Source organism: Planctomonas sp. JC2975 (assembly GCF_012985205.1).
GTDB lineage: Bacteria > Actinomycetota > Actinomycetes > Actinomycetales > Microbacteriaceae > Humibacter.
In genome coordinates, this window is record NZ_JABEKS010000001.1 from 1,604,506 (window position 1) to 2,065,878 (window position 461,373).

The window sequence follows — 461,373 nt, forward strand, 5'->3', positions numbered from 1 at the left end:
CACCGCTCGCTGCGCGACGACTTCGAGGTCTCCGTTCCGCAGCTCGACCTGGCCGTCGAGATCTCCCAGAACTACGGTGCGATCGGCGCCAGGATGACCGGCGGCGGGTTCGGCGGATCGGCCATCGCCCTCGTGCCCCACGAGCTCGTGTCGCAGGTGGAGGCATCGGTGGATGCGGCGTTCGCCGAGCACGGATACGCACAGCCCGACCTCTTCGCCGTCGTGCCGTCTGCGGGAGCGCACCGCAACGAGTGAGCGCGAACCGCAATAGCCTTGTCGCATGTCTGCGCACGATGACGCCCGCCTGATCGTCCTCCCCGACCGCGCCGCTCCTGATATCGCACCGTTCGCCTGGGTCGCTCCCGGAGCGCAGCTGATCGGCGCCGTCACGCTGCAGGATCGCGCCAGCGTCTGGTACAACGCCGTGCTGCGCTCCGACAACGAGCCCATCGTCATCGGCGAGCGGTCCAACATCCAGGACAACTGCTCGTGCCACGTCGACACCGGATTCCCGCTCACGCTCGGCAGCGGTGTCTCCGTCGGACACAACGCCGTGCTGCACGGCTGCACGATCGAGGACGACGTGCTCATCGGCATGCACGCCACGGTGATGAACGGCGCGGTGATCGGGTCCGGATCCCTCGTGGCGGCCGGCGCTCTCGTGACGGCGGGCACCATCGTCCCTCCCCGTTCGCTCGTGGCCGGTGTGCCGGCGAAGGTGCGGCGCGAGCTCAGCGATGAGGAGGTGGCGGGCATCCGCCGCAACGCGGACGTCTACCTCGAGCACCTCGAGCTGCACCGTGGAGCGACGCAGGTCTGAGTCGGCCGCAAGGCCCGAAGTCCACCCCGAGAACACGAGCCCGACGAAGGAGTCGACATGCCGAACCTCGCTGCCGTGATGACGGCACTGAACACCATCGAGATGCGGGAGCGCCCCGAGCCAGAAGCTGGGCCCGGTGAGGCTGTCGTCGCTATACGTGCCGTGGGCGTCTGCGGGTCGGACGTGTCGTTCTACCGATACGGACGGATCGGGCCCTACGTCGTCGATGGCGACCTCATCCTGGGGCACGAGGTGTCGGGCGAGGTGCTCAGCGTCGGCGCCGGCGTGAGCAACGTCGAGCCGGGTGACCGCGTCGCGATCGAGCCGAGCATGCCGGACTGGACCTGCGAGCAGTGCCGGGCCGGCCGCTACCACCTGTGCCCGAACCTGCGGTTCCTGGCGACGCCGCCCGTCGACGGTGTTCTCGTGCAACGTCTCGCGATCGACGCCCGCACCCTCTTCCGCATGCCCGACTCCATGACGTTCGAGGAGGGCGCCATCGTCGAGCCGCTCTCCGTCGGGCTCTGGGGATGCCAGCGCGCTGGGCTCCGACCTGGCGACGACGTGCTCGTCACGGGAGCCGGTCCGGTCGGTCTGCTCGCTGCGGAAGCCGCCAAGGCACTCGGCGCGAGGACCGTGACGATCACGGACGTCGTCGAACCCCGCCTCGAGCTGGCCAGCACCCACGGATTCGCCACCGAGCTGAGCGGATCGGCGGACCGGTCATCCCGCACGTTCGACGTGCTGCTCGAGTGCTCCGGCGCCCCAGGCGTTCTGGCAGATGGTCTTGGGCGCCTCGGCCCGGCCGGACGCGCCGCCGTGATCGGCATCTCGAAGCAGAACGCCGATCTACCGCTCCACACGTTGAACTGGAACGAGATCACCATCTCGATGGTGAGCCGCTACCAGAACACCTGGCCGCTCGGCATCGCACTGATCTCCTCCGGCCGCGTCAACCTGGAGGGCGTGCACACACACAGCTTCGCGCTGGCGGACACCGCGGCAGCACTGAACATCGGCGCAACCGACCCGACCGCGGTCAAGGCCATCATCTATCCGCAGGATGTCTGAGGGCGGCGGCGATCCTGAGGCGAGGACCACTGGCGCGGGAGACGGCGGGCTGAGCCCGGTGCGCCTGAAGAGCAACGACTTCGACGGCCTCCCGGGCTGGAGGAGGCGGTCATGCGCGGCATGGCGCGTGAGCTGGATGCAGCAGACCGGGACACGCTTCTCCTCGAGACCCTGCGCCGGGCGATCGGCACCGTCGTCTGGGCGCTCAGCATCGGCGACGACGCGTTCGAGCAGCACGGCCACGTCATGATCCGAAGGCTGCTCGACGAGTAGGGCGAGTCCGGCCGGTCGGAGCGACCGACGGCGTCTACGCTCGCTCGACCTCGATCTCCGTCCCGCCCGTCAGCTCGACGAGCTGGTCGTACGTCAGCGGGAAGACGGTGTGCGGATGTCCGGCCGCCGCCCAGATCTCGGGGAAGGCCCGCAGCGCGGTGTCCACCCAGGTGCGCAGCGGAGCGGGGTGTCCGGTGGGAGCCACTCCCCCGATCACCTGTCCGGTCGCCTCGCGAACCGTTTCGGCCGACGCCCGCTTCAGCGTTCCGCCGAGCTCCTCGCCGAGGAACGCCGTGTCGACACGGTGCCCGCCAGAGGTCATCACGAGCACGGGCTCGCCGTCGAGCGTGAACACGAGCGAGTTGGCGATGGCGCCCACCTCGATGCCGAGGGCTGCTGCCGCCGCGGCCGCCGTCGGCGTCGCTTCGTCGAGCCAGCGCACCTCGCCTGCGATCCCGTGGGAGCGGAGCTGGGTCTCGACCGCCTCGACGGCGGCGTGGGACGGACTCGGGCTCGTGGACTCGGTGCTCGTGGACTCGGCGGTCATCCGTCAAGGCTACCGATCGGCGACTGCCGAGACGGAAGAGTCGCGAGCACGGAGTCGGCATCCGTCAGCTCGATGAGCGGCGCGTAAAGGGCCATGGCGTCGAGCGCGCGACGGTGGTCGGTGTCGGTGGCGCCGGCACACGCATCCGTCGCGACGCGGACGTGGACGCCGGCATCCGCCGCGGGGAGCGCCGTCGAGATGACGCAGCAGTCCGTCGAGACGCCGGCCAGCACGAACTCTCGGGATCCGTCGGTCGCACGCTCCAGGTCGGCGCCCCATTTGCCGAACGTGGTCTCGGTGACCACGCCGTGCGACGGCGACGGTGCGTCGACGAGCTCGTACAGCGGATCGTCCTCGGGCTTCAACGCCCACGGCCACTGGTCGTAGTACGGGATCCACGCGCCCTGCGGGTGCTCTGGCGCGACGAATCGCGTGTGCACCACCCGGTTACCGAAGGCCGGCGTCAGGCGCGCGATCGCTGCGCGGGCTTCCTCGAAACGCGGGGTGAACCATCCGCTGGCCGGGTCGCCGAACACGCGCTGCATGTCGACGATCACCAGCCAGGGCGCATCGCTCACGCCTGCCCCTCGCCGCCCGCGGCGGTGACGGGTTCGGCGGCAGGGCCGGCGGCATCCGTCCCGTCTTCGTCCGCCTCGGGCAGCGACTCCTGCCGGCGCACGGCATCACGGCCGAACAGCACGACCCCGAGGTAGCCGACGACGAGCGCCACGAGCACGCCGAGGTTCGCGCCGCCCCAGATGCCCGTACGTCCGCCGAGACCGAAGGGTGCGAGCAGGTAGCCCTGCCAGTTCAGCCAGGAGATCCCGTAGGGGTTGATGACGAGCCCCCAGCCGAGCGCCGTGCCGACTACGAGCAGGGCGATGGCGAGCCAGTTCCAGCTGCCGTAGCGGCCACGGGCAGTGAAGAGGTCCCTGTCGGAGTAGTTCTTGCGACGCAGAGTCATGTCGGCGAGGAAGACGCCGCACCAGGCAGCGATCGGCACGCCGAGCGTGATGAGGAAGCCCTGGAACGGGCCGATGAAGTCCGTGGCGAAGAAGACGATGTACACGGCGCCGGCGATCATGATGACGCCGTCGATCAGAGCCGCGACCGGACGAGGGATGCGCGCGCCTGCGCTGAGCAGCGCGATCCCCGACGAGTAGATGTCGAGCACGGCACCGCCGATGAGGCCGAGCACCGCGACGATGAAGAACGGCACCAGGAACCAGACCGGGAGGATGATCGTGAGCGCGCCGATCGGGTCGTTGCCGATGGCCGCAGACAGCGCCTTCGACGATCCGGCGAGCATGAGGCCGAAGACCACCAGGATGACGGGAGCGAGCGAGGCGCCGAACGTCGTCCATCCGACGACGCCGCCGCTCGAGGATTTGCGGGGCAGGTAGCGCGAGTAGTCGGCTGCGGCCTGCACCCAGCCGAGGCCGAATCCGGTCATCATGAAGACGAACCCGCCGATGAGCTGCGGCAGGTCGCCGTTCGGGATGGCCGCGATCTTGGCGAAGTCGATGTGATTCCAGACCAGGCCGATGTAGACGACGGTGAGCACGGCTGTCGCGATGGTGATGATCACCTGCAGCCGCATGATGACGTGGAACCCGAACACGCCGCCGCCGATCACGAGCGCCACGACGACGATGAGCGTGATCACCCGGGTGACCGTTCCGCCACCGCCGCCGAGCTCCTTGAAGACGGTGGTCGTCGCCAGCACGGCGAGGGAGACGAGCACGGTCTCCCATCCGACGGTGAGCAGCCACGAGATGATCGAAGGCACGGTGTTGCCGTTCACGCCGAACGCTGCACGGCTCAGCGTCAGCGTCGGAGCGGATCCCCGCTTGCCGGCGAGCGAGATGAAGCCGCAGAACAGGAACGACACGACGATGCCGAGGATCCCCACGATCGTCGCCTGCCAGAACGAGATGCCGAAGCCGAGCAGGAAGGATCCGTAGCTGACGCCGAGCACCGAGACGTTCGCCGCGAACCAGGGCCAGAACAGGCTGCGCGGCCTGCCTCGACGCTCGGACTCGTCGATCGAGTTCAGCGCGTTGAGCTCGATGGTCATGGCGTTGGGACGCGGCGCCTCAGCGCGGTCGTCGTCGACGATGGTCATGGGACGCTCCAGGATGCGTGACCTGCTGGGGTCGAACGGGAATGCAGAGGATTCCTGGAATGTAGCGCAGGAGAACACCCCTCGGTAAGACCGCCGTGCACCGCGACGACGCCCGGATGTCGGGGGCGTGCGGAACACTCGCACCATGGAGATTCAGCTCGCCATGGTCGTGCTCGAAGTGCGCGACCTTGACGCCTCGATCGCGTTCTATCGTCGCCTCGGCCTGGACATCCCGGATCCCGCCGGGGATCGGCCGATCGTCATCCACCGCATGGGCAGCGGGGTGAGCTTGCTGCTGACCACCTCGTTCGCGTCGCACTACGACCCCGGCTTCAGTCGCCCGACGGGCGGATACCAGCAGCTCCTCGAGTTCTACGTCGGAGAGGATGCGCTCGTCGACTCCGTCTTCGCCGACCTCACCGCCGCCGGATACCACGGCCGCCTCGCCCCGGTGAAGACGGTGGGGCCGTACGCGGCGATGGTCGAGGATCCCGACGGCAACGTCATCCTGCTGACCTCGGATGAAGCAGCAGCGCCCGCGAGCTGACTGAGCTCGCGGGCGCCGCGGCGGAGGCCGGAAATGGCCTCCGCTCATAGCTTCGGAGCGCGCTCCGCGGCTTCCACCACGTTCGTCATCAGGAGTGCGACGGTCATCGGTCCGACGCCGCCGGGGTTGGGCGAAAGCCAGCCCGCGACGTCCTCGACGCCGGGTTCCACGTCGCCGTGCACCTTGGACTTGCCGGTGTCGCGGTCGTTCTCGCGCGTCACTCCCACATCGAGCACGGCCGCTCCCGGCTTGACGTCCTCGGGTCGCACGAGGTGCTTGACACCGGCAGCGGCCACGATGACGTCGGCCTGACGCAGGTACTGAGGCAGATCGACGGTTCCGGTGTGCGTCAGCGTCACGGTCGCGTTGATCGCGCGGCGGGTGAGCAGCAGCCCGATCGAGCGGCCGATCGTGACACCGCGTCCGACGACGACGACGTGCTTCCCCTTCAGGTCGTAGTCGTTGCGGGTCAGCAGCTCGATCACGGCGCGCGGCGTGCACGGCAGCGGGGTCGTGATCGGCCCGTTCACATTGAGCACGAGGCGGCCGAGGTTCGTCGGGTGCAGACCGTCTGCGTCCTTCGCGGGGTCGATGCGCTCGAGGATGGCGTCGGTGTCGAGGTGCTTCGGCAGCGGCAGCTGCACGATGTACCCATGGCAGGCGGGATCGGCGTTGAGGCGGTCGATGGCCGCTTCGACGTCTTCCTGCGTGGCATCCGCGGGCAGCTCGACCTGGATCGAGTTCATCCCGATCGCCTCGGACTGCCGGTGCTTCATGCCCACATACAGCTGCGAGGCGGGGTCCGCGCCGACGAGCACTGTCGCGATCCCGGGAACGATGCCACGTTCCTTCAGCGCGGCGACGCGCTCGGTCAATTCCTGCTTGATGGCCGCGGCGGTCGCCTTGCCATCCAGTCGTATTGCCGTCATCGGGCGGCCTATCGGTCGATCGACGAGGCGAGCTCGACGTTCTCGGCGGGCTGACCGGACGGGCCGAGGCCCGGGTACAGCGGGAAGGCATCCGTCAGCTTCTTCACGCGCGCACGGAGCGTGGGGATGTCGGCGTCCGGACGCAGGGCGAGCGCGATCACGTCGGCGACCTCGGTGAACTCGGCGTCGCCGAAGCCGCGGGTGGCGAGCGCCGGCGTGCCGATGCGCAGGCCGGAGGTGACCATCGGCGGGCGCGGGTCGAACGGCACGGCGTTCTTGTTCACCGTGATGCCGACTTCGTGCAGACGGTCCTCCGCCTCCTTGCCGGTGAACTCCGACGTGCGCAGGTCGACCAGCACGAGGTGCACGTCGGTGCCGCCGGTGAGCACGTCGACGCCGACCTCCTTCGCGTCGTCAGCGGTGAGGCGCTCTGCGAGGATCTGCGCACCGCGGATGGTGCGCTCCTGGCGGTCGCGGAACTCGTCGGTCGCTGCGAGCTTGAACGCCGTCGCCTTGGCGGCGATGACGTGCATGAGCGGACCGCCCTGCTGGCCGGGGAAGACGTTGGAGTTGATCTTCTTCGCGATGTCGGCCTCGTTCGTGAGGATGAAGCCGGAGCGCGGACCGCCGATCGTCTTGTGCACGGTGGAGCTGGTCACGTGCGCGTACGGCACCGGCGACGGGTGCAGACCGGCGGCGACCAGGCCCGCGAAGTGCGCCATGTCGACCCAGAGCGTCGCGCCGACCTCGTCGGCGATCGCCCGGAAGGCCGCGAAGTCGAGGTGGCGCGGGTAGGCGGACCAGCCGGCGATGATCACCTTGGGCTGGTGTTCGATGGCCTTCTGCCGCACCACGTCCATGTCGACGCGGAACGTCTCCGGGTCGAGTCCGTAGGAGACAACGTTGTAGAGCTTGCCGGAGAAGTTGAGCTTCATGCCGTGCGTGAGGTGGCCGCCGTGCGCGAGCTCGAGGCCGAGGATGGTGTCGCCTGGCTGGGCGATCGCGCTCAGCACGGCCGCGTTCGCCGAGGCGCCGGAGTGCGGTTGCACGTTGGCGAACTCCGAGCCGAACAGCGACTTGGCACGCTCAATGGCGAGGTTCTCGGCGATGTCGACGAACTCGCATCCGCCGTAGTAGCGACGGCCGGGGTAGCCCTCCGCGTACTTGTTGGTGAGGACGGATCCCTGCGACTCGAGCACGGCGCGCGGAACGAAGTTCTCGCTCGCGATCATCTCGAGATAGTCGCGCTGGCGACCGAGCTCGAGATTCAGCACCTCGGCGATCTCGGGGTCGACCTCAGCGAGCGGCGCGTTGAAGGTGGGCGAAACGGTCATGCGTGGCTCCTCATGATTCGTACAGGGCGGACGTGTGCACGTACGTTGTTCGCGTCGGCCCAGGCGCGCGGCCGAATCCGCCCTCGATCTTCAGAGCTTTGGGTGTCTGACACACCCTGGTCGCTCCCCGATGGTGAACCATCCGCGACGGATCCGAATGCCCGGACCCCGCCGATACGCCAGTTGCGACGCCACGATCCTACCAGCGCGGTTCGGGCGCTCCGGCATCCGCTCCCCGCTCGTGCGACGACCTTCTACCCGCGAAATGGGGTGAGCGGACAAAGCTCGAACATGCTCTTTTGACACTTGTTCCGCTCATGTTCGATCATTGAAGCATGACGGATGACATGACGCGCCGCCCGGGCGCCGACCTCGAAGCGGAACTCACCTCGCAGCCGGATGTCTGGGAGCGCGCGGCAGCGCTGGCGAGCCGAGATCTGCTCCCGCCCGACGGCCAGCGCATCGCCGTGATCGGCTGCGGCACCTCCTGGTTCATGGCCCAGGCGTACGCGAGCCTGCGCGAGCGGAACGGGCGCGGCGAGACCGACGCGTTCGCCGCATCCGAGGCCTTCGTGGACCGCGACTACGACGCGATCGTCGCGATCACGCGCTCCGGCACGACGACTGAGGTGCTCGAGCTGCTCGACGACGTGCGAGGTCGCGCCCGCCGCGACAGGGCGCGGACGATCGGAGTCGTCGGGGATCCGAACACCCCCCTCGTCGAGCTCGTGGACGACGTCATCGCGCTGGCCTTCGCGGACGAGCACTCGGTCGTGCAGACGCGGTTCGCGACGAGTGCGCTCGCGCTGCTGCGGGCATCCGTCGGGCAGGATCTGTCACGGGCCATCGCCCAGGCCCGCGACGTTCTCGCCGCAGACCTCGACGACGAGCTGATCGATGCCGAGCAGTACACGTTCCTCGGAACGGGATGGACCGTGGGCATCGCCCACGAGGCCGCGCTGAAGATGCGCGAGTCCTCGCAGTCGTGGACCGAGTCGTACCCGGCGAAGGAGTACCGGCACGGACCGATCGCCATCGCGGCACCCGGCCGCGTGACGTGGGCATTCGGCGAGCCGCCGACGGGCATCGCCGAAGACACCGCCGCGGCGGGCGCCCGCTTCGAGCACAACCCGATCGACGCCATGGCGGATCTGGTGCGCCTGCACCGAGTGGCGCTGGAACGCGCGCGCCGCAAGGGGCTCGATCCCGACCAGCCGCGCAACCTGACCCGCTCGGTCATCCTGGACCGGCCATGAGCCACGCCGCGTCAACGGAGACGTCGGCCGCTCAGAAGAGCGGTTCGGACTCGGCGAGCGTCGACGAGGTCACGCTGCTCGGTCCTGGTGCAGCTGTACTCGCCTTCGATGTCGGCGGCACGGACATGAAGGCCGCGCTGGTCGACTCCGACGGACAGCTGCGCGAGACACTCCGCACGCCGACGCCGCTGGAGGGCGAGGGCACGGGACGTGCCGTGGTGGCAACGGCGGCGCGGCTCGCGAGCGAGCTGACCGCGCGGCACGCCGACGTCAGCCCGGCGGCGGCAGGACTTCTCGTTCCCGGCAACGTCGACGATGTGCGCGGCATCGGCGTCTTCGCCGAGAACCTCGGCTGGGTGGAGTATCCGTTTCGCGACGAGGGCTCGGCTGCGCTCGGGCTCCCCGTCGCGTTCGGGCACGACGTGCGGGGTGCGGGCGAGGCTGAGCACCGGCTCGGCGCGGCGCGCGGCTTCGACGACGTGCTGGTCGTGACGATCGGCACGGGCATCGCAGCAGCTGTCTACGTCGGCGGCCGGCTCCATACAGGGGGCGGCCTGGCCGGCGAGATCGGCCACGATCGCGTCGCGGAGGGACCGGTCTGCGCATGCGGCGGACGCGGCTGCCTCGAAGCCGTCGCCTCCGCGGCCGCGATCGCGCGCCGCTACACCGCACGCACGGGCCGCTCCGTCTCCGGTGCACGCGAGGTGCTCGACCGCATGCACCGCGGAGACGCCAACGCCGCCGCAGCCTGGGAGTCCGCGCTCGACGCGCTCGCGATCGGTTTCTCGCACGCCGTCGCCCTGCTCGCGCCACAAGCGATCGTCGTCGGCGGGGGCCTGTCGGAGGCGGGCGAGGAGTTGCTGCAGCCGCTGCGCGAACGTCTGGACGGCATCCTCACCTTCCATCGGCGACCGCTGCTGATCAAGGCGAGCATCGGAGCGGATGCCGGGCTCTACGGCTCCGCACTCGCCGCGCGCGACGTCGCAGCGAGTGAACAGGCGGAACAGACGCTCACAGCGGGAGGACACGCATGACCAGGGCCGCAACAGGGACCCTCGTGACGGATGCGGCGCTGGCCGGATCCGGGATCGGCGCGTTCAACGTGATCCACCTTGAGACCGCCGAGGCGATCGTCGCGGCAGGCGAGCGGGCTCAGCTACCGGTGATCCTGCAGATCTCGCAGAACTGCGTGGCATATCACGGCGGCCTCGAACCGGTCGCGAACGCCTGCCTTGCTCTGGCGGACGCCGTCACCACCCCTGTCGCTGTGCACCTGGACCACGCGGAGGACGAGCAGCTGGCCCGCCGTGCCATTCAGCTCGGCTTCGGCTCGGTCATGTTCGATGCGGCGCGGCTGGAATACGAGGACAACGTCCTGGCCACGAGGCGGATCGTAGAGTACGCGCACGCCGACGACGTCTTCGTGGAGGCGGAACTCGGCGCAATCGGCGGCAAGGACGGCGCGCACGCACCAGGCGTGCGAACGGATCCGGACGAGGCCGTGCGTTTCGTGGCCGACACCGGCGTCGACGCGCTCGCGGTGGCCGTCGGATCGTCGCACGCGATGACCGAGCGCCGCGCGTCCCTCGACCTTGACCTCATCGCCCGGCTGCACGACCGGCTCGACGTCCCCCTCGTGCTGCACGGATCCTCCGGCGTGCCGGACGACGACATCGTGGCCGCGATCCGCGCCGGCATGACGAAGATCAACGTGTCGACGCACCTGAACGGATACTTCACCCGCGCGATCCGCGAGTACCTGGACGCGAACCCGTCGGTGGTCGACTCGCGGAAGTACGTCGCCGCCGGCCGCGAGGCGCTCAGTCGCGAAGCGGAACGCCTGCTGCGGGTCTTCCACGACGTGCGAGACGAGGGGGCCGGCATCCGGATACAAGGGGAGGCCGCACGATGAACCGCACCGAGCGGCTCCGAGCGGTTCTCGACCTGCTCGCCGAGACGGGCCAGATCGAGGTGGATGACATCGTCGAGCGTCTCGGCGTCTCTCAGGCGACCGCCAGACGCGACCTCGACGCTCTCGCGTCGCAGCAGCTCCTCAGCCGCACCAGGGGCGGCGCGACGGGCCAGTCCGTCGCCTACGACCTGCCCCTGCGCTTCAAGCGCGAGCAGCACGCGGCGGAGAAGCAGGCGATCGCACAGGCGGCGAGCGCCCTCGTTCCCCGCGGCGCCGTCGTCGGCCTGTGCGGCGGCACGACGAGCACCGCCGTCGCGACCGCTCTCGGCGCCCGGCAGGATGTGGCCGAGCCGTCGTCGCATCCGACGCTGACGGTGGTGACGAACGCGATCAACATCGCGGCGCAGCTCCTGATGCGTCCGCAGATCAAGGTCGTGATGACGGGAGGCGTCGTGCAGTCGCGTTCGTACGAGCTCGTCGGCCCGTACACCGACTCCGTGCTGGGGCAGATCTCGCTCGACTACGCCTTCATCGGCGTGAACGGCGTCGATCCGAGGCTCGGTCCGACGGTGCACGACGAGCACGAGGCAGCGGTCAACGCGCTGATGGCGCGGAGGGCCGATCACGCAGTGCTGGTCGCGGACTCCAGCAAGATCGGGCGGCGCGCGTTCGCGACGGTGGGCGATCCTGGAGCGTTCGACACGATCATCACCGACGACGGGATCACCACGGGCCAGCGCAGGGCGTTCGAAGAAGCCGGCGTGCGCGTCATCGTGGCCTGAGCATCCGGCGGACCGTCGATCCCAGGTCGTTGGCAGGGCGCCGCCTTGCGCGGTACGAGCACCTGCTACCGTCGCGCACGTGACGAGCGCGACACGACCTGACCTGCTGCGTCCTGCGACGGGCGACGTCGCGCATCGGGTCACGTTCATCGAGCTGTTCTTCGACCTGGTGTTCGTCTTCGCGGTCACGCAGCTGTCGCACATCCTGATCCACGAGCAGGATCCGCTGGCCCTCCTCCACACCGTGATGCTGACGATGGTCGTGTGGATGGCCTGGGTCGACACCACGTGGGCCTTGAGCTGGCTCAATCCGGAACGCGGGCCGGTCAGCGCCCTGCTCTTCGTGCTGATGGGGCTCGGACTGATCCTCGCCGCCACCATTCCGCAGGCCTTCACGACGGAGGCGTTGCCGTTCGCACTCGCGCTCGTGGCCTTCAATCTGGGCCACAGCGTGTTCACGATGATCGCGTTCTCACGGCATCGACCGCAGCACACGGCGAACTTCGCGAGAATATCCGCCTGGCACGCCGTCGAAGGCGCGGTCTGGATCACCGGAGCGCTTGTGCCGGAGGGCGCTCGGGTGTGGGTGTGGCTGGTCGCCATCGCCCTCGCCTGGATCGCGCCTCGCGTGTTCTTCTGGGTGCCGGTGTTCGGCCGCTCGAATGTGGCGACCTGGGACGTCAGCGGCGAGCACATGTCGGAGCGCGTGAGCCTCTTCTTCATCATCGCGCTCGGCGAGTCCATCGTCGTCACGGGCTCGGCCTTCGCCCAGACGGGCCTCTCGTGGCTCGGCGTGACGGCGTTTCTCGCCGCCTTCGTCGGGACCGTGCTGATGTTCCTGCTCTACTTCCGTCACAATCAGCGCGGAGGCAGCGACTACATCTCACGGGCATCAAACCGTGGCATGATCGCTCAGACCGCGTACACCTACATCCCGATCCTCCTCGTCTTCGGCATCGTCGGATCAGCTGTCGCCGACGGGCTCATCCTGCGCCAACCGACGGTCGGAAATGACGCGTGGGTGGCGGGGCTGCTCTGCGGGTCCGCTGCCCTCTACGTGCTCGGCAACGCGCTGTTCAGCCGGGCGACGGGTGGCCCGTGGTTGTGGACTCATCTCATCGGCGCCGTGGTGCTCACGGCGATGATCGCCTTGTTCCCGATCGTCGAGCCCCTAGTCCTCAGCTGGACAGTGAATGTCGTGCTGGCCGCAATGGTGCTCAAGGAGACGATCGCACTGCGGCTGACCAGGCACACCGAGGAGTGAGGCGGTGCCATCGGATCCTTCACGACGACACCACCTCAGCCTCACCGCGGATGCGAAGCCCCCGACGCACCACGGCTTCCTGATCGGTTCGGGATTCCGTCAGGGATCGCCGCGTCGAAGCCGAATGTGACGCGACGATGGTCCTTTCATCTGAGGTAGACGCGCACGTGCGCGGATCATGACGCGAGTTCGCGAAGAGATTTTTCGAATTGCGGATCGGGTCCAGCCAACGCACAATCGAATCCACCCCCAATGACCGGTTCCCGACCGGCCGGCACCACACTCTCCGCGCCCGCGTGCGGAGACGGAAGGCAACCCGAATGGCAGGGCATCACTCGCCGCGCAGGATCGAGCGCGCCGGCGATGCAGAGCTGGTGCAGCTCACGCGCAAAGGCGACACGGATGCCTACGCCGCGCTGTTCCGCAGGCACGCCACGGCTGCCGCATCGGTCGCGCGCTCGGTGACGAGCACGTTCGAGCCCGATGATCTCGTCTCGGAGGCGTACACCAGGATCCTGCACGCGCTGAAGTCGGGCCATGGTCCCACCGGCGCGTTCCGTCCCTATCTCTTCACCACGGTGCGCAACATCGCCGCCACCTGGGGCCGGGCAGGCAAGGATGCCGTCGCACTCGCGCCCGACGAGCTCGACACGCTCGCCATCGCCGAGGACGACGCTCTCCTCATCCTGGACCGTTCGCTGACCGCACAGGCGTTCCGCACCCTTCCGCCGCGCTGGCAGGAGGTGCTCTGGTACACCGAGGTGGAGGGGATGCGTCCAGCCGAACTGGCGCCGCTCATCGGCGTCGGCGCGCAGGCCGCCGCGGCGCTCAGCTACCGCGCAAGGGAGGGCCTGCGCCAGGCCTGGATCCGAGCGCACCTCACGTCGGCGGAGCTCGAGCCGGAGTGCGGATGGACCGTCGAGAGGCTCGCAGCACACGCTCGGGGCCGACTCGGCAAGCGCGAGCGCACCCGCGTGGACGCGCACCTGGAGACGTGCGCGAAGTGCACCCTCGCCGCCGCGGAAGCCCGCGAGGCCGGACGCCGGCTGGTGTTCGTCCTGCTGCCGCTGGCGATCGGCGGGTCGGCGGCGACGGCATACGCCGCGACGCTGAAGTCCGGAGCTGCTGTCGGCATCGCTGCGGCGGGCGCCGGAGCTGCCGGTGGAGCGTCCGCCGGTGCGTCTGGAACTGCGGCGGGCGGGCACGCGGCAGGCGCGGCGGGGGGCGCACACGCGGCTTCGGGAGCGGCCGGCTCGTCAGGTCTGTTCAGCGGCGCGACGGGTGTGGTCGTCGGTGCGGCAGCGGCCGTCGTCGTGGTCGGCGCGGCGGTCGCCGGTGTGCTCGTGGCCACGGCGGATGACCATCCGTCGCGCGCTGCGGCGAAGGTCGCGACGGAGGCCGACAGGAGCTCCGCTGCACCCTCGGCTCCGACGAATTCGGATGCCGCGAGCCCGGCCGCCTCATCCCCTGCACCGACCAGCACCCCGACCCCATCGACGCCAGATGCCTCCACCCCGACGAACGCCCCCGCGCCGCCCGTCGACCCTGTCGGTCCTCCGGTGGCAGCGGATCCACCCGTCACGACGGATCCGCCGCCCGTCACCGTCACGCCGCCCCCGGCCCCGCCATCGGCCCCGGCGATCAGCGTCGACACGGCAGGCGGGCGGTACTACCCGATCGTGTTCGGCACCGCGGATCCGGGAGCGCAGGTCACCGTGTCCGGTGCCGGCACGATGGTCACGGTGCGGGCCGACGCGAGCGGCGCATGGAGCGCGGGCACCGCGCTCACCGGATTCGCCGCGGGCACAGGGACCGTCACCGCGACGCAGACGGGCAGCGACGGGATCGTCTCGGCACCGGCATCCGCATCGTTCACGCTGGCCGCGCCGCAGGCGAGCATCGCGCGGAGGGACGGCGTGCCGATAGCGCTCCTCACCGTCGTCGGCACGCCTGGCGCCACGGTCGAACTGCTCGTGGACGGTGTCTCGCACGGACTGTGGCGCATCGAGAGCAACGGCCGCGTTCGCGACGTCGTGCTGGGTCAACCGCACGGCCACGACATCGCTGTGCGCTATTCCGACGCTGCGGGCCGTGCCGGCCCCACGACACCCGTCTCGTTCACGCCTGCGGGATGACCCGCCTCCGGATCGAGAACGGGAACAGCACGATCGCCACCACCAGGATGGCCAGCGCCGCCCACGGCACAGCGTCGATGCTCCACACAGCGTAGATCGCGCCGCCGACGACGGCGCCGCCGCCGATCCCCACGTTGAACGCGGTCGTGTACAGAGCGCTCGCCGTGTCGCGGAACCGTGCCGATGCCGCGTGCAGCAACTCGGTCTGCAGAAGCGGTGGAAGGCATCCGAACGAGAGCGCCCACAGGGCGAAGGCGCCGATCGCCACAGGTGGGACGCCCGCGAAGGCGCCGAGGATCGCGATGGCGATCGTCGTCAGCAGCAGACCGGTCGCCGCCGCTGCACGCGGGATGCGTCCGAGCACCGTGCCGACGAGCACGGTGGCGACCGCTCCCATCAGGCCGCCGGCGAAGAGCATCGGGCCGACGGCGGCGGTGCCGAATCCCATGGCGTCGGAGACGAACGGCGCGACGTACGCGTTCAACGTGAAGCTGCCCAGCGTGATGAGCATGGTGAGCACGCAGATCATCAGCACGGGACGGATGCTCGCGTCCCTCCTGCGGGTCCGCTTGCGGCGCGCAGGCACCACCGTTCCGCCCGCCGTGATGGTCGGCACGCCGCCGGTGATGGATGCGACCCCGCCGGTCATCGTGTCGAGATGTGCGCTCGTCCGCTGCACCTTCGGCAGCATCGTGCCCACCACGGCGGCTCCGACGACGAGCAGACAGCCGACGACGGCGAACGCCGTGCGCCAGCCGAACGCGTGGCCGAGGATGGTCGCCAGCGGCGATCCCAGGATCAGCGCCAGCGACACCCCGCCCGAGGTGATCGCCACCGCACGTGCCAGCTGGTGCGGCGGCACGATGTGCCCCGCGTAGGCTCCGGTGACCGCCCAGAACACCCCGTGAGCCATGCCACCGGTGATGCGGGCGACGACCGCCACCCCGTAGTTCGGAGACACCGCCAGCAGCAACGAGCTGAGCCCGATCACCACGATGACGACCACCACGAGCGGTCGGCGCGGGATGCGCCGGGTGAGTGCGGTGAGCGGAGTCGTCGCGATGACGACGGTGAAGGCGTAGACCGACACGAGAAGGCCCGCCTGCGGTGTCGACACGCTCAGCCCGGACGCGACCTCCGGCAGGAGGCCCGTCGGCAGCGTCTCGCTCGTGACCGCGAGAAAGGCCGCAGCGGCGAGCGCGAGCATCCCGACCCACGGGAAGCGCTCTGCAGACGTAGCCGTCGACGATGCCGGCGTGCCGGTCTCACTGCGCACATCCGGGTCGGACGACGACATCGGTGCCCCCTTCATCGGCTGGTTCGATTGCGGATCGACGCTGTGCCATCACGCGGTCTCAACGGCGATTCCCTGCGGCGATTACCTACGGTGTTCCTCGGCTCCGGACATCAGGCGGAACGACTCACTCTAATCGATTCGACCACCGACGCGACGGGGCTCTTCGCACCGTGCCCTACCCTGGTGGGATGCAGCCCGACACGCCGGAAACGGCCGAGCAGCCCCGTGCTCTGCAGCACTGGGTGCTCACGCTCATCTGCGCCGACCGCCCAGGCATCGTGCACGCCGTCAGCGGTGCCGTGGTCGAGGCCCGCGGCAACATCACCGAGAGCCAGCAGTTCTCGAGTGCGGACACAGGGCGCTTCTTCATGCGGCTGCAGATCGAGTCGCCCGCCGACCGATCCGAGTTCGCGGCGGCACTGAGTCCCGTCATCCAGCGGTACGAGATGACGTCGACGCTCGACGTCGTCGGCCGTCCGCTGCGCACGCTGGTGCTGGCATCCACCGCAGCGCACTGCGTCAACGACCTGCTGTTCAGGCAGCGCGCCGGCCAGCTCGCGGTCGACATCCCTCTCGTGCTGTCCAACCACGGAGCACTGCGCGAGCTCGCGGGCTTCTACGGGGTGCCGTTCGAATCGATGCCCGTGACGGATGCCGCGAGCAAGGCGGCCTTCGAGGCACGCGTTCTCGAGGCTGTCGCCGAGCACGACATCGAGCTCGTCGTGCTCGCCAGGTACATGCAGATCGTGTCGCCGGAGCTGTGCGAGGCCCTGGCCGGACGGTGCATCAACATCCACCACTCCTTCCTTCCCGGTTTCAAGGGCGCGAACCCGTACAAGCAAGCGCACGCGCGCGGCGTGAAGCTCATCGGAGCAACGGCGCACTTCGTCACGAGCGACCTCGACGAGGGTCCGATCATCGAGCAGAACGTGGTGCGCGTCGACCACGCGCAGTCGCCGGCGCAGCTCGTGGCGATCGGTCAAGACGAGGAGAGCCGCACCCTTCGGCAGGCGGTGAAGTGGTTCGCGGAGAACCGCATTCTGCTCGACGGCGCGCGCACGATCATCTTCCGCTGACCAGGGTCTTCTCCTCGAGCGGTCGCGTCGGCCCGCACGCAGAACGAGCGTCTTCGGCCAACTATCATTGAGGGGATGTCTGCCCAGAATTCCGAGCACCGGCACGTCCAGATCGACTTCTGGGACGTGCTGCGGTTCGTCATCGAACTGTTCGCGTTCGTCAGCCTGTGCGTGTGGGGTTTCATCGCCTGGCCGTTCCCCTGGAACATCGTGGTCGGCATCGGAGCGCCGGCCCTGGCGATCGTGCTCTGGGCGCTCTTCCGCTCCCCGAAGGCCGTCATCCACGTCGACGCCTTCGGTAAGGCCATCGTCGAGATCATCGTGATGACAGCCGCTGCTTTCGCGTGGTGGGATCTCGGCCAGCCGATCGTCGCCGTGATCTTCGCGATCGTCGCGCTTGTCAGCGGCATCATCTCCGGCCGCAAGGAACTGTCATGAGCGCGACGCGAATCATCCGCGGAGCACGCAAGCTGGATGCCGGCGGCCAGGTCGACGACTTCTGGCTCGCCGCTGAGGGCGAGCGCATCGTGGCGACCGGCAGCGGATCCGGCTGGCGTGCCTACGCCGATGGCGCCGAGACCACGGATGCCGGCGGACGCTGGCTCACTCCCGGATTCATCGACCTGCACTCGCACGGCGCAGGCGGGGCGGCGTACGAAGGCGATCCCGACGAGATGGCCGTCGCGCTGGAGACGCACCGCCGTCACGGCACGACGCGCTCCGTGCTGAGCCTGGTCGCGAATCCGTTGGCGGAGCTGCGCGAGTGCCTCGAAGACATCGCGGACCTGGTGGAGGCCGATCCGTTGGTGCTCGGCTCACACCTCGAGGGTCCGTTCCTCAACCCCGACCGTCGCGGCGCCCACAACGTCGACTTCCTCCGCACGCCTGACGATCCGGAGCTCGTCGAGCAACTCATCGCTGCCGCCCGCGGCACGCTGCGGCAGATCACCATCGCCCCGGAGCTCCCCGGCGCCATGGAGGCCATCGACGTGCTCGTCGAGGCGGGCGTCGTCGTCGCCGTCGGGCACACCGAGGCCACGGAAGACCAGGCGAAGGCCGCGTTCGACCGCGGGGCGCGACTGCTGACGCACGCTTTCAACGCGATGCCGAGCATCCAGCACCGCGCGCCGGGCCCGATCATCGCGGCGTTCGACGACGACCGGGTCGTGCTCGAGCTCATCCTGGACGGTTTCCACGTGCATCCGGATGTCGCGCACCTCGCGTTCGTGCAGGCTCCCGGCCGTATCGCCCTGATCACCGACTCGATGGCCGCTGCCGGCGCCGCGGACGGCGACTACCGCCTCGGCTCGCTCAACGTGACCGTCACGGACGGCAAGGCGTTGCTCTCCGGCACGAACAGCATCGCGGGGTCCACGCTCACCCAGGATGTCGCCCTGAAGGTCGCCGTCGAGCGCACGCGCATCGAGCCCGCCGTCGCCGTTGAGGCGCTCACTCTCACGCCCGCGCGCGTACTGGGTCTCGACCACGAACTGGGACGCCTGGCTCCCGGATACCTCGCGGATGCCGTACTGCTCGACCACGAGTGGTCGGTGCGCGCAGTGTGGGCCGCCGGCGCGACGCTGGTCTGAGGTCGGCCGTCGCTTCACGGCGCCCCTAGTTCTCAGCACTCGAGCGCGGGCAGCGTCGGTGGTTTCGTCGGACCCGCGCCGAATCCGGACAGTACGGCAGGCAGCCCCGAGCGTGCGAACGCGTTCCGTGCCGCGATGCCGAAGCGTGTCGCCGGCACCATGAGGCGCACGTTGGCGCCGATCCGCTGCTTGCGCCTGACCCTGGTCCGCAGATCCGACTCGTACCGAGCCAACGCAGCGCTCCAGTCGTCGTCGGCTGCGGCGACGCTGTTCGCCAGCCGGTATGCACCGACGATCGCGAGCTCGGCGCCGGCCCCTGCTGCCGGTGACGCGCACCAGGCCGCGTCGCCGACGAGCACCACGCGTCCCCGCGCCCAGGAGGGCATGCGCACCTGGGCCAGCGCGTCGAAGTACAGCCCGTCGCCGGCGAGCACGGATGCGAGGAGTTCAGGTGTGCGCCATCCCGTCACGTCCGAGAATGCCTCGGCGAGCATCCGCCGCTTCCCTTCGACGGTGAGACGTGCATCGCCGTGCTCGCTCGTGCTCAGGGATGACCTGAAGGTGAAATACGACTTCGCCTGCGCATGATGGCCTGAGCGGTAGATCCCGGCCATCTTCCCCGGCACGTTGTACATCGTGACCCAACGGTCTTCACCGAGCGAGGCGTCGGCGTCGCCGAACGCGAAGTAGTGATCGCGGAATCGCAGGAACTCCGCTTCACCGCCGAACACCAGGCGCCGCACCGTGGAGTGCAGGCCATCCGCGCCGATCACCAGTGCGAAACGGTCGACGCTGCCGCTCTCGAAACGCACGCGGACGCCCGACGAGTCCTGCTCGATTCCGACCGGCGAGTCGCCGAATCGCACACCCGGCGCGAGCTCTGCGAGCAACGCCACCAGGTCGCCTCGCATGACCTCGACATCACCGGCATCCGCCGTACGGACTCGGGCGATCGTGCGGCCGCCCCCGTCGATGAACTTCATGCCGAGCACGTCGGCCGCCGATCGCTGCACGGCGTGCAGGATGCCCATGGCGTCGGCCACCGCGACCGCTTCGCCCCGCAGATCCACACCGTTGCCGCCGCTTCGGGGCCCTGATGCCTTCTCGATCACAACGGGTTCGAATCCGTGCCTGGCCAGCCAGTAGGCGGCGGTCAGCCCGGCGATGCTCGCCCCGACGATCAGGATTCTCTCCCGCATGGGTCCTCCTCGATGTGCAGAGGAACGGCTACAGTAAGTGAAACGCTCGTTCCGAATACATCATCTGAAACGGACATTCCATTTGTCAACCCGCACGGGCACAGCTCCCCCCGACGTCAGCCCTGCCTCTCCGCAGCCGCGACGTGCCGATGCCGTTCGCAACCGCGAGGCGGCGCTCCAGGCCACGATCGCGCTGCTGGCCGAGCCGGGCTCGACCCTCACCGTCGAGGCCATCGCGCGACGTGCCGAGCTTGGACCGGCGACGGTGGTGCGCGCATTCGGCAGTAAGGATGCGCTCATCGACGCGGCCGTCGCGGGACTCCTCGCCCCGCTCGTGGATCGAGCTCGCGAGCTCCGTGACGCCGGATCAGGGGATCAGGCGCTCATGACCTTCCTGCCGGAGTTGATGGCGTTCCACGCCGCGCACAGCGCCATCGACGAACGGCTAGCAGGCCTTCGCCTCCCGGCCGCGAACGAGCAGGAGTCCGCACTGGTCGCCGTGATGCACGAGTTGGTCGAGGACGGCCGGGCATCCGGCCGCATCCGCACCGACATCGACTCGGCCGTCATCGCCACCCTCATCGCCGAGACCACGCACGCGCTCGCACGCAGCGCCGCCACGGACCCGCAGGTCTACACGGCGTACGCGAAAGTGCTCGTCGACGGGCTCCGCAGCTCGCGCGCGGGCTGACCAACCCCGGAAGCCGGGTCGCCGCCCGCTTACAACTGCCAGCCCGGCTTGTTGTCGTACGTGTACGTGTAGTACTCGTTCAGCGTCAGCTTGCTGGCGGCCGCCTCGTCCACGATGACCGTCGCGTGCTCGTGGAACTGCAGGATCGATGCCGGGCACATGCTGGACACCGGGCCTTCGACCGCGGCGGCGATGGCATCCGCTTTGCCCTCCCCCTGCGCAACGAGCACGAGGCGCCTCGCGTTCATGATCGTGCCGAGTCCCTGCGTCACGCAGTGCGTCGGCACCTCGGCGAGCGAGTCGAAGAATCGTGCGTTGTCTGCGCGGGTCTTCGGAGCCAGCGTCTTGATGCGCGTGCGCGAGGCGAACGACGAGGTCGGCTCGTTGAATCCGATGTGGCCGTTGGCACCGATGCCGAGGATCTGGATGTCGATGCCGCCTGCATCGGCGATCGCCTGCTCGTAGTCGCGACAGGCCACCTCGATGTCGACGGCCCGGCCGTCTGGCACCTGCACGAGCGTCGGATCCATGCGCAGCGGCTCGACCACTTCGGTGCGGATCACGGATGCGTAGCTCTGCGGGTGCTCCTCCGCGATGCCCACGTACTCGTCGAGCGCGAAGCCGCGCACTCCCGTGAAGTCCAGCGTGCCGGCTGCCACGCGCCCTGCGAGGCTCCCGTAGATGGCCAGGGGTGAGGATCCGGTCGCCAGGCCGATCACCGCGCGCGGCTTGGATTCCACCACGCGCTCGATCAGGTCGGCGGCCAGCGTGCCCACCTCGTCGGCGGTCTGCTTGATCACGACTTCCACGGATGCCCCTCCTCGGGTTTGATCGTCGTCGTTCAGTCTTGCGGAACGGGGAGGCCGACTCCACCGGGCTCCGGTGCGCCGGTGGTGCCGATCAGCGCCGCGCCGACGGCTGCGGCCGGAAGACCGGCTGGGAGCATCCGCACGCGGTCGGCCACGTCGAGTGATCGCAGGAAGGCCGAGTCGTGCTCCCAGTCGCGCAAGACGTCCAGCACGGGACTCAGGAGCCGCCCGCCGAGGTTGCTGACGCCGCCGCCGATCACGACGGTCTGCACGTCGACGGTCAGCACCAGAACACGCACGGCGGATGCCACGCCCGCGGCGAGCGTGTCGCGCACAGCCAGCGCCCGCTCGTCTCCGGCGTCCGCGGCATCGAAGAGCTCGACAGCCGGCAGGGCCGCCTTCGACGGCCACATCCGAGCGATGCCGGATCCGGATGCCAGCGTCTCGAGGCATCCGCGCTGCCCGCAGCTGCACACCGCGCCCTTCGGGTCGACGGGGATATGACCGATCTCGCCCGCGCCGCCACCTGATCCGCGCTGCAGCTCGCCGTCGACCACGATCCCGGCCGCCATGCCGGTGCCGAGGTTCAAGAGCGCTGCCGAACCGGTGAGCCCGAGCAGATGGTAGGTGCCCAGCGACGCGGCCTTCACGTCGTTCTCGACGCGCACCGGAACACCGACGCGGAAGCTCAGCTCGGCGCCGAGCGAGAGCTCCTCGACTCCGAGGTTCACCGCGTGGCGGACACGTCCCGAGTCCGGATCGACCATGCCCGGAATACCGACGCCGATCGTCTCCGCCGCCACGAGCCCGGTTCCCGCCTGTTCGATGACAGCGCGAACGGACCGCTCAGCGGAGTCGAGCACCGCGGCCGGCCCGATGCCGGTCGGAACCCGCACACTGGCACGCACCCCGCCCCGAGCGTCGAGGACGACGGCGTCGGTCTTCGTCCCGCCGATGTCGAGGCCGAGCCTCACCGCCGCTCCCCCTGCGGATCCGCATCGGAGACAGAACCCTGCGCCGCACGGTCCGTGCCGTCGAGGAACGCCATCAGGGCGCGCCCCATCAGGCGCGAGCCACCGAAGGTCGCGACATCGGCGTAGGCGCGGTCGTCCGCCGGCCATCCCATGTCGACCACGAGAGTGGTCCGCTTCGCGCGCAGTGCATCGACCGCTGTCCGAGCGAAGTCGTAGCGGTGCACAGCCTTGCCGATCACGACCACACCTCGATTCTCCGGCACCGCGCCCAGGATGTCGCCTATCCGGGCGTCGAGAACGCCGCGCGCGGCATCCGTCTCGCCGACGACGAACTCCGCATGCTCGGCCCACGCCCGCGAGTCCGTCGCTTCCGGTGCCGCCCCTACCTGGGCGAACGGCCCCCATGGCGCGACGCCGACAGCGATATTCGCCTCGGTCTCGAGCCGGACGACAGCGAAGGGGCCTTCCTTCTCCGTGGCACGCAGCGCCGACAGTGCCGACTCGCGCACGTCGAAGGCCTGCTGCGCCCGCTCGATGCCGACGAGATGCGTCTCGCCGCTCGTGGCTTCGCCGGTAGAGCTCGTCGGAACCGGCCCGGCCTGGGGAGCGGCTTCCACAGGTTCCTCCGACGACAACGCGAGGTCCCTGGCGAGCTCGCGCACCCGACCGGCCGCCTCCGCGACCCGATCCGCGCTCAGCCGACCGGCCGCGATGGCCTCCTCCACAGCGCTCACGATGTCGCCGATCAGTTCGTCCGCCGTCTCCGTCCCTATGCAGAGCAGGTCGCAGCCGGCAGCGAGTGCACGCACAGCGGCCTCAGGAATGCCCGTCTCACCGCTCGCCCCCTTCATATCGAGGGCATCGGTGACGATGACGCCGTCGAAGCCCAGTTCCTCGCGCAGCAAACCCTGCAGGATGCGCGGCGAGAAGGTGGCAGGACGCTCGGCGTCCACCTGGGGAAGCATGATGTGCGACGTCATGATCGTGCGAACGCCGGCCTGGATCGCGGCACGGAACGGCACGAGCTCGCGCTCGCGCAGTTCTTCCAGCGAGCGATCGATCACCGGGAGCGACAGGTGCGAGTCCATCGCCGTGTCGCCGTGTCCGGGGAAGTGCTTGGCGCATGCCGCGACGCCCGTCGACTGGAGGCCGTCGACGAAGGCGGCGCCGTGCCTGGCGACGAGTGCGGCATCAGATCCGAAGCTGCGGACCCCGATGACCGGGTTGTCCGGGTTGGAGTTCACGTCGACGTCCGGCGCGAAGTCGAGCGTGCAGGAGGTGGCACGCAGAGCGGATCCGACGCCGCGCCCCACGCGCTGCGTCAGCTCGTCGTCGTCGAGCCTGCCGAGCACGGCGGCTCCCGGATACGGCGATCCGTCCGCGTAGTTCAGCCGGGTGACGTCGCCGCTCTCCTCGTCGATGGCGATCACGGCGAGCTGATTCGCCGTCAGGATCGCCTCGTTCAGCGCGTTCAGTTGCGCGGGCGAAGCGATGTTCGGACCGAACACGCACACTCCGCCGAGTCCGGCCTCGAGACGCACGCGCAGCGCCTCCGGCAGCTCGGTGCCGACGAATCCGGGCAGCAGCGTCGTCGCGATGGCGCGCGTCCGCTGAAGCGGATCGCCCATGTCGATCGACTGCTCCGACACGGCGGTGCGATGGGCGCGACGAGTCGCCTCTGGCTCAGACATGTTTGTTAGTAAAGCTTACGAACATCCATCGCTGCAAGCCGAGCGGATGTGACACGCTCGCAACACAGGAGTTACCGCGTGTTATCAATTCTTTATGAGGCTCAACTTGACAAGAGGTTTGTAAGGCAGCTTCACTAACAAACCATCGGGCAGACGCTCGCTTGTCGCAAAGACGCACGGATCGAGGTGAGCATGGCGCAGTTGCGCGTGACGTCGAAGGCGTTGCCGGAGCACAACCGGCAGCACAATCGGTCCCTGTTGCTGCAGACGCTCTTCCACGACGGACCGATGAGCCGCGCCGACCTGGCCCGCGAATCCGGTCTCACCAGGGTCAGCGTCTCCGATCTCGTCAACGAGCTGGCATCCGAGGGGCTCATCAGCGAACTCGGCACCCGCACCGGCGCGCACGTCGGCAAGCCGGCCCAGCTCATCGGACTCAACGAGAACGCCTACCACGTGGTGAGCCTCGACCTGTCGGCCGACGACCGTTTCGTCGGCGCCATCGTCGGACTCGGCGGCGAGATCGTGCACCGCGCAGAAGTGCCACTGGAGAACGCCAAGGGCGATGACGCGGTGAGCAAGGCCGTCGGCCTGGCGCGCGATCTGGTGAAGCGGTCGACGGTGCGACTGCTCGGCATCGGCGTCGGCACGCCCGGCATCGTCGACCAGGACGGCGTCGTGCTCTCGGCCCCGAACCTCGACTGGACCGGACTCGACCTCGCGGAGGTCTTCCGCACCGAGTTCGGCGTCCCGGTGCACGTCGGCAACGACGCGAACGCGGCGGCGCTCGCCATCCACACCTTCCACGACCCCGGCCAGAGCTTCATGCTGGTCGCCATCGAGCATGGCGTGGGTGCCGGGCTCATCATCGGCGGCGTGCTCGTCGAGGGCGAGCACTCGACGGCCGGTGAGATCGGCCACCTCGTCGTCGACGAGAGCGGCGAGCGATGCGTGTGCGGACGAGACGGATGCCTCGAGCAGGCCATCGCCGTCCCCCACCTCCGGGCGCGGTTGCGTGCAGCGGGCGACGCCCAGCGCGAGAAGGTGCTGGCGGATGCCGGCCACTCCCTCGGACTTGCCCTCGCCCCGATCATCGCCGCGCTCGGTCTCGACGACGTCGTGCTCGCGGGTCCCAGAGATCTCGTTGAGGGGACGTTCCTCGACGCAGCCCTCGACACCGTGCGCTCCCGCACGCTGTCCGCCGTGGGCGACGGCGCCCGGATGACGATCGCCGACGACAGCCACGACCTCGTTCTGCTCGGCACCGCCGTGTTCGTGCTCGCCGCCGAACTGGGGGTGTCGTGATGAGAACGGCAGGAACGGAGCCGGGGACACCGTCGCGAGGCGCCCCCAACCCCGCCCCAACACAGACTTCTGGGCTCACATCCCAGTCGGCGATCGCGACCTGAGGTCGACGCTCGCACCATGTCCGTGCTGACAACACGGACGCACATCCCTCACAAGGACGCGGAACGCCCGCGCTCACAACACTAGGAGATACATTGCGCAAGTCACGCATTCTCGCGGCTGGTGCCATCGGCATCGCCGCCGCGCTGGCGCTGAGTGCCTGCTCGGGCAGCGGAGCAGGCAGCTCCAACGCGAACGGCAGCAGCCTCTCGTCCGTCGACGGCAAGGGCAAGACCATCACGGTCTGGGCCATGAACGGCGACCTCACCAACGACACCCTGAAGGTCATCAACGACGAGTTCACCAAGGAGACCGGTGCCAAGGTCAAGGTGCAGCTCCAGGAGTGGAACGGCATCGGTCCGAAGGTGACCACCGCTCTCTCGACGACCACCCCGCCCGACGTGATCGACGTCGGAAACACGCAGGTCGCCGGCTACGCCGCCAACGGCGGTCTGCTCGACATCACCAAGTACAAGAGCGAGCTGCAGCAGGGGCGCACCTGGCTCGGCGGCCTCGAGGACCCGGCGACGGTCGACGGCAAGCTGTACGGCGTTCCGTCCTTCGCAGGCACCCGCGCCGTGATCTACAACAAGAAGATCTGGGCCGCCGCCGGCGTCACCGCGGCACCGACGACGTACGACGAGTTCACCGCAGACCTCGACAAGATCAAGGCCGCGAACGCGGGTACCCCCGACTTCTCCGCTTTCTACATGCCCGGTCAGTTCTGGTACTCGGGCCTGCAGTTCGTGTGGGACGCCGGTGGAGACATCGCGACGCAGAGCGGCAAGAGCTGGAAGGGCGGCTTCGAGTCGGCCTCCGCTCAGAAGGGTCTGACGGCCTGGAAGAAGTTCGAGAACGCGTACTCGGTCGAGTCCGCACGCACGCTGGACACCGACAAGCCCGACCAGGACCAGGTGTTCGCCGACGGCAAGGCCGCGACCATCCTCGGCAACGGCTGGGAGATCGGCTCCATCACCACGGACAACAAGAGCCTGACCACCGACGACCTGGGCTCGTTCCCGTTCCCCGGCGTTTCCGGCAAGAACCAGCCGGTCATGCTCGGCGGCTCGGTGTGGTCCGTCCCGGTCAAGAGCAAGAACCAGCAGCTCGCACTGGTGTGGACGAAGATCGCCGCCAGCCCGAAGGTCCAGGACAAGTACGTGTACGGCGTGCAGAAGTGGATCCCGAACAGCGTCGAGGGCGCCAAGGCCGCGACCAGCGACTCCGGCCTCCCGGAGATCCAGAAGGGCTTCTTCACGGCGGCTCAGGACTCGAAGTCGACTCCGTCGGCCGCGAGCTGGTCCACCATCGAGGGCAACAAGTCGATCAACCAGTTCTTCGCCTCGATCGCATCGGGCACCGCGACACCGGCTGACGCCGCGAAGTCGTTCGACGCGACCCTCGAGAAGACGCTGAACGACCAGTAATCACCTCAACGGACAAACGATGAGTTCTCCCTCTGCAACGCTCGTTGCAGGCGAGGGCACGGCTGCCGCGGTCTCCCCGCGGCAGCCGCGTCCGCCCCGCCGCAACGGTTCCCGACTCTTCCCGCTCTGGCTGCTGACGCCGGCCGGACTGGTGATGATCGCCCTCGTGCTCGTGCCGATCGCGTTCCTGGTCTTCACCTCGTTCACCGACTACAACCAGCGCTCGCTGTTCACCGGCGCGTTCGACTTCATCGGTTTCGACCAGTACACGAAGATCTTCGCCGACCCCGACTTCTGGTGGTCGGTCGTGCGCACGCTGCTCTTCACGGCCGCCATGGTGGTGGGAACGATCGTGATCGGCATGGGGATGGCTCAGCTGCTCACGCGGCTCGGCACCGTGATGCGCTACGTGGTCACCGTCGTGATGATCTTCGCCTGGGCCATGCCGACCGTGGCATCCAGCCAGGTCTGGAACTGGTTGTTCCAGCCCGGGTACGGCGTCGTCAACTGGCTGCTCACCCAGACGCATCTGTTCGGCGACATGACGAACGTGGCGTGGTCGAACAATCCGTTCCTCGCCTACGTGTGCATCTGGCTGCTGATCGTGTGGGGCGGCGTTCCGCTGATCGCGCTCACGCTCTACGCGGCGCAGACCCAGGTGGATCCGGCGTACCTCGAAGCCGCACGCCTCGACGGTGCGGGCGAGGCGAAGATCTACTTCTCGATCGTGCTCACGTTCCTGCGCCCGACCCTGCTGCTCATGACGATCCTGTCGGTGATCTGGGACTTCAACGTGTTCAACCAGATCTGGCTGGTCTCGCAGGGCGGCCCCAACAACGCGACGGCGACACTCGGCATCTTCGCGTACAAGACCGCGTTCGTCGGCACCCAGGTGGGCACCGGATCGGCCATTACCGTCGTCACGACGATCATGCTGCTGGTCGTTACGGCCTTCTACATCCGCAACCTGCTCCGATCGGGAGAGGACCTATGAGCACCATCGTCGAACCCGTCGCAACGGCTGAGGCCGGTGCCGTCGAGGAGACTGCGGATCGCGTGGTCACGAAGGCGAAGCGCGGCAAGCGCCCTCGCATCGTCTCCAACGTCATCGCCGTCGTCTTCAGCGTGGTGTGGATCTTCCCCGTCTACTGGATGATCAACACGGCGTTCAAGCCTCGCAACGAGGTCATGTCGTCGACCCCGATCTTCTTCCCGCACTCCCCCACGCTGTCGAACTTCATCGCGGCGTTCACCGAGAGCGACTTCCTCCTCAACCTGCGCAACAGCGTGATCGTCGTCGTCGGCACGCTGATCGTGGCCATCGCGCTCGGTGCGCTTGCCTCCGCCGCGCTGTCCCGGTTCCGGTTCAGAGGAAGGAGGACCATCCTCGTCGTCATCCTTGCGGTGCAGATGCTCCCAGGGACCGCGCTGCTCATCCCGCAGTTCCTCGTGTTCAACAACCTCGGGCTCACGAACAACTACTTCGGCCTGATCCTCGCCTATGTGGCAGCGACACTTCCGTTCTCCATCTGGGTGATGCGCGGGTTCTTCGTGGCCATCCCTGTCGAGCTGGAAGAGGCTGCCCGCATCGATGGAGCGAGCGAGTTCCGCATCCTGTGGAGCGTGCTGTTCCCGCTCGTCACGCCGGGGATCATCGCGACCAGCATCTTCGCGTTCATCGCCGCGTGGAACGACTACCTCGTCGCGTACACGTTCATGAGCGACCAGTCGATGTACACGCTCCCGGTATGGCTGGTGTCGTTCACCACGCCGACGACCGGAACGGACTTCGGCGGGCAGATGGCGGCATCCGTGCTGTTCTCGCTGCCGGTCGTCGTGTTCTTCCTCATCATTCAGCGCAACCTCGTCTCCGGCATGTCGGCCGGCGCCGTGAAGGGCTGACCGGACCGAGCTCTCCGATTCCGGGCTCCTGCGCCGCCGCGCGGGGACTCGACGCGACACGTCGCCCACTCAGGCGGCTGGCCGGCGTGTCGCGCCGATTCTCCGCACGGCGGCGTTCTGCATCTCCGCGCTCTCAGCCGGGGCCGCCGCAGCGTACGCAGACCAGAACCCTCCGGTGATGGCGTTCAGACCGCGGCGGGCGCAGCTGGTCTCGGACGCTTCGGCCTGCGCCCCCAGATCGACAGCACGAGAATGCCGATCACCGAGATCACGATGAGTCCGACCACGTACAAGACCTGGGCGAGGCTCGATATGGACTCGGCGGTGGCCGGCAGCAGAAGGCCGTAGGAGAGCTGCTTGACCGCCCCGCCGGTGAACTCCACGGCGAGGAGGGTGGCGATGAAGCTCATCGAATCCCACAGCGAGTGCAGCACGGCGACGGCGACGAACGCGATGACGACCGCCCACCACTTCGCGGTCCTGCCGATCGCGGCGAAGATCGCGGCGCCGAGGATCGCGGTCCAGAGCACGTGCCCGACGGGTGTGAGCACTCCACGGACCGCTTCCGTCTGCAACATGGAGAGCAGATCGATCCCGTGCCGGGTCAGGCCGGCGTTGAACGCGTAGCCGGCCGACTCGAAGGCGGCGAATCCGGCACCGACGACGGCGCCGAGCAGCGCGCCCTGGTGTCCGTTCTTCGGACGCACCGCGAGGCCGATCACCACGAACACCGCTCCCTTGCAGAACTCCTCGATGGCGCCGATGCCCAGGTACATGTACCAGGAGGGCTGCAGGTTCACTTCCAGGATGGAAGCACCCAGCACACCGAAGACGCCGCCGATGAAGAACGCCAGGATCAGTCGCGTCATGTCGAGGTTGCCCTCCGTGCGCTCCGAGGCGTACATCACGACGCTGAACGGAACAAGGAAGCTGCCGAGCAGGATCACGGTCGGCACCAGGTTCGTGTTCTGCGTTCCGAAAGTGACGGCAGCGGCGATGATCCACAGCGCGACTCCACCGAGGAGCGTTTTCCACCACCAGCCGTGACGCTTCGGCTTCGCGTGCGATCCGCCCGGTGCGGCCGGCTGCACGGTCGGTGTCACGCTCTGCGGAGCCTGGTCTGCGGCATTCGGCGTCGCGACCTGTTGCGGCGCCGGAACGGCCGCCGCCCCGCCGGCCCGTGCACCCGTGTCGGGCGCGGCATCCGGTGTTCCACTCATCACTGTCCCCCCTCGCGCGAGGCACGCCCGCACGCACAGCCTGTCCCACCGTTTCCGCACGGCCATCGGCTGTTCCGGGTGATATCGGCGTGCATCCGCCGTGGCGTTCGCCTCGTGCAGCTCGCCCCGGCCAGTCGTGCGGATGCCTACAACGAGCCGCCCCTCTGCCCGCCGACCGCTGTGTGCAGCGTGCAGCGACTGGGGTCCCGACTCTCGCGAGGGTACGGTGCAAGACAGCGGTGACACCGGCCGACGACCTGGTTCGTACGCCGGTGGCGACTCGCATCCACTCGCTTCGCGCGGCGCCGCGCACGGCCCAGCGCACAGCATCGAGAGTCCTTGCGCCGTCGGCGTACGAGAACGAAGGCGGACACATGAGCGACACGATCCTGTTCGAGGTCTCCGACGGCCTTGCGCACATCACCCTGAACCGTCCTGATCGGCTGAATGCCATCGACGACGTGGCCGCAAGACGCTGGCGCGACCTGGCGCACGAGGTGGCGGATCGCGACGACATCCGCGCGGTGCTGTTCGACGCCGCCGGCCCCGCCTTCTGCGCGGGCGGTGACGTCATGGCGATGGGTTCCATGGGCGGCGACGGCGACGCGGTCGCGGGCCACGCCGACGTCATCCACGAAGGGCATCGCGTCTTCGCCGAAACGCCGAAGCCGATCGTCGCCGCAGTGCAGGGCGTGGTCGCAGGCGGCGGCCTCGGCTTCATGCTGACGGCGGACTACATCGTGGCCAGCGACGCAGCGTCCTTCGTCTCGAAGTACGCCGACATCGGACTCACCCCCGACTGCGGTGTCAGCACGCTCCTGCCGCAGGCCATCGGCTCCCGGCGCGCACTGCAGTTGCTGCTCAGCGATCGCTCACTGACCGCAGCCGAGGCACTGGACTGGGGCCTCGTGGCAGAGGTGGTACCGGCCGACGAGCTCTCGGCGCGCGCCCGCGCCGTCGCCGACCGCTGGACCTCCGGCGCAACCGGTGCGTACGGCCAGGCCAAGCGGCTCGTGCGCAGCGGCCGCAACAGGGACTACGCGGCGTCGCTGGACGACGAGGCCCGCACGATCGGCGCGGCCTTCGAGACTCCGGAGGCCCGTGCCCGCATCGCAGCCTTCGCCGCGCGGTCCTCGCGCTGACGCATCCGCTCGGCCATCCGCCATCCCTGAGACGATCCGAGGAGACACCCACATGACGAACACGCTCGAGGGCCGCACGATCCTGATGTCCGGCGGCAGCCGGGGCATCGGCCTGGCCATCGCGGTGCGGGCCGCACGCGACGGTGCCAACGTGGCGCTGCTCGCGAAGACGGACACGCCGGATCCCCGGCTCCCGGGAACCATCCACACCGCGGCGGAGGAGATCCGCGCCGCAGGCGGGCGCGCACTCCCGATCGTCGGCGACGTGCGCAGCGACGAGGACATCGCCCGTGCTGTCGAAGCGACCGTCGCGGAGTTCGGCGGCATCGACATCGTCGTGAACAACGCGAGCGTCATCAACCTCTCTCGCACGCTCGACCTGGATCCGAAGCGCTACGACCTCATGCAGGACGTGAACGTGCGCGGCACGTTCATGCTGTCGCGTGCTGCGATCCCGCACCTGAAGAACGGGTTCAATCCGCACATCCTCTCGCTCAGCCCTCCGATCAACCTCGATCCGAAATGGCTCGGCGCCCACACCGGCTACACGCTCGCCAAATACGGCATGAGCATGGTCACACTCGGCCTCGCTGCGGAGTTCGCACGCGACGGCATCGCCGCCAATACGCTGTGGCCGCGCACGACCATCAAGACAGCGGCGGTCGGCAACATCCTGGGCGGCGAGCAGCTGCTGGCCAGGAGCCGCAGGCCCGAAATCTACGCGGATGCCGCACACGAGGTGCTCATCAAGCCCTCGCGCGACTACACGGGTCGCTCGCTCGTCGTCGAGGACGTGCTCGCCGATGCCGGCATCACCGATCTCGCGAAGTACTCCCCCGGCGTGCCGGAGAGCGACCTCTTCCCCGACATCTTCCTCTAAGCAGTACCGCTCCGCTGCGCAACGGATGCCCCACTCCTCTGGGAGCCGGGCATCCGTTTCGTCGTGTACTCGATGAATCGGGTCAGCGATCGGACGGATCGTCCCCGTTCTGGTCGTCGTCCGACTTCGACGACCGCGAGAAGCCCAGCGAGCCCAGCAGGCCGGACGAACCCGACGGCCTCGCCCAGCGTGACGACTTGGCCGGACGGGACGACGGGGCCGAGTCCTCGGAATCCGTCGAATCGGAGGATTCCGACGGCTCGGGAACGGCGGGCGTCTCTGTGGATGCCGACGCACCGAGACCCGGAGCCGACGACGCGCCGAGCCCCGACGTCGAGGCCGATGACGATGACGATGACGATGACGAACCGAGGCCTTGCGTCGCAGACGAGCCGAGCCAGCTGGCGCCGAAGTCGCCGAGCAGGCTGCCGGATCCGCCGGCAGTACTCGTGCCGACCTCACCGCTGATCTTGGCGGTCAGCGGGTTGAAATAGGACGCGCGCTGCTGCGGGGTCTGGGCCCGGCCGGTGACACCAGGGCGCTGCTGCCACGGCAGAGGACCGCTGGAGTGCCGGTACTCGACGCCGATCGCGTCCAGCCGCAGCAGGTGCTGGTCGAGACGGAAGAGGAAGTCGTCGTAGTCGCGCTCGCCGTCGAACCAGAGCGCTTCGGCGAGCGCGGACAGCCGCGGGAACGCGAAGTAGTCGACGGTGCGCGGCGAGTCCATGTGCTCGGTCCAGATGTTGCCCTGACCGCCGAGCACGTGAACGGCCTCTTCGGGTGTGAGCTCCTGTGGCACGGGGTCGAAGCGGTAGACATCCGAGATGGTCAGCACGGTGCCGACGGGGATCGGCTCTTCCGTGCGGTCCGACTGCCGGTAGTCGAGGTAGACCTGGTCGTCGGGACAGGAGACCACGTCGTGTCCGGCCTTGGCCGCGGCCACCGCTCCTGCCATGCCCCGCCACGACGCCACCGTCGCGCCGGTGCCGAGTTTCTTCGTGCCGCCCTCGAGAATCTCGTCCCAGCCGAACAGGCGACGCCCGCGACGGGAGAGGTGGTCGTCGAGACGACCGATGAACCAGGCCTGGAGCTCGTCTTCGTTGTCGAGCCCCAACTCCTCCTTGCGCCGCTGCGTGCGCTCGTCGAGACGCCATCCGTTCTTCGGGCACTCGTCGCCGCCCACGCCGATGAACGGCGACGGGAAGATCTCCATCACCTCGTCGAGCACGTCGGTGAAGAAGTCGACGGTGGACTCCTCGAGGTTGATGACGTTGTCGTCGATGCCCCACCGTGTCCACACGCCCAGCGATTCGCTCTCCTCGCGGGCGAGCCCCAGCTCCGGGTAGGCGGCGATGGCGGCCTGCGTGTGTCCGGGAGAGTCGATCTCCGGCACCACGTTGATGGCGCGATCCGTTGCGTACCCGACGATCTCGCGCAGGTCGTCCTGGGTGTAGAAACCGCCGTGCGGGCGGGAGTCGCCGCGAGAGTAGGAGGCTGCGCCCAGCTGGCTCTCGCGCCGCCAGGATCCGACCTCCGTGAGCTTCGGATACTTCTTCACCTCGACGCGCCAGCCCTGGTCGTCCGTGAGGTGCAGGTGCAGCGTGTTCAGCCGGTGCATCGCCATCAGGTCGATGAACCTGAGCACGTCGTGCTTGGGCATGAAGTGCCGCGCGACGTCGAGCATCGCGCCCCGCCAGCGGAACCGCGGCGCATCCTGGATGCTCACCACCGGCACCGTCCATGCCACGCCGAGCACGCGCCCCCTGCGATAGATCTGCGGGGGCAGCAGTTGCACCAGGGACTGGCATCCGTAGAAGACGCCGGCGGGTCCGCCGCCCGAGATGCGGATGTCGACCGGTGTCACCTCGAGCGTGTAGCCCTCGGGCTCCAGCTCCGGGTTCCATTCCAGGACGATCGCGCCGTTCGGTCCCGTCTCGACGGGGAACCCCGTTGCCGGACGCAGCGCGTTCTGCAGCCACGACGTCGCGCCCGCCAGTTCCGCAGGTGCCGTGATTCGAGTGATGCGGGAGAGTTCGAAGGCACCCTCTCCTATGGTGAGGGCGCTCGGACGCGGAAGCAGCATGGTCACTAGTTTTCCAGGTTTCTCATGGGGTCTGTGCCGTTCCTCAGGCTGACGGAGTCGGTGCCCGCACATAGTGTCGAAGGGATGGAAGCCGCAGCCGTCTCGATCCGACCGTGGACGGTCGACGATTACCCCGTGCTGGTGCGCAACGACGTGCCGGAGATGAACACGTACCTCGGCGGTTCGGAGGGCGAGGAGAGGCTGCTGAGGCGGCACGCGCTCTACCTGCGTGAACAGGCGGAGGGGGTTGCGCATCCGTTCACCGTGCACGTGGCCGGCGAGCACGAGCCGGTCGGCACCGTCGCGTACTGGGACACCGAGCACGACGGCGAGGCCGTCTACGAGTGCAGCTGGGCCATCGTTCCAGGGCAGCAGGGCAACGGGTACGCAGGAAAGGCCATCCGGCTCGCGCTGCTGCACGCAGCAGGACGACGGGATCGGCGCTTCGTCTACGCGTTCCCCCGCATCGACAACGGACCGTCGAATGGTCTTGCCTCCGCGGCCGGGTTCGAGTTGACCGGTGTCGAGGACTTCGAGTACCCGAAAGGCGTGCCGATCAAGGTCAACGCGTGGCGATTCGACCTGGCGACACTCGGCTAGCCCTCGCCGTCAGAGCGCCGCGGCGAACTCGCCTGCTCGCCGTCGGATGTCGTCCCAATCCGAAGCCGCCAGCGACTCCGCAGGCACCACCGAGGATCCCGCGGTGACCGCATACGAGCCCGCGTTGAGGAACGAACGCGCGTTCTCGGCCACGATGCCTCCTGATGCGATGAGTCGCGCCATCGGCATCGGCCCGAGCAGGTGCCGGAAATGATCGGGCCCCGCGGTCTGAGCCGGGAACACCTTCACGGCCCACACGCCGAGTGCCAGGGCCTGCATGATCTCGCTCGGCGTGAACGCGCCCATCATGAGTGGCACGGATGCCTCTGCCGCGATCTCCGCGATCTGCGGGCTGAGGCCTGGCGTCGCGATGAAGTGCGCGCCCGCGTCCAGCGCGCTGCGCGCCTGCGCCGGCGTGAGCACGCTGCCCGCACCGACGAGCGCACCTGTTTCGCGCGACGTTGCGCGGGCGATGTGCGTCTCGACGTCGGGCGTCGTGAACGTGAACTCGATCGCGTGGATGCCGCCCTCGACGAGCGTGTCGGCGAGAGCCGCGGCATCCGGGATCACGCTGGCGCGGATGAGCGCCATCGCCCGATCGCCGCCGATGATGTCGATCTCCGCCATGTCGTCTCCCTCTTGGAACGTCGCCACTGAACTTCGCCACTGCAACGTCGCTGCTGAAACGGTAGTCCGGACGGGCGGCAGGGTCGACCTCGCATCGCTCCGGCGTTCCGTTCGCGTCGATCAGGACGCCAGCACCGCCCTTGCCGCACCGATCTCGTCGCTCACCGGCTCCAGCAGCGGGTCCTCCGAGAGCGCGAGCATGCCGGGCGCCCTGCCCTCCCGGATCGCCGACGACAGGTCTGCGAGTGCAGCACCGAGTCCGGCGACGGCATCCGGATCGGCAACGGTGCGGGTCTGGGCTGCGCGGATGGCCGTCGAGGTGATGGCATCCGTCACCCGCTCCAGAGCGACGATCTCCGGCCACCAGGACGCAGCTGCCGTGCTGATCGGAGGGGGTTCCGCCAAGGTCTGCTGCACGAGCGTGCGCAGGTCGGACAGGCGACGATAGGTGGCGCGGCGGGCTGCGGAACGGTCCCGGGCATCCGGCTTCCGGGCCGCCGAGTCGTCGGCACCGCGCGGCGCGAGCGCGACGCCGAGGTACCAACCGACGTCGGCCGCGACCTCCGCGACCCGGCCGCCGAGATGTCTGGCCGACCGCCAGGTCGACGGCCACGGCAGATAGCCGAAGAGAATGACGATCGCGCTGCCGATGAGCGTGTCAGTGACCCGGCTCACGATGAGCCCCGTGTCGTCTCCGTGCGCGAGCTCCAGCAGGATGACGATCACCGGCGTGATGAAGATGGAGAAGAGGCCGTAGTTGCGGCGGATCGCGACGGGCATCCCACCGGCGAGAAGGGCGAGCGCAAGCACCTGCGGCCATCCGAGAGGGACGAACACGACGACGGCCGCGCCGATCAGCACGCCGACCACCGTGCCGACGCCGCGCTGCACGGCGCGCGCGAACACGGATCCGAAGTCCGGCTTCATGACGACGGCCACGGTGAGCGTGATCCAGTAGGGGCGCTCCAGCGGCAGAAGCACGCTGATCGCCTCCGCGACGGCGACGCACACCACCAGTCGCAGCACGGCGAACCAGGTCTCGCTGCCGCTCGTGAGGTGGTCGAGAGCCGTGCGCAGGCGATCGCGAGGACTCACGCGCGGCAGGCCGATGGTATCCGGCCGCTGGATCGCGACGGTCGTGGTGACGGGATCGTCGCCGGAGAGCAGCGAGCCAACGAGACGCAGCGATGACGCCAGCGCCGCCCTGCCAGGAGTGGTGCGGTCGGGCGGCGGCAGGACGGGTGGCGGGGCGGAGGGGTCCTCGATCGAACGCGCGATGGCGCGCAGTGCGTTCGGAACCGTCGGTGGCACGCGCTCGCCCTCGGTGACGACGGCCGTCACGGCCTCGACGACCGGCGTCGCGGCGTTCAACAGCGTCACGAGCGAGCGCCAGCGCGGATCCCGTCCGGCAAGGGTGGTGCGCGCGGAGACCATGAGGTCGAAAGCCTGGTTGAGCGCCGTCGTCACATCCCGACGGGCCGCGTCCGCCTCGGCGGAGCCTGCCGCGTCGAGCTGCGCCGCCACAGCCGAGTAGACGGATGCCACAGCCGCCCGCTCCGGAACCCGCGGGCGGCGATCCACGAGGATGGCGATGCCGGTCAGAGCCAGCCGCCACGCCGCCCCGCAGAGCAGCACGAGCGGCGCCAGCCAGAGCGGACGCAGGCCGAAGTCGATGCCGCTGCCGACAATGGCGTAGACCAGGAACTGCAGCGCCGCCTGGGACGCATTGGCACTGATCACGCCGGCGATCCCGGAGACCAGCGCCGCCAGCACCACGACGGCAACGGTGGCGACGTCGTTGCCGAGGGCCAGGGATCCCGCTGTCAGACCGATAGCGGCGAAGACCGCCGTGACGACGATGCGGCGAACCCGATCGACCGCAGGACCGCCGCGGTCCGAGATCGACGCGATGAGCGCCCCCATCGAGGTCAGCACGCCGAGGCCGAGGATGGCCGGGTCGCCCTGCATCACCGCAAGGGAGATTCCGACCGGAACAGCCACGGCGACGGCGGTGATGGCGGCGAGATCCCACGGGATGGCCGCTTTCCGGCCCCTGACGAGTTCACGGACCCAGGAGCTGGAGGGCGCTCCCGGGGGTGTCGACATGAGTCACACGGTACCCGCGCCCGACACGAGGCGGCGGATGGCGACGGACCGAGCGGAGAATTCCGAACGAGTCGCCGTCTCGTCGCGAGGCCGGATTACTGTCGCAGGATGCGGATCGTCGTTTCTGGAACTCATGCGAGCGGAAAGAGCACCCTGATCTCCGACTTCGCGCTCCGCCATCCGGACTTCGCCGTGCTGCCTGACCCGTTCGATCTCATCGATGAGACCTGGGACGGCCCGGGTCCGGCGATGTTCGCGGCGCAGCTTCGCGTGGCGGCGGATCGGCTCCGTTCCGACGAGTTCGAGGGGAACCTCATCGCGGAGCGTGGCCCGCTCGACTTCCTCGCGTATCTCCTGGCTCTCGAGGAGTTGACGGGATCCTCCGCCTCGTCGGATCGGCTCGAGCAGTGGACGTCGGTCACCAGAGAGGCGCTCAGCACCGTCGACCTGCTCGTGGTACTTCCGCTGACGACCTCCGACCCGATCGCGGTCGATCCTGAAGAGGGTCTGGAACTGCGCGACGCCATGAACGACATGCTGCTCGAGCTGATCGACGACCCCGATCTGATCGGCGGCCGGCCGCGAGTAGTCGAGATCGTCGGCGGCCGGAGCGAGCGTCTGTCGATGCTGGAGGCAGCCGTGGCAGAGGCGACGGACTGACCGCGTCACGACAACGCCCGGCCACTCACCCCCTGGATCGACCTACCCGGTCGCCTTGACCCGGTGCGCCGTCGCGCATCCGTACCGACATTCGCCGGTGTCGGCTCCGCACCCGCGGCTCACGCCAGCACCCGCTCCGCCACCAGCAGCCTGCGCTCCGCATCCAGGTCCGCCGCCACGTCCATCGGACGCGTGAGGGCAGCGGCCATCGCCGCCCCCCGCTTCCCGGCCCAGCCGGCGAGCCGCCGTGAAGGGCGCTCGACGAGCAGGTACATCCCGATCGCCAACGCGAAGCTGGTCAACAGGGCGAATGCGGCGCCGATCCACCACCGGGAGCCGGTGAAGTCGAGGCCGAAGAGCACGACGATCGGCGAGTGCACCAGGTAGAGGCTGAAGCTGATCGCGCCCAGAGCTGCGAAAGGTCGCGCCGCGAAGATGCGGCCGGCGGCCGGCCAGAACGCCACGGCGGCGACCAGCAGAAGCGCCCCCGGCACGCGCATGGCCATCGTCAGGTCGTAGCCCTCCCCATGGACGACGGGCCGAAGCAGCCACGAGCAGATCGACAGCAACGGACCCGAGACGAGGATCGCGACGAACACCGGCGTGGCCGCCCGATGGTCGCGGCTGCGCTCGACGAACGCACGAATCCGGTCGCCGTTCGCTCCCAGCAGCGATCCGAGCGCGAAGGCCGGCAGATACTGGGCCGCCTCGATGTGGGCGAGATATCCGTAGACGCTGATGCCGGTGAGGAGCGCACCGGAGGCCAGCGGCATCCGGCGGCTCCACAGCGCCAGCAGCACGACGAGCGGCAGCAGCAGCGAGAACCACATCTCCCAGGTGAGCGACCAGAGAGGTGGATTGACGGACGGATGACTGGGGTCGACGATCAGCAACGACTCCGTCCAGAGGTTGTGGGCGCTGGTGTCGGGATGTGCCTGCCTCGCCAGCCATGATCCGTCGCCTGCCCCTGACCGATGCGGGAACACGGTGATCACGACGCAGGCGAGCGCCATGGACGCGACCACGGGGATGCCGAGTCGGAGGATGCGCCGCGGGTAGTACCCCCACCAGTCGTAGCCGCTGCTCGCGTTCGGCGCCCCGGGATCCTCACGCGGTTGCGAACCCTTCGAGGCTGCGGTCGCCCCTGCCGCCGGCCGCGGCCGAGAACGAAGCTTCAGGGGCGGAAGTGCGAGAACGAACCCGCTGAGCACGAAGAACACGAGCACGAACTCCGGACCGGCGACGAACACCTTCAACGGCGTCGCCACCAGCCACCAGGCGAGCGAGAAGGGCACGAGGTTTGCGGGACTGTCGTATCCGTTCGACACCGACGGGATGGTCATCGACAGGTGGTGGAGCAGAACGATCGCCGCCGCAACACCCCGGAGACCGTCCAGGGACCGCAGCCTGACGTTGTGGTCGGCCACGGGCGGCCGATGCCCCGCATCGGTGCCAGTACGCGACGTCTCCGCTGCCGCGCTCGTTGCGCCATCGCGGGACCCGGAACGCGACTCGCCCGGGCTGCCGCCGCACGACTCCACGGGCCCTTCTGCAGGGTGTCGGACGGGTGTCCGAGCATGTTCGCGGGACGGCGCGGCCGATGATTTCGTTGCCGATCTCATCAAACCGACGCTATCCAGCCAACCTCCGTGTCCCCCGAACGCGGGCCATGCCCGCGTTCGTCAGCCCCTCCGCACCCGCAGCGTCACCACCTGGAACGGACGCAGCGCCAACCCGTTCGTCGCTGACTCGAACCCGTCCGGCGCGGCGAGTTCGTCCTCCAGCAGATCCGTCTGGACGACGGATGCCACGGAGAAGCCGAAGTGCACGGTCGCCGTCGTGCGGCGCCCCAGCGCCTCGTACACACGGACGATGACGTCGCCCGAGCGGTCCTCAGCAAGCTTCACGGCCTCGACGAGCACGCCGTCGCCCTCGATCGACACGAGCGGTTCGATGGGGGCAGCGGCCGTGCGCAGCGGGAGGTTCAGCGCATAGCCGGCAGCGATGGCATCCGCGATCTCCGCCCCGACCGTGAGTGAGGAGCGCACGACGTGCTCGCCCTGATCGGCTTCCGGATCCGGGAAGAGCGGCGCACGGAGCAGCGACTGCCGGACGAGGGTCAAGGTGCCGCCACCGCGACGCGTCCTCCGCGAGACGTCGTGCCCGTACATGGAGTCGTTGGCGACGGCCACCCCAAAGCCCGGCTCCCCCACGTGCACCCAGCGGTGCGCGGACGTCTCGAACCGGGCGGCGTCCCACGACGTGTTCTCGTGCGTCGGTCGGTGCACGTGTCCGAACTGCACTTCGCTCGCGGCACGGTCGGCCCGGACGTCGAGCGGGAACGCGAACTTCAGCATCGACTGGCGCTCGTGCCAGTCGACACTGGTGGTGATTTCGAGCGTTGCAGTGTCGGGCGCGAGCGCGAACTCCTGGTCGATGCCCGACGCGCCGAAGCGACGTGAGACCCGCACCGCGGCACGCGCCTCGTCGGCCTCGAGCGTCACATCGCCATCGAGGTCGTGCCCGTGCCTGCGGTAGAACTCGTCGACGTCCCACGCGTCCCACTTGGTCGGGGTGTCGCGGAAGAGCTGCAAGCCGGCCGACTCGCCCGGCGCGATCGCGTCGCGTCCGCTGCGCACGTCGACAGCCGAGACCACGCGTCCGCGTGCGTCGAGGACGAAGCGGGCCCGAGCGTTCTCCAGCACCACGGTGTCGCCGTCGCGGTGCACGGATGTCTGCGGTGCAGGATCCGGCGACCCTGCACCCAGCGCGGACACGCCGCGAACGGCGACCGGTGCGGCATTGACGAGGATCCCCGCCTCGGACGCCCCGCTGGGCGCGAGCGCCGTCAGCGCCTCGTCCACCAGTTCGCCGACGTGCTCTGCCACGACGGCGTAGTTGCGCTCCGCCTCGCGGTGCACCCACGCGATCGACGACCCGGGCAGGATGTCGTGGAACTGCTGCAGCAGCACCGTGCTCCACGCCGCGGCGAGCGCGTCGTACGGGTACTCGGCACCCGTGCGCACGGCCGCCGTCGCCGCCCACAGCTCTGCCTCGCGCAGCAGGTGCTCGCTTCGCCGGTTGCCCTGCTTCGTGCGCGCCTGCGACGTGTAGGTGCCGCGGTGCAGCTCCAAGTACAGCTCCCCCGACCAGACAGGCGGATGCTCGTACTCGGCTTTCGCCCGCGCGAAGAACGATTCCGGCGTGCCGAGTTCCACGGTCGGCGACCCGTCGAGCGAACGCGCCCTGCGTCCAGCCGCGATCATCTCGCGCGTCGGTCCGCCACCGCCGTCGCCGTGACCGAAGAGCGCCAGCGACGAGTTCGCCGCGCCCTTCTCGGCGTACTGCCGGTCGGACAGCGCCAGCTCGCCTTGCGACAGGTCGGAGTTGTACGTGTCCATCGGCGGGAAGTGCGTGAACATGCGCGTGCCGTCGATGCCCTCCCACAGGAAGGTGTGGTGCGGGAACCGGTCGGTGTCGTTCCACGAGATCTTCTGCGTGAGGAACTGTGCGATGCCGGCACCCGCCAGGAGCTGCGGCAGGGCTCCGGTGTATCCGAAGGAGTCGGGCAGCCATCCGGTGGTGGCGCGGATGCCGAACTCGCGCTGGAAGAATCCCTGACCGGCCACGAACTGCCGCACCATCGCCTCGCCGCCCACCATGTTGGTGTCGGACTCCACCCACATGCCGCCGACGGGCACGAACCTCCCCTCGGCGACGCGCACGCGGATGCGTTCGAACAGCTCCGGATAGAACTCCTTCACCCACGCGTACTGCTGGGCGGACGAGCAGGCGAACACGAAGTCCGGATCCCGGTCCATGAGTGCCAGCACGTTCGAGAAGGTGCGCGCGCACTTGCGGATCGTCTCCCGCGTCGGCCACAGCCACGCCGAGTCGATATGGGCGTGTCCGACCGCCGTGATGTGGTGCGCACTGGCGGCGGCCTCGACGGCGAGCACGCCTGCGAGCGCCTCGCGGCCGGTGGCGGCGCTTCCTGCGACGTCGTGCGGATCCATCTCGTCGCACATCCGCTCCAGGGCGCGCAGGATCTGCGCACCGCGGTTGGACGCCGCGGGCAGCTGGGCATGCAGCCCGAGGAGCGTGATGATGTCGCGCTCCAACTCCCATACGGTGACGTCGCGGAGTCCGAGGTCGATTCCGCGCAGAACATAAAGGGGAGCGGATCCCGCCGTCGCCTTGTCGCCCAACGGCGTCGGCTGCCAGTCCCAGGGGAATCCGACGTCGGGGTTCGAGGCGGCCTCGAGGTAGATGTCCACTTCGGAACCCGACGTGAAGGCATCGACGGGAACGGCCGTGTTGAACGGCTCTACCGCCTTCACGACCACTCCGTCAGGCGTGTAGATGAGTCCCTCTGCCTGGAAGCCCGGCTGCGCATTGGTGAACCCGAGGTCGACGACCAGCTCGGCCGCGAGCGCGGCCCCTTCGTCGTCACCTTCCGGCTCAGCGGATGCCGCATGCCAGGCATCCGGAACGGTTCCCGTCACGCGGAACCATGTGGTGCCCCACGGCTTCCCCCACAGTGCGCCGGGCGCAATGGGCACGAACGGATGCTCGACGGCCTCCGCGAACGGGACCGGCTCATCCGGCGCCTCCCATGCGGTCAGGCTCAGCGGGATGCGCTCCCGGTAGACGGCCGGCGTGATGCGCTCGGCGAGAAATCGGTTGATGCGCTCGAGGACGAGGCGCGAATCGTCGTGCACGTGGTGCTCCTAGGTGCGTCGGGGTGTGTGCGATTCGGTCGGGTGGTCGGGACGGGAACGGGATGCTCGACGTATTCAGTGAGTCATTCTCACCCCTTCACGGCCCCCGCCAGCGCCGACCCTCCACCGAGCGCCCGAGACGTGAAGACGTAGAGCGCGAGCACGGGAACCGAGTAGACGAGGGAGAAGGCGGCGAGCTTGCCGTAGGCGACGGCCCCGTACTGCCCGAAGAACGCGTAGATGCTCACGGCCGCAGGCTGCTTCTCCGGGCTGAGCAGGAGGACGAACGGGATGAAGAAGTTCCCCCACGCCTGCACGAACACGAAGATGAACACCACTGCGATGCCCGGTCGCATCAGCGGGACGACGACCCTGGTCAGCGTCGACATCATGGAGGCCCCGTCGGTCCAGGCCGCTTCCTCGAGGGTGACGGGCACGGAGTCCATGAAGTTCTTCATCATCCAGATGGCCATCGGCAGGCTCGTCGCCGACATGAAGAGGATGGTCCCCCACACGGAATCGAGCAGATTGAGCGAGACGAACAGGTTGTAGACCGGCACCATCATGGCGGTGATGGGAAGGCACGTTCCGAAGAGGATCCCGTACATGAACGGCTTGTTGATCCGCAGCCGGTAGCGCGACAGCGGGTAGGCGGCGAGCACCGCGACGACCACCGTGATGATGGCGCATCCCGCGGAGATCAGGGTGCTGTTCCAGAGCGGCACGTACGCCAGGCCGGGCGTGAGCACGGCAGCGAAGTTGTCGAAGGTGAACGGCGCGGGCCACTTCACGGTCAGGAGCGCCGAGCCGTCGAACGACGCGAGCAGGAGCCACGCGAGCGGCAGCGCGAAGCAGATGCCGATCACGACGAGCACGGTGTTCGAGACCCCGCGCAGCGCGCGGCCGGACGGCGCGGTCAAAGCGATCGCAGTGGTGCGCGACATGTCAGTCGACCTCCGGCTTGAGTGCGCGGATGTAGATGATCGAGAACACCGCGCCGATGATGAGCATGACCACCGCGATGGCGGTGCCGAGCCCGAGCTGCGAGAACTTGAAGGCCTCCTGGTACGCGAGCACGGGCAGTGTGGAACTGGCCGTTCCAGGGCCGCCGGCCGTCATCACGTAGATGAGACCGAACACGCTCAGCGTCTGCAGCGTGGTCAGCATGAGGTTGGTCGAGATGCTGCGTCGGATCATCGGCAGCGTGATGTAGATCAGCCGCTTGAATCCCCCGGCACCGTCGATCTCGGCGGACTCGGTGACCTCCTCGGGAACATCGCTGATCGCGGCCGAGTACACCATCATCGAGAACGCCGTTCCCCGCCAGACGTTCGCGAGGATCACGGCGAGCATCGGGAAGGTGTACAGCCAGTCGGGACCCTTGATGCCCACGATCCCGAGGATCTCGTTGAAGGTTCCGGTGCTGTTGAAGAACGCGTACGAGGCGAACGCGGCGACGACCTCCGGCAGAATCCAGGCGGTGATCACCAGGGTGCCGACGACGCCGCGCACCACCCGCTGGCCGTTGCGCATGAGCATCGCCAGCGCCAGTCCGAGCACGTTCTGTCCGATGATCGCGCTGCCGACGACGAACACGATGGTCAGTACGACCGATTGCCAGAAGCTCGGGTCCTGGACCAGCTGAATGTAGTTGTCGAGACCGACGAACGTGGTGTTCTGGGCGGCGGCGCCCGTGAGCGCCATGTCGGTGAAGGATCCGTAGAACGCCTCGATCACCGGTCCGGCGAGGAAGAGTGCGACGAGCACCATGGCCGGGATGAGCGGAACGGCCCGTCCGAACGAGCGACCGAAACGCCGCCGGCGGGGAGAGGATGCCCCTCCCCGCCGCGGAGTTCCCGTCGCCACCGATTGCGTGAGCGACGTCATCGGCCCGCTACTTGGTCGTCACGTTCTTAGCGCCGCCGACCACTCCGGGCAACGCCTGGTCGTACACCTTGGCTGCCTGTTCAGGAGTCTGCTGTCCCGTCATGACGGATTCCATCGCCACCTGGATGTTGTTCGACACCTGCGGGTACACCGTCGTCGCGGGACGGAAGTGCGTCGACTTGACCAAGCCCGAGAAGAACTTGTTCGTCGGATTCGCATTCACGTACTTCGAGTCGGCAGCGACATCCGACCGCACGGCGATCTGGGTGGCAGCGACGTCGTAGGCCAGCGAGTTGTCCTTGTTCAGTGCGAGCTTGATGAAGTTCCAGGCCGCCTGCTTGTTGGCGGACTTGGCGCCGAGCGCCAGCGTCCATCCGCCGGACATGCTCGTCGATCCCGGCGATGCGCCTTCCTGCGTCGGCATGGGCGTCTCGCCCATCACCGAGTTCCAGTCCGACCACGGCACGGCGCCGCCCTTGATCCAGTTGCTGGAAAGCCACGACCCGTCGAGGTCGATGCCCATCTTGCCCTGAGACAGCAGCTGAGGGACCTCATTGCCGAAGTTGGGGTCGAGCGCATTCTGCACTGTCGGCCCGAGGCCGCCCTGGTACACCTGCTTGATCACGTCGAGCGAGTCGGTGAATCCCTTCGATCCCGCGATCCACTTCTTGCTCGAGGCGTCGTAGAGCGTGTCCTTCGTGCCATAGAGGAGCATCTCGAAGCCCTGCATCGTCGAGCCCTCGCCTGCGCCCTTGCCCGAATAGACGTTCAGCGGCGTGACATCCGGCTCCGCCGACTTGATCTTCTTGGCCGCATCGAGCACCTGCTGCCACGATGTCGGCTGCCAAGGCACGTCGATGCCCGCCTTCTTCAGGACGTCCTTGTTGTACCAGAGCCCGCGCGTGTCGGTTCCCATGGAGATGCCGTAGAGCTTGCCGTCCTCCCCCTGGCCCGCCTGCTTGGCGTTGGCCGGGAACTGCGACCAGTCGCCCCACGACTTCACGTAACCGTCGAGGGGTGCCAGGTACCCGGCCGCGGCATCCGCCTTGATGAGGAAGGTGTCCTCGTACGACACGTCGGGAGCGGTGGACGCCGACTTGTTCATGAGCGACAGCTTCGTGTAGTAGTCGTTCTCCGCTGCCTGAATGGGAATGAGCTTCACCGTGTAGCCCTTGTTCGCCGCCTCGAACTGCTTGGCGACGGCCTTCATCTGGGTGTCCATCTGGGTGAAGTTCCCGAACTTCTGGTACGCGACCTTGATGACCTTGTCGCTTCCGCCGCCGCTCGACGAGCAGCCGGCCAGTGCTGCAGCGGCGACGACGCCGACGGCGAGCACGGAGAGGATCCGTTTCATGATGCTCCTTTGCCTCATGGTGCATGGATGCCCAGGCCTCACCCGCCAGGGCCAGACTTACTAAATCATTTGGATTTATTGCCGTCAAGGAGATTGTCGCCGCCGCGCCGAAGCGTCCGCCAGATCGTCAGCGTCGGATCAAGAGCCCGGCGGGCTTCGGCGTCAGCGCGTGATCGAGCACCAGGCACGCCGCGCCGATCGCGGTGACGTCCTCCCCGATCGCCGACTCGGTGAACGTGATCGGATGCGGCATCACCATGATCGGAGATCCGTTGACCAATGGCGGCACCGTCGCCAGCAGGTAGTCCCGCAGCGGGGCGAAGAAGGGGCCGCCGAACACCACATGGTCGACGTCGAGGGCGTTCACCAGGGTGACGAGCGACACTGCGGTGTCCTCCGCGACGGCCCTCAGCAGGGATGCTGCGCGCTCGTCGCTGGTGCGGGCATCCGCCAGTCGCGTGAAGGCCGCTCTCACCTCTGCGGTCGTCATCGACCTGGCGTCGCCGTCGAGGATGCCGCGCTCGATGGCGTCGGCCACCAGGAAGCGCGGAAGCACGGCGTCGCCGAGACGCCAGCGGCGATGACCCGGATCGCCTGGCTGGCCGCCGACCACCATGTTGCCGATGTCGCCAGCGTTGTTGGATGAACCGCGGACGACCTCGCCGTGCACCACGATCCCCGCGCCGACGCCTGTTCCGTAGTAGAAGAACAGCATGTTGTTGCGCTGCCCGTCGGTGTCCATCCAAAGCTCGGCGACCGCGGCGGCCGTCACGTCCTTCTCGAGCAGCACCGGCAGTCCGAGGCGCTCGGCGAGTTCGTCTCGCACTGGCACATTGCGCCATCCGGGCAGCAGCGGCGGATCCAGCACGACTCCCGTGTCGACGTCGACGGGCCCTGGCGCGGCGATCCCCAGGCCGATGATCCTCGACGGTTCGATTCCGGCCGTCGTGAGAAGGGTGGATGCCGCCCGCACGATGCGCTGCAGTGTCTTGGGCGCCGTGGCCGATAATGGCGTGGGAATGGTGCGATGCGCGACGACGGATCCCGCCAGATCGAGCAGCACGACGGTGATCACGGACGGATCGAGGTGCACCCCGAGAGCGAGCCTTCCGCGCGGCTGCAGCCGCAGGATCGTCCGCGGCTTCCCGACTCCGGTCGCCCGTGTGCCGTCCTCCACGATGAGCCCGTCGTCGATCAGACGACGAACGACGTTCGTCACGGTCTGCGCGGACAGGCCCGTGCTCGTCGCCACCTCGACGCGACTCACCCCGTCGGCGGAGCGACGAACGGCGTCCATGACGACCGCCTGGTTGTAGCCTCCGACGGCGGGAAGATTCGTGCCCGCCCGCATCGCACTCGTCCTCACTCGGCGACACCGCCGCTCGCTCGGTGTGCATGAGACTACCGTTCGCATCGGCGGAGCCGGCCACGGAGCGACGCCCCCGATCGGGGCCTTTGCATCCGGTTCCCTGCGAGCTCTGTCCCCTCGCCCGCCCGCCAGCTACCGTTGCAGGGTCGCGGCAGGGCGTCGGGCACAACGAGGAGGATCGCGTGACGACCGCACACCGCATCATCGGGCTGCTCGCCGCCGCAGCGATCGTCGTTCCGCTGTCCGGCTGCTCGGTCGTGAACGGGCTCAACCGGACGGTCGCGTGCTCGCGCCTGGCCGTCGCCGCCACGCAGTTGAAGGATGCTGAGGCGGACTTCTCCGCGGACGCGGCGGATCCGGCGGCCGCCGCAGCGACGGTCACCAAGGCCGAGGACGCGTTCGACTCGCAGATGAAGGACGTGCGGGATGCGGACGTGAAAACGAAGTCGGATGCCATCACCTCCGCCCTGAGAACGCTCGCCGCCGACCTGCAGAAGTCGGCCGACGACCCGGCATCCGCTGACGGTGCGAAGCTGAGCGCCGACAAGACCGCCCTGCTGGACGCCGCCGATCAGGCGAAATCGCTCTGCGAATGACGCGAGGGCGAGCCTCTTCGTGCACCCGGCTCGTTTCGACGCCGTCACGCCTGTCGGGTATCGTCTAAGCGAGACAATTTATCTTGACGTCAAGATTGATTCCGCCGATTTTCCGCCGATAGGAGCGTGCCCAGCGCGATGGCAAAGATCATCTACACCCACACCGATGAGGCGCCGCTTCTGGCGACGTACTCCTTCCTGCCCATCGTCTCCGCGTATGCGGAGAAGGCAGGCATCGAGTTCGAGACGCGCGACATCTCCGTCGCAGGGCGCATCCTCGCCCAGTTCGACCTCGCAGACGACGCCCTGACCGAGCTCGGCGAGCTCACCGGCTCCCCGGCGGCCAACATCGTCAAGCTGCCGAACATCTCCGCATCCATCCCGCAGCTGAAGGCCGCGATCAAGGAGCTGCAGGAGAAGGGCTACGACATCCCGGACTATCCGGACTCGCCGTCGAACGACGCAGAGGCCGAGATCCGCGCCAAGTACTTCAAGGTGATCGGATCCGTCGTGAACCCGGTGCTGCGCCAGGGCAACTCCGACCGCCGCGCACCGTTCTCGGTGAAGTCGTACGCGAAGAAGCACCCGCACGTGAACAAGGCGTTCGGCGAGGGATCCAAGACGTCCGTCGCGACGATGGGCGAGCACGACTTCAAGAGCAACGAGAAGTCCGTCACGCTCGCAGACGACGACACGCTCACGATCGTGCTCGAGACCGCGGACCGCGAGCAGAACGTGCTCCTCGAGTCGTTGCCCGTCAAGGCAGGCGAGGTCGTCGACGCGACGGTGATGTCCGCTGCGAACCTCGACGCGTTCCTGGCCAACGCGCTCGCCACGGCCAAGGCCGAGGACGTGCTCTTCTCCGTACACCTCAAGGCCACCATGATGAAGGTCTCCGACCCGATCATCTTCGGCCACGTCGTGCGCGCGTTCTTCGTCGACGTGTTCGCGAAGTACGGAACGGAGCTGAAGGCGGCCGGCCTCAGCGCGAACGACGGCCTTGGCGCCATCCTCGCCGGTCTTGACGCCCTGCCGAACGGTGCCGAGATCCGCGAGGCCTTCGACGCTGCACTCGCCGCTGGCCCGCGTCTCTCGTACGTCAACTCGGACAAGGGCATCACCAACCTGCACGTGCCGTCCGACGTGATCGTCGACGCCTCGATGCCGGCGCTCATCCGCAACGGCGGCAAGCTCTGGGACGGCGAGGGCGATGAGGCGGACACGCTCGCCGTCATCCCCGACTCCTCCTACGCCGGCGTCTACGCCACGGTCATCGAGGACGTGAAGAAGAACGGCCCGCTCGACCCCGCCACCATCGGCTCCGTCTCGAACGTCGGCCTCATGGCGCAGGCCGCCGAGGAGTACGGCTCGCACAACAAGACGTTCGAGATCCCGGTGGCCGGCACCGTCAAGGTTCTGAACCGGGCGGGCGACGTGCTGCTCGAGCACGAGGTCGAGCCCGGCGACATCTGGCGTGCCTGCCAGACCAAGGACATCCCGATCCGCGACTGGGTCAAGCTGGCCGTCGGCCGCGCTCGCGCCACGGGCACGCCCGCCATCTTCTGGCTGGACGAGACGCGGGCGCACGATGCGCAGATCATCCAGAAGGTGCGCACCTATCTCGCGGATTCCGATCTGGTCGGTGACGTGAGCGACCTCACGATCGACGTGCTCGCCCCCGAGCTGGCCACGGCCTACTCGCTGGAGCGCATGCGCAAGGGCGAGGACACCATTTCGGTGACCGGCAACGTGCTGCGCGACTACAACACCGACCTCTTCCCGATCCTGGAGCTGGGCACCTCGGCCAAGATGCTCTCGGTCGTGCCGCTCATCGCAGGCGGCGGCCTGTTCGAGACGGGCGCAGGCGGATCCGCTCCGAAGCACGTGCAGCAACTCGTGCAGGAGGACTACCTGCGCTGGGACTCGCTCGGCGAGTTCTTTGCTCTCGTGCCGTCGTTCGAGAAGTACGCGGACTTCGCCGGCGTGCCCGCCGCTCAGGTACTGGCGGACACGCTCGATCGGGCCACAGCGACGTTCCTCGACGAGGATCGCAGCCCCGGCCGCAAGCTCGGCACTCTCGACAACCGCGGTTCGCACTTCTACCTGGCCCTCTACTGGGCTCAGGAGCTCGCGAAGCAGACGGATGACGCCGCCCTCGCCGCCGTTTTCGCCCCGCTCGCCGAGGCGCTCACGTCGAACGAGCAGACCATCGTCGACGAGCTGATCGCCGTTCAGGGCAAGCCTGCCGACGTCGGCGGGTACTACCTGCCCGACCCGGCCAAGGCGAGTGCCGTGATGCGCCCGTCGGCCACGTTCAACGAGGCGCTCGCGGCGCTGTAGTTCGAGGCTCTGCCGGTCGCGTCGATCGGGTTCGCCCGGAGACGCGATAGAAAGCGCCAAGACCGAGAGAACGCCGGAGGCCCCCTGACAGCTGTCGGGGGGCCTCCGGCGTTCCAGTGCGTGCGCTACCGCGACACAGAGCGTTCCATCAACCGGCCCGGCGCTCGGCGCGAAGCATCCGGACGCCCACCAGCACGGTTCCGGCCAGCAGCGCAACGCCGGCCAGCACGAGGGCGAGCCAGAGGTTCGAGCCCGTCGAGGCGAGGGATGCCGCGTCCTGATCGACGGGACCATCCGCCGCTGCGCTGCCCTGCGGCACCATTGTCATGGTCGGGGTGGCGCTCGGGTCGGCGGGATCCGTGCTCGGGTCGGAGCCGGCCGGATCCGTTCCGGAGGGCGACGGGCTCGCGGTGTCGGTGGCACCCGAACCTCCGGAATCGTCATCCGCGGTCGCGCTCAGGCTGAACGTGGTGACGACGGCACGGTGATCGCTCGTCCATGCCTGCGTGACGACGGTCGAGGCCGATGGCCATCCGGCGACCAGCGTGTTGGATCCCACGACCTTCAGCGACGTGCCCGCGTAGTCGACGTAGTCGACGCGTTCCTGCTGTCCGCCCGGAACGGCGGCGGCCTGCACAGCCGCCTGGAGGCCGGTGCTCGCCGGAGAAGCGGTGTCGCTCGATCCGTACAGCGGCCACGTGTCGCCGGCGTCAGCGGCAGGATCGCCGTGCGCGACGCGGTAGGAGTCCTTCAGGCCCGCTGAGGTGAACAGCCCGGTCACTGGCCAGTCGACCGCTCCCGCATCGCAGTGCGATGCCGAGGTGGCCGCCGTCCAGTCGGCGCCGGAGGGCGACTGAAGGTCGCCGAGCACGACCACAGGCGTGCTGCCTGCGGCCTTCACATCGGCCTTCAGCTCCGACACGATCGCCTGCGCCTGCGCAAAGCGTGTGCTCGCTTTCTCGGCGTCGATGGCGGCGGATGCCGTCCCGCCCGCCGCGCAGACCGCATCCGGCCCGAAGGCGGCGCCGTCCAGCCCGAGGCTCCACACGCGGACCTCGGTGCCGAGCACGTTCGCGGTGACCGCCGCTGCAGGGGCAGCGTCCGAGCCGACAACGGCATCCGTCGTCGACAGCGGATAGGCGGAGAGGATGCCGACGCCCGACGCGCCCTCGTAGTCGTACCAGCCGAGTGCGCCGGCGAGCTGCGCCGCGAGGGTGCCGCCGTCGGACTGCACGCCGATGAGATCGAGGCCGTTGGCCGCGACCACGGCCAGGTCCTTCAGCACGGCGTCACTGGTGTGCGCACCCGCGTCCCAGAGGTTCCACGTCGCAGCGGCGAGCTGCGGATCGTCCTTCGCGCCGATCACCGGGACCTCGACGGTGATGGTCGACGTCGTGGTTCCGTCGCTCGCCTGCACGGTGATGGTGGCAGGCGTGTCTTGCGCTGTCTGCGGGGCGGTCCCCGTCACCGTGCCGTCCGCTCCGACCGAGAGCCAGTCGTCGCCTGACACCTTCGTGAAGGTCGCCGTTCCGCCGTTGAAGAGTGCCGCAAGCGGCTGCATGACCGTTCCGGCGGCCCGCACCTGCGGAGCGCGGAAGGTGTCGGAGACGAATCCCTTCTGCACGGTCGATCCGTCGACGACCACGGTGGGCGGCGGAGCCGTTACCGCGTAGTCGTTCAGCACCTGCGCAGCGCTGATCGCCTGGTCGTAGAAGTCGAACTCGTCGATATCGGCATTCGCGAATCCGTCGATCGTGTCGAGCGTCGAGCCGTCGGAGCCGATGCGGAACGGATAGCCGCTGGTCAGGGTGAAGGCGCTCGTCAGCGCAGTGCTCTTCACGCTCTGTGCTCCATCGAGATACGTGGTCATGGTGCCGGCCGAACGGTCGACCACCACGGCGAGCTGGTGCCAGGAGCCGATCACGGAGTCCGTGCTGACGGTGGGCAGGTAGTTCTGCGTCGTCGACGTACCGTTCTGCCCGAAGCACGCCCTAAGTACGCCGGGCGTGCCCGACGTGTTGTACAAGGTGGTGCCCCTGTCGTAGCAGTGCGTGAAGTCCTGATTGGAGACGATGGGCGAGTCGGAACTCGACGACTGCTCCTTGAGCCAGAAGACGTACGAGAAGCTCGACGATCCGTCCGTGCGGCCCGCGACCAGCGGCAGCGTGATGTAGTTCACACCCTGCTTCGATCCGTCAGGCGAGTTCACGTAGGCGGACTTGCCCGACACTCCGGTGGCGTACGACGGCGTGCCGGACCACGTTCCGTCGTATCCACTGCCCGAGTCGTCGACGACCGTGGTTCCCGTGTCGTTCTCGAAGTCGAACGAGATCAGCGGCGCCGCTGCGTCGCCGGACGCTCGAAGGCGATCCCACACCGCATAGAGGGTGACCGTCGCACCGTTCGTGGTGGTGAGGTCCTTCACGCTCTCGCCGTTCGTGTAGGCGATCGGGCCGGTGGGGCTCGTGGCCCAGCCGGCGAAGCCGTATCCGGCTCGCGTGTAGCCGTTGACCGTGAGCCCTGCGGCGAGGCCGGTCGTCAGCTTCTGCGATGCCGTCGCCCCGCCGGTCGCTCCGTTGCCGTCGAACGCGACCGTGTAGGACGAGGTCGAGGCCGGCTTGGTCGCCGCGTAATCCGCTGCCACCTGGGATGCCGCGATGGGGGCGTTGTAGAAGTTCACGTCGTCGAAGAGGCCATCGACGGAGCCGTCACCCGTGTCGGTGAGGCTGCCCTCCGATCCGAGCGTGAACGGATACTTCATCAGCGTGGACGTCGCGCCGATCGAACTCGACGTGTCGACCGCAGTTCCGTCTTCGTAGGTGGTCACGGTGTTCGCTGCGCGGTCGACGACGGCGGCGAGGTAGTGCCAGGCTCCGTTCGTCGCTCCCGTCGTCGCGGCGACGTACTCCTTCGTGCCGCCGGAGGTGAGCCCCCAGCACGCCTTCAGCGTCGAGTTGCTCGCCGACGTGTTGTAGTAGCTGAAGCCCGGATTGTTGCACGACGCGGTGTTCGCGTCGGCGATCACCGCGGCATCGCTGCTCGTCGAGTTCTGGAAGTACCAGAACTCGAACGAGAAGCTGCCGCTGCCGTCGGTCTTGCCTGCGACCAGCGGCAGCTGGATGACGTTCTTGTTGGCGCTGACGTGCGCCGCGTTGCCGGAGATCCCTGCGGCGTAGGTCGGGATGACACCGCCCCCGGCGACACCGTTGATCCAGGTGCCGTTGTACCCGTTGCCCGACGAGTCGACGACCGTAGATCCGTTGTCGCCGTCGAACGTGTACGACACGAGAGGCTTGACCGCGTCTGCCGGGTCGAAGGTGGTGGCGGCAGAGGCCGACTGGATCCAGCCGAGGCTGATGCCGGCAACGATCAGGAGGATCGCGACGGCGGCGGCGACGAGGAAGCGCAGCCGGATGACAGGTGAGTCGAACGCGCGGCGACTCGCGGACAGGGGGGATGGCGATGCCATGGACGTCTCCAGATGACGTGACTGGTGCGGTCGGATGGGGTGGGTGAGGCGAGAGAAGAGGGACGCCGGATCAGGCTGAGAGCTGAGCGATACGCCCCGCGTACCTGTGCTTCCATCCGGTGCCGGTGTCGGCCGTGATGACCACGTCGTAGTAGCCATCGCTCGTCGGCCACGAGAGCTCCGTCGTCTTTCCCGGCAGCACCCAGAGGGCCTTCGTGCCGCCGTCGTAGTCGTTCGCGGTCACGATGTAGCGCACCTGCTGGAGCCCGTCGTTGTGCAGGGCGAGCTGCACCGTCGGGTTGCTTCCCGCGGAGAGCGAGACGTCGACGCGCGGCACTCCCGCGTTGTTCTGTCCGGCAGGCAGAAGGGTGCCGTGGTGGGAGCGCACGAATCCGTCGGGTCCGTAAACGGTGAAGGCGTACTTGCCGTCGTGCGCCGTGGCATCCCACGAGTACGTCGCCGGGCTGGACGCGGTCACCGTATGAGGCGTGTTCGTGAACGTCTGATACGCGTCGGGGAAGGCCTGGAGGCTGACCGCCTTGCCCGTCCGACCGCCGACCAGGCTGAGGTTCGCGGTCACGGTTCCCGTGGCGCGGTCCTCCGCGAAGGTGCCGTGCGGGTGATACGAGAGCGGCCGGTGCCGGAGCGTGCCGCCCTCCCACTTGTCGGCGGCGGGAACCTGCGTGCCGATCGTGCCGCCCGCGCGGGCGATCTGCACGAGCGCCTCGGTGTCGGGCAGCGACGGGGTGTCGAACACGGGGTTCGCGAAGTCCATCGCGCTCGTCAAGTCGCCGCTGATCCCGCGCCGCCAGTCGGTGATGGTGGTGCTCGTCGCCGGCGTTCCGATCGCGGCCGTCCAGGTCTCCAGGAACCGGATGATCGAGGTGTGGTCGAACGTCTCGGTGCTGACCCAGCCGCCGCGCGTCCACGGGGAGACGAGGATGCCAGGAACGCGGGCCCCGTATCCGAGCGGCGTGCTGCCGGAATACTCGCCGGCCGTGCCGACTTCCGCGTACGGCGGGAGCACGTGGTCGAAGTATCCGTCGTTCTCGTCGAACGTCATGATCAGGAGCGTGCTCTTCCACAGCTCCTCGTTGGACTGCAGAGTCTGGATGACCTTGTTGCTGAAGTGGGCGCCGTGCTCGGGGTTCGCCGACGGGTGCTCGCACCATCCGTACGGCGCCACGATCCACGACACCTGCGGGAGCGGATACGCCGCGTCGGGCCTGCAGGCGTCGATGAAGTCGGCGAGCACGGCGTCCAGGTTGTCGTCGCTGTCGTTGTTCGCGGCGCCGCTCGCCGCATAGGGCGCGGATCCCGCACGCCACACGACACCCGTCCCCGGCGCGTTCTTCACCGCGTCCGCGCGGTTCGCGAGGTCGGTAGCGGTCGATCCCGAGGTGGTGAAGGTGGCGAAGCCGCGGATCGGGTTGTCCGTATAGTCGCCCACCCAGCTGCTGCCGTTGTTGCTGTTGTCCACGTAGGTGCGCCACGAGACGCCCGCCGCCTGCAGCGCCTCCGGATAGGTCTGCCACGCGCGCGTGCCGTTCGACTCCCCTCCGTTGTCGGTCACGCCGTTCGACGTGCCCGTCCAGTGATAGAGACGGTTCGGGGTGGTGGGACCCATGAGCGAGCAGTGCCAGTTGTCGCAGATCGTGTAGGCGCTGGCGAGCGACCACTGCCACGGGATCTCCTCGCCCGTGACGTACTGCATGGTTGCGGCGCCCTTCGAGCTGACCCAGTTGTTGTAGCGTCCGCTCGACCAGGCGGAGAGCCCGCCGGAGTAGGAGTGGTCGAGCCCCGTCGTGGTGCCGGCGACCGTGGTCACGCGCGCCGGCTTGACGACCGACGTCCCGTTGGGCTGCGAGAAGACGTCGGTGCCGTTCGGGAACGTCAGCGCCTGCTTGTCGTCGAATCCGCGTACCCCGGGCAGTGCGCCGTAGTAGTGATCAAAGGCTCGGTTCTCCTGGATCAGGATGACGACGTGCTTGACATCCGTGATGTCGCCCTTGAACCCGGCGGGGAGTGCTGCCGGTGCGGCGCCGGCCGCCGCCGGCTGCAGCGTCGCGGCCGCCGCGCCGCCGAGCACCGCCGCCCCACCGAGCAACCCCATCGCTTTGAGCATGCCGCGGCGGGACAACCCGGACGTCAGGACCGCCTCGGGGACGGTCTTCCTGCGCTGGTACGGATCAGGGGTGAAGGGGGTCGGCTCGCTCGACATCGTGTTCCTCGGCTCGAAGGTCTTGTGACGGCGCCCAGCCGACCAAAGCCCGGCGAACCGGCGGTGAACGCGAGCGGTCCAGCGCCCTCCGGGACGCCGCTTCAGGCTGATTGGCCCGCCAACTGCGCACACTGGGCGACGACGCGCCGCTTCGGGTCGCGTCGCGCTGGGCGGTTCACGCCAAGGTGCGCGTGCTCTCCCCCGCCTCGACCTCGAACGCGATGACGTCCGCCTGGTACCGGTCGACGCCGAGTTCGACGGTCCTGTCGTCACGTGCGGTCGTGATCCGTGTGACCTGCAGCAGCGGGGCGGAGCGACGCACGCCGAGCAGCGCCGCGTCTTCGGTGGAGGCGGGCACGGCCTCGATGCGGTGCGTTCCGGATGCCACGTGGATGCCGGCTTCCGCAAGCGCGGCGGTCGTCGAGGAGACATCGTCGGGCATGGCGTCGATCAACGCGGACAGCCAAGGAGCCCACGTGGATCGTTCGACCATCACGGCGCGCCCGCCGAGCGTGCGCACCCTGGTGAACGTCGGCAGCGGTTCGCCCAGTCGGATTCCGAGCACCCGCGCCTCCCTGGCATCGGCGGGCCGGCGTGCGCGGCCGGTGATGAGGCCGCCGGCCTCGAGACCCCCGGCCGAAGCCCACTGGGCGAAGGAGAGCATGCGATCGAATCCTTGCGTGCGGTGTCCGGCTCGCACGTGCCATCCTTCGCGCGGCCTCGACTCGAGGAGGGACTGCCTGGCCAAGCGGACGAGCGCGGTGCGCACCTTCGCCCTGGTCGTGCCGTACTCCCTGGCGAGCGCTGCCTCGGAGGGAAGGCGTCCGACAGGGCCGAATTCCCCATCGAGGATGCGCCGCCGCAGGTCGGCTGCGACCTCCGGATGGCCGGCATCCGCAGGCCGGAAGCTGTCCTCGCCCCCTGGATGAGCGATGTCCACCCGGTGCATCCCCGCTCCCACTATCCGCCCGTCGGCGGCTCAGGATACCCTGGCTGTATGGCTGAGTTGCGACTCGAGGAACTGTCCGCGTCGAACATCTCCGCGGCGAACGCGCTCACTTTGAAGCCGGGCCAGGAGCAGTTCATCACGCCCGTGTCGTACTCGGCGGCCGCAGCGGTCAACGACCCGTCGATGACCTGGCAGCGCGTGGTGATCGACGGCGACGAGGTCGTCGGATTCATCATGGGCAGCTTCGATCCGGATGCCGACGACGAGTTCCGCTCCATACTCTGGCGCATCAACGTCGACGCGTCCGACCAGGGTCGGGGCGTCGGCACGTTCGCCGTCGACGCCCTCGCGGCCGAGGCGCGCCGTCGCGGCCACGACAAGCTCTTCGTCATCTGGGAGTACGGCGAGCTCGGGCCGGAGACGTTCTTCCTCCGCGCCGGCTTCTCGCCGGTCGGCGAGACGCAGTACGGCGAGGCCATCGGCTCGCTGGACCTCTGATCCCCCGCGCATCCGAAGGGCGTCCTCCGCGGAGACGCGCCTCCGATCCCGAAGCCGAAGCCGATCCTGACGCCGAAACAGCCTCTGCGGCCGGGGGGATGCCTGGGCTCGCCGACTCCTTCGTTGAGGCCGTCCTCGAGTTGGTCGCCGAGATACCGGCCGGCCGGGTGATGACGTACGGAGGCGTGGCCGCCTCGCTCGGATCCCGTGGAGCCCGCGTCGTCGGTCAGGTGATGGCGCGCTACGGATCGGATGTGCCGTGGTGGCGCGTCATCCGTGCGTCCGGGCAGCCCCCGGTCGGACACGAGGAGCGCGCGCTGGCCCACTACCTCGACGAGCGGACGCCGCTGGCCGGCATGACCGCCGACCAGGCGTCGAGGACGGGAGCGGCCGACAGGATCCGCGTCGACCTGTCAACGGCGCGCTGGTCACCGGACTTCCGCTGACCTCCGGCCGGCCGCGCACATCGATGCCCGCTCGCCGGGGCACAAGGCGGACCGCTCGTCCCCCGATGAGGTGGCGTTGTTATCGATGCCATCCGCGACATCCACCGGTACCATCGGTCCCGTGAAAGGGATGAAGGCACCCGGCATGACCGATGTCGCGCGCCTCGCCGGCGTCTCGGCGCAGACGGTCTCGCGCACTCTCAGCGGATCTCCCAACGTGCAGCAGGCCACTCGAGCGAAGGTCCTCGCTGCGGTCGAACAGCTGGGGTACCGACGCAACAGCGCCGCCAGGGCGCTGTCGTCGGGAAGGAGCCGCACGATTGGCGTTGTGACGCTGCAGACGGGGTTCGCGTCGCGCACCGCTCTGACCGTGGGTATCGAGACAGCGGCCAGCGATGCCGGTTATGCGGTCTCGACGGCGACGACCGCCTCCCTCGAGGCCGGCGCGATCGAGGCCGCGCTCTCGCGCCTGGCCGACCAGGCCGTAGAGGGGATCGTGCTGGCGGTGCCACTCATCTCGCCCAACCACGCGATCGACGCACTCACCCGAGCCGTCCCCACCGTCGCCATCGACGGTTCCCGGACGCCGTCGACGGAGGTCCTGGCCGTCGACCAGCGGGCACTCGGCGCGATGGCCACGCGCCACCTGCTGGAACTGGGGCACGAGAACGTCTGGCACGTCGGCGGTCCGCCGGAGTGGCTGGACGCCGTTCGCCGCGCGGAAGGCTGGCGCTCAGAACTGGAGGAGGCGGGAATCGTGCCGCCGCCGGAGCTTCCCGGCGATTGGTCGCCCGGGTCCGGGCACCGAGCGGGTCTGATCCTCGGCCGGATTCCCGACGCGACCGCCGTCTTCGTCGCCAGCGACGAGATGGCTTTCGGCCTGATCCGCGGCCTCGCAGAGAGCGGACGGCGCGTTCCCGACGACGTCTCCGTCATCGGCATCGACGACATCCCGCTCGCCGCGTACTGCTCCCCGCCCCTGACGACCATCGCGCAGCCGTTCGCCGATGTCGGCAGGCTCGCAGTGCAGCATCTGCTGCACTCGATCGCCCATCCTGAGACACCGCACCTCGACCAGGTGGTGAAGCCCGCGCTCGTCGTGCGCGCGAGCACGGCGCGGCCGCACGGCGAGCGTCCCTAGCGTTCCCGCGTCGCCGTGTTGCGCGCCGTCGGCCACCCCGATGTCGTTCCGGTTGGCATCGCTGCCGCGAACGGACATGCGATTCGCTCAGATCACTGACGTTTCGGATCAGCCCCCTGGTGTTATCGATGCCATTGGACGTACCGTGATCGGGTCAGACACTCGGGCGGCCCCCGACGATGAAGTGAGGAAGGCCATGACATTCCACATCCGACATCTGCAACGCCCAGCGCTCGTGGGCGGCATAGCGATCGCCGCGACTGCGGCGCTGTGCCTCACGGGAGGCCTTGCGGCGAGCGCGACCACAGGCTCGGGCACGGCTCCCCAGTACACGGTGACCACGGGCTCGCTCGGCGACTTCGGCAATCCGGACGACACTCCTGCCAGCCCGTTCATCGACTCCGACGGAACGTTCTACTACAGCGAGTCGCACTCGCTCTACGGTGCGAACGATCCGAGGGAATGGACGTTCTACAAGGGCACCACGATGGATGACGCGCAGCCGGACAACGCGCTGAACACCGCGGCGAATCCCGCCGATCCGTCCGACGCGAACAATGACACGACAGCGCGCTGCAACAACAGCCCGACGGGACTGACCTCCACGTACGCTCCGGCCGGATCCGGATATGCGCAGCGCAATTACTGCGACCTCACCCAGCAGTGGGTCGATCCCGACACCGGCGATTGGTACGGCCTCGTGCACAACGAGTTCACGCCGCAGCCGTTCGGCGACGGACTGCACTACGACGCACTCGACTTCGCGGTGTCCAAGGATCACGGACAGACCTGGACCATCGAGGGCCACGCCATCACCTCGCCGTACAGCACCACGCGCGGCGACACCGCCGCGTTCCCGCGGGAGACCTACTACTACGGCGACGGCGACCCACGGCTCTACGTCGACACGGCATCCGGGTACTTCTACGTCTATTACGGCTCCCGCGTCGTCGACAAGAACGGCAGCTGGAAGGCGTTCTACGAGCACGTCGCCCGTGCGCCGATCGCCGACAAGATGGCGACCGGCTCGTGGCAGAAGTGGTACGACGGCACCTGGAAGCAGCCGGGCGTCGGCGGCAAGGAGAGCAACCTCGTTCCCGTGAGCTCGACGAACACGAACGGCTACACGCCTGCCGCGAACGAGTACAACCCAGCGACACCGGGAACCGCATCGCAGCAGATCGCCGCTGGGCTCATGCCGGCGACCTCCCCGCTGTTCGTGATGGACGTCACGTACGACGCGTACCTCGGGCTCTACATCGGTGAGCCGCAGAACCCCGACCAGAGCGGCAACGCCCCTCAGCAGTACTACGCCACGAAGAACCTGGCCACCCAGAAGTGGTTCCTGCTCGGCGACTCCGGTAGCTCGTTCACGACGGCGTCGTGGTACCGCTGGTTCATCGACCCCGCGAACGCGACGAGCACCTCGATCGTGGGCAAGACGTTCCGCTCCTACTGCGCCTGGGCCTGCGCTGACGGTTCCGACGGCGACTACGCCAACGTGACCGTCGACTCGTCGTCGCCTGCCGCGACCGTCGACACGTCCGTTTCGTACCGCATCGCAACGGGCAACGGTCTGGAACTCGCCCAGGTACCAGGCCGTTCCTCGACCACGTCGACGAAGAAGGGGCACTCGGCGCTCGGCGCCTGGCGCTTCTCCTCGACGGGCGATGGCGCCTACACGATCACCAACGTCGCGACAGGCAAGCGGCTCGGCGTCGACTCGTCGTCGACCGCGAGCCGCGCATGGGGAACCGCGCCGTCGGTGCAGTCCGCTTCGACCTCGGTCGGACAGCAGTGGTTCGTCGTTTCCGCCACGTCGCCCAGCACCGGCGAGGCGACCGGAACCGTGCGGCTCGTGAACCGGTACAGCGGGCTCGTGCTCGCGCTGACCGGATCGGGCGCCGGCACCGCACCGGGCCGCTCCTGGGACGCGACCTCCGCGAACCCGGTGGACACCGCTCCGCTCGTCTCTCAGCAGACCGTCTCGCTCGTGAAGACGCCGAACGGTGGCCACAGCTGATCTGCGACGGATGATCGATGACGACGCGCCCCCGCCCGTACCAGCGAGCGGGGGCGCTTCGCGTGCATCGTGGGATGCGCTGCGTCGGCGTCAGCCGACGGTGCTCCCGTCAGTGGTTCGGATCTGCGGGCTGGGCGTCCAGCGTCCGCTGCGGCACGAGCCAGCGTGCGATGTGGATGCCCGTCGCCACGAACACGATGCCCCACGCGGCGATGGCCAGCCACAGGAAGATGCGGCCGGTCCAGGCGACGACGGGGAGGGCATCCGCTTCGCCGAGGTTGATGCCGCAGACGGCATACATGCCGAGCGGGAACACGATGCTCCACAGCGCCGGCTCGTAGCGGAGCGGGACGCGGTGCGTGATGTGGCGCCACCAGCCGACGGCCACGAGCACCGGGATGAGCCAGGTCGCGAACGACCAGAACACCACGGATCCGCCCGCCGCGAGGCCCGTCGTCACCTCCGTCATCGGGGTGGACTTCATCTCGACCACCTTCGAGCCCGCCAGCACCGTGATGGATGCCGCCCCCATCGCCACCCAGTACGGCGGCCCCATGGTCTCAGGGGTGATGCCGTGCACGAGCAGCCGGATCACGACGGCGATGCCGATGATGGCGTAGAGGATGATGCCGACGCTCCACGACGCGAACGCGATGATCGACAGGAACGCGCGGATCGGCGGCAGCGACGGCTCGAGCGTTGCGGACAGCACGGCGACGGACTGACAGGCGACGGCCCAGACGAACCACGATCCGTTCATGCCGCTGAGCGTCTCGGCACCCCGCCTCTGCAGGATCACCGCCCACGGCACCGCATAGCCCAGCACGAGCCAGACGACGCACGACAGGGCCAGCAGAGCCGTCGAGAAGACCAGGTCGTCGTCGAGCGCAAGGCGCGTGCCCAGCACATTCGTGCCCGCGACGAACGTGAAGAAGAAGAACGCCACCTGCGGCGACCGGAAGTCGCGAGAGACCTCGTGCGGATAGCGGATGATGCGCCACGCGTTCAGCACCACCAGCAGCACGTACGCCGCGGCGGCGATGACGAGCAGCACCTCGGACGCGACGTCGAACCCCTCGGCGTGCAACCCGACGGAGAGGATGCCCGTGGCCATGACGAGCGCGAAGTACCCGGGCGGCAACGTGCGTACGGTAGCGCGCACCCGCGACGGAAAGCCCTGGGTCACGGAGACAGCTTATGCCCGGGCCTGTCGGCATCGCCGTCGCCGGATACTTCGCGGCATTCAGTTCCGGCGGTCAAGACCGCAACCTATGTCGTCGCGATCGCGTGCATCGTTGCGTCGGGGGACGCCGGGATCCGTACGTGGCGGGCGGACCCCAGAGGCGGCAGCGGACCGAAGAGTCCGCCGCCACCCTCTGAGCGACCGCCCGGTCTTTCACACCAGCGAGTCGCGCCAGGCTGCGTGCAGCTGGGCGAAACGGCCGGTGCCGGCGATGAGGTCCGACGGCGCGCCGTCCTCGACCACCTTGCCGTGCTCCATGACGAGCACGCGGTCCGCGATCGCCACGGTCGAGAGACGGTGCGCGATGATCAGGGCCGTTCGGTCCTTCAGCAGCGTCTGCAGCGCCTCCTGCACCAGCCGCTCGCTCGGGATGTCCAGCGAACTCGTGGCCTCATCGAGGATGAGGACCGACGGGTTCGCCAGGAACGCCCGAGCGAACGAGATCAGCTGACGCTGACCCGCCGAGACGCGGCCGCCGCGCTTGTTCACATCCGTGTCGTATCCGTCCGGCAGGCTCTCGATGAACGCGCCGGCGCCCACCGCCTCCGCGGCCGCGCGGATCTCGTCCGGCGTCGCATCCGGCTTGCCGAGGGCGATGTTGTCGGCCACGGTTCCGGAGAACAGATACGCCTCCTGCGTGACCATCACGATCGCACGGCGCAGGTCCTTCGGATGCAGGTCCCTCAGGTCGACGCCGTCGAGCGTGACAGCGCCCTTCGTCGGGTCGTAGAACCGAGCGATGAGCTTGGCCAGCGTCGACTTGCCGGCACCGGTGGATCCGACGAGCGCGATGGTCTGCCCTGCCGGCACGTCGAGCGCGAACTCCGGGAGGATGACGCGATCCTTCTTGTACGCGAACGTCACGTCGTCGAAGACCACGTGACCCTTCGACTGCCACAGGTCGACCGGGTGCGCCGGATCCGGCACGCTCGGCTCCTCTTCCAGAACACCTGAGATCTTCTCGAGCGCGGCCGCGGCCGACTGGTAGGAGTTGTAGAACATGGCCATCTCCTCCATCGGGTCGAAGAACCGACGGGTGTAGAGCAGCACGGCCAGCAGGATGCCGATGGGCAGCGCGCCGGACGCCACGCGGAATCCGCCGACGAGCAGCACGATCGCCACCGTCACGTTGCCGATGAGCACCAGCCCCGGATCGAAGATTCCGAACAGCTGGATGGTCTTCGCGTTGACGTCGCGGTAGTCCTCGACGAGGTCGCCGAATTCCTTCTCGTTGCGCTTCTCCTTGCGGAACGCCTTCACGGCGCGGATTCCCGTCATGGTCTCCACGAAGTGCACGATGAGCTTCGCGGATGCCACTCGCGAGCGCCGGAACAGCACCTGCGACCGCTTCTGGAACCACCGCGTCAAGAAGTACAGCGGCACCAGCGAGACGAACAGGATCACGCCGGACACCCAGTCGTTGATGAACATGAACACCGCGATGAATCCGGAGTACAGCACACCCTGCACGAGCTGGTTGATGCCCGAGTCGAGCAGCTCGCGGATGGAGTCCAGGTCGCTCGTCTGCCGCGAGATGATGCGGCCGGACGTGTACGACTCGTGGAACTCCAGGCTGAGTCGCTGCGTGTGCAGGAACACCCGCTTGCGCAGGTCGAACAGGATCGCCTGGCTGATCCGCGCCGACTGCACCGTGTACCACGAGACGGTGACCGCGCCGACGATGCCCGTCGCAAGGTACGCGGCACCGGTGAGCGCGATGGGCCACCAGTCTTGCGTCTTCAGCGCTGAGATGCCCTGGTCGATGCCGATGCCGATCAGTGTCGGCCCGATCACCTGAGCGAGCGTGGAGACCACGATCACGACCAGCGCGAACGCGACCTTGCCCCGCACGGGGCGCATCAGCACCCCGAGCAGTGCGAGCGACCGGCGCCGGATCTGCCGCGACTCCGCTTTCGTGAAGTCGTTGCGCTCCTCGCCGGTGACGCCCTGAACAGTTGCCGTGCTCACAGGTTCACCTCCCTGAGAATCTCGTCCTCTTCGTCGTCCTCGAGACTCGAGATGACGAATCTGTAGTGTTCGTTGGTCGCCAACAGGTCGTGGTGGGTGCCGACCGCGGTGATCCGCCCGTCCTCGAGCAGCGCGACGCGGTCGGCCAGCATGACCGTCGACGGGCGGTGCGCCACGACGAGGGCCGTCGTGGAGGCCAGCACCCTGCGGAGCGCAGCCTCGACGAGGGCCTCCGTGTCGACATCCAGGGCCGACAGCGGGTCGTCCAGCACGAGCACCTCGGGGTTCGCGGCGACCGCTCGCGCGAGCGCGAGCCGCTGCCGCTGGCCGCCGGAGAGGCTCAGCCCCTCCTCGCCCACCTTGGTGTCCACGCCCTCCGGCAGGTCGTACGCGAAGCCCGCCTGGGCGACCTCGAGGGCCTCGGTGAGCACGGCATCCGCCCGCTTCTTCGTGGTGTCGTCGTCGCCGACCAGGTCGGCGCGGCCGAGCAGCACGTTGTCGCGCACCGACGCGGAGAACAGCGTCGCGTCCTCGAACGCCATGGCGACGTGCGTGCGCAGCTCGCCCCTGGTGAGGTCGCGGATGTCGACGCCGTCGAGCGTGATGGAACCGCCCGTCACGTCGTACAGCCGCGTGGTCAGGGCGGTCAGCGTCGACTTGCCGCTGCCGGTCAGGCCGACCAGCGCCATGGTCTCCCCCGGCTCGAGCTCGAGTTCGATGCCGGCCAGCAGATCGGGATACCCCTCAGGGGTGTCCGCATACCTGAAGCGCGCGTCGTTGAACTTCAGCCTGCCCAGTGGATGCTCGATCGTCTTCGGGTGCTCCGGGTCGCCGATCGTGTTCGGCGTGTTCATCACGTCGAAGAAACGGTCGGCCGCGGTGCGCGTGTCGAACGTCATCGAGAGCAGGAATCCGATCGACTCGATCGGGAACCGCAGCACGGTCGCCGTCGCGAAGAACGCGAGCAACTGCCCGGCGGTCAGCGAGCCCGTCGACACGAGCCACACGCCGACGACGAGGCAGACCGCGAACGCGACGTCCGGCACGAGCAACAGCCACAGCCAGATGCCGGCGACGGCCTTGGCCTTGGCGATCTCGGTGCCGCGCAGGTCTTCGGCCTGCTTCTCGAAGTTGCGCAGGGCGTGGCGGCCGCGGCCGAACGCCTTGAGCACGCGGATGCCGTGCACCGACTCCTCGACGGCCGTCGCCAGGTCACCTGCCTGGTCCTGACTGCGTCGTGCGATGACCGAGTACCGGCTCTCGAACACGTAGCCGTAGATCCACAGCGGGATCGAGCACACCATGAAGATGACCGCGAGCAGCCAGTTCCAGGCGATGAGCACGCCGAATCCGATGATGATCGTGAGGATGTTCACGAACAGCAGCACGAACCCGAAGCTGATCCAGCGTCGGATCAGGTTGAGGTCGCTGACGGCGCGGCTGAGCAGCTGGCCGGACGGCCAGCCGTCGTGGAAGCTCACCGGGAGATCCTGCAGCTTGGCGTAGAACGCGTTGCGCAGATCCGCTTCGACCTTCGTGCCCGGCGTGAGCACGAACCAGCGGCGCAGCGAGATGAGCACCGCCTCCGCGACGCCCAGCACGAGCACGAGCACCGCCGACGGCACGACGTGCGACGGGTCGCCGTCTTTCATCGGACCGTCGACGAGTGCCTGGAGCACGATCGGGATCAGCAGCGCCACGACGGAGGCGCCGATCGCCGCCACCATGCCGAGGTAGATGCGCGGCATGGCGGGCTTCGCGTAGGGATAGATGCGTGCCAGCGAGCGGAACGTGCTCAGCCGCCGGCCGTCGTCACCCGGCTGAGCCGCGTGCTCAGGAGGGTGCTTCTGTTCAGTCAGTACCTGGGGTACCTGTGAGGCAGACATGTTCACCGTTTCGTGTGGATGGTGTGCTGGGTGCTGTGAGCGGTGGCCCGGGTACGGGCTCCCACTCGGACGCGAATCGCCTGTCGAGACGATTCTGGCGATGGGGTGCGACGCTTCGAGCGACGCTGGAGCTGAAGAGGTCCGAGCGGTGAGCGGGGTCGCAGGGTCGAGTTCTCGACGGATGCCCCGTGCGGGTCGGACGTTCGCGTTGGCGGGCGGTGGCTTCCGTTCGCCGGCCGGTGTCGGCGGTGGTGTCGGTGGTGCTTGAGGCCTGGTTCGGCCCTGTCAGCTAACCGATCGCCCCGGCCGCGGGACCGCGGAGACCTGAATCCCCGACGAACGCGGCGCCACCGACGGGAGCCGAGCTCCCGAGGAACCACGAGCGTGGGCGGAGTCCGGCGGTGTGGCGATATCCGGCCGGGCCCGCGACGGCCGTCGGCACGACGCGACCCGCGACTCCCGCGCGCTTGAGCGGCGTGATCTCGGTCTTCGTGCTCATGGCGACCTCCTCAGGTGCGGATCCTTGGCTGGCAGGCCGGACCCTTCTCGACCAGTCTTCCGATGTCGCACCCACCACGCGTGACGTCGCTGTACAGCGTTGAACCTGGCGACAGCGCCGGACTGGGTGGGATGCGACAGCAGATCAGGCTATACCCTTCCTGTGAATCGACGCAATGCCGCATTTCCCTCCAACGCCGCCGCCAAAAACGACGACGACGCAAAATTCTGGCCCACGTTGTCGGCTCTCAACGTGGCAACGACAACTTGGGCCAGAAATTCGGGGGTGGTGCTTTGTGGGGCGTGGGCGCTGGGTGGTGGGGACAGCGACCGTTGGTGCGTCAGACCAGGGCGGGGACGGCGTCGAGACGGGCGAGGGCGAGCGCCTCGGCTGCGGCCAGAGTCGTGATGTCGTTGGCACGGGCATCCGCGAAGATGTCGGCGACCGTGTCGCCGATGCGCTCCACCCGCTCCCGGGTCGCCTCGGCGCTCGCGCCCGGCTTGGTGAGCGTATCGAGGAAGATGACGCCGCCGGCGTTGACGACGAAGTCGGGCGCCCAGGCGATGTTCCGCCGGCGGAGCAGCTCCGCTCCCGAGCGGTCGGCGAGCTGGTTGTTCGCGGGTCCGACGACCGCCCGCACCTGCAGCGACTCGATCACCTCTGTGGTGAGGATGCCGCCGACTCCCGCCGGCACGAACACGTCGCCCGGAACGCGAGTCGCCTCATCCGGCGATGTCCAAGCCGCGCCCAGGCTCGCCGCCAGTTCGCGCTTCGCAGGGTTCACATCGGTGACGGTGAGCCGGCCGCCCTCCGACGCCAAGCGCGTCGCGAGCAGGGATCCCACGTGCCCGAGGCCCAGCACGGTGAACCTGCGGCCGGCGACGGTCCGGTCGCCGTACACGGCCTCGAGTGTGGCGAGGATGCTCGCGTACACACCGTGCGCCGTCGCGTCGCTGGGCTCGCCAACGCCGCCCTTGTCGGAGGGCAGACCGCAGACATCCTTCGTGCGCTCGGCGACGACAGCCATGTCGTCTGCGCTGGTTCCGACATCCTCGGCCGTCATGTACGCGCCGTCCAGGCTCTCGATGGCATCGCCCAGGTCGAGCATCACGGCACGGCGGCGTTCGGCATCCAGCTGGGTTCCGCGGGGCAGGTAGACCACCGTCTTGCCGCCGCCTCGGTTGAGGCCGGCTGCGGCGTTCTTGTACGTCATGCCTTCAGACAGGCGCAGTGAGTCGGCGACGGCCTGAGCCCAGTCGTCGTAGGTCCACAGGCGGCATCCGCCGAGGGCCTGCCCCAGCACGGTGGAGTGCACGGCGATGCTGATCGTCAGCCCGCTGCGCGGCCCCTTCACGATGAGCAGCTTCTCGTGGGGAAGCTCGGATCCGGTCGACTCGACGAGTTCGGCGAGAACGGGTTCGGACAGGACAGACATCGGCGTCTCCTTGCGCGCGGGCCACGACAACAGGGTGGTGTGTCGGGGCGACGATCCCGCCTCATGAGCGGGAGGTACACCACTATCCTGCCATCGCGCGCGCGCTCGAGCTTGCTCGGGCGGGTGCGTCGAGACCGAGGTGATTCGCCGACTCAGCCGGCCCGCGCCCTCAGCCGACGAGGATGCTCAGGCAGGTGACGCAGCCCTCGAGCTTCTCGAACTCGGAGATGTCGACAGTGACGACGCGGTAGCCGAGATCCGCGATGAGCTCCGCCGTCTTGGGAGCGGATGCCGCAACCAGCACGGCGTCGGGCGCGAGCACGAGGACCGCGACCCCCGCACGCTCCGGCACGGGAAGGAAGCGGTCGAAGACGCTCGGGTCGGCGATGAGGTCGGCGTCGCCGATCACCGTGCCGTCCGGCAGGGCGGTGACGGCGGACTTGAGGTGCAGCGCGCCCTTGATCGGCACCGCGATGACCGTGTAGCCCTCTTCGGCGGCGATCGCCCGCAGCTGACGAACGCCCTCCGCATTCGTGCGCTCGCTGCGTCCGACGTAGATCGTCGTGCCGACGCGGAGCACGTCTCCTCCGTCGAGCGTGCCGGGCTCCTGGATGCGATCGACGCGCAGGCCGAGATCCGTGAGCGTCGCCTCGGTGCCCGGAGTCTCGCCGCGGCGCTGCTCGGCGCCCGACAGGGCGATGACGGCGCGGTTGCCGAGGATGACCGCCGTGTCCTCCACGAAGACGGAGTCAGGAAGCACCTCTGCTGCTGCCACCTCGACCGTCTCCCAGCCGTTGTCGGCGAGCGCTGCGACGTAGGCGTCCCACTGCTCGTCGGCCTTGGCGGGATCCACGGCGACACGATCGATGTTCGTGACGATCCCCTCGGCGAGGTTCGTGGCGGGAACGCGCACCAGCGCTACCTGACGGCCCGTGGCGGCGGCGGTGTCGAAGCGCACGATGGTGCGGTACAGCCAGCGACCGAAGGTGGGCGTGAGCACAGTGACGAGCAGGATGAAGAGCAGGTTGCGCTCGCCCGTGATCGCCCACAGCACGGAGATGGTGGGCTTCTGCCCGTTGGTCACGAAGTAGATCATGGTGTCGAGCGCGGTGGCGATGACGCCGACGACGAGACCGGTGATGAGCGCGCCCCACCAGGTGGCGAAGATGTCGAAGAGTGCTGCAACCGCGAGCAGGACGAAGGTGAAGACCGACGCGAGCGTGAAGAATCCGCTCAGGCTGAGGATCGCGGCCCATCCGGCGCCCTGCACGAGATACGCCTCGTTGGTCAGCACGATGGTGCCGATATGGACGAGGAGCGCGACGAGGAAACCGGTGAGGACGGATGCCACGATCTTGCGGCTCCAGGCGACAGTCATGGCTACGAGACTACCGGCGAGGAGGCTATGCGACCGCTGGATGACGAGGCATCGAACGTCGCCGGGTCGTTGGCCGCACGCGGCAGCAACTGCGGCGGGCCGGACGCGGCGACGGCGGCGGGCTAGACGCGGCGGCGGCGGCGGGCGACGAGCAGTGCCAGCCCGGCGAGGAGGGCGAGGACGGCGAGGGCGAGCCCGGGTGCGGCATCCGATCCGGTCGCTGCGATGGCCGTTCCGTTGCCGGTGCCTGACGCCTGAGTGCCTGCTCCCCGGGCGGACGCACCTGAGCCGCTGCCCGATCCACCGCCGGACGGCGGGTTCGGGATGACCTGCGGCGGCTGCAGGTTGATGTAGACGTTGCGGATACCTGCGTGCTCGTACGCCGGATCGTCGCTCTCGCTCGAGTGGCTGATCGTCTCGACCACCTCGTTCGGGTCGATCACCGTTCCGGGCGCGTAGCGAACGTAGATCGTGTGCGCGCTCGTGTCGCCGGCAGCGATGACGAGCATGATCATCGGGGCGAAGGTCACGCCGTCGAGCGAGACGAGCGCGTAGGGGGCGCCGGGGCCGTATGCGACGGAGATGGTGATGTAGACATCCGCGGTGGGTGCCGTCGCCAGCTGGATCGTGTACGTGTCCTGCGTCTGGCCGCTCGGCAGGATGACCGTGCCGCCACCGGACTCTGTGACGATGATCTGACCGTCGCCGGCGACCGGATCGACCACCGGGATGACCGGGAACACCGGCGGATCCTCGTTCGGAAGCATGTACGGCAGCAGCCCGATGGGTGCTGCGTGCTGACGCGACGGTGCGGACCGGAAGTTGCGGAACAGCAGGTTCAGCCCGTCTCCGCTCGCGCCGTTGATGTTCGAGGAGACATGCCCGAGGCCGCCGAAGATGTCGATGCGCACCGTGCTGAGACCTGATCCGCCGTCCACGGTCACCAGGCCGTCGGGCAGGAACCCTGATGCCCCCTCCATCGTGCGGAACACGAATGCCGAGTTGCCGCCGCCCGCCTCGAGCCGCAGCTCGGCGAGGTTGTGGTTGACGAGGAAGAGGTCGTTGCCCAGGCCGCCGTAGATGGTCGTCGGGAAGCTGATGCCGGGGCTCACGTAGCCGTCGCTCGTGAGGATGGTCGAGAAGGCGTCCTCCGGGTGAACGGCCGGCGCGGCGCGCGGCGTCTCGTAGACCTGCCCGATGATGAACGTGTCGTTGCCTGCGCCACCGTTGATCGTCGTGATCGCACTGTTGTCGTCAACGGCGAACACGTCGTTCCCGCCCAGTCCGTTCACCGTGAGCCTGGCGTTGATGTGGTCGTCGTAGTCGATGCGCTCCCCTGCCGTCGGTGAGTGCAGCAGGGCGACGAACGCGGGCTGCTGAGCCTGCGGCTGATCCGGGATGATGGACGAGCCGCGCAGCAGGAACACGTCCGGCCCGTCGGATCCGTTGATCGTCAGGGTGTTGAGGCCACCCCTGGCGCCCGTGTTCAGCACCTCGAGGCGGTAATCGTGGTTCAGCGGATCCACGCTGCCCCAGGTGGTGATCACGTAGGAGTTGTTCCCCAGCTCGCCGTCGAGGTGCAGCGTGTCGCGCACCTGCGTGCCGTCGTACGGATCGCCGGAGGTGTCGAGGTGCGTGGTCGTCATCGTCTGCAGGTGGTCGACGACGAACGTGTCGTTCCCGTCCGGGGTGGTTCCGCCTGGACCACCGGCCGTGGAGGTCGCTCCGCCGTAGACATCGGTCTGGCCGCCGAGGTACGTGTGGTCGAACACGAACGAGTCGTTTCCGGCGCCGCCGAAGACGTGCGTCGGATGCCCGGTGAGGGTTCCGCCGAAGAACAGGGCGGATCCGATCGGCGTCGCCGGGTTCTGTCCGTACTCGCCGTAGATCGTGACCGTTGCGCCCTGGATGACCGCACCGACGGGCTCAGTGAGGTCGTCGCCGACCTGGAGCAGCACATCCGTCGCGGCGACGATGCGGCCCTGCGTGACGATGTCCGCGCCGTCGAGCGTCGAGCCCGTGTCGATGATGGTCAGATCGGAGTCGCCGCTGCCGTCGTACGGCAGGGCGATGCGCACGCCGCCGAAGAGCGACTCCGCGCGGAGCACGATGAGCGAGCCGGATGTCTGGGTGAGGTCGATGTCCGCCGGCGGGTTCGACCCGGGAGGCAGCGACGACGTGCGGTCTGTGAAGGCGTAGAGGCGTCCGGTGGGCGACGTGCTGATGCCGAAGGTCGCGCCCGTCGCGCCGATCGCGCCGTTGTGCGCGATCAGGTCGATGTTCGCGCCAGCCGCCTGGACCGCCTTGGTCGGGTCGTCGTCGAGGATCGAACCGTTCAGGTTCGTCAGCGCGACGTCCCCCGTGAAGGAGTCGACGAATCCGACGAACAGGTCTCCGGTCGTCTGCGTGAGGTAGATGCCGTCGAGGGCGAGGGCCCGCACGTGACCGCGCGCCGCGTGCGAGGACTGCAGCTCGAGGTAGTTCGTGTCTGGGGTCACGAATCCGATGCCGCCGAACTGGGCGAGCAGCGTGATCGTGTTGCCGATGACGTGGGCGGTGTCGTCGTCTGCGGCCGCGACGTCGAAGATGGACGCGCCCGCTGCATCCGCTGCGATCAGGGTCACGTCCGAGGCGGTTGACGTGATGGTGCCGACGCGGAGGTCGCTGATCGTCTCGGTGTCGATGATGTAGCCGTTCGTGAACATGTCGATCTCGCCGACGTGGTCGCTGACGGAGAACGGCACGGGGAACTCGGCGCCGGCGAGCGTGGCGTCCACGTTCGTCGTCGCGTCGATGTTCAGCGTCGCGCGAGCCGCCGTGTGGATGACCCGGATGTCGTTGCCCGCGCTCAGGTCCGGGAACACGTACGTCGAGTCGTACGGACGGTTCACCGTGCCGAAGGCCGTGAGCACCAGGGACAGGTCGTACGTCGGCGTCGTGTCCGGCCAGAAGTAGACCTTGTACTGGCCGGTCGGCGGGAACGTCGTGCCGATGTGATCGGTGTTGTAGACGTTCACCTGCAGGTAGTCGGAGGAGATCACGGGAACGTCGTCGCCCTGCAGGCTGTCGCCGAGCACGAGGTCGATGTTGTGGCCTGCGTGGATGGGTCCGAGCGTCGGCGTGAACGGCACGGGAGTGCCGCGCAGGATGGACGTGATGTTCAGCACGACGTCGTCGAGGGCATCGGCGATCAGAGCGACGAATCGTGTCGGATCCACGTTGTCCACGAGATAGTCGCTCTGCACGAGCTGCACGGGGATGGGGACACGCACCACCGCTCCGCCGACGGTTGCGTAGGAGCCGATGGTGCCGGCATCCGCGTAGATCGCCAACGTGTTCGTGGTGATCAGCGGCGCATCGGGACCGGCGAGGATGTCGCCGTGCTGGTTGTCGACGCGCGTCGAGCCGATGGGGTTGTAGATCCAGCCGTCGATGACCAGCTGCGGGGTGCCCCCGCCGTCGAGGTAGTTCTCGATGTCGACGGCCGTCGGCGTGAAGATCGGCGTGCCGACGCTGAAGCGGAAGTCGGGGCTCTCATCGACCAGGATCTGCATGGTCGCCGCCGTGTTCGTGAGGTTCACGACGCCGACGGCGTGCACCACCATCGACCGGTTCGAGTGGTTGTAGAGCTTCACGAAGTCGAACGTGTTCTGCACGGTGAACGTGGCCTGCGTGCCGGTGAGCGTCGAGGCGGGGGCACTCGCGCCGTTCGGCTGGGTGGGCGGCGTGTTCGCGTGGAAGACGACGGTGGCGCCTCCCGTGTTCGCGATGTCCTGCACCTCGATGGTGCGGCCGGTCGGGATCGTGGCCCCGAGGCCGTACGTGTTGCCCAGGTCGTCCTTCACGACCACGCCGTACAGCTTGGTGATGGTGCCCGTCGCATCCACCACGAGCTGCGGATCGGGGGCGTGCAGGTACACGTCGGCGTTCCAGACGATGCTGCGCACCGCGTTGTTCGTGACGCTTCCTCCGCGGCCGCCGCCGTCGAATGCGGCACCGCTGCGGTCGCGAGACCAGGTCCAGCCGAGCTCGTTCTGCAGCGCCTCGACGTCGAGGGCCGCCGTGCGGATGATCGCTCCCGCCTCCGCCGTGACGTTGGAGGTGCTCTGGTACGAGTCGGTGGAATCCGAGTCGGTGTCGCCGCCCAGGCATCCGCAGTTCGCGTTCGAGTGCGCGATCAGCAGAATGGCCTGATGCTCGGCCGTCAGGGTCACCGACTCGTAGCCGACGATCTTCGTGTCGTGCTCGATCAGCAGGTCGGAGTTCGAGGTGACGTAGATGTTCGAGGAGGCCTTCGAACCGGCGCCGACGGCCTTCGCGTGCGTGTAACTCTGGTTGTTCAGGGTCATCGCGCCGACGTTCGAGGTGATCTCCACGGTGTCGGCCGTGATGGCGGCTCCCGGCTGGATGTCGACGTTCGTGGTGTCGGTGACGTTGATGTCGCAGGTGGGGCCGCCGCAGCGTCCTGCGTTCGCGTCGGCTCCGAGACCGCCCGCCTCGGCGTGGGTGCTCACGTTCGCGTATGCCTGGCTCTGCGATCCGATCGAGGCGTCGTCGCCGGCGGTGATGTGCCCTGCGATGTTCGTCGTCGCCGTGATGGTGATGGTGGCGCCCGCATCCGATTCGACGCCGGAGCCCAGCCCCTCCGCACTGGACTGGCTCGACGCGTTCGCCTGGCCGACCGTGACCGGGGCGATGGTCACGTTGTGCGCCGCGGTGAGCGCTGCGCCCTGGCCGACCGTGACGATGGTGGACGTCACGGTCTTCGCGGTGCCCTCCGCACTGCCGATCGCGACGAGGCCGCCGCCGCTGTTCGATGCGTTGGCGGTGACGCCGGCGTTCGAGTTCGTGGTCACCGTGATGCTTCCGCCCGCCGTGAGAACGGCTCCGCCACCGATGGTGACGACCACCGAGGCGTTCTCCGACGCCGTCGGAGTCGCGTTGCTCGAGGAGATGAAGCCGCCGCCGGATCCGGCGACCGTCGCCGTCGACTGCTGCCCGCCGCCCGGCGTGCCGCCGCCGATGCCGAGTGCCGTCAGCGACTGGGTTCCGCTGCCAGGGGAGCTGAGGTCGAGCACCAGTTGCTGAACCGCGCTGCCGCCAGTGGCGATGCTGACCGGAGCCGCGGTGAACGTGCCGACCCCGATGATGCCTGCCCCGTTCAGCGGCAGTGCCGTTCCGCCCTTCGTCGCCGAGACCTGGAGCTGCGTCGTCGAGTTGGAGATCACGTAGTAGCGCCCTCCGTCGTCCAGGCCCTGGATGGGCTGCTGGCCAGGGATCCACAGGCCGTGGACGACGGCCTCGCCCGCGTCCGACTTGTCGGGGGTCAGCGGAACGGCCTTGACCGGGATGGGGTTGTTGGATCCGTCGACGCAGCCTCCCGTTGCCTCGCACATCGTGTTCGCCAGCGAGATGACATTCGGGTTGACGACGATCACGTAGTACGTGTGGCCGTTCAGCAGGCCGCCGATCGGATCGGACGCCCCCTCGTAGACGACGGCCTCGCCCGTGGTGAGCCCGTGGCCCTGGATGACGATCTCGTTGTTGTCCTGATCGACGAGGTGCTGCGGGTTGCCGGTCAGCACCGGAGCGCCGCTGCCATCCGTCTGGATGTTCACCTGCTGGCTGGAGAACGTCACGAGCGCTGGCGCAGCCGTGTAGACGACGGCGTCGCCCGGCTTGAACGCGTTGCCCACCGTGAACGTGTTTCCGCCCGTGACGTTCGATCCCGTGACGGAGACCGAGGACTGCGATTCGTTCGCGTCGTAGAGCTGGATGTGCGAGGCATCCACGACGTGCACGCGGTACTGGTGACCCGCGATGAGTCCGGGAACCGCCGTTCCGCCGCTCGGCACCGTGTAGACGACGATGTCGCCCTCGTGCAGGTTGTGGTCGAGCGGCACGAAGGATCCGCCGACCGTCGCACCGAACGCGATGGTGTTGGTCGACGGGTCGACCTGGGCGCCGTCGAAGAGCGATCCGAGCTCGACGGCGTTCGCGCCGACGACGATCACGTTGTAGTCGAATCCGTTCGTCAGCCCGCCGACCGGCGTTCCGCCCTGCGAGCTGTACGTGACGGTGCTGCCCGTGGTGAAGCTGTGCGGTGCCGTCAGCGTGATCACATTGCTGGTGACGCCCGACGCGTCGAACTGGCTCGAGTTCGGTGCGGGCGGCGCCTGCGTGTTCTGCTGGGCCGTCGCCGTGATCGTGCCGCCGGCGTAGATCTGGGCGTTCGCGCCGATGAAGAGGTTGACCGTGGGGTTCGTGGTGACCGACGCCGTGTTGTTCGCCAGGTCGAGGGCGATACCGACGTGCTCGCTCTCGGAGGCGGCGATGGACACGGGGTTCGAGGAGACGCCGATGGTGATGTCGCCGACGGCGGAGACCGGCGCACCCGCCGTGCCGAAGTCCGTCTCGACCAGGGTCGCCGTCGCCGCGTTCGCTCCGGCGTTCGCCACGGAGAGGCCGCCGACGCTCGTGTCGCTGATCAGCGCCGTTGCGCTGTCCGTGCCTGTCGCCAGCACCTGGAACGACTGGGCGCCCGGCGTCGTTGCGCTCGCTCCGTGCGCCGCACCGAGCATCCTCGCGAAGGTCTGGGCGTTGTCGGTGGCGTGCGGGTTCGCGCTGGAGATGGATCCGAGGCCGCCGTTGGTCGATCCGCCCTTCGCCGTTGCGGAGTTCGTGGCGGTGGAGACGACGGATACGGAGCCGTTCGGCGCGTTCAGCACGGCGCCCTGACCGATGTTCGCCTGCGTGACGACCCCGCTCGTGACGGTGGCCTGGGGAGACGAGTCGGATGCGCCGGCCAGGCCGAATGCGCGTGCCCCGGAGACGGACGACGCGATCGACGTCGACGTGGCGGAGACCGCCAGCCCGGTGCCTCCGCTGAGGCCGCCATCGAACTCGGCTCCGGTCGGCGCCGCGATCTGCGCGATCGGGAAGCTCGCGTTGCCTGCGATGAGTCCGCCGTCGAGCGTGTCGGTGGATGCGGTGGCGGTGTTGCCGCTGGTGGCCTTCACGGTGACGCTGCCCGTTGTCACCATGGCACCCGAACCGAACGTCGCCTGAACGGATGCCGAGCCGAGCACCTCGGAATCCACTGCGGCGCCCGTGAGGCTCGCCAGTCCGATGCCGAGCGACTCCGTCGTCGCCGTTGTGCTGTTCGTGCCGGATGCCGCGATCGTGGCACCGGTGGATCCGAGGACCGCTCCGCCGAACGTCGCCGCAACCGGCGCCGCAACGACGGCCTTCGCGAAGAACACGCCGCCGTGTATGAGACCGCCGCCCGTTGACGTGATCTCCGCGTCTGCCGTGTTGCCTCCTGCGCCGAGTGAGGCCGTCACCGTGACGAATCCCGTTGCCGTGAGCCTCGTCGACGTGCTCACCGAAGCGCCAACCCCCGCGGTCGATTGCACCTCGGCGTCGGCGAGCGCTCCGGTGGCGCCGATGATGCTGAAATTGTCGGCGCTGGCCGTCGCCTGTGCCGTGTTCTGGCCGGACGCCGTGACCGAGAAGGCCCCCGAGGTCGTCGTTCCGCCGTCGAACTCGGCCGTCGTGCCGGCCGCGACGATCGCGATCGGCGTGAGCCCGCTCAGTGCGATGCCGCCGACCGTGACCTGCGACGGTGTCGCGGTCGCGTGGTTGACCGAGGATGCCGACACCAGCAGGGCGCCGGATCCCGCGTTCACCGTGGTGGCGGTGGAGTCGACGATGGCGGTGACGGATGCGGACGAGGTGATGCGGGCATCCGCTCCGCCCAGCGCGCCCGCCAGGATGCCGATGCCGAGCAGGGCGGAATCCGCGGTTGCCGTGTTCTGCGCGCCCGCCGAGACGGTCAGCCCGTTCGCCGAGAGCACCGGATCGCCGAGTTCCGCCCGGGTGGCGGCCTCGACATGCGCGAACGGCAGAGTCGCGCTGAGCGTGAAGGCTCCGATGCTGCCCACCTGGGTGTCGACTGTCGCCGTGTTGTTGCTCGTGGCCTTGACGGTGACGGAACCCGTCGAGCCGATGGTGCCGCCGGTGGGGATCGCCGTCGTCGCCGCACTGGAGGCGATCAGCGCGACGAGGCCGGCCGCCGTGACGCCGGCGAACGAGACCGATCCGACTGTCGTGTTCGCCTCGGCGCGGCTCGTGGAGTCCGCGGTGACCGAGACGCCGCCCGACGAGGACACCGTGGTGCGCAGCTCGGCAGTCGTCGGTGCGAGCAGCTCGGCATCCGCTGTGTACGCACCGGCGTTGATGATGCCGCCACCACCGCCCAGCACCTTCGCGAAGGCGTAGTTGCCGTGGCCGTTGCCGTCGACGACGATGGCGGCCTTGACCGACACCAGGCCGCTGGAGGCGATGCTCGCCGACGCCCCGATGCTCGCCAGCACTTGAGCGCTCTGCTCGACGTGCGCCACAGGGAAGGTGCCCTGCCCGCCGCCGAGGAGGGCGATGTTGAGCACGTCGGCCTCTGCGCTCGCCTGGTTCTGACCCGAAGCTGCGACCGCGACGGCACCTGATGCCGTGACCTGCCCGTCGAGGTGGGCCTCGGTGGTGCCGGTGACGAGCGCGATCGGCAGCATGAGCGTGACGCCGACTCCGCTGAACGTGCCGCCCTGCGCGAGCACTGTCGCGTGGTTCGCGGACGTCGCCGAGACGGCGACGGTGCCGCCCGCGCTGACGCTGGATCCCTTCGTCATCTCGGCGACCGTCGTGCGCTCGTCTCTAGAGACGACGACCATGATGCCGGCGGCGATGGTGCCCGTCGCCACGCCGAGCGTGCTCGCCGAGGTGGTGTTCGTGCCGGACGCGGCGACCGACATCCCGCCGCTCAACGTCGCGTGCCCGTTGAACGCGGCCGTCGTGGCACCGGAGATGTGGGCTATCGCTCCTGCGCCTGTGATGCCGACGCCGATGCCGCCCTGCACCGAGTACGCCTGCGTCGGGACGGTGATCTGCGACTGGGCCAGCATGTTCACGCCGCCGGCCGGTGCGGCTGCGCCTATCGTGACGTCGCCGATGGTCGCCGTCGTGTTGCCGTCCACCTCGGCGTCGGCGACCGCAGCGCCGACGGCTGCTGCGCCGATCGCGATGCCGATCGCCAGCGGGTTGACCGTGCGGACGGTCTTCGCCTCGACGTCGACCGTGCCACCGGCCGTCGGGATGACGGCTCCGGTGTCGATGTGCGCGGTCTGCGACGCGTGGCTGGTGATCACCGCGACCTGCGCGCCGACGCTGATGAGGCCGCCCTGCCCCGCGAAGGCGATGCCGAAGTCGTTCTCGGTGACGACGGACTGCACGCTCACGTCGCCGCCGGCCGTGATGGACACTCCAGTTGCGACCCCGGCATCCGAGGTGCTCGTCAGGTTGGCGATGGCGACGGATCCGCCGGCCGCCGCGATGCCGACGGCCACCGTACCGACGACGCCGAGATACGAGTTCTGCTCGTTCGCGGCCATCCGCACGCTGCCGCCCACCACGATGACGGTGCCGGCGCCGATCTCGCTCGTCGTACTGCCAGGCACCTGCGGCGCGTCGAACTCGTTGTTCACGAGGTCGCTGCCCGGCGCAGCGCCCTGCACGGATCCGGACGCCGACGTCAGCGACGGAGCGATCCGCGCGTTGGTCACCGAGTCCGCCGTGCTGTTGCCCGCGTTGTCCAGGATGTGCTGATACCCGCCAGACCCTGCACCGTTCGCGATGCCTCCGGACTGCGTCTGCGCGCTCGTGCCGCTCGACGGCGCGAGCGCGTCTGCCGCAGCCTCCCACTGCGTGTGCGACGTGTCCGCCACCGGGTCCAGTGTCGGACCGTCGACGAGCGCGCCGTACCGTTGGCCGTCGGATGCGGTGACCACGTCGCCCTTCACGTAGCTGCCGGCCGAACTCCACGTTCCCTTGTCGACGCCGTTCGCGCCGGCGTTGTAGGAGGTGGTCGGGTCGGTGCCGACGGTCCACACGGACACGGATGCCGCGATGCCGACGGCGCCGAGGCCGACGCTCAGCGCGTAGCTGTGGATGGACTTGGCGGCGAGCGCGTTCAGCACGAGATCCCGCGCCGCGTCCACCGTGGCGTAGCCGCCGATGTATGCCTGCGTCGCGGTCTGCGCGATGCCGATGTCGATGCCGCCTGCGACCCCGACGAGGCCGCCTGCCATGCCGCCGCCGATGGTGAGCGCGGACGTGGCGTCGGCTGCCGATACGTTCACGGACTGCTGCGATCCCGCTCCGGCCGCGGTGTTGATGCGGGTGCGGTTCAGCAGGTTGCTGTCGATGAACGCCTCGGTGGTCGCGTGCAGCAGCGTGACGTCGACGCCGCCCGCGACGCCCGCCGCTCCGGCACCGACGGCGACGGCCAGCCCGAAGATCTTCTCGCTCGATCCCGCTTGCACCGCGAGGCCGTTGAACGGCGAGGTGCCGAATCCGGTGCCGGCGAACGTTCCGTCGTAGACACCGCTCAGCGTGTTCGCCGGCTGCGTCGCCTTCGCGTCGACGATGCTGCCAGCGCCGATGAACGCCCTGGTGTCCTTGGTGATCGACGTGACTGTCACCCCGATTCCGACGCCGACGAACCCGCCGGAGATGCCGCCGCCGACCGCGATGATCGACGTGTCGTCGTGTGCGCCGATCAGCACGTTGTTGCCTGCCGCGATCGTCACGGCGAGGCCGGTGTCCGCGTAGGTGTGCGTGGTGAGCACGATGACGGACGCCGCTCCCGCGACCCCGACGAGACCGCCGGATGCGGTGACCGCGACGGAGGTGACGGCATCCGTCGCCGTGCCGACCACGTCGACGTCGCGCTGGGCGGCGACGTACGCGCTCTGGTCGATGAAGGCATCCGCGGTCAGCTTCACGACGCCGACCGTCGCGCTGGCGCCGACGCCCACGGTTCCGCCGGCGGCCACTGCCGAGATCATCAGCAGCCGGAACGCGTTGCCGGCGTCGACGAGCACGGACTGGGCGGCATCCGCTCCCCCGTTGGAGGAGTCGACCTGAGCGTACTTTCCGACGAAGGCGGTCGTGGTCGCGGTGACGACGTTGACGCTGCCGCCGACGCCCACCCCTGCGATGCCCGCGAAGCTCGCCGTCACGCCGGCTGCCGAGATGTCGTCGCTGTTGTTGGCCGTGATCGCGACGCCGTGGAATCCGGTCGCCGTGTTGCCGGTGACGGTCTGCGTGCCCAGCGTCGCCGCGGGGTTCGGCGACGGCTGGTCGCCCTGCTTCACGATGCTGTGCGCACGGCCCGTCGCAGCTGCCGCGTTGAGCGTGATGGCGGTCTGCACACTGCCCGAGCAGCCCTTCGCGGTGGGGTCGGCGTGGCAGAGCGAGTCGGCCAGCTGGATCTGGTGCGAACCAGGCGCCCCGGGAATGACGTAGTACTCGCCCCCGTCGACGAGACCGCCGATCGGCGTGCCGCCGCCCGAGCTGTAGATGACCGGATCGCCGAGGGAGACGTCGAGGTCGTACGGCAGCGTGATCACGGTGCCCGCCACGGCGCCTGAGGTGTGGGGGTCGAAGTACGGCGTCGTGCTCTGCGGCACGGAGGCCTGATCCGTCGGCACGAGACGCTGCGACTCGCCGCCGCGTGCCGGTGCGCTGAGCGGGATCGCCGCGCCGCCCGGCGTCAGGGACAGCTGGATGTCCGTCGGCGAGACGACGTGCACGTAGTACACCTGGCCCTGGGTGAGCCCGACGATCTGGTCGCCTCCGCCGTCGTCGTACATCACCTGCTCGCCCTCGGTGTAGCTGTGGGTGAACGGCAGGTGCAGAGTGACGCCGTCTGCCTGGATCGCGGATGGCGAGAATCGGGTGTCGACCTGCGTCGTGCTGAATCCGCCGGTGTTCACCGTGAGGCCGGGTGTGGTGCCCAGCGCGTTCAGCACCGAGAAGTCGCCGAGGAACGCGGTCGTCGTCTTCGTGACGACGGGAACGGCCGCAGCGGCGCCGACACCCGCCGTGCCGCCGACCGCGATGGCTCCGGCCACCACCGTCATCGTCAGCTGCTCGTTCGCGGCGATGCGGGCGTTGCCTCCGGCGTTCACGACGGCGCGGGACGTCGTGCAGTTCGCTGGCGTCACCTGGGCCGCCTGACACCGCTCTCCGATCCACGCCTGGGTGACGATCGTGAACACCGGAACCGCCGCGTTGACGGCGACCGCGGCGACGCCGCCGCCGGCACCGCCCGTGGAGATGGAGATGACGTTCTCGCTCGAGGTGGCGTCGATGGTGGCATCGCCGACGACGTTCGCTGTCGTGCCCGGCGCGATCCACGCCTGGGTGGTCTTGTTCAGCACCTCGATGTCGGCGCCTGCGCCGACGCCCGCCGTGCCGCCGATCGCGAGCTGTCCGGCGGCGCCCTTGAGCGTCGTGGTGTCGGATGCCGCAAGCGCGATGCCCTGCCCAGGCTGCGCGAGCGTGTTGTCGTGGTTGATCGTGACGCCGGCGTCGATGTGGGCGGTGGTGGTGTTGTTCTGAACGCCGACGGTGGCGGATCCTGCCACGCCCGCGGTGCCGCCTCCCGCGCCGCCGATGGCGAGGAGCGTCTCGTTCTCGGATTGAGTGGCACCGATGGCGAGGCCGGGAGCGCCGTAGGTCTGGATGTCGTCGCCGGCGGCGATGTACGCATCCACGATGCCGGTGCGCACGAGGGTCGCCGAGGAGACGCCGACGCCAGCGCTGCCGCCGACCGTGAGGTTGCCGGTGTAGAGCGCGAGGGCGGGGAGAGTGTCGGACGCCTGGATGCTGATGCCGCCGCCGGCATGCAGCACGGTCGGCGAGGCGCCGCCGTCGACGTAGGCGCGCGTGCCAGGGGCGTTCGAGCCCTGGTTGATGACCATGACGATGATGGATCCGACGACGGCCGCGTTCGTGGAGGCCGCCGCATCGACGGCCACGGCGGTGATGGACTCCGTCGCCGTCGCCGTGATCGCGACGCTGCCGCCGAGGCGAGCGGTGACGCCGTCGCCGATGTAGGCGCGCACGTCCTTGTTCAGCACGTCGACGACGAGGCCGAGTCCGACGCCCACCGAACCGGCGGTGAGGGCGATGGCACCCGCGAGTTGGACGAACGTCGTGTCGTCGCGCGCCGAGATCGTGATCGACTGCGCGGGGCTCACCGGCACGTGCTGGTTCACCGCTGTGCCGCCCGCGATGTAGGCACGGGTGGTGAGGTTCATCACGTCGACGATCACGGATCCGCCGATGGCGACGCCGCTCGTTCCCGCGCCGCCCGCGATGGCCACCGACGTGACGGCGATGGTGATCAACGGGATGTCGGGCACGACGAGCGCCCCGATGGATGCGGTCGCAGTGATGAGGATGGCGCCGCCGGCGTCGATCGTGGTCGGAGCGCCCGGCACCGGATCGATGTACGCGAGCGTGTCGATCGTGAGGATGTTGACCGCGACCGCGGCCCCGACACCGGATCCGCTGATGGCGAGGCCGCCGGCCGCCGCGATGTTCTGCAGCCCCATCGGGTTGCTGGCCTGCACGGCGAGTCCGCCGGCCGAGAGGACGGTGGATCCCGCTCCGATGACGGCCGTCGTCTCGAAGTCGATCACCTGCACGCCGACGGATCCGGCGACGGAGACCTTGCCGTTGCCTCCTGCCGCCGCGAGACCCCACACCACGAAGTCGTTCTCGGCTCCCGCCGGAGTGATCGCCTCGACGGCGACGCTTCCGGCCGTGATGTGGTCGCCTGCTCCGATCGATCCCGTGTTGGTGACGGTGGCGACGTTCAGGCCGATGCCCGCTCCGATGTTCGTGCTGTTCAGCTTGAGCGAGGTTCCGATCGACTTGTCCGTGGCGTCGACCGTGTTGGACGACGCCACGACGAGGGCGCCCGTGGCCGTGATCGTGAGCCCGTCGGTGATCGTGGCGGTCGTGGTGTCGACGACCCAGTTGACGGTGACCGCCGCGCCGACGCCGACGCCCTGACCGGACTTGCCCGACTGGCCGCTGGCCTGCCCGTTGGCGCTGCTCACGTTGTCGCTCGACGACGGCAGGGTGCCCGTCTTGCCCGACGTGCTCGGCGTTCCGTTCAGCTGGTCGCTCGCCTGGGAGTCGGAGTTGCCGGCCGTGTTCTGCGCGGATCCCTGAGCGCTCGCCGTCGCCTGCGCGCTGCCGGCCGTGACCGTCGCCGCCGTGATGACCACGGACGTGCCCGTGATGCTGCGCTGGGTCTGCGCCGTCGTCGTGAGGGTCAGGATGTTCAGCGCGATGACCGCCCCGACGGCCACGCCGTCGCCCGCTGCGTTCGCATCTCCTGTCACCGACGTTCCGCCGGTGTACGACGCGGCGATCGTCACCGCACCGGTCGCGACGAGTCCCACGCCCGGAGCGGACGGGATGCCCAGCCGTGCGATGGTGACCGGCGAGACGATGTTGATGCCGACGGCCGGGCTCACCGCGACGCTGCTGCCGGCCGACCCTGCCGTGACGACCGCGGTGACCGGGTCGGATGCCGTGGCGCTCAGCGTGACGTTCCGTCCGCCGGTGAGGACGGCGCCGTCCACGACCTCGGCGCGTGTCACGTTCGTGGTGAGCACGTTGATGGCGACGGATGCGCCGATCCCGACCTTTCCGCCGCCGCCGAGTTCGGCATCCGCCTTCGCCGTCGCGGAGTCGGTGCGCAGGTTCTGCGCGGTCAGGACGACGTCGCCGGTTCCGGCGTGCACGGCGGCGGATCCGGGGATGTACGCCTCCGTGTTGTCGGTCACGAGGTTGAGGGCGACGGCGCCGGCGACGCCCACGTCCTTGGAGCCCGCGCCGGCATCCGCTTCAACGGTGAACGTGTGCGTGGTGTCGCCTGCGACGTTCGTCATGGTCGCGGACTCGCTGAAGCCGTTGCCGGTGACGGTCGTGCGGTCGCCGATCCACGCCTTGTTCACGATCGTGACCAGGTTCAGTGCGACGGCGGCCCCGACGCCCACGTCCTGCGCGTTGAGCGCCGTGCCGTCGGCCTTGACGATGCCGTCCGTGTTCTCCGAGCTCGCCAGGCTGACCGCGCCACCCGCGGCGAGAGTCAGGCCGGTGGGCAGCGTCGCCGTCGCTGTGACGTCGGCGACGTTGATGGCGATGGCGGCCGCGACGGCCACTTTGCCGTCCGAGGTCGACGCCGACGGGTTGGCGCTGCCGTCCGCACCCTTGCCCTTGTAGGTCGTTGCCGTGGTGCTGGCGAAGTCGCGCTGATCGCTCGCCTGCTTGTCGACGTCTCCTGACGGGGCGTTCGGGCTGCTCGTGCCGGGAGCGCCGCTGGCCGACGCGCTCGCTGCTGCGCCGTCCGCCGAGGATCCGAAGGCGCCGAACGCGATGGATCCGCCGGCCGTGATGTTCCGGCCCGTCGTGCCGGTCACGGTGTGCGTGACCAGGTTGAGCCCGAGCGCGATGCCAACGGAGGCGGAGGATCCGCCCGCCGCCACGGCTCCCGCCGTGCTCGTGGCGCCCGCCGTCTGGTGGGCGTTCGCCGCGAACGATCCCGTGATGACGAGCCCACCGGTGGGGATCGTGCCGATCGACGCCGACGTGATGACGTTCGAGATGGTGATGGCGATGGCCGGCGTCACGGCCACCTTCGCGCTGCCCGTGCCCTGGGCGCCCATCTTCGCTTCCGTGGTGGCGATGTCGCCGGCCGTCGCGGTCAGCACGAAGTCGCGGGCGCCTGTGACGACGATGCCGTTGTCCAGGAGCGCGGTGGTCGTGTCGGTGACGAGGTTCAGCGCAACGGATGCGCCGATCCCGACGTTCGTCGCACTCACGCCGCCTTGTGTGGGCTCCGCCTTGACGGTGCTCGTCGCGTTGCTGCCCGCCGTGATCGCGACGTCGCCGCCGGTGAGGGTGACGACTCCGGAGAGCTCGGCGAGCGTTGTCTGGTTGACGACCGCGAGCGCGAACGACCCGGCGACCGAGATCTTGCCCTGCCCGGCGCCGCTGGCGGCCTGCGCACCGTACGTGCTCGTGACGTCCGACCCGCTGGTGCTCGTGGTGAACGGCGTCTCGGTGGCGCTCACGGTGATCGCGTGCGCGTGGATGGTGTCGCCCTGCGGCAGGCGAGCCGTGTTCGTGACGTTCGCGAGAGTGATCGCCACGGCGGCGCCGACGGTCGCCGTCGCGCCGTGCGACGCGGATCCGTCGGCGTCGGTCGCGGCATCCGTGTTCTGGCTGGACGCGAGCGTGACGAGGCCGCCTGCCGTGATGTCGGGGCCGTCGTGCTCGATGGTCGCCGTCGCGGTGACGGTCGAGACGGTGATGGCGATGGCGGCGGCCACGTTCACCTTGCCGTCGTTCGTGTTGGCGCTCGGCGTGGCCGTGCCGCCGGATCCCGCCACCTTGTTGTCCGTCGCCGACTGGTCGGCGAACGTGCGCTGGCCCTGCACCTGGCTGTCGACGCCGTCGCCGCTGGATCCGCTGCCGCCGCTCGACTCCGGTGCACCCGATGCGGATGCCTGCGCCGAGGCGGCCGTCGCGGAGACGCTCGACGCGGACAGCGTCGCATTCCCGCCGGCCACGATGCTGCGGTCGGTCGTGCCCGACACGGTGTGGTTCGCGATCGTGAGCCCGAGCCCGACCCCGATGGCCGCCGAGGATGCCCCGCCGGTGGCGGCGCCCGCTGTGCTGGAGGCGGAGGCGATCTGGCTCGCGCCAGCCGTGAGGCTGCCACTGAGCTGGATCGCCTGCGGAAGCGAACCGATGCGCGCGGTCGTGGTGACGTTCGACAGGGTGATCGCGACGGCCGGCGCGATGGCGACCTTGCCGCCTGTCGCGCCCATCTTCGCCTCGGTCACCGCGTCGTCCCTGGCGGTCGCCGTCAGCGTCACGTCGTGGGCGCCGGTGAGAGCGATGCCGTCGTCGAGCGTCGCCGTCGTCGTGTCCTGGATCAGGCTCAGCGCAACGGATGCGCCGACACCGACGTTCGTCGAGGTGACCCCGCCGGGTGTCGGCTCCGCCTTCACCGTGGTGGATGCCTGGCTGCCGGCGGTGATCGCGGCGTCGCCGCCGGTGAGGGTCACGGTGCAGGCCACCTCGGCGAGCGTCGTCTGGTCGACGACGGCGAGGGCGAACGATCCGGCGACGGACACCTTGCCGCCGCCCGCGCCGCTCACGGACTGGGCACCGTACGTGCTGGTGGCATCCGATCCGTCAACGGTCTCGGTCGCCGAGACCACCAGCCCGCGCGCGTGCACCGTGTCCGTTGCGGGCAGCTCGGCCGTGTTCGTGACATCCGCCAGCGTGATCGCGACGCCGGCGCCGATGTTCGCTGTGCCTCCCTGCGTGGCGGAGCCGTCCGCGGAGCTGGCCGCATCCGTGTTCTGGCTCGATGCCAGCGCGACAGTGCCGCCGGCCGTGAGGTCAAGGCTCGTGCCCGCGATGGTCGCCGTCGCGGTCACTGTCGCGAGGTCGATGCCGATGGCCGCCGCGACGTTCACGCCGCCGTCCGAGGTCGTCGCCTTCGGCGTGCTCGCCGAGCCTGAGCCCTTCACGCCGTTGTTCGCGGCGGACTGGTCGGTGAAGTCGCGCTGGCCCTTCACCTGACTGTCGACGCCGTCGCCTGCTCCGCCGCCGGTGCCGGCACCGCCGGAGCCGTCCGTGCTGTTCTCTGGAGCGCCTGAAGCGGATGCCTGTGCCCCTGCCGCGGAGTCCGACACGCTCGACGCGCCCAGCGTGATGTCGCCGCCGGCTTTCACGCTGCGTGCCGTCGTGGCCGTCACGGTGTGGTTCGCGATGGTCAGGCCGAGTCCGACGCCGACGGCGGCCGAGGATCCGCCGCTGACGACGGCTCCCGCGTTCGTGGATGCGGTCGCCTTCTGGGTCGCGCTGAGGGTGAGGGATCCGCTGAGTTGCAGCGCACCGCCGAACGTTCCGAGCGACGCCGTCGTCGTCACGTTGGACAGCGCGATTGCGACGGCGGGAGCGATGTCCACCTTGCCGCCCGCCGCGCCCATCTTCGCCTCGACGATCGCGTCATCGCCGGCCGTCGCGCTCAGACTCACGTTGCGCGCACCGGTGATCGCGATGCCGTTGTCGAGCACGGCAGTGGTGTCGTCCTCGATGAGCGCGATCGCCACGGATGCCCCGACGCCCACGCTCGTCGCCGTCACGCCACCCGGCGTGGGCTCGGCCTTGACTGTCGTGGACGCCTGGCTTCCCGCCGTGACGGTGATGTCTCCGCCGGTCAGGGTCACCGTTCCGGCCAGCTCGGCGAGCGTCTTCTGGTTCACGACCGCCAGGGCGAAGGATCCCGCTACGGACACCTTGCCGCCGCCGGCACCGCTCACCGACTGGGCGCCGTACGTGCTCGTGGAGTCGGATCCGTCCGCGGTCTCCGTAGCAGAGACCACGAGGTTCTTCGCGTGAACGGTGTCGCTCGCCGGCAGGAGCGCCGTGTTGGTGACATCCGCCAGCGTGATCGCCACGCCGGCGCCCACGTTCGCGGTGCCGCCTTGGGTGGCGGAGCCGTCTGCTGAACTGGCGGCATCCGTGTTCTGGCTCGATGCCAGCGTGACGGTGCCGCCCGCCTTCAGATCGATGCCCGTGCCGACGATGGTCGCCGTCGCGGCCGCCGTGGCGAGGTCGATGCCGATCGCGGCGGCAACGTTCACGCCGCCGCTCGACGATGTGGCCTTCGGGGTGCTCGCCGAGCCCGTGCCCTTCACGCCGTTGTCCGCGGCGGACTGGTCGGTGAAGTCCCGCTGGCCCTTCACCTGGCTGTCGACGCCGTCGCCCGCCCCGCCGCCGGTGCCCGCACCGCCGGAGCCGTCCGCGCTGTTCTCGGGCGATCCCGAAGCTGATGCCTGCGCCCCGGCCGCCGAGGCCGACACGCTCGACGCGCTCAGCGTGATGTTGCCGCCGGCGTCGACGCTGCGCGCGGTCGTCGCCGTGACCGTGTGGTTCGCGATCGTGAGGGCCAACCCGACGCCGATGGCCGCCGACGATCCGCCGGTGACGACCGCGCCGGCGTTGGTGGAGGCGCTCGCCTTCTGCGTGGCCGATGCCGTCAGGCTTCCGCCGAGTGTCAGCGTCCCGCCGAAGGTGCCGATAAGCGCCTGCGTCGTGACGTTGGAGAGGTCGATCGCGACGGCCGGAGCGAGGTCGACCTTGCCGCCGGCAGCGCCCATCTTCGCCTCGACGACCGAGTCGTCTCTCGCACTCGAGGTGAGGCTCACGTCGTGGGCGCCGGTGATCGCGATGCCGTTGTCGAGCGTCGCCGTCGTGTCGTCCTGGATGAGCGCGATCGCGGCGGATGCCCCGACTCCGACGCTCGTCGCCGTCACGCCGCCGAGCGTCGGCTCGGCCTTCACCGTCGTGGATGCCGTGCTGCCGGCGTTCACGCTCGCGTCGCCGCCGGTGAGCGAGACCGTTCCGGCGAGCTCCGCGAGCGTCTGCTGGTCGACGACGGCGAGCGCGAACGATCCGGCGACCGAGATCTTGCCGCCGCCCGCCCCTGACGTGGACTGCGCGCCGTATGTGCTGGTGGCATCCGCTCCCGGACCGCTGCCGACGACCGTTTCCGTCGCGCTGACGACGAGAGAGTGGGAGTGGACGGTGTCTGCCGCAGGCAGCTTCGCCGTGTTCGTCACGTCGGCGAGCGTGATGGCGACGGCTGCGCCGATCGTGGCGGTTGCGCCCTGCGAGGCCGATCCGTCCGCGGCCGATGCCGCATCCGTGTTCTGGCTGGAGGCAAGCGTCACCGTGCCGCTCGCCGTCAGGTCGAGACCCGTTCCGACGATCGTGGCCGTCGACTTCACCGTCGCGACGACGACGCCGATGGCTGCCGCCACGTTGACCTTGCCGGACGACGAGGAGGCGCTCGGCGTCGACGTCGTGCCCGACTTCGCACCCTTGCTCGCCGCTGCCGTGTCGTCGGCGTTGGTGCGCTCCTTCTGGATCTGGGCGTCCACGCCGTCGCCGGCACCCCCGCCGGTTCCCGCACCGCCCGAGCCGTCTGCGCTGTTCTCAGGAGCTCCAGACGCTGACGCCTGCCCTGATGCCGCCGACGCCGAGACGCCGAACGCGCTCAGCGTGATGTTGCCGCCCGCCGTGATCGACCTGGCCGTCGTGCCGCTGACCGTGTGGTTGGAGACCGTCAGCGCCAGGCCGACGCCGATCGCCGCCGTGCTGCCTCCTGCGACCACCGCTCCGGCCGATGTGTTCGCCGAGGCGTTCTGCGTCGCTGCCGCGGTCACGTCGCCCGACGCGGAGAGCGTGCCGCCGAACGTGCCGATCACGGCCGTGGTGGTCACGGTGGAGAGGGTGACCGCCACGGCGGGCGCGATGTCCACCTTGCCGCCGGATGCGCCCATCTTCGCGTCGGTCAGCGCGTCGTCGCGAGCCGTGCTCGTCAGCGCGATGCTGTGTGCGCCGGTGATCGCGATGCCGTTGTCGAGGGTGGCGAGCGTCGTGTCCGTGATGAGGTTCAGCGCGACGGACGCGCCGACGCCGACGCTCGTCGACGTCACGCCGCCCGCGGTGGGCTCGGCCTTCACGGTGCTGGATGCCGCGCTTCCCGCCGTGATGCTCGCGTCTCCGCCGCTGAGGCTCACGGTCCCGGCGAGCTCGGCGCTCGTCGCCTGATTGACCACGGCGAGCGCCAGGGATCCGGCGACCGAGATCTTGCCGCCGCCCGCCCCGGAGGTGGCCTGCGCTCCGTAGGTGGAGGTGACATCCGCTCCGCTGACGGTTTCGGTCGCACTCACGACAAGAGCGTGGGCGACGACCGTGTCGCCCGCCGGCAGGACCGCCGAGTTGGTCACGTCCGCGAGCGTGATGGCCACTGCGGCGCCGATGGTCGCGGTTGCGCCCTGGGACGCCGATCCGTCCGCGGCCGACGCGGCATCGGTGTTCTGGCTCGACGCCAGCGTCACGGTGCCACCCGCCTTGAGCTGCAGCCCGGAACCGATGACGGTCGCCGACGAGCTCACCGTGGCGACGACGACGCCGATCGCCGCCGCCACGTTGACCTTGCCGCTCGAGGTGGACGCGCTCGGCGTCGTCGTCCCGCCCGACTTCGAGCCCTTGCTCGCGGCTGCCGTGTCGTCGGCGTTGGTGCGCTCCTTCTGGATCTGGGCGTCCACACCGTCGCCGGAACCGCCGCCCGTTCCCGCACCTCCGGATCCGTCAGCGCTGTTCTCCGGGGCCCCGGATGCTGATGCCTGTCCGGACGCCGCCGACGCTGAGACTCCGGATGCGCTCAGCGCGAGGTCGCCGCCCGCCGTGATCGATCGCGCCGTCGTCGCGCTCACCGTGTGGTTCGACACGGTGAGCGCGAGTCCGACGCCGACCGCCGCCGTGCTGCCACCAGCGACGACGGCGCCCGCCGAGGTGTTCGCCGACGCGTTCTGGGTGGCGGATCCGGCGAATGATCCGCTGACCGACAGCGTCCCACCCGGTGTGCCGACGACCACCTGCGTCGTCACCGTCGAAAGCGTGACGGCCACCGCGGGCGCGATGTCGACGCTGCCGCCTGATGCGCCCATCTTCGCGTCGGTGAGGGCGTCATCCGTGGCGGAGCTGGTCAGCGTCACGTTGCGGGCGCCGGTGAGCGCGATGCCGTCGTCGAGGGTCGCGATGGTCTCGTCCGTGATGAGGTTCAGTGCAACGGATGCGCCGACACCCACCTTCGAGGTCGTCACTCCGCCCGCTGTCGGCTCCGCCTTCACGGTGCTGGACGCCGCACTTGCGGCTGTCACGGCTGCGTCGCCGCCCGACATCGTCACGGTTCCCGCGATCTCCGCGGTCGTGTGCTGGTTGACGACCGCCAGGGAGAGGGATCCTGCGACCGAGATGTTGCCGCCGCCTGCGCCCGACGCGGACTGTGCGCCGTACGTGCTCACGGCATCCGTTCCGCCACCGGAGAGCGGAACCACCGTCTCGGTGGCTGAGACCGTGAGGTCGTGGGCCGTGACCGTGTCGCCGGTCGGGACGACGGCGGAGTTCTCGACGTCGGCGAGCGTGATCGCGACGGCGGCGCCGATGTTCGCGCTCGAGGCGCCTGCGGCGGATCCGTCGGCGTTCGTGCCGGCGTCCGTGTTCTGGCTCGCTGCCAGCGTCACCCTGCCGCCGGCGTCGAGCGCGAGACCGTCGTGGTCGATGGTCGCCGACGACGTCGCTTCGGCGACGACGACCGCCACCGCTGCGGCCACGTTCACCTTGCCGCTCGAGGTCGAGGCGCTCGGGGTCTGGTCGGATCCGGACTTCGCACCGCCGTACGTCCCCGCCGTGTTGTCGGCGTTGGTGCGTTCCGTCGAGACTTGCTGGTCGACCCCACCGCCCGCGGTGCCGCCGCCGCTGGAGTCGCCGGGTGCGCCGCCTGCCGATGCCGATGCCTGTGCGGCGGAGGCCGAGGCGCCCGCCGCGGTCAGAGCGATGTCGCCGCCCGCCGTGATCGACCGGTCGGTCGACGCCGTGACGGAGTGGTTCGCGATCGTGAGCGCGAGGCCGACGCCGACGCCGGCCGTCCCGCCGGTCGCGACGGCACCGGCCACCGTGCTCGTCGATGCGTTCTGGGTGGCCGTCGCACCGAACGAACCGGAGCTGCCGAGCACCGCCGCGTTGCCCGTGAGGCCGGATGCCGCATCCACGTGCACCGTTGTGGTCACCGTCGACAGCGCGACGGCGACGGCCGGGGTGATGCTGACGCCGCCGCCCGAGGCGCCCATCTTCGCCTCGACGGCCGAGTCGTCCTTCGCGGAGCTGGACAGCGTGACATCGCCGGTCTTGGTGAAGGTCGCGGTGCCGGCGATCGTCGCTGCGGTGGCGTCGGTGACGATGGCGAGCGCGGCGGATGCGCCGACGCCCACACTCGACGCGACCACCCCGCCGGGTGTCGGCTCCGCCTTCACCGTGCTCGAGGCCGCGCTTCCCGCGGTGATCGTGACGGCACCCTGCGCGTTCGACGGCGCGCCCAGGTTCACGCCGCCAGCGACGGAGGCCGTCGTCGTCTGGTTCGCGATCTCCAGCGCGAGGGAACCGGCGACGGAGACCTTGCCACCGCCCGCGCCGGATGCGGACTGTGCGCCGTACGTGCTGACGGCATCCGCTCCGGCCACGGTCTCCGTCGCCTGGACCACAAGGCCGTGCGCGACGACCGAGTCGCCCGCCGACAGGATCGCCGTGTTGTCCACGTTCGCCAGCGTGATGGCGACGGCGGCGCCGATGTTCGCGCTCGAGGCGCCCACTGCCGAACCGTCGGCGTTGGTGCCGGCGTCCGTGTTCTGACTCGATCCGATGGTCACCGTGCCGCCGGAGTTCAGGGTCAGGCCCGTTCCGATGATCGTCGCGCTCACGTTCACTGTGGCGACGACGACGGCGACGGCCGCGGCGACGTTCACCTTGCCCTGCGAACTGGACGCGCTCGGCGTCGCCTTGGATCCGGACGTGCCGCCCTGGGCCGCCGCCGACGTGTCGTCCGCGTTGGTGCGTTCCTTCTGCACCTGCGTGTCGACGCCGTCGCCACCGGATCCGCCCGATCCGCTGTTCTCGGGCGCGCCGCCCGCAGACGCGGACGCCTGAGCGGCAGAGACCGACGTGCTCGATGCGGTGAGCGAGAGGTCGCCGCCTGCGGTGATGGATCGCGCTGTGGTCGCGGCGATCGTGTGGTTCGAGAGGGTGAGCGCGAGTCCGACGCCGACTGCTGCCGTGGAGGCGCCCGTTGCCACGGATCCCGCGACCGTCGAGGCCGAAGCGTTCTGCGTCGCGCTCGCCGCCAGGGCGCCGCTGAGCTGCAGGGTGGCGCCGGTGCCGATCGTCGCCGTCGTCGTGACGGCGGACAGCGTGACGGCGATCGCAGGCGAGAGGTCGACGCCTCCGCCCGACGCTCCCATCTTCGCCTCGGTGGCGGCGGCGTCCGTCGCGGTGCTTCCGACCGTCACGTTCCCGGCACCGGTGAACACGGATCCGTTCGCCACGGACGCCTGCGTGGTGTCGGTCACGAGGTTCAGCGCGACGGACGCGCCAACGCCGACCTTGCCTCCTGAGACGCCGCCCTCGGACGGTTCAGCCTTCACCGTGGATGCCGCTGCGCTGGCCGCCGTGACGCTCGCGTCGCCGCCGGTGAGAGTGACCGTCCCGGCGAGGAGTGCCGAGGTCTGCTGACCCACGATCGCGATGGCGACCGATCCGGCGATCGACACGGTGCCGCCGCCTGCGCCCGACGCGGACTGCGCGCCGTAGGTGCTCGTGACGTCCGCTCCGTTCGGCGTCGCCGTCGCGCTCACCACGAGTCCGTGAGCGTGCACCGAGTCGCCGACCGGGACCGATGCCGTGTTGTCGACCTTCGCGAGCGTGAGGGCGACGGCGGCACCGATCGTGGCCGTCGCGCCCTGGGATGCCGTGCCGTCTGCGGCGCTGCCCGCGTCCGTGTTCTGGCTTGCGGCGATGGTGACCGTTCCGCCTGAGGTGAGCGTGATGCCCGTGCCGACGATGGTCGCCGTCGATGCCACGCTGGCGACGACCACGCCGACCGCCGCCGCGACGTTGACCTTGCCGCTCGACGTCGACGCACTCGGTGTCGCCGTGCCGCCGGATGCCGCTCCCCCTGACTCCCCGGCCGTGTCGTCGGCGTGCGTGCGCTCCTTCGACAGCTGCTGGTCGACTCCGTCGCCCCCGCTGCCTCCCGAGCCGCCTGTCGACGAGTTGTCCTTCGCGCCAGACGCGGAGGCCGTGGCCGAGGAGGCGGATGCCGACGTCCCCGTCGCCTGCAGTGTGATCGCCCCACTCGCCGTGACCGACCTCGCCGTCGAGCCCGTCACCGTGTGGTTCGCGATCGTGAGCGCGAGCGCGACCCCTACCGCCGCCGTCGATGCGCCGGCCACTGCCGCGTTCGCCGTGCTCGAAGCGGATGCGCTCTGCGTCGCGTGCGCGGTGAGGTCACCGCTCAGCGCGAGCGTGCCGCCGGTGCCGATCGTGGCGAGCGTGGTCACCGTGGAGAGCGTGACGGCGACCGCAGGCGCGACGTCGACACCGCCGCCTGACGCGCCCATCTGCGCCTGCGTGGTCGTCGCATCCATCGCGGTGCTCGTCAGCGTCACGTCGGCGGCCCCGGTCAGCGTCGCTCCCTTGGCGACGGCCGCCGTGGTCTGGTCCGTGACGATCGCAAGGGCTGCGGATGCGCCGATCCCCAGGTTCCCGGGTGTCACGCCGCCACCGGTCGGCAGCGCCTTCACGGTGGTCGTCGCGTTGCTCCCCGCGGTGACCACCGCGTCGCCGCCGGTCAGTGCGGCGGTGCCCGCCAGCTGCGCCGAGGTGGTCTGGTTAGCGATCGCCAGGCCGAGGGATCCGGCGACCGAGACCTTGCCTCCGCCTGCACCGCTCGTCGATGAGGCGCCGTAAGTAGAGACGTCATCAGTGCCGTTCACCGCTTCGGTGGCCGAGATCGTCAGCGCCTTCGCGTGAACCGTCGCGTTCTGGGGCAGCAGTGCCGTGTTCGTCACATCCGCGAGCGTGATGGCAACGGCCGCACCGATCGCCGCAGCGCCACCGCTGACGGCCGAGCCGTCGGCCGAGGTCGTCGCGTCCGCGTTCTGCTGCGCGGAGAGCGTGACCGTTCCGGATGCGGTGAGCGTGAGGCCCGCGACGGAGCTCGAGACGGTCGCCGTCGAGGTCTGCGTGGCGACGACGATCGCGACGGCTGCCGCCGCATCGATCTTGCCGCCCGACGTCGATGCCGACGGTGTGGAGGTCGTGCCGGTCGGATCGGTGCCGCCCGCTGCCCCGTTGGCCTTGGCCGTGTCGCCGGCGAACTGACGCTGGTTCGCGACCTGGTCGTCGACACCCGAACCGCTCGACCCTCCGCCGCCCGACGTCTGCTGCGCACCACCCGCCGACGCCGTCGCCGTTGAGGCGGATGCCCACACCCCGCTGGAGTCGAACGTGATGCCCCCACCTGCAGTGATGCTCCTGGCGGTCGTGGCGTGCACGTCGTCGTTCGCGATGGTGAGCGCGAGGCCGATGCCGACGGCGGCCGTGGATGCGCCGGTCGCCACGGCGCCGGCGGTCGTCGACGCGGTCGCCGTCTGGGATGCGGACACGGAGAGGTTGCCTGCGAGCGTCGTCGTGCCGCCGAGCGTGCCGACGCTCGCCGCGGTCGTCACGGTGGCGAGCGTCACGGCAACAGCGGGCGTGACGGCGACGCCGCCGCCTGACGCGCCCATCTTCGCCTCGGTGGCGGCGACGTCCTTCGCGGTCGCCGTCAGGGTGATGGCGCCGGCTCCGGACACGGTCGCGCCGTCGGCGATGCTCGCCACTGTCGAGTCTCCGATGAGGTTGAGCGCGACGGATGCGCCGACACCGACCTTCCCGCCAGAGACCCCTGGCCCGACCGGTTCCGCCTTCACGGTGGACGTCTCGTCGCTCACCGCCGTGACCGCAAGGCCACCGGATCCGGTGATCGTCACGGCACCCGCGAGCTGCGCCAGCGTGTCCAGGCTGACCGTCGCCAGCCCGAGCGATCCGGCCACCAAGACGTTGCCGCCGCCCGCGCCGCTGGCGGCCTGCGCGCCGAAGACGTGCGTGGCATCCGTGCCGTTCTGGGTCATGGCGGCCGAGACGACCAGAGCATGGGCGTGGATCGTGTCCCCCGTCGGCAGCACCGCGTGGTTCACGACGTGCGCGAGCGTGATCGCTACGCCGGCGCCGATGGACGCCGTGCCGGGTGCAACGGCGGATCCGTCTGCCGATGACGCCGCATCCGTGTTCGCGTTGGACGCCAGCGTGAGGGTTCCGCCCGCCGTCAGGTCGATGCCCGTGCCCACGATGGTCGCTGTGGACTCGCTGCCGGCGACGACCACGCCGACCGCCGCTGCGACGTCGATGCCGCCGCTTTGCGTCGATGCGGACGGCGCCTTCGTCGTGCCCGACGTCGAACCGCCGTTCAGCTGCGACGTGTTGTCCGCGAACGTGCGCTGGTCCGTCACCTGCTGGTCGACGCCCGAGCCCGTTCCCCCACCGCTGCCGTCGCCAGGCGCGCCTGCTGCGGAGGCGGTCGCGTCTGCCGCCGATGAGGAGATACCGGATGCCGTCAGCGCGAGATCGGCGCCCGCGTTCAGCGACCTCGCCGTGGCGGCCATCACCGTGTGGTTCGCGATCGTGAGCGCAAGGCCGACACCGACCGCCGCGGATGACGCGTCGGAAACGGCGGATCCGGCCACCGTCGACGCCGACGCGTTCTGCGTCGCGGTCACGCCGATCGCCCCGGTCGCCGAGGTCGTCGCCCCGGTGAGGATCGCCGCCGTCGTCGTCACGGTCGACAACGCGAGCGCCACGGCCGGTGCGAGGGCGGCGCCGCCGCCGGACGATCCGGACTTCGCTTCGACGGTCGCGGCATCCGTCGCGGTCGCCGTCAGCGAGATGCTCTTCGCCGCGGTCACGGATCCCGAGATGGTCGCGTTCGTCGCGTCGGTGACGAGGTCGAGGGCGACGGAGGCCCCGATGCCCGCCTTCGTCGCGGTGACCCCGCCCGCGGTCGGTTCGGCCTTCGCCGTCGACGTCACGTTCGATCCGGCAGTCACGGCGAGTGCCCCTGATCCTGCGGACGTCAGCGTGACATCGCCGGCGAGCAGCGCGGTGGTCACAGGTGTCACGACGGCGATGGCGAGGGATCCGGCGAGCGACACGCTTCCGCCTCCGGCCCCGCTGGTGGCCTGGGCGGAGACGGCGGATCCGTTGTCCGACCCGTCGACGGCGACTTCAGCGGAGAGCGTCAGCGATCCGGCATGCACGGAGTCGCCGGCCGGCAGCGTCGCCTGGTTCACCGCGTGCAGGAGGGTGATGGCCACGGCGGCACCGATCACGAGGTCGGCGGTGGACACCGCTGAGCCGTCGGCGCTGGTAGCGGCATCCGCGTTCTGCGACGAGCCGATGGTCACTGCCCCGCTCGCGGTCAGCACGACACCGGTGCCGATGACGGATGCCGACGCTGTCGGCGTCGCGACCACGACGGCGACTGCCGCAGCCGCGTCGACCCCGCCCTGCGAGGTGGACGCGCTTGGAGCCTTCGTCGCGGCGGGCGCTCCACTGCCGGTCTGGGTCGCGAAACCCGATGCCGCGCCCTTCGCGTCCGTCACGCTCGTGTCGACGCCCGTGCCGGATCCGCTGGAGCCCTGCGGCGCGCCCGACGCTGACGCCGTGGCCGACGCCGTGCTGCCGCTGAAGCCCGTGGCGGTGATGCCGATGGATGCCGCGCTCACCGATCGCGCGACCGACGCGGAAACGGCATCGGCCGTGATCACGAGTGAAAGCCCCGCGCCGACCGCTGCCGTGGCTCCGCCCTGCACGGCGCCCGTCGCGGTCGCTGCTGCGGTCGCGTGCTGCTCGGCGCTGATGCCGACCGCACCCGTTGCCGTGAGCAGCGCACCCGTGCCGATCGCCGCCGTTGTGGAGACGTTCGCCGAGACGACGGAGGCGAAGGGCGCGACGGAGACGCCCGACGACGATGCGCCGTCCTGTGCGGTGACCGCGGCGTCGTCGTGCGTGAGCGCGGCGAGCGTGACGTCCGCTGCGCCCGTGACGACGGATCCGTCTCCGATCACCGCCGTCGTGGTGTCGTTCACGAGCGCAAGGCCGAACGAGGCGCCGATGCCGGCAGTGGATCCGCCGGGGCCGCCAGCGGCCATGAGCGCGGAGACCGTGGAGACGACGGCGGAGGTCGCGTGTGCGGAGAACCCGCCGGATCCGCCGGATCCGAGCGTGACGGTGGGTCCGGTGCCGCCGCTGGACAGGAGCGCGGCCGAGGTGGTGACCGTCGCGGTCTGGAGGGCGACGGATCCTGCGACGCCGAGGGTTCCTCCGCTCCCGGCACCCGCAGTGGCGGTCGTGCTGAAGCGGTCGGTGGCGTCTGCTGCGCCGGATGAGGTGGTCGGTCCGACTCCGGCTGTGAGGCTGAGGGCTGTGGAGGTGATGAGGGTGTGGGGTCCGACGTTCGCGGAGACCGTGACGTCGGCGAGGGTGACCGCGACGGCGGCCGCAATGCTCGTCCCGCCGCCAGGGGGTGCGCGGCTGGAGGGTCCGCCGGATGCCAACGTGGCGGCCGACGCGTTCTCGGTGGCGGTGAGGTTGACGCCGTGCGCGACGATGGTCACCCCGTCGACCGAGGCGTCTGCGCTCGCGCTGTGCACGGTGATCGACACGGCTGCCGAGACGCTGACGGTTCCGGCGGGTGTGGCAGGGGCTCCGGGTCCTGGGCTGCCGCCGCTCCCGCCTCCGCCGCCGGGAAGCCCACCGCCGGTGGTGGGGGCCTCGCTGTCGGCGAAGGTGCGCGCCCCTGTGGCGAGGTCCGCGGGCGACGGGTGCTCGGCGGCATCCGTTCCGCCTGCCCCGACGTCGGACGCCGTCGCGCTCGTCACTGCTCCAGACGCGCCGTTCGCGGTGAGGCTGAAGGTGCCGCCGACCGTCACGTCCCTGTGCGTCGTGGCCTGCACCAGGTGGTTCGCGTACGTCTGGGCGACCGCGACGCCGAGCGAGCCATCCGCTTGCGCCTCTCCGGTCGCCGTCGTGGAGACCGTCGCGACCTGGTGTGCCGTCGCCGTGTAGTCGCCGGTGAGTGTCAACGCCGTGCCTGTCTCGCTGTTCGCGATGGTGAGCACGTTCGAGGTGGTCAGCGCGTAGACCGGGGCGATCGCGACACCCGTCGAGAATGCGCCGCCGCGTGCCTGCGTCGTCGAGGGCGAGACGGCATCCGCGGTGAGCGTCAGGTTGTGGGCTCCGGTCAGAGCCGAGCCGGCGGCGAGCCCTGCGGCCGTCGTGTCGTTCACGACGTTCAGCGCGATGGAGGCGCCGATCCCCGTCGTCGCGCCGCCGGCGTTCGCGCCGGGCACCGCCGTCGCCAGGTTCGTGTCGTTCGACTTCGCCGTCAATCCCACATCGGTTCCGGATGCCGCCACCGGCGCTCCCGTGAGCTGCGCGGTCGTCTGCACCGTCGCCACGTTGATGGCCACGGATCCGGCAACCCCCACGTTCGTCGCCCCGCCGGCTCCGGATGTCGCACTCGCCGAGTACGTGTTCGTCGCGCCGTCCGCGGCAGGCTTCGTGACAGCAGCGACGTCCAGCGCCGGAGTCGTGAGCGTCGCGCCGGACACGTGCGCGTCGGTCGTGACGTCCGCACTGTTCACGGCGACGGCCACTCCGACGCCGTTCGGATCACTGGCGGCCGCACTTCCGTCTGCCGCCGCTGACGAGCCGCCCTCGTTGCTGGCGTGCACGCTGACCGGTGCCCCGCCGCTGGATCCCGCCGTGCCGGTGACCGCGATGACGAGACCGCCGCCGATCGGCGCGATGTACGCGTGCGTGGACTGCTGCACATCCGAGTAGGCCAGCGCTCCCGCTATGTCGATGGATCCGCCGGGTGCCTTGGCCTTGCCGTCCGTGGTGGTGGACGGCGACTGGCCGTTGCCCGTCGATCCGCCGGGGCTCGACTTCGCCACCGTGACGACGACGTTGTCGGAATCCGCTGCTACGTCGACGCTGCCCGCGTTCACTCCGAGGTTGCTGTTGCTGTCGATGTACGCCGCCGTGTTGCTCGTGACCCTGGTGACGCCGATGCCGGCTCCGGCCGTCGCCGCCGTCGCATCCGCTGTCGTGGTGACCGACGTGTTGTTCGAGGCCGCGAGGACGAGCGCGCCGCCGGCCTTGATGCTCGAGGAGCCACCGACGTGTGTCGTCGCCGTGCTGTCGATCGCAGCGGTGGCGACCGCGGCATCCGTCGCCGAGCTCGCCCCCGTTCCCGTCGAGCTGACGACAGCCGTCACCGTCGAGGAGCTCGCGAGCGTGACGGCGCCGCGCGCGTCGATCACCGTCGCACCGACCACGGACACGAGCGCGGACGACGACGCGGACACGACGTTCTCGCCGACGATCGGAGCTGCGGAGGGCGTCTGCGTCGCCGTCGCGGAGAGGATCACGGTGCCCGCGTGGATCACGGCCCCGTCGACGATCACCGATGCGGATGCCGCCGATCCGGTCTCCGCGTCCGTCGCGGCGAGCGTGACATCCGCTGCCGATCCGCCCGACCGGGTGTCGATGGTGACCCCGGGCGAGACGGTGATGCTCGCCGCGCCGATCACGATCCGAGCGCCCGGCAGCAGCAGGTCGCCCGTCACGAGGATCTTCACGCCGGTCGCCGTCGCCTGGATGGTGAGCGACCCGGTCGGGATGTCGATGGTCTGCGTCTCCATCGCCGGAGAGCTGACGATGAGGTGTCCGGCGCCGTCCGAAGTCACGGTCACGGTGTCGTTCGCCGTCGAGGCGGTCACCGTCACGTTGGCGACGCCGGTGATCGTCACCGGCTCGAGTCCCGTGTACGTCACCGCGTGGCCGCCGAAGACGACGGATCCGCTCGACGCGTTGCTCGGCGTCGAGACTGCGGAACCGCCCGCACCGTGCAGCACGAGCGTGTCGTATCCGCCGGCTCCGCCGTCGAGGGTCCCGTCCAGCGAGCCATTCGGCGAGAACACGAACGTGTCGCGGTTGTCAGCGGCGCCGACCAGGTTCTGGAACCCGGAGAACGACTGCTCGCCGACGGATCCCGCGTCGTGCCCTGTGACATTCCAGGTGGTGTCGGAGGCCGGGCCGTGCAGGGACGTGCCCGTCCCCGTTGCGGCGATGCTGTCGACCCCGCTGTAGCTGAAGCCGCCGAGCGAGGGTGCCACGACGGATCCGCCGCTCGTCGAATCCGCTGTCCAGTCGACGTCGTTCCCGATGACCGCGACCGTGTCGGATCCCGACCCGGTGAACGCGATCGGGACGGTGACCGGACCGACCGACGTGTCGACCGTGAGCGTCATGGCGTTCCCGCCCGCGCTGCGGATGTCGGCCGACGTCAGCGACGACAGCGGCACGCGCGTGAGCACCCCGCCGTCGTCGATCACGAGGTCCCCGCCGTCGACGTAGACGCGCACGCTGTGCGCGGCCGTCGCGGTGTCGGCCGTGTACGTGTACACGCTCGGCGCAGCTGCGGGCGTCGTGCCCGGCGTTGCCGCCGCCGAGCCGGACGAGGCCGCCGTCGTCGTGGCGGTCGCCGTCGAGGTTCCGGATGCCGGTGCCCCGGTCGCCGATGAGGCGTCCGTTGGCGCCGTGCTCGGCGTCGGCGTAGCGGAAGCCGGATCCGTCGATGCGACCCCGGTCGCCCCCGAGCCCGAGGTGGTGTCCGTGCTCGTCGCCGGATCGGTCGCGGAGGTCGTGGCATCTGTTCCGGACGTGGCCTGGGTCGCAGACCCTGACGTGCCGTCGGTCGCCGGCGCGGGGCTCGCGGTCGCGGCCGGATCGGACGCAGCCGGATCGGAGGTGGCCGGATCGGATGCGGCCGTGGGATCGGAACTCGTCGTCGTTGTCGACGCGGTGTCCGTCGGGGTCGTGTCGACCGCCGGGGTGGTCTGCGTGCCGGAACCGGAGGCATCCGTTCCGTCGTCGAGCACGAAGCCGGAGCCGAGCGATGCCCCGAGCCCACCGTGGATCGTGGTGCCACCGGACGCCGTGGGCGTCGAGGTCGGATCCGGGGTGGGTGTCGGGTCCGGCGTCTGTGTCGGCGTCGGCGAGTCGGTGGGTGTCGGCGTCGAGGAGTCCGTCGGCGTCGGCGTCGACGAATCCGTCGGCGTCGGCGTCGAGCTGTCGGTCGGGGTCGGGGTGGGCGTCGATCCGCCGGTCTGAGTGGATCCGCCCACCGTCGCAGGTCCCGTGGTTCCCGGCCCGCAGACGAGCGTGCTGCTCGAGGTGCTCGACGACGACGAACTGGTCACCGTTCCTGTCGTCGGGTCGACGGTGGTCGTCGGCGTGCTGGTCGGACCGGAGCCGCCGGTCATGTGGCAGTTGGATCCGTACGGGGACGTGCTCGTCGGCTGCGGAACGACTGTGGCCTGAACGCCGTTGTGCGCTGCGGCGAGCGCAGCCAGCAGTGCGGCCAGCAGCGACGGGTCGATCTGCGTCCCGGTCGGCTGCGCACTCGGCTGTGCCGTCGCGCTCGGCTGAGCGGTCACCGTGGGAGCGGTCGCCGTCGGCGAAGCGGATGCCGTCCCCTGCGTCGGTCCGTCCGGAATCGCCACGCGCACGGTGACCGTGTGCGTGGATTCGGGTGCCGCCGCCTGCGCGGGTGCACCGATCACGACGGACTGCGCGAGTGCCAGAGCGAACGCCGCCACGACGGCGGACAGAACGAAGATCACAGATCCGGGTCGCCTCGTTGTGAGGCCCAGCGGACCGCGGCGGCGCGCGACGAACGCGTCGGAACCCATGGTTCCGCGCGTGCTCGTGCGCATCCCTCGTGCCACGGCTCAGCCCCGAACTGGCCCACGCCGTTCGCGGCGGCCCGAAACGCCGCGACCCGGCCGGGTCGACAGCAGTGACGGTAGACCCGGTCGATCGGACGCGCAACGATTTCGCCTCACGCGTGACAGGCACCTCGGACGGCGTCATCGAACACTGATCACGGCGTGTCGCAGGCGTTCTCGCCGATCCAGGCGCTGCCGCTCTCGCACCACCGGCCCCCGAAAAGGGGTAGGCGACAGAGTCCGCTTCGATGGCGATTTGCTCATCTGAGCACTGCCAGTTTCGACGGCCTTCCGGTGATGGATCCTGCAGCGGTTCACGCCTCGACGATGCCGCTCCTACCGTCCCGACGCTCCCGACGAACGCCGGCAATGACCTCCGCTCTCAGCTTCAGCGCGCCCACGGATCGTAGTCCGCGATCAGCTCGCCCTGCTCCGGCCGCTCGTCTGCCGGCACGTGCTGCAGGTTGATCCGCACGCGGTACCACTGCGAACTGGACCCTCGCATGCCGTCGACGAGGGTGTCTGCTGGGTGGAGGCGAGAAGCCGCATCCGGATGCGCCGTCATCCACCGATCCAGGGCGTCGAGCGCCTCCGGCTTCGTCTTGGTCCGCGCCACCTCGATGAGCGGCATCGACGAGACGCGCCTGCCTGCGCCATCCCCGCTCTGCGCCCGCTCGCCCCGCGGCGGCCTCTCGGCAGGGCCGAGCCGTTCGGCGAGTGCGAGCAGCGCCTCGAGCGAACCGACCGCGTCGTCGATGCCTTCATGCGGATCTCCGTGCTCGGCGAACCGCTGCGGCACGGTGAGCACGGTGAACTCCTCAGGACGACGGGAGCGAACCTCGTTCCAGTCGACGGGTGTCGACACTCGGGCGTCCGGCAACGGCCTGATGGAGTACGCGGATGCCACGGTGCGATCCTTGGCGTTCTGGTTGAAGTCGACGAACACGCTCTCGCCGCGCTCCTCCTTCCACCAGCGTGCCGTCGCGAGCCCTGGCGCGCGGTTCTCCACCTCGCGTGCGAGCGTCTCGGCGGCGAGCCGGACGGCCGCGAAATCCCACTCGGGCGCGATGCGCACCAGAATGTGGAGCCCTCGCGATCCGCTCGTCTTCGGCCAGCCGATCAGTCCGTGGTCGTCGAGCACGTCGCGTACCACGAAGGCGACGTCGACGATCTGCGACCAGTCGACGCCGGGCATCGGATCGAGGTCGACGCGCAGCTCGTCAGGATGGTCGAGATCCTCCGCGCGCACCGCGTGCGGGTTGAGGTCGAGGCATCCGAGGTTGGACACCCAGGCGAGACCCGCCGCGTTGCGGAGCACCGCCTCCTCGGCCGACGTTCCCCTTGCGTAGTGCAGCGTCGCCGTGTCGATGTAATCCGGATGTCCGTCGGGCACGCGCTTCTGGAAGAACGGCTCCTGAGAGAGCCCCTTCACGAACCGCTTGAGCACCATCGGACGCCCGCCTGCACCGCGCAGCGCTCCTTCCGCGACGGACAGGTAGTAGCGCGCGAGGTCCAGCTTCGTCAGCCCCGTCTCGGGGAACACGACCTTGTCCGGATGAGAGACGCGCACTTCCTGGCCGTCAACCTCGAGGAACGTCTCGGCCTTCGACGACGGGCTCATCCCGTCACGGTAACCCGCCCACTCCCGAAAGTGCCCGTTCTCCCTCCCGAAAGTGCCCGTTCCTACGCTCGAGAGTGCCCGTTCTCCCTCCCGAGAGTGCCCGTTCCTACTCGCGAAAGTGCCCGTCCCTACTCCCGAAGGTGTCCACGCGCACGACGATCAGCGGACTGCGACCGTCGCGCGGGCTCGGTCACATACGGTCTCGGTGACGTGCGAGAAGCGGCGCGACCTCATCGAGCATCCGCTCGTCCCCCGCGTACACGCCCTCTGCGCGCGGCCAGTGCAGGATCACGTCCGTGAAGCCGAGCTCGGCGGCTTTGCCCGTCATGTCCTCGAAGGCAGACACGCTGGCGAGGGCGAACCTGCTGCCGTCGCCGGAGTCGAGGCTGAGGTGGCGTTCGACGGACTGCGGATCGCGTCCCGAGCGCTCGACGATGTCGTCGAAGCGAGCCGAGAGATCCGCGATCCCGCGCCACCACTCGTCGGGGGACGAGCCCCATGCGCCGATGGTCGTCCATGCGTCGCCGATGCGCGCGGCGAGCTCCAGCCCCTGCGGACCGCTCGCGGCGATCGCGAACGGCATCCGCGGATGCTTGGCCGGCGCTCCGACCATGCGCGCCTTCACTGCCTGGTACCAGTCCCCGGAGTACGAGATGCCGCCACTGCCCGGATCCTCGAAGCGCAGCAGCCGGTCGAGGAGTTCGACGAACTCGACGTATCTCGCATGCCGCTCGCGCGGCGTCAGCTCCGGCTCACCGAGCACGGCCGAGTCGAAGCTGTGTGCCGCTCCGGATCCGATCCCGAGGATGAAGCGGCCTCCGGAGATGTCGTCGATGGTGGCGAGGTCTTTCGCGAACGGCACCGGATGCCGGAAATTCGGCGACGTGACGAACGTGCCGAGCCGGATGGTCGAGGTGACCGTCGCGGCTGCCGTCAGCGTCGGCACTGTCGCACCCCACGGACCGGATGCCAGTTCACCCCACGCGAGATGGTCGTAGGTCCACGCGTGGTCGAAGCCGAGGTCCTCGGCCTTCCGCCATAGGCGCTGAGCCTCCGACCACGGATATTCGGGCAGGATCACGATTCCGAAGCGCACCGGGTCAACCTACCGCGGCGGGCTGGTGGCCGAACCCTGAGTCACGACTCGGACCGGTTCACTCGTCCCCTCGCCCGCAGCAGATTCAACTGCGTGGCGCGCGCCCGTTCGGGATCCGGCTCCCGGCCTTGCTCCGTGTTAAGCAGATCTCGGCGGCGGGGGTAGCGGACCCTGGCAATGCTGTTGCGACCGGCCTCCTCAAGCGCACTCTCGAGAACAAGATCGGGCACTCTCGGAAGCAAGATCGGGAACTATCGAGAGGAACATCGGGCACCCTCGAGAGCAAGATCGGGCACTTTCGGGAGTAGGAACGGGCACTCTCGGGGGTAGGAACGGGCACTCTCGGGAGGGCTGACGCGGGAGCTTCGTCCGTGGTCGCGCTTCGCGCTCGACTGAGTCGATCGGCGTTGTCGAGCACGCGAGTGTGCTCGACCACGCCGCAATCGTCAGTGGAAGAAGTGGCGCTCTCCCGTGAAGTACATCGTCACGCCGGCCGCCTTCGCTGTGTCGATGGCGAGCTGGTCGCGGATCGATCCGCCCGGCTGCACGATGGCTTTGATGCCTGCCTCGATCAGGATCTCGGGGCCGTCAGGGAACGGGAAGTACGCGTCGGATGCCGCGACCGATCCGGCGGCGCGGTCACCGGCACGCTTCACCGCGAGCTCGCACGAGTCGACCCGGTTCACCTGGCCCATCCCGACGCCGACGGATGCCCCACCCGACGCGAGCAGGATCGCGTTCGACTTCACGGCACGGCACGCGGTCCACGCGAACTCGAGGTCTGCGAGCGTCGCGTCACCCGCGGCCTCGCCAGCCACGAGCGTCCACTCGGACACCGGCGCGAAGTGCCTGTCCGACTCCTGCAGCAGCATGCCGCCGGAGAGCTGCTTGACCTCCGTCGTCGGCAGCTCGAAGCCGGGCTGCAGCTTGAGGATGCGCAGATCCTTCTTGGTCTGCAGCAGCTCGAGCGCCTCCGGCTCGTAGTCCGGCGCGATGATCACCTCGGTGAAGATCGGCTTCACGGACTGCGCCATCGCGAGGGTCACGATGCGGTTCGCTGCGATCACGCCGCCGAACGCGGAGGTCGGGTCGCACTCGTGCGCCTTGCGGTGGGCATCCGCGATCTCCTCGCCCTCCCCTGCAACGGCGATGCCGCACGGGTTGGCGTGCTTGATGATCGCGACGGCGGGTCGCTCGAAGTCGTACGCGGCGCGCAGGGCGGCATCCGCGTCGACGTAGTTGTTGTACGACATCTCCTTGCCGCCGAGTTGGTCGGCCTGGGCGATCCCGTTGCCACCGGCCGAGACGAAGAGCGCGGCGGCCTGGTGGCTGTTCTCGCCGTAGCGCAGGGATGCCTCGCGCTGCCACGTCCTGCCCACCCACGCCGGCAGAGCGCTGTCGTCGTCGGGCGCGAGGGTGTCGCCGAGCCACGTGGCGACGGCCACGTCGTACCCGGCGGTGTGCCGGAACGCGTCGCGAGCCAACGCAGTGCGGAACGCGAGCGTCGTGCCGCCTGATGCCACGGCATCCGCGATCTCGGCATATCGATCAGGCGAGGTGACGATCGCGACGTTGGCGAAGTTCTTGGCCGAAGCACGCACCATCGCGGGCCCGCCGATGTCGATCTGCTCGACGACCTCGAGCGGCGCGGCGCCGGATGCGACGGCCTCGGCGAACGGGTACAGGTTGCTGATCACGAGCTCGAACGGCTTGATGCCGAGCTCGGCCAGCTGCTGCTCGTGATCCTCGAGCCGCAGGTCCGCGAGCAGGCCGGCGTGCACGGCGGGGTGCAGCGTCTTCACGCGGCCGCCGAGCGACTCCGGAAAGCCCGTGAGCTCGCTGACCTCGGTGACGGGCAGACCGGCCTCGCGAAGTACCCGCGCCGTGTTGCCCGTTGAGACGAGTTCGACGCCGGCGCCGTTCAGTGCGGTCGCGAGCTCGACGATGCCGGTTTTGTCGATCGCCGAGAGCAGTGCGCGGCGCACCGGGATGACGTCCCGTTCGCGGTAGAGGCTCGGATCGGCGGCGTGCGGGGCGCTCATGCTGTTGCCAGCTCCTTCAGGTCGATGTGTCCGTTGGCGATGTCGAGGACCGACTGGATGAGCAGTCGGCGCTCCACGATCTTGATCCGGTCGTGCAGGCTCGCCTCGGTGTCGCCCGGCAGGACGGGCACGCGTTCGCGGGCGATGATCGGACCGGAATCGACACCGTTGTCGACGATGATGACGCTCGCGCCCGTCTGGCCGACGCCGGCGGCGAGCGCGTCCCTCACCCCGTGCGCGCCCGGGAATTCGGGCAGGAACGCGGGATGGGTGTTGATCATGTGCGGGCTGAGCGCATCGACGACGCGCGGCGGGAAGAGCCGCATGAAGCCGGAGAGGATGACGAGGTCCGGCTTCCACTGGCGGATCTGCTCGAGCACCGCATCCCCCCACTCGGCGCGGTCGCCGAATGACGAGAACGCGACGGTGAACGTCGGGATGCCGAAGTCCTCTGCCACCTGCAGCCCGCCCGCGTCATCGCGGTCGCTGCCGACGGCGACGACCCGAGCCGGGAACTGGGCGTCCTGGGACGCCTCGAGCAGCGAACGCAGATTGGACCCCTGGCCTGAGACCAGGACGACGAGCGACAGCACCCCACAAGCCTACCGGCGCTCATGCGAGCACGAGCGCGCCGAGCGCCCACCGCTGGTTGAGCCGCCTCACACCAACCGCAGGTGCCACCGTTCCGGCGCGAAGCGGTAGATGGTGCGGTAGGAGGCCATGCCGATGAGCACGCCCAGCGCAATGGAGACCAGGCTCGTTCCGATGCCTCCGAGCGTGAAGCCGGCGCCGCTTCCACTCGCCGACTGGGCGAGGCCGATGAGCCCCGCAGCCCCGGGCACCAGCAACCAGAATCCGGGAAGGAAGCAGACCACGGCGGGCGGCGCCCCTGGGAGCGACTGCACCAGATAGGCGACGACGGTGAGGAGGAAGGCTCCGAGCATCCCTCCCGCGACGGTCCCGCCGTCCACGGATGCACCGATCAGCGTGCCGAGCAGCTGTCCGGCGTAAGCGACCAGCAGCGTCCCACCCAGGTAATACAGCGACAGCCGAGGTCCGCAGAAGTACAGGAAGAAGCCGAGCGACATGACGAGCACGCCGATCCATCCCGCGTAGCCGGAGACGACCGACGTGGCCGACGAGAGGGCGAACCAGTCCGGCAGCCCGACGATCTGGTTGGCGACGAGGATGCCCATCGTCAGGAAGACGAGCTGCGCCGCCCCGTAGACGAGCCGCGACGATCCGGCGAGCATGTCACCCGTTGCGAGTTCCTGCACGGCCACCGTGAGCAGACCGCCGGGGAGCAGCGTGACCAGTGCGGGCACGAGCATCCAGATCGGTTCACCTGGAACGCCCCAGGCTGCGGCCGAGAACGCGACGAGCGAGCTGACGAACGCGGTGACGGTGGGCAGCAGGACCGCCGCGTACGAGCCGGGACGCACGAGCAGTTTCATGCCACCGGCCAGCGCTCCGAGTGCGAAGGTCAGCACGAGGGAGGCGACGGACGCTCCCGACAGCACGAGCGCGACGCCCACCGCGATCATGGCGTGCCCGAGCACCCGCAGCGGCCATCGGAAGCGCGGCCCTGTGGTCTCCGCCTCATCGATCAAGCGGACGCCCTCCACCGCCGTCAGCTGGCCGGAGATGGCGGCCTGTGCGATGTCGGACACTCGCGCGGCTCGATCGAACAGCACCTCGCCGCTCGGTGCCTGCGCCAGGTCGAAGCGCGACTCCTGCTCGCCGGGGATCCCGACGAACAACGCGGTCGGGAGCACGACTATGGCGGCGTCGGGCGATCCCATCGCGACGGCCACGTTCTGCAGCGTGCGCTTGATATCCGTAACCGCCGTGCCCGTGCCTGCGAGCGCGCCGCCCAATCGCACAAGGAACACCTGCAACTGAGCGGAGGGGCGCTCCTGCTGTTGCTGCGCTTCGAGCCGACGCCGGTGCAGCGGCCACCGCCACTCCCAGGGGAATGCCGGCGGCCTCCGTCGGCGGTCGCCGGCACCCTCCTCGAGCGATCCCGTCGGATCGGAGCTTCGTCGCTGCGCCTCCGCACGCGAATCCACCGAGCGGGGATCATCGCGATGGTCGTCGGATCGGGTGTCGTCAAGGCTTCTGACGTCGAGTGATTCCTCTCCGTCGGGCTCCCGACTCACCTGCCGCTCCCTTCACCGCCACGGCCTCGAGTGGATGCCCGACCGCCGGAGCCCTGCGGCCCGGCATCCGCCTCGTCGTCCTCGTGCCTGGCGAACTCCGGCTTGGCGAAGTCCTGCTCGCGGTACGCGCGGGGCATGCGGCCGGGAGTCGGCACCCGGGGAGCGGACGGCCGGGACAGCGACGACGCGGATCCGCGCGGCGCCGGAGCGTTCCGCTTCGGCGGAGGATCCTGTGCTGTCGCGGCACCTCGTGCTCGCGGCCGCGGGGCGGGCTCGTCATCGTGATCGTCGGAGCCCATGGCATCCGGGCCGTACCAGTCCAGGACGCTTCTGATGCTGTCGCCGGAGCTGTGCGGCTTCCCGGATGCCGCATCCGCGCCGACCAGGGTGACGGGGGCGGTGTCCGCCTCCACGTCGTCCACCGACGTGCCGCTCGATGAAGCGGCGCCAGCCCACCACGCCGTGGGGTTCGGCGCCGCGCCACGGCCCGACGACACGACGTCGGACGCCGCCGCCCGCCGCTCGCGCAGGGTCGGCGGCGCTGCGGCTTCGTCCGGCTGCCTGCGGACTGCGATGCCGATGGCACCGCCGACGAGCACCTCCACCGCCGCGAATCCGGCGATGAGCAACGCGTTGGGCCCCGCGTGCTGCAGGCGTCCGGGTCCGATGGATCCGGACGACCACCATGCGAGGAGCCCGATGATCGCGCCGGAAGTGACCGCCGCGCAGAGCACGACGAGCGCCAACCGGCCGACGCCCCACGAGGGCGACGCGACGGAGCGGAGTGTGCGAGGTGCCGGCATCCGCTCGAGCCGCTGGCGGGCGAGGAACCCGACCGCCGCACCGCACAGCACGGGCACGAGCACGGCGACCAGGCCGAACCCGGGGTCGCCCTGCGGCAGCGCACCGAGGATCGGCACGCTCGGCAACGGCCCGAGCGCGGTCTGCGTGACGTCGACGGACGAACCCGTTCCGACCGCGAATCCCGGACCGACGAGCCACGATGCCGTCCAGATGACGGCGTTCGGCAGCAGAGCCAGCTGGGCGAGCGTGAGCGCACCTGCACCGAGGACGCCGGGCTGAAGCGTCTCGTAGAGGCCGACGATCCTTCCGTAGCGCACGGCCATCAGCACCCCAAGCACGACGGCGGCCGCGGCGATGAGCAAGAGCGTTGCTGCAGCTCCCGCGCGCAGCCCGGATGCCAGCACGGCGCGCGTGGACGGGCTCCAGTTCACGATGGGCCACGGCAGCGCTGGACCGCTGTCGGACGCCGGATGCTCTGCGTGCGCCGGATCGTTGCGATCGCGCAGCTCGGCCGCGATCATCCCGAGACCGATCCCGATCGCGAACACGGCCGGCGGCAGCAGCGTTCCCTGCAGCAGCGACGGGATGGCGGATCCGGTGTGCGCGCTGAGCGTGACGAGTGCGGACAACACGGCGAAGACGACGACGCCCGCGATCGCGGCGGTGAACGCATGCGGTGTCGCCCACGCCCGACGACCGGTGCGCGATCCGAGCAACACGGTGAGGAGCGCGAATCCGAGTGCCGCGATGGTGATCGGGAACACATTGGTTCCGCTCAGCCCGAAGAGAGCGGATGCGGCGGGCGCCAGAGTGATCGTCACATCCGTGCCGTGGCCGAGCAGCCAGATGTCCGCTGCGGCACGCCAGAACGGAGCCCAGCCGGCGGCGAGGTCCAGTTTCGTCGCCCAGAGCACGGTCAACGGGACGAGCGGGATCGCCACGCCCACGCCGAGCGCGATCACCGCGTCGAGTGCGGCCAGCAGGATGACGGTCAAGCGATTCATGCGCTGACGACCCTACCGGCGCGCGGCGGTCCGGCCCGGCGGGCGCGCCCGGAGCCAGGTACCTCTGCGGCGGGCTCAGGTGGCCGCAGAGGCGGATGCCGTGGCATCCGTTACCTCCGCCTCCTCTGGCGGCCTGCTCAGCAGCTCCAGCACCGCGATCACGAGCACCGCGATCACCGCCGTCCAGATGATGACGGAAGGCGTGAGCGGACGCAGGAACACTACGACGGCAGCGGCCACGAGGCCGACGATCACGCGAAGCAGCACGCGCTGCTGGTACATCCAGGTGCCGGTTCTTCCCGTCGTTATCCCGTGTTTCTCCGCGCCCCGACGGGCGGCGGCGAATCCGGAACCTGCGTATCCGCGCAGGGTCCTCGCCCAGCGGAACGGCCCGCTGATCATGGTGATGACGAAGACCGTCACGGCCAGCACTGCCACGGCGACGACGATCGACTGCACGAAGCCGAGGATGCCGGAGTAGAGCGTGCCCGCGGCATCCGCTGGTATCGAATTCTGCACCGAGAGCACGAAGACGGTCTTGCCGACCGAGATGCCGATGCTCACCAGGATCATCGAGACTCCCAGTGCTACGGAGGCCCAGATCAGCGCGATCGTGCGCCGCCTCGCCACGAGCACCCCGGCAGCCAGCAGCACGAGCACCACCCACGGCAGCCAGATGCCCACCGCGACGACGAGGTTGTAGAGGCCGACGTAGAGCGTCACGGAGCTGGACTCCGCGATCACGATCGTCTTAGAAATCGTCGGGATGTTCTTCGCGAAGGCGAAACCCTGATCGACGAGCTGCGTCTTGACGGCATCGATGATCGGTCCGAGCTGAACGCCGATCTGGCCGTTCGGGCCGATACTGATCGCCGCGTTCTTCTCGCCGCTCAGCGTCGCCAGCAGCTGTTTGTGCGTGATGGTCAGTGTTTGTTTCCAGATGTCCGAGAACGCGTCCGAATGCACGAACTTCGTCACCGTCGACGTGATGAGGCTCTTGATGCCTGCGACGAGGGGCGCCTGCAGCGTGTTCAGCGCCGCGGATGCCTTTGGCCCAAGGCCGAGGTTCTCCAGGCCCGTGAAGACCTGGGACGTGATGCCCTCGATGTCAACCTTGGATTCGATCGCCGACACCGTCTGGTCGACGACGAGCGCTTGCACGGCCGGCTTGTCGGCGAGCGGCGCGAACGTGTCGACGAAGTAGTTCGTGTCCGTGAGCTCGCGCTGCGCCCAGGTGGAGACCACAGCGACCGGCGCCAAGATCGACGCGATCACGATGAGCGCCGTCGCGAGAAGGGTCCACGCCCAGCTGCGCTTCTTCTTGCCTCCGGATGCAGCACCCTTCGTGCGCGCGCCACCGGCGTCCCCGGCTGCCCGCGCTTGCTCCGCGCCTGCGGCCCTGGCCGCCTCGACGGCATCCGCGGTCCGCGCCCGTTCGGCCTCCGCATCCGCGAGCGCGCGATCGGCGGCCGTGCGGGCCTCTGCGGCGGTCGTGCGCGCCTCCGCCGCGTCGGAGCGAGCCTGTTCGGCGTCGGAGGACGCGGCATCCGCTCTGGCAGTCGCCTCGTCGAGCCTCGCACTCAACTCGGCACGTTCGGCCGTGACCCGGTCGAGCTCGGCCTGCAATTCCTGGTTCGTCAAACGCGCCATGCCATCCCCCTGGCTCTGGTCGCCGCACGCAGCGGTACGTGTCGACTCTACGGTCGGGGGGCCGCAGGTCCAGGGTGATCCGGCGACGGATCATCCGGAACAGATGACCGGGCACCACGCTCGGCCCAGCGCCGGAGGCTCAGAGCACGAGCGGTTCGCCGGCGACCGGGACCCGCAGCCGATCCGACAGACCGGCGTAGCCGAACTCGCGGATCAACCGCTCCCGCGTCTCGCTGAAGTGGTGCCAGCCCTCTGCGTGGACCGGCACGATCGTGGCACTGCCGAGAGCGCGGGCCGCCTCGACTGCGGTTCTCGCGTTCAGCGTGAGGTCGTCGTCGCCGAACCGTCCCACGTTGGCACCGCCCGTGAAGAGCACAGCTATGTCGATGGTCCCGACCCTCGAGACGATCTCCGCCACGAGGTCGACCGATGCGTTGTCGCCGGACACGTAGATCGTCGGATGCCCCGGTGCTCGAAGCAGGAACCCGGTGACGGGGCCCGAGAGCCGTTCTGCGCCTTCCGGACCGTGCCGTGCCGGGAGGCCGGTCACCTCCATGGATCCGACAGTGCTGGTCTGCCAGGTCGTCAGCCCCGTGACACCTTCGATGCGCCCTGCCGCCTCCGTCGTGGAGAGTACCGTGTCGACACGCCCGAGGAAGTCGCGACCGGAGTGGTCGAGGTTGTCGAAGTGCTGGTCGTGCGAGAGGAGCACCAGGTCGACCGGGCCGAGCTGGTCCGGGCTCAGTGCCGGTCCGGTGAGCTTGTGCAGGGTGGCACCGGCGCCCGGATAGTCCCCCGGCTCGTCGAACGTGGGATCGGTGAGGATCCGCAGTCCCGCGTAGTCGAGGATCGCCGTCGGACCTCCGACGAGGGTGAGCGTCATCTCTGCTGAGGCCATGCGCTCATGGTGCCCGATCGGCCGCGGTCGGTGGGATGCGGCATCCGCCGATCCATCTGCCGTTCGCCCACTCGCCGGCTCGGCCGGACCACCGGTCGGCCAAAACGACTGCGGCCAGTTCGCGCGTCCGCAGCCGCATGAAGTGGCTGCTTTCGCGCGAACTGGCCGCGTTGCTCGAGCGCGTTACAGGCTCGCGTAGACCTCTCGGAGGAGCTCGGCGGTCTCGCTCGGCGTCTTGCCGACCTTGACGCCTGCGGCCTCGAGGGCCTCCTTCTTGGCCTGCGCGGTGCCGGCGGAGCCGGACACGATGGCGCCCGCGTGGCCCATGGTCTTGCCCTCGGGAGCGGTGAAGCCCGCGACGTAGCCGACGACCGGCTTGGTCACGTTCGCCTTGATGAAGTCGGCTGCGCGCTCCTCGGCGTCGCCGCCGATCTCGCCGATCATCACGATGGCCTTTGTCTCCGGGTCTGCCTCGAACGCGGCGAGCGCGTCGATGTGCGTGGTGCCGATGATCGGGTCGCCTCCGATGCCGATCGCGGTGGAGAAGCCAAGATCGCGCAGCTCGTACATCATCTGGTAGGTCAGCGTGCCCGACTTGGAGACGAGTCCGATGTGCCCCTTGCCCGTGATGGTCGCGGGTGTGATGCCGACGAGCGACTCACCGGGCGTGATGATGCCGGGGCAGTTCGGTCCGATGATGCGGGTCTTGTCGCCCTTGGCCTTGGCCTCCGCCCACGCCTCGGCGCTGTCCTGCACCGGGATGCCCTCTGTGATCACGACGAGAACCGGGATCTCGGCCTCGATGGCCTCGAGCATCGCGTCCTTCGCGAACGCCGGCGGAACGAAGATGATCGAGACGTCTGCCCCGGTCTTCTCGATGGCCTCGGAGACGGCGCCGAACACGGGAAGCTCGACGGCGTTGCCGTCCTTGTCGGTGTGCGAGACGGTGGTGCCCGCCTTGCGGGCGTTGACGCCGCCGACGACCTGGGTGCCTGCCTTCAGCATGAGGGCGGTGTGCTTGGTGCCCTCGCCTCCGGTGATGCCCTGGACGATGACCTTGGAGTCCTTATTGAGGAAGATCGACATTGTTTTTTGTCTTTCTCTATGTTCTTGAAGTCTTATGGCAACTGAGGCCCGAGACGGGCCTCAGCGCTGGCGTCGCGGCGAAGGCCAGAAATGGCCTTCGCTCCCAGCTTCAGCGCGCCAGTTCGGCGGCCTTGTCGGCGCCCTGGTCCATCGTCTCGGCCAGCGTGACGAGCGGGTGGTTGTAGTCGTTGAGGATGGCGCGGCCTTCCTCGACCTTGTTGCCGTCCAGACGCACGACGAGCGGCTTGTTCGCCTCGGCGCCGAGCGTGGTCAGCGCGCCGACGATGCCGTTCGCGACGGCGTCGCAGGCGGTGATGCCGCCGAAGACGTTGACGAACACGCTCTTGACCTGCGGGTCGTTCAGGATGACATCCAGTCCGGCTGCCATCACCTCGGCGGATGCTCCGCCTCCGATGTCGAGGAAGTTGGCCGGCTTCACGCCGCCGTGGTTCTCGCCTGCGTAGGCGACGACATCCAGGGTGCTCATCACGAGTCCTGCGCCGTTTCCGATGATGCCGACCTGGCCGTCGAGCTTGACGTAGTTGAGGTCGTGCTGCTTGGCCTTCGCCTCGAGCGGGTCTGCAGCGGACTTGTCCTCGAGCGCCTCGTGGTCCGCGTGGCGGAAGTCGGCGTTCGCGTCCAGCGACACCTTGCCGTCGAGCGCGATGATCTCGCCCTCACCGGTCAGCACGAGCGGGTTGACCTCGACCAGCGTCGCGTCCTCGCCCTTGTAGACGTCGTACAGCTTCACGAGCACGGGAGCGACCTTTTCGATGAGGTCGTCGGGGAAGCCGCCCGCCTTCGCGATCTGCTTCGCCTTCGCCAGGTCGATGCCGGTCAGCGGGTCGACCTCGACGCGTGCCAGCGCCTCGGGCTTCTCGACAGCGAGCTGCTCGATCTCCATGCCGCCCTCGACGCTGCACAGCGACAGGTAGGAGCGGTTGGCCCGGTCCAGCAGCACGGAGAAGTAGAACTCGCGCGCGATGTTCGCGCCACCGGCCACCATCACGCGCCGCACGACGTGGCCCTTGATGTCGAGACCGAGGATGGCCTTTGCCGCCTCTTCGGCGTCGTCCGGCGTCTTCGCCACCTTGACGCCGCCGGCCTTTCCGCGGCCGCCGGTCTTCACCTGGGCCTTGACGACGGTCACGCCGCCGAGCTTCTCGGACGCCGCGCGCACCTCTTCCGGGGTGTCCGCGACGATACCCGGCAGTACCGGGACTCCGTACTTCTCGAACAGGTCACGTGCCTGGTACTCGTAAAGATCCACTGCTTCCCAATCAATATGCGAGTGAAATGGCAGTCGGTGCGGGCCCCGTCGAATGATGGGACTGGGCTGATGGGCACTTCAGTCAGATAGCTCGACGCCGAGATAAATTGCCACCGACAGCCTACCCGAGGCTCATGGCCGTTCTCTCCGCCCCCGGTTCTCTCCGCGCACCGGTGCCCTCAGCACGCATCCTCCCCGCGACGAGCCGGCACCCTGCTGCCGAACCATGCCGATGTTCTCGGCGATCCGGGGGTGCTCGACGACATTCGGGGCGGCTCGGTGTATGGCGCGGCCAGGCCGTCGAGCGTGGTCGGTACCCTGGCGAGGTGGCCTCAGATCCGCTTCGCGAACCGCTGGGCATCGCGGATGTCGGCGGCGAGTGGATCATGCTGGCCGGCGGCGGGTGCGCCGTCCTGCTGCAGCTCGCACATCCGTCCGTCGGACGAGGCGTCGCCGAGCACAGCGACTTCGCGGATCGCCCGTACGACAGGCTGATCGGCACGCTGACGTATGTGACGGCTGTGGCGTGCGGAACCGAAGAGGACATCCGCACGGTGCGCCGCATCGTCGGCCGTGCGCATGCCCCGGTGCGCGGATCCGCGGATGCTGCGTCCTCCGCCTACAGCGCGTACGACCCCGACCTGCAGCTGTGGGTCACCGCGACGCTGTACTGGACGGCGGTCCGCGTGCACGAGCGCGTCTTCGGGGCGCTCGACGAGGCGTCCGCGGATCGCTTCTACCGCGAGTTCGCCGCAGTCGGCACGTCGCTGCAACTGCCGGCGGATGCCTGGCCCGCGACGCGCGCCGCGTTCGACGAGTACTGGAGCGATGCCGCCTCACGCCTGCGCGTGACACCCGCAGCCCGCCGAGTGGGCGAGGATCTGCTGCGCGCCGTGCGGGCGCCGCTCTGGATGCGGGCGATCATGCCGTTGGCTCGACTGGCCACGACGGCGCTGCTGCCGGAATCCGTGCGGCGGCAGTACGGCCTCCAGCTGACCGGCCGCAACGCGCTCAGGTACGAGCGGATGATGTCGGTCGCCGCCGCGGTCTACCCGCGTTTGCCCGTCGGCATCCGGCACGTCGTGCGCAACCGTCTCCTGCGCCGTCTGCGCCGCATGGCGTGAGCACCATCGATCGGTCCCTTATGCTGACGCCGACGGATCAGCCGCGCACACCCGAAGCGCAGGCGCCGCGCGACGAAAGGCCGGCTGTGTCCTCCTTCTACGACTGCTTCATCGCGGGCGATCACGAGGCCGCGAAGCACCTCGTGGCGAGCGCACTCAACTCGCAGGGCTTCATCGTCGAGGTGCAGCCCAACGGCAACTGGTACGCGCGCCGTGGCAACATGACGACGACGGTCTTCGTCGGCGCACTCGCCGGCGACGACTTCCAGATCACGTTCGGCGTGCAGTTCTTCGTGGATGCCGCCGATCAGCTGGTCGCCCGCCTCGACAAGAACACCGCCGTCGGATTCTTCAAGGGCGGCGTGTGGGGCTTGAGCAAGATCGACACCGCATTCGCCCAAACCGCGGGGGCCATGTACAACACCCTCCTCGGCGCCGGCGTGCTCACCAACACGGCCGAGGGCTGAGCCGGGTCAGGATACGGGGCGGTCGATTCCGAAGAGCGAGCACGTCACGTTGTAGTACTCCTCCGTGATGCCGAGATCGCTCATGCCGATCCTCAGCGCGACGCGCTGCGACGCCGTGTTCTGCGGATGCGTGACCGCCAGCACGCGGTCGAGTCCGCTGTCGAAGGCGTGCTGAAGAACGCGAGTCGCCGCCTCCGTCGCGTAACCGCGACCCCACGCATCCGGATGCAGGTGCCACCCGATCTCGGTCTCACCGGACGGCGGCAGCGGATGGTCGCTACCGGACGCCGGCAGATCCTTCAGCAGCAGGGCGCCGTGCGGATGCCCGGTCTCCAGCTCGGTGATCGCCCAGATTCCGTGCACCGGATGCTCCATCGAGCTGAGCCGTTCGGCGCGCTCGATCGCCTCCGCCCGATCCGTCATCACCAGAGGATCACGTCCGATGAAGCGCTGCACCTCCCAGCGCGAGTACATGTCGAAGAGGAAGTCGACGTCGTCGAGCGTCCAGGGGCGCAGCCGAAGCCGCTCCGTCGTGAGCGTGATCACTGGCGGTCACGCCGCGCGAGGCACGTCGCCGGCGACCTGGTCGTTGTCGATCGAGCCGATGCACTCGACGCAGAACCACTCGCCATCCGCCTCGAGAAAGGCATCCGCCGCGCACACGGCGCATCGGTGGGTGGCCAGCAGCAGGTCGAGGTCGTCGTCTGCCGCCGTGTTCTCGATGATGAACTGCTCGTCTCGGGTCATGTCTCCATGGTCGGACGGCCCACCGACAGACGATTGAGGCTTGCCGGGGAATGCTTGCATTCATCGGCACGCCGATTGAGTCTGTTGAGCGCGCAGCGCGAGCACAGACGATTGAGGCTTGCCGGGGAATGCTTGCATTCATCGGCACGCCGATTGAGCCTGTTGAGCGCGCAGCGCGAGCACAGACGATTGAGGCTTGCCGGGGCAACGCTCGCATTCATCGAGCCTGCTGAGCGCGCAGCGTGACCAACAGAGATTGACACCGCCAGAGCCGCACGAACGGGTCCCGAGTCTGCGCCTGTCGGTGGGCGGCGGTACACCGGGTGCATGAGCGAACTAGTGCAGCACTGGATCGAGGGGTACCTCCGTGCCTGGGAGTCGAATGAGCCGGACGACATTCGCGCCCTGTTCACGGACGACGCCACCTATCGCACCGCGCCGTTCCGGGATCCCTGGCGCGGCGCGGACGACATCGTGACGGAGTGGATCCGCCGCAAGGACGAACCGGGCGACGCAGCGTTCACGTGGGAGCTCTCGGGCGAGGACGGCGATCGCGCGTTCGTCCAAGGGACCACGGTCTACGACGACATCACCTACAGCAATCTGTGGGTGATCGACTTCGCTCCTGACGGGCGCGCCGCCGCGTACACCGAGTGGTGGATGGACCGGGCCTCCCCGCCGGAGTGACGGCTACCGCGCTGCCGCGATCGCCTCGCGCAGCATCCCGTCGCGATCGTTCAGGAGACGGACCGCTTCGGCTCCCTCGAGACCCGTGACCACCACCAGGATGGCCGCCTTCACCCAGCCGTCGACGGAGGCCAGTGCGGCCGCCGCCGTCGCGGCGTCCGTTCCCGTGGCGAGCATGACGATGCGCTCCGACCGGGCACGGAGCTTCTCGTTCGTGGCCCGTACGTCGACCATGAGGTTGCCGTAGACCTTGCCGAGCCGCACCATCGTGAGCGTCGAAATGGTGTTCAGCACGAGCTTCTGCGCCGTTCCCGCCTTCATGCGCGTAGAACCGGTCACCGCCTCAGGACCGACTATCGTCTCGATCGCCACGTCGGACACCTCCCCGATCGCGGATCCCACATTGCACGCGGCGCCAACTGTCGCGGCACCCAGCTCCTTCGCGCGCAACAGCGCGCCGAGCACGTAGGGCGTGCGGCCGGAGGCCGAGATCCCGATGACCGTGTCGTTGCCGCCGACGCCCAGCTCGTCCATCGCCGCGGCCCCTGCGACGTCGTCGTCCTCCGCGTTCTCCACCGCGGTGCGGATGGCCACGTCTCCGCCCGAGATCACCCCGACGACGCGTGACGGATCCATGCCGTACGTCGGCGGGATCTCGCTGGCGTCGAGCACGCCGAGGCGACCGGGTGTCCCCGCACCGACGTACACGATGCGGCCGCCATCGCGCATGCCGGAGACCGCGAGCTCGATGGCCGCGGCGAGCTGCGGTGCTGCCGCGGTGACTGCATCCGGAACCGTCGCGTTCTCCGCGCAGAGCAGTGCGACCTGCTCGTCGAGCGGAAGCAGGTCGAGATCGAGGGTCGCCGGATTGACCGCCTCCGTCGCGAAGGTCGTCAAGCTGTCGCGGAGCTCGCCGCGCTCGTCGTCACTCACTGATGCTCCCGTCGGATACGACGCGGATGCCACTCCCTCCGCATCGCGCGTCGAGACGTGCAGTGGCACGGCGCCTCCCCACACACTATGCGCTGAATGGGGTGCCGGATGCCTCGCCGAGGCTCCAACGGAGACGTCGCCGTGCGAGCCGGGGCGGAGCCTCGGGACGCCTCGCGGTCACGCGGATGCGCCGACGCCACTACCGCCGTCGCGCACGACCCATCGGCCGATGACGACCAGGATCAAACCGATGCCCGCGCCGAGCACCGTCTCGAGCAGGCGGTCGCCGAGCAGCGGACCGACGGCCGTCGTGCGGCCGAGTTCCGACACGGACAGCGCCAGCGGCGTGATGAAGACGAGAGCTGCGGCGTAGAACCATCCGACGAGCAGCTCGGTCACGAACTGGCACACACCGATGGCGACCACGAGCACGCCGTCTGACGGATTCGGCACGAGCAGGACCGCCGCCGCGCCGACGCCGAGTGCGGTTCCGACGATGCGCTCGATGGCCCGCACCGTGGAGTTCGGACCGTGCGGCGGCGGGATCACCGCCGTCAAGCTCACCACCGCCCAGTACGGATGTCCGATCCCGAGGGCCACGGCGATCCCGCCCGCGGCGAGCGCGCCGGTCCCGTTCTGCACAACGGCGAGCCAGACCCGTCGGTTGCGAACGATCGATCGCCTGGTCGTCACGCGCCCGAGAGGGCGGTAGACGCGGGAGAGACGTCCCGGCGTGAGACGTCGCAGCACCCAGCCCGACATGCCGAGGGCCCAGGCGAAGGCGGCGGACAGCACGGCCACGAGCATCCGCTGGCCCAACTCCGAGACCGGGGTCGGAAGCCCGGCGCAGACGAGAAGCGCGAAGACGAAGAACAGCGGCCCGCGAGGGAGGAGGTCGATGGCTGCTGCGACGAGCGTGCCGACAGTGGTCACGGCGATGAGCACGAGCGCAACACCCCAGAGCGGTGCGGCGGCCGCGGCGAGCAGACTGCCCGCCGCGATGCAGAGAACGAGCCCCACCGCGGCGACCGTCATGCTGACCACCCGCTGACGATAGGGCTCGCTGCGTCCGTAGAGAGCGGTGAAGGCCCCGAATGCCGCATAGGCACCCCAGTCCAGACGGCCGATCGCCATCAGGATCAGCAGGGGCACGACCACCGCGACGGCAGCCCGGAACGCCACCTCGACGTCGAGTCCGCGCAGCCGAGGAATGCGCGGCGGCAGGATCCTCATCCGCCGTCCCGCCGACGGGTGGAACGCACCGAGGCGTGAGGCGCTCGGCACGTGTCGGACATGGACTACAGCTTCTCGATCGGGGCGATCTTGATCAGCAGCTTCTTCGCGCCCGCCTTGTCGAACTGCACGTGCGCGACCTTTTTGGCGCCCTCGCCCGTGACGTTCACGACCCGGCCGTCGCCGAAATCGACGTGACGGATGCGATCTCCCACCGCCAGAGTGAGGTCGCCGTTGTCGCGTACCTGGGCCGTTACCCTGTTCGGCCAGGCGTTGGCCGGGACCTCTGGCTTGGCTCCGAACGAGCCGCCCGCACCGGTGAGTCCGCGGTCCGGACCCCGGGTGGGACGGCGTGCGTTCAGCGCGCGGGACTGGGTGCCGCCACGCGAGTTCGCGAATCCGGGCGACTGCCGCCAGTCGATGAGCTCGGCCGGGATCTCCTGCAGATACCGGCTGGGAAGCGCGACCGCGACGTCGCCGAACTGCGCGCGCGTCATGGCCAGCGACAGGTACAGCCGCTGGCGGGCGCGCGTGATGCCCACGTAGAAGAGACGCCGCTCCTCGGCGGGCCCGCCAGGCTCGTTCGCGGACATGCGGTGCGGCAGCAGCTCTTCTTCGACGCCCGTGATGAAGACGGCGTCGTACTCCAGGCCCTTCGCCGTGTGCAGCGTCATGAGCGAGACGGTTCCGCTCGCATCGTCGATCTCGTCGGCGGCGGCAACCAGCGACACCTCGGTGAGGAACTCGACGAGACCGCCCTCCGGGTTGTTCCGCTCGAACTCCTTGGTCACAGCGACGAGCTCTTCGACGTTCTCGGCGCGCGCCTCGTTCTGAGGGTCGCGGCTGGCACGCAACGCGTCGACCAGGCCGGAGCCCTTGATGAGGTGCACGAGCACGTCACTGACCTTTGACTGACCGGCGGGGTTGCCGGGGTCGATCATCTCGGCGCCCGTGTCGAGCAGGGTCGCCAGGTCGACGATCGCCTTGGTCACCTTCGGCCCCATGCCGAGAGACGCCGCATCGCGCATCGCCTGACGGAAAGTGAACCCGTTGGCGTCGGCGTATCCGGCGAGCTGGGTCTCCGTTGCGGGACCGATGCCGCGCTTCGGTGTGTTCAGGATGCGTCGCAGCGCCATCTCGTCAGAAGGATTCGCGACGGCGATGAGGTAGGCCATCGCATCCTTGATCTCGGCGCGCTCGTAGAACTTGGTGCCGCCCATGATGCGGTACGGCAAGGCCGAGCGGATGAAGATCTCCTCCAGCGCACGGGTCTGCGAGTTCGTGCGGTAGAAGACCGCCATCTCGTTGTACGCCATGCCTGCGGAGTGGAGCTTCTCGATCTCATCCGCAACGAACTGCGCCTCGTCGTGCCCCGAATAGCCCGTGTAGCCGATGATCTTCTCGCCGTCGCCGCCCGACGACCACAGCTTCTTGTCCTTGCGGTCGAAGTTGTTGGCGATCACCGAGTTGGCCGCGGAGAGGATGTTCTGCGTCGACCGGTAGTTCTGCTCGAGCAGCACCACCTTGGCGCCGGGGAAGTCGCGCTCGAACTCCGAGATGTTGCGGATGTCCGCACCGCGGAACGCGTAGATCGACTGGTCGGAGTCGCCCACCACGGTCAGGGATGCCCCCGGCACGCGGCCGGTGCCATCCACGAGCCCGCGCATCGTGAAGTCCTTCGCCTCGAGGTCGGCGACCTCCTCGGGCTCGATCGGCTTCGTCAGCTCGTGGATCAGTTCGTATTGAGCGTGGTTCGTGTCCTGGTACTCGTCGACGAGGATGTGCCTGAAGCGCCGCTGGTACAGGGCCGCGATGTGCGGGAAGGCCCTGAACAAATAGACGGTCTGGCCGATGAGGTCGTCGAAGTCGAACGCGTTCGCGCGCTCGAGATCCCGGCTGTACTGCCGGAAGATCTCGAGGAACACGGCCTCCTTGGGATCGGAGCGGTTCGCCGTTCGGGCGAAGGACTCGACATCGGTCAGTTCGTTCTTCAGCTTGGAGATGCGGGCCGCGGCGCTGCCGGGCGTGAACCCGAAGGTGTCGGCCTCGAGCTCCTTGATGATGCGCTTGAGCAGCGCCTTCGAGTCGCCGGAGTCGTAGATGGTGAAGTTGCGGTTGTAGCCGAACTGCTCGGCCTCGCGGCGCAGGATGCGCACGCACGCGGAGTGGAACGTGGAGATCCACATGCCCTGCGCCGTCTCGCCCACGAGCGACTCGACGCGCTCGCGCATCTCGGCCGCCGCCTTGTTCGTGAACGTGATGGCGAGGATCTGGCTGGGCCACGCTTCACGGTTGGCGAGGAGTCCGGCGATGCGGTGTGTCAGAACACGCGTCTTGCCCGAGCCGGCGCCCGCGACGATGAGCAGGGCGGGGCCCCGGTATTCGACGGCCTCGCGCTGCTGCGGGTTCAGGCCGTCGAGCAACGAGTCGCCGGCCGACGCCCCTGATCCGCCGCCGGGCCCGACCCCGGGGCCGACGATTCGAGGGCGGAACGAGTGGTCGTCGGCACCCACGTCGACGCCGTCCAGAATGATCGGAGCGGATGCCCGGAACGCTTCGGGGTCGCGCGTCGCGTCGTCGATAACCGGGGTGTTTTCAGGCGTCGTCATGCTGCATCAAGTCTAGGTGGACCCTCCGACTCCGGGACTCGCCTGCCCAGCCCACCATCGTCGTGGGGCGGCCGAAGCGAGAGGAAGTCGAGTGCTTCCTCACCGGTCCCGATGTCGGTGGCATGCGCCACCCTGGCCCCATGAGCGAATCACCGACGATCGTGCTGGTTCCCGGGTACTGGCTCGGCGGCTGGGCGTGGGATGCCGTCGCCGCCCGCCTGCGCGACCAGGGCTTCCCCGTGACCCAGGTGACGCTTCCGGGCCTCGATTCGGTCGAAACGCCAAGGGCTTCGATCACGCTCGAGGATCACCTGGATGCCGTCGCCGACATCGTGCGCGCCGCCGACTCCCCGGTCGTCCTCGTCGGACATAGTGGCGCCGGCGAGATCGTGACCGGTGTCGCCGACCGGATGCCCGACGCGGTCGCCGCGCTGGTCTTCGTGGACAGCGGACCGTCGAACGACGGAACGGTCAACTCTCCGGACCTCGCCGAGGACGTCACCGAGGTGGCGCTGCCGCCTTGGGACGACCTCACCGCTGCCGGTTCGAGCATCGACGGCCTCGACGAGGCGACACTCCTCCGGTTTCGCGAGCTGGCCGTTCCCGAGCCTGCCGGCCCGATGCGCGAAGCCCTGCGACTGCACGACGAAGGCCGCTACGCGATCCCGGTCACCCTGGTCTGCTCGTCGTTTCCATCCGAGCAGGTGCGACAGCTGATCGCGGCCGGGCATCCGTGGTTCGCGGAGCTGTCGCGGTACGGCTCCGTCGACCTCGTCGACGTCATCACCGGTCACTGGCCGATGTGGTCGAAGCCGGACGACACGGCTGCGGCGATCGCGAACGCCGCGACGGCCTGAACCGGTTGGCGCTGAGGCCTGTGCGGCCTACAGCGCGTCGCGTACGACCACGGCGAGGTCCGGATGGTCGGCGAACACTCCGTCCACCCCGGTGGACATGACCACCTCGAACTCCCGCTGCCAGTCGCCGAAATGCTCGGCGGCACCACCGCGGCGGAAGCGCTTGGACAGGAACCTGTTCTCCGGGCGCAGCGTCCAGGTGTAGATCTCCAGGCCGACGCCGTGCGCACGGTCGACGAGGTCAGTCGTGCCGTCGCCTGCGGCATCCAGCAGAAGCGTTTTGCTCACGCTGATGCCGTCGATCGCGGTCGCCCCTGTTGCCGTCGCCAGGGCGTACAAGCCTGCGCCGTCGATCTCCTGCGCATAGGTCCTGGCCGCCGCCCCGTCTCGCGCCACGGCGTCGTATGGTGCACCGGTCGCCTCGATGAGGTAGACCAACTTGGCCCGCACCGATCGGGCCCGGATGCGTTCCAGCACCGTCCGCTCGAAGGACTCGACGACGAGGCGGCTCTGCGCGTCGCGCCATCCGGAATCCCGCACGGCGGCTGCGAACAGCTCGTCGAGCGGCAGGCCCAGTCGTTCGAAGTACGTCGCGTGCTTGAGTTCGACGACGAGCCCCAGGGTGCGCCCGGCGCGCTCCGACTCGTGATCGACGAGGTCGAACAGCTGCGAGAGGCGCATCACCGGATACTGCCGATCGAAGCTCGAGCTCGCTTGGCGCAGATCCGGCAGGCGCTCCACGGCCCGCAGTGTTGAGAGCTGCGCCCACGTGAAGTCCTCCGTGAACCATCCGGTGCGACGGATGCCGTCCACCGTCTTCGTCGTCCGCAGGTGGGCGAATTCGCTGCGGGAGGCGACATCCGTCGTTGCGGAGATCTCGTTCTCGTGTCGCAGCACGAGAACGCCGTCCTTCGTGGCGACGACATCGGGTTCGACGGCGTCCGCACCCAGCGCGAACGCCAGCTCGTATGACGCCCTGGTGTGCTCGGGGCGGTAGCCGGGCGCTCCCCGATGGCCGATGATCAGGGGCGAACGCGCGGCGGACATGCCGCAGATCTTAGTCACGGCGACCGCCGCGGTTGTGAACGCCCGGCCGCTTCCGCGTCAGCCTTCCTGCGACGTCGTTCATATGCGGCGCTCGGCGCATCATCCGCTCCGCTCGCGGCGGGTGTTCGCAGAGGGCGCACTCAGCGTCCCATTCCCCAGCGGAAGCCCAGCCGCCGACCGTCGCGCACCCGGTAACGTTGCTTCATGGCCCTCTCCAACCCCGCGTTTTCGCGCAATCCGGCGTTCAAGCCGAACAACCCCGTGCCCGGCGCAGCCGTCGCCACGACCGAGACCAATGCGCTCGCCACCGCTGAGGGCATCCAGTCGCTGTACGAGGCACCGGCCGCCACGTCGACCGACACCGGCCGCATGACCTACGAGGACACCATCGTCAAGACGGTGCTTCTGTTCGCCGTCATCCTCGCGACGGCGGTCGTCGGCTGGTTCTTCCCGATCCTCACGCTGCCCGGCGCGATCGCCGGCTTCGTGCTCGGCCTGGTCAACTCGTTCAAGCGCGAGCCGTCGCCCGCTCTGATCCTCACGTACGGTGCAGCGCAGGGCCTCTTCATCGGCGGCATCTCCGGCGTGTTCGAGAGCCTCTGGAACGGCGTGGTCATCCAGGCCGTCCTCGCCACCCTCGCCGTGTTCGCCGTGACGCTCATCCTGTTCGCGAACGGCAAGGTGCGGGCATCCGCTCGGGCCACCAAGGTCTTCCTCGTCGCGATGGTCGGCTATCTGCTGTTCAGCGTGGTCAACCTGGTCATCATGGCCTTCGGCGGTTTCGGCGCGGGCAGCGGCGGAGCGTTCGGCGCGCTGTCGGTGCCCATCCCGTGGCTCTTCGGCATTCCGCTCGGCGTCATCGTCGGCATCGTGGCCGTGCTGCTGGCGGCCTACTCGCTCGTGCTCGACTTCGACTTCATCCAGAACGGCGTGAAGAACCGCGCCCCTCGGATCATGGGCTGGTACGGCGCGTTCGGCCTCGCGGTCACGCTGATCTGGCTCTACGTCGAGTTCCTGCGCCTCTTCGCGATCATCGCAGGTGGCGCCAGGAACTGACCGGCTTCACACGAAAGCGGGGTCGTCCTTCTGGGCGGCCCCGTTTTCGTGTCGTTCGCGACTCAGTACCCCAGGGATGACACTGCCGAGCGGATCGCGTCCGCCGCAGGCGGGCCCCAACGCAGTGCGCTGACGGATTCCGCGACACGCCCGGGTTGCACGAATCGCGCCCGGCCGATAACCTCGACGAGTCCTGTCCGCCGTGTTGGGAAGTCCATTGATCTGATTCGTCGCCTGAAGCGTTCTGTTCACGCGCTGATCCGACGATCCTTCCCGCCATGCCTCATCAGGCATCGAGCACTGGGCATCGAGCACTCCGTGCTTCTGCGTCCGGCTCCTGCATCCGGCAGCGGCATCCGGTCCTCCCACCTCGTCGAGGGCCCTCGTTGTTCAGCGCACCCCCATCTCCTCGGGAGTCGCTCATGTCAACACCACTCAACTCATCGGTCGTGCTCGACCGTCTCACGTTCGCCTGGCCAGACGGATCCGTCGCACTGGACTCGGTCTCCGGCGCTTTCGGCAGCGGACGCACAGGTCTGGTCGGCCGCAACGGCTCCGGCAAGTCGACGCTGCTGCGCCTGATCGCCGGCGAACTGACCCCCACCTCGGGGTCGGTCGCAGCGACCGGCGACGTCGCCTACCTGCCGCAGCAGCTCACGCTCGACACGGATGCGAGGGTCGCCGCGCTCCTCGGCGTCGCCGAGCCCCTCGACGCCGTGCGGGCGATCACCGCCGGCGACGTCGACCCCGCGCACTTCGACGCGGTCGGCGACGACTGGGATGTCGAGGCGCGCGCGCAGGTCGCACTCGCCGACGCCGGCCTGGATCCGTCGTTCCTCGACCGCACGGTCGGCGAGCTGTCGGGAGGCGAGGCCGTGCTGGTTGCCGTGGCGGGCATCCGTCTGCGGCGCGCCCTGATCACGCTGCTCGACGAGCCGACCAACAACCTCGACCGTGACGCGCGTGCGCGGCTGGGTGAGATGGTGCGCGGCTGGCGCGGAACGCTGATCGTCGTCAGCCACGACACCTCGCTGCTCGAGCTCATGGATGACACGGCCGAGCTCTACGGCAGCTCGCTGAGCGTGTTCGGCGGTCCGTACTCGCAGTGGCGCGCGTGGCTGGATGCCGAGCAGGATGCGGCGCGGCAAGCCGAGAAGGACGCCAAACAGGCGTTCAAGAAGGAGAAGCGGCAGCGCATCGAGGCGGAGACGAAGCTCGCTGCCCGGGCCCGCATGGCCAAGAAGGCGGAGGTCGAGAAGCGGGTGCCGAAGATCGTCGCGCACGGCCGCCGGATGGGAGCGGAGGTCTCGGCCGGCAAGCTGCGCACCGAGGTCGCGGGCAAGGAGGAGACCGCCAGGCAGGCGCTCGACGACGCCGGCCACCGGGTGCGTGACGACGCGTCCATGAAGATCGTGCTGCCGGATCCCGGACTGTCGTCGGCCAGGCGCATCGCCACGCTCGGGGATGTCTCCCGGTCGTGGTCCATCCAGGGTCCGGAGCGGGTCGCGCTGATCGGACGCAACGGCGTCGGCAAGACGACGCTGCTACGGAAGCTGGTGCCGGAGTCCGGCGCCGCCGAAGCCTTCGACCTGCATCCCGACCTGCGAGCCAACGCCCACACCGACCGGATCGGCTACCTGTCGCAGCGGGTGGACGGCCTGGATGACGCGGCATCCGTCGTCGAGAACGTCGCGGCGGCCGCCCCTCACGTACCCGAGAAGGAGCTGCGCAACCAGCTGGCCCGATTCCTCATCCGAGGCACGGCGATGGATCGCCCGGTCGGAGCGCTCTCCGGTGGTGAGCGCTTCCGGGTGGCGCTGGCCACGCTGCTGCTCGCGGATCCGGCGCCGCACCTCGTGATCCTCGACGAGCCGACGAACAACCTCGATCTCGACACGGTCGGGCAACTGGTCGATGCGCTGCGCGCGTACCGCGGCGCCGTCGTCGTCGTGAGCCATGACGACGCGTTCCTCGAACAGCTGGAACTCGACCTGACGCTGGAACTGGACGGCGAGGGGCGGCTCACCGAGGTCTGACTACTCCCACTCGATGGTGGCCGGGGGCTTCGACGTCACGTCGAGGACCACCCGGTTCACGCCCTCCACCTCGTTGGTGATGCGGTTCGAGATGCGTGCCAGCACGTCGTACGGCAGGCGAGTCCAGTCTGCGGTCATCGCATCCTCGCTGGAGACCGGACGCAGCACGATCGGATGCCCGTACGTGCGTCCGTCGCCCTGCACGCCCACCGAGCGCACATCCGCGAGCAGCACGACGGGGCACTGCCAGATCGTGCCGTCGAGGCCGGCGGCGGTGAGCTCGTGGCGGGCGATGGCATCCGCCTTGCGCAGCAGGTCGAGCCGGTCGCGAGTCACCTCGCCGATGATGCGGATGCCCAGCCCCGGCCCCGGGAACGGCTGACGGGCCACGATGGCCTCCGGCAGTCCCAGCTCGCGGCCCACCGCGCGGACCTCGTCCTTGAACAGGGTGCGCAGCGGCTCGACGAGTTCGAACTGCAGGTCCTCAGGCAGGCCGCCGACGTTGTGGTGGCTCTTGATGTTCGCGGTGCCGGTTCCGCCGCCTGATTCGACGACGTCCGGATACAGCGTGCCCTGCACGAGGAACTTGATCGGGTCCCCAGCCGCCTTCGCCTCGTCCACCAGGTCGCGCTGCACCTGTTCGAACGCGCGGATGAACTCGCGACCGATGATCTTGCGCTTCTGCTCCGGGTCGGTGACGCCGGCGAGTTCGCCGAGGAACGTGTCAGCGGCCTCGACGGTGATCAGCCGCACGCCTGTGGACGCCACGTAGTCCTTCTCGACCTGCTCGCGCTCACCTTCGCGCAGAAGCCCGTGGTCGACGAAAACGGCCGTGAGCTGGTCGCCGACCGCACGATGCACGAGAGCCGTCGACACCGCGGAGTCCACGCCGCCGGAGAGCGCCGAGATGACCCGGCCCGTTCCGACCTGCGCACGGATCGCGGCCACCTGCTGCTCGATGACGTTCTCGCTGTTCCAGTCGGCCGGAATGCCCGCCGCCCTGTGCAGGAAGTTCTCCAGCACCGCCTGCCCATACGCGGAGTGCTTGACCTCCGGATGCCACTGCACGCCGTACAGACGACGAGCGTCGTTCGCGAACGCGGCAACCGGCGTGGAGTCCGTCGAGGCGAGCACCTCGAATCCGTCGGGCGCCTTCGTCACCGAGTCGCCGTGGCTCATCCAGGCCGTCTGGTCGGCGGGCTGGCCGTCGAGCAGCGTGCCGGCATCCGTGATGCGCACGTCGGTGGATCCGTACTCGCGTGCACCGGTCTTCGAGACCTCGCCGCCGAGCGCGGTCGCCATCACCTGGAATCCGTAGCAGATGCCGAGCGTCGGTACCCCGAGCTCGAAGATCGCCGGATCGAAGCTCGGCGCACCCTCTTCGTAGACGCTCGAGGGCCCTCCGGAGAGCACGATGCCCGCCGGCTGCTTCGCCTCGACCTCCGCCGCCGTGATGGTGTGCGGCACGATCTCGGAGTACACGGATGCCTCGCGCACCCGTCGAGCGATCAGCTGCGCGTACTGCGCCCCGAAGTCGACGACGAGCACCGGATGCTCGCCCGCGTTCCCGGCTGCGTTCAGCGCTGCATTCTCGGCTGCGTTCACGTTAATGGGATGCCTCCACCTTGGGCTCGGATGCCGACGGAACCGGATTCTCGGCGAGGAACCGCTTCACCTGCTTGGTGATGAAGTGCTCGACGATGAACGACATGAACGGCACGACGCCGCCCAGAGCGATCTGCACGAATTTCGTGAACGACATGCGCATGAGCGACCACAGGCGGAAGTCGGCGATCAGGTAGAGCACGTACAACCATCCATGGGCGATCAGGATCGCCGTCGACACGTCGAAGCCCGCCTGTGCGGTGTTCGACGGATCGTAGTGCACGAGCGAGACGATGGGCTGACCGGGCGCGAACGCGTACACGGAGTACCCGACGCCGTACTTCAGGATCATCTCCGCAACAAGCAGCAGCAACATGACGCCGGTGATGTACGCGGTGACACGGTAGAACGTCAGCGCACCCGGAATCTTCGGGATGTCGACGGCCCGAGGGCGGGCCGAATTCGCCGAGCGCAACTGCTCGATCGTGCGTTGGAGCAGGCTGCCGCCTTCTGTGTTCTGAGGGGGGTTCGGCATGGGATCCAGTTTAGTTCTGCTCGGTTTCGGTTCCGCCGGTGGCCGGTTGGCCCACCGGTTCGCCGCGCCAGGCGGCCAGCGCCGCCTCGTACGCGGTCTCTGCGTCTTCGCGCTGCTTCTCCCACGCATCCTTCACGACGCGGTACCAGAGGAAGATCGCGAAGCCGGCGAAGATGGCCCACTCCGCCGCGTAGAAGATGTTCAGCCAGTTCACGGTGGCCTGCTCGATGGGCGGCGGCGAGTAGATCGCGGTCAGCCCGGCCGGGGGCGTTCCGTGCTCCACGAGATAAGAGCTGTACACGTCGGAGTCTCCGATGCCGTGCCACGTGTTCACCAGTGCGGCCACCGCCATGTCCTTCATCGCGAAGGGGTCGGTGTTCTCCTTCGGCGCCTCCGGCGCCTCCGATGGCAGCAGGCGTCCGGTGAGCGTGACGGGCGTCTCCGGCTGGTTGCGCAACTGCGCGATCGCGGCCTTCGCCTTCTGTTCCGTCGGCGCCCAGCCCCGAGCCACTGCCAGCTGCGCGGTCTTGCCGTCGGCGTCATCCGCGGCCGGGGTGAAGCGGGCGATCACCCAGTAGCCGGCTGCGCCGTCGTTGAGGCGACCGACGAGTATTCCGTAGTCCGTCGCCGAGAAGGTGCCGCGCGAGGTCACCAACTGCCCAACGCCTGCGGTCGTGGGCGGTGAGTTCACGGTGGCGATCTCGTTCAGCGGCTTGACGGTCTCGGTCGGATGCTCCACCACATGCCCCGACTCCACCGCGCGTTCCAGCTGCCACTGGCCGAGCCACGCGAACGCTCCCGCGATGACCAGGGCCAGCAGGAGTGCTGCGATCCACTTGGGCCGCACCATGGTGCGCGCAAGGGACTCGATCCTCGGCGGCGCGGGTTTCGCCGCTGGGGGGTTGTTGCCGGAGATGTCAGTTCTGCTTTCGTCTGTCGTCGGCGTCCGTCTGGCGCATCGCCTCTTCGACGATGCGGTCGATCGCCGCCTTGCTGGGTTCGCCTGTGCGCGTGTCTGCGCCGTCGGCATCCCCGCCGTCCGACTCGTCGCCCTCGTCGTCGAGCTGACCGCTGGTCACCGCGTCGACGAGCGCGGCCTCTTCGTCGAGAACGGGGTTGCGCTCCTTCGCCGCGCGTCGACGCGGCTTGATGAGTGCAGCACCGATCCTCTCAGAGTTGGCTGTGAGCACCGGTCCGAGGATGGCCATGATGAGCACGTAGAGGCCGGCGAACGGCTCCAGCTTCTCGTTGAGGCCCGCGGCGAGCGAGAGCGTGGCGAGGATCAGGGTGAACTCGCCCCGGTTCATCAGCACGGCGGCGATGTTGATGCCGTCTCGGGTGTCGAGCCGGTTGAACAGCGCGATCAGCTGGCCGGAGACCACGTTGAGCACGACCGTGAGCACGATGGCGATCACCACGATCCACGCCACGCTGCCGAACTCGGCAACGTTCAGAGCTAGCCCGAAGTTCAGGAAGAAGAACGCAGCGAAGACATCGCGCAGCGGTATCGAGATGCGCTCGATCTTGCCGGAGAAGCGAGTCGCTCCCAGCACGAGGCCGATGAGGAACGCGCCGATGGCATCCGTCACTCCGATGAGCTCTCCGAGGCCGGCGAACAGCACGGCCAGGCCGAAGAAGAGGATCGTGAACAGCTCGTCGTCGCGCGTGCGGAAGAACCGCGAGAGGAATCGCCCGCCGTACCTTGCGACCGTGAACATGACGACGAGGAAGGCGGCCGCGATCGTCAATTGCAGCACAACGGGCCAGAACTCCGTCTGCCCGCTCAGCACGACGGAGACGATCGCGAGGTAGACGGCGATGAAGACGTCGCCGATCACCGTCGCCCCGAGGATGGCGGGGGTCTCGTTGTTCGCCAGGCGGCCCAGCTCGATGAGCATTTTCGTGATGATGGCGCTGGATGACGTGCCGACCATGCCGGCGATGATCAGCGCCTCGCGGGTGCCCCAGCCGACGAACTCGCCGAACAGGAAGCCGATGCCCATGTTCAGCACGATGTACGTGCCGCCGGAGATGAGGAGGCGGCCTGCGTTGCCGAAGAACTCGTCCTGGTCGAACTCCAGGCCGAGATTGAACAACAGCAGGATCAGGCCGAAAACGGCGATCAGGCCGATGTCGCCCGAGTCGAAGTTCAACGGGAAGAAACCGGTGTTCGGGCTCGCGAGCAGGCCGACCACCATGTAGATCGGGATCGCGGGAAGTCCGATGAGCTTGCCGAGCCGGCCGAGCACGTAGGCGATCACGAAGAGTGCGCCGAGCACCATGAGATCGGTGGCGACGGAATCCGTCGCGTGCGACGCGGCGGCCACTGCCGCGTGCGGCGCAGTGAGTCGAGCGGCGATGTCGTCGCCGAGGGCGGAAGAGAAAGCGGGCACGACGGCGACGGTCACGTCACACTCCGGGCGGAGCGTCGGCGAGGGCTGGCTTGGCCACCTCGCCCGTGCGGAAGTACGTGAACGCCTTGGCGACCTTCTCGGGCGAGCCGGCGACGACCAGGGTGTCGCCCGGGAAGACCTTGAAGTCGGCGGCCGGTGCCGGGTTGGTCGAATCTCCGCGCACGACGGCAACGACGGTCAGGCCGACCATGCCGACCTCGGCCGGGCTGCCGAGACGCTGACCGGCGATGTAGTCCTCGTAGTCGACGGTGAACCAGTCGATGGACAGGCCCGGGATTTGATCGAGCGCCGTCAGCGACTCGGTGATCTGCGTTCCGCCGAGCAGCTCGGCGAGGGTGTGCGCCTCGTCTTCGTTGAGGCGAAGAGACACCTTGGTCACATTGGCCGTGTCTTCGTTGTCCGAGAACGTGATGAGGTCTGAGTGCCCGGAGCGGTGAGCGATGACGCCTACTTTGCCGCCGTCATCCGTGATGAATGTGTGCAGCACACCGACCCCGGGAAGCTTCACCCGTCGAACGTCAACCATCGTGTGGACTCCCGTGCATCTGCGTCTTTCCAGTCTAGTCAGCGGTCCGCGGCCCGCCGCCCGGCGGGCCTCCGCCCTGGGTGAACGCGGTCTCCGCGCCCTGCCCCGATGCGGGTGTCAGCGCGACTGCCCCTCACCCCAGGTCAGGGGCCTCCAGGCGGACACGGTCGGCGGATGCGTCATCCGGCTGCTCCTGCGACGCGCGCTCGGCAGTGACACGGCGCAGGTAATAGGCGATCTCGCGCTCGATGCGCTCCTCGTCCCAGCCGAGCTCCTCGCCCATGAGGCGTGCGGCGACGGGCGCGGCTGACACGCCGCGATCCCACGCCTCGATCGAGATGCGCGTGCGGCGCGCGAGCACGTCGTCCACGTGCAGCGCTCCTTCGTGCGATGTCGCGTAGACCACCTCGGCTGCGACGTAGTCGTCGGCACCGGGCAGCGGCTCGGCGAGTTCCGGCCGGCTCACGATGAGGTCCAGCACCTCCTGCGCGAGGGTTCCATATCGGTTCAGCAGGTGCTCGACGCGAGTGACATGGATGCCGGCCTTGCGCGCGATCCGCGCCCTGCGGTTCCACGCTGCGCGGTATCCGACGGCGCCGACGAGCGGGATCTCGGCAGTGGCGGATACCGGCACCTTGCCGTCGAGAGCGGACGCGGCCGCGTCGATGGCATCCTTCGCCATGACCCGATACGTGGTCCACTTGCCGCCGGCGATCACGACCAGGCCGGGGACCGCGTGCGCGACGATGTGCTCGCGCGACAGCTTGGACGTCTGGTCGGACTCGCCGGCCAGCAGCGGACGCAGCCCGGCGTAGACGCCCTCGACGTCCTCCCGGGTGAGCGGCACGCCGAGCACCGCGTTCACGTGGCCCAGCAGGTAGTCGATGTCTGCGGCCGTCGCGGCCGGATGCGCCTTGTCGAGCTTCCAGTCGGTGTCCGTCGTGCCGATCAACCAGTGCCTACCCCACGGGATGACGAAGAGCACGCTCTTCTCGGTGCGCAGCAGCAGCCCCGACGCCGACTGGAACCGGTCTCGCGGCACGACCAGGTGGATGCCCTTGGACGCGCGCACCTTGAACTGGCCGCGCTCGCCGACCATGGACTGGGTGTCATCCGTCCACACGCCAGTGGCGTTCACGACCTGCTTCGCGCGGATCTCGAACAGCTCGCCCGTCTCGCGATCCCGCGCCCGAACGCCGACGACCCGCTCGCCCACCTTGAGGAATCCCTCGACTCGTACGCGGTTGGCCACGTGTGCACCGTAGTGCGCCGCCGTGCGGGCGACGGACGCGGTGTACCGTGCGTCGTCCACCTGGGCGTCGTAGTACGTGATGCCCCCGATGTAGGCATCCGCCGCCAGCGATGGGGACAGCTTGCGCACCTGGTTGCGGGTGAGGTGCCTGTGGTGCGGCACTCCCGGCGGACGCAGGCCGGTGTAGCTGAACAGGTCGTAGAGAAGCATCCCGCTGCCGATGTAGAAGCGCTCGATGACCCGGCGCTTCAGCGGGTAGAGGAACCGCACGGGCTTCACCAGGTGCGGGGCCAGCTGCTGCAGGAGCAGTCCTCGCTCGATCAGCGCCTCGCGCACCAGCCGGAAGTCGAGCTGTTCGAGGTAGCGGATGCCGCCGTGCACGAGCTTGGACGACCGGCTTGAGGTTCCCGACGCCCAGTCCCGCTGCTCGACGAGACCCACGCTGAGGCCGCGGGTCACGGCGTCGAGGGCGGATCCGGTTCCCACGATCCCGCCGCCGATGACGAGCACGTCCAGTTCGTCGGCGCGCATCGCGGCGATGGCCTCGGCGCGCTGGGCGGGTCCGAGCTTCGCGGACTGTTCGATCGGCTCACGGCTGGCCATGGACGAGCTCTCCTTGCGGACGACGTGCTGGTGCGGTGCGGATGCGCCTCAGTGCCGGTGTCGCGGTTCAGTGCCCCTGGTACGGGGCGACGACGACCTCGACGCGCTGGAACTCCTTGAGGTCCGAGTATCCGGTGGTGGCCATAGAACGGCGCAGCGCGCCGACGAGGTTCGCGGTGCCGTCGGCGACGCGGGCTGGTCCGTACAGGATCTCCTCGAGCGTGCCGGTCTGGCCCACCTCGACGCGGTGTCCGCGCGGCAGCTGGGGATGGTGTGACTCGGCACCCCAGTGCCAGCCGCCTCCAGGGGCGTCGGTGGCGCGAGCCAGCGTCGTGCCGAGCATGACGGCATCCGCGCCGCAGGCGATCGCCTTGACGACGTCGCCTGAGGAGCCGAGGCCGCCGTCGGCGATGACGTGCACGTAGCGGCCGCCCGACTCGTCGAGGTAGTCGCGGCGAGCGCCGGCGACGTCGGCGACGGCGGTCGCCATGGGCGCGTGGATGCCGAGGGTCGCCCTGGTCGTTGACGCCGCGCCTCCGCCGAATCCCACGAGCACGCCAGCGGCGCCGGTGCGCATGAGGTGCAGAGCGGCGGTGTAGGTCGCTGCGCCACCGACGATGACGGGGACGTCGAGCTCGTAGATGAACTTCTTGAGGTTGAGCGGCTGCTGATTCTTGGAGACGTGCTCGGCCGAGACTGTCGTGCCGCGGATGACGAACAGGTCGACACCCGCCTCGACGACGGTCTTGTAGAACTCCTGGGTGCGCTGCGGCGAGAGTGATCCTGCGACCGTGACCCCGCCCTCGCGGATCTCGGCCAGACGGTCGCGGATCAGCTCGGCCTTGATCGGCTCCGAGTAGATCTGCTGCATGCGGTTCGTGGCCTGCGCCGGCGGCAGCGATCGGATCTCCGCGAGCACGGGCTCCGGATCCTCGTACCGCGTCCACACGCCCTCGAGGTCGAGCACTCCGAGACCGCCGAGCTGGCCGATCATGATCGCGGTCGCCGGCGAGACGACGGAGTCCATCGGCGCCGCGATGATGGGTACCTCGAACGTGTAGGCGTCGATGGTCCACGAGATCGACACGTCTTCCGGGTCGCGAGTGCGGCGGCTCGGCACCACGGCGACGTCGTCGAACGCATAGACGCGTCGAGCTCGTTTGGCACGGCCGATCTCGATTTCCATGGTCACCCGGCAAGTCTAGAGGCGATTGAAGCGTGGAGGAGGGGAGCGCCTCTGCTCACGTCCTCCACGCTGATTGAGCCTCTGAGCGGCGCAGTCGCGATAGTTAGTACCTGCGGTCGGACCCCGTGCCATCCGCGGATGGCATGCTGGCAGACATGGACCGTGTCGCCGCCCAGCCGCTCGAGCTGCTCCGCACCCGCACCAGCGAGAAGTGGACGGCGTACCCGCCGGATGTGCTTCCGCTCTTCGTCGCGGAGTCGGACTTCCCGCTCGCCGAGCCCGTGGCATCCGCGCTGCACGCCGCGATCGACCGTTCGGACACCGGCTACATCGGCGACGACGGCGGGGCTACGACGCAGGCATTCGCCTCCTTCGCGCGGCGCCGCTGGGGCTGGGACGTCGATTCCGCCCGCGTGCGCACCACGACGGATGTCAGCGTCGTGATCGCCGAGGGCCTCCGCGCCCTCATCGAGCCGGGCGACGGCGTCGTGATCATGCCGCCGGTGTATCCGCCGTTCTTCGAGCTCATCCCCGAGGCGGGAGGTCGCGTCGTGGAGGCGCCTCTCGCGCGCTCCGACGATGGTGGTTACCGCATCGACCTGGACGCGGTCGAGCGGGCGCTGGCATCCGGAGCCCGCGCTGTACTGCTCTGCAACCCGCACAATCCGCTCGGTCTCGTGCACACGCGCGACGAGCTCACCGCACTGAGCGAGGTCGTCGATCGGCACGGCGCCGTCGTGCTGAGCGACGAGATCCACGCCCCGCTGACGCACTCCGACGCCACGTTCGTTCCCTATCTCACGGTGTCGGAGGCCGCTCGGGAGCACACCATCGCCGCGCACTCCGCGAGCAAGGCGTTCAACCTCGCCGGTCTCAAGTGCGCGCTCTTCGTCACCGCGTCGGATCGCACGACGGCGCTGGTCGAGGGGCTTCCCGAGGAGGTGGAGGTGCGCACGAGCCTCTTCGGCCGCATGGCGACCACTGCAGCGTTCGAGCACGGCGACGCGTGGCTCGACGGCGTGGTCGCCTCGATCGAGGACAACCGACGTCGCCTGGCCTCGCTGCTCGCAGAGCGGATGCCATCCGTCGGCTACCTCGAGCCCCGTGCGAGCTACCTGACCTGGCTCGACCTCTCAGCACTCGGCTGGGGCGAGGATCCCGCGCCCGTCGCACTCGAACGCGCCAGAGTCGCCGTCAACAGCGGCCTGACGTTCGGGCGCGAGGGAGCAGGATTCGTTCGCCTCAACATCGGATGCTCGCCCGAGGTGCTCACCGAGGCCGTCGACCGCCTGGCACGCGCGGCGGCCTGACGAGCGATCCGGACCGCCGATCATGCGCAACGCGTGGCAGTCGCTGCTCAGGAGCCTGGCCGATCCAGGGCTCCTGCGCCTGAGGGCTGCTGCCGTCACCTACACGACTGCGGTGATCTGCGGAGTTCTCGCGGGCATCCCCGCTGCGATTCTCGGCAGCGGGCCCTCGCTCGTCGTGCTCGCCGTGATGCTGTCGATCAGCTTCACGGACGAACGCGCGGGTGCGACCGCCGCCCAGCGCTGGATCTCCCTCTGCATGCTGCCGCTCGTCGGCATCGCCGCCGTCGGCGTGGCGCGACTGATGGTCGGCGTTCCGCTTCTGGGCGATGCACTGTTCGTCGTCGTGCTTTCGGCCGGCGTCTGGGTGCGACGCTACGGCCCCACAGCATCCCGCATCGGCACCCTCGTCGCCCTGCCCTTCATCGCGGTGCTCGTCGTTCCCGCGCCAGTGAATCCCGGGCCGGGATTCACGCTCTGGGGTGCAGCCGTTGCACTGCTCGTGGCCGTCGTCGGTCTGCTCGTGCAGTGGCTTGCGCGCCTGACCGGTGTGACGCAGAGGCCACCGCGTGCTCTCACGGCTCCACCCGCAGGGGTCGCGACGCCCGAGTCAGGGGAACGCAGCGCAGCACCAACGCCGACACCAACACCCGAGACCGCAACCGCGCCCGCGGATCAACAGGGCATCCGACCCGGCCGGGGACGGATGCGTCCGATCGCCAGCACGCGCATGGCCATCCAGCTGGCGGTGACGCTGAGCGGTGCCTTCCTGATCGGGCATCTGGTGTTCGGCGAGCACTGGTTCTGGTGCGTGCTGACGGCGTACCTCGTCGCGAGCGGAAACCGCGGGCGAGGCGACGTCGTGTACAAGGGCATCCATCGCACGATCGGTGCAGCGGCCGGAACCGTGGTGGCCGCGTTGCTGTCGCTGGTGGCCACCACCGGCCCGGTGAGCCAGCAGGCGGCGGGGATGTCGCTGCTCGCCATCGCCGTCATCCTCGCGCTCGGCCTGTGGCTGCGTCCTGCCGGCTACGGCTGGTGGGCTGCGGCGATGACGGCGATGCTCTCCATCCTGCAGGAGGTCACGGGCACGCAGCCAGGGCCCGTGATGCTCGTGCGGCTCGCCGCGATCGTCGTCGCCGGCGCGTTCGCCGTCGCTGTCGCCTGGTGGGTGCTGCCTGTGCGCACCGGCGACGCGCTGCGCGCCCGCACCGCCGCAGTCCTCGGCGCACTGACCGGGCTGCTGCTGGCGTGCATCCGCGAGCCGGATGCCGTTCCGTACCTCCGCGCCGCGCTCGACGGCACGATCGCGGGACTGAAGCAGCTCGGTCCGACGCTGCGCTTGGAGCGGGCGACCCGCATGCGACGCCGTCGCGATGACCACCGCGCCGACGTGATCCCCGCCCTCGAGGCCTGCCGTCAGGAGGCGGACGCGGTCGCGTCCCATGTGGAGCACGGTCAGCCGCTCAGCGGTGCCGACGCTCGCCAGGCGGGCGCCATCGCGCGACGTCTCGGCCAGTACCGACGGATGCTCGCGGGCACGCCCGTCACCCTCCAGGGCCTCGAGACCCCGTCGTTCCCCGACCTGGGCACCGCCGTCGCCGACCTCGCTGCCCCGCTTCGCCTCGTCGCCCGTCCGGCGCGGAGCGGCGCCACCCGAACCAGCACGGTGCCCGGTCCGCGAGCGCCGGGCGCGGCCGAGCCCCACGCGACGGCGCGCGGGGATGCCCAGCACGACCGCTGAAGCCCGTCACTTGACGGGCACGTCCTGGCTCAGGGCACGACGACCGCTCGCCCGCGAAGCGTGCCATCGTGCAGGCGCCGGTACGCCTCCGGCGCGTCGTCGAGCGAGAACACCTCCGTCTCCACAGTGACGCTGCCGTTCCTGGCCAGTTCGAGCACCTCGAAGAGCTCGGATCGGCTGCCCCAGTACGGCGCCATGATCGAGGACTCGTACGGGTTGCCGCTGACGACGCCGACCTTCGCGGATCCGGCGCCGACGCCGACCAGCAACTGCCGTCCCTCGCTGCCCAGGATGGCCTGCCCGAGGTCGATCGTCGGCTGGATGACCACGAAGTCGAAGACGGCGTCCACGCCGTGCGGGGCAACGGAACGCACGTTGTCGGCTGCGGTGGCATCCGAGGCGAACACGTGATGCGCGCCGACTTCGCGGGCGAGCTCGAGTTTCTGCTCCGACACATCGAGGGCGATCACCCTCGCACTCGTGATGGCGCGCAGGATCTGGATCGCGACGTGGCCGAGTCCGCCCGCACCGATCACGACGGCGGTCGAGCCGGGCGCGAGACGGTCGATGGCGTACTTGATTGCGTGGTACGGCGTCAGACCGGCATCCGTCAACGCGACGTTCTGCACCGGATCCAGGTCGCCGAGCGGCACCAGATGGCGTGCGTTGTCCACGATGAGGTACTCGGCCATCGCGCCCGGAGCTCCGAGCCCTGGCGGCTGGATCCCCAGGGCGGCCGCGTTCTCGCAGTAGTTCTCCTTGCCCTGGGCGCAGTTGTAGCAATACCCGCAACCCCACGGCCCGTAGACCGCGACGGCCTCGCCGACGGACACGCCGATCACGCCGTCGCCGAGCTTGTCGACGATCCCGGCACCCTCGTGCCCGAGAGTGAGTGGAAGGTGGTAGCCGGCCGCTGCCTCCTCCGGCAGGCTCATCACGAACGAATCGGAGTGGCAGGCGCCGGCAGCGGTCACCTTCAGCCTCACCTGGCCTGGCCCGGGTTCCGGTGTCTCGAGTTCCACGACCTCCGGCTCCTGGCCGACGGCGCGATACTGCAGTGCCTTCATGGCTCCCCCAATCGGCGAGCGCGTTCGCCGCTCTCGCTCGCATCCAGTCTTGTCGCGGATGCGCGGGAGGGCCAGACCTCCGACCGGCACATGCCGTATGCCCGATCTCCCCGCCGAGCGCAGCGGATAGAAGGGCTGACGCAACGAGGACTGCCGGCCCTCACCACGATCGTGCGGATCAGAACGGGCGACGCACTGGCATCAACGGCGTGCTGCGGCCAAGCTGGGGACATGGTCGACTACGCGAACCCCCTTCGTCCCACCGAACGTGTCGCCGATCGCGACCGAGCGGATGCCGTGGCCGCCCTCGCGACAGCGCGAGACGAAGGCAGACTGTCGCCCGCCGAGTTCGAAGAGCGCTCCAACTTCGCCCGCACGGCCGTGACGTGGGGTGACCTCGCTCCCCTGTTCAAGGATCTCCCCCGGCCGCCCGCGCCCGCGACTCAGGACGACTGGGGCCGCCACTCCCGCGCGCTCGGCGGCGCTGTCGGCGCCACCATCATGGCGTTCATCCCGTTCCTGTCACTCGGCCTGTTCTTCATCGCGGGATTCGCCTGGAACGGCTGGGCCTGGGGCTGGCTGTTCTTCTTGCTGATCCCGCTGTGCGGCATCGTGATCTACGGTCCGGGGTCGGAGGACCGCCGGCGCCGCTGACGATCTCGTCGGCAGAACGACGAAGCGCCCGGACTCAGGGCCAGGCGCTTCGTGTGTGCCTCGGATCAGCGCGAGTAGTTCGGCGCCTCGACCGTCATCTGCACGTCGTGGGGATGGCTCTCCTTCAGCGACGCCGACGTGATGCGCACGAACTTTCCCTTCTCCTGCAGTTCGGGGATGGTGCGCGCGCCGACGTAGAACATCGTCTGGTGCAGTCCGCCGACGAGCTGGTGCGCGACGGTGTTGAGCGAGCCCTTGAACGGCACTTGACCCTCCACGCCCTCCGGGACGATGAGCGAGTCATCGGCCACTTCGGCCTGGAAATAGCGGTCCTTCGAATACGACTTCTTGCCGCGCGACGACATCGCGCCGAGTGAGCCCATGCCGCGATACGCCTTAAACTGCTTGCCGTTCACCAGGATGGTGTCGCCAGGCGTCTCCTCGGTGCCCGCGAGCATCGAGCCGAGCATGACCGCCTCGGCACCGGCCACGATGGCCTTTCCGATCTCTCCCGAGTGACGCATGCCACCATCGGCGATGATCGGGACGCCAGCAGCGCGAGCGGCCAGCGATGCCTCGTACACGGCGGTGATCTGCGGCACCCCGACGCCGGTGATGATGCGCGTGGTGCAGATGGAGCCTGGGCCGACACCGACCTTGATGCCGTCGGCGCCCGCGTCGACGAACGACTGCGCTCCTTCGCGGGTGGCGACGTTGCCCCCGATGACCTGCACGTCGCGCGTCGCAGGATCCTTCTTCAGCCTGGCGACCATCTCGATCAGCATGCGGACGTTGCCGTGCGCCGTGTCCGCGACCAGCACGTCGACGCCGGCGTCGATGAGTGTCGTCGCGCGCTGCCACGCGTCGCCGAAGTAGCCGATCGCCGCTCCGACGAGCAGGCGGCCGCTGCCGTCCTGCGACGCGTTCGGGAACTGCTCCGATTTGACGAAGTCCTTGACCGTGATGAGGCCGGTGAGACGGCCGGAATCGTCGATCAGCGGGAGTCGCTCGAGCTTGTGCTTGCGCAGCAGGGTCGTGGCCTCTCCGCGCGTGATCGTCGACGGACCCGTGATGAGCGGCGCGTGAGTCATGACGTCGGCCACGGTCGTCGTCTTCCACTCGGCGACCGGCGTGAAGCGGAGGTCGCGGTTCGTGACGATGCCGATCAGCCGCTGGTCGCCGTCGACGACGGGGAAGCCCGAGATGCGGTACTCGCCGGCGAGCGTGTCGAGCTCCTCGAGCGTTGCCGACTGGCCGATCGTCACGGGGTTGTCGATGATGCCGGTCTGCGTGCGCTTGACGAGATCGACCTGGCGCGCCTGGTCTTCGATCGACAGGTTGCGGTGCAGCACACCGATGCCGCCCTGGCGGGCCATGGCGATCGCCATCCTCGCTTCCGTCACCGTGTCCATGGCGGCCGAGACCAGAGGCACTCGCAGCGAGATCTCCCGGGTCAGCCGTGAGGTGGTATCGATGTCCGATGGGGCGAGGTCCGAGTATCCGGGAAGCAGAAGCACGTCGTCGTAGGTCAATCCCATGAAACCGAACGGGTCTGCCTGGTTCATCTCTCCCCTGTCTTCGCCTGGGTCGTTCATGAGGAGATCATCCCGAGAACGCCCGCTGTCCGACGCGGCGCGTGTGCGCCGGCATCGCTCTTGCTCGCCGTCACCCTCCGCGTCGGGAGGGCTGATCGTGGTGCAATCGCCCTGCACCAGCGCGTTCGGATGTTCCAGGATAACGCCGTGTTACTGACAAGAATTCCGGATGCCCGACGCGGCCGCGCGCATCAGCCGCCTCATGCAGGCACCGGCGCCGCCGAGCCGGGGGTGGGAGTGAGCGCTGCGACCACCCTCTTCACGCCCTTGCGGATCGCCCGGCCGGTGCGCTTGAACCAATCGTCGTCGTCCTTGTCGCGGTTGAGCACCAGAGCCACGACGCGCATGGCCGCGATGGCGAGCCACAGTGCGGCGAAAACGGTGTCCCCGGCACTCACATCGATGATCGCGATCACCGTCGACAGCACGGCGACGACGCATGCCAAGAGCACGTAGCGTGTGCGCCACACGTAACGCTGGTGCGATCCGCGTACGGCGCGACGATACGTGGCCAGCGCGTACGTCTCCGCGAAGTTCGCACCGAGCACCGCGCTGAGGAGCAGCAGCGTGCCGATCGACATGCCTCCACTATGCGCCAGGAGCACGGTGAACGACCCCGTGGATCCGCTTCGAGATCGCCCGCTCCCGCCGGGGAGAACGGCGGAACATCGGGATCAGCTCAGCAGGATCAGGGCAGCGCGATCAGGGCAATGCGATCAGCACGGGCGCGATCGACGCCACACGACCGGCGGACCGCAGACGTTCGGGCGCGGATACCCGGCATGCTCACTCGGGCAGCGGGTCGGATGCCACGGCATCCGTCGACTCCTCGTTCGCCGTTCCTGCTCGGCGGTCGCGACGTACGGCGAGTACGAGATCGACCGTGAGCACGGCGAGCGCGACCCACACCAGCCCGAAGCCGATCCAGCGTTCGACGGGCATCGGCTCGTGCAGCAGCGCTACCCCGACGATGAGCTGCAGGATCGGAGTGAAGTACTGGATGAAGCCCATCACGATGAGCGGCAGCCGTCTCGATGCCGCTGCGAAGAACAGCAGCGGCACGGCGGTGATGACGCCGGCTCCCACCAGAGCGACAGTGTGCCAAGGTCCCTCGTGACCGAGCGTGATCCCGGTGGTTGCGCCGACCACGATCAGCTGCACGGCGGCGACCGGCGCCAGCCACGCCGTCTCGAGCGTGAGTCCGCTGAGCGCATCCACATCGCGTCCGACCTGCTTCTTCACCAGCCCGTAGAGGCCGAAGGAGAACGCGAGGGCGAGGGCGATCCACGGCAGCTTGCCGTAGCCGACCGTGAGCACCACGACGGCGACGAGCGAGATGCCGATCGCGATCCACTGCGTCACGCGGAGGCGCTCCCGCAGCACGATCACTCCGAGCAGCACCGTCACGATCGGGTTGATGAAGTAGCCGAGCGATGCCTCGACCACCTGGCCCGACGTCGTCGCGTACACATACGTCTGCCAGTTCACGTAGATGAGCGCGCCTGCGGCGCCCATGATGAGCACGATGCGCGGCCGCTTCAGGATCGCGGCGAACGGGCGCCATGCCCTCGTGACCAGGATGGCTATCGCGCAGAAGACGAGCGAGAACAGAACGCGCCACGCGACGATCTCGAAGGGTCCGGTCGGCGCGAGCGCGATGAAGTAAATCGGCAGGAAGCCCCAGACGAGATACGCCGCAACGGCGTAGAAGATGCCGCGGCCGGTGTGGGACTGGCCGGATGCGTCCGTTCCTGCAGGTGACGCCTCTTGCGGCGTTTCGGGCTGCTGAGCGCTGGCATCGGATTCGGACACCAACCAATCGTATGCGTCACCCCCGGCGCTCGATCGCCGACCGATCCAGGCTCGGCTTCAGCCACCGAGCATCGATCGACAACCGGTGCGAAGTGCAGAAAACGCGCTTCGCCTGCGGCGGGAAGTGCGTTTTCTGCACGTGAGACGTGGCTCGGGCGCCGGCACGACGCCCGAACGGGTCCGTGGCAGTGGGCGGGGCGGTCGGGGCAAGGTGGAGACGCGGAAGGGGTCCGGATGCATGGCATCCGGACCCCTTCTTGAGCGTTGCGGCGAAGCGTGCCGCGAGCGTCAGCGCTCGATGACCGCCAGCACGTCGCGAGCCGACAGCACGAGGAACTCGTCGCCACCGAACTTGACCTCGGTTCCGCCGTACTTCGAGTAGAGAACCTTGTCGCCGACGTTCACGTCGAGCGGCACGCGGTTGCCGTTGTCGTCGATGCGACCGGGGCCGACGGCGATGACCTCGCCCTCCTGCGGCTTCTCCTTGGCGGTGTCGGGGATGACCAGGCCGGACGCAGTGGTCTGCTCAGCCTCAACCTGCTTGATAACGATGCGATCCTCGAGCGGCTTGATGGAGACCGACACGGTTGACCTCTTTCTGTACTTTGTACTGAAGACGTTGTTAGCACACTGACACTGAGAGTGCTAATGAGCAGTGTAGGCGCACGGTTGGCACTCGTGCAACGTGAGTGCAAACCAGGGTCATCGTCCGGGCGTCGCCGTGCGCACGACGGCCCCGGCTTCGACGGCCGGTATGACGTCAGTCGCCCAGTCTGCGGAACTCGCGGTCGACGTACGCCACCGACTCGCCTCGCTCGCCCACGTGGATGTCCAGCACCTCGGCGAGCACCAGCACCGACGATCCGACACTGGTCTGCTGCAGGATGCGGCACCTCAGCGCGACCCGGGCCTCCGCCAGGTGCGGCTCGCCCGTCGGCAGGTAGGACCACCCCTGCTCCGCCGTGAACCGCTCCGTTCCCGACACCGCGAACACCCGAGCGAGGTCGACGTGCTGCGCGTCGAGAAGGTGCACGAGGTGCGTCGGAGCGGAGAGGATACCGCCGGCACTGCCGGTCGCGCGTGTCACCGAGAAGGCCAGCGACGGCGGGTCGATCCCCACGGACGCCACGCTCGACGCGGTCAGGCCGACAGGCCCCTCTTCGGTCGTCGCAGTGATCAGCGCGATCCCCGCCGGATGCAGTCTGAAGGCCTCCTTGAAGGCGGCGGATGTCGCCTCCCGCGGCGGCACGGAACGAACGTCCTGCACGGCAGCCAGGGCTGCAGCTGCGACGGATGCGGTTGAGGATGCGGTTGTGGTCATGCGAGCTTCTGTCGGACTTCTGTCGAGCGCGGAAGGTACGGAGTGGGGGTGGGAGGCGCTCGATCATCGCTCCGGCGGTTGCTCAGAGTGCGCTCGTGGTGATGCCGCGCGCCACCCACCAGTGTACGACTCTAGAACCTCAACCAATGTTGAGGTCAAGTTCCGAGCTCTGCTCCGCTGCGATCGGGCGACCGAACCGCCGTCGGCCCGGTCGCGATAGGTTTGCGCAGTGGAACGCGCGGAACTGGTCGAGCTGCTGAGCCCGGAAGGCCTGCGCCTCCTGGACTCGCTGCCTCGATACGAGAGCGCAGCAGACGTGGTGCGCACGGTGTCCGCGTTGCGCAAGGAGGGGCATCCGCCCGGCCTGGTGGCGGCAGCGCTGACTCAGTCGAAGCTGCGAGCGAAGGCCGCGGGCAAATTCGGGCCGTTCGCCGATCGGATGCTGTTCACCGAGGCAGGGCTCGAGCAGGCGACGCGGCTGTCGGTCGCCGCGCGCCACGCCGCGCGGTTCTCGCGCGCCGGACTGACCAGGGTGGCGGATCTCGGCTGCGGCATCGGCGGGGATGCGATGGCATTCTCCGCCCTCGATCTCGAGGTCACGGCCGTGGACGCAGACGAGGTGACGGCCGCCATCGCCAGCTACAACCTGGCCCCGTTCCCGCAGTCGCAGGTGCTGAACGCCCGTGCCGAGGACGTCGACCTCGTCGGTCAGAACGCCGTCTACCTGGACCCCGCCCGCCGCACGTCGGGTCACGCGAACACGAGGCGGCTCTCCGATCCGGGCGACTGGTCGCCCAGCCTCGACTTCGCGTTCGGCGTGGCGGAGCGGATGCCCGTCGGCGTCAAGCTCGGACCCGGCGTCGACCACGCACTGCTCCCCGACGACGCGGAAGCCCAGTGGGTCTCCGTCGACGGCCAGGTCGTCGAGGTGGGCGTCTGGACGGGCACACTGGCGCGGGACGGCATCCGTCGTGCCGCGCTCGTTCTGCACGGCGATCGCGTCGCCGAGCTCACCGCCGCCGGCGATGCCGACGACGAACCGGTCGGCGAGCTGGGCGACTACCTGTACGAGCCGGACGGCGCCGTCATCCGTGCCAGGCTCATCGGCGACCTGGCACGAGGTCTCCAGGCACGGATGCTGCGGCACGACATCGCGTACCTCACCTCAGACTCATTCGTCGAGACCGACTTCGCCGTCGGGTTCCGCGTGCTCGAGGAGCTGCCGTACAAGGAGTCCGAGCTGCGGGCCGCGCTCGCGGCACGACACATCGGCACCCTCGAGATCAAGAAGCGCGGAGCGGATGTCGACCCCGCCGCCCTGCGCAAGCGGCTGAAGCTCAAGGGCGAGAGCTCTGGCACCCTCGTGCTGACCCGGATCGGCGCGCGGCACGTCGCGCTGCTGGTCGAGCGGATGGGCGCATCCGCCGGAGCGTGACCGGCCGGTGATCGCCGAGCTGGCGTGCCGGACCGGACGAATCCGATCGACGATCGCTCGAAGCAACAAGCCAGACCCGCAGAACGAAACGGGAACGGGCCGCCCCGTAGGACGACCCGTTCCCGGACGAGTGCGATCGAGTCGCGCTCAGTATGTGTAACTGTAGGACGCGCTCGCCACCGCGGCGATGATGATGAAGATGATCCAGAGCACGATGAACAGCACGGACACGAATCCAAGGATGATGCCCGTCAGCCACATGCCCTTCGCCTGAGGCTCGCGCGACTTGCCGAGGAACCCGAGAACGATGGCGGCGATCCCGAACAGCGCGCCCCATCCGAGCGAGATCACGCCGATGATGCCGCCGATCAGCGCGAGGATGCTCAGAACCGGTGACTTGCCGGCGGGTGCCGGCGCGTACGGCTGACCGTACTGCGGAGCACCGTAGGGCGGAACGGGCGGCTGCTGCGGTGCACCGTACTGCGGAACCGGCGGCTGCGGAGCGCCGTAAACCGGCGACTGCTGAGGCGCACCGTATCCGGGCTGCTGGGGTGCGCCATACGGCTGCTGAGGCGCGCCGTACGGCTGTTGCGGTGCGCCGTACGGCTGCTGCGGTGCGCCATAGCCCGGCTGCGGCGGGGCGGGAGGCTGCGGTGCTCCGTATCCCGGCTGCGGCGGCACGGGCGGCTGTGCCGGCGGCGGCGGTGCAGGCTGTTGCGGTGCCGCGTCAGGCTGTTGCGGCACCTGCTCCGGATTCTGCGGAGCGTTGGGGTCTGACATGGTGTTCCTTTCGTGAGCCATCGGACGCCGTCGACGCGCGCGTCCGAAGTATGCCTCTATGTCGCAGGAGCGTGATGCCTGACGGCACCACGCTCCGGGTTGCGACGATGCTATGACCGTCGCGGTGAGGCGAATCGCTCTGCTGCGACCGCCTCACCGACTGATCAGTACGAATTCAGGGACGAACTCACCGACGCCAGGACCGCAACGACGACGATGATCGCGATGATCTCGATCACGATGGCGACGAATCCGAGGATGATGCCGGTCAGCCAGAATCCCTTGGCCTGCGGCTCACGGCTCCTGCCGATGAAGCCGAGGACGATCGCCGCGATCGCGAAGAGTCCACCGAAGTAGAAGAACGCTCCGACGATGCCGATGATGCCGCCGACCAGGGACAGGATGCTGAGGATCGGCGATTTCTGAACCGGTCCGGGCGCGTAGGGCTGACCGTACTGCGGAGCTGCCGGTGCTGCGGGAGCGGCACCGTACTGCGGCGGGGCGGGCTGCTGGGGAGCCGCCGGCTGCGGTGGGACGGGTTGCGCCGGCGCGCCGTAGGCGGGCGGCTGCGGGGCGGGCGGAGGAACCGGAGCGCCTGCCGGCGGCTGCGAAGCAGGAGGCACGGGGGCCCCGGCAGGCTGCTGCGGAGCCGAATTCGGATCCTGAGGAGCGTTGGGGTCTGACATGTGCGTGGTCCTTTCGTGACCTGTCGCCGAAGCACGGACGCTTCGACCGTTCGCCCGCGACAAAACCTGAGCGAAAGCTGTGTATTCCAATGCTGGCATTGCACTCTGAGGGTGTCAACGAAGGCTGTCTCTGGCGTGTCACGCAGCTATGACCGCGGCCAGCCGTGCCGAGCTCGTCGAGCATGCCGCTCGATGCCCCGGCCGGCGGCGAACGGCTTGTCTGCTCAGACCTGGATGTCGGTGACCGGGAGGGTGGAATCCGCCCCGAAGTCGAGACCGCTCGGTCCGTGTCCGGCCGCGATGCGCTGCGCTGCGAGCGCGGCGATCATGGCGCCGTTGTCGGTGCACAGGGACAAGGCGGGAATGCGCAGGGTGATGCCGGCGGCATCCGCTCGCTCCTGCGCCAGCTGCCTGACGCGGGCGTTGGCGACGACGCCGCCGCCCAGCAGCAGGCGCGGCACCTCCCGGTCGACGCACGCCGCTACGGCCTTGCGCAGCAGCACGTCGGCGACGGCCTCGCGGAAGCTCGCCGCGACATCCGCAATGGGAACCGGCTCGCCGGAGTCCTCGCGTTTCTCGACCCAGCGCGCAACAGCGGTCTTCAGCCCCGAGAACGAGAAGTCGTACCGGTGCTTGGCCATGTCCTTGGGCAGCGTGAGCCCTCGTGGGAACCGGATGGCCGCTGGATCGCCGTCGAGTGCGACACGATCGATCTGCGGTCCCCCCGGATACGGCAGGCCGAGCACGCGCGCGACCTTGTCGAACGCCTCGCCCGCCGCGTCGTCGATGGTCTCGCCGAGCAGCTCGACGTCGTCGGTGAGACTGCGCACGTGCAGCAGCGACGTATGGCCGCCCGAGACGAGCAGTGCGATGGTCGGCAGCTCGATCTGGCGCCCCGGGCCGCCGTCTGCGTCCAGCAGGTCTGCGCCGACGTGGCCGACCAGGTGATTGACGCCGTACAGCGGCTTGTCCAGCGCGACGGCGAGCGCCTTAGCAGCGCCGACGCCGACCATGAGCGCGCCGGCGAGGCCGGGGCCGCTGGTGACCGCGACCGCGTCGACGTCTGCCAGGCGGATGCCGGCCCGCTCGACCGCCTCGGTGATGGTCGGCTCGAGCGCTTCGAGGTGCGCGCGCGCCGCGACCTCGGGCACGACTCCGCCGTAGCGCGCGTGCTCGTCCATGCTGGAGGCGATCATGTTGGCGAGGAGCCGGGTACCGCGCACGATGCCGACGCCGGTCTCATCGCACGAGGTCTCGATGCCGATGACCAGGGGTTCCGCTGCGGTCATGCGATGCCCTCCGACTGGCTGCGCTCGCTCGCGGAACCGACTCCGTCGCCGCCGCCCACGGAGTCCGGCGACGGGAGAATGAGACGCATGACGACCGCGTCGACGTCATCCGGCTGGTAGTAGTGCGGTCGCACGGCAAGCGCCTCGAATCCGAGGGAGCGGTACAGCTGCTGGGCGTTCGGGTTGTCGGCGCGCACCTCGAGGAACACATCGCGGACACCGCGCGAGGCGGCCTCCTCGATCATCGCGACCATGAGCCGGCGGCCGAGGCCGTGGCGACGGTGTCCGGGAGCGACGGCGATGGTCTGGATGTCCGCATCCAGCGATCCGCTCACCGCCCGGAGGCCGCCGTATGCGACGACCTCGCCATCGTCGTCGGCCACGAGGTAGTGGGAGTGCTCACCGGCCAACTCGGATGCCATGCCCGCGCTGGACCAGGCATCCGTCACGAAGATGGACGTCTCGAGCGCCATGATGGCGTCGAGATCCGCCCGTGTCGCCCGCCGCAAGGTCGGCCCGGCCGTCATGCCGTCACCCGCTTGGGGCCGCTGGACGGCGTTACATCAGGCGACCGCAGGTACAGCGGACGGTCCTCCGCGAACGGGCGGTGATGGAAGTAGAGCCACTCCGCGAGAAGCCCGAGCTGTCCGGCGGAGACGGATGCGGCGTCGTACCGCGACCCGCCATCGGCGTGCGGCAGCGCATCCGGCTTGCCGAGGCCCGGGCCGCCGATGCGTAGCGGGATGCCCACCTCGTCGATGCCGCCGTACTCGCTCCAGTAGAGCTCGCGGCGACGCGCATCCGTCACGACGAGGAGGCGTCCGGAGTGACCGGCCCCGTAGCGCTCCAGCGCGACCGCGTCGTGGCTGACGAGCGGGACGAGCGGCTTGCCAGCGCCCAGCGCGAAGGCCTTGGCGGCGGCGATGCCGACGCGCAGTCCGGTGAACGGACCTGGACCCATTCCGGCGACGACGCCGGACAGCCGCTCGGGAGTGACGGATGCCTGCACGAGCGCATCCCGGATCATCCCGCCGATCACCTCGGCGTGCCTCATCGTGTCCACGGTGCTCAGCTCGCTGAGGACCCCGGCGTCGCGGTCGACGACGGCCACGGACGTGCCGGCGGAGGTGTCTATGGCGAGGAGCACCCGTCAAGCGTAGTCACGGCGGCCGGTCAACGGATCGTCGGCGGCACGCGGCGCCGCGAATCCCCACGCGAGTCCCACCGCGATGGCGGCCATCCCCATCCAGCCGATGGGTGAGGGGAGGTCCGCTCCGAACAGAACGCCGAGGAGCGCCGCCGTCGGCGGCGCGAATCCGCCGGTCAGACCGGTGACCGCTGCGCCGACACGACCGACGCTCGTGAACCACAGCACGTAGGCGGATGCCGTGGCGATCGCACCCGCGTACACGATGCCGAGCAGCACGGGCACGGACAGGAGCTCCGGCCAGTGCGCACGCTCGAAGCCCACGGAGATCGCTCCGCACGCGACGGCGGCGATCGTCGTGGTCGCGAGCGAATAGGTCCATGAGCCGACCCGGTCGATCACGCGCGCACCGAGGAGCGTGAATGCGGCCTCGCACAGCATGAGCACGACGGCCATGGCGATGCCGAGGCCGTCGGCGTGCCCGCCGCCTTCCACGGCAACGGCGCCGAGCGCCACGACCACGGCCGCCGCGACGATCCGCAGGCTCGGTGCGCGCCGGCGCAGCAGCGGTGACAGGACCGCCAGCACGACGGGTACGCACGCGACGGCCGCGCCCAGGACGGCCGGATCGGCGTGCGCTGTACCGACCACGAGGGCGACGTTGAATGCAACGAGGCCGGTGGCCGAGCCCGCAACGATCCAGATCCATTCCCTTCCGTGCGGCAGCACGAGCCGGGCGCGGAATACGCGGACGAAAACGAGCAGGGCGATCGCCGCGAGCGCGTACCGGAGGCTCTGCACGGCGAACACCGGCGCGAACCGCAGCACGCCGCCGGTGAGCGCGACGACACTGCCGACGAACATCATCGAGACGGATCCGCGTACGGCCGCGGCCAGGTGGGACCCGCGTCTCGCGGTCGCGCCTGCGACGCCCGCGGGGTCCGCGTCGACCTGATCGGCGGCCCGAGATGCGGTCCGGAGGGTTGCCCGGGAGGTGGTCATGACAGCGATGCTCTTCGATATATGGACTGGTGCACAGTGCCAAGAGCGACGTAACGTGGTGTGCCAAATGGGAGCATCCGATTTCCTCCAGCTCGACTCAGGGCAAGCTCCTGCCGGCGAGCGCACGGCGTGGCTGGCGAGTCAGCTGCGCGCGGCCGTCGCGGACGGACGCCTTCCGCACGGTGCACGGCTGCCTGCGACCCGGGTGCTCGCCGCGGAGCTCGGGCTCGCGCGCGGCACCGTCGCCGAGGCCTATCGCCGTCTGCTCGAGGAAGGCCTGCTGGCGACCAACCGCGGCGGCGGCACGATCGTCACAGGCAGCCGCGGCCCGCGAGCTGCGGCTTCGGTCGAAACCCCGGACGCGGCGAGTGGATCCACGCTGCACAATTCGGCAGCCGGCTCGGCGGCGCGATCCCCGGAGCCGATCCTCGACCTCTCCACCGGACTGCCCGACCTGTCCGCGTTTCCGCGTGCCGCATGGCTGCGTGCCGAACGCGAGGTGCTCGACACGGCCGGCGCCAGGGAACTCGGCTACAGCAGGCCGGAGGGGCCGCTCGTTCTCCGCGAGGCGCTGAGCGAGTGGCTGGCGCGCAGCAGGGGCGTGGTCTGCACGCCCGACGATGTCATCGTGACAGGCGGAGTGACCGGAGCGATCGCCCTCCTGGCGCAGACCTTGCGCACGCACGACCTCACGCGCTGGGCGATGGAGGATCCGGGTTCGACGGGCACCCGCCGCCTGCTGGACTACTGGGTCGACGAGACGGTTCCCGTGGACGTCGACGACGACGGGATCGACGTCGGCGCCCTGCGCAGCACGGGAGCGCGGGTCGTCGTCGTCACACCCGCGCACGAGTATCCGACCGGGGTGGTGCTCGCACCCGAGCGCCGCCTGGCACTCGTGGACTGGGCGGAGGAGGTCGACGGCATCGTCATCGAGGACGACTACGACGCCGAGCACCGCTACGACCGGATGCCCGTTCGCGCCCTCCAGTCGTTGGCACCGCACCGGATCGCCTATGTCTCCAGCCTCTCGAAGACCCTGGCGCCTGCCCTCCGCCTGGGTTGGCTCGTGCCGCCGAAGCGCCTGCACGACGAGCTCGCCGAGCGACGGTGGGCGAGCGATCTCGGATCGCCGGTCGTCGCGCAGCTGGTGCTGGCACGGCTTCTGAAATCCGGGATCCTGGAGCGGCAGCTCCGTACGCTGCGCACCAGGCACAGGCAGCGCAGGGACGCGGCGGTGGCCGCGGTATCGCGGTACCTTCCGCAGGCCGAGGTGCAGGGCGTCGCAGCCGGACTGCATGTGCTGGTGCTGCTCCCCGATCACGTGGACGACGTGAAGCTCGCCGAGGACGCGCGGGAAAACGGCATCCGCGTCGCTCCGCTGTCGCCCATGCGCAGTCGGGCAGGGCGCCCCGGGATCGTCATCGCCTACGGGCACCATTCACCCGCCATCCTCGAGCGCGCCGTGCGGACGATCGGCCGACTGGTTGAGGCGACCGCCCCAACCGGCTGAGCTCGTCGGCACCGGCCGACTCCCGGACGCCGCCCGGAGCAAGTCTCGACGGGCTCGATCGGCGGTGCGAGGACGCGCTCGGGCGGGCTCGATCAGCGGTGCGAGGACGTGCTCCCCCAGCGGGGACCGTGAGGTGTCACGGTCACGATCCGCGGCTCGTCTGCGACGTCGGCGGCACCGTCTTCCGTGTCGTCATCGGCTTCTTCACCGCCCGCGCCCGTCGGGCGCTCGATCGAGACATCGAGCCAGGAGTCGGCGACGCCGTCCAGCATTCCGCTGCCCCACTCGACGACGACGACCGATCCCGCGAAGTCGATGTCGAGATCGTCGAGTTCGAGCGCCGAGCCGAGGCGGTAGGCGTCCACGTGCACGAGCGCGGGTCCGCCGGTCAACGACGGATGCGTCCTCGCCAGCACGAACGTGGGGCTCGTCACCGGTCCGCGCACGCCGAGTCCGTCCCCGAGGCCACGCGTCAGCGTCGTCTTACCTGCACCCAGCGGACCGGTCAGCACCACGAGGTCGCCTGCGCTCAGCCGGCGGCCGAGGTCGCGGCCGAACTGCTCCATCTCCTCGGTGGTCGGAATCGTGCGGATGCCGGCCAGGTGGGTCGCCGTCCGGCCTTGCTCGCCCGCGTGGCCGGCGTCCTCGCCGCCCGGACGATCACCGATCGACCCACCGCCGTTCGGGCTGTCACTCGCCGACATAGCGCCTCGTCACCCGGCGTCCGAGCCGCGTCACGATCTCGTAGCCGATCGTGTCGGCGGCACGGGCCCAGTCCTCAGCCGACGGGACTCCCTGTTCCGGATCCCCGAACAGCACGACCTCGTCGCCGACCGCGACGTGACTGTCGGCCACCGCGATGACGATCTGGTCCATCGCAACCCGTCCGGCGATCGGATGCCTCGTCCCGCCGATCGACACCTCCGCGCGCCCGGATGCCTGTCGCGGCACGCCGTCCGCGTACCCGACGGGCACGAGAGCGAGGTCGGTGTCCTCCGGCGCACGATACGTGTGGCCGTAAGAGACGCCCTGCCCCTCGGGGATCCGGCGCACCGCGACCACGCGCGAGCGCAGCGTCATCGCCGGCCGCAGCCCGAACTCGCTCGGCTCGCGGTCCGAGAACGGGGAGATGCCGTAAACGGAGATGCCGAGGCGAACCGTGTTGTAGCGCGTGCGCGGCAGGGTGAGCGCTGCGCCGCTGGCGGCCAGGTGCACGAACTCCGGGTCCAGGCCGGCGCGCGCCGCCTCCGCCAGCCCGCGGTCGAACGCATCGGCCTGGGCGGTATCCGCTTCTGGGGAGGTGCCGGAGAGGTGGCTGAAGACGCCGGCCACGCGGACGGTGCCGGCCGTTTCCGCGGCTCGGGCGGCGCGCACGGCGGCCGCCCACGCGTCCGGCGTCACGCCGTTGCGGCTGAGTCCGGTGTCGAGCTTGAGGTGGATCACGGCCGTGCGGCCGGCGCGCTGCGCAGCTTGCACGACGGAGTCCAGTTGGTCGATCGACGAGACGCCGATCTCGATGTCGTCGGCGATTGCCGCGTCGAAGTCTGCGTCCGAGTCGTGCAGCCACGACAGGATCGGCGCCGTGATGCCCTCGTCGCGCAGCTCGAGCGCCTCGGCGAGGTCGGCAACGCCCAGTCGGTCAGCTCCTCCGGCGAGCGCGGCGCGCGCGGACGGGACAGCGCCGTGACCATAGCCGTTCGCCTTGACGACGGCGAACGTGTGCTCGGTGCCGATCGCAGCGCGAAGCGTCTCGACATTGCGGCGGATCGCACCGAGGTCGACGACCGCTTCGCGCAGCGGCGCCTGCTCGCTCATCGGTCGCCGCCCTCTGTCGGATCCGGCCGATCCGTGGTCGCAGCAGTGTCGGGCCGCACGAGCGGATCAGCGGTCTCGGCCACCACGAAGGCGCAGGCGACGCCTGCGTCATGCGTCATCGTGAGGTGCCAGCGCACGATTCCGCGGGCGGCCGCGAGTTCGGCGACGGATCCGTGCAGTGCCAGATCCGGGTTCCCGTGGCTGTCGGAGACCACCTCGATGTCGATCGCCTTCGCGATGTCGCCGCGCCCGAGCGCCTTGACCACTGCCTCTTTGGCGGCGAATCGGGCGGCCAACGAGTGCAGCGGCAGGTCGCGTTCGCTCTCAGCGAACAGGCGCAGGAGAAGCTTCGGCGTACGCGTGATGGCCCGGTCGAACCGTTCAAGGTCGACGATGTCGACGCCGATGCCCGCGATCATGACGTTCCTCGCATGCCGCTGCCTGACATCCGCGATCCCTATTCCACCGTGACCGACTTGGCCAGGTTGCGCGGCTGGTCCACGTCGAGACCCTTCGCCGACGCGAGCTCCATGGCGAAGATCTGCAGCGGGATGACGGCCAGCAGCGGCTCGAACAACGGAGCGGCCAGCGGTATGCGAACGACCTCGTCCGCGAACGGGAGCACGGACGCGTCGCCCTCCTCCGCGATGGCCAGCACCCGAGCGCCCCGAGCACGGATCTCCTGGATGTTCGAGACCACCTTCTTGTGCATCTCGTCAGACCCGCGCGGGCTGGGCACCACGACGAACACGGGCTGCCCCGGCTCGATCAACGCGATGGGACCGTGCTTGAGCTCGCCTGCGGCGAATCCCTCGGCGTGGATGTACGCGAGCTCCTTGAGCTTCAGGGCGCCCTCGAGCGCGATCGGGAAGCCCACGTGACGGCCGAGGAAGAGCACGGCGCGGGTGTCGCTCATCCAGTGCGCCAGCTGCGCGACCGAGTCGCTCGACTCGAGCACTCGCTCGAGCTTGGCGGGGATGCCCGCCAGTTCCTCGAGGTTCGCAGCCTGCTCCTCCGGTGCGAGCGTGCCGCGCAGCCGTGCAAGATGCAGCCCGAAAAGATAGAGGGCGGTGATCTGGGCGACGAACGCCTTGGTGGACGCGACGGCCACCTCGGGCCCGGCGTGCGTGTACACGGCGCCGTCGGACTCACGCGGAATGGTCGCACCCTGTGTGTTGCAGATGGACAGCGTCTTCGCACCGGCCGCGCGGGCGAACTTCACGGCCATCAGCGTGTCCATGGTCTCCCCGGACTGGCTGATCGAGACGACGAGCGTCGTCGGACCGATCACCGGATCCCGGTACCGGAACTCGTGACTCAACTCGACGTCGACCGGGATGCGCGCCCACTTCTCGATGGCGTACGCCCCGACCTGTCCGGCGTACGACGCGGTGCCGCACGCGATGATCGTGATGCGGTCGATGCCGGTCAGCAGCGCGTCGAGCTCGTCGAGCTCCGGGATGACGGCCGCGCCCTCGTGCACGCGGCCGCGCAGGGTGTTGGCCACAGCATCCGGTTGCTCGGCGATCTCCTTGGCCATGAAGCTCGGCCATCCGCCCTTGTCGGCTGCAGCGGCGTCCCAGGCCACGTCGAACGGCTCGACCTCGACCGCATTGCCGGCGAAGTCGGTGACGATGACCTCGTCGGGCGTGATCACGACGATCTGGTCCTGGCCGATCGCGACCGCTCGACGGGTGTGCTCGACGAAGGCCGCGACATCCGATCCGAGGAAGTTCTCGCCGTCGCCTAGACCGATCACGAGCGGCGAGTTTCGGCGCGCGCCGACGACGACGCCTGGCTGGTCCTTGTGCACTGCCAGAAGCGTGAACGCGCCCTCGAGCCGCTCGACGACCCTGCGGAACGCTTCGACCAGGTCGCCGGCCGCCCGGTATTCGCGGCCGAGCAGCAGGGCAGCCACCTCGGTGTCCGTCTCGCTCGTGAACTCGAAGCCGTCGGCGGCGAGCTCGTCGCGGAGCGCCGCGAAGTTCTCGATGATGCCGTTGTGGATGACGGCCAGCTTGCCGTCATCGCCCAGGTGCGGGTGCGCGTTGCGGTCGGTCGGTCCGCCGTGCGTCGCCCAGCGGGTGTGTCCGATTCCCGTTGAGCCGTTCCCGATCGGATGCCGGCGCAGCTCGTCCTCGAGAACACCCAGCTTCCCCGCACGCTTGGCGACGTTCAGGTCTCCCGTCGCAGCATCGATCACGGCTACTCCCGCGGAGTCGTAACCCCGGTACTCGAGCCGGCTCAGACCCCCGAGGAGCACCTCGAGGGACCGGTCATTGCCCACGTATCCGACGATTCCGCACATGGCCGCCAAGTCTACCGGCGGGCTCGGCACGCTCACGCCCGCGGTCGCCGCACCAAGAAGGTGCGCGATTCCGGCCGCGAGAGTGCATGTCCTGACCGCCGGTTTTCGCGCTCCGCGCCCGCTGCGCGCCCGACCGACTCCATCGGCTCGGCAGAGCGAGCGAGCTCGCTCTGCTCTCGCCTCAGTCGCCGGTACTCGCGCTGCGCGTCCGACCGACTCCATCGGCTCGGCAGAGCGAGCGAGCTCGCTCTGCTCTCGCCTCAGTCGCCGGTAAGCTTGGCGCCCATGGCAACGAACGGCACGGCGCAGTCTGCCCAGATCTCCCCGTTCGTCGAACTGGATCGCTCGGACTGGGCCGAACTCGCCCCCAGCACGCCTCAGCCCCTCTCCGAAACGGAGATCGTGCAGCTGCGCGGGCTGGGCGATCCGCTCGACATCCGCGAGGTCGCAGAGGTCTACCTGCCGATCAGCCGTCTGGTCAGCATGTACGCAACCGGCACGCAGCGCCTGCACCGTGCGACGAGCGACTTCCTCGGTGAGCGCGCGGCGAAGACGCCGTTCGTGATCGGCGTGGCTGGATCCGTCGCCGTCGGCAAGTCCACGACCGCTCGCCTCCTGCGCGAGCTGCTGAGCCGCTGGCCGGCGACCCCGAACGTTCAGCTCGTCACGACCGACGGATTCCTGCTGCCCAACGCCGAGCTCGAACGTCGCGGACTGATGAGCCGCAAGGGATTCCCCGAGTCGTACGACCGCCGCGCCCTGCTGCGCTTCGTCACGGCGGTGAAGAGCGGCGTCGAAGAGGTGCGCGCTCCGTTCTACTCACACCTCAGTTATGACATCGTGCCCGACGCGCAGGTCGTCGTCCGTCGCCCCGACGTGCTCATCGTCGAAGGTCTCAACGTGCTGCAGCCTGCCGGCGGCGGCAATCGGCTCGCGGTCAGCGACCTCTTCGACTTCAGCGTCTACGTGGATGCCCGTGCCGGCGACATCGAGCGCTGGTACGTCGAGCGATTCCTGAAGCTGCAGCGCGGCGCGTTCGCCGATCCGAAGTCGTACTTCCATCGGTATGCGCGGCTCACAGACGAGGAGGCCAGGGCGCAGGCACTGTCCATCTGGCACGCGATCAACGAGCCGAACCTGCTGCAGAACATCCGTCCGACCAGATCGCGCGCGAAGCTGGTGCTGCGCAAGGGCGGCGACCACACGGTGTCGTCGGTGCTGCTGCGCAAGCTCTGAGCGAGGGACGCCCGTGTTTGCCATCGGCGTGGCAACGCAGCGGCGACGTGCGATTCAGCGGACCGTCGAACGCTTCGCGCCACGCTTCCCACGGCGGCGCTGCGCCGAGCGCACGATGTCCATCGGCGCCTGCACCGGGATCGCACCGGTGACCACCGCATCCACCGTCATCGAGCCCTCCACCGGCCCGATCACCGCGATCGGTGTGGTGGGCGTGGCGGTGCGCGGTTCGACGCGCATCCTGCCGAGCCGGCGATGTTCACGCACGTACGCCGGAATGAGGAGCACCGTCGCGCCGAGCCACGCGAGCGGATTGCTCCATACGACCCCGACGAAGCCGAAGGCGGCACCGAGGGCGAGTGCCGCCACGACGCGCATGGCGAGTTCGATGACGCCGGTGATCGTCGGAACAAGGGTGTGACCGAGCCCCTGCAGCGCTCCGCGCAAGACGAAGAGCACACCGAGTGACGAGTACAGGAAGCCGTTGACGGTGAGCATGGTCGCGGCGTTGGCGACGACCTCATCGGATCCCTGTCCGACGAAGAGCCTGACGATGTGCGCACCGAATGCGATGAGGATCGCACCGAGCACCAGGGCGGCACCGATCGAGATCCAGATCGCCTGGACGACGCCGCGACGGATCCGATCCGGACGGCGTCCGCCGAGGTTCTGCGCTGCGAACATCGAGACAGCGAGCCCGATGGACTGGAGCAGCGCGACAGCGAGGGAGTCCACGCGGGACGCCGTCGTGTAGGAGGCGACGGCGCCCGCACCCAATTCGTTGAGTGCCACCTGCACCGTGAGCGTGCCGATCGCGATGATCGAGGCCTGGAAACCCATCGGCAGGCCGACGCGCAGGTGCTCCGACACCTCGGCCCGCACGAATCGCCAGTCCTGACGCCGCACGTGGAGCACGGGAAGTCGGCGACGCACGTACTCGAGGCACAGCAGCACCGAGACCGCCTGCGCGACGACTGTGGCGAACGCTGCGCCGGCGACGCCCCATCCGAGCACGCCGACCATGAGGATGACGAGACCGACGTTCAGCGCGCACGAGATGGTGAGGAAGACGAGCGGAGTGCGGGAGTCCCCTATGGCACGAATGATCGCCGACAGATAGTTGAAGAACATGACGGCGGAGGCCCCGAGGAAGCTCACCTGCGTGAACACCGTCGCCTCGGGCAGCAGCACCTCGGGCGTTTGAAGCAGGCGGAGCGCCGGACCCGCAAGCAGTGGCGCTGCAACGGTGAGCACGATGCTCATCGCACCCGTGAGTGTCGTGCCGATCGCCACCGACCGCCGCACGGCTGCGTGGTCGCGCGCACCGAACGCTTGCGCCGTGGGAATGGCGAAACCCGAGGTGACTCCCCACGCGAACCCGAGAAGGAGGAACAACAGGCTTCCGGTCGCGCCGACGGCGGCCAGCGAATCCACACCGAGGGTGCGGCCGACGACGATGGCGTCACCGATCTGATACAGCTGCTGCACGACGTTGCCGATGAGCAGCGGAACCGCGAAGACGAGGATGACGCGCCAGGGCGCGCCGGTGGTGAGAGTTCTGGCCATGGAGTTCTCGGGTGGGTGAAGTCGACGAAGAGTGAGGGTCACGACACCGGAACGGCCGACGCGCAGCACCGAGCATATCGAATCGATTCGAACTTGTGCAGCACCGCGTTGCATCCAGACGGAGAATCGCCTCGACGCAGTTGCCCGCTCGACGTGGACGCGTCGGCTCCCCACGGACGCGACTTTGCGCGGACGCGTCGGCTTCACGCGGACGCGTCGGTTTCGCGCGAATGCTCAGCCTTCACGCGAGCATGCAGGCTCCGCCGGGTCGCGGATTCAACGAGCCTTCGGTCACGACCCGCCGGCCACCGTCGGTGCAGCGGCTACAGAGAGAGCCGCACCCGCACCACCTCGGCGAGACTGTGGGCGTGCTGATCGGCCGTGGCCTGATCGGCGGCCTCCACCATAACCCGCACCATGGGCTCCGTACCGGAAGGCCGCAGCAGCACGCGGCCCGTCGACCCGAGCACTTCCTCCGCCTCGCGCACGGCCTCCGCGATGACCTCGTCATCGGCGAGCCGGTGGTGATCAACGCCCCGCACGTTGACGAGGATCTGCGGATACACCGTCATGCACGATGCGAGCTCGCTCAGCGACTTGCCCTTGCGCGCCATCTCGCTCACGAGCTGGAGACCGGTCAGGATGCCGTCGCCCGTCGTCGCGAACTCGCTCATGATGACGTGACCGGATTGCTCCCCGCCGAGGGAGAATCCGCGCTCGTTCATCTTCTCGAGCACGTAGCGGTCGCCGACGCTCGTCTGAACGACGTCGATGCCGTTCTCCGCCATCGCCAGCCGCAGGCCGAGGTTGCTCATCACCGTGGTGACGAGGGTGTTCTCGTGCAGCTTGCCGCGCTCGGCCATGCTGAGCGCGAGGATCGCCATGATCTGGTCGCCGTCGACGATGGTGCCGTCGGCGTCCACGGCCAGGCAGCGATCCGCATCGCCGTCGTGGGCGATGCCGACGTCCGCACCGGTCTCGACGACAGCAGCAGCGAGCTTGTCGAGGTGCGTCGAGCCGACACCGTCGTTGATGTTGATCCCGTCGGGATCGTCGCCGATCACGGTGACGCGGGCACCGGCATCCGTGAAGACCTCAGGAGAGATGCCGGCGGCAGCGCCGTTCGCGCAGTCGATCAGCACGTGGATGCCGTCGAGTCGGTGCGGCAGGCTGCCGAGCAGGTGCAGCACGTAGCGGTCCTCGGCATCCGCGAATCGGCGGATGCGTCCGACCTCAGCGCCGGTCGGCGTCAGCTTGGGCTTGCCGAGTGCGGCCTCGATGCGATCTTCGACGACATCGGGCAGCTTCGTGCCGCCCCTGGCGAAGATCTTGATCCCGTTGTCAGGGGCCGGGTTGTGGGACGCCGAGATCATGACGCCGAAGTCGGCGCCGATGTCGGCGATCAGGAAGGCGGCCGCCGGGGTCGGGATCACCCCGGCGTCGAGGACATCGACGCCGGAGCTCGCCAGACCTGCAGCGACCGCCGCCAGGAGGAATTCACCGGAGACCCGAGGATCTCGGGCGACGACCGCGACGGGTCGCTTGCCCTGGGCGCGGCGCGCCTCGGCGCTGCGCCCTTGCCCGAGCACGACGGCGGCGGCCTGAGCAACGCCCAGGGCCAGATCCGCCGTCAGCTGTCCGTTCGCGAGTCCGCGAACACCATCCGTACCGAAAAGGCGCGCCATATGGGGATGCAGCCTAGAGCGGCGGGATCAGCGCTTCGAGTACTGCGGGGCCTTGCGGGCCTTCTTGAGACCCGCCTTCTTGCGCTCGATCACACGCGCGTCGCGGCTGAGGAAGCCCGCCTTCTTGAGCGTGGGACGGTTGTTCTCGCGGTCGATCTCGTTCAGCGCGCGGGCGATCGCGAGGCGAAGGGCGCCTGCCTGGCCGGAGGGGCCACCGCCGGTGACGCGAGCGATCACGTCGTAGCTGCCGAGCAGGTCGAGCACCTTGAACGGGTCGGTGATGAGCTGCTGGTGCAGCTTGTTCGGGAAGTACTCGGCGAACTCACGGCGGTTGACCGTGAAGGTGCCGGAGCCCGGAACGAGGCGCACGCGGGCGATGGCCTGCTTGCGACGGCCGACGGCCGCACCGGGAACGTTGAGAACGGCGCGGGGCGCTGCGGGCGCCTCGGTGGCCGGGGTTTCGGTCGTGAAGCTCTGCGGCACGTCCTGCGCCTCGAGCTGGTCGGAGATCTTCGCCACGATGGAATCTGTCCTTGTCTGAAGTCGAGAAGAGTTCTGGAGACCGGCGCTTACTGGGCGACCTGGTCGAAGGTGTAGGTCTTCGGCTGCTGAGCGGCGTGCGGGTGCTCGTTGCCCGTGTAGACCTTGAGCTTGCGCAGCTGCGCGCGGCCGATCGTGTTCTTCGGCAGCATGCCGCGAACGGCCTTCTCGACGGCGCGAACGGGGTTCTTCTCGAGAAGCTCGGAGTAGCTGGTGGCCTTGAGGCCGCCCGGGTAACCGGAGTGGCGGTAGGCCTTCTTCTGCAGCGCCTTCTGACCGGTCAGGGCGACCTTGTCGGCGTTGATGATGATGACGAAGTCACCGGTGTCGACGTGCGGAGCGAACGTCGGCTTGTTCTTGCCGCGCAGGATGGCGGCGGTGTGGCTGGCCAGACGGCCGAGCACGACATCGGTGGCGTCGATGATGATCCAGGCGCGCTGGATCTCGGATGCCTTGGGGCTGAAAGTGCGCGTCACAGTAGTGGCTGCTTTCTTGATCGCGGTTGGGTTGGTCGTGAATCCCGCTCCGGTGGGTGTTGCCGCATCGATGATTCGGTAACGCCCGGATGGAGGGCTCAACTACGGATGCCGCCGCAGTAGGCGGACACCAAGGTTCAAGCTTACCGGACGCCATCACGGTCGTCCAATCGGCGTCGATGTCCGTCGCGACGATCGGCCACGCGACCTTTCCTGTCCGTTCACTCAGGAGCCACTGTCGGGTTCGATCTCGTACCTAGCTTGACCACATGCCGAGCCTCGAGCGCACCGTCGCCGTCATCCCCGCCAGGGCGGGATCCGTCGGCGTGCCCGGCAAGAACCTGCGCGACATCGGTGGCGTTCCGCTCGTGGCGCGGGCCGTCGCCACGGCACTGGCTGCGGCATCCGTCGACCGCGTCGTCGTGTCGACCGACGGTCTCGAGATCGCCGCGGTCGCCACCGAGGCCGGTGCGGATGTCATCATGCGGCCGGCCGCGCTCTCCACCGGCACGGCGTCGAGCGAGAGCGCCCTCACGCATGCGTTGGACGTGCTCGCCGAGCGCGGCATCGAGCCCGCGACCATCGTCTTCCTGCAGGCCACCAGCCCGTTCACTCGTCCGCGAGACATCGACGCCGCCGTCGAGCGCGTCCGCTCTGGCGAGCGCGATGTCGTCTTCGCGGCCGTCGAGACGCACACGTTCGTGTGGAGTCTCGATGGCGCAGGCCAGGCGCGGGGCGTGAACCACGACCCCTCGTATCGTCCGATGCGTCAGGACCGGGAACCCCAGTACCAGGAGACGGGTGCGTTCTACGTGCTGGACGCCGCGGGGTTCCGGCGCACCGGCTACCGCTTCTTCGGCCGAGTCGGAGTCGCCGTGACTCCCGACGCCATCGACATCGACACGGAATACGACCTCCGTCTGGCAGACGCCGTCGCCCACCTCGCCGACGGTGACCCGTCGCTGCTTCCCGGCGCCGAATCCGTCCCCGCCCAGCCGGCGGGCGTTGCCACCAGGGCCGCCGCCACGGTCGGCTCCGCCTCCGGCGGTGCTGCTTCGGCGGGTGGTGCAGATCCGCTCGTGCCCGACCCCATGCCGGCTTCGGAGATCGGGAGTCGCGACCGACTCGCGCGTCCGCTCTGGGATCCGTCGAGCATGGCCGCCGAACTCGAGGCGGAGCTCGGCCAGGGTCTCAGCGAGGGCTTCAGCCCCGGCCCCGACTCCGACGACGACCTCGCGCTCATCGAAGCGGTCGTCACCGACTTCGACGGCGTGCACACCGACGACCGCGTGCAGGTGGACCAGAACGGCGTCGAGTCCGTGACCGTGAACCGCAGGGACGGACTGGGCGTGCGGATGCTGCGCGAAGCGGGCATCCCGGTGCTCATCCTCTCCACCGAGACGAACCCCGTCGTCGCGGCACGAGCCGCGAAGCTCGGCGTTCCCGTGCTGCAGGGCGTCGACGACAAGGCTGCGGCGCTGGACGACTGGGCCGCGGACGCCGGCATCCGTCTCGACCGCGTCGCCTACCTCGGCAACGACGTGAACGACCTGGGCGCGCTGCGAGCGGTCGGATGGCCGTTCGCCGTCGGCGACGCCCACCCGCGTGCGATCGCGGCATCGAGGCGAGTGCTCTCATCTCCCGGCGGTGCCGGTGCGGTGCGCGAACTCGCCGAACTCATCCTCGAACGGAAGGCCTGACCATGACCGACACCTCTGTGCGCATCGGATCGAACCTGATCGGCGTCGGCGAGCCCGCCTACGTGATCGGCGAGATCGGCCTCAACCACAACGGCGATGTCGCCATCGCCAAGCGGCTCATCGACGTCGCGGCGGATGCCGGGGCGCAGGCCGTCAAGTTCCAGAAGCGCACTCCCGCTATCTCCACCCCCGAGCACATGAAGAACACGCCTCGGCAGACGCCGTGGGGCGAGATGACCTACCTCGAGTACAGGTACCGGGTCGAGTTCGGCCGCGAGCAGTACGTGGAGCTCGGGGACTACGCCACGATGCGCGGGCTGGACTGGTTCGCCTCCCCGTGGGACGTGCCGTCCGTCGAGTTCCTCGAGGATCTGAACGTGTGCGCCTTCAAGGTGGCGTCCGCGTCCGTGACGGATCTCGAGCTGCTCGCCGCGATCCGCGCCACCGGGAAGCCGGTGATCCTCTCAACGGGCATGTCGACGATGGAGCAGATCGACCGCGCGGTCGCCGCGCTCGACGGATCCCCGCTCGTCGTGCTGCACGCCACGTCCACGTATCCGCTCCCGGCCGAGGAGGCCAACCTGCGGATGATCGCCACGCTGGGTGACCACTTCCCCGGCGTCCCGATCGGATACTCGGGCCACGAGCCCGGACTCCAGATCTCCCTGGCGGCCGTCGCGCTCGGCGCGGTCGCTGTCGAGCGGCACATCACGCTGGATCGCACGATGTGGGGCAGCGACCATGCGGCGTCTCTGGAGCCGCAGGGGCTGCAGCACCTGGTGCGCGACATCCGCGTCATCGAGAAGGCCATGGGCGACGGCGTGAAGCGAGTCTTCCCCGGTGAGCTCGCCCCGCTGGCCAAGCTGCGCCGGGTGGAGGCGTAGACGGTGCCCCGCAGAATTCTCGGCATCGTCGATTCGGACTCCTTCGTCAAGTGGGGAGCGAGCCTGCTCTCGACGCTCCCGCCCGACTGGGAGACCTCCCTGGTCGCGGTCAACACGGCCGCAACGGCGAGCGACGCGCAGTTGGCCAGCGCACTGCGCGGGTCGACGGCGCCTGGCGAGCCGGCACTCCGCTCGCTCGACGGCACCGAGGTGGAACGCCTGCCGCGCGCGGAGATCATCGACCGGGTGCGCAGGCAGCAGCCCGACGCCGTACTCGTCGCGACGCGCGGACCCATCGCCGAGGTACTCATCGACGAGCTGGTCCGTCGTGTCCCGCGGCGCCCTGTGATCGTCACGGGGCTGCCCGGCATCTCCACCCCGGCGAAGTGGAAAGGTCTCTTCCTTCGCGCGCAGGCCGACCTCTTCGTGCTGCACAGCCATCGCGAGATCCGCGAGTACCGCACGCTCGCCGCGGCGCACGACATGACTCACCGGTTCGGCCTGTCGACGTTGCCGTTCTTGCATGCCGCACGCAGCATACGAGGCGCAGAGCACCGCGACAGCATCGTGTTCGCCGCGCAGCCCACCGTTCCGGCGGGCATCGAGGCGAGGCGGATGCTCATGGGCTGGCTCGCCGAGACCGCGCGCGCGCATCCGCACCTGCGCGTCGTCGTGAAAATCCGCGCCACGAGCGGCGAGGGGCAGACGCACAAGGAGCGGCATCCGTTCCCTGATCTCATGCCGGAGGATGCCCCTTCCAACCTGGTCGTCGAGACTGGATCCATGGGTGATCACCTCGCCCGCGCCGTCGGATTCGTCACGGTGAGCTCGACCGCCACCCTGGAGGCGATCGCGCAGGACGTTCCCGCTCTCGTGCTCGCAGACTTCGGCGTCAGCGGCAAGCTCATCAACGAGGTGTTCATGGGCAGCGGGCTGCTCGGCACCTCACGCGACCTCGTGGCCGGCAGGTTCAAGCGCGTGATCGACGGATGGCGTGAGGACAACTACTTCCATCCGTCAGCCGACGACGACTGGGCGCAGCAGTTGCAGATGCTGGTCGCGCTTCGCGAGGGACAGCGTCTCCCGGTGCGGCACGCTGTGCGGATCAGCCGCGGCGGACCGCTGCGCCGCGCATGGGAGCGCAAGCGCGCGTTCGGACAGCACGACCACAGCGCGATCGGATACGTCGCACTCGCCGTCGGCACTCCGTTGCGCATCGCTCGCAATGCCGCCTACGCGGCGCTCCCCCACGTGAGCCGTGCGGAGCCTGTCGACACGCTCCTGCTATCGGAGTCCGACGAGGCGGCGTACGGCGAGCAGCCGTCGGGCGGCGAGACGCTCGTCACACCGGGCACGCACGTCGCAGCGTGACGTCCGGGCGCGGTGTCTCAGGACTCCGGACCCGGTGAACGGAGCGAGCCGTTCCAGCTGATCGAGCACGCTCACAGCACGCGCTTGGCGCGCGTCTGTGCGGCACGCGCGGCGAGATCGGCCCCATGCGGATAGCCCACCTCCATGAGCGTGAGGCCCTTCGCAGGCATCACCTTGAAAGCGCTGGTCCGCGCTCCGACGTCTCGCAGGAGCACCAGGTCCGCTGGGTCGAGCTTGCCTTCGCCGACGGCCACGCACGCCCCGACGAGCGCCCGCACCATGCTGTGGCAGAAGGCGTCGGCGCGCACCGTCGCGACAAGCACGCCGTCGGCGTTCCGCATCCATCCGAACGCCTGCAGCGTGCGGATCGTCGTCGCGCCCTCGCGCGGCTTGCAGTACGCGGCGAAGTCGTGAAGGCCGAGCAGGGTGCCCGCTGCGGCATCCATCGAATCGACGTCGAGCGTCGCCGGATACCAGACCGTGCTCGTGCGCGTCAGCGGGCTCTTCGGGGCCGCGGCATCCGCTATCCGGTATTCGTATCGGCGCCAGAGCGCGGAGAAGCGGGCGTCGAAGCCCGGCTCGGCCAGCTCGGCGCCCGTGACCACCACGTCGGAGTCCGTCGCGCCGAGGATGCCGGTGAGCCGTCTGCGGAGCGCGGCAGCGGCATCCGTGTCGTCAGCCTGGTTCCGCGGCTTGCGGGGGCGCAGCAGCGACGTGATCTGGTCGGAGGTCAGGTCGACGTGCGCGACCTGACCGAGCGCGTGCACCCCGGCATCCGTCCGCCCGGCGACCGTCAGGGTCGGCGCCGGCTCGTGCCTGCGGAACAGCGTGCGCAGGGCCTCCTCGAGTACCCCCTGCACAGTGCGGAGTCCCGGCTGCCGTGTCCAGCCGTTGAAGGATGTCCCGTCGTACGCGATTAGCAACCGGACGCGCGTGGGCACCCCCGGCGTCTCCGGCGAGTCCGCCGGCTGGGTCGTCGCCTCGGCCTCTGAACTCGCCTCCGTCACCCGGTCATTGTACGAAAGGCGCGGTTCTTCGCCGTGCTTGCGGTCCCTGTGCATGGACCATGGACCCGGCGCGTCGACCGCGCAGAAGCGGCGAGCAGAAGCGGCGAGGCGGACCGGACCACGTCGGTCCGCTCCGCCTCGCCTGCTCCGGATCTCGGCCCCCGAGCTTCGGCTCGTGACCTCTAACCCGTGACCTCTAACCCTTGACCACGTCGAACGGACGCGTCACCGACGACGCGGCCGTGTAGCCGTCGCCACCCGCCTGGCCGGCGGTGATCTTGCACGTGCCGACAGCGGTGAGCTGCACGGTCGAGCCGCTGACCGTGCAGGTGCCCGATGCCGTGTAGCTCACGGGTTCACCCGAGCTCGCCACGGCGCTCAGCGCGAACGATCCGGTCGAGAGTGCTGCGTCGTGCAGCGGGCGGAACGTGATGCTCTGCGCGACCGGGATCGCGTACACCTGCACCTCTACGAGTCCTGCGGCCCAGTCTGCCTCGTTGCCGTTGTGGTCGTTCACCACCTTGCTCACGCTGACACGCACGTACCGGTACGAACCGGAGAGACCGTCGCTGGTGAACCCCGTGCTGCGGTTGGCGAGGCGGCTCGCGATCCTGGTCCAGTCGGTGCCGTTCGTGCTCCCTTCAACGGTGTAGCCGCTGTACGTCTCCGAGCCGTTGTAGCTGCGCCAGCTCAGGTCGACCCGACTCAGGTCGAACGTCCGCCCGAGGTCGACCTGCCACGTATACGGCACCGTCGACGGCTGGAAGAAGTTCGTGTCGTCGCCGCTCGTGTTCAGGTTGAACACATTGCCGTCGACGGCGTCTCCTGCCGGATGCCCGGCAACCGTGCTGCTCGCCGTCGCCGGCTTGCCCTGCGACACCAGCTGGACAGCGGGTGATGTCGTCAGCCCGGTCTTCGAGGCGAAGCCGAGCGTCGGCTGATAGGACATGCTCACCCCTGGCCCCGCCCCGTCCGTTCCCGTGAAGTCGAGTGGCAGCCAGACGTAGGTGGATGCGCCAAGCGTCTCGGGGTTCCAGTGGTCGCCCGCATAGAGGTACTGGGTTCCGCCCTTCGCCTGGACGGTCACGATGCTGGTGGGCTGGCTGTAGAACGTCGTGTTGTTGCCCACCGGCTTCAGAGCGGACCATCCGTTCGGGTCCGCGATGTTCTTCGTGTACGCGTACATGGCTTGGTTCGGATACCACCCGGACTGGCTCGACGTGAACACGAAGTAGTAGTCGCCCACCTTCACCAGTGCCGGCGCCTCGCGACGCTGTCCGGCGAAGAGCACGTACGAGTCCTGCCAGTCGACGTCGGTGTCGCCGTCGATCAGGCGGTACACGCGCATGTCCGTTCCGTTCTGGGTGGAGACGATGTAGGCCTCACCGCTCGACGGGTCCTGGTACACGGTGAAGTCGCGCGACCCGTAGCCCCACAGGTCGTCGCCGCCGGTGTAGGTCGGGTCCGCGTCGGCGCTGGTCACCTGTCCGGCCCCCGGCCGGAAGTCGTGCTGGAACGTGTAGTCGCCGTCCACGCTCGAGCTCGTCGCCACCATGAGGTGCGAGGCCGAGTAGTCGCTCGCGCGCTCCCAGTGCGCCCAGAGCACGAACGTCTTCGTCTGCGCGTCGTAGACGATCTTCGGCCGCTCGATGTTGCAGTCGGCGAGCGCTGCCGCGCTGGATGCCGTCAGCACGTCGTGGTCGAACGTCCAGTTCGTGAGGTCCTGCGACTTGTACATGCTGAGCGCGGAGAACTTGGTCGTGTTGTCCGACTTGTTCTCGCCGATCCAGTAGTACCAGCTGCCCACCTTGATGACGCCGCCGCCGTGTGCCTGGATCGGGTTCCCCGACGTGTCGTACCAGGTGCGCCCGTTCGGGATGGCCGCGTAGCTCGCCGGATCCGGCTCGATGTCGTACGCGACCTGCGTGTCCTTGCTCGCCGTGCCGTCGCTGAACGCGACCGCGTCGATCGTCTCGGACTGCGAGACCGTGATGGGTCCAGAAGCGAGCGTGCCGTTCGTGGCGGATGCCGTCGACCCGTCTGTCGTGTAGTAGATCACCGAGTTCGGGGTGGTCGTCTGCAGCGTCACCTTCTGAGCGTCCTTGTAGACGCCGCCCGCCACGTTCGCGGTGGGCGCCGCCACGACGTACGGCGCCGTGTCGATGCTCACGGCACCCGCTGCGATGCCGAACCAGCTGATCACCGGAGCACCGCTCTGTCCGCCGATGGTCACCTGCAACTTCTCGTCGCCGGCGGCCGCCTGTGCTGGCGTCACCGTGAACTGACCGGTGACCATGGTCTTCGACGGGCCGAGGCTCCCGCCAGCCGTGCTGATCAGGAGTCCGGTGGCGATCGGAGTCGTGGTTCCGTCGGCGGCCACCATCGAGACGTTCAGGTCGCGGTTGTTCCACCACTCCTGGAACCCCGCCGTCACGGTATACGTGCCCGCGCCGAGCGGAAGGTCGTAGATGATCGGCTTCGACGTGCTCCCTGCACCGAGCGCGTAGAGCCCCGTCGCGTACTTGTCGGTGCTCGTCGAGCCCCGCTGCGCGACGTACGCGTTCTGGTCGTTGACGTATCCCCAGGTGGCCGATCCCGTGAACTGCTGATCGGCGACCTTGTTCTGCAGCGAGTCGCCCAGCACCTTCGACACGCTGTCGTAGGCGGCCGTCGAGGCGTTCATCCCGCTGTCCACGAAGTACACCGAGCTCGGCGGCACGACCTCGACCTGCGCAGTGACCGCCAGGCCGTTCACGTTGCCCACCACCGAGTAGGTCTGGTACGCGCGGGAGAACGTGTAACCGGTCAGGTTCCAGGTGACCGCCTCGCTCTGCTGTCCCGCTGCCGTGTTCACGGCGACCTGCGCGGGCAGGCCGGGCGCCTTCCCCGTCGTCGTCGCAACCGTGACGGGCGCGACGAGCGAGGTGGGTGCGGGATCCGCCGCGTTCGCCGCTGCCGGCACCAGCATGCCCGCCAGCACCGCGGATGCCGCGGCAACCGTTCCGACGATCGCTCCGCGCCTCCCCCGCGCGCTCCGCCACGCGGCCCGCGCGGCCCCGGCGGACGCCGGTATCGGTGTCTCCTGCGCCCTTCTGCGATCCGGATCGGGTCTCCTGGACGTCATCGTCATGGACGTGCCTCTCTGCAACGTGGTCGAGCTGGTGCGACTCGCTGAAGCACGGATCCGTGGACGGATGTCACACACCGCGCTTCGCGTATGTTTACGCAAACATTGGCTCGAACCTAGCCACCGCAGAAGCCGCGAGTCAAGCAACCGCACACGCTCGAACACCCCGACACGACGAAGCCCCCGATCCCGAGGGATCAGGGGCTTCGTGCAGCGTCGCTGACGGCTGCGCAGCGTGTCTGCTGACTACTTGGCGTCCTCGCCTGCGTCGACGTTGTCGTCGTCGGTGTCGGTGGCCTCGACGGCCTCCTCGGCCTCGGCAGCAGCCTCAGCCTCGACGGCCTCGCTCTCCGGCGTCTCCTCGACCTCGGTGGCCGCGGCGTCGTCGGTGGTCTCCTCGACCGCCTCGGCCTTGGCCGCCTCCTCGGCCGCGACCTTTGCAGCAGGCGACGGCGGGGCGGCCGGTGCCTTGCGCTTCGGGGTCACGGGCTCGAGAACGAGCTCGATGACGGCCATGGGGGCGTTGTCGCCCTTGCGGTTGCCGATCTTCGTGATGCGCGTGTAACCGCCCTGACGGTCGGCCACTTGGGGCGCGATCACGTCGAACAGCTCGTAGACCACGCCCTTGTCCTGGATGACGGACAGCACGCGACGGCGTGCGTGCAGGTCACCGCGCTTGGCGAACGTGATCAGGCGCTCGGCGAGCGGACGAAGGCGCTTCGCCTTGGTCTCGGTCGTCGTGATGCGCTTGTGCGTGAAGAGGGCAGCGGCCAGGTTCGCGAGCAGCAGACGCTCGTGGGCAGGGCCGCCTCCGAGACGGGGGCCCTTTGTCGGCTTAGGCATTGTCGTGTCTTTCGTATTCCAGGCCGGGAACGGCCGTTGTCAGTTCGATGTGATGGGCCAGCGGTGACGAATCAGCGGTACTCGTCGTCGTTGGCGCTGTAGAAGTGGGAGCCGTCGAACCCGGGGACCGAGTCCTTGAGGGACAGGCCCATTTCCGTCAGCTTCTCCTTCACCTCGTCCACGGACTTCTGACCGAAGTTGCGGATGTTCATGAGCTGCGTCTCGGAGAGCGAGACGAGTTCGCTGACGTTGTTGATGCCCTCGCGCTTGAGGCAGTTGTACGACCGCACCGAGAGCTCGAGGTCCTCGATCGGCATCGACAGCTCGGAGCTCAGCACGGCGTCGACCGGCGCGGGGCCGATCTCGATGCCCTCTGCCTGGTTGTTCAGCTCGCGAGCGAGACCGAACAGCTCAGTGAGCGTGCGACCAGCGGAGGCGATCGCGTCGCGCGGGCTGATGGCCGGCTTGGTCTCGACGTCGACCACGAGGCGGTCGAAGTCGGTACGCTCACCGGCACGCGTGGCCTCCACGCGGTAGGTGACCTTGAGAACCGGCGAGTAGATGGAGTCGATCGGGATCTGACCGGCCTCGCTGTACTCGTTGCGGTTCTGCTGAGCCGACACGTATCCGCGACCGCGCTCGATGGTGAGCTCGACCTCGAAACGTGCGTTCTCGTTGAGCGTGGCGATCACGAGCTCGGGGTTGTGGATCTCCACACCCGCCGGGGCCGAGATGTCCGCCGCCGTGACCTCGCCGGAACCGGTCTTGCGCAGGTACGCGGTGATCGGCTCGTCGTGCTCGCTGGAGACAACGAGACCCTTGATGTTGAGGATGATCTCGGTGACATCCTCCTTCACGCCCGGGATGGTCGTGAACTCGTGCAGCACACCGTCGATGCGGATGCTCGTGACCGCCGCGCCCGGAATGGACGACAGCAGCGTGCGGCGGAGGGAGTTCCCGAGCGTGTATCCGAAGCCCGGCTCGAGCGGCTCGATGACGAACCGCGAGCGGAACTCGGAAATGTTCTCTTCGGTGAGCGTGGGGCGCTGTGCGATGAGCACTATTGATTCCTTTCGGCTAAGCGTCCGCTATATGACGCTTGCTCTGTACAGGTTTTGAGTTATGCGCGGTGGAGCTCAAAGCGAAGGCCATTTCTGGCCTTCGCCGCGACCCCAGCGCCGAGGCCCGTCTCGGGCCTCGGTCCACCGGGTCGCTTCACGCTCGGTTAGACGCGACGACGCTTCGGCGGGCGGCAACCGTTGTGCGCCTGCGGCGTCACGTCGTTGATCGAACCCACCTCGAGGCCTGCGGCCTGAAGCGAACGGATCGCGGTCTCGCGGCCCGAACCCGGACCCTTCACGAAGACGTCGACCTTCTTCATGCCGTGCTCCTGCGCCTGGCGGGCGGCCGACTCGGCGGCCAGCTGCGCGGCGAACGGCGTGGACTTGCGGGAGCCCTTGAAGCCGACTCCACCGGAGGACGCCCAGCTGATCACGGCGCCGTTGGTGTCGGTGATGGAGACGATCGTGTTGTTGAACGTCGACTTGATGTGAGCCTGGCCCACGGCGATGTTCTTCTTTTCCTTCTTGCGCGGCTTGCGAGCGGCCGTCTTGGGTGCTGCCATGTTTTCCTACTCCTGAGATCTCGAAGCGCTGGCGGAGGCCTAGCGGGCCTTCTTCTTGCCGGCGACGGTGCGCTTCGGTCCCTTGCGGGTGCGCGCGTTGGTCTTGGTGCGCTGTCCGCGCACGGGAAGGCCGCGACGGTGGCGCAGGCCCTGGTACGAACCGATCTCGACCTTGCGGCGGATGTCGGCTGCAACCTCGCGGCGAAGGTCACCCTCCACCTTGTAGTTGCCCTCGATGTAGTCGCGAAGGGCGACGAGCTGGTCGTCGGTGAGGTCCTTCACGCGGATGTCGCCGGAGATCCCGGTGGCCTCCAGCGTCTGAAGAGCGCGCGTACGGCCGATGCCGTAGATGTAGGTGAGGGAGACCTCCACGCGCTTCTCGCGCGGGATGTCAACGCCTGCAAGACGTGCCATGAGTCGGCTTCTCCTGTAGTGAGTGGAGGTGTGGAGCAGCGCCGGTGCCCGGGCCTCCAACCCGAGGTGTCCCCGCGAACCGGAGCTTGGAGCGAAGGCCATTTGTGGCCTTCGCCGCGACTCCAGTGCCAACACCCGTCTCGGGGCGTCGGTTGCGGTTTTCAGTGCTGCTGTTTCTTCGCGATATTGAGTTGTGGACCGAATGCTGCGCATCCGGAAGTCGTGTTCCGAACGGAACGCGACAAGCGGCGGGCCTAGCCCTGGCGCTGCTTGTGGCGCGGGTTCGAGGAGCAGATGACCATCACGCGGCCGTTGCGTCGGATGACGCTGCAGTGCTCGCAGATGGGCTTGACGGAGGGGTTGACCTTCATGAGTGTGATTTCCTTATCGCTGTCGTCGTGCACCACGACGCGCGGATGCTCCGCGCGGGTCGTCGTGGGCCGTTACTTTTCGACGCCGAGTTACTTGTAGCGGTAGACGATGCGGCCACGGGTGAGGTCGTAGGGGCTCAGCTCAACAATCACGCGGTCCTCTGGAAGGATGCGGATGTAGTGCTGACGCATCTTGCCCGAGATGTGGGCCAGAACCTTGTGTCCGTTGGTGAGCTCGACGCGGAACATCGCGTTGGGCAACGCCTCGACCACAGATCCCTCGATCTCGATAACGCCGTCTTTTTTGGCCATAGCCTCACTATCGCTTCAGGCACATCGGTGCCGGTCGTGCGGTGGATGGATGGTGCCTGATCGACCCTCGGGATCACCCTTGGGAGCGCACCGCGAAACGGGTGCAAGACACCAAAGATCCATCCTAGGCCATCAGGGCGCAGTTCGCCACTCGGGATCCGCGTGGCACCTGGTGCAACACCGGCGGAAGTCGTATGATTCCTGGTCGCCCGCGCCCGGGCTCCTGAGCGCTCAGTTCTCCCTGGCGAGCAGCGCGGCGTTCATGGCGCGGGTCAGTTCGAGGTCGACCGGGACATCGGCGCCGTCGACGTGCGTGATCGGAGCGGCCAGCCGCACGCTGGAGACCAGCCACGCGGCATCCGCTCGGGTCAGGTCCCCGACCGGCACGAGTGCTTCCTCCGTGCGCAGGCCGCGCGCTTCGGCGAAGGCGAAAACGCTCAGCTGGCTGGTGCCCGGCAGGATGCCGATGTCGGTGCGCGGCGTGACGATGCAATCTCCGAAACGGAGGATGACCGTCGACGTCGGTGCCTCCATGACGTAGCCGTCCGAGCTCACGAACACGACGTCATCCGCTCCCCGACGCCGCGCCTCGCGCAGCGCGGCCATGTTCACGGCGTACGAGAGAGTCTTCGCGCCGGCGAGCAGCCACGGGGCACGGGCCGCCACGTCGCTCGTGTACCCGCGATCGAGCGTGATGACGCGGATGCCCGCCTCGCGCTCGGCGAAGTCCCCTGCGGCCTCCGACGCGACGATCCACCCTGTCGGCGTACCGGTTCCCTCCACACCGCGGGTCAGCACGATCTTGAGGCCGCCCTGCCGCTGGGTGGAGAGAGATGCCGCCGCCACAGTGATGGCATGCCGCCACTGCGCCTCGTGCGGCTCTGGGAGGTCGAGCAGGTGCGCCGAGTTCGCGAGGCGCTTCAGGTGCGCGTCGAGCGCCTGCGGATGGCCGTCGACCACACCGATGGTCTCGAAGACTCCGTCCCCTCGCGACGGACCAAGGTCACGCACGTCGAGCGTGACGGTCCCCGTCTCGACGCGGTGGACAGTGCCGGCGACAGCGGCGGACGAGTCGGACGGCAGGACGTCGAGCATGAAGACGGGCACCAGACGAGCCTACGACGGGGACGAGGCTCGCCGTGCTGGCTCCCCCGCCGCCCGGGCTGTCTGGCAGCACGTGAGCAGCGCGGACCGCAGCACAGCCCGGCTTTCCGAAGAGCCGGCACCCTATCGCTCTCTGCGGGTAATCGGAGCTATGCGGGCCGCACAGGCGTGATGCCGAACTGCTTCAGACCCGCTGCGCCTCCGTCGTGCGCGGTGAGCACCCAGATGCCGTCCTTGTGCACGGCGACGGAGTGCTCCCAGTGAGCCGCCGATGAGCCGTCCTCGGTCGCGACGGTCCAGCCGTCGTCGCGCACGTACGTGTCCGGCGATCCGGACACGACCATGGGCTCGATGGCCACCACGAGGCCAGGGCGCACCTCGGGGCCCTTCTGCCGCACGCTGTAGTTGAACACGGGCGGCGCCTCGTGCATGCGGCGTCCGATCCCGTGGCCGATGTAGTCCGTGAGGATGCCGTACTCGCCCCGCGAGAGGATGTACGCCTCGATCGCGTCTCCGACCTGGTTCAGGTGCGAGGCATTGGAGAGCGCCGCGATCCCGTGCCACAACGACTGCTCGGTCACCTCGTTGAGGGCTCGCCGCTCCGCGACGAGATCCGGGCGCGACGGATCATCGAGCACCACGGTGAACGCGGCGTCGCCGTTCCAGCCCTTCAGGATCGCGCCCGAGTCGATCGACAGGATGTCGCCGGCACCCAGCATCCGCTCCCCAGGGATGCCATGAACGACCTCGTCGTTCACCGAGGCGCAGACGGTGTGGTGGTAGCCGGGCTCCAGCTTGAAGTTGGGCTTGCCCCCGCGAGCCTCGATCGCCTGCTCGGCGAGCGCGTCGAGTTCAAGGGTCGTCACTCCGCTGCGCACCGCAGCGCGCACGGCGTCGAGGCTGTCCGCTGTTGCGAGCCCTGGCTCGAGCATGAGTCTCAGCTGCGCGGGCGACTTGTATATCGAACGCCGGATTCCTGGCACGATCGTCTCTCCTCACTGAAGGATCGCGAGAGCACGCTCAGCGCGGTCGGTCGCGGCAACGGTTTTGGTTTGCTGACTTGCCTGCACTGTTGATCGGCGCTGTCTGCGCGCCTCGTTCATTTCACTGGGCCGGCGTGCCGTTCGGCGGGGCCGCGCCACCGATGGCGCCGTTCGCGGTGGTCAGGCAGCGGCGGTGTCGCCCACGACGCCGATCCCGCGGGAGGCGAGCGCCTCGCGGATGCGGCCTGCGACCTCGTCCACGGTGCCGATGCCGTCGACCTCGACGAGCAGTCCGCGCTCGCGGTACACGTCGACGATCGGTGCGGTCTGCGCGGTGTACACGTTCTGACGGTGACGGATCGCCTCTTCGGTGTCGTCAGCGCGTCCCTGCTCGTGTGCTCGGTGGGTCAGTCGGCGGACGAGCTCGTCCTGGTCCGCGGTGAGGCGGATCACTGCCTCGAGCTTGCCGTCCGACGCCAGCAGCTCGTCGAGGAAGCGCACCTGATCGAGCGTTCGGGGGTATCCGTCGAGGAGGAAGCCCTTTGCGGCGTCCGGCTCGGAGAGACGGTGCGCCACCAGCTCGTTGGTGAGGTCGTCCGGAACGTAGTCGCCTGCATCCACGATCGCCTTCACCCGCAGGCCGAGTTCGGTCTGGTGCGTGATGTGGTGACGGAAGATGTCGCCCGTTGAGATGGCCGGAATGCCGAACGCGTCGGCGACGTAGGTGGCCTGCGTGCCCTTGCCGGACCCGGGAGGGCCCACGATCAGGAGGCGCGCTCCACGGTCCCGGTTCTTCTCCACGTGCGAATCTGTCAACGGAGCAACCCTTCGTAATGCCTTTGCTGCAGTTGCGAGTCGATCTGCTTGACCGTCTCGAGCCCGACACCGACGATGATCAGGATCGAGGTGCCTCCGAACATGAAGTTCTGGCTGGTGCCGAGCAGCGCGAATGCCACCAGTGGAATGAGGGCGACGATCGCCAGGTAGATCGATCCGGGAAGCGTGATGCGCGTCAACACGTAGTCGAGATACTCGGCGGTGGGACGACCGGCCCGGATGCCAGGGATGAAGCCGCCGTACTTCTTCATGTTGTCGGCGACTTCTTCCGGATTGAAGGTGATCGCGACGTAGAAGTAGGTGAACCCGATGATCAGGAGCGCGTAGATCAGCATGTACAGCGGGTGGTCGCCCTTGGTCAGATACGTCGTGATCCAGGTGACCCACGGAGCGGGCTCCTTGCCGGCCGCCGGCTGGTTGAACTGCGCGATGAGGGCGGGCAGGTACAAGAGGCTCGAGGCGAAGATCACCGGGATGACACCGGCCATATTCACCTTGATGGGGATGTAGGTGTTGTTGCCCCCGTAGGTGCGCCGCCCCACCATCCGCTTCGCGTATTGCACGGGTATGCGACGTTGCGACTGTTCGACGAACACGACAGCGGCGACGATGAAGAGGCCGATGACGATCACGATGAGGAAGACCTCGAAGCTCTGCGTCTGAGCGACGGCCCACAGCGAGGACGGGAACTGCGCGGCGATCGAGGTGAAGATCAGCAGCGACATGCCGTTGCCGATGCCCTTCTCGGTCACCAGCTCGCCGAGCCACATGATGAGGCCGGTGCCGGCGGTCATGGTGACGACCATGAGGAGCACGGCGTACCACGAGTCGTCCGTGATCAGCTGCGAGCACTGCGACGTGCTGTTCGAGCCGAAGAGCGCGCCGCTGCGGGCCACCGTGATGAGGGTGGTGGACTGCAGAACGCCGAGGGCGATCGTGAGGTAGCGGGTGTACTGAGTCAGCTTCGACTGACCCGCCTGGCCCTCCTTGTAGAGAGCCTCGAAGTGCGGGATGACGACCCGCAGCAGCTGGACGATGATCGATGCCGTGATGTACGGCATGATGCCCAGCGCGAAGATGGAGAGCTTCAGCAGCGCGCCGCCGCTGAAGAGGTTGACCAGCTCGTAGAGGCCGGTCGTGCCCTGGTTGGCCGCGAGGCACGCCTGCACGTTGCTGAAGTCGACGAACGGGGCGGGAATGAACGAGCCCAGTCGGAACAGCGCGATGATCGCAAGCGTGAAGCCGATCTTCTTGCGAAGATCCGGGGTGCGGAGGATCCGCACGACGGCGTTGAACAAGTGACGTCCTGCTTTCCGGTAAGGAGTCGGGCCGGGGGCCTGAGTGGCCACCCGACCCGACTACTTTACGGGGTGTTTCCGGATGCCTCGCATCCGCTGGCCCCGAGGGCTACTTGACGGAGCCCCCGGCCGCCACGATCTTCTGCTCAGCGGAGCCGGAGACCTTGTCGACGGTCACGTTCAGCTTCACGGCGATGTCGCCGTTGCCGAGGACCTTGACCTTCTCGTTCTTGCGCACCGCGCCCTTGGCGACGAGGTCGCTCACGGTCACGTCGCCGCCCGATGGGTACAGCTCGGCGAGCTTCTCGAGGTTGACCACCTGGTACTCGACGCGGAACGGGTTCTTGAACCCGCGCAGCTTCGGGGACCGCATGTGGAACGGCAGCTGGCCACCCTGGAAGCCAGGACGCACCTGATAGCGCGCCTTCGTTCCCTTGGTACCGCGGCCAGCGGTCTTACCCTTCGAGCCTTCACCGCGACCGACTCGGGTGCGGTCCTTCTTGGAACCGGCTGCCGGGCGGAGGTGGTGCACCTTGAGGACCTGGGGACGCACAACGACGTCAGCTACGTCCTTCTTCTTCGCAGCAGCGGCCTTGGGGGCAGCTGCGCTCGATGCTTCGGCCTCAGCCTTCTTCGTGGTCGCCTTGGCGGGCGCCTTGGCAGCTGGCTTGTCGGCAGCAACCTTGGCGGTCGCAGCCTTCGCGGCCGGCGCCTTCTTCTCGGCGGCCGGCTTCGCGGCAGCCTTCTTCTCGGCGGCGGGGGCGGCCGTGGCCTTCACGGCCTCGTCCTTCTTCTCGTCAGCCATTAGTCGATCTCCTCAACCTTCACCAGGTGGGCGACGGTGTTGACGTACCCGCGGTTCTGCGGGGTGTCCTCGCGGACGACGACGTCACCGATGCGCTTCAGACCCAGGCTGCGAAGGGTGTCGCGCTGGTTCTGCTTCTCGCTCACTTTGGACTTGATCTGGGTCACCTTGAGGCGCGCCATTATGCACCAGCCTTCGCGGTCCTGGCGGCCTCCGCCGCCTGTGCCTCCGCGCGCACCAGGCGAGCGGGTGCGACCTCGTCGAAGTCGAGCCCACGACGGGCGGCCACGGCACGAGGCTCCTCGAGCTGCTTCAGCGCCTCGACGGTCGCGTGCACGATGTTGATGGTGTTCGACGAACCGAGCGACTTGCTCAGCACGTCGTGGATGCCCGCGCACTCCAGCACGGCACGCACCGGGCCACCGGCGATAACACCGGTACCGGCACCGGCCGGACGCAAGAGCACGACACCGGCGGCTGCCTCACCCTGCACCGGGTGCGGGATGGTGCTGCCGACGCGAGGCACGCGGAAGAAGTTCTTCTTCGCCTCTTCGACACCCTTCGAGATCGCCAGCGGGACCTCACGGGCCTTGCCGTATCCGACGCCCACGAGGCCGTTGCCGTCGCCCACCACGACCAGCGCGGTGAAGCTGAAGCGGCGACCGCCCTTGACCACCTTCGAAACGCGGTTGATGGTCACAACGCGCTCGAGGAACTGGCTCTTGTCGGCGTCGCGGCCACCACGGTCGCGGCCCTGGTTGCGGTCGCGTCCGCCACGGCGGCCATCGCGACCGTCACGGGCGTCACGGCTCGTGGTGTCGGTGCCGGCCGCGGTCTCCACGGGCTTCTCCGCAGTCGTCTGCTCGGCGGCCACGTCCTGCTCCTTCTTGTTCTCGTTGTCGCTCACAGGTTCAGCCCACCTTCCCGGGCTCCTTCGGCGATTGCCGCGACCCGACCTGCGTACTTGTTGCCGCCACGGTCGAACACGACCTCGTCGATGCCTGCCTGCTTGGCGCGCTCTGCGACCAGTTCGCCGACCTTGCGAGCCTTGGCGGTCTTGTCACCGTCGAACGCGCGCAGGTCTGCTTCGAGAGTCGACGCCGATGCCAGCGTGTGGCCCTGGGCGTCGTCGACGACCTGAACGAAGACGTGACGCGCGGAGCGGGTCACGACCAGACGCGGACGCGCAGCCGTGCCGACGACCTTCTTGCGAAGGCGTGCGTGCCGGCGGTCGCGTGCCGCTGACTTGCTCTTGACGCTCATGCTTACTTACCAGCCTTTCCGGCCTTGCGACGGACGATCTCGCCTGCGTAGCGGATGCCCTTGCCCTTGTACGGTTCCGGCTTCTTGATCTTGCGGATGTTCGCAGCGGTCTCGCCGACGGCCTGCTTGTCGATGCCGGCGACCGTGATCTTGTTGTTGCCCTCGACCGTGAGCGTGATGCCCGCTGGCGGCTCGACCGTCACCGGGTGCGAGAAGCCCAGCGCGAACTCGATGGACGAGCCCTTCTGAGCGACGCGGTAACCGGTACCGACGATCTCGAGGCCCTTGGAGTAGCCCTGGGTGACGCCGATGATCTGGTTGTTGATCAGCGTGCGGGTCAGGCCGTGCAGCGAACGCGAGGTGCGCTCGTCGTCCGGGCGGGTGACCAGCACCTTGCCCTCATCCAGCTTGACCTGGATGGGCTGGGCCACGGTGAGCGACAGCTCGCCCTTCGGGCCCTTGACGGTCACAGCCTGGCCGTCGACCTTGACGTCGACGCCGGCAGGAATGTCGATGGGGAGTCTTCCGATTCGGGACATCTTGCTACCACACGTAGGCGAGGACTTCCCCGCCGACGCCCTTCTTCTCGGCCTCGCGGTCCGTGAGGAGACCGGAGGAGGTGGACAGGATGGCGACGCCGAGGCCGCCGAGCACACGAGGCAGCTCGGTGGACTTCGCGTAAACGCGCAGTCCCGGCTTGGAGACGCGCTTGATGCCCGCGATCGAACGCTCGCGGTTCGGGCCGAACTTGAGGTCCAGCGTCAGGGTCTGGCCGACCCGTGCGTCGCTGACCTTCCAGCCCGAGATGTATCCCTCGTTCTTGAGGATCTCGGCGATGTTCGCCTTCAGCTTCGAGTTCGGCATCGACACGGTGTCGTGATATGCCGAGTTCGCATTGCGCAGTCTGGTCAGCATGTCTGCGACCGGATCTGTCATGGTCATGGGTTGTTTCCTTCGTTCACCTGGTTTCGCCGGCCTTTACAAGAGCGGCGACCATCGATGGTCTGACGACCGGACGGCCGTCAGTGGGTGGCCGGGCGGACCGGAGTCCGCCCGACCGTCTTCACTCAGTCGTTCGACTTGAACGGGAAGCCGAGCGCCTTGAGCAGCGCGCGACCCTCGTCATCCGTCTCGGCGGTGGTGACGACAGTGATGTCGAAACCGCGCACGCGGTCGATCTTGTCCTGGTTGATCTCGTGGAAGATCGACTGCTCCTGCACGCCGAACGTGTAGTTGCCGTGACCGTCGAACTGGCGGTCCGAGAGACCGCGGAAGTCGCGGATGCGCGGCAGCGCGAGCGACAGGAGGCGGTCCAGGAACTCCCAGGCGCGGTCGCCGCGGAGCGTCACGTGGGCACCGATCGGCTGGCCCTCGCGCAGCTTGAACTGCGCGATGGACTTGCGAGCCTTGGTGACCTGGGGCTTCTGACCCGTGATCTTGGTGAGATCGGCGATCGCACCGTCGATGATCTTGCCGTCGCGAGCGGCGTCACCGACGCCGGTGTTCACGACGACCTTCACGAGGCCGGGAACCTGGTGCACGTTGGAGTAGCCGAACTGCTCCTTGAGCGCCGCGGCGATCTCGTTCTTGTACTTCTGCTTGAGGCGCGGCTGGATCTTGCCAGCCGGCGCAGCAGTTGCGGTGTCGGTCATTACAGGTCCTTACCTGACTTCTTGGCGTAGCGGACGCGCACCGTCTTGGTCACGCCGTCCTTCGTCACCTTCTCCTCGCGGAAACCCACGCGGGTCGGCTTCTTGGTCTCCGGGTCGACCAGAGCCACGTTGGACACGTGGATCGGCGCCTCGTGCGTCTCAAGACCACCGGTCTTGGAGCCGCGCTGGGTCTGACCGACCTTCACGTGCTTCGTGACGTAGTTGATGCCCTCGACCACAACGCGATCCTGCTCGACCAGAACCTCGATGACCTTGCCCTGCTTGCCGCGGTCTCCGCCGCGGGCCTGGCTCGGACCCGAGATGACCTGGACCAGGTCGCCCTTCTTGATGTTCGCCATGGACTAGATCACCTCCGGCGCCAGCGAGATGATCTTCATGAACTTCTTGTCGCGCAGTTCGCGACCGACGGGCCCGAAGATGCGCGTTCCGCGCGGGTCGCCGTCGTTCTTCAAGATCACCGCGGCGTTCTCATCGAACTTGATGTACGAGCCGTCTGCACGGCGCGTCTCCTTCACGGTGCGGACGATGACCGCCTTGACGACATCGCCCTTCTTCACGTTTCCACCGGGGATGGCGTCCTTGACGGTCGCCACGATGGTGTCGCCGAGACCGGCGTACTTGCGCTTCGAACCACCGAGAACGCGGATCGTGAGCAACTCCTTGGCGCCGGTGTTGTCGGCGACCTTGAGTCGGGATTCCTGCTGAATCACTTCTCTAACTCCTTGTCACAAGCAAGCCGACGGCTTACTTGGCCTTCTCGAGGATCTCGACCAGGCGCCAGCGCTTCGTGGCGCTGTACGGACGGGTCTCGTTGATGATCACGAGATCGCCGATGCCTGCGCTGTTGGTCTCGTCGTGCACCTTCACCTTGGTGGTGCGGCGGATGACCTTGCCGTACAGCGGGTGCTTCACGCGGTCTTCGACCTCGACGACGATGGTCTTGTCCATCTTGTCGCTGACGACGTAGCCGCGGCGGGACTTGCGGTATCCGCGGGCGTTGACGTCCTTGACGTCGTGCGCGGCGTGCTCGTGACCGGCCGGAGCGGCGGTCTCAGCCTGTGCCTTGGTGGCAGCCATTACTCCGCCTCCTCCTTCGTCTCGGTCTCGGCCTCAGCGGCCTCGGCCTTCTTGCTGGTCTTCTTAGCAGCCTTGGCGGGAACCTCGACCGCAGCCGGCGTCGCACGGATGCCGAGCTCGCGCTCGCGGATCACCGTGTAGATGCGGGCGATGTCGCGCTTGACGGCGCGGAGACGGCCGTGGCTCTCGAGCTGGCCGGTTGCCGACTGGAAGCGCAGGTTGAACAGCTCTTCCTTGGCCTTCTTCAGTTCATCGACGAGCTTCTCGTCGTCGAAGGTGTCGAGCTCAGCGGGAGCGAGCTCCTTGGATCCGATCGCCATTACGCGTCGCCCTCCTCGCGCTTGATGATGCGTGCCTTGAGGGGCAGCTTGTGGATGGCACGGGTGAGTGCCTCGCGGGCCAGCGTCTCGTTGACGCCGGCGACCTCGAAGAGCACACGGCCCGGCTTGACATTGGCGACCCACCACTCGGGCGAACCCTTACCAGAACCCATGCGGGTTTCGGCCGGCTTCTTCGTGAGCGGACGGTCGGGGTAGATGTTGATCCACACCTTGCCGCCACGCTTGATGTGACGCGTCATGGCGATACGAGCGGACTCGATCTGACGGTTCGTCACGTAAGCGGGGGTCAGGGCCTGGATGCCGAACTCGCCGAAGCTGACCTTCGTGCCACCGGTCGCCTGGCCGCTACGGCCGGGGTGGTGCTGCTTGCGGTGCTTGACTCTGCGGGGAATCAACATGGTTATGCACTGGCTCCTTCTGCCGCGGGGGCCTCGGCCTGAGCGCGGGGCGCACGGCGCGGACGGTCGCTGCGGTCCGGGCGGCCGGACTTGGCGGCGGCCTGCTCGCGAGCGAGTTCCTTGTTGGTGATGTCGCCCTTGTAGATCCAGACCTTCACACCGATGCGGCCGAAGGTGGTCTTGGCCTCGTAGAAGCCGTAGTCGATGTTCGCGCGCAGCGTGTGCAGCGGCACACGACCCTCGCGGTAGAACTCCGACCGGCTCATCTCGGCGCCGCCGAGGCGGCCGGAGACCTGGATACGAACACCCTTGGCGCCGGCGCGCTGGGCGCCCTGCAGGCCCTTGCGCATCGCGCGACGGAATGCCACGCGAGCGCTCAGCTGCTCGGCGATGCCCTGGGCGACGAGCTGCGCATCCGCTTCGGGGTTCTTCACCTCGAGGATGTTCAGCTGGATCTGCTTGCCGGTGAGCTTCTCGAGGTCGGCGCGGATGCGCTCGGCCTCGGCCCCACGGCGACCGATCACGATGCCCGGGCGAGCGGTGTGGATGTCCACACGCACGCGGTCACGGGTGCGCTCGATCTCGATGCGCGAGACGCCGGCACGGTCGAGCTGCGTCTGCAGCAGGCGACGGATCTTGACGTCCTCGGCGATGTAGTCGGCGTAACGCTGACCGGGCTTCGTCGAGTCCGAGAACCAACGCGACACGTGGTCCGTCGTGATGCCCAGACGGAAGCCGTACGGGTTGACCTTCTGACCCATTACTTCGTCCCCTCGTCAGGTGTGGCCAGCACAACGGTGATGTGGCTGGTGCGCTTGTTGATGCGGAACGCGCGGCCCTGTGCGCGGGGCTGGAAACGCTTGAGCGTCGTGCCCTCGTCGACGAAGGCGCGGCTCACGTAGAGGTCCCGCTCGTCCAGGTACTGGTTCGTGGCGTCGGCCTTCACGCGGGCATTCGCGATTGCGGATGCCACGAGCTTGTAGACCGGCTCGCTCGCGCCCTGGGGCGCGAACTTCAGGATGGCCAGGGCCTCCTGAGCCTGCTTGCCGCGGATCAGATCGACGACGCGACGAGCCTTCTGAGGCGTAACGCGGATGTGTCGCACGCGGGCGATCGACTCCACCATTTCTCTCTCCTCCTCTTGTCACCGCGTCAGCGGCGACGACCCTTCTTGTCGTCCTTCACGTGTCCCCGGAAGGTGCGGGTCGGGGCGAACTCCCCGAGCTTGTGGCCGACCATCGTCTCGGTGACGAAGACCGGGATGTGCTTGCGACCGTCGTGCACGGCGATCGTGTGGCCGAGCATGGCCGGCACGATCATCGAACGACGCGACCACGTCTTGATGACGTTCTTGCTGCCGGACTCGTTCGCGCGAACCACCTTGGTAAGCAGGTGCTCGTCGACGAAGGGGCCCTTCTTGAGACTGCGAGGCATCTTCTACTAACTCCTACTTGCGCTTCTTGCCAGCGTTGCGGCGGCGGACGATCAGCTTGTCGCTTTCCTTGTTGGGGTGGCGCGTGCGGCCTTCCTTCTGGCCCCACGGGCTGACCGGGTGGCGACCACCGGAGGTCTTGCCCTCACCACCACCGTGCGGGTGGTCGATCGGGTTCATCGCGACACCGCGCACGGTCGGGCGAACGCCCTTCCAGCGCATGCGTCCGGCCTTGCCCCAGTTGATGTTCGACTGCTCGGCGTTGCCGACCTCGCCGACCGTTGCGCGGCAGCGGATGTCGACGTTGCGGATCTCACCGGACGGCATACGCAGCTGGGCGTAGGGGCCGTCCTTGGCGACGAGGCGAACGGATGCACCGGCGGAACGCGCGATCTTCGCGCCCCCGCCCGGCTTCAACTCGATCGCGTGGATCACGGTACCGGTCGGGATGTTGCGCAGCGGCAGGTTGTTGCCGGGCTTGATGTCGGCGTTCGGACCCGACTCCACGATGTCGCCCTGCTTGAGCTTGTCGGGAGCGACGATGTAGCGCTTGGTGCCGTCCACGAAGTGCAGAAGCGCGATGCGCGCCGTGCGGTTCGGGTCGTACTCGATGTGCGCGACCTTGGCGTTGACGCCGTCCTTGTCATTGCGACGGAAGTCGATGACGCGGTACTGGCGCTTGTGGCCACCACCGATGTGACGGGTCGTGATGCGGCCCTGGTTGTTGCGTCCACCGGTCTTCGACAGCGGCTTGAGCAGCGACTTCTCGGGCGTCGATCGGGTGATCTCGGCGAAGTCGGCCACGGAGGAGCCACGGCGACCGGGGGTCGTCGGCTTGTACTTGCGAATAGCCATAGTTGTTCCCTTGCTCCTTAGCCGACAGCCGTGAAGATGTCGATGGAACCGGACTTGAGGGTGACGATGGCGCGCTTGGTGTCCTTGCGCTTGCCGGTGCCGAACTTGGTGCGGCGCGTCTTGCCCTGACGGTTCAGAGTGTTGACCGATGCGACCTCGACCTTGAAGATCTTCTCGATCGCGAGCTTGATCTCGGTCTTGTTCGAGCGGGGGTCGACGAGGAACGTGTACTTGCCCTCGTCGATGAGCGAGTAGCTCTTCTCGGACACGACCGGAGCGATGATGATGTCGCGCGGGTCCTTGTTCGTGGCCATTACGCGTTCACCTCTTCCTTCTTCGTCTTGCTTGCGACGAAGGAGTCGAAAGCAGCCTTGGTGAAGACGATGTCGTCGGAGACGAGCACGTCGTAGGCGTTGAGCTGGTCGAACGCGATGGTGTGGACCGTCGGGAGGTTGCGGACGCTCTTCAGGCCGTTCTCGTCTGCGCGGTCGGTGACGACCAGCACGTGCTTCGAGGTGGCGACGGAGCTCAGCAGCGCGACGGCATCCTTCGTCGACGGCGCGTCGCCGGCGATGAGGGTCTCCACCACGTGGATGCGCTCACCGCGAGCGCGGTCGCTGAGCGAGCCCAGCAGCGCAGCGGCGATCATCTTCTTGGGGGTGCGCTGCGCGTAGTCGCGCGGGGTCGGGCCGTGGACGATGCCACCGCCGGTCATCTGCGGGGCGCGGATGGAACCCTGACGGGCGCGGCCGGTGCCCTTCTGCTTGAACGGCTTGCGGCCGGCGCCGGAGACCTCTCCGCGGTTCTTGGTCTTGTGGGTGCCCTGGCGTGCGGCGGCGAGCTGCGCCACGACGACCTGGTGGATCAGCGGGACGTTCACCTGAACGTCGAAGATCTCCGCGGGCAGCTCGACGGAACCGGACTTCTTGCCGGCGGCGTCGAAAACGTCGATCGAGGTAGCCATGTGACTACGCTCCCTTCACTGCGTTGCGGACGAAGACGATGCGACCGCGTGCGCCGGGAACCGCGCCCTTGACGAGCAGCAGGCCCTTGCCGGCATCCACGGAGTGCACCGTGAGGTTCAGCACCGTGACGCGCTCGGCACCCATGCGACCGGCCATGCGCATGCCCTTGAAGACACGGCTGGGCGTCGAGGACGCGCCGATCGAACCCGGCTTGCGGTGGTTGCGGTGCGAACCGTGCGAAGCGGAGACGCCCTTGAAGTTGTGGCGCTTCATGACACCGGCGGTGCCCTTACCCTTCGAGGTTCCGACGACGTCGACCTTCTGGCCGGCCTCGAACGTTGCCTCGACGGTGAGCTCCTGGCCGGCCTCGTACGAGCCGGCATCCGCGGTGCGGATCTCGGTGAGGTGACGGCGCGGCGTGACGCCCGCCTTCTCGAAGTGACCGGTGGCCGGCTTGTTCACCTTGCGCGGGTCGATGGCACCCGTGGCGATCTGCACAGCGTTGTAGCCGTCGACCTCGGGGGTGCGCACCTGGGTGACCACGTTCGGGGTGATCTCGACGACGGTCACGGGGATGAGCTTGTTGTTCTCGTCCCACACCTGGGTCATGCCGAGCTTCTTGCCGAGCAGACCCTTGACGGTCTTGGTCTCAGTATTGGACATGGCTCGACCCCTACAGCTTGATCTCGATGTTGACGTCGGCCGGCAGGTCGAGGCGCATGAGCGAGTCGACGGCCTTCGGCGTCGGGTCGATGATGTCGATCAGCCGCTTGTGCGTGCGCATCTCGAAGTGCTCACGGCTGTCCTTGTACTTGTGGGGCGAACGGATGACGCACACCACGTTCTTCTCGGTGGGGAGCGGCACCGGCCCGACGACCTGAGCGCCGGCACGGGTCACCGTGTCGACGATCTTGCGCGCCGAGGTGTCGATGACCTCGTGGTCATACGACTTAAGCCGGATGCGGATCTTCTGTCCCGCCATATCTGACTCTCTCTCTACTGTTCAGGCGTCGTACGGCAGTCAGAGCCGCATTGGACGCGTCGCGTGTCAACGCTCTTGGGCGTCGGCGTGATGCCGCACCACTGTTCTTCTGTCAAAGGCGAGTTGCATGCTCGGCTCTCGCCGGCATCCCCCGCCTCTCACCGACCCCCGCGCTCGGGCGTGTCGCCGTCGCGGGCACATGGATAGACCATGGGCTTCGGGTGTCGATTAAGCTGTGTCCTTCTGCCCGCGGCCTAGCCTGAACTCCACCGACGCGATCCGAACCTTCGGATCTGTCCACTCGAAGCGGCTATGCACTACCTGGCAGTGATTCGATGAACCGTGCGCAAGGCGCGCAGCACCGAAATGTTGAACCCCAAAAGTTTGCCAGATTTCAGGGGTACTTGCAACTCGGGCGTGTCGCGCTCGCGTTCGGCCGTGAAGCGGGCGCTTGTCGATGCCGAGCGCCGATTCTCCATGAGGGCGTCGGCCGGTCGAGAACGGCTCGCGACCCGTCGCTGTCTACCTCTCTTATAGGGGCGGCTCCTTTTGGGGGCGGCGTTCAGTGACCACGTTCTCCGTGCTCGGGAGCTGGCCCCCATCCATCCAGACGTGCTGGCCGAGCGACTGCCGCTTCCTCCCGTCGAGTCAACGCGGACTTCACTAGCGGTCTCGACCCGCCAAGCCGCCGGTACGCAAGCCGTCACGCCCGCAACGAAAGCGGGCGGGTGGTAGACGACTCGGTCGAGCCATCTCCTTCTGACACGCGGAACCAGCACCCGTCGGTCGTGCACGCACTCCCAACTCCCTTACTCTTTGCAGGGCCCCACCTGAGGGCCCGGTATTCTATTGAGCGGTCGGAACGCCAGCGGGAGACAATGTGACATTTCGTCAAGCTCTGAGCGCCATCTGGCAACGGCGGATTCTGATCATCGCGGTGATCGTGCTCGCGGTGGCCGTGGCGGCGGTCTTCCTTGCGCGCCAGACGCCGGTCTACGTCTCGTCGATCACCCTGCGGACGAGTTCTCTCGCCGCCAGCGCGTCGGCCAGCGGGCAGATCGGCACCGCGAACGTCGACTTCGACCCGGGGAGCATCTCCTCTCCCGAGGTGCTCGATGCGGCGGCCAAGGCGGCTGGCGAGCCGGCAGGATCCGCAGATTCCTGGGCGGTCGGATTCTCGCTGAACCAGGGCTCGAACCTCAGCCAGGCGAAGACCATCACCATCACGGCCAGTGGCAGCACGGCCCAGGAAGCTCAGAAACACGCCGCTGCCGTCGCCACCGCCTACAACTCGTATCTCAAGGATCAGACGGCGAAGGCGAAGACCGCGGCAGAGGCCCAGGTGGCCAAGTGGACAACGACCGCGGAGGCCTATCAGGCGCAGGTGAACGCCAGTCCCAACAACTCGATCGCGCAGTCCAATCTCGCCAATGCGATCGCATCGCTGTCGAGCGCGAACGGCGTCGTGGACAAGATCAACAACGCGGGGCCGCCGCTGACGGTCACGAGTGCGGCAACGATCGGCGCGTTCAAGGGAACGAGCCCTCTGGTGGCATTCGGGGCTGCTCTCGCGGCGGGACTCGTGGCGGGCATCGGCATCGCGCTCATCTGGGACGCGTTCGACGACAGACTCCGCGGCGAGGAAGAGATCGAGGAGCTGACAGAGGTTCCGCCCCTCGGCGAGCTCAGCCTCGACAGGCGCATGCAGCGCAAGGGCGACTGGCTGCCCGCGGCCGGCCGCAAGCGCACGGCGCTCAACGAAGGGCTGCGTGCTCTTCGAACCACCCTGCAGGTGCTGCTGCCAACCGGAAACGACGTCGTCGTCTTCACGAGCGTCGAGCCGGGTGACGGCAAGACGTTCATCTCCTCGAACCTCGCCCTCGCGTGGGCGCGTACCGGCAAGCGCGTGGTGCTCGTAGGAGGCGATCTGCGCAACCCGAGCCTCGACCTCTACTTCGGGGAAGTGGCGACGGGTCCCGGGCTCACCGAGTTGCTGCAGTCGGCCGCCACCCGCGGCTCGTCCCCCACCGCGGAGACCATCGCGCGCAGGCTGCAGCCGACCAAGTTCCGCGGGCTCAGCGTGCTTCCGGCAGGATCCGAGCCTTGGGATCCCGCCGATCTCCTGGCGATGCAGGCGCTCGGCGACATCATCGCGTCGCTGCGCCACATGTGCGACATCGTGGTGATCGACTCGCCACCGTCGTTCGCCCTCGTCGATGCCAGCCTGCTCGCCGCGCACGCCGACGGGGCCGTAGTCGTGGCATCTGTCGGGCGAACGCGGCGCAAGCGCCTCGTCGAGACCGTGCACGCGCTGGGCGGCAACGGCATCACCGTTCTCGGCATCGTCGCGAACCGGTCGCGGCGGCGAATTCCGAAGTCGTATTCGGCCTACTACGGGACCAGCTCGTCCACTCGCCGTCGTTCGGTGCAGCTCAAGCGTCGCGACGAAGCCCGCCCCGCCGCTGAGACGGACGAGGCGAACGAGTTCGACGACTACGCGTCTCGCGAGCCGGAAGTCCCGGTCCCCGACGCCGCGCGAAATGCCGGCAAGACCGGACAGGATCGCGGGAAGGCACCGGCTCATCCGGCCGATGACGTCTCCTCTTCCGGCTCGGCAGAGGACGAGAAGGTCTGATCGTGCAGGGCACGCCGTACGCCCACGAGGGAGACGGCACCGTTGCGAGACGATCCACGGGCATCCTGTTCGTCTGCACCGCCAATCAGTGCCGCTCGGTGATGGCAGAGGCGGTGGCGAGGCGCCGGTTCGCCGGTATGCCGTTCGTCTTCGACTCGGCCGGCCTCATCGAGGGCGGCCGACCGATGCCGCCCGTTGGTGTCCAGGTCGCCGGCGAGTGGGGCTTCGACCTCGCCTCGCACGTCAGCAAACGCGCGGATACCCGTCGTCTCCGCGGCTGGGACGTGATCCTCACGATGACCAGGGAGCACGTGCGCGAGCTCGTCGCCGCCGACCCTGAACTGTGGCCGCGCGTGTTCACGCTCCCGCAGTTCGTGCGCTGGCTGGACGATCACCGCCCCCGCAGGCACGTCCTGCTCGGCGAATGGATCGACATGGTGGGCGCCGACCGTCCTCGCTCGGAGATGATCGGTTCCAGCGCGCAGGACGACATCGAGGATCCCGTCGATGAGCCTGCGGAGGCGTGGCGAGACCTGGTGGCAGAGCTGACCAGAGAGATCGACAGGATCGCGCGGCGTCTTACAACGCCATCCAGTCCCTGATGTTCTCGCCGAACCGCGCGCCGTCGAACTGGGCGGCGCGAGCCCGGCACGCTGCCGGGTCCATCGTCAGAGCGAGCTCGACGGCGCGCCGCAGCTCGGCGGCATCCGTCGACCGGAACAGCGCACCCGTCTCGCCGTCGACGACGGTCTCGGACGCACCGCCGATGGCATTGCCGACGACGGGTGTTCCGGCGGCCATCGCCTCGACCGGCATGATGCCGAAGTCCTCGATGGCAGCGAAGACATAGACGGACGCTCGTCGGTAGAGGGCCCGCATGACGGCATCCGACGGTCTGTGCAGGAAGGTGACCCGTCCCGGGTGCTCGTCCGCCAAGGCTGCCAGGCGCGCGCGTTCTGGTCCGTCTCCAGCGATCACCACCGGCAGGTCGGCTGCGACCCCGGCGGTGATCGCGACGTCCACGCGCTTGTACGGCACGAATCGGGAAGCGCCGAACACGAATCCCTCCGGCAGCGACTCGACCTGCCGCAGTTCCTGGTCGGTGAGTTCGTCGTCGCTGCCGGGGAATGCCGCAACATCGACCGGTGGGTTGATCACGGCGCTCTCGCGGTCCCAGCAGCGCTCGATGCGCTCGGCGATGAAGTGACTGACCGCTGCGACCTTCAGCGGCTCTGCGGCCCGTTTGCGATCGAGAACGCGCAACGGACCGGCAGCGGTCCTGGCCATCAGGCCTTGCCCGCGCTCGTCGATGTCCGGTTCCCAGATCGACCGGCCGGGACTGTACGTGTAGACGTACTTCGGCACATCCCGAGCCGCGCCACGCAGCCTGGCGTGGTGGGCGAAGAGATGCGTCGCGACGAGCATCCAGTCGGCGTCGAAGGCTGGCAGCGACCTCCACCATGGAAGGAGAAGCGGCATCGCGGCCGCCTTGTGCCTGCGCAGAGGCGTGCCTGCCAGCCAGCTCTGCGTCACGCGTCCCGGTCCGTAGCGGCCGGCGACATCGTCCCATGGACACACGATGGGAGCGTCGGGAAACTCGTCGGCAAGTGCATCGGCGACCCGCTCGCCGCCGCCGACCGACTCGAGCCACTCATGCACGATCACGCCGCTCATGCGCCCACCCCCGGTGACACGCGCTCCCGTGCGACCGAATCGACGACCTCCGAGAAGGCGGCGACGCGATCGCCCCAATCGGGCACGACCACGTGGTCTCCCGACTGACGCCACTCGACCAGGTCGTTGGCGACAGTCTCGGGGAAGTCATCGGCGGACACGACGGTGACCCCCGTCACGTCGCGGAATCCCGCAACCGGTGTGCTCACGATCGGCCGACCAACCGCAAGGTACTCGTACAGCTTGATCGGATCGAGGCTCTCGGTGAATTCGGTCACCACGTGGGCGACCAGAAGGACGTTGGCGTGGCGCAGGAAGCCGGGCACGTCGTCCCTGTGACGTGGTCCGAGGACGACGAGTCCCTGCTGCGCCGCCAGTCGCTCCCGGTTGCGGGCCGACAGCGCATTCGGACCCAGCAGCACCACCGTTCCGCCCACCGCATGTGCCGCCTCCGCCGTGCGCATCACCAGGTCGACATCGAGCCGATCCTCATGCAGCGTTCCGACGTACAGCGCGACGGGCCCGCTCGGAAGGTCGGCCGGGCGCGGACGATCGATACGGTAGCGGGCCACATCGACGGCGTTCGGGATGAGGTGCACGTCTCTGATCGATCCTTTCGTGGTGGCAAGCGCCGGCGAGCAGACCACGACGGCCTCACTGCGTTCCAGCAGAAGGCCATCACCGGCAACGATGCGGGCGTGTTCGCGATTGCCGCGATCCGCCAGCACCCAGTCGTCCGTGACGTCGTACAGCACCGGCCAGCCGATCACCTCGAGGAGAGCCGCCGCCCTCGGGTCGTTGACCCAGAGCACTCCGGAGGTCCAGCCGAGCTTCTTCACCGCTCGCCGAACGCTGCGCACGAGCAAGGCGTCGGCAGCAGGGCCCGCCAGACGGGGAAGCGCCTTGGTCGGCTGGTACAGCGTGAGTCGGCCGCCGTAGCCGCCGACGCGGAGGCCTCGACCTCGACGAGGGACACGAGCGTTCACCACGTCGTACAGGGGATCCGTCGGGGGCTCGACGAACAGCACTTCGGTGTCGTCGTCGGATGCGAGCAGACCGTCGACCAGGTACTGGTTGCGGCGCCACACCCCGTCCCACGTCTCGAGCGAGATCACCACGATCCGGCGGTTCATCGCAGCGCCTCTCCTCCGCTTCGACCCTCGCGGATGCACGGCGCAACAGGGCGACCGACCGAGTGATCGGCGCCCGCTGTCAGGTGGTTCATGGCAACTCCGGTGCCGTTTCGACTGGCGGTGCCGTGACGTCGGCGGGGACCACGGGTGGTGTCAACGGCGAGATCCCGTGCCGGAGGCGCTGATCGGCGAGGTCGTGCGCGACCATGCGAGTGACGAGATCGTCGAACCCGACCTCTCGTCGCCAGCCGAGCACCTGCTCCGCCTTGGACGAGTCGCCGAGCAGGTTGTCGACCTCAGCCGCTCGCGTCAGTGCCGGATCGAAGGTGACGTAGGGACGCCAGTCGCCAACGCCGATCTTCGCGAACGCTGTGGCCAGGAAGTCCTCGATGGAGTGCGCCTCGCCGGTGGCCAGAACGAAGTCGTCCGGCTCATGGTGCTGCATCATCATCCAGATGCCGCGCACGTAGTCGCCCGCGTAGCCCCAGTCGCGCTTCGGCCACAGGACGCCGAGGTTGATCGTGTCCTGGAGTCCGAGGTGGATGCGTGCGACGGCTCTGGTGATCTTGCGGGTCACGAACTCGGTGCCGCGGCGTTCGCCCTCGTGGTTGAACAGCACGCCGCACACCACGAACATGCCGTAGCTCTCGCGGTAGTTCTTCGCGATCCAGTGGCCGTACAGCTTGGCGACCCCGTAGGGGCTGCGCGGATGGAACTGCGATTGCTCGTTGTACCCGGATCCGGGCATCGAGTAGTCCATGCCGCCGAACATCTCCGACGTCGACGCCTGGTAGATCTTGGTGCGCTCTGCGCGTCCTGAGAGTCGAACGGCCTCGAGAACATTGAGCACGCCCTTGCCGGTGACCTCCATGGTCAGGGTCGGGTGGTTGAACGAGTAGCCGACGTGGCTGATGGCAGCGAAATTGTAGAGCTCGTCCGGCGACGACGTCTCGACCGCCCGCACCAGAGACGTGGGATCTGTTACGTCTCCCTCGAGCAGCTCGACGAAGGGCAGGTCGCGTTCGACGTCGTCCCTACGTGGATTGTGCTGCCCGCGGATCAGGCCGAAGACGCGGTATCCCTTTTCGTGCAGCAGCGAGGCGAGGTGACCGCCGTCCTGACCCGTGATGCCCGTGATCAGAGCGGTCCTGCGTGAGCCGTCCATGCTGTGTCCCTCCGTCGTGCTCGGATTGCACGGCGTCGCAATCAACGGTACTGATCGGTTTCAGGATCGATAGTCCCCAACAAGGGGACGGTCGATCCGGTCACCCGGCACAGCTCGGACAGGGTGGCCGCTGTCTGCGCCGCCACCGTGAACTCTGCACGCTGGCGGTCGCGAAGCGCCCGACCGTAGGCGAGACGACGGGACGGATCGTCGATGAGCGACGACATCAGCCGCCCTGCGGCGTCGGCGTCGCCGATCGGGAACAACGCCGCGTCGGCGGCGCCGCCAACGGTCTCCAGATGGCCGCCACCTGCTGCCGCCACAACGGGAACGCCATACGACATCGCTTCCAGCACCGTGAGACCGAGACCCTCTCGCGGTGTCGGGGCCAGGAGCAGGGATGCACGCGACAACCATGCGCCGACGTCACTCTGGAACCCGACGAAGTCGATCGACTCGGTGACGCCGAGCGCAGCAGCGAGGTCGCGCAGTCGCGGCTCCTCCGCCCCCTCACCGGCGATCACCAGCCGCCATCCCTCGCGCTTCGGCGTGGCAGCCCATGCACGGATGCCGACGTCGGTGCACTTCTCGGCCTCGAGCCGCTGCAGCATGAGAACGATCGGCTCGCGAGCCTCCTCGTTCACATCCGCGACGTCCGGGACCCCGGTGTGGACGACGACGCTGTCCCCCTCGATGTCGTCGGCGACGAATCGCGAGATCGCGATCTGGCCGGAGACTCGCTTCGCCACGATCTTCCCGACGAGACGATGCAGCGGACTTCCACCGCGCCGAGCGGCGAAATGCCGCGTGCTCACGACCGGAGCACGTCCGCGGCCGACGGCAGCGGCACCCGCGAAGTCCGCCAGCGTCATGTGCGTGTCGATCACGTCGGCGTCGTCGATGCGCCGGATCGCAGCGATCGCCGAACGCACGGTTCCGCCAGGGTGCCACGCGATCCCCGCACGCTCCAACGCGGGACGCATGGTCGAAGGGCCGCCACCGATCACCGTGACCGTGCATCCAGCCTCGCGCAGCGCGAGAGCGGACTGCAGCACGTAGCGTTCGACTCCCGCGAAGGCCTCGGAACAGACAACGTGCACGACGTGCAGTCCCGCCTCCCCCCGTGACGCCGAGCGGCGCGGGCCGACGGCCCCCGTCTCGACGGCGACGGGCCCCAGCCGGAACATCGCGGCACGCCGTCTGGCCGCTGCTCCACGCTCGCCGGGAAGCACAGCACCCCGCACCGCGGCACCGAGGAACGTCCCGGCGCGATAAACCTGCCATCCTGTAGTCCCATAGTGCTTGCGGAGGTACTTCTCCGCGCTTCCGAAGAAATGGCGCTCCCTGGCACGTGGATCGCCGCCGGTGCCCGCGCCCTCGTGCGTCGCCTCCACATCGGCGACCGCGATATCCCAGCCGCCGGCCCGCGCCCTGTATTGCCAGTCCGTCTCCTCCGCGTAGAGGAAGAAGCGCTCGTCGAGACGGCCGACGTCGTCCAACGCGGCTCTGTTCAGCATGAGCGCCGAGCCGATCGCGAAGCCGTGCGCTCTGCGAAGGGAGCCGAGTCCGATCGCCTCGATCCACGCCCCGGCCGGGCTCGGGAACGGCCACCAGACGCGAACCGACCGGCCCGTCTCCGGCTCCGTCTGCGTCGCGCCGACGGCGGCCGTGCGCGGCGAAGCGTGCAGCAGCTCGCGCATGCGCGCGATTCCCGCCTGGCCGATCCTGGCGTCCGGATTCAGGAGGAGGACGTCGCGTTCGCGGTCGCCCGAACGGTCGAGCTCGTCGAGCCCGAGGTTGACCCCGCCCGCGAATCCACGATTGCGTCCGGCGTCGATGTAGCGCGCACCGTGCCGCTCCGCCACCGCCCGCGTCTCCGGCGACGACGAGTTGTCGACGACCAGGACCGGCAGCGCATCGCCGAGTTCGACGAGGCATCCCTCCAGGGGATCGGGTGACCCATAGGCGACGATGAGCACCTGCGGCTCGGCACGGTTGTCCTCCTCGTCGGGCCGGCCGGCCTGCTGGATTCCGAGGATCGACTCGTACATCTCGCGCTGCATGCGCGACACGTTCTCCCAGGTGAACCGGGTCGAGCGTTCCAATCCCCGACGCCGGTGCTCGCACCACGCCTCTGGCGCCAGCACCCCGTCGATCGCTGCGGCAAGGGCTGCGGGATCGCCGGGCGGCACGAGCACTCCCGCGTCCCCGACGACATCGGGAATCGCACCTGAGGCGCTGGCGACGATCGGCACACCGGATGCCATGGCCTCGACGGCGACCCGACAGAACTGCTCGAGCCAGTTCGGCCGTGGCAACGAGGGAACCACCACCACGTCCAGCTCCCGGTAGCGGTCCGCGAGCTCCTTGCCGTTGGCGAATCCGAGGAACTCGACGCGATCGGCGATGCCGAGGTTCTTGGCCAACGACTCCAGCTCGCCCCGGTGCGGGCCATCCCCCGTGAGGCGCAGGTGCCAGTCCTCGTGCTCGACGGCGGCCCGCAGCAGAACATCGACGCCCTTGTGCTCCTCGAGACGTCCGACGTAACCGACGGTTTTCACGCCGGCGCCGGGAGGGCGACGGTCCGCAGGCTCGAAGACCCGCACGTCGACTCCGAGCGGGATGTCGACGGCGGGACCGGCCAGGCCCTTGTCGGTGAGGATCTCCCCGGCCTCCGTATTGCAGACGTACGCGGCCGCCGCACCCCGAAGCGCATGACGCTCGATCCACCGGAACGGCACCGGGTACCGTTTGCGGATGTTCTGAGCCGAGTACAGAACATACGGCGCCTTGCTGCCGCGAAGGCGACGGATGAGCAGCACCTCGGCCGTGGCGAGCGCATTCGGCTCTTCGTGGAGGTCGATCAGATCGGGTCGTCGTCCGATCGCCCGCCAGATCGGACGCGGGTCGAAGGCGAACACGCTCGGATGCCTGCCGATCGTCGCGGCGCCTACGACGAAGTCGTCGTCCTCGACGTCGAGTCGCACATCGCGGCCGCCCTCGTTCCAGACCTTCGACGAGACGAGTTCGACGTCGACGCCCTGGTCGCGCAATTCCCGCTCACGCTGTCGCCATGCGGATACGACGGCGTGGTGGGCGATCCTCAGAACCTGCATCGGGAGTCCACTTCACGGTTTCGGCGACGATTCGTCTCACGATAACCATGTCCGTCCTCGCCGATCAGTCCCCAGAACGGGACACGGAGGGGCGGCCTCGACTAGACGGCCGTTCCCGACCGCACGGACCGCGAGCGTGGCGCGACCGACCGCGGGAACCTGCGCTTGCGTCGATCAGGCGGCAGCTCCCAGGACAGCGGCTCCCCTCGCGCCCGGCGGGCATCGTCCATCGCCTTCGCGCCGTAGCAGATTCCCGCCACGATCCAGAGCAGTGACGCCTGCCCCGCGACCCAATAGAGGTCGAACTGGGCTTGGGTGAATCGTGTGGCGACGACCGCGAAGCCCACGGTGCCGTACACCGGATCCATCTTCCACAGGTACCAGCCGGCGACCGCGAACATGACGAAGAAGCCGATCAGCCCGAACACGCCGACCGTCGTCAGCACTTCGAGCTCGGCGTTCGGCGGCTGGAACGCCTGGTACTGGCCGGCGAACCGGTCGGTGTACCACCACCGCATGCCAACGCCGAAGACGGGAGACGTGAGCCAGATCTGCACCGACTGCGTGTACCAGTCCACGCGCTGGTGGGCCGAGTTGAACTGATTGTCGGACTGCAGCTGGGCCGTGAGCGCGCTCAGCACCCAGACGATGCCGGGAATGGCGGCCAACCAGACGATGCGCACTCGGCGACCGGTCTGCGGCCTCGCCCTGATGCTCACGATCAGAATGCCGACGATCGCCCCGATGAGGCCCTGCCTGGACTGCGCGGCCACGACGCCCAGCGAGCACACGATGACGGCAGCCCACGACCATCCAGGGGACCACCTGAGCCAGATCGGACGAGCGAAAGCGATGACGGCGGCGATGGCGAGCATGCCTCCCGTCGTGTTCTTGTTCAGGTCGCCGAGGAAGACGGGGGCGAACTCGCCGGTCTGAGCGAACGTGGTCAACGACACGTAGATCACGGCGATCCCGATGCCGCTGCACGCCAGCAGGTAGATGGTCAGGGCCATCCGCGCTCGGTTCTCTCGTCCGATCACGAAGCCGACGATGAGGCTGCCGAGGATGAGGAAGACTTCGTGCACCCACTCCGTGATGTTCGCGGTGTACGGGTTCACCAACTGCGTGGGGATGGCGGTTGCCAGGTAGAAGATCCCCGCCCAGACGAGAGGCATGAGCACCACAGCACCACGCCCGCGCAGCATCAGCAGTGACACGACGGATGCCAGTGCGAGCACGACATCGGAAATGCTGAGCGCGCCGCCCACCCTGGTGAGCACGAGCGTCGCGGGAACGGCGAGCACCGGAACGATCGTCGGATCGCGGACCATGACACCGGCCAGGAGGACCACGACACCGACGACGAGGGCGATGAGCGAGCTGTTCACGCTCAGCACGCCCAGGCTCACGCCGACGACCACTGCCAGGGTGGCGACAGCGACGACGACCGGCGTCACTCCGCCTGCCCTCACCCTCGCACGCTCCATGGAGACATGCTAAGTGAGCGGGCCACGCCGGAATCGGGCGGCGGCGACGTGGATCGGCACTTCCTTACGTCCCCGGTCCTCAGGCAGCGGCCACTGCGAACGGTGGTCATGGCCTGCCGGCCATCGCCCGTTCCACGACCGTGTCGAATCGGGCCCTGACGCTGGTCCACGTGTTCGCCCGAGCATGCTCGAGGCCCGCGGAAACCAGGCGACGACGAAGATTCTCGTCGTCGGCCAGCGATGTGATCGCCTCGGCAAGAGCCGCTGGATCGTCGGGAGGGACGAGCAGACCGGCAGACCCCGCCGCCTCCGGGATCCCGCCGATGTCACTCGCGATGACTGCGGCGCCGGACGCCATCCCCTCCAGAACCGTGAGAGCGAACGGGTCGAGCCACCGCGACGGAACGACGACCACGTCCGCCTCGCGGAGCAAGTCCGCGATCTCCCGTCTCGGCGAGAACGGCCGCATGGTCACCCGGTCCCCCAGCGGCTCGGCGAGACGTCGCAGCGACCGTTCGTATGCGCTCAGCGGAGCTTCGGCCGAGAAGCCCGAGGTGCCGACGATCGTTGCGCGAACGTCTGTGCGCTGGAGCCTGCACAGAGCCTCGAGAAGGACGTCCGGTCCTTTCTCGGGTATCACTCTGCCGACGAACACCACGCGAAGTTCATCTCGCCGCTCGAGGTCGTCGCGAGGACGGAACAGGCCGGTGTCGATTCCGTTGTGCACGACGGCGATGCGCTCTCGCAGTTCCGCGGGCAGCGAGTCGGACATCTGATCGGCAAGGGCCGCGCTCACGCAGACGATCGCCCCGACGCGTCCGAGCACCCTGCGCGACTCCCGCTGCGAATACGTGTGAAGCAGGTCGTTGTGCGCATAGAGCACGGGGAGGTGCCTGTCGGCGTCGATGTCGGGCACCAGCTGCACCGCGTTGTGGGCGATGATGACCGACGGATCCCAGGCTCGTTGGTCCCGAACGGTCGCAGCGTACTCACGGCGGGCCATGACCCGTGGCAGAGCGATCCTCGACATGGCGGCATCCAGATAGCGATCGGCCCGGTGATGGCGCACGCTCCGGTACTCGATCACCTCCGCCGTGTCATATCGGTCGGCGTACGTCCCGCGCGCCACGAGCACGGCAGGACGGAGAGCATCCGGCGGCGTCGCCGCCGCGAGTCCATCGACCACCGTGGGAATGGCACTGCCGGTGCGTGGAGAGAAATGATCGCCGGGAGTGATGACATGCAGCTGTCGGCGTTCCATCCGTCCTCCCCACAATCTGCGACACCGCCCGGCGATGATGAGATCGTCTCATGCTCGGCGGTTCTCCAGCCTCCGGACGCCCGATCTGGGGGTACACGGCCCCGCGGCGTGCAGGAAGGCTGCTGGTAGCATCAAGGCGGCCTCTGACCGGCCGTCTTGCATCACACAAGCGGGAGCGATGCCGAACATGCGCGACACCGCGATCACCGTCGAGAACCTGACGAAGACGTACCGGATCGTCGACGGATCGGCGCGCGCGAACCGGATCACCGACGCGATGATCGAGCGGATGCGGCATCCGCTGCGTCGCGCCACCTACACCGACTTCTCCGCCGTCGACGACGTATCGTTCGACATCCCGTGGGGCGAGGCCGTCGGCATCGTCGGCCGGAACGGTGCCGGAAAGAGCACGCTGCTGAAGCTGCTGACGCGCGTTGCGGCACCGACCAGCGGACTCATCGATCTCGGCGGCCGGGTCGGCAGTCTGCTCGAGGTGGGAACGGGCTTCCACCCCGAGCTCACCGGCAGGGAGAACATCTACCTCAACGGCTCACTGCTCGGCATGAGCCGCAAGGAGATCAAGCGGCGCTTCGACGACATCGTGGAGTTCTCGGGCGTCGAGAAGTTCCTCGACACCCAGGTCAAGCGGTTCTCCTCCGGCATGTACGTGCGGCTCGCGTTCTCGGTCGCCGCCCACCTCGAGACCGAGATCCTCGCCATCGACGAAGTGCTCGCGGTCGGCGACGCCGAGTTCCAGGCGAAGTCCCTCGCGATGATGCGCGACGTGGCGCGGAGCGGCCGCACCGTGCTCTACGTGAGCCACCAGGCGCAGACGGTCACCTCGCTCTGCACCTCTGCGATGTTCCTCGAGCGCGGCCGCCTGTCGTACTACGGAAGCGTGGACGGTGCGCTCGAGCAGTACCGCAGCACGTTCGAGTCGTTCCAGACCGAGCAGCGCGACGCGGCGAGACGACCCGGCACCGGTGCCCTTCGGTTCACCAGAGCGGCAGTCGTCGATCAGTCGCAGGACCCGACGGATGACACGGTCATCGAGTTCGAGGTCGGCACCAATCCCAGGCTGATCGGCAAATACTTCGTGTCGTGCCACATCAATGACGCGAACGGCAACGTCATCGTGCAGTGCGACTCCCGCCTCACCGGCGCCTGGTTCGATCCGGCCGAACCGCAGCGAGGGGCACTCCGGATCAAGTCGCTGTGGTTCAGGCCAGGGCGCTACACCGTCGATCTCTTCGTGTGCCAGGCGGGCGTCCTGGATTCCTGGGAGGCCGCAGACTCCTTCGAGGTGCTGCCGGCGTCTCCGTACCCCGAGCTCACCTCCGACGAGGCGATGCAGCACGGAGTGGTCCTTGCCGACTTCGACTACGAGATCGACTCATGACCCGCACGATCATCAGACCGCCCGGCCGCTTCAACATTCCGCCGTGGCGCGAATTCTGGGAGGCGCGCGAGGTCCTGTACCGGTTCGGCGTCAGGGACATCGTGCTGCGCTACCGCCAGACCGCGATCGGAGTGGCCTGGGTCGTTCTGCAGCCGATCGCCTCTGCCGGCATCTTCGCGGTGATCTTCGGGCAGGTTGCGAAGCTCCCGTCCGGCGGCGTTCCGTACTTCCTGTTCAGCTTCGCCGGCATGCTGGCGTGGACCGCGTTCAACAGCGTCGTCAGTCGCGCATCGGGGTCGCTCGTCTCCAACCAGGCGCTCGTGTCGAAGGTGTTCTTCCCGCGCCTTCTCGTGCCGTTGTCGAGCATCATCTCCGTGCTCATCGACTTCGCGGTCGCCTTCGTCATGCTCATCGTGCTGCTCTTCATCTACGGCGTGAATCCCGGATGGCCGATCGTCTTGACGCCGGTGTGGCTGGTCATCACGCTGATGCTGGCGTGCGGTCTCGGCGTTGCCGCCTCCGCGATCACGGTCAAGTACCGCGACGTGGCGTACATCCTGCCGTGGGTGCTGCAGATCCTCCTCTACGCGACCCCCATCGCCTACTCCCTTTCGGCCGTGCCCGCGAATCTGCGCTGGCTCTTCGAGCTGAATCCGCTGACCTGGCTGATGGAGACGGTGCGCTGGTCGCTGCTAGGGCAGCCGGTGCCGGCAGCCTGGGAACTGATCGCCCTGCCGGTGAGCGCGGTGGTCGTCCTCTTCGCGGGGGTGCTCGTCTTCCAGCGTTACGAACGCGGCTTCGCCGACATCATCTGAGCCGTTGAAGGTCGGCCCCGCGTTCTTGCGGACCTGGTCATCACCGCGACCGTCCGTCTCAGTGCCAGCGTGATCCGTAGTCGATGCGGTACGTCTGATCCTTGGGTCGCTCGCCGACGGGTTGCGCCGGAACACCGCGCACGATCGTCCACGGCGGAACGTCCTTCGAAACCACGGATCCGGCCGAGACGACCGCACCCTCGCCGATCGTGACACCTTTCAGGACCACGGCGCGGCTGCCGATCCACACCCGGTCGCCGATGACGATGCGGCCGAGCCGGCCGCCGAATCCTGGATCCGCTATGTCGTGGTCGGCCGTGATGAGCAGCACGTGACCGGCGATCACGACATCGTGGCCGATCTCGATCTCGCCGCGGGCGTCCACCTGGCAGAACCGGCCGATGTGCAGTCCGCCCGCGATGCGGAGGTTCTCGGGTGCGAGCACCTCGGTTCCGGAATTGAGGTAGGCATGCGGGCCGATCTCGGCGCCGAGCATCCGCATCATGCCGATGCGCAACTCGTTCGGGGCGACGTGCATGACCACCCGGTTGAGGAAGCCCTCGAGGAACCGCCGTCCCGATGGCACGACGCGGCCGAGCGTGTGCCGCCAGTTCATGCCGGAGCTCCTCGTAGAAGTGCCGCAACGGACGCGGGCGTATGGCGGTCGGCGGCGTGTGCCAGCCCGCGTTCCGCGCACGACACCCGAAGCTCATCGTCGGCGACGAGTCGCGCGACAGCGGTCATCATGTCGATCGCCCCCTCCTCGCCGTCACCGACGACGACGGCATCCGCGGCCGCCAGACACTCGGCAACCCCTCTCCGGTCGTTCGAGACCACCGCACAGCCACGGCCGAGCGCTCGGATGACCGGGCCGGAGACCGCGAAGGCGGCGGGACCGGACGACCATCCGCCCGGTCTCCATCGCACCACGATGGCCGCACGACAGAACTCCCGATCGAGGGAATCCTCATCGATCAGTCCCAGCAGGTCGATGCGATCCTCGACGCCGAAAAGTCTAGCTTCGTCCCGGATCGTGGCGAGCGTACTGTCAGCGGCCGCGCCGACCACGAGGCGCCAGGGGCGGGGCAGATCGACCAGCCCGCGGACCAGCGGGGACACGGCGTCGGCGTCCCCCACGTAGCCGGGCACAAGGATCCGGCGATCAGCCATGACGGATGCCGATGGCTCGATGACGTGCGGAACCGCCAGGACGGGGCGCTCGAGCCGGTACGCCTCGGCCAGGGCTCGCGCCCCGGCATCGGAGAGCACCATGACCCTCTCCGCGCGACGCAGCAGTCCACGCTCGACGCGACGGCCGAGGGTGCGAGAGAGCCGAACGCCGAGCCATCTCCGCCGCCGGCGATCGAGGCTGCGCGAGAGGAAGGCTCCGCCGCTGACGGCAGGGACGTCGTGCACCGTGACCCAGACGCGCCTACCGGTGAGAGTGAGGAGCCAGGCGGCCCACGTCTCCGCCACGCCGCGACCGGCGATCTCGACCACAACGAACGCGTCGTCGTGCCTGCTCACCCTTCGTCGCAGTGCACGCCAGGTCCGCCACGCGAGCGGGAACGACTGCGAATCGTGGGGATCCGGCGGCATGCGATGGTCCTCGACCTCGCCGAGGAGCGCGTAGGCGGCGTTCATGTCATGCGCGAAGAGAGCCACTCCCGATGGACTGGGTGGCAGCCGAGTCACGTGCACGATGCGCGTCATCGTCGTGCACTATTCCGGACGACGCGATGCGCGACGCGACCGCCGCGTCACAGAACGAACCGTCTCCCGAGACCGGATCGCGGCCTCCTGCCACCGGCTCGCGCTCGAGAGGCGTCTCAGTTCCCGGGCAGGCAGGTCGTCGCCCAGAATCCCTGCCCGCTCGGCTCGCAGGAGGGCGGCGTACCAGCGCCCGAAGACGGTGGCCGTCGCCACGGCGACGCCGGCGTAGCCGTCCGCCCACACGCGTGAGAACACCGTTGCGCGGAGCAGCGCTCTGATGAGGCCGGTCGGGGTGAGCAGCGAAGACTCGCCGGCGACATCGGGCGAATACCGCAGGGTCTTCTCGACCGTTTGCTCGGCACCGCGGAAGTTGAGGTGCAGGATCTGCGGAACGCTCGGCGGCGCATCCTTGACCGGACCGTCGAAGTCCGGCGGAACGTGCGCCCGACCGGGTGTCGGGAAGCGGACCCCTGAGCGTGACATCAGCGAATACTTCGCGCTTCCGACCAGCGTCGAGTGAAGCGGCCGTCCGAAGGCGACGTTCGCGTACGGCAGCCTGTAGGCGACGGTCCCGTCCGAGTCGGCGGATGCGATCATCCGGCGAACGTGCGCGCTGAAACCGGGCGGGAGTATCTCGTCGGCGTCGACGAACATCACCCAGGACGTTCCCGCCGCGTCGAGACCGCGCTGACGCACCTCCTCGATGACACGGGCGTCCGGGACCTCGACCACACGGGCTCCTGCGCGCTCGGCAACGCCGACCGTGTCGTCCGTCGACTGCATGTCGCAGACGATCACCTCGTCGAAGCCGGTCAGCGCGGCCAGGCACGGGGGCAGCAGGTCGGCCTCGTTGCGCGAGTACACCACCGCCGCGACCGTCATCCGCTCAGGGTATCGCGGGGAGCACCTGGGCTCCTCGCCCCAAAACTGGGCGGAATCGGGATGGATGCGGCCGGCACCGACCCCTTGAACGGGTCGCTGCAGGGCAACGGCCGATCCGGATACGCTCGTTGCGATCCCGAGACGCCGCGTGTGGCGTCACGCGGTCCGGATCGGCAGGATCGAATGACGCACCTGCGCGTCGGCCGCAAGCTGCGACCCCGAGGAGACCGGATGAACGGGCCAGCGCTCACCGTGAACGCCACCGCCCCGCGGCGAGCGCGGCAGCGAGGGTGACGACCATGATCGACCGTGTCCTGCTCATCGATCACACTGCGGCCCTCGCCGGCGGCGAGGTAGCGATGGCACGACTGCTCACGGCCGTCGATCGCTCACGCTTCGAGCCGATGGTGCTGCTGATGGCGGAAGGCCCCCTTGTGCCCCGCCTCCGCGAAGAGGGAGTCCGCGTCGCCGTGCTGCCCGTCTCCGGCGAGCTGACGGGAGCGGGACGCGCCGAGGCTGTCTCCTCACCCGTCACGATCATTCGCAACGCGCTGCACACCCTGGCGATCGTGCCGCGCCTCGCCTCCGCGATCCGCGGTGCGAAGGCGGATCTGGTCGTGGCGAACACGCTCAAGTCAGCGGTGCTGACCGCATTCGCGGCACCGTTGGCGGGGCGGCGCTGGGTATGGCACCTCCACGACCGCATTGCGCCCGACTACCTTCCGCGGGTGCTCGTCCTGACGATGCGGATGCTGGCACGGTTCGGTCCCCGGGCCATCGTGGCGAACTCGGTCGCGACGCGCGAGACGGTGCCCGGCACGCCGGATCGACGGATCGCCGTCGCCTACCCCGGCGTCGACATCCCCTCGCTGCGCACGCCAACGCGATCCGACATCGTTCCTCCGACGTTCGGTCTCGTCGGCCGCATCGCGCCGACCAAGGGCCAGGTCGAGTTCCTGCACGCGGCGGCGCTGCTCGAGGACAGACTTGCGGATGCCCGGTTCCGCATCATCGGGGATGCCCTGTTCAACGACGGCGAGTTCGCCGCGGAGGTGCGGAGACTGCCCGACGCCCTCGGCATCTCCGAGCGCGTCGTGTTCACGGGCTGGGTCTCCGATCCGAGCGGGGAACTGGCGGGACTGACGGCGCTCGTGCACGCATCCCCCGTTCCAGAGCCGTTCGGCCAGGTGGTCGTCGAGGCGATGCTCGCCGGCGTGCCGGTCATCGGTACCGACGCGGGCGGCATGCGGGAGATCCTCGACGCCGATCATCCGATCGAATCGCCGGCCGACGGCGTGACCCGAACGCGCTTGGGGCTGCTGGTGAAGCCGGGAGACCACCGGGCTCTCGCGGCCGCGATGTGCTGGATGGCCGACCACCCGACGGAACGCGAGGCCATGGCGCGAGACGCTCGCGCCAGCGCGATCGACCGATTCGACGTGCGAAGGAGCGCAGAGGTCACCATGGACGTCTGGACCCGCGCTTTGGGGGCTCCCGCAAGCGGCCCTGGTTCCCTATCGTTGAGCCACATCGAGCCATCCACCCGAGGGAACCGTGAAACTTCGTAGCGACGGAATCACCTGGCAGGAGATCGACGGCGAATTGGTCATCCTCGACCTGAAGTCCTCGACGTACCTCACGACCAACGGATCCGGCGCGTTCCTGGCGAAGCTGCTGACCGAGGAACGCACGACGGACGAGCTCGAACACGCCTTGGCCGCCGAATACGAGATCAGTGCCGCCGTCGCGCAGGCGGACACGGCGGCGTTCATCGATCAGCTGGTCGAGAAAAAGCTGCTCGCCTCATCATGAACGAGCTCGCTGCCCGAGCTATCGCGTTCTACCTCCCGCAGTTCCATCCGATACCCGAGAACAGCGAGTGGTGGGGGCCGGGATTCACGGAGTGGACCAACGCCGCCCGCGCTCGGCCCCTCTTCCGCGGGCACGTGCAGCCGCACCTGCCCGCCGATCTGGGCTTCTACGACCTCCGCTTGGCCGAGGCCAGACTGGCGCAGAGCGATCTGGCCCTGGCATATGGGGTCGAGGCATTCTGCTACTGGCATTACTGGTTCGGTGCCGGTTCGCGCATCCTCGAACGCCCGTTCACCGAGGTGCTTCAGTCGGGGCATCCATCGATCCGGTTCTGTCTCGGGTGGGCCAATCAGACCTGGACGGGCATCTGGCACGGCGCAGAGAACCGCGTGCTCCGACAACAGACCTACCCGGGGCCGGAGGACGACCAGGCACACTTCGACGCGATCCTTCCGGCCCTCCGCGACGACCGCTACCTGCGTGTGAACGGCAAGCCGGTGTTCTACGTCTTCCGCCCTGAGGAACTTCCGGATGCCGCGGCGTTCGTCGACCGATGGCAGCAGATGGCGAGAACGGCCGGACTCGACGGGCTCTACCTGGTGGCCGAGATCAGCGATCTGCTCGGCCAGGGACCTCGCTACCGAGGCACGAGCGCCGACGGGTTCGACGCAGGTGTGTACGTTCGGCTGCCCGCCCGTCGCGACCGCTCCGACGTGCTTCGCATGCGTGTACGGCGGAAGCTCGGCGGCCCGGAGGCGTATCCGTACTCGACGGATGCATCGCCATGGGAGCCGGTGAGATCCGATGCGCTCCTGCAGCCGAGCGTGTACCCGAACTGGGACAACACGCCACGGTCGGGCGCTCGCGGACTGGCCCTGACCGGATCGAACCCCGACGCTTTCGCGCAGAACCTCGACCACGCCCTCGCCACGCTGCGTGATCGACCCGAGCAGGAGCGCCTGCTCTGGGTCAAGTCGTGGAACGAGTGGGCAGAGGGCAACTACCTCGAACCCGACCTCGAATACGGTCGCGCCTGGCTCGAAACGCTGGCGAACGGACTCCGCGGATGAGTACCGGGACGGCGCGACCACTGCGCATCGCGATGATCTCCTACTACCTGCCGAGCGGGAGCAAGATCGGGGTCGGCTACCAGGTGCACGAGCTCGCCACCGAGCTCGTGCGACGCGGACACCATGTCGACGTCTTCAGCGAGTGCCCTCCGGTGGAGGGTGCGGTGTACGGCCATCGGAGAATCGAGCTCTCCGGCCGGATGCGCACCTTCCGATTCGCGCTGCACCTGCGACGGGTGGACTTCAGCTCCTACGACGTTCTGCACGCCCACGGCGACGACTATTGGCTGTGGCGCCGCCGCGTGGCTCGTCACGTGAGGACCATCCACGGCTCGTGCTTCGAAGAGGCCATCCACATCAAGGGGTTCACCGAGAAGCTGCGCATGGTGGCTCTCGGTTTCAGCGAGGTGCTGGCCAGTATCGTTGCCGACCGCACATCCGTCGTCTCTCCGCGAACCCGTCGCTGGACGCCCTGGGTGAAGACGGTGATCCCGAACGGCGTCGACGCGACACGATTCCGACCCGACGCGAAGCGACGGTCCGACGCCCCGACGGTCCTGTTCGTCGGAACGTGGACCAACCGCAAGCGCGGCGCCGACCTGGCGCGGGTCTTCCAGCGAGACGTACTGCCGTCGATCCCCTCTGCCCGTCTCGAGATGGTGTGCAGGGACGCCCCTGCGGATCCCGGCCCCGGCGTCGTGGTCCTCGGCGAGCTGACCGACGCGCAGCTGGTGGAGGCGTATCAGAGGGCTTGGGTGTTCTGCCTGCCGTCCGACTACGAGGGGTTCGGGATCCCCTACGCGGAGGCCATGGCGAGCGGATTGCCGGTGGTGGCCACCCCCAACATCGGGGCGCAGTACGTGACGGACGACGGCGCAGCCGGCGTCCTCGCCCCTCTAGAGTCGATCGGCGTCGCGCTTCGCGATCTTCTCGCCGATTCCGAAGCCCGTGCCCTGCTCGCACAGCGCAGCTCAGCTCGCGGATCCCAGTTCAGCCTCGACCGCGTTGTCGACGCGTACGAGCAGCTCTACACCGACGGAGTCGTCCCTCTCGCACCGGCGAAGCACGGCCGCAGCAGGGCGACCATCTCTGAGTAAGATTCAGCATGCCATCGACGCATCCGGCAACCACGACCTGGCTCAGCTGGGATGAACGATGCATGCCGACACGTGGGTTTCTGAGGGGAAGAGAGCCCGACACCGACGGTGGTGACCGTCGGCAGGGGCGGCGAGGAGTGCGACATGGACACTGACGTTGCGGTCGTGGGGGCCGGCCCGTACGGCCTTTCGATCTCGGCTCACTTGACTCACAAGGGCGTGGCGACGCGGACCTACGGGGTGCCCATGGCCACCTGGAAGAACAACATGCCTGCTGGCATGCTCCTCAAGTCGGACGGCTTCGCCTCGAGCCTCGCCGCACCCGTCGACGGCTGGACCCTCGGCGAGCATTCGGAGCGAACAGGAGTCGTCTACGGCGACCGCGAGCCGCGCGTGACGCTCGACCAGTTCGCCGACTACGCCCTCGACTTCCAGCGCCACTTCGTTCCCGAGCTGGACACGCGGCTCGTCTCCCGCCTCACCGCCGAAGATCGCGGTTACGCGCTGGACTTCGGCGATGGCGAGACGGTGACGGCACGACGCGTCGTGATCGCCGTCGGCATCAGCCACTTCGCGTACGTGCCCGACCTGTTCTCGGAACTCGGCGACCACGTGACGCACAGCGGAGCACACCGCACGTTCGACGAGTTCGCCGGAAAGCACGTTGCCGTGATCGGAGCCGGGTCCTCCGCGGTCGAAGTCTCTGCCGCGCTCGTCGACGCCGGTGCCCACGTCCACCTCATCGCGCGACGTGCCGAGATCCCGTTCTGGAATGTTCCACGGCCCGAAGACCTGCACCCGAGTCTGTGGATGCGCGTGCGCAACCCCTCATCGGGGCTCGGCCCCGGTCTGCGTTCCAAGCTCTGCGAAGAGCTTCCGGACGCCTACCGCCATCTCCCCAGCGACTTCCGGCTCGAGGTGCTGCGCAAGCACCTCGGACCCGTTTCGCCATGGTGGCTGCGGGACACGGTCATGAACAACGCAGACGTCCGCACACGCACGACCCCCACCGGTGCTCGCGTAGAGGACGGCCGCGTGATCCTCACCCTGGAATCGCCGGATGCTGGGGAATCCGCGCTCGAGGTCGACCACGTGATCTGCGCCACCGGTTACGCCGCGAACATCGACAAGCTTGCATTCCTGGATCCCGCGGTCGCAGGATCCATCAGACGAGTCGGTGCGATGCCCATGCTGTCCCACCACTTCGAGTCATCGATGCCCGGCCTGTACTTCGCCGGCGCGGCAGCCGCAGGAACGTTCGGCCCACTGCTGCGTTTCGTCGTGGGAACCGAATTCACGTCACCGCGGATCGCCGCGCACCTCGGCCGACGGTCCGGCGGGGCCTCCGCGAGTCGGACGTGAGCGAGGACCGCAGTCCTCAACCCGAACCCCGACTGCTGCTGATCACGGGCCACCGATGGCGTGACACCGCACGGCTGGCGCTCGCCGCCCGCGATGCGGGCTTCTCCGTGCACCTCCTGGGCCCGAAGGGCCATCCGCTGTACGGGATCTCGTGGATCGAGTGCGCTGGAACTGTCGCACCACTCAGTTCGCGTGCGTCGGTCGCACGCGCGCTGAACTCGACACCGTTCGACTTCGTCGTCCCGGCCGACGATCTGGGCGCAGCCGCCCTGTTCGACGTGTACCAGCACGGCGACCTCGACGACAGGGCGTCGCAGACGGTGGAACTCTCCCTGGGCGACCCGCGAAGCTATGGGGTCCGCCACGACAGGGTCGAGATCGGACGGATCGCACACGGATCCGGAATCACCACACCCCTCACGTCCTCGATCACGGCGGCGAGCCTCGCGGACGTGGTCGACACGCTCGGGTTCCCCGCCGTTCTCAAGGTCGATGGGGGCTTCGGCGGCCAGCAGGTGAACATCGTCGGCGACCTCGACTCTGCACGATCGGCGTACCGCACGCTGTCGAGGGCCCAGCCCATCGTCGAGGCTTTCGGACGCCTCGCACTGGACCACGACTCGTCGTTTCTCGAGTCGGCCGTGCGACGGACTCGACCGACCGTGAGTGCGCAGCGCTTCGTGCAGGGCGCCCCCGCCACCCTGACTGCCGCGGCCTTGCACGGCCAGGTGCTGGATCTCGTGGCCGTCAGGGTCCTTCGCGCTCGACCCGGAAACGGGCCGGCGATGATCGTGGAGCCGATCACGGACGAGCGCATGGCTCACGCGGCCCGTGCGCTCGCCAGGGAGTTGGGCCTGTCCGGCTTCTTCGGACTCGATTTCATCCTGTCCCCCGACGGCTCCGTCGCTTCGCTGATCGAGCTGAACCCTCGCGCCACGCCCACCGCGCACCTGCGGCCGCCGGGCCTTGGTCGTCCGCTCTTCCACGCGATCGCGGACGCGCTGGGCCTGCATCCTCCCGCGCCTCCTTCCCCACTTCCGACAGGCGCGATCGTGCTCTTCCCACAACTGACGAGCCTCGACGACGTCGGCGCGGACGCCGCTGGCGCCTACCTCGACGTTCCTGCGGACGACGAAGTGATCGACCTCTGCACGTCCGCGGCGACTCCTCCGCCGGGCGGCCGGATCGAGCGCACCGTACGCAAGATCTTCTGATCGACCGGCCGTGCCGCCGAGAAAGACTCAGCGCAGAGACAGGGCCAGCTTGCCGACGGAGAACGCTTCCGCGTAACGGCTCTGGGTCTCCGCGCCGCGCAGCCGCATGATGCCGAAGAAGAAGTCTTCGTCCCACCAGTCCCGATGACGCTGGCTGGGGAACGAGTCGTGCAGGCGCCTCACCTTGCTGGCCGCCAACTCGCGAGTCAGCGGAACATAGACGGATGGACGGCCGAGGTCCCCGTCCCACTTCGGGATCTCATAGTGCAGAATCAGGGGTCCTCGCCACACGGTCGACACCAGACTTCCGATCAGCGCGTGGTCCTGATGCGCGTCGTCGGCCCGCGGGGCCAGAACCAGATCGGGCTCAGGCCCCATGTCGCGGAACGAGTGCAGGGCGTCCTTCGTCTCACCCCAATGCTCGGGCAGGCGCGCATCCGGTAGTCCTCCGAAGACCGGAGGATGCGGCACGCCGAACCTTCTGGCTGCGGCGATCGCCTCGGCCTGCCGCTCTTCGGTTCCGGTCAGCACGAGAGTTCGGATGTCGATGTCGTCGCGCTCGGCCAGTCCGAGCAGCGTGCCTCCGCAACCTATCTCGATGTCGTCCGGATGCGCGCCGATCGCGAAGACGGTGAGCGGACCGGATGGCAGCGCGAGGGCAATGCCCGTCACGGAGCGATCGCCACCTGCGCGTCAACGAGCGCCTGAGCCTCTACCGCCACCTGTTGTGCGTCGACATGCCATAACTCCCACGGCGCAGCGCCGCTCGCGTGGAGTTCCTCGAGATAGGCACGTTCCTTCAGCGTGTCCATACACGCCCAGAATCCCGTGTACTTGTTCGCCGTGAAGCGCCCTTCGGCCGCCGCCCGAACGCATCCGTCCGTAACGAGATCGTCCCCGGGTTCCAGATAGTCGAAGATGCCCTGCCGCAGAACGAAGAAGCCCCCGTTGATCCACATGTTCATGCCGGCGACGGGCGACAGACCTCGCATCGTGCCGTCCTCGTCGAACCCGATCACATGGAACGAGTCCTGCGGCGGAACGGCGACAAGGCTCCCCACCTGGTCGGCCGGAAGCGAGTCGATCATGTTGTTGATCGGAGCGGTGGTCAGCACATCGCCGTAGTTCGCCAGGAACATCTCGTCGCCTTCGAGGTACGGCCGCACCCTCCTCAGCCGTTCGCCGATCGACGTGTGCAGGCCGGTATCCACGAACGTGATGCGCCAGTCCGAGATATCCGTGCTCAGCATCTGGATGTCTCGGCCTCCATCGCTGAGCACGAAGTCGTTGGATGCCGTCTCCCGATAGTCCAGGAAATAGCTCTTCACGGCGTTGGCGCCGTATCCCAGGCAGAGGATGAAGTCGGTGTGGCCGTGGTACGCGTACCACCGCATGATGTGCCAGAGGATCGGACGATCGCCGATCGTCGTCATGGGTTTCGGCGCCGACTGATTGTCGGCCCTGATGCGCATGCCCATGCCGCCGCAGAACAACACGACCTTCATGTGTACCTCCAGCCGGCATTACGGCCGCCCTAATCCGGTTCAGGCGAAAGTGAGCGGCCGGTCCGCGCCATGCGGTTGCATGCCGCATAAGCCGCACCCGCTGTCAGCGTATCCGTGAGACTTGCTCGATTTCCCGTCCCCATTCGGGGTCCAATGTCGTTCGCACCTCCGGTGCCGCCGTGCGAACTGGACCCGTCCGACCATCGGCGCACGTCTCTGACTTGGGCTCTGCGAGGATGGCGCCGTGGAATACGAAGCATTGCGCGATGCCGCGCGGGCGGCGCTGTCTCCGACCGGGTGGCAGTTCTACTCGAGCGTCGCGGGGGGAGATCCGGACACCGATCACGACGCGTGGCAGCGTCTGCACGTGCTTCCCCGAATGTTCGCGGGACTCGCATCGGTGGATGTCTCGGTGCGGTTGCCGGTCGCCGCGCATCGGGGAGGAGCGATACTGCCTTCCCCGTTCGTTGTAGCGCCAACGGCCGCACAGCAGCTGGCGCATCCTGATGGGGAGAGCGCAACGGCCACTGCGGCAGGGTCCGCGGGCGCTCTCATGATCTATTCGAGCTCCGCGACCGTCGAGGTGAGTGAGTTCGCCCAAAGCGCCACCGGTCCGTGGTGGGCGCAGGTGTACTTCATGAAAGATCGCGGCCTCACGAAGGACTATGTCGAGCGGGCCGTTGCGGCGGGCGCCGGCGCGCTCGTGCTCACCCTCGACTATCCCGGAACCATCGCGAGCCCTGGTTTCCGTTCTGCGACTCGCTCGAAGATGGGTGTGCGGCCCGCCAACTACCCGAGTCTGGATTGGTCAGAAATGGCCGACGAAATGGATCCTGCGATCACGACGGACCATATCGCCGCGCTCGCCGATATGTCCGGCCTTCCCGTGCATGTGAAGGGGATCATGCGAGCCAGCGACGCAGCCCGGGCCATACAAGGAGGAGCGTCGGGGATCATCGTCTCCAACCACGGTCGCCGTCAGGTACCAGGCGTCGCTTCGACGGCAGCGGTGCTCGCTGAGGTCGTGGACGAAGTCGCCGCCGAAGCCCCTGTGATCGTTGACGGCGGCATCCGTCATGGGGTCGACGCACTGCGCGCGATCGCTCTGGGGGCCACACTCGTCGGGATCGGCCGGCCGATCCTCTGGGGCCTCGCCACAGAAGGCGCCACAGGAGTCGAAGGTGTCCTCTTGGGGCTGGCGGAAGAGCTCCGCAACACCATGGCGTCATGCGGCGCCCCAACGCTCGCTTCGCTCGACCGCGGATTTCTGCACAATGGCCCCCGTGTCTAAGAAGCCGTGACGCGCAGAATGCTGCTGACGGCACTCGCGTCTCGGGAGGCTGCAGCTGCAGGCGGCACGATCCACGACAGTTGCCCGACCCATGGCCAGGTAACCGACCACCCAGAAGGGCGTCCTGAGCGCGACCACACCGAACGTTGGGCGAGAGCGACTGCCCTCATAGGATGACGAAACAGACGTTGGCCGCGAGGAAGATGAGGCGACGATGGCTGCAAAGCCTCAAGGAACAAAACCGAAAGTGTCGGTGGTTCTCGCGACGAGTCGCGCTGATTCGTCTCCGTTCCTCGAGGCGGCAGTTGAATCCGTCCTGCATCAGGACTATTCGTTGTTCGAGCTTCTCATTGTGGATGACGGTAGCCCGAGTTCACACGCCATCTCACGACTCGTGCAGACAGATCCACGAATCAACTCCATTCGGGTTAGCGGAATTGGCGTGGCTCGTGCAAGGAATATCGGCGCGAATCACACTGAGGGCAGCTTGATCGCATTCCTCGATGACGATGATCTATGGGAATCTGATCGACTCACCAGACACCTGGCAGTAATGGATTCCAATCCCAACGCGGTGATTTCCTATTGTCGCATGAAGACGATCGACGAAACCGGCCGCGAAATAGCGCCTGGCGACCAGACACCCGTCAGAGACATTCATGACGTTTATCGACGAACCACTGGAATCCTCATGCCCAACATGGTGATCCGCCGCAGCGCTTTCATTCAGGTCGGTGGGTTCGATCCTGCCTTCGAAATTGCTGAGGACTTGGATCTCCTCCTGCGACTCGCGAAAGTTGGAAATGTGGCATTCGTGGACGGTCGTCCTCTGGTGTCGTATCGCAGTCACGCAGACAATACGACCCTGCGCCATCGCGATGTCGCTGTGTCGGTGAAAGCCGTCCTCCAACTTCACAAGTGGGCTGCGCTCCAGCGGAACGACCGAGTACTCGCTGCGGACCTCGCCAGCAGCATCAGAGCGAACGGACGGTACGCGGCATGGGGAACTTCCCGTGCCGTGCGGGGTCTCGTCCGCAATGGGCACATCGGTTCCGCGATCTCCGAGATCGCGTGGGCCGCCCGGTTCGCGCCTGGTGCCCCCGTCAGCTGGCTGGCACGTCGCATCGGCCCCGGCCGCAGAGCGAAGACTCAATAGAGACGAGTCGCCGTGGCCACCCGTTCGACGAAGCTCGCGTGCCGTCAAATGGGGGCACGCGGCAGACAGGAACTGGATTACCATATCTGAGAGAACACTCAGGCGGCTACGGAAGTGCATGCCCCGGACTTTAGTCCGGCAGCATCGTTATTCGGGGGTTTCATCGTGCATGCGACAGTTCCCCCTTTGATCTCCGTTATTGTGCCGGTTTACAATGCCGCAGAAACTATCGGCGAGCAGTTGGACGCACTCGCAAGGCAAGTCGTTGACGTGCCGTGGGAGATTCTGGTCTGTGACAACGGATCGACAGATCAAACTCGTGCCGTTGTCGAGCAATGGCGCGCAAAACTACCGCAACTACGCCTGATCGACGCTTCTCGACGTCGTGGGGCATCGGCTGCTAGAAACGTCGGCGCCGCGGCGAGCGGTGCGCCCTACCTCGTATTCTGCGACGCCGATGACGTGGTAGCGGATGATTGGCTGCTGGCATTCTCGTCCGCACTTGAGCGGGCGCCCTACGTCGGCGGTCAGGTCGAGTTTGATCGGCTCAATTCTCGAGGAAACGCTTCCGTTACCTGGAGTCACTCCGGCCCGTTCGTATTCAAGCTGGAAGTGCTCCCCGATTTCCCCGCGACCGGATCCGGCAGCTTCGGAATACGTCGGGATCTCTACTGCGAGGTGAATGGCTTCGACGAAGACCTCAGGACTTGCGAGGATGCCGACCTCGCGTGGCGCATTCAGCTCGCCGGTTATCCGCTGTCCATTTGCGATGCCGAGTATCACCTCCGGCAACGCCGGTCTCTCCGCAAGATCGCCCGACAGTCCTACAGCTGGGGCACCGGACAAGCGGTGCTCAGCTACCGCTATGCACGAGTCATCAGAGCAATCGGTGACCTGAACCCACCGACGGACCCGTCAAGCACTTCCAGGCCACCCATCGAGGTGATCTCGAGTGGTGGTAGGTGGCTTCGGGCCAAGTTGGCGGCCGCATTCCGCCGACTCGCTGCAGGAGAGATCAAACCATTGATTGCCAATGCGACCTGGCAAGTGGGACATCAGCTCGGCCGGCGATTCGGAAAACCCGACACCAACGTGACCCAGATCGACCCGCCCCCGAATCTCAACGACATCCTGATTCGTGTTCGGCGTCAGCCTTGGGTCCCGTTGGCTCGAGAGGAAACGGCAAGGCCACCAGAGTCCGCGGGCGCTTAGTGCGTCTCAGCCACGAGTGTGAGAGCGCGCGTCAGCCTGTACATGCGGCGCCGGTTCACGTGCGGACACGCGAGTGACGTGAGAACGCTGCGCGCCTCCCAACGTGCCGTGGGACCCACCGGTCACTTCATGTCCTTCGACAAGTCCCCATTTCGCTCGCCCATACGTGAATACCGCGCGATACTGCGCACGCGCTGGTACGAATCGAACATGTCACTGACCCCGACGGCCTGATACCCGCCTTCGTCGAGCAGGTCCAGAACGTTCTCGAGAAGCCCCACACGGTCGTAGTCATCGGGCTCGTCCGGGGTGGGGAGCGTCTCTGGATCGCCGCGATTGTCATGGAGCAGCAGAATACTGCCGGGAAATGCGCCCGACACCGAGCGGGCGGCGATCACTTCTTTGCCGCCGCCTTCCCAATCCCGAGAGTCATCGGACCACATCACCAGTTCCAACCCGAGACGCATCAGACGAATGGCATCCTGCAGACGGTATTCTCCGTAAGGCGGCCGATACAATCGGATCCGCGTCCCGACAATCGATTCAACGTACTCCTTCGCACGTCGCACTTTGTCCGCACCCTCGCGCGGAGACATCGTGCGCAACGAGCGGTGATCGATACCGTGCAGCGCTACTTCGTGACCATCTTCGACGATTCTCCGTGCGATTTCCGGATAAAGCTTCACCTGCGCGGCCAAAACGAAGAATGTGGCCGTCGCGCCCCGCGCAGAGAGTGCATCAAGAATCAAAGGAGTATGAATGGGATGCGGACCGTCATCGTACGTGAGCGCCAAGATGCGCTCCGCGGTATTCACACAGAAAGTACCGAGCCACGAGCTAACGATCGGGGGAAGGGCGAATGGCGCAATGGACGCACTAGCGAAGTTTCCGCCGTCCGATCCCGCGGCGCCCTCGATGTTCTGCATCCGAACCACAACGGGCCAAGGCGGGCGCTTCATGTCTCGTCTCCCCATGTTCGTCCGGCAAGAAATACATTGGCGTTGATCACGGCAATCGACCCACCCGCGTGATGAAGTCCCAGTTGCTCCACGTTAGCAACGCATTGGTCGCACGCGAGCGCAGGAGGCCCACTCAATCCGATTGATACATCGCATGGTGCGGGTCGCGATGATTCGGCCACCTCGCGCTATCATACGACGAAACCGTCCGGACGACTCGGAAACGATTACAATGACGTGTTATGGCACTGCCGCTGGATAACCCCATAATGGGGGGCACGGATAACCCGATTGTGTCGATCGTACTTGCAACAAACCGAGGCGGCGATGCACCCTTTCTGCGCGCCGCGATCGAATCCGTGCTTGCCCAGACGTACAGCAACTTCGAGCTCATGATCGTTGACAACGGGAGTGCGCCGCTCGAAAGCATTCGCGCGCTCGAGTCGCTCGATCCTCGTATCCGTTCGATGTATCGAGCAGAGGTCGGGGTTGCACGTGCCCGCAACGAGGGAGCCGGCGCGACGTCGGGATGGTTCCTGGTGTTCATCGACGATGACGACGTCTGGCACCCGGAGCGGCTGGCAGAGCACGTGGCGTTGATGTCTCGCGACCCCGGGATTGCCGTGTCCTACTGCAGATTCAGAACGATCGATGAGCACGGCGTGGAGCTGGCGCCCGCGGATCGACGCACGGCTGTTGACATCCATGACGTTTTCCGCGGCGTGACAACTGGAATCTTCATGCCCAACATAATGATTCGGCGACAGGCATTCGTCGAGGTCGGAGGTTTCAATCAATCATTCCGGCTGGCGCAGGATCTCGACCTCCTCCTGGGGCTAGCCCGGCTTGGGTCCGTTCGTCTCGTTGGAGAGAAGGTCCTTGTCGACTATCGTGCGCATCCGGGAAACGTGACCAAGAGATACCGCGAGCTCGCCGGCGCAATCCGTGTAATCGTGCGACTACACCGTTGGTCCGCTCGTCAACGCGGCGACGTCGATCTCGCGGCAGATCTGACTCACCGGCTTTCCTTGAACAATCGATTCGCCGCGTGGAGCGCCGCACGTGCCGCTCGTGCCCACTTCCACGCGAGACACCCTCTCGCCGCTTTCGGGGACTTGATCTGGGCTCTTTGCTTCGCTCCCACGGCCCCATTCACGTGGTTGAAGAAGAAGCTGCAATCGTCGAACCGATCTCCCTATTGAACCGCGATGTTCTGCGCCGAAAGACTTTCGACGCAGACCAGATGTTCGGCTCACCGCAGCATTAGGCCACTAACTGCCACCCTCACCTGCCGCCGAATACTGGCCGCGGAAAAGGTGAATCATGTTTCTTTTGACGTCAAACGGGAGGAACCGCCAGTTCGGGATGGTCCACCGACGTAAAACGCTGGCAACGGCCCTCAGGCGTTCAGAAAGCGGAATGGTCGCAGCGGCGGCTTCTGCAATCAATCGCCCGTTCAAATACCACTGCGGAAAGGCATATTCGCGTCTGATTGACGGGTCGTAGTGACGAATCTGGGTGGCGATATCGCCGCCCTGTGACTTTCCGAACTGACCTTCATGCATTCGTCGCACATAGAGGGCCCTTGGCACTTGAATCCATGGCGCCTTTATCGCGAGGCCGAGCCCGAGTACGATATCCCCGCCGTAGAACGGAGGAAGCCCGCCGTACTCCCGTAATCTATCCGTTCGAATTACGCCACCGAATCCGATGACTTGATAAACCTGGCGTCGCAGAAAAAGGTCCACCCGACCACTCGCATCGAGCCCCCCGAAGTCAAGATTCTCATCGTCTCTCGAGTTCAGAAACCGTCCCTCGGCGTCGATCGCGTCGATACGGGAAAAAGCGATCCAAGCTTCCGGATGGGCATCCAGCACCGCACAGCACGCCTCGAGGTGCTCCGGTCGTGCGAAATCATCGGCAGCATTCCACATGAATAGCGGTGCCGCTGCACTTTCGAGCGTGGCGTTGAAGTTGCGTGGGATCCCTTCGTTCTTCATCGAACCGATGACATGGAAACGCTCATCTTCCACCGCGAATCGCTCGGCGATGGCTCGGCTGCCGTCGGTAGACGCATTGTCCGAGATGATCACCTCGAACTCGCGCAATGTCTGTTTCTGCAGTGCACGCAAGGCGGTCTCGAGATACTCTTCGCCGTTGTACACCGGTACGCCCACCGACACCCTCGGAACTACTGTCATTTGCTCGTTCCTCTACGCAGCGGGTTCTCGCTCGTGCAGCTCGTTCGACTCTGACGGGGACGACGATGGCGAGGTTTGTCATAGACCGTGACTCGGAAACGGTCCGAAGCGGTCATGGCTGCGATCCCACACGGCGGAGATTGAGCCTCTTCGCACTGATCCGCGAGCTCACCTCCACCCACTGGGCGTCCAACCGGTCCTGCATGACTGAAACGGCGTCCCCTACCGAGATGCTTAATCGACGGCAATTGATGACCGATTCGTCCACAAGCCCCACGACTTCATCCGTATCAAAACTGTCGATATCGCGGTGCATCGCATCGAGCCCCACCAGATCGAATAGTTCGGCATGCTTGCCGGCGTACCCTATTGAAACTATCGGAGTCCTTGCCAAGAGCGCCATGATCAGCGTGTGATAGCGGGAGGCCACAACTACCTGGGCGGTCGACATGACGCGAATCAGCTCGTCATACCGGCGTACGGGGGCTACGGCAACGGATACTCCCTCGGCACGCATCGTCGACTTCAATTCAAAGGCGAATTCCACATCCCGATCCTGACCACCGACCAGCGTGATTTCGTATCCACGGACAGAAAGATTCCGGAGCAGTTTCGAGCATCGATCTCTGTACGAGTCGAGAGTCTCCGACCCCCGGGATCGATCTCCGACTCTTCCGGAATACTCCATGACGCCCACGACAACCGACCGGGGGAACCTCGTCGTGGGCTCGACGCCGGGCAACCCGAATGCAAGGTCGCACACTACAGAATCCTGCGTGATGAAACCGGCCCCATCGGCAACCATCTCAGAGACCGAGAAGCTGTCACGGAACGACAAATACGAAGCGAAGCGTGCTGTCTGCCGAATGAACCATCGCGCAATCGGTCTCGGGGACCGTTCGGCGCCGACGTCCAAGACTAGAAAAGGCCTTCGCGTGAGCCTGGCGGCAACCATCAGGCACCACATCTCATACGGAATGTCGAAACTTCCGAAGGCGAATGCCTCCCACGGTCCGGTCCCGGCGATCGCAACTGCGTCGACAGAGCGAGCGATCGCCAATGCGTTCCGAAGCACTCCTGCTCGGTTGGCGACCAACCGGAGAAGGCCGATCACGGTGCGTTTGTTCGTTGTGACCGGGTCACCGAGCGAGACGGTCTCTACCGAGTAATCAGCACGAACCCTGTCGGGCGCTGGGCACACGACCACCGGAACGATGCGGCTCTCTCTAGCTCGCATCAACAGGGCAGTGAGCGTGGCCTCGTTTCCGAAGTTCCCTACACCGAACATTCCCCAAAGGGCTAGGCGAGGATCGTGGTCAGCGGCACTCACGTCCGAATCTTCCGTGAGCGGCGCGTAGGAGCTGCGCCAATCCGATCCCGAAGGACGACCGCCGTCACTTCGGACCCTCCAACCGTCTGGGAGCCGCAAACTCCCGGAGAGCCGGCGCGACAGAGCGTCCAGCCAGGAGACCCTCCGTCGTGCCCCGTTCGATGGCCCTCGCATAGGTCTTCGCTGCCGCAGCCACGGCAACGACCGTAATGTCAATATCGTCGTCCGAGTGTGCTGCGGAAATCACCAAGGACTGCGCGAGGACACCGTTCCTCAACAATTCCTGGATGAACAAGGTTCGGTATTCTTGGGATGGTCGACCGTTTTTATCCCGGGTCGCGAACAGCAACGCGGAAGGCCGGCCACTGATCGTAATGTAATCGCTCATCCCCTCCTCGGAAATCACTTGAAGCAGGGCGGAGCGCAACTTGCTCCCCTGCGTTTCCATGATTCCCACGACATCGCGTTCGCTGTATGCGTCGGCGACGGAAAGATATGCCGCCAGGCCGGTCACCTCTGCACCGTGCGTGTTGGAGAGTAGGAACACGCGTGACGCATCGGTGTTGAGTCCTCCGAGTTCCATGAGGCTTCGTTTGCCCGCCAAGGCTGAGACGCTGAACCCGTTTCCCAGGGCTTTACCCCATGTCGATAAGTCGGGAGTCACTCCGTAGACCGACTGGGCGCCAGCGGATGACCACCGCATCCCGCAGATGATCTCGTCGAATATGAGGACGAATCCGTCTTTGTCCGCGAGATCTCTCACACCTTCGAGGAAGCCGGGATCGGGTTCGAGGGTTCCGGTTGCCGGCTCCATGATCACTGCTGCAATGCGGTTCGGGTATTGAGCCAGAAGCAGCGCGAGCGACTGCAGGTTGTTGTACTCGAACGCGACGGTCAGAGCACGGGTCGCTTCCGGAATTCCCGCATTCATGGCGGTAGTGCCGATGAACCAGTCATCAATGGAGAAGAACGGCTGAGAACTGCAGACCGCCACGAGGTCGCGCCCCGTCGCTGCGCGGGCCAACTTCACGGCGGCTGTCGTCACATCAGAGCCGTTCTTTGCGAACTTCACCATCTCCGCACCCGGCACCATTTGTATGAAGCGCTCAGCTGCTTCGAGCTCCCAAACGCTCGGCCTGGAGAATCCGGATCCGCTTGCAGCCCCCCGCGCCACGGCTTCGACAACAGGTTGGTACGCATGACCGAGAGTCACAGCCCTCAGGCCCATCCCGTATTCGACGAACCAATTGCCGTCGAGATCGAGTACCCGGGCGCCCTCACCGCGAACGATGATCGGCGCCATTCCTTCCGGATATTGATCGGACCCGCGCGCGTACGTATGTGCGCCGCCGGGCACAAGTTCGTGAAGCCGCGTCTGTGCTGCCGTTGACCGGAGAAAGCTCCGCTCCGGCTCCGGTCGTCCCGTCTCGTCCATCGCGTCCTCGTATTTGGTCTTACGGTGTGACCTATGGAGCCAGAGTATCCGGACGCGACCGACGAATTCACTACGGAGCATTACCCCAATCCGCGGCCCATTTCGACTTGGCGTGACCGATGGTCCGGACGCCCGGAGGGAGTTGTCGTGCTCGATCTGGGTATGCAGCCGCCCTCCGATCTGTTCCCGTTTCCATCCGATCCCCTTCCCGATCCCTGTTACCGAACGCGCATGGTCATGAGCACTGTGAGCGGTTTGATCCAACTCGAGGACGACCCGACCAGCCCCGAAGAGGTGCTGGGCGTGGAGCCTGCTGCTCTCGTCCTCCAGGCCGAGCGCAGTGTCGCCGATGCAGCCAAGGCGGGAATGATTCCTCCGGGTTCACGAGTGCTGCACTATCCGAGTCCGCATGGTGGTAGCTGGCGCCGTCAGCTAGCGCCGTTCGGAGTTTCGGAAGTGATCGACGGTGAGGCCGATCTGATCGTTGATGTCCATGGAATGATGCATGCGCCCGATCAGCGCGCCGCCTTCGAGGAGCGGATGACACACCTCGCCCCGAACGGGGTGCTTCTCCTGGTCATCTTCGACGCGACAGCCATTGTCCGCGAGGGCATGTGGAACTCGCTTCGCAATGGGCATTTCGCTTACTACACAGCCCCGGTATTGGTCGGAATGGCGGCCGAGATCGGCTTGACGGCGATCGGGGCGTGGACATATCCCCTCTACAACAACGGAACCACGATGCTCGCCTTCGCCAAGAATGGAAGTAGCTGGGGGGACCAACCTGCGTCCGTCGAGACTCTGCTTCGGGCGGAGGAGGCCGCAGGCATGCTCGACCCCCGCCAGGTAGCCCGACTCGGGGCGATGCACGATGAGGCGGTCCTACAGGTACGAACGTATTTGGATGGGTTGCGGGGCGCCGGCTTGTCTGTCGGAGGCTACGGTGCTGCTTCCCGGGCCGTTGCGCTCCTGACTTCCGCCGGCGTGACAACGGATGACGTCGACTTCGTCGCCGACGCCTCCACCGCCAAACGCGGCCGGACCATGCCCGTGACTCGGATCCCGATCGTTTCGCCTGATGAGCTTGCAGAACGAAAGCCCGATAGAGTCCTGCTCTTCGTCGCGGACCTGCTTCCCGAAGTACGCCGAATGTTTCCAGGTGTGGAAGCGTCCGGTGCTAAGTGGGTCGTCGTCGACCCGGTTCCGCAGGAGATCGAGCCGATCGACGCTATCTCCGATCAACAGCCGACTGATGTTGTCCACGATCGAGGTAGGTCCTAGGGCCGAACCAGACCGGGCGGCTCACCCCACCCCGAGGAACTCGCGATACTCCACCCAGGTCTGTCCGGCGCGGTCTCTCTCGCTCACGATGGCCACCGGGTCGGGCCAGGGCACGGCGAGGTCGGGGTCGTCGAACCGCACGGTCGTGTCTTCGTCCGGTCCGTAGAAGGCGTCCATCCGATAACAGATGTCTGCCGACTCCGTGAGCGCCTGGTGCCCGTGCAGGAAGCCGCGGGGAATGAAGATCTGGCGATGGTCGAGGTCGTCGAGACGGAAGGTACGCACCTCGCCGAAGGTCGGGGATCCGACGCGGGTATCGACAACGACATCGAACACGGCGCCGTGCGCGCATCGCACCAGCTTTCCTTCACCCGACCCGATGCGCCCGTGCAGACCGCGCACGACGCCCCTGTACGAGCGCGACTGGTTGTCCTGTTTGAAGCTCGCCGGATCGATCCCCGCCTCCGCGAGAACGGTGACGTCGAGTGTTCGCGTGAAGAAACCGCGTTCGTCCACGTGCGGTGTCGGTTCGAAGACGACGAGACCCGCGATGTCGGTGCGGATGACCCTCACGCGCTGCCCTCGACACCGACGCTCGACGACACCCACCGCATGTTCTCGTCCAGCTTTCCGCTGCTCTGGAGACCCGCCAGCCAGGTGAGTCTCTTGAACGTCGACCGGTACGTCTCTTCGTCGAGATCGAACTCCCGATACTTCGCCAGCAGTTCCTCGGCGCCCCGCCTGACCGTCCACTGCGCCGTGAACTGCGGCACGAGGCTCTGGATCTTGGCGAAGTCGACCCGGTACGAGCGGGGATCGTTGCCGTTCTCGCCCGTGATCTCCACCTCGGCCCCGCCGGCCACCTCCGCGACGATCTCCGCAATGTCGCTCACCCGAAGGTTCGCCGCTTCGCTTCCCACGTTGAATGCGGCGTCGTGCACGTTCTCGCTGGGCGCGGTCAGGCAGGCGAGGAATGCAGAGGCGATGTCCTGCGCGTGCACGAGCGGTCGCCACGGCGTGCCGTCGGAGAGCACCCGCACCTTCCCGGTGAAGAAGGCCGAGGCCACGAGATCGTTCAGCACGATGTCGCCCCGGAGGCGAGGGGAGAATCCGAATGCCGTCGCGTTGCGCAGATACACGGGGTCGAATCCGTCGTCGGCGAGCTCGTGCAGGTCGGCCTCGACGCGCACCTTGCTCTCCGCGTACGGAGTCACGGGGTTGAGCGACGCATCCTCTCCGACGAGGGCGTCCCCACCCGATGTGCCGTAGACGCTGCACGTCGACGCGTACAGAAATCGGCCCACCCCCGCGTCCTTGGCCGCGCGAGCCAGCGAGACGCTGGCGTGATGGTTGATGTCGTAGGTGAGTTCGGGCGCGAGATTGCCGAGCGGGTCGTTCGACAACGCCGCCAGGTGCACGACGGCGTCGAAGCCGGCCAACTGGTCGGCCGTGACGTCGCGGATGTCGGCATGGATCGTCGGCGGGTCGACCGGAGCATCCCCTAGAACGCACGCCGCGAAGAAGCCGGTATCCAGGCCGGTCACCTCGTGGCCTGCAGCGGTGAGTGTCTGCGTCATGACGGTCCCGAGGTATCCCTCATTGCCTGTCACCAGAACGCGCATGGGCCTACTCCTTCGGTAGATCGGTCGTCGGTCGGGATGCTCGACGGCGCTCGCCGGTCACACGACCTCGAGCGAAGGAATGGGGAAGACGAGCTTGGCCCCCCAGTCCCGCACGTACGCCAGCTGCTCCGTGATCTCCGCCCGCAGATTCCACGGCAGCACGAACACGTAGTCCGGCTTCGTCTCCGCGAGCTTCTCCGGACTGTGCACCGGAATGTGCGTCCCTGGCAGGAAGCGCCCGTGCTTGTACGGATTTCGGTCGACCGTGTACGGCAGCAGGTCGGATCGGACTCCGCAGTGGTTGAGCAGAGTGTTGCCCTTGCCCGGTGCGCCGTATCCGGCGACGGTCTTGCCTTCTCGTGAGGCGGTGATCAGGAAGTCCAGCACGTCGTTGCGGATGCGGGCGACGTCGGCGGCGAATCCCATGTGTCCGTCGACCGTGTCCAGGCCGAGTGCCGCTTCCTCCGCGAGAAGCCGAACGACCTCGGCGCTCGGCTCGCCGGCGACGGCGGCCGGACGCGCGTAGGCGCGAATCGAGCCGCCGTGCGTCGGCAGCTCCTCGACGTCGACGAGCTCGAGGCCGCCGGAACGAAGCGCCCGAGCGATGGTGAGCACCGTGTAGTACTGGAAGTGCTCGTGGTAGATCGTGTCGTACTGGTTGCGCTCGATCAATCTGCGCAGGTACTGCACCTCGATGGTGACCCATCCGTCATCGGCCACCAGTTCCCGAAGGCCCCTGGTGAACCCGACCAGGTCGGGAACATGCGCGTAGACGTTGTTGGCGGCAACCAGGTCTGCGCGTCCGTGACGTGCGGCGAACTCGGCACCGGATTCCTCTCCGAGGAAGAACGTCTCCGTCGGCACCCCCTTTTCACGCGCGGCGATGGCGATGTTCTCCGCAGGTTCGATGCCGGCCACCGGAATGCCCGCGGCGACGAAATGCTGCAGGAGATAGCCGTCGTTGCTCGCAGCCTCGACCACGAGGCTCTCAGGGCCGAGCCCCAGCTTGCCCGTCATCGTCTCGGCATACCGCTTGGCGTGCTCGACCCAGGAGTCGGAGAAGCTGGAGAAATAGGCGTACTCGACGAAGACGTCCTCGGGATCGACGTACGCGGGCAACTGCACCAGGAGGCACTGCGAGCAGATTCGCACATTCAGCGGATAGAACCTCTCGACCGTGTCGAGACGGTCGGCGGTGAGGAAGTCTTCGCACGGCGGCGACATGCCGAGGTCGACGAAGGTACGGGCGAGCACCGCGTCGCACAAGCGACAGTGCGGTGCGGCCGCAGTGGTATCGGTGGACATGAGTCTCCCTCGGGCGAGTCGCTATCTCGACGCTACATCGATCGGGTTTCGGGCGACATGCCTGTCGGCGAGTGCGGCGGGCCCGCTTTCGGGGGCCGCCGGATGCGGCAGGGCAGTGGTCGCCCGTCCCCCGTATTGGGCCATGGCCGCAGACTCTGCGACTGATAAATTTCTCATGAGAAAGTCTCACTTCACGCTACCGGGAGGCAGCAATGGCATACGAAGCACCTTCGATCAAGGCGATCGGCTCGGTCGCCGACGTCACTCTCGCTCAGGGTTTCACTGGACACGACGACAACTACGGTTTGTTCAGCATCGGCACCGACCCCAGGGTCTCCTGAGTCCGAGCTTCACCCCGGGCGAGATGAGAATTTCGCCCGGGGCTTCTTTTGCGACCATGACCGAGACAGCCACGCGCCCAAGCAAGACAGAGCTAGCGATCGGCGTTCGAGGACGAACGCCGCTGACCGAGCGCGTGGCCCGAAGCGACTTTACGGCGAGGCAAGCTCTCGAGGATGAGATCGCCCGCGCCATCGCAGTCCGACCATCATTCGTCAGCTTCTCCGGGGGGCGTGACTCTTCCGCCGTGCTCGCTGTTGCCGTCCATATGGCTCGGGCGAGAGACCTCACACCGCCGCAACCCGTCATCCTTCGATATCCAGGCGACTTCGATTCCGATGAGACCGAATGGCAGACCCTGGTCCTCGATCACCTCGGTATCGACAACCCCGTCATCATCGAGCTGGCCGAGCGCTCCACCTACCTGGATGCCGACGCGCAGGCGAGCCTCCGACGGCACGGGCTTCTCTACCCGGCAGCGCTGCACCTGAAGAATCACATCTTTCCGGTCGCGTCTGGCGGAGTGCTCCTCACCGGTGAAGGCGGCGATGAAGTCCTGGGCACTCGCCGAGTCACGCCCTATTCGCTCCTGCTCCACTACCGCCGTCGGCCGTCGAGGGCGCTGCTGCGCTGGGCCTGGTCGGCCGGCTCGACGGCCCGCGGCCGCGCAAGACGTGAGGCGAAGGATGCCGCTCGGCTGTTGCCGTGGATCACAGAGGAAGCCCGTCGGCTCCTGACCGACGATATTGCCGTCGAGGAGCGAGCCCCATTGCACTGGGGACGCGAGACCCAGCGAATGACTTCCGCTCGGATCCCGAAGGCGCTTGCCCATAACCTGCAACTGCTTGCCGATGAATACGACGTGCAGGTCGCCCATCCGCTTTTGGCGCCAGGGTTCATGTTTGCGCTTGCCCGCGAAGGCGGGCGGTGGGGCTATGCCGGACGCACGGACTTGATGCGCCATCTCTTCGCGGACCTCTTGCCTGAGGCTCTGCTGTCCCGATCGAGCAAGGCCCACTTCGGGGCGGTTCGCTGGGGCACTCCCGAACGGGAATTTGCTCGGAGCTGGGATGGCGGCGGTGTTCCCACAGATCTGGTCGACGTCGAGGCTTTGCGCAGCGAGTGGTTGTCAGACCACCCAGCAGGTGCATCCGTTCCGCTGCTTCACGCTGCGTGGCTTCACTCACAGGGTCTGCCGATCGAGGGAGAGGCCGCATGATCGCAATCAAGGCCGTCAGCATCGAACGGCTGCGGCGCATGCTCCGGCTCGGACCTCGTGCCTGGTTCCGGGTGATGAGGACGGTGCTCATTGCGGGCCGAATCGAGCGATCGCTTCGTCGCGAAACGCTCGACAGAACGGCGCAGCGGTTCGGCGCGGAGCTCTCGTTCGATCCACCGCAGGAGGTGGCGACCCTGTTGCCTCTCAACGAAGATGAGAGCCGCGATCTCGGTCTCGCCCTCGCCGTACTCCGCCAGAAGCAGTTCAACGGCACCTGCCTGCGCCGTGCGCTCGTCATGGCCGACATTCTGCGTGATCGCTCGCCGAAGCTGCGCGTGGGCGTCTCCAAGGCATCCGGCGAAGTCGTTGCCCACGCGTGGGTGGAAATCGACGGATTCGCCATCGACCCGATGGCCGAACGGGAGTATGCGATGTTGCGACCGGCGGTGCGGGCATGACGACCTCACGAACCTTCGTCTACGGGCTGATCGTTGACAGCGATCGGCCGCTCTTCCATCCGCGCTCCGCCGCACCGTGCGTCGGAGGAGAAGCGGACATCGTCATTCGGCATGCGGAGCATGAGATCAACCCTCGGGAGCCCGCGAGTGATGATGTGCTCCTGCGGTATGCGAACGGGGAAGCGCGCTACTTCTGCGAGCGGTGTCCGGATGGCACCTACGCTCTCGTCTTCGACGAGGCGTGCGAGTTCCGGATCTCGGCGGACCTTCGCACCGTGACGGTGATCCGGCACAGGGGAGCCGACCTCGGGATCGAGGATGTCCTCGCGTCCGGTGCGCTGTTGGCCTGGCAGCTGTACATGCGCGGATCGCTCGTCCTGCATGCCAGCGCCGTCCAGGTCGGTGATCGTGCGATCGCTTTCGTCGGTGGCTCAGGTCGCGGCAAGTCGACGATGGCCACCCTGATGTGCGCCGCCGGGGCACGGATCATCACCGACGACCTGTTGCGTATCGACTTCTCCGACGGAGTACCCGAGACGCGTCTCGGGTCATCAGAGCTCCGCCTGCGCAAGGGCGCCGATACGCTGGCGGCGAGGTTCGACCAGGGGGCCGCACCCGGGCGTCGCTCGAGCGCGGACGACCGTCAGATTCTCCGCCCGATCGACGATGCCGACGATCGGGTTCCCCTTGCAGCGATCTACGTCCCTGTCCCGGAGCGCGAGAACTCGATCACGCGCGTCGACCGTATTTCCGCACCGGACGCGCTCTTCGCGCTGCTCCGCTTTCCCCGCTTGCTCGGCTGGGTCGAGCCCGATGTGCGCACCAGGCAGTTCGCGCTCTCCTCGCGCCTCGTCGCGGACACACCGCTGAGCATCGCGCATGTTCCGTGGGGTCCTCCGTTCCCCGCCGACATCGCGGACGACATCGTTGCCGATCTCGATGTCGAGCGAGTTCCTCGCCGACTCGACCTGACGGCGGCGGCCCCGTGACCGTGATCGCACTCCCGGTCATCACGGAGCGGCCCCTGGCGCGGCTCCTCATCGAAAGCACCCTGGACATCGATGGCCCGCTGCCGTCCGACCTGCTCGACGTGTCTCTCGCAGACACCCTCACTGCGGCGAGCGACCACCGTATTGCTCCCGCGGTGTCTCGGCGGCTCCGTGCCGGTGCCACGACACCCGACTGGGAGCAGGCCTTCAGCGCCGAACGGCATCAGCAGCTGTTCCGCCACATGCGCACGCACGCCGAACTCGCCGCGCTCGGTGCATCGCTGTCCGAAGCTGGGATCGAGTGGCTCGTCGCGAAGGGGCCCGTCGCGGCCGACGTGATCTGGCCCCACCCGGACATGCGCGAGTATCACGACCTCGATCTCTTCGTCGGCGCCGGCGACTTCGAGCGCGCGCTTGGCGTGCTCCTCGACGACGGATGCACGCTGGTCGACCGCAACTGGCCGGAGCTCGCGCGCACCATGCGTGCAGAGATCGCGTTGGTCGGACCGTACGGCACGCCGATCGACCTGCACTGGCACATGGCTGTGCCGCGCGGCCTCCGCAGGAGTTTCCGCATCGACATGGCAGAGATGTTCTCGCGATCCCGCACCGTCACGCTCGGCAACGGGCGCGAGGTGCCGACCTTCGACGAGGTCGACACGGCACTGCATCTCGGGTTCCACTCAGCCCAGGCGGGTGCGTCGAAGCTGATGTGGGCAGGAGACCTCCACTACGCATCGCTCTCCCCCGGATTCGATGCGGGAGAATTCGTCGAGCGAGCCCGTCGCGCACGCATCGATCAGCCGATCGCGGCCGTGGTGAACCGGGTCCGATCCATCACCGGCGAGCGCGGCAACCCCGAACTGCGTCGGGTAACCACGCCGAGTGGTCCCTGGAGCCGCGCGGTCATGGCGATGGAGCGTCGTGCGACATTCCCCAGCCTTCCGCGCGAGGGCCATTCCGGAAGCATCCCGATCGCCGGCATGCGTCCGACAGGCATCGGTTCCATGGCCGCGACCGCGCGAGCCGCCATGGAGATCCGCACCCTCGAGCGCCGTGTGCGCCGTCTCGGGCCCCAAGATCGAACGCTTCACCACGACGTGCCGGATGCCGCAGCGCGCCGAGCTTACTTCAGGATTGTCGAGCACTCGGCCGGGGAGCGATCGTGATGTGGATCCGAGAGGCGGTACGACCATGAGCGGGCCGACGGAGGCGAAGGCGGCGGAGCGCAAGTCGTTCGGCCGGCTCACCTCGCTCATTCGGTACAGCATCGGCCTTGTCTGGTCGTCGGCGCGGATGCCATTCGTCGGTCTGGTCTCGCTGCAGCTCGTCTCTGCTGCGGCCTTGGCCGGCCAGGTCGTCGCCGTGCAGCTGACCCTGACGGCGATCCTGTCCGCAACGAGCGGGAAGCAGGGCATCGGACCCCTCGTGCCGCCGATTCTGCTCCTCGCCATCCTCACGGCGATCACGGCGATCGCCGGGTCGCTTCAAGGGTCGCTGAGCCGGTACGTCGGCGAAAGCGTCGGACAGTCGATGTGGCAGCGGATCCTCGACGTCGCGACGGGAGTCGGCCTTCGGCGATTCGAGTCGACGGAGTTCTACGACCGTCTCGACCGCATGCGCATGAACGCCCTCAGCCGGCCGTTCCAGGTCACGAACGGGGTGCTCGGTGTGATCGGTGCGATCGCGGCGAGCATCGGCCTCGGCATCACGATCGTCGCGCTGAACCCCCTGCTGCTTCCGCTGCTGCTCCTGGGCGGCGTGCCGGTGCTCTTCACCTCACGGCAGGAGAGCAGGCTGGAGTACCGGTTCAACGTCGCGCAGACCCAGCGCATCCGGCTGCGCACCTACATCTCGATTCTGCTCACCGGTCGCGACGAGGCCAAGGAGATCCGCGCGTTCGGACTGCAGCGCCATTTCAAGGATCGCTTCAACGCGCTCTACAACCAGTACCGCAAGGATCTTGCGGTACACGTGCGGCGCAGGGCGTTGCTGAACCTCGTCGGAAACCTCGGCGCGGCGCTGGTGCTGGCGCTCACGCTTCTCGCGCTGATGTGGCTCATCACCACGGGCGCCATCGACATCGCCGGCGCTGGGGCGGCACTGATCGCGATCCGTCTGCTCGCCACCCAGGTGCAGTCCATCGCCGGAGGCGTGCAGACGATTTTCGAGTCAGGGCTGTTCATCGACGACGTGCACCAGTTCATCGCCGTCGAGACTCGCGAGAGCACGGGATCGGAGTCCCGACTCGCTCCACGAGCCTTCACCACGATCGACCTCGAGAACGTGCGGTTCACGTATCCAGGACGCCAGGAACCCGCGCTCGACGGTGTCGACTTGCACATCGGCGCTGGGGAGGTCATCGCCCTCGTCGGAGAGAACGGATCGGGCAAGACGACTCTCGCGAAGATCGTCGCCGGCCTGTATCCGCCGGTATCGGGAAGCGTGCGCTGGGACGGGGTGGAGACCTCCGAGTTCGATCCTGTCGACCTGCGGAGGCAGACCGCCGTCATCTTCCAGGACTTCGTCCGCTACGCGCTGTCGGCGGAGGAGAACATCAGCGTCGGCAGGCCGGACGACCCCCCGGACATCTCGGAGGTGAGGGAGGCCGCACGCATGCTGGACGCCGACGGGTTCCTCTCCTCGCTCCCCGACGGCTATGCAACCCCCCTGTCCAGGCTGTTCGACGGTGGCCACGAGCTCTCAGGCGGCCAGTGGCAGCGGGTGGCCATTGCGCGTGCGTACTACCGCAAGGCACCACTGGTGATCCTCGACGAACCGTCTTCTGGACTGGATCCCCGCGCGGAACACGACCTGTTCTCCTCCCTTCGCTCGACTCTCGAGGGCCGTTCGGCTCTCTTCATCTCGCATCGGTTCTCGACCGTGCGCTCCGCCGACCGCATCTACGTGCTCGATGCCGGCAAGGTCGTCGAGCACGGCACGCACAACGACCTGATGGCGTTGGGTGGGCTGTACGCGGAGCTGTTCACTCTTCAGGCGGACGCCTACCTCGGCACGTGAGACGGCCAGCCGTCCGTGGAAGGGCCAAGTCCTTTCACGGGCGCTCGTCCCTTCACCGGCCCCCGTCCGTGCTGCTTCCGGGAGAGGGCAGCGCATCCCGTCGTGGTGTCAGCGCAGCAACGGAGACGACGGCGACCGTGCAGAGCGCGGACCATCCGAGGAAGCCGAGCGGCGAGCCGGGTCCAGGCCAGAACAGCGTGATCGCGCCGACCGGGATGATCGTGGCGAGAACCACCAGGGCCACCGATCCACCTGCGCAGCAGAGCAGGATCGGGGCGAGCGCCGGCATCCTGTCGTAAACGGTCGAGGATCGCCACAGGACGAGGCATCCCACCGCGCCGACGACGAGTGCTGCTCCGACGACATCGCTCGGCCGGTGCGCGAACGACGCGACGGAGCACCACGCGACGCCGACGGTTGCGAGCATCACGACCGCCACGATGGCCCGGTTGGCGTGACGAGGCAAGACCATGGTGATGGCGAGCGCCGTCGACATCGCGAATGCGACATGCCCACTGGGGAACGTGTTCGCCGAATAGCCGAAGTCGCCCACGTTCGGCCGCGGCAGTAGCAGCTTGAGGCCCTCGCACAGGCCCACGGACACCAGGACGAGGAGCACCGCTCGTGCGACATCGGCGACCCGACGCCGGACGAGGGCGATGATGCCGTAGACGAGCGCCACCAGCGCCAGCAGGATCGGTACGATCAGCCGGTACAGCCCCGCGGCCGAACCGATCGTCTGGTTCGCGAGGCCGAAGTCGGCGAACGAAGTGGCGTCGGCCTGCTGCCCGATGGGGAGCACGACGAGCACCACATAGGTGACGGCGAACGCGGCGGCGAATGCGGCCGCACGGAGCAGGGTGCCGACCCCCGTCCGATGGACCACCGCGACGTTCGAGTCCATGCGCCCATCCTGCCGGACGGTTACGTCCGGTGCCGGGATGCGATCGCTGCGCTCCCGTCGCGTTCTCGGCGGCTCAGCGGCGCAACGCGGGCCGGATCGGCCGCGGGCCCCCGCTCCGGGCGGTCCGCACGAGTACCGGGGTGGTGAACACCGTGCCGGCGAACAGCGTGGCTCGGGTCCGCCGACACCTGCAGAACCGCACTCGAAGGATGGAATCCTCGTGCGCGTCTTTCTGCTCGAGCCGGCACCGACGGACCCCTCGGCCGAGGCTGCTACGACTCGTGCGTTGCGCGGCGGCGGCGGATCAGTGCGAAGGCGAGTGCCGACCCACCGAGGATCAGGATGGCGCCGCCTGCGACGACTCCGAACATGACGTTCGATCCCGTGTCGGCCAGCCAGTTCGCGTCCGCTGAGGTCCCGTCAGACGGCGGACCTGCGTTGCAGCTCGGCGTCGCCGGCGGGTAGCTCACCGCGACCGACAGCTCAGGGTTGACCGTGATCGTGGCGCTGGTGATGGTGCGGGTCCAGGCGAAGTTGCCCGAGGTCTCCACCCAGTCACCTGCGGCGTTCTGGGTCCAGCCCGGCCATCCAGTCGGTGTGACACCGTCGGCTGCCACCGACGCGCCAGGCCACAACGTCTTGCCGCTCAGCGTCAACGAATTCTCCGTCGCGCCCGGCCCTTCGGTTGCGGTCGAGATGGTGCCGAGTGTCTCCGACCAGGTGTTGCCCTTGCCGTCATTCATCGAAATGATGACGTCGTGACCGCTCAGGGTCACGTGATCTGGGTTGTCCACCACGATGTCGTAGAAGATCCACGGCGCGTTGGCGACGCACTTGCCCGTCACGACCGAGCCGGACAGCGTCGCCGGAGTGTTGCAGGACGCCGGAGTGCTCCCCGGAGTGGATTCAGGAGTCGACCCCGGCGTGGATCCCGTGCTCGGCTCCGGCGTGGAGGTCGCACAGGGATTCGACGGCACATAGCCATCGGCTGAGGCGGAGAGCGGGACCGCCAGTGCTGCGGCGGCAACGATGCCGAGGCCGCAAAGGCATGCCACAAGACGACGTTTCATGATCGGGCCAACTTTCGCGCTGCATCGGGTATGGCAATTCTAGTGTGGAGATGAGAGATGCTCATCCCCCCGAAATGGCGTCAGCAGGGCAATCCAGCGCCTCGGAGCCGGTGCCGCGGCAGCCTGAGCCATGTCAGTACGCGCCCGCCGGATGGACGAGAACCTTGGCCGTCCGCCACAGGATGATGAGGTCACCCGTGAGCGACCAGTTCTCCACGTAGTAGAGGTCCAGCCGGACGCTCTCGTCCCACGTCAGATCGCTGCGTCCGCCGATCTGCCACATTCCCGTGAGTCCCGGCTTGATGAAGAGCCGGCGATGCACGGCGCCCTCGTAGGCGTCGACCTCGCACGGCAGCGGCGGCCGCGGTCCGACGAGACTCATGTCTCCGACGAAGACGTTCCACAGCTGCGGCAGCTCGTCCAACGAGTACTTGCGCAGCACCCGGCCGAGCCTGGTGACCCGCGGATCGTTCTTCAGCTTGAACAGCAGCCCGGCGCCTTCGTTGCCTGAGGTCAGGGCCTGCTGATCCTGCTCGGCCGACCTCACCATGCTGCGGAACTTGTACATGGTGAATCGGCGGTTGTTCCGCCCTACCCGCTCCTGCCTGAAGATCGCATCGCCTGGGCTGTCCAGACGCACCAGCACCGCGAGCACGATGAGCACAGGCGAAAGGAGCAGGAGCCCGAGCCCGGAGAGCGCCACGTCCAGCGCCCGCTTCATCGCGTGCTTCGCACCCTCGAATTGCGGGATCTCCACGTGGATGAGCGGAAGCCCGTCGATCTGGCGGAAGTGGATGCGTGGGCCGGCCACGTCCGTGAGCCGCGCGGCCAGCACCAGATCGGTTGCTGTCCCCTCGAGACGCCAGCTGAGATCGCGGACGAAGTCTCCACCGTCGCTCGGCTGGCTGGCGAGGATGACCGTGTCGACCTGCAGGTTGGCGGCGGCCGTCGCGATGTTGTCGAGGTTCGCGACCACGCTCACGTCCAGGGCGTCGCCGGCAACGGGCTCATCTGTCGCGACGCCGACGATGTGATAGGCAGCGCCGGAGTTTCGCCGGATCTGGTCGATGACATACGCGACATCGGCCGGCGACCCGCCGACGATGGCGCGCGAGAGGTAGCGACCGACCGCCCGCTGCCGGTTCAGCCATTGGCGCCAGAGCCATCTGCTGAACGTCAGACCGACGAGGCCGATCGGCAGCGTGAGGACGAAGAATCCCCGCGCGATGTCGACCTTGGCGACCAGGAACAGGATGGCGAGAGCGCCGAACGTGATCACGCTCGCATTCGCCACCCGGCGATACTCTGCGGCTCCGACGCCGATGATGCGTGGATCGCGGGTGTGGAAGAGCGCCAGCAGCAGCGACCAGGCGCCCACCACGGCAAGGGCGATCACCCAGTAGAACTTGCCGATACCGCCGAGGTCGTCGTGCGTGAACCCGAAGCGCGCCACGTACGCAACACCGACCGTCGCGACCACGATGACCGTGTCGCTCGTGACGAGGCGCACGCGGTATCGCCTGCTCCACCGCTGCTCGTCCGACGCTGCGCCTGCGCGTGCTCTGGCTGATAGCGCGCCGAATGACGAAGGACCGATGGCGGCTGTCCGCGGGTCTCGGAATTCGGTCATGCGACACACTCGGGTACTGAGGAACCCCAGAAGGCGCGACCTGTCGGCGGTACGCAGTTCGGGGCTGCGCACCGCCGAGGCTTCGGGTCAGTGCTTTTCGGGATTCGGTGACTTGGGACAAGGAGTTGCACCTCGCGGTGCAACGGCGTTCGGATCGCCTCTTCGGTTGTGAGGAGTGGAACTCAGTTAATGAGTAGCCCTCATTTCGCGAGCTTACCTGTTAGTGAAACTTGCTCATGTCCCGAGTTAGGGGGTAACCATGTACCGAGTTAGGGGGGCACGACATCGCACCGAACACCCCTCGAGAATGCCCCGCCGCCCGGCCGCACAGGCGCAGACGACGACTCGGCGACGCGCCTCGAGCCGGTCTACTTGCCGATCTGCGAGCAGCTCAGCTCCGCCGCGCTCACGGTCGACGGCCAGACGCCAGGCGTCACCACCGCGCTCGGCTGGGCGCCCGCGCGCGCGCCGGCATCCTGGCCGCCGGGGGCGCCGATGAAGTGGAACTCGTAGGTCGAGCTCTGCCCCGGATTCAGGTTGATCTGCAGATGTGCCACAGGGTGGCCGTCGTCCGTGATCCGTTGCACCGGGACATCGGCGCCGCCGGTCGATGCCCCGGCGACCACACTGCCCTTTGGGGCGTACACGGCGACGGTGGTGTGAATGTCACCGGGGGTGACGCCCGACAGTCCGCCGCCCGTCACGTACCACGGAAGCGACGTGCCGGCATCGGCGGGTGCCGAGCTCGTCAGGGTGACGCGCACGACGTAGTCGGGTCGGCCGTCCGAACGGCACGTCGCCTGCCCGAGCTGCACGGCCGTTCGCAGGTAGTAGTCCATCTTGGCGCCTGTCGCGTCGTTGAGGTACACGCCGAACCTGCGACCGGCGTCGGTGCCCGAGTCGAGGGTGCCGGCCAGCGTCGTCTGCGCGATCAGCGACTGCTGCCGAGCATCAGCGCTCCAGAGCAGGATCCTGCGCTCATCGCCCGCCTTCGCCAATGCCGAGATCATCGTTGAGGGGTCGAACTGGCCAGACGCCACCTTCGTGAACACCGCTGCCGCGGCCGCGTTGAAGAAGGCGTCCTGCTGCTGCGGATCGTCGATCTGTGCATATGTCTCGCTCAACAGGACCTGCACGACGTTCTCGCTGGTGAGCTGCTCTCCACCACCGACGACCACCGGACCAGTGGCAGCGAGAACGTCGCTCAATGCGACGGGGTCGATCGAGAAGACCCCGTCCACGGTGGTCCCGTATCGCTTTTCCCACATGGCGCTGACGAGCGAGGCGGAGAGCGGGAAGTTCGGCGTCAGCGTGACGTCTTGGAGGTATTCGCCGGTGATGTCGCCGTAGAGAGCCTTGGTTCCGGAGGGGAGCTCCTTCACCGGTTCGCTCGGCGCGGGGAAGTCGGTCGCCGACGCCTGACGAACGAGCGTGACCGCCCCATCGCTCGCATGCAGTTGAGCGACGGCACCGACGATGCCGCCCGTCGCCCTAGCCTCTGCGTTGTTCTGCATCACCAGCAGGTAGTCCCGCGGCCCGTCCGCGCCGAGCATCTCTGGAAGCAGACGCGTTGCCCGTGCAGCGGGATCGACCACCCCGGCCGCCTTCTGGAGAGCCGTGTTCAGGGTCTGCACCGCCCGGGTGACGGGCCCGATGGTCGATGAGGTGTCGATGCCGCCCACGATGGCGATGTTGGACTGCAACGCGGCATCCGCGCGCGTCATGGCTGGAGCGACCGCGGAGAGCTTCTGGATCGGAACCCTGCCGTCGACGGGCCTGAACGACGAAGGATCGAGGGTCCCGGCGAGGCCGGCCAACGGCACGATGGCCCGATCAGTGACATCGGACGCGGCACCGGCGACCTGGCGCACGGCGCTCAGGTTGCCGCCCAGCATGGGAATGAGTTCGGCGGCTCGCCAGACGGGATCGCTCGTGTCGTCACGCGCGGCGTGAAGGTGCTGCGCCAACGCCGCCGACGTGGCCTTCGCACCGGAGGCATCGCCGGCGGAGAGCTGGGACTGAACCTTGTCGATGAGCGGAAGGGACGCCTCGAGTTGACCCTTCGCGTTCCACGCACGTACCGCAGTCCACACCGCACACCCGAGCACGATCACGACGATGCCTGCAACGACCATCCAGATGATGCGGCGCCGCGCGCGCTTTTTCGCGCGCTCGGGCTGGGGGGTCGTCTCGGACATGCGGGTATTCAAGCAGACGATTCCTCATGATCCGCTGACTGCGGCATCCGGAACCGGTAGCCGCGGCCGGCGAGAGAGTACGAAAAAGGGGCCGGACCCGAAGGCCCGACCCCTTTCGAGATCGAAGTAGAAAGGACTACTTGATGATCTTGGTCACCGTGCCGGCGCCAACGGTGCGTCCACCCTCACGGATGGCGAAGCCGAGGCCCTCCTCCATGGCGATGGGCTGGATCAGCTCGACCGTCATGTCGGTGGTGTCGCCGGGCATGACCATCTCGGTGCCCTCGGGCAGCGTGATGACGCCGGTGACGTCGGTGGTGCGGAAGTAGAACTGCGGACGGTAGTTCGAGAAGAACGGGTTGTGACGTCCACCCTCGTCCTTGGACAGGATGTACGCGGTGCCCTCGAACTGGGTGTGCGGCGTGACCGAACCCGGCTTGACGACGACCTGACCGCGCTCCACGTCCTCGCGCTTGGTGCCGCGGAGAAGCAGACCACAGTTCTCACCGGCCCAGGCCTCGTCGAGCTGCTTGTGGAACATCTCGATACCCGTGACCGTGGTCTTCTGCGTCGGGCGGATGCCGACGATCTCGACCTCGGAGTTGATCTTCAGCGTGCCACGCTCGGCGCGGCCCGTGACGACGGTTCCACGACCGGTGATCGTGAAGACGTCCTCGATCGGCATCAGGAACGGCTTGTCCTTGTCGCGCACCGGGTCCGGGATGGACTCGTCGACGGCGTCCATGAGGTCGAGGATGGACTGCGTCCACGCCTCGTCGCCCTCGAGAGCCTTGAGGCCCGAGACGCGGATGACCGGTGCGTTGTCGCCGTCGAAGTCCTGGCTCGACAGGAGGTCGCGAACCTCGAGCTCGACGAGCTCCAGGATCTCCTCGTCGTCGACCATGTCGGACTTGTTCAGCGCGACCAGCAGGTAGGGAACGCCGACCTGCTTGGCGAGCAGCACGTGCTCACGCGTCTGAGCCATCGGGCCGTCGGTCGCCGCGACCACGAGGATCGCGCCGTCCATCTGAGCGGCACCGGTGATCATGTTCTTGATGTAGTCCGCGTGACCCGGGGCGTCGACGTGCGCGTAGTGGCGCTTCGGGGTCTCGTACTCGACGTGCGAGATGTTGATCGTGATACCGCGCTGGCGCTCCTCGGGAGCGGAGTCGATCGAAGCGAAGTCACGGGGGACGTTCACGTTCGACGGGTACTTGTCAGCGAGCACCTTGGAGATCGCCGCGGTGAGCGTCGTCTTGCCGTGGTCGACGTGACCGATCGTTCCGATGTTGACGTGCGGCTTGGTCCGCTCGAACTTGGCCTTAGCCACTGTGGGTCCTCCTCAGGACTCTCGTGTAGAAGCTGCGGGCGGCGTCGACCGACCGGACATTCTACGGGGATCTTCTCTATATTACGGTACGTTCCGGCGGGTCAAGCCGGAGCGGGACGTCTACCGAGGCGGACATCCCGCAGCCCGGCATTTACTCGCCCTTGGCCTTCTGGATGATCTCGTCGGACACAGCCCTCGGGACCTCCGCGTAGCTTTCGAACGACATGGAGTACACGGCGCGACCGGACGTCTTCGAACGAAGGTCGCCGATGTAGCCGAACATCTCCGACAGCGGGACGTGAGCACGGATCACCTTGACGCCCTGCGCATCTTCCATGGCCTGGATCTGGCCACGGCGGGAGTTGAGGTCGCCGATGACGTCGCCCATGTACTCCTCGGGCGTGCGCACCTCGACGGCCATCAGCGGCTCGAGCAGCACCGGGTTGGCCTTGCGAGCTGCCTCCTTGTACGCCATCGAACCGGCGATCTTGAACGCCATCTCGGAGGAGTCCACCTCGTGGTAGGCACCATCGAGCAGCGTCGCCTTGACGCCGACGGTCGGATAGCCGGCGAGCACGCCGACCTGCATCGCATCCTGGATGCCAGCGTCGACCGAAGGGATGTACTCGCGCGGAACGCGGCCACCTGTGACCTTGTTCTCGAACTCGTACGTCGTCTCTGCGGTGACCTCGAGCGGAGCCAGCGCGATCTGCACCTTCGCGAACTGACCGGATCCACCGGTCTGCTTCTTGTGGGTGTAGTCGTGCTTCTCGACCGTCTTGCGGATGGTCTCGCGGTAGGCGACCTGCGGCTTGCCGACGTTGGCCTCGACCTTGAACTCGCGCTTCATGCGGTCGACGAGGATGTCCAGGTGGAGCTCGCCCATACCGCCGATGACGGTCTGGCCGGTCTCCTGGTCGAGCTCGACGCGGAACGTCGGGTCCTCTTCGGCGAGCTTCTGGATGGCGGTGCCCAGCTTCTCCTGGTCCTGCTTCGTCTTCGGCTCGATCGCGACCTTCAGCACCGGCTCCGGGAACGTCATGGACTCGAGCACGATCTGGTCGTGCGGGTCGCACAGCGTGTCACCCGTGGTGGTGTCCTTGAGACCGATCACCGCGTAGATGTGACCAGCGGTGACCGAGGGCACCGGGATCTCCTTGTTGGCGTGCATCTGGAAGATCTTCCCGATGCGCTCCTTCTTCTGCTTGGTCGAGTTGATGACCTGCGCACCGGAGTCGAGGTGACCCGAGTAGACGCGGATGTAGGTCAGGCGACCGAAGAAGGGGTGCACGGCGATCTTCGAGACCAGCGCGGAGAACGGCTCAGTGGCATCCGCGTGACGCTCCAGGACCTTCTCCGGGTCGCGGACGTCGTGGCCCTGAACGGCGGGAACGTCGAGCGGACTCGGCAGGAAGTCCACGACCGCGTCGAGCATCGGCTGAACGCCGCGGTTCTTGAACGCGGAACCGCAGAGAACCGGGTAGATCTCGTTGTTGACCGTGAGCTTGCGGATCGCGGCCTTGATCTCCGGAACGGTGATCTCCTCGCCGCCGAAGAACTTCTCCAGCAGCTCGTCGTCCGTCTCGGCGACGGTCTCGAGCAGTGCGGCCCGGTACTCCTCGGCCTTCTGCTTGAGGTCGGCCGGGATCTCCTCGATCTCGTAGTGGGCGCCCATGGTGACATCACCCTTGGCGTCGCCCGGCCACACCAGCGCGCGCATCTCGATCAGGTCGACGACACCGACGAAGTCGTTCTCGCTACCGATCGGGAGCTGCAGCACCAGCGGCTTGGCGCCGAGGCGGTTGATGATCGTGTCGACCGTGAAGTAGAAGTCGGCGCCGAGCTTGTCCATCTTGTTGACGAAGCAGATGCGCGGGACGTTGTACTTGTCGGCCTGACGCCACACGGTCTCGGACTGGGGCTCGACGCCCTCCTTGCCGTCGAACACGGCGACGGCGCCGTCGAGGATGCGCAAGCTTCGCTCAACCTCGACGGTGAAGTCCACGTGACCGGGGGTGTCGATGATGTTGATCTGGTTCTTGTCCCAGAAACAGGTGACCGCGGCGGACGTGATGGTGATGCCGCGCTCCTTCTCCTGCTCCATCCAGTCAGTGGTCGAGGCACCGTCGTGCGTCTCGCCGATCTTGTGGTTGACGCCCGTGTAGAACAGGATGCGCTCGGTCGTGGTGGTCTTACCGGCATCGATGTGCGCCATGATGCCGATGTTGCGGACCTTCTTCAGGTCGGTGAGCACGTCTTGTGCCACGGGGAATCCTCCGGAGGAAAGTTGATGGGAAACGGCCGGCCGTCATATGCCGGCGCGGGGGGCGGGGATCAGTGCTCCTGCCGCCCCACGCGTCGACATTTACAACGGAAATCCGGCTGTATTTGTTCCGTCAGGTGAACCGATGGTTACCAGCGGTAGTGAGCGAACGCACGGTTCGACTCAGCCATCTTGTGCGTGTCCTCGCGACGCTTCACAGCGGCGCCGAGGCCGTTCGAGGCATCCAGGATCTCGTTCATGAGACGCTCGGTCATCGTGCGCTCACGACGGGCCTTCGCGTAGCTCGTGAGCCAGCGCAGCGCGAGAGTGTTCGCACGGTGCGGCTTGACCTCGACCGGAACCTGGTAGGTCGAACCACCGACGCGGCGGCTCTTGACCTCGATGGTGGGGCGCACGTTGTCGAGCGCCTTCTTGAGGGTGGCGACGGCATCCTGACCGTTCTTCGCGGCAACGCCCTCGAGCGCGTCGTAGACGATGCTCTCGGCGAGGGACTTCTTGCCGTCCTTCAGGATCTTGTTCACCAGCTGGCTGACGACGGGTGCGCCGTAAACCGGGTCGGCGACGACGGGGCGCTTCGGAGCGGGACCCTTGCGAGGCATTACTTCTTCTCCATCTTCGCGCCGTAGCGGCTACGAGCCTGCTTGCGGTTCTTCACGGCCTGGGTGTCGAGCGCACCACGGATGATCTTGTAGCGAACACCCGGGAGGTCCTTCACACGACCGCCGCGGACGAGCACCATCGAGTGCTCCTGCAGGTTGTGGCCCTCACCGGGGATGTAAGCGGTGACCTCGGTGCCGTTGGAGAGCTTCACTCGGGCGACCTTGCGGAGCGCCGAGTTCGGCTTCTTGGGCGTGGTGGTGTAGACGCGGGTGCAAACGCCGCGCTGCTGCGGGTTGGCCTTGAGCGCCGGCGCCTTGGTCTTGGAGACCTTCGGCGTACGGCCCTTTCGGACCAACTGCTGAATGGTTGGCACTGTTTCTCCTCTATGTGCTGCACGGTGACAGCGTTGATGGTGTTTTCACATCACGACCCACCGGAAGCCGCAGACGAGCGGCCGACTTCACGATGCCGCCCGAGGACGACCTCTTGACATGTGGTGGGTATGCCGTGGGGGTGACCCGCATCAGCAGGGTTCCCATAAACAGTGTGGTTTCGGATTGAGCCGGTTCCGATCCGCCGCGGCTGACGCCACGGACGGGCACGGTTCAAGCGCGCACAGAGCGCACACCCGACCTAGCTTACCTGATGCCGCGTGTCGCAACAAACGAGCCAGGGTCCCGTGCGGTATGCGCGAACGAAGTCGAGCATCCGATCTGCGCCCCACGGCTTCGAGCACCGGCGATAGCGTGGCGATATGCGCTTCGGAACCTTTCTCCCCCAAGGCTGGCGATTCGATCTCGTCGGCATCGACTCGGCCGACGAATGGCCGACCATGCGGCGTCTCGCCCAGCAGGCTGATGCCGGCCCATGGGAATCCCTGTGGGTCTACGACCACTTCCACACAACGCCCGTGCCGAGCGAAGAGGCGACGCACGAGGCCTGGACGCTGATGTCGGCGTTCGGCGCGTCGACGTCGCGCATCCGCCTGGGACAGATGTGCACGTGCATGGGATACCGCAACCCTGCGTACCTCGCGAAGGTCGCCGCCACGGTCGACCACGTCTCAGGCGGTCGCATCGAGATGGGCATCGGCGGCGGGTGGTACGAACACGAGTGGCGTGCGTACGGATACGGATTCCCGGAGGTCCCCGACCGCTTGCGCATGCTGGGCGAAGGCGTCGACATCATGCGCCAGGCGTGGACCACCGGCACCGCGACGCTGCACGGACGCCACTACGACGTGGACGGCGCCATCGTTCGCCCGCTCCCGCTGCAGGACGGCGGCATTCCGATCTGGGTCGCGGGTGGCGGCGAGAAGGTGACGCTGCGCATCGCGGCGGCAGCCGCCGACTACACCAACTTCACCGGCTCGCTCGATGAGTTCGACCACAAGGTCTCGGTGCTTCACACGCACTGCGAGCGTCTGGGGCGCGATCCGCAGGAGATCACCCAGTCCTCGAACTTCAACACGATCGTCGCGCCCACCGCGGCCGAGGCCCGCGACCGGTTGGATGCCGTGATCGCACGCCTGCGGCCGCACGTCGGCGACGCCCGCGCCGACCACATCGAGCAGGAGTACCTCGCCTCGGACGGCTACGGCACACCGGAGCAGATCGTGGAGCGCCTGCAGACGCGAGCAGCGCACGGGCTGGGGTACAGCATCCACTACTTCCCGGAACTCGCGTACGACACCTCCGGATGGGAGCTGTTCGAGCGCGAGGTCATTCCCGCACTGGCCTCGGCCTAGTTCTTCTCGGCCCCAGTCGTCGAAGGGCGCTCGTCGCATCCGGAATCTCCGGCGTGCCGCGGGCGCCCTTCGTGCTGCACGGGAGCTTCACCGCGTCCGCTCTCGCGGGCGATCGCAGTTCAGGAGAGTCCCGGCGGGACCGGGATCTCGTGGGCCCGGGAGCCGACATCCCACGTCAGGCCCGTGTCTCGCGCGCCCGTCGCGACAAAGGCCTTGGCGGCGGCGAGCGCGTCATCGCGCGTGACGAAACGTCCCCTCGGATACGAGGCCGGACTGCCCGCGATGACGACATCGACGGTGTCCCGCGGATCCGGAGAGGACGTACCGCTCGGCAGCGCCTGGAACTGCCCGCGCTGGCGGCCGGATGGCCCAGTGCAGAAGACGAGGAAGCCTGCCCGTTCCACGCAGAGCACATCCATCCGGTCCAGACCGCGGTGGATGGACACCGTCGAGCGGCCGGCGCCGCGCATCGCCGTGATGCGGGCATCGACGTCGCGCCACTTCGGCGAATCCGCGGAGCCTTGGCCGTCCTCGCCCTCGTCCCAGGTGAACCGCAATCCAGCGACGGACTTCACGGGCGCCTTGCGCGCCCGGACCTGGAGGATCAACGACCTCGCGGCCAGGCCGAACGCGAATCCGGCGAGCACGAAGCAGATGAACGTGAAGCCGTTCAGCTTCGTCACCCAGGTCAGCATCACGGATGCGATCACAGCGATCGGCAGCGCGACGTACGACCACGTGCGCGGCAACGCGACGACTCCTGCGCCGACGACGAAGGCGAGCACGGCCGCCCACCAGCCGGCGCCTGCCTCCGAGATCGTCGGACCCTGCTGAATCAGGGCCAGGCCGATGAAGACCACGGGCAGTGCGATGCCGAACGCGATCGCCTTCCAAGCCTCGGCGCGCGATGACCGCTTCTTCTTGCTCATCCGGTCATCCACCCACCGCGTCGATTCCAGGGCCCTCCGCCGAGCCGATGAGGCCGCCGATGGCTGCGGATCCGACCATGGCTCGCGTGTTGCCGTTGGCCATGTTCGTCACTCCGCTCCAGCTCCGCGTACCGAAATACGACTGTTGTTCGAGACTATTCACTGCCGCCGGTCCCGGGATGTACCCCGTGGCGACGCTCGTCGCTGCGCCCGCGCCACCGGACACCGCGACGTGCTGCCAGTTGATCGGCTGGCCCGGGCTCGAGACGACCTGGGTCGTGACGTCACCCGCGGCTCCTCCAGCAGCGTTGATTCCGGCGGTGACGGTCTTGGCGACCACGCTCGTCGTCGCTCCTTCGGCGCCGCCAAGAATGTTGCGCGCGACAGTTCCGCCGGCAGGACCCGCGCCACCGCCGATGGCACCGCCGACACCGCCTCCGACGAAGGCGCCGGCCGCGCCCTGCCAGGACAGGTGACTGTGGTTCGTGATCAGGTAGGTCGCCTCGCTGCCCAGCGCTCCGATGCCTCCGTTGAGGCCGACCGAGTAGGCGAGCGCAGTCGCACCGTTTGCAGCAGCGGAAACTCCCGCAGCCCAGGCTCCGGCACCACCGGTCGCCGCACCGACGACCGCTGTGACGGCGACCTGCCCCCAGTCGACCTTGCCGGTCGTCGCCTTCTGGATGGCCGTGTCGGCACCGCCCGCGATGAGCGCACCGGACGCCGCCATGAGCGCGATGCCCGCCGGTCCCCCGACGCCCGTGCACATGAGCGCGATGCCGCCCACGATGGCCGCCCCGGCGACCAGGTACTCCCAGTTGTCGCCCACCCAGTGGGTCGTTGCATCCCACGCCTTGGACAGCCAGCCCTGCGTCTGCTTGCGCAGTTCGTCGTCGGTGAGGGGGTGCAATCCGGTCGGATCGCTGAACGCCAGCGGGTTGTTGCCCGCATAGCTGTACGGATTCGAGGCCCAGCCGGCGCCCGGCACCGGCGGAAGCGGATCCGTCGCCAAGAACCCGTGCGTCGCCGGATCGTAGGTGCGCGCGCCGAGCCATTCCAGCGGCGCGAAGCCGGCGCTCCGCGCGAGAGACAGGGTGCCCGACGCGGTGAGCCCGAAGCCGTCCGGCAGAGTCGCCACCGAAGCGATCTGCCACGGGTTGGTCGAATCCCCGCGGGTCGTGCGCCAGCCTGCGGTGATCCAGCGGTCGCCGATGCCCGTGACCGGACCCAGCGGCAGGACCGGGACACTGCCCACGCCCACAAGAGTGGGCACCGTGGCGGCGGTGTCCCACCACAGGGTGTTCGAGCCGGCCTCGGTGAGCTGACCGATGGCATCCGTTTCGAACACCGTCGTCGCTCCGTCACCGCCGGTGCTCGTGCTCGTCAGCCCGGAGAGCCAGCCGGTGGCCGTCCACTCGTAGCTGCGTACCGTGCCGTCGGGAAGGACGGTGCGCGTGCGGGCGCCATCCGGATCGTATTCGTGTCTCGTCGTCGTGCCGTCGCCGTGATGCACTGCGACCAGCTGGCCGGCCGGGTCATAGCTGTACGACTCCAGCGCACCACCGACGGTCTGGCTTGCGACACGACCTCCGAGGTCGAAGCTCCAGGACTGGCTGACGCCGTCCGCGACGAGTTCCGTGAGCTGTTCGGCGACGTCGTATCCGTATCGCGTGCTGACGCCATCGCGGGTGATGGAACTGATGCGGCCGTCGGCATCGCGGTCGATGACGGTGTCGGATGTCTCGTCGCCCGTCACCGCCGTGTGCGACGTGATGACGCCATCCGTCCACGCCCAGGTCTGCCGCGTGACCCGCCCCCGCGGGTCGCTGGTCTCGGCCGCCACCAGCCGTCCGGCGGCATCGTGCCTCAGCATGGTCGAGCCGAGCACGGGATGCTCGACCCGCTCGAGCCGCCCGGCGTCGTCGTAGTGGTACGACGTCGTGCGGCCGAACGCATCGACCATGCTCGTGCGACGTCCTGCGCGGTCGTAGGTCCACGTCAGGCTCCGGTCCGTGCCGTCCGACGAGATCCTGCTGTGACGCACGAGCCGTCCGGCACGATCCCACTGCTTGAGGTGCGTCAGCTCCTCGGCGCCCGTGCGGTCGAGGATACTGACGGCACGGCCGGCGGTGTCGTACGTGTTCGAGGCGATGACCTCGCCGTCGACGCTCGTGCTCTCGACCGCGCCGAATGCGTCGTAGGCGAATGCCAACCGGTGTCCGTCCGGCGACTGCTGCCAGAGCTGGCGTCCCGCGGGATCGTAGCCGGCGGTTGTCGACCGGCCGAGCGGATCCGTCTCGGCGACCAGACGGTCCATGGCGTCCCACGTGTGCTGAGTGACGGCGCCGAACGGATCGATGACGCGAGTCAGCCGCCCGTTGGCGTCGTACTCGAAGCGCGTGACCGCGCCGAGCCCGTTCGTGACGGCGATGAGCTGGCCGGCCAGGTCGTAGCCGAAGCGACGCGTGCCCCACCAGGTGTCGAGAGCCGACGCGACCCGACCGCACTTGTCGTACGTGTACGTCGCGGTACCCGATCCTGGCTGGTGCACCTGCGTCAGACGACCGCACGCGTCGTATCGCGCCCACGCGGCATCCCCGCCCGGCAGGATCTGCCTGACGAGGCGGGAATCGGCGTCGTACTCGCGCGTGGTCACTGCGCCGTCATGAGCGATCACCTGCGAGAGCCGCCCGCACGAGTCGTATGCGTATCCGGTGGTCACACCGGTGGGGTCGGTGACCTTCACCGGCCGCCCGGCAGCATCGCGGACGATCAGGGTGAGGGCGCCCTCGGCATCGAGGAGCTCGACGACTCGACCGCCGGCGTCGTAGACGTAGGTGAGCACGTCGTCGTCGGCCGTGGCGATCGTCTGCGCCCTGCCGAGCGAATCCAGTCGGATTGTCGTCGCGAGCAGGCCCTCGTCGACCGCGACGGTGTTGTCGGTGCGATCCGCTGTGACGGTGCGCACGACGCCCGTCGGATCCTCCGTGGCCGTCAGGTCACCGTCAGCGTCGAACCTGTTGCGCCATGCGCCGCCCGTGGGATCGATGGTCTCGACCAGGCGCGAGAGCGCGTCGTGCGTGTACGACCAGGTCGATCCGTCGGGCAGACGCAGGCTGGCGAGGTTGCCCAGATCGTCCACGGCGCGGATCGCAACGCGACCCAGCGGATCCGTCGTGCGCGATTCGCTGCCGTCGGGGCCGTACCCGAACTCGGTGCGCCCGCCGTCCGGTGCGATCTGTGCCGAAAGCCGTCCCGCTGCGGTGTGCTCGTACCTCCACAGGGCGCCGTCGGGGTCGCGTCGGCTCACCAGCACGCCTGCGGCGTCGTAGCCGTAGTCGGTGCGATGGCCCGACGGGGTGATCGCGCGGGAAACCCGACCAGCGGCATCCCGCTCGAGACGCGCCGTGCCGCCGACCGCGTTGGTGGACGACACGAGCTCGCCGTTGGCGTCGTAGCCGAACCGGAGCACGACTCCCGTCGGATCGGTGACCTCGGAGAGGAGCCCGCGTTCCCACACCATCGAGGTGCGTCCGCCGACCGGATCGACGATGACCGAAGGATTGCGGTTCTCGCTGTCGTACGCGTACGTGGTGACGGCATTCGCACCGTCATCGATGCCGGCGACCACCGTCACGATACGGTCCTTGTCGTCGTAGCCGTACTGCACGTCGGCGCCGGACGGCGACAGCTCGCGGATGAGCCTGCCGCGCTCGTCGTACTCGCGAACCGTTCGCTGTCCCATGCGATCGGTCGCTTCGATCATGCCGCCGTACGCGTCCCAGGCGTAGGACTGACTGTTGCCATGGGCATCGATCACGCCCGTCAGACGACCGCTCGGATCGGCGATCCAGGCGTTGGAACGCTCACCGTCGGTGTCGGCGACCTCGGTGATCCCGCCGGGAAGGTAGCTGTAGCGGCTGACGCGGCCGAACGGAGAGCGCTGCCAGGCCACGCGACCCTCGTCGTCGTAGCCGTTGACCACCTCCACTACTCCGTCGGCGTCGATCACCTGTTCGACGAGTCCCGAGGAGTCGCCCCAGACATACCGCCGCGCACCGGCCGGTCCGGATGCTTCGACGAGGCGCCCGGATTCGTCGTACCGGTACGCGACCTGCCGTCCGTCGGACGCCGTGGCCCGGACGATCCGGTCGCCCGACCACTCCACCGACACAGAGCGGCCGCGTTCGTGGATGAGGCCGGCGAACCTGCCGTCGGGGTCGTATCCGACCTCTACACGCGTGCCCGCACCGCGGTCGAAGGACACCAGCCGCCCGACCTCGTCGAAGAGCCACCGCCCGCCCGCGTTGTCGGTGACGACGAGCGCGTCGCCGCGGCGAGCCAGCCAGTACGAGGAGCCGACGGCGCGGTCCCAGGCGTCGTCACGACGAGGGAAGACGATGTGGCGGCCGTCGGCGAGCACCCAGCGGGCAGACTCTTCGGTCAGGATCAGCCGGGCCTCCGACCACGACGACCAGCCAGGGCCGAAGGCGCCGACCGTCGTCGCGGCCGAGTTGTAGTCACGCGTGAAGGCCAGCGCGGAGCTGGCCTCGCTGAAGGCGAGGTCGGTCTCGGGCTCGGTGAAGTTGCCGGTGGCGGTGTTCACCGGGTCGTCGGCATATCCACTGGTCGGCACCCCGCCGAGCACGCTCGGCATGTCGATCGTCAGATCTGTACGCGAGGCGGACACATGCGCGGCAGCCAACGCAGCAGCCAGTGCCTGGTTCGACAGCGTGCGCAGACTGCCCGAACCGCCCGCCTTCTCGAACGCACCGGCGATGGTGTTCGCCCAGGTCACCTCCTGCTTGTTCGCATCGATGAACTGCTGAAAACCGAGCACCACACCAGAGGCATCCAAACTCCCCCACCCGCACGAGGCCGCGAACGCCGCATAGGCCTTCTGAACGGCCGTGTGCTGCGTGGTCAACGTCGTGTCATCCGACGTGGTCGACGTGGCGAAGGACCGCAGATTCGCCGGAATCGCCGACGACGTGCCGGACGGCGTCCCACCACCGGAACCCGGCTGCGGCGTCTCCCGGGTACCCGCAGGCGGCTTCGGCGCAGAGTGATGCACCTGCGGCTCAGCATCCGGAACCGACGGAGCATCACCACCCCACAACGAGGAAACGTCGTCCCACCCCTTCTCGAACACGTTGCGATGCTTCTGCTGGTCCTCCCACTGACGCGCCTTCACCCGACGCTGCTGCTCAGCATCCGCCGACTTCTGCAACTCAGTAGTGAACTTCGCCACCTGCCGCAGAGCAGATGCCACCTCCGTGGCATCCGACACCTGCGTGGTGCCGTTGGTGTGGAACAGCGTCGAAAAGTACCCCTTGAACTGATCCGATCCCGTCGAGCGCGCCGAACTCCGCGACCCCTTCTGCCCATCGATCGCATCCGCCGCGCTATTGCACGCCGACACCAACGCCGCAGCATCCGAATCGGAGAACTTCACGTTCTCCTTGTATGCGCCCAGATCACCCATCGCCCGTCATCCCCACCCGAAGGACACCCACCATGACGGGGAACGGCACGGCCTCGCGACCGACCCGTTCCCACCGGTCCCCTCGGGAACCGGTCACATCACGGGAGGGGTCAGTTGCCGCCGCCGGCGGTGAAGATGTTCGTCGAGATCGACTTCAACTCACGATGCAGCTCATCCAACTTCTGAATCGCATTCTTCAACGCCGTATTCGTCGTCGGCCACGTGTCATTACGGAACGTCTCCGCCAACGGACCATCCCAATTATTCGGCTCAGACAAAATCTTGCCCTGCGCATCCAAAGCACTGATCTGATCCGTCAAACCACCATTGATGATCGACTGAATCTGCGAAATGGCCGACTTCGCAGCCTCAGTAGACAAAACACGAGAAGACACAGAAATCCCCTGTTCATAGACCTGCGACCTGCAGGATCGACGAGACGCCGCCGCGCATGCACCGTTGCGGCACGACGCAGAAGCGAAACCTGAACTGTCGTCTGGTCCGAAGGCCGAACCGGCGACGACCACGAGGCTACCGGTGGACACCAGCCGAGTGGAATGGGGAGTACTCCCCATGACGCGTCAGAACGGCTGGGAGGTGTCCGGGATCGGAAGATCGGAGCGGTTGGTGTGCAGATAGTCGATCAGTTGCGGGTATCCGAGCATCAGCCGGTTGGCCGAGAACAGCCGCTTCTTCGGCGAGCGAGCGATCACGCCCCCGTAGTTGTTGCGTGACAGCGGGGCAAGTTTCGCAATCTCACCAACAGGCACCTTGGTCGGTGCGCCGCTCCACCCGAACACCCACACCGAGTCGGGCGTGACCTCGAGGCGCGCCCTGGACACACCGCGCGCCATCCAGAGGAAGAGCAGTCCGGCGAGCCCGAGGATCACGCCGAACGGGCCGCCCCCGGCGGACGATCCGCCGAGCACCACCGCGAGCACCACGAGCACGATGCCTCCCGCGATGAGGAGAATGCCGACCCACCCGAGCACGCGGCTCTGCCACCCCCTGCTCGACACGACGAACAGCACGTCGGGTTGCGTCGCCTGACGCGTGGATGCGTTCTGTCCCCGGCGAACGACCGTCGACATGATGATGAGGATGGCGACCAGCACCACAGCCGTGATCAGCAGGCTCAGCAGGATCCGTACGAACACTCGTTCATCCTCCGTTCCAGGCGCAGACCGTTGGCGAGTCTATTACGGTGCAGGACGCCACGCCTGCGCGTTGGGCGAGGAGACCCGCAGCTGCAGGTAGACGCGCGAGAGCCATCCGAACTGGAACCGATAGCGGGAATGCGGCGAGAAGTCCCGTGCGATTGCCCGCGCGTTGCCGGAGTCCACACCATTCGAGAGCCAGATCGTGCCGCAGCTCGACGGAATCTCCACGGCCCACTCCGCAGCTCTTCCTGCCACCACCGCATGGGCGGAGTACGCCTCGCAGGTCACCCACTGCTCGTCGGCCCGATCCAGCGCAGGGGCGGAGAAGATGAACGTCGCGGCCAGGGCGACGACGACCAAGATCACGCTGATCGCGATGGTTCCGATGCGCTTGGTGACGCGCGGACTCAGTGCAGCCGGCCTCCCCGGCCGCACTGAGTCTCGCTCGCTCGATTCCGGCACTGCGTCAGTGCGCTGCGTGAGCCGGATGCGAGCCCGGACTGTAAGCGCCCATCACCGTGCCGACGAATCCGGTGCGGGCGAGGGCGCCGGGATCACGGTCGCCGTCCGCGTAGTCGTTGGCCGTCGCGATGACGCCGGCGGTGCCGTGCGTTGCGGCGAAGGCCGCTGCCTTGCCGCCGTAGTTCGGCGGTGCGGCGTGCCGCCCGACGCCCGCCGCATGCTCGGGCATGTGCACACCGTCCGGGTGCAGCTTCGATGCCACTGCACTCGAGATCTTGCTGCCCGCCGCCTCGGTGAACGCCGATCCTGCCGCACCCGTGGCGGCGCCGGCGACCAGACCCGTCGCGCCGTGACCGAGCGCCCCCGTGACAGTGTGCGGTCCAGGACCCGTGAAGTAGTTGTACTCCCCGAGCACGACGCCGCCGGTACCGCCCGCGACGGCTCCGGATACCGCAGCGGCTTTGATCCCCGTCATTCCGAGCTTCGCGGCGACCCCGAAGTCGCCGATGCCGCCCAGTGCGCCGGACAGCACGACCTCGCCGTAGTTGACGGTGCCCGTCGTGGCCTTCTGGATCAGCGTGTCAGCGCCGGCGGACAGCAGCATGGCTCCCGCCGGTCCGCCGACACCGGTGATCATGAGCGCGCCGCCCGCGACGACCATGACGCCGCCGATGACCCAGGCTCCCCAGCCGGTCGTCGCCCATTTCGACACGCTGTTCCACGTGTCGCCGGCCCACTTGGTCGTGCTGTCCCACGCGTCGGCCAGCCAGCCCTGGGTCTGCTTGCGCAGTTCGTCGTCGGTGAGCGGATGCAGACCCGTCGGGTCGCTGAAGGCGAGCGGGTTGTTGCCAGCGTAGTTGTACGGGTTGCCTGCCCAGCCCGCGCCGACGACGGGCGGGACCGGGTCGGTCGCGAGGAAGCCCCGCGTCGCGGGATCGTACGGACGCGCGCCGAGCCACTCCAGCAGATCCGCTCCCGCGCCGATGGTCAGGGTGCCCGTCGGCGTGATGCCGAGGCCACCGGAGAGTCCGACGGTGGCGCCGGTCCGCCACGGATCCACGGTGTCGTTGCGTCCAGCGCGCCATCCCGGTGTCGACCACGATGAGCCGATGCCCGTCACCGTGCCGAGCGGGAGCACCGCGGTGTCTCCGACCCCGACGAGGGTTGGGACGGCCGCCGCCGCATCCCACCAGACCGGGTCGGACCCGACCGCGGAGAGGCGACCCGTTGCATCCGTGTGCGCAGTGGTGCTGCGGCGTTCCCCGGTGCTCGTCGTGTCGGTCAGGCGGCTGAGCCGACCGGCGACCGTCCACTCGTACTCACGAGCGGATCCGTCGGCATTCAGGGTGCGCGTGCGGCGACCGCTCGGGTCATAGGTGTGGTCGGTGGTGGTGCCGTCGTCGTGATGCACCGCGATCAGCTGGCCGGCGGGGTCGTATCCATACGTCTCGGACCGCCCGCCGTCGACGCTGCTCACGATGCGCCCGTTCGTGTCGAACGCCCAGACCTGTTCAAGCCCTTCGGTGATGGCGGAGGTCAGTTCCTCGGCGAGGTCATAGCCGTAGCGCGTCGTGATTCCGTCGCGGGTGATCGCCTCCACCCTGCCTTCGGAGTCACGCTCGATGAGCGTGTTCTGGCGTCCGGCGGCGCCGGTGATCGTGTGGGCTGTGACGTCGCCGTCGACTCTCTCCCAGGTCTGCCGGGTGGTGTTGCCCTCTGCGTCGACCGCGATCGCCGTGACCACCTCGCCCGCACCGTCGTACGTGAGCGCAACCGTGCCCAGCGCCGGATGCTCCACGCTCGTCAGCCGGCCCGCGGAGTCGTATGCGTAGCTCGTCGTGCGACCGAAGGCATCCACCATCGCCGTGCGGCGCCCGGCGCGGTCGTAGCTCCACGTGATCTCCGCTGCCTCGCCGCCGTCGACCGTTCGACTGTCGCGGAGGATGCGGCCGACGCGATCCCATTCCCTCGTATGCGTCACAGGTGACGAACCGCTGAAGTCGTCGACCGTCTGGACGCGGGCACGCAGGTCACGCGTGACCGTGCAGATCATCGTGCCATCGAGGGTGGTGGAGGTCTCCCGCCCCGAGGCGTCGAAGCCGAAGCCGAAACGGTGTCCGTCCGGCGTCTGCTGCCACACCTGCCGCCCGGCCAGGTCGTAGCCGGCGGACGTGACTCGGCCGAGCGGATCGGTTTCGGACACGAGACGGTTCATGCCGTCCCATTCGCGGCTCGTCACTGCACCCGCCGGGTCGATGATGCGCACGAGTCGGCTGTTCTGGTCGTACTCATACCGCGTGACGCCACCGAGTCCGTTGGTCACGGCCACCAGCTGTCCGGCGACGTCGTACGTGAATCGACGCGTGCCCCACCAGCGATCGGCAGCAGAAGCGACGCGTCCGCACCTGTCGTAGGTGTATGTGGACGTACCCGAGCCCGGCTGGTGCAGCCGCAGGAGCCGGCCGCACAGGTCGTACTTCGCCCAGGCCGCGTCGCCGTTGGCGAGCACTTGGCGCACCAGCAGAGAGTCCGCGTCGTACTCGCGGGTCGCGATGGTGCCGTCGGGGCCGATCACCTCCACGAGGCGTCCGCACGCGTCGTACGCGTATCGGGTCGTCACGCCCGTCGGGTCGGTGACCTCCACCGGCCGGCCGGCGAGATCCCGACGGATCTGCGTCAGCGAGCCCTCTCCGTCGAGGATCTCCACGACACGTCCGCAGGCGTCGTAGACGTACGTGCGGGTGTCCTCATCTCCGGAGGTCGCGCTCACCGGACGGCCGAGCGCGTCGCGCCGGAGCGTCGCGGCCAGGAGCCCGTCGTCGACGGTTTCCGAATTGCCCGCGCGATCGATCGTCGAGGCGCGGGAGGCGCCCGTCGGATCGGTCGCGGCGACCAGTTCGCCGTTCGCGTCGTAGCTGTTGACCCACACGCCACCGGTCGGGTCCACCGTCTCGACGAGGCGGGAGAGCGAGTCGTGCGTGTAGGACCACGTGGATCCGTCCGGAAGCTCCACCGAGGCGACGTTCCCGATGTCGTCCAGCACTCGCGCGATCGATCGGCCGAGCGGATCGATCGTCCGCGTCTCCTCACCGGTCGGTCCGTACTCGATCTCGGTGCGTCCGCCGTCCGGCGCCACTTCGGCGGTCAGTCGTCCGGCGACGCTGTGCTCGAAGCGCCACACCGCTCCGTCGGGGTCGCGGCGGCCGATCAGCAGTCCGGCGTCGTCATAGGTGTAGGCAGTGCGGTGTCCGGACGGCGTCACGGCGGCGATCACGCGTCCCGCGGAGTCCCGCTCCAGCCGAGCGGAAGCCCCGAGCGCGTTCGTCGTCGCGACGAGGTCGCCGCGCGCGTCGTAGTCGAAGCGCAGGACGACGCCGGTGGGATCGGTCACCTGCGTCAGCAGATTGTCGTCCCACGCCATGGTGGTGCGTCCGCCGACCGGATCGAGGATCACCGAAGGATTGCGGTTCTCGCCGTCGTATTCGTAGGTGGTGACGGCATCCGACCCCCCGTCGTCCGCGGCCCCGACCACGACCGTGATGACACGGTCCAGCTCGTCGTGGCCGTACTGCACATCGGCTCCGGTCGGCAGCACCTCGTGGACCAGGCGCCCGCGCTCGTCGTACTCCCGCACGGTGCGCTGACCGACGCGATCCGTGACCTCGAGCAGGTCGCCGTGAGTGTCCCACACGTACGACTGGCTGTTGCCATGGGAATCGATGACGTTCGTCAGACGGCCGAGCGCGTCGGCGATCCAGGTGTTCGCCCGCTCACCGTCGGTGTCGGCCACCTCCGTGACGCCACCGGGAAGGTAGCTGTACCGGCTGAGGCGACCGAACGGAGAGCGCTGGGACGCGACGCGACCCTTGGCGTCGTACTCATTGAGCACCTCGACGACCCCGTCGGCGTCGATGACCTGCTCGACCAGGCCGGATGCCTCGCCCCACACGTAGTTCCGGCGGCCGGTCGGGCCTGTGGCACCGGTCAGTCGGCCCTGCGCGTCGTAGTGGAACGCGACGACGCGCCCATCGGATGCCGCAAGCGACACGACCCGGCTGTCCTGCCACTCCAGCGAGACCGAGCGTCCGCGCTCGTGGACGAGCCCCTCAAGTCGTCCGTCGACGCCGTACATCGCGTCGATACGCGTGCCGGCTCCGCGCTCGAAGTATTCGAGCCTGCCCGCTGTCGTGAACTTCCAGCGACCACCGGTGTTGTCCGAGGCGACGAATCCGTCGCCGAACAGCTCCAACCAGTAGGACGCGCCGGTCGCCCTGCCCCAGCCGTCGTCGGTGCGGGGGAAAACGATGTGACGGCCGTCGGGCTGAACCCAGCGCGCCGCATCCGGGGTGATCAGCAGGCCGATCTCGGTCCACGAAGCCCATCCGGGGCCGAACGCGCCGACCGTCTCGCTCGCCGAGTTGTAGGTGCGGGTGAAGCCGAGGGTGCTGCATCCACCGTCGAAGGCGAGGTCGGTCTCGGGCTCGGTGAAGTTGCCGGTGGCGGTGTTCACCGGGTCGTCGGCGTATCCGCTGGTCGGCACGCCACCGAGTGCGCTGGGCATGTCGATGGTGAGGTCGGTGCGGGACGCATTCACGTGCGCGGCTGCAAGAGCTGCGGCCAACGCCTGGTTCGAGAGCGTGCGCAGGCTGCCCGAACCGCCCGCCTTGTCGAAAGCACCGGCGATGGTGTTGGCCCAGGTCACCTCCTGCTTGTTCGCATCGATGAACTGCTGAAAACCGAGCACGACGCCGCCGGCTTCCAGGCTTCCCCAACCGCACGATGCGGTGAAGGCCGCATACGCCTTCTGGACGGCCGTGTGATGCGTGGTCAGCGTCGTGTCATCCGACGTGGTCGAGGTGGCGAAGGACCGTAGATTGGCGGGAATCGCGGACGACGTGCCGGAGGGAACACCACCTCCCGAACCTGGCTGCGGCGTCTCCCGTGAACCGGCGGGCGGCTTCGGCGCTGAGTGGTGCACCTGCGGCTCCGCGTCCGGAACCGGCGGAGCGTCCCCACCCCAGAGGTGGGACACGTCGTCCCATCCCTTCTCGAACATGTTGCGGTGCTTCTGCTGGTCCTCCCACTGACGCGCCTTCACCCGACGCTGCTGCTCGGCATCCGCCGACTTCTGCAGCTCGACGGTGTACTTCGCCACCTGCCGCAGAGCAGATGACACCTCCGTGGCATCCGACACCTGCGTGGTCCCGTTGGTGTGGAACAGCGTCGAGAAATACCCCTTGAACTGATCCAGACCCGTCGACCGCGCCGACGACCGCGACCCCTTCTGCCCATCGATCGCATCCGCAGCGTTATTACACGCCGACACCAACGCCTGAGCATCCGAATCGGAGAACTTCACGTTCTCCTTGTTCCCGCCGGGAGCCATTCCACTCAACCCTTTCCACACGAACGCTCTTCATGACGAACGGGCACGGCCTCATGACCGGCCCGTCCGTCGCGGCCCCGTCGATGGAGCCGGTGGTGCTTGGAGGTGCTAGTTGCCGCCGCCGGCGGTGAAGATGTTCGTCGAGATCGACTTCAACTCACGATGCAACTCATCCAACTTCTGAATCGCATTCTTCAACGCCGTATTCGTCGTCGGCCACGTGTCATTACGGAACGTCTCCGCCAACGGACCATCCCAATTATTCGGCTCAGACAAAATCTTGCCCTGCGCATCCAAAGCACTGATCTGATCCGTCAAACCACCATTGATGATCGACTGAATCTGCGAAATGGCCGACTTCGCAGCCTCAGTAGACAAAACACGAGAAGACATAGAAATCCCCACTACACATACCCGCGGAACGCGGGAAACGATGAGACGCCGCCGCGCAGTGGCAGCACTGCGAGAAGACGAAACCCTTGGACAGGCCACTCATCCGGCGGCAGCCGAACCAGCGACGACCACGATGCTATCGACACCCGCCAACGGCGAGGAATGGGGACCACTCCCCATGGGTGCCACCTCATGACGGTCTGTGCCCGAGATCGAAAGACGCGAGTCATCGCCCATCGCGAGCCGGCGTCTGCAACGGCCATGAGGCATCGGGGATGACCAGATCGGGCCTGCGCTCCCGCAAGAAGTCGATCAGCTGCGGGTAGCCGAGCATGATGCGCGTCGCGGAGAACGACTGCTCGGCCGCCGTCTTGGCGACGATCCCGCCGTAGTTGCTCGACCTGCGCGAGGTCAGTTCGGTGATGTCCGATATGGCGGTTTCGCGTGGCGCGCCGGCCAGCGGGAACGCGAACACCGCATCCGGCGTCACCTCGAGCCGGAGCCGCGCCATGCCATGGGCCAGCCACACCATGAAGACGCCGACCACGACGAAGAGCGACCCGACGATCCCCATCGCCAGGTTCGACGTCTCGCCGGCACCCGAGAGTGCTGAGAGGAACAGGAGCAGACCGACCGCGATGGCGATGATGCCGGCGACGCGCATCAGCACCCGCTGCCAGCGCCGCAGGCTGACGACGAACTGCACGCCATCGCGCGTCGACTTCCATGCCGACGTCGACGGCGCGTTGCGCACCCTGCCGGCGACGAGTGCCGTCACGATCGCCATGATGACCAGCGGGAGAAGGAGACTGATCACGACCCCGACGGTCGTATTCATGTATTCCTTTCGTCGCTCATGTCATTCGGAAATGGGTCGCGCCGACGTTTCCCGGCCAGACGCCGCTCCGTGTCACGGCAGCGGAAGCTGCACCCGCTCGAACTTGCCGCGCGCGACGTACACACCGCGTCCCGGCGGGAACTCGCTGCGCGCCGAGCGCGGTAACGGCGTGTTCAGGATCATGTCGCCGTCCGTGGGGTCGGGTTGCAGCAGGAGGCCGCGACGGGCGGACTTGGCCTCGCCGATCATCCCCCAGCCGGAAGCCCATCCGCTCTGGTCGCCGTCGGCGAGCAGGAAATGGTCGCTGCGATTGACGGCTTTCAGAAGACCGGTGAGCGAGGAGTCGGCAGCCGACTGCGAGAAGTCTCCGATCGACTCGACGAAGATCCCTATCCGGATGCCGCCCTCGTTGCCCATCGCCTCCGTCAGTTCCCTGGCCAGTTCGTCCGCAGCCTCGTCGGTGGTGGCCGCACGCGCCCACATCGGTTCCCGTGAGACGGCTGACCTCGCGTTGCCGATGTAGTACATCCGCGCACTCTGGTCGAAGCGGCGGAACGACCGGGCGATCGTGAGGAACGCGGTCGTCCGACCGCTGGCGGGAGGTCCGGAGAGCACCATGGCGCCTGTCGGATCGAATCCGATCGGCACGAGATCGCCCTCGCCGATGCCAAGGACAGGCAGGCCCGCCACCCGGTCCGGGAGCGCCGACTGCGGGTACTCGACGGGAAGGGATCCGACCTCCGGGGCGGGCTTGGCACCGGCCCTGTGCATGGCCGCACCGAGCTTCGCCACGTTGGCAGACTGCTCGGAGACGATCGGTGTGCCGCCGAGCACAGCGATCTGCGTCTCGAGCTCATCGACGATGGCCCGGCCGGCCGGCGAGGTGCCCGACAGCACGTCGGCCGGTTCGCCGAGCATGCGATAACCGTCTTCGTCTGCGAGGCGCAGCACGACCTGGCGCTGAACGCTCGCTGCGACCGAACTCGGCACCGCTCCGCCGCGGTCAGCCGTGAGCGCGACGTGCATGCCCAGCTGACGTCCGTCCGTGAGCACATCGCGGAACACGTCGTACCACTGGGCGCGCATGCCCTGGCCCTCGTAGTCCTCGCGGAAGCTCGGGAAGCCATCGATGAGCAGCAGAATGCGCGGCTCATCCGGCCGGCCCGCCAGCTGCCGGTACTCGGCGATGTTGGATGCATTCGCCGCGGCGAACCGCTGGGCGCGCTCTTCCAACTGCTCGTGCATCATGCGGAGCAGGCGCACGACGCGTTCTGCGTCGTCGCCCTTCACGACGGCGCCGACGTGCGGAAGCTGCTCGAGCATCCTCAGGCTGCCCGCGCCGAAGTCGAGGCCGTAGACGTGCACGGGACCGCCACGGGGCGTGATCGCCGCGGAGCAGGCGAGCGTGCGGAGCACCGTCGACTTGCCGGAACCGCCGGTCCCGTAAACGGCGAGGTTGCCGTCGACGTCGGGCTGGAAGTAGATCGGAACCTGCTCCTGCCGATCGGGAACGTCCGCGACGCCGAGCAGGAGCTCGGAATCCGTGCGCTGTCTCAGCAGAGTCAGGTCGTAGACCGGGGCCAGTTCGTCCAGCCAGGGTCGGCGCGGAGCGGGAATGGCCGCGAGCCGCTGCGCGTCCACCATGGATGCGACCAACCGCTGCTGATCCGTCGGGCCGGGGTCGCGCTTGGTGTCTGCATCCGCATCGATGGCACCGGGGTCCTCCCAACGCACCTCACCGCCGAAGCGGAGCTCCGCGACGTCAATGCCGGCTCGATCCGGCTCGCGTCCCGTCCACCCGCCGGCATAGCCGGACTGGAAGAGCATCAGCCGTCCCGGACCGGTCTTGGCCACGCCGCGACCCGGGATGCCTGGGTCGAAGTGCGCGGCATCCTGGGTGCCGACGACGTCGCTCGAATCCGCCTCGTCTGCCATGCGGAGGGCGACGCGCAGATTGGTGTTCGCCCGCAGGTTGTCGCGGATGACGCCTGCCGGCCGCTGCGTCGCCATGATCAGGTGGATGCCGAGCGATCGACCACGCTGTGCGATGTCGACGACGCCGTCCACGAACTCGGGGACCTCGCCGACCAGCGCGGCGAACTCGTCGATCACGAGCACAAGCGCCGGCGGGCTGTCAGGGTCGCCGCGCTTCTCCAGCTCGAGCAGATCCTTCGCCTTCTTGCGGTTCAGCAGGTGCTCGCGATGGTGCAGCTCGGCGCGAAGGCTCGTGAGCGCGCGACGCACGAGATGGGGGCTGAGGTCGGTGACGAGCCCGACGCAGTGCGGCAGGCTCACGCAGTCGGCGAACGCCGAACCGCCTTTGTAGTCGACGAAGAGGAACGTGACGCGGTCCGGGCTGTACTCGGCGGCCATGCCGAGCACCCAGGCCTGCAGGAACTCGGACTTCCCCGCGCCCGTCGTACCGCCCACCAGCGCGTGCGGACCCTGGGTGCGCAGGTCGAGGTGCATCGGGTCGATGCCGCCGGATCCGACGGTGGCACGGAGCGTTCCGGCGCGACGCGGGACGGGGGCAGCACCGCTCCTGTCGTGCACCGAGTTGTTCTGGCGCCATCTGTCGACTACGGACTCGCTCGTCTCGACGAGATCGTGACCGAGCAGCGTGACGAGGGAGATCGAGCGGGGCAGGTCGCTGGAATCCGCGGCGACCGCGCCGGCATCGATGACGGCGGCCATCCGACGCGCGAAGTCCAGGGCCCCCTGGCCGTCGACGACCTCGGTGGCGACGTCGTCGATCGTCTCGCCGAGACGGACGAATCCGATGCGCCCCGTGCCGGGGACATCGCTCAGCTCGAGGTACGTGCGACAGGCGGCGGGCAGGGCGGCGACATGGTCGCTGATCCAGATCGGGTACACGCCGGCATCGGCGGCACGCTCCGCGAGTTGCACCAAGCGGGCTCGGTCGACGGCCGCGTCATCCGAGATGAGCACCACCATCGCCGGGATGGGCGCCTGCGCGCCCGGCGTCGACTCGCCCTTGGCGACATCGGCCGCGCGCTCCTGTGCCGCAGCGTCGGTCTTCATCGCGCCGCGTCGCTGCGCCTCGCGCTTCGCCAGGCGTTCGTTCACGAGGCCTTCGAGCGCGGAGAGGAGCGTGGCACCGCTGGCAGCACTGTCCGCCAGATGACCAGCCCCGATCGGAGACTGCGGGCTGGAGGTGTGCGGGATCCACTTGAGCCACTCGAGCTCCGCGGACCAGCTCGGCGACAGGATGGCGGCCACGGCCAGCTCCGCCGGGGAGTGCAACGCCGTCAGCTGAACCAGGATGGAGTTCAGGCTGCCGATCGCCTGGTGCGGGGATCCCGCGATGCCCAGGGCACCGGAGTCGTAGAGATTGTCGATGATCGGCACGCCCTCGACGTTGCGATGCCGCTCGACGACGTCGTCGAGACGCTCCTGATACTCCTTCAGGATGCCGCCCCGACCGCCCGTCTTGATGAGGTTGCGACTCGACATGGTGCCGACGCCGAGACGCACGTTCAGGAAGGACCAGTGCTCCGGACGCCTGGTCCAGAGCAGCGGGCCGCGCACGACCGCCTGCCCGAAGGCGTCTTGTGTGGATGGCGACTCCTTGGTGCGCAGGTCGCGTTCCTTCGCCGTCTCCTTCTCGAGCTCCTCGCTGAGCCCGGACAGGCTGTCGTCGAATTCGCCGACGGACTTCCTCAGCCGACGCTTCGCGCGGGTCTTCTCCGTGAGCGCGTTGCCGACCATCATCACGGGGGACATGAGGATGAAGAGCAACGACGTGATCTGCCCCGAGAACACGAACATGACCCCGCCGATGAGGAGCGGGGCGATCATCGCGAGGAGCGGGAACGGTTGCGGTTCCGCCTTCGCCGGCACCTCCGGCGCCTTGAACTCCTGTCCGACGTAGCGGGCCTCCACCTTGGGCGACCGGTTGAAGAACACCGGACCGGCCTTCGGGGCGACCCCGGCGAGCGCCTGCCGATCCGTGATCGTCAGGCGCACCTCAGAGTCGCCGATGAGGAGGGTCTCTTCACGGGTGACGCGCAGGCGCGGCACGATGCCGCCGTCGACCACTATGCCGTTCGCGCTGCCGAGGTCGACGACTTCGACGGCGTCTGATGCCTCGAACCGCACATGCCGTTTCGAGACCAGGTCGTCGTGCAGCACGATGTCGCAGCCGGGGTCGCGGCCGAGCACGGTTGTGCCGAGCGTGATCGGGAACTCGCTGCCGGCATCCGGTCCGTTGACGACCCGGAGCGTGGCGACCTGTGCGCCCCGGCCGAGGTTCTTCGGCGCGTAGTGCAGGCCGGCGTCCGCCAGCTGCACGATGGCCCCGCTGGCGATCCACGCCTCGCCGACGGGTGCTTCGGGAGGCAGCAGCACCCATTCCGATTGTCCGGGAAGCACGGCGTGCAGCGTGAGCGATGCGGGGAGGGATGCCTGCAGCGCCTGACTGCTCAGACCTGCGTTGGCGGGATCGAGCCGCGCGATCGCCGCTGCGATCTCGGAGATGCTGGCCGCGGCATCCGCTGTCACCACGATGTCGGCTGGCTGGCCGGATGGTCGATTGAGCGTCAGCTTGAGGCGCATGGCATGGACTCCAGGAGGACCGAGGCGGTGCCGCGATTCGGGTCACCGATGCCGCGGGAGGCGTCCGCCGCGACCCGTCAACCCTACCGGTGCCACGGATGCGGTCAGACAGCGCAGTTCACTGCGCGTGAGGGCTGCTCGGAGGCTCGGTTCACATCCACCAGCCCATTGGTCGGTCATGAACCGACTGGACCACAAGCACCCGTATTGCTCCTGTGCATCGAACCTCCTGCAGAATCGTCAGATGCCCGCCGCACTCAACAAGCCGAAGAGGAATGCTGTGACGACGAAGGGACGCAAGCAGCGGGCGCCCGATCCGCTCGTCGTGCGCGTCATCGGCTGGATCGCCTGGATCGCGTTCCTCGCTATCTGGGCGATCATCATCGTCGGACTCGTCGTGGAATGGCTCGGCGGCTACAGCCTGACCGAGCGCCACGTGCTGGGTGGAAGCGTCCTCATGTTCCTCGGACTCTGCCTCGGTGGCTGGGTCATCTGGGTGGTGCTCCAGAGCTTCATCGTCGACGGGGAGTGGCATCTGGGCGCAACACGCGCCATCCGGTCTCGCACGTATGTCGTGTTCGGCTTACTCGTGCTCGCCGGGGCGGGAATGCTGGTCTTCGCGGCCTGGGGCCTGTCATTGACCGGCGTGCCGGTCCCCGGCATCGAGATCGCGGGCGCCATCGCCTTCGTCGCCTTCATCGCGTTCGCGCTGCTCGCGTTGTTCGCTGCGGCCATCGCCGGAGCCGTGCTGATGGGCGGATGGCGCTCGGCGTGGGTCGGTGTCGCCCTGGTCGCCGGCTTGGTCGGTGGGTCGAGTGGTGGCGTGCTCGACATCCCCTGGCTGCTGTGGACGGGCATCGGACTTATGGCACTCGCCGGCCTCGGATACTTCATCACGGGCACCCGAGGCGGCTTCGTGCCGCCGTCCGTGCTCAGCGCATATTCCGGGTGGGGAGTCTTCGTCGTCGGAGCGGGATTGATCGTGCTGGCGCTGATCAACGGCTCGAGCACGATGGTGCTCTACGGCGCCATGACGATGGCCGCCTCGCTGGGGATCTGGCTGGGGCACCGCGGCGCGAGGCTCCGGGCCTCCCCGTCCGCCGTCGACGTGGCGCCCGCCTCGGCGAAGCCTGCCGGCGGGCGCCACACGGACTGAGATCACAGGCTCCGCTGGTAGCCGCGGAGCGCTCGGACCGACCACACGTAGGCCAGCACCGCGAGCAGCACCAGGCCGCCGACGTGCCAGAGGGCGGCGGTGTCCGTGGTGCCGGCGAGGGTGTTGCGCGCCAGGTCGACCGCCCACGTCATGGGGTTGTACTTCGACACGTTCTGCACCCAGTCGGGCATGAGGGATGCCGGCATCATCGTCGTCGAGAGGAAGGTCACCGGCAGCACCACGATCTGCGAGATGCCGATGAGCGCCACCTGGTTGCGGGCGGTCAGGGCAGCAGCCGTGGACAGCGAGCAGAAAATGGTCGCCAACAGGAGCGCAGCGAGCAGGGCGAGCGCCATGCCGCCGACGCCTCCCGGATACGTCGCCCCGCCGAGCCATCCGATGAGCAGCACGACGATGGACTGCGCGAGGCAGATGATCAGCTGCTGCACGAGCTGGCCGGTGATGATCGCCGTGCGGGCGACGGGCGCGGTGAGGAGCTGATCCATCACGCCGGACTTCATGTCGTCGATGTATCCCGTGCCGGCCCACGCGCCGCTGTACAGCACCGTCATCATGAGCACGCCCGGCACGAGGAATGTGACGTAGTCTGTGCCCGCGAAGCCCGGCAGTTTGCCGAGCGAGGAGAACACCTGGCCGAACAGCAGGATCCAGACGACGGGCTGCACCAGCGAGAACGCGGCGCCCCACACCTGGCGGCGCACGTTGATGAGCCAGCGTTCGGTGATCTGAGCGGTCTGGGTGAGCCATCCGGAGCGCACGGGGTGTGCCGGAACGGTCTGTGCGAGTGCGGTGGTCATGCTGCTTCTCCCTTCGAGGAGGCGTGCCGAGCGGTAGTCGCTGCGGAGCCGGATTCTGCGGACTCGGATGTCGAGGTGCCCGATTGGGAGGCATCCGTTCCGGAGTCGGCGCGGTCGAACGACCGGCCGGCGTAGTGCAGGTACACGTCGTCGAGGCTCGGCCTGGATGCCGACACGGCGCCGAACACGACGCCTGCCTCTTCGAGCGCTGCGATCGTCGGCGCCACGGCGGCCGATGCGTCGTCCGTGCGGGCCACGAGCTGTCCGCTCGTGCCCTCGGACTCGACGACCACGTCGCGCAGTCCGAACACGGATGCCGCGGCACGCCGCACGCGCTCCGCGTCCGGCTCGACGAGCGAGACGCGCAGCGTGTCGCCGTTCAGCGACGCCTTGAGCTGGTCAGGGCTGCCGCCCACGACCTTGGTTCCGTGGTCGATGATCATCACGTCGTCAGCGAGGCGGTCGGCCTCTTCCAGGTAGTGCGTCGTGAGGATGACCGTGATCGCGCGCTCCGCGGACAGCCTGCGGATCTCGCTCCACATCGCAGCACGCGCCTCGGGATCGAGGCCCGTCGTCGGCTCGTCGAGGAAGAGCACGCGAGGGGCGTGCACGAGTGCGGCAGCGACATCCAGCCGCCTCCGCATTCCGCCGGAGAACTTGCCGACCGGGCGGTCGGCGGTGTCGCCGAGTCCGAATTCGTTCAGCAGAGCGGATGCCCGTGCCCTGGCATCCCCAGCGGCCATGCCGCGCAGACGGCCTGCGAGCATCAGGTTCTCCGTTCCGGTGAGCAGCGGGTCGGTGCTCGCGCCCTGCGACACGTAGCCGATGTGCTGGCGCACCTCGGCGGGACGCCTCACCACCTCGAGCCCAAAGATGCGCGCGGATCCGCCGCTCGCTCGGCTCAGCGTGGTCAGGATCTTGGTCGTGGTCGACTTGCCGGCGCCGTTGGGTCCGAGCATCGCGAACACGATCCCGGCCGGCACCTGGAAGGTGAGGCCGCGCAGAGCACGCACCGGAGTGCGGTGGGGTCCGCGGTAGGTCTTGGTGAGGTCGGCGACCTCGACCGCGAGGCTGTTTTCAGGCATGACGAACATCCCTTTCGTGGAGGGTCATTGTTGTGGTGTGCAGTTCTCGGGCGATGCCCGCGATGACTCGAGCGGTCAGCGCCCCGAGTCGACGCGACGCGTGTCGTCGCCGCTGGTGTCGTCGCTGTGGCCGAACAGCATGCGTGCCAGCAGCAGCAGCATGGCCGCCAAGCCGCCGACAAAGGCGACGGGCGCCCACCACCAGCCGACGGTGAAGACGAGAACGGCGATGAGCACGAACGTGAGAATCCAGATGACCGCGGTGTAGATGCCGAACCGGGCAGCGACCTCCGGATGCTCGTCGAATCTGTTGGGCGGCATCGTGTCACGCGCCACCCTGGTCCAGGCCTTGTGCCGGTTAGTCTGCGTGGCGCCGAGGAACGCGAACAGGATGATCGACGCGATCACGCCAAGCGCCGCGAAGACGATGCACCAGATGGGCACGGCCTGCAGTGCGACGAGCCCGACCCAACCGAGTCCGTACAGGGCCAGGAAGCTGGCGAGCCCGTAGCCGCCGGCGCGATACGGCGGCATCGGGTGGTTCGTCGTCGTCTCCTGGGCGAGCGAGTCGCCCACGAGAAGCAGGAGACCGGTGGATGCGAGGCCGAGCAGGGCGATGACCGGCCCCGCCGACAGGGGCAGCACGCCCGTCGCGCCGAGAGTGCAGAGCGTCACGCCGACGACGATCATGACGGACCACACGACGGCGCGCACGACGAATCCGGGTTTCGGGCGCACCCGGTTCCGCGTTGCCAGCGCCGCGTAGCCGTACTGGGCCGGTCGCGCCGACGGCGTGACGGACGCGGCGCCCTGCGGCGCCCCATCCGCTTCCTCGAGCAGGTCGCGCACGTCGCCCAGCTCGGCGATGGCACGGCGTGCGGCTTCCCCGGATGCGATGCCGGACGCCTCCAGGTCATCGACCCTGGCGACCAGGTTCGCGCGCACCTCTTCTTTCAGGTCCTGCGCCTCCGGGGTCATCTCGACGCCGGCGAAGGCCTCGTCGAGCAGACGGTGGATGTCGGTGTTCATGTCAGCGTTCCTTCACGTCGAGGAGGGAGTCGATGATGCGGCGGGTCGCGATCCAGGCCGTCACGTTGGAGCCGTACACGGCGCGGCCGGCGTCGGTGATGCGGTAGTACTTGCGGCGGCCGCCCTGCGTCTCGTCTCCCCAGTACGGCTCGATGAGGCCGTCCTTGGTGAGTCGGCGGAAGGCCGCGTACAGGGTGGCCTCTTTGATCTCGTAGTCGCCGCCGGTGGCTTCCCTGATGGCTTTGTGGATCTCGTAGCCGTAGCTGTCGCCGCCGCGCAGCACGCCGAGCACGATCGTGTCGGTGTGGCCGCGCAGCAGGTCCGCCGCGAATGCGGACGACCCGGAATCCGGCGCCTCCGCGGCGCCGGTGGGTCCGGTGTTCGGTGTCATGTCAAGTACTGTATCAGATCAAGTACTGGGGCTGTCAAGTATGTTCCTCCCCCACCCACCCCGTTCCGCTGTCACAAACCGCGGGTGCGCCCGCGCGCGACCCACGATTCGCGACAGCGGAACATTTCTGCCCGACCGTCGCTCGAGTCCCGCGCGGGCCGCGAGCGGGCGACCCAGGGTTCCGCTGTCACAAATCGCGAACGCGCTGGCGCAGGACCCGCACTCTGCGACAGCGGAAGGTGCGAGACGGCGCGGCGCAAGGCGGGCGGCGGATGCGATGCCTCAGGCCGCGGCGGCGCGCGCTGCCCGCACGCGACGGACCAACTCGCTCGGGTGCCGGAAGACCAAGGCCTTCGTGACGCGGATGACACGCCATCCGTGCTCGGTGAGCCCTTCGATCCGATCCACATCGTGCGCCCATTGCACGGGATCCACCCGATGATGGTCACCTTCGTACTCGATCGCGATCCGCAGCGCCGGATATGCCAGGTCGACGCACGCGAGGAAGGTTCCGTACTCGTCGAAGACGTCGTGGTCCAGGATGGGCTCGGGCAGTCCGGCGTCCACGAGGATGAGGCGCGTCCATGTCTCGGGGCGTGACGACGAGCCCGTCCGGACGAGTGGCAAGGCTGCCCGCAGACCCTCGATCCCGATCCGCCTCCCGGCTCGAACACAGGCTTCGAGCTCCTCGAGCGTGGCGAGCGACCTATCGGACGGCCGCGGCGAGAGCCCAGGCATGCGCGGGATCCGGGCGATGGCATCCGCGAGCGCGACCACGTCATACGGATGACTGAGCATCGGGGCAACGGAGGCCCACGTTGACGCGGGGCTGGAGAGGTGCCATCCGAATTCCGGATGTCTACCGACGGCGGTCGTCGTGGCGCGAGCCTGGTGCCCTACGATCCCTCGGCTTCGTGGAGCGCGCTTCGGCGCGAGGACGCTGACGTGGAGCACCCCCGGATCGATCACGGCCCAGGGAAGGGGAAGGTCCCAGAGCACTGCAGCGGTGACATGGCTGAAGAACTCATGCCTGCCCATTCGCTCCGCGTAGGCGCGGGCGAGCGATGCGATATCCCGTTCGCGGGCCCGCAGCCGGACGGCCTCGACTCCGGATGATCCGAGGACGCGCACGCCATGGAACGGCGACGCAAGGTCACCGGCGCGGAGGCGGGATGGGGGCACCCCGGCATCCAGCGCACGCAAGGTCGTGAAGGTCGGCCCGAGGGCGGGCGGCAGAAGAGAGGGACGCATGTGTCGAACCCTGTCGGATCCGCCGTGCCGGGGTCGCCGGCTCTCCACAGCTCTGTGTCGAGCAAGCGCCCCGTCTCGTTCCGTTGTCACGAACCTCGGCCTTCCGCTGGCGTCGGCGTCGGCGTTCCGCTGTCACTGATTGCTGGTCGCATGAGGCGACACCCGCAATCTGTGACAGCGGAACGGGCGGTGGCCCAGACACGAGAGGTGTCACGGGACGAGGGGTGTCACCGGACGAGACAGCCGCCCGACACCGGCATCCCTAGTCCCGCTTCTCCCACGGCCACTGCGGACGCCCGCGCTCGTCGATCCTGGAGGACAGCACGATCATGTCCAGCAGCACGACGACCAGCGAGAGGATTCCCGCCGCGGCCGCGAACGGGCCGATGAGTTCCTCGAGAAGGAACGGGAGGAAGCGGTAGGGGTCCGTGATCGCCACGACGACCGCGCCGCCGAGTCCGTATCCGAGGTACGACCCGATCCCGAGCAGGAACGCGATGCCGACGGCGATGTCGTGCCCGTGCTGCGGAACGCGCAGAGCCCGCACCAGCAGCCCGATGAAGACGACGGCGGATGCGACGGCGCAGGCGACGGGACCGGCGAGGATGCCGGCATCCGGATCCGCGATCACGTCCCGCTCCAGCACGAGGCTGAGCACGCCGAGTGCGCCGATCAGCAGCGCCACGTACAGGACAGTGGCGAAGGCGGCGAGAGTGGATGCGTAACGACGGAAGTCCATGGCATGCTGCGACGCGTTACCCATCGGCCGCTGCCCGGATCTCGGGCCGCGACGTTCGCGAACGTCGGGTCAGGCCGGCGATCCGACCGTCGGACCGGCCGCGAGCCGTTCCTCGTGCTGGCGCCGCGCCTCCAGGTTAGCCTCGCGGACGCGACGCCCTCTGGTCGAGATCCAGCCGCCGAACCACATCGCCGCCTCGCGGGCGACGACGGCGGACGCGAACGTCAGCGGGTTGATCCACAGCGTTCCGATGAACTGGCCGGCGCCATCCGGCGTCAGCTTCCAGGCCTGAACCGTGATCAGGGCGCCGCCGATGTAGCCGAAGTACACGATGACCGCGACGAAGAACGATCCGAGGATGAACGCCCACCAGCGGCCGCGGTTCACGATGACGATCAGCAGCACGAACGCGAGGAAGAAGATGACGACGGGCGTCCAGAATCCCGCGGTCTGCAGGTAGCGCTCCCAGAGCGGCATCGCGAGGGTCGTGCCGCGCAGCGCGAACACTCCGAGCGAGACGGCGGCGAACACGACGGCATAGGCGATCGCGGCCACCACGGCGATGAGGATGCCCATCAACCGGTTGCCCTTCGCCTTGGGCGGCGTCGGCGATGCGACGTACATCGGTGCAGGCGCCGCAGCCCCTGCGCCGGCAGCCGCGGCGGCCCCTGTCGAGTAGTCGCCTGCCGTTGCGGCTCCGGCAGTGCCGGCAGCAGATTCGGCCGCGACGGCTCCGGTCGCTCCAGCCGCCCCGACGACCGCTGCCCCTGCAGGCACATGGCCGGATGGCTCCGGCGGCAGGATCTGGTCGTGGCCCGGCTCTGACTCCGTGCTGGCGTCCGAGGACGATGCCGGCGCTTCGACCGCGGGCTCCGGTTCCCCGACGTCGGTGGGGACCTCGTCGATCCGATGCGGTTCGTCTCCGAAGATCGCTTCGCCCTCACCGGCCACAGCTGGAACCGCCGTCGCAGCGACCGCGCCGTCCCTCTCGTCGGCGGACGCCGCTGATGTCGTGTCCTCCGCCGGTGCAGCCTCCTCGGAAGCGCCGGCGCTCTCCGATACGCGTTCGGCCTCGGGCGTCGCATCCGGTCCGGTCGCCGCGGCCTCCTCGGGTGCCGTCGCGTTGACGTGATCGCTCGCGCTCACCGGTTCATGGCCCGCGAGGCTCTCGTCGTCGAGGTCGCCCTCGTCGTCGTAGTCGTCGGGACGACCGAAGGAATCGGATGGCTCTGATCCGTCCTCGTGCGGCTCGTCGGCCGTTGCTTCCGGGGCGCCGACGGCGTCGGGCTGCGCGCCCGCAGTGTCCTCGGTGTCGGACGATGCGGCATCCGCTGTCCCGTTCTCACCGTGATCGACGTCGGATGACTGCGGGTCCTCGTTCCCCCTCGGGGAATTCGGCGTTTCGTTGCTCACGATGGTCCCTCCGGTCGGCGGTGCCCAGACAGCTCACGTCACGGTAACAGGGGACATGACGGCGCCGCACGAGGCTCTCCGCGGCCCGGGCCCTCCGGCACGGCGCCGCGTTCGAAGGATATCGGCCGCACCAAGAGTGTCCACGCGTCGCCGTCGGGTGCATCCCCTGGACGGCCTGCTACGAGCAACAGCCCTTGGCAGCCCGGCACGGCTTCCGACCGCAGACGCGCAGAAGCCCCGCGCCGGGTTGTGGCGCGGGGCTTCTGGCTGGGGAACCTCGTTATGTCGCGGCTTCGCCGCTCATCACTTCAATCAGTTGTATCGCCGCTGTCGCGGCTGCAACTTCCCGCGGTTCGGCGAAACGAGCAAGCTCGTTCGCTCTCACCTTGGTCAGTTGTAGGTCCCGGGGGTGTAGTCGTCCGAGCTGAAGCTGTCGAAGTCGACGAAGCTCAGATCGTTCTCGTTGAACACGGTGTCGTCGGTGAAGATGCGGTTCGGGTAACGCTCCGCCTTCGCCTCCTCCGTGGCCTCGACCGACACGTTGCGGTAGCGGGTCAGACCCGTACCGGCCGGGATCAGCTTTCCGATGATCACGTTCTCCTTGAGACCGATCAGGGAGTCGCGCTTGCCCTCCATGGCGGCCTGCGTGAGGACACGCGTGGTCTCCTGGAACGACGCTGCCGACAGCCACGACTCCGTCGCGAGGGAGGCCTTGGTGATACCCATGACCTCCTGGCGGGCGGATGCCGTCCGCTTGCCTTCCGCAAGCGCGGCGCGGTTGATCTCGTTGTACCGCGAACGGTCGACGAACTCACCCGGCAGCAGCTCGGTCTCGCCGTGGTCGACGACGGTGACCTTGCGCAGCATCTGACGAACGATGACCTCAATGTGCTTGTCGTGGATCGGCACACCCTGCGAGCGGTACACGCCCTGCACGCCGCCGACGAGGTGCTCCTGCACCGCACGGATGCCGCGCACGCGTAGCACCTCCTTCGGGTCCACCGTTCCGACGATGAACTGCTGGCCGAGTTCCACGCGGTCGCCGTCCTCCACGAGCAGCGTGGAGCGCTTGAGCACCTGGTAGCGGTGCTCCTCCTCGCCGTCGTCGGGGGTCAGCACGACGTAGCGCGCCTTGTCCGTGTCCTCGATGCGCACGCGGCCTGCGGCCTCGGCGATCGGGGACGCCCCCTTGGGGGTACGGGCCTCGAACAGCTCCTGCACGCGGGGAAGACCCTGCGTGATGTCATCCGCAGATGCCGAACCACCGGTGTGGAACGTACGCATCGTCAGCTGGGTGCCCGGCTCGCCGATGGACTGCGCGGCGATGATGCCGACGGCCTCACCGATGTCCACGAGCTTGCCCGTGGCGAGCGAACGGCCGTAGCACTGCGCGCAGACGCCGACGGCGGACTCGCACGTGAGCACGGAGCGCACGCGAATCGTCTCGATGCCTGCATCGATCAGCTTGTCGATGAGCACGTCGCCGACGTCCTCACCGGCTTCGGCCACCACGGTGCCCTGCTCGTCGACGGCGTCAGCCGCGAGGGTACGGGCGAACACGGAGTTCTCCACGTTCTCGTCGCGGATCAGCACGCCCTCGGCGTTGCGGTCGCCGATCGACAGGTCGAGACCCTTCGTCGTGCCGCAGTCGGCCTCGCGGATGATGACATCCTGCGAGACGTCCACGAGACGACGGGTCAGGTAACCCGAGTCGGCGGTACGCAGAGCGGTGTCGGCCAGACCCTTGCGGGCACCGTGCGTCGCGATGAAGTACTCGGCCACCGAGAGACCCTCGGAGTAGCTCGAGATGATCGGACGCGGGATGATCTCACCCTTCGGGTTGTTCACCAGACCACGCATACCTGCGATGTTGCGCACCTGCAGCCAGTTACCACGAGCACCGGAGGACACCATGCGGTTGATGGTGTTGTGCTCCGGGAAGTTCTCGCGCATGGCCTTGGCGACCTCGTCGGTGGCATCCGTCCAGATCTTGATGAGCTCCTGACGGCGCTCAGCCTCGGTGGTCAGACCCTTCTCGTACTCGCTCTGGACCTTCGCGGCCTTCTTCTCGTAGGAGGCGATGATGTCCTTCTTCGAGGGCGGGGTCACGATGTCGCTGAGGGCGACGGTCACACCGGAACGGGCGGCCCAGTAGAAGCCGGCGTCCTTGATGCGGTCGAGCGTTGCAGCGACCTCCACCTTCGGGTAGCGCTCCGCCAGGTCGTTCACGATCGAGGAGAGCTTGCCCTTGTCGGCGACGTCCTCCACGAAGGGGTAGTCCTCCGGAAGGGTCTCGTTGAAGATGGCGCGACCGAGCGTGGTCTCGCGCAGAGCGGTGCCGCCCTGCTCGAAGCCCTCTGGAGCGTCTTCCTCAGCGAGGTAGAGGCCGGTGAGGCGGATGCGCACCTTGGCGTTGAGGTCGAGCGAACCCTGGTCCTTGGCGAGGATCGCCTCGGAGACCGACGAGAACGCACGGCCCTCACCCGTCGCACCCTCCTTGACCGTGGTCAGGTGGTGCAGACCGATGATCATGTCCTGTGCGGGCAGGGTCACCGGGCGGCCGTCGGACGGCTTCAGGATGTTGTTCGAAGCGAGCATCAGGATGCGCGCCTCGGCCTGGGCCTCCACCGACAGCGGAAGGTGAACGGCCATCTGGTCGCCGTCGAAGTCCGCGTTGAACGCAGCACACACGAGCGGGTGCAGCTGGATGGCCTTGCCCTCCACGAGCTGCGGCTCGAACGCCTGGATGCCCAGACGGTGCAGCGTCGGCGCACGGTTCAGCAGAACGGGACGCTCGCGGATGATGTCCTCGAGCACGTCCCACACCTGCGGGTTCGCGCGCTCCACCATGCGCTTGGCGGCCTTGATGTTCTGCGCGTGCTGCAGGTCGATCAGGCGCTTGATGACGAACGGCTTGAACAGCTCGAGTGCCATGTCCTTCGGCAGACCGCACTGGTGCAGCTTGAGCTGCGGGCCGACGATGATGACCGAACGGCCCGAGTAGTCCACGCGCTTGCCGAGCAGGTTCTGGCGGAAGCGACCCTGCTTTCCCTTGAGCATGTCGCTCAGGGACTTCAGGGCGCGGTTGCCGGTACCCGTGACGGGGCGACCGCGGCGGCCGTTGTCAAACAGCGCGTCGACGGCCTCCTGCAGCATGCGCTTCTCGTTGTTCACGATGATCTCGGGGGCACCGAGGTCGAGCAGACGACGAAGGCGGTTGTTGCGGTTGATCACGCGGCGGTACAGGTCGTTCAGGTCGCTCGTTGCGAAGCGGCCACCGTCGAGCTGCACCATCGGGCGCAGCTCCGGCGGGATGACCGGAACCACGTCGAGCACCATGGCGGCCGGCGAGTTGCCGGTCTGCAGGAACGAGTTCACGACCCGCAGGCGCTTGATCGCACGGATCTTCTTCTGGCCCTTGCCGTTGGCGATCTGCTCGTGGAGCAGCTCAGCCTCGGCGGTCAGGTCGAACGCCTCGAGGCGACGCTTGATCGCCTCGGCGCCCATGTGGGCCGTGAAGTAGAGGCCGTACCGGTCGACGAGCTCGTTGAAGTCGGCATCCTCGGGCTTGAGGTCACCGACCTTCAGCGTGCGGAAGGACTCCCAGACGCGCTCGAGACGAGCGATGTCCTCGTCGAAGCCCTTGCGGATCTGCGACATCTCCTTCTCGGCACCGTCACGCGTACGGCGCTTCTGGTCCGCCTTCGCGCCCTCCTCCTCCAGAGCAGCGAGGTCGCCCTCGAGCTTGGCGAGGCGGTCGGCGACGCGGGAGTCGCGCTGGTCGCTCAGAGCCTTGATCTCCAGGCGCAGCTCGTTCTCCAAGCCGGGCAGGTCGTCGTGGCGACCCGCGTCGTCAACATCGATCACCATGTAGGCGGCGAAGTAGATGACCTTCTCGAGGTCCTTCGGCGCCATGTCGAGCAGGTAACCGAGACGCGACGGCACACCCTTGAAGTACCAGATGTGCGTCACGGGAGCCGCGAGCTCGATGTGACCCATGCGCTCACGGCGCACGGAGGACTTGGTGACCTCCACGCCGCAGCGCTCGCACACGATGCCCTTGAAGCGCACGCGCTTGTACTTGCCGCAGGCACACTCCCAGTCACGGGACGGGCCGAAGATCTGCTCACCGAACAGACCGTCCTTCTCCGGCTTCAGGGTGCGGTAGTTGATGGTCTCCGGCTTCTTGACCTCACCGTGCGACCAGCGACGGATGTCGTCTGCCGTGGCCAGGCCGATACGCAGCTCGTCAAAAGTTGTTACGTCGAGCAATTTCTCTCCTCGTAAGAAAGTTCGTCAGTAGGACTGGCTGGCTTCAGATCTCGTCGATCGACGAAGACTCGAAGTGGCTGGACAGGTTGATGCCGAGCTCCTCGGCGGCACGGTAAGCCTCGTCATCCGTGTCGCGCAGGCTCACAGCCTGGCCGTCAGCGCCGAGCACCTCGACGTTCAGGCAGAGGGACTGCATCTCCTTGATGAGAACCTTGAAGGACTCCGGGATGCCCGGCTCCTGGATGTTCTCGCCCTTGACGATGGCCTCGTACACCTTCACGCGGCCCAGGATGTCGTCGGACTTGATGGTGAGCAGCTCCTGCAGCGCGTAGGCAGCGCCGTACGCCTCGAGGGCCCACACCTCCATCTCACCGAATCGCTGTCCACCGAACTGCGCCTTACCACCGAGCGGCTGCTGGGTGATCATCGAGTACGGACCGGTCGAACGCGCGTGGATCTTGTCGTCGACCAGGTGGTGCAGCTTGAGGATGTACATGTAGCCGACCGAGATGGGCTCCGGGAACGGCTCGCCGGAGCGGCCGTCGAAGAGCTGCGTCTTGCCGGAGCGGTCGATCAGACGATCCCCGTCGCGGGTCGGCAGCGTCGAGTCGAGCAGACCGGCGATCTCCTCTTCCAGCGCACCGTCGAACACCGGCGTCGCCACCTTGGTGTCAGGGGCTGCCTCCCGTGCGACATCCGGCAGGCGCTTCGCCCACGCCGGGTTGCCGTCGACCTTCCAGCCCTGCTTGGCCGCCCACCCGAGGTGGATCTCCAGCACCTGGCCGAAGTTCATGCGACCGGGAACACCGAGCGGGTTCAGGATGACGTCGACCGGCGTGCCGTCCGCGAGGAACGGCATGTCTTCCACGGGCAGGATGCGCGAGATGACGCCCTTGTTGCCGTGACGGCCGGCCAGCTTGTCACCGGCGGTGATCTTGCGCTTCTGCGCGATGAACACCACGACGCGCTGGTTCACACCGGAGCCGAGCTCGTCGTCGCCGTCGACGGCGTCGAACACCTTGACGCCGATGACCGTGCCCTGCTCGCCGTGCGGAACCTTCAGCGAGGTGTCGCGAACCTCACGGCTCTTCTCGTTGAAGATGGCGCGCAGCAGGCGCTCCTCGGCCGACAGCTCGGTCTCGCCCTTCGGCGTGACCTTGCCGACCAGGATGTCGCCGGGGCGAACCTCTGCACCGATGCGGATGATGCCGCGCTCGTCGAGGTCGGCCAGCAGGTCCTGGCTGACGTTCGGCAGGTCGCGAGTGATCTCCTCCTTGCCGAGCTTGGTGTCACGGGCGTCGACCTCGTACTCCTCGATGTGGATCGAGGAGAGGGTGTCGTCCTTCACCAGGTTCTGGCTGAGGATGATCGCGTCCTCGTAGTTGTAGCCCTCCCACGGCATGAACGCCACGAGCAGGTTCTTGCCCAGCGCGAGCTCGCCGTTCTCGGTGGCCGGGCCATCCGCGATGACCTCGCCAGCCTCGATCCGCTCGCCGGCGTTGACGATCACACGGTGGTTGTAGCTCGTGCCCTGGTTGGAGCGGTCGAACTTGCGCAGGTAGTAGGTCTGCGTTCCGCCCTCGTCGAGCTGGATGGTGACGGCGTCTGCCGACACCTCGGCGACCACACCGGACTTCTCGGCCGTGAGCACGTCACCGGCGTCGATGGCCGCGTAGCCCTCCATGCCGGTACCGACGTTCGGGGACTCGCTGCGCACCAGCGGAACGGCCTGGCGCTGCATGTTCGCACCCATGAGGGCGCGGTTCGCGTCGTCGTGCTCGAGGAACGGGATGAGCGAGGTACCCACCGACACCATCTGGCGCGGGGAGACGTCCATGTACCCGATCTGGTCGGCGGGAACGAGGTCGACCTCGCCGCCCTTCTGGCGGGCGAGAACGCGGTCCTCGGAGAAGTGACCGTCGGCCTTGAGCGGCGCGTTGGCCTGGGCGACGATGAAGTCGTCCTCCTCGGATGCCGTCAGGTAATCGATGTTGTCGGTCACCTTGCCGTTCACCACGCGACGGTACGGCGTCTCGATGAAGCCGAACGAGTTGATGCGCGCGAAGGATGCGAGCGAACCGATCAGACCGATGTTCGGGCCTTCAGGCGTCTCGATCGGGCACATGCGGCCGTAGTGCGAAGGGTGCACGTCGCGCACCTCGACGCCTGCGCGGTCGCGGGAGAGACCGCCGGGGCCGAGCGCGGACAGACGACGCTTGTGGGTCAGACCCGCGAGCGGGTTGTTCTGGTCCATGAACTGCGACAGCTGGCTCGTTCCGAAGAACTCCTTGATCGCGGCCACGACGGGGCGCACGTTGATCAGGGTCTGCGGCGTGATCGCCTCGATGTCCTGCGTCGTCATGCGCTCGCGGACCACGCGCTCCATGCGGCTGAGGCCGGTACGCACCTGGTTCTGGATGAGCTCGCCGACGGCACGGATGCGACGGTTGCCGAAGTGGTCGATGTCGTCGACATCCAGGCGGATGTCGGCGGCCTTGCCACCGCGGGTGCCGTCGATCGCGTACGTGTTCTCGCCGAGCTGCTTCACATCGGGAGCAGTCGGGTCGTGAAGGGCGACCAGGTACTTGATCGCCTTGATGATGTCGGCGTTGGTGAGCACCGAGTCCGAGAGCGGAGCGTCGAGACCGAGCTTGCGGTTGATCTTGTAGCGACCCACCTTGGCGAGGTCGTAGCGCTTCGGGTTGAAGTAGAAGTTGTCGAGGAGTGCGCGAGCTGCCTCCGCGGCGACCTGCTCGCCCGGACGGAGCTTGCGGTAGATGTCCTTGAGGGCCTCTTCCTTCGTCAGGATGGTGTCCTTCTCGAGCGTCAGCTCGATGGACGTGAAGCCCTTGAACTCCTCGAGGATCTCCTCGGTGGTCAGGCCGAGCGCCTTGAGGAAGACGGTCACGGACTGCTTGCGCTTGCGGTCGATACGCACGCCGACCTGGTCGCGCTTGTCGATCTCGAACTCGAGCCATGCACCACGGCTCGGGATGACGCGCGCCGAGTAGATGTCCTTGTCGGACGTCTTCTCCGGGGTGCGCTCGAAGTACACGCCCGGGCTGCGCACGAGCTGCGACACCACGACACGCTCGGTGCCGTTGATGATGAACGTGCCCTTCTCCGTCATCAGCGGGAAGTCGCCCATGAACACCGTCTGGGTCTTGATCTCACCCGTGATGTGGTTCATGAACTCCGCTTCGACGTAAAGCGGTGCGGAGTAGGTCTTGCCCTTCTCCTTGCACTCGTCGATGGAGTACTTCTTCTCCTCCAGGAAGGGGTTCGTGAACGAGAGCTGCATCGTCTCGCTCAGGTCCTCGATCGGGGAGATCTCTTCGAAGATCTCCTCCAGACCGCTGTGAGACGGCAGATCCTGACGACCCTGTGCCTCGGCCTCGGCGACGCGGGTCTTCCACGCGTCATTGCCGACCAGCCAGTCGAAACTCTCCGTCTGCAGTGCGAGGAGATCAGGAACTGTGAGGGTGTCTGTGATCTTGGCGAACGAAAGACGAGAGTGGTTTCGTCCGTTCTTGGGAGTGGGAGTGGAAGATGCGTTGCGCGCAGCAGCCAAGGAAATAACCTCCATGGGGTCCCAGGGCAGGGACCACGGGTGACTGTCGGTCAGGTTGTGATGTGGACGAGGACTCCCGCTACAGTGGTGCCTTGCCGTTGTGCTCTATCTGACCGGTCCCCGGCCCCACTCGTCACAGCTCGCTTGCCGTGGCTCGTAGAACGCCGAAGTACCCAGCCCATGCACACACCGGGAGACACGCAGAGCCGACCGCAATATGAAGGCATGAGTGTGGGAGCGCAAAGTACGAGTATATGCGCAAATCCGCTGTCGTGTCTACTAGATTCTTGACCTCAGCCACATCTAGGGGTATAAGCGCAGATTCCGTGTCGTTTATTCCGCCGATCCCCCGCTGGTCTCCGGTCGTCAGACCGCACGCCGAGGGCGGGGCGGCCTCTGTCCGACGGACGATGCCGTGCTGTTCGGTCGGCCCCGCATCCACCCGCAAGTCGGCCCGCCGGGCCGCCTGTCGAAGCTTCTGTCCGACGGACGATGCCGTTCTGTTCGGTCGGCCCCGCATCCACCCGCAAGTCGGCCCACCGACCCATCGTCGTACGCACGGACGTCGTTAGTCGGGCTACATGGACGCCGTCCGTCGGACGACAAGCCCGTCGGTGGGACGACAGGGCCGTCGGTCAGACGGACACGGACCAGCGGTGGGACACCTCCACCTCCGCCCCACCCCACCGGCCGTTTTCAGGGCATGCGGCGACAAGGCCACATAGTCACGACATGTCGACACATGTCCTGAAAAGGGTCGATGGTGCGGCGACGCCCTGCCGGATCCGACCCGTCCTCCCCAGCTGCTGCGCAGGACCTCATTTCCCAGGGTCGTGCTTTCGCGCGCGTTGGCGGTCCGGGCCACGGCCAACATCCGGATATGCCGCTGAACGAACCACTGCTCGGAATCCACTCCACCACCGACCTTCGGAATGCCGGGCTGACGAAGTCGAAGATCGCCTCCGCGGTCGCCGCCGGTGAGCTCGCGCACCTGCGTCGGGGCTGGTACGCAGAGCGGTCCGCAGGCGAGGATGCACGAGCAGCGGTGCGGATCGGCGGAGTCCTCACTGCGAGTTCGGCGTCACGGCACCACGGGTTGTGGACGCCGGATGACGACAGGCTGCACGTGCTGGTGGCGCACAACGCCGCACGGCTGCGGCTTCCAGAACCGAGCGGTACGCCGGCTGTGTGCCTGCACTGGGCGCCCGGAGCCTTGCAGGTGACGGCAGTGGCTGGTCCGTTGCAGCTCCTTCGGGATTCACTGCACTGCCAGGGTCTCGAGACGACCGTGGTCGTTGCGGACTCCGCCCTCGATCGGCGTCTGGTGACTCTGGCATCCCTTCGCTCGACTCTGCCAAGCGTGGCCCGCTGGTGCGACTCCACGAGCCAGTCCGGAACCGAGTCGCTCTGCAGGCTCCGGCTTAGGCGCAGACGAATCCCCGTCCGCACACAGGTGCGCATAGAAGGAGTCGGATTCGTCGACCTGCTCGTCGGTGAGCGACTCGTCATCGAGTGCGACAGCCGCACGTTCCACGACGGCTATCAGTCCGCAAGGGACTACGACCGGGACTTGGCGTTGTGCCGGCAGGGCTACCTCCTGATCCGTCTGCAGTACCGGCACGTCATCTTCGAGTGGGACAAGGTCGAGGCGCTGATCCTCGGAATCGTCAGGGCGCGCCGGCACATGTGGCGAAGCGGGTCGGCAGGATCCGTGATCGCCCTATGAGCATTGGGCGCCGTCTGGCACAGCGCGCCCACCCCGACGGGTCGGGCCGATCCGACTGGCCGGGCCGATCCGACCGACAGGCCGGTCCCCGGTCCGGCCGTCTGGACGTGCTGCGCGGCCGGGCCGACCCAACCGCCTCGACGTACTGCGCCGCCGGACGGAACCGTCCGTCTGGAGGCGCCGCGCAGCTGGGCGGAACCGTCCGTTTTCAGGACATGCAGCGAGATGTCCCGAGGACGGCGACATGTCGTCGCATGTCCTGAAAACGGACGGCGTGCCACGCGGGGTGACGTGAGGTGCCGTGGGGTGAAGCGAAGTGCGGTGGGCGAGGTGCGGTGCGGCTAGATGGGGTGAGGTGCGATGCGGTGGGTGAGGTGAGGTGGCGGGCAGGATACGAGGACGCGACGTGCGGCCGGGCCGCGAGGTCGTCAGCGACGCCGCCTCCGCCCCGAGGACCACAGGTCTCTGGTTGGCGCTACGAGCGGGCCAACGCGATCGCCTGGGCCCTGTCGCGCACCTGCAGCTTGGCGAAGACCGCGTTGATATGCGTCTTCACGGTTGCCACGCTCACGTAGAGGGACGTCGCGATCTCGGCGTTGCTGCGTCCGTCGGCCACGAGGGCCAGCACCTCGGCCTCCCTGGCGGTGAGCTGCGGATGCCTGACCCGCAGCTCAGCGGGCGATGGCGGCACGAAGCCGGCGTCGATCGCGGGTTGTGCAGCATCCGCACTTGCACCCGCTCCGGCACCTGCACCTGCACCTGCAGCCGCGCTGCTCGAGCCAGCGTCACCCCGCCCTTCGTCCGCACCGATCAGCCCGCCGATCAGCCGTGCGCCCACGTCGCGCGCGAAGGTCGTCTGGCCGCGAGCGACCGAACGGACGGCGGCGGCCACCTCGGCGCGCGAGGCATCCTTCGTGAGGTATCCCCTGGCGCCGGCGCGCAGTGCACCCATCACGGACGCGTCGTCGGCGTAGGTGGTGAGCACGAGCACGGCGGTGTCGGGATGCTCCGCCACGATGCGAGCCGTCGCAGCGGCTCCGTCGAGCACGGGCATCCGCAGGTCCATCAGCACCACGTCCGGCGCGGTCTCGGCGACCATCCGGCACGCCTCTTCGCCGTTCGCAGCCTCGCCGACGACCTCGATGTCCGGCAGCAGGTCGAGCACCGTGACCAGTCCGTCTCGGACGATCGCCTGGTCGTCCGCGACCAGAACCCGGATCGTCTCGGCTACTCGTGCGACGCCCTCACTGCCGCTGTCGGTCATGCGCCTCCCCCTCGGCTTCCGTTGCGGCCCTGGCGCTGCCCCGATCCCCAGGCTCTGCCTCGGCCGTGTGCTCCGCCTCTGTTCCCGACCTCGCGCGCTGCCCCATCCCCTGGCTCGGCTCGATCTCGGCCTCGGTCTCCGCCTCTGTTCTTGACCCTGCGCGGTACCGATCACCGGGCTCGAGCGCGACCTCGGACCCCGACGCGGTGACCGACCTGGACGGCGCGCCGGATTCGGTCGCACCACCTGGCTCGATCTCCGCACCGAGGGACGCCGTCGCCCGCACCACGAACGCGTCGCCCTCTCGTGTCGCCTCGACTCGCCCGCCGGGAAGCTCGTCGAAACGCTCAGTCATGCCGGCGAGTCCACGGCGGCCGCCGGAGACGGCCAAGACACCGGCCGGGGCCATCGCGGGCACGACGTTGGACACCGTCAGCCCGACGCTCGTCGCCGTCCAGTCGATGCGCACCGTGACCTGCTCGCCCGGCGCGTGCTTGCGCGCATTGCTGAGTGACTCCTGCAGGGCGCGGCGCAGCGCCGTGGCGAGAGCGTCCGGCACCTCGCGCGGAGTTCCGCGCTGCTCGAAGTCGATGCGGCCGCCCATGCTCTCGTGGGCGTCGACGAGGTCGATCAGCGAGGCGGCGAGGTCGGTGGAGGAGACGGAGGGCGCGGCATCCGGGGCTGCACGCAGAGCCTCGACGGCCCGTCGCGCCTCAGCGAGACCGGAAGCCGCCATCGCCCGGGCGTCGCCCAGACGCGCGAGCGCAGCATCCGTCTCGCCCGCCTCGAGCTGCGCCTCGACCGCGTCGAGCTGGATCACGAGACCGCCCAGGCTGTGCGCTAGCACGTCGTGCATGTCCCTCGCCAGCGACTGCCGCGCCGCCAGAGCGGATGCCTTCGCCTGCTCCTCGCGCATCGTCGCCGTGCGCTCGGCCAGTTCCGCCGCAGCGGTTTGGCGGGCCCTCGACTGTCGCCTGTTGATCCCACCGAGCAGCGCGATGAGCACGGCGAACTCGATGGACAGCACGCCCTCGATGGTGACTCCCGACTCGCCGTTGATCGCCGCGACGATAGGAGTGGTCGCCACCAGCACTGCCGCGACGGCCGCGAAGGCGTAGCCGAGCCAGGCGGCTTCGATCGCGGGCGTGCTGACCCCGAGGATCCCGACGATCACCGGAATGATCAGCAGGCCGTTGGTCGGCCACGCCGCGATGGCTCCGCACACGGTCGTGACGAAGAGCGCCACCCGGATCGCACCCCACCAACGCACGGGGAGCAGCAGGGCGACCAGCCACGCGAGCACCGCGACGCCGCCGACCGGGATGGTCCAGAAGGGGATCACGCCGATGATCCGCTGCTGAACCAGGTAGATCGTCACCACGGCGAGACCGGTGGCGTTGAGCGCGATCCCGAAGCCCGTGCGTCGCATCGGATGCTCCGTCGTGCGCGGATCTGCGGCATCCGTCGTCACGCCAGTCACCCCCGTTCGCGTCGATCTCGTGCGCGCTCCATCCTCCCTCATGGCCGCGGACATGAGGGAGGATGGAGACTCGGCAGCCTCGGCCGATCAGACCTGGGCGGGAGCGGAGATACGGCTCGCTCGGGACAGGATGACCGCCACCCGAGCCAGGCGGTTCGCGGCGACCATGAGCAGGATCACGCCGGTCGACGCCGCGAGCGTCGATCCAGCCATGCCGGCGAGCACGTCCACGCCGACACGCACGGCGATCAGCACCACCCACAGCGCCATGCCCATCCACCCGGTGCGCGTCTCGAGGGTGACGACCGAGGTGCTCGGTCGACGATCGTTCGCGTGAGCCTGGCGGTAGAGGCTGACGCCATCGGCCGTCAGAGGCCGGATCGTCGCCATCATGCCCATCAGGGCTCCGAGCCCGAGCGAGATGACCAGCTCGACGAGGAGCACCGCGATGTCGACGCCGGTGATGGCCTGGGGCTTGGTCGTGCCGCCGAGCGTCGCGAGGCCGACGATGCCGAGGATGACGGGCATCCGCCACATGCGCCCCGCGTCGATGGCGCGCCACGTGAGCTGGCGGTATCCGACGAACACGAGCACCGCGATGATGATGACCACGTTGGTGACGAGTTGGATGGAGAGGGACACGATGCTCCTTGTTCTGCATTGGTTCGGTGTCTCCACTCTTTCGCTCAGGGCCCGTTGGGCCCACCACCCACGGGTGGAGATCGAGCGGATGGAGGGTGGAGGTTCAACGGAAAGCGGTGTCCGCACGATGGTCTTCCGTTGTCCCCTGTTTTGGGGGTTTCTCGGCAATCACCCCCAAGGAGGGGCCAATAGTCCGTCGTGACGTGAGCGGATCGATCCCGCGACACACCGGGCTGTCTGCACCGGGACTCCGCTGCTTCCGTGCTATGGCGCGGATGCCGAACAATTCGGTTCCGCACGCCCGTTCACCGGGCGCTGCGGCATCGCCCGCAACCCCGTGCGATCAAAAGATGACATTTGCTCAAACGCGCACGGCGGACCGTCGCGGGCTGCGCCATCCGCTTGTAACGTGGTCGCCGTCGCAGCGTCGTCCGGATTCCGGAGCACGGTGACGTGCCACCCCCATCTGAGCGCGCACGTCGAAACCGCACTCGCTCAGGCACACCAAGAACACTCGGGGGAGGTCTGGTGGTGGCAGCGTCCTACTATCTCGCAGTCGATGTCGGCACGAGTCGCACAGCAGCGGCGACGTCGAGGCTGGCTGCAGACGGAAGCCTCGTCACCGCGTCCGTCCCCTTGGGACGGAACTCCGACAACGTTCCGACATCGATGTTCGTGACGAACAGCGACTTGCTCTTCGGCGACGCGGCGGAACGCAGGGGCATCACGGAACCGCAGCGGCTCGTGCGCGAGTTCAAGCGTCGCGTGGGAGACGGCGTGCCGCTGATCGCTGGCGACCGACGCTTCCGGCCGGAAGAGGTGTTCGCGCTGATGGTCGGCTGGGTTGTCGACTCGGTCAGCGCACGGGAGGCACGGCTGCCGAGCGCCATAGCTGTCACTGTTCCCGCGGCGTGGGGGGAGTATCGCAGGCAGCTCATCCATGACGCCCTCGCCCACCAGGGTTGGGCGAGCGTGACCCTGGTCTCGGAGCCGGAGGCCGCTGCCCGCCACTACGTCACCACCACCGAGCTGCCTGCAGGCCGCGCACTCGTCGTCTACGACCTGGGCGGCGGCACGTTCGACGCGATCGTGCTCCGTCGCGAGCCGAACGGCGACATCCGCGTGGTCGGCATTCCCACCGGACTCGAGGACGTCGGAGGCGCAGACTTCGACGACGCCGTGCTGCGACATGCCATCGCGGTCGGCGGCGTCTCGGGCGACGAACTCTCCGACATCGGAGACGATCGGATCGCGCTGGCCGCCTTCCGCAGGGAGTGCGTCGATGCGAAAGAGGCCCTGTCGTTCGACTCGGAGGCCGTCGTTCCGCTGCTCGTAGGCAGCGGCCGTGGCACCGTTCGCATCACGCGCGCCGAGTTCGAGCAGATGATCGAAGAGCAGATCTCTCGTACGGCCGACGTTTTGGCCGACGGCATCTCCGCCAGCGGCGTGGCTCTCAAGGACGTCGACGCCATCCTCCTCACCGGCGGCTCGTCTCGCATACCGCGGGTCTCGCAGCTGCTGTCCGAGCGGTTCAATCGACGAATCGCGATCGACGCCGATCCGAAAGCCATCATCGCGCTCGGCGCCGTCCGCATCCTCTCGGACCGGGCAGGACTCGTCGTCGCAGCACCCGTGTCCGCCGAGGCCGACGTCGAAGAGGAGGAGGAGACCGCTGCAGTGCCCCCGGCCGCGGGCCCGACTGCCCCGGTCGCCGCCACCCCGCCGCGAGCCGGCATTTTCGGCAGGAAACGTCGAGCGCAGACCATGGCGTTCGCCGCAGCAGGAACTGTGGCGCTGGCGCTGGGCCTCGCGATCCCGGCCGCAACGAACCGGGACCGAGGAGCGGTTTCGTTGACGTCGTCGGTGCTCGAGAAGGCGCTCGGAATCGGTTCAGCGCACGCGGACCCGTTGCCCTCACCGCCGCAGCCGACTGCGGCGCCCGCGCCCCCGCCTCTCACCACCGCCAGCGGCAGCGGCAGCCCGGACTCGGCCTTCAGAACCCCGACGGCATCGCGCTCGACCTCCAAGGGATCGTCGAGCACCAAGGCCGTCGGCCCGACACCGTCGTCGAGCAAATCGGCCACGGCGGCCGATGCCATGGCATCGAGCCAGGCCGGCACCTCTGGCAGCGATCCGACCCCGACCGCCGACCCGACCCCGACCGACCCGCCGACCACTGATCCGGCGCCGACCGACCCGCCCACCAGCGACCCGACACCAACCGACCCGCCGACCACCGACCCGACACCGACGGACCCGCCGACCACCGACCCGACGGACCCGCCGAGCAGCGACCCGGCACCGACCGACTCGTCCGTCCCCGATGCAGGCAGCTGAGTCCGCGAACGGCAGCGGCAACCGAAGGTAATGGTGACTTCTCTCGCATCAGTGACCGGAACGACGTCAACGGCCACCGTTGCGCGTCCGCGAGCGGTCGCGCGTGCGAAGGCCACGCGACCGACCGCGCCTGCACACGCCGGCGCCGCGCCAGGGCTCTGGCCGCGACTGGCACGCCTGCACATCGACAACCTGCTGGCGAGCACCACGGCTCCCCGGTCCTTGGTGGTCGGGCCGGCCGGTTCCGGCAAGACCAGTGCACTGCACTACCTGCATGACGAACTCCGCAAGGCCGGACGCGCCACGGACTTCGCCCACGATGCCGACGGAATCAGGGCGATGCCGCCCGCAGCCATCCTTCTCGTCGACGACGCGCACCTCCTCGACCAGGATGCGCTGCTCGCCCTCGCAGACCGCGTCGCCGACCCGACATCGGCCACGCTCGTGGCATGCCGGCCATGGCCGACCCCCGAAGGCCTGGCCGGCATCCTGTCGACGCTGGACACCCCAGGACTGGCCATCGTGCTCGGACAGGTGAGCACAGGCGAGGTCGCCGAGTATGCGGGCGAAGGCGCGATCGCCGGCGAATGCATCGACGACCTGGTCGAACTCTGCGCAGGGATGACGTGGCTGTTGTCGGAGGCGCTCTCCCTCCACGACCAGAGCGGATGCTCGACCGGACCTGCGCACGACGCCGTCGTCGCCGCGCTGAACGAGGTCGTCGCGCAGCGGTTGCACCAGCTGGATCCCGACGTGCGGCTGGCGGTGGAGACCGAGTCGCTCACCCCGAGCCTGTCGAGCCACTCCGCGAGTCAACGCACCGACCTGGTGGTGGCGGCCCATGCGCAGGGACTGCTGCTGCGCAACGGCCAGGTGGCACCCGGGATCCGCTCGGCGGTGCGGGCCGCAACCCCGATCGCCAGGATCGTCTCGCTCGCCGACGCCGGGCTCATCGAGCCATCAGCAGAGCTCCTGCACGGGGTTCGCGACCACGACGTCGCGCGCACGATGCTGCACCTCGGCGATGCCGCCCTCGAGAGCTCGCCAGAACGTGCCGCCGAACTGTACGACCACGCGGCGAACAGCGGTGCCGATCCCGTGGTCGTCGCGGTGCGACGAGCGCGTGCGCTCTGGGCATCCGGCCTGTACGACGAGGCCGCGGCCGCTGTTGATGGACTCGACCTCGATGCTGACGACCCGGATGCCGCCTTCACGACGAACCTGGTCGCTGCGGTCTGGGCGGCACGAGCCATGCCGGAGACGGCCGACAGGGTCTACCGATCGTCGAACGTCGACTCTCCTGTCGTTCGTGCGGGCGCCGTGGTCGCCTCGCTGGCGGTGGGGGATCCCAGGGAAGCAGAGGCGCCGCCGATCGAGGCCGCGTCATCCATCCCCTCGACCGCCGTCGTGGCGATGGAGTCGCTCAGTCGCGGTTTGCGCGCCACTCTCGGTGCGTCTGTGCAGATCGCCTTGAGCGAGCTCATGCGGGCCAGCGACGCCTACACGATGTCCGGAGATGCGCTTCCGGTGCCCGAGCTGCCAGCTGTGCTCGCGGCTGTCACCGCACTCCACCTCGGCGAGCTCGAGGTGGCGGCGGAGATCCTGGACGACGCCACGCGCGACGGGCAGGGCGGACCGGGCGGGCGTGGCCGCCTCGCACTCTGGACCGGCTGGGTGGCTTTGCAGCGGCAACGGCCGCATGACGTCGAGGCCGCTCTTGCGACGGCGTGCACTGCTGGCGTCAGGCTCAGCCCGCGCGATCAGCTCCTGGAGCACGCTCTGCGCATCGGGCTGGCACGCCGCTACTCCGACACCGCGGCGATCACGATCGCGTGGCGGAGGGCCCGGGAGACGATGCTCCGTTCGGAGTTCGATCTCTACGGCATCCTTCCGCTCTCCGAGTTCGTGGTGACCGCGGCGCGACTCGACGACCTGCCACGGATGCGACGCCACTTCGATCAGGCCCTCGGCCGTATCGAGAGGCTCGGCAACCCGAGCATGTGGGGTGCGCATCTGCACTGGGCAGGCATTCAGCAGGGCATCCTGCTGAACCAGCCAGAGATGCTGCGCCCGCATGCCCAGGCATTGGTGGCGGCGGGATCGGAAAGCGTGATCGCCGCCGCGATGTCGCACGCAGGCAGAGTCTGGACCTCGGTTCTGGCCGGAAAAGTGGACGCCGCCGCCGTGGAAGCCGCGGCCTCCGAGCTCGCGGACGTCGGACTCGCCTGGGACGGCGCACGTCTCGCGGGATACGGCGCGGGCCTGACCGAGGACCGCCGTGTGGTCTCCCGGCTCCTCGCGTGTGCACGCCGTCTGCACTCCAATGAGACGATCCCGTCGGGTGGCGACAGGAGCGAGACGCTCGTCACGCCGATCGCTCCAGTCGAGACGACTCTCAGCGTCAGAGAGCGCGAGGTCGCCGCCATGGTGCTGGACGGCAAGACCTATGCCGAAATCGGCGCAGCGATCTTCATCTCGCCACGTACCGCCGAGCACCACATCGCCCGCATCCGCAGGCGGCTCGGAGCGACGTCGCGCTCCGACCTGCTCACCAAGCTCCGTCTCGCACTCGAGAGCCCTGGGGAGGATGCCCATGCGTGACCAACGCGGTCTCCCACCAGGGCAGACCCCTAATCACCCCGCATCGGATGACCCGATTCCCCTAGTGAATGCGCAAGGGGAACGGGTTCTCCCCCGACGCGAAACCCGTGCGAACCGGCCTAGGTTCGAAGTAGAGCATCGCATTCAAGGAGCGCAAGCATGAGTGTCACTCTCGCGACGGTCGCGGATTCGCTGATCGATTTCATCCTGAGCCTCCTGCAAGATCCCGCAGCGACTGAGAAGTTCAACTCGGATCCGCAGACGGTGCTCGCCGACAACGGTTTGAGCGGAATCTCGGCGGCTGACGTGTGCGCCGTCGCACCCGTCATCGCGGAGCGTCCGGGGGTTCAGGTACTCCAGATGTCGCCGCACTTCACGGTCAGCGATCCCCCCAGCGATCCCCCCAGCAGGGCCGTGCAGGAGATCCAGACCATCACCCACAATCTGACGTACGTCGACAATCGATCCACCCTCGTCGACCAGTCGACGAACCAGAACATCTGGGCGACGGGCGACGTGACGCAGAACTTCGACCAGCACGCGACGGTCGGTTCCGGTGACGGATCGACGGTCGCCGGCGGAAACATCGATCTCACCAGCACGCAGGACGACTCGACGCACATCACGGGCGGTGGGGACGTCAACATCGGCAACACGACGACGCAGACGACCAGCACGGATTCGGGCAACACGCTCACGGACAACTCGGCGGCCACCGACAACTCGACGAATGTCGACGCTGACGACGCGCTTAACTCGACTGCTGCGACCACGACGACGGACGACTCGCACAACTCATCGGCCGCCGACTACAACGACACGCACACGACCACGGACGACACCTTCCCTGTACGACTCGCACGATGCGGCCATCGTCGATGACACGACCCCAGCCGACGACCTCTGATCTGGCGCGCCGGCCAGTGAGCCGACCTGCGACTCGGACGGGATCGTACGTCCCGCCGTTGATGGCGCCCTCTCCGGAGCCCCACGTCGCTCCGGCACGGCCGCCACTGAAGGAGAAGGCGCCTCCCCCTGTGCTGACGAAGGCCAAGCCGCCGGTCTCTGTGCGGGTGGCACAGGTCTTCTGGATCCTCAGCCTCGTCGCAGGCGCCGCAGGGGTGGTGTACGCGTTCATCATCCGGATCGCGCAGTTGCCCGCCATCGAGAAGCTCGTCAAGGGCGTCGAGGCGCACCGAGCGGATTCCACTTACGAGTCGGCGGCGCAGATCGTCTTCTGGTGCATCTTCGGCGCGATGATCGCGGTGGTCTTCCTCCAGATCGTGTTCTTCGTGTCGTTCCGGAACAGGCGTTCCAGCGTGCGATGGTGGCAATTCGGCACGTTGTTCCTGCAGGGGATAGTGCTGATCTTCGCCCACGAGCTCGTCGCCATGGGCGACCGGGGCAAACCGCTGGAGATCATCCTCGGCACGCAGTATCTGCTGGCGATCATCGCGTTGTGCGTGAGCCTGCTACCGCCTGCCCTCCGCTGGAGTGCCCGAAAGTACGACATCCGGCGCGGGCCGTCCGCCTAGCGGAAGAAGTTCGGCCATCGCCCCTTCGACGCTCCTGATGACCACTCGGCTGAGGTCGGCCGCCGCTCTGTCTGTGAGCGGAGACTGGGCGATGCCGTGCCAGTGCGCCAGGATGTCCTCCGCGCGCGCCCGGATCTGGTCATCGCCTGCCGTCTCGGGCAATCCCAGCCGTTGAAGCGCCGACGTACCCGATCCACCGGCGATGCGCTCGGCGTCCGCGCGATCGGCCTCCCGCAGCGACAGCGTGGAGGTGCGAGCACGCGCCAGCAGACCTAACTCTCGCAACTCGTGATTGTTGAGCATGATCTGCTCGATGTCGCCGAGAATGCCTGCGGCTTCCTGTACCGGCTTCTCGCGGATCAGGAGTTCCAGTCCCTGCAGCACCGCCCGTGTCTTGAGGGCGACCGTTCTGCTGCGGAACTGGTCGTTGATGAATCGCTGCAGGTCGACGAGCCCGCTCTGCTGCACGAGTCGTTCTGAGAGATCGGTGGAGTTCTTCGCTCCGGCGCGCAGCTGACCGGCCGCCAGACGGATGCCGAAAATGCCGAATCGGTCGAGCAGACCGCGCCGCTCCGCCACGCCGAGCGTTGTGGAATCGCTGCGCCGGACGAACCGATCGACAGACAGCAGAAGTCGTTCGCGTTCGCCGCGGTCCATCAGCGAGATCTCGCGGAGTGCGGTGAACTCGCTCTCGTTCATGGTGCGCGCCGCCTCAGCAAGGAGGCCCGCGACGGGGACGACGTCCAGCGTCAGTGCCCGCAGCTCCCCGTCTCGGCGGTAGCGATCGGCGATCTTGGCCGCCGAGATGAGCGAGTCGATGCGTCCGGATCCGAGTTCGTCCGCGCGGGAGAGGATCGCGAGCGCGTTGACGGCCTGCGAGCGTCCGGCAGCGGTGTCGTTGAACGCCTCCAGAAAGTGGATGTCTGCTGCGTGCAGGTGCCGGAGCATGTAGATGATCGCGTCCGCTTCGGTCGGCGACGACCCCGGTGTCAGGAGTCGCGCGGCCTGCGCCGACGTGTCGATGGAGAGGGACGCGATGCCCGGAGTGTCGATGAGGATCGTCCGGCGCAGATGCTCAGACGGCCATTCGACGCCGATCCAGTCGATCTCGTCGGCGGCGTAATCGCCGAGCTCGATCTGCAGGTCGCCCTGCACACGCTTCACGGGCATCGGAACGCGTTCGCCGTTCATCAGTTGGAGCGTGATCTGCGGGGTGCGCCCGTAGCGGTACCACATCACCGTGCGCGTGCACTCGCCAGCATCGGTGGGTGCGATCCGTTCGCCGATCAGGGCGTTGAGAAGAGTGGACTTGCCGGCTTTGACGATGCCGGCGACCGCGATGCGGAGCGGCTCCCTGAGTCGCGTGTCGAAGGTGTCGAGAACCTCGAGCGCTGCAGGATCGTCGTCGTATGCGCGTCTCGAGCGATCGATCACGTCGGCGACCGACTCGAGACCGCCACCCATCATCGCAATGCCCCGACGGGCTCTTCGGTCTCCGTCAGCGCCCGCACCTGCTGGCGCAGGAGCTCGATCTGCTGCTGCCGGGCCTGCAGGATGCGGATGCCCTCCTCACGATTGCCGGAATACGTCTGTGCGGCCCGCTGCGCGGCCATCACGGACTCGTTCAGTGACCGGTTCAGCTGATCGGCGATGCCGCCGAAGTGGTCGCGAGCCACTCGTTGAACCAACCGCAGCCGATCCTTCAGAGGCTTCGACACCTGGAACACGACCTCGTCGATGTGCCGGCGGACGATGTTCTTCGCCTCCATCTGCCTGCGCATGAGACGGTTGTTCATGTCCTCGCGGAATGCGCGGCGCCCGACCAGCACGCCGACGATCAGCGAGAGCGGATTGATCAGCGTCAGGCCGATCAGGCTCGTCGCAAGGCCCGTCATGAGAACACCACCGTACGAGCCGCGCAGCCCGATGTAGATCTTCTCGATGGTGCCCATCTGTCCGGGGTCCAGCGTTTGGATCTCGTCGACCGGCTCGAGCAGTTCCGCGGTGTCCGACACGTCGAACATCGGCAGGGCGGGGTTCTCGGCGACGAACTCCTCCGCGACCTGCTGGGAGAGCCATTGCGAGCGCTCGTTGGTCCACACGAACGTCTCGGCTATCGCCTCGGAGACACGATCGTTGAGCCACTCGGCGATCTGTTCCCAGATCGGTCCGGGGTCGCCCTCGTCGATGGCGTTCTCGGCTTCGCGCTGCACCTTGCGCAGACGGTCTCTGAGGTCGTGCTCCGTGTCGGACATGAGGTCGCCGATCCCGTCGCTGAGCAGGATCTGCCATCGGGAGGAGCGACCGCGGAACTCGTCGAGCCGGGCTCTGGCGTCTTCGAGCTGCGCCATGATGCGCGGCGTCTGTTCGGGATGCATGAGCGTCGTCAGCTCGGTGCGCACCGCCATGGCGAGCTGGTCCAACGAGGATTCCAGGTCGTGGATCGCCACCTGGCGGTGGAGGTCCTCGGCCTTGCTGAGCACGTCTCGCCTGAGGTATCCGATGAGCCCGGGAAAGCCGGACTCCCGGTTCAGCGTGGCGTCGTCCTGCGCTGCGGCCAGCAGGCGCAGATCGCTCGAAACAGAGAAGACCGGGACACCCCCGACATCTGCCAGGTGTCCACGGTCGATGTCCTCGATCCGACGCCATTGCGGGTAGATGTCCGTCTTCGAGATGACGGCCGCCATGTTCGGGGAAATGCGGAGCGCGTTGCGGATGAACTGCATCTCGGGCTCCGTGTACTCCTGCGAGGCATCCGACACGAGCAGGATGGCGTGCGCCGACGGAATCGCGGCGAGCGTCGAGAGAGAGCGCGTGGACTCGATGCCGCCCACGCCCGGCGAGTCGACGATGCGGAGGCCGCCGGCGAGGATCTGCCGGGGAAGGAACACTTCTGCCCCGAGGAGATTGCGCTCGTTGTTGGGATTGCCCTTCTCGGAGACGTAGTCTGCGAGCTCGTCGATCGAGATCGGGATGCGCTCTACCTCGTCGGGATCGCCCGTGCCCTCGCCATCCTCCGGATGCCTGATCACCACGGCCGACGGTGTCTCGCCGTAGCCGACGGACGTGGGAACGCTGGTGGCGATGTCGTCATCGATCGGGCACACCGGGGCGTTCACCAGCGCGTTCACGAGCTTGCTCTTGCCCTGTTTGAACTGGCCGAGCACGAGCACGCGTACATGCGGATCGAGCAGGCGCGAACGTGCGCGGTCGAGATACTCCACGAGGTCGTTGCGACCCAGCAGCTGGGTGATCTTGCGTGCCTTGGCGAGCAGCTCGACCACGTCACCGGTGTCGTGGCTGAGCACCAACTCCGACCCGGCGTCACCGGCGACCTCAGCGTGCTCGGTATCGGCTTCGGCCGTGTGCGTCGCCCCATCCCGCGGCAGCTCGGAGGACTCTGCCGGAGCGCTGCCGACTCGCGCGGCGCCCGCCTGCGCGTTCTCCGCCTGTTCCGACGCTGTCGCCGCCGACGTGGTGTCTTCCGACGCTCCCACGCTTCCCCCTTGGTCTACGACCGTGCCCCGCATCTCAGGCTAGTGCTGCATGCCGCACCCGACGCTGGACGATGACAACGAACAGGCCGCTGGCTTCCGCACCCCGGGCCGGGTCGGAAGCCAGCGGCTGTGCGCCGGTGCGAGTCAGGAACCCGCGTCGATGATGCCGCCGCCCTCGCTGCCCCAGATCACGTTCGCGTCGACGTCCCAGTGGCTGGTGTCGACGTTGTGCACCTCCGAGTTGAACGAGTCGTCAGTGGTCGTGTTGAATTCGGCCGAGTTGAACGAGTCGCTCGCGTCGACGTGCATCGAGCTGTCGTCGTGCGTCGAGTCGTCCGTCGTCGTGTTGAACGAGTTCCAGTTCGAGTTCAGCGTGGTGGTGTCGTCGATGTTGATGTTGCCGCCCGCCAGGATGTGCGTCGAGCCGTCCATGTGCTCATCGATGCTGACGTCATCGCCGGCAGCGATCGCCCCGGCACCCGAGGCGATGACCGAGGTCCCGTCAGAGGTGATCATCGATGGCCCGAAGGAGTGCAGGTCGGCGTTCACCGACTGGTCGACGACCGTGCTGTCACCTGAGCCGGACCCGCCACCGCCGAGGTTGTAGGTTCGGTCGCCCACGTCGACGGAATGGTCGTCGGTCACGTTGACGGTGCTCGTGTTGTTCGTGTCCCATGCCAGGTTGCTGGTCCACTCGTTGCCAGAGCCGTGCGAGGAGCTGTCGCTCGAATCGTCGGTGTTGAACGACCCGACGGCGGTGTTGCTCGTGTTCCCGGATGCGACGTTGCCGTCGTCGTTGAGACCGAGCGCCAGGTTGGTGGTGTCCGTCGTGTTGTTGGTCGTGTTGTGCGAGTTCCTCGTCGTGTTGTTCAGCGAGTCCGTGAAGTCGAAGGCCATGATGCTCGATTCCTTTCGTAAGACGGTGGCCAAGCAGCGGTCAGCGCGCGGTTGCGGCGCGCGGCGCTACCGCATCAGAAGTGGATGTCGGCGATTCCGGAGAGGAAGCTGTCCGACACGACATCGACGTTGGCGTCCACGTCGGTCGTGGTCGAGTTGTGCTGGTCCTCGTTGAACGACCCAGACGTGTCGACCGTGTTCGACAACGTGTTGCCGACATCGTCGAGGTTCATGTGAGTCGAGTCATCCGTGTACTGCGAGTTGTCGGTGTACTGGTTGAACGAACCGACGTTCGTGTCGACCGTCGTCGTGTCGCCGAGGTTCACGTCGCCGAAGACCGAGCCGATGTGCTGCGAGTCGTCGACATCCTCGTGGATGTGCACGTCGTCACCGGCCGCGATCGAGTTCGCGCCCGATCCGATCACCGACGTCGGGCTCGAGTAGACGAATGAGCCGCCGAACAGGCCACCGGAGTGCACGTCCTCGTTGATCGACTGGTCGACCACCGTGCTCGAGCCACCGCCCGACCCGCCTTCGCCACCGCCGCCGAGGTTGTAGGTGCGATCGCCGACATCGACCGAGTGGTTGTCCATGCTGGTGAAGCTGTAGCTGTTGTTGGAGTCGGCCGTCGTTGTGGATTCGGCCGAGTTGTTCGAGTCGTGCTGCGAGCTGTCGGTCGAGCTGTCTGTGTTGCCGGAGAACCACGCATCGGCGCTGGTGTTGCCCGAATCGAGGTTGCCCGAATCGGTGATGCCGACGATCGCGTTGGTGTTCGCCGTCGAGTTGTTCGTGGTGTTGAACGAGTCGCGAACCCGCGAGTTCAGCGAATCGTCGAAGTTGAGAACCATGAGAATGACCCAATCCCGGAGCGAACGCCCCGACGTTCCTGCGTTGTGATTTCACGGTACGAGCGGCGCTGTGCATGCACATCGGGGAAGACTCCGGGTTTCTGCGGTCGCCGGGGAGGGGATTGCGGAGGGTACCCCCCTCCCCGTTAGGGGCGGAGTCGGGACCCGCGCATAGGCTGGATGGGTGCGTGAACATCCGTCGATCATCCTGAAGCACAGCGGCCTGCGGGCGGTGATCGAGCCGGATCGCTGGGTGCCCGGTTCGTTCCAGCTCGTCGTGGACGGCACGCCGCAGTCGCACGTGGACGTCGACGATCCGACCCGCCTGTTCTTCGAGTACGTGCAGCGCATGGGCAACGTGATCGACCTGCTCGGGGATCCGGGCGAGCCGATCACCGCAGTCCACCTCGGAGCGGGGGCCATGACGCTGCCCAGGTACATCGCGGCGACGCGTCCCGGATCCCGGCAGCAGGTGATCGAGCTGGAGAGCGAGCTCGTCGACCTCGTGCGCACGGAGCTCCCGCTGCCGAAGTCGGCGCAGATCCGGGTGCGGCACGGGGATGCCCGCGAGGTGGTCCGCAAGCTGCCTGCCGGTCTGCGGGGCACGGTCGACCTGCTCATCGTCGACATCTTCAGCGGTGCGCGCACGCCGGCGCACGTCACCAGCGTGGAGTTCTACCGAGAGGCCGTCTCGCTGCTGAAACCCGACGGCGTCGTGCTCGTCAATGTGGCGGACGGTCCTCCGCTGTCCTTCGCGCGCGGGCAGGCCGCAACGCTCGCCTCCGTCGTGGAGCACGTCGCGGCCCTCGCCGAGACGCAGGTGCTGAAGGGCAAGCGGTTCGGCAACATCGTGCTCGTCGGATCCAATGCTCCGCTGCCGCTCGACTGGCTGCCGCGGCTGCTCGCGAGCGGACCGCATCCGGCCAAGGCCGTCGCCGGCGAGGAACTCTCGCAGTTCGCTGCAGGCGCCGCCGTCGTGACCGACGACACGGCAGTGGCCTCACCGCTCCCCGGACGGAGCGTGTTCCAGCTGCGCGGCTGAGTCGGGAGTGAGCCTGCTGAACTGGTCGACGACCGCCGCTCGGCCGGATCAGCCGGCGGCGCGAGCGTGTCGGAAGCGCACGCGCTGGCCGGGCCGGAGCTGGCCGAAGAGGTCGAGGTCGGCATCCGTCACGACAGCGATCACCGGATACCCGCCGGTCACGGGCCCGTCAGCGAGCAGCACCGTCGGCTCGCCCGACGGAGGCACCTGTACGCATCCCGGCACCATCGCTTCGCTCGGAAGCTCGGCGGGCAGCCGAGGGTCTGGCGAACGCTCGAGCGTGATGCCATCCGGCGAGCGCAGCCGCATGCCGACCCGGTTCGAGGCCTGCGTCACCTCCCACTCGACGTCGTAGAAGGCCGCGACTGCTGCCAGCGTGAACCAGTCTGCGCGCGGTCCGGCGACCACGTGCACGTCCACCTCCTCGTCGGGCGGTGCGGCCACCGTGAGCGCGTCCACGGCCGGAATCGCACCGGCGACGGCATCGCCCAGCGTGAGCACGTCCCCAGCGGCCAGCTGAGCAGGACCGACGCCGGCCCCGATGTCCGACGCCGCGGATCCGAGTTCCCGCGGAACGGCGATCCCGCCGCGCAGAGCGACGGAGAATCGCAGGCCGTGCTCGGCCGGGCCGAGTTGCAGCTCGTCGCCTGCTGCCGCGTGCACGGCGGCATCCGGCTCGATGGGATGCCCGCCCAACCGCAGCGCACCCCTGGCGCCCGTCACGGCGAACCAGGTCGGCTGCTCGAACCGCAGTCGTGCCCCGACGACCACCTCGAGCCCGGCTGCACCCTCCCGGTTGCCGATGAGCCGGTTGCCGAGCCGCAGCGCAGCCCGGTCGAGCGCCCCTGATCTGCCGGCGCCGACGGAGGCGAATCCCCGCCGCCCGAGGTCTTCCACGAGCAGCTGCATGCCCGCGTCGACGACGACCACCGCAGAGGATTCGCGACCTGTTGCGGCGAGATCACGAGCTCCGTGCGCCTCATCGTCGGACGTGAGGGCTGTCCCGGAACCGGCGGCGGACGGCGCCGAAGGCGACGCGAAGGCGTCGACGGCACGGAACCGCACGAGTGTTCCGGGCGCGAGGAGCGCGGGACGAGGGTCTCGAGGGCGCCAGAGCGGCGCATCCGTGCGGCCGATGAGCTGCCATCCGCCAGGACCCTCGCGCGGGTACGCACCGCTGAACGCCCCGGCGAGCGCGACGGATCCGGCAGGGACGCGCGTTCGCGGGCTGTCCCGTCGCGGCACCTCGAACCAGTCGTCGTCGGTGACGAGGTAGCCGAAGCCGGGCGCGAAACCGCCGAAGGCCACGCGCCAGGCTGCGCCGGTGTGGCGGCGGACCAGGTCGTCGACGCTCACGCCGAGCAGAGTGGCGAGATCCACGAGGTCGTCGCCGTCGTAGACGACGTCGAGCACGAGCTCGTCGCACGATGACGCCTGTCGGCCCGCGTAATCGTCGACGTCCGCGACCCCGGCCCCGCCATCCTCAGCGGAGGCGCCTCCGATGGTGCGGTCGCTGTCCGGCGTTATCTCGCCGGCCGTGCGCACCAGCCACGTGCGTGCGGCGTCGAGCGAGAGCCGTGCGGGATCCAGGAGCACAGCGAGGGTGCGGGCCGCCGGCACCAGATCCTCAACGCCGGCCGGTCCGGGCGCCTGCAGGGCCTCGTGCAGCGTGAGAACCGCGGCGAGGTCCGGAAGGTCGACGAACAGGGCGCGATCCCCCAGCGCGCGGATCCGCATGGCCGGTGCTGCTCCAGCTCCGTTGGCGAGCGCACCGGGCGTCGTGCTGCGCGTGTCGACGGATCCGAGGGCCGACGCGCGGCCGTCCTTCGCCTCGTCTGCGGCACGCTCGGGCGGCTCACTGCTGCTCACGCGAACGCCTCGATCCGGATGCCGGCCTCACCGAGCGCTTCGCGCACCGCGACCGCCATCGCGACGGCATCCCGACTGTCTCCGTGCACGCACAACGATGCAGCGTCGATCGGGATGGTCTCCCCCTCGATCGTCTCGACGACGCCCTCGGATGCCATCCGCACCGCCCGTTCCGCGATCCCGTCGTCGAGGGTCAACACGGCGCCCGCGCGTCCACGCGGGACGAGGGTGCCGTCCGCGAGGTAGGCGCGGTCGATGAACGCCTCGCGTACGAACGGCACGCCGTGCTCCGAGCAAGCCTGCTCGATGGCGCTGCCCGGCAGGCCGAGCACGGCGAGGTTCGCTGGGAAGGATGCCACGGCATCCGCAACGGCGAACGCCTGCTGCGCGTCGTCGACGATGCGGTTGTAGAGGGCGCCATGCGGCTTGACGTAGCGCACCTCGGCCCCCACTGATGACGCCACTCCCGCCAGCGCGCTGAGCTGGTAGAGCACGTCGGCGTGCAGCTCGACCGGTGCGACGTCGACGAAGCGCCGGCCGAATCCGGCGAGATCCCGATAGGAGACGTGCGCACCGATGACGACGCCTCGATCACGCGCGGCACGGGCGGTCGCCAGCATGGTGACCGGATCGCCGCCGTGGAATCCGCACCCGACATTCACGCTGGAGACCAGCTCGAGCATGGCGGCGTCATCGCCCATCGTCCAGGCTCCGAAGGACTCGCCGAGATCGCAATTGAGGTCTATCGCGCGCATCCCTCTTATTGTGCGCGTCGCCGGTCGCAGACAGGCCAACTCCGTGCGGCCACAGCACTGTCTGCGCGTCGTTCTCCACGTGCGAACGGCGTGCCGCCGCGGGTCTCAGCACCGTTGATTAACCTCGAAGGGTGGCCGAACTGGTACGGGTCCGCCGATGGGCGGAGGCGCTCATCGCGATGCATCTCGACGCGGATGCCTGGACCTTCGGCTTCGACAACGCCAAGACCCGCGGTGGCCAGTGCAATCACTCGACGAAGCGGATCACCGTGTCGAAGCACCTGGCAGCACGCTTCGACGACGACGAGATCCATCAGGTGCTGCTGCACGAGGTGGCTCACGCCATCGCCGGCCCCGCCGCCGGACACGGACCGACGTGGCGGGCGATCGCCGGCGACCTCGGCTATGTCGGCAACCGCACGCTCGACAAGCCCGTCGCCGAGGACCTCGCGCCGTGGATCGGCACGTGCCCGCGCGGCCACCTGCACTACCGATATCGCAAACCGACGCGAACACTGTCGTGTGCCAAGTGTTCGCGCCGGTTCTCGCGAGAGTTCCTGATCGTGTGGGAGCGGCGCGCGGTGCGCTGACCTGCGACGCCACTGGTTTCGGCGATCTCAGGCGGCTCACCGGCGTCCGCTGGTGTCACCGGGCGCAGCCCCCGATGCGCGCCGGCTTCGGCGACCTCAGCGGGCGCTGGGAACGATGCCCAGCGCCCCGAGAGTTGTCGCGAATCCGTCGGCGGACAGCGAGTCGCCTGCCCAGGCGATCACACCGTCCGGCCGCACCAGCGCGAACGGCGCGGGGGCGGCATCCGTCGCGAAGGTGCGGATGCGCTCGTCGAGCGATCCGGGAGCCTCGGCGCCCGGGCGGTGAGCCAGCACCACGTCGCCGTCGGCCGCAACGTCGTACAGGGAGCCTCCGTCGGCGTCGATCCCCGCCCAGTCGTCGGCGAACGTGCCTGCGGGGCCGCCGTCGCTCGCGTAGCTCACGACATCCCCTGCCACCACGCGGACCACTTCGGTCGCGCCGTCCGGCGTGTCCATGAGCGTGCGGAAGAGCCGCCCGGTGGCGCGCGAGCGCTCATCGGTGCGCATCATGCCGACCTGGGCGCGGCTCCACTCCAGGATCCGCTCCGCTTCCGGACGGCGTTCACGCTCGTAGTCGTCGAACACGCTCTCCGGAAGTCGACCGGCGATCACACCGGCCAGCCGCCAGCCGAGCGCCGTTGCGTCGAGCATGCCGAGCGAGAGGCCTTGACCACCGAACGGCGGGTGCACGTGAGCGGCATCCCCGGCCAGCAGCACGCGTCCGTTGCGGTATCGGTCTGCGACGCGCGTGTTGTCGGTGAAGCGCGTTGCGCTGATCACCTCGGTGACCGTCGCGTCGACGCCGCAGACGCGACGGATGGCCCCGGTGAGGTCGGTCGCCGTGATCTCGGCGGCGCGATCGGCAGGTGCCCCATCGAACTCGGCCGTGAGGATCAGGTTGTTCGGGATGCGACGGAACACGCCCGTCGGCGTGATGTTCCATCCGAGCGGGATGCCGTCGAGCCCCTCGCCCTTCACGAGCATCTGGTATCCGGTCATGACGCCGTCGAGGCCTGGGAAGCCGAAGCCTGCGCTCTTGCGCACGACGCTGCGGCCGCCGTCGGTGCCGAGCACCCAAGCAGCGTCGAAGTCGCCCGCATCCGTCACGACGCGCACGCCGTCGCCCTGCTGCACGACATCCGTCACCCGGATGCCGCGCCTCACCTCCACCCCGCGCTCTGCCAGCCGTGCCTCGACGAGTTCCTGCACCTGCTGCTGGCTGATCATCGCCGAGGAGGCGGCCCAGTCGAGCCGGTCCCACTGCACGAGATCCGCCCTGATCACCATGCCGGCCACATGCCCGACGAAACGCGGAGCGGCGGGCGCAGACGCGGGCGGCACGGTCGGTGACGGTGCGGACGCCGGCGGCACGATCGGCGCAGGCGCCTTGGCGCCCGGCGTGCGGCGTCCGACCGTCGCGCCACCGGGGGAAAACAGTCCGGGGCCGAAGTCGACCCCGCGACGCCGGAGCGTGTCGGCGGCCGGCCCGTTCAACGAGCCGGCCTTGATCGTGGGGTCGATCGCCGTGCTGCTCTCGAGCACGAGCGGCTGCACACCGGCGAGCGAGAGCTCGAGGGCGAGCATGAGGCCGACCGGTCCGCCGCCCACGATGATCACGTCGTTCATGATGTTCCGCCTTCGTTTCGAGATGAGATCCTGATTTAGGTTCAACCTATTTTTAGGTTCGACCCAATATTGTTAGACTCTCGGCATGCCGTCAAGTGCCAGTTCCGGAAAGTCCGCAGCACGCACATCAGTCGAGCCGTCGGCCGTCGCCGGCTCGACCACCGGCGAACCGGCTCATGGTGTCGAGCCCGAGGTCGCGGGAGTCACGTCGGCCAAGCAGCGCCGCCGCAAGCGCATCTCTGACGCCGCGACGATGCTCTTCGGAGAGAGAGGATTCGACGCCGTCTCGATCGCGGATATCGCCGAGGCGTCCGGAGTGTCGAAGATGACGGTGACGAATCATTTCGCGCTCAAAGAAGACCTGATCTTCGACGAGTTCGACGACGAGGTGCGGCGGATCCGCGATGTCGTCACCGGTGCCGACGGCATCGCCGCCGCGGTGGATGCCGTCGAACGCTACTGCGAGCAGCGCGAGCGCGAGGGCGGCACGGCTCGCGCCCTGGCATTCGAGCAGATCCCGGATGCGTGGCCACGGTTCGCGCGGATCGTGCTTTCCAGCCGCGCGCTCACCCAACGTCTCCATGCCCACTATCTCGAGCTGCGGGATGCCATCGCGTCCGCCCTGCCCGCCTCCGTTGCCCTCGCCGACGCGACGACGACGGCCTGGCTGCTCGCCGAGACAGTGCACCTCGTCGACTGGTGGCCATACGAGGCCGTGGACCGCGGACTGGACGTCTCGCACATCAGGAGGGAGCGCATCCGGATTCGCACGCGCGCCTTCGAGGCGCTGCGCAACGGGCTGCCCGGCTGAGTGTTCCGGCGCGAGAGCTCCGCCATCGGTCTTCTACCACAACAGGGGTAACCGCCGCGCTCGGTTACAGTATCCGCGGCGGCAGCGATGCTGCGACTACCGACAGCACCGCGCCCACCTGGAGACGGGAGGCGGCGCGGTGCCGCGCTAGCGGGCATCCCGGATCCGCCGGGCCGTTCCAGGAGCCAGGACCACGATGACGACCACCGATGTACTCACGGGCACTTCGCCCTCCGACGACGAGCAGACTCGGGCAAACCTTGACGCGCAGAGTCGGCCAGGGCTTTCTGCCGCGGGCGTTCCAGCCGAGCCCGAGGCGAAGGGTGTCGGCCATGCCGAGCGTCTTGGTGAGACCGGCCAGTGGTTCCAGTCGCCGGACGGCATCCGCTGGTGGTTCGACTCGGGATGCCTGTGCCTCGACTTCGCCTACACCGGAGGCATGTCCCCTGCCGGAGCCGGAGACCGGATTCCGAACGACCCGTGGGAACGGCTGAGCACCCCCGCCGACCTCTCGGCGTGGCTGCACGACCGCTTCCCGACGATCGACGCCACCTGCGCAGAGCACGAATTGCGGGATGCGCTGACGCTGCGCGACGCGATCGCGAACCTCGCCTACGCGGCGATGAACGGGCATCCGTCGATCGCACGCGACGTTGACGTCGTCAACCTGTACGCCTCGACGCCCGACCTGCCGCCCACCCTCGCCGGCGGCAGCCGTCAGGCCGGACGCACCCGGTCGCGGGCCACGCAGGCGCTGTCGGCCGTCGCACGCGATGCCGTCGCCGTTTTCGGCTCGGATGCCGGCACCCGCCTCCGCGAGTGCGGCGCCGACGACTGCTCCCTCGTCTACCTCGACGTCTCGCGCAGCCGCAACCGCCGCTGGTGCTCCATGCAGCGCTGCGGCAACCGCGCGAAGGTGCGCGCGCACCGGGCGCGGCGAGCTGCCGCGGACGCGTAGGCCCGATCCCCGCGACGGAGGTGGCCGGGCGTTCCGGCCGTCGGCGGTGGATGGCATCCTTGCCGGTATGACGAGCGTCGGAGCGATCTTCAGTCCGTATCCGAATCCGCCCGAGGCCCTGCACGATGCCGCGATCGCTGCGGAACGCGCCGGGCTCGACGAGCTGTGGCTGTGGGAGGACTGCTTCCGGCATTCGGCGTTCGCCGCTGCATCCGCTGCCCTGGCCGTCACATCGACTCTGAGGATCGGAATCGGCATCGCGCCCATGCCGCTGCGCAATGTGGCGGCCACCGCCATGGAGATCGCTACGCTCGCACGGATGTTTCCCGGCCGGCTTCTGCCCGGTATCGGGCACGGTGTGCAGTCGTGGATGGCGCAGGTCGACGCCCGCCCCGCGTCTCCGCTCACGCTGATGCGCGAGTACGCACCGGCTCTGCGGGCCCTGCTCGCCGGCGAAAGCGTGACGACCAGCGGACGCTACGTGACCCTGGATGCCGTGCGTCTCGACTGGCCGCCTGCCGACGTTCCGCTCGTGTACGCGGCGGCGGAAGGCCCCAAGACGCTGCTGGCGTGCGGGGCCGTCGCCGATGGGGTGGTGCTGAACAGCCTGCTCACCGCCGAAGAGGCTGGGCGGGGTGTCGCCGCCGTGAGCGCAGGACGCGCGGAGGCGGGCCGATCCGGCGAACACGATGTCGTCGCGTACGCCGTGGCCGCATTCGGATCGGACGGGCTCGATCGCGCCCGCTCCATGTGGACGGGCGAGGTTCCCGGCGACGCCGATGAGCGCATCCTCGGCGGCAGCGTCGACGATGTCGCATCCGGCGTCCGCCGGTTCGCGGATGCCGGGGTCGACCACGTCGTGCTGCTACCACCGGGAGAGGAGCCCGACCTGGCTGCGTACTTCGAGCAGGCGGGCAAGGTGCGACGGCTCGTCGGCTGACGCGGCCAGCGCTCAAGCCTTCGGGACAGCCCCTCGCAGGCTACCCACGGCGACCACCACCAGGTCGACGAGCGCCTCGAACTGAGCGTCCCGGTCACCGAAGAGCTCCACTCCGGCCTCCACCGTGAGCGGATGCTCCGCCGCACCAACCCGCTCGGCTCGCGCCTGCAGGTCGTAGTGCTGGCGATCATCCGCTTGACCGACCGCCTGCTCCTCGATGCAGAAGCCGACGACGAAGCCGTTCGCGAGCGCGAAGGCGCGCGCCGTGTCGCGCACGGAGAACCCCTGCGCCAGCCACCGCTGCAACCCGGACTCCTGGGCGCCGAGGATGCCAGGATCCGTCAGGTACGTACCGCTGAACGCCTTGGCTCCGTCACGGTGCCGCAGCAGCGCCGAACGCAGCACGTCGCAGAATCGTCGCAGCTCGACGTCCCACTCGGTCCCCTCAGCGATATCGGCGAGCTCCTCGCCGATACCTCGCCACACTTCGGTCGCCACCTCGTCGAAGAGCTCCGCCTTGTCGCGAACATGCCAGTAGAGCGCCGGCGCCTTCACGTCGAGCTTCGCGGCGAGCGCGCGAACCGTGAGGCCCTCCAGCCCGACCTCGTCGAGTAGTTCGAGCGTGGCGGTCACGATGGCCGCCCTCGTCAGACCCTTCGACATGAACCCGCCCTCCCTCGCACCGTCGCGTCGTGGTCCGCAGAGGATCAGCGGAAAGCCCGAGAGCGAACCATTGACACTTTAACAATGTTAAGGCACGATCTTCTTTAACAACGTTAAGGAGAGCATCATGAAGGCTGCAGTTATCGAATCCGCGGGCCTGGCGCCCCGCTACGGCGAGTTCCCCGAGCCGGAGACGAGCGAGGATCGCGAGCTCGTCTCGCTGGTGGCTGCTGGCATCCACCCGGTCGTACGGGCGCTCGCCGCCGGCAGCCACTACGGCTCGCACGGCCTCTGGCCCGCGATCCCCGGCGTCGACGCGGTGGCGCGCACCGACGACGGAACGCTCATCTACACGGGCTTCATCGCCGCGCCGTACGGCACTCTCGCCGAGCGGATGGCCGTGCCGCACGCACCCCGCCTTCCGCTGCCCACCGGAGCCGATCCGGTGCAGGTCGCCGGTGGCATGAATCCCGGCCTGTCATCGTGGATGCCGCTGAACGCTCGCCGCGATGAGACCGGATCCCTTGGCACCGTCCTCGTGCTCGGAGCGACGGGCACCGCAGGGATCCTCGCCGTGCAGAACGCGTTCGTGCTCGGCGTCACGCGCGTGATCGGTGCCGGACGGGATCCGGAACGTCTGGCGGCCGCCACTGCCTTCGGGGCGGAGACGCTGCGCCTCACCGGTGATCGGGCTGCGGATGCCACGGCCATCCGCTCAGCCCTCGGCGATGGCAGCCCATCCGTCGTGCTCGACTTCGTCTGGGGCGAGCCGGCAGAGGCGACCTTCGACGCGCTGCTGCGGCACTCCCTCGACGAGGACGAGGGCGACACGGCGTACGTCGAGATCGGCTCACTGGCCGGTGCGGAGGCATCCGTTCCCGCCGCGCTGCTGCGGAGCACACGCATCCGGCTGACCGGATCCGGCGCGGGCAGCGCGTCCATGGCGGAGCTCATGCGGCAACTGCCGGTCTACCTCGACCTCATTGCGACCGGGGCCGTGCGTGTGCCGACGTCGTCCTACGCGCTCAGCAGCATCGAGGACGCATGGTCCGCTGCCTCGAACGCAGGAACCCGCGCCGTGGTCGTGCCCGACTGAGGCTCGACGCCGCGGAACCGCAGCACCTTAGTCGACGACCCGGACCTCTTTCCAGAACGCGACGTAGTCGCTGAAGTCCTTGCCCACCCGATCGAATGCGGTCGGATACGGTGTCGGATAACTCCACGCCCGGTCCTGCAGACGCTGTCCGTCCGCGTTCACGGTGAAGTACTGGCACTCGCCCTTCCACGGGCACGTGTACGGAGTCGGGCTCTTCTCGAGCAGCTCGGACTTCACGCTCGACGGCGGGAAATACCAGTTGCCCTCGATCTTGATGAGGTCCTCGACCGGGGCCTCGGCGATCACGGTGTCGTTCACTACAGCTTTCACAGCAGGTCATCCCTTCCACGCACAGGCTGCCACTGACGACCCAAACACGCTCCGAGCGGATGCCATTCCCTCGGACGCCGTCGGATCTCGAGCACGGATGTCCCCGTGTCCTAGGCTGTCCACGCCCGCACGTGCACAACGCACGCCGGGCGGAGCGGATGCCGCCCTCGAAGCCCTACTCCTGCGGAGACACATGATCGACGACGGCCGGCCCGACGACCACGGGGCCGCGAACGGCGCGACCCGAGCGCCGTGGGAGGGAACGGATGCCGGGGTGGGAGCGACAGGTCCGACATCCGCTGCGCAGAAGCCACGACGCCGGGGCGTGGGGCTCCTCATCGGGCTCATCCTCGGAGGCCTCGCACTGCTCGCCGCGACAGTGCTCGGCGCAGTGTGGTTCGCGTCGGAGGCCGTTTCGCACACGCCGCAGGCGGCAGCCGTTCCCTACCTGACCGCCCTAGCCAAGGGCGACGTGAAGAAGGCTGTCGCGCTGGGGCGCATCGACACGCACAGTCCGCTGGTGACCGATGCGGCCTACGCGAAGACGCAGGATCGCATCACGGGCTATTCGATCGCCAAGGCCAGCATCGGGGACTCCGCTGCGAGCGTCCAGGTGACCTACACGCAGGACGGCGACCGGCACACTGACACCCTGCTGCTGACGAAGTCCGGCACCGACCTGCTCTTCTTCCCGCGCTGGACGCTGAAGCCCATCACGCTTCCGCACATCACGGTGTCCGTGGGCGCACCCGACGGGGCCGCGCTGCAGGTGAACGGCACCGCCATCACCGGCGCCGGCGAGCGGTCCACGAACCTCGACGTGCTGCCAGGCACGTACAACGTGAGGCTCGCCGACAACCCCGCGTATCAGGCGGTGTCGAAGCAGCTGCCGGTGACCGCGCTCAACGGCGAAGCGGCCGGCACGCCCGTCGGCACAGCCAGTCTCGCGGCGATGCTGACGGATGCCGGCATCGCGTCCGCCTCGACCGCCGTGAACGCGTGGGTCGCCGCGTGCATCGCGCAACAGACCATCCAGCCCGACGGGTGCAGCTTCGGCCTCATCGACGACTATCCGGATGTCACCCTCACCAATCAGCACTGGACGCTGGTCGACGCGCCGTCCTTCGACGTGGGCGACTGGGACGGCACGGGCTGGACGGTGACGACCACGGCGGCCGGGTCTGCGACGTTCAGCGCCGATGCCGCGACGTCCGACGGACGCCACGGCACGTTGACGTCGCAGGATCCCGTCGCGGTGCAGGTGGCAGGGCACATCACGGGATTCGACGCGAACGGAAAAGCGATCTTCGTCTCGATCGACTGGTCGGGCAAGGAGACGCTGCCCACCGCATGATGCGGCGCGAGCACACCTGCTGAGGGAACGCATCGCCCGTCGGCGGTCGACGTTTCGATCTGCGCGCGAAGAGCCCCCGAACAAGGGTCGAACGTGCCGTTGTCGGCCGCTGTGGCCGGTGCCATAGTCATGGTCAGCAACTCAACGAGGAGGAACCCTGACCATCGCACCCGCCGACTCGTCGGCACCGCTCGAACCCGAACCAGACCAGAACGAAAGCACCGCCGCCCCCACCGAAAGCACGAACGCACCCGCTGAAACCACCGCCGCCCCTGCCGAAAGCGCGCCGATCCCCGACGAGGGCAGCACACCCGGCGACATCGCCGCCAACGGCCTCGCAACCGCGCCGACCGCATCCGGCTCCACTGATGTTCCCCACCGTCGACGACGACGGGTGCTCCTCTGGACCCTCATTCCGGTCGGATCCCTCGCGATCATCGCCGCCGTCGCGCTCGGTGCCGCATGGACGATCGGACAAGCCCACGATCACGATGCCCGCGTTCCCGTGCGCTCCTACCTCGAGGCGCTGCGGGTCGGCAACGTCGACGACGCGCTGCAGCAGTCCGGATACACGGCCAAGCCCGCCGACGTGCTGCTCGACTTCAACGCCTACGACGCCGCGAAGAACACGCTCACCCACTACGCCATCTCCTCGCCGCACCGCACGGGATCCACCGCGACGGTCGTGGCGCAGCTCACGTTCGGCTCGAAGAAGACCACCCAGACCTTCCACCTGCGCACGACGGGCAGCGACTTCGTGTTCTTCCCGCGCTGGAAGCTCGTGCCGTTCTCGCCGGGCGAGGTGACGGTGCAGCTGAACGGACCGAAGGATGCCAGCATCTATGCAGACGGGTCGCAAGACATCACCGCGCGCGGCCTGGTGCATCTCAGGGCGCTGCCCGGCACGTACTCGATCGGGCTCTCCGGCACGGATCCGGTCTACGCGGCCGACCTGCTGACCGGTCAGTACTATCCGGGGATGAAGGCGCCGAAGACACCCAAGCTCACGGTGTGGTTGACCGACAAGGCGAGCGCGACGGCGCTGTCCGCAGTGAACTCGTGGCTGGCATCCTGTCTGACCTCGGGGATGTCGAAGCCGACGGGGTGCGCATACGGCCAACAGGACCTGCACCCCAGCGGCGGAACGCTGACGAACCAGACCTGGACGCTGGACAAGGCGCCGACCTTCGAGATCGGCCCATGGGACGGCACCGGGTTCCCCGTCGTGACGACGTCGCCAGGCAGCGTAGCCTTCCGTTCCACCATCACGCTGCCCGACGGGCGAAGCGGTACATACGGCTCCATCTCCGACGGCGTCGTCGTGCTGGCGGGACACATCACGCGGATCGACGCCGGCAGCGCCACCTACCAGGAACTCGACCTCACCGGGAGCGGATCCACGCCCCAGACGTGACGATCGCCGCTGCGGAGCGGATCACTGCATCGACGCGATCCGCTCCGCAGCGGCATCCACGTAGACACCGTCGACGAGCACGGGGACCGTGGTCGAGACATCCGTCTGGAATGCCACCTCGATGTCTTCGCGCTGGTCGTCCTTGAGCAGTTCGCCGCCGCTCACCGAGGCCGTGAACATGTGGCGGATGCCGCGCGCGAGCCCCGTGTAGGCGGCGCACGCGGCCGCCGCCTCCGGCGAGCACGCGTCGATGCCGAACTTTCCGAGGGCGTCGATGACGGCGCCTGCTGCGAGCATGTCCTCGACGGCGAAGCGCACTGTCTCATCGGTGCGCGTCTCGCCCGCCGCGACGACGGAGACCATCGCGCGGCGCCCGATGCGCTGCTGGTAGTCGAAGATCCACCGGGCGACGGCCGTGCGGTTGCGAAGCGTCGCTGCCACCACCGGAACGCCGTACGTCGCGGCGAGCGCCGTGAGGCGCGATCCGTTGAGCGACGGCACGACCGCTCGGGAAGCGCCGAAGGCCGCCACGTTGTCCGCCGTCATGCTGGACGGCGACAGCGACACCCCAGGGTCGCCACGTCGGCCGGCGAGGCGGGCGTCGCCGAACGCGCCGGCAGCATCCGCTTCTTCCGCCTCGTGCCGGAGCCCTGCGTACGGCTGCACCTCGAGGCCGAGGGCGACGCCCATCTCGACGGTCGTCGTGAATGAGATGGCATCGATGACGACGATGACGCCCGCACCGTGCGCGATGCCGCGCAGACCCTCGCGGCCCCAGTCGAAGCGCACCTCGTACGGCTGCTGGGTGGGGTCGTCGGGTCGCAGGGGTGTCTTCACCCGGTCATGGTATCGGCCGCGCAACCGCCGGTTTGCGGGGCCCGGAGCTGCTGAGCGCCCTCCAGCTCAGGGGCGCACGAGCGTGAGGCGCTGCGTCGGCCTGGTCATGGCCACGTAGAGAGCGGATGCCCCGCGCGGCGACTCCGCGACGACCGCGTCCGGATCCGCGATCACCACCGCGTCGAACTCGAGGCCCTTCGCGTCGTGCGCGGTGAGCACCACGATCGGTTTCACGAGGCCGGAAGCACCGCGACCCGCCTCCGCGCCGAAACGGGATGCGACGGCATCCGCGACGGATTCCACGAGCGCCACGGGCGTGATCACCGCCAGCGCTCCCGAGTCGTCGACCCCCCTGTCGTACGCGACGGCGTCCACGACCGCGGCTGCAAGGTCCGACGACCCTGCGGCGACCTCCCTCACGGGCCAGTCCCCCTCACGGACGGCGCGAGCCGGCGTGATCGGGAGACCGCTCGCTCTGGCGAACTCCTCGGCGGGACGCGCGATCTGCGCCGGCGTGCGGTAGTTGACCGTGAGTTCCTCGAGGCGCCAGTGGTTCCTGAAAAGCGGGCCGACGGCATCCGCCCAGTTGCGTCCGCCGTGCGCCGACGACGACTGCGCTATGTCGCCGACGATCGTGAACGACTTCATCGGGCACCTCCGCACCAAGAGGCGCCACTGCATCGGACTCAGTTCCTGCGCTTCGTCGACGACGACGTGCCCGTACACCCACGTGCGATCGGATGCCGCCCGCTCGGCCGTCGTGAGCCCGTCGCCGTGCGCTTCCGCCTGCTCGACCAGTTGCTCGGCCGTCACGAAGGATTCCGCACCGGCATCAGCGATGGCCGCCTTCGCCACGCGCAGGTCGCGTTTGCGCTGCTCCTTCGCCGCCTGGCGCGTCGCCTGGTCCCTGGCGTCCGGCGCTTCGCCGAGCACCTCGGCAGCCTCGTCGAGCAACGGGATGTCGCTCACGGTGAACGCGGCTTCCCGTGGCCGGTGCAGCAGTGCGCGCTTCTCCTCGCTCCACGTCGACGTCAACTCGGCGAGCCACTGCGGCCGGGCGTACAGGTCGCCGAGGAGCTTCTGCGGTGTCAGCGGCAGCCAGGCGGTGTTCAGCAGCACGCGTGCGTCGTAGCTGGTGCGCACGTCCTCGCGGAGCACGGCGAGATCCTCTTCGTCGAGCGTCTGACCCCTGCTTCGCAGCTGCTCCGCCAGCTGGGCGGTGAGCGCCGTGAGCGCGCTCTTCACGAACGTGACGCGAGCGACGTTGTGCGGCTTGCCGGTGCGCTGCGCTCGCCGAACGGCATCCGCGATGAGTGCGGGCTCCACGACGATCCGCTCGTTGTCCACCTCGATGACGGATACCTCGGCCGGCACCTTCTGCCTGGCCTCGACGGCTCGGTGCAGGAGGCTCACCATCTGCTTGGAGCCCTTGAGCTGGGCGACGGCGGGCGCGTCATCCGTGTCAGCCGTCACACCGGGAAAGAGCTCGCCCAGGCTCTGCATCACCACGCCGGTCTCGCCGAGCGCCGGCAGCACCTCCTCGATATAGGTGAGGAACGCGCGTGTCGGCCCCACGACCAGCACGCCGGATGCCTGCAGCTTCTGCCGGTGCGCGTACAGCAGGTAGGCGGCACGGTGCAGCGCGACAGCCGTCTTGCCCGTGCCGGGGCCGCCCTGAACGACCAGGGCGTCGCGCAGCTCGGAGCGGATGATCCTGTCCTGCTCGGACTGGATCGTCGCCACGATGTCGTTCATGCGCCCGGTGCGCTGCGCCATCAGGGCAGCCATCAGTGCAGCGTCGCCCGACACCTCGTCCGGGCGGGTCCCCGCCTCCGCGAAGAGCGCAGCGTCGAACACCTCGTCGTCGACGCGCAGCACGTTCCTGTCGCGCATGGTCAGGCGGCGACGGGCCGCGACACCGAGCGGATTGGCTGCCGTCGCCTGGTAGAACGCGCTGGCCTGCGGTGCGCGCCAGTCGAGGAGCACGGTGTGCTCGTCGTCGTCACGGAGCCCGATCCGTCCCACGTAGCGCAGCAGCGGATCGCGCAGCGGATCCTCACCATCGCTGCCGGCGGAGCTTTGCCCGCCCTCATCCTGTCGAAGGGTCGAAGCCCCGCCACGGTCATCGGTTCCGAGCGGTTCGACGGATGATGTCATCAACTGGAGACGTCCGAACACGAGTCGCGGCTCGACCTCACGCAACTGCAGGATGCGGTCCTCGTAGAGGCGGGCGTATGCGTCCCTCTCCCCGCGCGCCTGGTGCGTGCCTCCCGCGGTCTGACGTCGTACGGCGGCCAGCCGCTGCACCGTGTCCTCCCGGAGGGAATCGAGTCTGCCGTACAGCTCCGCGACGACGTGACGTTCGCGGTCGAGCTCCGATTCGTGCACGCATCCCCCCGGTTCGAAAGTCAGGACAGTCAAGTTTAGTCAAGCCGTCACCGACACGGGAGCGGGCACCTGCGCATTCGGCACCACGTCGTCGCGTTCCCGGAAACACGTCGTGCCTGTTATCCTGAAGTCTCTTGCGGTCCCATCGACGGGCACCGCCTGCGTCGTCAGAGCGCATCACCCCGCGACCCGGTCCAGCTTGTCCGACCGTCGCGAAAGATTCCTTCTCACGGCGAACGGATGCGCCCTCCCGGCGCCTTCGCCATGTTCCAGCATCAGCGTTGCAGGCTCGCCTGCGCCAGCACCACAGCACAACTGCGCTGAAGCACCATCCCAGCCGCGCCCGACCTGCGGCTGCCCGCCTGAAAGGCACCCCCATGACTTCCTTCTCCGACCTCGGAGTACCCGCCCCGCTCGTCGCCGCGCTCGCGCGCGACGGCAAGACCGAGGCGTTCCCGATCCAGGCCGACACGCTTCCCGACACGCTCGCCGGACGCGACGTGCTCGGCCGCGGCAAGACCGGATCCGGCAAGACCATCGCGTTCGCGCTGCCCATCGCGGCCCGCCTCGGCACCACGCTGGCCGGCGGGAAGCGCCGCGCCGGACATCCACTCGCCCTCGTCCTCGCGCCGACCCGCGAGCTGGCGACGCAGATCGCCGCAACGTTCGAGCCGCTCGCCGCGGCCTACAACCTGACGACGACGACCGTGTTCGGCGGCGTCAACCAGAAGCGCCAGGTGGATGCGCTGAAGGCAGGCGTCGACATCCTCGTGGCCTGCCCCGGACGCCTCGAAGACCTGATGAAGCAGGGATTCGTCTCGCTCGACGCCGTCGAGATCACCGTGCTCGACGAGGCGGACCACATGGCCGACCTCGGCTTCCTGCCCGTCGTCACACGCATCCTCGACAAGACACCTGGGTCCGGCCAGCGACTTCTGTTCTCCGCGACGCTCGACAACGGCGTTGACAAGCTCGTGAAGCGCTTCCTGCACTCGCCCGTCATGCACTCCGTGGACGACGAGACCAGCCACGTCGACCGCATGACCCACCACGTGTTCGAGGTCGCCGACCTCGACGCGAAGAACGATGTGGTGCGGGCACTGGCGTCGGGAACGGGCCGCAGCATCCTGTTCATGCGCACCAAGCACCACGCGAAGCGGCTCGCCAAGAAGCTGACCGATTCGGGCATCCCGGCCGTCGACCTGCACGGCAACCTGTCGCAGCCGCAGCGCGACCGCAACCTCGCCGCATTCGGCGACGGCAGCGTTCGTGTCATGGTGGCGACGGATGTCGCGGCTCGCGGTGTGCACATCGACGACGTCGAGCTCGTGGTGCACGTCGACCCGCCCATGGAGCACAAGGCCTACCTGCACCGCTCGGGACGCACGGCTCGTGCCGGCGCCACGGGGGATGTCGTGACCATCTCGCTTCCCTCCCAGCAGTCGGATCTGCGCCAGATTCTGCGCAAGGCCGCCATCGCCGTCACGCCGGTCTCCGTGACCGCGAACTCGCGCGAGGTCACCGAGCTGGTCGGCGAGGTCGCGCCGTACGTGAAGCCCGCACCGAAGGTGCAGCAGGGCGGCGGACGCGGCACCACGCCGAAGAAGCCCAGGCAGCAGAGCTCGGAGCAGTCGGAGCGCCGCACGGACGGCGCCGGCACCGGCGGCCGTCGCGGAGGCCGCTCGCGCGGCACCGGCGGCCAGCTCTCCGGCGGCCGCGGATCCCAGGGCGATGGTGCTCGCGGCGCGAGCACGCAGAGCTCGGGCAAGCGGACTGCGAACTCGCAGAGCCAGAACCGGCAGGGCGCCAGGTCACAGGACTCGCGGCCGCAGGGCACGTCGTCGCAGGGCACCGGCGCAAGGAACGGAGCCCGCCACGGGCAGACCGCGAGCGGCCGTAGCGGTGCGCGCACGGGCATCCGTGTCGGCGACGTCGTGCGTCAGAACTCCGGGACTTCGCGCGGCCGGGGCTCGCGTCGCGCCCAGGGCTGACAGCAGGAAGCGTCGGTCCACTGAATCGTCGGGATGCCGAATCGTTCGGCATCCCGACGATTCGTCTGCGGCGGCTTTTCGACGATTCGTCTACGGCGGCTTCCCTACGACTCCTCTGCGGCGGATTCTCGACATCGAGTTGCGCTTCCCATCGGGTTGGACGCTTGTACTAGCCTGTTGATACATATCGGGAGGCGTCGTGGCTGAACTCGTCCTGCCCTGGCTGGTGAGCCTCATCAGCTGCGTCTGCGTCATCGCTGCGGTCGATCGAGCGCGTCGCCTGGCCCTCCTCCGCGGAACCGAAACCGTCTCGGCGCCGGGGGCGGATGGGGAATCAGCGGCTTCTGCCGTGCACGGCGCGCAGCGGGTCGTGGCGTGGGCCGGCGGCTCCGGTCTCGCGGTCGCGGCCATGTCGGCCATCGCTGCGGTCTTCGCCGGAATCGGCCCGAACGGCCTGTTCCAGTGGTCCGTTTCCGGGTTCTCGGCGCCGCCGGTGTCCGGTGCGCTCCTGGTGTTCGCGCCGCTGGCCGGGGCGGCGGTGTTCGCGCTCGTCATTGCCCTGCGTCCGGCTGCGCTGTGGGGCAGCGCGCCGCACAGGCGCGAAGCCCAGCTCCTCGCTGAGCGGCCCCACTCTTCTCTCACACTGCTGGCCGGACTCGCTGTCGCCGCGATCGCTCTGCTGATTCTGACGGTGTCGGTCGGAGCGGCCGTGCACGGCTCCGATCCTTCCAGCGGTCCGACCCTGACGGTCGCTCGCGCAGGAGCCACGGATTCGATCGCCTATCCCGGGCCGGGGTATGTCGTCGCCATCGTCATCGCTGTGCTGGTGGTTGCTGGCGTGATCGCCGCCGCGGTCATGCGAGTGCGAGCAGCACCGGGTCCGGGAGTCCCCGGGTTGACCGCCGTCGATCGGGCCGTTCGGTCATGGCAGACCGGATTGCTCGTTCTGACCGGAACTGCGGCGATGACCATCGGAATCGGAATCACGTCCTGGACCGTCGGCAGCAGCTATACCGCGATCTCGCGATTCCTTGTCATCGGCGACTGCCACTCGACCGGTCCGAACAGTTCGATGTGTCATGCCGTCGGCGTCCGCTACGCCCAGCCGGCATTCGCGATGGGTGTGACCGAGGTCGTGTTCGGAGTCATCCTGGTCGCCGTCTCCCTCACCCTCGTGCTGGTCATCGCCCAGCGCATCCGCCGCGGGGTTCCCCTCACGGTCGTTTCTCCGACAGATCCGGTCACGGCGTGATCAGCATCGATGACTCGGATCCGGTCCCGGTGTTCGAACAGGTCCGGTCGCAGATCGCCGCGCAGATCCTCACTGGGGCCCTCCAGGTCGACCAGAACCTACCGACCGTGCGGCAACTGGCCCGCGATCTCCGCATCGCCCCCGGAACCGTCGCCCGCGCCTACCAGCTCCTCGAGAGTGAAGGGCTCGTCACCACCGGTCGCCGCGCCGGAACACGGGTGAGCATCGACGCCGACCAGTATCCCGACGTCCTCGACTCCGCACTCGGCTACGCCGACGCCGCTCGAGCCCGCGGCCTCACCCTCGAGCAGGCCGTCTTCGCGCTCAACGCTGCCTGGAACACAGGTCCCGAACGCAGGCGGAGACGCGAACGCGATGCCCGATCGGGCGAGGACGCTCGGTGAACGCATCCGTCCACGACAGCCACGGTGCCCTCGAGGGATCCCGATCCGTGCAGGCGAGGCGCCTGGGCCTTCTCGGATATATGGTCGGTGCTCATGGATTGGCGAGAGGATCGTATCGGTTCAGCCGCGCGCGGAGAGAACCCCACCGTCCTGGCAGAGCTGAAGAGCGGGTACGCGGCCATCGGCGATGTGCAGTTCCTCCCCGGATACTGCGTCCTGCTCGGCAAAGACCCGGATGCCAGGGCGCTGTCGGAGTTGCCGCGCACGGAACGAGTGCAGTTCCTCGCCGACGTCGACCTTCTGGCCACGGCAGTCGAGCGGGCGTGCCGTGAAGCCGACCGGGCGTTCCGACGCGTGAACATCGACATTCTCGGCAACGCCGACGCCTTCGTGCACGCGCACATCTGGCCGCGCTACGACTGGGAGCCCGCCGACCTGGTCCGGCGGCCGGTGTGGCTCTACGACCTCGCCAACTGGAGCGATCCGTCGATGCGACTCGGCGAACAGCATGAACCGCTGCGCGACAGCATCGCCACCCACGTGCACAAACTCGCGGACACCGATCCCGTGCAGGTCCGACCCGGCCGCTGACTCACCCCCAGCAACCGGGATCCGACCCCGTTCTTTCCTTCCCCTCCACCTACACCGGCGGCGCAGACTCCCCACGCCACCGAACAGAGCGAGGGTGGGGAGGCATCCGTAAGGCAATCGGGGTGATGGGCCCCGTTCTTGCCTTCCCCTCCTCAACACCGGCGGCGCAGACACCCGACGCCACCGAGCAGAGCGGGGGTGGGGAGGCTCGCTCACGGCAATCGGGGTGCAGGGGCCCCCGTTCTTGCCGTGAGTGAGCCTCCCCACCCCGCGACACCCCGTTACTCAGAGCGAACCCTGAGCCCGCTCCGCCACCCGCTGCCACTCCTCCCACTGGGCGATCCGCGCCGCATAGTCGTTCTTCGCCGTGGTGAGCGGGCTGGTGCCGAAGAATACGCGCAGCGGCGGGTTCTCGGCGTCGACGACCTCGAGCAGTGCCGCTGCCGTGGCCTCAGGGGCGCCGGGAGCCGCGTTGCGGCTGGCGCGCGACGCCGCGACCTGTGCGTGCACGTCGGCGTAGTCGGGCAGCGGTTCGGAATGCTTGGCGGATGCCCCCGACCAATCGGTCGCGAATGCTGCGGGCTCGACGAGCGTGACGTGCACGCCGAAGGGCGCGACTTCCTGCGCGAGTGCCTGGCTGAATCCCTCGAGCGCCCACTTCGAGGCGTTGTAGATGCCGACGAGCGGGAACGCGCTGATGCCACCGATGGACGACACCTGGATGATGTGTCCGCTGCCTTGCGCGCGCAGGTACGGCAGTGCCGCCTGGGTGATCCACAGGGCGCCGAAGACGTTGGTCTCCACCTGGGCGCGCGCCTCGTCCTCTGTGACTTCTTCGATGAAGCCGAAGTGTCCGTACCCGGCGTTGTTCACGACGATGTCGAGGCGTCCGAAGCGCTCGTGCGCCTCGGCGACGGCGGCGAAGTCCGCGGCGCGATCCGTCACATCCAGCTGGATCGGCAGCAGTCGGTCGCCGTACTTCTCCACCAGGGCGTCGAGCGAGGATGCGTCTCGAGCCGTTGCCGCGACGCTGTCGCCGCGTTCGAGGGCGGCTTCCGCCCAGGCGCGGCCGAAGCCGCGCGACGTTCCCGTGATGAACCAGACCTTGGGTGCAACCGTTTCAGACATGGGTGAAAGGTTAGGGCGCCGGTTCCGACCTTGCTGCGGTGTTGCGATCGAAGTCGTCCGGGGCCGGCGCACCTGATCCCGCCCCGGACGGCTGTGTCAGCTCCGGTTGCTCCGGTAGTACTCGAGGAGGCCACGGGTGGACGCGTCTTGTGCGGCAGCGGCATCCGCATCGCCTTCGATCGCCGGAGCGATCTGCAGTGCGAGCTGCTTGCCGAGCTCGACGCCCCACTGGTCGAACGAGTTGATGCCCCACACGACGCCCTGCGTGAAGGTGATGTGCTCGTACAGCGCGATCAGCTCGCCGAGCACGCGCGGCGTGAGCGCCGCCGCCATGATGGATGTCGTCGGCCGGTTCCCGGGGAATGTGCGGGCCGCTACGAGCGCACCGGTCGTGCCCTCCGCCTCGACCTCGTCGGCGGTCTTGCCGAACGCGAGCGCCTTGGTCTGCGCCAGGAAGTTCGCCAGGAACAGTCCGTGCACGTCGCGGTCGCCGTCCTTCAGCGGATAGGCGGGGTTCGCGAACGCGATGAAGTCAGCGGGGATGAGCCGGGTTCCCTGATGGATCAGCTGGTAGAACGCGTGCTGGCCGTTCGTGCCCGGCTCACCCCAGAACACCTCGCCCGTCGTGGTCGTGACGGGCGAGCCGTCCCACCGCACAGACTTGCCGTTCGACTCCATGGTGAGCTGCTGCAGGTAGGCGGGGAAGCGGTGCAGAAGCTGCGCGTACGGAAGCACGGCGTGCGACTGGGCGCCCAGCAGGTTGGAGTACCAGACGTTGAGGAGCCCCATGAGAACCGGCACATTGCGCTCGAGTGGAGTCGATGCCACGTGCTCGTCGACGGCGTGGAATCCGGCGAGGAAGTCGCTGAAGTTCTGCGGCCCGAGCACGATCGCGAGCGACGTGCCGATAGCGGAGTCCACCGAGTAGCGGCCGCCGACCCAGTCCCAGAATCCGAACGCGTTGTCGGTGTCGATGCCGAACGCGGCGACCTTGTCGAGCGCGGTCGAGACGGCGATGAAGTGGTGGGCGACGGCATCTGTCTTGCTCTGCTCGTCGTCGGAGATGGCGTCGGATGCGCTCAGCCCCGCCCACAGCCAGTCGCGGGCGAGGCGCGCGTTGGTCAGCGTCTCGAGCGTCGTGAACGTCTTGGACGCGACGATGAAGAGCGTCGTCTCCGGATCGAGGTCCGCGGTCTTCTGCGCGAGGTCGGTCGGGTCGATGTTCGAGATGAATCGGGCCTCGATGCCGGCGTCCGCGTAGGGCTTCAGCGCCTCGTAGACCATGACGGGGCCGAGGTCGGATCCGCCGATGCCGATGTTGACCACCGTCGCGACCTTCTTGCCTGTGACACCGGCGAAGTCGCCCGAGCGCACCCGGTCGGCGAACGCGGCGATCCGGTCGAGCACCTCGTGCACGTCGTGGTCGACATCCTGGCCGTCGACGACCAGCTCGGGCGCGGCATCCGCTGGACGGCGCAGTGCGGTGTGCAGCACGGCTCGATCCTCGGTCGTGTTGATGTGCACACCGGAGAGCTGCTGCCGGAAGCGCTCGGCGACGCCGGTCTGCTCGGCCAGGCGCACGAGGGATGCCACGATCTCGTCTGTCACGAGATTCTTCGAGAGGTCGACGTGCAGGTCGGCCAACGGGAAGCTGAGGCGCTCGACACGTGCGGGATCATCGGCGAACCAGCCGCGGAGGTCCGGTTCGAACGCGTTCTTGTGGGCCTCGAGCTCGGCCCAGGCGGGTGTGGTGGTGGCGTCGACGGGAGAGTTCACGGGGTCAACGGTAGTCGGACACCGCGCCTCGCCATCCGTATTCAGGACATACGCGGAGATGTCCATGCAGTGTCGGCATCCGAGCCCATGTCCTGAAAACGGATGGCCGGTTGCGCGGACCGGGACGAACGCCGGTCAGGCCGTCTTCATCACGGTCGCGGTGAAGTTGTGCACCCGCGAGAGCAGCGCATCCGCTCGCTCCGCGATGTGTTCTGCCGACTGGGCGTGCGGCGGCGTGATGCGGATGAGCAGCGAGCACGCCAGGTCGTCGCAGATGTACGAACCGATGGTGTTGCCGTTTCGGCCGGCCTCGCCTGCGCGTGGTGCGCTGAACATCCGCACCTGCGTCGCGGGCTGGGCGGAGTGGCAGAACGAGCACATGGCAGCGATTCCCGGCCGCAGTCCGCCGCTCGCGGCTCGCAGCACGATGCCGGTCGGCCGGTCGTGCATCCAGTGCACGATGTAGCCGAGATGGGATGCCTGCGGGTCGCGCCAGCCGAGGAACTCGCGTTCGTCCCACAGCGTTTCGTGGATGCCGGGAATGGGCAGCCTGTCGAGCTGCTCCGGCGTCGCGTTCACGAACGACGAACGGATTTCCTCTTCCGTCAGCGGCTTCACACGGCTCCCCTCGACGATGTGCGAGTCCCGGTCGGCGGTGCCGGGCGACCAAAACAGACTAGGCCGAGTCGCCGAATCGTGCGCCGAGGGCGGCGACGAACCGGCGCACGTGGAAAAGTGGCACTCGTGGAGGAGGGCGCGAGAGCGGATGCCGAGCACACTGCCATCAGCGTGCGCGCGGCGACCAGGGCCGACGCGGCGGGCATCGCCAGGGTGCACGTGCGCTCGTGGCGTGAGGCGTACGCACACGTGTTCTCGCCGTTCCTTCTGGAAGGGCTCCGGGTGAGCGTGCGCGCGAGGCGCTGGGAGCGGATCCTGGCCGCGGGCGCCCGGGTCTGGGTGGCAGAGGAGGCGACGCGGATCGCCGGCGCACGCATCGTGGGCTGGGCGGCATCCGGTCCCGCTCGCGATGCGGACGGCCCAGAGCCGACGGAGCTCCAGGGGATCTACGTGCTGCGCGAGCACTACGGATCCGGCACGGGGCAGCGGCTCATCGAAGCCGCGCTTGGCACGGATGCCGCCTACCTCTGGGTGCTCGGCGACAATCCGCGCGCGCAGGCGTTCTACCGACGAAACGGATTCGAGAGCGACGGCACGAGCCGCGTCGAGACGTTCGGCGGGGAGCCGGCGCACGAGATCCGCATGGTCCGCTCGGCACGCTGAAACCCGCCGACCGCTGACGGACACCGAGGTCCTGGCACCCCATCCATCCGCCCCATCCACCCGCCCGATCTCTGTGCCGTTTTCAGGACATCCGGGGAGATGTCGACACTGTGTGGACATCTCGCCGCATGTCCTGAATACGGCTCGAGCCGACCGCCGATGACCTCGGGTCCCGACCGCCACACAGCTACGCAGCTATGGCAGCACTCCGACGGATGCCAGTGCAGCACGTACCAGCGTTCCTCGGCCGCCTTCCAGCTCTGCTGAGACCTGCTGAGCCGATGCCTCGGCCGGCGTCATCCAGGTGAGCTCGAGTGCATCCTGTCGCGGCTCCGTCGTGCCCGTCACCGGGACCACGTACGCGAGCGACACAGCGTGCTGGCGATCGTCGTGGAAGGCGGACACCCCCGGGATCGGGAAGTACTCGGCGACCATGAACGGAACGGGACTCGCCGGCAGCTGCGGGAAGGCCATGGGACCCAGGTCCTTCTCGAGGTGCCTGAACAGGGCGTCCCTGAGCGTCTCGCCGTACATCACGCGGCCGGAGACGACGGTGCGGGTGATCTCGCCGAGCGCGTTCGCACGCAGCAGGAGCCCCACCTCGGTCACTTGACCGAGCCCGTCGACGCGAACGGGAACGGCCTCGACGTAGAGGATCGGCATGCGCTGCCGCACCTGCTCCAGCTCGAGATCGCTGAGCCAGCCCGGCCCGACTCCGGGCAGCGCGCCCTCACCCGACGGTGTGTCGTCGCGATCGGGATCGGGATCCGGTGTGCGCACCTCCATGGCTCGATCTTACGGATGCCCGTGCTCGCCGAAACCGTGCATCCGATCCGTCCGTGCTGAAGCGTCGGGTTCAGGCGCCCAGAGAGTTTCAGTCGCCCAGCGCCTCCACCACGAGCTCGCTCAACTCGCCGGGCTTCGTGAACTGCGGCCAATGCCCGGTCGGCAGATCGACGATGTGCAACGACGACAGGCGTCCGGTGTCGCCCAGCCACGCAGCACCCTGGTCGAGGAATTCCTGCATCTGCTCGGCGGGCATGGTCGAGACGACGATGGTCGCCGGCACGTCGAGCCGTCGCTCGTCGGTGAGATGCAGCGGGTCGATTGCCGCGTGCGACGGGGACGGATGCGTGTGCGCAGCGATCTCCTCACCCAGGGCCGGCGTGATGTCGCGCACATCGGCCTCGTCGAAGGCGTCCCATCCGGGGAAGGGCATGTCCGCGTCGTCGTGCGGAACCTCATCGTTCACGATGGATCCCTCGCCGCCCGGCCAGCTGTCGACGTACACGACCCGGTCCACGCGATCCGGACGCCGGTCGATCGCACCGTACGCGACGAGAGCACCGCCGCTGTGCGCGACAAGCGCGACCTTCTCGTCGCCCGGCACCTCGTCGATGAGGTGCGTCACGTAGTCGATGTGGGAGTCGAGCGTGATGTGCGAGCGGTCTGCCGCATCCGATTCCAGCCCCGGCATGGTCAGCGGATGCGTGTGATGGCCAGCCGCCTCGATGGCGGGGTTGATGGCATCCCACGAGGATGCGTCGAGCCAGAGTCCCGGAATGAGGAAGGTGTGCATGTCGCGACGGTACCCCGGCCCGCCGACAGCGGCGCCCCCTTCCGGCCGGCCGGGCGGAGTTCACCCCGGCGAGTGTCGTACGCATGTGTTGAGATTCAACGATGGGCGACGTGCTCGAGCGCTTCTCCCCCGCCACGCGTGCGTGGTTCGAGGGGGCGTTCGACGCGCCCACGTCGGCACAGCTCGGCGCGTGGGACGCCATCTCCCGCGGCGACCACACGCTGGTCATCGCCCCGACGGGCTCTGGCAAGACACTCGCGTCCTTCCTCTGGGCCATCGACCGGCTGATGCACGCACACTGGAGCGCGGAGCAGAAGCCGTCTCTTGGCCCGGGCGCGACGCCGGAGCCGACCGCAGTCTCGGCGGTCGGTTCGCGAGACGAGTCCACCAACGCAACGGGCACCCGGGTTCTGTACATCTCCCCGCTGAAGGCGCTGGGCGTGGACGTCGAGCGCAACCTGCGATCCCCGCTCGTCGGCATCACTCAGACGGCGAAGCGCCTCGGCGCCGAGCCGCCGCATGTCTCGGTCGGGGTTCGCAGCGGTGACACGCCGGCCTCTGAGCGCCGCACGTTGCTGACGCATCCGCCCGACATCCTGATCACGACCCCCGAATCGCTCTTCCTCATGCTCACCTCGCAGGCCCGCGAGACGCTCGCCGATGTGCAGACAGTCATCGTCGACGAGGTCCATGCAGTGGCTGCGACCAAACGCGGCGCCCACCTCGCGGTGTCGCTCGAGCGTCTCGACGCTTTGCTCCCGAAGCCGGCCCAGCGCGTCGGGCTGTCGGCGACGGTCCGACCGCCGGAGGAAGTGGCGCGATTCCTTGGCGGACGCAATCCGGTCACGATCGTCTCGCCGCCGTCGCAGAAGCGGTTCGACCTCAGGGTGGTCGTGCCCGTCGAGGACATGAGCGCCGTGAGTCCGGCGGCGCACGAAGACGACCAGGCGCCGCAGGGCGGCTCGATCTGGCCGCACGTTGAAGAGGCGATCGTCGACCGGGTGCTGGAGCACAGGTCGTCGATCGTGTTCGCGAACTCACGACGTCTCGCGGAACGCCTCACGGCGCGCATGAACGAGATCTACCAGGAGCGCTTGGAGGATACCGCCGAGAACGTGCCAGGGCTGCCGCTGCGCGCACGCCGGGCGCCGGCCGAGCTGATGGGCGGATCCGGGCAGACCAAAGGGACTCGCCGCGGCAGCCGCTCGGAGGCGGATCCGTCTGCCCATTGGTCCAACGCCGCCATCATCGAGGAGCGCAGGCGCCCGAACGAGTGGACGGCGGGCAACGATGCCGACGACGACTCCGGAATCTTGGCCCGCGCGCACCACGGATCCGTCAGCAAGGAGCAGCGGGCCGTCATCGAAGACGATCTGAAGAGCGGACGCCTGCGCTGCGTGGTCGCCACCAGCAGCCTCGAGCTTGGCATCGACATGGGCGAGGTGGATCTCGTCGTGCAAGTCGAGGCGCCGCCCTCCGTCGCGAGCGGGCTCCAGCGGGTCGGCCGCGCAGGACACCAGGTGGGCGAGGTGTCAAGGGGCGTCATGTTCCCGAAGCACCGCTCCGACCTCGTCAACTCGGCCGTGGCGAGCGAGCGCATGGTCGCCGGGCTCATCGAGGAGCTGAAGGTGCCGGCGAATCCGCTCGACATCCTGGCCCAGCAGACGGTGGCAGCGACTGCCCTCGACCCGCTCGACGTCGACGGGTGGTTCGACATCGTGCGCCGCAGCGCACCGTTCGCCACGCTGCCGCGCAGCGCGTTCGACGCGACCCTCGACCTCATCTCGGGACGGTATCCGAGCGACGAGTTCGCCGAGTTGCGTCCCCGCGTGGTCTGGGATCGCGACCGCGGCATCCTCACCGGGCGCCCCGGCGCGCAGCGTCTCGCGGTGACGAGCGGCGGCACGATCCCCGATCGCGGCCTGTTCGGCGTGTTCATGGTCGGGACGACCGACGAGACCAATCCGGCCAAGGGCGGACGCCGCGTCGGCGAGCTCGACGAGGAGATGGTCTACGAGTCGCGGGTGGGCGATGTCTTCGCACTCGGCGCGACCAGCTGGCGCATCCAGGAGATCACCCACGACCGGGTGCTCGTCTCGCCGGCGTTCGGCGAGCCCGGCCGGCTCCCGTTCTGGAAGGGCGACGGCATCGGCAGACCGGCCGAGCTCGGCGAGGCCGTCGGCGGGTTCGTGCGCGAGATCTCCTCCGCGAAGGAAGCGGATGCTCGTGCCCGCGCCGCCGACGCCGGTCTCGACGAGTTCGCCACCGGCAACCTCCTGGCCTACCTGGACGACCAGAAGAAGGCGACGAGACACCTGCCGACGGATCGCACGCTCGTCGCCGAACGATTCCGTGACGAGCTCGGCGACTGGCGCATCGTCTTGCATTCCCCGTACGGCATGCAAGTGCACGCGCCGTGGGCGCTCGCCGTGCAGGCGCGGATCCAGGAACGCCTGGGACTCGACGGATCCAGCATCGCGAGCGACGACGGCATCGTCGTCCGCATCCCCGACGCAGAGGCGGAGCCTCCGGGCGCCGACCTGTTCGTCTTCGAGGCCGACGAGCTGGAGCAGCTCGTCACGGAGGAGGTCGGCAGCTCAGCCCTCTTCGCCTCGCGATTCCGCGAGTGCGCTGCGAGAGCCCTGCTCTTGCCGAAGTACAACCCGGGCAAGAGGGCCCCGCTGTGGCAGCAGCGGCAGAAGTCGGCGCAGCTGCTGGATGTCGCGCGCAAGCATCCGCAGTTCCCGATCATCCTCGAGACCATGCGCGAATGCCTGCAGGACGTGTACGACCTGCCGTCGCTGAAACGGATCGCGACGCGGATCGCCGCGCGTGACATCCGCATCGTGGAAGTCGCCACCGAGGAGGCGTCGCCGTTCGCCCGGTCCCTGCTCTTCGGATATGTCGCTTCGTTCATGTATGAGGGCGACACCCCGCTCGCCGAGCGGCGAGCCGCCGCGCTGTCCGTCGATGCTTCGCTGCTGTCCGAGCTCCTCGGACGCGCGGAGCTGCGCGAGCTGCTCGATCCGGCGGTCATCGAACGCGTCGAGCGCGAGGTGCAGCGGCTGACTCCTGAGCGCCGGATGTTCGGACTCGAGGGTGCAGCCGACCTGCTCCGCTTGCTCGGCCCGCTCGCAGTGGACGAGGTAGCCCAACGGTGGAGCGAGACGCGGTCGAGCGAGCCAGAACCGTCACCGGTCGAGGCCGCCGGCGCCGCTCTCGACGAACTCGTCGCCACCAAGCGCGCTCTCCGCGTGATCATCGCGGGCGCCGACCGGTACGCGGCCGTCGAGGACGCGGCCCGCCTGCGCGACGCGCTCGGCGTCCCCCTGCCCATCGGCGTTCCGACGGCGTTCGTCGAGCCGGTTGCCGATCCGCTCGGCGACCTGATCGGCCGTCACGCACGCACGCACGGACCGTTCACGGTGGCGGATGCGGCGACCAGATTCGGCCTCGGTTCGGCCGTCGCGCACGACACGCTCCGCCGTCTCGCCCAGGACAGGCGGATCACGGAGGGCGAGTTCCGCCCCAACGCCGCAGGCACGGAGTGGTGCGACTCGGAGGTGCTGCGGCGCATCCGTCGCATGTCCCTCGCGGCGCTGCGGCACGAGGTCGAGCCGGTCGAGCCGAAGGCATTCGCTCGGTTCCTGCCCGACTGGCAACACGTCGGCGGGAGCTTGCGCGGGGTGGACGCCGTGGCATCCGTCGTCGAACAGCTCGCAGGTACGCGTATTCCCGCTTCTGCATGGGAGAGCCTGATTCTGCCGTCCCGAATAGCCGACTACCAGCCGGCGATGCTCGACGAGCTGACCGCGAGCGGCGAAGTGCTGTGGAGCGGCAGCGGATCCCTGCCGGGGAACGACGGCTGGGTGAGCCTGCATCTGGCCGACAGCGCACCGCTGACGATGATCGCGCCGCCGGAACACGCGGCCGACGAGTTGCAACGCGAGGTGCTGTCCGCGCTCGGTGCCGGCGGCGCATTCTTCTTCCGCCAGCTCTCGGATGCCGTCGGCTCGCTCGACGACGACGCCCTCACGACGGCGCTCTGGGACCTCGTCTGGGCCGGACTCATCACGAACGACACGTTCGCGCCGCTGCGCGCCCTCACCGGCGGGCGCGGTGCGCACAAGCCGCAGCGAGCGACACCCAGAGCCAGGATGCGGATGCCGCGTTCCTATGCGCGCCCCACGGTCGTTGACGGGCTGCGCGCAGCATCCGCCCGCTCGGGTCCGCCCACCACGGCCGGCCGCTGGTCGATCCTGCCTCTGCCTCTCTCGAACGCCGAACCGGATGCAACGGTGCGCGCGAAAGCCGCGGCCGAAACCCTGCTCGACCGATACGGTGTCGTCACCCGCGGTTCCGTCATGGCCGAGAACCAGCCGGGCGGCTTCGCACTGGCCTACCGCGTGCTCAGCGGATTCGAGGAGTCCGGCCGGGCACGCCGCGGATACTTCGTCGAGACCCTTGGCGCCGCCCAGTTCGCCACGAGTGCCACCGTCGATCGCCTGCGCACCTTCACCCTGGACTCCACGCTCGAGCCACCGCGAATGGCCGTCGCGTTGGCGGCCACCGACCCGGCGAATCCGTACGGAGCCGCGCTGCCCTGGCCGACGGCATCCGCTGCGGGCTCCGCGGTCTCGGCGACGGGGCACCGTCCGGGACGCAAGGCGGGCGCGATCGTCGTCATGGTCGACGGCGCGCTCGCGCTGTACGTGGAGCGCGGAGGCAAGACGACGCTGCTGTTCGACCACGATCCCGAGACGATGTGGCCTGCGACGCGCGCCCTCGCGGATGCGATCCATCGCGGCCGCATCTCGACGCTGACGATCGAGACCGTCGGCGGCACGTTTGTGCTGGGCACGCCGTTCGGCGAGGCGCTCGTGGCCGCGGGGTTCATGCCGACTCCGCGCGGCTTGAGGCTCCGCTCGTGATGCGCGCCACCTCGGTGCACATGACATCCGCCCGAGAACATGCCGATCGGGCATGTATTCGGCAGGGGAGCGCGACCTGTCATGTTGGCGGACTCGGAACAGCCGACGAGGGTCCTCCAAATGCCTGAAGGGGATACCGTCTACCGCCAGGCACGCATGCTGAACGACGTGCTCGCCGGGCGGGTCCTGACGCACTGCGACCTGCGTGTGCCCGCCTTCGCAACACTCGACCTCACCGGCCAGCAGGTGCACGAGGTGGCCAGCCGCGGCAAGCACATCCTGATGCGGATCGGCATGAGCACCATCCACAGTCACCTGAAGATGGAGGGCGAGTGGCGCGTCTACTCGCCAGGGCAGCCGTGGCGGCGTCCGGCGTTCCAGGCGCGTGCCGTGCTCGCGACCGCGGAATCCCAGGTCGTCGGATTCGAGCTCGGCGTGCTGGAGGTTCTGCCGACCGCGCGCGAAGCGGATGCCGTCGGCCACCTCGGTCCCGACCTCCTCGGCCCCGATTGGGACGAGCGGGAGGCGGTGCGGCGCATCGGCGAGCATCCGGATGTTCCCATCGCCGTCGCTCTCCTCGACCAGCGCAACCTCGCCGGGCTCGGCAACGAGTACGTGGGCGAGCTCTGCTTCGTGCGAGGGATGCTCCCCACCCGGCTCGTTCGCGACGCGGATGTCGCAAGGGCCGTCACGCTCGCGCACCGCATGATCGTGGCCAACAAGGATCGCGCCATCCGCTCCACGACGGGCGAAACGCGCAGAGGCCGAACGTCGTACGTGCACCGTCGCGAAGGGATGCCATGTCGCCGTTGCGGCACGCTCATCCGCCGCCTGCAACTCGGCCGCACCGAACTGGAGCTGCGCGACACCTGGTACTGCCCGGTCTGCCAGACCTGAGACAGGTCGGCCGCGCGTCGCCGAAACGTGACGCGCGGCCGACCTGCACCGCTGGACCGCGAACGCTGCCTGCCCTACGCCGCCGGTCCTGAGGCGAGCTTCACCGAAGCGGTGTGCGACATGCCGGCCGAGTCGGTCCAGGTGACGGAGACGGAGTCGCCAGGGTGGAACTGGGCGAGGGTCGTCGTCAGGTCGCTCGAGGATCCGATCGCCGTGCCGTTCACCGCCGTGATCGTGTCGCCGGCCACGATCCCTGCAGACGCCGCAGGACCGCCGTCGATGACACCACCGATCGCAGCGCCGGCCTGGGAGGTCGTGCTGCCCTGCGATCCGGAGTAGCCCTGTCCACCGAGGTAGCCCTGGCCGCCCTGATCTCCCTGCGAGCCGGAGTAGCCGTAGTCGGAGGAGTCGGATGCGACCTCCACGCCCAGGAACGCCGGCAGCCCGATGGTGATCGTCGAGCTGGCCCGGCCGGACTCGATCTGCTTCGCGATGTCGAGTGCGTTCCCGATCGGGATGGCGTAGCCGTCGGACACCGACGAGCTCGCCGAAGCCGCCGTGTCGATGCCGATGACCTCGCCCTGCGCGTCGAGGAGCGGACCACCCGAATCGCCGGCCTGGATGCCGGCATCCGTCTCGATGAGACCGGTCAGCGATTCGGATGCCACGACCCCCTCGGCCTGCGTCGTGATCGACTTGTCCGTGCCCGTCACTGTGCCGTCCGCCGCGGTGAGCGTACCGGTTCCGCCGGCATTGCCGACCGCCGTCACGTCGTCGCCGACCGACACGGATCCGTTGTCGAGCGTTGCTGTCGCAAGGCCCGATGCGCCGCTCAGCTGCAGCACGGCGACGTCGTCAGTGGCATCCGTTCCCACCACGCTCGCGGTGTAGGTCTTGCCGGTGGAGACGACAGTGACGGAGATGCTCGTCGAGCCGTCCACCACGTGGTTGTTGGTGAGGATCTCACCCGAGCTCGTCAGCACGATGCCTGTGCCCGCGGCTTCGGATCCCTCGTACGAGAGCGTCGTGTCGATGACGACGACACCCTTCGACTGGGCGTTCGTCGCCGATGACGAGCTGCCCGAACCCGAGCTCTGGCCGCCGTCGCCCTGACTGCCGCCGCCGTTGCCGCCCCAGCCGTTGCCGCTGTATCCGGCACGCTCCGCGCCGGACTGGGTCGCCGCCGATTTCGCGAAGGCGGATGCGATGTCGACGACGGTCACCGCAGTGGCCGCCGTGCCCGCCATGGCGAACACTGCGGATGCCGCAACGCCGGCTGTGATCCAGCCGATCGTGCGGCGCTTGATCGTGTCGTTGTTCATGAGTCCTACGTCCATTCCGGGTCGGTGACCACGAGAGTCGATGACCGCGTCGGGTCGATGTCCCGTCTCGATCGATGACCCCAGTGCACCTCGCGGTCTCGCGAAAGCTCTTTGTCTGCTCCATGCAATTCCTATGAACGGTGGATGTCCGCTCTGCAATTCCTAAGGCTTTCCCATGCTTTTATCCAGCCTCAGAAGGTGTGGACCGCGTCGCGGTCCACCTGAATTGCGCGAAGTGCGAACAAATTGGGCAGACTGGAGTGCGATGCCGTCGCGGACTTCCACCCGCATCGGCACCACGTGCTCATGCAGGTGCACGAGCATGGGCATGAGTACCGCCATGAACCACGACTCGAGCAAAGGAGCCCGTGAATGACCCTGCGCAGCCAGGACTGGTACGGCGGCGAGGGCCGCGATCCCTACATCCATCGCGCGTGGATGCGGCGCGGCATTCCCGCGGACGCCTTCGACGGCAAACGTCCGCAGATCGCCATCGCGAACACGGCAGGCGACCTGGTGCCGTGCAACATGCACCTGAACGAGGTCGCGCAGTACGTCAAGAACGGTGTGTACGAGGCGGGTGGCATCCCGCTCGAGATCCCGGTGATGGGCCTCGGAGAGACCCTCGTGAAGCCGACGGCCATGCTCTGGCGCAACCTCGCCGCGATGCAGGTCGAGGAGATGCTGCGCGCGAATCCGGTGGATGCCGTCGTGCTGCTCGGCGGGTGCGACAAGACGATCCCGGCGCTGCTGATGGGGGCAGCATCCGTCGACATCCCCGCCGTCGTCGTTCCTGGCGGCCCCATGCTCAACGGGCATTTCCGCGGTGAGCTCATGGGCTGCGGCACCGGCGTGTGGCAACTCAGCGAGGAGGTGCGCGCCGGCACGCTCAGCGAGGCCGAGTTCGAGAGGTCCGAGACCTCGATGATCCGCTCTAAGGGTCACTGCAACACCATGGGCACCGCATCGACCATGGGCATCATGGCCGAGGCGCTCGGCATGACCATCCCCGGCCTGGCCGGCACTCCCGCCGCGGATGCGCGCCTCCTCGAGGCTTCCCACGCCACGGGTCGTCTCGCGGTCGAGCTCGTGGCGGAGCAGCGCACCATCTCGAAGGTGATCACGAAGGAGTCGTTCCACAACGCGATCGTCGCGCTGGCCGCGATCGGCGGATCGACCAACGCCGTCGTCCACCTGCTCGCGATCGCCGGCCGACTCGGCATCGACCTCACACTCGACGACTTCGACCGCATCGGTGCGAACGTCCCGCTGCTCGTCAACCTGCAGCCTGCCGGCGAGTACCTCATGGAGGACCTGTTCCGCGCTGGCGGCGTGCTCGCCGTGTTCGACCAGGTGAAGGACCTCTTCGATCCCGCCGCGCAGACCGTGATGGGTGCGCCGCTGACCGACTTCCTCGGCGACCATCCGGTGTGGGATCGCGACGTGATCTCGCTGCGCGAGGATCCGCTGCAGGACGACGCCGGCATCGCCGTGCTCCGCGGCAACCTGGCAACGCGCGGTGCCATCATCAAGCCGGCCGCGGCATCCCCCGGGCTCCTCGTGCATCGTGGCAAAGCCGTCGTGTTCGATTCGATCGAGGACTTCCACGCGCGCATCGACGATCCCGATCTCGACGTCGACGTCGACTCCGTCCTCGTGCTGCGCGGATGCGGACCCAAGGGGTATCCGGGCATGCCCGAGGTGGCCAACCTGCCGCTGCCCCCGAAGCTGCTCAAGCAGGGCGTGCGCGACATGGTGCGCGTCTGCGACGGACGGATGTCGGGCACGGCGTACGGGACCGTCGTGCTGCACGTCGCCCCCGAGGCCGCGGCCGGCGGCAACCTCGCCCTCGTGCGCGACGGCGACATCATCTCGCTCGACGTGCCGAACCGTCGCATCGAGGTGGAAGTGAGCGACGAGGAACTCGCCGCACGCAAGCCGCCGTTCCGCGAGACCGGGTCGTTCGCAAGCGCCGACCGAGGCTGGCAGAAGCTCTACATCGACCATGTTCAGGGTGCGGACACCGGGGCCGACCTCGACTTCCTCACCGGATCCAGCGGCGCAACGGTGACCAGGGAGTCCCATTGAGCGCCCACCGAACGAAAGAGGCAGAAAAAGGGATCACATCGTGAACGACACCAAGCACGACGACACGAACCGTGCGCCACTCGGGCTCGCCCGCGTGCGCTTCGACGGCGAGGTGCTCTGGGCCGTCCGGTCCGGAGACGTGTACTCGCCGCTCGGTGCGGCGCTCGCCGAGCTGCTGCGGCTGCCGAGGGACGAAGCGCGGGGTCTCATCGAGAAGGCGCGTGTGGATGCGGCGACCACGGGCATCCGCGTCGATGCCGTGCTCGCACCGGTCGACCCGGAGCACGAGGTGTGGGCGGCAGGCGTCACGTATCTGCGCAGCCGCGACGGACGCATCGAGGAAGCGACGGATGGCTCGCCATACGACCGCGTCTACGTCGCCAAGCGCCCCGAGCTGTTCTTCAAGGCAACGGGCAGACGCGTCGTGGGACCCGGTGAGCCGGTCGGCGTGCGCGCGGACTCCGGATGGGATGTGCCGGAGCCCGAGCTCGGGGTCGTCCTCGACGCCGCAGGCGACGTCTTCGGCTTCGTGCCCGGCAACGACGTCAGCAGCCGCTCTATCGAGGGCGAGAACCTGCTCTACCTGCCGCAGGCCAAGGTCTACACGGCCTCCTGTGCCCTCGGCCCCGAGATCGTTCCCGCCTGGCTCGCTGCGCCGCCGTTCGGCATCGCGCTGACCATCGAGCGCGAGGGCGTCACGGTGTTCGAGGGCACGACATCGACGGAAACGATGGCCCGCACGCTTCCCGATCTCGCGGACTGGCTGTTCCGCGGCCTCGACTTTCCAGACGGCACGGTCGTGCTGACCGGAACGGGCATCGTTCCGGGAGCGGACTTCACGCTCATGCCAGGCGATGTCGTGAGGATCGGCATCGACGGCATCGGAACGCTCGCCAACCCGGTCATCAAGGTCGGTCGCTGAGCCCGGCTGGACAACCAGCAGGGCAGATGCGAGAGAATGGCCAGGAAACGTTTTCTCAGTGGCGCTCAGACACGCCATGGACCCGTGACGAACCCTCAGAAGGAGACCCGATGAGCGACACCACGACCGAGGCACCGGCGAACACCGAACTCGACGCCGTCATGGCGGCGGCCGTCAAGGCGGCGCCGGTTCTTGCGGCGACGACGCCGCGCGAGCGCGCCACCTGGCTGCGCGCGATCGCAGACGCGCTCGACGCGGACGCCGGCACGCTCGTCCCCCTCGCGATGCGCGAAAGCCACCTGCTGGAGCAGCGGCTCACCGGCGAGCTCGTGCGCACCACATTCCAGCTGCGCCTCTTCGCAGAGCAGCTCGAGCGCGGCGCCTACCTCGAGGCGACCATCGACCACGCCGACCCGACATGGGGCATGGGACCGCGTCCGGATCTGCGACGCGTGCTGCGCCCCATCGGTCCCGCCGCCGTCTTCGCCGCGAGCAACTTCCCGTTCGCTTTCTCCGTCGCCGGAGGCGACACCGCTGCTGCTCTCGCTGCCGGATGCCCCGTCGTCGTCAAGGCCCACTCCGCTCACATCGAGCTGTCGCACGCCGTCGCTCGTCACGTCGAGGAGGCGCTGCGCGCGTCAGGGGCACCTGAAGGCGCGTTCGCCCTCGTCGAAGGCCGGCAGACCGGGCGCGACCTGGTGCTGCATCCTGATCTCACCGTCGCGACCTTCACGGGTTCGCTGTACGGCGGGCGCGCTCTGTTCGATCTCGCAGCGTCGCGACCGACGCCGATCCCGTTCTACGGCGAGCTCGGCAGCGTCAACCCCGTGTTCGTCACCGCGGCCGCGGCGAGCGAGCGAGCGGATGCCATCGCCACCGGATTCGCGTCCTCGATGACGCTCGGCGTCGGCCAGTTCTGCACCAAGCCCGGCGTGCTGCTCGTGCCCAACGGCGCCGGACTCGAGCCGCTGGTCGCAGCGGCCGTTCGGGAGACCTCCGGCGGCCCGATGCTCGCTGCGTCGATCAGCGACGGCTTCTTCGCCGGGCTCGGCACCCTGGCCGAGCGCGACGACGTGGAGCTCCTGACAGGCGATCCGAGCCGCGCCGACGTGCCGACCCCCACGGTGTACGTCACGGATGCCGCAGCCCTCCTCGCCCACCCGCACGAGCTTCTCGAGGAGCACTTCGGCCCGGCAGCGCTCCTTGTGCGCTACGACTCCGCTGAGCAGGCGGTCGCGGTCGCCGGCGCGCTCGAGGGCCAGCTGACGGCGACGGTCCAGGGTGCAGACGACGACGCGGATGCCGCTGCGCTCGTCACTGTTCTCGCGGACAAGGCCGGCCGCGTGCTGTTCAATGGATGGCCGACCGGCGTCTCCGTCACCTATGCGCAGCAGCACGGCGGGCCGTACCCCGCGACGACCGCACCGCACTTCACGTCGGTCGGCACGGCATCCATCGGACGCTTCCTTCGCCCCGTCGCCTACCAGGACGTGCCGGACGCCGCCCTGCCGCCTGCGCTCCAGGACGCCAACCCGTGGCACCTGCCGCGCACGGTCGACGGCGCGCTCGTCCCGGCCAACTGAGCTCGTCGGAGCGCACCACTGACTCCCTACGGCGTCACGAACCGCCCGTCGACGGAATCCTGTGGCGCCTGCTCCCTCAACTTGAAGTGCTGCTTCTTGCCTGTGGCCGTGTACGGCAGCTCGGAGACGAACGCGTACCGGCGGGGCCGCTTGTAGTCCGCGAGCGCGAAGCTGGCGCGCAGGTACGCGTCCAGGTCGCGGGCCGCGGCGGCGCTGTCCGAGAGGGCGCCATCCCGTGGCTGCACATAGGCGACCACGAGTTCGCCCCATTGCTGGTCGGGGAGTCCGACGACTATCGAGTCCGCGACGCCCTCGTGTCCGGCGAGAACCTCCTCGACCTGGACCGGATGCACGTTCTCTCCTCCGGAGATGATCATGTCGTCCTTGCGCCCCACGATCGTGACGATCTCGTTCTCGTCCCAGGTGGCGAGGTCGCCCGGATACACCCAGCCGTCGCGGAACTTCTCGAGCTGCTCATCCGGACTCCCGAGGTAGGCATAGCCGCTCTTCACCGAGCGCATGATCACCTCGCCGATCTCCTGGCCGTCCTTGTCAGCGTGCTCGTCCGGCGATGAGATGCGATCGGTCTGCACCTTCACCACGGCGACGTCGTCGTCGAGGCAAGCGCGGCCGGCTGCACCGGCGGCATCCGGGAGGTCGTCAGGACGCAGGTACGTGTTCCAGAACGCCTCGGTGGTGCCGTATCCGTTGGCGATCCGCGGCGTGAGCACGCGCTGGTAGCGCAGAGCCGCGGCACGGTCGAGCGGCGCGCCCATGGTCACGATTCCGTGCAAGGAGGCGAGGTCGCGCGGGCGTGCTTCCTGCGCGTCCGCTAGCCGCTCGAGATTCGTGGGGGCGCCGATCACGTAGGTGAGGCGATAATCCTGGATGCTGTCCAGCACCACCTGCGGGTCGAACCGCGGCAGCGTCACCACCTCGGCACCCACGAAGAAGGCCGTGTTCGGCCCTGCGCAGTAGTTGCCGCCACGATGGAACCAGGGCGACATGTTCATCGTCTTGTCGCTCGGCCCCAACGGGAAGTGCATGATCACGTCGTGCGCGGTGAGCACTTCGTTGAGACTCGTGAGCGGGACCGCCTTCGGCAGCCCGGTGGTCCCCGACGTGTAGAGGCGGGACGTCTCATCCCATGTGCTGGCATCGGCAGGCGCGCGGAAGCCGTGTGCGTCATCGGCCAGCAGGTCCTCGAACGGCACTGCGCCCGGCAGCAGATCGCCCTCTCCGACGGCAGCGAGGATGCGCGGGGCGTGCGCCGCAAGCTCGAGCGCAGCTGCGACGTTGGCGGCATCGGCGGCGTCGTAGACGAACACTGCGGGCCGCGACTGGTCGAGGATGTGGGCGGTCTCGCCGGGAGCCAGCCGGAAGTTCATCGGCGAACTCACTGCACGAAGCCCCTGCGCCGCGATGTAGAGGAACGCGAACTCGGGCACGTTCATGAGCTGGTAGCCCACGATGTCGCCGACTCCGACCTGGCGGGAGTGGAGCCCCTCGACCAGCCTGCCCGCGACGGTGCCGAGCTCTCGGTAAGTCCACGACCGTCCGGACGGTGGATCGGTGAGTGCGGGTCGCGACGCATAACGATGCGTGTTCCGTTCGAACGCGGCCGCCCAGGTGAAATGATTCTCGAACACGCGCCGCAGTTCACTCGGGTCGTAGTCGGTGTTGCCGCGGCGAACCTCATCGGTCATCGTTGCCTCTCCTCTGTGTGTTGCTCGACTCTGTCTGTTGGCCGACGTTGTCCGGTCGCCCGCGCTGCGCGGCGCGCACCTCTGACCAGTACGGCGGCGCGACGATCGTGAGGCCGCCATCCACCACCAGGGTCTGACCCGTGATGTATCCGGCCTCCGGCGACAGCAGGAAGCGCACGGCGTGCGCCAGGTCGTCCGGTGTGCCTATACGACCGAGCGGAACACGTGCCGCCATGGTCTCGGGATCCGGCAGTGAGTCATCGGCGTAGTAGTGCCGGAACGAGTCGGTGTCGAAGAGGCCGCCATTGACGGCGTTCACCGTGATTCCGCGTTCCCCGAACTCGGCTGCCATGTGCCGCACCCACGATTCCAGCGCCGCCTTGTCCGCACCGATGGCGCCATACGCCGGGAACGCCCGGCTCGCACCGTAGCTGGTGACGGCGACGACGCGGCCGCCACGTGGCATCCGCGACACTGCGTGCTGCGCGAGCAGCACGAACGACCGCACGTTCGTCTCCCACGAGCGTTCCAGGTTGGACGTCGAAAGCCGCTCGATCGGTTTGAATGCGGATGCGGCGGCGTTGGCCACCAGGCAGTCGAAAGTCGCACCCTCTGCGAAGAGCGCTTCGATGTCGGCGGCCGACTCCAGCTCGAGCCGCACCGCCCTCGCGCTTCCCCCCGCCGCTCTGATGCCCGCCACAACGTCATCCGCCGCCTCCTGCGAGCGCCGGAAGGTCAGGGTGACGTCGACGCCGTCTGCGGCGAGCAAGGCCGCCAGGCAGGCACCGACACCTCGAGATCCTCCGGTGATCAGCGCCGACCGCGCTGCCGGCTGACTGTCGGAAGTCAAGGCTTCACCTGGCATGCATCTCTCCCAACGAGACGAAGCCGTCGAGCGGTCCACGCTCGGCGTCGGGTGGTCGCCAGCTTAGAACTCGGGCCATGATCGCGTGAATGTCGAACACGAAAGCGGCCGTCTCTGTCGCCGGTCGAGCTTCAGGACCACGGCCGCTTGTTCAGCGCGTCGCGAAGCGACGTGACGACCGTGCGTCTGCGAGCTGTCGATGAGCCGGGAACTGGTTTCGACAAGCTCAGCAAGCGGTGCCGACGACCGGCCGGAGTGCGAGGCGGCTAGCCTGGGACGGCCATGCAGACCCCCGCAGCTGACATCCATGTCGACGAAAGCCTCGTGCACGCGCTGCTTTCCGAGCAGCACCCCGACCTGACTGGCGACCTGCGCCTGGTCGCCAACGGCTGGGACAACGTCATCTTCCGACTCGGCGACGAGCTCGCCGTGCGGATGCCCCGCCGCGACGTCGCCGCCCACCTCATCGCACACGAGCAGCGGTGGCTGCCGTTCCTCGCGGGCGCACTCCCCGTGCCGGTTCCGGTACCCGTGCGGGTCGGCGCACCCAGCGAGCGGTTCCGCTGGCCGTGGAGCGTCGTTCGCTGGGTGGAGGGGATTGACGCAGCGGATGCCACGGCATCCGAACGCACGCCCCTCGCTGTCCCCCTCGCGCGCTTCGTCTCGGCGCTTCACACTCCTGCGCCTCATACGCCGAATGGCATGCTGCATCCGGATGTGCCGCTCAATCCGGTGCGTGGCGTTCCGCTCGCCTCGCGCGACCGCGCGGTGCGCGAACGCCTGTGGGAACTGCAGCGCCTCTGGGACATCACCGCCCTTGGCGAGCTGTGGGAGGAATCCCTGAGCGCACCGCGTTGGCACGGAGTGCCGATCTGGCTGCATGGCGACCTGCATCCCGGAAACCTGCTGCTCGACGATCGAGGAGACCTCGCCGCCGTCATCGACTTCGGCGATCTGACGGCGGGCGATCCGGCCACCGATCTCGCGACCGCATGGCTCACGTTCGGCCCTGAAGCGCGACGGGTGTTCCGCGCGGTGGTGACCGACGCATCCGAGCCGGAGTCCGGAGCCGCGGATGCCGCCACCTGGCTCCGTGCCCGCGGCTGGGCGCTCTGCATGGGCACCGCGCTCGCCACCGCGTCGGACGACAACCCGCGCATGCACGCGCTCGGCACCCACGTGCTGTCGCAACTTCTGCGTGAGGCGTACGGACGCTAGCCGCCCCAGGAGCGGCCATACCGCGTCGCACCCATCCGTGCCACGCTGGATGCCGTGCGCCCCTTCGTCCTGATCGCCACGCGCTTCGACGACCCGATCGCCGACGCGGAGTATCGGGCGTTCCGCACGTTCGGCGGGCTCGCGGCTGAGGAGCTGGTGCGCATCCGCCTCGAGCGCGATCCGATGCCCGAGCTGGACCTCGACGACTACTCCGGCGTGTTCGTCGGCGGCAGTCCCTTCAACGCCAGCGACCTGCAGAGCTCGAAGAGCGAGACTCAGGTGCGCGTCGAGTTCGAGATGTCGCAGCTGCTCGATCGGATCGTTGCCGCCGACTTCCCGTTCTTCGGCGCCTGCTACGGGGTCGGCACGCTCGGCGTGCACGAGGGCGCAGTGATCGACCGCACGTTCGGCGAGGAGGTCGACGCCGTCGAGGTGACACTCACGGAGGCCGGCATGCGCGATCCGCTGTTCGCCGGAATCCCGTCGCCGTTCCACGCCTGGGTCGGACACAAGGAGGCGGTCGCCGAGTTGCCTGCCGATGCCACGCTGCTCGCAACGGGGACCAGGTGTCCGATCCAGGCGTTCCGCATCAAAAACAACCTCTACGCCACTCAGTTCCATCCGGAGCTCACCGCCGACGACATCGTGGAGCGCGTGCGGGCGTACCGCTTCGAGGGCTACTTCGCGCCGGAGGAGCTGGATGCCACGGTGCACGCCATCCGCTCGGCCTCCCCTGTCACGGTCCCCGGTCGCCTGCTCAGCGCCTTCACCCGCCGCTATGCGCGCCCCTGACAGCCCGTCGACCTTCGGCACCGCCACGAGCCCAGCCGGCGGAGGTAGTCAGACGTGCATCACAAGCACGGCATAGGTCGCACCGAACACCCCCGCGCAGGATGTGCGGCATGCCCGACTACGCAGCAGCGATCGAATTCAGCGCCACGGACTTTCCGGGGCCCGAATTCAGGATGCTCCGCCGTCAGCTCGTCCCCCTGCTCCAGGCTTCGGAGGGCGTGACGGGCGTGCGCACCGATCGTGCCTCGCACGTCATCGGCGCGGTGGTCGTGGTGGCAGCACCGAGCTCGTCGACGGCCGTCGCCAGGGCTGGGGCTCTGGCTCGCGGGCTGCTGCCGCGCCTGCGGAAGGTGCGCACCGCGCGGATCCGTCTGCGCGTCGAGTTGAAACGCGATGAGCGGGCGCGAGGCGTTCGGGAAGGCGACTCGCGCCCGCTCATCGAAGCGAACACCTGATCGGGCCGCATTTCGTCATCCACCGCCCCGCCGAATTGTCAATACCCCCACGAACGGGGTACACGAAATGCGGTAGGTTGGAGTTGCTCCTGGACGTGGCATCCAGCACTCTCGACAACAGGTTCTGCCTGCAGGAGAGGCGAAACGGTGCGTTCCCGGGAGCGCCATAGGGAATCCTGGCGGCCGAGTGTTCGGGTCACTTCGCCTCCAGGATTCCCGCTTGTCCCACCGTGACCGTTCACGGCTGTGGCCCCAGGGCCGTTGCGGTGGCGTGAAGACTATGCGCCCCGGCATGGTCGCGCCCTAACGGTGCACATCATCCCTTGATTTCGCGCGATCTTCGTCGTATTTTCCTCATATGGAAATTTCCGCGACAGGAAAGAACGTCACAGAGGTCGACTCCGGCATCGGGGCCGTCTTCTCCGCGCTCGCGGATCCCACACGCCGTCGGATCGTCGACGCCCTGCAGAGCGACGAGACGACCGTCGGGGAGCTCGCCTCCCGTCTGGGAGTTGCGACTCCCGCGATGTCGAAACACCTGACCGTGCTCGAGAACGCCGGCCTCATCTCGCGTCGCCGCGATGCTCAGCGACGCTTGTGCCGGCTGGAGCCATCCGGATTCCAAGACCTCCACGAATGGGCTCGCCGCTACGAGAGCATCTGGGCAGGCAGCCTCGACAATCTGAACGACTACCTCGCGGGTCTGGGCAGCGCGGATCCGGCGGCGGCTGGACCGGCGCCACGACCCGGCCGCGCGACGCGCAGAGCAGCGAGCGCCGAGGAGGAACACGCATGAACGCGAACGCGACGACCGAGCAGCGGGATGCCGCTGGCATCCGGCTCTCTCGCGTGCTTCCGGCGAACGCGCCGACCGTCTTCCGGGCGCTGTCGGAGCCCGAGCACCTCATGCGCTGGTGGGGACCGCCGAACTGCCGTGTGGTGGAGTGCACCGTCGACTTCACGGTCGGCGGCATCTGGCACTACCGTCTCGCGTCGAGCGACGGCGCGCAGCACTGGAGCCGCGCTGTGTACCGCGAGATCGTTCCGGACTCCCGCATCGTCTACGCGGAGACCGGATCGGATGCCGCAGGCAGCGTCGTGCACGACCGTCCCGCCGCCGTCGGGACACTGACGCTCACGCCCGACCCCGACGGTACCCGTCTGGACGTTCGGCTCGTCTTCGTCTCTCCGTTGGAGCGCGACAATGCCGTCGCGAACGGTGTCGAAGCGGGCTTCACGGCAGCACTGGACCAGCTGACGGAGCTCCTGTCCAGCGCGGCATGACGCGAACCGCTTGACGAGTCGACTCCCCCGACGAAAGGAACGAAGGATGTCCGAGACCTCACTCACCGCTGTGCGCTCCGCCGACGGAACGGCCATCGCCTACGAAGCGCACGGCGACGGACCCGGCGTGATCCTGATCGACGGGGCGATGTGCTTCAGGGATTCGGGGCCGATGCGTCCGCTCTGCACGCAGCTGAACGACGACTTCACGGTGCTCATGTATGACCGGCGCGGTCGGGGCGAGAGTGGCGACACGGCTCCGTACGACGTCGACCGCGAACTCGACGACCTCGACTCGCTGCTCGACGTTCTGCTGGAGTCCACCGGCACGGCGTGCGCCGCCCCGGCCCTGCTCGGCATGTCGTCGGGGGCCGCATTGACGCTCCGCGCCGCCGCTCGCCTCGGCGACCGCATCCGCGGTGTGGTCGTCTACGAGCCGCCGTTCATGCCCGAACCGCTCACCGATGGGGCGCGCGCTTACACCGAGGCACTCCGCGAGGCCCTCGCCGCAGGCGACCGCGACCGAGCCGTCACCCTGTTCCTCGCACGCGTCGGGATGCCCGAGCAGGCCATCGCGGGCATGCAGCAGTCGCCTGCGTGGCAAGGCATGACCGGCATCGCGCAGACCCTCGCGTATGACGACGCCGTGATGGGCGACAGCCGGATCCCGACAGACCTCGTCGCGGACATCACGGCTCCCGTGCTGGCGCTGGCGGGAGGAGCGAGCCCGGACATGTTGCTGTACGGGGCTCGGGGAGTGGCGGACGCCGCACGCAACGGCGCGTTCGCAGTGCTCCCCGGCCAGGCTCACGATGTGCACGCAGCAGCATTGGCGGGCGCCATCCGCGAATTCCTGCGCCCCTGACGCCCGCCGGCACTCCCAGAGAGTGCCCTTTCCCCCGCCCGAGGGTGCCCGTTCCTCCGCCTGAGGGTGCGGGTTCCTCCGCCTGAGGGTGCGCGTTCTTCCGCCCGAAGGTGCGGGTTCCTCTGCCCGAGGGTGCCCGTTCTTCCGCCCGAGGGTGCGCCCCGAACCCCAAGATCGCACTTGGGTCCGGGGCGCTTCGTCCGCACACCCGCGGTTCAGCGCACCGGCACCTCGATGCGTCCCTCGACCGCGGCTTCGCGGTAGAAGATCACGGACACGATGGACAGCCACGCCCACGACACGACGACCGCCAGCGTGAACACGAGGTTCGCGGTGACCGATCCGGAACCGGCTGCAATGCACACGGAGCCGACGAGCAGGAACGCGCCGACCGCGGCGCTGAGCACGGCAAGCCGTCGCGAGCGCGCAGCAAGCCTGCGGGCGACGAGGAACGACCACACCGCGAAGGCGATGAAACCGAGACCGCCGCACAGCAGATGCATGGCCCCGTGCCACGTGAAGGCGGCGTCGGCGGCATCCGGTTGGAGCGCTCCGGCACCCATCAGCAGAACGCCGTACACGACCAGGTACACCCATGCCGTGCGCGCGGGACCGGCCGTGATGTGACGGTGCAGTCCGATCGCCGCCCCGATCAGCATCAGGCCGGTGAGCACGAACACGGTGACGTGCACCCATCCGGCCGGACCGAGCGAGAGGAGGCTCCAGCTGTCCCTCGCGAAGTCGAAACCCGGCGTCAGAAGCCCCTGGATCACGGACACGAGTACGTAGAACGGGCCGACGATCACGCCGTATCCGAGCAGGGACTTGGTGATTCGCGCCTCCGGCGTGCAGTCGATCCGCGTCGCGCCGGCGATCGACTCTGCAGACGTATCGTTCTGCGACGAAGCCATCTCGATCACTTCCTGATTCACGTCAATCCAAACTGAGCGGTTCAGTTTTGATTGATGCTAGGCTGGCTTCGACGGATGGTCAAGAGTCAGTGCGGTTTCGCATAGGTGAGCGGTCGGGCAAGCACACGTCCACGATCGGAGCAGGCGAACATCCGCGGGAGATCAAGGCGGAAGGGCAGGCGGATGCGAGCACGCAAGTCGGCAGAGATCCTGGCGGCGGCCCGCGAGCTGTTCCTGCGGGACGGCTTCGCCGCAACGTCCATCGATGCGATCGCCGGCGCGGCCGGCGTCTCCAAGGCCACGGTCTACAGCAACTTCACCGACAAGGACGCGCTGCTGATCGCACTCCTCGAGGCGATCACTGAGGAGTTGTCAGCGGTGTTCGCCCGAACCGCGAAAGGACTCGAGGGCGACGGAACGCCGCGCGAGCGTTTCATCGGCCTCGGCACCTCGATCGTGAACGGCGTGCTGCGCCCCGAAGTGCTCAGCCTGCGTCGGCTGGCGGTTGCACAGGCATCCGCCTTCCCCCGCCAGGTCGCCGAGTTCTGGCGAAACGGCCCGGCTTCCACCGTCGAGCTCATCGCTGCACATCTCGAGCGGATGGCGAAGGCCGGCGAGCTCGACGTCGCCGAGCCGCACGAGGCATCTGCGCAGCTCACGTACTCGCTGACCGGGCCGTTCCAGGACAGAGCCCTGCTCGCCGGCGAGCTGCCATCGCAGAGGGAGATCGCCGCTCATGTCAGTGCGACGGTCGACGCCTTCCTGCGCGCGTACGCCGCCTGATCGCTGAGGCGCTCGTCCGGCACATTTGTGCATTTCGGCTTGTATGAACGCGCACCCTCGGGAGGCGAAACGCGCACCCTCGGGAGGAGAAACGGGCACGTTCGGGAGGCGGAACGCCCGACTGACATGCGGATGCCCGGGTCTCGCGAGACTCGGGCATCCGTGCGTCAGGGCTATTCGCGGGCGAGTGCCGCGAGCGCCTCGAGCTCGAGGTCGAGGTACTGCTCGCCGCTGACGTCCACACCCACGCCGAGCAGTTTGCCGCCTGTGAAGGGACAGCCGTCGGAGTACTGGCTGCTGACAGCGTCGCCGCTGTCGTAGCCGATGCACAAACCATCTCCTGCGAGGGTGAACTTGCCGATCTGGGCGCGCATCGGACCCTCCGCGACGACGGTGTCGTCGACATAGAGCTTGCACGTACCGACAGACTCGCCGTGCTGGCCCGCGCTCTCCCTGATGAACTCGACGCCGAGTGCGTGCGCTCCGGGGGTCAGCGCCTCGGACGTGTATGTCTGCTCCGGCGGGATGCCGAGGAAGTTGTACACGTAGTTGAGTTTGCCGTCCCTGATGAACAGCGAGTGGCCACCGAAGCGCGATCCGTGTGCGAACAGCACCCCCTGAGCGTTCTCCTCGAGAATGACGTCCGCGATGATCTTGAACGACCGACCACGAACGTTGACCGCGATGCTTTCGGACACCGCCGTCGTGTCGGGAAAGTAGACGTACCGTGTTCGCGGCGGCTCATCCTGCGGGCGTTCGATCGTCAACTGGTCGCGCGCCGACCGATCGTCGAGCGGCAGAACGTGGTTCTTCTCCGCCTCTTCGAACCAGGCATCGATGAGCTCCTTGAGCTTCTCGGGATGCTCCGCCGCAAGATCCTTGGACTCGGAGCGGTCGACATCGACGTGGTACAGCTCCCACCGGTCTTCGTCGAAGCGACCGTGGCCGGTGAGCGGGGCGTGGATGGCGGCCGCCTTCCAGCCGTCCTTCCAGATGCCGCGAGTTCCGAGCATGGCGAAGTACTGGACCTTCTTCTGCGTCGGGCCGTCGGGCTCCGCATCGAAGGAGTACCGCATGGAGATGCCGTCGAGCGGGCGCTGCTCGACACCGCGGAACACCGTCGGCATCTCGATGCCGACGACGTCGAGCACGGTTGCGACGATGTCGGTCGAGTGATGGTACTGATGCCGGACCTCGCCCCTGGCCTTGATGCCTGCCGGCCAGTGGATGATCATCGGATCGCACGTGCCACCGGAGAATTGCGAGTAGCGCTTGAACATCTGGAACGGCGTCGAGAACGAAGCCGCCCATCCCGTCGGGTAGTGGTTGTACGTCTCGGGTCCGCCCAGTACGCCGATCTTGTCGAGGTTCTCCTTGAGGTCGTCGGGGAACCCGTTGAAGAACTTGTTCTCGTTGACCGATCCGTCCGGCGATCCCTCACCGGACGCCCCGTTGTCTGCGCAATAGAAGATCAGCGTGTTGTCGAGTTGGCCGGTCTCCTCCAGATAGTCGATGATGCGGCCCACCTGCGAATCCGTGTATTCGCTGAATCCCGCGAACACCTCGGCCATTCGGCTGAAGAGCCGCTTCTCGTCGTCGGAGAGCGAATCCCACGGCTTGACGTAGTCGGCCGGGTTGGCTTCGTCCTCCGGCATCGGGTTGAAGGGCGTGAGCGCAGTGCCTTCAGGCAGGATGCCTCTCTCGATCATGCGGGCGAGCACCCACGTGCGGTAGGCGTCGTAGCCGTCATCGAACACACCCTTGTACTTGTCGATGTACTCCTTGGGCGCATGGTGCGGCGCGTGGTTCGCCCCCGGGCAGAACCAGGTGTACCAAGGTTTCGACGGGTTCGAAGCGTTCTGGTCGCGCAGCAGTCTGATCGTCTGGTCTGCGAGGTCCCTCGAGAGGTGGTAGCCGTCTTCCGGTGAGTATGGCGGCTCGATGAAATGGTTGTCCTCCACAAGGTCGGGGTACCAGTTGTTCGTCTCCCCACCGAGGAACCCGTAGAAGCGATCGAAGCCCTGCGAGAGCGGCCACTGCTCCTTGCTGCCGCCGGTCGAGACATCCTGCTCCGGGACGTTGTGGTCCTTGCCGATCCAGAACGTCGAATAGCCGTTCTTCTGGAGGATCTGTCCGATCGTCGCGCACTCCTCCGGGATCTGCCCCGAAAAGCCCGGGAAGCCGTTGGTGCCTTCCATGATGTTGCCCATGCCGTTGGCGTGATGGTTGCGGCCGGTGAGGAATGTGGAGCGGGTCGGTGAGCACAATGCAGTCGTGTGCCACTGCGTGTAGGTCAGCCCGTTCTTCGCGAGCCGATCGAGCGTCGGCATATTGATGCGACCGCCATACGGCGACCAGGACGCCATACCGGTGTCGTCATACAGAACGACCAGCACGTTCGGCGCGCCGTCTCTGGCCCGCGACTGCTCGTACGGCGTCCAGTCCGCGACCGAATCTCGAACATCGAGCTTGATCGTGCCATTGAACTTCTTCGACATCGTTCCTCCCCTGGACATCGTGAGTCGTGGTCACGGTAAGCCGACCGCCGTCTCACGAACAGAGAGTGCCCCCTCTTATCGCCCCACGGGGGTGAACGGAGACGAGTGCGGGCATCCGAAGCGGAATCCGTACCACGGAAGAGCGGGGTAGTCGGCTTCAGCGTGCGCACGGTCATCATCGAGCGCACCCTCGCGGCCGGACTCGTTCACTTTCGGGGACGGGCAGGCCTCAGGCCCGGCGGCGGCGCAGGATGCCGGCGAGCGCGATCCCGAGACCGGCGACGAGCAGGCCGATCGCGGTGATCAGCGCCGGCACCAGACTCGAACCCGTGCCGGCCAGCCAGGACGACGTGGGATCGAACGAGTTCGTCACGACCACCTGCACAGCTGTGCCGTCGCCGACCGTGACGGATGACGTCTGCACGTTGCCCTCGGTCGCCGGAGTCATCTGCACCTGGAGGGCACCACCGGTATCGGTCTCGCTCACGACGCACTCCGCGCCCACCGGCAGGTCGGAGTACGTGACGGGATCCGCCACCGTCAGCGAGCGGTCCGCACCTCCCGGAATGGCGATCGCGCCACCGTTCCAGGTGCACGCCAGGTGCACACCGAACGTGTCGTTCTGGTGCTCAGACGCACCGGGCCCGTCCACCTTCTTCGAGACGACGATCTGACCGATCGTGAACGTGTTCGTGACGGTGACGCTCACCGTGTCCTCGGCGCCGATCGTCACGACGTGCGGATCGATCGTGGTGTTCTGCGCGCCGGCCGCATCCGGTTCGGTAACGATGCACGTGGCGCCCGTCGGCAGTCCGTCGATCGTGGTCTCCAGCGGATCGTCACCACCGAGTACGACGTCGTTCGAGTAGACGATGTTCGGATCCGCTCCCGAATAGGTGCACAGCACGTGCAGCGTGAACGGTCCGGCGCCCCAGGTGGCAGCGCCCGCGCCATTGACGACCTTCAGCAGATCCAGCGACCCCGCCGTCATGGTGTTCGTGAACGCGACGGTCGTGACGGAGATGATGCGGACCCCGATCGCGAATTGCACGCTGTCGCCAGACGAGCTGACCGGCGGTTGGCCGGTCTGGTTGAGGGTGATGTCGGTCGAACCGGCACCGCCATCGTCGGTCTCGGTCACGGTGCACACCGAATCCGTCGGCAGATCAGAGAAGGACTGCGACCCGCCATCCGTGATGCTGAAGGTCGTGTCCAGGGTGGACACGCCGTTGTACGTGCACGACGCGGCGAATGTGAACGCCTGGTCGTACACGAGCGGATCGCCGTTGCGGTCCACGGCATCCGAATCGACCGTCTTCGTCACGGTGAATCCGCCGACCGTGTAGGCGTTGATCACGTGCACCTGGACGGTGTCATCGGTCCCATTTGAGGTGACGGTCACGCTCTGCGGAACCACAATCGAGGCGACGGCACCGGAATCGTCGGTCTCCGTGATGCTGCACACCGTTCCGATCGGAAGGTCGTCGTAGACCACCGGCGTACCCACGGTGAGTTCACGTGCCGCGCCGCCCGGCACCGTGATGGTCTCTCCCTGATACGTGCACGTGGCAAGAATCTGGAAGGTGTCACCGACGTGGCTCCCGCCGGAGGCGCCGGCGATGACCTTGTCGACCTGGATGCTGCCCACGTCGAACGTGTTCGTCACCGTGAGCTGTAGCGGCGTCGTCTGACTGGTGATCGTCACCTCGCTGACCTCGTTGCCGTCGGCATCCGTGATCGTGGTGCTCGTCGCCCCCTGGTCGTCGATCTCGGAGATGTCGCAGACCGCACCGATCGGAAGCGGATCGTATGACGCCTCCCAGTTGCCGGCCGACGAGAGTTCGCGGGTGGCGCCGCCGGGAATGCTGACCGGCGAGCCGTTGTACATGCAGGCCACGCTCACCTCGAACGGTCCTTGGCCCCAGGTCGCTGCGCCATCGCCGTCGATGATCTTGTGGATGTTCAGCGCACCGGTCTGGAAGTCGTTAGTGGCCGTGAAGGTCTGCGTGTCGCCGTCACCGACGGTGACGGAGTCCGGGGTCACGTTGTGCGTCTGTGCGCCGGCGAAGTCGGTCTCTTCCGTCGTGCAGGATGCCCCAGTCGGCAGGTTGTCGATCGTCTTGGTGAGGTCGTCAGGCGGCGACAGCTGGAACGTCTCGTCGTAAACCGTGTTCGGGTCGGCACCGTCCAGTGTGCACGTCGTGTGGAACGTGAACGGTCCCTGCCCGTAATCCGCGGCACCCGATCCGGTGATGACCTTCGTGATGCTCACCGAACCGACCGTCATGTGGTTGGTGAACGCGGCCGTCGTGATGGTCGCGTTCCCGTCGCCGACCGTGAACTGAGTCGAGGATCCAGTCGTGGTCGATGTGTCGCCGCCCGTCGTCAACGTGATGTCGGTGGACCCGGCTCCGCCGTCGTCCGTCTCTGTCACGGTGCACTCTGCTCCGGTCGGGATTCCAGTGAACGCCTTGGACTCGCCATCGTGCAGGGTGAACGTCTGGTCGGCGGCGGTCACGGCCTCCTGCCCCAGATACGTGCAGGATGCGGTGAACGTGAATGCCTGGTCGTAGACGATCGCATCACCGTCCTGGTTCTCCGCACCGCCGTTGTCCACGGCCTTGCTCACCGTGAAGCCCCCAGCCGTGAAGGTGTTCGAGATGGTGAAACGCGCCTCATCCGGAGTGCCGACGTACGGATGATCCACCTGGTCGTTCGTGCTGACGTCGCGGTCAGCGGTCAGCGGCGTCGTCGGACTCACGGTCGCGGTATCGCCGGGAATCGCCGGATCCTCGACGACCGTGCAACTCGCGAAGAGCGGCAGGTTGACCGGTCCCGTCGTGTTGTCGTAGACGAACACGCTGCCGTCCGACGGCACACTGGGGCGGCTCGCGTCGCTGCCGTCGGCGAACATCAGATCGACAGCCTGCCCGTTCGACGTGCACGTGACCAGCATCGGATACGAGTTCGGCAGGTTCACGTCGCCCGAGAAGTCGGGGGCGTTCACCTCCTTCACCATCTGCAGCTGTCCGGTCGCTGTGGCGACGGCGACGCGCTGCGGCTCGGCCGGCAATTCTCCATGCTCCGGCTGGGACACCGTCGCGACCGTCCGAGACGCGCCCGCGAAGGAGTTGTACGCGATCGGCTCGCCCGACGGGACCGCCGACTCCTTGGGAAGGACCGACGGCGTGCGCGTGTCGAAGGAGATCGAGAGCGTCGAGCCAGGGCGCAGCCCCGAGCCGAACGGGGTCTCCGGGTAGGTCACGACGAACTCGACGCTCCGCGCCGCAGCGAGCTCCGACTCCGGGGTGCTGGAGTCGAACGCCGTCCAGCCGAAGTCGCACGCCGGATCCGTCGACGTCTGATCGGTGTAGACCCTGATCGCGTTCTCGTTGCAGTCCTGGCTGAGCACCTGCGTCGAGTAGTACGCGGTCAGCGTCGCCAGAGGATCGAGATTCGCCTCGACGCTTCCTACCAGCGTGGTCGCGAACTGCGATCCACGGCCTCCCGGCACGATCACGCCCTGGTCACCCACCGCAGGCAACGTGTCCACGGCCGCGATCACGCGGGCGTTCGCATTGCCCGAATTGGTGAAGTCGAGCTTCCAGGTCTCGTTGCCGCCGGGTCGAGTGATCGGTGCGCACGGGTAGCTGTAGAAGTCGTCAGTGGATGTGCTGCACTCGTCGGCGCCGGTGCCTGCGACGTTGAGCACGCCGAGGTCGTCCTGGCTCGGATCGGCGGGATCCCCTGCGCTGTCGCCCTTGACCCACTTCTTCATCGAGACGACGGAGCTGGCCGCCGGCGCTACGGTCGTGTCCGCCGCGCAGTCTGCCACGTTGTGGGTGTCCGGATTGGGCACCATGTCGGTCGTCGTCGACTGACACGTCTCGAAGAGACGATCAGACGTCGCCGTCACCGTGTTGTGGATCACAGTGTCCGGATCGAGCCCGGGGCGGAACAGCAGTGGAGCACCCACCGTCAACGTCCACCCGTGCACGAAGACGAAGTCGTCGGGTGTCGTCACGGTGATGATCCCGGTCGACTCGTCGAGATGCGCGGAGAAGCCCGTCGTGTCTCCGATCTCGCCGTTCGGTCCCATGAGAGTGAACGTGTAGGCGGGCGGTGTCGGCTCAATCACCGGCGACTGCGCCGGGTTCCCCACTAACGGCGTGATCTGGTCGGTGACCGTCAGCCCCGTCATGTCCCATTGGCCGGTGTTCGTGACGGTGAAGACGTACGGGATCGAACCGTTCGCGTCGAGCAGCGCCGCCGATCCTCTCGTCTTCGTCACCTTGACGGAATTCACGAGGTGCTGCACGAGGGTGGTCGCTGTTGCCGATGAGTCGTCAGTGAAGCTCTCCCCCGGACCGAACTGGGCGTCGCCGTGCGAGCGCACCGTATTCGTGATGATGCCGAGCTGAGTCTCGCCGGGGTTCGGCTGCAGGTCGGGACGGTCAGTGCCGACCAGCAGGCTCGGATCGCTGCGCGTGAACTCCCGCCGCATCGTGCTCAGCGAATAGCTGAGCTTCGGGTTGTACGGCCGCTCCCACTGCACAGGCGTGCCGTCCACGAGTTCGCGCGCCTCGAAGCGCACCCCGACTACTTGCGATGCTGACACCCCGTTCGGCAGGTCGAACGTGACCGTTCCGGTGGACGACACCCACTCACCCGTCGTCCAACACGCGGAGGTCTGCGTGACGATGGTGCCGTTGCAGGATGCCACGAGCTGGCCGGCCACGACGGCCCAGGTGATCGTCTTGCCGTTGGCCGGGTCGTCCGTGAGCACATCCATCCGCACCTCGTTCACCGGAACGGGCACCGAGATGGACGCTCCGGTGTAGTCCATGGTGTTCCAGAACGTCGGCGTGTCATCAGTCGTCGTCATCAGGATGGTGCGGGCGTTCCCGTCGGGCTGCGACACCAGAGTCGAGGTGTAGTTGGGAGGCGTGACGTCCTCGGTCATGGTCGGCGGGTCGATCGACTTCTGGGTCGTGACGGTGTAGTTCGCTTCGACGATGTTGAACGACGCGTTGGCGTCGGCCTCGCCGGAACTGCAGAACCCGCTCGGCGGGTCGGTGCACGGGATGCGGTCGGGGCTGTCCACTTGCACGTGTGCGTCGTTCTCGACGGCGTTGCCGTTCGTCGGCTGCATCGGCAGCCCCGACGAGCGATAGGTCGATCGCAGCTGCCACGTGAGCCCCACGATGCCTTGTGCTGCCGTGTTGATGATCGGGGCTCCGTCGGGCGTGCCGAACGACACCTGGATGCCCGTCACGGTGGACAGGTCCGTTGGCGACAACGCCTGGGCGTCAGCCAGTGTGTAAGTGCCGGCCGCGGTGCCGCCGGCCAGGGTGACAGTCGTATCGTCGGCCGTGGCACCGGGAGGCGGGGTGACCGTGTCGATCGAGTAGAGGTTCAGCGTGTCGAAGACGGTTGGCGCTGCCTGGCTCGCGGACGGATCGGAGATGACCATCGACGAGATCTTGCCTGCAGTGTTGTTGGTGCCGGTCATCGTCGAGGAGATGAGCGGATAGTCGGACTGGTCCGTTCCCTCCTGTGGCAGGCCGAGGTCGGCCTGGTCGAACGACTTGGACAGTTCGACGTTGACAGGCGAGTCCGTGATCGTGATCGTGTCGTTCGCCGACGAGGTGTACACGCTGTCGTCCTGCAACGTGCCATCGCCCTGCACCGTGTTGTTCACGACGCCCGGATCACCCGTGTTGTATGTGTACGTGTGCTCGGTGCCGAGCACGTACTGCGTGGGATTGCTGCGAAGCGTGTCGCGAAGGGTCCACACCAGGTTCAGTGGACGCGAGAAGTCGTACGACGACCCGACGCCCGCCCCGGCAGTGCGCTCCGAATAGACGAACCTCAGGCCAGTGGCCGCCTGTTGCTGAGCCCCGCTGAGGGTGTAGCCGCCGAACTGACCCGTGCAGCCGCTCGCGCAGGCCTGAGCCGTGATGTCCACCCACGCGCCGTCCTCGTAGAGGCTCACCTCGCTGATCACGTCCTGTGCGATCTGCGGATCATCGGCCGTGGTGATCGGCGCGATCTGCTTGAGGTTCCACGCGTCGAAGACGCTCGTGGAGACATCGGTCAGCTCGCCGAGCGATGCCGGATCGCTGATCGCCATCGATTTCAGATTCAGGCCGGAGGTCGACCAGCCGATCCGCGTGGTGCGATCCTCGCCGGAGAGCGCAGGGACCGTGTCCTGCGTCCATGCCTTGTCCACGAGCTGCGGCCCCGTGCCGCCGCCGTTGATCGGGATGATGTCGATGCTGGCGTCCGCGCACGCCGTCTGCGGCGAGCGCACCGCGTTCGGGTTGGCGACCTTGCTGCAGACGCCGTTGTCGACGGTGACCGGAGTGTCGTTGGTCTGCGTCGTCTCGACGCCTATGGTCGGGGTCACATTGAATCCGGGCGGCAGTGTGTCGGCGCATCCGCTTGCCGTGCTCGGCAAAAACACGAACTGGATGCCGCCGATGTCGGACTTCAGGTCGGCCGGAACGGTGTACGTGTAATTCTGCACCGGCCCCTCGATGCCGCTGGCACCCGGGAACGTCACGTACTTTCCCTGAGACACGGACCAGTAGTTCACGGTGAGGGTGGAGCAATTGGGGATGTCCGTCTGCACGTTGTCAGCCGTGAACTGGTTCCAGAATCCCGTCGTGTCCGTCCCCGGGCTGTTCGGGTCGGAGATGACGAGAGTGTTGGAGCCCACCGACGAGTCGTCCGACACCTTGCCGGTGAGTGAGATCGTGGCCGTGGTTCCAGGGACGCCGTAGATCTGGGACGGCGTCATCTTCTTGGTCACCTCGGTGTCGACAGTCAGCGGCGAGATGGTGAAGTCCGCCTTCGTGTCCGCGGTGCCCGTCTGGTCCTCGGTGTTCGTGACGGAGGTGTCGACGAAGTTCGTGCTCGATTTCACCGTGACGACCCGGTTGGCCGTGACGTCGATCGGGATCTCCGCGTACGTGCCGGATTCGATGCCGTCGGTGCCCGGCGACTCGTACGTCACGCTGAATCCGTCGACCGTGCAGCCGGACTGCGGATCCGGCAGCGTGTTCACCGCCGTCGTCGAGTCGGTGGTGGACGCGCAATCGGTGTATGTGTACGTGATCGTCGCCTCGGTGGCCGCTACCGGCCACGTGAGGTTGCTGCCGAATCCGGTGAACGTGAGTCCCTGCTCGCTGAAGCCCGGCTGTCCCGCCGTGGGTTCGTTGATCGTCAGGGACTCGACATCCTGCGCCCCCACTGTCGCCTTCACGTCGGCCGTCGCGGCTTGCCCAGACAACAGCGTCGTGTCGTCGAACGACTTGGTGATCGACACGTCCGGCGCGTTCGCAGACATGGTCACGTCTGCGCTGTCGGTCGCCGGGTCACTGGACTCTCCGTTCTTCTGCACGATGGTGCTGGCGTCGTTGTGGATCGTGACCGAATCGCCCTCGGGGATAGTCGTGACCTGGTCGTTGGTGGTCGAATGGATGACGACCTTCCCTGAGGCGCCGGGCGCGTACGTGCCGTGGAAGGTGACGCGGATGCCCTCCGGCGTGTCCGGGGGCACAGGGGCCGTCGTGGTCCACGTGCCGTTCACCAGATACTCGATGTCAGTGCTCGTCGTGGTCGGAGGAGGTGTGATGTCCGGGGCACCGCTGAAGTCGAGGTACTGGAGGTTCGTGGGCGGATTGGCAGGGTCGACGGGATCCTGCACGACGATCGTGTCGACGTTCTGGTTCGACTGGTTACTTGGCGTCAGCGTCCAGTCGACCGGTCGCCCCGGCACGGCCGGGATCGTGCTGACCGAAGCGTTCTTGCTCATGCCGGCGTCAAGCGTCGTCGGCACGTTCAGCGTGACATCCGCCGTCCCGTTCTTGCTCGGCGCGTTGTCGGCGTTCGCCGTTGCGGTGTTCGTGATGGTCTCGCCGTTGTATGTGCCCGGCACATCGGTGGGCACTTGCGCAGAGACCGTGATGATGACCTGATTGCCGGCGATCATGCCGGTCTCAGGCGTCCCGTTGTAGGTCCAGCCTTCTGTTGGCGTCACGACGAAGCCGGTCGAACCGGCGTAGCTCACGCTGACCGGTCCACCGGACGAGAGCGACGCGGTGACCTGCGGGCTGGCATTCGGATTGAGCACGAGCGGAGCCGGCAACTCGTCCGCGACGTTCGCGTTGACGCAGCCGCCGACCGTCGTCGAACTGCACGAAACGGTGATGCGGTACTGGAACGTGTCGCCCGGTTGGAACGTGGTCTGCGTACCGACCACTTCCTTGGTGATCTGGAACGCCGCATCGGGATCGGCCGCGGCTGCGGGCGCCGTCCCGATCAAGGCTCCACTGAGCGTGAGAGCGACGACCCCGACGATCGTCGCCACCCGCATTGTCCACGAACGCAGTCGCACGTGTGCACCCCCCGATGCCGACGATCCGATGGCAGGCCGAACCGCCGTCGCCCTCCCATCGTGCCTCTGACCATCGGGTCGCGCCACCCTCGACCCCATCCGAGTTGGGTGAGATGACCCAGGCAGGGTGCTCATACGATCGCCCCATGGATGCCAGGATCGCGCCCATCGTGCTCATCCCCGCGCTGGCTCTTCTGGCGCCGATCTTGTCGACGCTCGTCGGCCGTTTCGTAAAAATACCCCTGGTCGTGTACGAAATCGTGCTCGGCATTCTTGCGGGTCCCAGCGTGCTGGGCTGGATCCCGAAATCGGATGCCCTCACCACCTTCTCCAACTTCGGCCTCGCGTTCCTCTTCTTCATGGCCGGCAACGAGATCGACTTCGCGACGATCAAGGGGCGCCCGCTGAACAGGGCCATCATCGGGTGGCTCATCTCGCTCGCGGGCGGACTCGTGCTCGGCATCCTGCTGGCGCCCACTCCGATCGCGGGGATCTACGTCGGCATAGCGCTGTGCTCGACCGCGCTCGGCACGCTCATGCCTCTCCTGCGCGACGCCGGTGAGCTGCGAACACCGTTCGGGCTCGCGGTGACGGCCGTCGGCGCGATCGGCGAGTTCGGCCCGCTCGTCGCGATCTCGCTGTTCCTCTCCGGACGCACGCCGCTCGCCGGGGCCCTCGTGCTGATCGGGTTCGTCATCATCGCGGGAGTCGGGGTGTGGCTGGCATCCCGCGGAACGCACGAGCGGTTCCACCGTCTGGTGACCGCAACAATGCACACCAGCGGCCAGTTCGTCGTGCGCTTCGCCGTCGCGATCATCGCCGCGCTCGTCGGGCTCAGCATCGCGCTGGGGCTGGACATGCTGCTCGGAGCGTTCGCCGCCGGCATCCTGAGCAAAGTGTTGCTCTCCGGCGCCAAGCCCGAGACGTCCGAGCAGATCGAGGGCAAGATCGAGGCTGTCGCGTTCGGCGTCGTCGTCCCGGTCTTCTTCCTCACGACTGGCGTCAACTTCGACCTGCTCGGGCTGCTCGCGGACTCGCGGGCGCTCATCCTGCTGCCGATCTTCCTGGTGCTCTTGCTCGTCGTGCGCGGTCTCCCTGGGCTGATCGCCTCACCGAAGGGCGCGACCGGCAAGGACCGCGGCGCGCTGGCGCTCTTCTCAGCAACCGCGCTGCCCATCATCGTTGCCGTGACGAACATCGGTCTGAAACAGCACGACCTGTCGTCGGGAACGGCAAGCGCACTCGTCGGCGCCGGGATGCTGTCGGTACTGCTCTTCCCGGTGATCGCACTGGCGCTGCGGCGCAGCTCAGCCGACGGCGGCGTGCGCCCGCCTGACGCTGAGCACGTGCCGACCGTAGGGTGAGCGGCCCTGCTGCCGATAATCTTCGGCTGCTGACGCCTCGTACCGGCCTGTTCCGTGCCTGGCACGACGCGACCCGCGCTCCGAAATCCGGAGCTCGCAACGAATACCGAAGGTTTCCTCCGGTATTCGGCGCGAGAGCGCAATCACTCCGGTTTTCGTAACGCGACGCGCGACGTGGCGCACGGCGGGCCGCGGCCCGGTCAGCGCTCGACGACGAACGACTCCCCCGGGCGCACCGCGCGAAGCTGGTAGGCGCCGGCGAAGCCGAGCGATCGCGAGGTCCACTGGGCGGTGACGGTGCTGGCCTGCGTGTCGAACGTCAGCGTGAGGCGATGCGGGGTGTCGATGAAGGCGACGTCGATGCGCGGGGTGGCGACGGAATCCGCATCGAGGATGCCGCCCCTCGCCGCGATCGGAACCTCGAGCGTTCCCGAGTCCCCGCCCTCGGTCACCGCCCACGAGCCGTCACCGACCCGGCCGCCGACCGAGCCTGTCGGCGTGGACGGCGTCTGCGGCACCGCGACGGCGGCGATCCAGCCCTGGGCGCTCGCCCGGTCCGGGTCGTCGACGGCGTCGTCGAGGGGCACCGCAGACGTTGTCGGGCGCTGCGACCCATCGGCCGACGCACTGCCGGCCGGGTCCTCGTGCAGCGCGACCGTCCAGCCGTCGGCGTCGCGCTGCAGCACGACGCGCGTCAGCTGGGGGTATCCGTCGGGAGCATCCGGGTCACCCACCGAACGGTACTCACCGGCCGCCGAGGCGTCCAGCTGCGCGAACGGCCGCAGATCCGCGGGGAACGGGATGCTCAACTCGAGACCGAGCAGCGCCTCGCCGCCGTCCGGCCGAGGTGCGAGCGGCTCGTCGTGGAACGCAGGAAGCAGGTGCTCCCACACCAGGTTCAACTCCTGCTGCATGTCGTGCACCTGCGCAGTGATGGCCACCACGGCATCCTGCTCGGGAAGCACGAGGCAGAACTGGCCGAAGGCGCCGTCTCCGCGGAAGCCGTGGCGCGACATCCAGAACTGGAAGCCGTATCCCTGGGCCCAATCGGACTCCGGGGCCAGCGGATCTCCGGGCGTCGCGTTCGCCACCTGCAGGCTCGTCGCCTCCTTCACCCACCACTCGGGGAGCAGACGCTCGCCGTCCCACACTCCGCCGTCGAGGTAGAGCCGTCCGAGCTTCGCGATCGCCTCAGGCGGCGCGAAGAGTCCGGAGAAGCCCAGTTCGACATCTGCCGGCTGCTGCTGCCACCCGAGCGGCGGGATTCCCAGAGGCTCGAAGAGCCGCGTCTGCAGATAGTCGGTGAGGCGCTGTCCCGAGCGCCGCTGCACGATCACGCCGAGTGTGTAGGTGGCGAGTTGGTTGTATGTGAACACCGTGCCGGGCTCGCGCTCCGGCGGGGTGGCAAAGAACTGACGGATCGGATGCTCGCGGTCCTGCCAGAACGACACGATCATGTCCTGCAGGTGGCCGGTCGCCATCGAGGCGAGATGCCGCACCAGGATGCGCCGGCTCTCGGGCGCGACGCTGTCCGCGTACTCCGGAAAGTAATCGACGGCGGAAGTGTCCAGGTCGAGGAGGCCCTCTGCGGCGGCGAATCCCGCTGCCGTGCTCGTGAAGCTCTTGCTCAGCGAGTACACGAGCTGCGGACGGGTCGTCGCATACGGCGCCCACTGAGCCGAAGCGACCACCGCGCCATGCCGGACCACGATCAGTGCGTGCGGATCGATCGCGGGATCCGCGTCGTAGGCGTCGATGAGCGCGCGGATCCCCGCCGGATCCACGCCCTCGGCCTCCGCGGTGCTCGTGCGCCAGAACGCGCTGGCTCGGGTTTCGGTCGGCTGGCCGGATGAGGTGGGCACAGGCATCCTCTCGTCGTCGCTGAGCGTGTCGTCCGAGCATGTCATTTCGGGCGCAACCGCGCGGAACGCACCTGCCGGGCAACGGCATCGGCAAGTCCATTTGTTACTAGTCACTAACTAGTAACATGACCACCATGGCGGAGCGGATGCGCGGGGACGCGCGGCGGGCACAGGTACTGGAGATCGCGGGCCGCGAGTTCGCGGAGCGCGGGCTCTCCGGCGCGTCCGTCGAGGCGATCGCACGCGAGGCGGATATCACCCAGGCCTACGTCTTCCGCATGTTCGGCACCAAGAAGGCGCTGTTCCTGGAGCTCGTCACAGCGGCGTTCGACAGGGTCAGCGAAGGCATGATGGCGGCCGGCGAGGGGATGACGGGCACCGAGGGCCTCTCCCGCATGGGCGCCCAGTACTACGACCTCCTCGCCGATCGCACGGCGCTCCTCCTTCAGCTGCAGGGTTTCGCCGCCTGCGGAGATCCGGAGGTGCAGACGGCCGTGCGCGAACGACTCGCCCGCATGTGGCACGTCGTCGCCGACACGACCGCCCTCGACGCCGTCACCGTCAAGTCGTTCCTCGCCTTCGGCATGCTGCTGAACGCCGGAGCCGCCGTGGACGTCGCGCACATCGACGAGGCGTGGGCCGACGGAATCCGAACGCTCGTCAAGCCAGGACTGTTCGACCACATCACGGCCGAGACGAACCGGTGAGCGCGCCGCCGACCGCCGCCTCTCCGCGCCGCCTGGGTGCAGCGCTCGTCACCATCGCGTTCCTCGGCGCCGTCATCGGCGGCGTCGGCGCACCACTCATCACGTCAGTGGCGCTCGACCTCGCCGTCCCGCTGGATGCCGCGCAGTGGACGCTCACCGTCACGCTCTTCTCCGGTGCGATCGCCGCCCCCGTGCTCGGTCGCCTCGGCACCGGCCCCCACCGACGCACCACCGTGCTGATCACCCTCGGACTGGTCGCACTCGGCGGCCTTCTGACGGCCGTACCGCTGCCCGCCGGTGGCTTCTCATTCGGCGTGCTGCTGGCCGGCCGCGCACTGCAGGGCCTCGGTCTCGGGGCCCTGGCCCTGCTGATGAGCGTCGCCCGCGACCATCTGCCGCCGGAACGAGCCCGCTGCGCCATCGCGACCATCTCCGTCGCGGGAACCGTCGGAATCGGCATCGCCTACCCGCTCATGGGACTCGTCGACCAGTACCTGGGACTCCGCGCTGCCTACGGGCTCGGCTTCCTCATCTCGCTCACCGGGCTCGTCATCGCGTGGAGGGCGATCCCGCGGGATGCGTCGCGTGCGAGCATCCGCATCGACATCGGCGGCGCCGTGCTCCTCGGCATCGGCACGCTCGGCGTGCTGCTCTGCGTGGCGCAGCCTTCCGTGTGGGCGAAAGTGTGGGTCGGGGCAACCATCCTCGTCACCGCCGGCATCGCGCTGGCCGCGTGGGTGGTCGTCGAGCGGCGCTCGTCCGCCCCGCTCGTCGACGTGCGCCTGCTCGCGCGCGCCGGACTCCTGAGCGCCAACGCCGCGATGCTCGTCTCCGGCGTCGGCATGTACCTCCTGTTCTCGCTTCTCACCCGCTTCGTGCAGACGCCGCAGGCCGCGGGCTACGGATTCGGGCTCTCCGGGCTCGCGGCGGGTGCGGCGCTCATCCCGTTCTCGTTGTTCGGGTTCGCGGCGGGACGACTGACGCCCTGGATGACGCGCCTCGCGACAGCGAGGTGGGCGTTCGTGATCCATGCCTCGTTCGTCGCCGTTGCCGCGCTCGTCTTCGCGACCCTTCCGGGATCGCTCATCGCGACGCTCGCCGCGATGGCCGTGCTCGGCTTCGGTGTCGGCGGGGTCTCCGCGACCATGCCGGGGCTCGTGCTGGCTGGCTCGCCCAGTGAGGAGACGGCGAGCGTTCTCTCCATCAACCAGATCGTCCGCAGCGTCGGGTTCAGCATCGGCAGCGCCCTCGCCGGACTGCTGCTCGCCACGGCGACCCCGCACGGCAGCGTGTTCCCGTCGGAGAACGGCTATGCCATCGCCGCGGCGTGCGTGCTTCCGCTTCTCGTGCTCAGCGCGGCCGTCATTCTGGTTCCCCATCGCCGGTGAAGCGCTCGTAGTCGTCCCAGGTGTCGATGTCGTCGGCGACATGTGCGTCGTCCGCGATGGTCGTGACCGCCAGCCCGGCGAGCAGGGCGCGGACCGACTGGTCGCGTCCGGCATCCGGAAGAGCGGATGCCGCTGCCCGGAGTGCCACCGTGCGGTAAACGCCCGTGAGCCATTGCGACCGTCCCGTCGCATCCGCGAGGCAGGCGCCGTCGGAGTCGGGCGGCAGCGCGCCCAGCTCCCGGTCCAGACGCGCGACCGCCTGTTCCACGTGCGGGAGGTCGCAGGCGAGCACGAACGTCCACGCGGGGTTCCCACGCGGATGGGGCGCCGCCAGCGCAGTGGCGATGGCCGCCGCGGGACCTGCGAACGGCGGATCCTCACGGCGCCACTCGATGCCCGCACGCTCGCTGGCGGTCGTCTCCGTGTTTCCGGATTCGGCACCGCCGGACTCCGCGCCTCCTGATCCTTCGCCTCCGGATCCCTCGCGGCCATGGCCGGGCGCCTTCCCATCGCCCGGACGCGGCCCCACGATCACGATGGCTTCGCATCCGACTGCGGTCACGGCCGCGACGGCCGCATCGAGCAGCGAGCGTCCGTTCACCTTCAGGGAAGGCTTGTCGATGCCGCCCATGCGGGAGGCACGGCCGCCTGCGAGGAGGATCGCGCCGCGGGAGGTCGCATCCGGATCTGCGGTGCTCATCGCCCCAGCATGACAGCATGCCGACCACGGCCGGAGTCAGCCGGCAGAACGCCGCAGCTGCGGCTGAGAACGTGCGAAAGAGCCGCAACTGCGGTGCTACGGTGACCACATGTCCGCAAGCTACAAGATCGCGCAGGCCGCGCGACTCCTCGGCGTGAGCGACGACACCGTGCGTCGGTGGGTGGAGCAGGGGACGCTTCCGGTGACGGATGCCACGCCCACCGAGATCCCGGGCGAGGCGCTCGCCCAGCGTGCGGTAGAGCTCGCGCGTGCTGCTGACGACCCGACCGACGTGCTCTCCAGCGCCCGCAACCGCTTCACGGGAATCGTGACACGTGTCATCGCAGACGACGTCATGGCACAGGTGGACATCCAGGCAGGTCCGCACCGTGTCGTCTCGCTGATGAGCGCCGAAGCCGTGCGAGACCTCGGGCTCGAGGTCGGCTCACTCGCCGTCGCCGTCGTGAAGGCCACTACCGTCATCGTCGAGGTGCCGGGCACCTGACCCCTGCATCACCACTACTGCCACGAGCACCACTGAAATCCTCGGAGGAACGACAATGCGCCGCCTGCCCCTTCTCCTCGCAGCCACCGCGTCGGTGGCTCTTCTGCTGTCCGGATGTTCCGGGACCTCGGGTGCCGGCAGCACGACGACGGCGACGGCCACCTCGACCGCCGACGCTCTCAGCGGCGACCTCGCCGTGTCAGCAGCGGCATCCCTCCAGGGCGCGTTCGACAAGGCGGCGGCGGAGTTCGAGAAGGCGCATCCCGACGTGCACGTCACCGCGAACTACGACGGATCCAGCACCCTGGCGACTCAGATCATCGGCGGTGCGAAGGTCGACGTGTTCGCATCGGCGGACCAGGCGAACATGGCGAAGGTGACGGATCCGGGACTGGCATCCGATCCGACGGTCTTCGCCCGCAACACGCTCGTGATCGTGACGCCCAAGGACAACCCTGGCAACGTGAAGTCGCTGAGCGATCTGTCGAACCCGAACCTCAAGGTCGTGCTCTGCGCGCCCGCCGTGCCGTGCGGATCCGCCGCGCAGACGCTGCTGAGCAACCAGGGCGTGAAGGTCACGCCAGTGAGCCAGGAGCAGAACGTGACGGCGGTGCTCACCAAGGTGGAGACCGGAGAGGCCGACGCCGGACTCGTCTACGTGACGGACGCTGCCACCACCGACAAGGTGAAGACGATCGTGCCGGAGGGCGCCGACAAGGTGGTCAACTCGTATCCGATCGTGGTGCTCAAGGGTGCCCCGAACCCGGCGGCGGCGAAGGCGTTCGCCTCGTTCATCACCGGACCCGACGGGCAGAAGATCCTGGCGTCATTCGGATTCCAAAAGCCATGAACCGTCGCGGCTACGCGCCGCCCGTCCTGGCGATTCCTGCGATCGTGGGACTGCTGTTCCTGACGCTGCCGCTGGCCGCACTGGTCGGCCACGTCGAGTGGTCGACACTGTGGGGCGACATCACCTCACCGCAGGCGCTTGAAGCCCTTCGTCTTTCCGTGACGACGGGACTCATCGCCACGGCACTGTCGCTCGTGCTCGGCGTGCCGCTCGCGCTTCTCATCGCGCGGTCCGGCGCTCGCACCGCCGCCGTGCTCCGCGCCGTCGTCACGGTCCCCCTGGTCCTGCCGCCGATGGTCGGTGGCCTCGCGCTGCTGTTCCTGTTCGGCCGCACCGGATGGCTGGGCTTCACCGGATGGCAACTCCCCTTCACGACGTCCGCCGTGGTGCTCGCGCAGACGTTCGTGGCGTTGCCGTTCCTCGTGCTCGCCCTGGAGGGCGCGCTGCGCACCTCGGGACTCGAGTACGAGCGCACGGCGGCGAGCCTCGGGGCCGGGCGATGGACGACGCTCTGGCGGGTGACGCTGCCGCTTGCCGGTCCCGGTCTGCTGTCCGGCGTCATCCTCTGCTTCGCGCGCGCCGTCGGCGAGTTCGGCGCCACGGCTCTCTTCGCCGGCAACGCGCCCGGCGTCACCCAGACCATGCCGCTTGCCATCTACACGGCGTTCAACGGCGGCGGGGTCAGCCAGGATGCCGCCGTCGCGCTGTCCCTCCTCCTGTTGGTGACGGCGATCGCGGTGCTCCTGCTCGTGCGCGCCTGGCGTCCGGATGCCGCCGCGAAGGAAGGCATGACCAAGGAGGTCGTGCAGTGAACGGGCCGGCGGCAGCGCCCGACGACCCGGCCGACGACGCCGTGTGGTCCGACGACTCGGTGCAGTCGCCCGATGCTGCATCCGGATCGGTTCTGGATGCGCGCATTCGCGTTGTCCACGGTGCATACGGGCTCGACATCGAGGTGCACGCCGACCCCGGCGAAGTCGTCGCCGTGATGGGTCCGTCCGGGGCCGGCAAGTCCACCATGTTCGAGGCGATCGCGGGCTTCGTGCCGCTCACCGACGGCGAGGTGCGGCTCGACGGCCGCACGCTGGACGCGGGATCCGGTCCTCACGTGCCGTCGCCCGTTCGGGGCGTCGTGCTCATGGGACAGGACGCCCGACTCTTCCCGCACCTCTCGGCCCGCGAGAACGTGGCGTTCGGTCCGCGAGCGCGCGGCACCTCGAAAGCCCGCGCCCGAGCGGATGCCGATGCCTGGCTCGCCCGCGTCGGCCTCCCCGGTCTCGGCGACCGACGCCCCGAGCAGCTGTCCGGCGGTCAGCAGCAGAGGGTCGCGCTGGCCAGGGCGCTGGCAACGGGTCCGCGACTCCTGCTCCTCGACGAGCCGTTGCGCGCGCTGGATCCGGAGACCGCGACGGGGATCCGCCACCTGCTGCGTGACGTGCTGACGGCGACACCGACCACGACGCTGGTGGCGACGCACGATGCGGTGGACGCTGCATCCTTCGCCGATCGACTGGTGGTGCTCGAGTCCGGACGGGTCACGCAGTCGGGAACCGTGCACGACGTTCTGAGAGCACCCGCCACACCGTTCGTTGCGGTCGTCGCCGCCACGTTGCCGCTCACGTCCGACGACACCGCGCAGAGCCGAGGGGCGCACGACGCCGGCTGGAGCGTGCGAGTCGTGCATGTGGCATCCGACGAGACAGGACTGCGCGTCCTGGCGCGTACGCCGGACGGCGACGAGGTCGTGCTGCACCTCCCGTCGGACGCGCACGTCGCCGTCGGCTCGACGGTCAGCATCGCCTGACGGCCGACTATCTGGCCCGAGTGGTCGCTATCCGTCGGCGTCCACGACAGAACGCGCCGGAAGTTCGAGTGCTTCCGAGGGTGTGAGGGTGGGTGCGGCGGGTGGGCGCTACGGGCGGCGCAGCCGCTCCGCGTCGGGCGTCGTGACCGGGTCCCAGCCGCGACGCGGCGGACGGTTCCCGCTGCGGTCGTCGCGCGAGCGGTAGACGATATACGGCCGGAACAGGTACTGCACCGGCGCCGAGAACACGTGCACCAGGCGGGTGAACGGCCACAGGATGAACAACACCGTCGCGCACAACGCGTGCAGCTGGAAGATGATCGGCGCCTCGGCCATCAGCTGCGGCTGCGGCTGGAAGATGATGATGCTGCGCACCCACGGGCTGATCGTCTCGCGGTAGTTGTATCCCTCGCCGAAGAGCTGGTAGCCGAACGTGGCCATGGTGCCGAGCAGCAGCGTCAGTCCGAGGAACACGTACATGACCTTGTCCATGCGCGTCGTCGCGAGGAACACCGGTCCGACGGTGCGCCGACGGTAGATCAGGATGGCGAGCCCGGCCAGTGTGAGGATGGCAGCCGCCGTCCCCAGCACCGTCGCGCCGATGTGGTACATCAGCTCGTTGATCCCGATCGCGAACAGCCACTCCTCGGGGATGAGCAGGCCGACCGCATGCCCGACGAGCACGAACAGGATGCCGAAGTGGAACATCGGGGATCCCCAGCGCAGCAACCGGTTCTCGTACGTCTGGCTCGACCTCGTCGTCCAGCCGAACTTGTCGTAGCGGTACCGCCAGATGTGGCCGACGATGAACACCGCGATCGCGATGTAGGGCAGCGCGACCCACAGCAGCATGGACCAGGCGTTCATTCGCTCTTCCTCTTCACTCGTGTGTCGTCATTCGTGCGCCGTCGTCATCGCGTGCGCTCACTGCGCGTGCGGCTCGAAGGGCGGAAGGTTGCCCAGGAAGCTCAGCCCGACCGTCTCGGTGGGCGGGCCTTCGCTGATCAGGTCCAGGTAGTGTTCGCGCGTCGCGTCGTCGATCGGCGGGAGCGACAGCGTGACGGCTCGCACGACATCTGCCCACGGGCTGGACATCTGCTCCAGCGCTGCTCGCAGAACCTCGATGCCCTCGCGGTGACTGCTGAGCAGCGCGCCGGCGATCTCCGAGTCGCTGACGGCTGAGAACTCCAGCACGGCCGGCAGATAGTCGGGAAGCTCGTCGGCGTCGAACTCCCAGCCGGCGGCCCGGTACGCCTCCAGGATCGTCACGAGCGCGGTGCCGCGCTTGCGCGTGTCACCTGTCGCGAAGTAGGTCAGGTAGAGGCTGCACTTGCGCTTGAGGTCGAACGTGGCGACGTAGTGCTGCTCCCAGGTCGAGGCCTCCGCACGGCTGGCGGATGCGGCGAGCGCGGCATCCATGAACCGGTCCAGCGGATCGCGCAGCTCGGCCGGGAGCCCGGCCACGAGGGAACGCACGGTGGCGAGCTTGCCGAACCACGCGGCGTCCGGATAGTCCAGCAGCACTGCGCCGGCTAGATGGACCCGCTGCCGCTGCTCACGGGTGAGCGACAGCGCATCGAGCCGCGCAGGTAGACGCCTGCGCGGTGTGACGCGCGCCCGCTCGCGCGGCGGACCGGATCGAATGACTCCGGCCATCACTCATCGCCGCCGGAAGAGGACTTCTGCTCGCCCTCCGGCGGGAACAGCCCGTCCGGCGAGCCGTTGCCGTCCCAGTTGAGGAGGTTGACGCGTCCGGGTGTCGACGGCCGATCCGCGCTCTGCCGGTTGGCCAGTGCGTGGAAGTTCTCGACCGCGACCGGTGTCGGATGCCCGCTGGAGGATCCGAACGGACCGGCGCCGCCCATGCCTGGGCCGCCGTCGTAGTCCAGGGAGCAGGCGAGCTCGTCGAGCTCGCGCGCCTGCTCGGCGTGCGCAGCAGGGATCACGTAGCGGTCGTTGTACTTCGCGACCGCCAGCAGCCTGTACATCTCCTCGACCTCGGTGCCGGTCATGCCGACGGCGTTCGCGATCCGCTCGTCGCGCTCGTCGTCCAGGTTGATGCCGCGCATGTACGACCGCATCGCGGCGAGCTTGCGCAGTGACTCGTCCACCGGAGTCGTGTCGCCTGCGGTGAACAGCTCTGCGAGGTACTCGATCGGGATGCGGAGCTTGTCGATCGCGGCGAAGAGCGTGCGGGCATCCTCACCGTCGTTGCCCGATCCGGTGATCACGTCCACAACGGGCGAGAGCGGCGGGATGTACCAGACCATCGGCATCGTGCGGTACTCGGGGTGCAACGGCAACGCCACCCGGTACTCCTTGATGAGCTTGTGGATCGGGCTGTTCTGGGCTGCCTCGATCCAGTCCTGCGGGATGCCGTCGCGCAGCGCCGCCTCGATCACCGCTGGATCGTGCGGGTCGAGGATGACGTCGCGCTGTGCGTCCAGCAGGTCGTGCTCGTTCTCCGTCTTGGCGGCATCCGCCACCTTGTCGACGTCGTACAAGATGAGCCCGAGGTAGCGCAGGCGCCCGACGCACGTCTCGGAGCAGACCGTCGGCAACCCCACCTCGATGCGCGGATAGCAGAGCGTGCACTTCTCCGCCTTGCCCGTCTTGTGGTTGAAGTACACCTTCTTGTACGGGCATCCGGAGACGCACATGCGCCAGCCGCGGCACTTGTCCTGGTCGACGAGCACGATGCCGTCTTCGACGCGCTTGTACATGGCGCCTGACGGGCAGCTGGCCACGCACGACGGGTTCAGGCAGTGCTCGCAGATGCGCGGCAGGTAGAACATGAACGCCTGCTCGAACTCGGCGTTCACCTGCTCGCTCATCTTCTGCAGGATCGGGTCCTGCTGCATGGTCTCGACCGAGCCGCCGAGGTCGTCGTCCCAGTTCGCCGACCAGGAGATCTTCATGTCCTGCCCGGTGAGCAGGCTCTTCGGCCGTGCCACTGGCGTCTGCTGACCCCTCGGGGAGTTCAGCAGCATGTCGTAGTCGTACGTCCACGGCTCGTAGTAGTCGTGGATCTCCGGCAGGTTCGGGTTCGAGAAGATGTGCCCGAGCTTGGCCAGCCGTCCGCCGCTGCGCAGCTTGAGGCGACCGCGCTTGGTGCGCGTCCATCCGCCCTGCCACTTGTCCTGGTCCTCATACCGCCGCGGGTAACCCAGCCCCGGACGTGTCTCCACGTTGTTGAACCACACGTACTCGACGCCGGTTCGGTTGGTCCAGGCCTGCTTGCACGTGACGGAGCAGGTGTGGCATCCGATGCACTTGTCGAGGTTCATCACCATCGACATCTGCGCCATGACCTTCATCGGTACTGCACCTCCTGGCTCCGTCGCCGGATCGTCGTCACTTCGTCGCGTTGGTTCCCGGTCGGCCCCAGATAGTTGAACGCCCACGACAGCTGGGCGTAGCCGCCGATCAGGTGGCTCGGTTTGAGCAGGATGCGCGTGAGCGAGTTGTGGATGCCGCCGCGCAGCCCGCTGGTCTCCGTGATCGGCACGTCGACCGTGCGGTCTTTCGCGTGGTACATGTACACGGTTCCCTCCGGCATGCGGTGCGACACGATCGCGCGCGCCACCACGACGCCGTTGCGGTTGTACGCCTCGATCCATTCGTTGTCGCGAACGCCGATCTTGGCCGCGTCCTCGACGCTCATCCAGATCTCCGGGCCGCCGCGGGAGAGCGAGAGCATGAAGAGGTTGTCCTGGTACTCAGAGTGGATCGACCACTTGGAGTGCGGGGTCAGGTAACGCACCGACACCTCGGCCTGGCCGTCGGCACCCGGACCGGATGCGTTGCCGACGACGCCGAGCTTCGCGTCTCCGAACAGACGATGCATGTCCAGCGGCGGACGGTACACCGGCAGGTTCTCGCCGAGCTCCTCCATCCAGTCGTGGTCGAGGTAGAAGTGCTGCCGTCCGGTGAGCGTGTGCCAGGGCTTCAGCTGCTCAACGTTGACGGCGAACGCCGTGTACCGGCGGCCGCCGTGCTCGGAGCCCGACCACTCGGGCGACGTGATGACGCTCCGGGGCTGCACCTGCACATCCGAGAACGAGATGTGCGTCCCTTCGTGCTCCTCGGCGAGGAACGCCAGCTTCTGGCCGGTCTTCGCCTCCAGCTGCCGGAATCCTTCGACCGCGAGCCGCCCGTTCGTCGTTCCGGAGAGCGCGAGGATCATCTCGCACGCCCGCTTGTCGGTGTCCAGCCGCGCGCGCCCGCTCATCGGACCGGACTCGACCACGCCGTTCAAACGCTTCAACGCTGCCACCTCAGGGCCCGGATGGTACGTGATGCCCTTGGTGACCATGCCGACGCTCTCCGTCAGCGGACCCAGCGATCCCCACTTGTCGGCGATCGCCGTGTAATCCCGCTCGACGACGACGAGCTTCGCCATCGTGACGCCGGGCTTCAGCGGAAGGTCCTCGACCGCGCCGTGCGGTGTGGCCATCTCATCCGAGGTGTCGTGCTGGAGCGGAGCCGCCACGACGTCGCGCCGCACGCCGAGGTGTGTGCGCGCCAGCTGGCTGAACCTGTCGGCCAGCACCTTGAACGTGTCGAAGTCCGTTCGGGTCTGCCAGGGCGGGTCGATGGCCGGGGTGAACGAGTGCACGAACGGATGCATGTCCGTCGACGACAGGTCGTACTTCTCGTACCAGGTGGCCGTCGGGAGCACGATGTCGCTGAACAGGGTCGTGGACGTCATCCGGAAGTCGCTCGTGACGAGCAGGTCGAGCTTGCCGATCGGGGCGTCGTCCCGCCAGCGGATGTCGCGTGGCCGGGAACCCTCACCGGCCTCGTCGACGCGGATGGCGGCATCCGTTCCGAGCAGGTGCTTCAGAAAGTACTCGTTGCCCTTGCCGGAGGACCCGAGCACGTTCGCCCGCCACATGGTCATGACGCGCGGCCAGTTCTCTGGAGCGTCGGGATCTTCGCACGCGTAGTGCAGGGATCCGTCGTTCAGGCTCTCCACGATGTAGTCGGCGACCTCTTTGCCGGCGGCTTCTGCCTCGTCGCAGAGGTCGAGGGGGTTGCGGTCGAAGGTCGGGTAGCTCGGCATCCACCCGCGCTTCACGGATTCGACAAGGCAGTCGGCAGTCGTCCGACCGTCGAAGGCGCCGCGCGCAAGCGGCGAGGCGAGCTGGTTCGCTGGCAGGCCGTCGTATCGCCACTGGTCGGTCGCCAGGTAGAAGAAGGCCGTGCCGATCGCCTGCCGCGGCGGACGGCTCCAGTCCGCCGCGCCCGCGTACTGGTTGTAACCGGTGAGCGGCCGCACCTTCTCCTGCCCGACGTAGTGCGCCCATCCGCCACCGTTGACGCCCTGGCAGCCGCACATCATGGTGAGCGCGAGGAAGGTGCGGTAGATGGTGTCGGAGTGGAACCAGTGGTTGGTCCCCGCGCCCATCAGGATCATGGAGCGCCCGCCGCTGCGCTCCGCGTTGTCCGCGAACTCACGACCGATGCGGATCGCCTGCGCCGCGGGCACCGACGTGATCCCTTCCTGCCAGCCGGGCGTTCCCGGGGTGGAGACGTCCGCGTAGTCGGACGGCCACTCCCCTGGCAGTCCGTTCCGGCCCACCCCGTAGCGGGCGAGCATGAGATCGAAGACCGTGGTGACGAGCTTGCCGGCCACCCGCCGCACCGGCACCCCGCGCGAGACGACGCCGGATCCGCCTGCGTGCTCCTGGCCGGGCTGAGGTGCGACGTCGAAGCGCGGAAGCGCGACCTCGGCTGCGCCGCCGTCCCAGTCGGCGAGATCCGCGATGGACAGCGGCGGCACGACGTCGCCGAGGTCAAGGTTCCAGCTGCCTTCGTCTTCGGGGGCGAAGCGGTGCCCGAGGGATCCGCCCGGCACGAAAGCGGCACCGTGCTGATCGAGCACGACGGGCTTGAACTCGGCACGTGCGGCGGCCGCAGCGGGCCCGCCGAGATCGGAGGCCGTGAGGAACTTGCCCGGCACCAGCCGGTCGCCGTTCCGCTCCACCGACACGAGGTAGGGCGCGTCCGTGTACCGCCGCATGTAGTCCTCGAAGCGCGGCGTGCGCTTCTGTACGAAGTGCTCGGTGAGGATGACGTGTCCCATGGCGATTCCGAGCGCCGCATCCGTCCCTGGGTGGGGGGCCGCCCACTCGTCGGCGAACTTGGTGTTGTCGGTATAGTCGGGCGACACCACGACGACCTTCGTGCCGCGGTAGCGCGCCTCGGTCATGAAATGCGCGTCAGGCGTGCGGGTGACCGGCACGTTGGATCCCCACATGATGAGGTAGCTGGAGTTCCACCAGTCGGCGGACTCCGGCACATCCGTCTGGTCGCCGAACACCTGCGGGCTCGCCACCGGCAGGTCCGCGTACCAGTCGTAGAACGACAGCATGGTGCCGCCGACCAGGTTGAGGAACCGGGATCCCGCACCGTGCGACACCATGGACATCGCGGGGATCGGCGAGAAGCCCGCAACGCGATCCGGTCCGTACTTCTTGATCGTGTACACGTGTGCGGCGGCGGCGATCTCGACCGCCTCGTCCCACACGACCCGCACCAGGCCACCCTTGCCGCGCACTCTCTTGTAGGCGGTGGACGCGTCCTCGTCCTCCACGATCGACGCCCAGGCCTCCACCGGGTCGGGGTGCTGCTGCTTGGCGGCACGGTAGAGCTGCAGCAGGGTGTCGCGCACGTACGGATATCGCACCCGGGTCGGCGAGTACGTGTACCAGCTGAAGGCGGCGCCGCGCGGGCATCCGCGGGGCTCGTACTCCGGCGAGTCCGGCCCCACGGACGGATAGTCGGTCTGCTGCGTCTCCCACGTGATGATGCCGTCCTTGACGTACACCTTCCACGAGCACGACCCCGTGCAGTTCACTCCATGCGTCGAACGCACGACCTTGTCGTGCGACCACCTGTCCCGGTAGAAGACATCGCCGTCACGACCGCCCTTGAGGAACAGCGTGCGCAGATCGGGCGACACCTCGCCCGGCCTCAGGTATCTGCCCAATTCGACGAGGGCATCTGCGAGCGGTCCGTCTGTTGCCGGATCGGTGCGGGTTCGCGGAGTCATGTGCCCTCGTCTCTTTCGATGCCCTTGCGTGTGCTGCCGTCAGCTCTTCATCTCGGCACCGGGCCGCACGTAGTACCACCACGCCAGTCCGATGCAGATGGCGCACAGGATGACGGACCAGATGAAGAACGGCACCGGCCCGACGGCCGACAGCAGCACGCCGACGAAGAACGGACCGAATGCCGCGATGGATGCCGTGAAGCCGATCGCACCGCCCGCCTGCCGCTTCGGGAAGATGGTCGGCATCTGCTTGAAGGTTCCGGCGTTCACGAACCCGGAGAAGAAGAAGATGATCAGGATGCCGGTGGCGAAGCCGGCGAAGTCGCCCTTGTCGTTGGGATCGAGGAAGAACACCGTCACGAAGCATCCGATGAACATGCCGATGGATCCGATGAACGTGAAGATGGCGCCGCCGAATCTGTCGCACAGAGGTCCGATCGCCGCACGGACCAGCGCCCCGATCGCGGGACCGATGAAGGCGAAGGCCACACCGTTCGGGCCGCCGGCCTCCGGTCCGCCCCACAGGTTCTTGATGAGGAGCGCCGTCTGTGCGGAGAGCCCGGAGAACAGCCCGAACCCCATCACGTAGAGCACCGTCTGGATCCACGTGTGCTTGAGCCTGAAGATGTCCAGCTGGTCGCGGAAGTTCGCCTTCACCGGCACCCTGCGGATGTAGATGAACGCCACGATCGCCGCCAGCAGCACCCACGGCACGAGCACCAGGCCGCCGTTGTGCAGCCAGATCAGCTTGCCGGTCTCGTCGGTCTGCGGCGTGAGCGCGGCCGTTCCGAACAGGCCGAAGCCGACCACCCAGGGCGTGAGCAGCTGCACGAACGAGATGCCGAAGTTGCCGAGCCCCGCCTGCAGACCGAGGGCAGTGCCGCTGAGGCGTTTGGGGAAGAAGTAGCTGGTCGAGGGCATGAAGCCCGAGAACGTGCCGCCGCCGACCCCTGCCGCGAACGCGAGCAGCATCAGCATCCAGAACGGCGTGTGCGTGTCACGAACGGCGAACGTCCAGCCGAGCAGCGGGATGAGCAGCAGCAACGCGGAGAGCACAACGAGCGTGCGCGATCCGAGTACCGGCGGAAGGAACATGAACACGAACCGCAGCACGCCGGCCGAGACGCCGGGGATGGCGACGATCCAGTAGAGCTGGCCCGGACTCAGCGCGAAGCCGACCTCGTTGAGCCGCGGTGCAACGGCGCTGACCACGTACCACGTCGCGAAGCTGATGAACATCGTGTACGTGGTGATGGTGAGGGTCCACCACGCGCGCTTCGGATCCCACGTCGCCGGGTTCTCGGGGTTCCAGTTGGACAGGTCTGACTTGAGCTCTGAACCGGTGACAACGGCCATTGCAGACTCCCCAGGTCAGCGGATCCGTGTACTCGAAGTCGACGCACGCGCCAAGTGCAACGATGCCCCCATCTCGGCGGCAGGTCCAGCATCTGCAGCAGTGAGCCGAGACCTTCAGGCGGCGCCGCAACGGCCTCATCTGCGCACGTGGCGCGGTCGTTCGAGCCTTGCGGGCGCGATCGAGCGGCCATCGCGCCGCGACATCTCGCCGACACACTTGCGGTCTACTGTGGGACGATGACGGCCGAGCTGATGCGATCGACGACGGATGCCGACACCGTGCATCCGTCACCGACCGCAGACACTCGCGGCCGCGGCCTTCACGACCTGCGGATCTCGGTCACCGACCGCTGCAACTTCCGCTGCGTCTACTGCATGCCGAAGGAGATCTTCGGCAGGGATCACGCCTTCCTCCCGCAGGAGCACCTCCTCTCGTTCGAGGAGATCGTGCGCGTCACTCGCGCCGGCATAGCGAACGGCGTCCGCAAGCTGCGGCTCACCGGCGGCGAACCGCTGCTCCGGCGTGACATCGAGCAGTTGGTGGGCATGCTGTCGCGCTTGCGCACGGCGGACGGGCATCCGCTCGACATCGCGATGACCACGAACGGCACGGCGCTCGCGCACAAGGCCGCCTCGCTGAGGGCCGCTGGGCTGAGCCGCCTCACGGTGTCCCTCGACTCCCTCGACGACGAGGTCTTCCGGCGGATGAACGACATCGATTTCCCCGTCGCGCGCGTGCTCGACGGCATCAGCGCCGCGCAGGCAGCGGGGTTCGCCTCGATCAAGGTCAACACCGTCGTCAAGCGCGGGGTCAACGACCACGACGTCCTGTCGATCGCCGAGCACTTCCGCGGCACGGGCATCACCGTACGGTTCATCGAGTTCATGGATGTCGGCACCACCAACGGCTGGAACCTCGAGGAGGTCACCCCGTCGGTCGAGGTGATCGCGCGCATCGACGCCGTGCATCCGCTGGAACCGCTGCCGGCGAGGTATCCGGGCGAGACGGCCACACGATGGCGATACCGCGATGGCGCGGGCGAGATCGGCGTCATCTCCAGCGTGAGCGCACCGTTCTGCGGATCCTGCGGGAGGGCCCGCGTCTCTGCCGACGGCAAGCTGTTCACCTGCTTGTTCGCCTCGGGCGGGCACGACCTGAGGGCGCTGCTGCGCGCCGGCTGCTCGGATGCCGCACTCGAGGCATCCCTCGCCGGCATCTGGTCGGCGCGTGGCGACCGCTACTCCGAACTGCGCTCCGCGATGGGATCGGACTCCAGCTCCCGCCAAGGCGAGCGCGTCGAGATGTCGTACATCGGAGGGTGAGCGCCGACTCTGCGGCATCCCACAAAAGACGTGACGCGCGGATGCGACGGCGGGATGCATTTCCCACAGTCAGCGCCTGAGCGGCGGGCGTCCCTGCCTATGATCTGTGGATTCCCCGGGCCAGTGCGCCCGGGACGTCAACCGGCTCCGCACGATGGTGCGGCCGCCTGCCGAAGGAGGAAGGTTTCGCGATGGAGCGCGACATTTACGACGAGGACCACGAGGCATTCCGCGACCTGGTGAAGGCGTTCGTGAAGCGGTACGTCACGAACGAGGCGATCCAGCGCTGGGACGCCGAGGGGGAGATCGATCGCGACACGATGAGGGCGGCTGCAGAGGCCGGCCTGCTCGGCCTGTCGGTGCCCGAGGAGTTCGGCGGCGCAGGCATGCTGGGCGACTATCGTTTCCGCGCCGTCGTGAACGAGGAGATCATCGGCGCAGGTGCGGGCTCGTTGGCCGGCGCGTTCGGCATCCAGGACGACCTGGCCGTTCCGTATTTCGTGCACATGGGCACGCAGGAGCAGAAGGCCAAGTGGCTTCCGCGCATGGCGACAGCCGAGGTGATCGGCGCCCTCGCGATGACCGAGCCGGGCGCCGGATCCGATCTTCGCGGCATCAAGACCTCCGCCAAGAAGGTGGAAGGCGGCTATCTGGTGAACGGCGCCAAGACGTTCATCTCCAGCGGCAAGACGGCGGATGTCGTGGTCACCTTCGTGAAAACCGGCGAGGGCAATCGACCTGACGCCTTCAGCATCGTGCTCATCGAGGACGGCATGGAGGGCTTCCAGCACGGCAACAAGCTGAACAAGATCGGCTTCCACGGCCACGACACCGCCGAGCTCTCCTTCAACGACGTGTTCGTTCCCGAGGAGAACCTGCTGGGTGGCGAAGAAGGCCGCGGATTCATCCAGCTCATGATGAACCTCCCGCTCGAGCGGCTCTCGATCGGTGTCGCCGCGGCCGCTGCTGCGCAGGCCGGACTCGCCTGGACACTGGACCACACGAAGAACCGCGAGGCGTTCGGGGAGCGGATCATCGACTTCCAGAACACCCGCTTCCGCATCGCCGACGTCGCCACGACGGTCGACGCGACGTGGGCCTACGTCGACGCCGCATTGCGCGCGTACGCGAACGGCAAGCTGTCGGCCGAAGAGGCCGCGAAGGTCAAGTTCTGGACGACCGAGCGCGAGTGGGAGGTGCTCGACACCTGCCTGCAGCTGCACGGCGGCTACGGCTACATGGTCGAGTACCCGATCGCCCGAGCGTGGGCGGATGCCCGCGTGCACCGCATCTACGGCGGAACGAACGAGATCATGCGCGACATCGTGAGCCGGCCCATCGCCGGCAAGAGGTAGCGAGCGACGGGCCGCAGCTGCCCGGATGCAGCGGCGGCGCTCCGGAATCGGGGCGCCGCCGCTGTTCGCGCGCAGGGTGTCTGATCCGGCATCCGCGTCGGCACGCGGACGGCCAGCGCGGAGGCACGGACCAGGAACCGCCGGGGTGCCCTGGTCAGCCGGACAGCGCCGCGCGGCGGGCGCGCGAGCGGTTCACCTGGCGTGCCAGCAGCATCCCGACGATCACGCAGGGCACCCATGACGCCCACGCAAGCCACGGGTAGAGCCGCGAGAACATGTCGGCGGCGATGATGGCGCCGTTCTCGCCGCGGATCACGACGGCAGCGAACGTGAGGCTGAAGTTGGTGATGATCCAGAAGCGATGGGCCTGGATGTCGCCCTTGATCAGGATGCCGCGCAGCGCCATCGCGAGCGTGAACAGCCACACGATCCCGAGCGTGCAGAATCCGCTCGTCACGATGAAGCGGCCACCGGGGATGATTCCCGGATACGCGTGGAACGACATGAAGATCGCGCACGTCGCCGAGAAGGCGACGGCCACGGCGTAGATCGTGCCGAACACGCGGTGCGTTCTCGTGTAGCCGTTGCGGAGCGCGTTCACCAGGTTGATCGGACCCGCGATGAGCGCGGTGGTTCCGCCGGCGATATGCCCGAACAACGGCAGCACGTAGGTCGCGTAGGTTTGTTCCTGCTGGTTGAAGTAGTAGTCGCGCAGGAACGGCATCGCCGGCATCACGACGAAGTAGAGCGAGCTCATGGCGAGCGCGACCAGCATGCTCGGCACGGCGACGAGCAGGATCACGGTGACGTAGCCGCGGTGCGGACTCGTCCGGACCGGCAGAACTGAGGATGCGTCGGGAGCGACCACGCGCACAGTGTGGCACCGCACAGGGGTGGACGCCACTGTCCATTCGCATGCATGGGACGGGTCGCGATGGCTTGTCCCGGCGAGGCTGAGAATCTGCTGATTATTCATGCAGCGCCTGCAAACTTGCGCGATGGCAAACTTGCACAATGTGCACGTCGAGCGTAATGTTGCACCGCCTGCAAGAAATTGCCCGCCAACGTCGGCGCCCGGTGCCGACGAACGGCTATGGGTGCCGGTCGCATCCCGAACCACCGTCACTCGAAGGGCTGGCATGTCCACCGCAACCGCTCCCGTGCAGACCGTAGGGTCCGCACCAGGATCGAAGCCGATCATGACCCATCGGCAGATCCTCTTCGTCATCTACGGCCTCATGGCCGGCATGTTCTTGTCGTCGCTCGACCAGACCATCGTCGGCACGGCCATCCGCACCATCGGTGACGACCTCCACGGCCTCGACCAGCAGGCGTGGGTCACCACGGCCTACCTGATCACCTCCACCATCTCGGTGCCGATCTACGGCAAGTTGTCCGACATCTTCGGTCGGCGTCCGCTCTTCATCTTCGGCATCGTCGTGTTCGTCATCGGTTCGCTGCTGTCGTCGTTCTCGACGTCCATGCTCATGCTGGCCGCGTTCCGCGCCTTCCAGGGCATCGGCGCCGGCGCCATGATGGCCCTGCCGCTGGCGATCATGGGCGACATCCTCGCTCCCCGTGAGCGCGCCAAGTACCAGGGGTACTTCTTCGCCGTGTTCGGCATCTCCTCGGTGATCGGCCCGCTCGTCGGCGGCATCTTCGCAGGCGCGAACTCGATCCTGTGGATCACCGGCTGGCGCTGGGTCTTCCTCATCAACGTGCCGATCGGCATCGTCGCCCTCCTGATGGTCATCACGTTCCTGCACCTACCCAAGGTGAGTGCGAAGAAGAAGCCGCGCATCGACTGGTGGGGTGCGACCTCCGTCATCGTGGCGCTCGTGCCGCTCCTCCTCGTGGCGGAGCAGGGCCGCGAGTGGGGCTGGAGCTCGGCGGGCTCGATCGCCTGCTATGTGATCGGCGCAGTGGGCATCCTCGCCTTCATCATTGTCGAGACCCTCATGAAGGACGACGCGATCATCCCGCTGAAGCTCTTCCGCTCCGGCACGTTCTCGATGGCCACAGTCATCGGCGTGCTTGTCGGATTCGGCATGTTCGGCGCCATGATGACGATTCCGCTCTATCTGCAGATCGTCACGGGCCTCTCGCCCACCGCATCCGGCTTCGCCATGATCCCGATGGTCATCGGCCTGATGATCGCGTCGCTCGGATCGGGCCAGCTGGTCGCGCGCACCGGCAAGTACCGCATCTTCCCGGTGACCGGCACGCTGTTCACGGCGGTTGGCTTCCTGATCATGACATTCCTCACGTACGACAGCCCCCTGTGGTTCCTCATGATCGGCACGTTCGTGATCGGCCTCGGCCTCGGCCAGCTGATGCAGTCGCTCGTGCTCGCCAGCCAGAACTCGGTGAAGCCGCAGGACATGGGCGTCGCGAGCAGTGCGGCCACGTTCTTCCGCCAGATCGGTGGAACGCTCGGCACGGCGATCATGCTGTCCGTGCTGTTCTCGGTACTGCCGGCGAACATCATCCACGCCACCGCGGACAAGTCCACCCTGAGCTCGGCCCTCGACGCAGCTCTGAACCCGGCAGTGGCCGCCAAGGCGGAGAACAAGCCGATCATGAAGCAGCTCTGGAACCCGATCGTCACCCCGATCGAGACCAACGTCCAGAAGCAGCTCGACGCGGCATCGGACCAGGCGAAGGCCGCAGCAGTCACGGCAGTGACCGAGAAGGTGACCGAGGCCGTCAACGCGCAGGTCGCCGCCGGCGTCATCCCGGAGGCTGCAGCATCGACGGTCATCCAGCAGCAGGTCACCGCCGCGACCCCTGCCGCTGAAGAGGCAGCGCTCGGCGTCGTCGCGAAGAAGGCGTACGCCACTGTGACGGACGGTCAGGTGCAGGTCGACTGGTCGAGCGCTAACCAGCGTTCGCACTGGGTCGACCAGCTCACGCCGACGCTCGAGAAGCAGCTGAAGAAGAACGACGCCAAGACGTCTGGCGCCTCGAGCTCGACCAGCGACACGTCGTTCCTCAACGGCGCTGACAGCCGGCTGAGCAAGCCGTTCATGGTCGGATTCACGCAGTCGGTCGTGACCGTCTACTGGGTCGGATTCGGCGTGATCCTGCTCGCGTTCATCCTCACCTGGTTCTTCAAGGTGCCGCCGCTGCGCAAGACGTCGGCGCTGCAGGAGCAGGCGGATGCCGCCGGCCTCAGCGAGACCGGCTCGATCCAGCTCCAAGGCGCGTGATCGCACACCCGGGACGGCCTTTTGTGCGGCCGTCCCGGGTGGCAACACGCCAGAATGGATACATCATGACCACCGCTCAGCAGCCAGCCGGTGACACCCTGCGAGAGCGCAAGAAGCAGCACACCCGGCAGGCGATCCACGAGGCAGCGCTCGATCTCGTCGACCGCAACGGTCTCGACGGCACCACGATCGAGCAGATCTGCCAGCAGGCCGACGTGTCGCCGCGCACGTTCTTCAACTACTTCCCGTCGAAGGCCGCCGCGGCGCTTGGCCTTCCGGAGACGGCGATCTCACCCGAGATCATCGATCAGTTCAGGGCTGCGACCGGAGACCTGGTTCCCGCGCTGTGCCACCTCGTCGGTGAGCCCGCCGATGCCCGGCTCGACCGTCTCCGCATGAAGGAGATGATCCATCGTCGCCCGGAGCTGATGCCCGCCTTCACGCAGTGGATGACGAACGTGCGCGACCAGTTCGTGCAGCTGGCCGAGGAGCGCTCGCCGTCCCACGAGGTCGCCATGACCGCCGTCACCCTCGTCATGGCGGCGTTCGGACTCATCGTCCACGACCACTCTGAACAGAATGGCCCGGCATCCGAACGCCTGCAGGACGCCGTCGACAAGCTGGTCGCCGTGCGTGCGGCCGAGCTCACGCCGCCCAAGTAGCCGGAGGTCTCGGCGAGCCGCTCAGCGGCATCCGCTCCACGAATTCACGAATGGCAGTCCCGAAAGGGGCTGCCATTTCTCGTACCGCACCGGCACCCTGCGCCGCCCGAGACGTCAAATAGTGCGACGACAACTCCTCCGTAGCCGCGCTATTTGGCGTCTCGCAGGAAAGGGGCGAGAGAGAGGAGGGACGCGGAGGGACGAGTCGGAGGAACGAGGACGAAAAGACGAGGCTCCTGCAGGCTTGATCCTCCTGCCTTGCTATGGATTGTCCGAACGGTGACCGGACATTCTTCGAACGCTTTCTGTGACGCCTCCAAGGCTCCGGATGGGGCCCGGAAAAGTCGCCCTCCTACGGTTCTGATGTGTCCCGGCGGCTCACCCGACGCCCGTCGCGGCATCCAGACGTTTCCGAAGGAGAACCCGATGTTCCTCACCTACCTCAGACGCGAGCTGAGCAATCGCAAGAAGCAGACCGTGATCATCGCCGTAGGCATGGCGCTCGCGATCGCGCTCGTCATCCTCGTCAACGGCGTCTCGACCGGTGTGAAGGATGCCGAAGCAACGGCCCTGGAGTCCGTGAACGGTGTCGGCACCGACATCACGATCTCCCAGACGGCAAAGCCGGGATCAGGCAACCAGCGTTTCGACTTCGGATCCGGCAACAACGGCAACGGCAGCGACGGAAGCACCAGCCTCTCGCAGAGCAGGCTCTCCACGGCCATGGGATCCGCCTCGTACAGCGCATCGGCACTGACCAAGGTGAAAGCCGTCGATGGCGTCAAGGCCGCGACCGCGACTCTGTCACTGCAGAACAGCACGTTCTCCGGCCAGATCGCCCAGCAGGGCAGCAGCTCCGGCAGCGACGGCTCCAGCGGCTCGCAGTCGCAGACGACCCCGCCATCGGGCAGCGGCAGCGGCAGCAGCAGCAGCAGCGGAATGGGCCCCAGCTCCTTCGGCATCGACCAGTTCACGGTGACCGGCATATCGCTCGACACCCGCAGCGTCGGCCCGATGAGCTCGACCACGCCCACCAGCGGCCGATACCTGAGCTCCACCGATTCCGGCAAAGACAACGTCGTGCTCGACAGCAGCTACGCGAAAAGCGCTAGCAAGAAGGTCGGCGACACTGTCAAGATCGGCGACACCAGCTTCAAGGTCGTCGGCATCGTGAAGTCCACCTCGTCCTCCTCGACCACCGCCTCGAACTCGTATATCCCCCTCGACACGGCGCAGAAGGTCGCCGACCTCGACGGCAAGATCACGAATGTGTACGTGACGGCAGTCTCCGCCGGCGACGTCTCCACGCTGAAGACCGCGCTCGAGAAGGTTCTCCCGAGCGCCACAGTGAACACGCAGGCGGATCTCGCGGCCAGCATCTCCGGATCACTCTCGACGGTCTCCGCACTGGTGACCAACCTGGGTACGTGGCTCTCCCTGCTCGTGCTCGCGGCGGCCTTCCTCATCGCGGTGCTCTTCACGATCTCCGGTGTCAGTCGCCGGACTCGGGAGTTCGGCACGCTCAAGGCCATCGGCTGGAGCAACGGCCACGTCGTGCGTCAGGTGACCGGCGAATCCCTCGTGAACGGCCTCATCGGCGGTGCCGTCGGCGCCCTCGTCGGCATCGCGAGCATCCTCATCGTGAACTGGATCTCGCCCACCCTCTCCGTCGGTTCCGGCGGAGCGCCGTCTGGTGGCGGCGCACGGTCCGGTGCAGGAGCGGCCGCCGGAGCACCGAGCGGATTCCCCGGCGGAGGAGCCAGTGCCGCGCAGAGCGGTAGCGAGATCGCGCTGCACGTCCCGCTGACGGCGGGCATCATCCTGATCGCAGTCGGCCTATCGGTGCTCGGCGGCCTCATCGCCGGAGCGTTCGGCGGCTGGTGGGCGTCGCGGCTCCGTCCGGCCGAGGCGCTGCGGAGCGTGGCCTGAGGATGCCGTCCCGCAGCCTCGCGCTACTGCCGGCCGGTCCGGCGACCGCGGGGCCCACCGCGGGCGTCCCGCACGATCACGACTCCATCCCCTCCGATCCACCCTTTCGCAACACAGCCAAGGAGCGTCTCATGACCAACACCCTGCAGATCCCGTCCGAATCCACGCGCGACACCCTCGGCGTCGCATACTCGCTGCGCGACGTCGTCAAGACGTACAAGCAGAAGGGACGCACAGTACAGGCGCTGCGCGGCATCGATCTGGAGATCCCACGCGGCCAGCTGGTGGCCATCCAAGGCCCTACGGGTGGCGGCAAGTCCACGCTCCTTCAGATGCTCGGCGCGCTCGACCGGCCCACCTCCGGAACGGTCATGCTCGGTTCGCAGGACCTGTCACGGGCATCCGACAGGTCGCTCGCGAAGGTGCGCGGAACGGAGATCGGCTTCGTCTTCCAGGGCTTCAACCTGATCCCGACGCTCTCCGCGATCGAGAACGTCGAGACCGCGTTCGCGACGGACGACCTGCCGAGGGCAGAACGCAGACGACGCAGCGCCGAGGCGCTGGCATCCGTCGGTCTCGCCGATCGCTCAGACCACCGGCCGAGCGAGCTCTCCGGGGGCCAGCAGCAGCGCGTCGCCATCGCACGCGCCCTGGTCAAGGAGCCCGATGTGCTTCTCGCCGACGAGCCGACCGGCAGCCTCGACGAGGCGACCCGTGACGAGATCATGGCGCTCCTCGAGAAGGTGTGGCGCGAGCGCCTCCTCACGGTCGTGATCGTCACTCACGACTCGGCCGTGGCGCGTCGGGCGGAGCGGCGACTGCGCATCAAGGACGGACGCGTCACCGAAGTGTGAGGAGCCATGCCTCAACGCCTTGGGGCGAACGGTCTGCCCACTACGGCTCCCTGATCGGGCCCAGCGAGTCGGCTCACACCGCACCTCGACTCGCTCTGCTCGCTCACTGGGCTCGAGCCCGGGCAATGGGCCGTGGCTTGCTCAGCGGACACCAACAGGGCTCGTTCGGGCGCCCACACGGCGTGGAAACAGGCCCGGTTCACCACTTCGATCAGGCTTGAGCAAATCTTGAGGCGATCCCGCGGAACCCTCTCCATCACGTTGGCAGGATAGGTCGAGTCGCGCATCGCGCGGCGAAGCCCTCAACCCACAATGGCGCGCACCGATGGTGCCGCCAAAGCCCGCTGAACGCTGGTTCGAGCGTCGCGGTGAGGTGCTGGGCCCGTCTTCCGCAATGACCCGAACGCGGGACGGACCCAGCGCCCGGGGGCTCCGGCTCGGGCTTTGCGCGAGCATCAGGCCCTTCGCGTGCGAGGGTCGGACTTCGGCCCGACGAGCCTCAGACTCCCTCCGACCGCGCATCGACGATCGGCCGCTGGACGCCTGTGGCCGCCGTGGCGATCGTGCGCGCTCCCTGAACGAAGGCGACTTCCAGTCCGCTGGGAGCGAGCGTCGCCTCGATCGTCGTCTCTGCACGAAGTTCACCGAACGCGGGAAAGCCCACCGTGAGGGAGCGCGGCGGAGCGCCGTGGACATCCTCGTGCAGCAGCGCTGCGGCGTGCAGCAGCAGCATTCCGGGGAGGTGGTCCACCGGGTGGTCGAAGAAGAACGGGTCGGACTCGTCGACGGAGAGACGGGCCTGCAGCGTGTCATCCGCTCGTCCCGTCACGGTGATGAGCGGGGAGGACATTCCACGGATGTCGTCACCGAGCCGCTGCGCGTTGCGACGGATGGCACGGTAGTCGGCATCGGAGAGCGCGCGAGCACTCACGTGCCCCGAGGCGACGCCAGGCAGACGGTAGTCGACCTCGAGGATGTGCGGAACGCCCTTGCGCAGCTGGATCTCGGCGAAGTCCACCTCGAGGCGTCCGGTCACGGCGCCGAACCGGGGGAACTCGAGGGTCTCGGCCTCGACGTTCACGGTGATGCTCGAGACCACGAACTGCACGGACTGGCCCAGCTCCAGGCCAACGACGCAGATCGCGAGCCCGGCCTGGCGGAAGGCTTCGGCGAGCAGCGAGACCGGAACCCGCGACGGAGCCGGATGGCACAGCCAGTGGCTTCGAGGGATCTCGACATCCGCCCACCACATCTGCCCCGCGACATGCTCGATGCCCCAGACGAGCAATTCGGACCGGGTCGAACGGTGGGCAGCGCTGTGATCGATGAGTGCCACGTGAACGCACCTTAACGTGTCCCGCTCGCGTCGAGGGTGGCGCGGACGAACGATGACGGCCGCGAATCGTCTCGGGCCTCTTCGACCGCGGCCGGGCGAGGTGATTCAACAGTACTGGTCAGCGGATCTCCTCGTGCACGGTCCGCTCTACCCCCGCACTCGTGAGCTCAGGGCCTCAGCGGAAGCGTGCGGAGCGGGCTGGCTTCGGCGCGGATCGGCAGCCGCACGGTGAACACGGTGCCGCGCCCCAATTCGCTGTCGACCCCGACCGTGCCGCCGTGCGCGTCGACGATCGTCTTGACGATGGTCAGTCCGATGCCGACGCCCTGGATCGCGGCGTCGCGGGCATCGCGCGCCCTGAAGAAGCGGTCGAAGAGCCGCGCCTGATCCGACTTGCTGATGCCGCGGCCGTTGTCGGCGACCGAGATCACGACGGACTCGTCGTCGAACTCGAGCCGCACCAGGATCCGGCCGCCCTCGGCCGTGTACTTCGACGCGTTCGAGATGAGGTTGTCGACGACCTGCTTGATCCTGCCTCGATCGAGATGCACGAGAACCGTGGTGTTCGGAACGTGCAGGTCGAGCGTCTGATGCAGCGCCTCGACGACCGGGCGGAACGTGGTGACGGATTGCGTCAGCAGTGCGGCCAGGTCGATCGGCTCGATCCGCAGCGCAAGATCGCTCGTACTCGTGCTGAGCAGGTCGCGGATGAGCGCCAGCATCTGGTCAGCGCTGTGCTGGATTGTGCGGAACTCCTTGCCGAATCCGAGTGCCTCCACGTCGAATCCGTCGTCGATGAGGTCGAGGTAGCCGACGATCGAGGTGAGCGGAGTGCGCAGCTCGTGCGACACGGTCGCGAGGTACTCCTCGCGGATCTCGATCGCGTTCGCCAGGTCCGTCACGTCGTACGTCACAACGGCGGAGCCGAGTCGCTCGCCGTCCGGCCGGGTGATGGTGTGCGCCTCGGTGACCACGGCACGCTGTTCGCCCCGCGGGTCCCCGATCCAGTAGATGAGACCGCGCTCGTCGCCTTCCAGGGTCTCGGCGAGGATGTTCTTGCCGCGCTTCACGCGCGTGTTCCTGTCCGACGCGTACACATGGTCGCTCCGGCCGGTCTGCGGATCGTATCCGGTGAGCGTCAGCAGCCGCGCGAGCATCCGGTTGTGCAGCACGGGCCGATTCTCGGTGTCGTAGAACAGCACGCCGACATTCACCGCATCCGCGACCGAACGCACGACCACGCCCAGATCGCCCATCTCCTCGACGAGCCGCTGCAGTTCGGTCTCGGTGCGCTGCTGCCGCTCGCTCAGCCAGAGCTCGGAGACCGCACGGCCGATCTGGGCCGCGACGAAAGCGACGAGCGAGCGTTCGAACGATGTGCGTCGGGGCGCGCGAGCACCGTCCGCAAGCACGAGGGCGCCTTTCGCGGCACCGCCCGGCTCGATCGGTGCGAAGATGCCGTGCAGTGCCTCCGGCCCGAACAGTCCGCCGACGAGCGCCGAGCCGTCCTCCACGGAGAGTTCCACCGTGGGACCGTCCACCTTCGAGGCGTCACGCGACGCCGCATCAGCGATCTGGGCGCTGCGCGAGCGCAGCCGATCCGCGACGGCGGCGTCTGCATCCGAGGCTCCGCCCGGCGACACCCAGATGAGCGGGTGCGCCCCGCTTGCGGCGTCCGGGTCCGCCGGCAGCAGGACGACGGCGGCCCGTGCTCCGAACACCGAGCGCACGCCGTCGCTCGCGGCCCGCGCAAGGTCCGTCGCGGTCCTCGCGGCGTGCACCTCGGACGCGAGGGCCATGGCCCGGCCGCGCAGCTCCTCCGCCTGCTCCAGCTCGTCGCGTCGGCGGCGCGCACGCTCGCGCAGGAGGCCGACCCTGACGGAGAGCTGCTGCGGGACATCCGTCACCAGGAGGTAGTCGCGGTGCACCGACGATACGAGGGTCTCGGGATCCAGGTCGTTCAGCGAATCGGCGACCACGAGCATGGGGCCACGCGATGGTGCCTCGGCGGCATCCCGGATGACGACGACCTCCGCTCCGAATCCGGCAGCCCCAACGGCCCGCTCCACCGCTGCGACCGCGAGTGGTGTGAGCGGGAGGATGGACACGTCGGGCCCGTCGCCCTCGCCGGTCACCGCAGACGCACGGTGCCGGTGCAACGACTCGGCCATCGGGATCCTCTCTGTGGACGTCGTGCCGACCTCCTTCACGGTCGCGGCGTGCCGCCCTCCGCGGAGATCGATCTCCACGATCGCCGATGCGGAGCGGTCGCCCAACCAGTCTGCGCCGTGATTTCGATTCTCCTGAGGGACTCTTGAGGCGTCCCCGCGGCCTTCCTGTCGACAGAGAGGAGACACTGGAGTGATCGCTCAACGCGACAAGGATGTGGGGGCGCCCTCAACCCGAATGAAGGCGCCCCCTCCCCCCTTGTCCAAAGACGTGCCTCAACCCGAATGTGGCCCGTCATCACGGCGCGCGGCGCCTGTGTGGAGCTTTCAGGGTACGGGAATTCCGTCGACTTATCGAGCCTCTCGCGCATATCGATAGTGAACGTCACCCTAATGGGTGTCAAAGGTTTCGATGGTCGCGCTCTCCGCGCCGTCGATGCCTTGGTGTTCGCCCGGATCCGGCCCTAATTCTCGTTCGGATCACGCGGCGCAGCCAAGCGATATCCCACGCCGCGGACCGTCTCGATCAGATAGGGCGCCGCCGCGTTGTCCTCGAGCTTCTTGCGCAGGTTTCCGATGTGCACCTCGACGCCGCGCCGGTCGGCATCGCTGACGTAAGGATTGGCGACATACGCGTCACCGCGAAGGATGCGCGCCAGATCGTCCTTGCGGCGCACCGTGCGACCCGACTGGAGGAGCGCCTGCAGGAGCTCGAACTCGCTGCGGGTGAGGTCGAGTTCGCGCCCTTCCCGTCGCACGATGTGCGTCGCCGGATCCAGGATCACCCCGTTGTGCTCCAGCACGACGGTGGGTGTCGGTGCTGTGGCGTCGGAGACGCCATCAGCATCCGACACGGCCGCTGGGACATCGGCCGACCCTCCGGGGGCACCCTCGACCACGCGCGGCCGACGGAGCATGGCCTCGGCTCGGGCGCGCAGCTCGCGGGGACGGAACGGCTTGAGCACATAATCGTCGGCGCCGGCACCCAGCCCCTGCAGGGCGTCGATCTCCTCGTCGCGCGCAGTGAGCATGATGATGTACGCACTGCTGATCGCCCGGATGCGCTTCGCGGTCTCGAAGCCGTCCATGCCCGGCATGCTGACGTCGAGGGTCACCAGAATCGGATCGCACTCGCCGACCTGCTCCACCCCGTCGGTGCCGTTGGACACGGCGACCACATTGAGGCCCATCTGCTCGAGGACCAGGGCGATCAGCCCGCGGATGCCCTCGTCGTCCTCGATGACGACCGCGTGTCCGCCTCCGATCGATGCCATGCTCGAAGCGTAGCAATCGTGCGACGGCGCCCGGCGTCGCCGAGGCCCTCAGGACGCCGGAACAGGGCGCACGAGCTCCTCGAGGCTCTTGAACCGGCCGTCGTCGGCGACAGAGGCGAAGACGAAGGCCTCCTGGGCGAGAACGGATCCGTCGGGCTGCGTCACGCGGATGATGTGCCGCTCGGCATATGCCGAACCCTGCGCCACCTCGGCGACGACCTCGATGTCGACGTGATCGACGAAGGCGCGCAGCTGCGTCATCTGTTCGGCGAAGACCGCTCGATCGATCCATTCGCCGCCCGTGCTCTGGCGGTAGTCGTCAGTGAAGTGGCGCTGCAACACGGACTCCAGGGGGAGGTCGCGCTCTCCGAGCAACTCGTGCAGCGCCGCAGAGATCGAGGGCATTGAAGGTCCTTCGGGGCGATACTGCGTGGCTGCGATCACCGTACCGCGTTCAGCGGGTCTCCCCTGCCCCCCGGCAGAGGGCCACTTGGGTCTCGGCCAAAGGCGCTCACGTCGAAGGGTGCCGGATCAGCCCCGAGGGGCGAGCGGCACGTCGATCGACAGCACTGTCCAGTGCCGATCGGCCGCGACGGCCAGCATCGCCGGATCGGATCCCACGACGACGGGATCCGTCACCCGCTCGAGCAGCGGCAGGTCGCTCGGATGATCGCCGTAACCCCAGCTGCGCACGCCGTCGCCGAGCGGTCGCAGGTAGTCCTCGACGGCGTGCCGCTTGTCGTCGCCGATCATCGCCTGGCTGATGCGCCCGGTGTAGCGGCCGTCCGTCACCTCGAGCTCGGTGCAATACAGCCTGTCGATGCCAAGGGCGTCGCCGAGCGCGCGCAACGGGCCGTCGAAGGATCCGGAGACGAGCACGATGTGGTCGCCGGCCGATCGATGATCGCGGAGCAGCCGCAGCACGTTGTCTCTGAAGAAGCCGGGCACAGCCGACACCTCTGCGTACCAGGCGCGTCCGGCCTCGAGCACCTGTTCCTCCGGCTGGCCGGCCCAGATTCCGAAATAGACGCGGTTGAACTCGGTGCGATCCAGCTCGAGCACCTGATCCCGCAACTCACGCAGCCGCTCGAGCGAGATCATCGTCGGCACGCGCTTCAGATAGAACATCAGGAACGACTCGAGGGTGCGCACGGACACCAACGTCTCGTCCACATCGAAGAACGCGACACCACGCGGAACGGACACTCGGCTCACTCTCCTCACGGCCCGCGACGGCATCCGCCGCTCGGCCGGTCCGACGGTAACACGCCGGGATCGCCTGCCGGCGGGCTGCGTCTATCGACCGCCGCCGCGCGTCGCGCCCACCACGGCGGCCACCGTCGCGAGGTCCGTCGCGTCGTAGGAATCCGCTCCGCCGCCAGGCCCCGCGACCGTGGCTGTGACTCGCGTGCGAGCCGAAAGGTGCACGGCGTCGACGCCCGTCGAGATCAGAATCGGAAGATCGGCGATGCGGATGCCGCCGCCGGCGACCACCTCCAGGCGTCCGGCAGCGCGCTCCACCAGCCTGGTCAGCACGGGTGCGCCGTCGACACTGCGCTCCGCCCCTCCCGAGGTGAGAATGCCGGAGACGCCGGACTCGACGAGTTGCTCGACCACGGACTCGGGGTCGGGCACCGCGTCGATCGCCCTGTGGAAGATGAGATGCGCGTCGCCCGCGGCCTCTCGCCAGCGCCTCACCGCGTCGACGTCGATGCGTGCGTCCGGAGTGAGCGCTCCGACGATCATCCTGGTGATGCCGACTTCGACGAGGAAGCGGATGTCCGCACTCACCACCGCGATCTCGTCGCTGTCGTACACGAATCCGCCTCCGCGCGGGCGCACGAGCACGCCGATCCGTTCCGGTCCGTCTGACGCCTCTATCACGCGGTCCACGGCACCCGGCGAGGGCGTCAGGCCGCCCATGCCGAGCGCCTGGCACAGCTCGATGCGGTCGGCACCGGCCGCAAAGGCGGAACGTGCACCGGCGGGATCCTGCACGGCGATCTCGACGATCGTCACGGCATCCGCTCTCCGAGTCTCTCGATCACCGCGCAACGGGCTCCGGCGTCGCCCGTCAGGCCGCCTGAGCCTCGCGCTTGATCGCCGAGATCTCGAACTCGAGGGTGATCTTCTCGGAGACGAGCCAGCCACCCTGGTCGAGAGCCATGTTCCATTCGAGACCGAACTCGCGACGGTCGATGCGTCGGGTGCCCTCGAAACCGGCGCGGAGCGCACCGAAGGCATCCGTCTGCACACCGGTGAACTCGATCGGGATCGTGAGCGGCTTGGTGACGTCGCGGATCGTGAGGTCGCCGGAGACCACGAGCGCGTTCTCACCGACCTCTTCGATGCGGGTGCTGCGGAAGGTGATGTCCGGCCACTGCTCCACGTCGAAGAAGTCCCCGCTGCGCAGGTGCTCGTCGCGCTGGTCGTTGCGTGTGTCGACGCTGGCCACCTTGAGCACGACCTCGGCCTTCGAATTCTCCGGGTCGGCGAAGTCGGCGTGCAAGGTGCCCGTCACCTCGTTGAACGCACCACGGACGTTCGCCACCATGGCGTGCTTGGCGGAGAAGCCGATGCGCGTGTGGGCGGGGTCCAGGTCCCAGTCGCCGCTCAGGTCGGGTCCGTTGTCGGTCATGATCTTCCTATCGGTCGTTGCATGAGCTCCCACAGTCTCTCATCCGTGGGTTGATCGAATGCCCAGAGCCTCGGACAGCGGGTGCGCGTGGGCAGCCGATCGCGACGACGCACGCGGTGCGCGTACAGAACGAGCGGCGAGGCTTCACCGTCCGCCGGGCCGCGCGGGGGCCACGAAGCGTCACACAAGAGTGCTAGATCGAGATTACCGTGCGCCCCGAGTGCGGGCAGACAGCTTGTGCCCCGGATCCGCCGCCGCGATGATCTTCCGCCGAGCGGATTCCACGGATGCCTTGTCCCCTGCCGTGATCCGCACGGCTCCGCTGCGGTCCACGGCGATCTGGGCACCGGATTCGCGGCAGATCGCCTGGATGGTCTGCCCTCCCTTGCCCTTCACGCGTCCGACTGCGCCGGGGACGATCCGGAATTCGGCCACGTACGTCCACGCCGTCGACTTGACCACCGCTTCGCCCGCACTGGGCCACGGCTCGGCGACCCACACCTTGAGCACGCGTCCGTCGAAGTCGCCCTCGAGTCGCACGCTGTTCTCCGCGGGATCGTGCAGCACGCGTGCCGGCCGTGCCAGAACGGATTCGAGCTGCTGCCGGTCTACGCCGCGCTGGAGCATCCGCTCCCTGGCATGCGCCGTGTATCTGATCGGAGCGGCGACACCGCCGGCCCCGGGACGACGGCCGGAACGACGGACATTCCGCCGCGCCGCCCACGAGAGCAGGACGATCGCGACGACGACCGCGACAAGGGCGAAAGGGATCCACAACCATGATCCCTGCATGTGCGCATCCTCTCGATCGGCGTCGGCGAGGGCCTCAGCCCTTTGACCATTGTGACGCGAGCCGACCAGTGGCTGGATTCCGCAGTGCCGGAGCCGGGGCGCCGCCGCTCCACGTCACGCCTGCGTCGGCACCAACCCGGCGACGGATGCCTCCGCGATCACCGCCGCGACGGCGTCCGGCTGCGACACCGCCAGCGCGTGGGATCCGCCCGCGAGCTCCGTCGTTCCGCGCGAGGAAGCACGCGCAGCGCCTGCACGGTGCACGGCCACCGGGATGTTGCGGTCCTCATCGGCGAAGACGTGCCACGACGGGATGTCCTTCCAGGCCGGCCGATCGGTGGGCAGCGGCTCCGTGAGCGCCGCCTGGGTGACCGCGCGCTGAGTGGCCGCCATGAGTGCCGCCTGATCCTCGGGGACATCCGCCGCGAACTGGCTCCGGAACAGGTCGGGCCGGATGACGAACTCGACGTCGCCGGTGGAAAGCGTTCGCGGATCGAGCGCATCGCCGAGCGTGCTGCCCGGCTCGCTGGTGGAGAGATCGAACGCGTTCTGTCCCGTCTCGGGGACGAAGGCGTTGACATAGACGAGCGCGGCGACGGACTCGTTCCGCGCCGCAGCCTCCGTGATGACGAGTCCGGCGTAGGAGTGGCCGACCAGCACGACGGGACCGCCGACGGATGCGATGGCATCCCGCACATAGGCGGCGTCGCCCGCGAGGCTGCGCAGCGGGTTTCCCACTGCGACGGCGTGCAGGCCGTGCTGGTGCAGCCTGCTGATGACGCCGTTCCAGGATGCGGATTCCGCGAAGGCGCCGTGCACCAGGACGATGGTGGGCTTCTGGTCGTTCATTGTCTCTCCTCGATTCGTTGTGGTGCGTTGCCGATGGACCGAACATGGATTGTGCGCCGGGTTCGGAGGACGCCGGCGACATCAGTTGAGACAGCGGAGGCGCTCCGCTTGTGACGGCCGCGGCGATATCCGGCGATTCGCACTTCTCTGTCGCAGATCTCTGTCACAGATCGAGGACTCGTCCTGTCAGACCTGTCAGAAGAGCTTTCGTCCGCTCGGGCGAGCTGGGAATCAACCAGAGAAGAAGGAGTGAGCAATGAAGATCACGGTGGTCGGCGGCACGGGACTGATCGGCACGAAGCTCGTGCGTCTGCTGCGCGAACAGGATCACGAGGTCGTGGCTGCGGCACGGTCGACAGGGGTGAACTCGTTCACCGGTGACGGGCTGGAGGCGGCCCTGGAGGGCGCGGAGGTCGTGGTCGACGTCTCCAACGCGTCGTACTCCGATGAAGAGGGTGCCAGGGAGTTCTTCGCCACGTCGACGCAGAACCTGCTGACCTACGGCGATGAGGCGGGCGTGAAGCACCACGTGGCCCTGTCCGTCGTCGGCTCCGACCGCCTGGCCGGCGACCTCGGCGGGTACTTCACCGCGAAAGCGGAGCAGGAGCTCATGATCCAGAACTCAGGGCGCTCGCACTCGATCGTGCAGGTGACGCAGTTCTTCGAGTTCGTGCGCGGCATCAGCGCCTCAGCGATCGACGCAGACGGTGTTGCGCTGGAGAACATCCTGATCCAGCCGATGGCGGCGGATGACGTCGCCGCCGTGCTCGCATCCGTCGCGTGCGGCCCGGCGGTGGAGGGGACCATGGAGTTCGCCGGGCCCGAGGTGTTCAGCCTCGCGGAGATCGCGCGAAGGGAACGCCACTTGGGCAGGGATCCCCGGGAGACTGCGCCCGACGTGCTCGGAACGTACCTCGACGTGCGACTCGGCACGCGCGACCTGCTCCCGGGACCGGATGCGACGCTCGCGCCGACCACGTTCGACGGGTGGCTCCACGCATCCGCCCTCCGCCCCCAGACCAGCGGTGTCTGATACACAGGCGAACGGGGTGTGCGCGGTCCTCGAGCCGCGGGCACCCCGCAACTCTTCTCGATCGGAACGAATGAGGGCGGCACGACGGATGGATGCAACGGAGCAGTTCGGAGTACACGAGGCGGCAGCGGAGTTCGAGCGGTCGCGGCGGCGACTGTTCGGGATCGCGTACCGCATGCTGGGCAGCGTGGCGGATGCGGAAGACATCCTGCAGGAGGTCTGGATCCGCTGGCAGACCACCGACCGCGCCGACATCAAGGAGCCGGCCGCGTTCCTCACCACGATCACCACTCGCCTCTCGATCAACTCGCTCCAGTCGGCGCACACCCGCCGCGAGACCTATATCGGACCCTGGCTCCCCGAGCCGGTGAACACGGAGAACGACCCAGCGCTCGGCGCCGAACGCGGCGAGGCGCTGGAGTACGCCGTCCTCCTCCTGCTCGAGAAGCTGACCCCCACCGAGCGCGCCGCGTACGTTCTGAGGGAGGCGCTGGACTATCCGTACGGGCGGATCGCCGAGATCCTGCAGTGCACGGAAACCGCCGCCCGTCAGCTGGTCAGCCGGTCCAAGAAGCATCTGCAGTCGGAGCGGAAAGCCCAGGTCGACACGGCAGATCAGCGACGGCTGCTCACCGCGTTCCTCGCCGCTGCCCAGCAGGGGAACGTCGACGAGCTCGAGCGACTGTTCGTCACCGACATCGTCAGCCTCACGGATGGGAACGGGGCGAAGCTCGCCGCGCGCATCCCCGTGGCTGGAGCCCTGCGGGTGGCCAAGTTCGTCGCGGCCTTCTCGTCGCATTTCTGGACGGGAAAGTCCATCGACTGGGTCGAGATCAACGGACGTCCCGGCGTCACCCTTTCCGAGGACGGCGTCGTCACCACCGCCCTCACGGTGACTGTGTCGCCTCAGGGGATCACCCGCCTGCTCTGGGTGATGAGCCCGGACAAGCTCCGCCACGTCTCGATGGCCTGAACATGAAGACGTGGAAATCGCGACGCACGCCCGTCGCAGAGCTGCTCTACGCGTGGGAGCGCGACGAGCTGTCGGAGCTCATCGAGGTGCTGCATCCGCGCGCGACGCTCACCGTGGACGGCGGCGGCACGATGGTGGACGTGCCGCCGGCGACGGGATCCTTGGCCGTGGCATCCGCGCTGCTCGCTGTGCGCGACGAGCTGCCCGGCAGCACGCTTGCGCTCGGCGAGGTCAATGCGACGCCGGGGATCGTCATCCGCTCGCACGACCGCGTCGTCGGAATCGTCGCCGTGTCGGCGCAGGGCCCGCGCGTGAAGTCGCTGTGGGCCGTGCTCAATGAGGCGAAGCTCACGCACTGGAATCGCAACTGATGCACGTCGCCGTCACAACGACGCCCGTTCTCTTGTCAACACTGCAGGGCGTCGACAGGCGCCGAACAACGTGAAGAGAGGTACGGAAATGGCAAGGATCATCGTCGTCGGCGGCACGGGTCTCATCGGATCCAAGGTGGTCGCGAAGCTTCGCGAGCACGGCCACGACGCCATCGCTGCTGCGCCCAGCACCGGCGTGAACACCATCACGAACGAAGGCGTGTCGGATGCCCTTGCCGGCGCCGATGTCGTGGTGGACGTGGCGAACTCCCCCTCGTTCGAGGAGAAGGCCGTCCTGGAGTTCTTCGAGACGTCGACGGGCAACCTGATCGCTGCGGAGCGCGAAGCCGGTGTGCGACACCACGTCGCCCTGACGATCGTCGGCACGAATCGTCCGCAGAACATCGCCTACTTCGCGGCGAAGAGCGCACAGGAGAAGCTGATCCGCGAGTCGGGCATCCCGTACTCGCTCGTGCATGCGACGCAGTTCTTCGAGTTCCTCGGCAGCATCGCCGACATCTCCACGGAGGGCGACACCGTGCGGCTTCCTGGTGCGCTCATCCAGCCGATGGCCGCGGAGGATGTCGCCACCGCGGTGGCACGCGCTGCCGCGGGCGATCCGGTGGGCGAGATCGAGATCGCGGGACCTGAGCAGTTCGGGATGGACGAGTTTGTACGCCGCGGACTGACCTTCCGCGACGATCCACGCACGGTCGTGCGCGACGACACCGCGCCCTACTACGGCGCCGTGATCGAGGAGCGCACGCTCATCCCGGTCGAAGGCGCGACCATCTTCGAGACCCGACTCGAGGACTGGCTGCCGGCGAACCCGCCGCGCAAGTAGCGGCCTTGAGGAACGGGGTGGATGCGGCACGACCGGTGCCGCATCCACCCCGTTTTCTGTGCGGCTGTGCCGCCAGAAGCCGTGTCCTGATCGACTATCGTTCGGCGACGCTCGTCTCCGGTGCGGCATGAGGCATCAGCCCGAGGACGCCGGATGCGAGGAACAGCAAAGCGCCACCGACCGTGCCGAGCCCGGTCCAGAACGGGCTGAGCAGCGCATCCGTCCCCGGAACGACGAAGGACCCGACGGCTGCCGCGGCGAACAGGATGGATCCGCCGAGGTTCAGCCAGGCGCCGGCACGGTCACGACCACGGTTGCTCGGATGCACGGCCATCGCGCTCGAGACGAGGAAGCACACCGAGCCGTAGACGTCCGGCCGCCATCCCGTGCCGCCCGCGGCACCGGCCGACACCACGGAGACGAGCGCGAGCGCGGTGCTCAGGTTGAACAACAGTGTTCCGAGCAACTGGATGCCGGACGACCACCACGTCGGATCCGCCAGGGAGCACGCCGCGCCGATGGTGAAGAACACGGAGCCGACCACGAACACGATGTTCGTGGTGATCAGCCCGAGCTGTTCGGCAGCGGAGGGAAGCGCCGCGATCGCGAAACAGACCGATCCGATCACGAAGGCCGCTGCCGCGACACGGCTTCGGACCGTCAGGAACTCGCGCAAGGACTCGTCCTCGCCTTCCAGCTGCCGATCACCGCTAGTGCTTGATGTGCGGCACGTGTTCGCGATGCACAGCGGTGGTCTTGCCGGGGTCGTCCCACACGATCACCGTCGCCAGGTCGGTGTTCCGAGGAGCACCCCACACGAAGACCTGGTCTCCGATGGCCTTCAGCTGCGCTGTCCCCAGTTGCTCGTCGACGAAGACCTCGATCGTGTCCGACCCTCTGTCCTCCACCCGCGTCACCATGGAGAGTGGACTGGCATCCGGGATGCCGACCGCGAAGTTCGACGTCAGCTCCCCCCAGACCGCGACCGACAACGGGCCGGTCACGGGTATCTCCGGCTCCCCCATGATCCTGACGGACGGTCCGGGGCTCGCCGACGCTGTCGAGCATCCGGACAGGAGCAGACAAGCCGCGACCAGCGCCGCGACGGATAAGGCCTTCGGAGACTTCACCGACTTTCCTTCCCCCGAAGAAAGCACAGCAACCGCCTCAGTATGACCCTTCGACGGTAGGCGATCAATGGCCCTGAGAATCGCTCGACATTCATCCGCGACGTCCCGGGCAGTGGTTAGGTTGTGAGGGGATCGAAGCACGGCCGGGGGCGGCGACGTGGGCCGTGCGGTCGATCCGACTGGTCGGGGGCGCGGGCAGACCCGTCCCTTTTCTTCGGGGGAGGTTCCAGATGGCCACCAGAAAACCGTCGGTGACGAGGGGACCGGTGAACGCCTTCACCGGGATCGGCGACACGACTCAGCTCAATCCGCTTTTCGCTCGAGCAGGCGAGATGACCGACTTTCCTGTCGACCAGCTCCCCGACGGGGAATCCCTCCCGGAGACTGCCTATCAGGTCGTGCACGACGAGGCGATGCTCGACGGCAACGCGCGGCTGAACCTTGCGACCTTCGTCGGCACATGGATGGACGACCAGGCCACCAGGCTCTACGTCGAAACCGCCGACAAGAACATGGTGGACAAGGACGAGTATCCGCAGACCGCCGCCATCGAGACGCGCTGCTGGAAGATGATCGGACGGCTGTGGAACGCCCCCGATCCCGAGCGAGCCATCGGCACCTCCACGATCGGATCGTCGGAGGCCTGCATGCTCGGCGGTCTCGCGCTGAAACGGCGCTGGCAGAAGGCACGCAGGGCGGAGGGCAAGTCGACGGACAAGCCGAATCTCGTGCTGTCGAGTGCCGTGCAGGTGTGCTGGGAGAAGTTCTGCAACTACTGGGATGTCGAACCCCGGTTCGTCCCCATCACCGAGGAGCACAAGGTGCTCGACGGTCACGACCTCGACCGGTACGTCGACGAGAACACGATCGGCGTCGTGGCCATCATGGGCGTGACGTACACGGGGATGTACGAGCCCGTCGCGCGGATCAGCGAGGCGCTCGACCGCATCCAGGAGGCGAAAGGACTCGACGTCAAGATCCATGTCGACGGCGCGTCGGGAGGGATGATCGCCCCGTTCCTGCAGCCCGATCTGGAATGGGACTTCAGGGTCGACCGTGTGGTCTCCATCAGCACTTCGGCGCACAAGTACGGGCTCGTGTTCCCTGGACTCGGCTGGGTCGTGTGGCGATCGGTGGACGACCTGCCCTCCGATCTCGTGTTCGACGTCACCTACCTCGGCGGACACATGCCGACGTTCGCACTCAACTTCTCGCGCCCCGGTGCGCAGGTCCTGCTGCAGTACTACCTGTTCCTGCGACTCGGACGCGACGGTTACTACCGGGTGCAGAAGGCGACGCAGGACATCGCCGTCTACCTCGCGTCCGAGATCGCGAAGATGCCCGCCTTCGACCTGTGGAACGACGGAACCGACATCCCCGTCTTCGCCTGGCGCCTGACAGAGGGATACACCGACAAGTGGAACCTCTACCACCTCTCAGAGCGCTTGCGCCTGAAGGGATGGCTCGTCCCCGCCTATCCGATGCCGGATGACCTGACCGACGTGGTCGTGCAGCGCATCGTCGTGCGAAGCGGGCTGAGCCGCAGCCTCGCCGAGTCGCTGATCCAGGACATCCGCGAGGCCGTCGACTATCTCGACGACCTCGAGTCGCCGATGCCGACAGAGGGCCTCACGTCGACTTTCACGCACTGAAGAAGATCGCACCCCGAGACAGCCACGGCTGAGAGGACGGTTGCCGCTTCCGAAGCGTTTCGGTGCGACATCCCGCTCGCAGCCGCCTCACACGGGCGTTGGCACGGCCGCGTGAGGCCAGAACGGGGCCGATGACTGCTGGCGCAGCCATCCGCGCACGTCGGCCTGCTCGAGCGCGGTCTCGATGAAGTCCGCGACGGCACGGTTCGACGGTTCGTCACGCCACACGATCGACCACGGATAGACCGGTTGCAGCTCAGCCGGCCGGTGCACCGGCATCCCGTCGTGCACGTAGCGCAGCGCGTAGGACTCGAACTCGAGCAGGTACCGCCGATCGGATGCCCGCAGCATTCTGACTCTGCACTGATCGAACGTTCCCGGGTTGCCGAGCCAATGGAAGGCGACGCCGGCGTGCGCTTCCAGCTCGCTCACGAACTCGCCGTGGGCGTTGAACATCGCCGATCCGACCGGGTCGCTGAACACCTCGATCGGCCGCTCGTACATCGAAGCGGTCTCCGCTGCCGGATCGCCGGGCCGCCCCACCAGCCAGAAGGGCTCGTAGCGCAACGGGAGTCGCCGCCAGCCGACCGGATGAGCGTTGGTCATGGCAGGCGTCAGCCGGACGATGGCAACATCGAGCAGTCCGCTCATGAGCGCGTCGAACTGTCTTCTGCTGTCCATCGAGCTCGCGGTCACCTGCACGTCGGGGTATCGGCTCGAGAACGCGTCGACCACGACTCGGCAGGTGTCGAGGTCGAAGATGTGCGCGACACGGATGCCGGACACGTCGGGTCGCGTCATCCGGCTTGCATGCGCGATGAGCGCCCGACCGTCACGCAGAAAGCGGACACCCTCCGTGGTGAGCGCAACGTGGCGGCTGTCCCGCACGAGGAGCCGGAACCCGACCTCCTGTTCCAGGCGCCGGATCTGCTTCGACAGGGCGGGCTGACTGATGTGGAGTCTGGCGGCCGCGCGACCGAAGTGCAGTTCGTCGGCGACGGCGACGAAGTAGCGCACCAGCCGAAGATCGAGATCCACGCGTGTCCTCTCGTTCGCGACCTTATGGAAGGTTCCTCTTCCGGCGGCGATTGATGCAACCTCAGTTATCGATTTGCCCAGAACAGGTCCTGGACCGAACCCGATTCGCGGGTGTTTGCTGATCACGACAGTTGACTGCGAGGAGCACAAACATGGCCGAACAAGCCCGTCCCGTCGTTTTCATCCACGGACTGTGGCTTCACGCCACCAGCTGGCAGCCGTGGATCGAACGCTTCCAGGCGGCCGGATACGCTCCGGTCGCGCCCGGATGGCCCAACGAGGCGGCCACGGTGGCCGAGGCGCGCGCGAATCCCGAGGCAGTCGCGAACATCGGGATCGATGAGGCAGCGGCGCACTATGCGGAGGTCGTGTCGGGCCTCGGCGAAGACACCATCCTCATCGGACACTCGTTCGGCGGACTCCTCGCCGAGAAGCTGCTCGGCGAGGGCATCGGCGCGGGCGCGGTCGCGATCGACCCGGCCCAGATCAAGGGCGTGCTGCCCCTTCCGCTCGCACAGTTGCGCTCGGGCTTCCCCGCGCTCGGCAACCCGGCGAACCTGCACCGCGCCGTCTCGCTCACGGCGCCCCAGTTCCGGTACGGGTTCGGCAACGCGCTCACCGAGGAGGAGTCTGACGCTCTCTTCGAGAGCTGGACCATCCCCTCCCCTGCCCGTCCGCTCTTCCAGGCCGCGGCAGCGAACTTCGTCATGCACTCCGCGGCGGCGGTCGACACGAAGCGGGAACCGCGCGGCCCGCTCCTGCTCATCTCCGGCACGGCAGACCACACGGTCCCCGACGTCGTCACGAAGTCGACGCTGAAGCAGTACCGCGACTCGATGGCGGTCACGGAGTTCAAGCAGTTCGAGGGCAGGGGCCACTCCCTGACGATCGATCACGGCTGGGGCGACGTCGCGGACGCCGTCCTCGAGTGGCTCGCAGCACAGGGACTCTGATGGATCTCGGCCTGGACGGCGCCGTCGCCATCGTCACGGGCGCCGGGCGCGGCATCGGCCTGGCCGTCACACGAACGCTCGTCGCCGAAGGCGCCAGAGTCGTCGCCGCCTCGCGCAGCATCACGCCTGCACTCGCGGAGCTCGCCGACAGCGGTGCCGTTGAGACCGTCGCGGCAGATCTCACGGATCCCGAGGTCCCCGACCGACTCGTCGCTCGAGCGCTGACGCTCGGCCAGCTCCGCATCCTGGTGAACAACGTCGGCGGGGTGCGGCCGCGAACGGGTGGCTTCGCATCCGTCACCGACGACGAGTGGACGAACACGTTCCAGCTCGACGCCCTGAGCGCGATCCGGATGACCCGGGCCGCGCTCCCGACGATGCGGAGCGCAAGGCGCGGAGCGGTGGTGACCGTCGCATCCGTGAATGCCAAGCTGCCGGATCCTGCCGTCATCGACTACAGCGCCGCGAAGGCGGCACTCGTCAACTTCTCGAAGTCGCTGTCGAAGGAAGTCGGAGCGGATGGCATCCGCGTCAACACCGTGAGCCCCGGGCCGGTCGCCACCGACCTCTGGCTCGGCCACGACGGCGTAGCCGACACGATCGCCGCAGCCGGCACGGATCGGGCGAAAGTCGTCGCGGGAGCGGAAGCATCGATGGTCACCGGACGCTTCACGAAGCCCGATGAGGTCGCCGCGCTCGTCGCGTTCCTGGCGAGCGACCTGGTCGCCGGCAACACGACGGGGGCGGACTACCTCATCGACGGTGGGTTGACGGCGGAGCTGTAGCGACACACTGCGTTCATCTCTCCGTCACCCTCGAGTAGGGATCCGCACCCGTCGCAGGGTTACGCTCGACGGCACCGAACAGCGGAAGACGCGTTCGGTTGCGATCCCGCTGGGGGTTGGGATCGTCGTTGAGCCCTGGCCTTTCGGGTAGGCCGGGGCTCAACAGCCTCAGTGGCCGCGGAGCCAGATCGGGTTCGTGAGTGCGGCCATCGGTCCGAAGCTCAGCGACGGCCCCATCGAGGTGCCGCCGGCAGAACCGTCGGCCATCGGATGCCGCACTTCGGCCCGCACGAACGCCGCGATCTCGGGGCGAGTGACCCAGGTCACCGTTCCCTCACCGGATGCCGGCAGTCGGGTCTGCAGCATCTGTCCCTCGTCGGTGAACAGCCGGACGGTGCCGTTCGGCACACCCGAGGCCTCCACCGTGACGGTCACGTCCTCGCTGTCGTCGGCCTGCAGGATGTCGCCGATCCCGGCCGTGCGACCCTTCGCGCTGGTGGCGGAGAAGGCGAGCTGCACGTCGGCGGATTCCGCGATCCAGGATCGTCCTGCCTTGAGCCCTGCGAGGATCGCCTGGCGAGACAGGTCGTCGGCGAGCACGACATTGTGCGGCAGGCCGATCACGTCTGTCGGGTTGTGGGCGTCGCTGTTGCCGAATGCAGGAAGCCACTTCTTGCCCGTGCGTGCGGCCTGCGCGAGCAGGTTGGCCCAGGTGGAGACCGCTGCGTCGTCATCCCATCCCCACGGTCCAGTCCAGACCTCGGTGCCGTCGAGCCCGTCCCAGCCGAACTTCCACTCGGCGCCGATCCAGGGGCAGTACATGTGCGCGGAGACGTTGAGACCGCCGTCGGCCCCGACGCGCCGCTGGAAGGCGGGGAACACGTTGTCGCGCGCGCGATAGCGCCAGTCGATGAAGTCGCCGGGCATCGTGCCGATGGCCAGCCAGTGCCCGTTGCGGGTGGTGACCTCTTCGCCGGTGATGATCAGCAGGTCGTCGCCGGCCAGCGGGCCCCACACGCCATGGGATGCCGTCGTGTTGTGGTCAGTGGACACCATGAAGTCAAGACCGCGCGCACGCGCACCAGCTGCTACGTTGTCCGGGGTGTTGCGTCCATCGGAGTAGACGGTGTGCAGGTGGCAGTCGCCCCGGTACCACGCGCGTCCGCGGCCCTTGGCGGATGTGGCGGGATACGCGGGAGCGAACGCGCTGCCGGGGGCACCTGCAGTCAGCGTGACCTGCACCTCGTAGTCCATGCCCTGCGGGGTGACCTGGTACGGGCCGAGCACGACATGCCAGGTGCCAGGCATCACGTTGCCGGGAAGGTATCCGGGCGTCGCCTCGGACTTGCTGATCGCGAACTCGGTGCGGAATCCGCCCGACCAACCGCGGAATCCGGCCCCGCCCACATCCATGCCGCGAGCATCGAACATGCCGATGTCGCACGAGTTGCCCGGCGTGCCCGACGGCACCGACGGCTTCGAGTAGCTGTAGGAGACGGCGATCTGCGTGATGCCGGCCGGAACGACGACGGGGAGGTAGACGAAGTCGGGGGCACCGGCATCCAGATGGCCGCTGATCGTCTTGGTCTGCGGTCCGCTCGGCGTAGCAGCGGTGGCCGCGTCGGCGGGGTCTGCGAACACCATCGGGGCGAGCGCAATCCCCGCGCCGGTGCCCAGTGCGGCAAGCAGAGCACGCCGCGAGAGGCCACGAGCGGGGGCGGGTGGTGCTGCATCCTGAACGTTCATGGCACCGAGCGTGGCGAGCGAAAACGCCTGCGGTGCGACGGGGACGTGAACGGATGGGCAACCTGGGGTGTCTAGCCGCGTTTGGGGGTGGTCGTCTCATGTCCCCTTCCGCCGCAAGAATCAAGGCTTCCTGAATCAACCGTCACCAACTCGCCCACAACCCCGACCCTCAACCCCACCAACCGCTAGGCAAGCCGTGGCACGGAAACTCACCCGATGAGGGCGCTACCACAACGCCACCAGACAGTGGTCGTTATCCGGTCCATCCCTGCGCCGTCTGCGACGGACTCCCTACCTACTGCCCGGTGATGGATCCGCCTGCGTGTGGCAGGGTGTTCGCTCGTGGCCAGGATTTGAACCCGCCGCACGGTCTCCGCGGTCGTCCTCAATTCAAGCAACTGTGCTGATCAGAAGCTACTTCACGATCACACACGATAGTCTCCGATCACGTCTTTTGACGATGGATTATCGTCATCTTTGTCGTCAACCGGCGACGCCATCCGCGCTTCCGGCTGCTCGTCGCCGCCTCGGCACCGACGGCGATCGCTCGCCTAACTTTCTCGTACTCGCAGCACCGTCTTACCCGGCGCCTTTGAGGTTCCCCGGCTGCCATAAGCCGCGGCCCCCTCGGCGAGCGGATAGGTGTCGGCGATCGCAACCTCGAGTTCGCCCGTGGCGAGCACGGCCGCGAGCCGACCGAGCACGGCGGCGTCGGCCGTTACGACGAAGAACTGGGCGTCCACGCCGTAGGCGGCGGCGAGATCTTCTGACGGCGGCTCTTGCAGAGTGATCACTCGACCGCCGGGACGCACCGCGGAGTAGAGCCACTCCGGCGTGCCGGCGCCGACGGTGTCGATCGCGCCGTCGAAGCTTGCAGCGGGAACGCGATCGGTCTCCGTTCCGACGAGAGCGGTTGTCGCGCCGAGCCGCTTGGCACGCTCGGCGGCCTCAGCCGACCGTACCGTAGCGGTGACCTCGATTCCCATCCGGCCGGCGAGCTGCACGACGAACGCACCGACTCCACCCGTGCCGCCACGGATCAGCAGGCGGCCGCCGTCGGCGACCTGCAGGTGCTGCTCGAGCGCCTCCATCGCGGTAAGCGCGGGCAGCACGGCCGCGGCGGCGGTCGCATCGCTTACCTCGGCCGGCTTGCGGGCGATCGAGGATGCGGGCACGAGCACGTACTCGGCGGCAGCGCCGTTCCGGTTGAACGGCACGAGCCCGAAGACCGCATCGCCGACGGCGAGTCCCGTCACTTCCGGGCCGACTGCGGCGACCATGCCGGCGAACTCGTGAGACGGCACGATCGGCGTTCGGTCGACGCCGTCCGCCTCCCAGGTCTCCGGCCAGGTCAGCTCGTCGAAGGTGATGGCCGCGACAGCGACTCGGACGAGAACGTCGGCGCCGGTCGGGGCACCCGGAACCGGTGCGTCTTCGTAGACGAGCTGCTCGGGGCCGCCGCGCGCGTGGGCGCGCAGCGCCTTCATCTGAGCAGTCAGTGGTGCAGAGGAGTCCGTGGAGTTCATGCGTTCGCCTTCTTGGTGATTCGGATGATGGCCAGCTCACGCACGGGCGCGCGAACCGCGACCGGTGCGATGAAAGTCAGATACAAATCGCTCGTCGCCGCAAGACCCACGGCCGAGGTAGGGCTCGCCTGTCGCACTCTGATGGCAAGCTGCGCCTCCATTCAGATGCTCGGAAGACGTACTTCACCCGACGGGAAATGGTGGCTGCCACCACCACGGTGTCGTCTGCAGTTCGATGCGGTCCACCCACTTGACCCACCAGTAACCCCGAAGGCCAGGTGCCACGATGCGCGCGGGAAATCCATGATCGGGAGTCAGCCGGGCGCCTCCGACGTGCGTGGCGAGAAGCAGTCGGTCAACCTCCTCGACTGGGTAGCGGATCCAATAGCCCGTCACAGAGTGCACATACACGGATCGCGCCGTCGACTCGACGTGCAGCAGGGCGCTGAGCGGAACGCCGGCCCAGTCCTGGTCCGTGTACCAACCGGATGTGCAGTCGAGGGTGGCACGCACCTGCGTTCGGGAGCGGTCGAGTTCAGCGAGGGTGAGTGCGCGCGTCCCGTGCGCATCGACGATATCGAGACGCCATCGTTGTGAGTCGACGCTCGGCACGGCATCCAGAATCCAGCTCGTAACCGGTATCGCATCGGGATTGAACGATGCCGTCTCATACGATCCGGTGAACCTGCGACGAGCCCCCGGCAACTTCAGCCAATCCACCGTTGCAGCGGTCGCAGCATAGAGGCCGGCTGCTCCGACAGCAATGACCCCGGCGCGCAGCAATACTCGACGGGAAAGATCAGTGCGGCGTGGAAAGACCGGGCGAGCGATGACGTGCCACACGATCAGCGGCACCATGAGCAACGCCACGAAGATGTGAACCCAGATCGCGGGCTGGCCGGCGATCGTCGCAACGAGTCCGGTGGCGGACCCGATACCAGCGACGAGCGTGATCAGCGTCAGCACAGCCAGCAGCAACGACGCCCAACGGCTCGGCCCGTGTCGCCGCATGCCCACTTCTGCGATGCGGGTCTTCCACGGGATCAGCAGGATGACCGCGATGCCCACCATCCCGTGCGTGACAGCCACCCAGGCTCCCGCCGCCGTGCCGACGACGATCGTGGCGATTCCGGTGACGAAAGCGAGCACCAGCACCACCAGAAGCACCTCGTTGGTGTGACGGCCAGCAGGGCGCGCCAACGTTCGCAGCCACGAGCGCTGCGAACGCGGAGACGAACGGGACCCGCCCCATCGGAGGCGCATACCCGCGTTATACGCCGCGCGGTTGGATATCGGCCAGATGTCCGAAGACCGCTCTACGGATCCGGGCGACCTCGCCTGATTCCCCTCCCAACACCGATCCGAGGGAGCTCGGCGACCTCCGGGCGCCCGCTCACCGGAGGCCAGGCCCCACCACCCGTAGAAAGAGTGGGCTAATTGTGGGCAAACGCGGTTTCCGAGAGAAGCAAGAACCCCCGGATCCTTGTAAACACTGGGATCGCGGGGGTTCTTCGTGGCGGTACCGGTGGGATTTGAACCCACGGATGGCTTGCACCATCACATGTTTTCGAGACATGCTCCTTCGGCCGCTCGGACACGGTACCGCCGTCTACTGTACGCGACGCCTCGGTCCCGCACCAATTCGACGGCGGGGCCGGCCGCGCGCGCTGGTGCGGCATCCGTTGCGGTTCACGGCTGCGCGATGCGTCCGGTCGCCGTGTGCTCTGCAGCGGCCCGGCGGCGTGCCGCAACGGCGTCCTCGATCGCCCTGACAACGGCCGATGCGACGAGCGCGAAGAGGGAAGCGAGCAGCCCGAATCCGAACAGGCCGAGCCCCACGCCCAACAGCCAAGGGCCGACCCAGCTGGCCGCTTCCAGAGCGCCCGTCACCATCAGCACGCCGACAAAAGTGGCGAGGCATCCCAGCCCGAGACCCAGCACGGTGATCCACACCAGTGCGCTCAGCGCCGTGTTTCTCTTGGTCATAGTCCGTCCCCTCCATGACCGGCAACGCGGTGCAGGGCCGCCCCGATTGCTCACGCCCATCATTTCGCTCGCCGCTCGTGGTCAGAGGACCGACACGGCAACAGCCCAAGGAGTGAACGCGCGATCCGGCACCAGAGTTCTGGCAACCGCCCTGAAGCGTTAGCCGAGTGGCAAGCGGCATCCACTGCACCGCACGTAGGGTGGGCCAGGTGGGGAGCCGGGGAAGGATGTCGCGCAGAGGCCTCACCGCGTTGGTGGCGGCATCCGTTGGCCTGTCGGTGGTGGCAACGAGCGTCGCATTCGCGCGGTCGGCGGTGCGCCGCACGCGATCTGCCGCCGCTGAGCTGAACGAGACGCTGCCGGTCAACTCCGCATGGTGGCGCGCCAAGGCGCAGGCCGATGGCGAGTTGCTCTACGTCGCGCTCGGCGACAGCGCGGCGCAGGGCATCGGGGCGAGCCGGCCGGAGTTCGGGTACGTGGGCATTCTCGGGGACCGCATCGCCGCGCGCTCCGGGTGCTCCGTTCGCACCGTGAACCTCGCCGTGTCCGGCGCCACCGTGGCACAGGCCGTCGACTACCAAGTGCCGCGGCTGGAGGCGCGGCGGCCCGACGTCGTCACCGTGTCCATCGGCGCGAACGACATCACGTCGTGGGATGCGACGGCGTTCGAGACAGCGCTCGGCACCGTCTTCGACGCGCTCCCTCCGCACGCGATCGTCGCCGACCTGCCCTGCTTCTACCTGCCCCACAACGAGCGACTGGTGGCCGAGGCGAATCGGGTCGTGCGGCGACTCGCCGCCGCCCGCGGCCTCGTGGTGGCTCCCCTGCACGAGACCACGCGACGCCCAGGACTGTTCGGCGTGCTCACCATGTTCGCAGGCGACCGCTTCCATCCGAACGACCGGGGATACCGCGTGTGGGCATCCGCTTTCGCACCGCTCGTGGATGCGCGCGTCGACCAACTCGTCGCCGAGCGCCCTGCCACGCCGACATCCGAGCCCTGAGCAGGCATCGCAGACGCCGTCGACGAGCGGATGTCTCCCCCTCCCCAGCCACGCATCCTCCACAACTCGCGCCACGGCATCCGCCCACGTCGGAGGTCGCCCCTAGCCTGAGTCGTGATCGCATTCGCTGATCGGAGGGTTCATGGCGAAAACGCAGGGCGGATACCGCTGCACCGTGTGCGGCTGGACGACAGCCAAGTGGGTGGGGCGCTGCGGTGACTGCCAGGCGTGGGACACCATGACGGAAGTGGTGCAGACATCCGCTCGGCTCACTCCGGCGCGGATCGCGGATGACCGTGCGGCCACCCCGATCACCGAGATCTCGACGGATGCCGTGTACCACTGGCCCAGCGGCATCAGCGAGTTCGATCGTGTACTCGGCGGCGGTGTAGTGCCGGGCGCGGCCATCCTGCTGTCCGGTGAGCCGGGCGTCGGGAAGTCGACACTGCTGCTCGAGGTCGCGTCACGCACGGCAGCGTCGAAGTCGCGTGTGCTGTATGTGTCCGCCGAAGAATCCGCCGGCCAGGTGCGGCTCCGTGCCGAGCGGACGGGAGCCCTGCATCAGAATCTGTACCTTGCGGCCGAGACGGATCTCGCCGCGGTCGTCGGACAGATCGACGCGATCGATCCGCAGCTCGTCATCGTCGACTCCGTGCAGACCATCGCCAGTGCCGCCATCGATGGCATCGCCGGCGGGCCGAGCCAGGTGCGGGAGGTCGCGACGACACTCATCAGGGTGGCGAAGGAGCGCAATCTTCCCATCCTCCTCGTCGGCCATGTCACCAAGGACGGCCAAGTCGCCGGGCCCCGCGTGCTCGAGCACCTCGTCGACGTCGTCTGCCAGTTCGAGGGCGACCGGCAGACCGCGCTCCGGTTCGTGCGAGCGCTGAAGAACAGGTTCGGGCCCACCGACGAGGTCGGATGCTTCGAGATGTCCGGGGACGGGATCGTCGAGGTCCCGGATCCGAGCGGGTTGTTCCTCAGCCGCTCGTCGACACCCGTGTCGGGCACCTGCGTCACCGTGGCGATGGAGGGCAAGCGCGCCATCCCCGTGGAGGTACAGGCGCTGGTGATCGACACCTCGGCACCCAATCCGCGACGAGTGACCAGCGGAGTGGATGCCGCCCGCCTCGCCATGCTGCTCGCGGTGCTCGAGAAGCGGGCGAACATCCGGGTGTCCGACAAGGATGTCTACGTCTCCACCGTGGGCGGGGTGCGCCTCACGGAGCCCGCCGCAGACCTCGCGATCGCGATCGCCGTCGCATCCGCCGTGCGAGACAAGGCGATCGGACACGACACCGTGGCGTTCGGTGAGATCAGCCTCGCCGGTGAGGTGCGCGCCGTCACCGCTTCGCGTCAGCGCGCGGCGGAGGGTGCGCGCATGGGTTTCCGAGAACGGATCGACGCGGAGACGGGAAGCATCGCCGCAGCACTCCGGCTGGCGTTCGCGACCGGACTCACCGAGCGCGAACGAGAGCTGGACGCGGCGTTCTGAGCCTGAGCACGCTCAGTACAGCAAGAACTGCTTGGTCGTCTTCGACGTGACGCCGTTGACCTGCACCTTCAGGTGATACGACGCTCCTGCCGCAGGAACCGCTTCACGCTGCTTGTCGCCGCACGTCGAGGGCGCCGAGCGGGTGCGGTCCCAGGCGATCGGCGTCGAGGTGAGCGTCTTGCCCGGCTCGAGCAGCACGACGGTGCTCTTCGGATCCGTCTGGCAATCGCTCGACTTCCAGTACACCTCCGTGCCGCTCGTGATCGTGAATGTCTGCTTGGCCGTGCCGACATCGAAGGCGCAGGCCTTCGACCCGGTGTTGGTGATCGAGAACGACAACTGAGGCTGGACGCCTGCGGTGTACGTGTTCGAATCCGTCGCCGACTCGACGTCGATCGCCGAGGCTGCACACGTCTTTCCCGACGCCGTCGCCGCCGTGGTCGGCACTGTGGTCGGGTTGGTCGTGTGCCTTGGCGTCGAGGTCGGGGTGTTCGTGGGGGCGGTGGCCGAAGCGTCCGACTTGCCACGGGGAGCGAAGACGATCAGAAGAACCACGACGACGATTGCCAGCAGCGCCAGACCCACCACGAGCCGACGACGCCAGTAGATCCTGCTCGACTGCGGGCCGACCGGATGCTTCAGGCTCGACATGCCAACAGATTAAGCGGCACCCTTGCGACAGCTGTGGCAACTCGCCGGTCGCGTGCGGCAATACCAGGGCGGCGCCATGGTAGCGGAGCCGCAACGGAAGGGTCGCAGTCGCCCCTACAGGTGCTTGATCATGCGGGTGTTGCCGAGTGTGTTCGGCTTCACCCTGGCGAGATCGAGGAACTCGGCCACACCTTCGTCGCGGCTGCGGAGCAGTTCGTTGTAGATCTCGGGATCCACGGTCTCGTGTCCCATGTCCTCGAAGCCGTGGCGCGAGAAGAACCGCACCTCGAACGTGAGGCAGAACAAGCGGCTCAGGCCGAGCCCGACCGCGTCGTACTCGAGCCGCTCCAGCATGGCGTGACCCACACCGCGTCCGCGCCACTGATCCGCGACGGCGAGTGTGCGCACCTCGCCGAGGTCTTCCCACAGCACGTGGACGGCGCCGCATCCGATGAGCTCGCCCTCGAGATCCTCCGCAACGCGGAATTCCTGCAGCGCCTCGTAGAGCGCAACGCGCTCCTTGCCGAGCAGGATCCGACCGTCGACCAGTGGCTGCACGAGTCGCTGGATGCCGGGGACGTCGCTGGTACGCGCGCGTCGCACGCGGAATCCGCGGAGTTCGGTCGTCGAGATCGGCTCGGTGAGGAGGTCAGCCACGGATTCAGTCTAGGGATCACGTCGCCACGATCCCTGGATGCGCTCGCGCGGGCATCCGCGGTGCGACAGACCGCCCGCGCAACGAACCGCAGCCACTTCGCATGTTCACAGCCCCGAAGGGTGGCCGCGGTTGTGCGAAGTGGCTGCGGTTGGGTGGCCGTGGCGGATGCTACATGCCTGCGGCGAGGTCCGGCGTGGTCGAACCGGTGCCGACCGTGCCGGCGGAGATCGCACCGACCGGGTCCTTGCGGGCCGCGGTCGTGAACACGAACTCGTTGTCCTTGAAGTCCACGGTCACGTGGTCGCCTGCGTTGAGCTCGCCGTGCAGGATCTTCTCGCTGAGGCGATCCTCCACCTCGTGCTGCACCGCACGACGCAACGGACGTGCGCCGAGGGCCGGATCGAATCCGACCTCGATGAGCTTCTCCTTCGCGGCCTGCGTGAGCTCGATCGTCATGTCGCGGTCGAGCATCCGCTCGCCAAGACGCTTCACGAAGAGGTCGACGATCTGCAGCAGCTCGTTCTTGTCGAGCTGCGGGAACACGATGATCTCGTCGACGCGGTTCAGGAACTCGGGCTTGAAGTTCTTCTTCAGCTCTTCCTTCACCTTGCCGCTCATCCGGTCGTATCCGGACTGGCTGCCGGCGTCGCCCTCGGCCTGGAAGCCGACGGGACCACCGGAGATGGCCGCGGTTCCGAGGTTGGTCGTCATGATGATGACCGTGTTCTTGAAGTCGACGACGCGGCCCTGGCCATCCGTCAGACGTCCCTCTTCCAGGATCTGGAGGAGCGAGTTGAAGATGTCGGGATGCGCCTTCTCGATCTCATCGAAGAGCACGACGCTGAAGGGCTTGCGGCGAACCTTCTCGGTGAGCTGGCCGCCCTCTTCGAAGCCGACGAACCCGGGAGGAGCACCGAACAGTCGGGAGACGGTGTGCTTCTCGCCGTACTCCGACATGTCGAGCGAGATCATCGCCGACTCGTCGTCGAACAGGAACTCGGCGAGCGCCTTGGCCAGCTCCGTCTTGCCGACACCGGTCGGTCCGGCGAAGATGAACGACCCGGACGGGCGGTGCGGATCCTTCAGGCCGGCACGCTGACGGCGGATGGTGCGGGAGAGCGCCGAGATGGCCTCCTCCTGACCGATGACCCGCTGGTGCAGCGCCTTCTCCATGAAGACGAGCCGACTGGATTCCTCCTCGGTGAGCTTGAACACCGGGATGCCCGTCGCCTGCGCCAGAACTTCGGCGATGAGACCCTCGTCCACCTCGGCCGTGGTCTTCACGTCGCCGGAGCGCCACTGCTTCTCGAGGCGCAGACGCTCGCCGAGGAGGTTCTTCTCCTCGTCGCGCAGGCTCGCGGCCTTCTCGAAGTCCTGCTCCTCGATCGCGGCTTCCTTGCGCTCGCGCACCTTGGCGATCTTGTCGTCGAACTCCCGCAGCTCAGGCGGCGCGGACAGGATCGACAGGCGCAGGCGGGCGCCGGCCTCGTCGATCAGGTCGATCGCCTTGTCAGGAAGGAACCGGTCGCTGATGTAACGGTCGGAGAGGTTCGCCGCGGCGACGATGGCGCCATCCGTGATCGACACCTTGTGGTGCGCCTCGTAGCGGTCGCGCAGCCCCTTCAGGATGTTGATCGCGTGAGGCAGCGACGGCTCCGCCACCTGGATGGGCTGGAAGCGGCGCTCGAGCGCGGCATCCTTCTCGAAGTGCTTGCGGTACTCGTCGAGCGTGGTCGCACCGATGGTCTGCAGCTCGCCGCGGGCGAGGAGCGGCTTCAGGATGCTCGCCGCATCGATCGCGCCCTCGGCCGCGCCCGCACCCACCAGGGTGTGGATCTCGTCGATGAACGTGATGATGTCGCCGCGGGTGCGGATCTCCTTGGTGACCTTCTTGAGGCGTTCCTCGAAGTCACCGCGGTAGCGGGATCCGGCGATGAGGGAGCCGAGGTCGAGCGTGTAGAGCTGCTTGTCCTTCAGCGTCTCCGGCACGTCGCCGCGCACGATCGCCTGGGCGAGGCCCTCGACGACGGCCGTCTTTCCGACGCCGGGCTCACCGATCAGCACGGGATTGTTTTTGGAGCGGCGCGACAGGATCTGCATGACGCGCTCGATCTCTTTCTCGCGCCCGATCACGGGATCGAGTTTGTTCTCTCTCGCCGCCTGCGTGAGGTTGCGGCCGAACTGGTCGAGGATCTGGCTGCCGCCCTGAGCGCTCTGCTGCTCGTTGGCGCCCACCTGCACCTGCTCCTTGCCCTGGTAACCCGAGAGCAGCTGGATGACCTGCTGACGCACCCGGTTGAGATCCGCTCCGAGCTTCACGAGCACCTGGGCGGCGACGCCCTCGCCCTCGCGGATGAGGCCGAGCAGGATGTGCTCGGTCCCGATGTAGTTGTGGCCGAGCTGCAGCGCCTCTCGCAGCGACAGCTCCAGCACCTTCTTCGCGCGCGGCGTGAACGGGATGTGCCCGGTGGGCTGCTGCTGTCCCTGGCCGATGATGTCCTGCACCTGCTCGCGGACGGCATCGAGGGAGATCCCCAGCGACTCCAGGGCCTTCGCCGCGACGCCTTCGCCCTCGTGGATCAGGCCGAGCAGGATGTGCTCGGTACCGATGTAGTTGTGGTTGAGCATCTTGGCCTCTTCTTGGGCCAGGACGACGACTCGGCGAGCTCGGTCGGTGAATCTCTCAAACATGTGGTCACTCCTCGCGGAGCCGCTGGCGGGATGCGGGCGGGATGTCTGCGGTGATTGCTCGCCGACATCCGGATGCCTGCACGTCGGCTCCGATACTTCGAGGGTAGCCAGCGGCAAGGCTGCCCGGGCCGCTGTTCGCCGTCGGCGTTAAGGGCCCCTGGCGCGCGACCATGCGCGCATACTCCGGGCGCTCCCGGACGGATGTCGGTACCGCCGACTACTTCGAGCCGAGAGGCGCGAGCTTCCAGGTGAGGCCCTGGCCCGTGATGGAGACGTCGGAGCTGCGGTCGATGGTGTTCGGAGTCGCGAACACCGTGGTGTGCGGCACGTAGTCCATGGTGCAGGCGGTCTTTCCGCCGGTCGAGATGGTGAGCTCCATCTTGTTGTGCCCGGTCAGAGCGAACTTCGTCGCGACCGGCGGGCACGTCGAGCTGCCATACAGCGTGACAGTGAACTGGTCGCCGTTCTTGAGCCAGACCGAGAACGGCGCCCCGCCCGCGCTGCTCGCCGGCGCCTCGACGCCCTTCGGCTCGCCCTTGTAGTTCGTGATCGGCTTCGTGGAGTTCTGCGTGCATCCGGCAAGGGCGATCACGGTGAGACCCGCGACGACGGATGCAACGGCAAGACGAGCGAAGCGGCGCGGCATGCCTCAATCGTAGGGCCAGCAAGGAGCGAGGGACGGGATCGAACGGGCAGCGATTGCGTGACGATCGTTCGCATCCGCACGGTACAGGGATCGTTCTCCAAGGGCCGAGTCGGGCACCCCCTCGAAGGGATGAACGGGCACCCTCAGAAGGAAAGCCGGCACCGTCGGAGAAACGGGCACCCTCAGGGAGAGAAACAGGCACTCTCGGGGAGAGAAACAGGCACCCTCGGGCGGAGAAACGGGCACTGTCGGGCGGCGAAACGGGCACTTTCGAGGGGAGGAACGGGCACCGTCGGGGAGGTCGTAGGCTCCTCGCATGAGCAACCTGGAGCGGCATCCGGCCGAACTCGTGGCCGAGTGCGACACCCTCGACGCGGAAGGCATCTTCCTCATCGAGCCGCGTGACGTTCCGCTCGGCGGCCCCCGCGCGATGCCCGTTCACCGCACGCTCCCGCAACGCGCGAAGTCCACCATCGGCGGGTGGTGCTTCCTCGACCACTACGGTCCCGACGACGTGTCGGTGACCGGCGGGATGCGCGTGCCGCCGCATCCGCACACCGGGTTGCAGACCGTGAGCTGGCTGTTCCAGGGCGAGATCGAGCACAGGGACAGCGTCGGATCCCACGCGATGGTGCGGCCCGGCGAGCTGAACCTGATGACCGCAGGACACGGGATCAGCCACTCCGAGGACTCGACGCCCGAGACGACGGTGCTGCACGGCGCCCAGTTGTGGCTCGCGCTGCCGGACGCATCCCGTGATCAGGATCCGTTCTTCGAGAACACCGTGCCTGATCCGATCCGCATCGACGGCGCAGTCGTGCGGGTGTTCATCGGCGAGCTGGCCGGGGCATCCGCAGACGCAACGGTGTTCTCACCGCTCGTCGGCGCTCAACTCGACCTGGATGCCGGCGCCTCCGTCGTTCTCGACGTGCGGTCCGAGTTCGAGCACGGAATCCTGCTCGACCTCGGCGACGTGAGCGTGGCGGGCGTCGAGGTACCGCACCGCCACCTCGCGTATGTGCCGCCCGGACGCACCCGGCTGCGGCTGTCGTCGGTGGGCGGCGCGCGCATCCTGCTGCTCGGCGGGGAGCCTCTCGGCGAGCAGATCGTGATGTGGTGGAACTTCATCGGCCGCACGCACGACGAGGTCGTCGCCTCACGCGAGCAGTGGCAGCACGACGTGATCGACGGATCGGACGCGACCGGCCGATTCGGCACCGTCGCTGACTACCCCGGGCGGCCGCTTCCGGCGCCGGAGATGCCGACGGTACGGCTCAAGCCGCGCGAGTAGGCGCGGCCGTCAGCGGTAGAGCGGCGTGCCGTCCGCTGCTGCCGGCACCGGGGATCCGTCGACGTGCGTCGGCCATGCCAGCGATGCGCCGCCGACCGCGGCGAAGTCCGGCGTTCCGCCTGGTCCGACCGGAACCGGGCGTCCGTCGGCCAGGCGCGGCCACGCGAGCGGCTGGTGCGCGCCGGCCGCGGACGGGGTGGGTGCGAACACGGGCTGAGCCTGCGCGGCGGCCGCAGGGGTCGTCGGCACGGCGAACCCCTGTGCCGCTGCCGGGTAGCCGGCGGCCGGGTAGCCGGGCCCACCAGGGACGGGTGCGCCAGCTGCGAAGCCGTAGGGTGCGGGTGCTCGCCGCGCGCCGTTGTTCCGGTTGATGAGGAGGCCCCACAGCGGGATCAGCACCAGAGCGACACCGCCGATCACGGCGATGGATGCGACGATGCGTCCGTAGGCGTCGTAGTCCCAGAGGTGGTTGAACGGGGTGGGTGCCGGAATGGTCACCAGAACGGCGATGACGCCGAAGGAGCAGGCCGCGACCCACGCGAGCGAGCGCGTCACCGTGGTGACCCAGCGGGAGTAGAGGAACCGGACGAGGTCGACGAGCGCGAGCATCCCTCGGACGAACAGCAGCGAGAGGAGGCCGAGCCAGATGCCCAAAGCGAGGGCTGCACCGCTGTTGTAGTACGAGTAGTCGGTCGAGCTGCCGGTCGCGGTCCAGACGATGACGATCCAGAGCAGCAGGATGTAGGCATCGGTGGCGAGAGAGGCGAACTCGAACCACTCGGGGCGATACGCGCCGATCACCGTGTCGAGCCACACCAGGAGCGCGAACAGGATGAGTGCGACATCCGTCGTGATGACACGGCCGAGGGTGTCGCCGCCGGTGCCGAACAGGATGAACACCACCGACACGAGTGCGCACGCTGCGACGACGATGAGCACGATGCGAGCGCCCCATGCGCCGAGCACACTCGTTCGCCGCCCCGCGTGCTGCGGCCCGGGATAGGCCGGAGCAACCCCGGGCTGAGCCGCCGGTGCAGGATGCTGGGGCTGCGGTGCTACGGGTTGCGGCGTCGCCCCGGGCTGCTGGGGCGCTGCGTACTGACCGACGGACGCCTGCTGCTGGTACTGCGGCTTTGGCTGCTGCGGCTGGGCTTGGGGATTCTCGTGGCTCATCGGGTGTGGCCTCCTCGTGATCGCGCGGCCAGCGTATCGGAGGCCGGGCGGCCATGGGCCGCTCTCCACAGACTTTTCCGTTCGGGCGGACGCGGCGGCCGGCCGACGAGATGCTGGGTCACTGCAGGGCGGACGTCAGCCTGGCCAGGTTGTCGAGCACTGTCGGCCACAGCCCCTGCTTCAGCCACTGGTCGAGCGTGAGCTGACGGCTCGCCTGGCGGTAGCCCTCTTCGACATCGCGCATGGCCGACACGAACGCCGTTCCGCGCACCATCAGCGAGATCTCGGCGTTGAGCTGGAACGAACGCATGTCCATGTTGCTTGATCCGATGACGGCCACCTCGTCGTCGATCGTGAAGTGCTTCGCGTGCAGGATGAAGGGCGCCTTGTACATCCAGATGACGATGCCCGCTCGCAGAAGCTGCTCGTAGTACGAGCGCTGGGCGTGGTAGACGAGGCCCTGGTCGCCGATCTCGGACACGAAGAGCTCGACGCGGACCCCGCGCTGCACGGCAGTGGTGAGGGCCGCGAGCATGGCCTCGTCCGGCACGAAATAGGGAGAGGTGATGATGATGCGATCCGTCGCGTAGTAGAGGAGTGCGAGGAACAGCTTGAGGTTGTTCTGACCGATGAATCCCGGTCCGCTCGGCACCAGCTGGCAGTCGATCGCGTCGTCACTGCGAACGACGTCGACGGACTCCCGCTCGCGGGCGAGCAGTTCGCCGGTCTCCGAGTACCAATCCGTGATGAAGATGGCGTCGAGACCCTGCACGATCGGTCCTTCGAGCCGGGTGACCAGTTCTTTCCACTTGAGCCCGCGCTTGAGGTTCGACCTCTTGTCGTAGCTGCGGTCGATCACGTTCTGCGAGCCCATGAAGCCGACGTCCCCGTCCACCACGAGCAGTTTGCGGTGGTTGCGCAGATCCGGTCGCTGGTACTTGCCCTTGAACGGCTGCACGGGAAGCATCAGCTGCCACGAAGCACCCATCGTGGTCAGCCGCTTGATCGTGCGCTTGTAGTTCTTCGTTCGTAGCGAAGCGATGTGGTCGAGAAGCACGTGCACCTTCACGCCGCGTGCCACGGCAGCCTCGAGCGCGTCGAAGAACGGGCCAGTGGTCTTGTCCCACGACAGGATGTAGAACTCGACGTGCACGTAGCGGGTGGCGGAGTGGATCTCGCGAGTCATGGCATCCAGCGACCCGTCGTAGTCGCCGTTGAGCGACGCCGAGTTGCCGCCCACCAACGGCATCGCACCCAGGTTGCGGTTCAGCGTGACCACGGATTCGAGCCACGGCGGCCACGGATGATCGCGGCGCACCTGTTCGATGCCGTCGGTGGACTCGAGGATGAAGTCGTTGATCTGCTGCTGCCGCTCGCGGCGCACCTTGGGGAGCTTGAAGCTGCCGATGAGCAGGAAGAACAGCCATCCGACGTAGGGGATGAAGTAGATCGCGAGCAGCCAGGCGGTGGCGGAGGTGGGCCGCCGGTTGCGCGGGATGACGATGATGGCCACGATGCGCAGCACGAAGTCGATGACCAGAAGCGCGACGATGATGATCGTCGTCAGTGTGCCGCTGTCCATCCCGTCCCCTCGTGCAGCGATGGAGCCCGTTCGTGACCCCGCTCCTGGAACGGATCCCGGCCGGTCACGTCTGCGTTCGTGCAGGCTCCGGTGCCGACACTGATGCGACGGGCCACGGCGGAACTGGAGCCGACGCTAACACCAGGGCTACGGTATCCGCCCCACCGAGAACGGGTGATGTCGAACACCCGGGACTCGCCCGCGATGAGGCCGCCGCGACGAGGGCTTCGGAGCCCGCAGATGCCGGTCAGGACTTGTGCGGGAGACCCCGGCGAGCCCGCTCCTGAGCCTCGACCTTGGCGTACGCCTTGCGCTCGCTGCGGTCGGCACGGACCACCGCTCTCATCACGATCCAGAACACCAGCCCGACCAGCACGGTCGGCGCCAGAGCCCAGATGATGCCTGCCAATACGCCGTTCATGATGGGTTAAAGGATACGCTCGCGCTGTCGCGCTTCTGTCCGCGTCAGACGGGCCGCTCCCGGTGTCGGATCGACCGCATCGCGGTTCGACCCGCGCGGCGCTGCCGTCGAGCCGCGAGCGACGAAGACCGACAGGGGCGCCGTGACGTCCTCCGGCTCTCCGCGCTCGATCACGGAGACCAGAGCGGCAGCGGCAAGGCTTCCGAGTTCGCGCACGTCGTGACTCATGACGGACAGAAGCGGGGTCGCGAGCCTGCAGAGCGTCGAGTCGTCCCAGGCGAGGATCGAGAGGTCGTCGGGCACCGTCAGTCCCCGCGCCTTGACGGCATCGAGACCGGCGACGGCCATCACGTCGTTGTCGAAGATGACGGCAGTCGGCGGCTCGGGGAGTTCGAGGAGTTCGATGACGCCCGCCGCCCCGGACGCCGCCGTGTAGTCGCCGATCGCTGTGCTTCCCGTTCCGCCGACCGCGGCGATCGCGTCGTCGAACGCCACGGTGCGCGTCTGCGTGTGCAGCAGGTGCTGGGGGCCGGACACGCGCCCGATCCGTCGATGGCCGAGTGCGGCGAGCTCTTCGACGGCGCGCACCGTCGTCGTGTAGTTGTCGACGCGCACGACGGCTCCGCCTGCGGCGTCGACAGGTTCACCAAGGGTCACGTGCGGCAGGCCGAGTTCGGTGAGCAGGGCCGCGCGAGGGTCGTCAACGGTGATGTCGCTGATCACGACGCCCGCGACGGACTCCAGCTCGGCCCACCGACGATAGGCGGCCAAGGCGTCATCGATCGTCGGCACCGTCTGCATGAGGACCTGCACCCCTTGCGGATGCAGCACGTCTTCCATGCCCGCGATGACCTCACTGTAGAACGGGTCGACCCCCTCGGAGGAGCGCAGGAACGCCATGCCGATGGCACGATGGCGCCGCTGAGATTCGCTCATTGTTCAAGTATCCCCGGACTCTCCGTCTTGGTGCTGAGCAGGTCGTTCGCCGAGCGGAGCACGAGGGCGTCCGTGAACGCCGCAGGGTCGACATCCGAACTGCTCGCCACATCAAGGGTGACGGATTCGCCTGGGAGCAACGTGACGAGGCCGGCGTCGACCGATGCATCGCAATCGACGCGGTCGACGGCCAGGAAGACCTCCCGCAGGTAGGAGTGCGCCGTCACCACGACACGGTAGCCGCCCTCCGTGCGGGTCGCGGATGCTTCGAGTGCGGCCGGATCCAGCTTCTGGTCGACCACCTCTGCTCCGTTCCAAATCGCGCGGGGGAATCCGTCGACGATCGCCGCGATCAGTTCCCTCGCGGGATCACCGAATCCGGCGAGGTCGGCAGCAAGCTCGAACGTGGCTGCGCCGCGGGCATCGACGCGCACGTCGATGTCCTGTTCCACCAGGACCGTGCCGTCGAAGGCCAGGCGGGAGACGCGCGCGGTCGTCGCGACGGCATCCGCCGTGTCGTTCACCAGCACGAGTGCGAGCCCACCGTTCCGGGGCTGGATGGTGGCGAGCCGGGGAGCGTAGGCGTCGCGCATGGCGAACCACAGCGGCTTGCGATGCCCGTTGAAGTCGACTGCAGCCCATGAGACGACTGGCCAGTCGTCGTTCAGCTGCCACAGGACGGTGCCCGTGTTGTGCGGGGTGAGGGATCGGAAATGCTCGACGCCGAAGCGGATCGCCTGTGCCTGGTTGAGCTGGGTCGCCCAGTGCCAGTCCTCGATCGTCGCAGGCACGGGCAGGTGCCCGGCCATGCCGCGCTCGAGCTTGAGGTTGCCCGCCTCCGCCTTCTGGTGCACGAGCATCTGCTCGCCGTACGGGTCGAGGGGTGCGTCGTGGACGACATCCGTCAGGGTGGTCCAGGCCGGCGGTCCCTGGAACCCGAACTCGCTGACGAACCTCGGTGCATAGTCTCGGTACGCCGAGTAGTCCCGCTCGTTCCAGACATCCCAGATGTGCATGGTGCCGTTGCGCTCATCATTCGGATGCGCGTAGTCGACGAACGAGAACGGGCTCGCCGGCGAGTACGACCGAGTCGGGTCGAGCTCGGCGACCAGGCCGGGAAGGAGATGACGGTAGTACCCGTCTCCCCACGCCCGTTCGCCGAGGGTACGGCGCCAGCCCCACTCGACATAGCCCCAGATGTTCTCGTTGTTGCCGTTCCAGATCGCCAGCGACGCGTGCTGCGACAGTCGCGTGATCTGCTCGCGCGCCTCCGCCTCGACCTCCACGGCGAGCCAGTCGTCTTCGGAATAGGCGGCGCAGGCGAACAGGAAGTCCTGCCAGACCAGCACCCCGAGCTCGTCGGCCAGCTCGTAGAAGTCCTCGGACTCGTAGATTCCGCCGCCCCACACCCGCAGGAGGTTGACGTTCGCCTCGACGGCATCCGCGAACCGGCTCACGTAGCGGTCGCGTGTCATCTCGGTGATGAAGGCGTGGTCGGGAATCCAGTTGACCCCGCGGATCAGCACGTCCTCGCCGTTCACCCGCACCACGAAGCGGTTACCGGATGCGTCGGCACCGGTGTCGACCTCGATCGTGCGGAAGCCGATGCGTCCGCGCCACTCGGCAGGGGTGCCGTCGATGGCGACCGTCACCGGGTACAGCGGCTGGTCGCCGTGTCCGATCGGCCACCACAGGCGGGCATCGGGTACGCGAACCACGATGGATGCCTCGGTCTCGTCGGCCGCAATGCGCGCTTCTGCCGCCTCGTCGCCGGCCCGGACGGCGAGCGTCAGCGCGCCGGAGCGCGCCGCATCCTGCGATCCGTCTCGCTCGACGGCGACGTGCACCGTTGCAACGCCATCAGTGCCGTCGACGTCGACGAGCGGGCGGACGGCGGAGATCCGCGCGCCGCTCCACGATTCGATGCCGATGGGCTGCCAGATGCCGCTTGTGGCGACGTCGATGCCCCAGTCCCAGCCGAAGTTGGACGCCGACTTCCGCAGCTGGTTGAACGGATGGTGGTTCACGTGCGGCCAGGCGCCGTGCTCGGCATCCCGGCGCTCCGCCTCGACGACGGGCGCTTCGAACGTGACGGCGAGTTCGTTCGCGCCCTCACGCACGACGCCTCGCAGGTCGAACCGGTAGGAGCGATGCTGGTTCTGAGTGCTACCGATGACCGTGCCGTTGAGCTCGATGGTGGCGACGGTGTCGAGTCCGAGGGCGACCAGGTCGTGACGGACGTTGCCGTCATCCGTCCAGTCGAAGGTCGTCGAGTACCGCCATGTCGTGCTTCCGATCCACTGCTGCAGCGATTCGTTGTCGCCGTCGAACGGCTCATCGATCAGACCGGCACGGAGGAGGTCGGTGTGCACGCAACCGGGCACCACAGCGGGAACGGCGCGGAGGTCGAGGCCGTCCGGGGTGGGGCCGGCCAACGCCGTGACCGTCCATCCGTCGTGGAGCGAGGTGAAGGAGCGGGAAAGGAAGGACATGGATTTCTTTCTGTGTTTCTCGATGGCAGGCGTGAGCGCTCGGATGCGACCGTCCGGCATCGGTGGAGCGGTCGCATCCGAGGGTCGGATGGCAGCGGATCAGGCCCCGGAGAGCTGCTTCAGCCGGATCTCCGGGTTGGGCGCTGCGGAGGCGAGCAGCTTCGTGTATTCGTGCTGCGGGTTGAGGATGACGTCGTCCGCCGGCCCCCGCTCGACGATTCGCCCTCGGTACATCACCAGGATCTCATCGGAGAAGTGTCGAGCCGTGGCCAGGTCGTGCGTGATGTACAAGACGCCGAGGTTCTCCTCGCGCTGGAGTCCGGCGAGGAGGTTGAGCACACCGAGGCGGATCGAGACGTCGAGCATGGACACCGGCTCGTCGGCGATCAGCATGGTCGGCTCCGGAGCGAGCGCCCGCGCTATGGCCACGCGCTGACGCTGACCGCCTGAGAGCTCGTGGGGATGCTTCCCCGCGTATTCCTCCGGCGGCGAGAGCCGCACACGCTCCAGCAGTCGAGACACCGCCGAGTCGATCTCCGCGCGCGTGCGGCCTCGGCCGTGCAGCTTGAGCGGCCGCGCAAGGTGGTGGGCGATCGAGTGGTACGGGTTGAGCGAGGCGAACGGATCCTGGAACACCATCTGCACCTGATGCCGGTAGTCCCGCAGCCCTCGGCCCCTCCTGGCGATCGGCTTGCCGTCGAGCAGGATCTCGCCCGAGCTCGGGCTCTCGAGCTGCAGCATCAGCTTCGCGATCGTCGACTTGCCGCTACCGGACTGGCCCACGAGCGCGACGGTCTTGCCCGACTCGAGCACGAAGCTCACGTCGTCGACGGCGAGCAGCTCGTTCGACTTCCCCGCGCCGCGCACGCGATAGCGCTTCGTCACGTTGCGGAACTCGAGTGTCGTCATCGCACGTCTCCTTCGGTGTCGGCACTGGTCTCGAAACCGGATCCGAACTCGGAGTCCGACCCTGGCTCGACATCGATCTCCGCTGCGGCTGAATCCGTCTCCGGCAATCCCGTGGCCGGAGCGTCGAAGAGGACGCCTTCGTGCAGGCCCGCGGATGTCTGCGAGTGGATGGTCGGAGCATCCGTCTGCGCAGTGCCGCCCGCGCCGAGCCGCTCGTCGTGCACGCCGGTGCGGATGAAGTCGCCGCGTTCGCCTGTGAGGCTCGGGAACGAGGCGAGCAGCTGCTTCGTGTACGGATGCTGCGGGTTCGTGTACAGATCGTACGCGTCGTTCAGCTCGACGATCTCTCCCGCCTTCATGACCGCGATGCGGTCGCTGATCTCCAGAAGCAGCGGCAGATCGTGCGTGATGAAGATGACCGCGAATCCGAGCTCGGAGCGCAACCGGGTGATCTCGTTGAGGATCTCGCGCTGCACGACGACATCGAGGGCTGTCGTCGGCTCGTCCATGATCATCACCTGCGGGTCGAGCGCCATCGCCATCGCGATCATGACGCGCTGCCGCATGCCGCCGGACAGTTCGTGTGCGTACGACCGCAGCCTGCTCCGGTCGACCCCCACCCGTTCGAGCAGGTCGCCTGCCGCCCTCACGCGCTCGGCCTTCTTCATCTCCGGCCGGTGCGTGGCGAAGATGTCGGTGAGCTGATCCTGAATGCGGAGGACGGGGTTGAGCGAGTTCATCGCCCCCTGGAACACCATCGAGATCTTGTCCCAGCGGAACGCCCGCAGGTCGGATCCTTCCAGCTCGGCGACGTCGATCGAATAGCCCTCACGCGAGTGGAACGTGGCCGATCCGGAGGTGATGAGCGCAGGCGGCTTGAGCAGGCGGGTGACCCCGTATGCGAGCGTCGACTTGCCGCATCCGGATTCGCCGGCCAGGCCGAGCACCTCGCCGCGAGCGAGAGTGAGGGACACGTTCTTCACGGCGTGGGTCGTGCGCGAGCCCAGGTAGTCGACGCTGAAGTCGTCGATCGTGAGTACCGGATCGCTCGTTCTCCTGGCCGGACGAATGGTCGTTGCCTGGCTCATTTGATGTCCTCCTTCTCGAGGCGCTTGATCTGGGCCGCGCTGAGACCCCACGCCTTGCGGGCCGCGCGGGTCTGGTTGCGGAGCTTGGGGTTGATGATCTCGTCGATAGAGAAGTTGATCAGCGAGAGCGCCGCGCCGAAGAGGGCGATGACGAGCCCCGGCGGGATGAACCACCACCACGCGCCCTGAGTGAGTGCGAGGTCGTTGTAGGCCTGGAACAGGATCGTGCCCAGCGTGAAGGTGTTGCTCGCGCCCAGTCCGAGGAACGACAGGCCGGCTTCGCCGAGGATCGCGAAGATGATCGCGAACACGAACTGCGACGCCATGACGGGGATGAGGTTGGGCAGGATCTCCACGACGAGGATGCGCCACGTCTTCTCCCCTGACACCCGGGATGCTGACACGTAGTCCCTGTTGCGCAGAGAGAGCGTCACGGCGCGCAGCACGCGAGCGGATCCGGCCCAGCTCGTGATGGCAAGGACGACGGCGACCAGGAACAGTCCGCGCTGGCTCGGCGGCACGTAGTTTCCGATCACGATGACGAGCGGGATGCCGGGGATCACCAGGGCGACGTTGGTGAAGAGGGCGAATCCCTCGTCGACGATCCCGCCGATGTAGGCGCCCAGTACGCCGAAGAGGGCGGAGAAGATCGTGGCGAGGATGCCGACGACGAACCCGATGATGAGCGAACCGCGTACGCCGTAGGCCATCTGCGTCCAGACGTCCTGGCCGGTCTGCGTCGTCCCGAGCCAGTGCTCAGGACTGGGCGGGGCGAAGGCGTCCGTGCTGATCTGGTTCGGATCGCCGACGAGCAGCGGGCCGATGATGCCCCAGAGGATGATGACGCCCGCGATGACGAGCCCGACGACGAGCTTCGGCGAACGCGACGGGAGCAGGCGCGAGAAGCTGCGCTTGCGCGGCTGGGCAGCAGTGATGACGGTCTCGTTGACCGCGAGGGTGGATGCCATTGGTCAGCGCTCCTAAGATCGCGCCCGCGTGCGCGGGTCGATGAGTCCGTACAGCACGTCGACCACGAGGTTCGCGGCGAGCACCGAGAGTGAGATGACGAGGAAGACGCCCTGCATGAGCGCGTAGTCGTCGTTCGAGACGGCGGTGAAGAGCAGCTGTCCGATGCCTGGATAGCTGAAGACCTGCTCCGTGACGATGGATCCCGACACGACGAATCCGAGTGAGATCGCGAAACCCGACAGCGACGGGAGGACGGCGTTGCGCGCGGCGTAGGTCATGCGCACGCGCCTGGGATTGAGACCCTTCGCCTCTGCCGTGACGATGTAGTCCTCGGAGAGCGTTGAGACCATCATGTTGCGCATGCCGAGCATCCAGCCGCCGATCGAGGAGATCACGATGGTCAGTGCCGGGAGGAACCCGTAATAGATGGCGCTGCCGATGAAGTCGAGCGTGAAGCCGGGGGTGGTGGTGGTGACGTCGTACCCGCCGGCGAACGGGAACAGCGGTATGACCCGCGTGAACACGAGCACCAGGATCAGGGCCAGCCAGAAGTACGGGACGGCCTGGAACATGGTCGTCACCGGGATGAGGTTGTCGAGCCAGGACCCGCGCTTCCATCCGGCGAGCATGCCGAGGCCGACGCCGAGAACGAAGGAGATGATCGTCGCGATGCCGATGAGGGCGATGGTCCAGGGCAGCGCCTGGCCGATCACCGTCGTGACCTGCTCGGGATAGTTGGTCAGCGAGATGCCGAGGTTTCCGTGCAGCAGGTTGACGAGGTAGTCGCCGTACTGCTGGAGGAGGCTGCCGCTCGAGCCGCCGAGTTCGACCTCGAGAGCGTGCCTCGTGCCCGGCGTGATCGGCTGTCCCGCCGCGCCCATTTTGGCGATCATGATGTCGACGGGGTTGCCGGGCATCAACCGCGGGATCAAGAAGTTGAGCGTCACCGCGGCCCAGAGGGCAACGAGATAGAACGCGATTTTCTGCAGGTAGAACCGCATCATTCTGCTTTCTCACGTGCTGGAGCCGGACGGATGCGCGAGGGCATCCGCCCGGCTCCGGCCCTATCGCGTGATGGCTACTTCGTGACCGGACGGATCGTCTTCAGCACGATTCCGACACCCCAGTTGCCGCCCCACGGAAGCGGGAACGCGTACTGGTTGTCCTGGCTCGGCCATCCGGTGGCGCGCGAGTTGTTGTACTCGGCGAGCGCGGAGTTCACGTAGACGGGCACGTACGGCATGTCCTTGACGATCTGGTCCTGGATCGTCTTGTACGCGGCCTGCTTCACCGAGTTGTCGTTCGTGGTGGCGAGCTGCTTGATGGCGGCATCCACCGACGAGTTGGAGTAACGCGACGTGTTGGTGGAGGGCGCAGGGTCGCCGACCTTGGCCGTCGCCGACGACGCGAGGTACGCGCTGTACTGGTAGTACGGGTCGGAGGAGACGCCCATGTTGATGGAGTTCATCGACATCTGGAACTTGCCGGTCGACTCGGACTGGCTCCACGCGTTCTGCGCCATCTGCTGAACGGTCAGCTTGATGCCCGCGTTCTTGAACTGGCCCTGCAGAAGCTGGCAGATCGTGTCGTAGTCAGTCCAGCCGGAGACCACGTTGATCGACAGGTCGAGCTCCTGGCCGTCCTTCGCGTAGTAGCCGTTCGAGTTCAGCTTCCAGCCGTCGGCCTCGAGGAGGCTCTTCGCCTTGGCCGTGTTGGCCGTCTGCGGCACCTCGAGGTAGTCCGGGTTGGTGATCTGGGACTTGTTGACCGTGTTGAGCAGGAGCGACGACGATGCCGGAGCGCTGAATCCCGCTGCGGCCTGGGTGTCGAGCTGCTTGCGGTCCATGGCGTAGTACATGGCCTGGCGGACGGCGACGTCCGTCTGCGGGCCGGTGCATCCGAGGTCCGCGTTGGAGCACGTGAAGAGCGCCGTCGTCGCCTGCGGCGAGTTGGAGTAACTGAGGTTCTTGTGCTTCGACATGATGTTCTTCAGCGTCGGCAGGAACGAACCCATGTAGTCGGTCTGGCCTGCTTCGAGTGCCGAGGTGGCGGCATCCGCGTTGGCGAGTGAGATGTAGCGGACCTGGTCCACCTTGGGCGCGTTGTCGCCGGTACCCCAGTAGTTCGGGTTCTTCTCGAGCACGAAGCTCTGCGGCGTGAAGCTCTTGAGCACGTACGGACCGGTGCCGACGGGCGTCGTGTTGGTGACCTTCGTCGGGTCGGAGATCTTGGACCAGATCTTCTGCGGGACGATCGGCTCGTTGCCGAGGATCTGCGGCTCGAGCGTGAACGAGGTCGACGGGAAGGTGAGCACGACGGTGTCGTCTGCGGTCTTCTTCGCGACCCACTTGGTGCCGGAGGTGTTCAGCGCGGGGTTGTTCGAAACGAGGTTCAGCGAGTACACGACATCGTCGGCGCTCTCGGGGGAGCCGTCGGAGAACTTGACGCCCTGACGCACCTTCACGGTGAGCTCTGTGCCGTCGGAGTTCCAGCTGTACGAGGTGCCCAGCAGGGATACCGGCTTCTCAGCGCGAGCCTTGTTGTAGTAGAAGAGCGGCTCATAGAGCACGCCGTTGGTGGGCTGCAGGTACGCGCCCGTGTTGTTGAGCGGGTTGAAGTTCTCCGTGAAGTTTCCGACCTGCCCGCTGAAGAGCGTGACCGAGCTGGTGCCGGAGGCGCTCTTGGTGCCGCTCGATGAACAGCCCGAGAGAGCGAGCGTGGCCGCTGCCGCGACCGCGACCATCGCGACGCCGAGACGGAGCCCTGTGCTGCGTGGAGACATCCTTGTCCTTTCGTTGACCGGAGGAGTGCGGTGCAAGGTGACCGCTTCCGCAACGAAGGACGCTTCGTTGCGATGGGTCTTTCTTAGGTCACTTTATAAAGCGTGTCAAGTTAGTATCCTGTGCGAGGATTCCGATGTTCGTGACGGGAGGAGGCCGGGATGCCACGACAACGCGCCACACTCGTCGGCGGCACGAGCAAGGGCGTCGTGCTCGACCTCATCCGCGCCCAGGGGCCGATCAGCAGGGTCGCTCTCTCCGAGGCGACGGGTCTCACGCAGGCGACGATGTCCACTGTGGTGCGGCAGCTCCTCGACGACGGGCTGGTCGTGGAGACGGGCAGAGGCGAGTCGACGGGCGGCAAGCCTCCCGTCATGCTCGACGTGAATCCGAGTTCGCGCTTCGCGGTCGGCGTGCAGTTCGGGATCGAGTCGCTGACCTACGTCGTGATCAACCTCGCCGGCGACATCGTCGGGCGCACGCGCACCGGCGGCAGCGGACGCGCAGCTCCGCGGGCCATGGTCGACCGCATCGCATCCGAGATCGAGCAGACTCTCGCCGGACTCGGGATCGACAAGAGCTCCGTGGTCGGCGTCGGCGTCGTCGCCCCAGGCCCGATCGACCCTCAGCGCGGCCTCATTCTGCACTCACCGCATCTGGCTGCCTGGCGAGACGTACCGGTGCGAGAGATGCTCGCCGAGGCCATCGATCTCCCCGTGCTCCTCGACAACGACGCGACAGCCGCGGCGCTCGGCGACTTCTGGAGCGGCAGGCTCGATGATGCTGTTGCGCATGCCACGATCTACATGGGAACCGGAATCGGCTCCGGCGTCCTCATCGACGGCATCGTGTTCCGTGGCGCGAGCTCGAACGCGGGCGAGCTCGGACAGATCGTGGTCACCGGCCGGGACGGAACGTGGACCACTCTCGAAGAAGTCGCCGATCCGGGAGCAGTCGTGCGGCGCGCGCACGAGCTCGGACACGCGGACCGGCTCAAGCTGGCCGGTCACGACGAGTTCGAGGACTTCCGCACCATAGCGATGGCGGCCGTGCGCGGTGACGACGAGGCGGCAGCGCTGATCGAGGAATCCGCGGAATTACTGGCCAACGGCGTGCTCACCATGGCGAATCTCTTCGACCTCGATTCGGTGTCGCTCGCCGGACCGGCATTCACGGTCGCCGGCCCCACCTACGCCCGCGCCATAGCGCACCGTCTCGACACCGACTTCTTCGTGCGATCGCAGCACTCGGTTCGGGTGCGCCTGTCGACGGACGCCTCGGACGCCGCCGCCGTCGGGGGCGCAGCACTCGTGATGCAGACGGAGCTGTCCCCGCGGGTCATGGGGCTGAACACGCCGTCCGGGGTCCACTGAGCTCACCCGTGCCCCGGCGATGAGTCGCAGGAGGTCGGCACCACCACGGCTCGTGCGATCCCCTGCTGCGTCACGACGACGGCATCACGAGGCGGGGCGAGTCGCCTCCTCGAGCACCTCGAGCACGTGACGGTACGGGCGCCCTGTCGCTCGTGACATGCCGATCTCGCAGGTGCGGTTGGCCGAGACGTACGCGTCGAACTCGCGCTCTCCGAGCTCCAGCGCCTCGGCGGACGTGGCGGATGCCGTGAGCTCCGGATGCAGCATCCCGCGGTCCCCTGCGAAGGCGCAGCAACCCCACGCGTCCGGCTCGTAGACCTCGTCGGCGACGAACGCGCAGACGGCATCGAGGGCGGCATCCACGTGCAGCGCGGCGGTGGAACACGTGCGGTGCACGGCGACGGATGCGAGGCGGCGGGTCGCGGTCAGGTGCGGCAGCAGCATGCGGCCGGCGAACTCGGTCGCGTCGACGAACCGCAGTCCTGCGCCCGACTCGGCAGCCAGATGCTGCATGGTCTCCAGCCCCTCCGTGCAGGATGCCGCGTCGCAGACGACGTCGAGACGGCCGCCTCCGCTCGCCTTCAGCAGCGCGGGCAGCACACGGTCGGACATGTCGCGATACCCGTGCAGATGCCCCTTGGACTTCCACGGGGTGCCGCAGCAGAGGCCGTCGATGCCGTCGGGCACGATCAGGCGTGCGCCGGCGCGTGCGGCGAGCCTGCGCAGGGCTTCGGCGGATCCGATGCCGCCGGCCTCTGGGCCGAACATCGTCCCGACGCATGCCGAGAAGAAGACCACCTCGGTGGCGGCGCCGTCCGGCAGGCTGGTGCCGGACTCCCCCGGTTCGCTCGTGCCGCGCGTCCGTCCGCCCGCCGGCAAGCCGGCGTCGTAGTGCGGAACGGTCTCGGTGCCGAAGACGGCACGTGCCGCCGTGGTTGCCGCACCGACGAGCGAGGGCGGCAGCGTGTGCGCGACGGTCAGCGCCGTCGACGCGACGCGGGTCGACGCCTCCCAGTGGTGCGCCGCCGTGCGCCACGCCCGATCCAGCAGCGGAGTCGGCTCCTCGGCGCGCAGCCGACGCACGAGGTCGCCCGTGTTGATGTCGACGGGACAGGCGACGGCGCACATGCCGTCGACGGCGCACGTGTCGACGCCGTCGTATCCGTAATCCTGCTCGAGCTCCGCCACGAGCTCGTCGTCGCCTGCCGCCCTGGCCCGCTCGACCTCGCGGCGCAGCACGATGCGTTGACGCGGGGTGAGCGTGAGGTTCTTGCTCGGACAGACCGGCTCGCAGTATCCGCACTCAACGCAGCGGTCCACCTCGGTCTCGACCTGCGGCGCGGTCTTGATGTCGCGGAGGTAGAGCTCGGGATCGTCCGCGAGCAGCACACCGGGATTGAGCATGCCGCTCGGGTCGGCGAGTCGCTTGATCTCGAGCATCATCGCGTAGAGCTCGTCGCCGTACTGACGACGCACGAACGGGGCCATCACGCGGCCTGTGCCGTGCTCGGCTTTCAGCGACCCGCCCTGGTCGAGCACCAGGTCGACCAAGTCGTCGGTGAACGCGCGGTACCTTGCCAAGGACGCGGCGTCGCCGAAGTCCTCGGTCAACATGAAATGCAGGTTGCCGTCCTTGGCGTGGCCGAAGACGACCGCCTCGTCGTAGCCGTGCTTGTCGAACAGTGCCGTCAAGGCTGTGCAGGTGTCGAGCAGCCGTTCGACCGGCACCACGATGTCCTCGAGCAGTGCCGTCGTCCCCGGCGAGCGAGCGCCGGCGACTGTGGCGTAGAGACCCTTGCGCACGTGCCAGAGCGCTGCGCGCTCGGCGGGATCCGACGAGAGGTCGACCGGGGATGCCAGCTGGAGGGCATCCAGGACGGGCCGGGCGTCCGCGAGCGCGGCGGCCAGCTGATCCGCATCCGCGGCCTGGAACTCGACGAGCAGCGCGGTGTGGTCGACCACCTCGAGCCTGCGGATCGCCTCCGGTGAGTCGGACGCGGCCTGCGCAACTCGAAGGGACGCGGCATCCATCAACTCGATGGTCGCGGGGCCGACGCTCACCAGGTCGGGCAGCGCGGCCGTCGCCTCCGCGAGGTTCGCGAAGACCAGGAGGCCCGTCGCGATCGCCGGACGCAACGGCACTGTCGCGAACCTCGCCTCAGCGACCCAGGCCAGCGTGCCCTCGCTGCCGATCACGAGGTGCGCCAGGATGTCGACGGCGTGCTCGAAGTCGAGCAGGGCGTTGAGGCCGTATCCCATGGTGTTCTTCATCGAGAACTGACGGCGGACTTCGGCCGCCGCATCCGGTGAGGCGAGGAGCCTGCGACGCAGCTCGAGCAGGCCGGCGTGCAGAATCGGCTCACGGTGGCGGAGGCGGGCGTCGGCGTCAGGGAGCGCCGTGTCGACGACCGTGCCGCTGGGCAGCACGAAAAGCAGCGACTCGACGGTGCGGTAGCTGTTCTCCGTGATGCCGCACGCCATGCCGGACGAGTTGTTGGCGATCACGCCGCCGATCGTGCAGGCGATCTCGCTCGCCGGATCCGGCCCGAGCCGGTATCCGTGGCGTGCGAGCCGGGTGTTCACCGCACGCACGGTGGCGCCGGGCTGAACGGTCACTCGTCTGCCGTCGTCCTCGATGCGGATCCCGCGGAACGCACGCCGCGTGTCCACCAGCACAGAACTCGTCACGCCCTGCCCCGACAGGCTGGTGCCGCCGGAGCGGAACGTGAGCGTTCGACGGGATGCCCTGGCACCGCCGAACACGGACCGCACCTCCTCGACGCTGCGCGGCGCCACCACCGCCTCGGGCACGAGCAGATAGTGGGACGCATCGTGCGCCGCCGCGTAGCGGTCGATGGAACGATCTCGGACTTCGAGTCCTGACAGGAACTCGCGCACCGCGGGTTCGCGGTCGCGGGCGGGGCCGGGATCCGTCCCGCTCGACGTCGCGGGCGCGTCGACGCTGACGCCCGTGCTCCCCGCTCCGGTGTCCCGATCGTCTGTTCGATGCTGTGCCACGCCCGCTCCCCTCGGCGGCCGCGCGAGGTCGGACGTCGCGGGCCGCTCGTGCTGAATCGTACGCCGACGGCGGATCCGCGATCCGAGAGCATCCTGTCCGTCGACTCCGGGGCGGGTTCGCCCCCCGGCAGGCACAGAGGATGACGGCGGATAATGGCGTGGCGGCCGCATCGCGCGACGGCGACCGCGGAGTCGCCGACGGCATCCGCTCGACGCGACTCTCCTGCACGAATCGGAGTCCCCCACGCCTGACGTACTGACGTTCCTCACGACGTTCTCGTTCAACCCGTATGCGCTCGGGGTCATCATCGTCGCCGGTGGCCTCTACGGACTCGGAGTGTTCTTCGCGCACCGCAACGGGGTCAGGTGGCCCGCGTGGCCGATCGTCGCGTTCTACCTGCTCGGCCTCGGCTCGTACGCGTGGATCGAGTTCGGATTCCTCGGCACGTGGAGCACCGAGTTGCGGTGGGCGTTCACCACCAGGGTCGCGTTCCTCCTCTTCGTGGTGCCGGGGCTTCTCGCACTCGGACGTCCCGTCACGCTGGCGCGCTCCGCGATGTCGGGGCTGCCTGCGCGGGTGTTGGACCGCATCCTGAAGTCGTGGCCCATACGGATGATGGGCAACGCGATCTTCGCGCCGGTCGTCGCCCTGATCGGCTTCAGCCTCTTCCTCACCCCGTTCGCGGCGGCTCTGCGCCTCGATCCGGCATGGGAGGCCGCCATCTCCATCGGCATCCCGTTGGTCGGCCTGCTGATGGTGCTGCCCGTCACCGACAGCGGACTGCTGCGCACGAGCCTCTTCATCACAGCGGAGTTCATGCTCGCGTTCGTCGAGCTGGTCCTGGATGCCGTGCCCGGCATCCTGCTGCGCCTCAACGAGTCCGTGCTCGACCATGCACCGCCCGTCATCGGGCTGCTGCCGCCGTGGTTCCCCTCCCCGCTTCACGACCAGCACCTGTCGGGCGACTTCCTGTGGTTCATCGCCGAGATCGCGGATGTGCCGGTGCTGATCATCCTGTTCATCCGGTGGATGCACTCCGATCGCCGCGAAGCCAAGAAGATGGACGAGCTCACGGACGAACAGATGGACCAGCTCACGCAGGAACACCTGAAGCGGTACCAGCAGCACTGAGGTCGCGCCGGCGGCGTCACGTCACCACCGACAGCCGATTCGAAACAGCAGTGGTCACGCTCTCGCGCCGAGAACAGCAGGATGTCTGCTGTTGCGGACGACATCTGCTGTTTCCGGAACGTCTGGGGATCCCCGGCGGCGATCACGGATGTCCGGCCGCAAGCAACGTGCGCACCACACCGATGCACCCGTCGATGTCGGACATCACCTGGTTGTAGTCGAAGCGATGCGACCTCATGCCCCGTCGGACCAGTTCTGCCTCTCGTGTCCGATCACGGGCACGCTGCTCTGGCGTCGAATGCCACCGATCACCGTCGACCTCGATCACGAGCCACCCATTGATGACGAGATCCACTCGGCCTACACCCGTGATGCTCACCTGGACAGCGACCGACCAGCCCTCCTGGCGAGCCGCGAGACGGAACAGTGACTCGATGCCGGACTCGGCCCGAGCATCGATGAGCCGCCGGAGGGGTGCACAACGTCGGGGCAGCCGGGCGAACAGCTCGTCGAGACGCGACGCAGGAAGTACCGCGGTGTACAACGCGCTGTCCACGGATGCGATGAAATGTTGCGACTCCACCCGTGGAGCCAGGTGCACAAGCGCGTCCAGTACATCAGCTCGCCAGCGAATGCCTGTCGGCCACGAGAAATCGTGAGGATAGATCCGATACTCGGCGTCGGCGAGTTCCGGCAATCTGCTCGTCCCCGGCTTGACGGAGACGCAGAGTCCGCCGTTGTGGGATACCCAGATTCCGTGAGAGCGGAGGGCACTCTCGCCGCCGAGGAGTCCGCCTAGCGTCACGGCGCGGACGGCGGCGGGGTCCGCGTACGGAGATGCGACCCACGAGCGACGAACCACCCGGCCACCATCGTCCACGTACGCCGCGATTGCGCGAGCACCGCAACCCAACTGCCGTAGCTGATTCCGGGTCGCCAGACCGCCGTATCTCTTGAGTGCAAGGGCGACATCCACCGCATCACCGTGGCAGGAACGATCAACCGTGCAGCGTTCGACTGCACCCTCTGGGGACTATTGGTGATTCGGTGCCCCTGTGGAGGCCAGCTCCAGCGGCTACCAGAACAGCAGATGTCGTCGAGAACAGCAGACATGCTGCTGTTTCCGACGCTAGAGCGCGATCACTGCTGTTCTCGCGCCGGCTGCAGATTGCCGGGCCTGGAGCCCGGCCGGACCGGCGGCCGCGCGGGCCGGATCCGGGCCGGAGGCCGGGCGCGCCGGCGGCGCTACTTCACCAGGGGGAACAGGATCGTCTCGCGGATGCCGAGGCCCGTCAGCGCCATCAGCAGCCGGTCGATGCCCATGCCCATGCCACCGGTCGGCGGCATGCCGAACTCGAGGGCGCGCAGGAACTCCTCGTCGAGGCGCATGGCCTCGTCGTCGCCTTGCGCGGCCAGGCGCGCCTGCTCGACGAACCGGTCGCGCTGCACGACGGGGTCGACGAGCTCGGAGTATCCGGTGGCGAGCTCGAAGCCGCGAATGTAGAGGTCCCACTTCTCCACGACGCCCGCCTTGCTGCGGTGGGCACGCACCAGCGGCGACGTGTCGACGGGGAAGTCGCGCACGAAGGTCGGACGCTCCAGTCCGCCCTTCACGAAGTGCTCCCACAGTTCCTCGACGTACTTGCCGTGAATGGGGTGCTTCACCTCGATCTCGACCAGCTCGGCGAGGGCGGCCAGCTCGTTCAGGGGCGTCTCGGGAGTGATGTCCGTGCCGCCGGTCCACGGCACGCGACCTGCGGCGACGGCTGCGGTGAGGGCATCCGTGAGGCTCTCGTACATCGACACCGAGTCCCACTGGCCGCCGAGGTCGTAGTCGGTGCCGTCCGCCCACGTGACGACGTGGCTGCCGCTGGTGGCCCACGCCGCGTCCTGGATGAGCGTCTGCGTCAGCTCGGCCATCGTGTTGTAGTCGCCGTACGCCTGATAGGCCTCGAGCATCGCGAACTCGGGCGAGTGCGTCGAGTCGGCGCCCTCGTTGCGGAAGTTGCGGTTGATCTCGAACACCCGGTCGATGCCGCCGACGACGGCACGCTTGAGGAAGAGCTCGGGCGCGATGCGCAGGAAAAGATCGGTGTCGAACGCGTTCGAGTGCGTGACGAACGGACGAGCGGATGCCCCGCCGTGCATCGTCTGCAGCATCGGGGTCTCCACCTCGATGAAGCTCCGCGACGCGAAGGTGGCGCGCAGCGACGCGACCGCCTTGGCGCGGTTCAGCACATTGGTGCGGGCCTGATCGCGCGCGATGAGGTCGAGGTAGCGGCTGCGCATCCGCGTCTCTTCGGAGAGCTCGTTGTGCAGGTTCGGCAGCGGCAGGATCGCCTTGGCGGCGATAGCCCAGTCGTCCACCATGACGGAGAGCTCGCCGCGACGCGAGGAGATGACCTCGCCGTGCACGAAGACGTGGTCGCCCAGGTCGACGAGCTCCTTCCAGCGCGCGAGCGACTCCTCGCCCACCGCGGCCAGCGAGACCATGGCCTGGATGCGGGATCCGTCTCCGGCCTGCAGGGCGGCGAAGCAGAGCTTGCCCGTGTTGCGCAGGTGCACGATGCGGCCGGCGATACCGACGAAGACGCCGGTCGTGGCATCCGCTTCGAGACCGCCGTACTCGGCGCGCAGCTCCGGAATGGTCGAGGTGATCGGAAGGGTGACCGGGTAGGCGCCGCCTGCGGCATCCGCTTCGGCGTTCAGGCGCTCGCGCTTGGCGAGCCGCACGGCCTTCTGCTCGCCGACCTCGTCAGCGCTCAGTTCGTCGGTACGGTTCTCGTCTGCACGACGCTCGTCGGTCGCCATGGTTCCTCTTCGTTCTCGTTCTCGGATGCTGATCGTTCGGGCGCATTCACCGGTCGTCGGCCGGCTTCGACAAGCTCGACCGGCAGTGGTGCGTGGCTGCTGCTGTCGTCAGGTTCAACCAGCAGCGTGCCGCCTACCCGATGATGATGCTCGCGTTGTCGATGAGCCGCGTTGTGCCGACCCGTGCCGCGATCAGCACGGTTGCGGCTCCGCGGTACCCGTCGGCGACGGAACGGAAGGTCTGCGGGTCGACGATGGCCAGGTAGTCCAGCTTAACCGGCGCGGATGCCCGCACGCGCGCCACCCCAGCAGCCAGCGCCGCCTGCACTCCGGCTCCCGCAGCCGCACCGGTGTCGTGCAGCGCACGCGACAGGGTCACGGCGGCCTCCCTGGCATCCGGATCCAGGTAGCGGTTGCGGCTGGACAGCGCGAGCCCGTCGGCCTCGCGCACGATCGGTACGGCCTCGATGGAGACCGGGATGTCGAGATCCGCGACCATCTGGCGTACCAGGAAGACCTGCTGCGCATCCTTCTGGCCGAACATGGCGGCATCCGGCTGCACGATGCCCAGCAGCTTGTTCACGACCGTGAGCATGCCGTCGAAGTGGCCGGGGCGGGAGGCGCCCTCGAACTCGCCTGCCACCTCGCCTGCCACGATCCTGGTCTGCGACGGGCCGTTGGGATACATCTCAGCGACCGTCGGCGCGAACACGTGGTCTGCGAGGTCGCCGAGTGCTTCGAGATCAGCGTCGAGAGTGCGCGGGTAGCGGTCGAAGTCCTCGTTCGGGCCGAACTGCAACGGGTTCACGAAAATGGACACGACGACCACGTCCGCGAGTCCTCTCGCGGTGCGCGCCAGCGACAGGTGGCCGTCGTGCAGAGCGCCCATCGTCGGGACGAGGGCGACGCGCTCGCCGCGGGCGCGGGCATCCCGCACGATCGACCTGATCTCGGCGATCGTCGTCGACACAGCGGGTCTACCCGGTGTCGGCGCGGTCGTGTCTGTCATCGTTCCTCCGTCGTCATCGTGCTCGTGCACTCGTGGTCGTCATGAGAGCGGATGCGCGTGCCGTCACCGCTCCCGCCCATCGTCGCCGGTGTCGGTACCTGGCCAGCCGCCACCCGTCGCGCCGTTCTCGCCGGGCCATCCGTTCGACTCCGGCCACTCGCCCCGATCGTCTGCCGCTGATGGCGGCATCGACAGGCCCTGCCGGCCGCCCAGCAGGCCGGGGATGTCGAGGGCGTCCAGCTCCGTTGGCGCGCCGGCGCGGCGCAGCGCTTCGTCGACGGACGACCGCACCAGCGACGACAGGTATCCGCCGGGGTTCTCGATGCCGAGCCCCGCGAGGATCCCGGATGCCTGCTCCACGATCGACCGCGAGAACGTCGTGGCCGTGGAGACGGCCTCTGCGTAGGCCCGGCGATCCGCTTCCTCGATGATCACGGGCTCGCCGCCCATCTCGACGACGAGCGCCTGGCCGATAGGCAGGACGGGAGCCGGAGCCGTCACCGCGAAGTAGCTCTCCGCGAGGCGGGCGAGATCGAGGCTCGTCCCGCTGAACACCATCGCCGGGTGGATCGCGAGCGGAATGGCGCCGCGCTGCAACGCTGGCAACAGCACGTCGACGCCGTGCTCCGGTGCTGTATGCACGACGAGCTGGCCCGGCTGCCATGAGCCGGCGGCGGCGAGCCCGCTGACGAACTCGGGAAGCTCAGCGCCGGGCACGGCGAGCAGGACGAGCTCCGAGCGCTCGATGAGGTCTGGCACAGAGAGCACCGGCACTCCCTGCAGCAGTGCCTCCGCACGCTCGCGGTTCTGCTCGCTCGATGTCGCGATGCCCACGATCGCGTGCCCGGCTCCGGCGAGCGCGGCGCCGAGCACGGGCCCGACGCGTCCAGCGCCCACGATGCCGACGCCGAGGCGTCCCGAACGTCCGGCCATCAGCTGTCGCCTTCCGCGTGAGGTTCGTGGTCTTCGGCTCCGTGAGTCACCGGGGACACCGAGTCACCGGCTCCCTGTGCACTGCTCGGCCCCGCCTCCGCGTCGGCCCAGGCGATCGCGCCTGCGCTGACCAGTCCGAAGAGTTCTTCCGCCGCGCGCACGTCGATGACCGGCAGCTTGGCGTGCACGGGCCCGTCGACGATGTGCACGTCGGCCGATGCCAGGTTCAGGATGCGCCGAGCCGGCCCCTGCTCGACCTCCACGCTCTGCAGGCGGGCGAGCGGTACGAAGATGATCCGTCGCCACACGGCGCCGTGCCGGAACACGATCACGCCGTCGGCGACGGTGTATCCGGTCTTGCTCCAGGAGAAGGGGCGCAGCCAGGCGGCCCTGCGCGGAGCGGACGAGAACGCTGACTGGTCGGCGCGAGTGCGCATGGCCGCGTGCGCGATGGCATCCCGCACCGTGTCGTCCATGCCAGGCAGCAGCAGCGGCAGCACGCGCTGCACGTCCCGGATGCTGCCGACCGGCAGCGTGGTCGTCCGCGACTCGCCCGCCGAGTTCTTGCCGCGGGTGTGGCCGGCCGTGTTCATGCGGATCTGCCACCATCCGAACGGACGCCACGCCAGCGGCTGCAGCACCTCGACGGCGTGGACGCGCCGCGGGGGGATGGTCTCGCTGCTGGTGGTGAGCAGCCCGAATCCGATGCGGACGCCGTGGCCGCTGCCGGCGATGTTGTAGCGCAGCGCCTTCGTGAAGCGGCGGGCGTAGAGGCCGCCGAGGCTCAGCACCGCCGGGAAGATGATGATGATCAGCCACGGGCGTCCGGTCGACGCCCCCACGATCATCGCGATCACGATGAGGAAGAGCACCATCGTGGGTCCGCTGAGCAAGAGTGATCCGGCCAGCCGAAGAGGGTGCATCCGAACGACGGATGCCTGTGGCGCGGCGTCGGGGTCGAGATCGGCCGGCGAGAGCAGGAACTCGTCCACGCGGTCGGCGACGATGTTGCGGGTCGCCTCGCCGCGCGACACCGGATCAGCCTGTACAGGCGCGGATTCAGGCGATGCCGTGACCGCGCCGACGCCCTCCGCCTGCCCGGCCTCATGGGCCTGCACGCCAGAGGCTCGGCGCAGGATCTCCCTCCGCAGCGTCTCCGTCACCTTCGACGGCAGATAGGAGAGGTCGAGGTTCGCGTCGTGTCCAGCGACGACGATCTCGAGCTTGGCGGCGCCGAAGATCCGCGCGAACAGCGGCCGGTGCACGTTGATGCCCTGGATGCGGTCCAGCCGCGCCTTACGCTCCTGGCGACGCAGGATTCCGCTGCGCAGCTCGACGGCCTGCCGCGTCACGCGGAACGTCTGCACCCGCCACGACAGTGCGAAGACGCCGACGCAAGCCGCGATGATGACGACCGCGATGCCGATCGCCGGCCAGACGAAGTTGTGCCTGACGATCATGTCAACGGGGTCGCCGGACGGATAGTCCGGGGTGTTGAAGAAGAACGCGACGATGCGCTCCCGCAGGTTCGCGACGATCACGCCCACGATCGCGACGATGGCGATGCCGCCTCGCAGGAGCGGCGTCGCCTTGTGCATCCGGTGCCACTCGCCGTCGGCGAGACCGGTCGCTCGGGTGTACGTCTGGGTCACAGACCCGTCCTGCGCGCCTCAGCGAGCTCGACGAGGCGATCTCGCAGCCACGCGGCATCCGCTTCGACGAGGCCGGGGATGGAGACCCGACTGGATGCCGCCGCCGTCACGAATCGCAGCTCGGCCAGCCCCAGCATGCGATCGACGGGCCCGCGCTCGATGTCGAGCAATTGCATGCGGCCGTATGGCACGGCCACGAACCGCTGGAACATGATGCCGCGGCGGATCACGAGGTCGTCGTCGCGCAGGACGTAGCCGATGGCGCGGGCACGACGCGGCGCGATGATGAGCTGCACGATGGCGATGACCACGATGACGATGAGCGCGATCCAGGCCCACCACCACTGGAGCACGAGCCACGCGAACACGACGACTGCGGCCGCGATCAGCCCGCTGATCAGCGACCCGACGATCACGACCCACACGTACTTGGGCGAGACCCGTCGCCACTGCGTCGTGTCGTCGAGCGCCGCGACATCCAGCCGTTGTGACACTGCGCTCCCGTCGTCGTGCAGCGCGGGCGATCGGCCGTGTCGGCATCGCTCTTCGCCTGCGCATTCCATGGTACTGAGCGGCGCCGACGTGCACTCCCAGCGGGCTACCGGACGCGGTCGAAGCCTCGGATGCGCGGCCGAGACCTAACGCCCTCGTCACGGCCGGTAGCGTGGCGGGGGTCGACACATCTCCGACAGCACCGGGAGCCACCTCATGACCGACACAGCTGCGTCCGAGCCTGTAGACGCGACGGTACGCCGGCGCTTCTCCGAAGCGAGTGCCGTCACCCGGCTCGACGAAACGCGTTTCGCGGCAGAGATCGATGCCGGCTGGGGCATCGGCGGCAAGCCGAACGGCGGATACCTCACCGCGATCCTCGCGCGCGCCGCCACCGAGGCTGCTTCGAGCGTCACCGATCATCCGCACCCGGTGGCCGTGTCTGCGCACTTCTGCAGCTCTCCGGATGCCGGTGGCGCCGAGATCGAGACGCAGGTGCTGCAGTCGGGCCGCACGATCACGCGCGTGCGCTCGGTGCTCCGCCAGGAGGGCAAGCTGTGCGTGGATGTGGTCGCCACGCTCGGGCACCTGCATCCGTCTGCACGGACGACGGCACTGGCGACCGACGAGCCGAACGGCGATCACGGATCGCGCGACGCCTCATGGGCGGGTGGCGTTCCCGAGCGCGACGATCGCGACGCAGCCGAGTACCTCGCGTTCCGGCCGCCGCGCGGCACGTTTCCCCGCGGCATCCCCGACCTGCTGGACTTCAGGATGTCACCGGAGTCGCTGCGCTCCCTCACCGGGTCACCGAGCGGTCGCGGCGAGCTGCGATCGCGGCTGGCGCTTCCGGATGACGAGCCCTTCGACCCGATCTCGCTCCAGTTCGCCCTCGACGCGATGCCGCCCGCGACGCTCGACATCGGACCTCTGACCGGCTGGGTGCCGACGCTCCAGTTCACGACCTATGTTCGTGCACTCCCCGCGCCGGGCCCCATCCAATTGCTGCACCGGGCGCACCTCGTGGCCGACGGGCTTGTCGACGAGACCTGCTACGCCTGGGACTCGACAGGCGCTCCCGTCGCGCACAGCACGCAGCTCGCGGTCATCGCGCGACGCTGACGTGAGGCGCCGCTGCCGCCGCGCGATGCCCTGGCGGTTCACGGTCGCGCGACGCGCCGTCGCACCATGAGCGCGTCACAGCCAGCCGTTGTCGAGCGCGATGCGCACCGCCTCTGCGCGGGTGCGGGCGTCCGTTTTGCCGATCGCGCTCGAGAGGTAGTTGCGCACCGTGCCCTCCGACAGATGCAACTGCCCGGCCACGTCGGCGATGGTCCCTCCCGACTGGGCAGCCCTGAGCACATCCGCCTCCCGCTCGCTGAGCGGCGACTCCCCGGCGACGAGGGACTCGGCGGCCAGCTCCGGGTCGATCACGCGGATGCCGTCGGCCACGTCGCGCACGATGGCGGCGAGCCGCTTGGCCGGCGTGTCCTTGACCACGAAGCCGGCGACTCCGGCCCGCATCGCCCTCCGCAGATACCCTGGCCGACCGAACGTCGTCACCATGAGCACGCGGATGCCCGGCATCCGCTCCCGAAGTTCGGCCGCCGCCGTGATGCCGTCACCGCCTGGCATCTCCACATCGAGCAGCGCGACGTCGGGTCGTGATTCGAGCGCGGCCGGAACGACCTCGTCGCCCCTTCCTACCTCGGCGACCACCTCGATGTCCGGCTCGAGTGACAGCATCGTGGCCAGAGCGCCGCGCACGAGGGCTTGATCGTCGGCGAGCAACAGTCGCAGGATGCGGGTCATGCCGGCTCCGCCTGATCGTCGTTCGCACCGTCTCGACCGTACGGCTCCGACTCGACGCTGAGCTCTGTCGGGCCGCGGAGCAGGGACAGCCGGAACCCACCGAGCTCGCTGCTGCCGGTCTCCACGCGCCAGCCGGCGGTCTCCGCGCGCTCACGCAGCCCGCGCAGCCCGTTCCCGAGCGAGGACTGCGGTGTCGGCCCGGATCCCTGACCGCGCCCGTCGTCGGCGACTTCCACCCGATCGGCCTCCACGAGAATGCGGCAGATCCGGGCGTTCGAGTGTCGCAGCACGTTCGTCACGCCCTCGCGCACGAGCCATCCTGCGAGTTCCCGGTCGGCGGCCGGCAGTGCCTCCACCGTGGCGGGGAACTCCGCCTCGATGCCCGCGCTGGTGAGCACGGACCGTGCGTTCGCCAGTTCGGCGGCCACACTGGTTCCTCGGTAGCCAGCGACGGTGGTGCGCACGTCGGCCAGCGCGGCGCGTGCGAGCTGCTCGACGGCTGCGGCTTCCTCGCGCGCTTTCCCCCCGTCGTCGGTGTCGATCAGCATGCCGGCGAGCTCTGCCTTGACGGCGATCGCAGTGAGCGAGTGCCCCAAGATGTCGTGCATGTCCCGCGCGACACGTCCACGCTCCTCGGCCACGGCGAGCTGGGCCAGCTCGTGACGAGTCTGCTGGAGCTGAACGATCGACGCCGCCTGGCGGGAGAACGCCGACATCATGAGCGAGACCGATGCGATGATCGACGGCAGCCACACCAGTTCGACTCCTCGCTCGCCGTTCGCATACTGGAATGCGAAGGCGAGCGCGGCGATGACCACGGTGAGAACCCCGGTCATCGCCGTGGTGAACATGCTGACGCCGACGACGATCGCCGCGAAGATCCAGAGTATGCAGACGTTCCACTGCAGCACCGGCCACATCGCGAACGCGAGTGCGAGATAGCAGGCGCAGACCACGAGTCGCAGACGGCGCGGAACGCGCCAGGTGATGACCGCGGCCAGTGAACCTGCCGCAGCCACCACGACGACCATCACCGAGGCGTAGGCGATGAGCCACGGTTCATCGCTGCGGATGTCGGCCGACACGACGAACGACAGCGACACCAGCACCGCGATGAACCGCACGATCGAGCGTCGTCCGCCCCCGAAGACGATCGTGCCGCTGGGGGTGACGTTTCCCAGAATGGGGATCCTGGGACCGCTGCGCAGGTCGAGATCCGCCGGCGGTTCGGGCACCGGCACCTCGAGGTCGATCAGCTTCGATGACACCGTGCCCACAGTAGCCGGGGGTGTCTGCGCGAGGGCAGCGGGCATCCGCTCAGCCGCGCTTGGTGTCGCGGCGGAAAAGCAGCGCGGTGCCGACGGCGAAGATCACGAGCCAGGCGAGCGCATTCAACAGGGCAAGAACGTTGAAGGCATCGCCCGTCAGCGGTGCCCGTCCCAGCTCACCGATGCCGTAGACCGGAGTCCACACGGCGATGTCGCGCATCACGTCGGGCATCTGCGTCACCGGAATGAAAAGGCCGCCGAGGAACGACAGCAGAACGATGGCGAGACTGACGAACTGCATGGCGTTCTCGCTCGGAACGAGGTAGCCGATCATCAGGCCGAGCGCCGTGAACACGAGCGTGCCCAGCAGCCAGACTGCGAGCCCGGAGAGCAGCCAATCGTCCAGGGGCAGCCGCACACCGGTGAGCGCGCCGACGGCGAACGTCGCCACCACGGCGATGAGGCCGACCACGAGCCCGGCGATGATCTTGGTCGCCACGTTCGCCACCGCGCTCACCGGAGTGAGGCGCAACTGTCGGCTCCAGCCCTGGGTGCGCTCGATGGCCACGGATCCGCCTGCCGTGGTGGCCGACATCATGGCGCCGTACAGTGCCATGGAGATCATGATGTAGGCGGCGACGGAGACACCACCCTGCGCGACAGGGGTGTCTCCCAGCGCGACGTTCCGTTGCGGGTATCCGACCAGGAGGTAGAGCACGACGGGGAAGACGAGGGTGAGAACCAGCGTGCGCCTGTTGCGCAGCTTGCGCTTGAGTTCGATCCACAGGTAGGTGAGGTTGAAGGCGCCGAACGGGCGCACGGTGCGCGACTCGGCGATGGGGTTCAGGACGGTCATCGGAGTTCAGGCCTTTCGGTCGGCGGTGGACACAGTGGCGGGAAGGTCGGCGTCATCGTCGCCGGTGAGTGCGACGAATGCGTCCTCGAGGTTGTGCGAGGTCACCTCGAGGTCGACCGCTGCCGTCCGCGTGAGCAGGTAGCGGGCGGCGGTGTCCGAGTCCGTCGTCGTCACGATCACCGCGTCTCCCCTGGTCTCGGCCGACGTGACTCCGGGCAACGCACCCAGCGCGGCCACGTCCGCGTCGGGCAGCGTGGCGCGCACGACGCGTCCGGATGCCAGGTTCTTGATCTCGGCGGACGTCCCGTCAGCGACGATGCGGCCCTTGCGCACCAACACGATGCGGTCCGCGTAGAGGTCGGCCTCCTCGAGGTAGTGCGTGGCGAACACGACGGTGCGGCCGCGTGCGGCATCCGCTCGAATGGCCTGCCAGAAGCTGCGGCGTCCGTCGACGTCCATGCCGGTGGTCGGCTCGTCGAGGATGAGCAGTCCGGGGTCGGAGAGCAGGGCCAGAGCGAAACGCAGCCGCTGCTGTTGTCCGCCCGAGCACTTGCCCACCCGTCGTTCGGCGATGTCGAGGATTCCGGCACGCTCGAGAACCGTCTCGACTGGACTCGGTGCGGTGAAGAAGCTCGCGGTCAGCGTGACCGTCTCGCGCACGGTCAGGTCGTTCAAGAGCCCGCCCGTCTGCAGCACTGCCGAGACGAGACCGCGGGCGATCGCGGCCCGTGGGCTGCCGCCGAAGATGCTCACCTCGCCCTCGTCGGGCTGGCTGAGGCCGAGGAGCATGTCGATCGTGGTCGACTTCCCGGCGCCGTTCGGGCCGAGGAAGGCGACGATCTCGCCCGGGGCGATCGTGAGGTCGATGCCATCGACGGCGAGCACCTGGCCGAAGCGTTTGGTGATGCCGCGCGCGTCGACGGCGGGAACGCGCCGCGAGGCATCCGCAGTGCGCTCGTTGAGGAGAGGGTTCGTGTCCATGCACCCACTCTCGGGGACGGGCTGCCGATCACCCGCACACGTTCGTCACCGGATTCGCATGACATCCGTCATATCGGCGCACCGGCGCATCCTCGCCCGAGCACGAGTCCGGCAACACTCCCTCATGAGCTCAGCCGCGGCACGGGGCGTCACCCGGTCAGCTCGATGAGGTGATCGGCGGCGCAGATCACCTGCTCGTCCGTTGTCGCCACGACGGCGATCGCGCCTCGCCGGGTCGCAGCGGACACCTGATCCCACACCGCCGTGCTGCTGACCGGGTCGAGCTCGCTCGTCGGGTCGTCCAGGCACAGGATCGCAGGCGTACCGATGAGCGCCCGTGCGACCGCCACGCGCTGCTGCTGGCCGCCGGAGAGCTGCTCGAGCAGATTGTGCCAGCTCGACTCGGGCAGGCGCAGCGCGGTCAGCAGCCGTTCGATCTCGGACCAGTCAGACGGGCGGCGGTTCCCCCGAGCGAGCATCCGCACGGCGACGTTCTCCGCGGCGCTCAGGCTCCCGATCAGCTCGTGCCGCTGGGTGACGACGCCGACCGTGGCGGGATCGACAGGCGAGCCGTCCAGCAGGACGCGGCCGCCGGCGGGAGCTCGAGTGCCGACGACCGCCTCGAGAACAGCACGGCACGCGCTCGAGGCGCCGATGATCGCGACGGTGGATCCGGGGGCGATGCTCAGATCGAGGTCGGTCACGACAGCTGTCTCGTCCCGGAGAATCCGCACGCTCTCGAACTGCAAACCCTCAGCCACGCGCTGCTCCTGCCTCGGCCGCGCGGATGCGGAGCTCGCCTGGGGCGACGGCATCGATGGATACGAGGGCGCCGGCGCCCCACTCCGCACGCAGCGCCTCTGGAAGCGGGACAGAGCCGTCCGCACCGATCACGGCGTACCGCCCGGCGGCGGTCGCCTCCTCCCCGATCCGCCCGTCGCGCAGGTGGATACTGCGCTGCATCCGCGAGGCGACCACCTCGTCGTGCGTGACGAGCAGCACCGCGGTGCCCTGCTGGTCGGCGATCTCGACCAGCAGTCCCAGCAGCTTGTCACGGTCCGCATGGTCGAGCTGGCTCGTCGGCTCGTCGGCGAGGAGCAGTCGCGGCCGGGCCGCCATCGCGACGGCGAGTGCGAGCATCTGCTGCTCGGCGGGGCTCATCGCACCCGCCAGTCGATCATCCGCGAGGAGTCCCGCGGCGTCCAGGAGCTGATCGGCGACCCGGGCGTCGCCGCGCGCGAGCCCCCGCAGCGCCCACTCGACGTTCGCGGCCGCCGTCTCGTGCAGCAACAGGTTCGTGGATGCACCCTGCAGCATCAGCCCGAGCGTGCCGGCCCGCAACCGTCGCAGGTCGCTCTCCTTCGCGTTGCCGAGATCCGTGCCGAAGACAGCGACCTTTCCGGCCGAGGGCCGCATGATGCCCGCGACGACCGTCAGCAACGTCGACTTGCCCGACCCGGAAGGTCCCAGCAGCGCAACCCTCTGCCCGGGCTCGACCACGAGGTCGATGCCGCGCAGCGCGGCCACGTCGGTTCCAGCTTCGCGGTAGACGTGCACGAGCCCCGAGCAGCGCAGAGCGGGGAAGCTCTCGGCGGCATCCGAGGGCGCTGAGCGAGTGGTCATCGCGGTCTCCTGACCCGCAGCTCGAGGCGTGCGCTGACCCACGCGACGACGGCGACCAGGACGAGAACGCCGACGACAGTCAAGGCAAGAGGCACCGGAGCCACGGAGTAGTCCGGCGGCGGGACCGCACCGTCGCCTCGGGTGAGCGGAAGGTGCGGCACGGTCAGCGCGAATGCGACCACGCCGGCGGCGGCGCCGAGCACGACGGCGAGCCCGATCGGAACGAGCATGTCGATGAAGGCCACCGCACGGAGTCGTCTCTCGGGAACCCCGGCGATGCGCAGGGATTCCGTGTCGCGGCGGCGGCCCGGGGCTCCGACGATGCGGATGGCGATGACGCCGAGCAACAAGAGCAGCAGCGCACCGGCCCCGACGGCGAGGCCGAGCTGTGCCGATCTCGGCGCCGCCTCGCTGGCGAACCGGTGCTCGACACTGCTGAGGGTCGTCGTTCCCGTCACGTGGATCCGATCCCGGGCCAGGGCCGCCATCACCTGGGGATGAGCTCCCGGGGAGAGCCACACCTCATGGCTCGCGACGCTCCGCGCCGGATCCGCGACCTTGTCCGCGACGGCCAGGTCGACCATCGCCCCGTCGCCCAGCACCCCGGGGAGGATGTGCGCGCGCTGCACCTGCTGCAGCAGCAGCCTGCTCTGGTCGGGCCCGGCCCCCACGAACGCGTTTGAGATCCCTGGATAGCGGGTGACATCGGTCGACGGGCCGACGACGGCGGGCAGCGGCTCGGGCGCATCCTGCGGGGCGATGCTCGCCGTGCTGCCCGCCGCACCGGTGAATTCGAGTCCCAGACCGTCTTCCCGGCTTCTCAGCACGGCGCCCGGGGTCAGCACCGACGCGGATCCCTCTCCGATGCGATTGCGCCACTTGTCCGGGTCGAGCCAGGCCGACAGCCGAGACGCCGGCTGCGTATCGGTCGAGAACCCGGTGATGGTCATCACCGTCGCGAAGGAGTCGTCCGAACCGTCACGGCTCTCGCCGAGCCAGACCACTCGGCATCCGCCGGAACAAGGGATTGCGCCGACGAGCGTGCCGTCACGCGGTGCACCGAAGGAGATGTCGTGCCAGCCGCTCGCGTTCTGCACGACCATCATGAGGAACGGCCCGGTCTGGTCCGGTGGTTCGTCTCCGACGTTGCTCACCCGCGCGAGCCCGATCGAGATCCGCGTTCCGGTGAGTTTCATCGACGCGCCGGTCGGAGGGGACAGCTTCGCACGCAGTGCCGCCGCGCTGGACCCGCCCCAAGCGGGGTCCCACGAGGAGACCGCGGCCAGTCTGGAGGCGTCTACCGCGATCAATGACGGGGCGTCTCCCCTGCTCGGAAGCAGCTCCACGGCCATCGCCTGGGTCCCGCTCGGGTCCGCTCGCCGGACCGACTGCAGGAAATCGACGTTCGACGGCACGGAGACGGTCACCGCCTCGCTCGCCCCCAGCGATGCCGCGGCACGCTGATCCTGCAGACGATCCGCCACCACCGCCGTCTGAGCGGAGTATGTGACGACGGCGAGCCCCATCGTCACCATCACGGCGACGTACAGTGCAGACGGGGTACGACTGAGTCGCCGGCCGACCAGCAGCCCGTTCAGGGACCTCGGCACCTTCCTCGTGACCCGCCGTATGAGCGCGATGGCCAGACGGAGCCCGACGATGCCGATGAGGACCGCGACCACCGCCGGCGCGAGAAGGGTCACCTGGGGGCCGCTGATGCTGGTCTGCGACACAAGTGAGTAGATGACGACGAGGGCGAGCAGCACGATGGCCGTCTGCCCGATGAGAGCGGGACGTGAGATCGTGCGAGGCTCAGCGGTCTCGCGCAGCAGTACCGACAGCGGGAGCCGGGCAGACCGCACGCTCGCCGCGACGAGGGCCACCAGCGACCCCACGACGGTCAGGGCGGCGGCCCCGATCACCAGGGGCTGAAGCGGGTCGACCCTTACGCCGGGCCCGAGCACCATGGTCACCGCCAGCTGGGCCGAGCCGATTCCGATCGCGGCGCCGATGACGGAGCCGGCGACCACAGCGACGGTCGGTTCGACGAAGACCGACGCGAGATGGCGGCGGCGCGGCAGCCCGCGAAGCCGGGCGAGCCCCCACTCCGCCGCGCGATCGCGACCGATCCGCTGCACCAGCAAGGCCTCCGCGAACCAGGCCAGCCCGAGCGCCTCGAGAGCGAGAACAGCGAGCAGGGTCGCAGCGGCGCCCTGCTGCGGCTGGAGTGCGTCGACGACCCCGAGTAGTCCGGAGCTCGCTCGGGTGCCGTTTGCGGCGCTGACTGCGGTGAGCGTCTCATCCTGGGCCCGCTGGATGTCGGCACGGATACCCGGCAGATCGTCGAGCGTCACCGTCCGGTTCAGGAGCCTCAGCGAATAAGCCGTCCCACCGATGCGCAGGTGCTCGAACTGCGCCCGAGTGACCACCAGGTCCGGGGCTGCCGAGCCGTCACCGGGCTCGGCCATCTGCGACGGACTCTTCAGGACAGCGCCCGTGCCACGGCGATCGTCGTAGATGCCAACCACCTTCAGAGTCACCGCGGGTGCGGCGTCCAGCTCGAGCGACGCCCCCACCTTCACGGTCGTGCCGGCGGTCGCCTTGGCCACCGCGACCTCACCGTCGTCGACGGGGCACCGCCCGGAGACGAAGGTGGTGGCACCGCAGGTGGTCGCGGGAGCTGCGACGGCTGCACTCCCGTGCGCGTGCCCGCCTGTCTGCACCCAGGAGTACGCCGTGCTCGAGTCCATCACATGGAACGGCGCCCCCCAGACGCGCGAGTGCACCACGTCCGTGACCGCCTCTGCCGAGACGAGACCGCCCCCCGCCGACCCCGTCTGGATATCGGATGCCGCGACTATCGCGGTGCGGCCGGCGCCCGCTCGTTGCACGGTCTGCGCCAGGGTGGCCTCGTCGACAGCGCGGACCAGCATCGGCGCGAGCACGGAGACGACCATCGCGATCGTGGAGAGGGCCAGAAGCCACACGAACGAGGCCGGCCGCCGCCGCACGCTGCCGATCCAGAAGACGGATCGACCTGTCTGCCTCCGCACCCCATCGCGCTCTTCGTCCACGATCACCGCGTCAGCTTAGGGGGCCGGGACGCCTGCGTCGACGATCCGTCGATCCGGACAGCACGACGACAGAGGGCACTGGAGTCCGAAGTGGAGCACTGGAGCTCGGAGGCGCCCCGCGGCCGCTGCCACGCACCGCAGGCGGCGGTGAGCTCGGCTTCGCCGGCATATGGTCGAACGGCTCAGCTCAGTGCTCGCAGCCGGCCGTCGTCGGCGCGGTGAGGCCCTGTGCGGTGGGATTCGAGCCCGTGGCGTTCGATGCAATGGCGTTCGAGGCAAGGGAATCCGATTCGGCTCGCCGAGCGGTACGTGCGGCCTTCGCGACCTGCCGAGTGGCCTCGGGCCGACGGCGTCGCCCACGCTCGCGCACCGGGAGCGTGCCGATCAGGAACGAGCACAACGCAAGAGCCGCGCAGACCGCACCGACGACGGGAGTGAGATGCACTCCACCGATCCCGATCGCGAGATTGCCCAGAGGCGGCGAGAGAGCGATGCCGACGTACATGGCCGTCGAGTTCCACGACAGGGTCACCACCGCGTCATCCGGATCGATCGCGATCAGCCGATACTGCACGGGCACGCTCGTGCCTGCCGAGACGAGCCCCCAGATCAGGAAGACGACAAGGCACGCGACCAGCGACCCTAGTGCCAGCGGCATCACGGCCAGCAGCACGATGATCACCGAAAGAGCGATGACAGCCACGTAGCGACTGCCGAAGCGGTCGGTGAACCTCCCGGCGAAGAAGTTGCCGACGATGCCTGCTAGCCCGTTCGTCATGAGCAGCGCCGCGAGCAGCACCCCGCTGCCGCCGGTGGCGTCCGCGGTGAGACTCGCACTGAAGATGAAGACCACGTTGAAGGCCACGACGATGAACAGCGTGGTGCCGATGCCGCCGAGCACCCGACGATCCGCGAGCGGTGCCAACCGATGCCGCAGCGGGGTGACCGGCGGTGTCGGAACGCCGCGGAGGAAGATGCCGATGCCGATCCCGACGATGATGCCCAGCCCTGCCAGGCAGAGCATCGGCAGACGCCAGCTCGCCAGGCTACCGAGAGCCGTTCCGATCGGCGCGCCGAGCACGCTGGACAGCGTGAAGCCGAGACTCACCAGCGCAAGCGCTCGTCCTCTCCGTTCCGGCGGAACGAGCGTGGCGGCGACGGCGCCGGCGGTCGGCACCAGCGCGGCACCGCCCAGCGCCGCGATGGCGCGCCCGCCCACGAAGCCGGTGGCACTCGTGCTCAGCGACGCCACGAGGGTTCCAGCCGAGAAGAAGACGGCGCCGATCGACATGAGAACGGCCCTCGGCATCCGCACGAGCACGATGGATGCCACAGGCGCCACGATCGCCACCACCACCGAGTACACGGTGATCGAATAGCTCACCGTCGACTGGGTCGCCTTGAGCCCATGCGCGATCTCCGGCAGCAGACCGGCGATGATCGACGCGTTCGTGCCGACCATGAACATGGCGGCAGCGAGCAGCAGCAGCTTGACCGTCGCCCCGCGGTAGGCGGAGGCAGCCGGCGTGACGAATCCGCTCTCGCTCGCCGGCCCCTCCGCCGTCGTCACCGGCCGACCCTGCCGAAGAGGGATGCGATGGGTGCGATCACCAGCGGACGCGCGGCCACCCATCCTGCGGCCATGACCACGAGCGAGGCGACGAAGATCCAGAACCCCACCCAGTTCACCTCGTCGGATCCGCCGTACATGTGGTTGAGGTTCCGCAGTGCACCGGTGGCGAACACGAGCGCGACGTGCACGACGATGAACGCGACGAAGTAGATCATCACGGGGAAGTGGATGGCCCTTGCCACCTCCACCGGGTACAGCTTGCTCAGGCGCTCAGCCTTCTTGGGCCAGAGGCCCGACATCCGGAGGCCGGTCACCGCCGCCAGCGGCGCCGCGATGAAGATCGTCACGAAGTAGGCGAGCTGCTGGAGGCTGTTGTAGTTGACCCAGCCGTCATCAGTCGGCCACTGCAGCGACGCGTAGTTCAGTGCTGCAGTGATGGCGTTCGGGAACACGGACCAGCTGGTCGGGATGACGCGCATCCACTGCCCGGTCGAGAAGAGCAGCACGAGGAACACCACGCCGTTGATGACCCACAGCAGGTCGAGCGATTGGTGTAGCCACAGCGTGAGGCTGATCTTGCGGCCGGGGTTCCAGCGCGGAGTCCAGCTCGCCTTCGGCCGCTGCTCGCGGCGCACCTGGATGCCGGACCGGATGATCAGCACAATGAAGAACGCGTTGAGGAAGTGCTGCCAGCTCAGCCAGCCGGGGAACCCGACCGGAGCGCCCTTCGGCAGCGGATAGTCGCCCGGATACGTCTTCACGAAGTCCCGCACGATCTGGAAGGTGAACAGACCGCGGGCAGCGAGGATGAGGATTCCCACCACGACGACAGCACCGACGAACACGCCGACCGAGCGCCAGACCCACTGCGTCAGCGTGAGACCGCGATAGAGCTTCGGCTCGGCGGCCGGCCGGGCTGCTGGCTTGGCCGGAGTGGTCGGTTGCGCGGCAGGCGTCGCCGGAGCCGACGTCGGTGCCACCGGTGAAGCGGCGGCAGGGGCGGACCCACTCGGCTCGTTCGGGGCGACGGCGGCTGCCACCGAAGCCGCCGTTGCGGCCGCAGGAGCGACCGGCGGGTTCGTCTCGGGCGACGGCGTGACCGCCGTCGCGGCAGGTTCGGTCGGCGGCTCGGTCGCGGCAGGTTCGGTCGCGGCAGCTTCGGTCGCAACGAGCTCGGTCGCTGCGATCGCTGTGGCCGCTGGCGCAGCCGCAACGGATGCGGCGACGGCACCCGCCGCGGCGAGCGCTGCGGCGTCGGGCAGCGGGGGCCACGGGTCGCCGCCGTGGGTGCGCGGCAAGCCGCGGCGGAAGCGTGCCGGCATCGCGGCCGGCTCGGCCGCAGACGACGGAGCCGGTCCGGCCGCCGTAGGCGCTGGAGCTGGCGATACCGCCGCCGGCACGGAATCCGCGCCCGTGGCATCCGCGGTGCCCGCCTGTGGTGCGGAGGCCGCTCCTGCGGTCCGCGCGACGGATGCCGCTCCTGCGACCTCGGCGGCCGTGCCGGACGGCGCCGCACCAAGAACGGCCGCAGCGAAGGATTCGGAGGGCCAGGATTCACCGCCGCGCACGCGCGGCAGTCCGCGCCGAACGCGCGAAGGCGCTCGGCCCGTCACAGCACCCGTGGGAGCTGCCCCGCCTGCTGTCGCTGCGGATGCGACGGCCGCCTCGGTGGGCACTGGCGCCTCCACCGAGGCGACCGCGTCTGTGGCCTCCACGCCCGTAGCGTCCGTGCCCGTGGTGTCCAGGTCCGCAATGTCAGAGACAACCCCGGGAGCCGCGGCGGCCGCGGCCGGCGTCGCCCCTGCGACGCGGCGCAGGACGGGCACGTCGGCCGCCTCCGGCCATGGCGCGCCGCCATGCACCCGCGGAAGTCCGCGGCGGATAGGGCGTGAGCCCACCTGAAGTGCCATGGACCTCAGCTCCGCTTCGACTCGATGGCGGAGATCAGCTTCGGAACCACCTCGAACACGTCGCCGACAACGCCGAAGTCGGCGATGTCGAAGATGGGCGCGTCGCCGTCCTTGTTGATGACGATGATGGTCTTCGCGGTCTGCATGCCGGCCAGGTGCTGGATGGCGCCGGAGATGCCCAGCGCGACGTACAGCTGCGGCGACACGGAGACGCCGGTCTGGCCGACCTGATGGGCGTACGGCACGTATCCGGCGTCGACCGCGGCACGGGATGCGCCCACCGCCGCGCCGAGCACGTCGGCCAGCCGGCCGACGAGCTCGAACTGCTCCTTGGATCCGAGTCCGCGTCCGCCGGAGACGACGCGGGACGCGCCTCTGAGCTCCGGGCGCTCGGACGCCGTCTCCGTCTGCTCGCGCGACAGCACGGTCACGACAGGGGTCGTCGCATCCAGCTGGATGCGCTCGACCGAGGGGGTGACTGCGGCGGGTGCCGCGTCAACGGATCCGGCACGCAGCGTGATGACCGCAGCCCCGAAGGTGACCGCGGAGTCCACGTTGTACGCGCCGCCGTACACGGAGTGGTGCGCAACCACTCCTTCGTCGTCACGCGAGACGGCGACGGCGTCGGCGGCGAGCGCGTTGCCGCTGCGCACGGCGAAGCGGGCGGCCGCGTCGCGCGAGTCGATCGTGTTCGAGGCGAGAACGGCCTCCGGCTGAACGAGGGACGCGGCCGCCGTGATGGCATCCGCATACGCGGCGCTCGGAACGGATGTCTCGCCCGTCGCCTCGGCGATGAGCACGTGCGCCGCGCCGAGGCCGCCGAGTGCCGTGGCCGCCGCATCCGCAGCAGCAGAGGGCACCACCGCGACGACGACCGGGGCGCCCACACCGGCCGCCGTCGCGACGAGCTGCGCCACCGACTTCGCCGGCACACCGTCTGCGGAGACCTCGGCAAGGATCAGGATGGAGTTCTCGGGGTAGTCGGCCATGGTCACACCAGTCCCTTCTGGGCGAGGAAGTCCGCGAGCTGCTGGGCGGCGGTGCCGTCGTCGACGACCTTCACGCCCGCCCCGCGCGGCGGACGCTCAGCGACCGCGATCATGATCGAGCGCGGCGTCAACGCGTCGGGGTCCACCCCGAGCGAGGAGAGCGTGAGCGTGTCGAACGGCTTCTTCTTGGCCGCCATGATGCCCTTGAGGCTCGCGAAGCGCGGGTCGGGCAGCTGCTCGGTGATCGAGATGACGGCGGGCAGCGGAGCCTCCACCTTCATGCGTCCGCCATCCGTCGCGCGGTCGCCGCGCACGACGCCGTCCGCGAGTTCCACGCTGTCGAGCGCCGTCACGGCCGGCAGTCCGAGCCGTTCGGCGATCAGTGCAGGCATCACGCCACCTGACCCGTCGGTGGAGACGTTTCCGGTGATGACGAGATCCGGCGACAGCGTCTGGATCGCCTTCGCCAGGGCCTCGGACGTGAGGGTGAGGTCGGCGCCCGCGAGGCCGGCATCGACGACGTGCACCGCACGATCCGCCCCCATGGCGAGAGCCTTGCGCAGCGAGTTCACCGCCGATACGGGACCCGCGGTCAGCACGACCACCTCGGTGCCCGGTGTCGATTCGGCGTACGAGATCGCGACTTCCGTCGCACGCTCGCCCACCTCGTCGAGTACGCGGTCGTTCGCGTCCCGGTTCGCCAGACCCGTCTCCAGGTCGAGCTTGCGGTCGCCGTAGGTGTCTGGCACCTCCTTGACCAACACGACGATTTTCATGCTGTGCCTCTCACTTGCCTCTCTCGGTGTCTCCTGGATGGGTGGCGCCCGCGGCGCTGCGCTGTCGCGGCTGTGCCGCCGCGCCACCCCTCCATGGAAACTCTCATGCTGCCGCGGGTCACGCTACCTCAGCGCGAATGTGCCGCGATCGAGCACGATCTCGTCTCTGTCGTTCACGACCTGGAACTGGTCGGGTCCCTCGTTCTGCCACACCCGGATGCTCAGGGCCTCGCCGGGGAAGACCGGCTTGCTGAAGCGTCCGCTCATGCCGGCGAACCGCTCCGGATCCCCGTCGGCGAGCGCACCGAGCAGCGCGCGGCCGACGACGCCGTACGTGCACATGCCGTGCAGGATCGGCCGCGGGAATCCCGCCCTCGCCGCGAACGCCGGATCCGTGTGCAACGGATTGTGGTCGCCGGAGAGACGGTAGAGCAGGGCCTGATCCTCGCGGGTCGATGCCGTGAGCACGACATCCGGATCACGCTCCGGCTGCGCCCAGGCATCCTTCGGACCGGGGATGCCGAACCCGCCCTCACCGCGGATGAACACCGACGAGCGGGTCACCACGAGCGCTTCCTCGGATCCCGGGACGCGTCCAGAGGCCTCGCTGACCACCAGTGCACCGCTGCCCTTGTCGTAGATCCCGGTGACGGTCGACGTGATCTCGAGCGATCCGGTCGCCGGCAGGGCGCCGCTGAGCTCGACGCTCTGCTCGGCATGCACGAGCATCGCCGGGTTGAACTCGCCGATGTTCAGGCGCGACCCACCGCGGAACTGGTTCAGGACCACGCCGAACGTCGGCAGCACGCGCTGCTCAACGCCGTGACTGTTCTCGGTGGTGAACGCCAGCTCGGCCAGCGGGTCGTCCTGGCCGGCTCCGACGCCTATCGCGTAGAGCATCGCCTCGTCGGGCGTCCAGCTGACCGTGCGGGGTTCGCTGGTGGTGCCGACGGCATCCAGGTTGAGGGTCATCCTTCTACCTCCACGTGATCAGGGCGTCGAGCGCCTCGACCTCGGATCCGCGAACGAGCAGCGGGTTCACCTCGAGCGACTCGAGGCCCGTGCCCAGCCGCTGCACGACCTGCGCGATGTTCAGCACCGCGTCGGTGACGGCATCCAGGTCGGCGGCCTGCGTTCCGCGGGCGCCGTCCAGGAGCGCGGCTCCGCGCAGCGATGTCAGGCCGGCCCTGATCTGCTCCCTGTTGACGGGCAGCAGGTGCAGGGTGCTGTCCTTGAGCACCTCCACCCACACCCCGCCGAGGCCGACGGCGAGCACCATGCCCCACTTCGGGTCGCGCACGGCACCCACGATGAGCTCGATGCCTCCCGAGCGCTGCGGCTGGACCAGGGCTGCCGGGTCCGCGGCGCCCGCACCATGGCCGGCTTCCGTCACGTCCACGAACGCCTGGCGCACGGATTCCGCGTCACGGAGGTTCAGCTTCACGCCGCCGATGTCGCTCTTGTGCTCGATCTCGTCGGCCGCGAGCTTGACGACCACAGGGTAGCCGACCTCTTCCGCGACGGCGACGGCGTCGTCTGCGGTGCGCACCAGCACGTTCGGCACAACGGGCACCCCGTGCTCGGCCAGCAGTGCGGATGCCTGCCGCTCGGCGAACACGTCGCCCGGCTTCGCATCGACCACGATGGGCTCGCCGACCTCGGCGGTCTCGACCTCGGCGGCGACCGCCGCGTGGTACCGCTCGCCCCATTCGGCAGCCCGGCCGAGCGCCGTCATGCCGTGATGGATGCCGCCGACGACGCCCGGGAATCCGCTCGCCAGCGCGACCTTGCGGCCGAACGGCGTGATGTCCGTGATCGTGTTGGAGACCACGATCACCGGCTTCCGCACGCTCGCGATCGCCTCCGCCTGGTGCTGGGCACGGGCGACGGCGACCTCCAGGTCGGACTCGTCGTGCGGCAGGTCGGCCACGTAGACGATCTCGTCGATGTTCGGGTCGTCCTCGACCGCCTTCAGCGCCTTCACGGCCAGGTCGGGGTCGATCAGGATGTATCCCGTCACGTCGATGGGGTTGTGCACGCTCGCGAAGTCCGGCAGCACCTCGCGGAGCTTGTCCTCCGTGGCCTCGGCGAACGACGGGATCTCGATCCCCTCGTCCTCAGCACGGTCGGAGATGACCTCGCACGCGCCGCCCGACGGGGTGACGAATCCGATGCGGCGGCCGCTGAACGGATCCGTGTGCGACAGCAGCTCCGCCGTGACCATGAGGTCCTCGAGCGAGTCGACGCGGATCACCGCGTTCTGCCGGAACACCGCCTCGATCACGCCGTCGTCACCCACCAGCGATCCGGTGTGCGCCTTGGCGACGCGCGCTCCGCCTTCGCTGCGTCCCACCTTGAGCGCCACGATCGGCTTGCCGGCCAGCAGCGCCTGGTGCGCCACCTCGAGGAAGTCCTCCGGATGCCTGATCGACTCGATGAAGAGCACGATCACCTTCGTGGCCTCGTCCTCGACGAGGTACCGCATGACATCCGTCATCGACACCATCGACTCGTTGCCCATCGACACGAGCAGGCTGACGCCGGCGTTCCGGGTCTGGGCGAGCTGGATGACGGCGCTGGCGAGAGCACCGCTCTGCAGGACGACGCCGATGTTGCCCTTGCGGAGCGGCGTCGTGATCGGCAGGCCGTACGGCGTGATGGAGGCGGCGTTGTTGACGTATCCGTTGCCGTTCGGGCCCAGGACCGTGATGCCGCGGTCCTGGGCGAGCCGGATGAGCTCGGTCTCGAGCTTCGCCCCCTCCTCGCCGACCTCGCCGAAGCCCGAGGTGAGCACGACAGCAGTCGGGACGCCGGCATCCGCCACCTTGCCCATGACCTCGAGCACGACGGCCGTCGACACCATGACGAACGCCAGGTCGGGGGTCTCCGGGAGGTCGTCCAGCGTGGCGTACGACTGCTGGCCGTGCACGACGATGCCGCGCGGGTTGACCAGGTAGATGGCACCGTCGAATCCGCCCTCGAGCAGGTTCTTGTAGATCGACAGGGACCAGAACGACTTGTCGGTGGCTCCGATCAGTGCGATGGACTTCGGGTTGAACAACTGCTTCACTCGGTCGACGGACAGGCCGCCGATCGTGCCGGGGCCGGCGTCGGGGAGCAGGATTTCGGTGGCCGTCATGAATCCTCCTTGATCGGATGAGGCCGCGAGATGGGGGCGAAGTACGAGGTCAGGCGCCGATTTCGCTCACCTTCGCGTGACCCTTGATCAGGTTGCGGGCGATGGTGCGCTTCTGGATCTCGTCTGTGCCCTCGAAGATGCGCAGGAGACGCAGCTCGCGGTACCAGCGCTCGATCGGGAGTTCCTTCGTGTAGCCCATGCCGCCGTGGATCTGCAGCACGCGATCGACGACCTTGTTGGCCATCTGGGTGCCGTTGAGCTTCGCGACGGATGCCGCGTGACGGTTGTCCTTCTGGTTCTCCAGGAGCCACGCTGCGTACAGGGTGAGCCAGCGGGCCTGCTCGATCTCCACGTGCGAGTCGGCGATGTGCCACTGGATGGCCTGGTACTCCGCGATGGGGTGCCCCATCGACACGCGGTTCTTCGAGTGCTCGATCGCCATCTCGAGCAGGCGCTCGGCGGCACCGATCGCGCCGGAGGGGATCAGGTAGCGGCCGTTGCCGATCCACTGCATGGCCAGCTTGAAGCCCCAGCCGACCTCGCCCAGCACGTGGTCGCCCGGAACGCGCACGTTGTCGAAGTAGAGCTGAGCGGGTCCCCACTCGCCCATGGTCTGGATCGGGCGGGAGGTCCAGCCCATCTCGCGGTCCACCAAGAAGCAGGTGATGCCGCCGTTGGCGCCCTTCTCCGGGTCGGTCACGGCGAAGACCATCACGAAGTCGGCCTCGTTGCCGTTGGTGATGAAGATCTTCTCGCCGTTGATGATCCAGTCGTCGCCGTCGCGGGTGGCGCGCGTGCGGATGTTCGTGGCATCCGACCCCGCACCAGGCTCCGTGATCGCGAAGCAGCTGCGGCGGTCACCGTTGATCGTCGGGATCAGATACTCCTGCTTCTGCTTCTCGTTCGCGCCGTACAGGATGTTGTCCGCCGTGCCGCCGAAGCCGAATCGCACGAACGTGCGCCCGGTCTCCATGGCGATGATCGAGCTCATGATCGGGCCGAGGTTGATCCCGCCGTACTCCTCCGGCGTTCCGATGCCCCAGAAGCCGGCTGCCTTCGCCTTGCGCTGCAGGTCTTTGTACTGGCCGTCTTCCAGGCCGGGGCGGCCCTCGCGCTCGTTGCGCAGCACCTGCGGCTCGAGCGGCATGACCTCCTTCTCGATGAAGTCGCGGACGCTGTCGCGCACCATCCGCTGCTCGTCGGATAGCGAGAAATCAATCATTGCTTCTGTCTCCAGATCGTGTTGGGTTGGGTGATGTTCGTGGGGGGTGTGTGGCCTGTGGGGGCGCCATCCGATGGTCGAGCCTGTGCAGAAGGCCGGTTCTGGCGCGCCGCACAGGTGGCGTGACGGTCGTGCGTTGGAGAGCGACAGCAGCGACCCGGTCCGTCCTGGCCGGATTCGCCAGCTCACCGGCGGTGTCGGCTCAACCGGGTTGTGCGCAGGTCAGCCGACCGGTCCGCCCGCGACGTAGATGGTCTGGCCGGAGACGTACGATGCGTCTTCGCTGACCAGGAACGCCACGACATTGGCGATGTCCTCTGGACGTCCGACGCGACGCACCGGGATGCGCTCCGACGCCGCCTTCTGCATCTGCTCGAAGTCGACACCGGTGCGCTCTGCCGTCGCACGGGTCATGTCGGTGGCGATGAAGCCAGGGGCGACGGCGTTGACGTTGATGCCGAACGGGCCGAGCTCGATGGCCAGGGACTTCGTGAAGCCCTGCATGCCGGCCTTGGCTGCCGAGTAGTTCGCCTGTCCGCGATTGCCGAGGGCTGAGGTGCTGGAGAGGTTGACGATCTTGCCCCACTTGTTGGGGACCATCTGCGCCTGTGCAGCACGCGACCACAGGAAGGCGCCGCGCAGGTGAACGCCGAGCACGGTGTCCCAGTCGTTCGCGCTCATCTTGAACAGCAGGTTGTCGCGCAGGACGCCCGCGTTGTTGACCAGGACGCCGATCGCGCCGAGCTCGGCGGCGACGCGCTCGGCGGCGGCCGTGACCGAATCCTCGTCGCTGACATCGCATGCCACACCGATGGCCCTTCCGCCTGCCGCCTCGATCTCGGCGACGGTGGCGGCGGTGGCCTCCTCATTGATGTCGATGACGGCGACGGCGGCGCCATCGGATGCCAGACGCACCGCGGTGCGGCCTCCGATGCCCCGGCCCGCGCCCGTGACGACCGCGATCTTTCCTTCTAGCTGAGCCACGTGCCCTCTTCTCTCCACGCCCCGCGAAGGCGGGCGTGCATGAGGGTCGGCGATGCCGGCACGGGTGCCTCCTTTGGAACCATGTGCTTTCGGATTGTGCCCTACGGAGAACAGAACCCCGTTCTAGAACACGATTCAGAGAATAGGAGCGTGCCGCGCATCCGTCAAGTCGGGTCGCCCGTGAAGGGCACCGGCGCTGATCGAGCGCGTCGAGACCAGTCAACCGCTGCCGAGCTCGCCGAAACCGGTGAATCGCTGGCCGAGCACGTCGAACCCGGGAACACGGTGAGGCGTGGCTCCGCACAACGCACGGCCATCACGTCACGAAAGCGGCGGCCAATGACCCAAAGCTCAGCTGGCGGCCCGGCCCCTGGTTTCAACGAGCACGACCGGCGGCGACGTACTCAACCGGCTCCATCGGACTCAACCGGCCGTATCGAACTCAACCCGCTCCATCGGACTCAACCGGCAGTATCGAACTCAACCCGCTCCATCGAACTCAACCGGCCGTATCGAACCCAACCGGCGGTATCGAGGTCAGCGAACGGACGCGATCCGTCGGATGATCGCGAGCACTTCCTCGATGAGCTCGTCGATGGTGCTCTTGTCCTCCGCAGCCGCGATGGAACGCTCGCCCTCGACGACGACCGAGGTGAGAATGCGCACCCGCAGCCGGTTCGCCGGAGTGTCCTCCAGCTCCAGGAGGGTCATGTTGTTCTTCATCCACTCGGCGCCCACGTGGCTGCCGAGCACGTCGTATCCGGGAGGGCCGTCACCGCCGCGGAACAGCAGGGTGAGTCTGGAGTTGTCGCGGGCGACGTCGAGATA

General features: G+C 68.1%; 359 protein-coding genes, 1 tRNA gene and 1 pseudogene (2 of these 361 cut by a window edge). 125 read left to right on the forward strand and 236 right to left on the reverse strand.

Translation table 11 applies throughout. The features are described from left to right. The 4 genes from galK to HII28_RS07450 form a co-directional block, all read left to right on the forward strand. A protein-coding gene (gene galK / locus HII28_RS07435) for a galactokinase (protein ID WP_170024815.1) crosses the window boundary here: on the forward strand, positions 1–255 show its 3' portion. It extends 906 nt beyond the left edge of the window; the window shows 255 of its 1,161 coding nt (coding positions 907–1,161); its start codon lies beyond the left edge, outside the window; the stop codon is at positions 253–255. A gap of 25 nt (positions 256–280) precedes the next feature. Continuing rightward, positions 281–820 (forward strand): gamma carbonic anhydrase family protein, encoded by a 540-nt coding sequence (locus HII28_RS07440; RefSeq protein WP_170024816.1) that lies wholly within the window; start codon positions 281–283, stop codon positions 818–820. 57 nt (positions 821–877) lie between these two features. Beyond that, positions 878–1,891, forward strand: coding sequence for an NAD(P)-dependent alcohol dehydrogenase (locus tag HII28_RS07445; RefSeq protein ID WP_170024817.1), 1,014 nt, complete (start codon positions 878–880; stop codon positions 1,889–1,891). A gap of 111 nt (positions 1,892–2,002) precedes the next feature. Further along, positions 2,003–2,164, forward strand: coding sequence for a hypothetical protein (locus HII28_RS07450; RefSeq protein WP_170024818.1), 162 nt, complete (start codon positions 2,003–2,005; stop codon positions 2,162–2,164). A 34-nt stretch (positions 2,165–2,198) separates the two neighbouring features. Here the strand turns inward: HII28_RS07450 and HII28_RS07455 are convergent, their stop codons facing one another. Genes HII28_RS07455 through HII28_RS07465 form a run of 3 tightly spaced genes read right to left on the reverse strand, consistent with a single transcriptional unit; the run spans position 2,199 to position 4,836 of the window. After that, complete coding sequence (locus HII28_RS07455; protein WP_170024819.1) at positions 2,199–2,711, reverse strand: YbaK/EbsC family protein; 513 nt, start codon at positions 2,709–2,711, stop codon at positions 2,199–2,201. Beyond that, a complete protein-coding gene (locus tag HII28_RS07460) occupies positions 2,708–3,289 on the reverse strand; it encodes a cysteine hydrolase (protein WP_170024820.1) in 582 nt (193 codons plus the stop codon). Before HII28_RS07460 ends, HII28_RS07455 begins: the two co-directional genes overlap by 4 nt. Next, positions 3,286–4,836, reverse strand: a complete 1,551-nt coding sequence (locus HII28_RS07465) for a cytosine permease (RefSeq protein WP_205864597.1) — start codon at positions 4,834–4,836, stop codon at positions 3,286–3,288. The genes HII28_RS07460 and HII28_RS07465 overlap by 4 nt, the downstream gene beginning before the upstream one ends. Positions 4,837–4,981: 145 nt before the next feature. On the opposite strand from HII28_RS07465, the gene HII28_RS07470 reads away from it, so the two are divergent. Further along, a complete protein-coding gene (locus tag HII28_RS07470; RefSeq protein WP_170024821.1) occupies positions 4,982–5,383 on the forward strand; it encodes a VOC family protein in 402 nt (133 codons plus the stop codon). Between the two features lie 44 nt (positions 5,384–5,427). Here the strand turns inward: HII28_RS07470 and HII28_RS07475 are convergent, their stop codons facing one another. Further along, positions 5,428–6,312: a bifunctional methylenetetrahydrofolate dehydrogenase/methenyltetrahydrofolate cyclohydrolase gene (locus HII28_RS07475; protein WP_170024822.1), complete on the reverse strand. Its 885-nt coding sequence runs from the start codon at positions 6,310–6,312 to the stop codon at positions 5,428–5,430. Positions 6,313–6,320: 8 nt separating this feature from the next. Beyond that, positions 6,321–7,646: a serine hydroxymethyltransferase gene (gene glyA / locus HII28_RS07480; RefSeq protein ID WP_170024823.1), complete on the reverse strand. Its 1,326-nt coding sequence runs from the start codon at positions 7,644–7,646 to the stop codon at positions 6,321–6,323. A 335-nt stretch (positions 7,647–7,981) separates the two neighbouring features. Here glyA and HII28_RS07485 point away from each other — a divergent pair, with 335 nt between their 5' ends. The 6 genes from HII28_RS07485 to HII28_RS07510 all read left to right on the forward strand — a co-directional run bounded on the left by HII28_RS07485 (position 7,982) and on the right by HII28_RS07510 (position 14,995). Next, entirely contained in the window at positions 7,982–8,902 is a 921-nt protein-coding gene (locus HII28_RS07485) for an SIS domain-containing protein (RefSeq protein ID WP_170024824.1), read from the forward strand. Beyond that, positions 8,899–9,936, forward strand: coding sequence for an ROK family protein (locus HII28_RS07490; protein ID WP_170024825.1), 1,038 nt, complete (start codon positions 8,899–8,901; stop codon positions 9,934–9,936). The genes HII28_RS07485 and HII28_RS07490 overlap by 4 nt, the downstream gene beginning before the upstream one ends. Continuing rightward, on the forward strand, positions 9,933–10,814 hold the full coding sequence (locus HII28_RS07495) for a class II fructose-bisphosphate aldolase (RefSeq protein WP_170024826.1): 882 nt from the start codon (positions 9,933–9,935) through the stop codon (positions 10,812–10,814). The genes HII28_RS07490 and HII28_RS07495 overlap by 4 nt, the downstream gene beginning before the upstream one ends. Further along, complete coding sequence (locus tag HII28_RS07500; protein WP_170024827.1) at positions 10,811–11,596, forward strand: DeoR/GlpR family DNA-binding transcription regulator; 786 nt, start codon at positions 10,811–10,813, stop codon at positions 11,594–11,596. Before HII28_RS07495 ends, HII28_RS07500 begins: the two co-directional genes overlap by 4 nt. 79 nt (positions 11,597–11,675) lie before the next feature. Beyond that, on the forward strand, positions 11,676–12,860 hold the full coding sequence (locus HII28_RS07505) for a low temperature requirement protein A (RefSeq protein WP_170024828.1): 1,185 nt from the start codon (positions 11,676–11,678) through the stop codon (positions 12,858–12,860). Positions 12,861–13,180: 320 nt separating this feature from the next. Continuing rightward, on the forward strand, positions 13,181–14,995 hold the full coding sequence (locus HII28_RS07510; RefSeq protein ID WP_170024829.1) for a sigma-70 family RNA polymerase sigma factor: 1,815 nt from the start codon (positions 13,181–13,183) through the stop codon (positions 14,993–14,995). Here HII28_RS07510 and HII28_RS07515 read toward each other — a convergent pair. Then, positions 14,979–16,292 carry an MFS transporter gene (locus tag HII28_RS07515; protein ID WP_170024830.1) on the reverse strand — a complete coding sequence of 438 codons (1,314 nt, stop codon included), beginning with the start codon at positions 16,290–16,292 and terminating at the stop codon, positions 14,979–14,981. The genes HII28_RS07510 and HII28_RS07515 overlap by 17 nt on opposite strands. A 188-nt stretch (positions 16,293–16,480) precedes the next feature. Here HII28_RS07515 and purU point away from each other — a divergent pair, with 188 nt between their 5' ends. The 3 genes from purU to nagA all read left to right on the forward strand — a co-directional run bounded on the left by purU (position 16,481) and on the right by nagA (position 18,957). Continuing rightward, positions 16,481–17,368, forward strand: a complete 888-nt coding sequence (gene purU, locus HII28_RS07520) for a formyltetrahydrofolate deformylase (protein ID WP_170024831.1) — start codon at positions 16,481–16,483, stop codon at positions 17,366–17,368. A gap of 75 nt (positions 17,369–17,443) precedes the next feature. Next, complete coding sequence (locus HII28_RS07525; protein WP_170024832.1) at positions 17,444–17,806, forward strand: YrdB family protein; 363 nt, start codon at positions 17,444–17,446, stop codon at positions 17,804–17,806. After that, on the forward strand, positions 17,803–18,957 hold the full coding sequence (gene nagA, locus HII28_RS07530) for an N-acetylglucosamine-6-phosphate deacetylase (RefSeq protein ID WP_170024833.1): 1,155 nt from the start codon (positions 17,803–17,805) through the stop codon (positions 18,955–18,957). Before HII28_RS07525 ends, nagA begins: the two co-directional genes overlap by 4 nt. Positions 18,958–18,989: 32 nt before the next feature. On the opposite strand, the gene HII28_RS07535 is transcribed toward nagA, so the two are convergent. After that, positions 18,990–20,156: an FAD-dependent monooxygenase gene (locus HII28_RS07535; protein WP_170024834.1), complete on the reverse strand. Its 1,167-nt coding sequence runs from the start codon at positions 20,154–20,156 to the stop codon at positions 18,990–18,992. 82 nt (positions 20,157–20,238) lie between these two features. Here HII28_RS07535 and HII28_RS07540 point away from each other — a divergent pair, with 82 nt between their 5' ends. Next, on the forward strand, positions 20,239–20,847 hold the full coding sequence (locus HII28_RS07540) for a TetR/AcrR family transcriptional regulator (protein WP_170024835.1): 609 nt from the start codon (positions 20,239–20,241) through the stop codon (positions 20,845–20,847). A 29-nt stretch (positions 20,848–20,876) separates the two neighbouring features. On the opposite strand, the gene nagB is transcribed toward HII28_RS07540, so the two are convergent. The 3 genes from nagB to nagZ are packed head-to-tail and all read right to left on the reverse strand — an operon-like array spanning position 20,877 to position 24,321. Next, complete coding sequence (gene nagB / locus HII28_RS07545) at positions 20,877–21,656, reverse strand: glucosamine-6-phosphate deaminase (protein WP_170024836.1); 780 nt, start codon at positions 21,654–21,656, stop codon at positions 20,877–20,879. A 32-nt stretch (positions 21,657–21,688) separates the two neighbouring features. After that, positions 21,689–22,630 carry an ROK family protein gene (locus HII28_RS07550; RefSeq protein ID WP_170023360.1) on the reverse strand — a complete coding sequence of 314 codons (942 nt, stop codon included), beginning with the start codon at positions 22,628–22,630 and terminating at the stop codon, positions 21,689–21,691. After that, positions 22,627–24,321: a beta-N-acetylhexosaminidase gene (gene nagZ / locus HII28_RS07555; protein WP_240977271.1), complete on the reverse strand. Its 1,695-nt coding sequence runs from the start codon at positions 24,319–24,321 to the stop codon at positions 22,627–22,629. The genes HII28_RS07550 and nagZ overlap by 4 nt, the downstream gene beginning before the upstream one ends. Positions 24,322–24,513: 192 nt before the next feature. Between nagZ and HII28_RS07560 the strand changes: the two genes are divergently transcribed. The 4 genes from HII28_RS07560 (at position 24,514) to HII28_RS07575 (ending at position 29,057) form a co-directional block, all read left to right on the forward strand. Next, positions 24,514–25,626: an ROK family transcriptional regulator gene (locus HII28_RS07560; RefSeq protein ID WP_170024837.1), complete on the forward strand. Its 1,113-nt coding sequence runs from the start codon at positions 24,514–24,516 to the stop codon at positions 25,624–25,626. A gap of 197 nt (positions 25,627–25,823) precedes the next feature. Further along, entirely contained in the window at positions 25,824–27,155 is a 1,332-nt protein-coding gene (locus tag HII28_RS07565) for an extracellular solute-binding protein (protein ID WP_170024838.1), read from the forward strand. Positions 27,156–27,174: 19 nt separating this feature from the next. Further along, positions 27,175–28,149 carry a sugar ABC transporter permease gene (locus tag HII28_RS07570; RefSeq protein ID WP_170024839.1) on the forward strand — a complete coding sequence of 325 codons (975 nt, stop codon included), beginning with the start codon at positions 27,175–27,177 and terminating at the stop codon, positions 28,147–28,149. After that, positions 28,146–29,057: a carbohydrate ABC transporter permease gene (locus HII28_RS07575; protein ID WP_170024840.1), complete on the forward strand. Its 912-nt coding sequence runs from the start codon at positions 28,146–28,148 to the stop codon at positions 29,055–29,057. Before HII28_RS07570 ends, HII28_RS07575 begins: the two co-directional genes overlap by 4 nt. A gap of 185 nt (positions 29,058–29,242) precedes the next feature. Here the strand turns inward: HII28_RS07575 and HII28_RS07580 are convergent, their stop codons facing one another. After that, the gene (locus tag HII28_RS07580; RefSeq protein ID WP_170024841.1) at positions 29,243–30,277 is read right to left on the reverse strand and encodes a PrsW family glutamic-type intramembrane protease; all 1,035 of its coding nucleotides are present in this window, start codon (positions 30,275–30,277) and stop codon (positions 29,243–29,245) included. A 374-nt stretch (positions 30,278–30,651) separates the two neighbouring features. Here HII28_RS07580 and HII28_RS07585 point away from each other — a divergent pair, with 374 nt between their 5' ends. Both HII28_RS07585 and HII28_RS07590 read left to right on the forward strand, forming a co-directional pair. Beyond that, positions 30,652–31,419, forward strand: a complete 768-nt coding sequence (locus tag HII28_RS07585) for an enoyl-CoA hydratase/isomerase family protein (RefSeq protein ID WP_170024842.1) — start codon at positions 30,652–30,654, stop codon at positions 31,417–31,419. 52 nt (positions 31,420–31,471) lie between these two features. Further along, positions 31,472–32,299 (forward strand): NAD(P)-dependent oxidoreductase, encoded by an 828-nt coding sequence (locus tag HII28_RS07590; protein WP_170024843.1) that lies wholly within the window; start codon positions 31,472–31,474, stop codon positions 32,297–32,299. Between the two features lie 82 nt (positions 32,300–32,381). On the opposite strand, the gene HII28_RS07595 is transcribed toward HII28_RS07590, so the two are convergent. Continuing rightward, positions 32,382–34,382, reverse strand: coding sequence for a beta-N-acetylhexosaminidase (locus HII28_RS07595; RefSeq protein WP_205864598.1), 2,001 nt, complete (start codon positions 34,380–34,382; stop codon positions 32,382–32,384). Between the two features lie 84 nt (positions 34,383–34,466). Here HII28_RS07595 and HII28_RS07600 point away from each other — a divergent pair, with 84 nt between their 5' ends. After that, entirely contained in the window at positions 34,467–34,982 is a 516-nt protein-coding gene (locus HII28_RS07600; protein WP_170024844.1) for a GNAT family protein, read from the forward strand. Positions 34,983–34,991: 9 nt separating this feature from the next. On the opposite strand, the gene HII28_RS07605 is transcribed toward HII28_RS07600, so the two are convergent. Both HII28_RS07605 and HII28_RS07610 read right to left on the reverse strand, forming a co-directional pair. Beyond that, the gene (locus tag HII28_RS07605) at positions 34,992–35,609 is read right to left on the reverse strand and encodes a bifunctional 4-hydroxy-2-oxoglutarate aldolase/2-dehydro-3-deoxy-phosphogluconate aldolase (RefSeq protein ID WP_170024845.1); all 618 of its coding nucleotides are present in this window, start codon (positions 35,607–35,609) and stop codon (positions 34,992–34,994) included. Positions 35,610–35,729: 120 nt separating this feature from the next. After that, positions 35,730–37,715, reverse strand: a complete 1,986-nt coding sequence (locus HII28_RS07610; protein ID WP_170024846.1) for an FUSC family protein — start codon at positions 37,713–37,715, stop codon at positions 35,730–35,732. A 108-nt stretch (positions 37,716–37,823) separates the two neighbouring features. Between HII28_RS07610 and HII28_RS07615 the strand changes: the two genes are divergently transcribed. After that, positions 37,824–38,375, forward strand: coding sequence for an AAA family ATPase (locus HII28_RS07615; protein ID WP_170024847.1), 552 nt, complete (start codon positions 37,824–37,826; stop codon positions 38,373–38,375). A gap of 119 nt (positions 38,376–38,494) precedes the next feature. On the opposite strand, the gene HII28_RS07620 is transcribed toward HII28_RS07615, so the two are convergent. The 6 genes from HII28_RS07620 to HII28_RS07645 form a co-directional block, all read right to left on the reverse strand. Continuing rightward, entirely contained in the window at positions 38,495–39,802 is a 1,308-nt protein-coding gene (locus HII28_RS07620; RefSeq protein ID WP_170024848.1) for an acyltransferase, read from the reverse strand. A 255-nt stretch (positions 39,803–40,057) separates the two neighbouring features. Continuing rightward, the gene (locus tag HII28_RS07625) at positions 40,058–43,096 is read right to left on the reverse strand and encodes a glycoside hydrolase family 38 C-terminal domain-containing protein (protein ID WP_170024849.1); all 3,039 of its coding nucleotides are present in this window, start codon (positions 43,094–43,096) and stop codon (positions 40,058–40,060) included. A gap of 89 nt (positions 43,097–43,185) precedes the next feature. Continuing rightward, on the reverse strand, positions 43,186–44,040 hold the full coding sequence (locus HII28_RS07630; RefSeq protein ID WP_170024850.1) for a carbohydrate ABC transporter permease: 855 nt from the start codon (positions 44,038–44,040) through the stop codon (positions 43,186–43,188). Position 44,041: 1 nt separating this feature from the next. After that, a complete protein-coding gene (locus HII28_RS07635; RefSeq protein WP_240977675.1) occupies positions 44,042–44,866 on the reverse strand; it encodes a sugar ABC transporter permease in 825 nt (274 codons plus the stop codon). Between the two features lie 124 nt (positions 44,867–44,990). Beyond that, complete coding sequence (locus tag HII28_RS07640; RefSeq protein ID WP_170024852.1) at positions 44,991–46,337, reverse strand: extracellular solute-binding protein; 1,347 nt, start codon at positions 46,335–46,337, stop codon at positions 44,991–44,993. A gap of 127 nt (positions 46,338–46,464) precedes the next feature. Beyond that, on the reverse strand, positions 46,465–47,688 hold the full coding sequence (locus HII28_RS07645) for an ROK family protein (RefSeq protein WP_170024853.1): 1,224 nt from the start codon (positions 47,686–47,688) through the stop codon (positions 46,465–46,467). A 200-nt stretch (positions 47,689–47,888) separates the two neighbouring features. On the opposite strand from HII28_RS07645, the gene HII28_RS07650 reads away from it, so the two are divergent. Both HII28_RS07650 and HII28_RS07655 read left to right on the forward strand, forming a co-directional pair. Continuing rightward, positions 47,889–48,302, forward strand: a complete 414-nt coding sequence (locus tag HII28_RS07650) for a hypothetical protein (protein ID WP_170024854.1) — start codon at positions 47,889–47,891, stop codon at positions 48,300–48,302. Between the two features lie 138 nt (positions 48,303–48,440). Further along, on the forward strand, positions 48,441–50,642 hold the full coding sequence (locus HII28_RS07655; RefSeq protein ID WP_170024855.1) for an NADP-dependent isocitrate dehydrogenase: 2,202 nt from the start codon (positions 48,441–48,443) through the stop codon (positions 50,640–50,642). Between the two features lie 148 nt (positions 50,643–50,790). On the opposite strand, the gene HII28_RS07660 is transcribed toward HII28_RS07655, so the two are convergent. The 3 genes from HII28_RS07660 to HII28_RS07670 all read right to left on the reverse strand — a co-directional run bounded on the left by HII28_RS07660 (position 50,791) and on the right by HII28_RS07670 (position 57,272). Next, on the reverse strand, positions 50,791–54,111 hold the full coding sequence (locus tag HII28_RS07660; RefSeq protein WP_170024856.1) for a LamG-like jellyroll fold domain-containing protein: 3,321 nt from the start codon (positions 54,109–54,111) through the stop codon (positions 50,791–50,793). A 70-nt stretch (positions 54,112–54,181) separates the two neighbouring features. Beyond that, a complete protein-coding gene (locus HII28_RS07665) occupies positions 54,182–56,332 on the reverse strand; it encodes an alkaline phosphatase family protein (protein ID WP_170024857.1) in 2,151 nt (716 codons plus the stop codon). Between the two features lie 175 nt (positions 56,333–56,507). Next, positions 56,508–57,272, reverse strand: a complete 765-nt coding sequence (locus tag HII28_RS07670; RefSeq protein ID WP_170024858.1) for a GntR family transcriptional regulator — start codon at positions 57,270–57,272, stop codon at positions 56,508–56,510. Positions 57,273–57,329: 57 nt separating this feature from the next. On the opposite strand from HII28_RS07670, the gene HII28_RS07675 reads away from it, so the two are divergent. From HII28_RS07675 to HII28_RS07690, 4 genes are all read left to right on the forward strand, one after another. Continuing rightward, a complete protein-coding gene (locus HII28_RS07675; protein ID WP_170024859.1) occupies positions 57,330–57,779 on the forward strand; it encodes a GNAT family N-acetyltransferase in 450 nt (149 codons plus the stop codon). A gap of 98 nt (positions 57,780–57,877) precedes the next feature. Beyond that, positions 57,878–58,225 carry an MGMT family protein gene (locus HII28_RS07680; protein WP_170024860.1) on the forward strand — a complete coding sequence of 116 codons (348 nt, stop codon included), beginning with the start codon at positions 57,878–57,880 and terminating at the stop codon, positions 58,223–58,225. Between the two features lie 130 nt (positions 58,226–58,355). After that, positions 58,356–59,366 carry a LacI family DNA-binding transcriptional regulator gene (locus tag HII28_RS07685; RefSeq protein ID WP_240977676.1) on the forward strand — a complete coding sequence of 337 codons (1,011 nt, stop codon included), beginning with the start codon at positions 58,356–58,358 and terminating at the stop codon, positions 59,364–59,366. A gap of 196 nt (positions 59,367–59,562) precedes the next feature. After that, positions 59,563–61,389 carry an RICIN domain-containing protein gene (locus HII28_RS07690; protein WP_170024861.1) on the forward strand — a complete coding sequence of 609 codons (1,827 nt, stop codon included), beginning with the start codon at positions 59,563–59,565 and terminating at the stop codon, positions 61,387–61,389. A gap of 109 nt (positions 61,390–61,498) precedes the next feature. Here the strand turns inward: HII28_RS07690 and HII28_RS07695 are convergent, their stop codons facing one another. The 7 genes from HII28_RS07695 to HII28_RS07725 all read right to left on the reverse strand — a co-directional run bounded on the left by HII28_RS07695 (position 61,499) and on the right by HII28_RS07725 (position 101,705). Next, on the reverse strand, positions 61,499–62,575 hold the full coding sequence (locus tag HII28_RS07695; protein ID WP_346769231.1) for a tellurite resistance/C4-dicarboxylate transporter family protein: 1,077 nt from the start codon (positions 62,573–62,575) through the stop codon (positions 61,499–61,501). Positions 62,576–62,785: 210 nt separating this feature from the next. Then, positions 62,786–64,600: an ABC transporter ATP-binding protein gene (locus HII28_RS07700; protein ID WP_170024862.1), complete on the reverse strand. Its 1,815-nt coding sequence runs from the start codon at positions 64,598–64,600 to the stop codon at positions 62,786–62,788. Further along, the gene (locus HII28_RS07705) at positions 64,597–66,348 is read right to left on the reverse strand and encodes an ABC transporter ATP-binding protein (protein WP_240977677.1); all 1,752 of its coding nucleotides are present in this window, start codon (positions 66,346–66,348) and stop codon (positions 64,597–64,599) included. Before HII28_RS07705 ends, HII28_RS07700 begins: the two co-directional genes overlap by 4 nt. A gap of 427 nt (positions 66,349–66,775) precedes the next feature. Beyond that, positions 66,776–66,985, reverse strand: coding sequence for a hypothetical protein (locus HII28_RS07710; protein WP_170024864.1), 210 nt, complete (start codon positions 66,983–66,985; stop codon positions 66,776–66,778). A 340-nt stretch (positions 66,986–67,325) separates the two neighbouring features. Then, positions 67,326–68,420: a Glu/Leu/Phe/Val dehydrogenase family protein gene (locus HII28_RS07715; protein WP_170024865.1), complete on the reverse strand. Its 1,095-nt coding sequence runs from the start codon at positions 68,418–68,420 to the stop codon at positions 67,326–67,328. A gap of 169 nt (positions 68,421–68,589) precedes the next feature. After that, positions 68,590–69,798, reverse strand: coding sequence for a dimethylargininase (ddaH, locus tag HII28_RS07720; protein ID WP_170024866.1), 1,209 nt, complete (start codon positions 69,796–69,798; stop codon positions 68,590–68,592). Positions 69,799–69,920: 122 nt separating this feature from the next. Then, a complete protein-coding gene (locus tag HII28_RS07725) occupies positions 69,921–101,705 on the reverse strand; it encodes a hypothetical protein (protein ID WP_170024867.1) in 31,785 nt (10,594 codons plus the stop codon). Here HII28_RS07725 and HII28_RS07730 point away from each other — a divergent pair. Further along, positions 101,692–102,411, forward strand: coding sequence for a hypothetical protein (locus tag HII28_RS07730; protein ID WP_170024868.1), 720 nt, complete (start codon positions 101,692–101,694; stop codon positions 102,409–102,411). The two genes, HII28_RS07725 and HII28_RS07730, sit on opposite strands and share 14 nt — an antisense overlap. 27 nt (positions 102,412–102,438) lie before the next feature. Further along, on the forward strand, positions 102,439–102,621 hold the full coding sequence (locus HII28_RS07735; protein ID WP_170024869.1) for a hypothetical protein: 183 nt from the start codon (positions 102,439–102,441) through the stop codon (positions 102,619–102,621). A gap of 795 nt (positions 102,622–103,416) precedes the next feature. Here the strand turns inward: HII28_RS07735 and HII28_RS07740 are convergent. The 10 genes from HII28_RS07740 to sucC form a co-directional block, all read right to left on the reverse strand. After that, positions 103,417–104,649, reverse strand: a complete 1,233-nt coding sequence (locus tag HII28_RS07740; protein ID WP_170024870.1) for a DNA primase small subunit domain-containing protein — start codon at positions 104,647–104,649, stop codon at positions 103,417–103,419. Positions 104,650–104,839: 190 nt separating this feature from the next. Continuing rightward, positions 104,840–105,745: an LLM class flavin-dependent oxidoreductase gene (locus tag HII28_RS07745; RefSeq protein WP_170024871.1), complete on the reverse strand. Its 906-nt coding sequence runs from the start codon at positions 105,743–105,745 to the stop codon at positions 104,840–104,842. A 446-nt stretch (positions 105,746–106,191) separates the two neighbouring features. Continuing rightward, a complete protein-coding gene (purH, locus tag HII28_RS07750) occupies positions 106,192–107,787 on the reverse strand; it encodes a bifunctional phosphoribosylaminoimidazolecarboxamide formyltransferase/IMP cyclohydrolase (RefSeq protein WP_170024872.1) in 1,596 nt (531 codons plus the stop codon). After that, positions 107,784–108,380, reverse strand: a complete 597-nt coding sequence (gene purN, locus HII28_RS07755; RefSeq protein WP_170024873.1) for a phosphoribosylglycinamide formyltransferase — start codon at positions 108,378–108,380, stop codon at positions 107,784–107,786. The genes purH and purN overlap by 4 nt, the downstream gene beginning before the upstream one ends. Before the next feature lie 66 nt (positions 108,381–108,446). Next, positions 108,447–109,946 (reverse strand): threonine/serine exporter family protein, encoded by a 1,500-nt coding sequence (locus HII28_RS07760; protein WP_170024874.1) that lies wholly within the window; start codon positions 109,944–109,946, stop codon positions 108,447–108,449. Beyond that, positions 109,943–111,754: a DUF6350 family protein gene (locus tag HII28_RS07765; protein WP_170024875.1), complete on the reverse strand. Its 1,812-nt coding sequence runs from the start codon at positions 111,752–111,754 to the stop codon at positions 109,943–109,945. Before HII28_RS07765 ends, HII28_RS07760 begins: the two co-directional genes overlap by 4 nt. Before the next feature lie 75 nt (positions 111,755–111,829). Beyond that, a complete protein-coding gene (locus tag HII28_RS07770) occupies positions 111,830–113,404 on the reverse strand; it encodes a hypothetical protein (protein ID WP_170024876.1) in 1,575 nt (524 codons plus the stop codon). A gap of 139 nt (positions 113,405–113,543) precedes the next feature. Continuing rightward, the gene (locus HII28_RS07775) at positions 113,544–114,302 is read right to left on the reverse strand and encodes an MBL fold metallo-hydrolase (RefSeq protein WP_205864599.1); all 759 of its coding nucleotides are present in this window, start codon (positions 114,300–114,302) and stop codon (positions 113,544–113,546) included. 183 nt (positions 114,303–114,485) lie between these two features. Continuing rightward, positions 114,486–115,388 carry a succinate--CoA ligase subunit alpha gene (sucD, locus tag HII28_RS07780; protein WP_170024877.1) on the reverse strand — a complete coding sequence of 301 codons (903 nt, stop codon included), beginning with the start codon at positions 115,386–115,388 and terminating at the stop codon, positions 114,486–114,488. 109 nt (positions 115,389–115,497) lie between these two features. Then, a complete protein-coding gene (gene sucC, locus HII28_RS07785; RefSeq protein ID WP_170024878.1) occupies positions 115,498–116,658 on the reverse strand; it encodes an ADP-forming succinate--CoA ligase subunit beta in 1,161 nt (386 codons plus the stop codon). A gap of 326 nt (positions 116,659–116,984) precedes the next feature. On the opposite strand from sucC, the gene HII28_RS07790 reads away from it, so the two are divergent. Beyond that, positions 116,985–117,782 (forward strand): oxygenase MpaB family protein, encoded by a 798-nt coding sequence (locus tag HII28_RS07790; RefSeq protein WP_346769232.1) that lies wholly within the window; start codon positions 116,985–116,987, stop codon positions 117,780–117,782. Between the two features lie 86 nt (positions 117,783–117,868). Next, positions 117,869–118,249 carry a hypothetical protein gene (locus tag HII28_RS07795; RefSeq protein ID WP_170024879.1) on the forward strand — a complete coding sequence of 127 codons (381 nt, stop codon included), beginning with the start codon at positions 117,869–117,871 and terminating at the stop codon, positions 118,247–118,249. Positions 118,250–118,255: 6 nt separating this feature from the next. Here the strand turns inward: HII28_RS07795 and HII28_RS07800 are convergent, their stop codons facing one another. Both HII28_RS07800 and HII28_RS07805 read right to left on the reverse strand, forming a co-directional pair. Further along, positions 118,256–118,795: a GNAT family N-acetyltransferase gene (locus HII28_RS07800; RefSeq protein WP_170024880.1), complete on the reverse strand. Its 540-nt coding sequence runs from the start codon at positions 118,793–118,795 to the stop codon at positions 118,256–118,258. A gap of 6 nt (positions 118,796–118,801) precedes the next feature. Then, complete coding sequence (locus tag HII28_RS07805) at positions 118,802–118,996, reverse strand: hypothetical protein (protein WP_170024881.1); 195 nt, start codon at positions 118,994–118,996, stop codon at positions 118,802–118,804. 327 nt (positions 118,997–119,323) lie between these two features. On the opposite strand from HII28_RS07805, the gene HII28_RS07810 reads away from it, so the two are divergent. Beyond that, entirely contained in the window at positions 119,324–119,683 is a 360-nt protein-coding gene (locus tag HII28_RS07810) for a nuclear transport factor 2 family protein (RefSeq protein WP_170024882.1), read from the forward strand. A gap of 3 nt (positions 119,684–119,686) precedes the next feature. Here HII28_RS07810 and murQ read toward each other — a convergent pair whose 3' ends face one another. The 3 genes from murQ to HII28_RS07825 form a co-directional block, all read right to left on the reverse strand. Continuing rightward, positions 119,687–120,685 (reverse strand): N-acetylmuramic acid 6-phosphate etherase, encoded by a 999-nt coding sequence (gene murQ, locus HII28_RS07815; protein ID WP_346769233.1) that lies wholly within the window; start codon positions 120,683–120,685, stop codon positions 119,687–119,689. Between the two features lie 108 nt (positions 120,686–120,793). Further along, entirely contained in the window at positions 120,794–121,849 is a 1,056-nt protein-coding gene (locus tag HII28_RS07820; RefSeq protein WP_170024883.1) for an FUSC family protein, read from the reverse strand. A 65-nt stretch (positions 121,850–121,914) separates the two neighbouring features. Further along, positions 121,915–124,458 carry a UvrD-helicase domain-containing protein gene (locus HII28_RS07825; RefSeq protein WP_170024884.1) on the reverse strand — a complete coding sequence of 848 codons (2,544 nt, stop codon included), beginning with the start codon at positions 124,456–124,458 and terminating at the stop codon, positions 121,915–121,917. A 140-nt stretch (positions 124,459–124,598) separates the two neighbouring features. On the opposite strand from HII28_RS07825, the gene HII28_RS07830 reads away from it, so the two are divergent. Next, positions 124,599–125,315: an alpha/beta hydrolase gene (locus tag HII28_RS07830; protein WP_170024885.1), complete on the forward strand. Its 717-nt coding sequence runs from the start codon at positions 124,599–124,601 to the stop codon at positions 125,313–125,315. Between the two features lie 27 nt (positions 125,316–125,342). On the opposite strand, the gene HII28_RS07835 is transcribed toward HII28_RS07830, so the two are convergent. After that, a complete protein-coding gene (locus HII28_RS07835) occupies positions 125,343–126,362 on the reverse strand; it encodes a glycerophosphodiester phosphodiesterase family protein (protein ID WP_170024886.1) in 1,020 nt (339 codons plus the stop codon). 204 nt (positions 126,363–126,566) lie between these two features. On the opposite strand from HII28_RS07835, the gene HII28_RS07840 reads away from it, so the two are divergent. Continuing rightward, a complete protein-coding gene (locus HII28_RS07840; protein ID WP_170024887.1) occupies positions 126,567–127,418 on the forward strand; it encodes a Bax inhibitor-1/YccA family protein in 852 nt (283 codons plus the stop codon). 422 nt (positions 127,419–127,840) lie between these two features. Next, entirely contained in the window at positions 127,841–129,454 is a 1,614-nt protein-coding gene (locus tag HII28_RS07845) for an ATP-binding cassette domain-containing protein (RefSeq protein WP_170024888.1), read from the forward strand. Here HII28_RS07845 and guaA read toward each other — a convergent pair whose 3' ends face one another. From guaA to HII28_RS07880, 7 genes are all read right to left on the reverse strand, one after another. Then, entirely contained in the window at positions 129,455–131,035 is a 1,581-nt protein-coding gene (gene guaA / locus HII28_RS07850; protein ID WP_170026027.1) for a glutamine-hydrolyzing GMP synthase, read from the reverse strand. 25 nt (positions 131,036–131,060) lie between these two features. Beyond that, positions 131,061–131,594: a DUF3817 domain-containing protein gene (locus HII28_RS07855; protein WP_170024889.1), complete on the reverse strand. Its 534-nt coding sequence runs from the start codon at positions 131,592–131,594 to the stop codon at positions 131,061–131,063. Positions 131,595–131,604: 10 nt separating this feature from the next. Continuing rightward, on the reverse strand, positions 131,605–132,444 hold the full coding sequence (locus HII28_RS07860) for an SURF1 family cytochrome oxidase biogenesis protein (RefSeq protein ID WP_170024890.1): 840 nt from the start codon (positions 132,442–132,444) through the stop codon (positions 131,605–131,607). Positions 132,445–132,511: 67 nt separating this feature from the next. Next, positions 132,512–133,876 carry a cation:proton antiporter gene (locus HII28_RS07865; RefSeq protein ID WP_170026028.1) on the reverse strand — a complete coding sequence of 455 codons (1,365 nt, stop codon included), beginning with the start codon at positions 133,874–133,876 and terminating at the stop codon, positions 132,512–132,514. Between the two features lie 127 nt (positions 133,877–134,003). Continuing rightward, on the reverse strand, positions 134,004–134,534 hold the full coding sequence (locus HII28_RS07870) for a TrkA C-terminal domain-containing protein (RefSeq protein ID WP_170024891.1): 531 nt from the start codon (positions 134,532–134,534) through the stop codon (positions 134,004–134,006). Positions 134,535–134,667: 133 nt separating this feature from the next. Then, positions 134,668–136,389 (reverse strand): glycerol-3-phosphate dehydrogenase/oxidase, encoded by a 1,722-nt coding sequence (locus HII28_RS07875; RefSeq protein ID WP_170024892.1) that lies wholly within the window; start codon positions 136,387–136,389, stop codon positions 134,668–134,670. A gap of 67 nt (positions 136,390–136,456) precedes the next feature. Beyond that, positions 136,457–137,575, reverse strand: a complete 1,119-nt coding sequence (locus HII28_RS07880; RefSeq protein ID WP_170026029.1) for a GuaB3 family IMP dehydrogenase-related protein — start codon at positions 137,573–137,575, stop codon at positions 136,457–136,459. A gap of 155 nt (positions 137,576–137,730) precedes the next feature. Here HII28_RS07880 and HII28_RS07885 point away from each other — a divergent pair, with 155 nt between their 5' ends. Both HII28_RS07885 and HII28_RS07890 read left to right on the forward strand, forming a co-directional pair. Further along, positions 137,731–138,885: an aminotransferase class I/II-fold pyridoxal phosphate-dependent enzyme gene (locus HII28_RS07885; protein WP_170024893.1), complete on the forward strand. Its 1,155-nt coding sequence runs from the start codon at positions 137,731–137,733 to the stop codon at positions 138,883–138,885. 22 nt (positions 138,886–138,907) lie between these two features. Beyond that, entirely contained in the window at positions 138,908–140,626 is a 1,719-nt protein-coding gene (locus tag HII28_RS07890; protein ID WP_170024894.1) for an FUSC family protein, read from the forward strand. A gap of 29 nt (positions 140,627–140,655) precedes the next feature. On the opposite strand, the gene HII28_RS07895 is transcribed toward HII28_RS07890, so the two are convergent. Continuing rightward, on the reverse strand, positions 140,656–141,693 hold the full coding sequence (locus tag HII28_RS07895; protein ID WP_170024895.1) for an NAD(P)-dependent alcohol dehydrogenase: 1,038 nt from the start codon (positions 141,691–141,693) through the stop codon (positions 140,656–140,658). 231 nt (positions 141,694–141,924) lie between these two features. Here HII28_RS07895 and HII28_RS07900 point away from each other — a divergent pair, with 231 nt between their 5' ends. Further along, positions 141,925–142,347, forward strand: a complete 423-nt coding sequence (locus HII28_RS07900) for a DUF1707 domain-containing protein (RefSeq protein WP_170024896.1) — start codon at positions 141,925–141,927, stop codon at positions 142,345–142,347. A gap of 65 nt (positions 142,348–142,412) precedes the next feature. On the opposite strand, the gene guaB is transcribed toward HII28_RS07900, so the two are convergent. From guaB to HII28_RS07925, 5 genes are all read right to left on the reverse strand, one after another. Next, positions 142,413–143,942, reverse strand: coding sequence for an IMP dehydrogenase (gene guaB, locus HII28_RS07905; protein ID WP_277348399.1), 1,530 nt, complete (start codon positions 143,940–143,942; stop codon positions 142,413–142,415). A gap of 200 nt (positions 143,943–144,142) precedes the next feature. Then, positions 144,143–144,523, reverse strand: a complete 381-nt coding sequence (locus HII28_RS07910) for a hypothetical protein (protein ID WP_170024897.1) — start codon at positions 144,521–144,523, stop codon at positions 144,143–144,145. Positions 144,524–144,728: 205 nt separating this feature from the next. Beyond that, positions 144,729–145,655: an EamA family transporter RarD gene (gene rarD, locus HII28_RS07915; RefSeq protein ID WP_346769322.1), complete on the reverse strand. Its 927-nt coding sequence runs from the start codon at positions 145,653–145,655 to the stop codon at positions 144,729–144,731. Positions 145,656–146,042: 387 nt separating this feature from the next. Next, positions 146,043–146,339 (reverse strand): co-chaperone GroES, encoded by a 297-nt coding sequence (gene groES, locus HII28_RS07920; RefSeq protein WP_170024899.1) that lies wholly within the window; start codon positions 146,337–146,339, stop codon positions 146,043–146,045. Positions 146,340–146,514: 175 nt separating this feature from the next. Beyond that, on the reverse strand, positions 146,515–147,075 hold the full coding sequence (locus tag HII28_RS07925; RefSeq protein ID WP_170024900.1) for a flavin reductase family protein: 561 nt from the start codon (positions 147,073–147,075) through the stop codon (positions 146,515–146,517). A gap of 229 nt (positions 147,076–147,304) precedes the next feature. Here HII28_RS07925 and HII28_RS07930 point away from each other — a divergent pair, with 229 nt between their 5' ends. Continuing rightward, a complete protein-coding gene (locus tag HII28_RS07930) occupies positions 147,305–148,510 on the forward strand; it encodes a class I SAM-dependent methyltransferase (RefSeq protein ID WP_170024901.1) in 1,206 nt (401 codons plus the stop codon). Positions 148,511–148,657: 147 nt separating this feature from the next. On the opposite strand, the gene HII28_RS07935 is transcribed toward HII28_RS07930, so the two are convergent. The 6 genes from HII28_RS07935 to HII28_RS20155 form a co-directional block, all read right to left on the reverse strand. Further along, positions 148,658–149,290, reverse strand: coding sequence for a DUF4190 domain-containing protein (locus HII28_RS07935; protein WP_170023361.1), 633 nt, complete (start codon positions 149,288–149,290; stop codon positions 148,658–148,660). 164 nt (positions 149,291–149,454) lie between these two features. Further along, positions 149,455–149,976: a DUF4190 domain-containing protein gene (locus HII28_RS07940; protein ID WP_170024902.1), complete on the reverse strand. Its 522-nt coding sequence runs from the start codon at positions 149,974–149,976 to the stop codon at positions 149,455–149,457. 224 nt (positions 149,977–150,200) lie between these two features. Then, entirely contained in the window at positions 150,201–151,265 is a 1,065-nt protein-coding gene (gene tsaD / locus HII28_RS07945) for a tRNA (adenosine(37)-N6)-threonylcarbamoyltransferase complex transferase subunit TsaD (protein WP_170024903.1), read from the reverse strand. Next, positions 151,262–151,792 carry a ribosomal protein S18-alanine N-acetyltransferase gene (gene rimI, locus HII28_RS07950; RefSeq protein WP_170024904.1) on the reverse strand — a complete coding sequence of 177 codons (531 nt, stop codon included), beginning with the start codon at positions 151,790–151,792 and terminating at the stop codon, positions 151,262–151,264. The genes tsaD and rimI overlap by 4 nt, the downstream gene beginning before the upstream one ends. Further along, entirely contained in the window at positions 151,789–152,412 is a 624-nt protein-coding gene (tsaB, locus tag HII28_RS07955; RefSeq protein WP_170024905.1) for a tRNA (adenosine(37)-N6)-threonylcarbamoyltransferase complex dimerization subunit type 1 TsaB, read from the reverse strand. Before tsaB ends, rimI begins: the two co-directional genes overlap by 4 nt. A gap of 3 nt (positions 152,413–152,415) precedes the next feature. Beyond that, on the reverse strand, positions 152,416–153,414 hold the full coding sequence (locus HII28_RS20155) for a DMT family transporter (RefSeq protein ID WP_170024906.1): 999 nt from the start codon (positions 153,412–153,414) through the stop codon (positions 152,416–152,418). A 67-nt stretch (positions 153,415–153,481) separates the two neighbouring features. Here HII28_RS20155 and HII28_RS07965 point away from each other — a divergent pair, with 67 nt between their 5' ends. After that, on the forward strand, positions 153,482–154,927 hold the full coding sequence (locus HII28_RS07965; RefSeq protein WP_170024907.1) for a PLP-dependent aminotransferase family protein: 1,446 nt from the start codon (positions 153,482–153,484) through the stop codon (positions 154,925–154,927). 92 nt (positions 154,928–155,019) lie between these two features. On the opposite strand, the gene tsaE is transcribed toward HII28_RS07965, so the two are convergent. The 4 genes from tsaE to glmS all read right to left on the reverse strand — a co-directional run bounded on the left by tsaE (position 155,020) and on the right by glmS (position 159,050). After that, the gene (tsaE, locus tag HII28_RS07970; RefSeq protein ID WP_240977697.1) at positions 155,020–155,493 is read right to left on the reverse strand and encodes a tRNA (adenosine(37)-N6)-threonylcarbamoyltransferase complex ATPase subunit type 1 TsaE; all 474 of its coding nucleotides are present in this window, start codon (positions 155,491–155,493) and stop codon (positions 155,020–155,022) included. Positions 155,494–155,617: 124 nt separating this feature from the next. After that, positions 155,618–156,742, reverse strand: a complete 1,125-nt coding sequence (alr, locus tag HII28_RS07975) for an alanine racemase (RefSeq protein ID WP_170024909.1) — start codon at positions 156,740–156,742, stop codon at positions 155,618–155,620. Beyond that, positions 156,739–157,161: a holo-ACP synthase gene (locus HII28_RS07980; RefSeq protein ID WP_170024910.1), complete on the reverse strand. Its 423-nt coding sequence runs from the start codon at positions 157,159–157,161 to the stop codon at positions 156,739–156,741. Before HII28_RS07980 ends, alr begins: the two co-directional genes overlap by 4 nt. Positions 157,162–157,199: 38 nt before the next feature. After that, positions 157,200–159,050: a glutamine--fructose-6-phosphate transaminase (isomerizing) gene (glmS, locus tag HII28_RS07985; RefSeq protein WP_170024911.1), complete on the reverse strand. Its 1,851-nt coding sequence runs from the start codon at positions 159,048–159,050 to the stop codon at positions 157,200–157,202. Between the two features lie 285 nt (positions 159,051–159,335). Between glmS and coaA the strand changes: the two genes are divergently transcribed. After that, a complete protein-coding gene (gene coaA, locus HII28_RS07990) occupies positions 159,336–160,286 on the forward strand; it encodes a type I pantothenate kinase (RefSeq protein ID WP_170024912.1) in 951 nt (316 codons plus the stop codon). Positions 160,287–160,340: 54 nt separating this feature from the next. Here the strand turns inward: coaA and HII28_RS07995 are convergent, their stop codons facing one another. The 4 genes from HII28_RS07995 to rplM all read right to left on the reverse strand — a co-directional run bounded on the left by HII28_RS07995 (position 160,341) and on the right by rplM (position 164,553). Next, entirely contained in the window at positions 160,341–161,852 is a 1,512-nt protein-coding gene (locus HII28_RS07995) for an MATE family efflux transporter (protein WP_170024913.1), read from the reverse strand. Between the two features lie 323 nt (positions 161,853–162,175). Then, on the reverse strand, positions 162,176–163,537 hold the full coding sequence (glmM, locus tag HII28_RS08000; RefSeq protein ID WP_170024914.1) for a phosphoglucosamine mutase: 1,362 nt from the start codon (positions 163,535–163,537) through the stop codon (positions 162,176–162,178). A 27-nt stretch (positions 163,538–163,564) separates the two neighbouring features. Beyond that, positions 163,565–164,056 (reverse strand): 30S ribosomal protein S9, encoded by a 492-nt coding sequence (gene rpsI / locus HII28_RS08005; RefSeq protein WP_170024915.1) that lies wholly within the window; start codon positions 164,054–164,056, stop codon positions 163,565–163,567. A gap of 50 nt (positions 164,057–164,106) precedes the next feature. Next, positions 164,107–164,553, reverse strand: coding sequence for a 50S ribosomal protein L13 (gene rplM, locus HII28_RS08010; protein ID WP_170024916.1), 447 nt, complete (start codon positions 164,551–164,553; stop codon positions 164,107–164,109). A gap of 269 nt (positions 164,554–164,822) precedes the next feature. Between rplM and HII28_RS08015 the strand changes: the two genes are divergently transcribed. From HII28_RS08015 to HII28_RS08025, 3 genes are read left to right on the forward strand one after another with little or no spacing between them, the layout of a single operon-like run. Further along, positions 164,823–166,253 (forward strand): acylneuraminate cytidylyltransferase, encoded by a 1,431-nt coding sequence (locus tag HII28_RS08015; protein ID WP_170024917.1) that lies wholly within the window; start codon positions 164,823–164,825, stop codon positions 166,251–166,253. Positions 166,254–166,255: 2 nt separating this feature from the next. Then, positions 166,256–167,137 carry an N-acetylneuraminate synthase family protein gene (locus tag HII28_RS08020; RefSeq protein WP_170024918.1) on the forward strand — a complete coding sequence of 294 codons (882 nt, stop codon included), beginning with the start codon at positions 166,256–166,258 and terminating at the stop codon, positions 167,135–167,137. A 3-nt stretch (positions 167,138–167,140) separates the two neighbouring features. Next, the gene (locus tag HII28_RS08025; RefSeq protein WP_170024919.1) at positions 167,141–168,508 is read left to right on the forward strand and encodes a DUF6716 putative glycosyltransferase; all 1,368 of its coding nucleotides are present in this window, start codon (positions 167,141–167,143) and stop codon (positions 168,506–168,508) included. Positions 168,509–168,579: 71 nt separating this feature from the next. Here the strand turns inward: HII28_RS08025 and truA are convergent, their stop codons facing one another. The 32 genes from truA to rpsJ all read right to left on the reverse strand — a co-directional run bounded on the left by truA (position 168,580) and on the right by rpsJ (position 190,219). Next, on the reverse strand, positions 168,580–169,449 hold the full coding sequence (gene truA, locus HII28_RS08030) for a tRNA pseudouridine(38-40) synthase TruA (protein ID WP_346769323.1): 870 nt from the start codon (positions 169,447–169,449) through the stop codon (positions 168,580–168,582). 262 nt (positions 169,450–169,711) lie between these two features. Further along, on the reverse strand, positions 169,712–172,645 hold the full coding sequence (locus tag HII28_RS08035) for a chitobiase/beta-hexosaminidase C-terminal domain-containing protein (protein WP_170024921.1): 2,934 nt from the start codon (positions 172,643–172,645) through the stop codon (positions 169,712–169,714). Between the two features lie 243 nt (positions 172,646–172,888). Continuing rightward, entirely contained in the window at positions 172,889–173,485 is a 597-nt protein-coding gene (gene rplQ / locus HII28_RS08040) for a 50S ribosomal protein L17 (RefSeq protein ID WP_170024922.1), read from the reverse strand. Between the two features lie 71 nt (positions 173,486–173,556). Next, positions 173,557–174,546 carry a DNA-directed RNA polymerase subunit alpha gene (locus HII28_RS08045; protein ID WP_170024923.1) on the reverse strand — a complete coding sequence of 330 codons (990 nt, stop codon included), beginning with the start codon at positions 174,544–174,546 and terminating at the stop codon, positions 173,557–173,559. A 164-nt stretch (positions 174,547–174,710) separates the two neighbouring features. Further along, positions 174,711–175,109 carry a 30S ribosomal protein S11 gene (gene rpsK, locus HII28_RS08050; RefSeq protein WP_170024924.1) on the reverse strand — a complete coding sequence of 133 codons (399 nt, stop codon included), beginning with the start codon at positions 175,107–175,109 and terminating at the stop codon, positions 174,711–174,713. A 39-nt stretch (positions 175,110–175,148) separates the two neighbouring features. Beyond that, complete coding sequence (gene rpsM, locus HII28_RS08055) at positions 175,149–175,523, reverse strand: 30S ribosomal protein S13 (protein WP_170024925.1); 375 nt, start codon at positions 175,521–175,523, stop codon at positions 175,149–175,151. A gap of 254 nt (positions 175,524–175,777) precedes the next feature. Then, complete coding sequence (rpmJ, locus tag HII28_RS08060) at positions 175,778–175,894, reverse strand: 50S ribosomal protein L36 (RefSeq protein ID WP_170024926.1); 117 nt, start codon at positions 175,892–175,894, stop codon at positions 175,778–175,780. A 90-nt stretch (positions 175,895–175,984) separates the two neighbouring features. Then, positions 175,985–176,206, reverse strand: a complete 222-nt coding sequence (infA, locus tag HII28_RS08065) for a translation initiation factor IF-1 (protein WP_021759551.1) — start codon at positions 176,204–176,206, stop codon at positions 175,985–175,987. A gap of 231 nt (positions 176,207–176,437) precedes the next feature. Next, positions 176,438–177,313 (reverse strand): aminodeoxychorismate lyase, encoded by an 876-nt coding sequence (locus HII28_RS08070; protein WP_346769234.1) that lies wholly within the window; start codon positions 177,311–177,313, stop codon positions 176,438–176,440. A 146-nt stretch (positions 177,314–177,459) separates the two neighbouring features. Further along, positions 177,460–178,293: a type I methionyl aminopeptidase gene (gene map / locus HII28_RS08075; protein WP_346769235.1), complete on the reverse strand. Its 834-nt coding sequence runs from the start codon at positions 178,291–178,293 to the stop codon at positions 177,460–177,462. Positions 178,294–178,473: 180 nt separating this feature from the next. Continuing rightward, on the reverse strand, positions 178,474–179,109 hold the full coding sequence (locus tag HII28_RS08080) for an adenylate kinase (RefSeq protein ID WP_205864602.1): 636 nt from the start codon (positions 179,107–179,109) through the stop codon (positions 178,474–178,476). Then, on the reverse strand, positions 179,106–180,428 hold the full coding sequence (gene secY / locus HII28_RS08085) for a preprotein translocase subunit SecY (RefSeq protein ID WP_170024927.1): 1,323 nt from the start codon (positions 180,426–180,428) through the stop codon (positions 179,106–179,108). Before secY ends, HII28_RS08080 begins: the two co-directional genes overlap by 4 nt. A 109-nt stretch (positions 180,429–180,537) precedes the next feature. Next, positions 180,538–181,233 carry a 50S ribosomal protein L15 gene (rplO, locus tag HII28_RS08090; RefSeq protein WP_170024928.1) on the reverse strand — a complete coding sequence of 232 codons (696 nt, stop codon included), beginning with the start codon at positions 181,231–181,233 and terminating at the stop codon, positions 180,538–180,540. After that, positions 181,233–181,415: a 50S ribosomal protein L30 gene (gene rpmD, locus HII28_RS08095; protein ID WP_170024929.1), complete on the reverse strand. Its 183-nt coding sequence runs from the start codon at positions 181,413–181,415 to the stop codon at positions 181,233–181,235. The genes rplO and rpmD overlap by 1 nt, the downstream gene beginning before the upstream one ends. After that, on the reverse strand, positions 181,415–182,074 hold the full coding sequence (gene rpsE, locus HII28_RS08100) for a 30S ribosomal protein S5 (protein WP_346769324.1): 660 nt from the start codon (positions 182,072–182,074) through the stop codon (positions 181,415–181,417). The genes rpmD and rpsE overlap by 1 nt, the downstream gene beginning before the upstream one ends. 62 nt (positions 182,075–182,136) lie before the next feature. After that, positions 182,137–182,496: a 50S ribosomal protein L18 gene (gene rplR / locus HII28_RS08105; protein ID WP_170024931.1), complete on the reverse strand. Its 360-nt coding sequence runs from the start codon at positions 182,494–182,496 to the stop codon at positions 182,137–182,139. Positions 182,497–182,498: 2 nt separating this feature from the next. Continuing rightward, on the reverse strand, positions 182,499–183,035 hold the full coding sequence (gene rplF / locus HII28_RS08110; RefSeq protein WP_170024932.1) for a 50S ribosomal protein L6: 537 nt from the start codon (positions 183,033–183,035) through the stop codon (positions 182,499–182,501). Positions 183,036–183,039: 4 nt separating this feature from the next. Continuing rightward, positions 183,040–183,438, reverse strand: coding sequence for a 30S ribosomal protein S8 (gene rpsH / locus HII28_RS08115; RefSeq protein WP_170024933.1), 399 nt, complete (start codon positions 183,436–183,438; stop codon positions 183,040–183,042). A gap of 125 nt (positions 183,439–183,563) precedes the next feature. After that, entirely contained in the window at positions 183,564–184,148 is a 585-nt protein-coding gene (rplE, locus tag HII28_RS08120; RefSeq protein WP_170024934.1) for a 50S ribosomal protein L5, read from the reverse strand. Further along, complete coding sequence (gene rplX, locus HII28_RS08125; protein WP_170024935.1) at positions 184,148–184,507, reverse strand: 50S ribosomal protein L24; 360 nt, start codon at positions 184,505–184,507, stop codon at positions 184,148–184,150. The genes rplE and rplX overlap by 1 nt, the downstream gene beginning before the upstream one ends. A gap of 3 nt (positions 184,508–184,510) precedes the next feature. Further along, positions 184,511–184,879 (reverse strand): 50S ribosomal protein L14, encoded by a 369-nt coding sequence (rplN, locus tag HII28_RS08130; protein ID WP_170024936.1) that lies wholly within the window; start codon positions 184,877–184,879, stop codon positions 184,511–184,513. Between the two features lie 34 nt (positions 184,880–184,913). Further along, positions 184,914–185,246, reverse strand: coding sequence for a 30S ribosomal protein S17 (rpsQ, locus tag HII28_RS19885; protein ID WP_205864603.1), 333 nt, complete (start codon positions 185,244–185,246; stop codon positions 184,914–184,916). Next, a complete protein-coding gene (gene rpmC, locus HII28_RS20480) occupies positions 185,246–185,566 on the reverse strand; it encodes a 50S ribosomal protein L29 (RefSeq protein WP_170024937.1) in 321 nt (106 codons plus the stop codon). Before rpmC ends, rpsQ begins: the two co-directional genes overlap by 1 nt. Continuing rightward, positions 185,566–185,985 carry a 50S ribosomal protein L16 gene (gene rplP / locus HII28_RS08145; protein ID WP_170024938.1) on the reverse strand — a complete coding sequence of 140 codons (420 nt, stop codon included), beginning with the start codon at positions 185,983–185,985 and terminating at the stop codon, positions 185,566–185,568. Before rplP ends, rpmC begins: the two co-directional genes overlap by 1 nt. 2 nt (positions 185,986–185,987) lie before the next feature. Beyond that, positions 185,988–186,746 (reverse strand): 30S ribosomal protein S3, encoded by a 759-nt coding sequence (gene rpsC, locus HII28_RS08150; protein ID WP_170024939.1) that lies wholly within the window; start codon positions 186,744–186,746, stop codon positions 185,988–185,990. Next, entirely contained in the window at positions 186,746–187,111 is a 366-nt protein-coding gene (gene rplV, locus HII28_RS08155) for a 50S ribosomal protein L22 (RefSeq protein WP_170024940.1), read from the reverse strand. The genes rpsC and rplV overlap by 1 nt, the downstream gene beginning before the upstream one ends. 26 nt (positions 187,112–187,137) lie before the next feature. Next, positions 187,138–187,419 (reverse strand): 30S ribosomal protein S19, encoded by a 282-nt coding sequence (gene rpsS / locus HII28_RS08160; protein ID WP_022900930.1) that lies wholly within the window; start codon positions 187,417–187,419, stop codon positions 187,138–187,140. Positions 187,420–187,432: 13 nt separating this feature from the next. Beyond that, complete coding sequence (gene rplB, locus HII28_RS08165; RefSeq protein WP_170024941.1) at positions 187,433–188,272, reverse strand: 50S ribosomal protein L2; 840 nt, start codon at positions 188,270–188,272, stop codon at positions 187,433–187,435. 17 nt (positions 188,273–188,289) lie between these two features. Further along, positions 188,290–188,586, reverse strand: coding sequence for a 50S ribosomal protein L23 (gene rplW, locus HII28_RS08170; protein ID WP_170024942.1), 297 nt, complete (start codon positions 188,584–188,586; stop codon positions 188,290–188,292). Beyond that, positions 188,586–189,236, reverse strand: coding sequence for a 50S ribosomal protein L4 (gene rplD / locus HII28_RS08175; RefSeq protein WP_170024943.1), 651 nt, complete (start codon positions 189,234–189,236; stop codon positions 188,586–188,588). The genes rplW and rplD overlap by 1 nt, the downstream gene beginning before the upstream one ends. A 4-nt stretch (positions 189,237–189,240) precedes the next feature. Further along, entirely contained in the window at positions 189,241–189,900 is a 660-nt protein-coding gene (gene rplC, locus HII28_RS08180; protein WP_170024944.1) for a 50S ribosomal protein L3, read from the reverse strand. A gap of 10 nt (positions 189,901–189,910) precedes the next feature. Then, complete coding sequence (rpsJ, locus tag HII28_RS08185; RefSeq protein WP_022900935.1) at positions 189,911–190,219, reverse strand: 30S ribosomal protein S10; 309 nt, start codon at positions 190,217–190,219, stop codon at positions 189,911–189,913. A gap of 880 nt (positions 190,220–191,099) precedes the next feature. Between rpsJ and HII28_RS08190 the strand changes: the two genes are divergently transcribed. After that, positions 191,100–192,854, forward strand: coding sequence for a CpsD/CapB family tyrosine-protein kinase (locus HII28_RS08190; protein ID WP_170024945.1), 1,755 nt, complete (start codon positions 191,100–191,102; stop codon positions 192,852–192,854). 2 nt (positions 192,855–192,856) lie between these two features. Next, positions 192,857–193,456: a hypothetical protein gene (locus HII28_RS08195; protein WP_170024946.1), complete on the forward strand. Its 600-nt coding sequence runs from the start codon at positions 192,857–192,859 to the stop codon at positions 193,454–193,456. Here the strand turns inward: HII28_RS08195 and HII28_RS08200 are convergent. The 6 genes from HII28_RS08200 to HII28_RS08225 form a co-directional block, all read right to left on the reverse strand. Continuing rightward, positions 193,434–194,528, reverse strand: coding sequence for a glycosyltransferase (locus HII28_RS08200; RefSeq protein WP_170024947.1), 1,095 nt, complete (start codon positions 194,526–194,528; stop codon positions 193,434–193,436). The genes HII28_RS08195 and HII28_RS08200 overlap by 23 nt on opposite strands. Continuing rightward, positions 194,525–195,661, reverse strand: coding sequence for a glycosyltransferase (locus HII28_RS08205; protein WP_170024948.1), 1,137 nt, complete (start codon positions 195,659–195,661; stop codon positions 194,525–194,527). The genes HII28_RS08200 and HII28_RS08205 overlap by 4 nt, the downstream gene beginning before the upstream one ends. Positions 195,662–195,749: 88 nt before the next feature. Next, on the reverse strand, positions 195,750–196,826 hold the full coding sequence (locus HII28_RS08210) for a GDP-mannose 4,6-dehydratase (RefSeq protein ID WP_170024949.1): 1,077 nt from the start codon (positions 196,824–196,826) through the stop codon (positions 195,750–195,752). A gap of 41 nt (positions 196,827–196,867) precedes the next feature. Beyond that, positions 196,868–199,942: a glycosyltransferase gene (locus tag HII28_RS08215; RefSeq protein WP_170024950.1), complete on the reverse strand. Its 3,075-nt coding sequence runs from the start codon at positions 199,940–199,942 to the stop codon at positions 196,868–196,870. Positions 199,943–200,043: 101 nt separating this feature from the next. Then, the gene (locus HII28_RS08220) at positions 200,044–201,429 is read right to left on the reverse strand and encodes an O-antigen ligase family protein (protein ID WP_170024951.1); all 1,386 of its coding nucleotides are present in this window, start codon (positions 201,427–201,429) and stop codon (positions 200,044–200,046) included. A 106-nt stretch (positions 201,430–201,535) separates the two neighbouring features. Then, entirely contained in the window at positions 201,536–202,690 is a 1,155-nt protein-coding gene (locus tag HII28_RS08225) for a glycosyltransferase family 4 protein (protein ID WP_170024952.1), read from the reverse strand. A gap of 187 nt (positions 202,691–202,877) precedes the next feature. On the opposite strand from HII28_RS08225, the gene HII28_RS08230 reads away from it, so the two are divergent. Then, complete coding sequence (locus HII28_RS08230) at positions 202,878–204,089, forward strand: ABC transporter ATP-binding protein (protein WP_170024953.1); 1,212 nt, start codon at positions 202,878–202,880, stop codon at positions 204,087–204,089. Continuing rightward, the gene (locus HII28_RS08235) at positions 204,086–204,904 is read left to right on the forward strand and encodes an ABC transporter permease (RefSeq protein WP_170024954.1); all 819 of its coding nucleotides are present in this window, start codon (positions 204,086–204,088) and stop codon (positions 204,902–204,904) included. The genes HII28_RS08230 and HII28_RS08235 overlap by 4 nt, the downstream gene beginning before the upstream one ends. A gap of 58 nt (positions 204,905–204,962) precedes the next feature. Here the strand turns inward: HII28_RS08235 and HII28_RS20485 are convergent, their stop codons facing one another. Genes HII28_RS20485 through HII28_RS08250 form a run of 3 tightly spaced genes read right to left on the reverse strand, consistent with a single transcriptional unit; the run spans position 204,963 to position 207,499 of the window. Then, positions 204,963–205,520 (reverse strand): acyltransferase, encoded by a 558-nt coding sequence (locus HII28_RS20485; RefSeq protein WP_170024955.1) that lies wholly within the window; start codon positions 205,518–205,520, stop codon positions 204,963–204,965. Then, positions 205,517–206,617 carry a glycosyltransferase gene (locus HII28_RS08245; protein WP_170024956.1) on the reverse strand — a complete coding sequence of 367 codons (1,101 nt, stop codon included), beginning with the start codon at positions 206,615–206,617 and terminating at the stop codon, positions 205,517–205,519. Before HII28_RS08245 ends, HII28_RS20485 begins: the two co-directional genes overlap by 4 nt. A 9-nt stretch (positions 206,618–206,626) precedes the next feature. Next, the gene (locus tag HII28_RS08250; protein WP_170024957.1) at positions 206,627–207,499 is read right to left on the reverse strand and encodes a glycosyltransferase; all 873 of its coding nucleotides are present in this window, start codon (positions 207,497–207,499) and stop codon (positions 206,627–206,629) included. 299 nt (positions 207,500–207,798) lie between these two features. Here HII28_RS08250 and HII28_RS08255 point away from each other — a divergent pair, with 299 nt between their 5' ends. The 6 genes from HII28_RS08255 (at position 207,799) to HII28_RS20680 (ending at position 214,054) form a co-directional block, all read left to right on the forward strand. Then, the gene (locus HII28_RS08255; RefSeq protein WP_170024958.1) at positions 207,799–209,067 is read left to right on the forward strand and encodes a glycosyltransferase; all 1,269 of its coding nucleotides are present in this window, start codon (positions 207,799–207,801) and stop codon (positions 209,065–209,067) included. Next, entirely contained in the window at positions 209,054–209,311 is a 258-nt protein-coding gene (locus HII28_RS08260) for a PqqD family protein (RefSeq protein WP_170024959.1), read from the forward strand. The genes HII28_RS08255 and HII28_RS08260 overlap by 14 nt, the downstream gene beginning before the upstream one ends. Next, positions 209,308–210,381: a glycoside hydrolase family 99-like domain-containing protein gene (locus tag HII28_RS08265; protein ID WP_170024960.1), complete on the forward strand. Its 1,074-nt coding sequence runs from the start codon at positions 209,308–209,310 to the stop codon at positions 210,379–210,381. Before HII28_RS08260 ends, HII28_RS08265 begins: the two co-directional genes overlap by 4 nt. Next, positions 210,378–211,478, forward strand: coding sequence for a glycosyltransferase family 4 protein (locus HII28_RS20170; RefSeq protein ID WP_277348400.1), 1,101 nt, complete (start codon positions 210,378–210,380; stop codon positions 211,476–211,478). The genes HII28_RS08265 and HII28_RS20170 overlap by 4 nt, the downstream gene beginning before the upstream one ends. A 144-nt stretch (positions 211,479–211,622) precedes the next feature. After that, positions 211,623–212,840, forward strand: a complete 1,218-nt coding sequence (locus tag HII28_RS08275) for an FAD-dependent oxidoreductase (protein WP_170024961.1) — start codon at positions 211,623–211,625, stop codon at positions 212,838–212,840. Further along, a complete protein-coding gene (locus tag HII28_RS20680) occupies positions 212,837–214,054 on the forward strand; it encodes an ATP-grasp domain-containing protein (RefSeq protein ID WP_170024962.1) in 1,218 nt (405 codons plus the stop codon). The genes HII28_RS08275 and HII28_RS20680 overlap by 4 nt, the downstream gene beginning before the upstream one ends. Positions 214,055–214,081: 27 nt before the next feature. On the opposite strand, the gene HII28_RS08285 is transcribed toward HII28_RS20680, so the two are convergent. After that, complete coding sequence (locus HII28_RS08285) at positions 214,082–214,726, reverse strand: PIG-L family deacetylase (RefSeq protein ID WP_170024963.1); 645 nt, start codon at positions 214,724–214,726, stop codon at positions 214,082–214,084. Next, complete coding sequence (locus tag HII28_RS08290) at positions 214,723–215,559, reverse strand: glucose-1-phosphate cytidylyltransferase (protein WP_170024964.1); 837 nt, start codon at positions 215,557–215,559, stop codon at positions 214,723–214,725. Before HII28_RS08290 ends, HII28_RS08285 begins: the two co-directional genes overlap by 4 nt. A gap of 244 nt (positions 215,560–215,803) precedes the next feature. Here HII28_RS08290 and HII28_RS08295 point away from each other — a divergent pair, with 244 nt between their 5' ends. From HII28_RS08295 to HII28_RS08305, 3 genes are all read left to right on the forward strand, one after another. Then, the gene (locus tag HII28_RS08295; protein WP_170024965.1) at positions 215,804–216,850 is read left to right on the forward strand and encodes an alpha-hydroxy acid oxidase; all 1,047 of its coding nucleotides are present in this window, start codon (positions 215,804–215,806) and stop codon (positions 216,848–216,850) included. Between the two features lie 214 nt (positions 216,851–217,064). Further along, entirely contained in the window at positions 217,065–218,006 is a 942-nt protein-coding gene (locus tag HII28_RS08300) for a glycosyltransferase family A protein (RefSeq protein WP_170024966.1), read from the forward strand. A 186-nt stretch (positions 218,007–218,192) separates the two neighbouring features. Continuing rightward, the gene (locus HII28_RS08305; RefSeq protein ID WP_170024967.1) at positions 218,193–219,218 is read left to right on the forward strand and encodes a glycosyltransferase; all 1,026 of its coding nucleotides are present in this window, start codon (positions 218,193–218,195) and stop codon (positions 219,216–219,218) included. A gap of 122 nt (positions 219,219–219,340) precedes the next feature. On the opposite strand, the gene HII28_RS08310 is transcribed toward HII28_RS08305, so the two are convergent. Next, complete coding sequence (locus HII28_RS08310; protein ID WP_170024968.1) at positions 219,341–220,144, reverse strand: polysaccharide deacetylase family protein; 804 nt, start codon at positions 220,142–220,144, stop codon at positions 219,341–219,343. Between the two features lie 275 nt (positions 220,145–220,419). Here HII28_RS08310 and HII28_RS08315 point away from each other — a divergent pair, with 275 nt between their 5' ends. Beyond that, positions 220,420–221,379 carry a glycosyltransferase family A protein gene (locus HII28_RS08315; protein ID WP_170024969.1) on the forward strand — a complete coding sequence of 320 codons (960 nt, stop codon included), beginning with the start codon at positions 220,420–220,422 and terminating at the stop codon, positions 221,377–221,379. 69 nt (positions 221,380–221,448) lie between these two features. On the opposite strand, the gene HII28_RS08320 is transcribed toward HII28_RS08315, so the two are convergent. From HII28_RS08320 to HII28_RS08330, 3 genes are all read right to left on the reverse strand, one after another. Beyond that, positions 221,449–222,378: a glycosyltransferase family 2 protein gene (locus HII28_RS08320; protein WP_170024970.1), complete on the reverse strand. Its 930-nt coding sequence runs from the start codon at positions 222,376–222,378 to the stop codon at positions 221,449–221,451. A gap of 112 nt (positions 222,379–222,490) precedes the next feature. After that, positions 222,491–223,708 (reverse strand): polysaccharide pyruvyl transferase family protein, encoded by a 1,218-nt coding sequence (locus HII28_RS08325; protein ID WP_170024971.1) that lies wholly within the window; start codon positions 223,706–223,708, stop codon positions 222,491–222,493. Positions 223,709–223,772: 64 nt separating this feature from the next. Next, positions 223,773–225,143: a glutamate-1-semialdehyde 2,1-aminomutase gene (locus HII28_RS08330; protein WP_170024972.1), complete on the reverse strand. Its 1,371-nt coding sequence runs from the start codon at positions 225,141–225,143 to the stop codon at positions 223,773–223,775. Positions 225,144–225,290: 147 nt separating this feature from the next. Between HII28_RS08330 and HII28_RS08335 the strand changes: the two genes are divergently transcribed. Further along, positions 225,291–226,424 (forward strand): class I SAM-dependent methyltransferase, encoded by a 1,134-nt coding sequence (locus tag HII28_RS08335; RefSeq protein ID WP_170024973.1) that lies wholly within the window; start codon positions 225,291–225,293, stop codon positions 226,422–226,424. 21 nt (positions 226,425–226,445) lie between these two features. On the opposite strand, the gene rfbC is transcribed toward HII28_RS08335, so the two are convergent. Genes rfbC through HII28_RS08350 form a run of 3 tightly spaced genes read right to left on the reverse strand, consistent with a single transcriptional unit; the run spans position 226,446 to position 229,351 of the window. Continuing rightward, positions 226,446–226,997: a dTDP-4-dehydrorhamnose 3,5-epimerase gene (gene rfbC / locus HII28_RS08340; protein ID WP_170024974.1), complete on the reverse strand. Its 552-nt coding sequence runs from the start codon at positions 226,995–226,997 to the stop codon at positions 226,446–226,448. Further along, positions 226,994–228,046: an SDR family oxidoreductase gene (locus HII28_RS08345; protein ID WP_170024975.1), complete on the reverse strand. Its 1,053-nt coding sequence runs from the start codon at positions 228,044–228,046 to the stop codon at positions 226,994–226,996. The genes rfbC and HII28_RS08345 overlap by 4 nt, the downstream gene beginning before the upstream one ends. Positions 228,047–228,103: 57 nt before the next feature. Then, complete coding sequence (locus HII28_RS08350; protein ID WP_170024976.1) at positions 228,104–229,351, reverse strand: class I SAM-dependent methyltransferase; 1,248 nt, start codon at positions 229,349–229,351, stop codon at positions 228,104–228,106. Between the two features lie 212 nt (positions 229,352–229,563). Here HII28_RS08350 and HII28_RS08355 point away from each other — a divergent pair, with 212 nt between their 5' ends. Genes HII28_RS08355 through HII28_RS08380 form a run of 6 tightly spaced genes read left to right on the forward strand, consistent with a single transcriptional unit; the run spans position 229,564 to position 235,377 of the window. Continuing rightward, the gene (locus HII28_RS08355) at positions 229,564–229,692 is read left to right on the forward strand and encodes a lasso RiPP family leader peptide-containing protein (protein ID WP_170024977.1); all 129 of its coding nucleotides are present in this window, start codon (positions 229,564–229,566) and stop codon (positions 229,690–229,692) included. A 56-nt stretch (positions 229,693–229,748) separates the two neighbouring features. Next, entirely contained in the window at positions 229,749–230,909 is a 1,161-nt protein-coding gene (locus HII28_RS08360; RefSeq protein ID WP_170024978.1) for an asparagine synthase-related protein, read from the forward strand. Next, positions 230,906–231,367: a lasso peptide biosynthesis B2 protein gene (locus HII28_RS08365; RefSeq protein ID WP_170024979.1), complete on the forward strand. Its 462-nt coding sequence runs from the start codon at positions 230,906–230,908 to the stop codon at positions 231,365–231,367. The genes HII28_RS08360 and HII28_RS08365 overlap by 4 nt, the downstream gene beginning before the upstream one ends. Continuing rightward, positions 231,364–232,356 carry a hypothetical protein gene (locus HII28_RS08370; RefSeq protein WP_170024980.1) on the forward strand — a complete coding sequence of 331 codons (993 nt, stop codon included), beginning with the start codon at positions 231,364–231,366 and terminating at the stop codon, positions 232,354–232,356. Before HII28_RS08365 ends, HII28_RS08370 begins: the two co-directional genes overlap by 4 nt. Next, on the forward strand, positions 232,353–233,525 hold the full coding sequence (locus tag HII28_RS08375; RefSeq protein ID WP_170024981.1) for a nucleotidyltransferase family protein: 1,173 nt from the start codon (positions 232,353–232,355) through the stop codon (positions 233,523–233,525). The genes HII28_RS08370 and HII28_RS08375 overlap by 4 nt, the downstream gene beginning before the upstream one ends. Before the next feature lie 25 nt (positions 233,526–233,550). Then, the gene (locus HII28_RS08380; RefSeq protein WP_170024982.1) at positions 233,551–235,377 is read left to right on the forward strand and encodes an ABC transporter ATP-binding protein; all 1,827 of its coding nucleotides are present in this window, start codon (positions 233,551–233,553) and stop codon (positions 235,375–235,377) included. Between the two features lie 52 nt (positions 235,378–235,429). Here the strand turns inward: HII28_RS08380 and HII28_RS08385 are convergent, their stop codons facing one another. The 8 genes from HII28_RS08385 to rpsL form a co-directional block, all read right to left on the reverse strand. Beyond that, on the reverse strand, positions 235,430–236,281 hold the full coding sequence (locus HII28_RS08385) for a phosphatase PAP2 family protein (protein WP_170024983.1): 852 nt from the start codon (positions 236,279–236,281) through the stop codon (positions 235,430–235,432). A 272-nt stretch (positions 236,282–236,553) separates the two neighbouring features. Continuing rightward, the gene (locus tag HII28_RS08390; RefSeq protein ID WP_170024984.1) at positions 236,554–237,351 is read right to left on the reverse strand and encodes a hypothetical protein; all 798 of its coding nucleotides are present in this window, start codon (positions 237,349–237,351) and stop codon (positions 236,554–236,556) included. A 133-nt stretch (positions 237,352–237,484) separates the two neighbouring features. Then, positions 237,485–238,981 (reverse strand): sugar transferase, encoded by a 1,497-nt coding sequence (locus HII28_RS08395; protein WP_170024985.1) that lies wholly within the window; start codon positions 238,979–238,981, stop codon positions 237,485–237,487. Between the two features lie 368 nt (positions 238,982–239,349). Further along, positions 239,350–241,179, reverse strand: coding sequence for a DUF4012 domain-containing protein (locus tag HII28_RS08400; RefSeq protein ID WP_170024986.1), 1,830 nt, complete (start codon positions 241,177–241,179; stop codon positions 239,350–239,352). A 136-nt stretch (positions 241,180–241,315) separates the two neighbouring features. Next, a complete protein-coding gene (gene tuf / locus HII28_RS08405) occupies positions 241,316–242,509 on the reverse strand; it encodes an elongation factor Tu (RefSeq protein ID WP_170024987.1) in 1,194 nt (397 codons plus the stop codon). 151 nt (positions 242,510–242,660) lie between these two features. Continuing rightward, the gene (gene fusA / locus HII28_RS08410; protein WP_170024988.1) at positions 242,661–244,775 is read right to left on the reverse strand and encodes an elongation factor G; all 2,115 of its coding nucleotides are present in this window, start codon (positions 244,773–244,775) and stop codon (positions 242,661–242,663) included. Positions 244,776–244,921: 146 nt separating this feature from the next. Then, positions 244,922–245,392, reverse strand: coding sequence for a 30S ribosomal protein S7 (rpsG, locus tag HII28_RS08415; protein WP_022900966.1), 471 nt, complete (start codon positions 245,390–245,392; stop codon positions 244,922–244,924). Further along, the gene (gene rpsL / locus HII28_RS08420; RefSeq protein ID WP_170024989.1) at positions 245,392–245,766 is read right to left on the reverse strand and encodes a 30S ribosomal protein S12; all 375 of its coding nucleotides are present in this window, start codon (positions 245,764–245,766) and stop codon (positions 245,392–245,394) included. Before rpsL ends, rpsG begins: the two co-directional genes overlap by 1 nt. Positions 245,767–246,147: 381 nt before the next feature. Between rpsL and HII28_RS08425 the strand changes: the two genes are divergently transcribed. Then, positions 246,148–247,140 (forward strand): LLM class F420-dependent oxidoreductase, encoded by a 993-nt coding sequence (locus HII28_RS08425; protein WP_170024990.1) that lies wholly within the window; start codon positions 246,148–246,150, stop codon positions 247,138–247,140. Between the two features lie 119 nt (positions 247,141–247,259). Here the strand turns inward: HII28_RS08425 and HII28_RS08430 are convergent, their stop codons facing one another. The 9 genes from HII28_RS08430 to HII28_RS08470 form a co-directional block, all read right to left on the reverse strand. Next, positions 247,260–248,069, reverse strand: coding sequence for an Imm1 family immunity protein (locus HII28_RS08430; protein WP_170024991.1), 810 nt, complete (start codon positions 248,067–248,069; stop codon positions 247,260–247,262). Between the two features lie 4 nt (positions 248,070–248,073). Beyond that, positions 248,074–253,551 carry a DUF6531 domain-containing protein gene (locus HII28_RS08435; RefSeq protein WP_170024992.1) on the reverse strand — a complete coding sequence of 1,826 codons (5,478 nt, stop codon included), beginning with the start codon at positions 253,549–253,551 and terminating at the stop codon, positions 248,074–248,076. A gap of 110 nt (positions 253,552–253,661) precedes the next feature. Continuing rightward, the gene (locus tag HII28_RS20180) at positions 253,662–254,096 is read right to left on the reverse strand and encodes a hypothetical protein (RefSeq protein ID WP_240977273.1); all 435 of its coding nucleotides are present in this window, start codon (positions 254,094–254,096) and stop codon (positions 253,662–253,664) included. 36 nt (positions 254,097–254,132) lie between these two features. Continuing rightward, entirely contained in the window at positions 254,133–254,708 is a 576-nt protein-coding gene (locus HII28_RS08445) for a hypothetical protein (protein WP_170024993.1), read from the reverse strand. Positions 254,709–254,750: 42 nt separating this feature from the next. Next, positions 254,751–255,173 carry a hypothetical protein gene (locus HII28_RS08450; protein ID WP_170024994.1) on the reverse strand — a complete coding sequence of 141 codons (423 nt, stop codon included), beginning with the start codon at positions 255,171–255,173 and terminating at the stop codon, positions 254,751–254,753. Positions 255,174–255,177: 4 nt separating this feature from the next. Then, positions 255,178–260,559 carry a DUF6531 domain-containing protein gene (locus HII28_RS08455; RefSeq protein WP_170024995.1) on the reverse strand — a complete coding sequence of 1,794 codons (5,382 nt, stop codon included), beginning with the start codon at positions 260,557–260,559 and terminating at the stop codon, positions 255,178–255,180. Positions 260,560–260,667: 108 nt separating this feature from the next. Continuing rightward, positions 260,668–260,952 carry a pyrophosphorylase gene (locus HII28_RS08460; RefSeq protein ID WP_170024996.1) on the reverse strand — a complete coding sequence of 95 codons (285 nt, stop codon included), beginning with the start codon at positions 260,950–260,952 and terminating at the stop codon, positions 260,668–260,670. Between the two features lie 226 nt (positions 260,953–261,178). Continuing rightward, a complete protein-coding gene (locus HII28_RS08465) occupies positions 261,179–261,790 on the reverse strand; it encodes a hypothetical protein (protein ID WP_170024997.1) in 612 nt (203 codons plus the stop codon). A gap of 72 nt (positions 261,791–261,862) precedes the next feature. After that, entirely contained in the window at positions 261,863–266,365 is a 4,503-nt protein-coding gene (locus HII28_RS08470; protein ID WP_170024998.1) for an FtsK/SpoIIIE domain-containing protein, read from the reverse strand. A 244-nt stretch (positions 266,366–266,609) separates the two neighbouring features. Here HII28_RS08470 and HII28_RS08475 point away from each other — a divergent pair, with 244 nt between their 5' ends. Continuing rightward, complete coding sequence (locus HII28_RS08475) at positions 266,610–267,521, forward strand: hypothetical protein (RefSeq protein WP_170024999.1); 912 nt, start codon at positions 266,610–266,612, stop codon at positions 267,519–267,521. Positions 267,522–267,523: 2 nt separating this feature from the next. On the opposite strand, the gene HII28_RS08480 is transcribed toward HII28_RS08475, so the two are convergent. The 9 genes from HII28_RS08480 to rpoB all read right to left on the reverse strand — a co-directional run bounded on the left by HII28_RS08480 (position 267,524) and on the right by rpoB (position 282,090). Further along, positions 267,524–268,339: an ABC transporter permease gene (locus tag HII28_RS08480; protein WP_170025000.1), complete on the reverse strand. Its 816-nt coding sequence runs from the start codon at positions 268,337–268,339 to the stop codon at positions 267,524–267,526. Continuing rightward, positions 268,336–269,424 carry an ATP-binding cassette domain-containing protein gene (locus HII28_RS08485; protein WP_170025001.1) on the reverse strand — a complete coding sequence of 363 codons (1,089 nt, stop codon included), beginning with the start codon at positions 269,422–269,424 and terminating at the stop codon, positions 268,336–268,338. Before HII28_RS08485 ends, HII28_RS08480 begins: the two co-directional genes overlap by 4 nt. A gap of 75 nt (positions 269,425–269,499) precedes the next feature. Next, a complete protein-coding gene (locus HII28_RS08490; RefSeq protein WP_170025002.1) occupies positions 269,500–270,453 on the reverse strand; it encodes a permease prefix domain 1-containing protein in 954 nt (317 codons plus the stop codon). Position 270,454: 1 nt separating this feature from the next. Further along, the gene (locus tag HII28_RS08495; protein ID WP_170025003.1) at positions 270,455–270,844 is read right to left on the reverse strand and encodes a PadR family transcriptional regulator; all 390 of its coding nucleotides are present in this window, start codon (positions 270,842–270,844) and stop codon (positions 270,455–270,457) included. A 282-nt stretch (positions 270,845–271,126) separates the two neighbouring features. After that, positions 271,127–272,095 (reverse strand): hypothetical protein, encoded by a 969-nt coding sequence (locus tag HII28_RS08500; protein WP_170025004.1) that lies wholly within the window; start codon positions 272,093–272,095, stop codon positions 271,127–271,129. Positions 272,096–272,357: 262 nt separating this feature from the next. Next, complete coding sequence (locus HII28_RS08505) at positions 272,358–272,834, reverse strand: DUF6121 family protein (protein ID WP_170025005.1); 477 nt, start codon at positions 272,832–272,834, stop codon at positions 272,358–272,360. A gap of 69 nt (positions 272,835–272,903) precedes the next feature. Beyond that, positions 272,904–274,247: an exosortase/archaeosortase family protein gene (locus HII28_RS08510; protein ID WP_170025006.1), complete on the reverse strand. Its 1,344-nt coding sequence runs from the start codon at positions 274,245–274,247 to the stop codon at positions 272,904–272,906. A gap of 390 nt (positions 274,248–274,637) precedes the next feature. Next, complete coding sequence (gene rpoC, locus HII28_RS08515; RefSeq protein WP_170025007.1) at positions 274,638–278,519, reverse strand: DNA-directed RNA polymerase subunit beta'; 3,882 nt, start codon at positions 278,517–278,519, stop codon at positions 274,638–274,640. 43 nt (positions 278,520–278,562) lie between these two features. Then, a complete protein-coding gene (gene rpoB / locus HII28_RS08520) occupies positions 278,563–282,090 on the reverse strand; it encodes a DNA-directed RNA polymerase subunit beta (protein ID WP_170025008.1) in 3,528 nt (1,175 codons plus the stop codon). Positions 282,091–282,970: 880 nt separating this feature from the next. Between rpoB and HII28_RS08525 the strand changes: the two genes are divergently transcribed. Then, a complete protein-coding gene (locus tag HII28_RS08525; protein ID WP_170025009.1) occupies positions 282,971–283,816 on the forward strand; it encodes a DUF559 domain-containing protein in 846 nt (281 codons plus the stop codon). Positions 283,817–284,291: 475 nt separating this feature from the next. On the opposite strand, the gene HII28_RS08530 is transcribed toward HII28_RS08525, so the two are convergent. From HII28_RS08530 to HII28_RS08540, 3 genes are all read right to left on the reverse strand, one after another. After that, complete coding sequence (locus HII28_RS08530; protein ID WP_170025010.1) at positions 284,292–285,080, reverse strand: response regulator transcription factor; 789 nt, start codon at positions 285,078–285,080, stop codon at positions 284,292–284,294. Next, positions 285,061–286,560 carry a histidine kinase gene (locus tag HII28_RS20685; protein WP_170025011.1) on the reverse strand — a complete coding sequence of 500 codons (1,500 nt, stop codon included), beginning with the start codon at positions 286,558–286,560 and terminating at the stop codon, positions 285,061–285,063. The genes HII28_RS08530 and HII28_RS20685 overlap by 20 nt, the downstream gene beginning before the upstream one ends. A gap of 87 nt (positions 286,561–286,647) precedes the next feature. Beyond that, on the reverse strand, positions 286,648–287,202 hold the full coding sequence (locus tag HII28_RS08540; RefSeq protein ID WP_240977274.1) for a hypothetical protein: 555 nt from the start codon (positions 287,200–287,202) through the stop codon (positions 286,648–286,650). A 528-nt stretch (positions 287,203–287,730) separates the two neighbouring features. Between HII28_RS08540 and HII28_RS08545 the strand changes: the two genes are divergently transcribed. The 4 genes from HII28_RS08545 (at position 287,731) to HII28_RS08560 (ending at position 293,675) form a co-directional block, all read left to right on the forward strand. After that, complete coding sequence (locus HII28_RS08545; RefSeq protein WP_170025012.1) at positions 287,731–289,539, forward strand: Hsp70 family protein; 1,809 nt, start codon at positions 287,731–287,733, stop codon at positions 289,537–289,539. A 51-nt stretch (positions 289,540–289,590) separates the two neighbouring features. Next, positions 289,591–292,140: a helix-turn-helix transcriptional regulator gene (locus HII28_RS20690; protein ID WP_170025013.1), complete on the forward strand. Its 2,550-nt coding sequence runs from the start codon at positions 289,591–289,593 to the stop codon at positions 292,138–292,140. A gap of 159 nt (positions 292,141–292,299) precedes the next feature. Then, positions 292,300–293,022, forward strand: a complete 723-nt coding sequence (locus tag HII28_RS08555; RefSeq protein WP_170025014.1) for an IniB N-terminal domain-containing protein — start codon at positions 292,300–292,302, stop codon at positions 293,020–293,022. A gap of 155 nt (positions 293,023–293,177) precedes the next feature. Next, entirely contained in the window at positions 293,178–293,675 is a 498-nt protein-coding gene (locus HII28_RS08560; RefSeq protein WP_170025015.1) for a hypothetical protein, read from the forward strand. On the opposite strand, the gene HII28_RS08565 is transcribed toward HII28_RS08560, so the two are convergent. From HII28_RS08565 to HII28_RS08580, 4 genes are all read right to left on the reverse strand, one after another. After that, on the reverse strand, positions 293,613–295,142 hold the full coding sequence (locus HII28_RS08565) for a dynamin family protein (protein ID WP_170025016.1): 1,530 nt from the start codon (positions 295,140–295,142) through the stop codon (positions 293,613–293,615). The two genes, HII28_RS08560 and HII28_RS08565, sit on opposite strands and share 63 nt — an antisense overlap. After that, positions 295,139–297,172 (reverse strand): dynamin family protein, encoded by a 2,034-nt coding sequence (locus HII28_RS08570; protein WP_346769236.1) that lies wholly within the window; start codon positions 297,170–297,172, stop codon positions 295,139–295,141. Before HII28_RS08570 ends, HII28_RS08565 begins: the two co-directional genes overlap by 4 nt. A gap of 144 nt (positions 297,173–297,316) precedes the next feature. Then, positions 297,317–298,069 carry a hypothetical protein gene (locus HII28_RS08575; protein ID WP_170025018.1) on the reverse strand — a complete coding sequence of 251 codons (753 nt, stop codon included), beginning with the start codon at positions 298,067–298,069 and terminating at the stop codon, positions 297,317–297,319. Positions 298,070–298,143: 74 nt separating this feature from the next. Further along, positions 298,144–298,917 (reverse strand): hypothetical protein, encoded by a 774-nt coding sequence (locus HII28_RS08580; protein WP_170025019.1) that lies wholly within the window; start codon positions 298,915–298,917, stop codon positions 298,144–298,146. 184 nt (positions 298,918–299,101) lie between these two features. On the opposite strand from HII28_RS08580, the gene HII28_RS08585 reads away from it, so the two are divergent. Next, on the forward strand, positions 299,102–299,959 hold the full coding sequence (locus HII28_RS08585; RefSeq protein WP_170025020.1) for a fused MFS/spermidine synthase: 858 nt from the start codon (positions 299,102–299,104) through the stop codon (positions 299,957–299,959). 48 nt (positions 299,960–300,007) lie between these two features. Here HII28_RS08585 and HII28_RS08590 read toward each other — a convergent pair whose 3' ends face one another. Continuing rightward, positions 300,008–301,828 carry a 5-oxoprolinase/urea amidolyase family protein gene (locus HII28_RS08590; protein WP_346769237.1) on the reverse strand — a complete coding sequence of 607 codons (1,821 nt, stop codon included), beginning with the start codon at positions 301,826–301,828 and terminating at the stop codon, positions 300,008–300,010. Further along, complete coding sequence (locus HII28_RS08595; RefSeq protein ID WP_170025021.1) at positions 301,825–302,583, reverse strand: 5-oxoprolinase subunit PxpA; 759 nt, start codon at positions 302,581–302,583, stop codon at positions 301,825–301,827. The genes HII28_RS08590 and HII28_RS08595 overlap by 4 nt, the downstream gene beginning before the upstream one ends. 131 nt (positions 302,584–302,714) lie before the next feature. On the opposite strand from HII28_RS08595, the gene HII28_RS08600 reads away from it, so the two are divergent. Next, a complete protein-coding gene (locus HII28_RS08600; protein ID WP_170025022.1) occupies positions 302,715–303,173 on the forward strand; it encodes a SprT-like domain-containing protein in 459 nt (152 codons plus the stop codon). A 96-nt stretch (positions 303,174–303,269) separates the two neighbouring features. Here the strand turns inward: HII28_RS08600 and HII28_RS08605 are convergent, their stop codons facing one another. Beyond that, on the reverse strand, positions 303,270–304,799 hold the full coding sequence (locus HII28_RS08605) for an FAD-dependent monooxygenase (protein WP_170025023.1): 1,530 nt from the start codon (positions 304,797–304,799) through the stop codon (positions 303,270–303,272). A gap of 85 nt (positions 304,800–304,884) precedes the next feature. Here HII28_RS08605 and HII28_RS08610 point away from each other — a divergent pair, with 85 nt between their 5' ends. From HII28_RS08610 to HII28_RS08620, 3 genes are all read left to right on the forward strand, one after another. Then, positions 304,885–305,610: a TetR/AcrR family transcriptional regulator gene (locus tag HII28_RS08610; protein ID WP_170025024.1), complete on the forward strand. Its 726-nt coding sequence runs from the start codon at positions 304,885–304,887 to the stop codon at positions 305,608–305,610. Between the two features lie 196 nt (positions 305,611–305,806). Beyond that, positions 305,807–306,568: a CGNR zinc finger domain-containing protein gene (locus HII28_RS08615; protein WP_170025025.1), complete on the forward strand. Its 762-nt coding sequence runs from the start codon at positions 305,807–305,809 to the stop codon at positions 306,566–306,568. Between the two features lie 67 nt (positions 306,569–306,635). Further along, entirely contained in the window at positions 306,636–307,508 is an 873-nt protein-coding gene (locus tag HII28_RS08620; RefSeq protein ID WP_170025026.1) for an LLM class flavin-dependent oxidoreductase, read from the forward strand. Between the two features lie 12 nt (positions 307,509–307,520). On the opposite strand, the gene HII28_RS08625 is transcribed toward HII28_RS08620, so the two are convergent. Further along, complete coding sequence (locus HII28_RS08625) at positions 307,521–308,171, reverse strand: TetR/AcrR family transcriptional regulator C-terminal domain-containing protein (protein WP_170025027.1); 651 nt, start codon at positions 308,169–308,171, stop codon at positions 307,521–307,523. Positions 308,172–308,298: 127 nt separating this feature from the next. Here HII28_RS08625 and HII28_RS08630 point away from each other — a divergent pair, with 127 nt between their 5' ends. Beyond that, a complete protein-coding gene (locus tag HII28_RS08630) occupies positions 308,299–309,267 on the forward strand; it encodes a zinc-binding alcohol dehydrogenase family protein (RefSeq protein ID WP_170025028.1) in 969 nt (322 codons plus the stop codon). Positions 309,268–309,294: 27 nt separating this feature from the next. Here HII28_RS08630 and HII28_RS08635 read toward each other — a convergent pair whose 3' ends face one another. Next, the gene (locus tag HII28_RS08635; protein WP_170025029.1) at positions 309,295–309,597 is read right to left on the reverse strand and encodes a DUF427 domain-containing protein; all 303 of its coding nucleotides are present in this window, start codon (positions 309,595–309,597) and stop codon (positions 309,295–309,297) included. Between the two features lie 193 nt (positions 309,598–309,790). Here HII28_RS08635 and HII28_RS08640 point away from each other — a divergent pair, with 193 nt between their 5' ends. Further along, positions 309,791–310,951, forward strand: a complete 1,161-nt coding sequence (locus HII28_RS08640) for a hypothetical protein (RefSeq protein ID WP_170025030.1) — start codon at positions 309,791–309,793, stop codon at positions 310,949–310,951. Between the two features lie 394 nt (positions 310,952–311,345). Next, positions 311,346–312,365, forward strand: coding sequence for a hypothetical protein (locus tag HII28_RS08645; protein WP_170025031.1), 1,020 nt, complete (start codon positions 311,346–311,348; stop codon positions 312,363–312,365). Between the two features lie 21 nt (positions 312,366–312,386). Here the strand turns inward: HII28_RS08645 and HII28_RS08650 are convergent, their stop codons facing one another. Both HII28_RS08650 and HII28_RS08655 read right to left on the reverse strand, forming a co-directional pair. After that, positions 312,387–313,202, reverse strand: a complete 816-nt coding sequence (locus tag HII28_RS08650; RefSeq protein WP_170025032.1) for a 2-phosphosulfolactate phosphatase — start codon at positions 313,200–313,202, stop codon at positions 312,387–312,389. Positions 313,203–313,268: 66 nt separating this feature from the next. After that, a complete protein-coding gene (locus HII28_RS08655; RefSeq protein ID WP_170025033.1) occupies positions 313,269–315,590 on the reverse strand; it encodes an AAA family ATPase in 2,322 nt (773 codons plus the stop codon). Between the two features lie 377 nt (positions 315,591–315,967). On the opposite strand from HII28_RS08655, the gene HII28_RS08660 reads away from it, so the two are divergent. The 4 genes from HII28_RS08660 (at position 315,968) to HII28_RS08675 (ending at position 319,828) form a co-directional block, all read left to right on the forward strand. Next, the gene (locus tag HII28_RS08660; protein ID WP_170025034.1) at positions 315,968–317,581 is read left to right on the forward strand and encodes a DEAD/DEAH box helicase; all 1,614 of its coding nucleotides are present in this window, start codon (positions 315,968–315,970) and stop codon (positions 317,579–317,581) included. 199 nt (positions 317,582–317,780) lie between these two features. Continuing rightward, entirely contained in the window at positions 317,781–318,833 is a 1,053-nt protein-coding gene (locus tag HII28_RS20695) for a hypothetical protein (protein ID WP_170025035.1), read from the forward strand. Beyond that, on the forward strand, positions 318,830–319,237 hold the full coding sequence (locus tag HII28_RS20700) for a GntR family transcriptional regulator (protein WP_170025036.1): 408 nt from the start codon (positions 318,830–318,832) through the stop codon (positions 319,235–319,237). The genes HII28_RS20695 and HII28_RS20700 overlap by 4 nt, the downstream gene beginning before the upstream one ends. A 93-nt stretch (positions 319,238–319,330) precedes the next feature. Next, positions 319,331–319,828: a diadenosine tetraphosphate hydrolase gene (locus HII28_RS08675; RefSeq protein ID WP_205864605.1), complete on the forward strand. Its 498-nt coding sequence runs from the start codon at positions 319,331–319,333 to the stop codon at positions 319,826–319,828. Between the two features lie 285 nt (positions 319,829–320,113). Here the strand turns inward: HII28_RS08675 and HII28_RS08680 are convergent, their stop codons facing one another. The 3 genes from HII28_RS08680 to HII28_RS08690 form a co-directional block, all read right to left on the reverse strand. Continuing rightward, the gene (locus HII28_RS08680) at positions 320,114–320,956 is read right to left on the reverse strand and encodes an SDR family oxidoreductase (RefSeq protein ID WP_170025038.1); all 843 of its coding nucleotides are present in this window, start codon (positions 320,954–320,956) and stop codon (positions 320,114–320,116) included. Between the two features lie 96 nt (positions 320,957–321,052). Next, complete coding sequence (gene pgi, locus HII28_RS08685; protein ID WP_346769238.1) at positions 321,053–322,732, reverse strand: glucose-6-phosphate isomerase; 1,680 nt, start codon at positions 322,730–322,732, stop codon at positions 321,053–321,055. Between the two features lie 135 nt (positions 322,733–322,867). Then, positions 322,868–323,350 (reverse strand): FBP domain-containing protein, encoded by a 483-nt coding sequence (locus HII28_RS08690; RefSeq protein ID WP_170025040.1) that lies wholly within the window; start codon positions 323,348–323,350, stop codon positions 322,868–322,870. A gap of 117 nt (positions 323,351–323,467) precedes the next feature. Here HII28_RS08690 and HII28_RS20195 point away from each other — a divergent pair, with 117 nt between their 5' ends. Next, the gene (locus tag HII28_RS20195) at positions 323,468–324,013 is read left to right on the forward strand and encodes a GNAT family N-acetyltransferase (protein WP_346769239.1); all 546 of its coding nucleotides are present in this window, start codon (positions 323,468–323,470) and stop codon (positions 324,011–324,013) included. 195 nt (positions 324,014–324,208) lie between these two features. On the opposite strand, the gene HII28_RS08700 is transcribed toward HII28_RS20195, so the two are convergent. After that, positions 324,209–324,799, reverse strand: a complete 591-nt coding sequence (locus tag HII28_RS08700) for an NUDIX hydrolase family protein (protein ID WP_170025041.1) — start codon at positions 324,797–324,799, stop codon at positions 324,209–324,211. A gap of 88 nt (positions 324,800–324,887) precedes the next feature. Then, positions 324,888–325,592, reverse strand: a complete 705-nt coding sequence (locus tag HII28_RS08705; RefSeq protein ID WP_170025042.1) for an alpha/beta hydrolase — start codon at positions 325,590–325,592, stop codon at positions 324,888–324,890. Between the two features lie 101 nt (positions 325,593–325,693). Between HII28_RS08705 and HII28_RS08710 the strand changes: the two genes are divergently transcribed. Together HII28_RS08710 and HII28_RS08715 are read left to right on the forward strand one after the other, a co-directional pair. Next, on the forward strand, positions 325,694–330,523 hold the full coding sequence (locus tag HII28_RS08710; RefSeq protein ID WP_170025043.1) for a DEAD/DEAH box helicase: 4,830 nt from the start codon (positions 325,694–325,696) through the stop codon (positions 330,521–330,523). Between the two features lie 120 nt (positions 330,524–330,643). After that, positions 330,644–331,420, forward strand: coding sequence for an Fpg/Nei family DNA glycosylase (locus tag HII28_RS08715; RefSeq protein ID WP_170025044.1), 777 nt, complete (start codon positions 330,644–330,646; stop codon positions 331,418–331,420). 74 nt (positions 331,421–331,494) lie between these two features. On the opposite strand, the gene HII28_RS08720 is transcribed toward HII28_RS08715, so the two are convergent. Then, on the reverse strand, positions 331,495–332,742 hold the full coding sequence (locus HII28_RS08720) for a trypsin-like peptidase domain-containing protein (protein WP_170025045.1): 1,248 nt from the start codon (positions 332,740–332,742) through the stop codon (positions 331,495–331,497). Positions 332,743–333,114: 372 nt separating this feature from the next. On the opposite strand from HII28_RS08720, the gene HII28_RS08725 reads away from it, so the two are divergent. From HII28_RS08725 to HII28_RS08735, 3 genes are all read left to right on the forward strand, one after another. Next, entirely contained in the window at positions 333,115–334,830 is a 1,716-nt protein-coding gene (locus HII28_RS08725) for a dihydroxy-acid dehydratase (RefSeq protein ID WP_170025046.1), read from the forward strand. Between the two features lie 40 nt (positions 334,831–334,870). Beyond that, positions 334,871–335,752, forward strand: coding sequence for a fumarylacetoacetate hydrolase family protein (locus tag HII28_RS20705; protein ID WP_346769241.1), 882 nt, complete (start codon positions 334,871–334,873; stop codon positions 335,750–335,752). Positions 335,753–335,862: 110 nt separating this feature from the next. Further along, complete coding sequence (locus tag HII28_RS08735; RefSeq protein ID WP_240977276.1) at positions 335,863–337,335, forward strand: aldehyde dehydrogenase (NADP(+)); 1,473 nt, start codon at positions 335,863–335,865, stop codon at positions 337,333–337,335. 26 nt (positions 337,336–337,361) lie between these two features. Here HII28_RS08735 and HII28_RS08740 read toward each other — a convergent pair whose 3' ends face one another. Continuing rightward, positions 337,362–339,041, reverse strand: a complete 1,680-nt coding sequence (locus tag HII28_RS08740; protein ID WP_170025048.1) for an AMP-binding protein — start codon at positions 339,039–339,041, stop codon at positions 337,362–337,364. Continuing rightward, positions 339,031–339,891 carry an SDR family oxidoreductase gene (locus tag HII28_RS08745; RefSeq protein ID WP_240977277.1) on the reverse strand — a complete coding sequence of 287 codons (861 nt, stop codon included), beginning with the start codon at positions 339,889–339,891 and terminating at the stop codon, positions 339,031–339,033. The genes HII28_RS08740 and HII28_RS08745 overlap by 11 nt, the downstream gene beginning before the upstream one ends. A gap of 297 nt (positions 339,892–340,188) precedes the next feature. Between HII28_RS08745 and HII28_RS08750 the strand changes: the two genes are divergently transcribed. From HII28_RS08750 to HII28_RS08775, 6 genes are all read left to right on the forward strand, one after another. Then, the gene (locus HII28_RS08750) at positions 340,189–341,124 is read left to right on the forward strand and encodes an aminoglycoside phosphotransferase family protein (protein WP_170025050.1); all 936 of its coding nucleotides are present in this window, start codon (positions 340,189–340,191) and stop codon (positions 341,122–341,124) included. A gap of 54 nt (positions 341,125–341,178) precedes the next feature. Further along, positions 341,179–341,916, forward strand: coding sequence for a glutamine amidotransferase (locus HII28_RS08755; protein ID WP_170025051.1), 738 nt, complete (start codon positions 341,179–341,181; stop codon positions 341,914–341,916). Positions 341,917–342,026: 110 nt separating this feature from the next. Beyond that, positions 342,027–342,371: a hypothetical protein gene (locus HII28_RS08760; protein ID WP_170025052.1), complete on the forward strand. Its 345-nt coding sequence runs from the start codon at positions 342,027–342,029 to the stop codon at positions 342,369–342,371. A 358-nt stretch (positions 342,372–342,729) separates the two neighbouring features. After that, positions 342,730–343,167: a metalloregulator ArsR/SmtB family transcription factor gene (locus HII28_RS08765; RefSeq protein ID WP_170025053.1), complete on the forward strand. Its 438-nt coding sequence runs from the start codon at positions 342,730–342,732 to the stop codon at positions 343,165–343,167. Beyond that, positions 343,164–343,655, forward strand: coding sequence for an SRPBCC domain-containing protein (locus tag HII28_RS08770; RefSeq protein ID WP_170025054.1), 492 nt, complete (start codon positions 343,164–343,166; stop codon positions 343,653–343,655). The genes HII28_RS08765 and HII28_RS08770 overlap by 4 nt, the downstream gene beginning before the upstream one ends. A gap of 46 nt (positions 343,656–343,701) precedes the next feature. Next, on the forward strand, positions 343,702–344,520 hold the full coding sequence (locus tag HII28_RS08775) for an alpha/beta hydrolase (RefSeq protein WP_170025055.1): 819 nt from the start codon (positions 343,702–343,704) through the stop codon (positions 344,518–344,520). 215 nt (positions 344,521–344,735) lie between these two features. On the opposite strand, the gene HII28_RS08780 is transcribed toward HII28_RS08775, so the two are convergent. Continuing rightward, complete coding sequence (locus tag HII28_RS08780) at positions 344,736–345,452, reverse strand: DUF998 domain-containing protein (protein ID WP_170025056.1); 717 nt, start codon at positions 345,450–345,452, stop codon at positions 344,736–344,738. Between the two features lie 162 nt (positions 345,453–345,614). Between HII28_RS08780 and HII28_RS08785 the strand changes: the two genes are divergently transcribed. Continuing rightward, positions 345,615–346,214 (forward strand): TetR/AcrR family transcriptional regulator, encoded by a 600-nt coding sequence (locus HII28_RS08785; protein ID WP_170025057.1) that lies wholly within the window; start codon positions 345,615–345,617, stop codon positions 346,212–346,214. Between the two features lie 173 nt (positions 346,215–346,387). Here the strand turns inward: HII28_RS08785 and HII28_RS08790 are convergent, their stop codons facing one another. Both HII28_RS08790 and HII28_RS08795 read right to left on the reverse strand, forming a co-directional pair. Beyond that, complete coding sequence (locus HII28_RS08790; protein ID WP_170025058.1) at positions 346,388–348,712, reverse strand: arylsulfatase; 2,325 nt, start codon at positions 348,710–348,712, stop codon at positions 346,388–346,390. Positions 348,713–348,941: 229 nt separating this feature from the next. Next, entirely contained in the window at positions 348,942–357,086 is an 8,145-nt protein-coding gene (locus tag HII28_RS08795) for a DUF5979 domain-containing protein (RefSeq protein ID WP_170025059.1), read from the reverse strand. Between the two features lie 173 nt (positions 357,087–357,259). Between HII28_RS08795 and HII28_RS08800 the strand changes: the two genes are divergently transcribed. Continuing rightward, complete coding sequence (locus HII28_RS08800) at positions 357,260–358,477, forward strand: cation:proton antiporter (protein WP_170025060.1); 1,218 nt, start codon at positions 357,260–357,262, stop codon at positions 358,475–358,477. A gap of 200 nt (positions 358,478–358,677) precedes the next feature. Here HII28_RS08800 and HII28_RS19895 read toward each other — a convergent pair whose 3' ends face one another. Beyond that, positions 358,678–360,339, reverse strand: coding sequence for a serine hydrolase domain-containing protein (locus HII28_RS19895; RefSeq protein ID WP_205864607.1), 1,662 nt, complete (start codon positions 360,337–360,339; stop codon positions 358,678–358,680). A gap of 125 nt (positions 360,340–360,464) precedes the next feature. Between HII28_RS19895 and HII28_RS08810 the strand changes: the two genes are divergently transcribed. Next, positions 360,465–361,046, forward strand: a complete 582-nt coding sequence (locus HII28_RS08810) for a TetR/AcrR family transcriptional regulator (RefSeq protein ID WP_240977281.1) — start codon at positions 360,465–360,467, stop codon at positions 361,044–361,046. Next, positions 361,043–362,434, forward strand: coding sequence for an MFS transporter (locus HII28_RS08815; protein ID WP_170025061.1), 1,392 nt, complete (start codon positions 361,043–361,045; stop codon positions 362,432–362,434). Before HII28_RS08810 ends, HII28_RS08815 begins: the two co-directional genes overlap by 4 nt. Here HII28_RS08815 and HII28_RS08820 read toward each other — a convergent pair. Then, positions 362,409–363,134: an NTP transferase domain-containing protein gene (locus HII28_RS08820; protein WP_170025062.1), complete on the reverse strand. Its 726-nt coding sequence runs from the start codon at positions 363,132–363,134 to the stop codon at positions 362,409–362,411. The genes HII28_RS08815 and HII28_RS08820 overlap by 26 nt on opposite strands. Before the next feature lie 109 nt (positions 363,135–363,243). On the opposite strand from HII28_RS08820, the gene HII28_RS08825 reads away from it, so the two are divergent. From HII28_RS08825 to HII28_RS08840, 4 genes are read left to right on the forward strand one after another with little or no spacing between them, the layout of a single operon-like run. Next, positions 363,244–363,639, forward strand: coding sequence for a TOBE domain-containing protein (locus HII28_RS08825; RefSeq protein ID WP_170025063.1), 396 nt, complete (start codon positions 363,244–363,246; stop codon positions 363,637–363,639). Between the two features lie 55 nt (positions 363,640–363,694). Beyond that, positions 363,695–364,489, forward strand: a complete 795-nt coding sequence (gene modA, locus HII28_RS08830; protein ID WP_170025064.1) for a molybdate ABC transporter substrate-binding protein — start codon at positions 363,695–363,697, stop codon at positions 364,487–364,489. Then, the gene (locus tag HII28_RS08835; RefSeq protein WP_170025065.1) at positions 364,486–365,301 is read left to right on the forward strand and encodes an ABC transporter permease; all 816 of its coding nucleotides are present in this window, start codon (positions 364,486–364,488) and stop codon (positions 365,299–365,301) included. The genes modA and HII28_RS08835 overlap by 4 nt, the downstream gene beginning before the upstream one ends. Further along, positions 365,298–366,293, forward strand: coding sequence for an ATP-binding cassette domain-containing protein (locus tag HII28_RS08840; RefSeq protein WP_346769242.1), 996 nt, complete (start codon positions 365,298–365,300; stop codon positions 366,291–366,293). The genes HII28_RS08835 and HII28_RS08840 overlap by 4 nt, the downstream gene beginning before the upstream one ends. Before the next feature lie 108 nt (positions 366,294–366,401). Here HII28_RS08840 and narI read toward each other — a convergent pair whose 3' ends face one another. The 5 genes from narI to HII28_RS08865 are packed head-to-tail and all read right to left on the reverse strand — an operon-like array spanning position 366,402 to position 374,706. Continuing rightward, positions 366,402–367,160, reverse strand: a complete 759-nt coding sequence (gene narI, locus HII28_RS08845; RefSeq protein ID WP_170025066.1) for a respiratory nitrate reductase subunit gamma — start codon at positions 367,158–367,160, stop codon at positions 366,402–366,404. Positions 367,161–367,217: 57 nt separating this feature from the next. Then, positions 367,218–367,949 (reverse strand): nitrate reductase molybdenum cofactor assembly chaperone, encoded by a 732-nt coding sequence (gene narJ / locus HII28_RS08850; RefSeq protein WP_170025067.1) that lies wholly within the window; start codon positions 367,947–367,949, stop codon positions 367,218–367,220. After that, positions 367,949–369,610, reverse strand: a complete 1,662-nt coding sequence (gene narH, locus HII28_RS08855) for a nitrate reductase subunit beta (RefSeq protein ID WP_170025068.1) — start codon at positions 369,608–369,610, stop codon at positions 367,949–367,951. Before narH ends, narJ begins: the two co-directional genes overlap by 1 nt. Beyond that, complete coding sequence (locus HII28_RS08860) at positions 369,607–373,350, reverse strand: nitrate reductase subunit alpha (RefSeq protein WP_170025069.1); 3,744 nt, start codon at positions 373,348–373,350, stop codon at positions 369,607–369,609. The genes narH and HII28_RS08860 overlap by 4 nt, the downstream gene beginning before the upstream one ends. Positions 373,351–373,389: 39 nt before the next feature. After that, the gene (locus HII28_RS08865) at positions 373,390–374,706 is read right to left on the reverse strand and encodes an MFS transporter (protein ID WP_170025070.1); all 1,317 of its coding nucleotides are present in this window, start codon (positions 374,704–374,706) and stop codon (positions 373,390–373,392) included. A gap of 237 nt (positions 374,707–374,943) precedes the next feature. On the opposite strand from HII28_RS08865, the gene moaA reads away from it, so the two are divergent. Both moaA and HII28_RS08875 read left to right on the forward strand, forming a co-directional pair. Then, positions 374,944–376,029 carry a GTP 3',8-cyclase MoaA gene (gene moaA / locus HII28_RS08870; RefSeq protein ID WP_170025071.1) on the forward strand — a complete coding sequence of 362 codons (1,086 nt, stop codon included), beginning with the start codon at positions 374,944–374,946 and terminating at the stop codon, positions 376,027–376,029. A 191-nt stretch (positions 376,030–376,220) separates the two neighbouring features. Continuing rightward, a complete protein-coding gene (locus HII28_RS08875; RefSeq protein ID WP_170025072.1) occupies positions 376,221–377,384 on the forward strand; it encodes an acyl-CoA dehydrogenase family protein in 1,164 nt (387 codons plus the stop codon). 154 nt (positions 377,385–377,538) lie between these two features. Here HII28_RS08875 and HII28_RS08880 read toward each other — a convergent pair whose 3' ends face one another. Next, on the reverse strand, positions 377,539–378,252 hold the full coding sequence (locus HII28_RS08880; protein ID WP_170025073.1) for a DUF2306 domain-containing protein: 714 nt from the start codon (positions 378,250–378,252) through the stop codon (positions 377,539–377,541). Positions 378,253–378,583: 331 nt separating this feature from the next. Between HII28_RS08880 and HII28_RS08885 the strand changes: the two genes are divergently transcribed. The 4 genes from HII28_RS08885 to HII28_RS08900 all read left to right on the forward strand — a co-directional run bounded on the left by HII28_RS08885 (position 378,584) and on the right by HII28_RS08900 (position 384,038). After that, the gene (locus tag HII28_RS08885) at positions 378,584–380,593 is read left to right on the forward strand and encodes an MDR family MFS transporter (RefSeq protein ID WP_170025074.1); all 2,010 of its coding nucleotides are present in this window, start codon (positions 378,584–378,586) and stop codon (positions 380,591–380,593) included. A gap of 65 nt (positions 380,594–380,658) precedes the next feature. Further along, positions 380,659–381,255, forward strand: a complete 597-nt coding sequence (locus HII28_RS08890; RefSeq protein WP_170025075.1) for a TetR/AcrR family transcriptional regulator — start codon at positions 380,659–380,661, stop codon at positions 381,253–381,255. Between the two features lie 426 nt (positions 381,256–381,681). Then, positions 381,682–383,184, forward strand: a complete 1,503-nt coding sequence (locus HII28_RS08895) for an ABC transporter permease (protein ID WP_170025076.1) — start codon at positions 381,682–381,684, stop codon at positions 383,182–383,184. 131 nt (positions 383,185–383,315) lie between these two features. After that, entirely contained in the window at positions 383,316–384,038 is a 723-nt protein-coding gene (locus HII28_RS08900) for an ABC transporter ATP-binding protein (protein ID WP_170025077.1), read from the forward strand. 499 nt (positions 384,039–384,537) lie between these two features. On the opposite strand, the gene HII28_RS20710 is transcribed toward HII28_RS08900, so the two are convergent. The 9 genes from HII28_RS20710 to HII28_RS08945 all read right to left on the reverse strand — a co-directional run bounded on the left by HII28_RS20710 (position 384,538) and on the right by HII28_RS08945 (position 393,095). Continuing rightward, positions 384,538–385,374: an AfsA-related hotdog domain-containing protein gene (locus tag HII28_RS20710; protein WP_170025078.1), complete on the reverse strand. Its 837-nt coding sequence runs from the start codon at positions 385,372–385,374 to the stop codon at positions 384,538–384,540. A gap of 167 nt (positions 385,375–385,541) precedes the next feature. Beyond that, the gene (locus tag HII28_RS08910) at positions 385,542–387,545 is read right to left on the reverse strand and encodes an ATP-binding protein (protein WP_170025079.1); all 2,004 of its coding nucleotides are present in this window, start codon (positions 387,543–387,545) and stop codon (positions 385,542–385,544) included. 461 nt (positions 387,546–388,006) lie between these two features. Then, complete coding sequence (locus HII28_RS08915) at positions 388,007–388,816, reverse strand: response regulator transcription factor (protein WP_170025080.1); 810 nt, start codon at positions 388,814–388,816, stop codon at positions 388,007–388,009. A 48-nt stretch (positions 388,817–388,864) separates the two neighbouring features. Then, positions 388,865–389,221: a nuclear transport factor 2 family protein gene (locus HII28_RS08920; RefSeq protein ID WP_170025081.1), complete on the reverse strand. Its 357-nt coding sequence runs from the start codon at positions 389,219–389,221 to the stop codon at positions 388,865–388,867. A gap of 126 nt (positions 389,222–389,347) precedes the next feature. Beyond that, positions 389,348–390,022 (reverse strand): HAD-IB family hydrolase, encoded by a 675-nt coding sequence (locus tag HII28_RS08925; protein WP_170025082.1) that lies wholly within the window; start codon positions 390,020–390,022, stop codon positions 389,348–389,350. 90 nt (positions 390,023–390,112) lie between these two features. Then, positions 390,113–390,835 (reverse strand): copper homeostasis protein CutC, encoded by a 723-nt coding sequence (locus tag HII28_RS08930; protein WP_170025083.1) that lies wholly within the window; start codon positions 390,833–390,835, stop codon positions 390,113–390,115. 55 nt (positions 390,836–390,890) lie between these two features. Beyond that, positions 390,891–391,454, reverse strand: coding sequence for a YceI family protein (locus tag HII28_RS08935; protein WP_170025084.1), 564 nt, complete (start codon positions 391,452–391,454; stop codon positions 390,891–390,893). A gap of 204 nt (positions 391,455–391,658) precedes the next feature. Next, positions 391,659–392,246 (reverse strand): KH domain-containing protein, encoded by a 588-nt coding sequence (locus HII28_RS08940; RefSeq protein ID WP_170025085.1) that lies wholly within the window; start codon positions 392,244–392,246, stop codon positions 391,659–391,661. Between the two features lie 114 nt (positions 392,247–392,360). Next, complete coding sequence (locus tag HII28_RS08945) at positions 392,361–393,095, reverse strand: alpha/beta hydrolase (protein ID WP_170025086.1); 735 nt, start codon at positions 393,093–393,095, stop codon at positions 392,361–392,363. 256 nt (positions 393,096–393,351) lie between these two features. On the opposite strand from HII28_RS08945, the gene HII28_RS08950 reads away from it, so the two are divergent. From HII28_RS08950 to HII28_RS08965, 4 genes are all read left to right on the forward strand, one after another. Continuing rightward, positions 393,352–394,128, forward strand: a complete 777-nt coding sequence (locus HII28_RS08950; protein ID WP_170025087.1) for an NAD(P)H-binding protein — start codon at positions 393,352–393,354, stop codon at positions 394,126–394,128. 88 nt (positions 394,129–394,216) lie between these two features. Continuing rightward, the gene (locus HII28_RS08955) at positions 394,217–395,101 is read left to right on the forward strand and encodes an RNA polymerase sigma-70 factor (RefSeq protein ID WP_170025088.1); all 885 of its coding nucleotides are present in this window, start codon (positions 394,217–394,219) and stop codon (positions 395,099–395,101) included. 2 nt (positions 395,102–395,103) lie between these two features. After that, on the forward strand, positions 395,104–395,472 hold the full coding sequence (locus tag HII28_RS08960; protein WP_170025089.1) for a hypothetical protein: 369 nt from the start codon (positions 395,104–395,106) through the stop codon (positions 395,470–395,472). An 88-nt stretch (positions 395,473–395,560) separates the two neighbouring features. Further along, a complete protein-coding gene (locus HII28_RS08965) occupies positions 395,561–396,316 on the forward strand; it encodes an SDR family oxidoreductase (RefSeq protein ID WP_170025090.1) in 756 nt (251 codons plus the stop codon). A gap of 94 nt (positions 396,317–396,410) precedes the next feature. Here the strand turns inward: HII28_RS08965 and HII28_RS08970 are convergent, their stop codons facing one another. Then, positions 396,411–396,992 (reverse strand): YrhK family protein, encoded by a 582-nt coding sequence (locus tag HII28_RS08970; protein ID WP_170025091.1) that lies wholly within the window; start codon positions 396,990–396,992, stop codon positions 396,411–396,413. A 34-nt stretch (positions 396,993–397,026) separates the two neighbouring features. Further along, positions 397,027–397,446: a hypothetical protein gene (locus tag HII28_RS08975; RefSeq protein ID WP_170025092.1), complete on the reverse strand. Its 420-nt coding sequence runs from the start codon at positions 397,444–397,446 to the stop codon at positions 397,027–397,029. Positions 397,447–397,778: 332 nt separating this feature from the next. On the opposite strand from HII28_RS08975, the gene HII28_RS08980 reads away from it, so the two are divergent. Next, positions 397,779–399,098: a glutamate decarboxylase gene (locus HII28_RS08980; RefSeq protein WP_240977751.1), complete on the forward strand. Its 1,320-nt coding sequence runs from the start codon at positions 397,779–397,781 to the stop codon at positions 399,096–399,098. An 87-nt stretch (positions 399,099–399,185) separates the two neighbouring features. Here HII28_RS08980 and HII28_RS20495 read toward each other — a convergent pair whose 3' ends face one another. Further along, on the reverse strand, positions 399,186–400,136 hold the full coding sequence (locus HII28_RS20495; protein WP_170025094.1) for a LysR family transcriptional regulator: 951 nt from the start codon (positions 400,134–400,136) through the stop codon (positions 399,186–399,188). A 152-nt stretch (positions 400,137–400,288) separates the two neighbouring features. Here HII28_RS20495 and HII28_RS08990 point away from each other — a divergent pair, with 152 nt between their 5' ends. Beyond that, positions 400,289–401,089 carry an alpha/beta hydrolase gene (locus HII28_RS08990; RefSeq protein WP_170025095.1) on the forward strand — a complete coding sequence of 267 codons (801 nt, stop codon included), beginning with the start codon at positions 400,289–400,291 and terminating at the stop codon, positions 401,087–401,089. Next, positions 401,089–401,874: an SDR family oxidoreductase gene (locus HII28_RS08995; RefSeq protein WP_170025096.1), complete on the forward strand. Its 786-nt coding sequence runs from the start codon at positions 401,089–401,091 to the stop codon at positions 401,872–401,874. Before HII28_RS08990 ends, HII28_RS08995 begins: the two co-directional genes overlap by 1 nt. A 168-nt stretch (positions 401,875–402,042) precedes the next feature. On the opposite strand, the gene HII28_RS09000 is transcribed toward HII28_RS08995, so the two are convergent. From HII28_RS09000 to HII28_RS09020, 5 genes are all read right to left on the reverse strand, one after another. Beyond that, positions 402,043–403,620: a CehA/McbA family metallohydrolase gene (locus HII28_RS09000; RefSeq protein WP_170025097.1), complete on the reverse strand. Its 1,578-nt coding sequence runs from the start codon at positions 403,618–403,620 to the stop codon at positions 402,043–402,045. A gap of 551 nt (positions 403,621–404,171) precedes the next feature. Next, positions 404,172–405,146, reverse strand: coding sequence for an NADP-dependent oxidoreductase (locus tag HII28_RS09005; protein ID WP_205864610.1), 975 nt, complete (start codon positions 405,144–405,146; stop codon positions 404,172–404,174). A 183-nt stretch (positions 405,147–405,329) separates the two neighbouring features. Continuing rightward, the gene (locus HII28_RS09010; RefSeq protein ID WP_170025098.1) at positions 405,330–406,304 is read right to left on the reverse strand and encodes a molybdopterin-dependent oxidoreductase; all 975 of its coding nucleotides are present in this window, start codon (positions 406,302–406,304) and stop codon (positions 405,330–405,332) included. Positions 406,305–406,660: 356 nt separating this feature from the next. Beyond that, a tRNA-Ser gene (locus HII28_RS09015) sits at positions 406,661–406,750 on the reverse strand. Positions 406,751–406,835: 85 nt separating this feature from the next. Continuing rightward, positions 406,836–407,132, reverse strand: a complete 297-nt coding sequence (locus HII28_RS09020; protein ID WP_170025099.1) for a hypothetical protein — start codon at positions 407,130–407,132, stop codon at positions 406,836–406,838. Positions 407,133–407,359: 227 nt separating this feature from the next. On the opposite strand from HII28_RS09020, the gene HII28_RS09025 reads away from it, so the two are divergent. Beyond that, positions 407,360–408,136: an SGNH/GDSL hydrolase family protein gene (locus HII28_RS09025; protein WP_170025100.1), complete on the forward strand. Its 777-nt coding sequence runs from the start codon at positions 407,360–407,362 to the stop codon at positions 408,134–408,136. A 142-nt stretch (positions 408,137–408,278) separates the two neighbouring features. Beyond that, a complete protein-coding gene (radA, locus tag HII28_RS09030; protein WP_170025101.1) occupies positions 408,279–409,631 on the forward strand; it encodes a DNA repair protein RadA in 1,353 nt (450 codons plus the stop codon). Positions 409,632–409,643: 12 nt separating this feature from the next. Here radA and HII28_RS09035 read toward each other — a convergent pair whose 3' ends face one another. The 4 genes from HII28_RS09035 to HII28_RS09050 form a co-directional block, all read right to left on the reverse strand. After that, positions 409,644–410,282 (reverse strand): hypothetical protein, encoded by a 639-nt coding sequence (locus HII28_RS09035; RefSeq protein ID WP_170025102.1) that lies wholly within the window; start codon positions 410,280–410,282, stop codon positions 409,644–409,646. A gap of 114 nt (positions 410,283–410,396) precedes the next feature. Continuing rightward, positions 410,397–410,939: an amino-acid N-acetyltransferase gene (locus HII28_RS09040; protein WP_346769244.1), complete on the reverse strand. Its 543-nt coding sequence runs from the start codon at positions 410,937–410,939 to the stop codon at positions 410,397–410,399. A 169-nt stretch (positions 410,940–411,108) separates the two neighbouring features. Continuing rightward, positions 411,109–413,631, reverse strand: a complete 2,523-nt coding sequence (locus HII28_RS09045; protein WP_170025103.1) for an ATP-dependent Clp protease ATP-binding subunit — start codon at positions 413,629–413,631, stop codon at positions 411,109–411,111. A 217-nt stretch (positions 413,632–413,848) separates the two neighbouring features. Beyond that, on the reverse strand, positions 413,849–414,277 hold the full coding sequence (locus HII28_RS09050; protein ID WP_170025104.1) for a hypothetical protein: 429 nt from the start codon (positions 414,275–414,277) through the stop codon (positions 413,849–413,851). Between the two features lie 316 nt (positions 414,278–414,593). Here HII28_RS09050 and HII28_RS09055 point away from each other — a divergent pair, with 316 nt between their 5' ends. Beyond that, positions 414,594–415,568, forward strand: a complete 975-nt coding sequence (locus tag HII28_RS09055; protein ID WP_170025105.1) for a pirin family protein — start codon at positions 414,594–414,596, stop codon at positions 415,566–415,568. A gap of 9 nt (positions 415,569–415,577) precedes the next feature. On the opposite strand, the gene HII28_RS09060 is transcribed toward HII28_RS09055, so the two are convergent. From HII28_RS09060 to HII28_RS09105, 10 genes and pseudogenes are all read right to left on the reverse strand, one after another. Next, positions 415,578–416,741 carry a hypothetical protein gene (locus tag HII28_RS09060; RefSeq protein ID WP_170025106.1) on the reverse strand — a complete coding sequence of 388 codons (1,164 nt, stop codon included), beginning with the start codon at positions 416,739–416,741 and terminating at the stop codon, positions 415,578–415,580. A 118-nt stretch (positions 416,742–416,859) separates the two neighbouring features. Continuing rightward, complete coding sequence (gene cls, locus HII28_RS09065) at positions 416,860–418,323, reverse strand: cardiolipin synthase (protein ID WP_170025107.1); 1,464 nt, start codon at positions 418,321–418,323, stop codon at positions 416,860–416,862. A 247-nt stretch (positions 418,324–418,570) separates the two neighbouring features. Next, the gene (locus HII28_RS09070; protein ID WP_170025108.1) at positions 418,571–418,744 is read right to left on the reverse strand and encodes a hypothetical protein; all 174 of its coding nucleotides are present in this window, start codon (positions 418,742–418,744) and stop codon (positions 418,571–418,573) included. 6 nt (positions 418,745–418,750) lie between these two features. Continuing rightward, positions 418,751–419,680 (reverse strand): substrate-binding domain-containing protein, encoded by a 930-nt coding sequence (locus HII28_RS09075; protein WP_170025109.1) that lies wholly within the window; start codon positions 419,678–419,680, stop codon positions 418,751–418,753. After that, positions 419,677–422,172, reverse strand: a complete 2,496-nt coding sequence (locus tag HII28_RS09080) for a glycoside hydrolase family 2 protein (protein ID WP_170025110.1) — start codon at positions 422,170–422,172, stop codon at positions 419,677–419,679. Before HII28_RS09080 ends, HII28_RS09075 begins: the two co-directional genes overlap by 4 nt. A 99-nt stretch (positions 422,173–422,271) precedes the next feature. Then, positions 422,272–423,081, reverse strand: coding sequence for an ATP-binding cassette domain-containing protein (locus HII28_RS09085; RefSeq protein ID WP_170025111.1), 810 nt, complete (start codon positions 423,079–423,081; stop codon positions 422,272–422,274). Between the two features lie 224 nt (positions 423,082–423,305). Continuing rightward, positions 423,306–424,169: pseudogene (locus HII28_RS09090) on the reverse strand (ABC transporter ATP-binding protein); the annotation flags it as partial. Further along, the gene (locus HII28_RS09095) at positions 424,166–425,137 is read right to left on the reverse strand and encodes an ABC transporter permease (RefSeq protein ID WP_170025113.1); all 972 of its coding nucleotides are present in this window, start codon (positions 425,135–425,137) and stop codon (positions 424,166–424,168) included. The pseudogene HII28_RS09090 and the gene HII28_RS09095, both read right to left, overlap by 4 nt. Before the next feature lie 12 nt (positions 425,138–425,149). Continuing rightward, the gene (locus HII28_RS09100) at positions 425,150–426,139 is read right to left on the reverse strand and encodes an ABC transporter permease (protein ID WP_170026044.1); all 990 of its coding nucleotides are present in this window, start codon (positions 426,137–426,139) and stop codon (positions 425,150–425,152) included. Positions 426,140–426,216: 77 nt separating this feature from the next. Beyond that, positions 426,217–427,920, reverse strand: coding sequence for an ABC transporter substrate-binding protein (locus tag HII28_RS09105; RefSeq protein WP_205864611.1), 1,704 nt, complete (start codon positions 427,918–427,920; stop codon positions 426,217–426,219). A 159-nt stretch (positions 427,921–428,079) separates the two neighbouring features. Here HII28_RS09105 and HII28_RS09110 point away from each other — a divergent pair, with 159 nt between their 5' ends. Then, positions 428,080–429,291 (forward strand): ROK family transcriptional regulator, encoded by a 1,212-nt coding sequence (locus tag HII28_RS09110; protein WP_170025114.1) that lies wholly within the window; start codon positions 428,080–428,082, stop codon positions 429,289–429,291. 84 nt (positions 429,292–429,375) lie between these two features. Here the strand turns inward: HII28_RS09110 and HII28_RS09115 are convergent, their stop codons facing one another. Then, complete coding sequence (locus HII28_RS09115; protein WP_346769245.1) at positions 429,376–432,309, reverse strand: FAD-binding and (Fe-S)-binding domain-containing protein; 2,934 nt, start codon at positions 432,307–432,309, stop codon at positions 429,376–429,378. Between the two features lie 307 nt (positions 432,310–432,616). On the opposite strand from HII28_RS09115, the gene HII28_RS09120 reads away from it, so the two are divergent. After that, positions 432,617–433,441, forward strand: coding sequence for a cytochrome c oxidase assembly protein (locus HII28_RS09120; RefSeq protein WP_346769325.1), 825 nt, complete (start codon positions 432,617–432,619; stop codon positions 433,439–433,441). 142 nt (positions 433,442–433,583) lie between these two features. Here the strand turns inward: HII28_RS09120 and HII28_RS09125 are convergent, their stop codons facing one another. The 6 genes from HII28_RS09125 to HII28_RS09150 form a co-directional block, all read right to left on the reverse strand. Beyond that, positions 433,584–433,997 (reverse strand): DUF559 domain-containing protein, encoded by a 414-nt coding sequence (locus HII28_RS09125; RefSeq protein WP_170025117.1) that lies wholly within the window; start codon positions 433,995–433,997, stop codon positions 433,584–433,586. Positions 433,998–434,686: 689 nt separating this feature from the next. Continuing rightward, entirely contained in the window at positions 434,687–436,252 is a 1,566-nt protein-coding gene (lysS, locus tag HII28_RS09130; protein ID WP_170025118.1) for a lysine--tRNA ligase, read from the reverse strand. Between the two features lie 133 nt (positions 436,253–436,385). After that, positions 436,386–437,261: a pantoate--beta-alanine ligase gene (panC, locus tag HII28_RS09135; RefSeq protein ID WP_170025119.1), complete on the reverse strand. Its 876-nt coding sequence runs from the start codon at positions 437,259–437,261 to the stop codon at positions 436,386–436,388. A gap of 63 nt (positions 437,262–437,324) precedes the next feature. Beyond that, the gene (locus tag HII28_RS09140) at positions 437,325–438,194 is read right to left on the reverse strand and encodes a Rossmann-like and DUF2520 domain-containing protein (RefSeq protein WP_170025120.1); all 870 of its coding nucleotides are present in this window, start codon (positions 438,192–438,194) and stop codon (positions 437,325–437,327) included. After that, a complete protein-coding gene (locus tag HII28_RS09145) occupies positions 438,194–439,846 on the reverse strand; it encodes a PH domain-containing protein (protein WP_170025121.1) in 1,653 nt (550 codons plus the stop codon). The genes HII28_RS09140 and HII28_RS09145 overlap by 1 nt, the downstream gene beginning before the upstream one ends. Then, the gene (locus tag HII28_RS09150) at positions 439,843–440,340 is read right to left on the reverse strand and encodes a PH domain-containing protein (protein WP_346769247.1); all 498 of its coding nucleotides are present in this window, start codon (positions 440,338–440,340) and stop codon (positions 439,843–439,845) included. Before HII28_RS09150 ends, HII28_RS09145 begins: the two co-directional genes overlap by 4 nt. Positions 440,341–440,554: 214 nt before the next feature. On the opposite strand from HII28_RS09150, the gene HII28_RS09155 reads away from it, so the two are divergent. Beyond that, positions 440,555–441,460 carry a thioesterase family protein gene (locus HII28_RS09155; RefSeq protein WP_170025123.1) on the forward strand — a complete coding sequence of 302 codons (906 nt, stop codon included), beginning with the start codon at positions 440,555–440,557 and terminating at the stop codon, positions 441,458–441,460. A gap of 75 nt (positions 441,461–441,535) precedes the next feature. On the opposite strand, the gene HII28_RS09160 is transcribed toward HII28_RS09155, so the two are convergent. The 16 genes from HII28_RS09160 to HII28_RS09235 form a co-directional block, all read right to left on the reverse strand. Next, positions 441,536–442,141: a response regulator transcription factor gene (locus HII28_RS09160; RefSeq protein WP_170026046.1), complete on the reverse strand. Its 606-nt coding sequence runs from the start codon at positions 442,139–442,141 to the stop codon at positions 441,536–441,538. Positions 442,142–442,146: 5 nt separating this feature from the next. Continuing rightward, positions 442,147–443,418 carry a sensor histidine kinase gene (locus HII28_RS20715; protein ID WP_170025124.1) on the reverse strand — a complete coding sequence of 424 codons (1,272 nt, stop codon included), beginning with the start codon at positions 443,416–443,418 and terminating at the stop codon, positions 442,147–442,149. 49 nt (positions 443,419–443,467) lie between these two features. After that, a complete protein-coding gene (locus HII28_RS09170; protein WP_170025125.1) occupies positions 443,468–444,274 on the reverse strand; it encodes an ABC transporter permease in 807 nt (268 codons plus the stop codon). 6 nt (positions 444,275–444,280) lie between these two features. Further along, positions 444,281–445,255, reverse strand: coding sequence for an ABC transporter ATP-binding protein (locus HII28_RS09175; protein ID WP_170025126.1), 975 nt, complete (start codon positions 445,253–445,255; stop codon positions 444,281–444,283). Between the two features lie 149 nt (positions 445,256–445,404). Beyond that, positions 445,405–446,016, reverse strand: a complete 612-nt coding sequence (locus HII28_RS09180) for an ATP-binding cassette domain-containing protein (RefSeq protein WP_170025127.1) — start codon at positions 446,014–446,016, stop codon at positions 445,405–445,407. Then, positions 446,009–446,878, reverse strand: coding sequence for an ATP-binding cassette domain-containing protein (locus tag HII28_RS09185; protein ID WP_170025128.1), 870 nt, complete (start codon positions 446,876–446,878; stop codon positions 446,009–446,011). The genes HII28_RS09180 and HII28_RS09185 overlap by 8 nt, the downstream gene beginning before the upstream one ends. Then, a complete protein-coding gene (locus tag HII28_RS09190) occupies positions 446,875–449,958 on the reverse strand; it encodes an FtsX-like permease family protein (RefSeq protein WP_170025129.1) in 3,084 nt (1,027 codons plus the stop codon). Before HII28_RS09190 ends, HII28_RS09185 begins: the two co-directional genes overlap by 4 nt. Before the next feature lie 181 nt (positions 449,959–450,139). After that, on the reverse strand, positions 450,140–451,522 hold the full coding sequence (locus HII28_RS09195; protein ID WP_346769248.1) for an MFS transporter: 1,383 nt from the start codon (positions 451,520–451,522) through the stop codon (positions 450,140–450,142). After that, complete coding sequence (locus tag HII28_RS09200) at positions 451,519–453,435, reverse strand: cytochrome b/b6 domain-containing protein (RefSeq protein WP_170025131.1); 1,917 nt, start codon at positions 453,433–453,435, stop codon at positions 451,519–451,521. The genes HII28_RS09195 and HII28_RS09200 overlap by 4 nt, the downstream gene beginning before the upstream one ends. Positions 453,436–453,440: 5 nt before the next feature. Then, entirely contained in the window at positions 453,441–454,424 is a 984-nt protein-coding gene (locus HII28_RS09205) for an electron transfer flavoprotein subunit alpha/FixB family protein (protein WP_170025132.1), read from the reverse strand. A 2-nt stretch (positions 454,425–454,426) separates the two neighbouring features. Continuing rightward, positions 454,427–455,200, reverse strand: a complete 774-nt coding sequence (locus tag HII28_RS09210) for an electron transfer flavoprotein subunit beta/FixA family protein (RefSeq protein WP_170025133.1) — start codon at positions 455,198–455,200, stop codon at positions 454,427–454,429. 123 nt (positions 455,201–455,323) lie between these two features. Beyond that, positions 455,324–456,172, reverse strand: a complete 849-nt coding sequence (locus HII28_RS09215; protein ID WP_170025134.1) for a MaoC/PaaZ C-terminal domain-containing protein — start codon at positions 456,170–456,172, stop codon at positions 455,324–455,326. A 4-nt stretch (positions 456,173–456,176) separates the two neighbouring features. Further along, positions 456,177–458,339 (reverse strand): acetate--CoA ligase, encoded by a 2,163-nt coding sequence (locus HII28_RS09220; protein WP_170025135.1) that lies wholly within the window; start codon positions 458,337–458,339, stop codon positions 456,177–456,179. Positions 458,340–458,388: 49 nt separating this feature from the next. Then, positions 458,389–459,561 (reverse strand): acyl-CoA dehydrogenase family protein, encoded by a 1,173-nt coding sequence (locus HII28_RS09225; protein WP_170025136.1) that lies wholly within the window; start codon positions 459,559–459,561, stop codon positions 458,389–458,391. A 222-nt stretch (positions 459,562–459,783) separates the two neighbouring features. Then, positions 459,784–460,545 (reverse strand): 3-oxoacyl-ACP reductase FabG, encoded by a 762-nt coding sequence (gene fabG, locus HII28_RS09230; protein ID WP_170025137.1) that lies wholly within the window; start codon positions 460,543–460,545, stop codon positions 459,784–459,786. A gap of 537 nt (positions 460,546–461,082) precedes the next feature. Continuing rightward, a protein-coding gene (locus tag HII28_RS09235; RefSeq protein ID WP_170025138.1) for a TetR/AcrR family transcriptional regulator crosses the window boundary here: on the reverse strand, positions 461,083–461,373 show its end. 327 nt of this gene lie beyond the right edge of the window; the window shows 291 of its 618 coding nt (coding positions 328–618); the start codon falls outside the window, past its right edge; its stop codon occupies positions 461,083–461,085.

Coding starts and splice junctions, on each gene's coding strand:
- HII28_RS08475 (WP_170024999.1), top strand. CDS start 266,610: ATGCCCGCCGCACTCAACAAGCCGAAGAGGAATGCTGTGACGACGAAG.
- HII28_RS08470 (WP_170024998.1), bottom strand. CDS start 266,365: ATGCGCCTCAAGCTGACGCTCAATCGACCATCCGGCCAGCCAGCCGAC.
- HII28_RS08390 (WP_170024984.1), bottom strand. CDS start 237,351: ATGAAACGTCGTCTTGTGGCATGCCTTTGCGGCCTCGGCATCGTTGCC.
- HII28_RS07805 (WP_170024881.1), bottom strand. CDS start 118,996: ATGACCCGAGACGAGCAGTTCATCATCGAGAACACGGCGGCAGACGAC.
- HII28_RS08710 (WP_170025043.1), top strand. CDS start 325,694: ATGGGCGACGTGCTCGAGCGCTTCTCCCCCGCCACGCGTGCGTGGTTC.
- HII28_RS07600 (WP_170024844.1), top strand. CDS start 34,467: ATGGAAGCCGCAGCCGTCTCGATCCGACCGTGGACGGTCGACGATTAC.
- rplE (WP_170024934.1), bottom strand. CDS start 184,148: ATGACCGACACCGCAACTGCTGCGCCGGCTGGCAAGATCCAGCCGCGC.
- HII28_RS08890 (WP_170025075.1), top strand. CDS start 380,659: ATGACCACCGCTCAGCAGCCAGCCGGTGACACCCTGCGAGAGCGCAAG.
- HII28_RS07560 (WP_170024837.1), top strand. CDS start 24,514: ATGGCGCAGTTGCGCGTGACGTCGAAGGCGTTGCCGGAGCACAACCGG.
- HII28_RS08230 (WP_170024953.1), top strand. CDS start 202,878: ATGCGCGACACCGCGATCACCGTCGAGAACCTGACGAAGACGTACCGG.
- purU (WP_170024831.1), top strand. CDS start 16,481: ATGCAGCCCGACACGCCGGAAACGGCCGAGCAGCCCCGTGCTCTGCAG.
- HII28_RS08920 (WP_170025081.1), bottom strand. CDS start 389,221: ATGCCCTCGATCTCTGCGGCGCTGCACGAGTTGCTCGGAGAGCGCGAC.
- HII28_RS08035 (WP_170024921.1), bottom strand. CDS start 172,645: ATGACGATGACGTCCAGGAGACCCGATCCGGATCGCAGAAGGGCGCAG.
- HII28_RS08630 (WP_170025028.1), top strand. CDS start 308,299: ATGAAGGCTGCAGTTATCGAATCCGCGGGCCTGGCGCCCCGCTACGGC.
- HII28_RS08395 (WP_170024985.1), bottom strand. CDS start 238,981: ATGACCGAATTCCGAGACCCGCGGACAGCCGCCATCGGTCCTTCGTCA.
- HII28_RS09225 (WP_170025136.1), bottom strand. CDS start 459,561: ATGATTGATTTCTCGCTATCCGACGAGCAGCGGATGGTGCGCGACAGC.
- HII28_RS08775 (WP_170025055.1), top strand. CDS start 343,702: ATGTCCGAGACCTCACTCACCGCTGTGCGCTCCGCCGACGGAACGGCC.
- HII28_RS07935 (WP_170023361.1), bottom strand. CDS start 149,290: ATGTCAGACCCCAACGCTCCGCAGAATCCGGAGCAGGTGCCGCAACAG.
- narI (WP_170025066.1), bottom strand. CDS start 367,160: ATGAACGCCTGGTCCATGCTGCTGTGGGTCGCGCTGCCCTACATCGCG.
- rplX (WP_170024935.1), bottom strand. CDS start 184,507: ATGGCGAACATCAAGAAGGGCGACCTGGTCCAGGTCATCTCGGGTCCG.
- HII28_RS09215 (WP_170025134.1), bottom strand. CDS start 456,172: ATGACCCTCAACCTGGATGCCGTCGGCACCACCAGCGAACCCCGCACG.
- modA (WP_170025064.1), top strand. CDS start 363,695: ATGCGCCGCCTGCCCCTTCTCCTCGCAGCCACCGCGTCGGTGGCTCTT.
- HII28_RS07525 (WP_170024832.1), top strand. CDS start 17,444: ATGTCTGCCCAGAATTCCGAGCACCGGCACGTCCAGATCGACTTCTGG.
- rplO (WP_170024928.1), bottom strand. CDS start 181,233: ATGGCTGACGAGAAGAAGGACGAGGCCGTGAAGGCCACGGCCGCCCCC.
- HII28_RS09175 (WP_170025126.1), bottom strand. CDS start 445,255: ATGGACACGAACCCTCTCCTCAACGAGCGCACTGCGGATGCCTCGCGG.
- HII28_RS08480 (WP_170025000.1), bottom strand. CDS start 268,339: ATGACCACCGCACTCGCACAGACCGTTCCGGCACACCCCGTGCGCTCC.
- rpmC (WP_170024937.1), bottom strand. CDS start 185,566: ATGGCGATCGGATCCAAGGAGCTCGCTCCCGCTGAGCTCGACACCTTC.
- HII28_RS08495 (WP_170025003.1), bottom strand. CDS start 270,844: ATGACACCGAACACCGGACCCACCGGCGCCGCGGAGGCGCCGGATTCC.
- HII28_RS09080 (WP_170025110.1), bottom strand. CDS start 422,172: ATGTCCTTCCTTTCCCGCTCCTTCACCTCGCTCCACGACGGATGGACG.
- HII28_RS07610 (WP_170024846.1), bottom strand. CDS start 37,715: ATGTCGACACCCCCGGGAGCGCCCTCCAGCTCCTGGGTCCGTGAACTC.
- HII28_RS09020 (WP_170025099.1), bottom strand. CDS start 407,132: ATGACCAAGAGAAACACGGCGCTGAGCGCACTGGTGTGGATCACCGTG.
- HII28_RS08660 (WP_170025034.1), top strand. CDS start 315,968: ATGACTTCCTTCTCCGACCTCGGAGTACCCGCCCCGCTCGTCGCCGCG.
- HII28_RS08210 (WP_170024949.1), bottom strand. CDS start 196,826: ATGGACGGCTCACGCAGGACCGCTCTGATCACGGGCATCACGGGTCAG.
- HII28_RS08220 (WP_170024951.1), bottom strand. CDS start 201,429: ATGGAGCGTGCGAGGGTGAGGGCAGGCGGAGTGACGCCGGTCGTCGTC.
- HII28_RS07855 (WP_170024889.1), bottom strand. CDS start 131,594: ATGCCGAACCCCCCTCAGAACACAGAAGGCGGCAGCCTGCTCCAACGC.
- HII28_RS08345 (WP_170024975.1), bottom strand. CDS start 228,046: ATGCGCGTTCTGGTGACAGGCAATGAGGGATACCTCGGGACCGTCATG.
- HII28_RS07635 (WP_240977675.1), bottom strand. CDS start 44,866: ATGGTGCTCGTCGCACTCTTCCTCGCCGGACCGGTGATCGAGGCGTTC.
- rplD (WP_170024943.1), bottom strand. CDS start 189,236: ATGGCTACCTCGATCGACGTTTTCGACGCCGCCGGCAAGAAGTCCGGT.
- HII28_RS08575 (WP_170025018.1), bottom strand. CDS start 298,069: ATGGCCTTCGACTTCACGGACTCGCTGAACAACACGACGAGGAACTCG.
- HII28_RS08215 (WP_170024950.1), bottom strand. CDS start 199,942: ATGCAGGTTCTGAGGATCGCCCACCACGCCGTCGTATCCGCATGGCGA.
- HII28_RS08615 (WP_170025025.1), top strand. CDS start 305,807: ATGACGACCACCGATGTACTCACGGGCACTTCGCCCTCCGACGACGAG.
- rplC (WP_170024944.1), bottom strand. CDS start 189,900: ATGTCCAATACTGAGACCAAGACCGTCAAGGGTCTGCTCGGCAAGAAG.
- HII28_RS08640 (WP_170025030.1), top strand. CDS start 309,791: ATGATCGACGACGGCCGGCCCGACGACCACGGGGCCGCGAACGGCGCG.
- HII28_RS07840 (WP_170024887.1), top strand. CDS start 126,567: ATGGCCCTCTCCAACCCCGCGTTTTCGCGCAATCCGGCGTTCAAGCCG.
- tsaD (WP_170024903.1), bottom strand. CDS start 151,265: ATGACCGCAGCGGAACCCCTGGTCATCGGCATCGAGACCTCGTGCGAT.
- rpsS (WP_022900930.1), bottom strand. CDS start 187,419: ATGCCTCGCAGTCTCAAGAAGGGCCCCTTCGTCGACGAGCACCTGCTT.
- HII28_RS07890 (WP_170024894.1), top strand. CDS start 138,908: ATGCGCAACGCGTGGCAGTCGCTGCTCAGGAGCCTGGCCGATCCAGGG.
- HII28_RS08300 (WP_170024966.1), top strand. CDS start 217,065: ATGGCTGCAAAGCCTCAAGGAACAAAACCGAAAGTGTCGGTGGTTCTC.
- HII28_RS08380 (WP_170024982.1), top strand. CDS start 233,551: ATGAGCGGGCCGACGGAGGCGAAGGCGGCGGAGCGCAAGTCGTTCGGC.
- HII28_RS08950 (WP_170025087.1), top strand. CDS start 393,352: ATGAAGATCACGGTGGTCGGCGGCACGGGACTGATCGGCACGAAGCTC.
- glmM (WP_170024914.1), bottom strand. CDS start 163,537: ATGGCGCGCCTTTTCGGTACGGATGGTGTTCGCGGACTCGCGAACGGA.
- narH (WP_170025068.1), bottom strand. CDS start 369,610: ATGAAGGTCATGGCGCAGATGTCGATGGTGATGAACCTCGACAAGTGC.
- HII28_RS08875 (WP_170025072.1), top strand. CDS start 376,221: ATGGAGCGCGACATTTACGACGAGGACCACGAGGCATTCCGCGACCTG.
- HII28_RS08810 (WP_240977281.1), top strand. CDS start 360,465: ATGACCACCATGGCGGAGCGGATGCGCGGGGACGCGCGGCGGGCACAG.
- HII28_RS07510 (WP_170024829.1), top strand. CDS start 13,181: ATGGCAGGGCATCACTCGCCGCGCAGGATCGAGCGCGCCGGCGATGCA.
- HII28_RS07515 (WP_170024830.1), bottom strand. CDS start 16,292: ATGTCGTCGTCCGACCCGGATGTGCGCAGTGAGACCGGCACGCCGGCA.
- HII28_RS08990 (WP_170025095.1), top strand. CDS start 400,289: ATGGCCGAACAAGCCCGTCCCGTCGTTTTCATCCACGGACTGTGGCTT.
- HII28_RS07575 (WP_170024840.1), top strand. CDS start 28,146: ATGAGCACCATCGTCGAACCCGTCGCAACGGCTGAGGCCGGTGCCGTC.
- HII28_RS07590 (WP_170024843.1), top strand. CDS start 31,472: ATGACGAACACGCTCGAGGGCCGCACGATCCTGATGTCCGGCGGCAGC.
- HII28_RS08530 (WP_170025010.1), bottom strand. CDS start 285,080: ATGACCGACAGCGGCAGTGAGGGCGTCGCACGAGTAGCCGAGACGATC.
- HII28_RS08250 (WP_170024957.1), bottom strand. CDS start 207,499: ATGACGGTCGCGGCGGTGGTGTACTCGCGCAACGAGGCCGACCTGCTG.
- rplF (WP_170024932.1), bottom strand. CDS start 183,035: ATGTCCCGAATCGGAAGACTCCCCATCGACATTCCTGCCGGCGTCGAC.
- guaB (WP_277348399.1), bottom strand. CDS start 143,942: ATGAACGACCCAGGCGAAGACAGGGGAGAGATGAACCAGGCAGACCCG.
- HII28_RS08330 (WP_170024972.1), bottom strand. CDS start 225,143: ATGGACGAGACGGGACGACCGGAGCCGGAGCGGAGCTTTCTCCGGTCA.
- HII28_RS08860 (WP_170025069.1), bottom strand. CDS start 373,350: ATGACTCCGCGAACCCGCACCGATCCGGCAACAGACGGACCGCTCGCA.
- HII28_RS09185 (WP_170025128.1), bottom strand. CDS start 446,878: ATGACCACTCGCTCAGCGCCCTCGGATGCCGCCGAGAGCTTCCCCGCT.
- HII28_RS07465 (WP_205864597.1), bottom strand. CDS start 4,836: ATGACCATCGTCGACGACGACCGCGCTGAGGCGCCGCGTCCCAACGCC.
- HII28_RS09105 (WP_205864611.1), bottom strand. CDS start 427,920: ATGTCTCCACGCAGCACAGGGCTCCGTCTCGGCGTCGCGATGGTCGCG.
- HII28_RS07660 (WP_170024856.1), bottom strand. CDS start 54,111: ATGGCATCGCCATCCCCCCTGTCCGCGAGTCGCCGCGCGTTCGACTCA.
- HII28_RS09220 (WP_170025135.1), bottom strand. CDS start 458,339: ATGACGGCCACCGAAATCCTGCTCCCCGACGCCGGCCCCGGCACGATC.
- radA (WP_170025101.1), top strand. CDS start 408,279: ATGGCGAAAACGCAGGGCGGATACCGCTGCACCGTGTGCGGCTGGACG.
- HII28_RS08620 (WP_170025026.1), top strand. CDS start 306,636: ATGACGAGCGTCGGAGCGATCTTCAGTCCGTATCCGAATCCGCCCGAG.
- HII28_RS08865 (WP_170025070.1), bottom strand. CDS start 374,706: ATGGCCGTTGTCACCGGTTCAGAGCTCAAGTCAGACCTGTCCAACTGG.
- HII28_RS09200 (WP_170025131.1), bottom strand. CDS start 453,435: ATGGCACTTCAGGTGGGCTCACGCCCTATCCGCCGCGGACTTCCGCGG.
- HII28_RS07615 (WP_170024847.1), top strand. CDS start 37,824: ATGCGGATCGTCGTTTCTGGAACTCATGCGAGCGGAAAGAGCACCCTG.
- rimI (WP_170024904.1), bottom strand. CDS start 151,792: ATGACGGCCGGGCCGACCTTGCGGCGGGCGACACGGGCGGATCTCGAC.
- HII28_RS07675 (WP_170024859.1), top strand. CDS start 57,330: ATGGCTGAGTTGCGACTCGAGGAACTGTCCGCGTCGAACATCTCCGCG.
- HII28_RS08310 (WP_170024968.1), bottom strand. CDS start 220,144: ATGCAGAACATCGAGGGCGCCGCGGGATCGGACGGCGGAAACTTCGCT.
- HII28_RS08825 (WP_170025063.1), top strand. CDS start 363,244: ATGTCCGCAAGCTACAAGATCGCGCAGGCCGCGCGACTCCTCGGCGTG.
- HII28_RS08265 (WP_170024960.1), top strand. CDS start 209,308: ATGAACGAGCTCGCTGCCCGAGCTATCGCGTTCTACCTCCCGCAGTTC.
- HII28_RS09055 (WP_170025105.1), top strand. CDS start 414,594: ATGAGCAACCTGGAGCGGCATCCGGCCGAACTCGTGGCCGAGTGCGAC.
- HII28_RS08610 (WP_170025024.1), top strand. CDS start 304,885: ATGCCGTCAAGTGCCAGTTCCGGAAAGTCCGCAGCACGCACATCAGTC.
- HII28_RS07685 (WP_240977676.1), top strand. CDS start 58,356: ATGAAGGCACCCGGCATGACCGATGTCGCGCGCCTCGCCGGCGTCTCG.
- HII28_RS07860 (WP_170024890.1), bottom strand. CDS start 132,444: ATGGTGCGGCCCAAGTGGATCGCAGCACTCCTGCTGGCCCTGGTCATC.
- HII28_RS08360 (WP_170024978.1), top strand. CDS start 229,749: ATGACCGAGACAGCCACGCGCCCAAGCAAGACAGAGCTAGCGATCGGC.
- HII28_RS08015 (WP_170024917.1), top strand. CDS start 164,823: ATGCCGAGCCTCGAGCGCACCGTCGCCGTCATCCCCGCCAGGGCGGGA.
- HII28_RS07445 (WP_170024817.1), top strand. CDS start 878: ATGCCGAACCTCGCTGCCGTGATGACGGCACTGAACACCATCGAGATG.
- HII28_RS07865 (WP_170026028.1), bottom strand. CDS start 133,876: ATGGTGCTCGGCGCACTCTTCGTGATCGCCTACGTGCTCGGCCGGCTC.
- HII28_RS07775 (WP_205864599.1), bottom strand. CDS start 114,302: ATGGCCTCAGCAGAGATGACGCTCACCCTCGTCGGAGGTCCGACGGCG.
- HII28_RS09060 (WP_170025106.1), bottom strand. CDS start 416,741: ATGAGCCACGAGAATCCCCAAGCCCAGCCGCAGCAGCCAAAGCCGCAG.
- HII28_RS08625 (WP_170025027.1), bottom strand. CDS start 308,171: ATGTCGAAGGGTCTGACGAGGGCGGCCATCGTGACCGCCACGCTCGAA.
- HII28_RS07705 (WP_240977677.1), bottom strand. CDS start 66,348: ATGCCGCGCATCTACCTCGGCATGGTGGCGGCGATCGGCGCCTCCGTC.
- HII28_RS09070 (WP_170025108.1), bottom strand. CDS start 418,744: ATGAACGGCGTATTGGCAGGCATCATCTGGGCTCTGGCGCCGACCGTG.
- HII28_RS08735 (WP_240977276.1), top strand. CDS start 335,863: ATGAGCGACACCACGACCGAGGCACCGGCGAACACCGAACTCGACGCC.
- purH (WP_170024872.1), bottom strand. CDS start 107,787: ATGAGCGCCCCGCACGCCGCCGATCCGAGCCTCTACCGCGAACGGGAC.
- HII28_RS07875 (WP_170024892.1), bottom strand. CDS start 136,389: ATGGCCAGCCGTGAGCCGATCGAACAGTCCGCGAAGCTCGGACCCGCC.
- HII28_RS08960 (WP_170025089.1), top strand. CDS start 395,104: ATGAAGACGTGGAAATCGCGACGCACGCCCGTCGCAGAGCTGCTCTAC.
- HII28_RS09050 (WP_170025104.1), bottom strand. CDS start 414,277: ATGCCGCGCCGCTTCGCTCGTCTTGCCGTTGCATCCGTCGTCGCGGGT.
- glmS (WP_170024911.1), bottom strand. CDS start 159,050: ATGTGCGGAATCGTCGGATACGTGGGCAATGACCGGTCCCTCGAGGTG.
- HII28_RS08895 (WP_170025076.1), top strand. CDS start 381,682: ATGTTCCTCACCTACCTCAGACGCGAGCTGAGCAATCGCAAGAAGCAG.
- HII28_RS07440 (WP_170024816.1), top strand. CDS start 281: ATGTCTGCGCACGATGACGCCCGCCTGATCGTCCTCCCCGACCGCGCC.
- HII28_RS09085 (WP_170025111.1), bottom strand. CDS start 423,081: ATGACGACACTCGAGTTCCGCAACGTGACGAAGCGCTATCGCGTGCGC.
- HII28_RS08425 (WP_170024990.1), top strand. CDS start 246,148: ATGCGCTTCGGAACCTTTCTCCCCCAAGGCTGGCGATTCGATCTCGTC.
- rpsK (WP_170024924.1), bottom strand. CDS start 175,109: ATGGCAGCACCCAAGACGGCCGCTCGCAAGCCGCGCAAGAAGGAAAAG.
- HII28_RS08465 (WP_170024997.1), bottom strand. CDS start 261,790: ATGAATACGACCGTCGGGGTCGTGATCAGTCTCCTTCTCCCGCTGGTC.
- HII28_RS07830 (WP_170024885.1), top strand. CDS start 124,599: ATGAGCGAATCACCGACGATCGTGCTGGTTCCCGGGTACTGGCTCGGC.
- HII28_RS07455 (WP_170024819.1), bottom strand. CDS start 2,711: ATGACCGCCGAGTCCACGAGCACCGAGTCCACGAGCCCGAGTCCGTCC.
- HII28_RS09025 (WP_170025100.1), top strand. CDS start 407,360: ATGTCGCGCAGAGGCCTCACCGCGTTGGTGGCGGCATCCGTTGGCCTG.
- HII28_RS09100 (WP_170026044.1), bottom strand. CDS start 426,139: ATGCGGTTCTACCTGCAGAAAATCGCGTTCTATCTCGTTGCCCTCTGG.
- coaA (WP_170024912.1), top strand. CDS start 159,336: ATGGCAACGAACGGCACGGCGCAGTCTGCCCAGATCTCCCCGTTCGTC.
- HII28_RS08900 (WP_170025077.1), top strand. CDS start 383,316: ATGACCAACACCCTGCAGATCCCGTCCGAATCCACGCGCGACACCCTC.
- rpsH (WP_170024933.1), bottom strand. CDS start 183,438: ATGACCATGACAGATCCGGTCGCAGACATGCTGACCAGACTGCGCAAT.
- HII28_RS07450 (WP_170024818.1), top strand. CDS start 2,003: ATGCGCGGCATGGCGCGTGAGCTGGATGCAGCAGACCGGGACACGCTT.
- HII28_RS07900 (WP_170024896.1), top strand. CDS start 141,925: ATGGTCGACTACGCGAACCCCCTTCGTCCCACCGAACGTGTCGCCGAT.
- HII28_RS08490 (WP_170025002.1), bottom strand. CDS start 270,453: ATGAACACCGACATCCACCGTCTGCTCGACGAGGCCTTCGCCGGCGTC.
- HII28_RS08200 (WP_170024947.1), bottom strand. CDS start 194,528: ATGAGCGGCGTGATCGTGCATGAGTGGCTCGAGTCGGTCGGCGGCGGC.
- HII28_RS08800 (WP_170025060.1), top strand. CDS start 357,260: ATGGATGCCAGGATCGCGCCCATCGTGCTCATCCCCGCGCTGGCTCTT.
- HII28_RS08225 (WP_170024952.1), bottom strand. CDS start 202,690: ATGGAACGCCGACAGCTGCATGTCATCACTCCCGGCGATCATTTCTCT.
- HII28_RS07535 (WP_170024834.1), bottom strand. CDS start 20,156: ATGCGGGAGAGAATCCTGATCGTCGGGGCGAGCATCGCCGGGCTGACC.
- HII28_RS08525 (WP_170025009.1), top strand. CDS start 282,971: ATGCCGCTGAACGAACCACTGCTCGGAATCCACTCCACCACCGACCTT.
- HII28_RS08555 (WP_170025014.1), top strand. CDS start 292,300: ATGAGTGTCACTCTCGCGACGGTCGCGGATTCGCTGATCGATTTCATC.
- HII28_RS07880 (WP_170026029.1), bottom strand. CDS start 137,575: ATGGAAATCGAGATCGGCCGTGCCAAACGAGCTCGACGCGTCTATGCG.
- rpsJ (WP_022900935.1), bottom strand. CDS start 190,219: ATGGCGGGACAGAAGATCCGCATCCGGCTTAAGTCGTATGACCACGAG.
- HII28_RS09210 (WP_170025133.1), bottom strand. CDS start 455,200: ATGAAAATCGTCGTGTTGGTCAAGGAGGTGCCAGACACCTACGGCGAC.
- HII28_RS08675 (WP_205864605.1), top strand. CDS start 319,331: ATGGATTGGCGAGAGGATCGTATCGGTTCAGCCGCGCGCGGAGAGAAC.
- HII28_RS08700 (WP_170025041.1), bottom strand. CDS start 324,799: ATGGAGGTGCGCACACCGGATCCCGATCCCGATCGCGACGACACACCG.
- HII28_RS07580 (WP_170024841.1), bottom strand. CDS start 30,277: ATGAGTGGAACACCGGATGCCGCGCCCGACACGGGTGCACGGGCCGGC.
- HII28_RS07765 (WP_170024875.1), bottom strand. CDS start 111,754: ATGAATCGCTTGACCGTCATCCTGCTGGCCGCACTCGACGCGGTGATC.
- HII28_RS09140 (WP_170025120.1), bottom strand. CDS start 438,194: ATGGCCGGACGTTCGGGACGCCTCGGCGTCGGCATCGTGGGCGCTGGA.
- HII28_RS07965 (WP_170024907.1), top strand. CDS start 153,482: ATGGGAGCATCCGATTTCCTCCAGCTCGACTCAGGGCAAGCTCCTGCC.
- HII28_RS08770 (WP_170025054.1), top strand. CDS start 343,164: ATGAACGCGAACGCGACGACCGAGCAGCGGGATGCCGCTGGCATCCGG.
- HII28_RS07835 (WP_170024886.1), bottom strand. CDS start 126,362: ATGTCCGCCGCGCGTTCGCCCCTGATCATCGGCCATCGGGGAGCGCCC.
- HII28_RS08965 (WP_170025090.1), top strand. CDS start 395,561: ATGGCAAGGATCATCGTCGTCGGCGGCACGGGTCTCATCGGATCCAAG.
- rpsQ (WP_205864603.1), bottom strand. CDS start 185,246: ATGGCTGCCACCAAGGCACAGGCTGAGACCGCCGCTCCGGCCGGTCAC.
- HII28_RS07940 (WP_170024902.1), bottom strand. CDS start 149,976: ATGTCAGACCCCAACGCTCCTCAGGATCCGAATTCGGCTCCGCAGCAG.
- HII28_RS09000 (WP_170025097.1), bottom strand. CDS start 403,620: ATGAACGTTCAGGATGCAGCACCACCCGCCCCCGCTCGTGGCCTCTCG.
- HII28_RS08235 (WP_170024954.1), top strand. CDS start 204,086: ATGACCCGCACGATCATCAGACCGCCCGGCCGCTTCAACATTCCGCCG.
- HII28_RS08580 (WP_170025019.1), bottom strand. CDS start 298,917: ATGGTTCTCAACTTCGACGATTCGCTGAACTCGCGGGTTCGCGACTCG.
- HII28_RS20170 (WP_277348400.1), top strand. CDS start 210,378: ATGAGTACCGGGACGGCGCGACCACTGCGCATCGCGATGATCTCCTAC.
- HII28_RS07825 (WP_170024884.1), bottom strand. CDS start 124,458: ATGACGACGCCTGAAAACACCCCGGTTATCGACGACGCGACGCGCGAC.
- HII28_RS08315 (WP_170024969.1), top strand. CDS start 220,420: ATGGCACTGCCGCTGGATAACCCCATAATGGGGGGCACGGATAACCCG.
- HII28_RS09035 (WP_170025102.1), bottom strand. CDS start 410,282: ATGTCGAGCCTGAAGCATCCGGTCGGCCCGCAGTCGAGCAGGATCTAC.
- HII28_RS08320 (WP_170024970.1), bottom strand. CDS start 222,378: ATGACAGTAGTTCCGAGGGTGTCGGTGGGCGTACCGGTGTACAACGGC.
- HII28_RS09205 (WP_170025132.1), bottom strand. CDS start 454,424: ATGGCCGACTACCCCGAGAACTCCATCCTGATCCTTGCCGAGGTCTCC.
- sucD (WP_170024877.1), bottom strand. CDS start 115,388: ATGTCGATCTTCCTCAATAAGGACTCCAAGGTCATCGTCCAGGGCATC.
- HII28_RS07665 (WP_170024857.1), bottom strand. CDS start 56,332: ATGTCGAGCGAGCCGACCCCCTTCACCCCTGATCCGTACCAGCGCAGG.
- HII28_RS08940 (WP_170025085.1), bottom strand. CDS start 392,246: ATGCAGGGATCATGGTTGTGGATCCCTTTCGCCCTTGTCGCGGTCGTC.
- HII28_RS07870 (WP_170024891.1), bottom strand. CDS start 134,534: ATGGTTGACGTTCGACGGGTGAAGCTTCCCGGGGTCGGTGTGCTGCAC.
- moaA (WP_170025071.1), top strand. CDS start 374,944: ATGACGGCCGAGCTGATGCGATCGACGACGGATGCCGACACCGTGCAT.
- rpsG (WP_022900966.1), bottom strand. CDS start 245,392: ATGCCTCGCAAGGGTCCCGCTCCGAAGCGCCCCGTCGTCGCCGACCCG.
- HII28_RS07640 (WP_170024852.1), bottom strand. CDS start 46,337: ATGAAACGGATCCTCTCCGTGCTCGCCGTCGGCGTCGTCGCCGCTGCA.
- HII28_RS08460 (WP_170024996.1), bottom strand. CDS start 260,952: ATGTCTTCTCGTGTTTTGTCTACTGAGGCTGCGAAGTCGGCCATTTCG.
- HII28_RS07470 (WP_170024821.1), top strand. CDS start 4,982: ATGGAGATTCAGCTCGCCATGGTCGTGCTCGAAGTGCGCGACCTTGAC.
- HII28_RS08430 (WP_170024991.1), bottom strand. CDS start 248,069: ATGAGCAAGAAGAAGCGGTCATCGCGCGCCGAGGCTTGGAAGGCGATC.
- HII28_RS07485 (WP_170024824.1), top strand. CDS start 7,982: ATGACGGATGACATGACGCGCCGCCCGGGCGCCGACCTCGAAGCGGAA.
- HII28_RS08980 (WP_240977751.1), top strand. CDS start 397,779: ATGACCGACTTTCCTGTCGACCAGCTCCCCGACGGGGAATCCCTCCCG.
- rplQ (WP_170024922.1), bottom strand. CDS start 173,485: ATGCCTAAGCCGACAAAGGGCCCCCGTCTCGGAGGCGGCCCTGCCCAC.
- HII28_RS08680 (WP_170025038.1), bottom strand. CDS start 320,956: ATGTCTGAAACGGTTGCACCCAAGGTCTGGTTCATCACGGGAACGTCG.
- HII28_RS07910 (WP_170024897.1), bottom strand. CDS start 144,523: ATGTCGATCGGCACGCTGCTGCTCCTCAGCGCGGTGCTCGGTGCGAAC.
- HII28_RS08725 (WP_170025046.1), top strand. CDS start 333,115: ATGACCCTGCGCAGCCAGGACTGGTACGGCGGCGAGGGCCGCGATCCC.
- HII28_RS07885 (WP_170024893.1), top strand. CDS start 137,731: ATGGACCGTGTCGCCGCCCAGCCGCTCGAGCTGCTCCGCACCCGCACC.
- cls (WP_170025107.1), bottom strand. CDS start 418,323: ATGGACAGCGGCACACTGACGACGATCATCATCGTCGCGCTTCTGGTC.
- HII28_RS08245 (WP_170024956.1), bottom strand. CDS start 206,617: ATGACGCGCATCGTGCACGTGACTCGGCTGCCACCCAGTCCATCGGGA.
- glyA (WP_170024823.1), bottom strand. CDS start 7,646: ATGACCGTTTCGCCCACCTTCAACGCGCCGCTCGCTGAGGTCGACCCC.
- HII28_RS07475 (WP_170024822.1), bottom strand. CDS start 6,312: ATGACGGCAATACGACTGGATGGCAAGGCGACCGCCGCGGCCATCAAG.
- rplR (WP_170024931.1), bottom strand. CDS start 182,496: ATGAGCGTCAAGAGCAAGTCAGCGGCACGCGACCGCCGGCACGCACGC.
- HII28_RS08910 (WP_170025079.1), bottom strand. CDS start 387,545: ATGGCCGAGTCGTTGCACCGGCACCGTGCGTCTGCGGTGACCGGCGAG.
- lysS (WP_170025118.1), bottom strand. CDS start 436,252: ATGGCGACCGACGAGCGTCGTGCAGACGAGAACCGTACCGACGAACTG.
- HII28_RS08255 (WP_170024958.1), top strand. CDS start 207,799: ATGATCGACCGTGTCCTGCTCATCGATCACACTGCGGCCCTCGCCGGC.
- HII28_RS08435 (WP_170024992.1), bottom strand. CDS start 253,551: ATGGGTGATCTGGGCGCATACAAGGAGAACGTGAAGTTCTCCGATTCG.
- HII28_RS07605 (WP_170024845.1), bottom strand. CDS start 35,609: ATGGCGGAGATCGACATCATCGGCGGCGATCGGGCGATGGCGCTCATC.
- HII28_RS07740 (WP_170024870.1), bottom strand. CDS start 104,649: ATGAGCCCGTCGTCGAAGGCCGAGACGTTCCTCGAGGTTGACGGCCAG.
- HII28_RS08290 (WP_170024964.1), bottom strand. CDS start 215,559: ATGAAGGTCGTGTTGTTCTGCGGCGGCATGGGCATGCGCATCAGGGCC.
- HII28_RS07980 (WP_170024910.1), bottom strand. CDS start 157,161: ATGATCGCGGGCATCGGCGTCGACATCGTCGACCTTGAACGGTTCGAC.
- HII28_RS08750 (WP_170025050.1), top strand. CDS start 340,189: ATGCAGACCCCCGCAGCTGACATCCATGTCGACGAAAGCCTCGTGCAC.
- HII28_RS08820 (WP_170025062.1), bottom strand. CDS start 363,134: ATGAGCACCGCAGATCCGGATGCGACCTCCCGCGGCGCGATCCTCCTC.
- narJ (WP_170025067.1), bottom strand. CDS start 367,949: ATGGCCGGAGTCATTCGATCCGGTCCGCCGCGCGAGCGGGCGCGCGTC.
- HII28_RS07570 (WP_170024839.1), top strand. CDS start 27,175: ATGAGTTCTCCCTCTGCAACGCTCGTTGCAGGCGAGGGCACGGCTGCC.
- HII28_RS07690 (WP_170024861.1), top strand. CDS start 59,563: ATGACATTCCACATCCGACATCTGCAACGCCCAGCGCTCGTGGGCGGC.
- HII28_RS07595 (WP_205864598.1), bottom strand. CDS start 34,382: ATGCTGCTTCCGCGTCCGAGCGCCCTCACCATAGGAGAGGGTGCCTTC.
- rpmD (WP_170024929.1), bottom strand. CDS start 181,415: ATGGCGCGCCTCAAGGTGACCCAGATCAAGTCCAAAGTGAGCGAGAAG.
- HII28_RS09095 (WP_170025113.1), bottom strand. CDS start 425,137: ATGGCATCCACCCTCGCGGTCAACGAGACCGTCATCACTGCTGCCCAG.
- HII28_RS08765 (WP_170025053.1), top strand. CDS start 342,730: ATGGAAATTTCCGCGACAGGAAAGAACGTCACAGAGGTCGACTCCGGC.
- HII28_RS08385 (WP_170024983.1), bottom strand. CDS start 236,281: ATGGACTCGAACGTCGCGGTGGTCCATCGGACGGGGGTCGGCACCCTG.
- HII28_RS08740 (WP_170025048.1), bottom strand. CDS start 339,041: ATGACCGATGAGGTTCGCCGCGGCAACACCGACTACGACCCGAGTGAA.
- HII28_RS07810 (WP_170024882.1), top strand. CDS start 119,324: ATGAGCGAACTAGTGCAGCACTGGATCGAGGGGTACCTCCGTGCCTGG.
- HII28_RS08485 (WP_170025001.1), bottom strand. CDS start 269,424: ATGCCTGAAAACAGCCTCGCGGTCGAGGTCGCCGACCTCACCAAGACC.
- HII28_RS09110 (WP_170025114.1), top strand. CDS start 428,080: ATGCCACGACAACGCGCCACACTCGTCGGCGGCACGAGCAAGGGCGTC.
- HII28_RS07655 (WP_170024855.1), top strand. CDS start 48,441: ATGGCAAAGATCATCTACACCCACACCGATGAGGCGCCGCTTCTGGCG.
- nagZ (WP_240977271.1), bottom strand. CDS start 24,321: ATGTCTGAGCCAGAGGCGACTCGTCGCGCCCATCGCACCGCCGTGTCG.
- rplB (WP_170024941.1), bottom strand. CDS start 188,272: ATGGCTATTCGCAAGTACAAGCCGACGACCCCCGGTCGCCGTGGCTCC.
- rpmJ (WP_170024926.1), bottom strand. CDS start 175,894: ATGAAGGTCAACCCCTCCGTCAAGCCCATCTGCGAGCACTGCAGCGTC.
- HII28_RS08565 (WP_170025016.1), bottom strand. CDS start 295,142: ATGATGGGTGGCGGTCTCGAGTCGGTCGCCGACGTGATCGATCGCTCG.
- HII28_RS07770 (WP_170024876.1), bottom strand. CDS start 113,404: ATGGCGCGTTTGACGAACCAGGAATTGCAGGCCGAGCTCGACCGGGTC.
- HII28_RS07845 (WP_170024888.1), top strand. CDS start 127,841: ATGTCAACACCACTCAACTCATCGGTCGTGCTCGACCGTCTCACGTTC.
- HII28_RS08705 (WP_170025042.1), bottom strand. CDS start 325,592: ATGCACACCTTCCTCATTCCGGGACTCTGGCTCGACGCATCCTCGTGG.
- HII28_RS08595 (WP_170025021.1), bottom strand. CDS start 302,583: ATGCGCGCGATAGACCTCAATTGCGATCTCGGCGAGTCCTTCGGAGCC.
- HII28_RS08935 (WP_170025084.1), bottom strand. CDS start 391,454: ATGACCGACAACGGACCCGACCTGAGCGGCGACTGGGACCTGGACCCC.
- HII28_RS08020 (WP_170024918.1), top strand. CDS start 166,256: ATGACCGACACCTCTGTGCGCATCGGATCGAACCTGATCGGCGTCGGC.
- alr (WP_170024909.1), bottom strand. CDS start 156,742: ATGAGCGAGCAGGCGCCGCTGCGCGAAGCGGTCGTCGACCTCGGTGCG.
- HII28_RS08955 (WP_170025088.1), top strand. CDS start 394,217: ATGGATGCAACGGAGCAGTTCGGAGTACACGAGGCGGCAGCGGAGTTC.
- HII28_RS07995 (WP_170024913.1), bottom strand. CDS start 161,852: ATGGCCAGAACTCTCACCACCGGCGCGCCCTGGCGCGTCATCCTCGTC.
- HII28_RS09155 (WP_170025123.1), top strand. CDS start 440,555: ATGACCGACACAGCTGCGTCCGAGCCTGTAGACGCGACGGTACGCCGG.
- rplP (WP_170024938.1), bottom strand. CDS start 185,985: ATGTTGATTCCCCGCAGAGTCAAGCACCGCAAGCAGCACCACCCCGGC.
- HII28_RS07895 (WP_170024895.1), bottom strand. CDS start 141,693: ATGAAGGCACTGCAGTATCGCGCCGTCGGCCAGGAGCCGGAGGTCGTG.
- HII28_RS09005 (WP_205864610.1), bottom strand. CDS start 405,146: ATGAACTCCACGGACTCCTCTGCACCACTGACTGCTCAGATGAAGGCG.
- HII28_RS09075 (WP_170025109.1), bottom strand. CDS start 419,680: ATGAGCGAATCTCAGCGGCGCCATCGTGCCATCGGCATGGCGTTCCTG.
- rpsC (WP_170024939.1), bottom strand. CDS start 186,746: ATGGGTCAGAAGGTCAACCCGTACGGCTTCCGTCTGGGCATCACGACG.
- HII28_RS08785 (WP_170025057.1), top strand. CDS start 345,615: ATGCGAGCACGCAAGTCGGCAGAGATCCTGGCGGCGGCCCGCGAGCTG.
- HII28_RS08790 (WP_170025058.1), bottom strand. CDS start 348,712: ATGTCGAAGAAGTTCAATGGCACGATCAAGCTCGATGTTCGAGATTCG.
- HII28_RS08505 (WP_170025005.1), bottom strand. CDS start 272,834: ATGGACTTCCGTCGTTACGCATCCACTCTCGCCGCCTTCGCCACTGTC.
- rplV (WP_170024940.1), bottom strand. CDS start 187,111: ATGGTGGAGTCGATCGCCCGCGTGCGACACATCCGCGTTACGCCTCAG.
- HII28_RS07495 (WP_170024826.1), top strand. CDS start 9,933: ATGACCAGGGCCGCAACAGGGACCCTCGTGACGGATGCGGCGCTGGCC.
- HII28_RS08455 (WP_170024995.1), bottom strand. CDS start 260,559: ATGGCTCCCGGCGGGAACAAGGAGAACGTGAAGTTCTCCGATTCGGAT.
- HII28_RS08715 (WP_170025044.1), top strand. CDS start 330,644: ATGCCTGAAGGGGATACCGTCTACCGCCAGGCACGCATGCTGAACGAC.
- HII28_RS07680 (WP_170024860.1), top strand. CDS start 57,878: ATGCCTGGGCTCGCCGACTCCTTCGTTGAGGCCGTCCTCGAGTTGGTC.
- panC (WP_170025119.1), bottom strand. CDS start 437,261: ATGACAGACACGACCGCGCCGACACCGGGTAGACCCGCTGTGTCGACG.
- rplW (WP_170024942.1), bottom strand. CDS start 188,586: ATGGCCACGAACAAGGACCCGCGCGACATCATCATCGCTCCGGTCGTG.
- tsaE (WP_240977697.1), bottom strand. CDS start 155,493: ATGGAGCAGTTCGGCCGCGACCTCGGCCGCCGGCTGAGCGCAGGCGAC.
- HII28_RS07715 (WP_170024865.1), bottom strand. CDS start 68,420: ATGTCTGTCCTGTCCGAACCCGTTCTCGCCGAACTCGTCGAGTCGACC.
- HII28_RS20485 (WP_170024955.1), bottom strand. CDS start 205,520: ATGAACTGGCGGCACACGCTCGGCCGCGTCGTGCCATCGGGACGGCGG.
- HII28_RS07630 (WP_170024850.1), bottom strand. CDS start 44,040: ATGTCGCGCACCACTGCGATCGCTTTGACCGCGCCGTCCGGCCGCGCG.
- HII28_RS08275 (WP_170024961.1), top strand. CDS start 211,623: ATGGACACTGACGTTGCGGTCGTGGGGGCCGGCCCGTACGGCCTTTCG.
- HII28_RS08205 (WP_170024948.1), bottom strand. CDS start 195,661: ATGAACCGCCGGATCGTGGTGATCTCGCTCGAGACGTGGGACGGGGTG.
- HII28_RS08760 (WP_170025052.1), top strand. CDS start 342,027: ATGCCCGACTACGCAGCAGCGATCGAATTCAGCGCCACGGACTTTCCG.
- infA (WP_021759551.1), bottom strand. CDS start 176,206: ATGGCCAAAAAAGACGGCGTTATCGAGATCGAGGGATCTGTGGTCGAG.
- HII28_RS08720 (WP_170025045.1), bottom strand. CDS start 332,742: ATGAACAACGACACGATCAAGCGCCGCACGATCGGCTGGATCACAGCC.
- HII28_RS08350 (WP_170024976.1), bottom strand. CDS start 229,351: ATGTCCACCGATACCACTGCGGCCGCACCGCACTGTCGCTTGTGCGAC.
- HII28_RS20155 (WP_170024906.1), bottom strand. CDS start 153,414: ATGACCACCTCCCGGGCAACCCTCCGGACCGCATCTCGGGCCGCCGAT.
- HII28_RS08400 (WP_170024986.1), bottom strand. CDS start 241,179: ATGTCCGAGACGACCCCCCAGCCCGAGCGCGCGAAAAAGCGCGCGCGG.
- HII28_RS08370 (WP_170024980.1), top strand. CDS start 231,364: ATGACGACCTCACGAACCTTCGTCTACGGGCTGATCGTTGACAGCGAT.
- HII28_RS09045 (WP_170025103.1), bottom strand. CDS start 413,631: ATGTTTGAGAGATTCACCGACCGAGCTCGCCGAGTCGTCGTCCTGGCC.
- ddaH (WP_170024866.1), bottom strand. CDS start 69,798: ATGACTGTCGCCTGGAGCCGCAAGATCGTGGCATCCGTCCTCACCGGT.
- HII28_RS07925 (WP_170024900.1), bottom strand. CDS start 147,075: ATGACCACAACCGCATCCTCAACCGCATCCGTCGCAGCTGCAGCCCTG.
- nagA (WP_170024833.1), top strand. CDS start 17,803: ATGAGCGCGACGCGAATCATCCGCGGAGCACGCAAGCTGGATGCCGGC.
- HII28_RS08945 (WP_170025086.1), bottom strand. CDS start 393,095: ATGAACGACCAGAAGCCCACCATCGTCCTGGTGCACGGCGCCTTCGCG.
- rpsM (WP_170024925.1), bottom strand. CDS start 175,523: ATGGCACGTCTTGCAGGCGTTGACATCCCGCGCGAGAAGCGCGTGGAG.
- HII28_RS07710 (WP_170024864.1), bottom strand. CDS start 66,985: ATGAGCACGAAGACCGAGATCACGCCGCTCAAGCGCGCGGGAGTCGCG.
- HII28_RS08500 (WP_170025004.1), bottom strand. CDS start 272,095: ATGCGTCCCTCTCTTCTGCCGCCCGCCCTCGGGCCGACCTTCACGACC.
- HII28_RS08915 (WP_170025080.1), bottom strand. CDS start 388,816: ATGGCATCGATCGGAGGCGGACACGCGGTCGTCATCGAGGACGACGAG.
- HII28_RS07490 (WP_170024825.1), top strand. CDS start 8,899: ATGAGCCACGCCGCGTCAACGGAGACGTCGGCCGCTCAGAAGAGCGGT.
- HII28_RS09170 (WP_170025125.1), bottom strand. CDS start 444,274: ATGACCGTCCTGAACCCCATCGCCGAGTCGCGCACCGTGCGCCCGTTC.
- HII28_RS08885 (WP_170025074.1), top strand. CDS start 378,584: ATGACCCATCGGCAGATCCTCTTCGTCATCTACGGCCTCATGGCCGGC.
- HII28_RS08355 (WP_170024977.1), top strand. CDS start 229,564: ATGGCATACGAAGCACCTTCGATCAAGGCGATCGGCTCGGTCGCCGAC.
- HII28_RS07820 (WP_170024883.1), bottom strand. CDS start 121,849: ATGAGGATCCTGCCGCCGCGCATTCCTCGGCTGCGCGGACTCGACGTC.
- HII28_RS08365 (WP_170024979.1), top strand. CDS start 230,906: ATGATCGCAATCAAGGCCGTCAGCATCGAACGGCTGCGGCGCATGCTC.
- HII28_RS08835 (WP_170025065.1), top strand. CDS start 364,486: ATGAACCGTCGCGGCTACGCGCCGCCCGTCCTGGCGATTCCTGCGATC.
- HII28_RS08605 (WP_170025023.1), bottom strand. CDS start 304,799: ATGAACGACGTGATCATCGTGGGCGGCGGACCGGTCGGCCTCATGCTC.
- HII28_RS07500 (WP_170024827.1), top strand. CDS start 10,811: ATGAACCGCACCGAGCGGCTCCGAGCGGTTCTCGACCTGCTCGCCGAG.
- HII28_RS07645 (WP_170024853.1), bottom strand. CDS start 47,688: ATGCGGGCGGGCACGAATCTTCCCGCCGTCGGAGGCTACAACCAGGCG.
- HII28_RS07585 (WP_170024842.1), top strand. CDS start 30,652: ATGAGCGACACGATCCTGTTCGAGGTCTCCGACGGCCTTGCGCACATC.
- HII28_RS08995 (WP_170025096.1), top strand. CDS start 401,089: ATGGATCTCGGCCTGGACGGCGCCGTCGCCATCGTCACGGGCGCCGGG.